The sequence below is a fragment of the Atlantibacter subterraneus genome (genome assembly GCF_007570865.1).
Taxonomy (GTDB): Bacteria; Pseudomonadota; Gammaproteobacteria; order Enterobacterales; family Enterobacteriaceae; genus Atlantibacter; species Atlantibacter subterraneus.
The window spans coordinates 1-461,373 of record NZ_VLPS01000003.1; the positions used below are offsets into that span (position 1 = coordinate 1).

The 461,373-nt window shown below is 56.5% G+C and carries 407 protein-coding genes, 8 tRNA genes and 1 other RNA gene (1 of these 416 only partly in view); 252 read left to right on the forward strand and 164 right to left on the reverse strand.

Annotated features, from left to right (window positions below; translation table 11 throughout):
• Positions 1-81: 81 nt before the first annotated feature.
• Positions 82-753, reverse strand: coding sequence for an HAD family hydrolase (locus tag FND52_RS05820; protein WP_144130024.1), 672 nt, complete (start codon positions 751-753; stop codon positions 82-84).
• A 332-nt stretch (positions 754-1,085) separates the two neighbouring features.
• Here FND52_RS05820 and FND52_RS05825 point away from each other — a divergent pair, with 332 nt between their 5' ends.
• Both FND52_RS05825 and FND52_RS05830 read left to right on the forward strand, forming a co-directional pair.
• The gene (locus FND52_RS05825) at positions 1,086-2,981 is read left to right on the forward strand and encodes a methyl-accepting chemotaxis protein (RefSeq protein WP_144130026.1); all 1,896 of its coding nucleotides are present in this window, start codon (positions 1,086-1,088) and stop codon (positions 2,979-2,981) included.
• Positions 2,982-3,051: 70 nt separating this feature from the next.
• The gene (locus FND52_RS05830; protein ID WP_144130028.1) at positions 3,052-3,732 is read left to right on the forward strand and encodes a type 1 glutamine amidotransferase domain-containing protein; all 681 of its coding nucleotides are present in this window, start codon (positions 3,052-3,054) and stop codon (positions 3,730-3,732) included.
• Between the two features lie 3 nt (positions 3,733-3,735).
• Here FND52_RS05830 and FND52_RS05835 read toward each other — a convergent pair whose 3' ends face one another.
• Entirely contained in the window at positions 3,736-4,359 is a 624-nt protein-coding gene (locus FND52_RS05835; RefSeq protein WP_144130030.1) for a glutathione S-transferase family protein, read from the reverse strand.
• Between the two features lie 220 nt (positions 4,360-4,579).
• On the opposite strand from FND52_RS05835, the gene FND52_RS05840 reads away from it, so the two are divergent.
• From FND52_RS05840 to FND52_RS05855, 4 genes are all read left to right on the forward strand, one after another.
• Positions 4,580-5,602 (forward strand): purine-nucleoside phosphorylase, encoded by a 1,023-nt coding sequence (locus tag FND52_RS05840; protein ID WP_208737488.1) that lies wholly within the window; start codon positions 4,580-4,582, stop codon positions 5,600-5,602.
• A gap of 267 nt (positions 5,603-5,869) precedes the next feature.
• A complete protein-coding gene (locus FND52_RS05845) occupies positions 5,870-6,886 on the forward strand; it encodes a methionine ABC transporter ATP-binding protein (RefSeq protein ID WP_125295565.1) in 1,017 nt (338 codons plus the stop codon).
• Entirely contained in the window at positions 6,879-7,547 is a 669-nt protein-coding gene (locus FND52_RS05850) for a methionine ABC transporter permease (RefSeq protein ID WP_125295564.1), read from the forward strand. The genes FND52_RS05845 and FND52_RS05850 overlap by 8 nt, the downstream gene beginning before the upstream one ends.
• Positions 7,548-7,568: 21 nt before the next feature.
• The gene (locus FND52_RS05855; RefSeq protein WP_144130032.1) at positions 7,569-8,372 is read left to right on the forward strand and encodes a MetQ/NlpA family ABC transporter substrate-binding protein; all 804 of its coding nucleotides are present in this window, start codon (positions 7,569-7,571) and stop codon (positions 8,370-8,372) included.
• A gap of 56 nt (positions 8,373-8,428) precedes the next feature.
• Here the strand turns inward: FND52_RS05855 and FND52_RS05860 are convergent, their stop codons facing one another.
• The 3 genes from FND52_RS05860 to ttdR all read right to left on the reverse strand — a co-directional run bounded on the left by FND52_RS05860 (position 8,429) and on the right by ttdR (position 12,142).
• Complete coding sequence (locus FND52_RS05860; protein ID WP_125295562.1) at positions 8,429-10,372, reverse strand: putative bifunctional diguanylate cyclase/phosphodiesterase; 1,944 nt, start codon at positions 10,370-10,372, stop codon at positions 8,429-8,431.
• A 230-nt stretch (positions 10,373-10,602) separates the two neighbouring features.
• Positions 10,603-11,130 carry a GNAT family N-acetyltransferase gene (locus FND52_RS05865; RefSeq protein WP_144130034.1) on the reverse strand — a complete coding sequence of 176 codons (528 nt, stop codon included), beginning with the start codon at positions 11,128-11,130 and terminating at the stop codon, positions 10,603-10,605.
• An 82-nt stretch (positions 11,131-11,212) separates the two neighbouring features.
• Positions 11,213-12,142 carry an L-tartrate utilization transcriptional activator TtdR gene (gene ttdR, locus FND52_RS05870; protein WP_125295560.1) on the reverse strand — a complete coding sequence of 310 codons (930 nt, stop codon included), beginning with the start codon at positions 12,140-12,142 and terminating at the stop codon, positions 11,213-11,215.
• A gap of 267 nt (positions 12,143-12,409) precedes the next feature.
• Here ttdR and ttdA point away from each other — a divergent pair, with 267 nt between their 5' ends.
• The 4 genes from ttdA (at position 12,410) to asr (ending at position 15,920) form a co-directional block, all read left to right on the forward strand.
• A complete protein-coding gene (gene ttdA / locus FND52_RS05875; RefSeq protein ID WP_125295559.1) occupies positions 12,410-13,318 on the forward strand; it encodes a L(+)-tartrate dehydratase subunit alpha in 909 nt (302 codons plus the stop codon).
• The gene (ttdB, locus tag FND52_RS05880; protein ID WP_125295558.1) at positions 13,315-13,920 is read left to right on the forward strand and encodes a L(+)-tartrate dehydratase subunit beta; all 606 of its coding nucleotides are present in this window, start codon (positions 13,315-13,317) and stop codon (positions 13,918-13,920) included. Before ttdA ends, ttdB begins: the two co-directional genes overlap by 4 nt.
• Positions 13,921-13,976: 56 nt before the next feature.
• Positions 13,977-15,437 carry an anion permease gene (locus FND52_RS05885; RefSeq protein WP_144130036.1) on the forward strand — a complete coding sequence of 487 codons (1,461 nt, stop codon included), beginning with the start codon at positions 13,977-13,979 and terminating at the stop codon, positions 15,435-15,437.
• A gap of 171 nt (positions 15,438-15,608) precedes the next feature.
• On the forward strand, positions 15,609-15,920 hold the full coding sequence (gene asr, locus FND52_RS05890; RefSeq protein WP_125295556.1) for an acid resistance repetitive basic protein Asr: 312 nt from the start codon (positions 15,609-15,611) through the stop codon (positions 15,918-15,920).
• Positions 15,921-16,050: 130 nt separating this feature from the next.
• On the opposite strand, the gene hemB is transcribed toward asr, so the two are convergent.
• Positions 16,051-17,028: a porphobilinogen synthase gene (hemB, locus tag FND52_RS05895; RefSeq protein WP_144130038.1), complete on the reverse strand. Its 978-nt coding sequence runs from the start codon at positions 17,026-17,028 to the stop codon at positions 16,051-16,053.
• A gap of 153 nt (positions 17,029-17,181) precedes the next feature.
• Between hemB and FND52_RS05900 the strand changes: the two genes are divergently transcribed.
• Both FND52_RS05900 and FND52_RS05905 read left to right on the forward strand, forming a co-directional pair.
• Complete coding sequence (locus FND52_RS05900) at positions 17,182-17,526, forward strand: type II toxin-antitoxin system PrlF family antitoxin (RefSeq protein WP_125295554.1); 345 nt, start codon at positions 17,182-17,184, stop codon at positions 17,524-17,526.
• 2 nt (positions 17,527-17,528) lie between these two features.
• On the forward strand, positions 17,529-18,011 hold the full coding sequence (locus FND52_RS05905; protein WP_144130040.1) for a type II toxin-antitoxin system YhaV family toxin: 483 nt from the start codon (positions 17,529-17,531) through the stop codon (positions 18,009-18,011).
• Positions 18,012-18,062: 51 nt separating this feature from the next.
• On the opposite strand, the gene ampH is transcribed toward FND52_RS05905, so the two are convergent.
• Positions 18,063-19,244 carry a D-alanyl-D-alanine-carboxypeptidase/endopeptidase AmpH gene (ampH, locus tag FND52_RS05910; protein WP_125295552.1) on the reverse strand — a complete coding sequence of 394 codons (1,182 nt, stop codon included), beginning with the start codon at positions 19,242-19,244 and terminating at the stop codon, positions 18,063-18,065.
• A gap of 370 nt (positions 19,245-19,614) precedes the next feature.
• Here ampH and sbmA point away from each other — a divergent pair, with 370 nt between their 5' ends.
• Together sbmA and FND52_RS05920 are read left to right on the forward strand one after the other, a co-directional pair.
• A complete protein-coding gene (gene sbmA, locus FND52_RS05915) occupies positions 19,615-20,829 on the forward strand; it encodes a peptide antibiotic transporter SbmA (protein ID WP_125295551.1) in 1,215 nt (404 codons plus the stop codon).
• 18 nt (positions 20,830-20,847) lie between these two features.
• Positions 20,848-21,933 carry a DUF1615 domain-containing protein gene (locus tag FND52_RS05920; protein ID WP_144130042.1) on the forward strand — a complete coding sequence of 362 codons (1,086 nt, stop codon included), beginning with the start codon at positions 20,848-20,850 and terminating at the stop codon, positions 21,931-21,933.
• Positions 21,934-21,935: 2 nt separating this feature from the next.
• Here the strand turns inward: FND52_RS05920 and FND52_RS05925 are convergent, their stop codons facing one another.
• Positions 21,936-22,253: a DUF2755 family protein gene (locus FND52_RS05925; protein ID WP_125295549.1), complete on the reverse strand. Its 318-nt coding sequence runs from the start codon at positions 22,251-22,253 to the stop codon at positions 21,936-21,938.
• A gap of 284 nt (positions 22,254-22,537) precedes the next feature.
• On the opposite strand from FND52_RS05925, the gene FND52_RS05930 reads away from it, so the two are divergent.
• Positions 22,538-22,753, forward strand: a complete 216-nt coding sequence (locus FND52_RS05930; RefSeq protein WP_125295548.1) for a DUF2754 domain-containing protein — start codon at positions 22,538-22,540, stop codon at positions 22,751-22,753.
• Between the two features lie 3 nt (positions 22,754-22,756).
• On the opposite strand, the gene ddlA is transcribed toward FND52_RS05930, so the two are convergent.
• Complete coding sequence (gene ddlA / locus FND52_RS05935; RefSeq protein WP_144130044.1) at positions 22,757-23,857, reverse strand: D-alanine--D-alanine ligase; 1,101 nt, start codon at positions 23,855-23,857, stop codon at positions 22,757-22,759.
• Positions 23,858-23,985: 128 nt separating this feature from the next.
• On the opposite strand from ddlA, the gene FND52_RS05940 reads away from it, so the two are divergent.
• From FND52_RS05940 to adrA, 5 genes are all read left to right on the forward strand, one after another.
• Positions 23,986-24,684, forward strand: coding sequence for an extensin-like domain-containing protein (locus FND52_RS05940; protein ID WP_144130046.1), 699 nt, complete (start codon positions 23,986-23,988; stop codon positions 24,682-24,684).
• Between the two features lie 168 nt (positions 24,685-24,852).
• Complete coding sequence (locus tag FND52_RS05945) at positions 24,853-26,064, forward strand: multidrug efflux MFS transporter (RefSeq protein WP_144130047.1); 1,212 nt, start codon at positions 24,853-24,855, stop codon at positions 26,062-26,064.
• Between the two features lie 215 nt (positions 26,065-26,279).
• Positions 26,280-26,540, forward strand: a complete 261-nt coding sequence (iraP, locus tag FND52_RS05950) for an anti-adapter protein IraP (RefSeq protein WP_144130049.1) — start codon at positions 26,280-26,282, stop codon at positions 26,538-26,540.
• A 391-nt stretch (positions 26,541-26,931) separates the two neighbouring features.
• Positions 26,932-27,252 carry a phosphate starvation-inducible protein PsiF gene (gene psiF / locus FND52_RS05955; protein WP_125295543.1) on the forward strand — a complete coding sequence of 107 codons (321 nt, stop codon included), beginning with the start codon at positions 26,932-26,934 and terminating at the stop codon, positions 27,250-27,252.
• 108 nt (positions 27,253-27,360) lie between these two features.
• Positions 27,361-28,470 carry a diguanylate cyclase AdrA gene (gene adrA / locus FND52_RS05960; protein WP_125295542.1) on the forward strand — a complete coding sequence of 370 codons (1,110 nt, stop codon included), beginning with the start codon at positions 27,361-27,363 and terminating at the stop codon, positions 28,468-28,470.
• 31 nt (positions 28,471-28,501) lie between these two features.
• Here adrA and proC read toward each other — a convergent pair whose 3' ends face one another.
• Positions 28,502-29,311, reverse strand: a complete 810-nt coding sequence (gene proC / locus FND52_RS05965) for a pyrroline-5-carboxylate reductase (RefSeq protein WP_144130051.1) — start codon at positions 29,309-29,311, stop codon at positions 28,502-28,504.
• 174 nt (positions 29,312-29,485) lie between these two features.
• On the opposite strand from proC, the gene FND52_RS05970 reads away from it, so the two are divergent.
• Positions 29,486-29,941 (forward strand): YaiI/YqxD family protein, encoded by a 456-nt coding sequence (locus FND52_RS05970; RefSeq protein ID WP_144130053.1) that lies wholly within the window; start codon positions 29,486-29,488, stop codon positions 29,939-29,941.
• Here the strand turns inward: FND52_RS05970 and FND52_RS05975 are convergent.
• Complete coding sequence (locus FND52_RS05975) at positions 29,938-30,675, reverse strand: DUF2076 domain-containing protein (protein WP_125295539.1); 738 nt, start codon at positions 30,673-30,675, stop codon at positions 29,938-29,940. The two genes, FND52_RS05970 and FND52_RS05975, sit on opposite strands and share 4 nt — an antisense overlap.
• Before the next feature lie 358 nt (positions 30,676-31,033).
• On the opposite strand from FND52_RS05975, the gene aroL reads away from it, so the two are divergent.
• The 4 genes from aroL to ppnP all read left to right on the forward strand — a co-directional run bounded on the left by aroL (position 31,034) and on the right by ppnP (position 33,128).
• The gene (gene aroL / locus FND52_RS05980; protein ID WP_125295538.1) at positions 31,034-31,558 is read left to right on the forward strand and encodes a shikimate kinase AroL; all 525 of its coding nucleotides are present in this window, start codon (positions 31,034-31,036) and stop codon (positions 31,556-31,558) included.
• 46 nt (positions 31,559-31,604) lie between these two features.
• A complete protein-coding gene (yaiA, locus tag FND52_RS05985; RefSeq protein ID WP_125295537.1) occupies positions 31,605-31,796 on the forward strand; it encodes a protein YaiA in 192 nt (63 codons plus the stop codon).
• A 256-nt stretch (positions 31,797-32,052) separates the two neighbouring features.
• The gene (locus tag FND52_RS05990; protein WP_144130055.1) at positions 32,053-32,730 is read left to right on the forward strand and encodes an AroM family protein; all 678 of its coding nucleotides are present in this window, start codon (positions 32,053-32,055) and stop codon (positions 32,728-32,730) included.
• A 113-nt stretch (positions 32,731-32,843) separates the two neighbouring features.
• Positions 32,844-33,128, forward strand: coding sequence for a pyrimidine/purine nucleoside phosphorylase (ppnP, locus tag FND52_RS05995; protein ID WP_125295535.1), 285 nt, complete (start codon positions 32,844-32,846; stop codon positions 33,126-33,128).
• Between the two features lie 32 nt (positions 33,129-33,160).
• Here ppnP and rdgC read toward each other — a convergent pair whose 3' ends face one another.
• Positions 33,161-34,072 carry a recombination-associated protein RdgC gene (rdgC, locus tag FND52_RS06000; protein WP_125295571.1) on the reverse strand — a complete coding sequence of 304 codons (912 nt, stop codon included), beginning with the start codon at positions 34,070-34,072 and terminating at the stop codon, positions 33,161-33,163.
• Positions 34,073-34,197: 125 nt separating this feature from the next.
• Between rdgC and mak the strand changes: the two genes are divergently transcribed.
• Positions 34,198-35,103, forward strand: coding sequence for a fructokinase (gene mak / locus FND52_RS06005; protein WP_125295534.1), 906 nt, complete (start codon positions 34,198-34,200; stop codon positions 35,101-35,103).
• Between the two features lie 331 nt (positions 35,104-35,434).
• On the opposite strand, the gene sbcC is transcribed toward mak, so the two are convergent.
• Positions 35,435-38,578 (reverse strand): exonuclease subunit SbcC, encoded by a 3,144-nt coding sequence (sbcC, locus tag FND52_RS06010; protein WP_144130058.1) that lies wholly within the window; start codon positions 38,576-38,578, stop codon positions 35,435-35,437.
• Positions 38,575-39,789 carry an exonuclease subunit SbcD gene (sbcD, locus tag FND52_RS06015; protein ID WP_144130558.1) on the reverse strand — a complete coding sequence of 405 codons (1,215 nt, stop codon included), beginning with the start codon at positions 39,787-39,789 and terminating at the stop codon, positions 38,575-38,577. Before sbcD ends, sbcC begins: the two co-directional genes overlap by 4 nt.
• A gap of 188 nt (positions 39,790-39,977) precedes the next feature.
• On the opposite strand from sbcD, the gene phoB reads away from it, so the two are divergent.
• The 7 genes from phoB (at position 39,978) to FND52_RS06050 (ending at position 51,304) form a co-directional block, all read left to right on the forward strand.
• Positions 39,978-40,667 (forward strand): phosphate response regulator transcription factor PhoB, encoded by a 690-nt coding sequence (gene phoB, locus FND52_RS06020; RefSeq protein WP_002437058.1) that lies wholly within the window; start codon positions 39,978-39,980, stop codon positions 40,665-40,667.
• Positions 40,668-40,690: 23 nt separating this feature from the next.
• Complete coding sequence (gene phoR / locus FND52_RS06025) at positions 40,691-42,001, forward strand: phosphate regulon sensor histidine kinase PhoR (RefSeq protein ID WP_144130060.1); 1,311 nt, start codon at positions 40,691-40,693, stop codon at positions 41,999-42,001.
• A gap of 402 nt (positions 42,002-42,403) precedes the next feature.
• Positions 42,404-43,723, forward strand: coding sequence for a branched-chain amino acid transporter carrier protein BrnQ (gene brnQ / locus FND52_RS06030; RefSeq protein WP_144130062.1), 1,320 nt, complete (start codon positions 42,404-42,406; stop codon positions 43,721-43,723).
• A gap of 72 nt (positions 43,724-43,795) precedes the next feature.
• A complete protein-coding gene (proY, locus tag FND52_RS06035) occupies positions 43,796-45,169 on the forward strand; it encodes a proline-specific permease ProY (RefSeq protein ID WP_144130064.1) in 1,374 nt (457 codons plus the stop codon).
• A 157-nt stretch (positions 45,170-45,326) separates the two neighbouring features.
• On the forward strand, positions 45,327-47,150 hold the full coding sequence (gene malZ, locus FND52_RS06040; protein WP_144130066.1) for a maltodextrin glucosidase: 1,824 nt from the start codon (positions 45,327-45,329) through the stop codon (positions 47,148-47,150).
• A gap of 84 nt (positions 47,151-47,234) precedes the next feature.
• Complete coding sequence (locus FND52_RS06045; protein WP_144130068.1) at positions 47,235-49,931, forward strand: DUF2339 domain-containing protein; 2,697 nt, start codon at positions 47,235-47,237, stop codon at positions 49,929-49,931.
• Positions 49,928-51,304 carry a DUF3999 domain-containing protein gene (locus tag FND52_RS06050; RefSeq protein ID WP_144130070.1) on the forward strand — a complete coding sequence of 459 codons (1,377 nt, stop codon included), beginning with the start codon at positions 49,928-49,930 and terminating at the stop codon, positions 51,302-51,304. Before FND52_RS06045 ends, FND52_RS06050 begins: the two co-directional genes overlap by 4 nt.
• Before the next feature lie 47 nt (positions 51,305-51,351).
• Here the strand turns inward: FND52_RS06050 and FND52_RS06055 are convergent, their stop codons facing one another.
• Both FND52_RS06055 and acpH read right to left on the reverse strand, forming a co-directional pair.
• A complete protein-coding gene (locus FND52_RS06055) occupies positions 51,352-51,954 on the reverse strand; it encodes a peroxiredoxin C (RefSeq protein WP_125295525.1) in 603 nt (200 codons plus the stop codon).
• Between the two features lie 197 nt (positions 51,955-52,151).
• The gene (gene acpH / locus FND52_RS06060; protein WP_125295524.1) at positions 52,152-52,733 is read right to left on the reverse strand and encodes an ACP phosphodiesterase; all 582 of its coding nucleotides are present in this window, start codon (positions 52,731-52,733) and stop codon (positions 52,152-52,154) included.
• Positions 52,734-52,937: 204 nt separating this feature from the next.
• On the opposite strand from acpH, the gene queA reads away from it, so the two are divergent.
• The 6 genes from queA to FND52_RS06090 all read left to right on the forward strand — a co-directional run bounded on the left by queA (position 52,938) and on the right by FND52_RS06090 (position 59,979).
• Complete coding sequence (gene queA / locus FND52_RS06065; protein WP_144130072.1) at positions 52,938-54,005, forward strand: tRNA preQ1(34) S-adenosylmethionine ribosyltransferase-isomerase QueA; 1,068 nt, start codon at positions 52,938-52,940, stop codon at positions 54,003-54,005.
• 117 nt (positions 54,006-54,122) lie between these two features.
• Positions 54,123-55,250: a tRNA guanosine(34) transglycosylase Tgt gene (gene tgt / locus FND52_RS06070; RefSeq protein WP_144130074.1), complete on the forward strand. Its 1,128-nt coding sequence runs from the start codon at positions 54,123-54,125 to the stop codon at positions 55,248-55,250.
• A gap of 21 nt (positions 55,251-55,271) precedes the next feature.
• Positions 55,272-55,604 (forward strand): preprotein translocase subunit YajC, encoded by a 333-nt coding sequence (gene yajC / locus FND52_RS06075; protein ID WP_000007630.1) that lies wholly within the window; start codon positions 55,272-55,274, stop codon positions 55,602-55,604.
• Positions 55,605-55,631: 27 nt separating this feature from the next.
• Positions 55,632-57,479: a protein translocase subunit SecD gene (gene secD / locus FND52_RS06080; protein ID WP_144130076.1), complete on the forward strand. Its 1,848-nt coding sequence runs from the start codon at positions 55,632-55,634 to the stop codon at positions 57,477-57,479.
• A 10-nt stretch (positions 57,480-57,489) separates the two neighbouring features.
• Positions 57,490-58,461 (forward strand): protein translocase subunit SecF, encoded by a 972-nt coding sequence (secF, locus tag FND52_RS06085; protein ID WP_125294036.1) that lies wholly within the window; start codon positions 57,490-57,492, stop codon positions 58,459-58,461.
• A 120-nt stretch (positions 58,462-58,581) separates the two neighbouring features.
• Complete coding sequence (locus tag FND52_RS06090) at positions 58,582-59,979, forward strand: M24 family metallopeptidase (protein ID WP_144130078.1); 1,398 nt, start codon at positions 58,582-58,584, stop codon at positions 59,977-59,979.
• 35 nt (positions 59,980-60,014) lie between these two features.
• On the opposite strand, the gene FND52_RS06095 is transcribed toward FND52_RS06090, so the two are convergent.
• Together FND52_RS06095 and FND52_RS06100 are read right to left on the reverse strand one after the other, a co-directional pair.
• Positions 60,015-60,899, reverse strand: a complete 885-nt coding sequence (locus FND52_RS06095) for a nucleoside-specific channel-forming protein Tsx (protein WP_125294038.1) — start codon at positions 60,897-60,899, stop codon at positions 60,015-60,017.
• Between the two features lie 278 nt (positions 60,900-61,177).
• Entirely contained in the window at positions 61,178-61,726 is a 549-nt protein-coding gene (locus FND52_RS06100) for a SadB/YajI family lipoprotein (RefSeq protein ID WP_125294039.1), read from the reverse strand.
• Positions 61,727-61,875: 149 nt separating this feature from the next.
• Between FND52_RS06100 and nrdR the strand changes: the two genes are divergently transcribed.
• The 5 genes from nrdR to thiL all read left to right on the forward strand — a co-directional run bounded on the left by nrdR (position 61,876) and on the right by thiL (position 65,468).
• Positions 61,876-62,325 (forward strand): transcriptional regulator NrdR, encoded by a 450-nt coding sequence (nrdR, locus tag FND52_RS06105; protein WP_125294040.1) that lies wholly within the window; start codon positions 61,876-61,878, stop codon positions 62,323-62,325.
• Between the two features lie 5 nt (positions 62,326-62,330).
• Positions 62,331-63,434, forward strand: coding sequence for a bifunctional diaminohydroxyphosphoribosylaminopyrimidine deaminase/5-amino-6-(5-phosphoribosylamino)uracil reductase RibD (gene ribD / locus FND52_RS06110; RefSeq protein ID WP_144130080.1), 1,104 nt, complete (start codon positions 62,331-62,333; stop codon positions 63,432-63,434).
• A gap of 91 nt (positions 63,435-63,525) precedes the next feature.
• Positions 63,526-63,996 (forward strand): 6,7-dimethyl-8-ribityllumazine synthase, encoded by a 471-nt coding sequence (gene ribH / locus FND52_RS06115; protein ID WP_125294042.1) that lies wholly within the window; start codon positions 63,526-63,528, stop codon positions 63,994-63,996.
• Between the two features lie 16 nt (positions 63,997-64,012).
• Positions 64,013-64,432 carry a transcription antitermination factor NusB gene (gene nusB, locus FND52_RS06120; protein WP_125294043.1) on the forward strand — a complete coding sequence of 140 codons (420 nt, stop codon included), beginning with the start codon at positions 64,013-64,015 and terminating at the stop codon, positions 64,430-64,432.
• Between the two features lie 58 nt (positions 64,433-64,490).
• Positions 64,491-65,468: a thiamine-phosphate kinase gene (gene thiL, locus FND52_RS06125; RefSeq protein ID WP_144130082.1), complete on the forward strand. Its 978-nt coding sequence runs from the start codon at positions 64,491-64,493 to the stop codon at positions 65,466-65,468.
• A gap of 43 nt (positions 65,469-65,511) precedes the next feature.
• On the opposite strand, the gene FND52_RS06130 is transcribed toward thiL, so the two are convergent.
• The 4 genes from FND52_RS06130 to xseB all read right to left on the reverse strand — a co-directional run bounded on the left by FND52_RS06130 (position 65,512) and on the right by xseB (position 69,588).
• Positions 65,512-66,486, reverse strand: coding sequence for an aldo/keto reductase (locus FND52_RS06130; protein ID WP_144130084.1), 975 nt, complete (start codon positions 66,484-66,486; stop codon positions 65,512-65,514).
• A 75-nt stretch (positions 66,487-66,561) separates the two neighbouring features.
• Entirely contained in the window at positions 66,562-68,424 is a 1,863-nt protein-coding gene (gene dxs / locus FND52_RS06135) for a 1-deoxy-D-xylulose-5-phosphate synthase (protein WP_144130086.1), read from the reverse strand.
• 21 nt (positions 68,425-68,445) lie between these two features.
• Positions 68,446-69,345, reverse strand: coding sequence for a (2E,6E)-farnesyl diphosphate synthase (gene ispA, locus FND52_RS06140; RefSeq protein ID WP_144130088.1), 900 nt, complete (start codon positions 69,343-69,345; stop codon positions 68,446-68,448).
• The gene (xseB, locus tag FND52_RS06145; RefSeq protein ID WP_125294048.1) at positions 69,346-69,588 is read right to left on the reverse strand and encodes an exodeoxyribonuclease VII small subunit; all 243 of its coding nucleotides are present in this window, start codon (positions 69,586-69,588) and stop codon (positions 69,346-69,348) included.
• Between the two features lie 203 nt (positions 69,589-69,791).
• On the opposite strand from xseB, the gene thiI reads away from it, so the two are divergent.
• Positions 69,792-71,240, forward strand: coding sequence for a tRNA uracil 4-sulfurtransferase ThiI (gene thiI / locus FND52_RS06150; protein ID WP_144130090.1), 1,449 nt, complete (start codon positions 69,792-69,794; stop codon positions 71,238-71,240).
• A gap of 44 nt (positions 71,241-71,284) precedes the next feature.
• Here thiI and FND52_RS06155 read toward each other — a convergent pair whose 3' ends face one another.
• The 9 genes from FND52_RS06155 to FND52_RS06195 form a co-directional block, all read right to left on the reverse strand.
• On the reverse strand, positions 71,285-72,649 hold the full coding sequence (locus FND52_RS06155) for an HlyD family type I secretion periplasmic adaptor subunit (protein WP_144130092.1): 1,365 nt from the start codon (positions 72,647-72,649) through the stop codon (positions 71,285-71,287).
• Entirely contained in the window at positions 72,636-74,819 is a 2,184-nt protein-coding gene (locus FND52_RS06160; protein ID WP_125294051.1) for a type I secretion system permease/ATPase, read from the reverse strand. The genes FND52_RS06155 and FND52_RS06160 overlap by 14 nt, the downstream gene beginning before the upstream one ends.
• A gap of 93 nt (positions 74,820-74,912) precedes the next feature.
• Positions 74,913-76,265: a TolC family outer membrane protein gene (locus FND52_RS06165; RefSeq protein ID WP_125294052.1), complete on the reverse strand. Its 1,353-nt coding sequence runs from the start codon at positions 76,263-76,265 to the stop codon at positions 74,913-74,915.
• A 192-nt stretch (positions 76,266-76,457) separates the two neighbouring features.
• Positions 76,458-80,144, reverse strand: coding sequence for a retention module-containing protein (locus FND52_RS22025; protein ID WP_144130094.1), 3,687 nt, complete (start codon positions 80,142-80,144; stop codon positions 76,458-76,460).
• Between the two features lie 321 nt (positions 80,145-80,465).
• Positions 80,466-80,807, reverse strand: coding sequence for a tryptophan synthase subunit beta (locus tag FND52_RS06175; RefSeq protein ID WP_125294054.1), 342 nt, complete (start codon positions 80,805-80,807; stop codon positions 80,466-80,468).
• Between the two features lie 45 nt (positions 80,808-80,852).
• Entirely contained in the window at positions 80,853-82,796 is a 1,944-nt protein-coding gene (gene lapD, locus FND52_RS06180) for a cyclic di-GMP receptor LapD (RefSeq protein WP_144130096.1), read from the reverse strand.
• 9 nt (positions 82,797-82,805) lie between these two features.
• Positions 82,806-83,507, reverse strand: a complete 702-nt coding sequence (gene lapG, locus FND52_RS06185) for a cysteine protease LapG (protein ID WP_341872485.1) — start codon at positions 83,505-83,507, stop codon at positions 82,806-82,808.
• 7 nt (positions 83,508-83,514) lie between these two features.
• Positions 83,515-85,176: a Mur ligase gene (locus FND52_RS06190; RefSeq protein WP_144130098.1), complete on the reverse strand. Its 1,662-nt coding sequence runs from the start codon at positions 85,174-85,176 to the stop codon at positions 83,515-83,517.
• Between the two features lie 97 nt (positions 85,177-85,273).
• Positions 85,274-85,966 carry an IclR family transcriptional regulator gene (locus FND52_RS06195; protein WP_125294057.1) on the reverse strand — a complete coding sequence of 231 codons (693 nt, stop codon included), beginning with the start codon at positions 85,964-85,966 and terminating at the stop codon, positions 85,274-85,276.
• Positions 85,967-86,136: 170 nt separating this feature from the next.
• Here FND52_RS06195 and FND52_RS06200 point away from each other — a divergent pair, with 170 nt between their 5' ends.
• From FND52_RS06200 to FND52_RS06210, 3 genes are read left to right on the forward strand one after another with little or no spacing between them, the layout of a single operon-like run.
• Complete coding sequence (locus FND52_RS06200) at positions 86,137-88,470, forward strand: molybdopterin-containing oxidoreductase family protein (RefSeq protein ID WP_144130100.1); 2,334 nt, start codon at positions 86,137-86,139, stop codon at positions 88,468-88,470.
• A 2-nt stretch (positions 88,471-88,472) separates the two neighbouring features.
• Positions 88,473-89,021: a 4Fe-4S dicluster domain-containing protein gene (locus FND52_RS06205; protein WP_185760735.1), complete on the forward strand. Its 549-nt coding sequence runs from the start codon at positions 88,473-88,475 to the stop codon at positions 89,019-89,021.
• A gap of 9 nt (positions 89,022-89,030) precedes the next feature.
• Complete coding sequence (locus FND52_RS06210; protein ID WP_144130102.1) at positions 89,031-89,831, forward strand: dimethyl sulfoxide reductase anchor subunit family protein; 801 nt, start codon at positions 89,031-89,033, stop codon at positions 89,829-89,831.
• A gap of 12 nt (positions 89,832-89,843) precedes the next feature.
• Here the strand turns inward: FND52_RS06210 and yajL are convergent, their stop codons facing one another.
• Positions 89,844-90,434: a protein deglycase YajL gene (yajL, locus tag FND52_RS06215; protein WP_144130104.1), complete on the reverse strand. Its 591-nt coding sequence runs from the start codon at positions 90,432-90,434 to the stop codon at positions 89,844-89,846.
• Positions 90,394-91,308, reverse strand: a complete 915-nt coding sequence (gene panE / locus FND52_RS06220; protein WP_125294062.1) for a 2-dehydropantoate 2-reductase — start codon at positions 91,306-91,308, stop codon at positions 90,394-90,396. Before panE ends, yajL begins: the two co-directional genes overlap by 41 nt.
• 113 nt (positions 91,309-91,421) lie before the next feature.
• Between panE and FND52_RS06225 the strand changes: the two genes are divergently transcribed.
• On the forward strand, positions 91,422-91,913 hold the full coding sequence (locus tag FND52_RS06225; protein ID WP_144130106.1) for a YajQ family cyclic di-GMP-binding protein: 492 nt from the start codon (positions 91,422-91,424) through the stop codon (positions 91,911-91,913).
• 26 nt (positions 91,914-91,939) lie between these two features.
• Here FND52_RS06225 and FND52_RS06230 read toward each other — a convergent pair whose 3' ends face one another.
• From FND52_RS06230 to FND52_RS06265, 8 genes are all read right to left on the reverse strand, one after another.
• Positions 91,940-93,307 carry an MFS transporter gene (locus tag FND52_RS06230; RefSeq protein WP_144130108.1) on the reverse strand — a complete coding sequence of 456 codons (1,368 nt, stop codon included), beginning with the start codon at positions 93,305-93,307 and terminating at the stop codon, positions 91,940-91,942.
• Between the two features lie 139 nt (positions 93,308-93,446).
• The gene (cyoE, locus tag FND52_RS06235; protein ID WP_125294065.1) at positions 93,447-94,334 is read right to left on the reverse strand and encodes a heme o synthase; all 888 of its coding nucleotides are present in this window, start codon (positions 94,332-94,334) and stop codon (positions 93,447-93,449) included.
• Positions 94,335-94,345: 11 nt separating this feature from the next.
• Complete coding sequence (locus FND52_RS06240; protein ID WP_125294066.1) at positions 94,346-94,675, reverse strand: cytochrome o ubiquinol oxidase subunit IV; 330 nt, start codon at positions 94,673-94,675, stop codon at positions 94,346-94,348.
• The gene (locus FND52_RS06245; protein ID WP_125294067.1) at positions 94,675-95,295 is read right to left on the reverse strand and encodes a cytochrome o ubiquinol oxidase subunit III; all 621 of its coding nucleotides are present in this window, start codon (positions 95,293-95,295) and stop codon (positions 94,675-94,677) included. The genes FND52_RS06240 and FND52_RS06245 overlap by 1 nt, the downstream gene beginning before the upstream one ends.
• Positions 95,285-97,276 carry a cytochrome o ubiquinol oxidase subunit I gene (cyoB, locus tag FND52_RS06250; RefSeq protein WP_125294068.1) on the reverse strand — a complete coding sequence of 664 codons (1,992 nt, stop codon included), beginning with the start codon at positions 97,274-97,276 and terminating at the stop codon, positions 95,285-95,287. Before cyoB ends, FND52_RS06245 begins: the two co-directional genes overlap by 11 nt.
• Before the next feature lie 19 nt (positions 97,277-97,295).
• Complete coding sequence (gene cyoA / locus FND52_RS06255) at positions 97,296-98,234, reverse strand: cytochrome o ubiquinol oxidase subunit II (protein ID WP_144130110.1); 939 nt, start codon at positions 98,232-98,234, stop codon at positions 97,296-97,298.
• Positions 98,235-98,725: 491 nt separating this feature from the next.
• Positions 98,726-100,201, reverse strand: coding sequence for a muropeptide MFS transporter AmpG (ampG, locus tag FND52_RS06260; protein WP_144130112.1), 1,476 nt, complete (start codon positions 100,199-100,201; stop codon positions 98,726-98,728).
• Positions 100,202-100,242: 41 nt separating this feature from the next.
• Positions 100,243-100,821 (reverse strand): lipoprotein, encoded by a 579-nt coding sequence (locus tag FND52_RS06265; RefSeq protein WP_125294071.1) that lies wholly within the window; start codon positions 100,819-100,821, stop codon positions 100,243-100,245.
• Positions 100,822-101,122: 301 nt separating this feature from the next.
• On the opposite strand from FND52_RS06265, the gene bolA reads away from it, so the two are divergent.
• From bolA to FND52_RS06310, 9 genes are all read left to right on the forward strand, one after another.
• Complete coding sequence (gene bolA, locus FND52_RS06270) at positions 101,123-101,440, forward strand: transcriptional regulator BolA (protein ID WP_125294072.1); 318 nt, start codon at positions 101,123-101,125, stop codon at positions 101,438-101,440.
• A 348-nt stretch (positions 101,441-101,788) separates the two neighbouring features.
• Positions 101,789-103,087 carry a trigger factor gene (gene tig, locus FND52_RS06275; RefSeq protein ID WP_144130114.1) on the forward strand — a complete coding sequence of 433 codons (1,299 nt, stop codon included), beginning with the start codon at positions 101,789-101,791 and terminating at the stop codon, positions 103,085-103,087.
• Between the two features lie 315 nt (positions 103,088-103,402).
• Complete coding sequence (gene clpP / locus FND52_RS06280) at positions 103,403-104,026, forward strand: ATP-dependent Clp endopeptidase proteolytic subunit ClpP (protein WP_125294074.1); 624 nt, start codon at positions 103,403-103,405, stop codon at positions 104,024-104,026.
• 132 nt (positions 104,027-104,158) lie between these two features.
• Positions 104,159-105,433 carry an ATP-dependent protease ATP-binding subunit ClpX gene (gene clpX, locus FND52_RS06285; RefSeq protein WP_144130116.1) on the forward strand — a complete coding sequence of 425 codons (1,275 nt, stop codon included), beginning with the start codon at positions 104,159-104,161 and terminating at the stop codon, positions 105,431-105,433.
• A gap of 182 nt (positions 105,434-105,615) precedes the next feature.
• Positions 105,616-107,970 (forward strand): endopeptidase La, encoded by a 2,355-nt coding sequence (gene lon / locus FND52_RS06290; RefSeq protein ID WP_125294076.1) that lies wholly within the window; start codon positions 105,616-105,618, stop codon positions 107,968-107,970.
• A gap of 210 nt (positions 107,971-108,180) precedes the next feature.
• A complete protein-coding gene (hupB, locus tag FND52_RS06295) occupies positions 108,181-108,453 on the forward strand; it encodes a nucleoid-associated protein HU-beta (protein WP_125294077.1) in 273 nt (90 codons plus the stop codon).
• A 200-nt stretch (positions 108,454-108,653) separates the two neighbouring features.
• Entirely contained in the window at positions 108,654-110,528 is a 1,875-nt protein-coding gene (gene ppiD / locus FND52_RS06300) for a peptidylprolyl isomerase (protein ID WP_144130118.1), read from the forward strand.
• Between the two features lie 146 nt (positions 110,529-110,674).
• Positions 110,675-111,046 carry a ComEA family DNA-binding protein gene (locus tag FND52_RS06305; RefSeq protein WP_125294079.1) on the forward strand — a complete coding sequence of 124 codons (372 nt, stop codon included), beginning with the start codon at positions 110,675-110,677 and terminating at the stop codon, positions 111,044-111,046.
• 150 nt (positions 111,047-111,196) lie between these two features.
• Positions 111,197-111,601 carry a YbgC/FadM family acyl-CoA thioesterase gene (locus FND52_RS06310; RefSeq protein WP_125294080.1) on the forward strand — a complete coding sequence of 135 codons (405 nt, stop codon included), beginning with the start codon at positions 111,197-111,199 and terminating at the stop codon, positions 111,599-111,601.
• 29 nt (positions 111,602-111,630) lie between these two features.
• Here the strand turns inward: FND52_RS06310 and queC are convergent, their stop codons facing one another.
• Together queC and FND52_RS06320 are read right to left on the reverse strand one after the other, a co-directional pair.
• Positions 111,631-112,326 (reverse strand): 7-cyano-7-deazaguanine synthase QueC, encoded by a 696-nt coding sequence (gene queC / locus FND52_RS06315; RefSeq protein ID WP_125294081.1) that lies wholly within the window; start codon positions 112,324-112,326, stop codon positions 111,631-111,633.
• Positions 112,327-112,396: 70 nt separating this feature from the next.
• Positions 112,397-114,097 (reverse strand): SgrR family transcriptional regulator, encoded by a 1,701-nt coding sequence (locus FND52_RS06320; RefSeq protein WP_144130120.1) that lies wholly within the window; start codon positions 114,095-114,097, stop codon positions 112,397-112,399.
• Between the two features lie 98 nt (positions 114,098-114,195).
• Between FND52_RS06320 and cof the strand changes: the two genes are divergently transcribed.
• Positions 114,196-115,014, forward strand: coding sequence for an HMP-PP phosphatase (cof, locus tag FND52_RS06325; protein ID WP_144130122.1), 819 nt, complete (start codon positions 114,196-114,198; stop codon positions 115,012-115,014).
• A 39-nt stretch (positions 115,015-115,053) separates the two neighbouring features.
• Here cof and FND52_RS06330 read toward each other — a convergent pair whose 3' ends face one another.
• Complete coding sequence (locus tag FND52_RS06330; protein WP_144130124.1) at positions 115,054-116,100, reverse strand: PLP-dependent cysteine synthase family protein; 1,047 nt, start codon at positions 116,098-116,100, stop codon at positions 115,054-115,056.
• A gap of 115 nt (positions 116,101-116,215) precedes the next feature.
• On the opposite strand from FND52_RS06330, the gene FND52_RS06335 reads away from it, so the two are divergent.
• From FND52_RS06335 to amtB, 5 genes are all read left to right on the forward strand, one after another.
• The gene (locus FND52_RS06335; RefSeq protein ID WP_125294085.1) at positions 116,216-116,677 is read left to right on the forward strand and encodes an Lrp/AsnC family transcriptional regulator; all 462 of its coding nucleotides are present in this window, start codon (positions 116,216-116,218) and stop codon (positions 116,675-116,677) included.
• Between the two features lie 62 nt (positions 116,678-116,739).
• On the forward strand, positions 116,740-118,509 hold the full coding sequence (locus tag FND52_RS06340) for a SmdA family multidrug ABC transporter permease/ATP-binding protein (RefSeq protein ID WP_125294086.1): 1,770 nt from the start codon (positions 116,740-116,742) through the stop codon (positions 118,507-118,509).
• Positions 118,502-120,280 carry a SmdB family multidrug efflux ABC transporter permease/ATP-binding protein gene (locus tag FND52_RS06345; protein ID WP_144130126.1) on the forward strand — a complete coding sequence of 593 codons (1,779 nt, stop codon included), beginning with the start codon at positions 118,502-118,504 and terminating at the stop codon, positions 120,278-120,280. Before FND52_RS06340 ends, FND52_RS06345 begins: the two co-directional genes overlap by 8 nt.
• A gap of 253 nt (positions 120,281-120,533) precedes the next feature.
• Entirely contained in the window at positions 120,534-120,872 is a 339-nt protein-coding gene (gene glnK / locus FND52_RS06350) for a P-II family nitrogen regulator (RefSeq protein WP_125294088.1), read from the forward strand.
• Positions 120,873-120,900: 28 nt separating this feature from the next.
• Positions 120,901-122,187, forward strand: coding sequence for an ammonium transporter AmtB (gene amtB, locus FND52_RS06355; protein ID WP_144130560.1), 1,287 nt, complete (start codon positions 120,901-120,903; stop codon positions 122,185-122,187).
• 55 nt (positions 122,188-122,242) lie between these two features.
• Here amtB and tesB read toward each other — a convergent pair whose 3' ends face one another.
• Positions 122,243-123,103, reverse strand: coding sequence for an acyl-CoA thioesterase II (gene tesB, locus FND52_RS06360; RefSeq protein WP_125294090.1), 861 nt, complete (start codon positions 123,101-123,103; stop codon positions 122,243-122,245).
• Between the two features lie 298 nt (positions 123,104-123,401).
• Here tesB and FND52_RS06365 point away from each other — a divergent pair, with 298 nt between their 5' ends.
• Positions 123,402-123,974: a YbaY family lipoprotein gene (locus tag FND52_RS06365; RefSeq protein ID WP_125294091.1), complete on the forward strand. Its 573-nt coding sequence runs from the start codon at positions 123,402-123,404 to the stop codon at positions 123,972-123,974.
• A gap of 32 nt (positions 123,975-124,006) precedes the next feature.
• Here FND52_RS06365 and FND52_RS06370 read toward each other — a convergent pair whose 3' ends face one another.
• Positions 124,007-124,327, reverse strand: a complete 321-nt coding sequence (locus FND52_RS06370) for an MGMT family protein (protein ID WP_125294158.1) — start codon at positions 124,325-124,327, stop codon at positions 124,007-124,009.
• A 160-nt stretch (positions 124,328-124,487) separates the two neighbouring features.
• On the opposite strand from FND52_RS06370, the gene ffs reads away from it, so the two are divergent.
• The 4 genes from ffs to FND52_RS06390 all read left to right on the forward strand — a co-directional run bounded on the left by ffs (position 124,488) and on the right by FND52_RS06390 (position 125,794).
• Positions 124,488-124,584: signal recognition particle sRNA small type (gene ffs / locus FND52_RS06375), an RNA gene on the forward strand.
• A gap of 192 nt (positions 124,585-124,776) precedes the next feature.
• Complete coding sequence (locus FND52_RS06380) at positions 124,777-125,028, forward strand: hypothetical protein (RefSeq protein ID WP_125294092.1); 252 nt, start codon at positions 124,777-124,779, stop codon at positions 125,026-125,028.
• Positions 125,025-125,243, forward strand: a complete 219-nt coding sequence (locus tag FND52_RS06385) for a hypothetical protein (RefSeq protein ID WP_125294093.1) — start codon at positions 125,025-125,027, stop codon at positions 125,241-125,243. Before FND52_RS06380 ends, FND52_RS06385 begins: the two co-directional genes overlap by 4 nt.
• 197 nt (positions 125,244-125,440) lie before the next feature.
• A complete protein-coding gene (locus FND52_RS06390; protein ID WP_125294094.1) occupies positions 125,441-125,794 on the forward strand; it encodes a DUF1428 domain-containing protein in 354 nt (117 codons plus the stop codon).
• Positions 125,795-125,801: 7 nt separating this feature from the next.
• On the opposite strand, the gene FND52_RS06395 is transcribed toward FND52_RS06390, so the two are convergent.
• Positions 125,802-127,379, reverse strand: coding sequence for an EAL domain-containing protein (locus tag FND52_RS06395; RefSeq protein WP_144130128.1), 1,578 nt, complete (start codon positions 127,377-127,379; stop codon positions 125,802-125,804).
• Between the two features lie 243 nt (positions 127,380-127,622).
• On the opposite strand from FND52_RS06395, the gene FND52_RS06400 reads away from it, so the two are divergent.
• Together FND52_RS06400 and ykgO are read left to right on the forward strand one after the other, a co-directional pair.
• Positions 127,623-127,883, forward strand: a complete 261-nt coding sequence (locus tag FND52_RS06400; RefSeq protein ID WP_125294095.1) for a type B 50S ribosomal protein L31 — start codon at positions 127,623-127,625, stop codon at positions 127,881-127,883.
• A 2-nt stretch (positions 127,884-127,885) separates the two neighbouring features.
• A complete protein-coding gene (ykgO, locus tag FND52_RS06405) occupies positions 127,886-128,026 on the forward strand; it encodes a type B 50S ribosomal protein L36 (protein WP_125294096.1) in 141 nt (46 codons plus the stop codon).
• Positions 128,027-128,062: 36 nt separating this feature from the next.
• On the opposite strand, the gene FND52_RS06410 is transcribed toward ykgO, so the two are convergent.
• From FND52_RS06410 to acrA, 5 genes are all read right to left on the reverse strand, one after another.
• Positions 128,063-128,533, reverse strand: a complete 471-nt coding sequence (locus FND52_RS06410) for a YlaC family protein (protein WP_125294097.1) — start codon at positions 128,531-128,533, stop codon at positions 128,063-128,065.
• Between the two features lie 438 nt (positions 128,534-128,971).
• Positions 128,972-129,190, reverse strand: a complete 219-nt coding sequence (locus FND52_RS06415; protein WP_059040068.1) for an HHA domain-containing protein — start codon at positions 129,188-129,190, stop codon at positions 128,972-128,974.
• Between the two features lie 28 nt (positions 129,191-129,218).
• Positions 129,219-129,593 carry an Hha toxicity modulator TomB gene (tomB, locus tag FND52_RS06420; RefSeq protein ID WP_125294098.1) on the reverse strand — a complete coding sequence of 125 codons (375 nt, stop codon included), beginning with the start codon at positions 129,591-129,593 and terminating at the stop codon, positions 129,219-129,221.
• A 470-nt stretch (positions 129,594-130,063) separates the two neighbouring features.
• Positions 130,064-133,213 (reverse strand): multidrug efflux RND transporter permease subunit AcrB, encoded by a 3,150-nt coding sequence (gene acrB / locus FND52_RS06425; protein ID WP_125294099.1) that lies wholly within the window; start codon positions 133,211-133,213, stop codon positions 130,064-130,066.
• 22 nt (positions 133,214-133,235) lie between these two features.
• Complete coding sequence (gene acrA, locus FND52_RS06430; RefSeq protein ID WP_125294100.1) at positions 133,236-134,432, reverse strand: multidrug efflux RND transporter periplasmic adaptor subunit AcrA; 1,197 nt, start codon at positions 134,430-134,432, stop codon at positions 133,236-133,238.
• A 143-nt stretch (positions 134,433-134,575) separates the two neighbouring features.
• Here acrA and acrR point away from each other — a divergent pair, with 143 nt between their 5' ends.
• Positions 134,576-135,220: a multidrug efflux transporter transcriptional repressor AcrR gene (acrR, locus tag FND52_RS06435; RefSeq protein ID WP_125294101.1), complete on the forward strand. Its 645-nt coding sequence runs from the start codon at positions 134,576-134,578 to the stop codon at positions 135,218-135,220.
• Positions 135,221-135,352: 132 nt separating this feature from the next.
• Positions 135,353-138,706: a mechanosensitive channel MscK gene (mscK, locus tag FND52_RS06440; protein WP_144130130.1), complete on the forward strand. Its 3,354-nt coding sequence runs from the start codon at positions 135,353-135,355 to the stop codon at positions 138,704-138,706.
• A gap of 68 nt (positions 138,707-138,774) precedes the next feature.
• Here mscK and hmpA read toward each other — a convergent pair whose 3' ends face one another.
• Positions 138,775-139,983, reverse strand: a complete 1,209-nt coding sequence (hmpA, locus tag FND52_RS06445) for an NO-inducible flavohemoprotein (protein ID WP_482762626.1) — start codon at positions 139,981-139,983, stop codon at positions 138,775-138,777.
• Positions 139,984-140,289: 306 nt separating this feature from the next.
• Between hmpA and glyA the strand changes: the two genes are divergently transcribed.
• From glyA to FND52_RS06460, 3 genes are all read left to right on the forward strand, one after another.
• Positions 140,290-141,543 carry a serine hydroxymethyltransferase gene (glyA, locus tag FND52_RS06450; protein ID WP_144130132.1) on the forward strand — a complete coding sequence of 418 codons (1,254 nt, stop codon included), beginning with the start codon at positions 140,290-140,292 and terminating at the stop codon, positions 141,541-141,543.
• A 191-nt stretch (positions 141,544-141,734) separates the two neighbouring features.
• A complete protein-coding gene (locus FND52_RS06455; RefSeq protein ID WP_144130133.1) occupies positions 141,735-142,247 on the forward strand; it encodes a hypothetical protein in 513 nt (170 codons plus the stop codon).
• Positions 142,248-142,517: 270 nt separating this feature from the next.
• Complete coding sequence (locus FND52_RS06460; protein ID WP_144130134.1) at positions 142,518-143,654, forward strand: 3-phenylpropionate MFS transporter; 1,137 nt, start codon at positions 142,518-142,520, stop codon at positions 143,652-143,654.
• Here FND52_RS06460 and csiE read toward each other — a convergent pair.
• Positions 143,651-144,928 (reverse strand): stationary phase inducible protein CsiE, encoded by a 1,278-nt coding sequence (csiE, locus tag FND52_RS06465; RefSeq protein ID WP_144130135.1) that lies wholly within the window; start codon positions 144,926-144,928, stop codon positions 143,651-143,653. The two genes, FND52_RS06460 and csiE, sit on opposite strands and share 4 nt — an antisense overlap.
• Positions 144,929-145,065: 137 nt before the next feature.
• Between csiE and FND52_RS06470 the strand changes: the two genes are divergently transcribed.
• Together FND52_RS06470 and FND52_RS06475 are read left to right on the forward strand one after the other, a co-directional pair.
• Complete coding sequence (locus FND52_RS06470) at positions 145,066-145,701, forward strand: DUF1007 family protein (protein WP_144130561.1); 636 nt, start codon at positions 145,066-145,068, stop codon at positions 145,699-145,701.
• Positions 145,692-146,672, forward strand: a complete 981-nt coding sequence (locus FND52_RS06475) for a nickel/cobalt transporter (RefSeq protein WP_144130136.1) — start codon at positions 145,692-145,694, stop codon at positions 146,670-146,672. Before FND52_RS06470 ends, FND52_RS06475 begins: the two co-directional genes overlap by 10 nt.
• Positions 146,673-146,720: 48 nt before the next feature.
• On the opposite strand, the gene suhB is transcribed toward FND52_RS06475, so the two are convergent.
• Positions 146,721-147,524: an inositol-1-monophosphatase gene (suhB, locus tag FND52_RS06480; RefSeq protein ID WP_125294108.1), complete on the reverse strand. Its 804-nt coding sequence runs from the start codon at positions 147,522-147,524 to the stop codon at positions 146,721-146,723.
• 122 nt (positions 147,525-147,646) lie between these two features.
• Here suhB and trmJ point away from each other — a divergent pair, with 122 nt between their 5' ends.
• The 11 genes from trmJ to sseB all read left to right on the forward strand — a co-directional run bounded on the left by trmJ (position 147,647) and on the right by sseB (position 156,317).
• Positions 147,647-148,390 (forward strand): tRNA (cytosine(32)/uridine(32)-2'-O)-methyltransferase TrmJ, encoded by a 744-nt coding sequence (gene trmJ, locus FND52_RS06485; protein WP_125294109.1) that lies wholly within the window; start codon positions 147,647-147,649, stop codon positions 148,388-148,390.
• Between the two features lie 126 nt (positions 148,391-148,516).
• The gene (gene iscR, locus FND52_RS06490) at positions 148,517-149,005 is read left to right on the forward strand and encodes a Fe-S cluster assembly transcriptional regulator IscR (protein ID WP_002463697.1); all 489 of its coding nucleotides are present in this window, start codon (positions 148,517-148,519) and stop codon (positions 149,003-149,005) included.
• 118 nt (positions 149,006-149,123) lie between these two features.
• Positions 149,124-150,338 carry an IscS subfamily cysteine desulfurase gene (locus tag FND52_RS06495; RefSeq protein WP_125294110.1) on the forward strand — a complete coding sequence of 405 codons (1,215 nt, stop codon included), beginning with the start codon at positions 149,124-149,126 and terminating at the stop codon, positions 150,336-150,338.
• 28 nt (positions 150,339-150,366) lie between these two features.
• Positions 150,367-150,753 carry a Fe-S cluster assembly scaffold IscU gene (iscU, locus tag FND52_RS06500; RefSeq protein WP_002463695.1) on the forward strand — a complete coding sequence of 129 codons (387 nt, stop codon included), beginning with the start codon at positions 150,367-150,369 and terminating at the stop codon, positions 150,751-150,753.
• Positions 150,754-150,777: 24 nt separating this feature from the next.
• Entirely contained in the window at positions 150,778-151,101 is a 324-nt protein-coding gene (gene iscA / locus FND52_RS06505) for an iron-sulfur cluster assembly protein IscA (protein ID WP_125294111.1), read from the forward strand.
• 145 nt (positions 151,102-151,246) lie between these two features.
• Positions 151,247-151,762 carry a co-chaperone HscB gene (gene hscB, locus FND52_RS06510; RefSeq protein ID WP_144130137.1) on the forward strand — a complete coding sequence of 172 codons (516 nt, stop codon included), beginning with the start codon at positions 151,247-151,249 and terminating at the stop codon, positions 151,760-151,762.
• Between the two features lie 15 nt (positions 151,763-151,777).
• On the forward strand, positions 151,778-153,628 hold the full coding sequence (hscA, locus tag FND52_RS06515) for a Fe-S protein assembly chaperone HscA (RefSeq protein WP_125294113.1): 1,851 nt from the start codon (positions 151,778-151,780) through the stop codon (positions 153,626-153,628).
• A gap of 1 nt (position 153,629) precedes the next feature.
• Positions 153,630-153,965 (forward strand): ISC system 2Fe-2S type ferredoxin, encoded by a 336-nt coding sequence (gene fdx, locus FND52_RS06520; protein ID WP_002463685.1) that lies wholly within the window; start codon positions 153,630-153,632, stop codon positions 153,963-153,965.
• A gap of 15 nt (positions 153,966-153,980) precedes the next feature.
• Positions 153,981-154,181 (forward strand): Fe-S cluster assembly protein IscX, encoded by a 201-nt coding sequence (iscX, locus tag FND52_RS06525; protein WP_002463684.1) that lies wholly within the window; start codon positions 153,981-153,983, stop codon positions 154,179-154,181.
• Between the two features lie 62 nt (positions 154,182-154,243).
• Entirely contained in the window at positions 154,244-155,530 is a 1,287-nt protein-coding gene (pepB, locus tag FND52_RS06530) for an aminopeptidase PepB (RefSeq protein ID WP_125294114.1), read from the forward strand.
• Between the two features lie 7 nt (positions 155,531-155,537).
• The gene (gene sseB, locus FND52_RS06535; protein ID WP_144130138.1) at positions 155,538-156,317 is read left to right on the forward strand and encodes an enhanced serine sensitivity protein SseB; all 780 of its coding nucleotides are present in this window, start codon (positions 155,538-155,540) and stop codon (positions 156,315-156,317) included.
• A 29-nt stretch (positions 156,318-156,346) separates the two neighbouring features.
• On the opposite strand, the gene sseA is transcribed toward sseB, so the two are convergent.
• Positions 156,347-157,192 carry a 3-mercaptopyruvate sulfurtransferase gene (gene sseA / locus FND52_RS06540; protein WP_125294116.1) on the reverse strand — a complete coding sequence of 282 codons (846 nt, stop codon included), beginning with the start codon at positions 157,190-157,192 and terminating at the stop codon, positions 156,347-156,349.
• A gap of 220 nt (positions 157,193-157,412) precedes the next feature.
• On the opposite strand from sseA, the gene FND52_RS06545 reads away from it, so the two are divergent.
• The 11 genes from FND52_RS06545 to FND52_RS06595 all read left to right on the forward strand — a co-directional run bounded on the left by FND52_RS06545 (position 157,413) and on the right by FND52_RS06595 (position 174,251).
• Complete coding sequence (locus FND52_RS06545; RefSeq protein WP_144130139.1) at positions 157,413-162,377, forward strand: alpha-2-macroglobulin family protein; 4,965 nt, start codon at positions 157,413-157,415, stop codon at positions 162,375-162,377.
• A gap of 10 nt (positions 162,378-162,387) precedes the next feature.
• Complete coding sequence (gene pbpC / locus FND52_RS06550) at positions 162,388-164,709, forward strand: peptidoglycan glycosyltransferase PbpC (protein WP_144130140.1); 2,322 nt, start codon at positions 162,388-162,390, stop codon at positions 164,707-164,709.
• 162 nt (positions 164,710-164,871) lie between these two features.
• Positions 164,872-165,303 carry a nucleoside-diphosphate kinase gene (gene ndk, locus FND52_RS06555; protein ID WP_125294119.1) on the forward strand — a complete coding sequence of 144 codons (432 nt, stop codon included), beginning with the start codon at positions 164,872-164,874 and terminating at the stop codon, positions 165,301-165,303.
• Positions 165,304-165,465: 162 nt separating this feature from the next.
• The gene (gene rlmN / locus FND52_RS06560) at positions 165,466-166,632 is read left to right on the forward strand and encodes a dual-specificity RNA methyltransferase RlmN (protein WP_125294120.1); all 1,167 of its coding nucleotides are present in this window, start codon (positions 165,466-165,468) and stop codon (positions 166,630-166,632) included.
• A 377-nt stretch (positions 166,633-167,009) separates the two neighbouring features.
• Entirely contained in the window at positions 167,010-168,026 is a 1,017-nt protein-coding gene (gene rodZ / locus FND52_RS06565) for a cytoskeleton protein RodZ (RefSeq protein WP_125294121.1), read from the forward strand.
• 27 nt (positions 168,027-168,053) lie between these two features.
• Positions 168,054-169,169 (forward strand): flavodoxin-dependent (E)-4-hydroxy-3-methylbut-2-enyl-diphosphate synthase, encoded by a 1,116-nt coding sequence (gene ispG / locus FND52_RS06570; RefSeq protein WP_125294122.1) that lies wholly within the window; start codon positions 168,054-168,056, stop codon positions 169,167-169,169.
• 105 nt (positions 169,170-169,274) lie between these two features.
• Positions 169,275-170,549: a histidine--tRNA ligase gene (gene hisS / locus FND52_RS06575; RefSeq protein ID WP_125294123.1), complete on the forward strand. Its 1,275-nt coding sequence runs from the start codon at positions 169,275-169,277 to the stop codon at positions 170,547-170,549.
• A 35-nt stretch (positions 170,550-170,584) separates the two neighbouring features.
• The gene (locus FND52_RS06580; RefSeq protein ID WP_125294124.1) at positions 170,585-171,205 is read left to right on the forward strand and encodes a YfgM family protein; all 621 of its coding nucleotides are present in this window, start codon (positions 170,585-170,587) and stop codon (positions 171,203-171,205) included.
• 10 nt (positions 171,206-171,215) lie between these two features.
• Complete coding sequence (bamB, locus tag FND52_RS06585) at positions 171,216-172,397, forward strand: outer membrane protein assembly factor BamB (RefSeq protein WP_125294125.1); 1,182 nt, start codon at positions 171,216-171,218, stop codon at positions 172,395-172,397.
• A 121-nt stretch (positions 172,398-172,518) separates the two neighbouring features.
• A complete protein-coding gene (gene der / locus FND52_RS06590; protein ID WP_125294126.1) occupies positions 172,519-173,991 on the forward strand; it encodes a ribosome biogenesis GTPase Der in 1,473 nt (490 codons plus the stop codon).
• A 44-nt stretch (positions 173,992-174,035) separates the two neighbouring features.
• Positions 174,036-174,251: a zinc ribbon domain-containing protein gene (locus FND52_RS06595; RefSeq protein WP_144130141.1), complete on the forward strand. Its 216-nt coding sequence runs from the start codon at positions 174,036-174,038 to the stop codon at positions 174,249-174,251.
• Positions 174,252-174,255: 4 nt separating this feature from the next.
• On the opposite strand, the gene xseA is transcribed toward FND52_RS06595, so the two are convergent.
• The gene (xseA, locus tag FND52_RS06600; protein WP_125294128.1) at positions 174,256-175,638 is read right to left on the reverse strand and encodes an exodeoxyribonuclease VII large subunit; all 1,383 of its coding nucleotides are present in this window, start codon (positions 175,636-175,638) and stop codon (positions 174,256-174,258) included.
• A gap of 169 nt (positions 175,639-175,807) precedes the next feature.
• On the opposite strand from xseA, the gene guaB reads away from it, so the two are divergent.
• Both guaB and guaA read left to right on the forward strand, forming a co-directional pair.
• The gene (guaB, locus tag FND52_RS06605; RefSeq protein ID WP_125294129.1) at positions 175,808-177,274 is read left to right on the forward strand and encodes an IMP dehydrogenase; all 1,467 of its coding nucleotides are present in this window, start codon (positions 175,808-175,810) and stop codon (positions 177,272-177,274) included.
• A 68-nt stretch (positions 177,275-177,342) separates the two neighbouring features.
• Complete coding sequence (guaA, locus tag FND52_RS06610) at positions 177,343-178,920, forward strand: glutamine-hydrolyzing GMP synthase (protein WP_144130142.1); 1,578 nt, start codon at positions 177,343-177,345, stop codon at positions 178,918-178,920.
• 296 nt (positions 178,921-179,216) lie between these two features.
• Here guaA and FND52_RS06615 read toward each other — a convergent pair whose 3' ends face one another.
• Entirely contained in the window at positions 179,217-179,408 is a 192-nt protein-coding gene (locus FND52_RS06615; protein WP_125294131.1) for a YfgG family protein, read from the reverse strand.
• Positions 179,409-179,760: 352 nt separating this feature from the next.
• Here FND52_RS06615 and FND52_RS06620 point away from each other — a divergent pair, with 352 nt between their 5' ends.
• The gene (locus FND52_RS06620) at positions 179,761-181,998 is read left to right on the forward strand and encodes a bifunctional diguanylate cyclase/phosphodiesterase (RefSeq protein WP_125294132.1); all 2,238 of its coding nucleotides are present in this window, start codon (positions 179,761-179,763) and stop codon (positions 181,996-181,998) included.
• Here the strand turns inward: FND52_RS06620 and ppx are convergent.
• From ppx to purM, 4 genes are all read right to left on the reverse strand, one after another.
• Positions 181,995-183,542, reverse strand: a complete 1,548-nt coding sequence (gene ppx, locus FND52_RS06625) for an exopolyphosphatase (protein ID WP_144130143.1) — start codon at positions 183,540-183,542, stop codon at positions 181,995-181,997. The genes FND52_RS06620 and ppx overlap by 4 nt on opposite strands.
• Positions 183,543-183,545: 3 nt before the next feature.
• Positions 183,546-185,606, reverse strand: a complete 2,061-nt coding sequence (gene ppk1, locus FND52_RS06630) for a polyphosphate kinase 1 (RefSeq protein WP_144130144.1) — start codon at positions 185,604-185,606, stop codon at positions 183,546-183,548.
• Between the two features lie 223 nt (positions 185,607-185,829).
• Positions 185,830-186,471 (reverse strand): phosphoribosylglycinamide formyltransferase, encoded by a 642-nt coding sequence (purN, locus tag FND52_RS06635; RefSeq protein WP_125294135.1) that lies wholly within the window; start codon positions 186,469-186,471, stop codon positions 185,830-185,832.
• Positions 186,471-187,508 (reverse strand): phosphoribosylformylglycinamidine cyclo-ligase, encoded by a 1,038-nt coding sequence (purM, locus tag FND52_RS06640; protein WP_125294136.1) that lies wholly within the window; start codon positions 187,506-187,508, stop codon positions 186,471-186,473. Before purM ends, purN begins: the two co-directional genes overlap by 1 nt.
• A 223-nt stretch (positions 187,509-187,731) precedes the next feature.
• On the opposite strand from purM, the gene upp reads away from it, so the two are divergent.
• The 3 genes from upp to FND52_RS06655 all read left to right on the forward strand — a co-directional run bounded on the left by upp (position 187,732) and on the right by FND52_RS06655 (position 190,550).
• A complete protein-coding gene (gene upp / locus FND52_RS06645) occupies positions 187,732-188,358 on the forward strand; it encodes a uracil phosphoribosyltransferase (protein ID WP_002463640.1) in 627 nt (208 codons plus the stop codon).
• Positions 188,359-188,464: 106 nt separating this feature from the next.
• Positions 188,465-189,751, forward strand: a complete 1,287-nt coding sequence (gene uraA / locus FND52_RS06650; protein WP_125294137.1) for a uracil permease — start codon at positions 188,465-188,467, stop codon at positions 189,749-189,751.
• A 97-nt stretch (positions 189,752-189,848) separates the two neighbouring features.
• Positions 189,849-190,550 (forward strand): DnaA inactivator Hda, encoded by a 702-nt coding sequence (locus tag FND52_RS06655; protein ID WP_221740218.1) that lies wholly within the window; start codon positions 189,849-189,851, stop codon positions 190,548-190,550.
• Between the two features lie 32 nt (positions 190,551-190,582).
• Here the strand turns inward: FND52_RS06655 and arsC are convergent, their stop codons facing one another.
• On the reverse strand, positions 190,583-190,939 hold the full coding sequence (gene arsC, locus FND52_RS06660) for an arsenate reductase (glutaredoxin) (protein WP_125294139.1): 357 nt from the start codon (positions 190,937-190,939) through the stop codon (positions 190,583-190,585).
• A gap of 11 nt (positions 190,940-190,950) precedes the next feature.
• Positions 190,951-192,414, reverse strand: a complete 1,464-nt coding sequence (bepA, locus tag FND52_RS06665) for a beta-barrel assembly-enhancing protease (protein ID WP_144130145.1) — start codon at positions 192,412-192,414, stop codon at positions 190,951-190,953.
• 217 nt (positions 192,415-192,631) lie between these two features.
• Between bepA and FND52_RS06670 the strand changes: the two genes are divergently transcribed.
• Entirely contained in the window at positions 192,632-193,699 is a 1,068-nt protein-coding gene (locus FND52_RS06670) for an AI-2E family transporter (RefSeq protein ID WP_125294141.1), read from the forward strand.
• Between the two features lie 49 nt (positions 193,700-193,748).
• Here FND52_RS06670 and bcp read toward each other — a convergent pair whose 3' ends face one another.
• Positions 193,749-194,219: a thioredoxin-dependent thiol peroxidase gene (bcp, locus tag FND52_RS06675; protein ID WP_125294142.1), complete on the reverse strand. Its 471-nt coding sequence runs from the start codon at positions 194,217-194,219 to the stop codon at positions 193,749-193,751.
• On the reverse strand, positions 194,219-194,791 hold the full coding sequence (locus tag FND52_RS06680) for a glycine cleavage system transcriptional repressor (protein ID WP_167509338.1): 573 nt from the start codon (positions 194,789-194,791) through the stop codon (positions 194,219-194,221). Before FND52_RS06680 ends, bcp begins: the two co-directional genes overlap by 1 nt.
• 145 nt (positions 194,792-194,936) lie before the next feature.
• Here FND52_RS06680 and dapA point away from each other — a divergent pair, with 145 nt between their 5' ends.
• The 6 genes from dapA to ypfH all read left to right on the forward strand — a co-directional run bounded on the left by dapA (position 194,937) and on the right by ypfH (position 201,515).
• On the forward strand, positions 194,937-195,815 hold the full coding sequence (gene dapA / locus FND52_RS06685; protein ID WP_125294144.1) for a 4-hydroxy-tetrahydrodipicolinate synthase: 879 nt from the start codon (positions 194,937-194,939) through the stop codon (positions 195,813-195,815).
• A 16-nt stretch (positions 195,816-195,831) separates the two neighbouring features.
• Positions 195,832-196,866 carry an outer membrane protein assembly factor BamC gene (gene bamC / locus FND52_RS06690; protein ID WP_144130146.1) on the forward strand — a complete coding sequence of 345 codons (1,035 nt, stop codon included), beginning with the start codon at positions 195,832-195,834 and terminating at the stop codon, positions 196,864-196,866.
• A gap of 115 nt (positions 196,867-196,981) precedes the next feature.
• Positions 196,982-197,695 (forward strand): phosphoribosylaminoimidazolesuccinocarboxamide synthase, encoded by a 714-nt coding sequence (gene purC, locus FND52_RS06695; RefSeq protein WP_125294146.1) that lies wholly within the window; start codon positions 196,982-196,984, stop codon positions 197,693-197,695.
• 132 nt (positions 197,696-197,827) lie between these two features.
• Positions 197,828-198,691 carry a KPN_02809 family neutral zinc metallopeptidase gene (gene ypfJ / locus FND52_RS06700; protein WP_125294147.1) on the forward strand — a complete coding sequence of 288 codons (864 nt, stop codon included), beginning with the start codon at positions 197,828-197,830 and terminating at the stop codon, positions 198,689-198,691.
• 26 nt (positions 198,692-198,717) lie between these two features.
• The gene (locus FND52_RS06705; protein WP_144130147.1) at positions 198,718-200,745 is read left to right on the forward strand and encodes a tRNA(Met) cytidine acetyltransferase TmcA; all 2,028 of its coding nucleotides are present in this window, start codon (positions 198,718-198,720) and stop codon (positions 200,743-200,745) included.
• Positions 200,746-200,816: 71 nt separating this feature from the next.
• Entirely contained in the window at positions 200,817-201,515 is a 699-nt protein-coding gene (ypfH, locus tag FND52_RS06710) for an esterase (RefSeq protein ID WP_125294149.1), read from the forward strand.
• A 40-nt stretch (positions 201,516-201,555) separates the two neighbouring features.
• Here ypfH and FND52_RS06715 read toward each other — a convergent pair whose 3' ends face one another.
• Genes FND52_RS06715 through FND52_RS06725 form a run of 3 tightly spaced genes read right to left on the reverse strand, consistent with a single transcriptional unit; the run spans position 201,556 to position 203,259 of the window.
• Positions 201,556-201,747 carry a YpfN family protein gene (locus FND52_RS06715; RefSeq protein WP_125294150.1) on the reverse strand — a complete coding sequence of 64 codons (192 nt, stop codon included), beginning with the start codon at positions 201,745-201,747 and terminating at the stop codon, positions 201,556-201,558.
• 23 nt (positions 201,748-201,770) lie between these two features.
• The gene (gene dapE, locus FND52_RS06720) at positions 201,771-202,898 is read right to left on the reverse strand and encodes a succinyl-diaminopimelate desuccinylase (protein ID WP_144130148.1); all 1,128 of its coding nucleotides are present in this window, start codon (positions 202,896-202,898) and stop codon (positions 201,771-201,773) included.
• A 4-nt stretch (positions 202,899-202,902) separates the two neighbouring features.
• The gene (locus FND52_RS06725) at positions 202,903-203,259 is read right to left on the reverse strand and encodes an ArsC family reductase (protein ID WP_125294152.1); all 357 of its coding nucleotides are present in this window, start codon (positions 203,257-203,259) and stop codon (positions 202,903-202,905) included.
• A 505-nt stretch (positions 203,260-203,764) separates the two neighbouring features.
• On the opposite strand from FND52_RS06725, the gene ypfM reads away from it, so the two are divergent.
• Positions 203,765-203,824, forward strand: a complete 60-nt coding sequence (gene ypfM / locus FND52_RS06730) for a protein YpfM (protein ID WP_121497584.1) — start codon at positions 203,765-203,767, stop codon at positions 203,822-203,824.
• A gap of 118 nt (positions 203,825-203,942) precedes the next feature.
• Here ypfM and acrD read toward each other — a convergent pair whose 3' ends face one another.
• The 3 genes from acrD to narQ all read right to left on the reverse strand — a co-directional run bounded on the left by acrD (position 203,943) and on the right by narQ (position 209,594).
• Positions 203,943-207,059, reverse strand: coding sequence for a multidrug efflux RND transporter permease AcrD (acrD, locus tag FND52_RS06735; RefSeq protein ID WP_144130150.1), 3,117 nt, complete (start codon positions 207,057-207,059; stop codon positions 203,943-203,945).
• A gap of 151 nt (positions 207,060-207,210) precedes the next feature.
• Positions 207,211-207,855, reverse strand: a complete 645-nt coding sequence (narP, locus tag FND52_RS06740) for a nitrate/nitrite response regulator protein NarP (protein ID WP_125294154.1) — start codon at positions 207,853-207,855, stop codon at positions 207,211-207,213.
• 35 nt (positions 207,856-207,890) lie between these two features.
• Positions 207,891-209,594, reverse strand: a complete 1,704-nt coding sequence (gene narQ / locus FND52_RS06745) for a nitrate/nitrite two-component system sensor histidine kinase NarQ (RefSeq protein ID WP_125294155.1) — start codon at positions 209,592-209,594, stop codon at positions 207,891-207,893.
• A gap of 312 nt (positions 209,595-209,906) precedes the next feature.
• On the opposite strand from narQ, the gene aegA reads away from it, so the two are divergent.
• From aegA to FND52_RS06800, 10 genes are all read left to right on the forward strand, one after another.
• Positions 209,907-211,892 (forward strand): formate-dependent uric acid utilization protein AegA, encoded by a 1,986-nt coding sequence (gene aegA, locus FND52_RS06750; RefSeq protein WP_144130562.1) that lies wholly within the window; start codon positions 209,907-209,909, stop codon positions 211,890-211,892.
• An 893-nt stretch (positions 211,893-212,785) separates the two neighbouring features.
• Positions 212,786-213,271, forward strand: coding sequence for a ferredoxin-type protein NapF (napF, locus tag FND52_RS06760; RefSeq protein WP_125295687.1), 486 nt, complete (start codon positions 212,786-212,788; stop codon positions 213,269-213,271).
• The gene (napD, locus tag FND52_RS06765) at positions 213,264-213,527 is read left to right on the forward strand and encodes a chaperone NapD (RefSeq protein ID WP_002463611.1); all 264 of its coding nucleotides are present in this window, start codon (positions 213,264-213,266) and stop codon (positions 213,525-213,527) included. The genes napF and napD overlap by 8 nt, the downstream gene beginning before the upstream one ends.
• Positions 213,524-216,010, forward strand: a complete 2,487-nt coding sequence (gene napA / locus FND52_RS06770) for a nitrate reductase catalytic subunit NapA (RefSeq protein WP_144130152.1) — start codon at positions 213,524-213,526, stop codon at positions 216,008-216,010. The genes napD and napA overlap by 4 nt, the downstream gene beginning before the upstream one ends.
• A gap of 5 nt (positions 216,011-216,015) precedes the next feature.
• Complete coding sequence (napG, locus tag FND52_RS06775) at positions 216,016-216,711, forward strand: ferredoxin-type protein NapG (protein WP_125295685.1); 696 nt, start codon at positions 216,016-216,018, stop codon at positions 216,709-216,711.
• Positions 216,698-217,561, forward strand: coding sequence for a quinol dehydrogenase ferredoxin subunit NapH (gene napH, locus FND52_RS06780; RefSeq protein WP_144130154.1), 864 nt, complete (start codon positions 216,698-216,700; stop codon positions 217,559-217,561). Before napG ends, napH begins: the two co-directional genes overlap by 14 nt.
• Positions 217,558-218,007, forward strand: coding sequence for a nitrate reductase cytochrome c-type subunit (gene napB, locus FND52_RS06785; protein WP_125295683.1), 450 nt, complete (start codon positions 217,558-217,560; stop codon positions 218,005-218,007). The genes napH and napB overlap by 4 nt, the downstream gene beginning before the upstream one ends.
• 8 nt (positions 218,008-218,015) lie before the next feature.
• Positions 218,016-218,615, forward strand: a complete 600-nt coding sequence (gene napC, locus FND52_RS06790; RefSeq protein ID WP_125295682.1) for a cytochrome c-type protein NapC — start codon at positions 218,016-218,018, stop codon at positions 218,613-218,615.
• A gap of 87 nt (positions 218,616-218,702) precedes the next feature.
• Positions 218,703-219,278 carry a GDP-mannose pyrophosphatase NudK gene (nudK, locus tag FND52_RS06795; protein ID WP_144130156.1) on the forward strand — a complete coding sequence of 192 codons (576 nt, stop codon included), beginning with the start codon at positions 218,703-218,705 and terminating at the stop codon, positions 219,276-219,278.
• Between the two features lie 134 nt (positions 219,279-219,412).
• A complete protein-coding gene (locus tag FND52_RS06800) occupies positions 219,413-220,456 on the forward strand; it encodes a DUF1176 domain-containing protein (RefSeq protein WP_125295680.1) in 1,044 nt (347 codons plus the stop codon).
• A 31-nt stretch (positions 220,457-220,487) separates the two neighbouring features.
• Here the strand turns inward: FND52_RS06800 and tkt are convergent, their stop codons facing one another.
• Both tkt and tal (FND52_RS06810) read right to left on the reverse strand, forming a co-directional pair.
• A complete protein-coding gene (gene tkt / locus FND52_RS06805) occupies positions 220,488-222,482 on the reverse strand; it encodes a transketolase (RefSeq protein ID WP_144130158.1) in 1,995 nt (664 codons plus the stop codon).
• A 55-nt stretch (positions 222,483-222,537) separates the two neighbouring features.
• Positions 222,538-223,488, reverse strand: a complete 951-nt coding sequence (gene tal / locus FND52_RS06810; protein WP_125295678.1) for a transaldolase — start codon at positions 223,486-223,488, stop codon at positions 222,538-222,540.
• A 293-nt stretch (positions 223,489-223,781) separates the two neighbouring features.
• Here tal (FND52_RS06810) and maeB point away from each other — a divergent pair, with 293 nt between their 5' ends.
• Positions 223,782-226,061 carry an NADP-dependent oxaloacetate-decarboxylating malate dehydrogenase gene (maeB, locus tag FND52_RS06815; RefSeq protein ID WP_144130160.1) on the forward strand — a complete coding sequence of 760 codons (2,280 nt, stop codon included), beginning with the start codon at positions 223,782-223,784 and terminating at the stop codon, positions 226,059-226,061.
• Between the two features lie 45 nt (positions 226,062-226,106).
• On the opposite strand, the gene hemF is transcribed toward maeB, so the two are convergent.
• Positions 226,107-227,012 carry an oxygen-dependent coproporphyrinogen oxidase gene (gene hemF, locus FND52_RS06820; RefSeq protein WP_144130162.1) on the reverse strand — a complete coding sequence of 302 codons (906 nt, stop codon included), beginning with the start codon at positions 227,010-227,012 and terminating at the stop codon, positions 226,107-226,109.
• Between the two features lie 3 nt (positions 227,013-227,015).
• Positions 227,016-227,885 (reverse strand): N-acetylmuramoyl-L-alanine amidase AmiA, encoded by an 870-nt coding sequence (amiA, locus tag FND52_RS06825; protein ID WP_125295674.1) that lies wholly within the window; start codon positions 227,883-227,885, stop codon positions 227,016-227,018.
• 216 nt (positions 227,886-228,101) lie between these two features.
• Between amiA and FND52_RS06830 the strand changes: the two genes are divergently transcribed.
• Entirely contained in the window at positions 228,102-228,527 is a 426-nt protein-coding gene (locus FND52_RS06830) for a GNAT family acetyltransferase (protein ID WP_144130164.1), read from the forward strand.
• Positions 228,528-228,554: 27 nt separating this feature from the next.
• Here FND52_RS06830 and FND52_RS06835 read toward each other — a convergent pair whose 3' ends face one another.
• Together FND52_RS06835 and FND52_RS06840 are read right to left on the reverse strand one after the other, a co-directional pair.
• The gene (locus FND52_RS06835; RefSeq protein WP_125295672.1) at positions 228,555-228,974 is read right to left on the reverse strand and encodes a YgiW/YdeI family stress tolerance OB fold protein; all 420 of its coding nucleotides are present in this window, start codon (positions 228,972-228,974) and stop codon (positions 228,555-228,557) included.
• A gap of 169 nt (positions 228,975-229,143) precedes the next feature.
• On the reverse strand, positions 229,144-230,142 hold the full coding sequence (locus tag FND52_RS06840; RefSeq protein ID WP_144130166.1) for an alpha/beta hydrolase family protein: 999 nt from the start codon (positions 230,140-230,142) through the stop codon (positions 229,144-229,146).
• 128 nt (positions 230,143-230,270) lie between these two features.
• Between FND52_RS06840 and FND52_RS06845 the strand changes: the two genes are divergently transcribed.
• From FND52_RS06845 to FND52_RS06855, 3 genes are all read left to right on the forward strand, one after another.
• Positions 230,271-230,708 (forward strand): DUF2919 domain-containing protein, encoded by a 438-nt coding sequence (locus tag FND52_RS06845; RefSeq protein WP_144130564.1) that lies wholly within the window; start codon positions 230,271-230,273, stop codon positions 230,706-230,708.
• Positions 230,709-230,771: 63 nt separating this feature from the next.
• Positions 230,772-231,344 (forward strand): RpoE-regulated lipoprotein, encoded by a 573-nt coding sequence (locus FND52_RS06850; protein ID WP_144130168.1) that lies wholly within the window; start codon positions 230,772-230,774, stop codon positions 231,342-231,344.
• 100 nt (positions 231,345-231,444) lie between these two features.
• Complete coding sequence (locus tag FND52_RS06855) at positions 231,445-232,344, forward strand: Dyp-type peroxidase (protein WP_144130170.1); 900 nt, start codon at positions 231,445-231,447, stop codon at positions 232,342-232,344.
• A gap of 54 nt (positions 232,345-232,398) precedes the next feature.
• On the opposite strand, the gene frc (FND52_RS06860) is transcribed toward FND52_RS06855, so the two are convergent.
• From frc (FND52_RS06860) to FND52_RS06880, 5 genes are all read right to left on the reverse strand, one after another.
• Positions 232,399-233,646: a formyl-CoA transferase gene (gene frc / locus FND52_RS06860; RefSeq protein ID WP_125295668.1), complete on the reverse strand. Its 1,248-nt coding sequence runs from the start codon at positions 233,644-233,646 to the stop codon at positions 232,399-232,401.
• A 116-nt stretch (positions 233,647-233,762) separates the two neighbouring features.
• Entirely contained in the window at positions 233,763-234,149 is a 387-nt protein-coding gene (locus FND52_RS06865) for a PAS domain-containing protein (protein WP_125295667.1), read from the reverse strand.
• 3 nt (positions 234,150-234,152) lie between these two features.
• Positions 234,153-235,430, reverse strand: a complete 1,278-nt coding sequence (gene frc / locus FND52_RS06870; protein WP_144130172.1) for a formyl-CoA transferase — start codon at positions 235,428-235,430, stop codon at positions 234,153-234,155.
• A gap of 14 nt (positions 235,431-235,444) precedes the next feature.
• Positions 235,445-237,193 (reverse strand): oxalyl-CoA decarboxylase, encoded by a 1,749-nt coding sequence (oxc, locus tag FND52_RS06875; protein ID WP_144130174.1) that lies wholly within the window; start codon positions 237,191-237,193, stop codon positions 235,445-235,447.
• A 39-nt stretch (positions 237,194-237,232) separates the two neighbouring features.
• Positions 237,233-238,513 (reverse strand): MFS transporter, encoded by a 1,281-nt coding sequence (locus FND52_RS06880; protein ID WP_125295664.1) that lies wholly within the window; start codon positions 238,511-238,513, stop codon positions 237,233-237,235.
• Positions 238,514-238,776: 263 nt separating this feature from the next.
• On the opposite strand from FND52_RS06880, the gene FND52_RS06885 reads away from it, so the two are divergent.
• The 7 genes from FND52_RS06885 to pdxK all read left to right on the forward strand — a co-directional run bounded on the left by FND52_RS06885 (position 238,777) and on the right by pdxK (position 245,598).
• Entirely contained in the window at positions 238,777-239,676 is a 900-nt protein-coding gene (locus FND52_RS06885; RefSeq protein ID WP_144130175.1) for a LysR family transcriptional regulator, read from the forward strand.
• Between the two features lie 245 nt (positions 239,677-239,921).
• A complete protein-coding gene (locus FND52_RS06890) occupies positions 239,922-240,935 on the forward strand; it encodes a sulfate ABC transporter substrate-binding protein (protein ID WP_144130177.1) in 1,014 nt (337 codons plus the stop codon).
• Entirely contained in the window at positions 240,935-241,768 is an 834-nt protein-coding gene (cysT, locus tag FND52_RS06895) for a sulfate/thiosulfate ABC transporter permease CysT (protein ID WP_125295661.1), read from the forward strand. Before FND52_RS06890 ends, cysT begins: the two co-directional genes overlap by 1 nt.
• Positions 241,768-242,643: a sulfate/thiosulfate ABC transporter permease CysW gene (cysW, locus tag FND52_RS06900; protein WP_125295660.1), complete on the forward strand. Its 876-nt coding sequence runs from the start codon at positions 241,768-241,770 to the stop codon at positions 242,641-242,643. Before cysT ends, cysW begins: the two co-directional genes overlap by 1 nt.
• A complete protein-coding gene (gene cysA / locus FND52_RS06905) occupies positions 242,633-243,718 on the forward strand; it encodes a sulfate/thiosulfate ABC transporter ATP-binding protein CysA (RefSeq protein ID WP_125295659.1) in 1,086 nt (361 codons plus the stop codon). Before cysW ends, cysA begins: the two co-directional genes overlap by 11 nt.
• A 69-nt stretch (positions 243,719-243,787) precedes the next feature.
• Complete coding sequence (cysM, locus tag FND52_RS06910; RefSeq protein ID WP_144130179.1) at positions 243,788-244,699, forward strand: cysteine synthase CysM; 912 nt, start codon at positions 243,788-243,790, stop codon at positions 244,697-244,699.
• Positions 244,700-244,752: 53 nt separating this feature from the next.
• Positions 244,753-245,598, forward strand: a complete 846-nt coding sequence (pdxK, locus tag FND52_RS06915; RefSeq protein WP_144130181.1) for a pyridoxine/pyridoxal/pyridoxamine kinase — start codon at positions 244,753-244,755, stop codon at positions 245,596-245,598.
• A gap of 53 nt (positions 245,599-245,651) precedes the next feature.
• Here pdxK and crr read toward each other — a convergent pair whose 3' ends face one another.
• The 5 genes from crr to cysZ all read right to left on the reverse strand — a co-directional run bounded on the left by crr (position 245,652) and on the right by cysZ (position 250,503).
• Positions 245,652-246,155 carry a PTS glucose transporter subunit IIA gene (gene crr, locus FND52_RS06920; RefSeq protein WP_002463576.1) on the reverse strand — a complete coding sequence of 168 codons (504 nt, stop codon included), beginning with the start codon at positions 246,153-246,155 and terminating at the stop codon, positions 245,652-245,654.
• Positions 246,156-246,198: 43 nt separating this feature from the next.
• Complete coding sequence (gene ptsI / locus FND52_RS06925) at positions 246,199-247,926, reverse strand: phosphoenolpyruvate-protein phosphotransferase PtsI (protein ID WP_125295656.1); 1,728 nt, start codon at positions 247,924-247,926, stop codon at positions 246,199-246,201.
• A 43-nt stretch (positions 247,927-247,969) separates the two neighbouring features.
• The gene (gene ptsH, locus FND52_RS06930; RefSeq protein ID WP_002463574.1) at positions 247,970-248,227 is read right to left on the reverse strand and encodes a phosphocarrier protein Hpr; all 258 of its coding nucleotides are present in this window, start codon (positions 248,225-248,227) and stop codon (positions 247,970-247,972) included.
• 380 nt (positions 248,228-248,607) lie between these two features.
• Positions 248,608-249,579, reverse strand: a complete 972-nt coding sequence (cysK, locus tag FND52_RS06935; protein ID WP_144130183.1) for a cysteine synthase A — start codon at positions 249,577-249,579, stop codon at positions 248,608-248,610.
• Positions 249,580-249,741: 162 nt separating this feature from the next.
• Positions 249,742-250,503 carry a sulfate transporter CysZ gene (gene cysZ, locus FND52_RS06940; RefSeq protein WP_144130185.1) on the reverse strand — a complete coding sequence of 254 codons (762 nt, stop codon included), beginning with the start codon at positions 250,501-250,503 and terminating at the stop codon, positions 249,742-249,744.
• Between the two features lie 228 nt (positions 250,504-250,731).
• Between cysZ and zipA the strand changes: the two genes are divergently transcribed.
• From zipA to FND52_RS06955, 3 genes are all read left to right on the forward strand, one after another.
• Complete coding sequence (zipA, locus tag FND52_RS06945; RefSeq protein WP_125295652.1) at positions 250,732-251,685, forward strand: cell division protein ZipA; 954 nt, start codon at positions 250,732-250,734, stop codon at positions 251,683-251,685.
• Between the two features lie 69 nt (positions 251,686-251,754).
• On the forward strand, positions 251,755-253,773 hold the full coding sequence (ligA, locus tag FND52_RS06950) for an NAD-dependent DNA ligase LigA (protein ID WP_144130187.1): 2,019 nt from the start codon (positions 251,755-251,757) through the stop codon (positions 253,771-253,773).
• Between the two features lies 1 nt (position 253,774).
• On the forward strand, positions 253,775-253,987 hold the full coding sequence (locus tag FND52_RS06955; protein ID WP_125295650.1) for a DUF3820 family protein: 213 nt from the start codon (positions 253,775-253,777) through the stop codon (positions 253,985-253,987).
• A 2-nt stretch (positions 253,988-253,989) separates the two neighbouring features.
• Here the strand turns inward: FND52_RS06955 and FND52_RS06960 are convergent, their stop codons facing one another.
• The gene (locus FND52_RS06960; protein ID WP_144130189.1) at positions 253,990-254,988 is read right to left on the reverse strand and encodes a bile acid:sodium symporter family protein; all 999 of its coding nucleotides are present in this window, start codon (positions 254,986-254,988) and stop codon (positions 253,990-253,992) included.
• 86 nt (positions 254,989-255,074) lie between these two features.
• Between FND52_RS06960 and FND52_RS06965 the strand changes: the two genes are divergently transcribed.
• A complete protein-coding gene (locus tag FND52_RS06965; RefSeq protein WP_125295648.1) occupies positions 255,075-256,016 on the forward strand; it encodes a LysR family transcriptional regulator in 942 nt (313 codons plus the stop codon).
• Here FND52_RS06965 and FND52_RS06970 read toward each other — a convergent pair.
• Complete coding sequence (locus tag FND52_RS06970) at positions 256,007-256,330, reverse strand: FlxA-like family protein (RefSeq protein ID WP_144130191.1); 324 nt, start codon at positions 256,328-256,330, stop codon at positions 256,007-256,009. The two genes, FND52_RS06965 and FND52_RS06970, sit on opposite strands and share 10 nt — an antisense overlap.
• Before the next feature lie 173 nt (positions 256,331-256,503).
• On the opposite strand from FND52_RS06970, the gene xapA reads away from it, so the two are divergent.
• Genes xapA through FND52_RS06985 form a run of 3 tightly spaced genes read left to right on the forward strand, consistent with a single transcriptional unit; the run spans position 256,504 to position 259,584 of the window.
• Positions 256,504-257,337, forward strand: coding sequence for a xanthosine phosphorylase (xapA, locus tag FND52_RS06975; RefSeq protein ID WP_144130193.1), 834 nt, complete (start codon positions 256,504-256,506; stop codon positions 257,335-257,337).
• A 55-nt stretch (positions 257,338-257,392) separates the two neighbouring features.
• Entirely contained in the window at positions 257,393-258,649 is a 1,257-nt protein-coding gene (locus tag FND52_RS06980) for a nucleoside permease (RefSeq protein WP_125295645.1), read from the forward strand.
• 50 nt (positions 258,650-258,699) lie between these two features.
• Positions 258,700-259,584 (forward strand): LysR family transcriptional regulator, encoded by an 885-nt coding sequence (locus FND52_RS06985; RefSeq protein WP_144130195.1) that lies wholly within the window; start codon positions 258,700-258,702, stop codon positions 259,582-259,584.
• 43 nt (positions 259,585-259,627) lie between these two features.
• Here FND52_RS06985 and FND52_RS06990 read toward each other — a convergent pair.
• The 4 genes from FND52_RS06990 to FND52_RS07005 form a co-directional block, all read right to left on the reverse strand.
• A tRNA-Lys gene (locus tag FND52_RS06990) sits at positions 259,628-259,703 on the reverse strand.
• Positions 259,704-259,707: 4 nt separating this feature from the next.
• Positions 259,708-259,783 (reverse strand) — tRNA-Val (locus tag FND52_RS06995).
• A 41-nt stretch (positions 259,784-259,824) separates the two neighbouring features.
• Positions 259,825-259,900 (reverse strand) — tRNA-Val (locus tag FND52_RS07000).
• Positions 259,901-259,948: 48 nt separating this feature from the next.
• Positions 259,949-260,024 (reverse strand) — tRNA-Val (locus FND52_RS07005).
• 259 nt (positions 260,025-260,283) lie between these two features.
• Between FND52_RS07005 and gltX the strand changes: the two genes are divergently transcribed.
• Positions 260,284-261,699 carry a glutamate--tRNA ligase gene (gene gltX, locus FND52_RS07010; RefSeq protein ID WP_144130197.1) on the forward strand — a complete coding sequence of 472 codons (1,416 nt, stop codon included), beginning with the start codon at positions 260,284-260,286 and terminating at the stop codon, positions 261,697-261,699.
• Positions 261,700-261,749: 50 nt separating this feature from the next.
• Here gltX and FND52_RS07015 read toward each other — a convergent pair whose 3' ends face one another.
• Together FND52_RS07015 and FND52_RS07020 are read right to left on the reverse strand one after the other, a co-directional pair.
• Positions 261,750-262,136, reverse strand: coding sequence for a YfeC-like transcriptional regulator (locus tag FND52_RS07015; protein WP_225989884.1), 387 nt, complete (start codon positions 262,134-262,136; stop codon positions 261,750-261,752).
• Between the two features lie 3 nt (positions 262,137-262,139).
• Complete coding sequence (locus FND52_RS07020; RefSeq protein WP_125291465.1) at positions 262,140-262,502, reverse strand: YfeC-like transcriptional regulator; 363 nt, start codon at positions 262,500-262,502, stop codon at positions 262,140-262,142.
• A gap of 218 nt (positions 262,503-262,720) precedes the next feature.
• Here FND52_RS07020 and FND52_RS07025 point away from each other — a divergent pair.
• The 3 genes from FND52_RS07025 to FND52_RS07035 all read left to right on the forward strand — a co-directional run bounded on the left by FND52_RS07025 (position 262,721) and on the right by FND52_RS07035 (position 265,323).
• Positions 262,721-262,796 (forward strand) — tRNA-Ala (locus FND52_RS07025).
• A gap of 38 nt (positions 262,797-262,834) precedes the next feature.
• Positions 262,835-262,910 (forward strand) — tRNA-Ala (locus FND52_RS07030).
• Positions 262,911-263,139: 229 nt separating this feature from the next.
• Positions 263,140-265,323 carry an EAL domain-containing protein gene (locus tag FND52_RS07035; protein WP_144130199.1) on the forward strand — a complete coding sequence of 728 codons (2,184 nt, stop codon included), beginning with the start codon at positions 263,140-263,142 and terminating at the stop codon, positions 265,321-265,323.
• A 50-nt stretch (positions 265,324-265,373) separates the two neighbouring features.
• Here the strand turns inward: FND52_RS07035 and FND52_RS07040 are convergent, their stop codons facing one another.
• Positions 265,374-266,573 carry a NupC/NupG family nucleoside CNT transporter gene (locus FND52_RS07040; protein WP_125291467.1) on the reverse strand — a complete coding sequence of 400 codons (1,200 nt, stop codon included), beginning with the start codon at positions 266,571-266,573 and terminating at the stop codon, positions 265,374-265,376.
• A gap of 351 nt (positions 266,574-266,924) precedes the next feature.
• Here FND52_RS07040 and FND52_RS07045 point away from each other — a divergent pair, with 351 nt between their 5' ends.
• Entirely contained in the window at positions 266,925-268,163 is a 1,239-nt protein-coding gene (locus tag FND52_RS07045) for an Nramp family divalent metal transporter (RefSeq protein ID WP_125291468.1), read from the forward strand.
• Between the two features lie 93 nt (positions 268,164-268,256).
• Entirely contained in the window at positions 268,257-269,804 is a 1,548-nt protein-coding gene (locus FND52_RS07050; protein ID WP_144130201.1) for a helix-turn-helix domain-containing protein, read from the forward strand.
• Here the strand turns inward: FND52_RS07050 and nagA are convergent.
• The 5 genes from nagA to mgrA all read right to left on the reverse strand — a co-directional run bounded on the left by nagA (position 269,797) and on the right by mgrA (position 275,572).
• Positions 269,797-271,008, reverse strand: a complete 1,212-nt coding sequence (gene nagA / locus FND52_RS07055; RefSeq protein ID WP_144130203.1) for an N-acetylglucosamine-6-phosphate deacetylase — start codon at positions 271,006-271,008, stop codon at positions 269,797-269,799. The two genes, FND52_RS07050 and nagA, sit on opposite strands and share 8 nt — an antisense overlap.
• Positions 270,998-272,353, reverse strand: coding sequence for a class-II fumarase/aspartase family protein (locus tag FND52_RS07060; protein WP_144130565.1), 1,356 nt, complete (start codon positions 272,351-272,353; stop codon positions 270,998-271,000). The genes nagA and FND52_RS07060 overlap by 11 nt, the downstream gene beginning before the upstream one ends.
• An 11-nt stretch (positions 272,354-272,364) precedes the next feature.
• Positions 272,365-273,924 carry a PTS transporter subunit EIIC gene (locus FND52_RS07065; protein WP_125291472.1) on the reverse strand — a complete coding sequence of 520 codons (1,560 nt, stop codon included), beginning with the start codon at positions 273,922-273,924 and terminating at the stop codon, positions 272,365-272,367.
• Positions 273,925-274,111: 187 nt separating this feature from the next.
• Positions 274,112-274,438: a DUF2502 domain-containing protein gene (locus FND52_RS07070; RefSeq protein WP_125291473.1), complete on the reverse strand. Its 327-nt coding sequence runs from the start codon at positions 274,436-274,438 to the stop codon at positions 274,112-274,114.
• Positions 274,439-274,582: 144 nt separating this feature from the next.
• Positions 274,583-275,572, reverse strand: coding sequence for an L-glyceraldehyde 3-phosphate reductase (gene mgrA / locus FND52_RS07075; RefSeq protein ID WP_125291474.1), 990 nt, complete (start codon positions 275,570-275,572; stop codon positions 274,583-274,585).
• 184 nt (positions 275,573-275,756) lie between these two features.
• Between mgrA and FND52_RS07080 the strand changes: the two genes are divergently transcribed.
• The gene (locus FND52_RS07080) at positions 275,757-277,418 is read left to right on the forward strand and encodes an alpha-keto acid decarboxylase family protein (protein ID WP_144130205.1); all 1,662 of its coding nucleotides are present in this window, start codon (positions 275,757-275,759) and stop codon (positions 277,416-277,418) included.
• Here the strand turns inward: FND52_RS07080 and FND52_RS07085 are convergent.
• Positions 277,415-278,647, reverse strand: coding sequence for an ion channel protein (locus tag FND52_RS07085; RefSeq protein ID WP_144130207.1), 1,233 nt, complete (start codon positions 278,645-278,647; stop codon positions 277,415-277,417). The genes FND52_RS07080 and FND52_RS07085 overlap by 4 nt on opposite strands.
• 204 nt (positions 278,648-278,851) lie before the next feature.
• On the opposite strand from FND52_RS07085, the gene glk reads away from it, so the two are divergent.
• A complete protein-coding gene (glk, locus tag FND52_RS07090; protein WP_125291477.1) occupies positions 278,852-279,817 on the forward strand; it encodes a glucokinase in 966 nt (321 codons plus the stop codon).
• A 24-nt stretch (positions 279,818-279,841) separates the two neighbouring features.
• Here glk and FND52_RS07095 read toward each other — a convergent pair whose 3' ends face one another.
• The 3 genes from FND52_RS07095 to FND52_RS07105 form a co-directional block, all read right to left on the reverse strand.
• The gene (locus FND52_RS07095) at positions 279,842-280,573 is read right to left on the reverse strand and encodes a LytR/AlgR family response regulator transcription factor (RefSeq protein ID WP_144130209.1); all 732 of its coding nucleotides are present in this window, start codon (positions 280,571-280,573) and stop codon (positions 279,842-279,844) included.
• 9 nt (positions 280,574-280,582) lie between these two features.
• Positions 280,583-282,280, reverse strand: a complete 1,698-nt coding sequence (locus FND52_RS07100) for a sensor histidine kinase (protein ID WP_144130210.1) — start codon at positions 282,278-282,280, stop codon at positions 280,583-280,585.
• Between the two features lie 81 nt (positions 282,281-282,361).
• The gene (locus FND52_RS07105) at positions 282,362-283,603 is read right to left on the reverse strand and encodes a DUF1479 domain-containing protein (RefSeq protein ID WP_144130566.1); all 1,242 of its coding nucleotides are present in this window, start codon (positions 283,601-283,603) and stop codon (positions 282,362-282,364) included.
• A gap of 240 nt (positions 283,604-283,843) precedes the next feature.
• On the opposite strand from FND52_RS07105, the gene alaC reads away from it, so the two are divergent.
• Complete coding sequence (gene alaC / locus FND52_RS07110) at positions 283,844-285,082, forward strand: alanine transaminase (RefSeq protein ID WP_144130212.1); 1,239 nt, start codon at positions 283,844-283,846, stop codon at positions 285,080-285,082.
• Positions 285,083-285,136: 54 nt separating this feature from the next.
• Here the strand turns inward: alaC and ypdK are convergent, their stop codons facing one another.
• From ypdK to FND52_RS07135, 5 genes are all read right to left on the reverse strand, one after another.
• Positions 285,137-285,226: a membrane protein YpdK gene (gene ypdK / locus FND52_RS22080; protein WP_203122160.1), complete on the reverse strand. Its 90-nt coding sequence runs from the start codon at positions 285,224-285,226 to the stop codon at positions 285,137-285,139.
• A 341-nt stretch (positions 285,227-285,567) separates the two neighbouring features.
• Positions 285,568-285,816, reverse strand: coding sequence for a DUF2442 domain-containing protein (locus FND52_RS07120; protein ID WP_144130214.1), 249 nt, complete (start codon positions 285,814-285,816; stop codon positions 285,568-285,570).
• A complete protein-coding gene (locus FND52_RS07125; protein ID WP_144130216.1) occupies positions 285,800-286,042 on the reverse strand; it encodes a DUF4160 domain-containing protein in 243 nt (80 codons plus the stop codon). The genes FND52_RS07120 and FND52_RS07125 overlap by 17 nt, the downstream gene beginning before the upstream one ends.
• A gap of 119 nt (positions 286,043-286,161) precedes the next feature.
• A tRNA-Arg gene (locus FND52_RS07130) sits at positions 286,162-286,236 on the reverse strand.
• A 73-nt stretch (positions 286,237-286,309) separates the two neighbouring features.
• The gene (locus FND52_RS07135; RefSeq protein ID WP_125291481.1) at positions 286,310-287,269 is read right to left on the reverse strand and encodes a formate/nitrite transporter family protein; all 960 of its coding nucleotides are present in this window, start codon (positions 287,267-287,269) and stop codon (positions 286,310-286,312) included.
• Positions 287,270-287,468: 199 nt separating this feature from the next.
• Here FND52_RS07135 and ccmA point away from each other — a divergent pair, with 199 nt between their 5' ends.
• The 10 genes from ccmA to mlaA are packed head-to-tail and all read left to right on the forward strand — an operon-like array spanning position 287,469 to position 295,156.
• Complete coding sequence (gene ccmA / locus FND52_RS07140) at positions 287,469-288,086, forward strand: cytochrome c biogenesis heme-transporting ATPase CcmA (RefSeq protein ID WP_125291482.1); 618 nt, start codon at positions 287,469-287,471, stop codon at positions 288,084-288,086.
• Entirely contained in the window at positions 288,083-288,742 is a 660-nt protein-coding gene (gene ccmB, locus FND52_RS07145) for a heme exporter protein CcmB (RefSeq protein WP_125291483.1), read from the forward strand. The genes ccmA and ccmB overlap by 4 nt, the downstream gene beginning before the upstream one ends.
• A 46-nt stretch (positions 288,743-288,788) precedes the next feature.
• Complete coding sequence (locus tag FND52_RS07150) at positions 288,789-289,529, forward strand: heme ABC transporter permease (protein ID WP_125291484.1); 741 nt, start codon at positions 288,789-288,791, stop codon at positions 289,527-289,529.
• Entirely contained in the window at positions 289,526-289,744 is a 219-nt protein-coding gene (ccmD, locus tag FND52_RS07155; protein WP_125291485.1) for a heme exporter protein CcmD, read from the forward strand. The genes FND52_RS07150 and ccmD overlap by 4 nt, the downstream gene beginning before the upstream one ends.
• A complete protein-coding gene (gene ccmE, locus FND52_RS07160; protein ID WP_125291486.1) occupies positions 289,741-290,220 on the forward strand; it encodes a cytochrome c maturation protein CcmE in 480 nt (159 codons plus the stop codon). The genes ccmD and ccmE overlap by 4 nt, the downstream gene beginning before the upstream one ends.
• Positions 290,217-292,166, forward strand: a complete 1,950-nt coding sequence (locus FND52_RS07165; protein WP_144130218.1) for a heme lyase CcmF/NrfE family subunit — start codon at positions 290,217-290,219, stop codon at positions 292,164-292,166. Before ccmE ends, FND52_RS07165 begins: the two co-directional genes overlap by 4 nt.
• Positions 292,166-292,726 carry a thiol:disulfide interchange protein DsbE gene (gene dsbE, locus FND52_RS07170; RefSeq protein ID WP_144130220.1) on the forward strand — a complete coding sequence of 187 codons (561 nt, stop codon included), beginning with the start codon at positions 292,166-292,168 and terminating at the stop codon, positions 292,724-292,726. The genes FND52_RS07165 and dsbE overlap by 1 nt, the downstream gene beginning before the upstream one ends.
• Entirely contained in the window at positions 292,723-293,181 is a 459-nt protein-coding gene (locus tag FND52_RS07175) for a cytochrome c-type biogenesis protein (protein WP_125291489.1), read from the forward strand. Before dsbE ends, FND52_RS07175 begins: the two co-directional genes overlap by 4 nt.
• Positions 293,178-294,374, forward strand: coding sequence for a c-type cytochrome biogenesis protein CcmI (gene ccmI / locus FND52_RS07180; RefSeq protein WP_144130222.1), 1,197 nt, complete (start codon positions 293,178-293,180; stop codon positions 294,372-294,374). Before FND52_RS07175 ends, ccmI begins: the two co-directional genes overlap by 4 nt.
• Positions 294,375-294,403: 29 nt before the next feature.
• Positions 294,404-295,156, forward strand: a complete 753-nt coding sequence (gene mlaA / locus FND52_RS07185) for a phospholipid-binding lipoprotein MlaA (RefSeq protein ID WP_125291491.1) — start codon at positions 294,404-294,406, stop codon at positions 295,154-295,156.
• A gap of 69 nt (positions 295,157-295,225) precedes the next feature.
• On the opposite strand, the gene fadL is transcribed toward mlaA, so the two are convergent.
• Positions 295,226-296,593, reverse strand: coding sequence for a long-chain fatty acid transporter FadL (gene fadL, locus FND52_RS07190; RefSeq protein ID WP_144130224.1), 1,368 nt, complete (start codon positions 296,591-296,593; stop codon positions 295,226-295,228).
• Between the two features lie 369 nt (positions 296,594-296,962).
• Between fadL and FND52_RS07195 the strand changes: the two genes are divergently transcribed.
• The 4 genes from FND52_RS07195 to sixA all read left to right on the forward strand — a co-directional run bounded on the left by FND52_RS07195 (position 296,963) and on the right by sixA (position 301,572).
• The gene (locus FND52_RS07195; RefSeq protein ID WP_125291493.1) at positions 296,963-297,247 is read left to right on the forward strand and encodes a YfcZ/YiiS family protein; all 285 of its coding nucleotides are present in this window, start codon (positions 296,963-296,965) and stop codon (positions 297,245-297,247) included.
• 166 nt (positions 297,248-297,413) lie between these two features.
• On the forward strand, positions 297,414-298,724 hold the full coding sequence (gene fadI / locus FND52_RS07200) for an acetyl-CoA C-acyltransferase FadI (RefSeq protein WP_144130226.1): 1,311 nt from the start codon (positions 297,414-297,416) through the stop codon (positions 298,722-298,724).
• Positions 298,724-300,886, forward strand: coding sequence for a fatty acid oxidation complex subunit alpha FadJ (gene fadJ / locus FND52_RS07205; RefSeq protein WP_144130228.1), 2,163 nt, complete (start codon positions 298,724-298,726; stop codon positions 300,884-300,886). The genes fadI and fadJ overlap by 1 nt, the downstream gene beginning before the upstream one ends.
• A gap of 191 nt (positions 300,887-301,077) precedes the next feature.
• Positions 301,078-301,572 carry a phosphohistidine phosphatase SixA gene (gene sixA, locus FND52_RS07210; RefSeq protein ID WP_125291496.1) on the forward strand — a complete coding sequence of 165 codons (495 nt, stop codon included), beginning with the start codon at positions 301,078-301,080 and terminating at the stop codon, positions 301,570-301,572.
• A 35-nt stretch (positions 301,573-301,607) separates the two neighbouring features.
• Here sixA and smrB read toward each other — a convergent pair whose 3' ends face one another.
• On the reverse strand, positions 301,608-302,159 hold the full coding sequence (gene smrB, locus FND52_RS07215; RefSeq protein WP_125291497.1) for an endonuclease SmrB: 552 nt from the start codon (positions 302,157-302,159) through the stop codon (positions 301,608-301,610).
• Between the two features lie 163 nt (positions 302,160-302,322).
• Between smrB and prmB the strand changes: the two genes are divergently transcribed.
• From prmB to FND52_RS07260, 9 genes are all read left to right on the forward strand, one after another.
• Positions 302,323-303,255 carry a 50S ribosomal protein L3 N(5)-glutamine methyltransferase gene (gene prmB / locus FND52_RS07220; protein WP_125291498.1) on the forward strand — a complete coding sequence of 311 codons (933 nt, stop codon included), beginning with the start codon at positions 302,323-302,325 and terminating at the stop codon, positions 303,253-303,255.
• A 61-nt stretch (positions 303,256-303,316) separates the two neighbouring features.
• Positions 303,317-304,402, forward strand: coding sequence for a chorismate synthase (aroC, locus tag FND52_RS07225; RefSeq protein WP_144130230.1), 1,086 nt, complete (start codon positions 303,317-303,319; stop codon positions 304,400-304,402).
• A 5-nt stretch (positions 304,403-304,407) separates the two neighbouring features.
• Positions 304,408-305,232: a penicillin-insensitive murein endopeptidase gene (mepA, locus tag FND52_RS07230; RefSeq protein ID WP_144130231.1), complete on the forward strand. Its 825-nt coding sequence runs from the start codon at positions 304,408-304,410 to the stop codon at positions 305,230-305,232.
• A 22-nt stretch (positions 305,233-305,254) separates the two neighbouring features.
• A complete protein-coding gene (locus FND52_RS07235; protein ID WP_125292049.1) occupies positions 305,255-306,040 on the forward strand; it encodes a sulfite exporter TauE/SafE family protein in 786 nt (261 codons plus the stop codon).
• Entirely contained in the window at positions 306,040-306,588 is a 549-nt protein-coding gene (locus tag FND52_RS07240; RefSeq protein ID WP_144130233.1) for an elongation factor P hydroxylase, read from the forward strand. The genes FND52_RS07235 and FND52_RS07240 overlap by 1 nt, the downstream gene beginning before the upstream one ends.
• Before the next feature lie 54 nt (positions 306,589-306,642).
• A complete protein-coding gene (locus FND52_RS07245; protein ID WP_125291502.1) occupies positions 306,643-306,921 on the forward strand; it encodes a YfcL family protein in 279 nt (92 codons plus the stop codon).
• Between the two features lie 350 nt (positions 306,922-307,271).
• Complete coding sequence (cstA, locus tag FND52_RS07250) at positions 307,272-309,377, forward strand: pyruvate/proton symporter CstA (protein ID WP_125292050.1); 2,106 nt, start codon at positions 307,272-307,274, stop codon at positions 309,375-309,377.
• Between the two features lie 80 nt (positions 309,378-309,457).
• Positions 309,458-309,655 carry a YbdD/YjiX family protein gene (locus FND52_RS07255; RefSeq protein ID WP_002463504.1) on the forward strand — a complete coding sequence of 66 codons (198 nt, stop codon included), beginning with the start codon at positions 309,458-309,460 and terminating at the stop codon, positions 309,653-309,655.
• A gap of 9 nt (positions 309,656-309,664) precedes the next feature.
• The gene (locus tag FND52_RS07260; protein ID WP_144130235.1) at positions 309,665-310,681 is read left to right on the forward strand and encodes a CobW family GTP-binding protein; all 1,017 of its coding nucleotides are present in this window, start codon (positions 309,665-309,667) and stop codon (positions 310,679-310,681) included.
• A gap of 38 nt (positions 310,682-310,719) precedes the next feature.
• Here the strand turns inward: FND52_RS07260 and mnmC are convergent, their stop codons facing one another.
• Positions 310,720-312,726, reverse strand: coding sequence for a bifunctional tRNA (5-methylaminomethyl-2-thiouridine)(34)-methyltransferase MnmC2/FAD-dependent 5-carboxymethylaminomethyl-2-thiouridine(34) oxidoreductase MnmC1 (mnmC, locus tag FND52_RS07265; RefSeq protein WP_208737490.1), 2,007 nt, complete (start codon positions 312,724-312,726; stop codon positions 310,720-310,722).
• A gap of 159 nt (positions 312,727-312,885) precedes the next feature.
• Between mnmC and fabB the strand changes: the two genes are divergently transcribed.
• Positions 312,886-314,106, forward strand: coding sequence for a beta-ketoacyl-ACP synthase I (gene fabB / locus FND52_RS07270; protein ID WP_125291505.1), 1,221 nt, complete (start codon positions 312,886-312,888; stop codon positions 314,104-314,106).
• A 56-nt stretch (positions 314,107-314,162) separates the two neighbouring features.
• Here the strand turns inward: fabB and flk are convergent, their stop codons facing one another.
• Positions 314,163-315,167 carry a flagella biosynthesis regulator Flk gene (gene flk / locus FND52_RS07275; RefSeq protein ID WP_125292051.1) on the reverse strand — a complete coding sequence of 335 codons (1,005 nt, stop codon included), beginning with the start codon at positions 315,165-315,167 and terminating at the stop codon, positions 314,163-314,165.
• Between the two features lie 301 nt (positions 315,168-315,468).
• Here flk and pdxB point away from each other — a divergent pair, with 301 nt between their 5' ends.
• The 15 genes from pdxB to hisP all read left to right on the forward strand — a co-directional run bounded on the left by pdxB (position 315,469) and on the right by hisP (position 329,669).
• Positions 315,469-316,605 (forward strand): 4-phosphoerythronate dehydrogenase PdxB, encoded by a 1,137-nt coding sequence (gene pdxB / locus FND52_RS07280; protein WP_125291506.1) that lies wholly within the window; start codon positions 315,469-315,471, stop codon positions 316,603-316,605.
• A 67-nt stretch (positions 316,606-316,672) separates the two neighbouring features.
• On the forward strand, positions 316,673-317,686 hold the full coding sequence (locus FND52_RS07285; protein WP_144130239.1) for an aspartate-semialdehyde dehydrogenase: 1,014 nt from the start codon (positions 316,673-316,675) through the stop codon (positions 317,684-317,686).
• Complete coding sequence (gene truA / locus FND52_RS07290) at positions 317,686-318,498, forward strand: tRNA pseudouridine(38-40) synthase TruA (protein WP_125291508.1); 813 nt, start codon at positions 317,686-317,688, stop codon at positions 318,496-318,498. The genes FND52_RS07285 and truA overlap by 1 nt, the downstream gene beginning before the upstream one ends.
• A 24-nt stretch (positions 318,499-318,522) precedes the next feature.
• On the forward strand, positions 318,523-319,182 hold the full coding sequence (locus FND52_RS07295) for a DedA family protein (protein WP_144130241.1): 660 nt from the start codon (positions 318,523-318,525) through the stop codon (positions 319,180-319,182).
• Positions 319,183-319,353: 171 nt separating this feature from the next.
• Positions 319,354-320,274 carry an acetyl-CoA carboxylase, carboxyltransferase subunit beta gene (gene accD / locus FND52_RS07300; protein WP_185760696.1) on the forward strand — a complete coding sequence of 307 codons (921 nt, stop codon included), beginning with the start codon at positions 319,354-319,356 and terminating at the stop codon, positions 320,272-320,274.
• 70 nt (positions 320,275-320,344) lie between these two features.
• On the forward strand, positions 320,345-321,613 hold the full coding sequence (gene folC / locus FND52_RS07305; protein WP_144130242.1) for a bifunctional tetrahydrofolate synthase/dihydrofolate synthase: 1,269 nt from the start codon (positions 320,345-320,347) through the stop codon (positions 321,611-321,613).
• Positions 321,603-322,310, forward strand: a complete 708-nt coding sequence (dedD, locus tag FND52_RS07310) for a cell division protein DedD (RefSeq protein WP_144130244.1) — start codon at positions 321,603-321,605, stop codon at positions 322,308-322,310. The genes folC and dedD overlap by 11 nt, the downstream gene beginning before the upstream one ends.
• 221 nt (positions 322,311-322,531) lie before the next feature.
• Complete coding sequence (cvpA, locus tag FND52_RS07315; RefSeq protein ID WP_144130246.1) at positions 322,532-323,017, forward strand: colicin V production protein; 486 nt, start codon at positions 322,532-322,534, stop codon at positions 323,015-323,017.
• 38 nt (positions 323,018-323,055) lie between these two features.
• The gene (gene purF / locus FND52_RS07320) at positions 323,056-324,573 is read left to right on the forward strand and encodes an amidophosphoribosyltransferase (protein ID WP_125291513.1); all 1,518 of its coding nucleotides are present in this window, start codon (positions 323,056-323,058) and stop codon (positions 324,571-324,573) included.
• A 136-nt stretch (positions 324,574-324,709) separates the two neighbouring features.
• Positions 324,710-325,279 (forward strand): UbiX family flavin prenyltransferase, encoded by a 570-nt coding sequence (locus FND52_RS07325; protein ID WP_125291514.1) that lies wholly within the window; start codon positions 324,710-324,712, stop codon positions 325,277-325,279.
• 272 nt (positions 325,280-325,551) lie between these two features.
• Positions 325,552-326,334, forward strand: a complete 783-nt coding sequence (argT, locus tag FND52_RS07330) for a lysine/arginine/ornithine ABC transporter substrate-binding protein ArgT (RefSeq protein ID WP_125291515.1) — start codon at positions 325,552-325,554, stop codon at positions 326,332-326,334.
• 274 nt (positions 326,335-326,608) lie between these two features.
• Positions 326,609-327,391 (forward strand): histidine ABC transporter substrate-binding protein HisJ, encoded by a 783-nt coding sequence (gene hisJ / locus FND52_RS07335; RefSeq protein ID WP_144130248.1) that lies wholly within the window; start codon positions 326,609-326,611, stop codon positions 327,389-327,391.
• A gap of 93 nt (positions 327,392-327,484) precedes the next feature.
• Positions 327,485-328,171 carry a histidine ABC transporter permease HisQ gene (locus FND52_RS07340; protein WP_125291517.1) on the forward strand — a complete coding sequence of 229 codons (687 nt, stop codon included), beginning with the start codon at positions 327,485-327,487 and terminating at the stop codon, positions 328,169-328,171.
• The gene (gene hisM / locus FND52_RS07345) at positions 328,168-328,884 is read left to right on the forward strand and encodes a histidine ABC transporter permease HisM (protein ID WP_125291518.1); all 717 of its coding nucleotides are present in this window, start codon (positions 328,168-328,170) and stop codon (positions 328,882-328,884) included. Before FND52_RS07340 ends, hisM begins: the two co-directional genes overlap by 4 nt.
• Positions 328,885-328,895: 11 nt before the next feature.
• Positions 328,896-329,669: a histidine ABC transporter ATP-binding protein HisP gene (gene hisP / locus FND52_RS07350; protein WP_144130250.1), complete on the forward strand. Its 774-nt coding sequence runs from the start codon at positions 328,896-328,898 to the stop codon at positions 329,667-329,669.
• A gap of 51 nt (positions 329,670-329,720) precedes the next feature.
• On the opposite strand, the gene FND52_RS07355 is transcribed toward hisP, so the two are convergent.
• The gene (locus FND52_RS07355) at positions 329,721-330,668 is read right to left on the reverse strand and encodes a sugar-binding transcriptional regulator (protein WP_125291520.1); all 948 of its coding nucleotides are present in this window, start codon (positions 330,666-330,668) and stop codon (positions 329,721-329,723) included.
• A 192-nt stretch (positions 330,669-330,860) separates the two neighbouring features.
• On the opposite strand from FND52_RS07355, the gene dalD reads away from it, so the two are divergent.
• The 3 genes from dalD (at position 330,861) to FND52_RS07370 (ending at position 335,086) form a co-directional block, all read left to right on the forward strand.
• A complete protein-coding gene (gene dalD, locus FND52_RS07360; protein ID WP_144130252.1) occupies positions 330,861-332,255 on the forward strand; it encodes a D-arabinitol 4-dehydrogenase in 1,395 nt (464 codons plus the stop codon).
• 10 nt (positions 332,256-332,265) lie between these two features.
• Positions 332,266-333,732 carry a xylulokinase gene (xylB, locus tag FND52_RS07365; RefSeq protein WP_144130254.1) on the forward strand — a complete coding sequence of 489 codons (1,467 nt, stop codon included), beginning with the start codon at positions 332,266-332,268 and terminating at the stop codon, positions 333,730-333,732.
• 73 nt (positions 333,733-333,805) lie between these two features.
• Complete coding sequence (locus FND52_RS07370; RefSeq protein WP_144130256.1) at positions 333,806-335,086, forward strand: MFS transporter; 1,281 nt, start codon at positions 333,806-333,808, stop codon at positions 335,084-335,086.
• Between the two features lie 31 nt (positions 335,087-335,117).
• Here the strand turns inward: FND52_RS07370 and FND52_RS07375 are convergent, their stop codons facing one another.
• From FND52_RS07375 to yfcG, 3 genes are all read right to left on the reverse strand, one after another.
• On the reverse strand, positions 335,118-336,011 hold the full coding sequence (locus FND52_RS07375; protein WP_125291524.1) for a TIGR01777 family oxidoreductase: 894 nt from the start codon (positions 336,009-336,011) through the stop codon (positions 335,118-335,120).
• 18 nt (positions 336,012-336,029) lie between these two features.
• The gene (gene folX / locus FND52_RS07380; protein ID WP_125291525.1) at positions 336,030-336,392 is read right to left on the reverse strand and encodes a dihydroneopterin triphosphate 2'-epimerase; all 363 of its coding nucleotides are present in this window, start codon (positions 336,390-336,392) and stop codon (positions 336,030-336,032) included.
• 77 nt (positions 336,393-336,469) lie between these two features.
• Positions 336,470-337,099, reverse strand: coding sequence for a GSH-dependent disulfide bond oxidoreductase (yfcG, locus tag FND52_RS07385; protein WP_125291526.1), 630 nt, complete (start codon positions 337,097-337,099; stop codon positions 336,470-336,472).
• Between the two features lie 129 nt (positions 337,100-337,228).
• On the opposite strand from yfcG, the gene yfcF reads away from it, so the two are divergent.
• Genes yfcF through yfcD form a run of 3 tightly spaced genes read left to right on the forward strand, consistent with a single transcriptional unit; the run spans position 337,229 to position 339,092 of the window.
• Positions 337,229-337,873, forward strand: coding sequence for a glutathione transferase (gene yfcF, locus FND52_RS07390; RefSeq protein WP_144130258.1), 645 nt, complete (start codon positions 337,229-337,231; stop codon positions 337,871-337,873).
• A 58-nt stretch (positions 337,874-337,931) separates the two neighbouring features.
• Complete coding sequence (gene yfcE, locus FND52_RS07395; RefSeq protein ID WP_125291528.1) at positions 337,932-338,483, forward strand: phosphodiesterase; 552 nt, start codon at positions 337,932-337,934, stop codon at positions 338,481-338,483.
• 54 nt (positions 338,484-338,537) lie between these two features.
• On the forward strand, positions 338,538-339,092 hold the full coding sequence (gene yfcD / locus FND52_RS07400; RefSeq protein WP_125291529.1) for an NUDIX hydrolase YfcD: 555 nt from the start codon (positions 338,538-338,540) through the stop codon (positions 339,090-339,092).
• Between the two features lie 46 nt (positions 339,093-339,138).
• On the opposite strand, the gene yfcC is transcribed toward yfcD, so the two are convergent.
• The 3 genes from yfcC to ackA all read right to left on the reverse strand — a co-directional run bounded on the left by yfcC (position 339,139) and on the right by ackA (position 344,267).
• The gene (yfcC, locus tag FND52_RS07405) at positions 339,139-340,665 is read right to left on the reverse strand and encodes a putative basic amino acid antiporter YfcC (protein ID WP_144130260.1); all 1,527 of its coding nucleotides are present in this window, start codon (positions 340,663-340,665) and stop codon (positions 339,139-339,141) included.
• Positions 340,666-340,842: 177 nt separating this feature from the next.
• The gene (pta, locus tag FND52_RS07410) at positions 340,843-342,984 is read right to left on the reverse strand and encodes a phosphate acetyltransferase (RefSeq protein ID WP_125291531.1); all 2,142 of its coding nucleotides are present in this window, start codon (positions 342,982-342,984) and stop codon (positions 340,843-340,845) included.
• Positions 342,985-343,064: 80 nt separating this feature from the next.
• Positions 343,065-344,267, reverse strand: coding sequence for an acetate kinase (gene ackA / locus FND52_RS07415; RefSeq protein WP_125291532.1), 1,203 nt, complete (start codon positions 344,265-344,267; stop codon positions 343,065-343,067).
• Between the two features lie 330 nt (positions 344,268-344,597).
• Here ackA and yfbV point away from each other — a divergent pair, with 330 nt between their 5' ends.
• The 4 genes from yfbV (at position 344,598) to FND52_RS07435 (ending at position 348,257) form a co-directional block, all read left to right on the forward strand.
• Complete coding sequence (gene yfbV / locus FND52_RS07420) at positions 344,598-345,053, forward strand: terminus macrodomain insulation protein YfbV (protein WP_144130262.1); 456 nt, start codon at positions 344,598-344,600, stop codon at positions 345,051-345,053.
• A gap of 72 nt (positions 345,054-345,125) precedes the next feature.
• A complete protein-coding gene (locus tag FND52_RS07425) occupies positions 345,126-345,620 on the forward strand; it encodes a YfbU family protein (RefSeq protein WP_125291534.1) in 495 nt (164 codons plus the stop codon).
• A 12-nt stretch (positions 345,621-345,632) separates the two neighbouring features.
• Complete coding sequence (locus FND52_RS07430) at positions 345,633-346,295, forward strand: sugar phosphatase (RefSeq protein ID WP_144130264.1); 663 nt, start codon at positions 345,633-345,635, stop codon at positions 346,293-346,295.
• A 129-nt stretch (positions 346,296-346,424) separates the two neighbouring features.
• Positions 346,425-348,257, forward strand: a complete 1,833-nt coding sequence (locus tag FND52_RS07435; protein ID WP_144130266.1) for an SLC13 family permease — start codon at positions 346,425-346,427, stop codon at positions 348,255-348,257.
• A gap of 2 nt (positions 348,258-348,259) precedes the next feature.
• On the opposite strand, the gene yfbR is transcribed toward FND52_RS07435, so the two are convergent.
• Both yfbR and alaA read right to left on the reverse strand, forming a co-directional pair.
• The gene (yfbR, locus tag FND52_RS07440) at positions 348,260-348,859 is read right to left on the reverse strand and encodes a 5'-deoxynucleotidase (RefSeq protein WP_125291537.1); all 600 of its coding nucleotides are present in this window, start codon (positions 348,857-348,859) and stop codon (positions 348,260-348,262) included.
• 78 nt (positions 348,860-348,937) lie between these two features.
• A complete protein-coding gene (gene alaA, locus FND52_RS07445; protein WP_125291538.1) occupies positions 348,938-350,152 on the reverse strand; it encodes an alanine transaminase AlaA in 1,215 nt (404 codons plus the stop codon).
• 983 nt (positions 350,153-351,135) lie between these two features.
• On the opposite strand from alaA, the gene lrhA reads away from it, so the two are divergent.
• From lrhA to nuoN, 14 genes are all read left to right on the forward strand, one after another.
• Positions 351,136-352,068: a transcriptional regulator LrhA gene (lrhA, locus tag FND52_RS07450; RefSeq protein ID WP_125291539.1), complete on the forward strand. Its 933-nt coding sequence runs from the start codon at positions 351,136-351,138 to the stop codon at positions 352,066-352,068.
• A 613-nt stretch (positions 352,069-352,681) separates the two neighbouring features.
• Complete coding sequence (nuoA, locus tag FND52_RS07455) at positions 352,682-353,128, forward strand: NADH-quinone oxidoreductase subunit NuoA (protein WP_125291540.1); 447 nt, start codon at positions 352,682-352,684, stop codon at positions 353,126-353,128.
• Positions 353,129-353,143: 15 nt separating this feature from the next.
• Positions 353,144-353,818, forward strand: a complete 675-nt coding sequence (gene nuoB, locus FND52_RS07460) for an NADH-quinone oxidoreductase subunit NuoB (protein WP_002463453.1) — start codon at positions 353,144-353,146, stop codon at positions 353,816-353,818.
• 89 nt (positions 353,819-353,907) lie between these two features.
• A complete protein-coding gene (gene nuoC, locus FND52_RS07465) occupies positions 353,908-355,719 on the forward strand; it encodes an NADH-quinone oxidoreductase subunit C/D (protein WP_125291541.1) in 1,812 nt (603 codons plus the stop codon).
• A 2-nt stretch (positions 355,720-355,721) separates the two neighbouring features.
• Positions 355,722-356,222 carry an NADH-quinone oxidoreductase subunit NuoE gene (nuoE, locus tag FND52_RS07470; protein ID WP_002463451.1) on the forward strand — a complete coding sequence of 167 codons (501 nt, stop codon included), beginning with the start codon at positions 355,722-355,724 and terminating at the stop codon, positions 356,220-356,222.
• The gene (gene nuoF / locus FND52_RS07475) at positions 356,219-357,556 is read left to right on the forward strand and encodes an NADH-quinone oxidoreductase subunit NuoF (RefSeq protein ID WP_125291542.1); all 1,338 of its coding nucleotides are present in this window, start codon (positions 356,219-356,221) and stop codon (positions 357,554-357,556) included. Before nuoE ends, nuoF begins: the two co-directional genes overlap by 4 nt.
• A 94-nt stretch (positions 357,557-357,650) precedes the next feature.
• A complete protein-coding gene (gene nuoG, locus FND52_RS07480) occupies positions 357,651-360,377 on the forward strand; it encodes an NADH-quinone oxidoreductase subunit NuoG (protein ID WP_144130268.1) in 2,727 nt (908 codons plus the stop codon).
• Positions 360,374-361,351: an NADH-quinone oxidoreductase subunit NuoH gene (nuoH, locus tag FND52_RS07485; protein ID WP_125291544.1), complete on the forward strand. Its 978-nt coding sequence runs from the start codon at positions 360,374-360,376 to the stop codon at positions 361,349-361,351. Before nuoG ends, nuoH begins: the two co-directional genes overlap by 4 nt.
• 14 nt (positions 361,352-361,365) lie before the next feature.
• Positions 361,366-361,908 (forward strand): NADH-quinone oxidoreductase subunit NuoI, encoded by a 543-nt coding sequence (nuoI, locus tag FND52_RS07490; protein WP_125291545.1) that lies wholly within the window; start codon positions 361,366-361,368, stop codon positions 361,906-361,908.
• A gap of 11 nt (positions 361,909-361,919) precedes the next feature.
• On the forward strand, positions 361,920-362,474 hold the full coding sequence (nuoJ, locus tag FND52_RS07495; RefSeq protein WP_144130270.1) for an NADH-quinone oxidoreductase subunit J: 555 nt from the start codon (positions 361,920-361,922) through the stop codon (positions 362,472-362,474).
• On the forward strand, positions 362,471-362,773 hold the full coding sequence (nuoK, locus tag FND52_RS07500; RefSeq protein ID WP_002463445.1) for an NADH-quinone oxidoreductase subunit NuoK: 303 nt from the start codon (positions 362,471-362,473) through the stop codon (positions 362,771-362,773). The genes nuoJ and nuoK overlap by 4 nt, the downstream gene beginning before the upstream one ends.
• Positions 362,770-364,611, forward strand: a complete 1,842-nt coding sequence (gene nuoL, locus FND52_RS07505; RefSeq protein WP_125291547.1) for an NADH-quinone oxidoreductase subunit L — start codon at positions 362,770-362,772, stop codon at positions 364,609-364,611. The genes nuoK and nuoL overlap by 4 nt, the downstream gene beginning before the upstream one ends.
• 76 nt (positions 364,612-364,687) lie before the next feature.
• Positions 364,688-366,217 (forward strand): NADH-quinone oxidoreductase subunit M, encoded by a 1,530-nt coding sequence (gene nuoM / locus FND52_RS07510; protein ID WP_144130272.1) that lies wholly within the window; start codon positions 364,688-364,690, stop codon positions 366,215-366,217.
• 6 nt (positions 366,218-366,223) lie between these two features.
• Complete coding sequence (gene nuoN / locus FND52_RS07515; protein ID WP_144130274.1) at positions 366,224-367,681, forward strand: NADH-quinone oxidoreductase subunit NuoN; 1,458 nt, start codon at positions 366,224-366,226, stop codon at positions 367,679-367,681.
• Between the two features lie 43 nt (positions 367,682-367,724).
• Here the strand turns inward: nuoN and rnz are convergent, their stop codons facing one another.
• On the reverse strand, positions 367,725-368,639 hold the full coding sequence (gene rnz / locus FND52_RS07520; RefSeq protein ID WP_144130276.1) for a ribonuclease Z: 915 nt from the start codon (positions 368,637-368,639) through the stop codon (positions 367,725-367,727).
• 65 nt (positions 368,640-368,704) lie between these two features.
• Between rnz and FND52_RS07525 the strand changes: the two genes are divergently transcribed.
• From FND52_RS07525 to menE, 8 genes are all read left to right on the forward strand, one after another.
• Complete coding sequence (locus tag FND52_RS07525) at positions 368,705-369,154, forward strand: GNAT family N-acetyltransferase (RefSeq protein ID WP_144130277.1); 450 nt, start codon at positions 368,705-368,707, stop codon at positions 369,152-369,154.
• Positions 369,155-369,220: 66 nt separating this feature from the next.
• Positions 369,221-369,532: a stress response protein ElaB gene (gene elaB, locus FND52_RS07530; protein ID WP_125291553.1), complete on the forward strand. Its 312-nt coding sequence runs from the start codon at positions 369,221-369,223 to the stop codon at positions 369,530-369,532.
• A 115-nt stretch (positions 369,533-369,647) separates the two neighbouring features.
• Entirely contained in the window at positions 369,648-370,934 is a 1,287-nt protein-coding gene (gene menF, locus FND52_RS07535; protein ID WP_144130279.1) for an isochorismate synthase MenF, read from the forward strand.
• Between the two features lie 80 nt (positions 370,935-371,014).
• Positions 371,015-372,685: a 2-succinyl-5-enolpyruvyl-6-hydroxy-3-cyclohexene-1-carboxylic-acid synthase gene (gene menD, locus FND52_RS07540; protein WP_144130281.1), complete on the forward strand. Its 1,671-nt coding sequence runs from the start codon at positions 371,015-371,017 to the stop codon at positions 372,683-372,685.
• Positions 372,682-373,452, forward strand: a complete 771-nt coding sequence (gene menH / locus FND52_RS07545) for a 2-succinyl-6-hydroxy-2,4-cyclohexadiene-1-carboxylate synthase (RefSeq protein ID WP_144130283.1) — start codon at positions 372,682-372,684, stop codon at positions 373,450-373,452. Before menD ends, menH begins: the two co-directional genes overlap by 4 nt.
• Before the next feature lie 9 nt (positions 373,453-373,461).
• On the forward strand, positions 373,462-374,319 hold the full coding sequence (gene menB, locus FND52_RS07550) for a 1,4-dihydroxy-2-naphthoyl-CoA synthase (RefSeq protein ID WP_144130285.1): 858 nt from the start codon (positions 373,462-373,464) through the stop codon (positions 374,317-374,319).
• Entirely contained in the window at positions 374,319-375,284 is a 966-nt protein-coding gene (menC, locus tag FND52_RS07555; RefSeq protein ID WP_144130287.1) for an o-succinylbenzoate synthase, read from the forward strand. The genes menB and menC overlap by 1 nt, the downstream gene beginning before the upstream one ends.
• Positions 375,281-376,645 carry an o-succinylbenzoate--CoA ligase gene (menE, locus tag FND52_RS07560; RefSeq protein WP_144130289.1) on the forward strand — a complete coding sequence of 455 codons (1,365 nt, stop codon included), beginning with the start codon at positions 375,281-375,283 and terminating at the stop codon, positions 376,643-376,645. The genes menC and menE overlap by 4 nt, the downstream gene beginning before the upstream one ends.
• Before the next feature lies 1 nt (position 376,646).
• On the opposite strand, the gene nudI is transcribed toward menE, so the two are convergent.
• Both nudI and katA read right to left on the reverse strand, forming a co-directional pair.
• Positions 376,647-377,072 carry a nucleoside triphosphatase NudI gene (gene nudI, locus FND52_RS07565; protein ID WP_144130292.1) on the reverse strand — a complete coding sequence of 142 codons (426 nt, stop codon included), beginning with the start codon at positions 377,070-377,072 and terminating at the stop codon, positions 376,647-376,649.
• A gap of 80 nt (positions 377,073-377,152) precedes the next feature.
• A complete protein-coding gene (katA, locus tag FND52_RS07570; RefSeq protein WP_144130294.1) occupies positions 377,153-378,601 on the reverse strand; it encodes a catalase KatA in 1,449 nt (482 codons plus the stop codon).
• Between the two features lie 273 nt (positions 378,602-378,874).
• Here katA and FND52_RS07575 point away from each other — a divergent pair, with 273 nt between their 5' ends.
• The gene (locus FND52_RS07575) at positions 378,875-379,417 is read left to right on the forward strand and encodes a YfaZ family outer membrane protein (RefSeq protein ID WP_125291562.1); all 543 of its coding nucleotides are present in this window, start codon (positions 378,875-378,877) and stop codon (positions 379,415-379,417) included.
• Between the two features lie 93 nt (positions 379,418-379,510).
• The gene (locus tag FND52_RS07580) at positions 379,511-380,710 is read left to right on the forward strand and encodes a nicotinamide mononucleotide deamidase-related protein YfaY (protein ID WP_125291563.1); all 1,200 of its coding nucleotides are present in this window, start codon (positions 379,511-379,513) and stop codon (positions 380,708-380,710) included.
• Positions 380,711-380,741: 31 nt separating this feature from the next.
• On the opposite strand, the gene glpC is transcribed toward FND52_RS07580, so the two are convergent.
• From glpC to glpA, 3 genes are read right to left on the reverse strand one after another with little or no spacing between them, the layout of a single operon-like run.
• The gene (glpC, locus tag FND52_RS07585; RefSeq protein WP_144130296.1) at positions 380,742-381,938 is read right to left on the reverse strand and encodes an anaerobic glycerol-3-phosphate dehydrogenase subunit GlpC; all 1,197 of its coding nucleotides are present in this window, start codon (positions 381,936-381,938) and stop codon (positions 380,742-380,744) included.
• The gene (gene glpB / locus FND52_RS07590; RefSeq protein ID WP_144130298.1) at positions 381,935-383,191 is read right to left on the reverse strand and encodes a glycerol-3-phosphate dehydrogenase subunit GlpB; all 1,257 of its coding nucleotides are present in this window, start codon (positions 383,189-383,191) and stop codon (positions 381,935-381,937) included. The genes glpC and glpB overlap by 4 nt, the downstream gene beginning before the upstream one ends.
• Positions 383,181-384,800, reverse strand: a complete 1,620-nt coding sequence (glpA, locus tag FND52_RS07595; RefSeq protein WP_144130300.1) for an anaerobic glycerol-3-phosphate dehydrogenase subunit A — start codon at positions 384,798-384,800, stop codon at positions 383,181-383,183. Before glpA ends, glpB begins: the two co-directional genes overlap by 11 nt.
• 263 nt (positions 384,801-385,063) lie before the next feature.
• Between glpA and glpT the strand changes: the two genes are divergently transcribed.
• On the forward strand, positions 385,064-386,416 hold the full coding sequence (gene glpT / locus FND52_RS07600; protein ID WP_125291571.1) for a glycerol-3-phosphate transporter: 1,353 nt from the start codon (positions 385,064-385,066) through the stop codon (positions 386,414-386,416).
• A 38-nt stretch (positions 386,417-386,454) separates the two neighbouring features.
• Here the strand turns inward: glpT and yfaE are convergent, their stop codons facing one another.
• The 4 genes from yfaE to ubiG all read right to left on the reverse strand — a co-directional run bounded on the left by yfaE (position 386,455) and on the right by ubiG (position 391,264).
• Positions 386,455-386,709, reverse strand: coding sequence for a class I ribonucleotide reductase maintenance protein YfaE (gene yfaE / locus FND52_RS07605; RefSeq protein ID WP_144130302.1), 255 nt, complete (start codon positions 386,707-386,709; stop codon positions 386,455-386,457).
• A gap of 1 nt (position 386,710) precedes the next feature.
• Complete coding sequence (gene nrdB, locus FND52_RS07610) at positions 386,711-387,841, reverse strand: class Ia ribonucleoside-diphosphate reductase subunit beta (protein ID WP_125291573.1); 1,131 nt, start codon at positions 387,839-387,841, stop codon at positions 386,711-386,713.
• 54 nt (positions 387,842-387,895) lie between these two features.
• On the reverse strand, positions 387,896-390,181 hold the full coding sequence (gene nrdA, locus FND52_RS07615; protein WP_125291574.1) for a class 1a ribonucleoside-diphosphate reductase subunit alpha: 2,286 nt from the start codon (positions 390,179-390,181) through the stop codon (positions 387,896-387,898).
• Between the two features lie 348 nt (positions 390,182-390,529).
• Entirely contained in the window at positions 390,530-391,264 is a 735-nt protein-coding gene (gene ubiG / locus FND52_RS07620) for a bifunctional 2-polyprenyl-6-hydroxyphenol methylase/3-demethylubiquinol 3-O-methyltransferase UbiG (RefSeq protein ID WP_125291575.1), read from the reverse strand.
• Between the two features lie 158 nt (positions 391,265-391,422).
• On the opposite strand from ubiG, the gene gyrA reads away from it, so the two are divergent.
• Positions 391,423-394,059 carry a DNA topoisomerase (ATP-hydrolyzing) subunit A gene (gene gyrA / locus FND52_RS07625; RefSeq protein WP_125291576.1) on the forward strand — a complete coding sequence of 879 codons (2,637 nt, stop codon included), beginning with the start codon at positions 391,423-391,425 and terminating at the stop codon, positions 394,057-394,059.
• 48 nt (positions 394,060-394,107) lie between these two features.
• Here gyrA and FND52_RS07630 read toward each other — a convergent pair whose 3' ends face one another.
• The 6 genes from FND52_RS07630 to atoS all read right to left on the reverse strand — a co-directional run bounded on the left by FND52_RS07630 (position 394,108) and on the right by atoS (position 401,349).
• A complete protein-coding gene (locus FND52_RS07630; RefSeq protein WP_144130304.1) occupies positions 394,108-395,292 on the reverse strand; it encodes an acetyl-CoA C-acetyltransferase in 1,185 nt (394 codons plus the stop codon).
• A gap of 24 nt (positions 395,293-395,316) precedes the next feature.
• On the reverse strand, positions 395,317-396,639 hold the full coding sequence (locus tag FND52_RS07635) for a TIGR00366 family protein (RefSeq protein WP_144130306.1): 1,323 nt from the start codon (positions 396,637-396,639) through the stop codon (positions 395,317-395,319).
• Positions 396,636-397,292 (reverse strand): 3-oxoacid CoA-transferase subunit B, encoded by a 657-nt coding sequence (locus tag FND52_RS07640; protein WP_144130308.1) that lies wholly within the window; start codon positions 397,290-397,292, stop codon positions 396,636-396,638. The genes FND52_RS07635 and FND52_RS07640 overlap by 4 nt, the downstream gene beginning before the upstream one ends.
• A gap of 2 nt (positions 397,293-397,294) precedes the next feature.
• The gene (atoD, locus tag FND52_RS07645; RefSeq protein WP_144130310.1) at positions 397,295-397,951 is read right to left on the reverse strand and encodes an acetate CoA-transferase subunit alpha; all 657 of its coding nucleotides are present in this window, start codon (positions 397,949-397,951) and stop codon (positions 397,295-397,297) included.
• Positions 397,952-398,158: 207 nt separating this feature from the next.
• Positions 398,159-399,532 (reverse strand): acetoacetate metabolism transcriptional regulator AtoC, encoded by a 1,374-nt coding sequence (gene atoC / locus FND52_RS07650; RefSeq protein WP_144130312.1) that lies wholly within the window; start codon positions 399,530-399,532, stop codon positions 398,159-398,161.
• Positions 399,529-401,349: a two-component system sensor histidine kinase AtoS gene (gene atoS, locus FND52_RS07655; protein ID WP_144130567.1), complete on the reverse strand. Its 1,821-nt coding sequence runs from the start codon at positions 401,347-401,349 to the stop codon at positions 399,529-399,531. The genes atoC and atoS overlap by 4 nt, the downstream gene beginning before the upstream one ends.
• Before the next feature lie 197 nt (positions 401,350-401,546).
• Between atoS and rcsC the strand changes: the two genes are divergently transcribed.
• Positions 401,547-404,396 carry a two-component system sensor histidine kinase RcsC gene (rcsC, locus tag FND52_RS07660; protein ID WP_125291582.1) on the forward strand — a complete coding sequence of 950 codons (2,850 nt, stop codon included), beginning with the start codon at positions 401,547-401,549 and terminating at the stop codon, positions 404,394-404,396.
• A 33-nt stretch (positions 404,397-404,429) separates the two neighbouring features.
• On the opposite strand, the gene rcsB is transcribed toward rcsC, so the two are convergent.
• The gene (gene rcsB, locus FND52_RS07665) at positions 404,430-405,080 is read right to left on the reverse strand and encodes a response regulator transcription factor RcsB (protein ID WP_125291583.1); all 651 of its coding nucleotides are present in this window, start codon (positions 405,078-405,080) and stop codon (positions 404,430-404,432) included.
• Between the two features lie 16 nt (positions 405,081-405,096).
• Positions 405,097-407,763 (reverse strand): phosphotransferase RcsD, encoded by a 2,667-nt coding sequence (rcsD, locus tag FND52_RS07670; protein ID WP_144130314.1) that lies wholly within the window; start codon positions 407,761-407,763, stop codon positions 405,097-405,099.
• A gap of 809 nt (positions 407,764-408,572) precedes the next feature.
• Between rcsD and FND52_RS07675 the strand changes: the two genes are divergently transcribed.
• The 6 genes from FND52_RS07675 (at position 408,573) to mgtE (ending at position 415,978) form a co-directional block, all read left to right on the forward strand.
• Positions 408,573-409,691 (forward strand): porin OmpC, encoded by a 1,119-nt coding sequence (locus FND52_RS07675; RefSeq protein ID WP_125291585.1) that lies wholly within the window; start codon positions 408,573-408,575, stop codon positions 409,689-409,691.
• A 138-nt stretch (positions 409,692-409,829) separates the two neighbouring features.
• Positions 409,830-410,855: an FAD:protein FMN transferase ApbE gene (apbE, locus tag FND52_RS07680; protein WP_144130568.1), complete on the forward strand. Its 1,026-nt coding sequence runs from the start codon at positions 409,830-409,832 to the stop codon at positions 410,853-410,855.
• Between the two features lie 71 nt (positions 410,856-410,926).
• Positions 410,927-411,991: a bifunctional DNA-binding transcriptional regulator/O6-methylguanine-DNA methyltransferase Ada gene (gene ada / locus FND52_RS07685; protein ID WP_144130316.1), complete on the forward strand. Its 1,065-nt coding sequence runs from the start codon at positions 410,927-410,929 to the stop codon at positions 411,989-411,991.
• Complete coding sequence (alkB, locus tag FND52_RS07690; RefSeq protein ID WP_125291588.1) at positions 411,991-412,641, forward strand: DNA oxidative demethylase AlkB; 651 nt, start codon at positions 411,991-411,993, stop codon at positions 412,639-412,641. Before ada ends, alkB begins: the two co-directional genes overlap by 1 nt.
• 83 nt (positions 412,642-412,724) lie before the next feature.
• Complete coding sequence (locus FND52_RS07695) at positions 412,725-414,371, forward strand: multidrug ABC transporter permease/ATP-binding protein (RefSeq protein WP_125291589.1); 1,647 nt, start codon at positions 412,725-412,727, stop codon at positions 414,369-414,371.
• Positions 414,372-414,544: 173 nt separating this feature from the next.
• A complete protein-coding gene (gene mgtE, locus FND52_RS07700; protein ID WP_144130318.1) occupies positions 414,545-415,978 on the forward strand; it encodes a magnesium transporter in 1,434 nt (477 codons plus the stop codon).
• A gap of 29 nt (positions 415,979-416,007) precedes the next feature.
• Here mgtE and tal (FND52_RS07705) read toward each other — a convergent pair whose 3' ends face one another.
• Both tal (FND52_RS07705) and rpiB read right to left on the reverse strand, forming a co-directional pair.
• Positions 416,008-416,988, reverse strand: a complete 981-nt coding sequence (tal, locus tag FND52_RS07705; protein ID WP_144130320.1) for a transaldolase — start codon at positions 416,986-416,988, stop codon at positions 416,008-416,010.
• A gap of 45 nt (positions 416,989-417,033) precedes the next feature.
• Positions 417,034-417,492 carry a ribose 5-phosphate isomerase B gene (rpiB, locus tag FND52_RS07710; protein ID WP_125291592.1) on the reverse strand — a complete coding sequence of 153 codons (459 nt, stop codon included), beginning with the start codon at positions 417,490-417,492 and terminating at the stop codon, positions 417,034-417,036.
• A 402-nt stretch (positions 417,493-417,894) separates the two neighbouring features.
• On the opposite strand from rpiB, the gene FND52_RS07715 reads away from it, so the two are divergent.
• From FND52_RS07715 to FND52_RS07740, 6 genes are all read left to right on the forward strand, one after another.
• Positions 417,895-419,250, forward strand: coding sequence for an MFS transporter (locus FND52_RS07715; RefSeq protein WP_144130322.1), 1,356 nt, complete (start codon positions 417,895-417,897; stop codon positions 419,248-419,250).
• A gap of 1 nt (position 419,251) precedes the next feature.
• Positions 419,252-421,006 carry a dihydroxyacetone kinase family protein gene (locus FND52_RS07720; RefSeq protein WP_144130324.1) on the forward strand — a complete coding sequence of 585 codons (1,755 nt, stop codon included), beginning with the start codon at positions 419,252-419,254 and terminating at the stop codon, positions 421,004-421,006.
• Positions 420,997-421,788, forward strand: coding sequence for a triose-phosphate isomerase family protein (locus FND52_RS07725; RefSeq protein WP_144130326.1), 792 nt, complete (start codon positions 420,997-420,999; stop codon positions 421,786-421,788). Before FND52_RS07720 ends, FND52_RS07725 begins: the two co-directional genes overlap by 10 nt.
• Complete coding sequence (locus tag FND52_RS07730; RefSeq protein WP_144130328.1) at positions 421,785-422,630, forward strand: sugar phosphate isomerase/epimerase family protein; 846 nt, start codon at positions 421,785-421,787, stop codon at positions 422,628-422,630. The genes FND52_RS07725 and FND52_RS07730 overlap by 4 nt, the downstream gene beginning before the upstream one ends.
• Entirely contained in the window at positions 422,620-423,477 is an 858-nt protein-coding gene (locus tag FND52_RS07735) for a phosphogluconate dehydrogenase C-terminal domain-containing protein (protein WP_125291597.1), read from the forward strand. The genes FND52_RS07730 and FND52_RS07735 overlap by 11 nt, the downstream gene beginning before the upstream one ends.
• A 126-nt stretch (positions 423,478-423,603) precedes the next feature.
• The gene (locus tag FND52_RS07740) at positions 423,604-424,566 is read left to right on the forward strand and encodes a sugar-binding transcriptional regulator (protein ID WP_144130330.1); all 963 of its coding nucleotides are present in this window, start codon (positions 423,604-423,606) and stop codon (positions 424,564-424,566) included.
• A gap of 44 nt (positions 424,567-424,610) precedes the next feature.
• Here FND52_RS07740 and FND52_RS07745 read toward each other — a convergent pair whose 3' ends face one another.
• Positions 424,611-426,809: a TonB-dependent siderophore receptor gene (locus tag FND52_RS07745; RefSeq protein ID WP_144130331.1), complete on the reverse strand. Its 2,199-nt coding sequence runs from the start codon at positions 426,807-426,809 to the stop codon at positions 424,611-424,613.
• 221 nt (positions 426,810-427,030) lie between these two features.
• On the opposite strand from FND52_RS07745, the gene FND52_RS07750 reads away from it, so the two are divergent.
• Positions 427,031-427,906 carry a siderophore-interacting protein gene (locus FND52_RS07750; protein ID WP_144130333.1) on the forward strand — a complete coding sequence of 292 codons (876 nt, stop codon included), beginning with the start codon at positions 427,031-427,033 and terminating at the stop codon, positions 427,904-427,906.
• 2 nt (positions 427,907-427,908) lie between these two features.
• Here FND52_RS07750 and FND52_RS07755 read toward each other — a convergent pair whose 3' ends face one another.
• The 4 genes from FND52_RS07755 to FND52_RS07770 form a co-directional block, all read right to left on the reverse strand.
• On the reverse strand, positions 427,909-428,583 hold the full coding sequence (locus FND52_RS07755; protein ID WP_144130335.1) for an SOS response-associated peptidase: 675 nt from the start codon (positions 428,581-428,583) through the stop codon (positions 427,909-427,911).
• Between the two features lie 89 nt (positions 428,584-428,672).
• Positions 428,673-428,749 (reverse strand) — tRNA-Pro (locus FND52_RS07760).
• A 76-nt stretch (positions 428,750-428,825) separates the two neighbouring features.
• Positions 428,826-430,589, reverse strand: a complete 1,764-nt coding sequence (yejM, locus tag FND52_RS07765; protein ID WP_125291602.1) for an LPS biosynthesis-modulating metalloenzyme YejM — start codon at positions 430,587-430,589, stop codon at positions 428,826-428,828.
• Between the two features lie 19 nt (positions 430,590-430,608).
• The gene (locus FND52_RS07770; RefSeq protein ID WP_125291603.1) at positions 430,609-430,836 is read right to left on the reverse strand and encodes a YejL family protein; all 228 of its coding nucleotides are present in this window, start codon (positions 430,834-430,836) and stop codon (positions 430,609-430,611) included.
• A gap of 134 nt (positions 430,837-430,970) precedes the next feature.
• Between FND52_RS07770 and yejK the strand changes: the two genes are divergently transcribed.
• Positions 430,971-431,975: a nucleoid-associated protein YejK gene (gene yejK / locus FND52_RS07775; RefSeq protein WP_125291604.1), complete on the forward strand. Its 1,005-nt coding sequence runs from the start codon at positions 430,971-430,973 to the stop codon at positions 431,973-431,975.
• Between the two features lie 52 nt (positions 431,976-432,027).
• Here the strand turns inward: yejK and rplY are convergent, their stop codons facing one another.
• Together rplY and radD are read right to left on the reverse strand one after the other, a co-directional pair.
• Positions 432,028-432,312 carry a 50S ribosomal protein L25 gene (gene rplY / locus FND52_RS07780; protein WP_125291605.1) on the reverse strand — a complete coding sequence of 95 codons (285 nt, stop codon included), beginning with the start codon at positions 432,310-432,312 and terminating at the stop codon, positions 432,028-432,030.
• Between the two features lie 124 nt (positions 432,313-432,436).
• Positions 432,437-434,194: a DNA repair helicase RadD gene (gene radD, locus FND52_RS07785; protein WP_144130337.1), complete on the reverse strand. Its 1,758-nt coding sequence runs from the start codon at positions 434,192-434,194 to the stop codon at positions 432,437-432,439.
• A 141-nt stretch (positions 434,195-434,335) separates the two neighbouring features.
• On the opposite strand from radD, the gene rsuA reads away from it, so the two are divergent.
• From rsuA to FND52_RS07800, 3 genes are all read left to right on the forward strand, one after another.
• Positions 434,336-435,043 (forward strand): 16S rRNA pseudouridine(516) synthase RsuA, encoded by a 708-nt coding sequence (gene rsuA / locus FND52_RS07790; RefSeq protein ID WP_125291607.1) that lies wholly within the window; start codon positions 434,336-434,338, stop codon positions 435,041-435,043.
• Positions 435,044-435,058: 15 nt separating this feature from the next.
• Positions 435,059-436,252, forward strand: coding sequence for a Bcr/CflA family multidrug efflux MFS transporter (locus FND52_RS07795; protein WP_144130339.1), 1,194 nt, complete (start codon positions 435,059-435,061; stop codon positions 436,250-436,252).
• A gap of 337 nt (positions 436,253-436,589) precedes the next feature.
• Positions 436,590-436,931 (forward strand): YejG family protein, encoded by a 342-nt coding sequence (locus FND52_RS07800; RefSeq protein WP_125291609.1) that lies wholly within the window; start codon positions 436,590-436,592, stop codon positions 436,929-436,931.
• A 3-nt stretch (positions 436,932-436,934) separates the two neighbouring features.
• Here FND52_RS07800 and yejF read toward each other — a convergent pair whose 3' ends face one another.
• The 10 genes from yejF to yeiP all read right to left on the reverse strand — a co-directional run bounded on the left by yejF (position 436,935) and on the right by yeiP (position 449,443).
• Positions 436,935-438,524, reverse strand: coding sequence for a microcin C ABC transporter ATP-binding protein YejF (yejF, locus tag FND52_RS07805; RefSeq protein WP_144130341.1), 1,590 nt, complete (start codon positions 438,522-438,524; stop codon positions 436,935-436,937).
• 2 nt (positions 438,525-438,526) lie between these two features.
• Positions 438,527-439,552, reverse strand: coding sequence for a microcin C ABC transporter permease (locus FND52_RS07810; protein ID WP_144130343.1), 1,026 nt, complete (start codon positions 439,550-439,552; stop codon positions 438,527-438,529).
• Positions 439,549-440,646 (reverse strand): microcin C ABC transporter permease YejB, encoded by a 1,098-nt coding sequence (locus tag FND52_RS07815; protein WP_125291612.1) that lies wholly within the window; start codon positions 440,644-440,646, stop codon positions 439,549-439,551. The genes FND52_RS07810 and FND52_RS07815 overlap by 4 nt, the downstream gene beginning before the upstream one ends.
• Positions 440,647-440,655: 9 nt before the next feature.
• Positions 440,656-442,461, reverse strand: coding sequence for an extracellular solute-binding protein (locus tag FND52_RS07820; protein WP_144130345.1), 1,806 nt, complete (start codon positions 442,459-442,461; stop codon positions 440,656-440,658).
• 119 nt (positions 442,462-442,580) lie between these two features.
• On the reverse strand, positions 442,581-444,146 hold the full coding sequence (locus FND52_RS07825; RefSeq protein ID WP_144130347.1) for a cyclic di-GMP phosphodiesterase: 1,566 nt from the start codon (positions 444,144-444,146) through the stop codon (positions 442,581-442,583).
• A 166-nt stretch (positions 444,147-444,312) separates the two neighbouring features.
• Positions 444,313-444,882, reverse strand: coding sequence for a bifunctional murein DD-endopeptidase/murein LD-carboxypeptidase (gene mepS, locus FND52_RS07830; RefSeq protein WP_125291615.1), 570 nt, complete (start codon positions 444,880-444,882; stop codon positions 444,313-444,315).
• Positions 444,883-445,297: 415 nt separating this feature from the next.
• Complete coding sequence (locus tag FND52_RS07835) at positions 445,298-446,011, reverse strand: phosphatase PAP2 family protein (protein WP_144130349.1); 714 nt, start codon at positions 446,009-446,011, stop codon at positions 445,298-445,300.
• Between the two features lie 46 nt (positions 446,012-446,057).
• Positions 446,058-447,035 (reverse strand): CobW family GTP-binding protein, encoded by a 978-nt coding sequence (locus tag FND52_RS07840; RefSeq protein ID WP_144130351.1) that lies wholly within the window; start codon positions 447,033-447,035, stop codon positions 446,058-446,060.
• A gap of 120 nt (positions 447,036-447,155) precedes the next feature.
• Positions 447,156-448,622 carry a mannitol dehydrogenase family protein gene (locus tag FND52_RS07845; RefSeq protein WP_144130353.1) on the reverse strand — a complete coding sequence of 489 codons (1,467 nt, stop codon included), beginning with the start codon at positions 448,620-448,622 and terminating at the stop codon, positions 447,156-447,158.
• Positions 448,623-448,870: 248 nt separating this feature from the next.
• Positions 448,871-449,443 carry an elongation factor P-like protein YeiP gene (gene yeiP, locus FND52_RS07850; RefSeq protein ID WP_125291619.1) on the reverse strand — a complete coding sequence of 191 codons (573 nt, stop codon included), beginning with the start codon at positions 449,441-449,443 and terminating at the stop codon, positions 448,871-448,873.
• Positions 449,444-449,598: 155 nt separating this feature from the next.
• Between yeiP and FND52_RS07855 the strand changes: the two genes are divergently transcribed.
• On the forward strand, positions 449,599-449,853 hold the full coding sequence (locus FND52_RS07855) for a YkgJ family cysteine cluster protein (protein WP_125291620.1): 255 nt from the start codon (positions 449,599-449,601) through the stop codon (positions 449,851-449,853).
• Here the strand turns inward: FND52_RS07855 and setB are convergent.
• Positions 449,850-451,031 carry a sugar efflux transporter SetB gene (gene setB / locus FND52_RS07860; protein ID WP_144130355.1) on the reverse strand — a complete coding sequence of 394 codons (1,182 nt, stop codon included), beginning with the start codon at positions 451,029-451,031 and terminating at the stop codon, positions 449,850-449,852. The genes FND52_RS07855 and setB overlap by 4 nt on opposite strands.
• Before the next feature lie 350 nt (positions 451,032-451,381).
• On the opposite strand from setB, the gene fruB reads away from it, so the two are divergent.
• Genes fruB through fruA form a run of 3 tightly spaced genes read left to right on the forward strand, consistent with a single transcriptional unit; the run spans position 451,382 to position 455,164 of the window.
• Positions 451,382-452,515 (forward strand): fused PTS fructose transporter subunit IIA/HPr protein, encoded by a 1,134-nt coding sequence (gene fruB / locus FND52_RS07865; RefSeq protein ID WP_144130357.1) that lies wholly within the window; start codon positions 451,382-451,384, stop codon positions 452,513-452,515.
• Positions 452,512-453,450: a 1-phosphofructokinase gene (gene fruK, locus FND52_RS07870; protein ID WP_125291623.1), complete on the forward strand. Its 939-nt coding sequence runs from the start codon at positions 452,512-452,514 to the stop codon at positions 453,448-453,450. Before fruB ends, fruK begins: the two co-directional genes overlap by 4 nt.
• A 16-nt stretch (positions 453,451-453,466) precedes the next feature.
• The gene (gene fruA / locus FND52_RS07875; protein ID WP_144130359.1) at positions 453,467-455,164 is read left to right on the forward strand and encodes a PTS fructose transporter subunit IIBC; all 1,698 of its coding nucleotides are present in this window, start codon (positions 453,467-453,469) and stop codon (positions 455,162-455,164) included.
• 57 nt (positions 455,165-455,221) lie between these two features.
• Here the strand turns inward: fruA and nfo are convergent, their stop codons facing one another.
• Positions 455,222-456,079: a deoxyribonuclease IV gene (gene nfo / locus FND52_RS07880; RefSeq protein WP_144130360.1), complete on the reverse strand. Its 858-nt coding sequence runs from the start codon at positions 456,077-456,079 to the stop codon at positions 455,222-455,224.
• Between the two features lie 67 nt (positions 456,080-456,146).
• A complete protein-coding gene (locus tag FND52_RS07885) occupies positions 456,147-457,193 on the reverse strand; it encodes a YeiH family protein (RefSeq protein ID WP_144130362.1) in 1,047 nt (348 codons plus the stop codon).
• A 122-nt stretch (positions 457,194-457,315) separates the two neighbouring features.
• Between FND52_RS07885 and yieE the strand changes: the two genes are divergently transcribed.
• The 3 genes from yieE to cirA form a co-directional block, all read left to right on the forward strand.
• On the forward strand, positions 457,316-458,182 hold the full coding sequence (gene yieE / locus FND52_RS07890) for a DNA-binding transcriptional regulator YeiE (RefSeq protein WP_125291627.1): 867 nt from the start codon (positions 457,316-457,318) through the stop codon (positions 458,180-458,182).
• Between the two features lie 155 nt (positions 458,183-458,337).
• Complete coding sequence (gene lysP, locus FND52_RS07895; protein ID WP_125291628.1) at positions 458,338-459,807, forward strand: lysine-specific permease; 1,470 nt, start codon at positions 458,338-458,340, stop codon at positions 459,805-459,807.
• Positions 459,808-460,033: 226 nt separating this feature from the next.
• Positions 460,034-461,373: the 5' portion of a catecholate siderophore receptor CirA gene (gene cirA, locus FND52_RS07900; RefSeq protein ID WP_144130364.1), read on the forward strand. Its footprint extends 625 nt past the window's final position; only the first 1,340 of its 1,965 coding nucleotides appear in the window; it begins with the start codon at positions 460,034-460,036; the stop codon falls past the right edge of the window.

The window sequence follows — 461,373 nt, forward strand, 5'->3', positions numbered from 1 at the left end:
ACAATTCCACCGAACGGAACAATTCCACCGAACGGAACAATTCCCCCGAACGGAACCACACCACCGACCGGAACCCCGTAATTACTCCGGTAACTCCGTCACCCGCACCCGCTGAACCGGCGAGCGGCGCTTCGACCACGCGGGATGAAAATGCCGCCAGTGGGCGTCCTGCGCCGCCGCCAGCAGTTCATAATCCCCACGGGTATCCCCCCAGGCGCGCAGGTGGTATTCGCCCAGGTGCCCGTAAACGCTCTCCAGCCGTCTCACTTTTTGCTCGCAGCGGCAGTTGTGGCCGGTGATGCGCCCCGTCAGCGTGCCGTCGCTCACTTCCAGCTGGGTGCCGATAAGCTTGATCCCCAACCGATCGGCGAAGGGTTGCAGCACCATGGCAGGTGATGCGGAACAAATGGTGACTTCCGCGCCGGAATTCACTTCCGCCGCGACCGCCAGCAGGCCGCTGGGGCGCATCAGACGGGTCCAGTAGATATCGCAGAACGCCTGGGCCTTCTGGCGCAGCCAGCGTTCGTCAACGCCGGTCAGAAAGGTTTGGATCAGCACTTCCTTCAGCTCGTCCCGGGTGAGCTTTTTGCGCATGCAGCGCAGAGTCGGCAGGGCCAGACGCACCATACGCGCAGCGAACACGCGCTTGCCGAAGGCGAAGCGGAGAAAGGGAATAAAGCTGTCGTGGTGCGTCAGGGTACCGTCGAAATCAAAAACCGACAGAACCTTTGCAGCGTGTGGCGTGGTGCTCATTCCAGAAACTCCCATAACAAATTCATCTTTCCATTCTTTAAGGGGGATGATAGCAGAACCCCTGCCCGCTGGCAGCGCTGTTGGCCGCCCGTTGCCGCCTCGCCAGGCACGCGATGGCGTTATTTATTAGCCAATAGCCAGCAATAAAAATGCTATCCCTATGAAAATTAACGCGATAAATAGTTTCCACGCTGTTTTCATTAAAAATGCAATCTTTTCATGGCGTTATCATTTTCCTGGCGTAACTTCACGCTTTCACGCCGGACCTGTCTAAAGAAATGACCTGCCGGGTCGTTAAATGATGTATCTCTCCTTGCATAAGCTTATACATCATGTGGAAAACAACGCACTCTCGCTTCACCCTTATGCTTATCGGCTTTTTTGTGGTTTTACTGGGGGTGACGTTCCTGGTCATTCGCCAGTTTGTGGCACCACAGCTTATCGCGACGGAAAGCGAATTGATCCGCTATAAAGTGGACGATCAGAGCGACGCCATCACTGAACAGATGAACCGCGTCAGAGCGCAGCAGCGCACCATTACGGAAGTGGTCAGCAGCCTGCAAAGCGATCAAATCGACCAGCTGCTGCCGAATCTGGTGAACCAGTATCAGGATCTTAATGTGTTTGGCGGCGGGATTTGGCCGCTGCCGGGCAATCGTGCGCCAGACCGCGACCGCTTCAGCACCTTCTTCGCGCGCGACAGCGGCGGCAACCTACAGGTCAACACCGTCTGGAACCAGCCGGAGTCCGATAAATACTGGGAGCAGCCGTGGTACAAAGACGGCATGAACGCCCCGAAAGGCGAATGCGCCTGGGCTAAAGCCTATCAGGATGCCGCCAGCCCACAGCCGCGCACCAACTGTGCCATGGCAATCTGGCGCGATGGCAAAGTCTGGGGCGTCGCCACCATCGACGTAACGCTTGGCTTCTTCAACAATCTGGCGAAGCAGATGAGTGAAGCCAGCCAGGGACGCGTGCTGATTGTCGAGCAGGACGGCAAAGTGGTCGGCAATGGCTCTCCGGAGCAGGGTAAAGCGGACCTGCAATACCTGCGCGATCTGAAAATCCCGGCGGAAGCCACCGTGATGCAGCTCCTGAAACAGGCGGGTGCGGAACACGTCAGCGGCGTTTATGAGGGTGAAAACGGTGAGCAAACCCTGATGGTACAGTCCATCAGCGGCAGCCCGTGGTATCTGGTGGTGGATATTCCGTCCAGCCTGCTGTCACGCCAGTCCTCCAGCATCATTACCCAGATCTCCCTGGTGCAGATTGGCCTTGGCCTGCTGTTGATCCTGGCGCTGCTGGGCTTTGTGCGCACCATCTTCAGAAATCTGGATGCGCTGAATAAAAACATTCTGTCGCTGTCCAGCGGCGGCGCGGATTTAACCCAGCGTCTGCCACAAAGCAAGAGCCCGGAATTTAACGCGGTGATTACCAGCTTCAACAGCTTTATTGCCTACTTGCAGGATCTGATGGGTCAGGTGGGGCAGAGTGCGCTGGCGATCTCCTCAGCGTCGCGACAGATTGCCGGCGGCAACCTCGATCTCTCTTCGCGCACTGAACAGCAGTCTGCGTCGATTGTGGAAACGGCGGCGTCAATGGAACAGCTGACCAGCACGGTGCGCCAGAACGCCGACAACGCCGTGCAGGCCAACCAGTTGGCCGCTCAGGCCTCCGACGCGGCGCGGGAAGGGGCGACGGTAGCAAGCAAAGTGATCAGCACCATGGATAAGATCAACACCTCGTCCAGCAAAGTGGTGGATATCATCGGCGTGATCGATGGTATTGCCTTCCAGACCAATATTCTGGCGCTCAACGCGGCGGTGGAAGCCGCACGCGCTGGCGAGCAGGGCCGTGGCTTCGCGGTGGTGGCTGGCGAAGTGCGTAATCTGGCAAGCCGAAGCGCGCAGGCGGCTCAGGAGATCAAAAAGCTGATTGAAGAATCGGTCGGCAACATCGAGCAGGGCAGTGACCTGGTGCGCCAGGCCGGTACCACCATGGATGCGTTGATGGAGCGGGTAGACGGCGTGACCGTGCTGATCTCGGAAATCAGCTCCGCCAGCAGCGAGCAGAGCCGCGGCATCGACCAAATCAACCTGGCGATTAACCAGCTCGACAGCACCACCCAGCAGAATGCCGCGCTGGTGGAGCAAGTCTCTGCCGCCGCGCAGTCTATGGAAGAACAATCTAACCAGCTGGAGCTGGTGGTAGCGGGCTTCAAAATCTAACCCCAACGGCTGGGCGCATCGCGTGTCTATACTTGAGTGTGATGGATTAACACCAGGGAGACATACCACGATGACCCAGCCAACCCGTAAACCGGTTCTGTTTGTGCTCACCAGCTACAGCGACGTGGCGCACAACATTTCCGGTTTCTATTTTTCTGAACTCGTTCATCCCTTGCACGTGCTGGAACAGGCGGGCATACCCAGCGTTCTTGCCTCAATCCAGGGCGGTTTACCGCCGGTTTACGGCGTGGATTTGGACGATGACATCAATGCCCGCTACTGGAACGACGATGCATTCCAGCAACGGCTCAGCCACACCCTGAAGCTGTCGGAAGCCAACAGCGACGACTACAGCGCGGTGCTGTTTGTGGGCGGGCACGGCACGATGTGGGATTTCCCGGACTGCCCGGACGTGCAGCGCCTGATCCGCGATCTCTACGAAGCCGATAAGCCGGTTGCTGCGGTTTGTCACGGCCCGGCGGCGCTGGTGAACGCCACGCTCAGCGACGGGCGCTATCTGGTTGATGGCAAGCGGGTCGCGGCTTTTACCGATGCGGAAGAACACGCGGTTAAACTGGCAGAGGTCGTGCCGTTCTTACTGGAGACGACCCTGAAAAAACGTGGCGCGCTGCATCAGGCGGTAGGGGAATGGCAGCCGCTGACACTGGTCGACGGCAACCTGATCACCGGGCAGAACCCGCAGTCCGCTACCGGCGTCGGCGAAGCCCTGCGCGATAAACTTAACGGCTAACCGTTACGGCGTGCCGTTGTCGCCATGACGGCGGAACGCCGGACGTTGCCCAAGCCGCGCAAACCAGGCGTCTACCGCAGGGACGGCAGGGCGATCGATCGGCGTCATTTTCCAGCGGTTGACCGACAGGCCGAGTACGATATCCGCCAGGGTGAAGGTCTGGCCGGTCACCCACATCCCGCTGTGCTGAAGTTTGTTATCCAGAATGGTGATGCAGCGGTTCCAGTCGGCGATGCTGGCGTCGATTTCGCTTTGCAGGTTATAGACCGGGTTTTTGCGCACCAGCGCGTTAAAGGCATAGCGCCAGGCGCTGTTGAGCTCGGTGGCCTGCCAGTCCATCCACTTTTCCACCCGCGCCCGGCCGCGCGGGGTGCTGGACAGCAAATCATCACGGCCCGCTTTACCCACCAGATAGCGGCAAATGGTATTGGATTCCCACAGCACAAAGCCTTCGTCAATCAGCACCGGCACCAGCCCGTTAGGGTTGAGCGCCAGGAAGTCCGGCGTATCGGTTGGCGCAAAGCCGCTGCCGTAATCTTCCTGCTGATATTCCAGGCCGAGTTCTTCACAGGTCCAGAGCACTTTGCGCACGTTTATTGAGGTGCTTTTTCCAAGTATTTTTAGCATCTGCCGCCGCTCTCTTTTCAGGGGATAGAGAAAATATAGCAGTGCGTTGCTAATCCGTACCGTTTGCGGGTTAGCTCTGCATTGGCGTCTGACTGTCCATTTTTGCGCACTCATGGCAAAAAACGCCCCGCTTAACTCGACCCCAGTCACAACTCCCCCTTGTTGAAAAAATAAATACTGCCCGGAGGTTTTTTGTTCAACAACGGAGGGGCATTTTTCTATGGTTAACATCGTTTTTAATGCTTCCAGACTGCTGCTGATGCCGGTTTTACTGGTCAGCAGCGTCGGGATTACCCGGGCACAGGAAAATACGATCCCGGTAAAAGTCTTTATTGGTGCCATGTTTGAGATTGGCGCAAACAGTGGCGATAAAGCTGGCGAATTTCAGCACTGGTATGAACGATACTGGCGCAATGCGCAGCCGATAAAAGTGCGCGGCGCGTCAGGGCCGGTCTGGTGCAATCAGGACGGCGTTTGCGGTGCCGTGTTGGGGATGGGAAAAGTGCGTTCATCCTCTTCCTTACAGGCGATTTTACTCAGCGATCGGTTCGATTTTTCGAAGGCGTATTTCATGCTGACCGGCGTGGCTGGCGCGCCGCCTACCAAAGCGACCATTGGCTCGGTGATTTGGGCCGACTGGCTGGTGGATTATGATTTAGGTCACCGCTGGGCGGCGGAAGAAGGCCGTCCTGGCGCGCCGACGTTTATGCCGCGCAAAGGGTATGAAGATATTCGGGTCATCAAACTCAATCCTCAACTGGTGGATTGGGCGATGGTGCTAACCAAAGACACGCCCTTGCTGGACTCCGCCGCCGCCAAAAGCTACCGCGCGCGCTATCCGCAAGCTATCGCCCGGGGCGGGCCGTTTGTCGGTGTCGGGACGCATTTTACCGGCGATTGTTTCTTTCACGGGCCGGGCTTGTCCGCCCAGGCGCAGTATATGGCGAAGCTCTATAACGTTGATGATTACACCGTGACGGAAATGGAAGGCGTGGCGTTGGCTTATGTGATCCGGCAACTTTACGGCATTGACCGGGTGATGGCGCTGCGCACGGTGGTCAATTTCGATCAGGGTAGTCCGGGCGAAACGACGCTGGAGCATCTCGATCCTGCACCGGGTAAAACCGCGGGTGGCTTTGCGGAAAGCGTGGAAAATGAAGCCCGCGTCGGCGAGCGAGTCGTGGATTACATCGTCACGCACTGGAATGAGTGGAAGAACGGTATCCCGGCGCGTCAATCCTGATTGCTAAACCGCAATGTACGGGCATCGCTTATCGGTAAGCGTGCTCGTATTTCACATTTCTCCCCCATGACGTTCATCACTCAAGGCCTGATTACCCGCCCTTGTAACAACATTGCCCACATATATAACAATTAGCTATAACGCATATTTATTTATTCGTTCTAAGCATTAATTGGGATGGTTATATTTCTCTGAAAAGGGAGACAACCCCTCAAAAATTCTCGTTGCAGGACAAAGCCGAAACGGCTCTGGGGACACCAACACATCATGATTGTTTTGCGGAATATTTCGAAAATCTTCCACCACGGCAAGGATGCGCTGACCGCAGTGGATGACGTCAGCCTTGATATTGAGCGCGGGCAAATTTACGGCATCATCGGCTACAGCGGCGCGGGCAAAAGTACGCTGATTCGCCTGCTCAATGGCCTCGAAAAACCGACCTCCGGCAGCGTGACCATCGCCGGGCAGAATATCTCCGCGGCCAGCGGGGAAACCCTGCGCCGGGCGCGGCTGAAAATCAGCATGGTGTTCCAGCACTTCAATCTGCTGTGGTCGCGCACCGTCAGCGAGAATATTGCGTTCTCAATGCAGATCGCCGGTGTTCCGAAAGCGGAAATCAAAAAGCGCGTCGCGGAGCTGATCGACCTGGTCGGCCTGAACGGGCGTGAAAATGCGTATCCGTCAAAGCTCAGCGGCGGCCAGAAACAGCGCGTGGGTATCGCCCGGGCGCTGGCGAATAACCCGGACGTACTGTTGTGTGATGAAGCGACGTCGGCGCTCGATCCGCAAACCACCGATCAGATCCTCGATCTGCTGGCGGATATCAATCGCCGCTTTGGCCTGACCATCGTGCTGATCACCCATGAAATGCACGTGGTCCGCAAAATCTGCGATCGCGTGGCGGTGATGGAAAATGGCCGCGTGGTGGAAGAGGGCGAAGTGCTCAGCGTCTTTACCCATCCGCAGCAGGAAATTACCCGCCAGTTTGTGCGTCAGATTAGCCAGGAGAGCGACGCGTTCGATGAAACGCTGGTGAACAATCTGGACGGCGCAATTATCAAACTGACATTTGTCGGCCACAGCACCCATCAGCCGGTGGTGGGCGAACTGACCCTGCGCTACGGCCTGCCGTTTAACATTCTGCACGGCAAGATGAGCCAGACCGCCCATGGCGTTTTCGGCCAGCTGTGGCTGCACGTCACGGCGAATAATGAACAACTGGAAAGCATCCTCGCGGATTTGCGCCAGCACGAGATCCACTGCGAGGTCATTAAACATGGATGATTCACTGTTTCCCCACCTGAAATGGCCGCAGCTGCTGGCGGCGACTCAGGAAACCTTATACATGACCGCGCTGTCCGGCGTGGCGACCTTCGCCCTCGGCATCGTGCTCGGGCTGGCGCTGTTCCTGACTGCCAAAGGCGGACTGTTCCAGAATCGTGCGGTTTACAGCGTGATTTCTATCGTGGTGAACGTATTCCGCTCGATCCCGTTCATCATCCTGATTGTGCTGCTGATCCCGTTTACCAAAGCGATGGTCGGCACCATTCTCGGGGCCAACGCGGCGCTGCCCGCGCTGATTGTCGGCGCTGCGCCGTTCTATGCGCGGCTGGTGGAAATCGCCCTGCGTGAAGTGGACAAAGGCGTTATTGAAGCCACCCGCTCTATGGGGGCGCGCATGAGTACCCTGGTTTTCCGTGTTTTGCTGCCTGAATCATCGCCCGCGTTAGTGTCAGGCATCACCGTTACCCTGATTGCCCTGGTGAGCTACAGCGCCATGGCCGGTGTGATTGGTGCTGGCGGGTTAGGAAATCTTGCTTATCTGGAAGGATTCCAGCGTAACCATAATGACGTCACCCTGGTGGCGACGGTGACCATCCTGATCATCGTTTTCATCATTCAGTTTATTGGTGATGCCATTACCTCTTATTTAGATAAACGTTAAAAACAATAGAGAACACACATCATGAAAAAAGTACTGACACTGATAGCAGCGGCCACCCTGAGTTTCTCCGCCTGGGCCGACACCCTGACCGTAGGCGCGTCCAACGTGCCGCACGCGGAAATTCTCGAGCAGGCGAAACCGATTCTGGCGAAGCAGGGCATCGACCTGGAAATCCGTCCGTTCCAGGATTACATCCTGCCGAACACCGCGCTGGCCAGCCGTGACATCGACGCTAACTACTTCCAGCACATCCCGTATCTGAACAGCGTGCTGAAAGACCATGCCGGCGACAAAACCTATGATTTCGTCAGCGCCGGTGCGATCCATATCGAGCCGATCGGTATTTACTCCAAAAAATACAAGTCTCTGAAAGATCTGCCGGAAAATGGCCGCGTGATCATGCGTGACGCGGTGGCAGAAGAGGGCCGTATCCTGTCTATCTTTGAAAAAGAAGGCGTGATCAAGCTGAAGCCGGGCGTGGATAAAGTCGCCGCGCGCATCAGCGACGTGGTGGAAAACCCGAAAAAACTGCAGTTCCTGCCGAACGTAGAAGGGTCTCTGCTGCCGCAGATGTATAACAACGACGAAGGCGACGCGGTAGTGATTAACGCCAACTACGCCATCGACGCGGGCCTGGACCCGGTGAAAGATCCGATCGCGGTTGAGAGCGGCGAAAACAACCCGTATGCCAACATCATCACCGTGCATAAAGGCGACGAGAAGAAGAAAGATATCGTTGCGCTGGTTGACGTGCTGCACTCTAAAGAGATTCAGGACTGGATCCGCACTAAATACAAAGGCGCGGTTATCCCGGTTAACAACTAAGATAGCCCCGTTAAACCACGCCCGTCAGCCTGTGCTGACGGGCGTTTTACTTAGACTTAATGCGCCGGAGAGAGTTGCTGACCGGCGGCCAGGATATGCAGCGCCGCGCCCTGTTCCAGCGGGCGTGAAAAATAATAGCCCTGCATAAAATGCACGCCGCACTGTTTCAGGATCGCCGCCTGTTTTTCGGTCTCGACGCCTTCGGCAATCACGTCAAAATCCAGACTTTCAGAAATATCTTTTACCGCCTGGACAATGGTGCGGCCTTTATTTTCAATATTATTAATAAACGAGCGATCTATTTTAATAAAGTCGATATTCATATTGTGGATGACCGACAGGCTGGAATAGCCGGTGCCGAAATCATCCACCGAGAATTTCACGCCGCGTTTCTGTAACTGGCTGACTTTGTGATAAATCGTGTGCTGCTCAGAGTGAATAATCGATTCGGTCACTTCGAGATGCAGTAAATGCGGGGGAATAGCATAGCGGTCGATAAGATTATTGACGTTATCGACAAATTCTTTATCGTAGAACTGAATAATCGAAATATTTACGCACATCGAAATACCCGATTTCAGCTTCAGCATCTCGGAGAGGATCCGGCAGGCCTCTTCCATAATCCAGTTGCCGATCTGCACAATACGCCCGCTCTGCTCCATGAGCGGAATAAATTCCGCCGGTGAGATATCCCGTCCCTGGAAATGCCAGCGCAGCAGCGCTTCGAAACTCACGATCTCGCCGTTGCCGTCGACGATGGGTTGATATACCGCGCGAAACTCGTTGCGATCCAGCGCGTAGCGCAGCGCCTCGTTGAGGGTGATTTTGCGCCGCAGACTTTCTTCAAGCTCATGATTATAAAAGGCAACCCGCTCCGGATATTTGCCTTTTTGCGAATACATGGCGATATCCGCCAGCTGAATAAGCCGGGTGATGGAGGTGTCGTGTTCCGGACACACCGCGATGCCAATGGTTGCCCCCAGGGTAATGGTTTGGTCATCCAGCAGGATGGGGCGTGACAGGCTGGTGACCATATTTTCTGCCAGTTGCCAGGTGAGATGCCGGTCGGTTTCGGTGGTCAGATAGATAAATTCATCCCCGCCCCAGCGGCAGATTAAATTCCCCTGGCGATAAAAGTCATTCAGCCGGGCGCTGAGAGAAATCAGTACCATATCGCCAATATCATGGCCGAGAGTATCGTTGATATTTTTAAAGCCGTCTAAATCGATAAAGAAGATGGAAAAGCCTTTTTCCCGGTTGTTTTTATAACGATTAGAAATTTCTTCGGCGGCGGATAAAAATGAAACCCGGTTATATAACCCGGTAAGCGCATCGATATGAGATATTTCGTAAACTTCCTGGGTGCGCCGTTTGATGGTTTTTTCCATCCGCTCTAACAGCGTTTGATTCCGGTAGCGTAATAAGATGGCTTCTTTAATATAGCGGGCGGCTTTCATGGAGGAAATAATCATCGTCAGGGTAAAACAGACGCCCAGAAAACCTAAATTTACCCGATATTGTTCCGGCTGGAAGATTAATAGCACCGACATCGGCAACAGAATAATAATGTTATATAGCGAGGATAGCATCAGGTTGCCGGATAATACGCTGGTGGCACCGCCTGCCATAGCAGAAAGGATAACAATGGCAGCGGTAAATTCTTCCGTCGAAAAGGTGTGATAAAAACAGAGGATATAGGCGCTCCAGAGGGTCGCCGTCACCAGGCAACCGGATGAAAAACGCACAATCCATGAAATATCGCCTTTGCGCACGGGATCGGCGTTTACCCATAATTGGGTATCGATGATGCGAATAATGAGGACCACCATCATCAGCCCCCACCAGGTCAATTTGGTGAACAAATTGCCTGAATTAAGAAACGAAAACGCCAGGGTAGAGGAGGTAATAAAGGTGATTAAGATGCCGGGTAACGCGTTGTTGTATAACAGTTTTACCCCTTCCGACAGGTAAAGCTTTGTATGTTCTTGATTTTTAGGCATTATTATTCACACCGCTGTCATACCGTGATGGCTAATACATTAATATGGCTTATGTAAAAGGAGTCGTAAAACTATTATCGGCCAGGATGGCGAAAATGTTAATAATTTTGCGTATGCGCAATCGGAAGAATGGCGGCAGGATAATATATCGTTGAGTAATAAAATTATCCGGCAAATTTTAATCAGAAAGTTAAGCATTGCCGGTTAATTGTACGATAACGGGCTGGCTGTTATTTGATGTTCAGATGCTTGTAGTAATAGGTGGTGGAGCAAGATGCCCCATCCGGCATCAGCGCATAATGGGGGATCTCTCCCACCCGCTGCCAGCCTGCCTGCTGATAGAACGTTTCCGCGCCGCTTCCCGTGGCGGTATCCAGCACCAGCACCGATCTGTTTTCCCTGGCCGCCTGGCTTTCCAGCTCGGCCATAAGCAGTTGGGCAATACCCTGACGCCGTGCGCCTGGACTCACCAACAGCTTCGCGACGTCCGCGCGGTGCGGCTGGTTTTCCGGCTGATCGAGGATAAGCTGCACCGTACCGGTAATCTGCTGTTGCTCATTCAGGGCCACTAGCACAATCCGCTCTCCGCGCGCGGCGCTGTCCGCTACCCGGCTCCAGAACGCCTGCGCTTTAGCCTGGGTCATCGGCAGCATAAAACTCACCGATGCGCCGTCATTGACGCAGTCGAGCAGTAACTGGCTTAAGGCATCCCGCTGCGCCTCAATTTGCGGCGCGCTAAGGGGGGTGATGGTGGTCATTTTATTGAAGCCTGATTGCAGAGGATGATTTACCTTGTCAGGAAGCCGCTGCGCTGACAAGCGGCAGGGTAAGAGGTTTTTCTTATGATGACGCGGCCAGTTCCGCGCCAAATCCGCGCTGGCACCAGGCGGTAAGAAATTCCACGCACACCCGCAGCTTAACGCTCTGGTATAACGGTTCCTGATAAACCGCCCAGATATTGGCGCTCTGGGCGTAATCCGGCAGCACCTGCACCAGCTCGCCGCGCGCCAGGAACGGCTGCACATCCCACTGGGAGCGCAGCATAATACCCCGGCCCTCCAGCGCCCAGCCCAGCACAATTTCACCGCTATTGGAGGAAAGATGGCCGGATATTTTCACCGAGCGTTTTTCCTGTCCGTTTTCTAATTCCCAGATGCCCGGCGTCATATCCCGTTCTTTGGTGACCAGACAATCATGCTCGCTTAATTCCGCTAAATTACGCGGTGCCGGGTATTGTGCTAAATAGCGTGGTGCTGCGCACAGTATTCTTTTATTATTGACCAGCAGCCGGGCAATATAGTTTTCCGGTATCTGGTTGTTAATGCGAATATCCAGATCGATATTATCGCGGCTTAAATCAATTTGCCGATCGAACAGTTCAAAATGGATTTGTAGCTCTGGATAAAGCTGCATTAATTCAGCAATAGCGCTGGCAATATGGGTCCTGCCGAAACCAAAACTACACCCAATGCGAATCATTCCTGCCGGGCGTTGTTTAATTAACGTGACATCATCCACTAATTGTTGCAGTTGATTGAGAATGGTTAACGCCTGTTCGTAACATAAGGTGCCGCTTTCCGTCAGCGCAATGCCTCTGGCGGAGCGTTGAAGCAGGGTAGTGGAGAGGGTGGCCTCAAGGATCTGGATGCGCTTGGTAACGAAGGCGGGCGTCTGGCCCAGGCTTTCCGCCGCCGCGCTGAAGCTGCCGGTGCGGACAATCTCTACCAGGACTTGCAGATCTTTCGCCAGCGGGTAGTTATTTAACGCCATAATCAATCCCCGAAAACATGTTATTTCTATCATGCCGCGTTAAGGTTATTCCGACAACGTATTTTATTTCCTGCTGTAGGTGCGAGCCGTTTTATTAATGTATCCGGGCTGTTAAATAAATGCTGCCAGAAGCAATATGTCACCACCTTCACGATCTGTTAATTGATCATTCACGGCTGTCAGAAATATAAAGCCACATTTTCTGTGGTAGTTTGATTTTAATTATCAGTATCAGCAGTTCGGTTTAATAAAACTGGAGCAGTGTCGATGAACATAAATAATAAGCAGGATGAACTCGGCAAATTAACGCAGATTATCGCCGATTTTACCGCCATGATTTCTACCCGTATGCCCGACGATGTGGTCGATAAATTAAAAGCCCTGCGCGATGCGGAAACCTCGCCGATGGCCAACATTATTTATCACACCATGTTCGACAATATGCAGCGCGCGATTGAGCTTAATCGCCCGGCCTGCCAGGACACCGGGGAAATCATGTTTTTCGTCAAAGTGGGTACTCGCTTTCCGTGGCTTGCCCAGTTGCAGTCGGTACTCAAACAGGCCGTGGAGGACGCCACCGTCAAAGCACCGCTGCGCCATAACGCAGTCGAAATCTTTGATGAAGTGAATACCGGTAAAAACACCGGCAGCGGCGTGCCGTGGGTGACCTGGGATCTGATCCCCGACGGTGACGAAGCGGAGATCGAAGTCTATATGGCGGGCGGCGGCTGTACGCTGCCGGGGCGCTCCAAAGTGCTGATGCCGTCGGAAGGTTATGAAGGCGTGGTGAAGTTTGTTTTCGAGAACATCTCAACCCTGGCGGTAAACGCCTGCCCGCCGGTGTTGGTGGGCGTGGGTATCGCCACCTCGGTAGAAACGGCGGCGGTACTGTCCCGTAAAGCGATCCTGCGGCCAATCGGCACCCGTCATCCCAACCCGAAAGCGGCGGAACTGGAGCTGCGTCTGGAAGAGGGCTTAAACAAACTCGGCATCGGACCGCAGGGCTTAACCGGCAACAGCTCGGTGATGGGCGTGCATATCGAAAGCGCCGCCCGCCATCCTTCCACCATCGGCGTGGCGGTTTCCACCGGCTGTTGGGCGCACCGCCGCGGCACCCTACGGGTCAAAGCCGACCTCTCGTTTGAAAACATCTCTCACACCCGGAGCGCATTATGAAAAAGATCCTGACCACCCCGATCAGCGAAGCCGATCTGGCGGATATCCGCGTGGGCGATGTGATTTATCTGACCGGCACCCTGGTCACCTGCCGCGACGTTTGCCATCGGCGGCTCATTGAGCTGAAGCGCCCAATCCCGTTCGATCTCGCCGGAAAAGCGATTTTTCACGCCGGGCCGATTGTGCGCAAAAACGGCGACGGCTGGGAGATGGTCTCCGTCGGGCCGACTACGAGCATGCGTATGGAGAGCTTTGAGCAGGAATTTATTAAGCAAACCGGCGTGAAGCTGATTGTCGGTAAAGGCGGCATGGGGCCGAATACCGAAGCGGGCTGTAAAAAGTATAAGGCGCTGCATGTGATCTACCCGGCGGGTTGCGCGGTGCTGGCCGCCACCCAGGTGGAGGAGATTGAAGAGGTGCACTGGATGGAGCTGGGCATGCCGGAGTCGCTGTGGGTGTGCCGGGTGAAAGAGTTCGGGCCGCTGATTGTGTCTATCGATACTCACGGCAATAACCTGATCGCCGAAAACAAAAAACAGTTCGCCGAGCGCTGCGAGCCGCTGATCGCGGATATTTGCGAGCACGTGCATTACATCAAATAACCGCACGGCGCGGATCCCCTGAGAGGCGTTTCGCCTCTCTTTCACAGGACGTTATCATGGCTATATTGCGCAATTACTGGCGCTATCTGGCGCCGCTCGCTGTTATTGTCATTCTTGCCCTTATTCCCGCGCCGGCGGGCCTGGAACCGCACAGTTGGCTCTATTTCGCCGTGTTTATGGGCGTGATTGTTGGCCTGATCCTCGAACCGGTGCCGGGGGCGGTGGTGGCGATGCTCGGCATTTCGATTATCGCGATTTTATCGCCCTGGCTGCTGTTCAGCCCGGCGCAGCTGGCGGAACCGGGGTTTAAATTCACCGCCAAAGCGCTTAACTGGGCGGTCTCCGGGTTTTCTAATTCGGTGATCTGGCTGATTTTCGCCGCCTTTATGTTCGGCACCGGCTATGAGAAAACCGGCCTCGGGCGGCGCATCGCCCTGATGCTGGTACAGAAAATGGGCCACAAAACCCTGTTTCTGGGCTACGCGGTGATGTTTTCGGAACTGCTGCTTGCGCCGGTGACGCCTTCGAACTCGGCGCGCGGCGCGGGCATTATTTATCCCATTATCCGCAACCTGCCGCCGCTGTATCACTCGCAGCCCGGCAGCGCCAGCGCGCGCAGCGTCGGGTCGTACATCATGTGGATGGGGATTATGGCGAACTGCGTCACCAGCGCGATCTTCCTGACCGCGATGGCACCTAACCTGCTGCTGATCGGCCTGATGAAAAGCGCCAGCGGTGCGGCGCTGAGCTGGGGGCAGTGGTTTACCGGTATGCTGCCGCTGAGCATTGTGCTGGTGCTGCTGACGCCGTGGCTGGCTTACGTGCTGTATCCACCGACCATCAAATCCGGCGACCAGGTGCCAAAGTGGGCCGCAGAAGAGCTGCGCGCCATGGGGCCGCTGTGCTGTCGCGAAAAACGGATGCTGGGCTTTATGGTCTGTGCGCTGCTGCTATGGATTTTCGCCGGGGATTATATTGACGCCGCGATGGTAGGTTATGGCGTGGTGGCCCTGATGCTGGTCACTAAAATTATCAGCTGGGATGACATCATCACTAACAAAGCGGCGTGGAGCGTATTTTTCTGGCTGGCGTCGCTGATTGCCCTGGCGACCGGGCTGAACAATACCGGCTTTATCGCCTGGTTTGGCCAACTGCTGGCGAAGGGGATGAGTGGGTACTCACCTGGGCTGGTGATGGTGGTGTTGATCGCCGTGTTTTACGGGCTGCGTTACTTCTTCGCCAGCGCTACCGCCTATACCTCGGCGCTGGCACCGATGATGATTGCCGCCGCCGTGGCGATGCCCGCCATCCCACTGCCGGTATTCTGTCTGATGATCGGTGCCGCTATCGGCCTCGGCAGTATTTTGACGCCGTATGCCACCGGGCCAAGCCCGATTTACTACGGTAGCGGGTACTTACCCACGTCAGACTACTGGCGCTACGGGGCGATCTTCGGCGGGCTGTTTTTAGTGCTGCTGATTGCCACCGGGCTGCTGTGGATGCCCATCATTCTGTAAAGCGCATGCTGTTATGTGCGGTAAACCCGGCTCGCAAAAGCGCCGGGTTTGCCGCTTGTACATTTGGTTACGTGCCGATACCAATCACTCACGGAAGGCTATCCCTCACATCACTATAGTGAACTCAACGGCCCACAGGGGCTGAATCACACACTACTTGAGGGTTAAAAAATGAAAAAAGTATTAGCGCTGGTTGTTGCTGCCACTATGGGCCTGTCTGCTGCGGCATTCGCTGCTGATACCACCGCAGCTCCGGCTACCGCCACTGCCGCGCCGGCGAAAGCGCACACCACCCAAACTACCCATAAGAAAAAACACGCGAAAGTAGAGCAGAAAGCCCAGGCGGCGAAAAAGCACCACAAAAAAGCCGCCGCAAAACCAGCCTCTGAACCGGCTGCACAGAAAGCCCAGGCGGCTAAAAAACACCACAAAAAAGCCACCCACAAAGCGGCGGCAAAACCGGCTGCTCAGCCAGCGGCATAATTAAATACCCGGTGAACCGGGTATGATGAAGAACCCTGATTCCCGCCGGAATCGGGGTTTTTATTTTTCTGGCGGCAGATGCGCGGTGGGGATGGCAGTAAAAAGGGAGCCGCAGCTCCCTTGTGAAGAGTTACAGGATCTTTTTCTCAGCCAGGTCGAGGGCGAAGTAGCTGAAGATCAGATCCGCGCCCGCGCGTTTAATCGCGCCCAGGCTTTCGAGGATCACTTTTTCTTCGTCAATCGCGCCCGCCTGGGCGGCGAATTTGATCATCGCGTATTCGCCGCTCACCTGGTATGCACCCAACGGCAGGGTGGTGCGCTCGCGGATATCGCGCAACACGTCCAGATAGGCTCCAGCCGGTTTCACCATCAGCGCGTCCGCGCCTTCCGCTTCGTCAATCAGCGATTCACGGATCGCTTCGCGGCGGTTCAGCGGGTTCATCTGATAGGTTTTACGGTCGCCCTTCAGCGCGGTGCCCGCAGCTTCGCGGAACGGGCCGTAGAACGACGAGGCAAATTTAGTGGAGTAAGAAAAGATGGCGGTATCGGTGAAGCCCGCAGCGTCCAGCGCCTGGCGGATGGCTTTCACCTGTCCGTCCATCGCGGCGGAGGGGGCGATAAAATCTGCGCCCGCAGCAGCGGCGACCACCGCCTGTTTGCCGAGGTTCGCCAGGGTCGCGTCGTTATCCACGCCGTGATCGCACAGTACGCCGCAGTGGCCGTGGGAAGTGTACTCGCAGAAACAAGTGTCGGACATGACGATCATTTCCGGCACCGCGTCTTTGCAGATGCGCGACATCCTCGCCACCAGGCCATTTTCATTCCAGGCATCGCTGCCGGTAGCGTCGGTGTGGTGGGAAATACCAAACGTCATCACCGAGCGGATCCCGGCTCTGGCAAAGCGCTCGATCTCGCGGGCCAGGTATTTTTCCGGAATGCGCATTACGCCCGGCATGGCAGTAATGGCTTTGTAATCATCGATCTCTTCTTCAACAAAGATGGGCAACACCAGATCGTTTAAGGTCAGGGTTGTCTCTTCGAACATAGCGCGCAGCGCGGGCGATTGACGCAGACGGCGCGGGCGAGAAATCAGGGAGAAATCAGACATGGTAGCTATCTTATGTGAGTCAAAGAGGCCGCCATTTTACCCGAAGTGACGAAATTTTGTTTCACGAATCTCGGCGTAATGGGAGCAATGCAATTGCATTGGCAATGCGTTTGCATTACATTAGGTCTGTACACCGTTAAACGGGAGGGATAAATGAATAACGTAGTCATGGCAGGCGTAACGCTGCGAGCTTCCTCGAAATTAACTGCCCGTAGCCAGACAACCATTCCGGCTTCTGTTAGAGATGCTATGAATTTAAAACCTGGCGAAGAGATTGAATATGCCGTCCTGGCTGACGGGCAGGTGCTGATGACGCGAAAGCAAACGGATGCCGAAGACGATCCGGTTATGGAAGGTTTTCTGAGCTTCCTTGCTAACGATATTCAGCACAATCCGTCGCAGATCCACGCGCTGGATACAGCATTCTGGGATGACGTAGAGGCATTAACAGAAGGTGTGGATGTCGATCTCGATGCGCCGCTTGCTGATGAGAAATGATAATGAATGGAATGCGGGCAGTGGGCCCATGGAAAGTGTATCAACACCCCTGTTTTGTTGCCCAGGTTAAGGCGCTTCGGGACGAGGTAACCGCGCTCAAACATCACTATCCAGACGACTACCGAAACAAAGCGGCAACCAGGCTGCTAGCGGCTATCAACAAAGCCCGCAAAGATATCTCTGCTGACCCAACCCAGGCAAAATTTCGCCTGGGTGACACGTTGGGCGCGGGTTACAGGCACTGGTTTCGGGCAAAGTTTCTCGGCCAGTATCGCTTATTTTTTCGCTATAGCCTGAGAGAACGCATCATTATTCTCGCATGGGTCAATGATTCGCAAACGAAGCGCGCATATGGCAATAAGCGAGATGCGTATAAGGTTTTCGGTGAAATGCTGGCTTCAGGGTATCCACCGGATGACTGGGAAGCCTTACTCAAAGAGACGATGAAGCGAGTCAGCCTGAGTCTGTGCGAACCCCAACCCTGAAATATACCAAACCCGGCATAACGCCGGGTTTGTTGTTTTCAGACGCCAGGTTTACTCATCGCTTACCGGAACCTGCGCAGACGCGGTAACGACCACCGGCTTATTGCCGGTCAGTTCGGTGACCAGGTTATTTACCCCATCGCTCATATTCACAAAGCGAGTGAGCGGTGAACGGGTCACCACCACGAAAACGCCAATGTTGCTTTGCGGCACCATCGCCATATAGGTGATGAACCCGCCGCCGCCGCCGGTTTTCTGAATGATCCCCGGACGGCCATTCTTCGGCTGCATATATACCCAGCCCAGGCCCAGCGCGTCGGCGCGGCCCGGTACGTCCATGCCGATCACTTTGGTGAACTGGCTGCGCTGGTAGATCAGCGTCTGCATCCGGTCCGCCTGGCTGGTACGGGTATGGAAATCGGACGCCAGGAACTGCTGCATCCAGCGCATCATATCGTCAGGCGTAGAGTAGATCCCGCCGCTGCCAATGGCCGCCAGAGTGTTGTTGCACGGGCTGGCGCCTTTTTCCGCCACCATTAAGCGACGGCACTGATCGGGGGATGGCGTAAAGGTGGTGTCCTTCATGCCGAGAGGACGGGCGATGTACTCGTCAAACAGCTGCGGATACGGCTTGCCCGCCGCGCGGGACAGGGCGTCCGCCAGCAGATCGAAAGCGATATTGGAGTAAGCGACAACGGTGCCGGGCGCGGCTTTTAAATTCGCGGTAGCAAGCCAGTTCCAGCGCTGCTCACGGGTCGGCCAGACAAATACCGGGCGATGCGCCGCGCCGCCCGGCTGTTCCCGGGGCAGGGCGCTGGTATGGGTCGCCAGGTTCACCAGAGTAATGGGTTTGCCCTGATAGGTCGGTACCCGCGCGCCGGGAGGGGCAAATTTACTTAGCGGATCGTCGAGTTTCACCGTTCCCTGATCGAGCAGTTTCACCAGCATTTCGCTGGTCATCAGCTTGGTGAGCGAGGCCACGCGCACCACGGAATCGAGCTGCGGGCGTACATTATTGCCCGGGCGGGTTTCGCCGAAGCTGCGGAACACCCGCTGGTTGCCGTCAATCACCACCAACGCCATGCCCGTCGCACCGCTGCCATAAAAAATATGCTCAGCGTAACGGTCAGTGATTTCGGAAGCGAAGACCGGATCGGGGGAGGTTTGCGCCTGGCTCGCGGCAGGCAGCAGCACGGCACTCAGTGCGGCGAAAGTAAGCAGACAACGTTTCAACGAAGCAATCCATTCAGTCAGTGGCAGAAAAAGCTATTTATACTACGGTTGCCGCTCCGGCAATGGGCGGATTAACGAAGTGTAGCGAGAAAAAACGTAACCACGGGTTACAGTGGCCCATTTTTTGCCGCGGCTCACAGTGCAAGCTGTTAAAAAGCCGGGAGTACGCTACGTTTTTAACGTCGCCCCCTCAACACCGCGTCAACGGAACAGTTTGTTACTGAATGCAGCCGGAACTAACCAGGCCGCGCTGTGTCTGATTGTCGCTGCCCCTGAGGCAAATTTTGGGTTGTGATTCAACCCTGAACTGGATGTAAAAACGTTACGCGCAGCAATCGCGATAACAACAAGAATGAGCAGGAGTGAAGTGATGTTTAAATCGTTCTTTCCCAGGCCGACCGCCTTTTTTTTGTCGGCGTTTATTTGGGCGATGATCGCCGTGATTTTCTGGCAGGCCGGCGGCGCAGAGTGGGCCGCAAGGCTGGTAGGCGCAAGTAAAGAGGTGCCGATTAGCGCCGCGCGCTTCTGGTCGCTTAGCTATCTCACTTTTTACGTCTATTACGCTCTTTGCGTGGGGCTGTTTGCGCTGTTCTGGTTTATTCGCAGCCCGCATCGCTGGCAGTACTGGTCGATTCTCGGCTCCGCGCTGATTATTTTCGTCACCTGGTTTCTGGTGGAAGTGGGCGTGGCGGTTAACGCCTGGTACGCGCCGTTCTACGATTTGATTCAGACCGCACTCAGCTCGCCGCATAAAGTTTCTATCAATCAGTTTTACCGCGAAGTGGGCGTATTTTTGGGTATCGCGCTGATAGCGGTGGTGGTGAGCGTACTGAACAACTTTTTCATCAGCCACTATGTGTTCCGCTGGCGTACCGCGATGAACGAATACTATATGACGCACTGGCAGCGCCTGCGCCATATCGAAGGTGCCGCCCAGCGTGTACAGGAAGATACCATGCGTTTTGCGTCCACGCTGGAAAGCATGGGCGTCAGCTTTATTAACGCCATCATGACGCTGATCGCCTTTCTGCCGGTGCTGGTGGCGCTCTCCCCGCACGTGAAAGAGTTGCCGATTATCGGTTATGTGCCTTATGGCCTGGTAATCGCCGCGATTATCTGGTCGCTGATGGGCACCGGTTTGCTGGCGGTGGTGGGGATCAAACTGCCAGGGCTGGAATTTAAAAATCAGCGTGTGGAAGCCGCCTACCGTAAGGAGCTGGTTTACGGCGAAGATGACGCCAATCGTGCCACTCCACCGACGGTGCGTGAACTGTTCGGCGCGGTGCGTCGCAACTACTTCCGCCTCTACTTCCACTACATGTATTTCAACATCGCGCGCATTTTGTATTTGCAGGTGGATAACGTATTCGGCTTGTTCCTGCTGTTTCCGTCGATTGTGGCGGGTACTATTACCCTCGGCCTGATGACCCAAATCACCAACGTGTTCGGCCAGGTGCGCGGAGCGTTCCAGTATCTGATTAGCTCCTGGACCACGCTGGTGGAACTGATGTCGATCTATAAGCGTCTGCGCAGTTTCGAGCGCGAGCTGGATACGCCACAGCAGGAGATGGCCGAAGCGAATTAACCCACACACGGAGCGCGAATGCGACTGCAAAACGGAAAACGCGTCAGCCTGCTGGCACTGCTGGTGCTGGCGGGATGCGCCAGCAAACCCACGCCGGAGAAACCCTCCGGCCCCACGGTAGACGTGGCGCAAACGGTGAAGCGTAAAATGCCCGCCAGCGTGAAAGATCGCGACGGCTGGGCGAAGGAAATCGCCACGGCATTCGACAGCCAGAAAATCGCCCCGACGGAAGAGAACGTCTGTTCGGTGCTGGCGGTGGCCGAGCAGGAGGCCAATTACCAGGCCGATCCGGTCGTGCCGGGGTTAAGTAAAATCGCCTGGAAAGAGATTGAGCGGCGCGCCGACCGGGTTCACGTGCCGATGTTTTTGGTACGCACCGCGCTGATGATCACATCGCCCAACGGCAAGAGCTACAGCGAACGACTGGACAAGGTAACCACCGAAAAACAGCTTAGCGCCATTTTCGACGACTTTATCGGCATGGTTCCCATGGGCCAGACGCTGTTCGGCAATTTAAACCCGGTGCATACCGGCGGCCCAATGCAGGTCAGCATTGCGTTTGCCGAGGCCCATACCCGCGGCTACCCGTGGAAAATGGACGGCACGGTGCGCCAGGAAGTATTCAGCCGCCGTGGCGGATTGTGGTTCGGGATTTACCATCTGCTGAACTACCCGGCGAATTACACCCAGCCGCTGTACCGCTACGCCGACTTTAACGCCGGGTGGTACGCCAGCCGCAACGCCGCGTTCCAGTACGCCGTCAGCAAGGCCAGCGGCGTGAAGCTGGCGCTGGACGGCGATCTGATCCGCTACGACAGCGACGAGCCCGGCAATACCGAGCTGGCGGTGCGTAAGCTGAAAACCGGGCTGAGCGACAGCGAGATCCATCGCGCCCTGAAGAAGGGCGACGCGTTAGATTTCGAAGAAACCGCGCTGTACAACAAAGTGTTTGAACTGGCGGAGAAGAAGACCGGTAAGCCGCTGGCGCGTGAAATGCTGCCGGGGATCCAGCTTGAGAGCCCGAAAATCACCCGCAATCTCACCACGGCGTGGTTTGCGAAGCGGGTTGACGATCGTCGGGCTCGCTGTATGAACAAATCGTAAGATTAGTAGCGTCGTTGTTGAAAGCGTAGCCACAGGCTAATCGCCGCCGCGATCAGGCAGCCCACTAAAAAGGGCACCAGTCCAAAGATCGTGCCGACCAGCATTCCTATCTCGATGTGCGGTCGGCCGTTCTCCTTCACATCAAGTTGCATCAAGTGCTCAAACACACCGGGTGCATTCACCAACATGTTCAGAATCTGCGATCCGACCCAGAAGCAGAACAGGACAAAAACCGCGTACGCGATATTGCCGAGCGTGGTCGACGGCTCGCGCTTTTTCCCTGCGATGATGGTGGACTTCGACAAAGTAAACTCTGCCATAATGACCTCCCGGAAACGCATAAAACCCAGGCATTTCGCCTGATGACTCACAGGCGAGTCTGACAGTTGATCGCAAATGTCAATATCGGATTTCTGGTAAATTCGTGTCCAGATTACTCCTGGATGTCAGAAGTATGTCTGTAGTCACATTTTTGTAACTTTTGTGAATGACGATTAACATCATGCTTTTGACGTATTTGTCACGGCGTGTAAAGGCGCGCGCCGTGCCGCAGACAGCCTGAAAGCGATATGCGATGATGCCGTTTTTATTCTCTGGAGCCACCATGAATCTGCCCGCAAAAATTCGCCGCGACTGGCACTACTACGCCGTCGCTATCGGCCTGATTTTTATTATGAACGGCGTTGTCGGCCTGCTGGGTTTTGAAGCCAAAGGCTGGCAAACCTATGCGGTAGGGCTGGTGACCTGGGTGATTAGCTTCTGGCTGGCGGGGTTGGTGATCCGTCGGCGTCCGGAAGAATCGGACGCCGCACAAGAGTAACGATTAGAGCGTAATAGTGCTCTTCAGGGCGCTATCCTGAGCATGGCGCTCCAGCGCCAGCTCAATCAGCCGGGTAATCAGTTGCTGATAGCTGATGCCGCTGGCCTGCCACAGCTTCGGGTACATGCTGATATTGGTAAAACCGGGCAGGGTGTTGATCTCATTGATAATCACCTGATCATCCGGCGTCAGGAATACATCTACCCGCGCCATGCCGCTGCACTCCAGGGTCTGGTACGCCTGTACCGCAATGGCGCGAATTTTGTCGTTTATCTCCGCCGGGATCGCCGCAGGCACTTCCACCCGCGCGGCGTTGCCGTCAATGTATTTGGTGTCGTAAGAGTAGAATGCGCTGTTGACGACGATCTCACCGCAGGTACTGGCCTGCGGACGATCGTTGCCCAGCACGGCGCATTCGATCTCCCGGCCCACGATCCCGGTTTCCACCACCACTTTATGATCGAATTCAAACGCCAGATCGACTGCCGCGCGGTATTCCGCTTCGTTGGTGACTTTGCTGACGCCCACTGACGAGCCCTGGTTTGCTGGCTTCACAAACATCGGTACGCCCAGCTTAGTTACAACATACTCAAAGTCATACTGCGAGCGGTTGGCGCGAGTGAGGGTGACGAACGGCGCAACCGCCAGACCGGCGTCGCGCAACAGGCGCTTGGCAACGTCCTTATCCATGCTGACGGCGGAGCCCAGTACGCCGGAGCCAACGAACGGCAGGTTCGCAACGCGCAGTAATCCCTGCAGGCAGCCATCTTCACCCAGGGTACCGTGAACGATGGGGAAAATCACATCCACCTGCGGCAGGGCTGCATGGCTGTGGGTTTCGATAAGCTGCTGCGCGGTCTGGCCGGGAATCAGCGCCAGCGTTTTCTCTGAACGGTTAAGCGCAATATGGGCGGGATCGTGGGCGTTGATCAGGTATCCGCTGGCGTCATTGACGTGCCATTCGCCCTGTTTATCAATGCCCATCAGCACCACGTCAAACTTCTCTTTATCAATGGCGTCGACGATATTTTTCGCTGACTGAAGTGATACCTCGTGTTCAGATGATTTGCCACCGAACACAATCCCTACCCGCAGTTTTGCCATTTCTCTGTCCATCTCATAAAAATCAAAGCACACAACATAGCACGCTCAATTCGGCTATTCATGCTCAATCGTAAGGGGATACAGGCGTCAGCCGCTATACTGGTAGTTCACAGAAACGGAGGGCGTGGATGGCGACGACGGGCGGAATGATTACCGGATTTTTACTCACTGCGCTGGCAGGGTGGGGGCTGTATGAATATCTGCCGCCGCAGTATAACCCCTTCGCACCGCTCTCCCCCAGCGACCCGCCCACCGTAGTGACCCGCTATAAACTGCGTCAGCTCGCCAATGACCCGGCGGCCTGTATGGCAGTGCTCAGGCAAGCCAGCGAGCAGGGAATGATTCAGTTTCGTGAGCAATCCAGCACCACCGGCAACTGCCCGCTGGATTCTCCGGTGCGCGTCACGCGCTTTGGCGAGGTGCAGCTCAGCAGCAGCTTTTTAGCCAGCTGCCCGCTGGCGCTGAGTTCGGCGATGTTCGTTCAGCAGCGCGCGGTGCCGACGGCGCAGCAGATCATGGGTAGCCCGCTGCGGCGTATCGATCACCTTGGCAGCTTCGCCTGCCGCAATATCTACAACCGCGAGCAGGCGCGGCGCAGCGAACACGCCACGGCGGATGCCCTGGACATCAGCGGTTTTCGCTTCGCCAACGGTCAGCAAATCACGGTGCGAAAAGGCTGGAATGAAAGCGGGCCGCGCGGCGAGGTCATGCGCGAACTGTTCAGCCACAGCTGTGCGTTTTACGGCAATTCACTCGGGCCGAACTACAACGCCGCCCACGCCGATCATTTTCATTTAGGCATGCGCGGATTTGGGATCTGCCGTTAAAGCATATTCCCCGGCGAGCAGGCGGTTATTTCGTGATGCATATCACGGTAAAGCGCTTTTGTGTGATAAATCACTGAATTTCACCACAGCGCATGGATCGCAAGAAGTTGCATGCAGACTCTTGCTACCCTGCCATAAAATCTTCACATCTTATTGAAAACGCGCGTCATGGAATCCTGGAAAGTTAATCTTATCTCTGTCTGGTTCGGCTGCTTTTTTACCGGGTTGGCGATCAGTCAGATTTTACCGTTTTTGCCGCTGTACGTAGCGCAGCTTGGCGTCACGTCTCATGAAGCGCTGTCGATGTGGTCCGGGCTGACCTTTAGCGTTACGTTTCTGGTCTCCGCCATCGTCTCGCCGATGTGGGGCAGCCTGGCGGATCGCAAAGGCCGCAAACTGATGCTACTGCGCGCGTCGCTGGGTATGGCGGTGGCGATCCTGTTACAGGCCTTCGCCACCAATGTCTGGCAACTGTTTTTCCTGCGCGCCCTGATGGGCCTGACCTCAGGCTACATTCCTAATGCCATGGCGCTGGTGGCATCCCAGGTGCCGCGCGAGCGCAGCGGCTGGGCGCTGAGTACGCTGTCAACCGCGCAGATCAGCGGTGTGATAGCCGGGCCGCTGATGGGCGGTTTCCTGGCGGACTGGGTGGGGTTGCACTGGGTATTTTTAATTACAGCAGGCTTATTGATGGTCAGTTTTGTGGTGACGCTGTTCTTTATTAAAGAGGGCGTACGCACGGTCATTACTAAAGATCAGCGTCTGAGCGGCAAAGCGGTGTTCGCGTCATTACCCTATCCTGGCCTGATCGTTAGCCTGTTCGTTACCACCATGGTGATCCAACTGTGTAACGGTTCGGTGGGGCCGATCCTGGCGCTGTTTATCCAGTCGCTCGCGCCGCAAAGCAATAACATCGCGTTTTTGAGCGGCTTGATTGCCGCAGTGCCTGGCGTTTCGGCGTTAATCAGCGCGCCGCGCCTCGGGAAACTGGGCGATCGCATCGGCACTGCGCGTATCCTGATGGCGACGCTAATCGTCGCCGTAGTGCTGTTTTTCGCCATGTCGTTCGTCACCAACCCGGTGCAACTGGGCATCCTGCGATTCCTGCTGGGTTTCGCCGATGGTGCCATGCTGCCAGCGGTGCAAACGCTGCTATTAAAATATTCCAGCGACCAGATCACCGGGCGTATTTTCGGGTACAACCAGTCGTTTATGTATCTGGGCAATGTTGTCGGGCCGTTGATGGGCGCGGGCGTTAGCGCCGCTGCCGGGTTTCGCTGGGTATTTATTGCTACGGCGCTGGTCGTACTGATTAATATTGTTCAGCTTGCGGTTGCACTTAATCGCACCGCCGCCAAAAGACGCGCGGCAGGGCGTTGATGTATCATATATTTTCAGCGTGATTTTATTAATCGTCGTTGGCGAACCGTTTATTCGCCATAGGGAATCATATATATTCAGTGAAACGTTTCGCTGAATATATTATTCGCGGTTTCACACAAATACGATAAAATCGGCAAAATACTACTTTTCCCCCCTATCAAAAATGGGGAGGGGATGTTAACGTCATTTGACTTTTTAAAGGGATAATCTTCATGAAAAACTTAATTGCTGAACTATTAGTGACCCTCGCTGATAAAGAGCAGGAGTCAAAAGCGTTAGTGGCTCAGGTTGAAGCGTTGGAGATTGTTGTGACGGCGCTGCTGCGTCGTATGGAGCCGGGCGAACAGCAGGCGCTTATTGATAGCATCGACGGTGCAATGGACGGTGCGCGTGTAAAGTCTGAGGTCTCTGTAGAGGATTCGGAGCTCCTACAGCAGTACCTGAAAAAGCTCCTGAAACATCCACGAAACTGAAATTTAGAGCCAGGTGTTTGTTATTACTGAGTCTTAAGCGAAATTATTCGCTACGCCGATCTCTTTATTACCTTCATGCAATAAGCCAGCCGGGAAATAAATAAAAAGGCATTTTATTTCCCGGCTCAAATGCTGCGTTTATTTGTTTATTTAAAACAGGCTTAAGGATATTACCGTTTCGGTAATTGACGGCATTTTAGCGCTGTCTGGAAATTTCCGGGTTGGGTAATAAGCGCGCAGTCAGATTTATTTCGACGCGCTGGCTGGGAGATGTGTGTAAAAAAATACACAAAAATTAATGTTATCCCGTTGGCAATCCTGAAATGCGTCAGTGGTTTTTCTGCTGCGCCAGGCCAGGCTTAAAACGCCTTATTTCAATTGGGATGGTGCTATGAAATCAACAATACTTTTTACACTTCTGGCAGGACTGTTAAGCAGCTCTCCAGTCCATGCCGCCGAAAGAACCCTCACGCCGCAACAGCAGCGCATGACCACCTGTAACCAGCAGGCCACGTCGCAGGATCTGAAAGGCGACGCGCGAAAATCCTATATGAGCAATTGCCTGAAGAACAGCCAGTCTGCGCCGGGCGATAAAAGTTTGACGCCTCAGCAGCAGAAAATGAAAAGCTGTAATACCGAGGCGGGAAATAAATCCCTTACCGGCGATGCCCGTAAAACCTTTATGAGCGAGTGCCTGAAAAAGGCCAGCTAATCATCCATTAGGGTGAGTTTGATTTAAGTCTCACCCTAAATTTCATACTCCGCGCCGTTGACCCGTTTCTATACTCTGGGAAATTTGTCCAGTTAATCTCCTATACCAATGAATGATGAACAGACCTTCAGCAAATGGCGTCTCTGGGATATTTCGGCGCGCGAAAAGCCTCTTAACGACGATAAATACCGCAGCGGTTTACGCTTTGCGCGTCGTATCTGGCTACCGCGCACCGTAGGCCATTTTTGCTGCTTCATCATGTTTGCCGGCGTGCTGGTGGACCAGGCGCTGCCGGGATGGTGGTGGCTGGCGCTGGTGATGTATGCCTTTGTCTGGCCGCACCTGGCGCTGCAAATCGCTGAACGCTCGTCGGACCCCATGACGGCGGAGCGGCGAAACTTAATCATCGATACCCTGATGGCGGGCATCGGGATCGCCATTATGGGCGGTAACGCGCTGCCCTGTTTGCTGCTGTCGATGATGATCAATATGAACAATATCGGCGCATTCGGCGTGCGTTTTTTTGCCGCCGGACTGATGTTGCAGATGATGACGGCGCTGATGGCCATGCAGTTTATCGATGCGCCCCTTAACCTCACCACGACGCCGCTACAGTTTTTCCTTAGTTTACCGACGTTGATTATCTATCCTGCGCTGTTTGGCTTCGTTTGCTATCGCACGGCGGTCAATCTGGCGGAGCATAAGCGGCGTCATCAACTGATCAGCACCCGCGACGGGATGACCGGCGTCTATAACCGTCGCCACTGGGAGCAGCTGTTAAGTATTGAATATGAAAACGCGCTGCGCTACCGCCGCGCCTCCACGCTGCTGCTGATCGACATCGACCACTTTAAGCAAATCAACGACACCTACGGGCATGATGTTGGCGATAAAGCGATTATTGCCGTGACTCAATATTTACAGCTCACGCTGCGGGTCAGCGATGTGATTGGCCGGTTCGGCGGGGATGAGTTTGCGGTGATCATGAGCGGCACGTCTCCGGAAAGCGCCGTCGCCGCGATGGATCGCATCCATGAGCGTTTGCAGAACCTGAGAATAGAAAATGCCGCATCGCTAAACGTGCAGATCAGCGTCGGCATCGCGCCGTTCAATACCCATATGAAGGATTATCAGGAGTGGCTGAAAGCCGCCGACATGGCGCTGTATCAGGCCAAGAAGGCCGGGCGTAACCGAACCGAGGTGTATACGGTCAGATGAGCGCTAACGCACGCTCATCTGACGCGGCGCATTAACTTTTGCTCAGCGCCTCGGATTTGGCCATGCATTGCGCCATGGCTTCCATGACCGCCGCGCGCAAGCCTTTCTCTTCCAGCACTTTTACCGCCTCAATGGTGGTACCGCCCGGCGAACACACCATGTCCTTTAGCTCGCCCGGATGCTTACCGGTTTCCAGCACCATTTTGGCGGAGCCCATCACCGCCTGGGCGGCAAACTTATAGGCCTGGGCGCGGGGCATGCCGCCCAGCACGGCGGCATCCGCCATCGCTTCGATAAACATAAACACATAAGCCGGAGCCGAACCGCTGACGCCCACCACCGAGTGGATCATATATTCCGGCACGTTTTCCGCCTGTCCGAAGCTGCGGAACATCGCCAGCACCGCGTCGGTTTCTTCCGGCGACACCAGCGCGTTGGCGGTGATCGAGGTCATACCGGCGTTGACCAACGACGGTGTGTTAGGCATGGCGCGGATAATTTTGCGGTCATGGCCCAGCGCCACGGCGAGCTGATCGAGCGTGATCCCGGCGGCGATGGACACCACCAGCGAATCTTTATTCAGGCTGGAGGCGATGTCGCCCATCACTTTCAGCATGATATTGGGCTTCACCGCGCCGAACACGATATCCGTCGCCTGAGCGACTTCCTGGGCGCTTTGCGCGCCGTTGATGCCGTATTCGCTCTGCAAGGCGGCGACATTATCGGCTGAAGGGGTATAGACCCAGATATTGCTGGCGGGTACGTCGCCGCTGGCGATCAGGCCGCCGAGAATGGCTTTCCCCATATTTCCGCAGCCAATAAAACCGATCTTCTTATCCATTTCATCCCTCCATCATGGTTATTTTGCGTTGTGCGTGGCCCTAGCTTAACGCGCCTTTTACGGTTTTCGCTATGGCGGCGGCTTGATACCGCCGTTAAAAATCACCCTACCTTTTGGCAAAGCGGGTAGAATCCGCGTTTTTACTCTTACGCCGCAGGCGGAGCTGGAGTCAGTATGTCGATATGGATAGATGCCGATGCGTGCCCGAACGTGATCAAAGAAGTGCTGTGGCGCGCGGCGGATCGCTGCCAGGTGATGGTAACGATGGTGGCGAACCAGAATCTGCGCGTGCCGCCTTCGAAGTTTGTCCGCGCCTGGCGGGTAGAAGCGGGCTTTGACGTGGCGGATAACGAAATAGTGCGCCACTGCCAGCCGGGGGATTTAGTGATCACCGCCGATATCCCCCTGGCGGCAGAAGTGATTGCCAAAGGCGCGCATGCGTTAAACCCGCGCGGCGAGCGCTACACCGAAGCCACTATTCGCGAGCGGCTGACCATGCGCGATTTTATGGAAACGCTGCGCGCCAGCGGCGTACAGACCGGCGGGCCGTCTACGCTCAGCCCACGCGATCGGCAACAGTTCGCCGCCGAGCTGGACAAATGGCTGCTGGCCCGCGCCCGTAACGCTTAAGTCCAGCTGTCGTCGTCGCCGCCGAAATCGTTGCCGAAGTCGTCACCGGCGCCAAAATCGGCATCGTCATTGGTGGCGTAGTCGTTGACATTGTCCTGCGGCAGACCGGCGTCCTGATTCAGGAACTGGCTGTCGTCAGCCTGGTTATAATCTTCCACCGCATTGATCGCGCCGCTATCCGTCGGCTGGGTCGGATCGTCAATGATATTCACGATCTCTTCCGGCTGGCTGTGGCTGAACATGCTGGTGAGCATATTGGCCATAATCACGCCGCCGGCTACGCCCACCGCCGTTTGCAGTGCGCCGCCCATAAAGCCCTGGCCTCGCGGTGCGCCGTAGCCCTGTGCGCCTGCCGGTGGGGCATTGTACTGGCCCGGTGCGGCGCGGGCGTATTGCCCGGCACCCGGAATCGGCCTGTCTACCGGGCGTGCAGGTGTGTGGTCGCTGCCGCCAAACAGTCCGGCCAGAAAACCGCCGCTGCTCTGTTTTTGCGCCGCTTCATGCTCGCGCTGCGCCAGTTGGCCCTCCAGCGCCTGCAGGCGCTGGTTAAGCTGTTTGATGGCGGCTTCCTGAATCAGGATTGTCTGCGCCATATAATAGGGCGCTTGCGGCTGTTGCTGGAGATGGCTGACAATACGCGCCTCGGCTTCTGCGTCGCGCGGCGCGCTCTGGCTTTCTGCCTGTTGCAGACGGCTAAAGAGTCCATCGATCAGGCGTTGCTCTTCGGATTGCATGATTCATATCTCCGTCATTATGCATCTGTAATAACTATAATCCTGATTTATCCCCCCGATCGCGTTACGGGATAAATCTGCAAAACAGGCCGGTTTGATAAAACGGGGATCCCGATTGCGCATCAGGGGTTGTAATTGATAGCCAGATTCAAGTAAGGTGAGCGCACCTTTCAGTGGTAGAAATTGTTTACATGCGTCAGCCTGATTCCATCCGGCCTGGCAGCGGAAGTGATTTCTATATTTCATTTTTGTAACTATATTTTTACACCTATCTTGTGTACTAGCTTGCTGGTATGATTACTATTCTTAACGCTAATAACGTCATCTCAACGGCTGAGATGCTGAGGACAGTCCTTTCATGACTCAACCCCTTTTTCTGGTCGGGCCGCGCGGATGCGGCAAAACAACCGTGGGTCAGGGTTTAGCGGCATCGCTGGGGTTTCATTTTGTCGATACCGATCGCTGGCTGTTAGAGCAAAGCGGCGCGACGGTGGCGGAAATTGTCGAACAGGAAGGATGGCCGGGATTTCGCGCCAGAGAAAGCCAGGCGCTACAGGCGGTGACCCAGCCCGCCACGGTGGTAGCCACCGGCGGCGGTATGGTGCTGGCCGAGGCTAACCGGGTGTTTATGCGCAATCACGGCGCGGTGATCTATTTACAGGTTCCGGCTGAAACGCTGGCCGAGCGCCTGATGGCGTCACCGGAAGAAGATCAGCGGCCAACCCTGACCGGCAAACCTATGGTAGAAGAAATCGAGGATGTGCTGGCCCAGCGTGAAGCGCTGTACCAGGCGGCGGCGCACCACGTTATCGACGCCAGCCTGCCGGTTGAGCTGATTATTGCGCGTATTCTGGAAGTGTTGCGTTTAGCTCGCGCGAGCTAGCGGTTGTCTATACTTAATACTTCGAATCCATTGATAAGGAAGTGTTATGGCATCCAGACCCCCGTATCCCCGAGAAGCGCGCATTGTTACGATTGAGAAAGGCACCCCAGGACAGACGGTGACCTGGTATCAGCTGCGTGCGGACCATCCGAAACCTGACGCATTGATTAGCGAACATGAAACGGAAGCCGAAGCGCTGGATGCGAAGCGGCGCTATGAAGATCCCGAAAAAACGTGACGCCATTCACAGGGGAGAGCGGCTGGCTCTCCCTTCCTTACTCCCTTCGCTTCACCAAATTCCGAATTTTCAATCACAATAACAGTTAAATTCCCGTTACTATTAAAACCTTATTCTGATAGCCGCCGCGACGAGGAGAAAATGCGCGGCAAGATTGCCAGATGCTGCCAGGCTTTATGGTTAATTTCTCTCCAATAACCGCATGGCGAAGTAAGCAGTGCAGTAGAAAGCAAGAGATTAGACAGGCGGAATGAACATGAATCCTACGTTAGCGATACTCACGATTGGCGTTGTCCCCGTCGGCGCAATTTTACCGTTACTGGCGGGGCAGGTCCCTGAGGAGCAAATAAAGCATATCAGTCTCATGGGATCGCTAAGTAAGGAAGAGGCGTTACAGGAGTATGGCGTCGAAGCCGGGCATGAGCCGATGCTGACGCTATTAAGCAATAAAGAAGTAGTCGAAGTGTCGCGTCAGAAAACCGAGCAGGCGCTACAAAGCGCCATTGAAGTGCTGGATGGCCAGGGCTATGACGTAATTTTGTTGATGAGCACCTATCGCTTCACCAAACTTCACGCCCGCAATTCGATCTTACTGGAGCCGCAGCGCATCATTCCGCCGCTGGTGGCTTCTATTGTCGATGGGCATCAGGTTGGCGTGATTGTGCCGATCCCGGAGCTGCTCTCTTCCCAGGCCGAGAAGTGGGCGCTGCTGGAAAACCCGCCGCTGTACGCGCTGGCGAGCCCGGTGTTCGGCACCGAACAGGAACTGGTGGACGCCGGACGCATGCTGATTGACCAGGGGGCCGATGTGCTGATGCTGGATTGCCTGGGCTATCACCAGAAGCACCGCGATCTGTTGCAGCAGGAGCTGGATGTGCCGGTGCTGCTGTCCAACGTTCTGGTGGCCCATCTGGCCTCCGAACTGCTGGTATAACCCAAATCTGTGATACGCGCCGGGCTTGCCTGAAATACCCGTCATTGTTAACGCTGCAAGTAACATGAATTCGGGTATATTGGTTTTTCGACCATTTCTAAAAGGGCCAGTCCATGCTTCAAAGTAATGAATATTTCTCCGGTAAAGTGAAATCCATCGGTTTTACCAGTAGCAGCACTGGCCGCGCCAGTGTCGGGGTGATGGCGGAAGGGGAATATACTTTCGGCACCGCCCAGCCTGAAGAGATGACGGTCGTCAGCGGCGCGCTGCACGTGCTGCTGCCAGGGGAAGTTGAGTGGAAAACCTACGGGCCGGGCGACGTCTTTCATGTGCCGGGCCACAGCGAGTTCCACCTGCAAGTGGCGGAACCCACCTCCTATTTGTGCCGCTATCTGTAATACCTTCACCCTCCTTGCGAGGGTGAATGCTGTTAGCGTTGGGCTTCGCCGCCCAACCCTTCCACCAGGCTGCTAATCAGGGCGGCCAGTTCGCCGGTCATCAGAATAAAATCGGCATCAAAGCGCTGGGCCACATCTTCACGGTCGATATCCTCATTCTGATCGCGCAGTTCGTCGGCAAACTTCAGGCGCTTGATCGAACCGTCTTCACACATCATAAACTGGATGCGCTGCTGCCAGTCGAGCGCCAGTTTGGTGACTACTTTGCCCGCCTCGATATGCACGGCGATTTCATCGCTCACCAGTTCCTGCTTTTTACAGCGGATCACGCCGCCGTCTTCCAGCATCGCTTTCAGTTCGGCTTCGTCCATCAGCTGGAATCCCTGCGCGGCGCTGCCGCTGCGCACCCATTCGGTCAGGGTCAGTTCTGGCGGCGTCTCCAGGGTCAGCGGCACCACCGGCAGCGAACCCAGGCTTTTGCGCAGCAGCGCCAGGGTATCTTCGGCCTTTTTGGCGCTGGCGCAGTCGACCATAATCAACCCGTTAACGGTATCGATCCACATCATGGTCTGGTTAAAACGGCTGAAGGCGCGCGGCAGTAAGGAGTGCAATACTTCATCTTTCAGCGAATCTTTTTCGGTCTTTTTCAGCTTGCGCCCCTGGTCCGCTTCCAGTTTGGCGATCTTCGCTTCCAGCGCCTGTTTGATCACCGGCGCAGGCAGGATTTTTTCCTCTTTGCGGGCGCAGATAACAATTTGACCGTTGGCAGTGTGCGTCAGCGCATCACTCTGTGAGCCCATCGGTGGCACCCAACCGGTTTTCGCCATATCCTGGCTGCCACAGGGGGTAAAGGAAAACGCCGCCAGCTGTTTTTCCATCTCTTCGGCTCGCAGCGAGACGTCGCGGCTGACGCGATAAACCATTAAATTTTTGAACCACAGCATGATATTTTCCACGGTCTGGTAGTTAAACGCAGCGGGCATGATAACGAAACCGCCGCTCAGTTTCATGGCCTTTGAGAGAAAGGCCCGCAACCGTCACTCTGAACTGCGTAAATAAGGGGCTTCTTGTGCGTATTGGGATTGATTTAGGTGGTACCAAAACCGAAGTGATCGCGCTGTCTGACGACGGCCAGCAATTGTATCGTCACCGGCTGCCCACGCCGCGCGACGATTACGCGCAAACCATTGAGACCATTGCCGAGCTGGTGCGGCTGGCGGAAGAAGCCACCGGCGAGCGCGGCAGCGTGGGGATGGGTATCCCCGGCTCGATTTCGCCCTATACCGGCGTGGTCAAGAATGCCAACTCGACCTGGCTTAACGGCAAGCCGTTCGATAAAGATCTCAGCGCCCGGCTGGGGCGTGACGTGCGCCTGGCGAATGACGCTAACTGCCTGGCGGTGTCCGAAGCGGTAGATGGCGCGGCTGCCGGGGCGCAAACGGTATTTGCGGTGATCATCGGCACCGGCTGCGGGTCCGGGATTGCGCTGGGCGGCCGCAGCCATATCGGCGGCAACGGCACCGCAGGAGAGTGGGGCCACAATCCGCTGCCGTGGATGGACGCCGACGAGTTGCGCTATCGCGAAGAAGTGCCGTGCTATTGCGGCAAACAGGGGTGTATCGAGACCTTTATTTCCGGCACCGGTTTTGCCACCGATTACCGGCGGCTCAGCGGGCATCCGCATAAAGGCAGCGAGATTATTCGGCTGGTGGAGCAGCAGGATCCGGTGGCGGAGCTGGCGCTCAGCCGATATGAAATGCGGCTCGCCAAGTCGCTGGCGCACGTGGTGAATATTCTCGACCCCGATGTGATTGTGCTGGGCGGCGGGATGAGTAATGTGGATCGGCTGTATCAGACGGTGCCACAGTTGATTAAACCCTGGGTGTTTGGGGGGGAGTGTGAGACGCCGATTGTGAAGGCGAAGCACGGGGATTCGAGTGGGGTGCGGGGGGCAGCGTGGTTGTGGCCTCAGTGATGGGGGGCGGTGCAGTTTATTAATGGACAGTGGAATGTTTCGTTCGCTTAGGGTGTTTTCATCTATGCGACCTCAGTGTACGCGAACGAGTCAGGGACGCTCGCCGCCGCGTCCCCGACACCCCAGGCTCCCGGCCAGCAAAATCGCCGCTGCGCGGTTCCCTCGGCTCCATCTCCTCGCTTCAGGTCGGTCGTGATGCTACATCCTGTAGCTCACGACCTCAGCCCCGCATCCCTGCGGGTCTGACCTGGCTCGTCAATTGCGCCTCGGCGATTTTGATGCCGGATTAAAACCCCCTGGCTATGGCTCCGCTGGTGTTGTTCGTTAAGGGTTAACTTACTGCGTATTCCTTTGCTAATCGGCTGACGCCGAGGCCGTTTATTTTCTTCACTTTGATTTGTACCGGGATGCGCTCTTTCATGGCTTCGACGTGGCTGATGACGCCGATGGTTTTGCCGGTGGCGTTGAGGGCGTCCAGCGCGTCGAGGGCAATGTCCAGGGTTTCGGCGTCGAGGGTGCCGAAGCCTTCATCGAGGAACAGCGAGTCGATGCGGGTTTTGTGGCTTACCAGATCAGACAGCGCGAGCGCCAGCGCCAGGCTGACCAGGAAGCTTTCGCCGCCGGAAAGGGTGCGGGTGTCGCGCACCGCGTCGGCCTGCCAGGTGTCCACCACTTCCAGCTCCAGCTCTTCGCTGAGTTTACGCTTCAGTAAGTAGCGCCCGTGCAGCCGGTTGAGCTGCTGGTTCGCCAGCCAGACCAGGTTGTCGAGGGTTAAGCCCTGGGCATATTTGCGGAATTTGTCGCCTTTTTGCGAGCCGATTAAGTGGTTGAGATGCGCCCAGGTCGTCAGATGGTCGCTGGCGTCGTCGATCTGCTGTTGCAACCCCTGTAGCCGTTCTCGATTCTCTGCGTCCTGTCTGATTTGCTGCTTCAGCTCGCCCTGACGGGTGGCATTTTCGCGCAGCGCCTGGCTGAGTTGCGCTATCGCGGCCTGTAGGGCGTCCGGAACCATCGTTAAATCAATCTCAGCAGGCGGGGCTTGCAGGTGCGCGTTCAGCGCCTGTTCCGCCTGGGCCTGCCGGGTTTGCTGCTCGTGAAGCTGGCGCTCGGTTTGGGTTTTCAGCGCGCTCAGGCGTTCCAGCTCGAGCGGTTCCAGCACTGCGGCGAGAAACGCGGCTTCATCTGCAAAATGGCTTTGTGCAAGCAGTTGCTCAAATTCCTGGGTCAGCTGCGCTTCACGGACCTGTTCCCGTTGGCACTGTTCGCTGAGCGTTGCCCACTGGGCTTCCAGCGTCAGGCACTGGTTATGACACGGCTGCCAGCTCTCCAGCGGTTCGCCATCAACCTGTACGGATTGCGCTTCTTCATCCGGCAATACTGCCAGTACCTCATCGCAGCGGGCGAGCAGGTTTTGTAACGCAAGCTGGCGGGTTTGCTGCTGCTGCCACTGCTGCGCTTCCTGCTCGCGCGCCCGCAGCCACTCGGCTTCCTGGGCGTCATCCGGTAGCGTCAGATCCAGCGCGGCAAATTGTTCGCTGAGCGCCTGGTCGCGCGCGGTCATCTCTGCTTCATATTTTGTGATGGCCTGCTGCCTGACGCGCGCGTCGTCCGCCAGAAGCTGGTGCTGTTGCAGCAGATAAAGCTGTTGTTCGTACTGGGTCTGCGCCTCAAGCCAGGGTTCCAGCGGCTGGCTGGCGTCCAGCGTCGCGTCCAGCGCTTGGCACAGCGCTTCCCATTCCGCGCTCAGCGTCTGCGCTTTCTGGGTAATGCCTGCCGCTTCGGCGTCCAGCTCTATCAGCTGCTTTTGCAGCGAGTTTTGCTGGCCGCGCAGCGTCGCGCCCTGTTCGCCCAGCGCCGATTTTTCCTTTTCAAGCTGCTGGTAGCGCGCCTCGCTGTCGTTTGGCTGGATAGCGTTATACGCCTCAATGGCCGGATGGTGGGTGGAGCCGCACAGCGGGCAGGGCGCATCGGGCTGGAGCCGCGCTCGCTCAGCCATCAGGCCCGCAATGGTTTTTTCCAGCTCCCATACCTGAAAGGCGTGCGCCGTCTCTTCCTGTTTCGCTTTGTACGCCGCGCGCTTCTCAACCAGCTGACGATCCAGATCCGCTAACTGCCGGGCAATCCCCTGACGCTGCTGGTCGAGCTGCCCGGCGCGCTGGCGCTGGGCAGCAATATCGCGATGCAACACCGCCAGTTTCTGGCGCTGTCCGCGCTGGGCGGCGGCGCGCTGTAGCTGGCTGTTGAGTTCTTCCGGCGTCAGCGTCAGCGTGACGGGGGCCAGCTGCGCCTGTTTGTTCTTTACCTGATCCCGCGCGGCGCGCAGTTCGCCGAGCCGGCTGCCGTCGCGGCGGCGCTCCGCAAAAGCGGATTTCCAGCCTGCCAGTTCGCTATGCCACTGGCCCCAGCGCTGGTGGGTTTGCATCAGTGCGTTGAGCTGTTCCAGTTCTGACCGTGAGTCGGCGGCGCGTTGGGCGATAGCGGCGCGGATCTGCTGGCGGCGCTGCTTCTCGTTAAGTAAGCGAGTATTTACTTCATCGCGCTGGGTTTGTGTCCGCAGTAGCGCCTGACGCTGGTCGCGGCGCTGCTGCCACAGCGGGCGCAATTTCTCAGCGGGCAGGGCCAGTTCCAGCCGGGCGATATCGGCCTGCGCCGCGAGCCGGGCCTGTTGTGCCTGCGCCAGATCGGTTTGCGTCTGCTGGCAGTGGCGTTCGAGCTGCGCTTTCTGGCTTAGCCACTGGTGATGCAGCTGGTTGCGCTGTAGCGCAGTCTGTAGCGTTTGCTCCTGAGAAGTGAGCGCCTGCAAACTTTCTGCCAGCTGCTGGCGCTGCTCATCACTGAGCAACATCACGCCCTGCGCCTGAGACTGTAATTTTTCCAGATCGATACGCGCCTGCTTATGCTGCTCAAACACCCGCGCGGAAATGATCCCGTAAATCTCGGTGCCGGTCAGTTCTTCCAGCAGCTCGGCCCGCTCCTGGGCTTTCGCGTTCAGGAAGGCGGCAAACTGCCCCTGAGAAAGCATCATCGAACGGGTAAATCGGTCATAATCCAGTCCGGTTAAGGTGGCGACGGCCTCGAGCTTGTCGTTCACTTTATCCGCCAGGATTTTACCGTCGGCGCTGCGGGCCAGCTCCACGCGGGGAGGCTGGAGTTTGCCGTCCGGCAGGTAGCGGGCGCGATACTGGCACCAGAACGCGCGATATGCCACGCCTTTGACTTCAAACTCCACTTCCGCCAGGCACTCGGCGGTGTCGCGGGTCATTAAATCGTTCTGCGACTGGGAGATGGTATTGAGGCGCGGCGTCTTGTGATACAGCGCCAGGCAAATGGCATCAAGCAGGGTAGTTTTCCCCGCGCCGGTTGGCCCGGTGATAGCGAACAGACCGTTGCTGGAAAACGGCTCCTGGGTAAAGTCGATTTTCCATTCGCCCTTCAGGGAGTTGAGATTCTTGAGGCGCAGGCTCAAAATTTTCATGCGTTTTCCTCCTGCTGCATCGTCTCCAGGGTTTGGGCGAACAGGGTCCTCAGCCGGGCGGCTTCATCGTCTTCCAGCGCTTCGCTTTGCAGGCGGCGTTCAAACACGTCCACGACGCTCAGTTCGCTCAGGGTTTCGGTTTCCAGGCGGGCGATGGCCTGTTCCCGCTGCTCGCGGTTGCGGCGTAGCAGGATCACTTCCACCGGCAGGTTTTCGGTCATGGCAACAATCTGACGCTGCATATCGTGCAGGAAGTCGTCGCTGACGATTTCGATATCCAGCCAGGTTTTCGGCTCGGCAGGCGCATCGCGCCACTGTTCAAGCTGCTGCTCAATCTGCGCCAGATTGCCTTTGATCATCGCCAGCGGCTGGGTAACGGGCACCTCCAGCGGGGTGATAGCGGTCAGCGATCCGGCGGAAAACTCCACCAGATTCACTATCTTTGCGCCGCCGGTTTCATCAAAACTGAGCGGGATCGGCGAGCCGCAATAGCGGATATGTTCGCTTTTCGCTACGCACTGGGCGCGGTGAATATGGCCCAGCGCGATGTAATCCGCCGCCGGGAAATGGCTGGCGGGGAAGGCGTCCAGCGTGCCGATGTAGATATCACGCACCGCGTCGGTTTTGGTGACGCCCAGCGCCGTTAAGTGCCCGGTGGCGATAATCGGCAGCGCCCGTTCGCCGCGCAGCCGACAGGCGGCGTCAAAGCATTCCTGATAGTGGCGGGAAATTGCCTCTAACAGTTGCAGCTGTTTTTCGCTGCCCGACTCCCCGGCGCGGCTTCGGGTTACGTCGCGCGGGCGTAAAAACGGGATCGGACACAGCACCGCGCCCGGTTCGCCATTAAGTCTATTGATAATCAGCGCCTGGCCTTCCGGATGATGCTGCGCACTGGCAATCACCCGGGTATTCAGGCAGGCCAGCAGCTCGCGGGATTCATTGAGCGTGGCGACGGAATCATGATTGCCAGCCAGCACGATCAGCTGGCAGCCGGTGGGCTGGAGATCCACCACAAAGCGGTTATACAGTTCGCGCGCGTAGCTCGGCGGCGAGCCGGTATCGAAAATATCCCCGGCGACGATGATGGCGTCCACCTGCTGTTCCGCCGCCGTCTGGCACAGCCAGTTCAGAAAGGCCTGATGCTCCGCGGCGCGGCTTTTAGTATAAAAATTTTGACCGAGGTGCCAGTCTGAGGTGTGGAGGATGCGCATCATCATTCCCTGTGGCGTAAAAGCGAAAGGGGGATTATAACCCTCCTTATACATCACTGTCCTGACGCCAGATTTATACAGCAAACTGATGGGTAATAAGACCGTCATCTTTTTCATAAATCTGTCATAAAACTGACGCATAATGGCGCCGCATTCAGAAAATTCGACTTAATTTGACAGGGCTAATCATGGCGAGACGTATCCTGGTCGTTGAAGATGAAGCGCCAATCCGTGAGATGGTGTGCTTCGTACTCGAACAAAATGGCTTCCAGCCGGTTGAAGCGGAAGATTATGACACCGCGGTGAATCAGCTTAACGAACCCTGGCCCGATCTTATCCTGCTGGACTGGATGCTGCCGGGCGGCTCCGGGCTTCAGTTTATCAAGCATCTTAAACGCGAAGCGCTGACCCGCGATATCCCGGTAATGATGCTGACCGCGCGCGGCGAAGAAGAAGACCGGGTGCGCGGGCTGGAAACCGGCGCGGACGATTACATCACCAAGCCGTTCTCCCCGAAAGAGCTGGTGGCGCGGATTAAAGCCGTGATGCGCCGTATCTCCCCGATGGCGGTGGAGGAGGTGATTGAGATGCAGGGGCTGAGCCTCGATCCCAGCTCCCACCGCGTGATGACCGGCGAAAACCCCCTCGATATGGGCCCTACCGAATTCAAACTGTTACACTTCTTTATGACCCACCCGGAGCGGGTTTACAGCCGTGAACAGCTGCTTAATCACGTCTGGGGCACCAATGTGTATGTGGAAGACCGAACCGTGGACGTACATATCCGCCGCCTGCGTAAAGCGCTGGAGCTGAGCGGGCACGACCGGATGGTGCAAACGGTTCGCGGCACCGGCTACCGCTTCTCAAGTCGTTTTTAATCACGATAACCGGAGAGTGACGCGTGCTGGAACGGCTGTCATGGAAAAGGCTGGCCCTTGAGCTGGTGCTGTGTTGTATTCCGGCCCTGATTTTAGGGGCCATTTTTGGTTACTGGGCGTGGTTTCTGCTGCTGGCGGTCACCGGCCTGTTGGTGTGGCATTTCTGGAATCTGATGCGCCTTTCCTGGTGGATCTGGGTCGATCGCAGCATGACGCCGCCGCCGGGGCGGGGCAGTTGGGACCCGCTGCTTTACGGCCTGCATCAGATGCAGTTGCGTAACAAAAAGCGCCGCCGCGAGCTGGGTAACCTGATCAAACGCTTTCGCAGCGGCGCGGAATCTTTGCCGGATGCGGTGATCCTCACCACCGAAGAGGGCAATATCTTCTGGTGTAACGGCCTGGCCCAGCAGCTGTTAGGGCTGCGCTGGCCGGACGATAACGGCCAAAATATTCTTAACCTGCTGCGTTACCCGGAATTCACCAACTGGCTGAAGGGGCGACAGTTTACCCGTCCGCTCAATCTGGTGCTGAATAACGGCCGTCATCTGGAATTCCGCGTGATGCCCTACAGCGAAGAACAACTGCTGATGGTGGCGCGCGACGTCACGCAAATGCACCAGCTGGAAGGCGCGCGGCGTAATTTCTTTGCCAACGTCAGTCACGAATTGCGTACACCCCTGACGGTGCTTCAGGGCTACCTGGAGATGATGGACGACAAACCACTGGAAGGCCCGCTGCGTGAGAAAGCCATCCACACCATGCGCGAGCAAACCCACCGCATGGAAGGGCTGGTCAAACAGCTGCTGACGCTCTCAAAAATCGAAGCCGCGCCGGCGCTGGTGCTTAATGAGCAAATTGATGTGCCGATGATGCTGCGGGTAGTAGAGCGCGAAGCGCAAACCTTAAGCCATAAAAAACATACGCTTAAGTTTGATGTCGACAACGATCTGAAAGTGCTGGGTAACGACGAACAGCTGCGCAGCGCCATCTCCAACCTGGTGTATAACGCCGTGAACCACACCCCGGAAGGCACGGCGATTACCGTGACCTGGCAACGTGTTCCGCAGGGAGCAAAGTTTTCGGTACAGGATAACGGGCCGGGAATTTCTGCGGAGCATATTCCGCGTCTTACCGAGCGTTTCTATCGGGTGGATAAAGCCCGTTCCCGCCAGACCGGCGGCAGTGGGCTGGGGCTGGCGATTGTGAAGCACGCCCTCAGCCATCACGATGCGCGCCTTGAGATCGAGAGCCAACCCGGCAAAGGCACCACCTTTACGTTTGTGCTGCCGGAACGGCTAATCGCAAATCCTGCCCCGGTACGGCAAATCAGCTAATCCCGCTGTAAAACTTAGTTTCCATGGGCCAGTAAACTGGCCCTTTTGCCGTTTGGTTTCCTTAACTCCTGTCTTATTTTTGACGGTTGTTTGTTTTTTGTTCGCATTAAAAGCCATAACATTTTTAAGATTCTGGTATGAATATCTAACTCACTTCGTGAATGTGGAATAATCTACTGGTTTTTAGATCCCTTATTGCCTTCAAACGTTATAAGCGTTTAAATTGCGCACCTGATGTTGCCAGACTCACTGTAATTTCGTGGTAAACCAAAAAACTATTCTCCGCCACGGCATCAGGTAAGTGTTTTTCGCTGATTTATAACGAAACGACGCTATTTCGCTCATCGCTGGCAGCAAAAACGTCATTCTTTTCAACACCACATCCACAGGCAGTTAGACTTTATGACCCATCAATTGAAATCGCGTGACATCATCGCATTGGGCTTTATGACCTTTGCGCTGTTTGTTGGCGCTGGCAACATCATCTTTCCCCCTATGGTTGGCCTGCAGGCGGGCGAACACGTCTGGACGGCGGCGATCGGCTTTCTGATCACGGCGGTCGGTCTGCCTGTGCTGACCGTGGTGGCGCTGGCGAAAGTTGGCGGCGGCGTTGACAGCCTGAGCACGCCGATTGGCCGTGGCGCGGGCATTCTGCTGGCGACCGTGTGTTATCTGGCCGTGGGGCCGCTGTTTGCCACGCCGCGTACCGCCACCGTTTCTTTTGAAATGGGGATTGCGCCGCTGACCGGCGACGGCGCGATGCCGCTGTTTATCTACAGCCTGATTTATTTCGCGCTGGTAATCCTGGTGTCGCTGTATCCGGGCAAACTGCTCGATACCGTGGGCAATTTCCTGGCACCGCTGAAAATCGTCGCGCTGACCGTTCTGGCGGTTGCCGCTCTGTTGTGGCCTGCGGGCGATATCAGCGTCGCTACCGACGTCTATCAGAACGCGGCGTTTTCTAACGGCTTCGTTAACGGCTATCTGACCATGGATACCCTGGGCGCGATGGTGTTCGGTATTGTTATCGTTAATGCGGCGCGTTCACGCGGCGTCACCGAAGCGCGTCTGCTGACCCGCTACACCGTGTGGGCTGGCCTGATGGCGGGTATCGGCTTGACCCTGCTGTATCTGGCGCTGTTCCGTCTGGGTTCAGACAGCGCGATTCTGGTGGATCAGTCTGCTAACGGCGCGGCAATTCTTCACGCCTACGTGCAGCACACCTTCGGCGGCGCAGGCAGCTTCCTGCTGGCGGCATTGATTTTCATCGCCTGTATGGTGACCGCAGTGGGCCTGACCTGCGCCTGCGCCGAGTTCTTCGCGCAGTATCTGCCGCTGTCGTACCGCTCGCTGGTGTTTATCCTCGGTGGCTTCTCGATGGTGGTCTCGAATCTGGGCCTCAGCCACCTGATCCAGATTTCCATTCCGGTGCTGACGGCCATTTATCCGCCGTGCATCGTGCTGGTAGTGTTGAGCTTCACCCGCGGTTGGTGGCACAATTCCACCCGCGTTATCGCACCGGCGATGTTAATCAGCCTGCTGTTGGGCCTGATTGATGGCGTCAAAGCTTCGGCGCTGGGCGGCATGTTGCCGGCCTGGACGCAGAAAATGCCGCTGGCCGATCAAGGGCTGGCCTGGCTGATGCCGGCGGTTGCGATGGTGGTGATTGCCGCTATTTGGGATCGCGCAGCGGGGCGTCAGGTGACCTCCACCGCGCACTAAAAAAGCCGGACAGATTTTAACCACGGGGCCCGCTCCGTGGTTTTTTTATTGTGTAACCAGGTACTTAACAACATGGATAACGGGACTAAGCTCAAACGCGGTTTGAGTACGCGACATATTCGCTTTATGGCACTCGGCTCGGCGATTGGCACCGGGCTTTTTTACGGCTCCGCCGACGCCATTAAAATGGCCGGTCCGAGCGTGCTGCTGGCGTATATCATCGGCGGCGTGGCGGCCTACATTATCATGCGCGCGCTGGGTGAAATGTCGGTACATAACCCTGCCGCCAGCTCATTCTCCCGTTATGCCCAGGAAAACTTAGGCCCGCTGGCGGGCTACATCACCGGCTGGACCTACTGCTTTGAAATCCTGATCGTCGCCATCGCCGACGTGACCGCCTTCGGCATTTATATGGGCGTCTGGTTCCCTGCCGTGCCGCACTGGGTGTGGGTGCTGAGCGTGGTGCTGATCATCTGCGCCATCAACCTGATGAGCGTTAAAGTGTTCGGCGAGATGGAGTTCTGGTTCTCGTTCTTCAAGGTCGCCACCATTATCATCATGATTGCCGCCGGTTTCGGCATCATTATCTGGGGCATCGGCAACGGCGGGCAGCCGACCGGCATCAGCAACCTCTGGAGCTACGGCGGCTTCTTCGCCAACGGCTGGATTGGTACTGTAATGGCCTTGCAGATGGTGATGTTCGCCTACGGCGGCATCGAAATCATCGGTATTACCGCAGGCGAAGCCAAAGATCCGGAGAAGTCGATTCCGCGCGCTATTAATTCCGTGCCGCTGCGTATTCTGGTGTTCTACGTGGGTACGCTGTTCGTGATTATGTCCATTTACCCGTGGAACCAGGTCGGCACCAACGGCAGCCCGTTCGTCCTGACCTTCCAGCATATGGGCATCACCTTTGCCGCCGGTATTCTTAACTTTGTGGTGATCACCGCCTCCCTGTCGGCGATTAACAGCGACGTGTTCGGCGTGGGCCGCATGCTGCACGGTATGGCGGACCAGGGCAGTGCGCCGAAAGTGTTCGCTAAAACCTCGCGTAACGGCGTGCCGTGGGTGACCGTGATGGTGATGACCGCCGCGCTGCTGCTGGCGGTGTATCTCAACTACATCATGCCGGAGAACGTGTTCCTGGTGATTGCCTCGCTGGCGACCTTCGCCACCGTGTGGGTGTGGATCATGATTTTGCTGTCGCAAATCTGGTTCCGCCGTCGTTTATCTCCGGAAGAAGTGAAGGCGCTGAAATTTAAAGTGCCGGGCGGCGTCACCACTACGGTGATCGGCTTGATCTTCCTGGTGTTTATTATCGGCCTGATTGGCTACCACCCGGATACCCGTATCTCGCTCTACGTTGGCTTCGCGTGGATTGCCCTGCTGCTGGTGGGCTGGGTGTTCAAGCGCCGCCACGACGCCCGCACGCGCCTGACCGCCTAATCTCTTCCATCCCCGCCGCCTGGCGGGGATGTTGTTTTCGCTCTACGCTCAGTGATCTCCACCTGTTAACTCCTCCCCTAAATAAACGCAAAATGAGGAAGGCGGCATGCCGCTGATATGGCATGGTGGCGTCAAAAATTGACCGAGGGGAAATACGATGTTGCAAGCCTGGCACCTTCCGGTGGCACCTTTTATCAAGCAAAACACGCAGCGTCTGACCATCACGTTGTGGCTTTCCGGGGATGATTTGCCGCAGCGGGTCACGCTGCGCGCGGAACGCGATAACGAAGAGACCTCCATTCCCATGACGCGGGTGCGCAAAGCGCCGCAGGAAGGCGTGACTGCCTGGCGGGCGACTATCGCGCTGGACGAGGGGCAGCCGCGCCGCCGCTATAGCTTTAAACTGCTGTGGCCCAGCCGCCAGCGCTGGTTTACCCCGCAGGGATTTAACGATTATCCCCCCGCGCGCCTTGAGCAGTTTGCGGTGGATGCGCCGGATAACGGGCCTTCATGGGTGGCGGAGCAGATTTTTTATCAAATCTTCCCGGACCGTTTTGCCCGCAGCCTGCCGCGCAAGGCCGGGCAGGATAATGTTTACTATCATCACGCCGCCCATCGCGACATTATTCTGCGCAACTGGGACGAGCCGGTCACCGCTGAGGCGGGCGGCTCGACGTTTTACGGCGGCGATTTGGACGGCATCAGCGAAAAGCTGCCGTGGCTGCAAAAGCTTGGCGTCACGGCGCTGTATCTCAACCCGGTGTTTACCGCGCCCAGCGTCCATAAGTATGACACGCAGGATTACCGCCACGTCGACCCGCAGTTCGGCGGCGACCAGGCGCTGCTGCGCCTGCGCGATAACACCCGGCGCGCCGGGATGCGGCTGGTGCTGGACGGCGTGTTTAACCACAGCGGCGATTCCCATCCGTGGTTCGACCGCCATAACGCCGCCACCGGCGGGGCGTGCCATAACCCGGAATCAACTTACCGCGCCTGGTACAGCTTTTCTGAAGATGGCCGGGCGCTGGACTGGCTGGGCTACCCGAGCCTGCCGAAACTGGATTATCAGTCCTCAACGCTTATCGACGAAATCTATCAGGGCGAAGACAGCGTGGTGCGCCACTGGCTACGCGAGCCGTGGGGCATGGACGGCTGGCGGCTGGACGTGGTGCATATGCTCGGCGAAGCAGGTGGGGCGCAGAATAACTTGCAGCACGTGCGCGGCATTACTCAGGCGGCGAAACAGGTCAATCCTGAAGCCTATATCGTCGGTGAGCATTTCGGCGATGCCCGCCAGTGGCTACAGGCTGACGTGGAAGACGCGGCGATGAACTATCGCGGCTTTACGGTGCCGCTATGGGGATTTTTGGCGAATACCGATATCTCCTATGACCCGCAGCATATCGATGCGGAAACCTGTATTAACTGGATGGAACAGTACCGCGCCGGGCTTTCCCATCAGCAGCAACTGCGCATGTTCAACCAGCTCGACAGCCACGATACCGCGCGGTTTAAAACCCTGCTGGGTAAAGACGTTGCCCGTCTGCCGCTGGGCGTGGTGTGGCTGTTTTGCTGGCCCGGCGTGCCGTGCATCTATTACGGCGATGAGGTGGGGCTGGACGGCAATAACGATCCGTTTTGCCGTAAACCCTATCCCTGGGACGCCGAAAAGCAGGACCGCGATCTGTTCGCGCTGTATCAGCGCCTGGCGCGGCTGCGTAAACAGCGGCGCGCATTACGCTACGGCGGTTGCAATGTGCTATACGCTAAAGGGGATGTGGTGGTGTTTATGCGCCTGTGGCAGCAGCAAAAAGTGCTGATCGCCATTAACCGGGGCGATGAAACGCGCATTGAGCTTCCCTGGTCGCCGTTAATGGCGCAAACCGAGTGGCGGCTGGAGGAAGGCAAGGCGCAGTTGACCGGACAATCATTGCTGATGCCTGCGATTTCCTGCGGGATCTGGCGTAACGACTCGCGGTAAATTCAGAAACGCCAGGCTATCTCCTGAACGCGCTTTTTGAAAAAATAGACGGCAATCGCGTATGCCGATAACAAGGAAACGGGCATGGATGGACTGGTGTTTTGGGCGGGGCTGATACTTTTTTTGCTGTTGGTGGTCGCCCCAATCCTGTCGATAATGGCCTGGCGCAGAAGCCATGCCGCGATGGATGAACTGACGCGGCTGCGCCAGCGCGTGACCGAACTGGAATCGAAGCTGGCTGCTGCGCCGCCGCCGGTACAGGTTGCCGTGGCCGAAGCGCCGGAGCCTCAGCCGCATGCGACGGATGAAGCCGATATTATCGCCCGGGTGCAGCGTTACCGGCAGAAACCGCCGGCCGCGGCGGAAAAAACCTCTCCCTGGGAGCCAGCCCAGACACTGGTTGCTGAAACGCGCGCTGTGCCTGACGCCGTTCCTGCGGCGTCAGCGCCCGTTCAGGATGTCCCTCCTTCACTGTTTAGCGGCATGCTGAGTTCGCTGGTGCGCTGGTTTATGCAGGGTAATCCGCTGGCCAAGCTGGGCATACTGCTGCTGTTCCTCGGCCTCGCCTATCTGTTCCGCTACACCGTTGAGCGCGATATGTTCCCGCTGGAATTGCGCCTGATAGCTGCGGCGGTGGGCTCAATGGGACTGCTGTTCTTCGGCTTTAAATTGCGCCATAAACAACCGCTGTACGGCCTGATATTGCAGGGCGGGGCCACAGGCGCGCTGTATCTCACCGTCTTCGGCGCATTCCGGCTGTGGCAAATGCTACCGATGACGCTGGCGTTTGGCCTGTTGCTGCTGATTTGCGCTGCCAGCGTTGGGTTGGCGGTGCTGCAAAAGGCGCTTAGCCTGGCGATGCTTGCCAGCATCGGCGGTTATCTTGCGCCGATCCTGCTGTCAACCGGTTCCGGCAACCACATCGCGCTGTTCTCATTTTATCTGCTGCTCTCGGCGGGCATTCTGGCAATTAGCTGGTGGCAACACTGGCGGGTGCTGAATCTGCTGGGCATGGCATTTACCTTTGGCGTCGCCGGGCTGTGGGGGCTAAATGGCTATCGGCCCGAGATTTATCTCAGCAGCCAGCTGTTTCTGATCGCCAATATTCTGCTGTTCGGCGTGCTGTGCGTGGGGCTGTCGCTGCGTGCGCAGGAGAGCAAAGAAAAGATTATCGACGGGGTGCTGCTGTTCGCGCCGCCGCTGATTGGTTTTGGCATGCAGTACGCCATTACCCGTCATTTTGAATACGGCCCGGCGCTGTCGGCGCTGGGGTTTGGGCTGGTCTATCTCGGCCTGGGCTGGGTCGTGCTGCGCCGCTATCCGGGGCAGGGGAAAATCCTGGTTCTGGCGGCGCTGGCGCTGGGCGGTGCGTTTACCACCCTGGCGATCCCGCTGGCGCTGTCGGCGCGCTGGACGGCGATGGCCTGGGCGCTGGAAGGTCTGGGGATTGTCTGGCTCGGTCTCCAGCAGCGCCAGCGGCGGATGAGCTACAGCGGCACCGGGTTACTGGTGCTGGCGTTGGGTAGCGCGGTTTACGCGCTGTCGCAGCACCTGACGCCGCTGTCGATGATGGTGATTTTCGCTGTCCTGAGCGCCGCCTGGCTGATGGCGGCGTGGCTGTGGCGCGCCCATCAGTGGATCATTAGCCATGCATTACTGGCGGGCGGGATTGCTTTCTGGATCGTCGCGCTGATCGGTTTGGCCGACGCCATCAACCGTTCGTTGAGTCTCGCGGCTATCGTGCTGGCGCTGCTTTGCGCGTCAGTATGGGCCTGGCGAGCCGCCAGCCAGCGCCTTAGCTGGCGGGAAATGGGCTTTGCCCAGTGGCTGCTGTGGCCGGGGATCCTGTTGGCAATTCTGTTCACCGTGCAGCACGGCGATCGTTTGCTGAGCGCTGGCTGGACGGGGTTTATCTGGATCGCGGCGTTCGCCTGTGCAGGCTTGCTGCTGCATAAAGACGGCGATTCACTGATGCCGCGGCTATCGCAGGCAGCACACATCACGCTGTTCTGGCTTCTGCTGTTGGTTATCGGGCTGGAGATTTACTGGTTTATCGATGGATTGCCATGGGGCTCTGATGAATGGCAGGCGGGTATCGTGATGGCAAGCGCGGGGATCGCGATCCTGCTGGTTCACGGCGCAGTACGCCGCAGCCTGTGGCCGGTGCGCGTCTGGCCGCAGTGGTACGCCAGCGTCGGCATCGCGCCGCTGATTGTGCTGGAACTCGCCATGCTGATTTTCAGCAATCTGCTGGATGGCGCGATGTTCAACTGGCGTTGGGTGCCGTTGGTCAATCCGCTGGAACTTGGTGCGGGATATGGGCTGCTGGCGCTGTACGTTGCCGCCCGTTATCTTGAGGCGCATCGTCCGTCCGGCTGGAATAAAGTGGCGCAGGGCGTGCCGCTGATCATCGCCGGGCTGGCCTTCTGGTGGGCCAACGGCCTGCTGCTGCGCACGCTGGCCGCGTATGGCGACGTCGCCTGGCAAGTTGACGCGCTGTGGTCGTCTCGCCTGATCCAGACCACCTTCGCGCTGTTCTGGATGCTGATCGCACTGGTAGTGATGGTGAAGGCCACCCGCAGCACCAGCCGTAATAGCTGGATGGCGGGCGCGGCGCTGCTCGGCGTGGTAATTATCAAACTGATGCTGGTGGACAGCGCGGGCGGCGGCGGGCTGGCGCGGGCCATCGCGTTTATCGGCGTGGCGGTGCTGGTATTGATTGTCGGCTATTTTTCACCGCTGCCTCCAAAGGCGGCGGTTAACAAGGCGGAACCGGAATGAAGGGATTATTAAACGTTATCGTCATGGCTGCGCTCTGGCTGCCGATGGCGGGATTCGCAAACGACACCGCGCCCGATGCGCCGCAGGATTACGCCTGGGGGATGCATCTGGAGAGCGAAGGCGCTTCACCGTTCTGGCAAATCGCGCTGCCGACCCCGGTGTATGAACAAACCGTCTGGCCCGATCTGCGCGATATTCGGGTGTTTAACAGCAAAGGCGAAGCGGTGCCTTTTGCGTTAACGCCGCAGCGCCAGCCGCAGCGCGCGCCGCAGCCGGTGGCGCTTAAAGTCTTCCCGCTGGATATCAAACACGTCAAACAGGAAGGGCAGAATAGCCTGACGGTGAAAATGCCGGGCGGTACGGAAGTGCATCTGGCCGGGGACGACGTGACGCGCATCAGCCAAAGTTTCCTGCTGACCTTGCCCGATGGGCTGAAAACGCCGCTGCCGGTGGCACAACTGCGGCTTAACTGGCCGAAGCTGCCGCAAAACTGGCAGGCGAAGGTCGATCTATTTTACAGCGACAATTTGAAAGAGTGGTACGGATTGTCCGAAGACTCGCCTTTGATGGAGCTTACCGCCGGGAACGACCAGTTGAAGCTCAACACGCTCTCGTCCAGGGTCACGCTCTCTGAAGAGAACTATCGTTATCTGCTGCTGACGGTATACGACGCGCCGCAACCGCTGACGCTGCAAAGCGTCGAAGCGCTCGCACCCGCGGATGATTTCAGCAATGCTTACGTTTATCTGCCTGCCCATAAAGAAAGCGGCACAGCCAGCGAGGCGGTCTATAGTTGGGCGAACCCGCAGCCGCTGGCGGGGCTGGCGATCGCGCCGGGGAATGAAAGCCCGGTATTGCCGGTGGAAATCGAATACCGCCAGCGCGCGGACGATGCATGGCAACCGCTGACGAAAACCGTGCTGTACCGGATTAACGATGCCCAGTCAGAGCCCACATTGTTGAACGGCGAGCAGGTGCAAGCCATTCGGGTGAAGGGCATTAATGCCAACTGGGGTAATACGCCGCCGGAAGTCCAGGGGCTGCGCGCCAGCCAGGCGCTGGTGTTTATTCCTCAGGGCACGGGGCCGTTTATGCTGGCCTGGGGCAACAAAGCCGCTAAACCGCAGGCGATGGCGCTGGATATGGTGATCCCCGAAAAGCTGCGCGGGCAATACACGCTGGATTCGCTACCGGTGGCCACGGAAGCCGACACCGTCACGCTGGGCGGCGAGGCGCGTTTAACGGCGGTCGATCCGGCGGAGCGCCGCAGCCAGTGGATGACGATGCTGATTTGGGGCGTGCTGGTGATTGGCGTGCTGGCGCTGCTGGGCGTTGCGTACCGGCTGTGGCGGGAAGTGAAAACCAAAGCCTGACGCCATAAAAAAAGGCCCGCAAGCGGGCCTTTTCTCTGAATCTGTCATTACAGCTTAGCGACGTTCTCGCTCAGGTATTTTGCTACGCCGTCCGGAGAGGCGTTCATACCTTCTTTGCCTTTTTCCCACTGAGCCGGGCACACATCGCCGTGCTCTTCGTGGAACTGCAGCGCGTCAACCATACGCAGCATTTCGTCGATGTTACGGCCCAGCGGCAGGTCGTTAACCACCTGGTGGCGAACCACGCCTTCTTTGTCGATCAGGAAAGAGCCGCGCAGCGCAACGCCTGCGTCCGGATGCTCGATGCCGTAAGCCTGCTGGATTTCACGTTTGATATCGGCAACCATCGCGTACTGAACCGGGCCAATACCGCCTTTATCAACCGGGGTGTTACGCCATGCGTTGTGAACGAATTCAGAGTCGAAAGAAACGCCAACCACTTCCACACCGCGTTTCTGGAATTCAGCGTAACGCTTGTCGAATGCGATCAGTTCAGACGGGCATACGAAGGTGAAGTCCATCGGCCAGAAAAACAGCACGGTCGCTTTACCGTTGATGTGTTTTTTAAAGTTGAAGTTTTCAACGATTTCGCCACTTCCCAGAACGGCTGCAGCGGTAAAATCCGGTGCCTGACGAGTTACCAGTACCATGAGGACTCCTTGGTGTTATTTAAGGTGAGTAGAACGCAACGCGGGCCAGTATAGAGACATCGCAGCGGTTCACAAAGATGAATAAACCGATTATTCAGATAGGTTTTGCCTATTGATAATTGAATTTGCTGTGTGCAGTCCACAAGAATAGCCCTTTTTTGCAAAAGGGCAATGTTTACCTTAAGAGGTTGTGAGGGCTACAAGGTTTTCTGCTGCGCCATCGCCATCATGCGCGGATAGAACTGCCAGAACTGCTGTTCCAGCCGATCGTAATGGGCATCCAGATCGCCCCAGCTCTGTTGCAGCGCCGCCAGTTTTGGTCTACGGCTCGCCATACCGTTCAGCACGTTGCCGATAAATGCCATCTCGCTGTAGCGCTCAAGCCAGCGTTCGGACCACAGATACTGGTTCAGGTTGATGAAGCGCGGCGGCGTCAGCGGCAGATGCTGGCCTATTTCACCCTGGGCCTGGGCCACGAAGCGCGGTAGTGCCAGGTCGGGTGAGAGCGTATCCCAGTGGCGCGAGACAAAGTGATCCCACATCACATCCAGCGCAATGGGCGCGACGCGGCGGGTTTCCGGACGAAACCAGGTTTTCGCCTCCAGCACTTCCGGCAGGCTGTCCGTCAACACATCTACCCGGCGATGCATATAAATCCCGGCCACCACGTCGGCGGAATAGTCGCCCGAGGGATCGCCGCGCACGAAGTCGGCCAGCAGATTGCCCAGCAGCGAGCTGTCTGAGAGCCGGGCGAGGTGGAGATGGGCGAGAAAATTCATGTATTGTCCCAATAAAAGCGTTAACAAGGTGAACGGGTTGCAGCTAAAGCGCCCCGGCACTAGACTATAGCGCCTGTTTTTTCGAGCTGGATTAACAGACTATTTTACTTGCTGGTGAGCAATAGCGCCTGTTAGCGCGCAAAACTCGCCGAGCTTTGACAAAAACTCCTGTTAAGCAGGCTCTACGTTTTAGTGTGAATTGCCATGCGCGTTGCCGATTTTTCCTTTGAATTACCTGAATCCCTGATTGCTCATTACCCGCTGCCAGGCCGGAGTTCCTGCCGTTTGCTGTCTCTTGACGGTCCAAGCGGCGCGCTGACGCATGGCACTTTCACCGATCTGCTGGAAAAGCTCAACCCGGGCGACCTGCTGGTATTCAACAATACCCGGGTGATCCCGGCGCGGATGTTTGGCCGTAAAGCCAGCGGCGGCAAGATTGAAGTGCTGGTGGAGCGCATGCTCGATGACAAGCGCGTGCTGGCCCATGTGCGCGCCTCGAAAGCGCCGAAGCCGGGCGCGGAACTGCTGTTGGGCGAAGACGAAAGCGTCAAAGCCACCATGACGGCGCGCCACGACGCGCTGTTCGAAATTGAATTTAATGATGCGCGTGCGGTGCTGGATATTCTCAACGATATCGGCCACATGCCGCTGCCGCCGTACATTGACCGCCCGGATGAAGAGTCCGACCGTGAACTGTACCAGACGGTGTATAGCGCCAGGCCGGGCGCGGTCGCTGCGCCTACCGCCGGGCTGCATTTCGATGAACCGCTGCTGGAAAAGCTGCGCCAGAAGGGCGTGGAGATGGCGTTTGTCACGCTGCACGTCGGCGCAGGGACGTTCCAGCCGGTGCGCGTCGACAGCATCGAAGATCACATCATGCACTCTGAATATGCCGAAGTGCCGCAGGATGTAGTGGATGCGGTGCTGGCCTGTAAAGCGCGCGGCAACCGGGTGATCGCGGTGGGCACCACCTCGGTGCGTTCGCTGGAAAGCGCGGCCCAGGCGGCGAAAAACGATCTGATCGAACCGTTCTTTGATGATACCCAAATCTTTATCTATCCGGGCTACCAGTACAAAGTCATCGACGCGCTGGTGACCAATTTCCACCTGCCGGAATCCACGCTGATCATGCTGGTGTCGGCCTTTGCCGGGTATCGCCACACCATGAATGCCTATCAGCAGGCGGTAAATGCGCAGTATCGCTTTTTTAGTTACGGGGATGCGATGTTTATCACGTACAATCCGTCGGCGATTGCTGAGCAAATTGGCTAAGACCCATAAATCTATTACCAAATAACGCCTTAACCGGGCGTTATTGATTTTCAGCGCGGGGCTGACTCCACGCTGTAAGCATAATCATCAGACTGTCTCTCTGATGCAGGAGAAAACATGAACTTTGAATTACAGACCACCGATGGTCGCGCCCGTCGCGGTCGGCTGGTGTTTGAGCGCGGCGTGGTTGAAACGCCTGCGTTTATGCCCGTCGGCACCTACGGCACCGTTAAAGGCATGACGCCGGAAGAAGTTGAAGCCACCGGCGCGCAGATTATCTTAGGCAACACTTTCCACCTGTGGCTGCGTCCTGGCCAGGAAATCATGAAGCTGCACGGCGATCTGCATGATTTTATGCAGTGGAAAGGGCCGATCCTTACCGATTCCGGCGGTTTCCAGGTCTTCAGCCTTGGTGATATTCGCAAAATCACCGAGCAGGGCGTGCACTTCCGCAACCCGATTAACGGCGACCCGATTTTCCTCGACCCGGAAAAATCCATGGAAATTCAGTACGATCTCGGTTCCGATATCGTGATGATTTTTGATGAATGTACGCCGTACCCTGCCGACTGGGATTACGCCAAACGCTCGATGGAAATGTCGCTGCGCTGGGCGAAACGTAGCCGCGATCGCTTTGATTCACTTGGTAATAAAAACGCGCTGTTCGGGATTATCCAGGGCAGCGTTTACGAAGATTTACGTGATATCTCCGTCAAAGGGCTAGTAGAGATTGGCTTTGATGGCTACGCTGTCGGCGGTTTGGCTGTGGGCGAGCCGAAAGAGGATATGCATCGCATCCTTGAGCACGTTTGCCCGCAGATCCCGGCAGATAAACCACGATACCTGATGGGCGTAGGTAAACCGGAAGATCTGGTGGAAGGGGTGCGTCGCGGCATCGATATGTTCGACTGCGTTATGCCTACGCGTAACGCCCGTAACGGTCACCTTTTCGTCACCAATGGCGTGGTGAAGATCCGCAATGCGAAGCACAAAAGCGACACATCGCCGCTGGATGAAGAGTGCGATTGCTACACCTGTCGCAATTATTCACGTGCTTACTTGCATCATCTCGATCGTTGCAACGAAATACTGGGTGCCCGTCTCAATACCATTCATAATCTTCGCTACTATCAGCGCTTAATGGCTGGTTTACGCAAGGCTATCGAAGAGGGTAAATTAGAGCACTTCGTTGCGGATTTTTACCAACGCCAGGATAGACCGGTTCCACCTTTGAATGTTGATTAATTAAATAATGAGGGAATTTTAATGAGCTTTTTCATTTCTGATGCGGTAGCGGCAACTGGTGCTCCGGCGCAGGGCAGCCCGATGTCACTGATTCTGATGCTGGTGGTGTTTGGTCTGATTTTCTATTTCATGATCCTGCGTCCGCAGCAAAAGCGCACCAAAGAGCATAAAAAGCTGATGGACTCCATCGCCAAGGGTGATGAAGTGCTGACTAACGGCGGTCTGGTTGGTCGTGTGACTAAAGTAGCGGAAAGCGGCTACATCGCTATCGCGCTGAACGACACCACTGAAGTAGTCATCAAGCGTGACTTCGTCGCAGCCGTCCTGCCGAAAGGCACCATGAAGGCGCTGTAATCTTTCGTTTTCCCAAAGGGAACTGCCGTGTTAAACCGTTATCCTTTGTGGAAGTACATCATGCTGGTCGTCGTCATTATCGTCGGCCTGCTTTATGCCCTTCCCAACCTGTATGGTGAGGATCCGGCTGTTCAAATCACTGGCGCGCGCGGCGTCGCCGCCAGTGAGCAAACGCTGAATCAGGTCCAGAACACCTTAAATCAACAAAAAATTGCCGTGAAGTCTGTAGCACTGGAGCAGGGCAGTATTCTTGCGCGCTTCGATTCCACGGACACCCAGCTCCGCGCGCGTGAAGCGCTGATGGATGTGCTGGGTGATAACTATGTAGTCGCACTTAACCTCGCGCCGGCAACCCCGCGCTGGTTAACGTCTATTAATGCTGAGCCGATGAAGCTGGGTCTCGACCTGCGCGGCGGCGTTCACTTCCTGATGGAAGTGGATATGGATACTGCGCTGGGCAAGCTCCAGGAGCAGAACATGGACAGCCTGCGTAGCGATCTGCGTGAAAAAGGCATCGCGTACACCAACGTGCGTAAAGCCGATAACTACGGTTTGAACATCGTCTTTCGCGACAGCAATGCCCGCAATGAAGCGATTTCTTATCTCTCGCCGCGCCATCGCGATCTGGTGATCTCCAGCCAGGGCGATAACGCGCTGCGTGCGGTAATGACCGACGAACGTCTGAAAGAAGCGCGTGAATACGCGGTACAGCAGAACATCAACATCCTGCGTAACCGTGTTAACCAACTGGGCGTGGCGGAACCGCTGGTTCAACGTCAGGGCGCTGACCGTATCGTGGTCGAGCTGCCGGGTATCCAGGACACGGCGCGCGCGAAAGAGATTCTGGGCGCTACCGCGACGCTGGAATTCCGTCTGGTCAACACCAATGTCGATCCATCCGCTGCGGCGGCTGGCCGTGTACCGGGCGATTCCGAAGTGAAGCAAACCCGTGAAGGGCAGCCGGTTGTGCTGTTCAAACGCGTGATCTTAACCGGCGACCATATCACCGACTCCACGTCCAGCACCGATGAGTACAACCAGCCGCAGGTGAATATTTCACTGGATAGCGCGGGCGGTAACATCATGTCGAATTTCACCAAGGACAACATCGGTAAGCCGATGGCGACCCTGTTTGTGGAATATAAAGACAGCGGTAAAAAAGACGCCAACGGTCGTGCGATTCTGGCTAAGCAGGAAGAAGTGATCAACGTGGCGAATATTCAGTCGCGTCTGGGCAACAGCTTCCGCATTACCGGCATCAACAACCCGAACGAAGCGCGCCAGCTTTCCCTGCTGCTGCGTGCCGGTGCGTTGATTGCGCCGATTCAGATTGTTGAAGAGCGCACCATCGGCCCAACGCTGGGTATGCAGAACATCACCCAGGGTCTGGAAGCCTGTCTGGCGGGCCTCGCGGTCTCTATCCTGTTTATGATCGTCTTCTATAAGAAGTTTGGTCTGATTGCCACCACGGCGCTGATTGCTAACCTGGTGCTGATTGTCGGGATTATGTCGCTGTTGCCGGGAGCAACGCTCACCATGCCGGGTATTGCGGGGATCGTGTTAACCCTTGCGGTCGCGGTGGACGCCAACGTACTGATCAACGAACGTATCAAAGAAGAGTTGAGCAACGGGCGTTCAGTGCAGCAGGCGATCGACGAAGGCTATAAAGGCGCGTTCAGTTCCATCTTCGATGCGAACGTGACCACGCTGATTAAAGTGCTGATCCTGTACGCAGTGGGTACCGGGGCGATTAAAGGCTTTGCAATTACCACCGGCATTGGCGTGGCGACTTCGATGTTTACCGCAATTGTCGGTACTCGTGCCATCGTGAACCTGCTGTACGGCGGCAAACGCATCAAGAAGCTGTCTATTTGAGGAGTGCGTTGTGGCACAGGATTATACTGTTGAACAATTGAACCACGGCCGTAGAGTCTATGACTTTATGCGCTGGGATTACTGGGCCTTCGGCATCTCAGGTCTGCTGCTTGTCGCCTCGATTATTATCATTGGCGTAAAGGGCTTTAACTGGGGTCTCGATTTCACCGGCGGTACGGTCATTGAAATTTCGCTGGAAAAACCGGCGGATATGGATCTGATGCGTGAATCGCTGGTGAAAGCGGGCTTTGAAGATCCGCTGCTGCAAAACTTCGGCAGCAGCCGCGACATCATGGTGCGTATGCCGCCTGCGGAAGGCGCAACCGGCGGCCAGGTTCTGGGTAGCAAAGTGGTGAGCGTGATTAACGACGCCACCAGCCAGAATGCCGTGGTGAAGCGTATTGAGTTCGTCGGCCCGAGCGTGGGCGCGGAACTGGCGCAAACCGGCGCAATGGCGCTGCTGGTAGCGTTGATTTCCATCCTTGTTTACGTCGGGTTCCGCTTCGAGTGGCGTCTGGCGGCGGGTGTGGTTATCGCGCTGGCGCACGACGTGGTGATCACCATGGGCGTACTGTCGCTGTTCCATATTGAAGTGGACCTGACGATTGTCGCGTCGCTGATGTCGGTTATCGGTTACTCGCTGAACGACAGCATCGTGGTATCTGACCGTATTCGTGAAAACTTCCGCAAGATCCGCCGCGGGACGCCTTACGAAATCTTTAACGTGTCATTGACCCAGACGCTGCACCGTACCTTGATCACCTCCGGTACCACGTTAGTGGTGATCCTGATGCTGTACCTGTTTGGCGGCACCATGCTGCAGGGCTTCTCCCTGACCATGCTGATCGGTGTTTCCATCGGTACTGCGTCGTCCATCTACGTGGCGTCCGCACTAGCGTTGAAACTGGGCATGAAGCGCGAGCATCTTATCCAGCAGAAAGTGGAGAAAGAGGGCGCCGATCAGCCTTCGATTCTGCCTTGATGCGTATAGCGTGAATAAAATCCCGGCCAGCAAGCCGGGATTTTTTTTGCCTGTTGGCGGCGCAATGTTTACTGTGGATTGGCCAGGATCATCAGACCCGATCACAAGGAGCGATTTGCCATGACCGAACCACGCCGCATCGTTGTCAAAAACATTCCCCAGCCGGACTGCTGGCTGGATGTGCCGTCCGTTCCCCTGACGGACGCCACGCTGAAAAAACGTAAAGCCCGGGTGCTGGCGCGCATGGCGCAGCTGTCGCTGGAGACGCTGATCGTCTATGCCGATAAAGAGCACGGGGCCAACTTCGAATACCTCACCGGGTTTATCCCGCGCTTTGAGGAGGCGCTGCTGGTGCTCCATCAGAATGGCGAAGCGGTGCTGGTGCTGGGTAATGAAAACCTCAAGCTGGCGGCCCACGCCCGGCTGGAAAACCGCGTGGTGCACGCGCCATGGTTCTCGTTGCCCAACCAGCCGATGACCAATGCCGCCTCGCTGCCGGATACGCTGCGTTTAGCAGGCCTGGCGGATAAAAAACGCATCGGCGTGGCGGGCTGGAAGCTGTTTACCAGCGAGTACGATGACAATACTCAGCTATTCGATTTGCCGTCATTTATTGTTGATTCGCTGCGTGCAGCGGTGACGCCCGATTGCGTGCTGACCAACGCCACCGGCGTGTTTATCTCCCCGGCCAACGGGGCGCGCGTCATTAACACCGCCAATGAGCTGGCGCACTACGAGTACGGCGCAAACCTCGCCTCAACGGCCATCCTTCAGGCGCTCAACGCCATCGAACCGGGTAAAACCGAAAAGCAGATCGGCGCGCTGCTGGCGGCGGAAGGGCAGGCCAATAACGTGATTATGATTGCCGCTACCGGCGAGCGCTTCGCCAGCGCCAACCTGTATCCGAGCGATAAAGTGATCCAGCGCGGGGATAAATTCTCCTTAACCACCAGCTACAAAGGCGGGTTAAGCAGCCGCGCCGCGTACGTGGTCGCGAATGAAACCGAGCTCAATCCGGCAGTGGCGGATTATCTCGATGTGGTGGCGATCCCTTATTACCGCGCCGTGGTGGGCTGGCTTGAGCGGATGCGCGTCGGGGTTACCGGCGGGGAAATATACCAGCTAATCGAAACTCTGCTGCCGAAAAGCGAGTATCACTGGCACCTCAATCCCGGTCATTTAGTGGCGGATGAAGAGTGGATGTGTTCGCCGATCGTGCCTGATTCAGCGATTCCCTTAGCCAGCGGTATGCTGCTGCAAATCGACATTATCCCGTCGCGGGCAGGGTACGCCGGAGCCAGCATTGAAGATACCGTGGCGCTTGCCGATGCGGCGCTGCGCGCGGAGCTGGCAAGGGATTACCCGGCGATGTGGACGCGCATTATCGCAAGGCGCGATTACATACAGCGCTATCTGGGGATTCGGCTTTCTGAGGACGTTTTACCGTTATCCAACACCGTGGGGTATTTGCGCCCGTGGCTGCTGGATCAAACGCTGGCGCTAGGCTGCGCCGAGTGAAAAAACGCCGGTCATGGTATGACCGGCGTAACAACTTAGAAGTTATAACCTACTACCAGGTAGCCACCCCAACCGGTGGATTTCACGTTGAATGGACCGTTGCCGAAGTTCAGCTCCGCGTCATCCGCCCACTGGCCGCCGTTGTGCCAGTAACGCGCTACGACCGCATAGTGGAAGTGATCGTAGTTCAGCGACAGGATATGGCTGGAAGCGATGGAATTACCGGTACGGGCTTTGTTGCCGTTCAGATCGCGGAAATCTTTGTCGCCCAGATCGGAACCCCAGTCAAAGTTGGTGAAGCCGATATAGTTCAGGTTGCCGCCCCACAGCGGGGTGATTGGCACGAAGTATTTCACTTTGAAACGGTAGCCGTCCCACTCGTTTTCGTTCGCCGCGCCGTAGTTCTGCCACTGGTATTTGGCATACACGTTCATGGACAGGCTCATCGGCAGGCCGGTATCGATATCGGTGCCTAAACCCATGTACCAGGTACTCTGGCGGCCAGAAGCGTTGCGGCCCATGTCGTAGATATAGTTGTTAGCGAAATACCACTCTTTAAACGGACCAAATGCCAGGCTGGTGTCGGTCAGTTTGTCGATAGAGAAGCGCGGCTCGATTTCCATAAACAATGGAGAGCCGTGGTTCCAGATACCACGCGCATTGCTGTCGCCGCCGAAGAAGCGCGGCGCATCCACGTAGCCGTAGAAATCAAACCAGTCTTTCTTTGCGAAAGCTTCGTATTCCAGATAGGTGTCGTTACGCAGCTGCGGTCCGAAACGGGTGTGGTAACTGCCCACCACGTTGACGCTCTGGTGCCACCAGTCAGACAGATATTCAGGTTTATTGGTTTCTTCCGCGCTGGAAGAGAAAGAAGCGGAAAGCGCCAGTGCCGCACCGGCAGCTAATACAATTTTTTTCATGGTTATTGCCACTTTTAGATGAAATCCCCTGCGGGAGATAAGGTATGTCGTGCTCTCCCAACGGCCTGAAGGGGAGATGTTATTCTGGTCACTATTATAGAAATCATTGCTCACAAAAATATGTGTTGTTTCACATTCCTGTCTTATGCGTAAACGATTGCGTTCACGTTTATACACATTCGGCAATAGGATTCTATCCGAACATCGGCGTGATGAATAATAAAAAGCGGTTTTAAATGTGAAAAAAGTAACAAGGCCGGCGTGATCCGGCCTGAGGGTTATTGCATGGTGGGAGCTTGCAATGGCTGGATGTCGTGAATACGAACAAAGCCCAGTTGGTCAGGCGTAATGCCGTTTAGCTTAATGGGAATAGAGACATCGCTCGGTGCCAGGATGCTGGCGGGCGCACTGAACTGCTGATTCTGGACGTTCACTTCCTGATAGTTTTCCGTGGTGCCCTGTAACTGGCCCCACTCGATGGTGCCGGTAAACGCCGGGAACGGGGTGGTGGATTCACCCTGAATACGCAGCGTGGCGAGGGTTCCGCTGGCATCCGCCGCCACATTAGCCAGCGACATTTTCATCATCCCCAACTGGCTGTTTAGCCGCGCCGGGGTATTGGCACCGGGTAATAAATAAACGCCGCTTTGCGAGCGGGCATTGAGCGCGTTTTGCTGGGTGATCTTAATGGTCTCTTGTTGCAGCTTGCCCATCTCTTTATTGAGCGTGCTGACGCTATTGTGCATCTGGCGGACTTCACTTTGCGGTGCGCAGGCGGCGAGTAATAACGGCGTAACGAGGAACAAAGATTTGTAAGCGGTTCTCATAGTGACGATCCTGTGTGTTTTTAATGCATTAATGCTAGCGCGCACGCATAAAAATTCCTTCATCCCTTGTCTCAAAAGCGCTTCATCTTTGTTGTGCTGCCAGTTCAGGTTACACTAACCCTCAGTTAAATTATCTGTCAGGACGCGCTATGCATTGCCCATTCTGTTTCGCTGTGGATACCAAAGTCATTGACTCTCGTCTGGTGGGAGAAGGCTCGTCGGTGCGCCGTCGCCGTCAGTGCCTGGTGTGCCATGAACGCTTCACGACCTTTGAAGTGGCGGAACTGGTGATGCCCCGCGTGATCAAAAGCAATGACGTCCGCGAGCCGTTTAATGAAGACAAACTGAGAAGCGGCTTTCAGAAAGCGCTGGAGAAGCGCCCGGTTAGCGCCGACGACGTTGAAATGGCGGTCAACCACATCAAATCGCAGCTGCGCGCTACCGGGGAGCGTGAAATCCCCAGCAAAATGATCGGCAACCTGGTCATGGAGCAGCTGAAAAAGCTCGATAAAGTCGCGTACATTCGCTTCGCCTCTGTGTATCGCAGTTTCGAAGACATCCGTGAATTCGGCGAAGAGATCGCCCGCTTGCAGGATTAAGCCCAATGCAGGATGAGATTTTCATGGCGCGAGCGCTGAAACTGGCGCAGCGCGGTCGTTTTACCACATCCCCTAATCCCAAAGTCGGCTGCGTGATTGTGCGCGACGGCGAAATCGTGGGCGAAGGCTTTCACTATCGCGCCGGGGAACCCCACGCCGAAGTGCATGCGCTGCGCATGGCGGGCGAAAAAGCCCGTGGCGCGACTGCCTATGTAACGCTTGAGCCGTGCAGCCATCATGGGCGCACGCCGCCGTGCTGCGAGGCGTTAATCGCCGCGGGCGTGAGCCGCGTGGTCGCCGCAATGCAGGATCCGAATCCGCAGGTTGCCGGGCGCGGGCTGTATCGCCTGAAGCAGGAAGGTATCGAAGTCAGCCACGGCCTGATGATGAATGAAGCCGAAGCCCTGAATAAAGGCTTCCTGAAGCGGATGCGCACCGGCTTCCCGTTTGTGCAGCTTAAGCTCGGCGCGTCGTTGGACGGTCGTACCGCCATGGCGAGCGGCGAAAGCCAGTGGATCACCTCTGCCGAATCACGTCACGACGTGCAGCGCTTCCGGGCGCAAAGTAGCGCTATCCTGACCAGTAGCGCCACGGTGCTGGCGGATAATCCGTCGCTGACCGTGCGCTGGAATGAATTAGACGCCGACACCCAGGCGCGGTATCCCGAAGACCAGCTGCGGATGCCGACCCGCATCGTAATCGACTCGCAGAACCGGGTAACGCCTGAGCATAAAATTATCCACCAGCCGGGAGAGACCTGGCTGGCGCGCACCCGTCCTGACGAGGCGCAATGGCCGGAAGGCGTGACCCAACTGCCGGTGCCGGAGCACAACGGGCATCTCGATCTGGTGGTGCTGATGATGCAGTTAGGCAAACGTCAGGTGAATTCCATTTGGGTGGAAGCGGGGGCCGAACTCTCCGGCGCGCTGTTACAGGCGGGCGTGGTGGATGAAATTGTGCTGTATATCGCGCCGAAGCTGTTGGGCAGCGACGCGCGCGGTTTATTTGCCCTGCCTGGCCTTGAAAAGCTGGCGGATGCGCCCGCATTAACCTTTAGCGAGATACGTCCGGTTGGCCCGGATTTGTGTCTCCGGCTTACGCTGCAATAACGCCGAGTTTTAAAACGTAAGCAGCCCATAAAAAAACATGATAGAATCCGCCCCCCTGCGGGGCCACATAATGAACCCGTTAAGGAAGAGTATGAACGTTATCGAAGCTACTGTTGCTACCCCGGACGCTCGCGTCGCCATCACCATCGCGCGTTTTAACAACTTTATCAACGACAGCCTGCTGGACGGCGCAATCGACGCGCTGAAGCGTATCGGCCAGGTTAAAGATGAAAACATCACCGTGGTTTGGGTTCCTGGCGCTTATGAACTGCCGCTGGCGGCGGGCGCACTGGCGAAAACCGGCAAATATGATGCGGTGATCGCGCTGGGTACGGTGATCCGTGGCGGTACTGCGCACTTCGAATACGTTGCTGGCGGTGCCAGCAACGGCCTGGCGCACGTTGCCCAGGAGAGCGAAATCCCGGTAGCATTCGGCGTACTCACCACTGAAAGTATTGAACAAGCCATCGAACGCGCTGGCACAAAAGCCGGTAACAAAGGCGCTGAAGCAGCCCTTACCGCGCTTGAAATGATTAATGTATTGAAAGCCATCAAGGCCTGATTTTAAGGGGAATTCCGTGAAACCTGCTGCTCGTCGCCGCGCCCGTGAATGTGCCGTCCAGGCACTTTACTCCTGGCAGTTGTCCCAGAACGACATCGCTGATGTTGAATACCAGTTCCTGGCGGAACAGGACGTCAAAGACGTGGACGTGCTGTACTTTCGTGAACTGCTGTCCGGAGTGGCGACCAACAGCGCGTATCTCGATGGCCTGATGCAACCTTACCTGTCCCGCCTGCTCGACGAGCTGGGCCAGGTGGAAAAAGCGGTACTGCGCATTGCGCTGTATGAGCTTTCTAAGCGTCAGGATGTGCCTTATAAAGTTGCCATCAACGAAGCGATTGAGCTGGCGAAAACCTTCGGTGCTGAAGACAGTCACAAGTTCGTCAACGGCGTGCTGGACAAAGCCGCTCCGCAAATCCGCCCCAATCGCAAGTAAGCCAATCCCCTGGCCGGATGCTTATCCGGCCATTCTCTTTTTCTGCGAGGCATAACGCATGGCATGCGGCGAGTTTTCCCTTATTGCCCGTTATTTTGATCGCGTGAGAAGCTCTCGACGTGATGTGGAAACCGGTATCGGTGACGATTGCGCACTGCTGACGGTTCCGGAAAAACAAACGCTGGCAATAAGTACCGACACGCTGGTTAGCGGCATCCATTTTCTGCCGGATATCGATCCGCGCGATTTGGGCTACAAAGCGCTGGCGGTCAACCTCAGTGATTTAGCCGCAATGGGCGCTGACCCCGCGTGGTTGACGCTGGCATTAACCCTGCCGGACGTCGACGAAGCGTGGCTGGAAGCCTTTAGCGACAGCCTGTTTGAACTGTTAAATTATTACGATATGCAGCTGATTGGCGGCGACACCACCCGTGGGCCGCTCTCCATGACGCTGGGTATTCACGGCTTTGTGCCGAACGGTCGCGCCCTGAAGCGCTCCGGGGCTAAACCGGGCGACTGGATCTACGTCACCGGTACGCCGGGCGATAGCGCGGCGGGCCTGGCGATTTTGCAGCAGCGCTTAACGGTGAAAAACACCACTCAGGCGAATTATCTGCTACAGCGCCATTTACGCCCCACGCCGCGTATTTTGCAGGGCCAGGCGCTGCGCGATATCGCCAGCAGCGCTATTGATCTCTCCGATGGGTTGATCTCTGACCTGGCGCATATTCTCAAGGCCAGCGACTGCGGCGCGAAAGTGGCGCTGGACGCGCTGCCGTTCTCAGATGCCTTGCGTGAAAGCGTCAGCCCTGAACAGGCCGAGCTGTTCGCCCTGACCGGCGGTGAAGATTACGAACTGTGCTTTACCGTTTCGGAACTCAATCGCGGCGTGATTGACGTGGCGCTGGGCAGGTTGGGCGTTCCCTTTACCTGCATCGGGCAGATCACGGCGGATGTGGAAGGGTTGCACTTCACCCGCGACGGCGAGCCGGTTGAAATCACCGGCAAAGGTCACGACCACTTTATTAGCGGTTAATCGGTTGATTCCCTCTCCTTAAATGCAAGGAGAGGGAACGGCGTTATTTAAATCCCACCACCGGATGTGGCTGATAAGGCGTTTCCAGCTCGGCGATTTCCACATCGCTGAGCGTTAAATCCACTGCGCCCAGTAAATCGTCCAGCTGCTCTTCGCGGGATGCGCCAATAATCGGCGCGGCAATCGCCGGTTTACTCAGCACCCAGGCCAGCGCCACCTGCGCCCGCGACACGCCTTTATCTTCGGCGATGGCGGCCACGCGCTCGGCAATTTTGGCGTCATTCTCTTCGGTTTGCTGGTACAGCGTTTTACCGAACTCATCGGACACCAGCCGCGCGGTGGTTTCGCCCCACGGGCGCGTTAAGCGTCCGCGCGCCAGCGGGCTCCACGGGATCACCGCCACGCCTTCCTGCAGGCACAGCGGCAGCATTCCTTGCTCTTCTTCGCGGTTAATCAGGTTGTAGTGATCCTGCATGGTGACGAAGCGCGCCCAGCCGTGTTGATCCTGCAACGCCAGCGCCTGGGCAAACTGCTCGCTGTGCATCGAGGATGCGCCGATATAGCGCGCTTTACCGGATTTCACTACCTCGTTAAGCGCATCAAGGGTCTCTTCAATGGGGGTGTTGTAATCCCAGCGGTGGATTTGCAGCAGGTCGACATAATCCATGCCCAGACGTTGCAGGCTGTCGTCAATCGAACGCAGGATTTGCGCCCGGGAGAGGCCCTCCGGCAGATCGCCCACCTGATGGAATACTTTGGTGGCGACCACCACCTCATCCCGGCGGGCGAAGTCTTTCAGCGCGCGGCCAAGGATCTCTTCGCTGCTGCCGTCGGAATAGCTGTTGGCGGTGTCGAAAAAGTTAATGCCTTTCTCAACGGCGTGCTTGATGATCAGACGGCTGCTCTCTTCCGGTAGCGTCCAGGCGTGCTTGCCCCGGTCCGGTTCGCCAAACGTCATACAGCCCAGGCAAAGACGGGATACCCTGAGATCGGTTTTTCCTAAATTATTGTATTGCATGCTTCCTCTCCTGCTTGCGGGTAACAAAGGTCATCCTTTAAGCATAGCAGGAGAGGAAAGGGGAGGGTGCAGCGCTTATCCCAGCCAGGCGCGGATTTTCGCTTCCATGCCGGCGGCGTTGAGGCCGATTTCGCCACGGGCTTCATCCTGGGTGCCCTGAGGGATAAAGAAGTCCGGCAGACCGATATTAAGTACCGGCACCACTTTACGATGCGCCATCAGCACTTCATTCACGCCGCTGCCTGCGCCGCCCATAATGGCGTTCTCTTCGATGGTCACCAGCGAGTCGTGGCTGGCGGCCAGTTCCAGAATCAGCGCCTCATCCAGCGGTTTCACAAAGCGCATATCCACCAGCGTAGCGTTCAGCGATTCCGCTACCGCAGCGGCGTCTGGCATCAGGGTGCCGAAGTTCAGGATCGCGATTTTCTCGCCCTGGCGTTTCACCACGCCTTTGCCAATCGGCAGCATCTCCAGCGGGGTTAATGCTACGCCCACCGCGTTGCCGCGCGGATAACGCACCGCCGTCGGGCCATCGCTGTAGTGATAGCCGGTATACAGCATCTGGCGGCATTCGTTTTCGTCGCTCGGCGTCATGATCACCATCTCCGGGACGCAGCGCAGGAACGACAGATCGAACGCGCCCTGGTGGGTTTGCCCGTCTGCGCCAACAATGCCCGCGCGGTCAATGGCGAACATCACCGGCAGTTTCTGGATCGCCACGTCGTGGATCACCTGGTCATAGGCGCGTTGCAGGAAGGTCGAGTAAATCGCCACGATTGGCTTATAGCCGCCAATCGCCAGCCCCGCCGCCAGGGTGACCGCGTGCTGCTCGGCGATCGCCACGTCAAAATAGCGGTCCGGGAATTTACGCGAAAATTCCACCATGCCGGAGCCTTCGCGCATCGCCGGGGTGATCGCCATCAGCTTGCTGTCTTTGGCGGCGGTTTCGCACAGCCAGTCGCCAAAGATTTTCGAATAGCTCGGCAAACCGCCGCTGCTTTTCGGCAGGCAACCGCTTTGCGGATCAAATTTCGGCACCGCGTGGAAGGTGATCGGATCTTTTTCCGCCGGTTCGTAACCCCGGCCTTTCTTGGTCATGATGTGCAGGAACTGCGGGCCTTTCAGGTCGCGCATGTTTTTCAGGGTATGCACCAGGCCCAGCACATCGTGGCCGTCCACCGGCCCGATATAGTTAAAGCCCAGCTCTTCAAACAGCGTCCCCGGCACCACCATGCCTTTGATATGTTCTTCAGTGCGCTTGATCAGCTCTTTGATCGGCGGCACGCCAGACAGCACTTTTTTGCCGCCTTCGCGCAGCGTTGAATAGAGCTTCCCGGAGAGCAACTGCGCCAGATGGTTATTCAGCGCGCCGACGTTTTCCGAGATCGACATTTCGTTGTCGTTAAGGATCACCAGCATGTCAGGTTTGATATCGCCCGCGTGGTTCATGGCTTCGAAAGACATCCCGGCGGTGATCGCGCCGTCGCCAATCACGCACACGGTGCGGCGGCCTTTATTCTCTTTGGCGGCAGCCACGGCGATGCCGATCCCGGCGCTGATCGAGGTGGACGAGTGGCCGACGCTCAGCACGTCATATTCGCTCTCGCCACGCCACGGGAACGGGTGCAGCCCGCCTTTCTGGCGAATGGTGCCTATTTTGTCGCGCCGTCCGGTAAGGATCTTATGCGGATAAGCCTGATGGCCCACGTCCCAGATCAGTCTGTCGAATGGCGTGTTATAGACGTAATGCAGCGCGACCGTTAACTCAACGGCTCCCAGCCCCGAGGCAAAATGCCCGCTGGAGCGGCTCACGCTATCTAGCAAATAACGACGCAGTTCGTCGCACAGCTTCGGCAGATTCTCTTTCGGCAACAGGCGCAACTCTTGGGTCGAGTCCACCAGCGCCAGTGTTGGGTACTTTGAGATATCAAAACTCATCAGAGGCTCGTGGTAATTATGTTATTTGTCACGTTGGATGATGTAAGTCGCTAACGCTTCCAGTGTGCGGGTATCCATCTGTTTTGACGACAGTTCCCGAAGTGCGGCAAGGGCATCGTCGCACAGCGCCTGCGCTTTTTCACGGGCTTGCTCAAGGCCCAGCAGCGCAGGATAGGTGCTTTTCCCCAGGTGCTGATCGGCGCCCTGGCGTTTACCCAGCGTGGCAGTATCCCCCACCACATCCAGAATGTCATCCTGAACCTGGAACGCCAGGCCGATACTTTCTGCGTAACGGTCGAGGATCGGCAGCACATCGCGGCCCGGTTCACCGGCACACAGCGCACCCATACGCACGGCGGCACGAATTAACGCGCCGGTTTTGTGACGGTGAATGCGCTCCAGCGCGTCCAGCGACACCTGTTTACCTTCGGCTTCCAGATCCAGCGCCTGGCCGCCGCACATCCCCGCCACGCCGCTGGCCAGCGCCAGTTCCGAGACCAGGCTGAGGCGGTCGGCTAAAGCCACGCCGGGCATGGGGGCATCACTCAGTATAGAGAACGCCAGCGTTTGCAGGGCGTCTCCGGCTAAAATTGCGCTCGCTTCGCCATATTTAATGTGGCAGGTCGGCTGGCCGCGACGTAAATCGTCGTCATCCATCGCCGGGAGATCGTCATGCATCAGCGAATAGGCGTGGATACATTCGATGGCCGCGGCGGGCGCATCCAGCGCCTGCGGAGCGACGCCAAACATCTCGCCGGTGGCGTACACCAGAAACGGACGTAACCGCTTGCCGCCTAATAGTGTGCCGTAGTGCATGGTCTCAACCAGCGGAGTGTTCTGAAACGGCAGCGCGCTAATAAACCGGCGCAGCGCGTCGGTGGCCCGTTCCGCCTGGGCCTTCATGGTGGTGTGAAAATCCATTTATTCCGCATCCGGTTTGAAAGGAGAGAGCGGGGCGTCTTCATTTTCGGACAGCAGGATCTGCACACGCTGTTCCGCCTGTTGCAGTTTGACCTGCCCCTGGCGCGCCAGCTGCACGCCCCGTTCGAATTCGTTAAGCGCCTCTTCCAGCGGCAATGCGCCACTTTCCAGACGGCTGACAATCTGCTCAAGCTCCTGCAACGCCGTCTCAAAGCTGGCGGGGAGTTCGTTTTTCTTCGGCATAGTGAATGTCTGACTCTATCGTTATGGAATCATTTCCATGGTAGCGGACTCAAAATGATTAGCAAATAACGCTGAATGGGTTGGTTATGTGCGCAGTCTCACAGCGATGGTGATATACTCTCGCGCTCACGATGCAAGCGCGATTGTTGCCTTGCGGTACTTCTCTCAATGCCCTCGGGGCTTGCCAACGAACCATTGCCGCCATGAAGTTTATCATTAAATTGTTCCCGGAAATCACAATTAAAAGCCAATCTGTGCGTTTGCGCTTTATTAAAATCCTGACCGGAAACATCCGTAACGTACTCAAACATTACGACGAAAACCTCGCCGTTGTCCGCCACTGGGACCATATCGTGGTCCGCGCCAAAGATGAAAACCAGCGTATTGAGATCCGCGACGCGCTCACCCGCATCCCCGGTATTCACCACATTCTGGAAGTCGAAGATACGCCGTTCACCAGCCTGCACGATATTTTCGAGCAAACCCTGGCGGCATGGCGTGACCAACTGGAAGGCAAAACGTTTTGCGTGCGCGTAAAACGTCGCGGCAAGCACGAGTTTAGCTCAATTGAAGTTGAACGCTACGTCGGCGGCGGGCTGAATCAGCATATCGAATCCGCGAAAGTGAAACTGACGCACCCGGACATCACCGTCAATCTGGAGATCGAAGACGATCGCCTGCTGCTGGTGAAAGGCCGTTACGAAGGCCAGGGCGGTTTCCCGATCGGCACCCAGGAAGACGTGCTGTCGCTGATTTCCGGCGGATTCGATTCCGGCGTTTCCAGCTATATGCTGATGCGTCGCGGCTGCCGCGTACACTACTGCTTCTTTAACCTCGGCGGCGCGGCGCATGAAATCGGCGTTCGCCAGGTGGCGCACTATCTGTGGAACCGCTTCGGCAGCTCGCACCGCGTGCGTTTTGTGGCGATTAACTTCGAACCGGTGGTGGGCGAAATCCTCGAAAAAGTTGATGACGGCCAGATGGGCGTAGTGCTGAAGCGCATGATGATCCGCGCGGCCTCCCGCGTCGCAGAGCGTTATGGCGTGCAGGCGCTGGTGACCGGCGAAGCGCTGGGCCAGGTCTCCAGCCAGACCCTGACCAACCTGCGATTAATCGACAACGTCTCCGACACCCTGGTGCTGCGTCCGCTGATCGCTCATGACAAAGAGCACATCATCGATCTGGCGCGTAAAATCGGCACCGAAGACTTTGCCCGCACCATGCCGGAATACTGCGGCGTGATCTCGAAAAGCCCGACCGTGAAAGCGGTGAAGGCGAAGATCGAAGCGGAAGAAGCTAACTTTGACTTTGCGATCCTCGATCAGGTGGTGGAAGCGGCGACCAACGTGGATATCCGCGACATCGCCACCCAAACCCAGCAGGACGTGGTGGAAGTGGAAACCGTCACCGGGTTTGGCCCGAATGACGTGATCCTGGATATCCGTTCGGTTGATGAGCAGGACGACAAACCGCTGAAAGTCGAAGGTATCGACGTGGTATCGCTGCCGTTCTACAAACTGAGCACCAAATTCGGCGACCTGGACCAGAACAAAACCTGGCTGCTGTGGTGTGAACGCGGCGTGATGAGCCGCCTGCAGGCGCTGTATCTGCGCGAGCAGGGCTTTAACAACGTGAAAGTGTATCGCCCGTAATCCCGCCTCAATGAAAAATGCCGGTCATCACGACCGGCATTTTTTTATCTCTCGCGGAACGCCTCGGCGCGGGCGCGCAGAATCGGCTTCATCAGGTATTCGAGAATGGTTTTCTTACCGGTGATGATATCCACCGACGCCACCATGCCCGGAATAATCAGCAGCGGTTTTTCATTGCTACCCAGGTGATTTTTATCGGTGCGCAGGCGGATCACGTAGAAGCTGTTGCCCTCTTTATCGGTCACCGTATCCGGGCTGATCTGCTCCAGCTTGCCTTTCAGCCCGCCGTAGATGGTGTAGTCATAGGCAGAAAACTTCACTACCGCTTCCTGGCCCGGATGCAAAAACGCGATGTCTTTCGGACGGATTTTCGCTTCCACCAGCAGGCTGTCATCCAGCGGAACGATCTCCACCAGGTCGTTGCCCGGCTGGATCACGCCGCCGATGGTGTTCACCAGCATCTGCTGGACGATGCCGCGCACCGGCGACGTCACCAGGGTACGGTTGACCCGGTCTTCAATCGCCTTGCCGGAGGCTTCCAGCTTGCTGAGATCGGTACGCGCTTCGTTGAGCTGCGCCAGCGCTTCACTGCGGTAGCGGCCACGGGTTTCTGCCACCTTGCTTTCAATCTCGTTGATCGCTGCCTGGGCGCGCGGAATGGCTAGCGCCACCGAATCCAGCTGTCCGCGGGTTTCCACTTCGGAGCGCCGCAAACGCAACACTTCAACTTTGGATATCGCCCCTTTCGCCACCAGCGGTTCGGACATGTTGATCTCCTGCTGAAGCAGGCCAAGGCTGTTGCGGTACTGCACTTTCTTGGCTTCGAAATCTAGCAGCTCCTGTTTCTTCTGAATCAGTTGCTCATCCAGCCCGGCGATTTCGCTCTGGATGCGCTTTTTCATACTGGCGAACAGTTCCAGCTCGCCCTGCGCGATATCCGGCGCGCGTTTCTGGATTTCGTCGGAAATCGTCAGGCTCTCGGCGTCGTTAAGCTGGGCGGTCAGCCGCTGAATACGGGCCTCCAGCGCCATGCGGTCGGCTTCGGTTTCGCCAGCGTTGGATTTAAAGCGCGTATCGTCGAGACGCAGCAGCGGCGCGCCCGCCTGTACCACTTCACCTTCGCGGGCATACACTTCCGCCACGATGCCGCCTTCCAGGTTCTGGATTTTTTGCAGGCGCGAGGAGGGGATGGCTTTGCCTTCGCCGCGCGTCACTTCATCAATCTCCGCCAGCGACGCCCAGGTAATGGCGGCGATAAAAAACGCCAGGATTGCCCACAGCGTCAGGCGCACCACGCGCGGCGTGTCGTCCAGCAGCGCTTTGTTCACTTCACTGGTGGTAAACTGATTGCTGTTTTTGTCGCCCAGCAGCCAGCGATTCAGGTGGCGTAACCCATCAGCGATTCGCATGGATCTGCCCCTTTTTCAACGCACTCATCACGGTCTCTTTCGGGCCATCGGCAATGATTTTGCCGTTATCGAGAATAATTAACCGGTCCACCAGCGCCAGCATTGAGGCGCGGTGGGTCACCAGCAGCACGGTTTTATCACTGATAATGGGCGCAAGCGCCTTCTTGATCAGGTCTTCGCTGGTGTTATCCATCGAGCTGGTGGGCTCGTCCATCAGCAACACCGGCGGATCGAGCAACAGCGAGCGGGCAAGTGTGATCGCCTGGCGCTGACCGCCGGAGAGATTCATCCCGCGCTCGCCCACCTGCATGTTGTAGCCGGAAGGATGGCGGCGGGCGAACTCATGGACCCCGGTGGCTTCGGCGACCCGCAGCATGGTTTCGTCGTCCACGTAGCTGGCACCGCACAGCAGGTTGTCGCGCAGCGTCCCGTTAAACAGGTGGATGTCCTGCGGGGCATAGCCGATATTATGGCGTAAATCGTGCACATCGATCTGGCGCGCGTCGATACCGTCGATCAGCACGCTGCCTTCATCCGGCTGGTAAAAGCCCACCAGCAGCTTCGCCAGCGAACTTTTGCCGGAGCCGCTGCGGCCAATAATGCCGATTTTTTCGCCCGGCGTGACGGTCAGGGAAATATTATTCAGCGACGCCTGCTGGCTACCGGGGTAGCGGAACGTCACGTTGCGAAACTCAATCGCGCCGGTCAGGGTTTCGCGCTTGAGGGGCACTTCGTCCTGCTGCACTTCCTGCTCCAGCTCCATCATGCCGTCGATGGTGTGTTTGGTCATTTTGGCGCGCTGATAGCGGGTAATCAGGCTGCACAGCTGGCCGATCGGCAGCATCGCGCGGCGATTGAGCAGGTAGCAGGCGATCAGCCCGCCCATGCTCAGATGGCCGTTGATAATCAGATACACGCCGCCGACGATCATAATCACGCCGCAGGCCTGTTGCAGCCAGTGGGTGAAGTTCACCGCCACATAGGACAAGGACTTTACCCGCAGCTCCAGCTTGCTGAGGCTGCCGATGATCTGTTCCCACTGGTACTGGCGTTCGCTCTGGGCGTTATTCAGCTTGATGGCATCCAGCCCGCTCAGGGTTTCTACCAGCATTGCCTGGCGTTCGCTGGATAACTTAAAGGTTTTCTGGATGGTGGCGATCAGCGGGCGTTGGATCAGCCAGTTCACCAGCATCGCGACCGGGTAAGCCAGCAGCGGGATAAACACCAGCGGCCCGCCGATAATCCCTACCACCGCCAGGATCAGCAAGGTGAACGGGAAATCGATCAGCGCGGTCAGCGTCAGTGATGAGAGAAAATCGCGCAGCGACTGGTAGTCCTGGAAATTCTGCGCAAAGCTGCCGACGCGCGGCGGGCGCAGTTTCATCTTCATGCCCAGCAGCCGCTCAAACAGCGCTGCCGAGACGATCAGATCGGTTTTCTTACCGGCAATATCCAGGCAGATGCTGCGCAAGATTTTCAGGATCAGATCGAACACGTAGGCGATGGTGATGCCAATCGCCAGCACCCACAGCGTGGCGGTGGCCTGATTGGGTACCACGCGATCGTAGACGTTCATCACGAACAGCGGCGAGCACAGGGCGATCAGGTTGATCAGGAAGCTCGCCACCACCGCATCGAGATACAGGAATTTCGACAGCTTCAGGGTATCCTGGAACCAGGCTTTGGTGCGCGGGATCAGCGCCGTCGGCTGGCTGTCGTATTCATGTTTCGGCTGAATAAAAACGGCTTTGCCGGCGTAGAGTTTTTCCAGCTCGGCAATCTCCAGCGTAATCGCGCCGCCTTCGGTTTCGCCAGGCATCAGCCGGGCCTTATCGCCTTCCAGCGCCGTCAGCACCGCCGCCTGGCCGTTTTGCAACACCAGGATCGCGGGGAGCGACAGCGCCGTGATTTTGGTCACCGGGCGTTGGATCACCCGGGCTTTTAATCCGGCACGCTGCGCGGCGCGCGGCACGGTGCTCAGCGTCAGGCAACTGGACTGCAACGGCAGACCGGCGGTCAGCACATTGCGGCTGGTGATAATGCCGTGCAATTTGCAGACAACCATCAGGCAATCCAGCAGCGGATCGTCATGATTGAGTCTTGGGTCGTGGCGGTTCGTCTCGTCTGACGAGAGATCCTGAATATCAGTAATATCGTTGATCAGTGCCATAATCTGCCGTACCTGATGACAGGCAAAGTAAGAAGCGCTATTTCATCCGCAACAGATGAAATAACGCCTGGTTCAATGGGTTACCGGTTCGTCTTAATGAAGATCGGGTAAGTCCGCCTGAGTGGTTTGTTGTCCGTCCAGCGGCTGTGCGGCAGTCGGCGGTTGAATCGACATGGATTTCAACAGTTCGCCCATCCGCGCATTAATGCGGTAGGTCGAAAACATTTCAACAAACTGCAATTCTACATATCGGCGCTGGGCGCTGAAAACTTCATTTTCGCTGTCCAGCATATCCAGCAGCGAACGATCCCCCAGGCTGAACTGCTCCTGATAGGCGGTACGCACCGTCATACTGCGATCGGCGTACTCTTTGGCGATCGGCACCTGCTGTTCTGCATTACGCAGGGCGTTCCACGACAGGCGCAGCTCTTCATTCAGCCGGCGCAGAGCATTGCGCTTCACGTCCTGGGCTTCTTTGGTGCGGTAAGCGTAAGAGGAGAGGGTGGCTTTATCGCTGCCGCCATTGAACAGGTTGTAGCGCATGCGCATCATTGCCTGCCACTCCTGGTTGTGACCGCGCGTTCCGTCAATGTTGTTATCCATGGTGCGGCCCACTTCCACATTCACTTCCGGGTAAAAGCGGGATTTGGCGGCTTCGTACTGCGCCCGGGTGGCTTCGATATCGGAATCCGCCAGTTTCAACAGCGGGCTGTTGTCCAGCGCGATCTTACGGGCTTCTTCCAGTGACGCGGGCACCGCGAATTTCGCCGGTAGGGTCAGATTTTCCGCTTCCATCCCGGTGACGCTCTGGTAATTGGCGCGCGCGTCTTCCAGGTTGGTTTGTTCGGTCAGCAGATTGTTGCGCGCCTGGGCCAGACGCGCTTCTGCCTGCTCGTGATCCGCCAGACGGCCTACGCCCTGCTCGGTACGCAGCGTGATTTGATCAAAAATGCGTTCATGGTTGGTCAGGTTTTCCTGGGCCAGCGCCACCATTTTTTCGCGCATCAGCACATCGAGATAGCTCTGCACCACCTGCAATGCCGTGGTTTCGCTGGTATCCATCACGTTATAGGCGCGGGAGTTCACGGTGGCCTTCTGGCGCGCCACTTCGCTGGTGGTGGCGAAACCGTTAAAAATATTCTGGCGCAGGTTAATGCTTGATTCGCTGCGATTCAGGTCACGCTTGTGATCGCCTAACGCGCGGGTCGTCGCGTTATCGGTTTGCTCCCAGCCGGTGCCTGCCTCAAGATTCAACGTCGGTAAATAGCCGCCTTTTGCCGCCTGCAAATCATGTTCAGCAGAGTAACGGCTGTTGGCGGAGGCGCTAATTTCGGGATGGGAAGCCAGTGTTTGTTTGATCGCATTTTCAAGAGTGGTGGCGTGAGCCAGGCTTAATGTCATCAGAGGCAGCGTGAGCCCTAACATTAAGTTCTTGCGGTAATTCATGATTCTTCCTTTGTAGTACTTATTCCCTGTTGTTGGATAAGCAATAACAGAGCGTTTTTATCCAAAAAGCCCTCGCCGCAGTTAACGTTTTGATCGTTAACTGAAGAAGAGAGGACGCTTTAAATAACGTTATATTCGATCATCAGGAAAACATCCCTCGCAGAGCGCCGCGAGGGATGTCCATATTTACATTTACGACACGGGGTCCGGTTTGGCGATCAGGCTATCCATCAGCGACTCATCGCCGCCATGGTAGCTGTCCGCCGCAGGATCGACCGGCGCGACTTCAGCAACCGGAGTGGCATGGCCCTGGGCCGCGTCATCCACAGTCTGGGTGCCGTTGCCTTGCTCGACCACCTTAATCAGCGAACTCAGATCCTGGCTGTTATCGGTATCGGCCAGAACTTCGCTTAGCACGACAGGTTCCGCGCCGCTGCTGGTGTCAGGGACCGCCGCAGGGCTGGCTTGCGCAGGAGCGGTATCCGCCGTATCCACATGCGTCTCTTCCATATCGCCCAGCAGATTGCTGAGTGAGGCGTCAGGCTGCGGCGTCAACGCGGTGGTTGGCGTACTGCCCTGACCGCTGTCGATGTGGTTGAGGCTGATATCATCTTCAACCACCAGCAGCGTTGGCGCGGCATGGTCTTCGGCTGGCGTCGCGGCATCATGCTGCGCGTCGTGTTCCGTCGCGCTGTCATGAGTATCGGTATCTGCACCATCATGGTCCACCAACATCATCCGGCTGGACATCATCTCAGGCTCAGGCACGTTGGTCTGCTCGCCGGTTTCGCCATCAAAGGTGAAGTGGGTGTCGTGGTGTTCGCTGGCGGTAGAATCTACCTCCATCTTGATCTCGCCCAGATGATCGACGCCTTTTTCCAGCTCAACTGTGATAGTCCCTTTAAAGGTTGGGCTGTGCAGGTCGATGGTATAGGTGCCATCTTTATAGCTCACCATACTGCCATCGGAGACCACGACTTTCGCGCCTTCCGGGATACCGGAGAGCTTGATTTGCGTCAGCTGTTCGGCGTTATGGTCGCTGGACAGGTTAAGGTCAACATTCAGCGAAACCTGCTGAACTTTGGTTTCTACAACGGTGGTAGTGGTGCCGGGATTGGTCGTAGAGCCACCGTCGCCGAAGATCACGCCTTCTATCTGGTTAGAGTTGCCGTACAGCCCTTTGCCGTGGCTATCGGTGACCTTTAACCCATCGTAGGTGTTGTCCTGGCTATTGGCATTGTTATTTGAAGACGAAGTGACTTTATAGTCAGTGCTGTCGCCTTTAACGAAGATATAATCTTTACCGACCTGACCAGCGTCACCCCGGTTACCGGTGATACCGTTTAATGGCCTGAAATCCTCTTTGCCGCCGGTCCAGTCGCTCTGCTTGTAGAAGCCACCCGTTTTGTCGCCAACCACGAAGATATCCGAGTATTTACTCGAATTGGAGTTCGCGTTGCCGGACTGATCGTAATACTTGATCTGGTTAGCGGGATCGGCGCATGTCGGCGGAGTATCACCTACGATGCCGTTATACGGGCTGTCGGGCGTTAACCACACGCGCACGTTGGAACCGATAGCAACGATCTTACCATCCTGAATATCGAAGCCATCCGGATTGCCGCTACCGCCGTTAACCTGAATAATTTTGCTGCCGGTAGTGACTTCGGTCTGGGATACCGTGACTGAGACGTCGAGTTTGATATTGGCATCGGCGTCGGCGTCGGAATCAGCGTCGGCATCAGCGTCCGAATCGGCATCAGCATCAGCATCAGCATCAGCATCGGCGTCCGCGTCCGCATCGGCGTCTGCGTCCGCATCTGCATCGGCGTCTGCATCCGCATCGGCGTCGGCATCAGCGTCGGCGTCCGCATCGGCGTCAGCGTCTGCATCCGCATCGGCATCTGCGTCCGCATCGGCGTCAGCGTCGGCATCTGCGTCGGCATCGGCGTCAGCGTCGGCATCTGCGTCCGCATCGGCGTCCGCGTCAGCGTCTGCATCTGCGTCCGCATCGGCATCAGCGTCGGCGTCGGCGTCCGCATCAGCGTCAGCGTCAGCATCGGCGTCGGCGTCAGCATCGGCATCTGCGTCAGCGTCTGCATCAGCATCAGCATCTGCATCAGCGTCTGCATCAGCGTCTGCATCAGCGTCCGCATCGGCGTCAGCGTCTGCATCGGCGTCCGCATCCGCATCAGCGTCCGCATCGGCGTCGGCGTCGGCGTCCGCATCGGCATCAGCGTCTGCGTCCGCATCGGCATCCGCGTCTGCATCAGCGTCTGCATCGGCGTCGGCGTCTGCGTCCGAATCGGCATCGGCGTCTGCATCTGCATCTGCATCGGCGTCTGCATCGGCATCGGCATCGGCGTCCGCGTCCGCGTCCGCGTCGGCATCAGCGTCGGCGTCCGCATCGGCATCAGCATCAGCGTCTGCGTCGGCATCCGCGTCTGCGTCCGCATCGGCGTCCGAATCGGCATCAGCGTCGGCATCCGCATCCGCATCAGCGTCGGCATCCGCATCGGCGTCCGCATCAGCGTCGGCGTCCGCATCGGCATCTGCATCCGCGTCGGCATCAGCGTCGGCATCAGCGTCTGCGTCTGCGTCCGCATCAGCGTCTGCATCCGAATCGGCATCTGCATCAGCGTCGGCATCTGCATCTGCATCAGCGTCTGCATCGGAATCGGCGTCGGCATCAGCGTCGGCGTCCGCATCGGCGTCTGCATCAGCGTCTGCGTCCGCATCGGCATCCGCATCAGCGTCTGCATCCGCGTCGGCGTCTGCATCCGAATCGGCATCAGCATCCGCATCGGCATCCGCATCTGCGTCGGCGTCGGCGTCTGCATCAGCGTCCGCATCGGCATCGGCATCGGCGTCCGCGTCGGCATCAGCGTCCGCATCGGCGTCCGCATCTGCGTCGGCATCGGCATCCGAATCGGCATCCGCATCAGCGTCCGCGTCGGCATCGGCATCCGCATCCGCATCAGCGTCGGCATCCGCGTCCGCATCGGCATCGGCATCCGCATCAGCGTCCGCATCAGCGTCTGCATCGGCGTCTGCATCACCATCATCTGGGCCAGTCGGGTCCGTCGGATCGGTTGGGTCCGTTGGGTCCGTTGGGTCCGTCGGGTCCGTCGGGTCCGTCGGGTCTGTTGGGTCCGTCGGGTCCGTCGGGTCCGTCGGATCGGTTGGGTCCGTTGGGTCCGTCGGATCGGTCGGGTCCGTTGGGTCCGTCGGGTCTGTTGGGTCCGTAGGGTCTGTCGGATCCGTTGGGTCCGTCGGATCGGTCGGGTCCGTCGGATCTGTTGGGTCCGTAGGATCGGTAGGGTCCGTTGGCTCTGTCGGTTCCGTCGGATCGGTACCCGCATTGTTATCCGGGTTTGCAGCAGGTTGTTCAGCCGCACCAGCATCCAATAACGTGAATTCTTCTACTGGCGCGTCGTCGGGAAAGTCGAGGCCGATAGTAGGATATCCCGCGTTGGGGTCGATAATTTCCCCAGTCAGATCGAGCACAACATGGGTATGCGCGCCGCCTGCGCCAGGCGTGCCGCCGCCGCTTGCGCCTGCTTGCGGGCCTGCTGCGGTTGGGTCGAGAGTCTGGGTCGGGTCCATACCGTCGGCAATCGCTTGCTGTAGCGCGGCGACGTCGGATTGTTCACTGGCCGCAGGAAGGGTGATGCCATTCGCATCCCATACGGTATCGCGGCCAAGATCGAGAGTCTTACCATCAGCGAGAGAAAGGGTTACCGCGCCTGCTGCGCCGGTAAGAACTTGCTCGCCTTCAAATATTCTGTCGCCTTCAATTAACAGGCGTTGGCTTCCATCGGGGGAAACAACGAAAACTTGTCCTATGACTGCCTTAACCAGGCCAACTACTCCACTCATATGAACTTCCTTCGCTATTTTTTATTTTTGTTAGAGGGTCCCTTTATGCTGTGCACGTGATTAATCTGAAGGGACATCAGTAAGCATTGCTTATGAAAATGACCATAATGATAAAATATGATTTACGATGTTTTAACCGGGATATTAAACCGCTTTTTGGGCGATATATTCAAGGATTAAATCATTTAGCAAAGGGAACGTGAGCAGTCAGGCCCCACTGAATAAGGGCCTGGCATGAATATGTTTTAGCCACCCACCATAATTAGTAGCTGCGTGATAAATAATAAAAATAAATTAACAATATTCCTACAATTACCTAAGTTAAATTAACTGTTCATCATCATCGTTAATTAATCCTTCCAGACCGCTTAATTGACGGCGCGCCTGGGCGCGGTTCATTAATTTAGTCTGAGCGGCATGCGGAAGGTCAGTAATACTGATCACGCCTTTACTCATTAAGACTTCAATTAAGTCTTCCAGCACACGAACCATTTCCAGGTCGCTGCGCTGCAACTGAAGTAGCGTGGCGGTACGCGCATCCTGCTTTTTAAGCCATTCGACAATTTCCGGCGTGGTGTGCTGCTGCTCTTCCGTCATTCCAACGAAAGGCGCTACCGCCACCCGAACGATCCGTCCTGTGGCATCCCGTTCGATATAGTGCATATTCGCTCCTGTCGGGTAACCTGCGCTGCCCGTTATCGTAAGTGGTTAACGGCGCAGCGTGCTTGCGTCGCCAAAGAAACGCCCCATCGCGCCATAAAGGCCGATTTTTTCCAGTTCTGCCAGCTCGCCCATGGTTTCAACGCGCTCGGCGATCAGCGGTAAATTGATCTGCCGCGTGGCCCAATATATAGCCTGGATGAATAGTTTCTTGTCTTCTTCTTTGTTCAGATTGCGGATGTAGCTGCCGTCCACTTTAATCCACGCCAGCCCCCACTGCGGCAGGTTGCCGATAAGATGGAAGCGGCCACCGAAATGCTGGATCCCCAGATTACAGCCCGCCTCTTTCAGCCTGGACATAATCGCGCTGACGCGCTCCGGGTCGGGCAGTTCATTTTCATCCAGTTCCAGCGTCAGCCGCGAAGCCAGCTGCGGGGCGCTTTTTAACGGGCTGAGCAGCGCATCAAGGCTGGCGTCGTCGGCGACGCTTTCGCCACTGATACTCAGGGCAACGCTATCCTGCGATTTCGCCATTTCACGCAGCGTCTGCTTCAGCATCACCTGGTCCATGCGCTTGCCCAGGCCGAGACGGTGGATCCACGGCATAAAGCGTCCCGCTGGAATAATTTCCCCGTTTTCCGCTTTGATGCGTGCCAAAATTTTATGATGTAACACCACCTGTTGAGAGTTGCACTGGTAAACCGGCTGCGAGTACAGCTCGAAAGACTCTGACTGCAACACCGACGCCAGCCGGTTATACCAGGTATGGTGATCGTCACCGTTGATGACCGCCAGCGCCCGGGACTGGCTGGCGAAATAGCTCATCTCAGTCTCTGCCATCGCCAGCAGGTTATCGGCGCGGACCAGTACCGTCTGCGATGTGTCGCCATAGTAGAAATCCGTCTGCGCAAAGTGGGCCACCGGGGTGACATCGCTCAGGCCGGTCTCATGCAGGGTTTTAAACTGCGACGCCAGGGTGCCCATCAGCGTTTCCATCTCCTGAGGGAGGATGGTTGGGGCGACGAGGGCAAACTCCCCGCCACGCACCCGGGCCAGCAGCCCGTCACCGTGGAAAAATCGCTGCTGGACGTTAAGTAAAATTTTCGCCACGGCTTTAAGCAGCTCATCGGTTTTGGCCCCGCCCATGCGCTGGTTGAGGCCCATCAGATCCTGCAAGCGGATCAGAATCAGGTGGCCTGAGGCGTTTTCTTCATCGCTAAGGCGCGATTGCAGATGGATATCAAAGGCGCGGCGGTTACTCAGGCCGGTCAGGCTGTCGTGATAGGCCTCCTGGCGCAGCGCTTCGGTGCGCTGGGCCTGCTCGTTGAACAGCGCTTTCAGTTGAGTCACCATCATATTGATGGTTTCAATCACCCGGCGAAACTCCGGCGTTTTCGGCAGGGCGGGGAGATTAAGAAACTCGCGGCGGCTGATGGCGGTGGCCTGTTCGACGATATAGTTCAGCGGGCGCAGCTGGCGGCGCAGCAACAGCATCGCGCCCAGCAGGCCAAGCACGCTACAGCTAATCAGCCAGATCAGGCTGCCGATGGTGTTGTCCCACAGCCGGCTCAGCGCGAACATCGGATGGCTGACCACTTCCACACGCGCTACCTGCTCCCAGCCGCGCGACACGATGGCATCGCCCTGGCCCGGGTTGATACGCACCAAATCGGCGAACCAGCCCGGTACATCGGCGCTTTGCGGCGCGTCGCTGCGTTCCTGAATGATCTGGCCGGTTTTAATATCAATAACCCGAATGCGGGAAAAATAACCGCTATCGAAAATCGAACTCACCATCAGTTCCACCATGGTGGGGTCGTCGATATTGGCGGTTAACGAGACGCCCAGCGCGGTGGCGGCATCCTGAGCATGAGCGCTTAACTGGTTTCGGTATTGTTCACGCGAGCTTTCCAGCGAGACGAAAAAATTCCCGCAAAAAATCACCAACGTGAACAGACAAATGCCAATCAGTAGCTGTTTATAGAGGGACATGGCTACTTCCTATTCATTAATCACAAATCCTTCTGCACGCATTCGAGTCAGAAGATCTTGCCAACGGGAAAGACGCTTGCTGTCACCCACGCGTTTATTGCTGCCAGCCTGCGGCAGCCACATTCCTTCACCGTTGAAGGAATAAACCGGCAGCAGATCGGGGCGCTGGGTAGCGGGTAATATTGCGTCTTTTAAATTATCAAGCACCAACGGAATGGCATTCGGGGTCGGATACCAGGTCAGTACCATATGCGCCTGATTTAATTGCAACGCTTTAACGTAGGTGATCCGCAACTGGCTCGCCGGGACCCCCATTTCGCGCAGAGTGATATATTTGGCGATGGCGTAATCTTCGCAATCGCCGGCTCCTTTACGCAAAAATTCGATGGGCGTCGCCCAGTAATCCTGCTGACGCCACACCACAATATCGTCCTTAAATTCCAGACGTTGATTAAAAAATTGATTCACCTGGCGAAGTTTTTCCCGCACGTCGCCTTGCGGCGGCTTTTTCAACAGCGCTGCCCATTCGTCGATGCGCCGCTGCGCCTGCGGCGTGGCGACGCCGTACAGCCGTTGGGTGCTGTTATCAATGGCGACGAAATCCCAGTCTGCTTCCAGCCCCGGCGACAGCATCAGCAGCAGGGCCAGCCAGCAGGGCAGGCCGCTTCGCCGCCAGCGGGCTCCGGGAAGCGCTGAGAAAATAGCGGTCATCAGGTGATTAACCGTTACGTGGCGTCATAAGGCTATGCCGGTATTTGTAATACGCAACATAGCCGGACAGATAGTGCTCTACATCGTCGATGCGCACCCGGTAGCTGTGATGGCGAATAAAAAAGCTGCCGACGATGCGCGCCGGATTCTTAAAGAACATCGCCAGTTCCGGCCAGAAAAAGCCGTTTGCCAGGTATCGGGCGCGGGTTTCCAGCGCCAGATTGAATTTGTCGAGATCGAAACCCTCCAGCAGGTGGCGATGCTCAGATTCAGCAAGCCGGGCAATCATATGCGACGCTGCCATCATCAGCTCCAGCAGCGTCGGGTAAGTGGTTACCCGGTTAAGCACAAAATCAAGATGGTCGCGCACGTTATCCAGCCCAAACTGGTAATAGCGCTCCAGCGGGCGGTAGCGCGTCAGTTCATTAATGCAGTAGCTCAGCCAGTGGTCATGCGCCTGCCAGTGCTTCTGTTCAATAAAATGATCCACCGCTTTTTCGACGATGTTGAGCCACTGCGGATCCTGCGTCAGCTCGTAGAGCCGCATCAGGGCGAACGCGGCTTCACCGTCGTAATAGATAATCCGCTGTTCGGCTTTAAGGGATAAATCCGCTGCGTGCAAAACATGCACAAAACCGCCGGTTTCCGGGCGCTGCATAAAGGCGATGCCCTGTGCCAGCCGGATCATTTGCTCAACATAACGCCGGTCGCCGGTCAGCTCGGTGTATTTCGCCATCGCCAGGATCGTCACCGCGTTGCCGCCGAGTTTGATCTCTTCGCCAGTATCTACCAGGAAATCGGCCTCGCCGCCGTCCGGCAAGGGATAGGTTTTTATCAGTTCGCCCGAGAGATCCTGTAGCGCCCGCTGAATGGCCGCAAAAGGCGCGGCATCGCGGGTAATTTCCCAGCCTTCCAGCAGCGCGTAGGTCGAGCTGGCGTGGCGCAGGGTGTTGTAAGTTGGAATGGCGCGGTCAAAACAGGGAAACCAGCCGTAATGGTAGCGGCCCGATTTTTTCACCTGGCGTGCCAGATAATCGGTGGCGCTGTGGATCATTGGCTCCAGCGACTGTTGCCAGCGTAATAACTGGCGGTAACCGGAATGACGGCCCTGAGGAGTCAGCGAATAGCATTTATCCCCCTCGCAGAATACGCCCCGGGTGGTAAAGCGCCACAGCACGTGCTCATCGCTTTGCGGCCATTCAAGTTTTATTCCGTAACGATAGCGGGAGTAGTGTGCCAGATTGACGGCGTTAGGCGTGGCCACGCCTTCGGTTCCCTGATACAGCAACGCGTTGGCATTAATTTCCTGTTCCAGGATGGCGTGGGTAAAGTCGCTGTCAAAACTCAGGCCGAAGCGGAAATAGTTGCGCTTGGTTTTGCTTAATTTTTCTTTTAATTCGCTCCAGCGCAGCGCTTCGGGTTTATTTACTGCATCAATGCGCAGCCAGATAAACTGTTTGTCATTTTTTTGGCGTAAACGCTGGAGCGCCGCTGCGCCATCCAGCCAGGCGTCAGTAAACGTTGCGCCGCGCGCAATATGAATGTCTGCGCGTTCCTTCCCCGTGGAGGCGCTGAAAAACAGGATATAAGCGGGAAACGGCGCAGGCAGGGCGCTGACGCACGGTTCAATAGCCGAACGTGCCTGATCCAGTAAATCACTTAATGACACGGTTACTCCTTGTCGCGCCGAAAGTCAGGGGGAATATCTGTTTTCATTCATTATTGATGGAAGTTATAACACAACGCGGTTTCTTCAAATATGTCCGCTATAAACGAATCTGACTCAATGCGCTTTTTAATTCCTGGGCAACCCGGTAAATCTCGTCGTCATTTTCAAAAAAGCCCATGGTGACGCCGATGGCGACCAGCGTCCCGTGGCTGTCGCGGATCGGGCAGGCGATGGACTGCGCGCCGGGAATGCCGTGGGTAGGTTTATAGCGTACCGCGTAGCCTTGCTGGCGTACCCGTTCAATCTGCACACGCTCTTCCACGCTGGGAGAAGGGTAAACGCCGTAGCTCATAAAAATCAGCCCCGCGGCGCTGGCATCCAGCGGCACCGGGGTGTTGTCGAGAAAGTCGATATCCACGTTTTTAAAACTGCGGTGATAGTGGCGCAGCACCAGGCCTTCTGACGTTGGGATGGCGACGCCGGTAGAGTAATTCATTCGATCGCGGAAATCGCACAGCACCGGGTTCACCAGGGTGATGACATCCTGATTACCGGGCACCGCATCGGCCAGTTTAATTAATGTTTCGCCCAGGCAGTACTGGCCATTTTCATCCTGGCGCAGCATGCCGGTACGCGACAGCGAAACCAGGTATTTATGTAAGCGACTCTTCGATAAACCGCAGCCGCTGGCGATGGCGCTGGCGCGAGCGCATCCATGATGACTGGCGATGTAATTAAGAATGGCGACGGCGATATCAACGGAATTCACACCCTGTACATTATCTGTCATATAACGGCCTCTTAATTTTCGCATGGCAGTTTACCACCTTTCATTTGCGTTCAGGCGATTACGATGAAACAGAATGCGTAGCTACTCTAAAATGAGTATTCGTTGATAATCCTCAAGTACACTAATGGTGTACCGTGATTCACTAATGGTGAACCACTGGAGGATTCATCATGGAAGCATTGAGTCAATATCGTTTAAAACGAAGAACCCTTTTAAAAGGGCTAGGTGTGGTTGGGCTTGCCTCGCTCAGCCCCTGTTTCTTTACCTCAGGCACCGCGCAGGCAGAACCGCTGCGCCGCGTCCCCCTGAAACTGTCTGATTACAAAACCTATCGATCAACCTGCGCGATGGAGTGTTTGCACTGCAACCTGACGGCCTATGTCTGGCAGGATCGTCTGGTGAAGATCGAGGCAAGCAAAGACTTCAACGTGAAATGCTGTCTGCGCGGTATCAGCCGTACCAAATGGGTCTATCACCCCCAACGCCTGACTCAGCCGCTGCTGCGTACCGGTGAAAAAGGCGAAGGCAAATTCAAGCCGATTAGCTGGGATGAAGCCCTGGATCGCATCGAAAAAGAGATCCGCACCGTCATTGCCGAACAGGGCAACGAGGGGCTGCTGATCACCACCCATGCCGGGAATATGGACTCCATCAAGAACGACATGGGCAAGGCGTTTTTCGACTATCTCGGCGGCTCCACTAAGCAGATTGGCTCGCTGTGCTGCGCCGCGGTTACCGCGTCAATGACGCCAATGCTGGGACTGCGCTACGCCGACACCCGCGACACCATTCCCGATAGTCGCTTTATCCTGTGCTGGGGCAACAACCCGGCGGTCACCATGCACGCCTACTGGAAAAACTACGCGCAGGCGCAGAAAAACGGCGCGCGGATCGTGGTGATCGACCCGCGCTTCAACGAAACCGCCGCCAAAGCGGACGAGTGGATCCCGATTGTGCCCGGCACCGATATCGCCCTGGCGCTGGGGATGATCAAAATCATCGTCGAGGAGCAGCGCTACGACGCGCCGTTCCTCCGCGCCCATACCGGCGCGGTGTATCTGGTGGACAAAGATCAGAAGCTGATGCGCCAGTCTGCAGAGGATGTCGACAGTTATCTGGTGTTCGATACCCTCAGCAAAACCCCGGTGCGCCATGACGCCGAAGGCATTGTTCCGGCGCTGTTCAACGAGGAACTGCCGCCGGACAGCCCGTTCACCACGGTGATGAGCGAAATTTACCAGCAGGCGAAGCCCTGGACGCTGGACAAGGTGAGCGCGGAAACCGACATCCCCGGGCACACCATCATTCGGCTGACCCGCGACTACGCCAGCACCACGCCGTCGATGATTGTCCAGAACATGTCCGGCGCTCAGCGTACCGAGTTTGGTACCTACGTTGCCGCCAGCCAGTTCTACCTGGCGCTGATTACCGGCAACATCGGCAAGCGCGGGGCAGGGGTATGCGATGCTGGCGGCGCGCGCCAGATGGCGAAGTTCTCGCCGATTATTCCTCCTGCACCGAACGCCAAAAAAATCCCGCCGATCCCGGTATCGAAGATCGGTGAATGGATCGTTCAGGGCAAACCAAACCCCATCAAGTTCTGGTGGAACATGACCATGGGGGCCATGACGCAGTTGCCCAACACCAATATGGTGCGCGAAGCGTTCAAGAAAGTGCCGTTCGTGGTGGTGGCCGATAACCTGATGACCTCATCGGCGCTGTATGCCGATCTGGTGCTGCCGGTGACCACGATTTTCGAGGACGTCAGCCTGATGGCCGGGGTGCGCAGCCATTACGTGCAGCTAATGGAAAAAGCCGTCGAGCCTCCCGGAGAAGCCAAACCGGATTACTGGATTTTCGCTCGTCTGGCGGAGCGTTTTGGCTTTGGCGAAGTATTCAACCAGCCGATTGAGCACTACATCGACGCCTGTCTGAAAGGCTCCGGCATCACCCGCGAAATGCTGGCGAAAGGCCCGGTGCGCCCGGTAGAAGGGGACTGGATACCGTTCAAGGACGGCGTGTTCCGCACCACTACCAAAAAAGCCAATCTGTTTATCGAAGAGTGGCAGCAGAAGAAATTCTCCCCGGTGGTGACCTGGATGCAGGTCAGCGAATCGGTGAAGGGCTCGCCGGAGCTGGCGCAGAAATATCCACTGTTTGCAGTACAGCGCAAACTGGCGCGTAGCGTGCACTCCAGCCACGGCATGAACCCCTGGATACTGGAAGTCCAGCGCGACAAGCCGAACGTGATGATCCACCCGGAGGACGCGCGTCGCCGGGGCATTCAGCACGGCGAATGGGTAACGGTGTTTAACCATCGCGGCGAGCACCGCGCCATTGCCGACGTGACCACCCATATCAAAAAAGGCGTGGTATCGCTGGAGAACGGCTGGTGGGAACAGCAGGGCGGCAGCAGCAGCCATGTGACGAACGATCAGGTGGATTTGCTCAGTAACGGGCATTGCTGTAACAGCACGCTGGTCGATGTGAAAAGGGAGGCTTAATCATGGCGAAGCAATACGGATTTCTCATCGACATTAAAAACTGCTACGGCTGCAAGACCTGTAGCATGGCGTGTAAGTCGGAACACGATAACCCGCCCGGCGTGCTGTGGCGGCGGGTGCGCGAGTTCACCAGCGATAATCCCAATACCCAGGGATTTATCACCATGTCCTGCAACCACTGCGACGATCCGCAGTGCATGAAAGTGTGCCCGGCGGGCACCTACACCAAGCGCCCGGACGGCATCGTGGTGCAGGATCATGACCGCTGCATCGGCTGCCGCATGTGCATCATGGCCTGCCCGTACAACGCGCCGGTGTTCGATCCGGCAGAGGGCAAAACCAGCAAATGCAACATGTGCGCTGAGTATATCGATCAGGGGATGAAGCCGCGCTGCGTCGAATCCTGCCCTGGTGGCGTACTGCGCTTTGGCGAGATCGAACAGCTGCGTGCCGAGCATCAGACCGACTGGGCGCTGGTGGAAAAGCGCTATTACATGCCGGACCACAACATCAGCCACCCCAACGTGGTGATTATTCCGGCGGACGAGTAAGGAGGAGTTATGGAACATTTCGAACTGCCGCTGGTATTTTTCACGGTGCTGACCCAGTGGGGCATTGGCGCGCTGCTGGCCGTGGTGATTGGGCAACAGCGCGCCACGCCGGTATTCGCGCCGCAGGTGTTAAAGCGGGTAGCGCTGTTTGTCTGGCTGGTCACGGTCATCGGCTCGCTGGCGTCCATCGCGCACCTCGGCGCGCCGATGGGTGCGCCGCGCGCGCTGTATGGCCTTGGGCACTCCTGGCTGAGCCGCGAAGTGGTGGCGTTTTTCCTGCTCAACGTGCTGACGACGCTGTGGCTGGTAATGGTGTGGATAAACAGCAACGCCAGAGCCGCTACGCTGGTGGGGATGATTGCCGTGCTGGCCGGCATCGCGGCGATCCTGGTGAGCTCGCAGGTTTATTACCAGATGGTGCTGCATCCGCTGTGGCATAGCCCGGCGACCCAGCTGGCGTTTATCGGCTGCGCGCTGCTGCTGGGGTTTGTCTCGATTGCAGTATTCGCTAATCTGTGGGGCAGCGAAGTGGCGCGTCGGCTGCGGATGGGAGTAATCGTCGGTGTGGCGGTGGTGGCCTGCGCGCTGGTCTGGCGCTACCGCATCGCCGGGGCGGATGCGGCCAGCCTGCTGCTGTGGTGGCAACTGCTGGCGAGCCTGGCTATCGGCGTGGCGGTGTTTGCGATGCTGCGCCACGGTAAGCTGACCGCGTGGGCTGGCGTACTGGCCATTGCTCTGGTCTTTACCGGTGAGATTGCCGGCAGGATGCTGTTTTACAGCAACGTGATGAGCGGTGCGCCCTGGTTTTAGGGCGCACGGCATTCAGTCGCGGTAGTTATAGATACCCGACGCCAGCACTAACTGAGCCGCCACTTCGGCGGCTTTTTCTTTGCCCACCAGCAGGTCGATGATCTTCAGCGCGAAATCTATCGAGGTGCCTGGTCCCTGGCTGGTCAGCAGTTTGACGCGGTCATCGTAATAAGCGCGTTTCTCCATCCATTTCTCTTCCGGGATGGTGTGCCTGAGGCCCGGGAAGCCTGTCATATTGCCGAGCGGGAACAGATCGTGCGGGATCAGCACCGTACCCGGCGAGGCGCACATCGCCGCCACCAGCCGTCCGGATAAATGGAACTGGCGCACCGTTTCCACCAGCAGCGGGCTGTCGCGAAAGCACTCTGCGCCTTTCAGGCCGCCAGGCAGCACAATCACGTCATAATCACCGTCGGCCACTTCCACCAGCGGCGCGTCCGCCAGCAGCTTCACGCCGCGCGAGCAGACAATCGTCAGATCGCCATCGCTGGCGACGCTGGCGGTGGTCACGGCAATCCCGCCGCGCACCAGCAAATCGATGGTGGTGACCGCTTCGGTCTCTTCAGTGCCAGGGGCGAGGCAGATCAGTGCCGATGCGCTCATATTCACTCTCCTTTCGCTTAACGCGTTCATAAAGACGGTTGTTAACCGGAAGCACCAACCCGTGGGCGCGGGCGCGGCGCAGCAGGTAACCCGTGATGTAATCAATTTCAGTATGGCGCTGCATTCGGATGTCTTGCAGCATTGAGGAAATATTTTCGGCGGTGCTGTCGATCACCTGATCGGCGAAGTAACGCAGGCTTTCCGGCGAGGTGTGATAACCCTCGCGTACCATGACCTGCGCCACTTCCTGGCAGATTTCGTCAATCTGATCCGGATGATGACGCAGTTCGCCGTTCGGGCAGTCGAGCAGGGCGGTGAGCGGGTTGATCACGCAGTTTACCGCCAGCTTTTTCCAGCATGAGGCATTAATATCGTCATGCCATGCCACATCCGGCAAAGCCTGGTGCAGCTGTTCCGCCAGGTCGCTGTAATCCTTGCCCTGTGGATTGGCCGGGCCGATATGGGTAATGCCGTTGGCGACATGGGTGATCACGCTGCCGTCGCGCCGGGCGGCGTGGGTGGTGGCACCCATCAACAGGGGTTGCTCGACCCGGCTTAACTCTTCACGCGTTCCCATGCCGTTGTGGATTAACAGAATCGGACTTGAGGCGGGAAGTATTTTCGCCAGCGGCGTTACCGCGTCCGAGACTTGCCACGCTTTGAGCGTCACTAACAGCAAATCGCTCTGCGCCAGAAAGTCGGGGTCGTTGGCAATGATCGACTCGTTATAGATGGTTCCGTCAGTATCCTGGAGGTCTATACTGCAAAAGGGTTGGGGAATGCGCAGCCATCCCTGAAGCTCATGACCCTGTCGTAACAGCGCGATCAGCCAGAGTTGCCCCAATGCACCACATCCCAGTACGGTAATTTTCATGATTTCTCCTCACCTGCCGTCGCGCCAGGTGTTTTGTCCTGGGGTTGATACGTGTTGTTTTATGTAACGTTGCGGGTATTATGCAACGCACACAGAGAGAGGGAGAACAAAACATGCCATCTTTTGACATCGTATCTGAAGTCGACCTTCAGGAAGTTCGCAACGCAGTGGACAATGCGACCCGCGAAGTTGAGTCACGTTTCGATTTTCGCGGCGTGACGGCGGAATTCGAACTGAACGATAAAAACCAGACCATTAAAGTGCTGAGCGAGTCCGATTTCCAGGTCAATCAGCTGATCGATATTCTGCGCGCCAAGCTGCTCAAGCGCGGCATTGAAGGCAGTTCTATCGAGGTGCCGGAAGAGTTCGTGCACAGCGGTAAAAACTGGAGCGTGGATGCCAAACTAAAGCAGGGCATCGAATCCTCCATCGCCAAGAAAATCGTTAAGCTGATTAAAGACAGCAAGCTGAAAGTGCAGGCGCAAATCCAGGGTGAAGAGATCCGCATCACCGGGAAATCGCGCGACGACCTGCAGGCCGTGATGGCGCTGGTGCGCGGCGGTGATTTAGGCCAGCCGTTCCAGTTCAAAAACTTCCGTGATTGATAAAAGGCCGGGCAACCGGCCTTTTTTTACACCAGCCCTTTAACCACCTGTTCGATCTCAAACCGATTGGTGACTTTGCTGTCGATTTTGACGTAAGCGCTGTGCTCCTGCGGTACCACCACCGCTTCGCTAACCCCCGCTTTGGCTAACAGCCGCGTTTTCAGCGCTTCATCGGCCTGCACATCTTCCGGTAGCTCAACGCGAATGCTGCTGACGTAGGGCGGTTCGTCCATGGTAAAACCTACCATCAGCCACAGCGCGGCCAGCAGTGCGCCAGCTAAAAATACCGTTTGGGTATCGAAATACTGCGCCAGCCAGCCGCCGAGCGAGCCGCCAATCGCCACGCCTAAAAACTGGCTGGTGGAGTAAACGCCCATCGCCGTGCCTTTATAACCCGCCGGGGATTCTTTACTGATCAGCGACGGCAGCAGCGCCTCCATTAAGTTAAACGCCACAAAGAACAGCTGGATGCCGAGGATTTGCTGCCACAGTAGCGGACCCGCCCCCCACAGCACCACTTCGGCAATGGCGATCACCATAATGCAGAACACAAACACCCGCTTCATGCGGCGCTTCACTTCGGCGTAAATAATAAACGGCACCACCGACACAAAGGCGATCAGCATGGTGACCAGATAAATTTTCCAGTGCTCCGCCGCCGGATAGCCTGCCGCTTCCAGCTGGTGGGGGAGGGCGACGAAGGTCGACATCAGCAGAATATGCAGGCACATAATGCCGATATTCAGCTTGAGCAATTTTTTGTTGGCCAGCACTTTGCTGAAGCAGCCTTTCACCATGCCCGATTCGCGGTTGAGCACGTGATTTTCGCTGTTGGGAACCACCCACAGCGTCAGTAAAATACCCAGCGTTGCCAGAATGGCGATCATCCAGAACAGTGCATGCAGGCCCAGTGCATGGGTGACGATCGGCCCGATTACCATGGCGATAGCAAAGGTGACGCCGAAACTGACGCCGATAAACGCCATGGCTTTGGTGCGGTTTTGCTCGCGGGTTAAATCAGACAGCAGGGCCATCACCGCAGCGGCAATCGCGCCGGAACCCTGTAGCGCGCGGCCTAAAATCACGCCCCAGATCGAGTCGGTCATCGCCGCAATCACGCTGCCCAGCACAAAAATCGCCAGCCCGCCGATGATTAACGGCTTACGACCAATGCGGTCGGAAAGCAGGCCGAAAGGAATTTGAAACACCGCCTGCGCCAGACCATAGATGCCAATCGCCAGGCCGATTAAGGCTTCGCTGGCACCCTGAAGCGCCATGCCGTACGTGGTGAGAACCGGTAACACCATAAACATGCCCAACATTCGGAGCGAAAAAACGGTTCCCAGGCCCCACGTTGCGCGTCGCTCAAGCGGGGTCATTTTATTGTCGTTCATTACCACCTCAGATGAAAAACCGGCACTAATTATATAGGTGAGAGGGGGAGGATAAATTACCGGTTGGTGAGCGAATATTACAGGGATTAAGCGAGGAAGGCGTTATTAAAAAAGGGTGCCGTAGCACCCTTTTTGGAAATTACCAGACGTAAGTCAAAAGATTATGCGAGTCGGGCACCATAAAGTCGATGGACATCATAAAGCTCAACGAGGTAATCGCGACGATGGAGAACACGAACAGCTTACGCGCCCACACTCTGTCATCTTCCACTTTGTAGCCCTTGAGCGCCATGCCCAGCCACCAGACGCTCACCGCCGCAGCCACCACCAGATATTTATATCCGGCATAACCGCCCAGCGAGAGCATCAGCGTCGCCACGGCGAAGGCGATGATGTACAGCGTAATATGGTTTTTCGCGACCGAAATCCCTTTTACAACCGGCAGAACCGGGATGTTCGCCGCCTGGTAATCTTTGAAACGGAAGATGGCAATCGCATACGAGTGCGGCATCTGCCAGAGACTAAAGATAGCCAGCAGGATAGCCGCGCCGGTATCAAACTCGTTAGTGACCGCGCAGTAGCCAATCACCGGCGGCGCAGCGCCGGAGAGGCTACCAATCAGCGTGCCGTAAACGGAGTTGCGCTTCATGTACAGGCTGTAAACGCCGACATAAACCACAAAGCCCATTACGGCCAGCCACATGGCGAGCGGATTCGCGCCAAACCACAGCAGCATGAAGCCAGCAATACCCAACAAGGTGGCGTAAACCAGCGTTACGTTCGGCGAAATCAGGCCCTTAACCAGCACCCGGTTTTTCGTCCTTTCCATCTTGCGGTCGATATCACGGTCAATGACGTTGTTGTAAACACAACCCGAAGCCACTACCAGCGATACGCCTGACAGCGTGTAAATGAACAGGGGATAATCAATACTGCCCTTCGAGGCCAGCAAAAATCCCCCAATGACAGAAATTAAATTGCCGAAAATAATTCCTGGTTTCGTGACTTGCAGGTATTGCTTAATCATACGTGCCGCTCTTAGTGAACCATCATGTTCTCGTTAAGGCTCCACATGATCCAGATAGAACCTACCACTACGATTGCGATAATCAGCAACGTAAAGACAAAGGCCACCAGGTTCCAGCGCTCCTCGGAGGAGGCGTTCATGTGCAGGAAGCACACCAGGTGAACCAGAATCTGTACCACGGCTGTTGCCACAACCACACCGAGAAGCGTGCCCTGTGAGGCGGTGCCGCTCATCACCATCCAGAACGGGATCACGGTCAGAATAACTGACAGGATGAACCCGATAAGGTAGGTTTTGACGCCGCCGTGATGAGCGCCAGCGTGATCGGTAGAATGACTCATTACATCGCCCCCATCAGATAGACTACAGAGAATACGCAAATCCAGACCACGTCCAGGAAGTGCCAGAACATACTCAGGCACATCAGGCGGGCGCGGTTGTTATGGGTCAGGCCGCGACGGGAAACATGAATCATCATGATCGCCATCCAGATCAGACCGGAGGTCACGTGCAGACCGTGGGTACCGACCAGCGCGAAGAAGCCGGACAGGAAGCCGCTACGATCCGGCCCCCAGCCTTCTGCGATCAGGTGATGGAATTCATAGATTTCCATCCCAACGAAGCCTGCGCCAAACAGGAAGGTCAGGGCCAGCCAGGACATGACCTGGCCCTGGTTGTTTTTGTTCATGGCGATCATCGCCATGCCATACGTGATGGAGGAGAACAACAGCAGGAAAGTTTCAACCAGCACAAACGGCAGTTCGAAAATATCCTTGCCGGTTGGTCCCCCGGCAGTGCCGTTCACCAGAACGGCATAAGTCGCAAACAGACATGCAAAGAGAATGCAGTCGCTCATCAGGTAGATCCAGAAGCCAAATACCTTATTGGCTCCTGCATCGTGGTGGTGCCCATGTTCATGGTTGCCATGGGCCAGCGCGTCATTAATGGTCTCAGTTGACATTTTTCAGCCCTGCTTTGGTAATTTCGTCGAAATGCTGATTTTCCAGTTTTTCGATGGTAGCAACGGGTACGTAGTAATCCACGTCTTCATCAAAGCTCTTCGCAATCCAGGTGATCACGATACCGGCGAAGCCGATAATCGCCAGCCACCAGATATGCCAGATCATGGCAAAACCGAAGATGGTGCTGAACAAGCCGATGTAGATACCCGCAGCGCTGTTTTTCGGCATATGAATTTCTTCATAGTGCGCAGGCTGTTTGTAAGCTTCACCTTTTTCTTTCATTTCCCAGAATGCGTCGCGCTCGTGAACTTCCGGCAGTACCGCGAAGTTATAGAACGGCGGCGGAGAAGCGATTGCCCACTCCAGGGTACGCGCGCCCCACGGGTCACCGGTCAGATCGCGGTTTTTGTTGCGGTCGCGGACGCTGACGAAAATCTGCATCACGATGCACAGGATACCGCAGGCAATCAGCAGTGCGCCGATTTCAGCTACCACCATCAGCGGCATAAACATCGGGTCGATGTCCTGGCTGACGCGACGGGTCATACCCATGAAGCCCATTGCATACAGCGGCATAAAGGTCACGAAGAAGCCGATGATCCAGAACCAGAAAGCGCGTTTGCCCCAGGTTTCGTTCATGGTGTAACCGAAGGCTTTCGGCCACCAGTAGGTCATACCGGCAAAACAACCGAACACCACGCCGCCAATGATGACGTTATGGAAGTGCGCAATCAGGAACAGGCTGTTGTGCAGAACGAAGTCCGCGCCCGGTACCGCCAGCAGTACCCCGGTCATCCCACCAATGGAGAAGGTGATGATAAAGCCGATGGTCCACAGCATCGCGGAGTGGAACTGAATACGGCCCTGGTACATGGTGAACAGCCAGTTGAAGATCTTCACCCCGGTCGGGATGGCGATAATCATCGTGGTGATACCAAAAAAGGCGTTAACGTTCGCGCCGCTGCCCATGGTGAAGAAGTGGTGCAGCCAAACGATGAACGACAGAACCGTAATCGCGATAGTCGCCCATACCAGCGAGGTGTAACCGAACAGACGTTTTCTGGAGAAGGTCGAGGTGACTTCAGAGAACACGCCAAACACCGGCAGCACCAGGATGTACACTTCCGGATGGCCCCAGGCCCAGATCAGGTTCACGTACATCATCATGTTGCCGCCCATATCATTGGTAAAGAAATGGGTGCCCAGATAGCGGTCCAGGGTTAGCAACGCGATAGTGACGGTTAAAATTGGGAACGAGACGATAATCAGTACGTTAGTACACAGTGACGCCCAGGTGAAGACCGGCATTTTGAACATGGTCATGCCCGGGGTACGCATCTTCAGGATGGTCACGAAGAAGTTGATACCGGTCAGCGTCGTACCGATACCGGATAGCTGGAGACTCCAGATCCAGTAGTCGACCCCCACGCCGGGACTGTATTCAATGCCTGATAGCGGCGGATACGCCACCCAGCCGGTCTGGGCAAATTCGCCGACCCCCAGGGAAACGTTCACCAGAATCACCCCAACCACCGTGAACCAGAAGCTCAGGTTGTTCAGGAACGGGTAGGCCACGTCGCGTGCGCCGATCTGCAAGGGAACAACAATGTTCATCAGACCGATAACGAACGGCATCGCCACGAAGAAGATCATGATAACGCCGTGGGCGGTAAAGATCTGATCGTAGTGGTGCGGCGGCAGGAAGCCCGTTTCGCCCGCAGAAACCAGCAACTGCTGGGTACGCATCATAATGGCGTCCGCGAAACCACGGACCAGCATGACAATCGCCACCAGGATATACATGATACCCAGGCGTTTATGGTCTACTGACGTAAGCCACTCATTCCATAAATATGACCACTTACCGAAGTAAGTGATAGCTGCCAGTAACGCCGCGCCTCCGACGATAATTGCAGCCACCGTAACCATGATAATCGGCTCATGGTACGGAATTGCATCCAGTGTAAGTTTTCCGAACATCGTATTATTCCTCGGCCCCTTAGTGAGAGGTTTCCGCGTGATTCATGTCCATGCCTTCGTGAGCGTTGTGCTCCCCTTCCGACTGAGTCACGTCCATGCTTTTCCCGTGTCCCATGAATTTGTTAATCACATCGACAAACAGATTCGGTTTAACACTGGAGAAGTATTCGACTTTGTTAAATTCGCTTGGGGCTGCCAGCTTCTCGTAAGTCGCCATATCGTTGACTACGGTCGGCGATTGCTTAGCTTTAGCCACCCACTGGTTGAAGGTTTCGTTGTCCGGCGTCGCAATAGCTTTGAACTTCATGCCGGAGAAACCTGCACCACTGTAGTTAGCGGAAAGGCCGTCATAGGTGCCAGCTTCGTTGGCGATGAGATGCAGTTTGGTCTGCATGCCCGCCATCGCGTAAATCTGGCTGCCCAGGCGCGGAATAAAGAAGGAGTTCATCACCGAGTTAGAGGTGATTTTGAATTCCACCGGGGTGTTGGCCGGGAAAGCGATTTCGTTCACCGTCGCGATGCCCTGCTCCGGATAGATGAAGAACCATTTCCAGTCCATCGCGATCACTTCAATGGTCACCGGCTTCGCGTCGTGATCCAGCGGTTTGCTGGGCTCAAGTGCGTGCGTGGTTTTCCAGGTCAGTACGGCGAGGAAGATAATGATAAGGATAGGAATGGTCCAGACAACAGCTTCCACCTTGTTAGAGTGTGACCAGTTGGGGCTGTATTTAGCATCCTTGTTGGTCGCCCGATATTTCCAGGCAAAGCCGATCGCCATCACGATAGCAGGGATAACGACGATCAACATCAGCCCGAGGGCGGTCAGTATCAACGAACGTTGCTCGAGTCCAATCTGTCCTTTTGGGTTGAGAAGCGCAGAATCACAGCCACTGAGTAATACAGTACCCGCGATTAATGACAACAATCCCAAACTTTTATTGTATTTCCTGAGTCTCATTTAACGACCTCAATTCAGGGGGGATTCTGGTGGCGGTTAAAGTGTGCCGGCATTTTACGGGAAGGTTACAACACTGTAAACATTAATGGCATTCTGTCAGCGAGGTGTTACCGGGTTCTGCCATGCCTATCACAGATGTTGCAACTTATTTCAAATATACAGCAAAAATGCGGGCTGGCGGCCGTTATAACAAATCAGGATTGTTAAATTTTTTATGCCGGATAATTGGTATAACCAATTCGAATGATATACAAAAACTTAACAAAAATATATCAAATATAGGACAATTAATTCACGGAAAATTAATCTGGCACTGGCTGAATCGATAAAGGGAAATTATTGCGCTTTTTTCGGTTTATAAATTCCAGAAGTTTAAGGGCACAAAAAAACAATTTTTTGCCGCTAATTTGCCGCTGGCTAACGTTATTTTCATTACCCTCCGTGATTACCACGGAAAATAACGAAAAATAACGTTCATTATTTAAGCGAAATTAGCGCTGCGCTGTTTTTTTCAGTGCCAGGAAATCCAACACCGCACCGGCCAGAATCCCACCCAGCGCCAGGGCAATCCCCAGTTCAAACAGTGCCGTCTCGACCGGCAGCCGGGTGAGCTGTAAGGCATTGGCAATCAGCACGCCCAGCCATACCAGCAGGATAACGCCGCTGACCATCAGCACTTTTAGTGCCACCCGGTACGCGCCTGCATACACCGTGCGCGGCATAAAGGTTTCGGTTTGTTGGGTAAATTCCAGCGTACTGCGGCATACCAGTAGCAGCAGTATGCCCGGCACCGCGGCGATCACTGAGAACAGGTAAAACGTCGGCCAGCCGTGGGCTTCCACAAACCAGCCCGCCACCGGCCCGACGTAAACGCGTCCAACCGCCGACAGGGCAGAGAGCAGCGCGAACTGGGTTGCTGAGAACGATTTATTACACAGCGTCATCAGCAGGGCGACGAACGCCGCCGTCCCCATCCCGCCGCACAGGTTTTCGAAAAACACCGCGCTGGCCATGGTCACCATATGCTTGTCGGTAATCGACAACAGCCAGTAACCGGCATTTGAGGCCCCCTGCAAAATGCCGAAGATCAGCAGCGCACGGAACAGCGTCAGACGCTGCATCAGCACTCCGCCGTACAGCGCGCCGATAATCGTGGCGAGCAGGCCAAGCGATTTATTCACCACGCCGACTTCCCCGGCATCAAAGCCGACGCCGCGTATCAAAAACGTGGTGGTCAGGCTCATGGCGAAGGCGTCACCCAACTTATACAGCACGATCAGCAGCAAAATCAGCCAGGCGTTGTTGCGGCCAAAAAAGTCATGCAGCGGTTCCACTACCGCTTGCTGGAGCGTTTTGGGCACCGGGATCGCGTCGCTGGGTTCAGGGGCCAGCAGCGTCGCTATGATACATGGGATCAGGAGCGCGGCCATCAGCCAGTAGGTGGCCTGCCAGCCGAGCCAGCGATCCGCCAGCCATAAAGCCAGCCCGCCGGAAACCAGCATCGCCAGGCGATAGCCCAGCACGCTGATCGCCGCGCCCGCGCCGCGCTCTTCCGCCGACAGCACGTCCGTTTTCCAGGCGTCGAAAACGATATCCTGGGATGCGGAGCAGAACGCGATGATGACCGCCAGCGCCGCCATCCAGCGCAGCTGCGTGGAAGGCTCAAGAAAACCCATCGCCGCAATTGCGATCAGCAGCAGAATTTGAGTAATAACCAGCCAGCCGCGACGGCGGCCCAGCAGCGGCGGGGTATAGCGGTCCATCGCCGGCGACCACAGAAACTTAAACACATAGGCCTGGCCGACCAGCGAGAAGAAACCAATGGTTTTGAGATCGATATTTTCGACCGTCATCCACGCCTGAAGCGTACCGGACGTCAGGGCGAGGGGCAGGCCGGAAGCAAAACCCAGCATCAGCAAAACGGCTGACTTAGGCTGTTGGAAAATACGCAGATAGTGATTGGGCATCGGGAAAATACAAGGCCCGGCAAGCCGGGCCTCTAAGTCAATTAGCGGGCGTTCTGCTTGATGAACTCATGAACGCTGGTGTCCTGCGCCATATCGGCGATGGTATCGGTCAGGACGGAGTTAACGGCGTTGGCGATATTTTTATTGGTCGCCTGGAATGCGCCTTCAACGTTGTAGCTCGCGCGATAGTTTTTGGTCATCTTGTTGCCGTTGTTAGCAACCGCGACGATAGAAATATCGGCTTTGGTGGCGATGTTGTAACGCACATTGCCCTGTGACACGTCGGCGTACAGCTGGTTAACAATGATCTGCAACTGCACTGCGCCGCTTGGTCCAATCATGTAACCGCGCGCGGTCATCTGCTTCTCCAGCACTTCCTGCAGCAGGAAGCGCAGGTCGCGGGAGGCGGTCAGGGTAACGATTTGGTTGTCGCGGGTCACTTTTGACAGCGCCTGATCCGGACGCTGGTCAGCACCGTTAATGCTGATGGTCACGCCCATCAGGCTCGGGTCCTGCTGCGGCAGGGCAATATTTGGGGAAACGTCAATGGTGGTCGGCGGTGTAGCGCATCCAGCTAACATAAACAGCGCCATCAGCGGGAAAAATAATTTTTTTAACATTTCAGGGTCTCAACGTACATGTAAGCATAATGAAGAAAATTCTCGCCATCATAGCATCGCCATCAGCGAGGGGAAGTGGCAACGCATGTAAATTCATCGCGTTGTGCTTTTTATGACCTTTCACCCGGTTTTCCTTGCGTTACAACCTTCGTATGGCCCTTGTGGCAGGTTAAATCACCCGTTACGATGAGAAAATGGGATAAAAGCTAAATATTTGTTGATAATCTGTTATGAAGCCAGTAAAGGCGACTAACATTTAAAGTGATGGATAGCATCGCAGCGTTGTCGGAGGAGTGAAATCATGATGATACGTGAGCAAATAGAAACAAAACTCAGGGCAGCGTTTGATCCCGTATTCCTCGAAGTTGTGGATGAAAGCTATCGCCATAATGTTCCGGCCGGCTCGGAAAGTCATTTCAAAGTCGTTCTGGTTAGCGATCGTTTTGTAGGGGAACGTTTTCTGAATCGCCACCGCCTGATTTACGGCACGTTGACGGAGGAGTTGTCGACTACGGTACATGCTTTAGCCCTGCATACTTACAGCGCTAAAGAGTGGGAAAGTCTGCAAGACACTATTTTTGCGTCACCGCCATGTCGAGGTGCAGGAACCATAGCCTGAACATTGAATTTGCAACAGCAGGACTTTTTCCAGTATGTTGCGCCAGACAGAGTTTCTAAGAAACGGCCTGCGGGCCGTTTTGTTTTGTCTGAAAACCAGGCGAAACGGCAGATTTCAGGCGAAGCTCCGCCGGGAATTGTGAAAAAAGCCACAGAGTCGCGTGGTTGCTTTTCTCGACTCACCATAGTGATGCCGCTATAATGCTGCGTCTTATTTTTCGGAATGTCTTCGGGATGATTCTGACGACAGGGAATGTGATTCTGATTCAGAAAGCATCCTGGTTCTGCGAAGCGAATAATCAACGGCTTCCAGAGTTGACCGAGCACTGTGATTTTTTGAGGTAACAAGATGCAAGTTTCAGTTGAAACCACTCAGGGCCTTGGGCGCCGTGTAACGATTACTATCGCTGCTGACAGCATCGAAAACGCTGTGAAAAGCGAGCTGGTCAACGTGGCGAAGAAAGTGCGCATTGACGGCTTTCGTAAGGGCAAAGTACCGATGAACGTCGTTGCTCAGCGTTATGGCGCTTCCGTGCGTCAGGATGTGCTGGGCGATCTGATGAGCCGTCATTTCGTTGACGCTATCATTAAAGAAAAAATCAATCCGGCTGGCGCTCCGAACTATGTTCCGGGCGAATACAAGCTGGGCGAAGACTTCACTTACGCGGTTGAATTCGAAGTTTACCCGGAAGTCGAACTGAAAGATCTGGAATCCATCGAAGTCGTTAAGCCGGTTGTTGAAGTGACCGACGAAGACGTTGACGGCATGCTGGACACCCTGCGCAAGCAGCAGGCGACCTGGACCGAAACCACTGAAGCTGCTGGCGACGAAGATCGCGTCACCATCGACTTCACCGGTTCTGTTGACGGCGAAGAGTTCGAAGGCGGCAAAGCGTCTGACTTCGTACTGGCGATGGGCCAGGGCCGTATGATCCCGGGCTTCGAAGAAGGCGTTAAAGGCCACAAAGCCGGTGACGAATTCACCATCGACGTGACCTTCCCGGAAGAGTACCACGCTGAAAACCTGAAAGGGAAAGCGGCGAAGTTCGCGATCGTTCTGAAGAAAGTTGAGCAGCGCGAACTGCCGGAACTGACCGAAGACTTCATCAAACGCTTTGGCGTTGAAGACGGTTCCGTTGCTGGTCTGCGTACCGAAGTGCGTAAAAACATGGATCGCGAGCTGAAAGGCGCGGTGCGTAACCGCATCAAGTCTCAGGCTATCGAAGGTCTGGTGAAAGCGAACGACATCGACGTTCCTGCTGCGCTGATCGACGGCGAAATCGACGTGCTGCGCCGTCAGGCTGCACAGCGTTTCGGCGGCAACGAGAAACAAGCGCTGGAACTGCCGCGTGAACTGTTCGAAGAGCAGGCGAAACGCCGCGTTGTCGTTGGCCTGCTGCTGGGCGAAGTGATCCGCACCAACGAGCTGAAAGCCGACGAAGACCGCGTTAAAGCGCTGATCGAAGAAATGGCTTCTGCATACGAAGATCCGAGCGAAGTTATCGAGTTCTACAGCAAAAACAAAGAGCTGATGGACAACATGCGCAACGTCGCCCTGGAAGAGCAGGCGGTTGAAGCGGTTCTGGCGAAAGCCAAAGTGACCGAACAAGCGACCACCTTCAACGAGCTGATGAACCAGCAGGCGTAAGCCACGCCAACGTTGTATCAGGCCCGTCCTACAGCGACGGGCTTTTTTTCGCCTGCAGTTAAGGCAAGGACGGATAAACCGCAGTTTCAATATTCGCGTAACATGAAAAGGTTGTTATGCTTGAAACTGAGGGCGATAAACCCCATAAACAAAGATATATCCGCATCAACAAACAGAAAATTTGATCTATTGTGGATAGGGACTCTGGCTGATAATCCGTCCTGAAGGGTGACAAGACCCGGTAGCGTGGTCATTCGTCACGGTCTCAAGTAAAATCAGTGCGACAGGTTACTTAATTTTTTCCAGGAGACGGAAATGTCATACAGCGGCGAACGAGAAGTCATGGCACCCCATATGGCCCTGGTGCCTATGGTTGTGGAGCAAACCTCACGTGGTGAGCGTTCTTACGATATTTTTTCCCGCCTGCTCAAGGAACGCGTTATCTTTTTGACCGGTCAGGTTGAAGATCACATGGCTAACCTGATTGTGGCGCAGATGCTGTTCCTGGAAGCAGAGAACCCGGAAAAAGATATTTACCTGTACATCAACTCGCCGGGCGGCGTGATTACTGCGGGCATGTCGATTTACGACACCATGCAGTTTATCAAACCGGATGTCAGCACCATTTGTATGGGCCAGGCGGCCTCAATGGGCGCGTTCCTGTTAACCGCCGGGGCGAAAGGCAAGCGTTTCTGCCTGCCGAACTCACGCGTGATGATCCACCAGCCGCTGGGCGGCTATCAGGGTCAGGCGACGGATATCGAAATCCATGCGCGTGAAATTTTGAAAGTAAAAGCGCGTATGAATGAACTTATGGCGCAGCACACGGGTCAATCGCTGGAGCAGATCGAAAGAGATACCGAGCGCGACCGTTTCCTCTCAGCAGATCAGGCTGTAGAGTATGGATTGGTTGACTCCATTTTAACTCACCGTCAGTGATACCTGCGGCAATGGGCCGCTATACTATAGGGTGTCAGTAGGCGGCTCATTGTGCGCAAACTTCGGTTTGCGCCTGAGAATGGCATTGCGTCGTCGTGTGCGGCACAAAGAACAGAAAAGAGGTTTTGACTCATGACAGATAAGCGCAAAGACGGCTCAGGCAAACTGCTGTACTGCTCTTTTTGCGGCAAGAGCCAGCACGAAGTGCGTAAACTGATTGCTGGCCCGTCAGTGTATATCTGCGACGAGTGTGTCGATTTATGCAACGACATTATTCGCGAAGAGATTAAAGAAGTGGCGCCGCACCGCGAACGTAGCGCGCTGCCGACGCCACATGAAATCCGCAACCATCTGGACGATTACGTTATCGGTCAGGAACAGGCCAAAAAAGTCCTGGCGGTGGCGGTCTACAACCACTACAAACGTCTGCGTAACGGCGATAGCTCAAACGGCATAGAGCTGGGTAAAAGTAACATTCTGCTGATCGGCCCGACCGGTAGCGGTAAAACCCTGCTGGCCGAAACGCTGGCCCGCCTGCTGGATGTTCCGTTTACCATGGCGGACGCCACCACCCTGACCGAAGCCGGTTATGTGGGTGAAGACGTTGAAAATATCATTCAGAAACTGCTGCAGAAATGTGATTACGACGTGCAGAAAGCCCAGCGCGGTATTGTGTACATCGATGAAATCGACAAGATTTCCCGCAAGTCTGATAACCCGTCCATCACTCGCGATGTGTCCGGTGAAGGCGTGCAGCAGGCGTTGCTGAAACTGATTGAAGGTACCGTGGCTGCCGTTCCGCCGCAGGGTGGACGCAAGCATCCGCAGCAGGAATTCTTGCAGGTTGATACCTCAAAAATTCTGTTTATCTGCGGCGGCGCATTTGCCGGTCTGGATAAAGTGATCGCTAATCGCGTAGAAACCGGCTCCGGTATTGGTTTTGGCGCGACGGTGAAAGGCAAATCTCAGAAAGCCACCGAAGGCGAACTGCTGACTCAGGTTGAACCGGAAGATTTAATCAAGTTCGGTTTGATCCCAGAGTTCATTGGCCGTCTGCCGGTGGTGGCAACGCTGAGCGAACTGAGTGAAGAAGGGCTGATCCAGATCCTCAAAGAGCCGAAAAACGCCCTGACCAAGCAGTACCAGGCGCTGTTTAATCTGGAAGGCGTTGAGCTGGAATTCCGTGACGAAGCGCTGGAAGCCATCGCGAAGAAAGCCATGTCTCGCAAAACCGGCGCGCGTGGTCTGCGTTCCATCGTGGAAGGCGCGCTGCTCGACACCATGTACGATCTGCCGTCCATGGAAGACGTGGAGAAAGTGGTGATTGACGAGTCCGTGATCGGCGGCCAGTCAGAACCGCTGTTAATTTACGGTAAGCCAGAAGCACAGCAGGCATCAGGCGAATAATTCGCCTGTCCTGACAATCAGTTATAAAATATTAGGGGGATTTGGTCCCCCTTTTATTTTTCCTGCATTCCTGACATTGAATGTCCGGGAAACATCCCCATATACTGTTCTACTTGTTGGTGATGCCGTGAATTTCACGTGCGCCCCATCGCCTGGCGGAAACTAAACTAAGAGAGAGCTCTATGAATCCTGAGCGTTCTGAACGCATTGAAATCCCTGTGTTGCCGTTGCGCGACGTGGTGGTTTATCCGCACATGGTTATCCCTTTGTTCGTGGGACGGGAGAAATCTATCCGCTGCCTGGAAGCCGCAATGGATCATGACAAAAAAGTCATGCTGGTTGCACAGAAAGAAGCGTCGACGGATGAGCCGGGTGTGAATGATTTGTTTACCGTGGGAACCGTAGCGTCAATTTTACAGATGCTGAAACTGCCGGACGGCACGGTAAAAGTACTGGTTGAAGGTTTACAGCGCGCGCGCATTACCGCGCTCTCTGACGATGGCGAACACTTTTCTGCACGGGCCGAGTATCTGGAATCCCCGGCGATTGATGAACGCGAGCAAGAAGTGCTGGTCCGCACCGCTATCAGCCAGTTTGAAGGCTACATCAAACTCAATAAAAAAATCCCGCCAGAAGTGCTGACGTCGCTGAACAGCATTGACGATCCTGCACGCCTGGCAGACACCATCGGCGCGCATATGCCGTTGAAACTGGCCGATAAACAGTCGGTGCTGGAGATGTCAGACGTTAACGAACGTCTCGAATATCTGATGGCGATGATGGAGTCAGAAATCGATCTGCTGCAGGTTGAGAAACGCATTCGCAACCGCGTGAAGAAGCAGATGGAGAAGAGCCAGCGCGAGTACTATCTGAATGAGCAAATGAAAGCCATCCAGAAAGAACTGGGCGAAATGGACGATGCGCCGGATGAAAACGAAGCCTTAAAACGCAAAATCGACGCGGCCAAAATGCCGAAAGAGGCTAAAGAAAAAGCCGATGCCGAGTTGATGAAGCTGAAAATGATGTCGCCGATGTCTGCGGAAGCGACCGTCGTGCGCAGCTATATCGACTGGATGGTACAGGTTCCGTGGAACGCGCGCAGTAAAGTGAAAAAAGATCTGCGCCAGGCCCAGGAAATCCTCGATACCGATCACTACGGCTTAGGCCGTGTGAAAGACCGCATCCTTGAATATCTTGCGGTGCAGAGTCGCGTCAATAAAATTAAAGGCCCAATCCTGTGCCTGGTCGGGCCGCCGGGGGTAGGTAAAACCTCGCTGGGCCAGTCCATTGCGCGTGCCACCGGACGTAAATACGTGCGTATGGCGCTGGGCGGGGTGCGTGATGAAGCGGAAATCCGCGGTCACCGCCGGACTTACATCGGTTCCATGCCGGGCAAACTGATCCAGAAAATGGCGAAAGTAGGGGTCAGAAACCCGCTGTTCCTGCTGGATGAGATCGACAAAATGTCGTCGGATATGCGTGGCGATCCGGCGTCGGCGCTGCTTGAGGTGTTGGATCCGGAACAGAACGTGGCGTTTAACGACCACTATCTGGAAGTGGATTACGATCTCAGCGACGTGATGTTTGTGGCGACGTCTAACTCCATGAACATCCCGGCTCCGCTGCTGGATCGTATGGAGGTGATTCGCCTGTCGGGTTATACCGAAGATGAAAAACTGAACATTGCCAAACGTCACCTGCTGCCGAAGCAGATTGAACGTAACGCCCTGAAAAAAGGCGAAATCACGGTGGACGACAGCGCGATCATCGGCATCATCCGTTATTACACCCGTGAAGCCGGGGTACGTGGCCTGGAACGTGAAATTTCGAAGCTGTGCCGTAAAGCGGTTAAACAGCTGCTGCTGGAGAAAGAGCTCAAGCACATCGAAATTAACGGCGATAATCTGAAAGATTACCTCGGCGTTCAGCGCTTCGACTACGGTCGTGCGGACAACGAAAACCGCGTTGGCCAGGTGACCGGTCTGGCCTGGACCGAAGTGGGTGGCGATCTGCTGACCATCGAAACCGCCTGCGTACCGGGTAAAGGCAAGCTGACTTATACCGGCTCGCTGGGTGAAGTGATGCAGGAATCTATTCAGGCAGCGCTGACCGTGGTGCGTGCGCGCGCGGAAAAATTGGGTATTAATTCTGATTTTTACGAAAAACGCGACATCCACGTTCACGTACCGGAAGGGGCGACCCCGAAAGACGGCCCGAGCGCAGGTATCGCCATGTGTACCGCGCTGGTCTCCTGCTTGACGGGCAACCCGGTGCGCGCCGATGTCGCCATGACGGGCGAGATCACCCTGCGTGGGCAGGTTCTGCCGATCGGCGGTTTGAAGGAAAAACTGCTGGCGGCACACCGCGGCGGCATTAAAACCGTGTTAATTCCTTACGAGAATAAACGCGACCTGGAAGAGATTCCGGACAACGTTATCGCCGATCTGGACATCCATCCGGTGAAGCGTATCGAAGAGGTGTTAACCCTGGCGCTGCAGAATGAACCCTCGGGAATGCAGGTTGTCACGGCAAAATAGTGACCTAACGCATACTGCATAGATAAAATCAGAGCTGGTAAGCCATTTGGTGCTTGCCAGCTTTTTTTTGTATCGCTAATTTAGATGGCTGACTGATTATGTCATCAACTAATGCTGTTGTAAGGGCATGACAGGCCTGATATAACTGCTGCGCGGTCGCTCCATGAAGGATTCGGGGGCGATATAAATAATAATGAGAGGAAGAGAAGCGTGAATAAATCTCAACTGATAGACAAAATTGCCGCCGATGCTGATATTTCTAAAGCCGCGGCTGGACGTGCGTTAGATGCTCTGATTGGCTCTGTTACCGAATCTCTGAAATCCGGAGATGACGTGGCGTTAGTTGGCTTTGGTACTTTCTCTGTCCGCGAGCGCGCTGCCCGTACTGGCCGCAACCCGCAAACTGGCAAAGAGATCACCATTGCAGCAGCAAAAGTACCGGGTTTCCGTGCAGGCAAGGCACTGAAAGACGCGGTAAACTGATTTTTCCCTCTACGGTTTCGATGGTAAAGGGCAAAGGGCGCATCGCGAGATGTGCCTTTTTTATTATCTGGGTGACTTTTTAGTCCTGTGGGCTGACAACCGCCCCGGTTTCTTGTCACAATACGCCTTTGCGCGAAGCGGCACCCTCGGGTGAGCGCCAGCAGGATTTACTGTCATCTACAGCGGAGCGTTGTTACACCATGATGGACAACTTACGTACGGCTGCGAACAGCGTCGTACTCAAGATTATTTTCGGTATCATTATCGTGTCGTTCATTCTGACCGGCGTGAGTGGTTACCTGATTGGCGGTAACAATAATTACGCCGCGAAAGTGAACGGCCAGGAAATCGGCCGCGCCCAGTTTGAAAATGCGGTCGCCAGCGAACGCAATCGTCAACAGCAGCAGTTGGGCGATCAGTTTTCTGAACTGGCTGCCAATGAAAACTACATGAAAGCCATGCGTCAGCAGGTGCTGTCGCGCATGATTGATGAAGCGCTGCTCGATCAGTACGCCAAAAAACTCGGCCTCGGCATCAGCGACGAACAAATCAAACAGGCGATCTTTAAAGAGCCTGCCTTCCAGAGCAACGGCAAATTTGATAACGCCCGTTATACCGCCGTCATCAACAATATTGGCATGACGCCGGATCAGTATGCTCAGTCATTGCGTAACCAGTTGATGACTCAGCAGCTGATCAATGCCATCGTCGGCACCGATTTTATGCTGGCGAACGAAACCGATGAGCTGGCGGCGCTGGTCGCGCAGCAGCGCGTCGTGCGCGAAGCCACGATTGATGTCGCCGCGCTGGCTGCGAAGCAAACCGTGACTGATGCTGAGGTCAACGGCTTCTACGAGCAGAATAAAAACCGCTTTATCGCGCCGGAACAGTTCCGCGTCAGCTACATCAAACTGGATGCCGCTGCCATGAACGAAAGCGTCAGCGATGAAGAGATCCAGGCCTGGTACGATGAGCATCAGGATCAGTACGGCCAGCCGCAGCGTAACCGCTACAGCATCATCCAGACCAAAACGGAAGATGAAGCCAAAGCGGTGCTGGATGCTCTGAAAGCCGGTTCTGATTTCGCTACCCTCGCGAAAGAAAAATCTGCTGACATTATTTCTGCCCGTAACGGCGGCGATATGGGGTGGCTGGAAGACGCTACCACGCCGGATGAGCTGAAAACCGCTGGCCTGAAAGAAAAAGGACAACTTTCCGGCGTGATCAAATCCTCGGTTGGTTTCCTGGTGGCGCGTCTTGACGACGTTCAACCGGCCAAGGTGAAGCCGCTGTCTGAAGTGCGTGACGCCATCGCCGAGAAAGTGAAGCAGGAGAAAGGCGTTACCGCGTTCTTCGCCCTGCAGCAGAAAGTGAGCGATGCCGCGAGCAACGATAACGAATCGCTGGCGGGCGCTGAGCAGGTTGCCGGCGTGAAAGCGGTGGAGACCGGCTGGTTCAGTCGCGACTCCCTGCCGGAAGAGCTGAACTTCAAACCGGTTGCCGACGCGATCTTTAACGGCGGTCTGGTTGGCGAAAACGGCACCCCGGGCAGCAACTCCGACATCATTACCGTGGAAGGCGATCGCGCGTTTGTGCTGCGAGTCACCGAGCACAAAGCGGAAGCGGTGAAACCGCTGGCGGACGTGCGTGACCAGGTGGTTGCGGATATCAAAAAGCAGAAAGCGGAACAGCAGGCGAAACTGGATGCCGATAAGCTGATCGGCGAGCTGAAAGCGGGTAAAGGCGATGACGCGCTGAAAGCGGCAGGCCTGAGCTTTGGCGCTGAAAAAACGCTGAGCCGTACCGGTCAGGACCCGATTTCCCAGGCTGCGTTTGCGCTGCCGCTGCCCGCGAAAGACAAGCCGTCTTACGGCGTGGCTAACGATATGCAGGGCAACGTCGTGCTGGTGGCGCTGGACGAAGTGCGTAGCGGTACGCTGCCGGAAGAGCAGAAGAAAGCGATGACCCAGGGCATCACCCAGAACAATGCCCAAATCGCCTTCGACGCGCTGATGACTAACCTGCGTAAAGAAGCAAAAATTAAAATGGGCGACATCATCGAGCAGCAGCAATAATCGAGACGTCTCGCACATAATTGCAATTTTTTGCAAACCTCAAAGGCCGCTTTCGCGGCCTTTTCCATTTCTGATATTCGCTGTTTGTGGTGTTTCTCCCGGCCCGATAAGGTGGCGTTGCTGTCAACAAACAAGGAGAAAACAGCATGAAACAAGGTGTTAAAGCATTCTGTCTGGCAATGGTTATTGCGTGCGGCCTCACCAGCTATCCCGCGCTGGCGGTACAGTCAACGGCGAAGGCTGACGCGGCTGCGACGAAAACGGAAAACGCCGCGGCGGCCCAGGCCAAAGACAAAGCCGTGAAGGCGGATGAAGCTGAAGAGCGTACCGTGAGCATTAACAACGCCAGCGCGGAAGAATTGGCCTCAGCGCTCAACGGCGTCGGGATGAAGAAAGCGCAGGCGATTATTAACTACCGTGACGAGAACGGCCCCTTTAAGAGCGTGGAGGACCTTAAACAGGTGCCCGGCATGGGGAACTCGCTGGTGGAACGTAATCTGGCGCGCATAAAACTGTAACTGCCAGCACCGGGACCTTGCAGAGTTGTAAATCTTTGCCATGATAAGGAGGTCATACCAGTGGTGTGACCTCTTACTCTCATAAAATGAACCGCAGCGTTTACGCTTCCGAAGCGAAACCCACGCGGCGATAACAAGGGCCCTTGCGCTATGCAGACACACATTAAAGTTCGCGGTTATCACCTGGATGTTTACCAGCACGTCAATAATGCCCGTTATCTCGAATTTCTCGAGGAAGCGCGCTGGGATGGGTTGGAACAGGAGGAAGGCTTTCAGTGGATGACGGCTAACCGTATCGCTTTTGTGGTGGTGAATATCAACATCAACTATCGGCGACCGGCAGTGCTGGGCGATTTATTGAAGGTCACCAGCCAGGTGCAGCAGTTAAATGGCAAAAGCGGCATCCTGAGCCAGGTGATTACGCTTGAACCGGAAGGGCAGGTGGTGGCGGACGCGCAAATCACCTTTGTCTGCATCGATCTGAGCACCCAGAAGGCATTGCCGCTGGAAGGGGAGTTGCGCGAGCGTCTGGAAGCGATGGTCGGCAAGGCATAATAAAACAGGGCGGGTACCCGCCCTGTTCATCAATTAAGCCCGGTTTTACGCTTCATCTGGGCCATCACGCCCACTTTATCCGCAAGGTATTGGTTCAGGCCGTTGGCGCGCAGGTTGCAGGCCGCGCACTCGCCGCATCCGTCGCCTTTGATGCCGTTATAGCAGGTCAGGGTTTCGTTGCGTACCAGATCCAGTTTGCCCCAACGATCCGCCAGCGCCCAGGTTTCGGCTTTATTCAGCCACATCAATGGCGTTTCAAAACGAATATTGCTGGCCATGCCTAAATTCACCGCCTGGTGAAGCGCCTTCACGAATTCGTCGCGGCAATCCGGATAGCCCGAAAAATCTGTTTCGCATACGCCGGTAATGATCGCCTCCGCCTGCACCTGATAGGCATAGATCGCCGTCAGGGTCAGAAACAGAATATTGCGGCCAGGCACAAAGGTACTGGGAATGCCGCTGGCGTCGGGATCGTAATCTGGCACCGGGATGCTGTCGCGAGTCAGGCTGCTTACCGCCAGTTCGTTGAGCAATCCGACGTCGAGGGTTTTATGCGCGCGGGCACCCAGTTTGACTGCCAGTTGCTGGGCAATTTCGATTTCAGCACGATGGCGTTGTCCATAATCGAATGTGACGCAATGCACCTCGTCATATTGATGCAGCGCCTGAATCAGGCAGGTGGTGGAGTCTTGTCCACCGCTAAAAACCACAACGGCACGTTTCATCGTCAACCTTTCGTTCTTTTGTGTAGATGGCGCATAGGGTAGCGCCGTTGGCTTAGCGCCACCAGCTTCTTCACTGTGTACCCGGCGGTGGGAGCCAGGCGCGGGTAAAATCGAACCAGCCGCGGGCATTCATGCAAATACCGTTGACGCCCGGCGGCGCGCTAACCTGATAGCGATAATTAAACAGCGGCGTGATCGCGGCATCCTGCATTAGCGTGGTATAAACCTCGCGCATTCCTTCCCGGCGCTGGGTTTCATCCGGCTGACGCTGTACCGCGTCGAGCGTTCCCTGTAAATGCGCGAACTGGCGAGCGGTAAGCACGTGCGGCCAGAGATTGTCGCAGCGTAGCCACTGCTCAAGCGTAAAGGCCGGGGACTCGCCGATTAGCCGATCGCCCATGACTAAATCCGCTTCGCCCAGTCGCTGGCAGCCGTGCCAGGTTTTTGCCGGATGAAAATGCACCGTCAGCTCGCAGCCTTTGTCCGCCAGATAGCGCTTAAGTTGTTCGGCCATGGCATGCAGTTCCACCGGCAGGTGATACACCAGGGTTAGCGAGGCGGGCAGCGCTGTTTCATCAGGCTCCCATTCGGGAAGCCGCCAGCCGGGCAGCATCTCGCTGCTGGGGGTGATCAGCCCTTCATCCAGCGGCAGCGTATCCAGCATGCCGCTGCGATGGATCAGGTCAATCAGGTAGCGGGATTGCGCCAGTGATAGTTTCCCCTCCCGGCGCAGCGCCAGATAGCAAAATCCGAGGCTAATACTGTTGCTGACCGGCCTCAAATGGACCAGTTCATCCTGCTGGCCAATGGCGATCTGCACCGGGTGACGACAGCTGTTGCCCATCTCGCGATCGAAAAGCTGCGGCGTGATCCAGAACTCCACCGCCTTCAGCAGCGGATGGCTGAGATGCCAGAACTCGTGGCTTTCCAGGCGCACTAAATCCGCTTCAAAGCGCGCCAGCCGGAACGGCCCGCAGCCGATATCCGGTTCATCCGGATGAGCCAGACAGCTGCAATACAGCGCTAAGCGGTGCGCCAGCCAGTAATCGGGGCGATGCAATCGAATGCGCAGGCACTGGGCATGAACCACTTCCAGGTGCGCCACGCTGGCGAACAGCCGGGCGATTTCCCGATCCGCCAGCAGCGACTGAAGCGCGCGCTGCAACTGCTGAGTTTCCACCGGCTTGCCGTTATGCCAGTGCAGCGTGGAGCGCAGATAAAAATCCCAGCACAGCCCGTCTTGCGATATGCGCCAGTGATGCGCCAAATCACCGACCGGTAATTCGCCGTCATCATCGAACCGCGTCAGGCCGGAATAGATTTGTCCGGCCAGATGTTGCTCGGCGCGGCCCGGTAAAAAGCCTGGCGTTAGCGGCTCCAGAGGGCGGTAATAGGGAATACGCAGCGTAGGGGTATCGTTTTGCCACTGGCCGCCGAGAAACGGCTGTAAAAGATGTCGTAGCTGATCGGGTGCCAGCTGCGCCAGCTCCAGCGCGTTTTTATGCTGGCCGCGATTAAGCACCTGCTCCATCATCCCGGCGCGCACCTGCTCGGGCGTCACCTGGAAGGTTAAATCGCCGCGCTTTCCACGCCCGGCCTGGGCTTGCCAGCGCAGCCAGCCTGCCGATTCCAGCTGGCGCAACAGGGTGCGGATATGCCGTTCGCTGCAAAAACAGCGTTCGGCCAGTTCCGCCACGGTCACCCGCTGGGGTTCGCCTGCGGAAGGTTGCCAGAGACGCTGAAACTGATTAAGCCGATTAACGAGTCGCATAATAAATCCGGAACAAATTTTGGAAAGTATTCACTATTTGTTCCGCATATGCCAGGCGATACTTCAGGCTGAGTGAGATTATGTGAGAGCGGACAACCATGGCGCGACTGGCTGCATTTGATATGGACGGCACCCTGCTGATGCCGGACCATTTGCTGGGTGCACAAACCCTGAAAACCCTGAATCGCCTGCGCGAACGCGACATTACGTTAGCCTTTGCCACCGGGCGTCATGCCCTGGAAATGCGCCATCTGCTCACCGATCTCTCCCTCGATGCGTTTTTGATTACCGGCAACGGCACCCGCATCCATACTTATCAGGGCGAGTTACTGCATCACGCCGACCTGGCTCCGGAAGTGGCGGAAATCGTGACCCACAGCCATTGGGATACCGAATCATCGATGCACGTGTTTAACGATGATGGCTGGTTCACCCAAAATGATTTACCGGAACTCCTTAGTGCCCACTTGTTTACCGGCTTTCGCTACCAGGTTTGCGATGTAAAACGCATTCCGGCACATCAGGTCACCAAGATTTGCTTCTGCGGCGAGCATGACGATCTCTGCCGCCTGCGCATTCAGCTTAACGAAGCCCTCGGCGATAAAGCGCATCTCTGTTTCTCAGCGCATCACTGCCTTGAGGTTCTGCCGGTAGGGTGCAATAAAGGTGCCGCGCTGGCGGTATTGAGCCAGCACCTCGGCTACGGCCTGGAGGATTGTATGGCGTTTGGCGATGCGATGAACGATCGCGAAATGCTCGAAGCCGTCGGTTACGGCTTCATCATGGGTAACGCCATGGCGCAGTTAAAAGCCGCGCTGCCGCATTTGCCGGTGATCGGCCATTGCAGCAGCCAGGCGGTTTCACACTATTTGACTCATTGGCTGGACTTTCCAAACCTGACTTATTCCCCCGAATGACGAGGCCATTCCAGCAAGCCGGGTATCCCCCGGCTTTTTTTATGCCGTCAGTCGGGCGATCTGCGCCAGCCAGGGCGTTAAGTCGCCAATGTTCTGCTCGACCCATTGCGGATTGTAGTACGTCTCCAGATAGCGCTCGCCGCTGTCGCACAGCAGGGTAACAATCGCCCCTTTGCGCCCTTCATCACGCATTTTTGCCGCCAGCTGTAGCGCGCCCCAGACGTTAGTGCCGGTGGATGCGCCGACTTTACGGCCCAGAACGGTCTCCAGCCAGTGGCTGGTCGCCACGCTTGCCGCATCGGGCACGCGCAGCATGTCGTCAATCACCGCCGGGATAAACGACGGCTCGACGCGCGGGCGGCCAATGCCTTCAATTTTACTGCCAACAGGGCTTTTCAGGGCGGCGTCGCGGCTCTGCCAGTAATCGAAGAACACCGAGTTTTGCGGGTCGACCACCATCAGCTGAGTGGGATGGCCCTGATAGCGCAGATAGCGGCCAATGGTTGCTGAAGTCCCGCCGGTCCCGGCGCTCATCACAACATAGTCGGGCACCGGGTAAGGCTCGCTCGCCATCTGGCGGAAGATACTGTCGGCGATGTTGTTATTGCCACGCCAGTCGGTGGCACGCTCCGCATAGGTGAACTGATCCATATAGTGGCCGTTCAGCTCTTTCGCCAGCATTTCTGAGGCGTCATAAATCTCACAGGCGCTCTCGACGAAATGGCAGCGGCCGCCGTAAAAGGCGATTTGTTCTACCTTGCGCTTCGCGGTGCAGGCGGGCATCACGGCAATAAACGGCAACCCCAGTAGCCGGGCAAAGTAGGCTTCCGAGACGGCGGTCGAACCGGATGACGCCTCGATAATCGGCGTGCCTTCTTTGATCCAACCGTTACATAACCCGTACAGGAACAGTGAGCGCGCCAGGCGGTGCTTCAGGCTGCCGGTCGGGTGGGTGCTTTCATCTTTCAGATACAGATGAATGCCCGGAAACGCGGGCAGGGAAAGGCGGATCAAATGGGTGTCGGCGGAACGCTGAAAGTCGGCGTTGATTTCGCTGATGGCGTGATTTACCCAGGTGCTGGTCATGAGGCGTATCCATTTATCAATTTGTGCCTAGCGTAAAACAAACTCCGGGAAAAAGAGTTGCTATTTCGCCCATGATTTGGCGCAATGGGAGAAATTCTTTCTATGTATCTCGCAAATGATAGATAAAATTGACCGCAAACTGCTTTCTCTGTTGCAGAATGATTGCACGCTCTCTTTGCAGGCGCTGGCGGATGCCGTTAATCTGACAACCACACCCTGCTGGAAACGCCTTAAGCGCCTCGAAGATGAGGGCATTATTCAGGGGCGGGTGGCGCTGCTCGACCCGGAAAAGCTTAATCTGGGCCTCACGGCGTTCGTGCTGATTAAGACTCAGCACCACAGCAGTGAATGGTACAGCCAGTTTGTCGCCGTGGTTTCCCGGATGCCTGAAGTGCTCGGGTTCTGGCGGATGGCAGGCGAATACGATTATCTGATGCGCGTTCAGGTCGCGGATATGAAGCGTTTTGATGATTTTTATAAGCGTCTGGTGAACCAGGTTCCCGGCTTATCGGATGTCACCTCCAGTTTTGCCATGGAACAGATAAAATATACCACTGCCTTGCCGTTAGACGGTTAACGCCACCATCACGTCAATCACCTGCAATCGACCGAACAGCAAGCCAATCAGGAATTTATTACGTGCGATTATTTGCTCAATTACGCTGGTATTTCACCCGGGAGTGGCGACGCTATCTCGGCGCGGTGTGCCTGCTGATTATCATCGCGATCCTGCAACTGATCCCACCGCGTGTGGTGGGCATCATCGTGGATGGCGTCACTCGCAACCACTTCACCGCCGGCCAGATATTCCAGTGGCTGGGGCTGATGGTGGCCGTCGCGGTGATTGTCTATCTGCTGCGCTATGTCTGGCGCGTGCTGCTGTTCGGCGCGTCCTACCAGCTGGCGGTCGAGCTGCGCGAGGATTTTTATCGACAATTGAGCCGTCAACACCCTGAGTTTTACCTGCGTCACCGCACCGGGGACTTAATGGCGCGCGCCACTAACGATGTCGACCGGGTGGTGTTCGCCGCCGGGGAGGGGGTGCTAACGCTGGTAGATTCGCTGGTGATGGGCTGTGTGGTGCTGGTGGTTATGAGCACCCAAATCAGTTGGCAGCTGACACTACTGGCACTGCTGCCGATGCCGATTATGGCGCTGGTGATTAAACGCTACGGCGACCAGCTGCATAGCCGTTTTAAAGCGGCGCAGGCGGCGTTTTCATCGCTCAACGACCGCACCCAGGAGAGCTTAACCAGCATCCGCATGATCAAAGCCTTCGGGCTGGAAGATCGCCAGTCGGGGCTGTTTGCCGAAGACGCCCGCGACACAGGGCAAAAAAACCTGCGCGTCGCCAGAGTGGATGCGCGTTTCGATCCCACCATTTATATCGCCATCGGCATGGCGAATCTGCTGGCGATTGGCGGCGGAAGCTGGATGGTGATCAACGGCTCGCTCACTCTCGGGCAGCTCACCAGCTTTATGATGTACCTTGGCCTGATGATTTGGCCGATGCTGGCGCTGGCCTGGATGTTCAACATTGTCGAACGCGGCAGCGCGGCGTACAGCCGTATTCGGGCTATGCTGGCGGAAGCGCCGGTGGTGAGCGACGGCGATCGTGACGTCCCGGCAGGCCGCGGCGTGTTGGACGTGGCGATCCGTGAATTTACTTATCCGCAGGCGTCGAAACCGACGCTGAACAACATCAACCTGACGCTCAGACCCGGCCAGATGCTGGGGATTTGCGGCCCGACCGGCGCGGGGAAAAGCACCGTACTGTCGCTGATCCAGCGCCATTTCGATGTCGACCAGGGTGAAATCCGCTTCCATGATATTCCCCTTACCGCGTTGCAGCTCGATTCCTGGCGCAGCCGGCTGGCGGTGGTCAATCAAACGCCGTTTTTATTCTCAGACAGCGTGGCGAGCAATATCGCGCTTGGTCATCCCGGCGCTACCCAGCAGGAGATTGAGCACGTGGCGAAACTGGCCTGCGTGCATGACGATATTCTGCGTCTGCCTCAGGGCTATGACACTGAAGTGGGCGAGCGGGGCGTGATGCTGTCCGGCGGGCAAAAACAGCGGATTTCCATTGCCAGAGCGCTGCTGCTGAACGCCGAGATTCTGATTCTGGATGACGCGCTCTCGGCGGTGGACGGGCGCACCGAGCATCAAATTCTCCATAATCTGCATCACTGGGGAGAGGGCCGGACGGTGATTATCAGCGCGCATCGCCTGTCAGCGTTAACCGAGGCGGATGAAATTGTGGTGCTGCAACAGGGCCATATCGCCCAGCGCGGCGAGCACGATGCGCTGGCGGCTCAGCCCGGCTGGTATCGCGATATGTATCGCTATCAGCAAATAGAAGCGGCGCTGGACGACGAGCCGGAACGCGAGGAGGCCGTAAATGGATAAGCCTGCGCAACTGTGGCCGACCTTAAAACGCCTGCTGGCCTACGGCAGCCCATGGCGTAAACCGCTTTCGATGGCCGTGGTAATGCTGTGGATTGCCGCCGCGGCGGAAGTGAGCGGCCCGGCGTTAATCAGCTATTTCATCGATAACATGGTAGCGAAAAACAGTCTGCCGCTGGGTCTGGTGGCCGGGCTTGCTGCCGCCTATATTCTGCTGCAACTGCTGGCGGCGGGGCTGCACTACTGGCAATCGCTGCTGTTTAACCAGGCTGCCGTTGGGGTGGTGCAACAGCTGCGCGCCGACGTGATGGACGCCGCGCTGCGCCAGCCGCTTAGCGAATTCGATACCCAACCGGTCGGCCAGCTGATTTCCCGGGTCACTAACGATACCGAAGTGATCCGCGATTTGTACGTTACCGTGGTGGCGACAGTGCTGCGCAGTGCCGCGCTGATCGGCGCGATGCTGGTGGCGATGTTCAGCCTCGACTGGCGTATGGCGCTGGTGGCGATGGCGATCTTCCCGGCGGTGCTGATTGTTATGGTGATTTATCAGCGCTTCAGTACGCCGATTGTCCGTCGGGTACGCACCTACCTCGCAGATATCAACGACGGCTTTAACGAAGTGATCATGGGCATGAGCGTGATCCAGCAGTTCCGCCAGCAGGCGCGCTTTGGCGAGCGCATGGGCGAAGCCAGCCGTTCGCACTATACGGCGCGTATGCAAACCCTGCGTCTGGACGGATTTTTGCTGCGCCCGCTGCTGAGCCTGTTTTCAGCGCTGGTGCTGTGCGGGCTGCTGATGCTGTTCGGCTTTAGCTCGGTAGGCACGATTGAGGTCGGGGTGCTGTACGCGTTTATCAGCTATCTGGGCCGCTTAAACGAGCCGTTAATCGAACTCACCACTCAGCAATCGATGCTGCAACAGGCCGTGGTGGCGGGGGAGCGCGTATTTGAACTGATGGACCGACCGCGCCAGACCTACGGTAGCGATGTGCGTCCGCTGCAAAGCGGGGCGATTGCGATTGACGATGTCTCGTTTGCCTATCGTGGCGACCGGCTGGTGCTCCAGGACATTTCACTGGATATCGCCCCGCGCAGCTTTGTGGCGTTGGTAGGCCATACCGGCAGCGGTAAAAGCACCCTGGCGAACCTGTTGATGGGTTACTACCCGCTGACGCGCGGCGAGATCCGCCTCGACGGGCGTCCGCTCTCTACGCTCAGCCATAGCGTACTGCGCAAGGGCGTCGCGATGGTTCAGCAGGATCCGGTGGTGCTGGCCGATTCATTTTTCGCTAACGTTACTCTGGGGCGAGATATCAGCGAAGCGCAGGTATGGCAGGCACTGGAAACGGTACAGCTGGCTGAACTGGCGCGTGCTTTGCCCGACGGGATTTATACCCAGCTTGGCGAACAGGGCAATAACCTGTCGGTAGGGCAGAAACAGCTGCTGGCGCTGGCGCGGGTATTGGTCGAAACGCCGCAGATCCTGATCCTCGATGAGGCGACCGCGAATATCGACTCCGGCACCGAGCAGGCTATCCAGCAGGCGCTGGCGGCGATCCGCCAGCACACCACGCTGGTGGTGATCGCTCACCGGCTCTCCACCATTGTCGATGCTGACACTATTCTGGTCCTGCATCGCGGCCAGGCGGTGGAGCGCGGCACCCATCAGCAACTGCTGGCACAGCAGGGGCGCTACTGGCAAATGTACCAGCTGCAACTGGCGGGCGAAGAGCTGGCTGCCGCCGGGCAGGAAGAAACGTTAAGCGCCTGACGCACCAAAATAACGCACCCGGGTTTTCGCTTACGGCCCTGGTGCAAATCCGTAACGCACTCTGCACTGGCATGGTGCGTTTTTTTTGATTACAGAACATTCTGAATCCCGGTCACACTTTTATTTTCTGCCCTTGCTGTGACAAACCCCCGTCAAATGCCGTTCTCCGGTGCTTTTTCAAATCTGGCACGTCCCTTGCTTTAGTAAATATGTGCTCACTCAGGCTGCTACCCAATTCGACAGGAGGGGATTTATGAAACTGGTTACCGTGGTAATCAAACCATTCAAACTTGAAGACGTGCGCGAGGCGCTCTCTTCCATTGGTATTCAGGGGCTTACTGTCACTGAGGTAAAAGGCTTTGGGCGTCAGAAAGGGCATGCCGAGCTGTACCGCGGCGCGGAATACAGCGTCAATTTTCTGCCGAAAGTGAAAATCGACGTTGCCATTGCGGATGACCAACTCGAAGAGGTGATCGAGGTGATCAGCAAAGCGGCGTGGACCGGAAAAATCGGCGACGGAAAAATCTTTGTTGCCGAACTGCAACGCGTCATTCGTATTCGTACCGGCGAAGCCGACGAAGCGGCACTGTAATCTGGCGAACCTGACAGGGTTGAAAATGATGAAAAAACTCACAATGAAATCGGCTCTTGCAGCGTGCGCGCTGATGCCTGGCCTGGCGATGGCCGCACCGGCGGTTGCCGATAAAGCCGATAACGCCTTTATGATGATTTGCACCGCCCTGGTGCTTTTTATGACCATTCCCGGCCTGGCGCTGTTTTACGGCGGGCTGATTCGCTCTAAAAACGTGCTGTCGATGCTTACCCAGGTCTCCGTTTCTTTCGCCCTGGTTTGCGTACTGTGGGTGGTTTACGGCTACTCACTGGCGTTCGGCACCGGCGGTTCTTTCTTCGGCAATTTCGACTGGATCATGCTGAAAGGCATCGCGATCACCGACGTGATGGGCTCGTTCTATCAGTACATCCACGTGGCGTTCCAGGGCTCCTTCGCCTGTATCACCGTGGGGCTGATCGTTGGGGCAATTGCTGAACGCATTCGCTTCTCTGCCGTGGTAATTTTCGTGGTGGTGTGGCTGACCCTCTCTTACATTCCGATTGCTCACATGGTGTGGGGCGGTGGTTTGCTGGGTACCCATGGCGCGCTGGACTTCGCGGGTGGCACGGTGGTGCATATCAACGCCGCAGTCGCTGGCCTGGTGGGCGCTTATCTGGTGGGCAAACGTGTAGGCTTCGGCAAAGAAGCGTTCAAACCGCATAACCTGCCGATGGTGTTTACCGGTACGGCGATCCTTTACTTCGGCTGGTTCGGCTTTAATGCCGGTTCCGCCAGTGCCGCCAACGAAATCGCGGGCCTGGCGTTTGTGAATACCGTGGTGGCTACCGCCGCAGCGATTCTGGCCTGGGTATTTGGTGAGTGGGCGGTGCGCGGTAAGCCTTCTCTGCTGGGCGCGTGTTCCGGTGCGATTGCCGGTCTGGTCGGCGTGACGCCAGCCTGTGGTTTTATCGGCGTCGGCGGTGCGTTAATCGTCGGTATCGCGGCGGGTCTGGCCGGTCTGTGGGGCGTGACCATGCTGAAGCGCTGGCTGCGGGTGGATGACCCTTGTGACGTGTTCGGCGTGCATGGCGTGTGCGGCATCGTAGGCTGCATCCTGACCGGTATCTTTGCCTCAACTTCTCTGGGCGGCGTGGGCTATGCGGAAGGCGTGACCATGGGCCACCAGGTACTGGTACAGCTGGAAAGCATCGCGGTGACGGTGGTGTGGTCAGGCGTTGTGGCTTTCGTCGCCTATAAGCTGGCCGATCTGACCGTGGGTCTGCGCGTACCGGAAGATCAGGAGCGCGAAGGCCTCGACGTCAACAGCCACGGCGAGAACGCCTACAACTCGTAATCTCCAGGCAATAAAAAGGGCAGGTCTCCGCGAGGAGCCTGCCCTTTTTGCATGGTTAACTGCGCTTACGCATCACGCCTTCCTGCACCGTTGAGGCCACCAGCACGCCGTCCTGAGTGTAAAATTCGCCGCGTACAAAGCCGCGCGCGCTGGACGCCGAAGTGCTCTCCACGCTGTAAAGCAGCCAGTCGTTGAGATCGAACGGGCGATGGAACCACATGGAATGGTCGATAGTCGCCACCTGCATGCCCGGCTCCAGGAAGCCGACGCCGTGCGGCTGGAGCGCCACGGGCAGGAAGTTAAAGTCGGAGGCGTAGCCCAGCAGGTACTGATGCACCCGTAAATCTGCGGGCAGGGTGCCGTTAGCCCGGAACCACACCAGACGCGACGGCTCCGCCACATGGCCTTTCAGCGGGTTGTGGAACTCAACCGGGCGGATCTCCAACGGCTTGTCGCAGAGGAATTTTTCCCGCACCGGCGGCGGCAGGAAGTTTTCAAACTCCCGGGCGATATCGGTTTCCGATTTTAAGCTCTCCGGCCCCGGTGCGGCGGGCATGGTTTTCTGATGCTCAAACCCGGACTCCGGCGCCTGGAACGAGGCGGTCATATAAAAAATCGGTTTGCCGTTCTGAATAGCGGCAACGCGGCGGGCGCTGAAGCTATTGCCGTCGCGCAGCACTTCCACGTCGTAAATAATCGGTTTCTGGCTGTCGCCCGGGCGCAGGAAATAGCTGTGAAAAGAGTGAACCAGTCGCTCTGAAGGCACCGTTTCTTTTGCCGCATACAGAGCCTGACCCACGACCTGGCCGCCGAACACCTGACGTAGCCCGAGATCTTCGCTCTGCCCGCGAAACAGTCCTTCTTCAATTTTTTCCAGATTTAACAGTGCCAGTAAATTGCTAAGCGCCTGACTCATAAAGGATCCTCAACGGAGAAGAGAAATTCAGTGGTGCTTTATGGGCGTTGTGCCGCATCAGGCCAGAAATGCCGATAACGCGCGGAATACGCAACCATAAACGCTGAGTATAACGCAGTTTCTCAACTGGTCAGAGGGGTTCAATTATCTGAATACTGGCCCGTTTTCAGGCGATTCCCGGCAGAGTGTGCCAGGCTTAGCACGATAGATGAGTTTTAACCACTCACTCTGGTGGAGCGTCAGGCCCGACCACCGGGTCTTTCATTTCACTGGTGCATAGAAGATAAGGAGAACTTTAATGAAACTCGTGCACATGTTAAGTGGTTTAGCGGTTGCGGTTGCTCTTGCAGGTTGCGCACAGCAAAAGAGCGCAGATATTGCCGTTCCGGCGCCAAGCCCTAATACTTCCGCGGTCAACGCTCAACCTGTAATTCAGCAGCCTAATGTCTCCGGTACGGTGTGGATCCGCCAGAAAGTGGCGCTGCCGCCGCATTCGGTGCTAACCGTCACGCTGGCGGATGCGTCAATAGCCGATGCGCCGTCTAAAGTGATCGCTCAGAAAGCGGTGCGCACTGAAGGTAAACAGCCGCCGTTCAGCTTTGTACTGCCGTTTGACCCGGCTCAAATCCAGCCAAACGCGCGTATTCTGCTGAGCGCCGCGATTACCGTGGATGACAAGCTGATGTTTGTTACCGATACGGTGAAACCGGCAGTGAATCAGGGCGGGACGAAAATCGACCTGACGCTGGTACCGGTTGAAGGAACTGCGATCCCGCTGTCTGAACATGGCGGCGCGGCAACCACAGTGCCTTCTACTTCGCCGACTCAGGTAACGCCATCGTCCGCTGTTCCAGCTCCGACGACCTACTAAGCCTGCGATAACGCCTCTTCGGAGGCGTTTTTTTATGGCCGATCGTAATCCCAGCGGTAGCGCGCCATATCGATATGCCCATCGCCGGAAACCATAACGCCTTCGCTGAGTAGGGCCTGCCGCTGGCGCTGTAAATCCGGGCCGGTCAGAGATATCGCGCCGTGGCGGTTTACCACACGGTGCCACGGAATGCGGCTGCCTTCCGGTAAACGTTTCAGAACACCGCCTACCTGACGCGCAGCGCGCGGCGAGCCAGCCAGCATCGCCACATCTCCATAGGTCGTGACGTGCCCTTCCGGGATGGAAGCAACGATAAGAAAAACGCGCTGAGGGAAAGTGTCGTGGTTGTCCATATTGGCTCCGCTGCTCTTTGGACTAAGCATAATCAACCCGCCGCCCCCGGAAAAGCCTTGATTGCGCAAGAAACCGGCATCCGGTCGCGGCTTGCTTGCATTTAGCCAGGACAACAATGATAATGCCCTGCGCGTTGAAAAACGCTCTCAATGGGGGCTCTGTTGGTTCTCCCGCAACACTACTTTGTTTACCTGGTCAGATCCGGAAGGAAGCAGCCAAAGCAGATGACGTGTGTGCCGGGATGTAGCTGGCAGGGCCCCCACCCATTTGTGCTGCCGACCCGTTCTTCTTTTTCTGACACGACTCACTCCGCGTCACGTTTTTTGATCTCGTTACCCAGATGTCACAAATACGTCATTTTTTTGTCACATTAATTCTGCATTATTCTGCTACTCAATAATAATGATTCCTCTGCTGCTTGATCATTAATTCTATTAAGGGATTTTCTATGAGCACCGCGGTTCTGAATGTCAAAATTAATAGCGAATTAAAAGAGCGTATTCGTCACTATGCCGAAGATAATAGTGAAACCTTATCTTCCGTAACCGAAAAGCTGCTGCTTAACGCGCTGAACGCCCAGGATAATATTGAAGTCGATGAACAGGATATCGACAGTCAGCATACTCAGGAAGAGAATACTCCAGCGTTAACAGACAAAGAAATCAAAGCGTTACGTAAACTGCTGAAGAAAAGAAAATGATTAAAGAACCTATCTGTAATGCAGAAAATTATTCCCAGGCCTGTGAGTTACTGCGTTCAGGACGGGTAAAACATGTGCGTCTGGGATGGCAAATCGGTGGGGATGAATTCTTTAAAATCGCCTCCGACTGGTGTGACGCAGGGGCGAAAATTAAAAAACATGACGATTGTTTTGTTATTTCGCTAAAAGGGTTCCCGATCCCGCGTCAGGCTTAATCTCTAACGAATAGCTATAATAATAAACCTGCTGGCGAGCAAGAGTTTGCCGTGTAGGCGCGTCTCTCCACCTCCCGTATCATGGACGGTACGTTACGACGAGCTGCCTGCTCGTCTTTTTGTTTTCCTCCGCTACAAGCATCCAACCGCTACACTTATCTACGCACGATCAACGCTGCTCATGTGGAGGTAGGCGTATGAACTATGTCGATGGTTTTGTAGTTGCTGTTCCCAGGGACAAAAAAGCCGCTTATCAGGCGATGGCCGCCAAAGCGGCACCGCTGTTCAAAGAGTTTGGCGCGTTACGCATTGTTGAATGCTGGGCTGATGATGTTCCGGACGGAAAGCTCACCGATTTTCGGATGGCGGTAAAAGCCACCGATGACGAAGAGGTGGTGTTTAGCTGGATTGAATATCCATCCAGAGAAGCCCGCGATGCCGCTAATAAGAAAATGATGGAAGACCCGCGAATGAAGGCATTCGGGGATGAAATGCCTTTTGATGGCAAGCGGATGATTTACGGCGGATTTGCACCAATACTGGATGAGTAGTGCTACGCTACCGGGTAGTGCGGGCGACCGTGCTGCCCGGGTAATTTTCGCACCATAATTGCAGTTCATTTCCCCGTAAGGCCTTACTGTATAACCATCCCTGACCGTACTGGACGCCATGCTCACATAACCATTGGGCCTGACGCGCGCTTTCAATCCCCTCAGCAACAAGCTCAAGCTGGAGATGTTTAGCCATATCAATGATATGGGGCGCAACGGTGTTGTATTCCAGGCTATCTACAAACGACTTATCAATCTTTAGCACATCCACAGCCAGGTTTTGCAGATAACTGAGGCTTGAGTAGCCGGTACCAAAATCATCAATATATATCGGGTGCCCGGCGCGGTGAAACTGCTCCACGATCGGAGCCGTGCGCTGTGGATCGGCAAAGCCACGCTCGGTGATCTCAAGAGCAATCTGCCGGGAGCTGACCTGATAGTGCTGGCAACGCGCCGTTAGTAGCGCCAGCAACGCGTTGTCAGCAATATCGTCTGCGGCCAGATTAATCGACACATGATAGTCAGGATGCTGATGCAACCAGTTACCCATCTCGCTAAATACCTTCTCAATTACCAGACGTGTGATTTCACGAATAAGTCCGCTTTGCTCTGCAAGTGGAATAAAAATATCTGGCGTGAGCAGGCTGCCATCCGCTTGCGGCCAGCGAATCAGTGCTTCTGCGCCGACAAATTTATTGTCGCTAAGACGCATAATGGGTTGGTAACACACCGTGAATTCGCGGGAATGGATGGCGTCCTGCAACCGTGCGCGCGGCGACTGCAGGCGCTTAAGGAGCCGCAGCATCAGCGCCGCCGCCAGCAGACTGATCAGAACGCCCACCGGCAACCAGAGCATTAGCTGCTGGTTACTGGCAGCCTTCATGGGATGACTGGATGCCCACACCACAACGGCAAAATTTGTCTGGGTATTACGGAACATTGAATACACGATTCCAGCATCTTCATACCGCGTGAGATTATGGTCATGCATATGCTGCCAGACGGCTAAAGAGAGTGGGGCGCTGGATATGATTACCCGGTTCCGCGTTAAACCAATAATGGCAGAATCAATCGACCAGGTTGCCAGCGGCAGGACATCAATAAAAGAACGCGGATCGAGAACCACCATATGATCGTGGTGGCTCATTGCGATCATGTAATGGTTAATACCCAGATCGTTGCTGGGCGTAAACCAGAATCGGTATCCCTCATTATTTACCCGCTCGGGTTCTGGAAACGGCGAGATATGACTTTCCTGCTCCAGTGAAGAACAGAGCGCCTGCGAACCTTTTATAAAGATCACTTCCTGTACAAAGCGGTAGGTAAACGCCACGCGCCTCATAGCCTGCAAATGGCTCGGTTCACAGGTCTGGCTGTCGATACGGTTGATCTCATTTAATGCGGCTTTGGACTCGTCGATCACCACGCTGGCAAGCTGGTTAATGTTTTGGGTATATGACGCCAGTTCACGATAAAAACGCTGTTCGGCCTGATACCGGGCCAGCCAGATACTCAGCAAAATGGGTAACAGCACCGCTACAACCAGTGTACCTGTTACCAGGCTGACCATGCGTCTTGATGTCAACGTGCATTCCTTTAATGAGCAGGTAAGAACCGTTATCACTTGTCCGGCGAGATTAACGGGGAGCCGCTTTTTTTTCGATAGTCATTATGAATGATGATGCTATTTCGGAAACTGGCCATGCGCAAAATAGTGTTTCGCTGATTCAGTGAATACGCCTTAACGCGCACAAATGATAATCGCTTGCAACGACTGACGTAACGCCGTAAGATTGTATTATGTTATAACGTAACAATTAAGGTGAGTATGAAAGCGAACATCCATCCCCATTACCGTACGGTAGTTTTTCACGACACCAGCGCGGATGAGTACTTTATGGTGGGTTCAACCATTAAAACCGATCGCGAGATTGAGCGCGATGGGGTGGTCTATCCGTATGTGACGCTTGATGTGTCGTCAGCCTCCCACCCTTATTACACCGGGAAACAAAAGAGCTTTACCACAGAAGGCAGCGCAGCGCGCTTCCAGCAACGTTTTGGCCGGTTTTTCAAAAATAATAAGGAGTAACCATGCAGGTGTTGAATTCGTTAAAAAGCGCGAAACAGCGTCATCCTGACTGCCAGATCGTTAAGCGTAAGGGCCGTCTGTATGTAATTTGCAAATCGAATCCGCGTTTTAAAGCCGTACAGGGCGGGAAGAAGAAGCGCTGAAATGAAAAGAGCCTGCGGATTGCAGGCTCTGTACATTCAGGAAGCTTTTGCACTCTTATCGAGTGAAAACACGTCATAAAATGACAGGTTGCCTTTACGGCTAACCATCGCATGCAGCTGCGATTTTTTATCCGCATCTACACGCGGCGAGCGAAGAATAGCATCGATTAACGACGCCGGTACGTAGCGGGTGTTGTACCATTCGCCGTTGTAGCAGACGCGTAAATCCAGCACATCGATATCTTCATATTTGTAGCGCGGATACACATCAAAAAAGAAAAACCCGTTCATCAGGACAAATAACACCACCAGTAACCACACGGAATCTGCCAGGGTTTCTGACTGCAGCATAACGAGCAGCGTCGCGAACCAGCCGATGTACATAGCGATAAACAATCCGGGATGATTACGGATAAAGCTGATGCTAAAGCGCGGGCGATTATCGCGTTTTTCTTCGCGATTTAATTTATCGATGGTTTCAGTAAGCAGGTGCTGTATTTCCGTCATTCTGAGCCTACAAAATAGTAACGGGAGGAAGACGACTGTATTGTACTCAGGCGCTATAGTGGAAAACAGTAACAGACAACGCCAAAAAAAGTATAACAGTTTACCTTTTGTTGACACTATTTTAATGGCTAAGGCTCATTGACCTTCAGAGGGGCAGCGCCGCGTGCCGCCAGGATCGTTTTGCGCGCTCGTCAGTGAGCCGGGGTAATCCCAGTCAATCAGATCAACATGATCCCCCAGCATTTGTCCTGGTACGGGTAGATGTCCACTCATGCCAAATTCCCTTCAGGAACACGAGTGAACACAAACGGCAGCGTGGCACGATGGGAATCATTCCCTATGCCCGGCTGGAAGACAGGGTATTCAGGACAATAATCACGCGTTATAAATACACGTTTTAAGGCTTGCGACGTTAATAGTCAGAAATTTACTGGAATATTAACGGATAAATTTCCACACAGAAGACGGTATTTTATCGTAAAGCTTATTCATCGTCAGTTCGGCGAGACGGTGGTCGGCTGCTGAATAAAATACCGCCAGTTCGTTATCTGATAATTCGTATTTATTTTTCTCAATTACCCGTTCAAGCGTATCAATCGTCTGACAGCGTCGTAGACGCATTAAATAATCAATTTTTGTTAAAGGCTTTTCTGACATAGTTTCACCGTAAGTGATTGTAATAATTTTAAAAAGAAAGGCTCACTGGGTTGGCCTTACTAACGTTGACAAAACATTTGAACAGGCGATTGCCCGATTTGCGCCATTTCTGTAAGTCCTGGGCGCTTATCCCGTAGTTGCTAAACAACATGAAGGTATCATCGAGGTATTCATCGATCTGTTCAATCAACGCATTGTCTTCGTCATACTTAATTTTGTAATTAAGCGCAAAACTCGCAATATGCTCAATCAATTCATTTAGCTGCAGGTTGATGGCCGAGGTTGGATCGTTGACCCAGCCGTGATTGCTATCACCAAGCGTAGCCAGGCAGTCATGATACAGATTTTCGCACAAGAATTTTAGCTGCGCTATATCATGCCGTTTTGGTGAGTATTCGTCCATAACGCATCCCCCTTTTTAACAAAAAAATTTTATGAACTTAACATAACAGGGGTAACACTCTGAGATTAATGGGGGTCAGACACACCGATTTCAATGTAATTTAACTATAAATCACACTCGCGCCTTTTACCTTCTTCTATTACGAAAAATTACAATTAATGCAGATTGTTACAGGAGCAGCATAAAGGTAATACTTTCAGGTGAGATTAAAAGCAGCTTCTCTGATTATAGCGCATAAAAAGAAACATCAATATAGCCTGCTGGCACAGCTAAAATTTATCTTAATTCCAGGAGTATTCCTTAGTAAGTCGCTAATACCCAGGACTTATCTTAATAAATGCACCCAATAAGCCTCTTTATTTACTATTGCTGTTTGTTCTCAATAGTGATACCGCTGCTTAATTGCACGTTTTTATCGTGCATAAACCCAGATTAGATAAATAAAAAAGGCCGCTTGCGCGGCCTTTTTATCAGGAGTGTTTCACGGTGTGGCTATGTTCAATATCTTCGTTTTTACGGTTAAAACGTCGACGAACCACCACGAAGAATACCGGTACGAAGAAGATGGCCAGCACGGTCGCTGTAATCATCCCGCCCATTACGCCGGTACCCACCGCGTTCTGCGCGCCGGAACCCGCGCCGGAGCTGATAACCAGCGGCATTACCCCGAGGATAAACGCCAGTGAGGTCATCAGGATTGGACGCAGACGCATACGCACCGCTTCCAGCGTCGCTTCAATCAGGCCCTTGCCTTCTTTATCCATCAGATCTTTGGCGAATTCCACAATCAATATTGCGTTCTTCGCCGACAAGCCAATGGTTGTCAGCAGGCCCACCTGGAAGTACACGTCGTTATTCAGGCCGCGGAACGTCGCTGCCAGCAGCGCACCGATAACCCCCAGCGGTACGACCAGCATTACCGAGAACGGAATAGACCAGCTTTCATACAGCGCCGCCAGACACAGGAATACCACGATTAACGAGATGGCATACAGCGCAGGCGCCTGGTTGCCGGACAGGCGTTCCTGATAGGACATCCCCGTCCAGTCATAGCCAATACCGGTCGGCAGTTTGCTGGCCAGCTCTTCCATCATGTTCATCGCTTCACCGGTACTCTTACCCGGAACCGCTTCACCAAGGATTTCCATGGACGGCAGACCGTTATAGCGTTCCAGACGCGGCGAACCATACTCCCAGTGGGCGCTGGAGAAGGCCGAGAACGGCACCATCTGCCCGGAAGTATTACGCACGTACCAGTTATTGATATCTTCCGGCAGCATGCGGTATTCCGCTTCTGACATCACGTACACTTTCTTCACGCGGCCACGGTCGATAAAGTCGTTCACATAGCTACCGCCCCAGGCAGAGCCCAGCGTGGTGTTAATGTCGGAGATTGAGACGCCCAGCGCCTGTGCTTTCTCCTGATCGATATCGATTTTGTACTGCGGCGTATCTTCCAGGCCGTTAGGACGTACGCCCGCCAGCAGGTCAGGATGCTTCGCCACTTCGCCCAGCAGTTGGTTACGCGCCTGGGTTAGCTTTTCGTGGCCCAGGTTAGCCTGGTCGATCAGCTGGAAGTCAAAGCCGGTCGCCGTACCCAGTTCAACAATCGCCGGAAGGTTAAACGCGAACACCATCGCATCTTTAATCTGCGAGAAACGACCCATGGCGCGACCGGTGATCGCTTCCACTTTGTTTTCAGCGCCCGGACGTTCATCCCAGTTTTTCAGGGAAACGAACGCCAGACCGGTGTTCTGACCGCGACCGGAGAAGCCGAAGCCGTTAACGGTAAACACCGAGTTAACGTTGGCTTTTTCCTTGGTCAGGTAGTAGTCGGTTACCTCATCCAGCACTTTCTGAGTACGTTCCTGGGTAGCGCCCGCAGGCAGTTGCGCCATGGTCAGGAACACGCCCTGGTCTTCGTCCGGCAGGAACGAGCTGGGCAGTTTGATGAACAGGAACGCCATGCCGCCAACAATCAGCAGATACAGCAGCAGATAGCGGCCGGTGCTGCGCAGGATGTTGCCTACGCTGTCGGTGTAGTGATGGGTGCTCTTATCGAACATCCGGTTAAACCAACCGAAGAAGCCTTTTTTGCCTTCGCCGTGGTCGCCTTTGGCGATCGGTTTCAGCATGGTGGCGCACAGGGCAGGGGTCAGGATCAATGCCACCAGCACGGACAGCACCATCGCGGATACGATCGTAATGGAGAACTGACGATAAATCGCCCCGGTTGAGCCGCCGAAGAACGCCATCGGGATAAATACCGCCGACAGCACCATGGCGATACCCACCAGCGCGCCCTGAATCTGGCCCATGGATTTACGCGTCGCTTCTTTTGGCGGCAAGCCTTCTTCCGCCATCACACGCTCAACGTTTTCTACCACCACGATGGCGTCATCCACCAGCAGGCCTATCGCCAGCACCATACCGAACATCGTCAGGGTGTTTATCGAGTACCCGAACACGGCAAGGATAGCGAAGGTGCCCAGCAGTACCACCGGAACCGCAATGGTTGGGATCAGCGTGGCCCGGAAGTTCTGCAGGAACAGATACATTACCAGGAACACCAACACGATAGCTTCCACCAGCGTTTTCACTACCTCGTTAATGGAGATCTTAACGAACGGGGTAGTGTCGTACGGGTAAACCACTTCCAGACCGTGTGGGAAGAACGGCTTCATCTTCTCGATGGATTCACGCACCGCCGCAGCGGTATCCAGCGCGTTAGCGCCGGTTGCCAGTTTAATCCCCAGACCGGATGCCGGCTGGCCGTTATAACGGGCAATAACGTCGTAGCTTTCGCCGCCCAGCTCCACCTTAGCGACATCGCTGAGGCGAACCTGAGAACCATCCTGATTCACTTTCAGCAGGATCTTGCTGAACTCTTCCGCCGACGTCAGACGAGTCTGCGCGATAATGGAGGCGTTCAACTGCTGGCCTTTGACCGGCGGGGTACCGCCGAGCTGGCCTGCCGCAACCTGGGCGTTCTGCGCTTTGATTGCATTGATCACGTCAACCGGCGTGAGCTGGTAGTTGGTCAGTTTATTGGGGTCCATCCAGATACGCATCGCATACTGCGCACCGAACAGCTGCACGTCACCGACACCCGTGGTACGGCTGATCGGATCTTTCACCGTCGCGCCCACGTAGTCGGCAATATCTTCCTGGGTCATTGAGCCGTCGGTCGAGATCATCCCGACAACCATCAGGAAGCTGCTTGACGATTTCTCAACGCTCACGCCTTGCTGTTGCACTTCCTGCGGCAGCAATGGCATAGCCAGCTGCAGTTTGTTCTGCACCTGAACCTGGGCGATATCGGCATCTGTACCGGAATCGAAGGTAATGGTGATTTGCACCGAACCCGACGAGTCGCTGGTAGAGGACATATACAGCAGGTTATCGATACCGTTCATGTTCTGTTCGATAACCTGCGTCACCGTATCCTGTACGGTTTTCGCATCGGCGCCCGGGTACATGGCGGAGATCTGGATAGCCGGCGGCGCGATCGTGGGATACTGCGCCACAGGCAGTTTCATGATCGCAAGGCCCCCCGCCAGCATAATAATGATGGCGATTACCCACGCGAAGATTGGGCGATCGATAAAAAACTTAGCCATGTCTTAACGGCTCCTGTTTAAGTTAAGACTTCGGTTGTTCTGGCGCGGCATTGGCTGCGGCGGATTGTTTATCCGCATCCGCCGTAACTTCTTGTGCTTTAACCTGGACGCCAGGACGAACTTTTTGCAAACCGGTAATAATCACGCGATCGCCTGTTTTAAGACCGTCAGTCACCAGCCACTTATCCCCAATAGCCTGGGTTGCGGTGATTTGACGTACTTCAACTTTATCGCCTTCGCCGACCACCATCGCAGACGCGTCGCCGCGCGGCGTGCGGGTTACGCCCTGTTGCGGCACCAGAATCGCGTTAGGATTCACGCCTTCTTCCAGACGCGCACGTACGAACATGCCCGGCAGTAACGTGTGGTTCGGGTTAGGGAACAGCGCGCGTAAGGTAATCGAGCCGGTGGTTTGATCGACGGTCACGTCAGAGAATTCCAGCGTGCCCTCCTGATCGAACTTAATCCCGTCCGAGGTCACCAGCTGTACTTTCGCTTTACCGTTTTCCTGTTTCAGCGCGCCGCTGGCCAGCTCCTGCTTCAAACGCAGGAAGTCATTGCTGGACTGGGTCACATCCACATAGATAGGGTCGAGCTGCTGTACCGTTGCCAGCGCGGTAGCCTGGCCGTTCTGCACCAGCGCGCCTTCGGTGACGCTGGATTTACCAATGCGTCCGCTGATAGGGGAGGTCACTTTGGTGTAGGCGAGGTTAATACGTGCGGTTTCAACCGCGGCTTTAGCGGCTACCACGGCGGCATTCGCCTCCTGGGCATTCGCCTGAGCGTTATCGTAATCCTGTTTACTGATGTAGTTAGTACCAATCAGTTTCTGGTAACGACGCAGCGTAACCTGCGCGATATTGGCGCTGGCCTGGGCGCGCGCCAGATCGCCTTTGGCGCTCTCGTAAGAGGCCTGGTAGGTTGCTGGATCAATCTGATAAAGGGAGACACCCGCTTCGATATCACTGCCTTCCACGAAATTACGCTTCAGAATAATACCGTTCACCTGAGGACGAACTTCCGCCACGCGATACGCACTGGTGCGGCCCGGAAGCTCGGTTGTGATCGGTAGAGGTTCGCTTTTCAGCGTGACCACGCCGACTTCCGGCGTGTGCTGCGCCTGCTGTTGCTGCTGTTTGTCGTCACATCCTGTAAGCGCTAAGCTGCCTGAGAGCATCAGAACGACCGCCAGAGGCGTTAACCCTCTGTTTTTGTTCATAGGTAAACCTCGAGTGTCCGATTTCAAAATTGATTGATGGATCAAACGTCCACAAACCCATTGCTGCGTTTAAATTATGGTCGTGATATGGTACATACATTCATAAATGTATGTAAATCTGACCCTTGTAAATTCACAAACATATGGCACGAAAAACCAAACAACAGGCACTGGAAACGCGAAACCACATCCTTGATGTGGCGATTCACTTGTTTTCCCGGCAGGGTGTTTCGGCCACGTCACTGGCAGATATTGCCCAGGCTGCTGGGGTTACGCGCGGCGCCATCTATTGGCACTTCAGAAACAAGTCCGATTTGTTTAGTGAAATCTGGGAGTTGTCAGAGTCCAGTATTGGGGATCTTGAAACTGAGTATCAGGCAAAATATCCCGGCGATCCACTGTCAGTTTTAAGAGAGATCCTGGTTTATATTCTTGAAGCTACCGTTTCAGAGGAGCGCCGCCGGTTGATGATGGAAATTATCTTCCATAAATGTGAGTTTGTTGGCGAAATGGCTCGGGTTCAACAGCTGCATCGCGAGTATTGTCTGGCCAGCCATGAGCGTATCGAACAGGCGTTAAGCCGCTGTATGGCTGCCAGTATGCTCCCGGCGACCCTGAACCTCCGCCGCGCGACACTTCTGATGCGCAGTTATATCACCGGCTTAATGGAAAATTGGTTATTCGCCCCACAAACCTTCGATTTGAAATCCGAAGCGCGCGCCTTCGTTGAAATCCTGCTTGAAATGTATCAGTTCTGCCCGACGCTCCAAAAAAACGCGGTGACTTAACCACACTCGTTATAGTCAGATTTCTCTCTATCCCCACGGCCTTGCTATTCTGCGACCCTGTCCCGTGGTATTCTGCGCCTCACCAACTTTCTCCGATATATTCTCGGCCCGTTAATCACTCATTCAAAGACTATGCAGCACGATCTTCACTTTCGCAAAATTACCTGCGTCCTGGCGCTGGTGTGGCTTCTTCTGGCTGGATTACTGCTTTCCACAGGCGTAGCGAATGCCGCATCTAACGGCGAATTGCCCGCGCGTGCTGATATTCAAAGCCAGCTTGATGCGCTGAGTAAACAAAAAAACCTTTCCGCGCAGGATAAACTGATCCAACAGGATCTGACCCAAACGCTGGAAACCCTCGACAAAATCGAAAGGGTCAAGCAGGAGACGACGCAGTTGCGTCAACGTGTGGCACAGGCGCCGGAGAAAATGCGCCAGGCCACTGAGGCGCTCAACGCGTTAAGCACGCCGGAAAGCGATGACAGCCTGCGACAAACCTTTAAGGCCATGTCGTTGCGGCAGCTTGAAGCGCGCACCAGCAGTATGGTGGATGAACTACAGAGCGCGCAAAACGATCTTTCCACCTTTAATAGCCAACTGGTTTCGCTGCAGACTCAACCGGAGCGGGTGCAAAACGCCATGTACACCGCTTCGCAGGAGTTGCAGCAGATCAGAAACCGCCTGAACGGCACCACCCCGGGCGAGACGGCGCTGCGTCCATCCCAACAGACGCTGATGATGGTGCAGCAGGTATTGCTGAACGCGCAAATCGATCAGCAGCGTAAGAGCCTTGAAGGGAACACGGTCTTACAGGACAGCCTGCAAAAGCAGCGCGATTACACCACCGCCCATATCAACCTGCTGGAGCATCAGCTGCAGTTATTGCAGGAAGCGGCGAATACCAAACGGTTGTCGCTTACGGAAAAAACCGCTCAGGAAGCGGTAACGCCAGATGACTCCTCCAGCCTGCAAAATAATCCGCTGATTAAACAGGAGCTGGACGTCAACCATCAGCTGAGCCAGCGACTCATTTCCGCCACGGAAAATGGTAACGCGCTGGTGCAGCAGAACATCAAGGTCAAAAACTGGCTTGATCGCGCCCTGCAGTCAGAGCGCAACCTGAAAGAACAGATTTCGGTGCTAAAAGGCAGCTTACTGCTGTCGCGTATCCTGTATCAGCAGCAGCAAACGCTGCCGTCTGCCGATGAGCTTGAGGATATGACTAACCGCATCGCCGACCTGCGTCTGGAGCAATTCGACCTGAACCAGCAGCGCGACGCGCTATTTCAGAACGAGGCCTTTGTGGCGAAGCTGGAAGAGGGGCATCAGGGCGAAGTGAATGCTGAGGTTCACGAAACACTGCTGCAAATGGTGGATATGCGCCGCGAACTGCTCGATCAATTGAATAAGCAGCTCGGCAACCAACTGATGATGGCGATTAACCTGCAAATCAACCAGCAGCAGTTGATGAGCGTCAGTAAAAATCTAGAGCAGATGCTGACCCAGCAAATCTTCTGGGTAAACAGTAACCGTCCGATGGACTGGGACTGGATTAAAGCCTTCCCGGGCGCTATCCACGATCAGATTAAAGCCATGAAAATCACGGTGAACTGGAAGAAAGCCTGGCCGTCAGTGGCCGTGGCGTTTCTTGCTGGTTTACCGCTGTTGCTGATTGCCGGGCTGATCCGCTGGCGCTTCGGTTGGCTGAAACAGTATCTGGCAAAACTGGCCTCTGAAGTGGGGCAGTTGCGTAACGACAGTCAGTTGCATACGCCGAAAGCGATCCTGATTAACTTTATCCGCGCCTTACCGGTGTGCCTGATCATCCTGGCATGTGGTCTGATCCTGCTGTTTATGCAGATCAACATCAGTGATTTGCTGTGGGAGTTCAGTAAAAAACTCGCCATGTTCTGGCTGGTGTTCGGCGTGTGCTGGCGGGTGCTGGAAAAAGACGGCATGGCTGTCAGCCATTTCAACATGCCTGCGCAGCTTACCAGCCACTGGCGTCGCCAGATTGTGCGCGTAAGCCTGGCGCTGTTGCCGCTGCTGTTCTGGTCGGTGATGGCGGAGCTGTCCCCGCTGAATCTGATGGATGACGTGCTGGGCCAGGCGATTATTTTCATCAACCTGCTGGTGATTGCCGCGCTGATTTGGCCAATGTGCCGGGAGAGCTGGCACGACAAAGAGTCGCACACCATGCGTCTGGTCACCATCACCGTGCTGGCGATTGTGCCGATTATGCTGCTGGTGCTGACGGTTACCGGGTACTTCTACACCACGCTGCGCCTGGCCGGACGCTGGATTGATACCGTTTACCTGGTGATTATCTGGAACCTGCTGTATCAGACCGTGTTGCGCGGGTTAAGCGTCGCGGCGCGCCGCATCGCCTATCGCCGCGCTATTGCCCGTCGCCAGAATCTGGTTAAAGAGGGCGCAGAGGGTGCCGAACCGGTAGAAGAGCCGCCGCTGGGCCTCGATCAGGTTAACCAGCAGACATTGCGTCTGACGATGTTGACCCTGTTCGCCCTGTTCGGCGTGGTGTTCTGGGCGATTTGGTCGGATTTGATCACCGTATTCGCCTATCTCGACAGCGTGGTGTTATGGAATTACAACGGCACCGAAGCGGGTGCGGCGGTAATTAAACACGTTACGATGGGCAGCCTGCTGTTCGCGCTGGCGGCGTTTGCCGTCGCATGGGCGCTGATCCGCAACCTGCCGGGCCTGCTGGAAGTGCTGGTGCTGTCGCGTCTGAATATGCGGCAGGGCACGTCATACGCCATTACAACCATCCTCAACTACGTGATTATCGGCGTCGGGGCGATGGTGGTCTTTGGTGCGCTCGGGGTGTCGTGGGACAAGCTTCAGTGGCTGGCTGCGGCGCTGTCGGTGGGTCTGGGCTTCGGCTTGCAGGAAATTTTCGGTAACTTTGTTTCCGGTATCATTATCCTGTTCGAACGTCCGGTGCGTATCGGCGATACCGTCACTATCGGCACCTTCTCGGGAACCGTCAGCAAAATCCGTATCCGCGCGACCACCATCACCGACTTTGACCGCAAAGAGGTGATTATCCCGAACAAGGCGTTTGTGACCGAGCGGCTGATTAACTGGTCGTTGACCGATACCATCACCCGCGTGGTGATCCGCCTGGGCGTGGCTTACGGATCGGATCTGGATAAGGTGAAAGCGATCCTGCTTAAGGCGGCGATGGAACATCCGAAAGTGATGCACGATCCGGAACCGTCGGTGTTCTTTACCACCTTCGGGCCGAGCACGCTGGATCATGAGTTGCGTTTGTACGTTCGTGAACTGCGCGATCGCAGCTACACCGTGGATGAACTGAACCGCACCATCGATCGTCTGTGCCGTGAAAACGACATCAACATCGCGTTCAACCAGCTTGAAGTGCATCTGCATAACAAGAACGGTGAGCAGTTCACCGAGGTGAAGCGCGATCTGAATAACGGCCAGGCACCGACTGCGGCATAAAAAAGGCGAGGGCGCAGAACGCCCTCACCTGAGAAGATCTTACAGGGGGATAATCATCCCCTTTTTTATTACAGGACCTTATGCGGGCCGAAACATTCGTAATGAATGTTCGCCGGGTCGATACCCAGGCTCACCAGCTGTTTGGCGGCAAACTGCATAAAGGCCACCGGGCCGCACAGGAAGAACGTCATACCGGGAACCTTCAGCGCGCCTTCCTGCTTCAACAGATCCATTAACCCTTCGCTGTGGAAGCGACCATTATCACGATCGCGCTGTGACGGCACGCGATACCAGATATGGTAATCAAAATGCTTCAGCAACTTGCCATGCAGGGCAATTTCATCAGCAAAGGCATGGACATCGCCGTTTTCCGCGGCATGTAACCAGTTGACCTGCGCTTCATGATGATTGGCGGCCAGGTTATCCAGCATTGCCAGCATCGGCGTCTGGCCTACGCCTGCGGAAATCAGCGTCACAGGCGTTGTTGGCGGCACATCCATAAAGAAATCGCCCGCCGGAGCCACCAGGTTAATCACATCACCCACTTTAGCGTGAGCGTGCAGCCAGTTTGACACCACGCCTTCGCCTTCGCGCTTCACCGCAATGCGGTAGCTTTTGCCGTTTGGTTTGCGGGTCAGGGAGTACTGGCGAATCTCCTGGTACTCGAAGTTTTCTGGTTTGATCCACACGCCTAAATACTGGCCTGGTTTATAATCCGCCACCGGGCCGCCGTCTACGGGTGTAAATTCAAAACTGGTGATCAATGCGCTTTGCTGTTTGACTTCCGTGATGCGGAACGGACGTGTCCCTTCCCAGCCGCCGGTTTTGCCTGCGTTTTCCTGATAGATTTCCGCCTCGCGGTTTATAAACACCTGCGCCAGCACGCCATAGGCTTTACCCCAGGCATCCAGTACCTCCTGACCCGGGCTGAACATCTCATCCAGCGTCGCTAACAGATGGGTACCGACGATGTTGTATTGTTCCGGCTTGATATGAAAGCTGGTGTGCTTCTGGGCGATTTTCTCCACCGCCGGCAGCAGCGCCGCCAGGTTCTCAATATTGGTGGCATAGGCGCAAATGGCGTTGAACAGCGCTTCACGCTGATCGCCGTTGCGCTGATTGCTCATATTAAAAATGTCTTTCAGTTCCGGATTATGGGCAAACATCCGGTCATAAAAGTGGGCGGTGAGTTTCGGGCCAGTTGCTGCCAGTAGCGGAATAGTGGACTTCACAGTCGCGATAGTTTGAGCATCTAACATCAGGGTGTTCCTTTGCAGGTGTCTATAATATGTATTTTGAATGCATCTTATAAATTAATCCCTGTGCTGTAAAGGGTCTCTGTTGAGATTTTGTTATTGAGTGTTAATGAAAAACCTGCATCACGATCCTGAAAAGAATTCCGTCAGGTACGCCGTTTGTAAATAGCGATGAAGCCTTGTACTGCCTGAAGCCAATCGTTTGCGTAAAAACCTTTGTCAAGACCTATCTTCACACTGTTAATCGGTTTACACTGTTGCCCGTTGCCCAAAAAGGGCCCCTAATTGCCGTAAAAAGTTTACCGTTAGCTGAGTCAGGAGATGCGGATGTTAAAGCGTGAAATGAACATTGCCGATTATGATGCCGAACTGTGGCAGGCTATGGAGCAGGAGAAGGTTCGTCAGGAAGAACATATTGAACTTATCGCCTCCGAAAACTACACCAGCCCGCGTGTTATGCAGGCTCAGGGTTCTCAGCTGACCAACAAATACGCTGAAGGTTATCCGGGCAAACGCTACTACGGCGGTTGCGAATATGTGGATATCGTTGAGCAACTGGCGATTGACCGCGCAAAAGAACTGTTTGGCGCGGACTATGCCAACGTGCAGCCGCATTCCGGCTCCCAGGCTAACTTTGCGGTCTATACCGCGCTGCTGCAACCGGGCGATACCGTTCTGGGTATGAACCTGGCGCAAGGCGGCCACCTGACTCACGGTTCTCCGGTTAACTTCTCTGGCAAGCTGTACAACATCATCCCTTACGGCATTGATGAGTCCGGTAAAATTGACTACGAAGACATGGCGAAGCAGGCCAAAGAGCACAAACCGAAGATGATCATCGGCGGCTTCTCTGCTTACTCTGGCGTGGTTGACTGGGCAAAAATGCGTGAAATCGCAGACAGCATCGGCGCTTATCTTTTCGTTGATATGGCGCACGTCGCCGGCCTGATTGCCGCAGACGTTTATCCGAACCCGGTTCCACACGCGCACGTTGTGACCACGACTACTCACAAAACCCTGGCAGGCCCGCGCGGTGGTCTGATCCTCGCCAAAGGCGGCGACGAAGAGCTGTACAAAAAACTGAACTCTGCCGTATTCCCAAGCGCGCAGGGCGGCCCGCTGATGCACGTTATCGCGGCGAAAGCCGTAGCGCTTAAAGAAGCGATGGAGCCTGAGTTCAAAGTTTACCAGCAGCAGGTTGCCAAAAACGCCAAAGCGATGGTGGAAGTGTTCCTGAACCGTGGCTACAAAGTGGTATCTGGCGGCACGGAAAACCACCTGTTCCTGCTGGACTTGGTTGATAAAAACCTGACCGGTAAAGAAGCTGACGCTGCCCTGGGCCGCGCCAACATCACCGTAAACAAAAACAGCGTACCGAACGATCCGAAGAGCCCGTTTGTGACCTCCGGTATCCGTATCGGCTCCCCGGCTATCACCCGTCGCGGCTTTAAAGAAGCGGAAGCGAAAGAGCTGGCTGGCTGGATGTGCGACGTGCTGTCAAACATCAACGACGAAGCGACCATCGAACGCGTGAAGCTGAAAGTGCTGGATATCTGCGCCCGCTTCCCGGTTTATGCATAAGCGTTAAGCGTTAATTTTTAGCGGTGAAAACCCTCGACCTGGTCGGGGGTTTTTTATGGGTTGGGTTTTGAAGATGTCTCGCACTTCTGAATCGTTATTTTTTGAATATGTATTTTTACACTGATGTGGAGCCTTCCTGCGTTTAAGGTTTCGGTAGAGTTTATCTCCTGTATTAAGGACGAGAGACTCACATGTCGGAATTTACACACGATATTTTGCATGATGAATTGCAGGGATTTGACGTTTTCAGATATACCGATATCCGTTTCACATTTGCGAAAAATCCGCTGCGACAAATTACATTCAGGCTGGTTTTTTGTAAGGAGACAGGTAACAACGCATGGTTAAAAACGCGCTATGGCGCTGAACTGGCATCGTTGACCGTAAACGTTGTGAGCTTTCATAACATTGATGCACTTAATAATGACCAGTGCGAAACCCTGTTTGTTAAGCCGCCTGATGCGCCAGATCTCAATGCCTCTGAAGTTCTATATTTATACAGAACGCTAATTGACATCATTTTGCAAATCGCTGAGATTGCACAGATTCAGGTATTAACTTTTCAGGCTTATAGCGAAGAACTTCGCCGCATTTACGACAGGTTAGTGAAAAGATATGTGCTGACCAGAAACCTGCATATCATGACCGAAGGAGCTTATTATGTTATTCGAACAGGGCGCAGAAAAGATGAACGATCAAATTGATTATGAGGCAATTAAGGCGCAAAAGATTGAAATGTGGCAGCGCTTTATGAAAGCTAAAAGGAAAGCAGAGCAGGAAGGGCGAGTAGTCAGGACGCCTCTCTAAAGCTTGCAAGCTCACTGCTAATGGCTCCTCCGGGAGCTTTTTCTTTATACCCAGTTGCAATGCTGGGGCAGGCGCTATCAGGCGAAACGTTCATGTTAACGCAATGTAACGTCTTGCACCCGGCGCAATAACCCGCCAGACTATCGCCTCCAAAACGGGAGGGATTCATGGTTTTGCACTCTACGCGCTGGCTGGCGCTCAGTTACTTCACCTACTTCTTTAGCTACGGCATTTTCTTACCTTTCTGGAGCGTCTGGCTCAAAGGCATCGGCTTAGCGCCGGAAACCATCGGCCTGCTGCTTGGCGCAGGATTGATCGCCCGCTTCCTTGGCAGCCTGCTATTGGCACCGCGCGTGACCGACCCCTCCCGGCTGGTGTTTGCGCTGCGCGTATTAGCCTTACTCACGCTCATTTTCGCCGTCGCGTTCTGGCTGGGCACCACTACCGCGTGGCTGCTGATTGTGATGGTTGGCTTCAACCTGTTTTTCTCGCCGCTGGTGCCATTAACCGATGCGCTGGCCGGAACCTGGCAAAAGCAAATCACCCTTGATTACGGTAAGGTGCGCGTCTGGGGATCGCTGGCGTTTGTGATTGGATCGGCGCTCACCGGAAAACTGATCAGCATTTTCGATTATCAGGCGATCCTGGTGATGCTGAGCATTGGCGTGGCGTCGATGCTGCTCGGCATGATGCTGCGACCTTCCGTGATGCCGCAAGGGCAGGCGCGCCAGAACGAAAGCGCCGGCTGGCCCGCGTGGCGCAAACTGGTGCTCGAAAGCTGGCGCTTCTTGGCTTGCGTCTCGCTGTTGCAGGGCGCGCATGCCGCCTATTACGGCTTTAGCGCCATCTACTGGCAGGAAGCCGGTTATTCCGCTTCGGTGGTGGGCTACTTATGGTCGCTGGGCGTGGTTGCCGAAATCGTGGTATTCACCCTCAGCAACAAGCTGTTCCGCCGCTGGAGCGCCCGCGATTTGCTGCTGCTTTCGGCGCTGAGCGGGATTGTGCGCTGGTCGCTGATGGCCTGGACCACCGATTTGCCGTGGCTGATCCTGGCGCAAATTCTGCACTGCGGCAGCTTCACGGTCTGCCACCTCGCCGCCATGCGCTATATTTCGGCACGCCAGGGCAGCGAAGTGATTCGCTTACAGGCAGTTTATTCCGCCGTCGCCATGGGGGGCAGTATCGCCATTATGACCATGTTTGCGGGCTTCCTGTTCCAGCACCTGCAAGGCGGGATGTTCTGGGTGATGGCGCTGCTGGCGGTGCCGGCAATCGCGCTGCGCCCCGCCGTGGTGGCGCGTTAATTTTCCAGAATTTCACGAATACGCTGCTGCTGGTTTTCCCCCAGCGGCAGCGTGGCGTGGATCAGCGGTGCGGAGAACAGCGGCAGCGAGGTATGGTAAGGAGTGATAATCAACGCCACCTCCTTCGATGCGCCTTGTTTCTGAAACGTATGGACCGACAGGTATTTGATATTCAGCGGCAGCAGCGTTAATTCCCGTAGCTGATGCTCAATCTGCTCCTCCAGCTGCCGGTCATTGCCGGTCAGCAGCAATACCTGCTTCTCCTGAATATCGCTCTCCTGCATCAGCCATGCGCCAAAAATAATGGCGATCAGGCCAATCTCTTCATCGGAAAACTGGATGCCATAGTGCGTTTCAAGCCGGGCGCAGGCCTCGCGGGTAGTGCGCATTAAGCGCGGATACAGCCGGGTGATCTCCTCCGGGAGCGCATTATCAATGCCAATACCGAACAGGCAGCGGTCCAGCGCCTGGGCGAGATGCACATACAGCTGCGCCGCCAGGCCAGCTTCATCGCTGAACGCCATACCGGAAAGGGTGCGAAACGCGTTAATCAGCTCCGCCACCGCCAGCCGCAGCTGAATATCCTGCGGCTGATTGTCTTTCAGCGGGTCCGGCACGCGCAGCATCATAAACATCAGCGCCAGAAATAACTGTTCATCCTGATGTGGCGGCACCGGCACCCTGCGCTGCCAGTGGCGCATAATTTCCTGCGCCGCCAGATATTCCGCCCGCTGGGCGGTCCAGAGATTTTGTACCTGATTAAAGCCCGGCGACTGACCGGCGTGCTGCTCCATCAGGCAATATTGCAGGAACAGCCGCAGGAACTGAGTGTCGCGCGATTCGAACTGCCGGTTAAGCCGACGTCCGCAAAGGTTGACCAGCGCGTGTAAATTCGTATCGTCATAGCACGCGACGGGAATGCCGCGCTGCCGGAGTTCGGTTTTCAGCGTTGGGGTAAAATGCTGCTGCACAAAATGGGGGCACAGGCGCATAGCGCGACGCAGCCAGTGGAGCAGGCAAAGCCGGCGATCGAGTGGCGCACCTTCAATCCGGTAGCTGCCGTCGGGGTGGGTCATAATTGAAAGCCGGTGGTAGCGCTGGATCTCAGAACTGGTTTCAACGATATCCTGACGGGCGATGCCACCATCAACGCCGTTAATTTGCCCGATTAATTCCGGCGTCACGGTGCCGGGTAAATAGAGCATCAACAGCATCTGGCAGCGGCGCTGCGGACTGGAAAGCACGGATGGCGGCGAACAAATCTGTGTCATCATCCAAAAGTTCCAGTTAGGTTAATCAAAGCTAAGCGTAGTTAAAGTATGAGTCACCGTTAGAACGCCACTGGACTTTCATTTGGTAATCCTGTCTGGCTCACAGATTTTTTTGTATGGAAAAGATAATGCGCCCAACGATGTTAAGGATATTGCCCGCTTTGCCGCTGCTGACGCTCGTTTGCGCGGCACCGAGCTTTGCGCATCCCCACAGTTTCATTACCCTTAAAACGCAAATTATCGAAAAGGACGGTCAATTTACCGGTCTGCATATGCGCTGGGTGATGGATGAGATCACATCAGCCGACCTGTTGTATGACGCCGGAGACGCTAAACCCGGAACAGAGATCTGGAAAAAGCTGGCGGCGGAAGTCATGGCCAACGTTATCGGGCAGCACTACTTCACCGAAGTGTGGCACGACGGCAAAAAGGTAACCTTTTTACCGGTGCCTCCGGAATACGGCATGGCGCGGGAGGGGCATCAGGCGGTACTGACGTTTATCCTGCCGCTGGCAAAGCCGCAGCCGCTGGCCGGGCAGCGCTACAGCATCTCAACCTTTGATCCGACCTATTATGTCGATATGAGCTACGAAGCGACCCATGACGTCACGCTGCCCGCCGCACTCGCCGGTCAATGTAAACTGACGATGACCACCCCGACGCCCACGGCAGATATTCAGGCCTTCGCGCTGTCGCTCGATAAAGAAGACGCGCCGCCGGAAGATATGGAGTTGGGGAAACAATTTGCCCAGAAGGTTGAGTTGCAATGTCAGTAGTGTTTTCAACGCCGAAACCCGCGCGACGCTGGGTACAACTATGGCCGCTGGGCCTGTTTTTGCTGCTGGCGATCGTAGCCGGGCTGCTGCTCTGGCAGCACTGGCCGCGCCTGATGATGCAGAGCATAATCTGGCAGCGCAGCGTCAATCTGGAACTGAGTGCGCTGCTGAAACGCGTGGCGGAAAATCCCCGCCAGGCGGGCGGGGCGCTGCTGCTGTTCAGCTTTGTGTATGGCGTACTTCATGCCCTGGGGCCGGGCCACGGTAAAGTGGTGATTACCACCTGGCTGGCGACCCATCCGTCAAAACTCAAGTCCAGCTTAGGGCTGACGTTTGCCTCATCGCTGCTGCAAGGGCTGGTGGCGATTGGCCTGGTGGTCGTGGTGCTGTCGCTGCTGGCCTTGCCCGCCCGGCAGTTGCATATGAGTAGTTTCTGGCTGGAGAAGGGCAGTTTCCTGCTGGTGGGCGTGCTGGGCGTAATGCTGTGCTGGCGGGCGATTCACCGACTGCGTGGATTACTGCGCCGCCCCAAATTCAGCGCCTTCACTTTGCATCACGTTCACAGTGAACATTGCGGCTGTGGGCATCAGCATCTCCCCACGCAGCAGCAACTGGAGCAGGGTGACGACTGGCGCGCGCGCCTGATGATTATTCTTTCCATGGGGATGCGCCCCTGTTCCGGCGCGATTATGGTACTGCTGTTCAGCAAAGTGATTGGCGTGTTCGGCTGGGGAATCGCTGCGGCGCTGGCGATGGCGGCGGGAACCTCATTAACCATTTCCTCGCTGGCGCTGCTGGTGCACAGCTTCCGAACCCTGGCGATCCGCCTGAGCGGCAATAAAACGCCCGCGCTGTGGCGGCAGGTGGGCTGGACAACGCTGGCGTTAGCGGGCGGGGCGATCCTGATTCTGGCGGCGGTGATTATGTGGCTCAGCGCCCAGCCGCCGGGCGGCGGGCTCCGTCCCTTCTAAACAAAAATGCCCTGTCGGGACAGGGCATTTTGCATTCTAAAAAACCGATTAACGCTTCAGGGCGTCGCTCAGTTCTTCACGCATGTTGGCGAGCATCGCTTTCACCACGCGCGGGTTACCCGCGACCAGGTTGCCGGTCATGATGTAGTTATGACCGCCGGTGAAATCACAGACCAGACCGCCCGCTTCACGCACCAGCAGTTCGCCACCGGCGAAATCCCACGGCTTCAGGTTGATTTCAAAGAAACCGTCAACGCGGCCCGCAGCCACATAGGCCAGGTCCAGCGCAGCGGAACCGGTGCGGCGGAAGTCGGCGCACTGGGTGAACAGTTTGCTCACGATATTGATGAACGTGGCGGAGTGCTGTTTGGCTTTGAACGGGAAGCCGGTCGCCAGAATGGTGCCATCCAGATCGCGTGCATTGCTGCCGCGCAGACGATACCCGTTGAGCTGTGCGCCCTGGCCGCGAACGGCGGTGAACAGTTCATTGCGCATCGGATCGTAAACCACAGCCACTTCAGTACGGCCTTTCACGCGTACGGCGATGGAAACGGAAAAATGGGGGAGGCGTTTAACGAAGTTGGTGGTGCCATCCAGCGGATCGATAACCCATTGTACATCCTGGTCGGTGCCTTCGTGTTCGCCGCTTTCTTCGGTAATAATGGTGTGTTGCGGGTAAGACTGGCGGATGGTGTCGATGATAATGCGCTCTGCGCCTTTATCCACGTTGGTCACAAAATCGTTGCTGCCTTTCTGGCTGGTTTCTACGGCGTCCGGCGTTTCGTAGTTTTTGGCGATAAAGTTTCCGGCCTTGCGCGCAGCACGCACGGCGATGTTGAGCATCGGATGCATCAGGTATCTCTCACTGGATGTTAAAGAACGGGGAAATCGGCGCGCAGTATAGCAGGGAGTTCGGATTATGTCTCAGGTTTATGATAGGATAGCGACATATTATTAAATTGTGTCGGTTCGCTATGCTGCAAAACATTCGTATCGTGCTGGTGGAGACCTCTCACACCGGCAACATGGGCTCTGTCGCCCGCGCCATGAAAACCATGGGCCTTACCAATCTCTGGCTGGTTAACCCGCTGGTAAAACCCGATTCCCAGGCCATCGCTCTGGCGGCCGGTGCCAGCGATGTGATCGGCAACGCCACTATTGTTGATACGCTCGATGAAGCGTTATCCGGCTGTAGCCTGGTAGTTGGCACCAGCGCCCGTTCCCGCACGCTGCCGTGGCCTATGCTCGATCCGCGCGAATGCGGTCTGAAAAGCGTTTCTGAAGCCGCTCACGCGCCGGTCGCGCTGGTGTTTGGCCGCGAGCGCGTCGGTTTAACTAACGACGAGCTGCAAAAGTGCCATTATCACGTGGCGATTGCCGCCAATCCGGAATACAGCTCGCTGAACCTGGCGATGGCGGTGCAGGTGATTGCTTATGAAGTGCGGATGGCCTGGCTGGCTGCCGAACAGCAGCAAACCGCAGCGGTGGAAAGTGAAGAAGCGCCGTACCCGCTGGTGGATGATTTAGAGCGTTTTTACGGTCATCTGGAGCAGGTATTGCTCAACACCGGCTTTATCCGCGCCAACCATCCCGGCCAGGTGATGAACAAATTACGCCGCCTGTTTACCCGCGCACGCCCGGAAAGTCAGGAACTTAACATCCTGCGCGGCATGCTGGCGTCCATTGACAGCACCCATAAAAAAGACCCGAATACTTGAGTAAATTACCAGGGTAAATAGTTGACCAATTTACTCAGGAATGTCAGACTTGCGCCTGCTATGCAACACCCCACTTTACAAATAAACACCCCCGCTTCGAGGGGCGACGTTGAGGTTAAGTAAGACATGAGACTGACATCAAAAGGGCGTTATGCCGTGACCGCAATGCTGGACGTTGCACTTAACTCCGAAGCGGGTCCGGTACCGTTGGCTGATATCTCAGAACGACAGGGTATTTCACTCTCCTATCTGGAGCAACTCTTCTCCCGTCTGCGCAAAAACGGACTGGTGTCGAGCGTGCGTGGTCCAGGCGGCGGTTACCTGTTAGGTAAAGATCCCAGCGCCATCGCGGTAGGTGAAGTGATCAGTGCTGTTGACGAGTCGGTTGACGCGACCCGTTGTCAGGGCAAAGGCGGCTGTCAGGGCGGCGACAAGTGCTTAACACACGCACTGTGGCGCGACCTGAGCGATCGTCTGACTGATTTTCTGAACAACATTACTTTGGGTGAACTGGTTAACAACCAGGAAGTACTCGACGTGTCAGGCCGGCAACATACCGAAGCGCATCGCCCGGCCCGCGCACAGGATGCCATTAACGTAAAACTGCGCGCATAACTAAAAAAAGTTTTATCGGAATCAGGCCAGGGGGGATTCATTTCCCCCTGCCGCCTTCGGCATACATCCCGCCGGTTGCCTGATTCAGAGCATTTGAGATGTACGGAGCTTAAGAGCAATGAAATTACCGATTTACCTCGACTACTCTGCGACTACGCCGGTAGACCCGCGCGTCGCCGAGAAAATGCTGCAACATATGACTATGGATGGGATCTTCGGTAACCCGGCGTCCCGTTCACACCGTTTCGGCTGGCAGGCGGAAGAGGCGGTAGACGTCGCCCGCAATCACATTGCAGACCTGCTGGGCGCGGATCCGCGTGAAATTGTTTTCACCTCCGGCGCGACCGAATCCGATAACCTGGCGATTAAAGGTGCGGCCAACTTCTATCAGAAAAAAGGCAAGCACATCATCACCTGCAAAACCGAACACAAAGCGGTGCTGGATACCTGCCGTCAGCTTGAGCGTGAAGGCTTCGAAGTGACCTATCTGTCTCCGCAGAGCAACGGCATTATCGACCTGAAAGCGCTTGAAGCCGCGATGCGTGACGACACCATCCTGGTTTCCATCATGCACGTGAACAACGAAATCGGCGTGGTGCAGGATATCGACACCATCGGCGAACTGTGCCGTGCGCGTGGGATTATTTTCCACGTTGACGCCACCCAGAGCGTGGGCAAACTGCCTATTGACCTGAGCAAGCTGAAAGTCGATCTGATGTCCTTCTCCGGCCATAAAATCTACGGTCCGAAAGGCATCGGCGGCCTGTACGTGCGTCGTAAACCGCGTATCCGTATCGAAGCGCAGATGCACGGCGGCGGTCACGAGCGCGGCATGCGTTCCGGTACGCTGCCGGTTCACCAGATCGTCGGTATGGGCGAAGCCTACCGTATCGCCAAAGAAGAGATGGCGAGCGAGATGGAACGCCTGCGCGGCCTGCGTCTGCGTCTGTGGAACGGCATCAAAGATATCGAAGAAGTGTATCTGAATGGCGATCTGGAGCAGGGCGTTCCGACCATTCTGAACGTGAGCTTTAACTATGTTGAAGGCGAGTCGCTGATTATGGCGCTCAAGGATCTGGCGGTATCGTCCGGTTCAGCCTGTACCTCTGCAAGCCTTGAACCGTCTTATGTGCTGCGCGCGCTGGGGATGAACGACGAACTGGCGCACAGCTCGATCCGTTTCTCTCTGGGACGTTTCACCACGGTCGAAGAGATCGACTACACCATCGAGCTGGTTCGCAAATCGATTGGCCGTCTGCGCGACCTTTCTCCGCTGTGGGAAATGTTTAAGCAGGGCGTGGATCTGAACAGCATCGAGTGGGCGCACCACTAATTCGACAAGATTTCTGGAGAACATCAACATGGCATACAGCGAAAAAGTTATCGATCATTACGAAAATCCGCGCAACGTCGGCTCCTTCGACAACAGTGACGACTCAGTAGGCAGCGGCATGGTTGGCGCACCGGCCTGTGGTGACGTCATGAAGTTGCAGATTAAAGTCAACAATGACGGTATCATCGAAGACGCGCGTTTCAAAACCTACGGCTGCGGTTCCGCCATCGCTTCCAGCTCCCTGATCACCGAGTGGGTGAAAGGCAAGAGCCTGGACGAAGCACAGGCGATCAAGAACACCGATATCGCCGAGGAGCTGGAACTGCCGCCGGTTAAAATTCACTGCTCAATCCTGGCAGAAGACGCTATCAAAGCGGCCATTGCGGATTACAAAAGCAAACGTGAAGCTAAATAATCATTGATGAATTGAGGTTGTTGTATGTCGATTACCCTTAGCGAAAGCGCTGCTGCGCGCGTGAATACTTTTCTGGCCAACCGGGGTAAAGGCTTTGGCCTGCGTCTCGGCGTCCGGACCTCCGGCTGCTCCGGTATGGCGTATGTGCTGGAATTCGTGGACGCGCCCCAGGCAGAAGACACCGTGTTCGAAGACAAAGGCGTTAAAGTGGTGATCGACGGCAAGAGCCTGCAATTCTTAGATGGTACGCAGTTAGATTTCGTCAAAGAAGGCCTTAACGAAGGGTTTAAATTCACCAACCCGAACGTCAAAGACGAGTGTGGCTGCGGCGAAAGCTTCAACGTGTAGTTCCCGCAATGACCTTCCGCGTCCGGCTGGGCGCGGAAGGGTAGAAAACCATGCCATACCTGCTTTCTCAATAACGCGCGCCGGGGCAGTAAATTGAACCGGGTTGTCGCGTTATTGCGCATGCGGGTATTACCCTGAGAACGTTATGGATTACTTCACCCTCTTTGGTTTGCCGGTTGGCTACGCGATTGACATGGCTTCTCTGTCAGCGCGCTACCAGGATCTGCAACGCCAGTTCCATCCCGATAAATTCGCCAGCCACCCTCAGGCCGATCAACTGGCCGCGCTCCAGCAATCCGCGACCATCAATCAGGCCTGGCAAACGCTGCGCCATCCGCTTAACCGCGCGGAATACATGCTTTCGCTGCACGGTTTCGATCTGGCCAACGAACAGCATACGGTGCGCGATACCGCGTTTTTGATGGAACAGCTGGAGCTGCGTGAAGAGCTCGACGAAATTGAACGCGCCGGTGATGAAAACCGCCTGGCGGGTTTTACCACGCGTATTCAGGCGCTGTACCGTGCGCGCCATCAGCAAATGGTGGCGGAGCTGGACAGCCAGGCGTGGGAAAAGGCGGCGGATACCGTTCGTAAACTCCGTTTTCTTGATAAATTGCAGCACCAGACAGAACAACTCGAAGAAAAGCTGCTTGGTTTTTAATTCTGGAAGCTAAACATGGCCTTATTACAAATTAGCGAGCCTGGGCTGAGCGCCGCGCCGCACCAGCGCAGACTGGCGGCAGGCATCGACCTGGGCACCACCAATTCCCTGGTCGCCACCGTGCGCAGCGGGCAGGCGGAAACCCTGCCGGACCACGAAGGGCGACACCTGCTGCCGTCCGTGGTGAACTATCAGGCGTCGGGCCAGACGATCGGCTTTGACGCGCGCGCCATGGCGGCCGCCGATCCGGTGAACACCATCAGCTCGGTAAAACGCCTGATGGGCCGCTCTCTTGCCGATATCCAGGCGCGTTACCCCCATCTTCCGTACAATTTGCAGCCCAGCGCCAACGGCCTGCCGCAAATTGATACCCCGGCGGGTCTGCTGAACCCGATCCGCGTCTCCGCCGATATCCTGAAAGCGCTGGCCGCACGCGCCAGTGAAGCGCTGGCGGGCGATCTGGACGGCGTGGTGATCACCGTTCCGGCTTACTTTGACGACGCCCAGCGTCAGGGCACCAAAGACGCCGCGCGTCTGGCGGGCCTGCACGTGCTGCGTCTGCTGAATGAACCGACCGCAGCGGCGATTGCTTACGGCCTCGATTCCGGCCAGGAAGGCGTCATCGCTGTGTACGATCTCGGCGGCGGCACCTTTGATATTTCCGTGCTGCGCCTGAGCCGCGGCGTGTTTGAAGTGCTCTCCACCGGCGGCGATTCCGCGCTGGGCGGCGACGACTTCGACCATCTGTTAGCCGACTGGTTGCGCGAGCAGGCGGGCTTCAGCGATCGCAGCGACAACCGTTTGCAACGTGAGCTGCTGGATGCCGCTATCGCTGCCAAAATCGCCCTGAGCGATGCCGACAGCGTGGCCGTCAACGTCGGCGGCTGGCAGGGCAACGTGACCCGTGCGCAGTTCGATGCGCTGATCGCGCCGCTGGTCAAGCGCACTCTGCTGGCCTGCCGCCGCGCCCTGAAAGACGCGGGCGTTGAGGCGAGCGAAGTGTTAGACGTAGTGATGGTTGGCGGATCGACTCGCGTTCCGCTGGTGCGCGAGCGCGTGGGCGAATTCTTTGGCCGCACGCCGCTGACGTCCATCGACCCGGACAAAGTGGTCGCGATTGGCGCAGCGGTGCAGGCCGATATCCTGGTGGGCAACAAGCCTGACAGCGAAATGCTGCTGCTGGACGTGATCCCGCTGTCGCTGGGCCTGGAAACCATGGGCGGCCTGGTGGAGAAAGTGATCCCGCGCAACACCACCATTCCGGTGGCCCGCGCCCAGGAGTTCACCACCTTTAAAGACGGGCAAACCGCCATGTCGATCCACGTGATGCAGGGCGAGCGCGAACTGGTGCAGGATTGCCGTTCGCTGGCGCGCTTTGCGCTGCGCGGTATCCCGGCGATGCCGGCGGGCGGCGCGCATATCCGCGTCACCTTCCAGGTGGATGCCGACGGTCTGCTGAGCGTCTCCGCGATGGAAAAATCCACCGGCGTGGAAGCCTCGATTCAGGTCAAACCGTCCTACGGACTGACCGACGATGAAATCGCCACCATGATTAAAGATTCAATGAGTTTCGCCGAGCAGGACGTCAAAGCGCGTATGCTGGCGGAACAAAAAGTGGAAGCCGCCCGGGTGCTGGAAAGCCTCGCGGGCGCGCTGGCGACCGATGCCGCGCTGCTCAGCGCCGCAGAGCGTCAGGTTATCGATGAAGCCGCTGCCGTTCTGGCGCACGCGGCGCAAGGCGATGACGTTGACGCCATTGAAAACGCGATTAAAAACGTAGATAAACAGACCCAGGAGTTTGCCGCTCGCCGTATGGACGCCTCCGTGCGCCAGGCGCTGAAAGGCCACTCCGTCGACGAGGTTTAATATGCCTAAAATTGTTTTTCTGCCTCATCAGGATCTTTGTCCGGATGGCGCAGTTCTGGAAGCGAAGAGCGGTGAAACTATTCTTGACGTTGCGCTGCGCAACGGCATTGAAATCGAACACGCCTGCGAAAAATCCTGTGCCTGCACTACCTGTCATTGCATCGTGCGTGAAGGTTTTGATTCACTGCCGGAAAGCACCGAAGACGAAGACGACATGCTGGATAAAGCATGGGGTCTGGAGCCAGAAAGCCGCCTGAGCTGTCAGGCGCGTGTCACCGATGAAGATTTAGTGGTCGAAATGCCGCGTTACACCATTAACCATGCGCGCGAGCACTAACAGGGGGTATAAAGTATGGGCCTGAAATGGACCGACAGCCGTGAAATCGGCGAGGCGCTGTATGACAGCCGCCCGGATCTCGATCCGAAAACCGTCCGCTTCACCGATATGCATCAGTGGATCTGCGAGCTGGAAGAGTTTGATGACGATCCGGCCGCCTCTAACGAGAAGATCCTTGAGGCAATCTTATTAGTGTGGCTTGACGAAGCTGAATAAAAAACGGGCTGCCTTCGGGCGGCCCTTTTATGTCTAAGAGCGATAACAAAAGGGACAACAGAATGACTGACGCCATGAAAATCACGCTCTCCACCCAGCCTGCCGACGCCCGCTGGGGAGAAAAAGCGACATATAGCATCAATAACGACGGCATTACCCTGCATCTGAATAACCAGGACGACCTGGGGATTATCCAGCGCGCCGCCCGTAAAATCGACGGGCTGGGCATTAAGCACGTGGCGCTGTCCGGCGAAGGCTGGGATGCGGATCGCAGCTGGGCCTTCTGGCAGGGTTATAAAGGGCCGAAAGGCAGCCGGAAAGTCGAGTGGGCAACCCTCGATGAAGCCCAGCAGAAAGAGCTGGACAGCCGCCTGAAAATTATCGACTGGGTGCGCGATACCATTAACGCCCCGGCGGAAGAGCTGGGACCGGAACAGCTGGCCCAGCGCGCGGTGGATCTGCTGAGCGGCATCGCTGGCGATAACATGAAATATCGCATCACCAAAGGTGAAGATCTGCGCGAGCAAAACTACATGGGGATCCACACTGTGGGGCGCGGATCGGATCGCGCGCCGGTGCTGCTGGCGCTGGACTACAACCCAACCGGCAACCCGGATGCTCCGGTATACGCCTGCCTGGTGGGTAAGGGCATCACTTTCGATACCGGCGGTTACAGCCTCAAGCAAAGCACCTTCATGGACTCGATGAAATCCGATATGGGCGGCGCGGCGCTGGTGACCGGCGCGCTGGCGTTCGCCATCACCCGTGGCCTGGAGAAACGCGTCAAACTGTACCTGTGCTGCGCCGATAACATGGTCAGCGGCAACGCGTTCAAACTGGGCGACATCATCCGTTACCGCAACGGCAAAACCGTGGAAGTGATGAACACCGACGCCGAAGGCCGTCTGGTGCTGGCGGACGGGCTGATCGACGCCTGCGCCCAGAAACCGGAACTGCTGATCGACGCCGCCACCCTGACCGGGGCCGCGAAAACCGCGCTCGGCAACGATTATCATGCGCTGTTCAGCTTTGACGATGCCCTGGCAAACCGCCTGCTGGCGAGCGCCAGCGCGGAAAACGAGCCGTTCTGGCGTCTGCCGCTGGCGGAATTCCACCGCAACCAGCTGCCGTCGAACTTCGCGGAACTCAACAACACCGCCAGCGCTGCGTATCCGGCGGGTGCCAGCACCGCAGCGGGTTTCCTGTCGCACTTTGTTGAAAACTATCAGCAGGGCTGGCTGCATATCGACTGTTCCGCCACCTACCGTAAAGGCGCGGTAGAGCAGTGGGCGGCGGGCGCGACCGGTCTTGGCGTGCGTACCTTAGCTAACCTGCTGACGGCGAAATAAGAGCGTTATGTCTGAAACTAAAAACGAGTTAGAAACTCTGCTGGAGAAGGCCGCCACCGAACCGGCGCACCGCCCGGCGTTTTTCCACACCTTGCTGGAGTCTACCGTATGGGTGCCGGGCACTTCCGCCAGCGGCGATGCGGTGGACGCAGACAGCGCGCTGGATTTACAGCACTGGGAAAAAGACGACGGCACTTCGGTGATCCCGTTTTTCTCTTCGCTGGAAGCGTTGCAGCAGGCGATGGGGGAGGAAGAGCAGGCATTCGTCGTCATGCCGGTGCGCACCCTGTTCGAGATGACGCTGGGTGAGACGCTGTTCCTGAACGCCAAATTACCTACCGGCAAAGAGTTCACCCCGCGTGAAATCAGCCATCTGGTAGGCGACGAAGGCAACCCGCTTAGCACTCAGGAAGTGATTGAAGGCGGCCAGACGCTGCTGCTTTCAGAAGTGGCCGAACCGCCCGCGCAGATGGTCGACTCCCTGACCACGCTGTTCAAAACCCTGAAAACGGTCAAGCGCGCCTGGCTGTGCTCCATCAAAGAGCGCGCGGATGCAGAGCCTAATCTGCTGATCGGTATTGAAGCCATCGGGGATATCGACGCCATTATCCAGGCGGCGGGCAGCGTGGCTACCGACACGCTGCCGGGGGACGAGCCGATTGATATTTGCCTGGTCACGGAAGGGGAGAAGGGCGTCAGCCATTTTATTATGGCCCACGTCACGCCCTTCTATGAACGCCGCTGGGGAAGTTTCCTGCGCGATTTTAAAACCAATCGCATTATCTAAACTCAGGGCCGCGTTTGCGGCCCTTGTTGTTATTGTGCGGGTTCGACAGGTAAATCCTGACGCGCGCCCCATTCACTCCACGCCCCGTCATACAGCGCCACGCCATTAACATCCAGGGTGGCGAGCGCCAGCACCAGTACCGCCGCCGTTACGCCAGACCCGCAGCTGGCGATGATGGGCCGCTCAAAATCCACGCCGCGCTGGAAGAAGATATCGTGCAGCGTAGCCGGGTCTTTTAGCTCGCCGTTGTGCACCACTTCGCCCCAGGGCACGTTTAATGCGCCGGGAATGTGCCCACGCTTCAGGCCAGGGCGCGGTTCATCTGCTTCGCCATGAAAACGTGCTGCCGGACGGGCATCAATAATCTGCGCGCTGCCTTCATGGCTCGCCAGCAGCACGTCGGTCAGGCGTTTCACCGCTTCAGGATTGAGTTTGGCCTCAAATTCGCCTTCCTCATGGGCAACGTCGCCCGATTCCACCGGACGCCCTTCCTGCTGCCAGCGATCCAGCCCGCCCGCCAGTATCGACACGTTTTCCACACCGAAACTGCGCAGCATCCACCACGCGCGCGGCGCGGAGAATAAATCGCCCTCGTCGTACACCACCAGATGTTTATCGCTACTGACGCCCAGCTCACGCATCGCCACCGCGAACGCTTCCGGGCGCGGCATCATATGCGGCAAGGGGCTGGTGCGATCGGACAGCGCTTCGATATCAAAAAACAGCGCGCCGGGCAGATGATCCGCGCGGTATTCGCCCGCCACGTCGCGCTGTTCCTGGCCGGGAGGAGCCATGCGCGCATCAAGGATTTGAATTTCTGGATCGGAAAGGTGCTCAGCGAGCCAGTCGCCCGCAACAAAAAAAGAGGTGGACATGGAGCCTCCGTGTCAGTGCTGAGAGGGCAAATTGTCGGTGTTTTTAGTGTGCGTCACAAGCGGCCACCTCTCAAGTCGCGATACGAGTCCCGTAATACCACTATAATTCTGAAAATCTGCCGTTTGCTACGCGCTCTACATTCTTGCTTTGTATTCGCGCCGCGAACGCATAATACTTGCTTCCTCACAACAGGAAGGCCGAAAGGCCAGGGATTTGAGAATGATACGAGCACGCCACGCCGCGCTTGCGGCAGCCTTATTAGCCATTCTGGCAATGGCAGGTTGCGATGATAAACCGGGTGAAAAGGCAAATGAGCCTAAGCCTGCGCCCGCTCAACAATCGCAGGCCGCAACCCCCGTCGCCGCTAAACCCGACAGCGCAAAACTGGCCCAGCTTGCCGGGCAAAGCGCCGGGAAACCGTTAACGCTGATTGACGCCTCGGAAGTCCAACTGGACGGCGCGGCGACGCTGGTGCTGACGTTTTCGATTCCTCTCGATCCCAACCAGGATTTCTCCCGCACCGTGCATCTGGTGGATAAAAAGAACGGAAAAGTGGATGGTGCCTGGGAGCTGGCCCCTAATCTGAAAGAGCTGCGGATGCGCCATCTGGAGCCGAGCCGCACCCTGCTGGTGAGCGTGGACAGCGAGCTGAAAGCGCTGAATGAAGCCACCTTTGGCATCAACTGGGAAAAGACCCTTGAAACCCGTGATATCGAACCGAGCGTCGGTTTCGCCAGCCGTGGTTCGCTGCTGCCCACCAAAGTGGTGCAGGGCCTGCCGGTGATGGCGCTGAATATCGATAACGTGGACGTGAATTTCTTCCGCATTAAGCCGGAATCTCTGGCCTCGTTCGTCAGCCAGTGGGAGTACCGTAACTCGCTCACCAACTGGGAATCGGACAAGCTGCTGCAACTGGCGGATCTGGTCTATACCGGCCGTTTCGACCTGAACCCGGCACGCAATACCCGTGAAAAACTGCTGCTGCCGCTGGGAGACATCAAACCGCTCCAGCAGCCTGGCGTCTATCTCGCCGTGATGAATCAGGCAGGACGTTACAACTACAGCAATGCCGCTACGCTGTTTACCTTAAGTGATGTTGGCCTGTCGCTGCATCGCTTTCATAACCGGCTCGACATCTTCACCCAGAGCCTGGAAAACGGCGCGCCGCAGGGCAGCGTTGACATCCAGCTACTGAGCGAGAAAGGCCAGACCCTGGCGCAGGCGAAAACTGACGGCGACGGCCACGCGACGCTGGAGACGCCAAAAGACGCCGCGCTGGTGCTGGCGCGTAACGGCGAACAGACCACGCTATTGGATCTCAAACTCCCGGCGCTGGATCTCTCTGAGTTTGATATCGTCGGTGAAGCGGGGTATGCGCGGCAGTTCTTTATGTTCGGCCCGCGCGATCTGTATCGCCCGGGTGAAACGGTGATCTTCAACGGTCTGCTGCGCGACGGTGACGGCAAACCGGTTGATGACCAGCCGATCAAGCTGGAAGTGGTAAAACCCGACGGCCAGGTGGCGCGCACCCAGGTGGTGAAATCGCACAACGGGCTGTACCAGTTTAGCTGGCCGCTGGCCCAGACTGCCGCCACGGGCAACTGGTCAGTGCGCGCCAATATCGGCGACAACCAGCCGCGCAGCTGGCGCTTCCAGGTCGAAGACTTTATGCCGGAGCGTATGGCGCTAACCTTAACGCCGCAGAAAACGCCGATTTCCCCGAAAGATCCGCTTAACATCCCGGTGGAAGGCCACTACCTCTACGGCGCGCCAGCATCTGGCAATGCGTTACAGGGCCAGATTTTCCTGCGCCCGCTGCGTGAAGCGGTCGCCGCGCTACCGGGTTTTGAATTCGGCGATATCGCCGAGGAAAACCTCAGCCGTAGCCTCGATGAGGTGCAGTTGACTCTGGATGAACAGGGCCAGAATGAGGTGACGCTCGACAGCCAGTGGCAGGACGCGCGCTCCCCGCTGAAGGTGATTTTGCAGGCCAGCCTGCTGGAGTCCGGCGGACGCCCAATTACCCGTCGCGCCGAACAGCCGGTATGGCCCGCCGCGAACCTGCCGGGCATTCGTCCGCAGTTTGCCGCTAAAGCCGTGTATGACTATCGCAGCGACACCACGGTTAATCAGCCGATGGTGGATGAAGGCAGCCAGGCCGGGTTTGATATTGTCTATACCGATGCCCAGGGCCAGAAGCTGGCGGTGAACGATTTACAGATACGGTTAATCCGCGAGCGCCGCGACTATTTCTGGAACTGGTCGGAAGGCGACGGCTGGCAGTCCCAGTTCGATCAAAAAGATCTGGTGGAAGGCGAACAGTCGCTGAATCTGGCTGCGGGTGAAACCGGCAAAGTGAGTTTCCCGGTGGACTGGGGTTCCTATCGCCTGGAGGTGAAAGCGCCGAATGACACCGTCAGCAGCATCCGCTTCTGGGCGGGCTACAGCTGGCAGGACAACAGCGACGGCAGCGGCTCGCCGCGCCCGGATCGCGTGACGCTGAAGCTGGATAAACCGTCCTATAAGCCTGGCGACACCATCAAACTGCATATTGCCGCGCCTGCCGCCGGGAAAGGCTACGCGATGATTGAATCCAGCGACGGCCCGCTGTGGTGGCAGGCTATCGACGTGCCGGAAGGCGGCATGGACCTCGACATTCCGGTGGATAAAAAATGGCAGCGCCACGATCTCTACGTCAGCACGCTGGTGATCCGTCCTGGCGACAAGTCCAAATCTGCGACCCCGAAACGCGCCGTCGGTATTCTGCATCTGCCGCTGGGTGATGAAAACCGCCGTTTGACTGTCACGCTGGATGCCCCGGCAAAAATGCGCCCGGACCGCAATCTGGACGTGAAGCTGAAGGTGAAACCTGACGCGCAGGGCAACATCCCGACGCAGGTTAACGTGCTGGTTTCCGCCGTGGACAGCGGGGTGCTGAATATCACTGATTACGCAACCCCAGACCCGTGGGAGGCATTTTTCGGCAAAAAAGCCTACGGCGCGGATATCTACGATATCTACGGCCAGGTGATTGAAGGGCAGGGACGGCTGGCGGCGCTGCGTTTTGGCGGCGACGGCGATGAACTGAATCGCGGCGGCAAACCGCCGGTTAACCACGTTACCATCGTGGCGCAACAGGCGCAGCCGGTGGTGCTTAACGATAAAGGCGAAGGCACGGTACAGCTGCCGATTGGCGATTTCAACGGCGAACTGCGTGTCATGGCGCAAGCCTGGACGGCGGACAGCTTCGGCAGCAGCGAGGCAAAAACCATCGTCGCCGCGCCGCTGATCGCCGACATCAGCATGCCGCGCTTCCTGGCGGGCGGCGATGAATCGCGGCTGGCGCTGGACGTCAGTAATCTGACCGATACGCCGCAAAATCTCACCGTTTCCCTCTCCGCCAGCGGGCTGGTTTCGCTGTTGGACAGCCCCGAGCTGAAAGTCAGCCTCAACGCCGGAGCGCGTAAAACGCTGTTTATTCCGGTGCGCGCCCTTGAGGGCTTTGGCGATGGCGAAATCAATGCTCAAATCAGCGGCCTGAACGTGCCGGGGGAAACCTTCGCGCCGTCGCAAAAACAGTGGAAAATCGGCGTGCGTCCGGCGTTCCCGTCGCAGACCGTCAACAGCGGGGTGATGCTTAACCCAGGCGAAAGCTGGCAGGTTCCGGCGTCGCATATCGACGGCTTCTCGCCGGCTACGCTGGAAGGACGCCTGTTGTTAAGTGGCCGTCCGCCGCTCAACCTGGCGCGCTATATCAGCGAGCTGAAAGCCTATCCATACGGTTGCCTGGAGCAAACCACCAGCGGCCTGTTCCCGTCGCTGTACACCAGCGCAGCGCAGCTTAAAGCATTGGGCATCAAGGGCGAAAGCGACGAGCAGCGCCGTACGGCGATTGATGTGGGTATTGCCCGCCTGCTGGAAATGCAGCGCGAGGACGGCGGGTTCAGCCTGTGGGATAAAACCGGCCCGGAAGAGTACTGGGGCACGGCGTATGTCACCGATTTCCTGGTGCGGGCGACCGAACAGGGTTATAGCGTGCCAGCGGATGCGCTGGAGCGCGCCAACAACCGCCTGCTGCGTTATTTGCAGGACCCCAGCCTGATGGCGCTGCGCTATAGCGATAACAGCGCCGCCAGCAAGTTCGCGGTGCAGGCCTATGCAGGGCTGGTGCTGGCGCGGCAGCAAAAAGCGCCGCTCGGGGCATTGCGCGAACTGTGGAACAAACATAACGCCGCCAGTTCCGGCCTGCCGCTGGTACAGCTTGGCGTGGCGCTGAAGCTGATGGGCGACGCGTCCCGTTCCCAGCAAGCGATTAATGCGGGCCTGGCGACGCCGCGTAACGATCGCGCCCAGTGGATTGGCGACTACGGCAGCGAGTTACGCGACAGCGCGCTGGTGCTCAACCTGCTGGAAGAGAACAAACTAATGGCGCAGCAGCAGGCGGGATTACTGCAAACCCTGTCAGACCAGGCTTACGGTCAGCACTGGCTATCGACGCAGGAGAGCAATGCGCTGTTCCTGGCCGGTCGCGGCTGGCAAAACCAGCCTGCCGCCTGGCAGGTGCAAAGCTCGCTGTCCGGCGAACCGTTGCAGGGTGATAAAGCGCAGGCGTTTAATCTGAATGCCGACAAACTGGCGGCGCTGCATCTGACCAACACCAGCGATAGCCCGGTGTGGGTGCGGCTCGACAGCGTGGGCTATCCGCAAAGCGCGCCGCAGCAATCCGGCAATGTGCTGAAAATTGAACGCCACTTCCTGGCCAGCGACGGCACCACGAAATCGCTCAATAATCTGCGCAGCGGCGAACTGGTTCTGGTGTGGCTGGATGTCTATGCCAGCAAAACCGTGCCGGACGCGCTGGTGGTGGATCTGCTGCCTGCAGGACTGGAGCTGGAAAACCAGAATCTGGCTAACGCCAGCGCCAGCCTGGGTGAAACCGGCGGCGCGGTCAGTGACCTGGTGAGCCGGATGCAGCAGCAGGATATTCAGCATGTAGAGTTCCGCGATGACCGCTTCGTGGCGGCGCTGCCGGTGAACGAAGGCGAACACGCCACGCTGGTCTATCTGGCGCGCGCGGTGACGCCGGGCAAATACACGGTGCCGGTGCCGCAGGTGGAATCGATGTACGTTCCCACCTGGCGAGCGACCGGCAGCAGTGCAGGGACGTTAACCATCGCACCGTGAGCAAGCTTTTGTGATCGTCTCAAAACTAAAAAAATGCGCCTGCGTGATTGCAGGCGCATTACTGTTATTCGCGCTGGCGCTGTGGGCGGCGGACCGCATTTGGCCGCTGCCGCTCAAAGAGGTTAACCCCGCCCGGGTAGTGGTAACCGAAGAGGGCACGCCGCTTTGGCGCTTTGCCGATGATGAAGGCATCTGGCGCTATCCCGTCACTATCGAAGAGGTTTCCCCCCGCTATCTGGATGCGCTGATCCACTATGAGGATCGGTGGTTCTGGAAGCATCCAGGCATCAATCCGTTTTCTATTGCGCGCGCCGCCTGGCAGGGCATCAGCGCCGGGCGCGTGGTGTCCGGCGGCAGTACGCTAACCATGCAGGTCGCCCGGCTGATTGAGCCCCATCCCCGCACTTTTCTGGGTAAAACGCGTCAGGTGTGGCGCGCCATGCAGCTGGAATGGCACCTGTCGAAACGCGACATTCTCACGCTTTATCTCAACCGCGCGCCGTTTGGCGGCACGTTACAGGGCGTCGGCGCGGCAAGCTGGGCTTACTTCGGTAAATCACCCGCGTCGCTGACTCCTGCCGAAGCGGCGTTGCTGGCGGTGCTCCCGCAAGCGCCGAGCCGCCTGCGTCCGGACCGCTGGCCCGAACGCGCCCAGGCGTCGCGTGATAAAGTGCTGCGCCGTCTGGCGCAGTATCACGTCTGGCCACAAAACGCGGTAAAAGAAGCGCTGGAAGAGCCGGTCTGGCTTGCGCCGCGCCAGATGCCGCAGCTTGCGCCGCTGCTGGCCCGCTATCTGGCCGCGCGTAGCCGCGAGACCAAAATCGTTACCACCCTGGACGCGGGTCTTCAGCGCCAGCTGGAAGAACTGGCGCTGAACTGGAAACCTCGCCTGCCGCCGCGCGGCTCGCTGGCCATCCTGGTGGTGGACGCCAGCACCATGAAGGTACGCGGCTGGGTGGGTTCGGCGGATATTGCCGATGTGAACCGCTTCGGGCATGTGGATATGGTGCTTGCCAGCCGCTCGCCGGGATCGGTGCTCAAGCCTTTTGTTTACGGGCTGGCGCTGGACGAGGCGCTGATCCATCCCGCCTCGCTGTTGCAGGACGTGCCGCGCCGCTTTGGGGATTATCGCCCCGGCAACTTTGACAGCGGCTTTAACGGCCCGGTCAGCATGAGCGACGCGCTGGTGCGTTCGCTGAATCTCCCGGCGGTGCAGGTGCTGGAAGCCTACGGGCCGAAGCGTTTTGCAGCCAAATTGCGCAACGTGGGCCTGACCTTAACCTTGCCCGGCGGCGCAGAGCCGAACCTGTCGATTATCCTCGGCGGTGCCGGAGCGCGCTTATACGACATTGTCGCCGCCTACAGCGCCTTTATGCGCCAGGGCAGAGCGGCGCAGCTGCGATTAACGCCGCAGGATGCGCTGGAAGATCGCCCGCTGATGTCGCCAGGCGCGGCGTGGATTATCCGCCGTATTCTGGCAGGTGAGGCCCAGCCGCTGCCCGACAGCGCGCTGCCGCAGGTAGTGCCGTTTGGCTGGAAAACCGGCACCAGCTATGGCTATCGCGATGCCTGGGCGGTGGGCATGAGCCCGCGCTATATCATCGGCGTCTGGACTGGCCGCCCGGACGGCACGCCGGTGCCGGGGCAGTCGGGCTTTGCCAGCGCGGTGCCGCTGCTGAATCAGGTGAATAATCTGGTACAGGCCAGTTCCGCATTGCAGCAAGCCCGTTTACCTGTCGATCCACGCCCGGCGTCGGTGGCCGCCGGAACCGTCTGCTGGCCTGGCGGGCAGCAGCTTCCGGCGGGAGATAGCAACTGCCGTCGCCGTCTGGCGACCTGGCTGTTGGACGACAGCCAGCCTCCGACGCTGCTGGCGCAGGGGCAGGAGCGCATGACCGGAACCCAATATCCGCTGTGGGTGAACACTAAAGGGCAGCGCGTCGCCGCCGATTGTCCTGACGCCCATGCCGAAACCCTGATTATGTGGCCGCTGCCGCTGGAACCCTGGCTGCCCGCCGCGGAACGGCGCGCCGCGCGTCTGCCAGCCGCATCGCCGACATGCCCGCCGTTAACCAGCGACGCCGCGACGCCGCTGTTGCTCACCGGGGTGCGCGACGGCGGCATCATCAAGCGTGTGCCGGGGCAAAACCGCTTGCCGCTGCGCTTAACCAGCCAGGGTGGCGAAGGGCCGCGCTGGTGGTTTTTAAATGGCGAAGTGCAATCGGGGCACGGGGACGTGCTGACGCTGGAGATCGATAAAGCCGATGACTATCAGGTGCTGGTGATGGATGAGTCCGGGCAAACCGCCGTGGCCCGTTTTACTGTCCAGTAGTGTACAACCCGCTGATGCAATGGCATTGTGTTGCGAGCTGTCGCACTATTTTAAAAAAATGTTACTTATTCCCATAGGCAATACGCGGGATGCTCATTATAATCGCCGCCAATTCGAAAGCCGGGTTTCCGGCGTAAACAGAACAACATACAGAGGTTATCAATGGCTATTGAACGTACTTTTTCCATCATCAAGCCGAACGCGGTGGCAAAAAACGTTATTGGCAACATTTTTGCTCGTTTTGAAACAGCAGGCCTGAAAATTGTTGGCACCAAAATGCTGCACCTGTCTTCCGAGAAAGCAGGCGGTTTCTATGCTGAGCATCAGGGCAAACCGTTCTTTGATGGCCTGGTGGCCTTCATGACTTCCGGCCCGATCGTGGTGACCGTGCTGGAAGGTGAAGACGCGGTACGTCGTCACCGTGAAATCCTGGGTGCGACCAACCCGGCGAACGCGCTGGCTGGTACCCTGCGCGCAGATTACGCAGACAGCCTGACCGAAAACGGCACCCACGGTTCCGACTCTGTGGAATCCGCAGAGCGCGAAATCGCCTACTTCTTCGGTGAAGGCGAAGTGTGCCCGCGCACCCGCTAATTACGCCGCGAAAGTTTATTTTTGTGATGCCGCTTACAGTCGTGGCATCACGACGCTGAAGTTTGTACAATACTGCGCCCCGGGACGAGCCAACGTTCCGGGGCGCTTCTTTTTTCAACCCACCATGGGCCATAACGTGTAACAACGAGGCCGGAAACCATTATGTCTGAGCAAATTGTCACTTCCGAAACGCCGGTAACCGTCGTTTCCGCTAAATCAGAAAAAACCAACCTGTTGGATCTCAACCGTCAGCAACTGCGCGAATTCTTTGCCAATCTCGGTGAAAAACCGTTCCGCGCCGATCAGGTGATGAAGTGGATGTATCACTATTGCTGCGATGATTTTGATGAGATGACGGATATCAACAAAGTCCTGCGCAACAAGCTGAAAGAGATCGCCGAAATCCGTGCGCCGGAAGTCGCCGAAGAGCAGCGTTCCGCAGACGGCACCATCAAATGGGCGATTAAAATCGCCGATCAGCTGGTGGAAACCGTGTATATCCCGGAAGAAGACCGCGCCACGCTGTGCGTCTCCTCTCAGGTCGGCTGCGCGCTGGAATGCAAATTCTGCTCAACCGCTCAGCAGGGCTTTAACCGCAACCTGCGCGTGTCGGAAATTATCGGCCAGGTGTGGCGTGCGGCAAAAATTATCGGCGCGCAGAAGAAAACCGGCGTGCGCCCCATCACTAACGTGGTGATGATGGGGATGGGCGAGCCGCTGCTCAACCTGACCAACGTGGTGCCCGCCATGGAAATCATGCTGGATGATTTCGGTTTTGGGCTGTCGAAGCGCCGCGTTACGCTCTCCACCTCCGGCGTGGTTCCGGCGCTGGATAAGCTCGGCGATATGATCGATGTGGCGTTGGCTATCTCCCTGCATGCCCCCACCGATGAAATTCGCGACCAGATCATGCCGATCAACAAGAAGTACAACATCGAGACTTTCCTGGCGGCGGTACGCCGTTATCTGGAAAAATCTAACGCCAATCAGGGACGCGTAACGGTGGAGTACGTTTTGTTGGATCATATCAACGATGGCACTGAACACGCGCATCAGTTGGCGGAATGCCTGAAAGATACGCCGTGTAAGATCAACCTGATCCCGTGGAACCCCTTCCCGGGCGCACCGTATGGACGCAGCTCCAACAGCCGTATCGATCGTTTCTCCAAAGTATTAATGGAATACGGGTTTACCACCATCGTGCGTAAGACCCGCGGCGACGATATCGACGCGGCCTGCGGACAGCTGGCAGGCGAGGTGATCGACCGTACTAAACGTACGATGCGTAAGCGTATGCAAGGTGAACCTATTGAGGTGAAAGCAGTCTGACTGGCATCGATGCCGGGTTTGCGATCGGCAAATTGGGCACAGGCTACAAAAGGCGTGTTTTTACCAGAACGTGAAGAAACGTATTCTCTCAATAATTACGGTGCGTTTCTTCTCGCTTTAAGGCAGTATGTAGCGTCTCAACAACAGTTTAGACGCGCATCAATTCTGGATTGCGTCGCCAGCCACGGACAGTTGGTCAAAAGGTGTCTATGTTTAACTGACCAAACGGCATTTTTGAGTCGGCATCGTGAATACCCTGTCGGCCAGCCTGGGCGAATGCTGAACGTTGCAGCCTTAAAAGATTGATTTCGCGGTGCGGGTAGGGTGACCTGCCAGCGCCTGGTTCCTTACTTAAACAGTTCCAGCAGTTGTAGCGAATGAATACTGAAGCCACTCACGATCACAATGCACCACAAACCACCGGCGAACGTCTGCGTTCGGCGCGTGAACAACTCGGTCTTAGCCAGCAAGTCGTGGCAGAACGTTTATGCCTGAAAGTCTCGACTGTCCGCGATATCGAAGAAGATAAAGCGCCCGCTGAACTGGCGGCGACTTTCTTGCGTGGCTACATCCGCTCTTATGCCCGTCTGGTGCATATTCCCGAAGAAGAACTGCTGCCGATGCTGGCGCAGCAGGCACCGGTGAAAACCGCGAAAGTTGCGCCAATGCAGGGTTACGCCCTGGGCAAACGCCGTAAAAAACGCGATGGCTGGCTGATGAGCGTCACCTGGCTGGTGCTGTTCGTGGTGGTCGGCCTGACGGGTGCCTGGTGGTGGCAAAACCACAAGGCCCAGCAGGAAGAGATTACCACCATGGCCGATCAGTCCACGGCGGAGCTGAATGCCAATCCTTCAGCGGGCCAGGCCGTGCCGCTGTCGACTGAGCCGACAGCGAACGATGACGCCGCTGCACAAGCCAATAACGACAGCCAACCGGCGACCGCCCCTGCGGAAGTGAATACCGATAACGGCGTGGCGACCGCTACCGCGCCGGACGCGTCGCAGAACGCGGTCGTTTCGCCGAGCCAGGCGAATGTCGATACCGCGACCGCCGCGCCGGTTACGCCGCCGACGACGACCGATAGCGCCAGCGCGCTGCCGGTTGGCCAGGCGGCGACGGCTACTGCTGCCGATCCGAACGCGCTGGTGATGAATTTCACCGCCGATTGCTGGTTAGAAGTCACCGACGCTACCGGTAAAAAACTGTTCAGCGGCCTGCAGCGTAAAGATGCCAGCCTGAACTTAGCGGGCCAGGCTCCGTACAAATTAAAAATCGGCGCGCCTGCCGCGGTACAGATCCAGTATCAGGGCAAGCCGGTCGATTTAAGCCGTTTTATCAGAACCAACCAGGTTGCGCGTTTGACCCTCAATGCCGAACAATCAGTAGCGCAGTAAGCAGACGGGCAACGGGGGAGATTTTTCATGCATAATGAAGCGCCCATTAAGCGTAGAAAATCCAAACGGATCTACGTGGGCAATGTGCCGGTAGGCGACGGCGCGCCAATCGCCGTCCAGTCAATGACCAACACTCGCACCACCGATGTGGAAGCGACGGTCAATCAAATTAAAGCGCTTGAGCGCGTCGGGGCCGATATCGTTCGCGTGTCGGTACCCACCATGGACGCCGCTGAAGCCTTCAAACTCATCAAGCAGCAAGTCAACGTGCCCCTGGTGGCGGATATCCACTTTGATTATCGTATCGCGCTGAAAGTGGCGGAATACGGTGTGGATTGCCTGCGCATCAATCCAGGCAACATCGGCAGCGAAGAGCGCATTCGCAGCGTAGTTGACTGTGCGCGTGACAAAAACATCCCGATTCGCATCGGCGTTAACGCCGGATCGCTGGAAAAAGATCTCCAGGAAAAATACGGCGAACCCACGCCGCAGGCGCTGCTGGAATCCGCAATGCGCCACGTTGAGCACCTTAATCGCCTGAACTTCGACCAGTTCAAAGTGAGCGTGAAGGCCTCCGACGTCTTCCTGGCGGTGGAATCCTATCGTCTGCTGGCGAAAGAGATTGAGCAGCCGCTGCATCTGGGCATCACCGAAGCGGGCGGCGCGCGCGCGGGCGCAGTGAAATCTGCCATTGGCCTGGGGCTGCTGCTGTCAGAAGGTATCGGCGATACCCTGCGTATTTCGCTGGCTGCCGATCCGGTGGAAGAGATCAAGGTCGGTTTTGATATTCTGAAATCGTTGCGCATCCGTTCGCGCGGGATCAACTTTATCGCCTGCCCAACATGCTCGCGTCAGGAATTTGACGTGATCGGCACGGTGAATGCGCTGGAGCAGCGTCTGGAAGATATTCTGACGCCGATGGATGTATCGATTATCGGCTGCGTGGTGAACGGACCGGGCGAAGCGCTGGTCTCCACGCTGGGCGTCACCGGCGGCAACAAGAAAAGCGGCTTTTATGAAGACGGCGCGCGCAAAGATCGTCTCGATAATGACGATATGATCGCCCAGCTTGAAGCGAAGATCCGCGCCAAAGCCAGCATGCTGGACCAAAGCCGTCGCATTGATGTGCATCAGGAAAAATAGGGCAAGCCCGGCTTTCCCGTGTATGATTGAACCCGCTCGCCGCCTCGATTTATCGGGTGCGGCCTGATTCCGGGTTCATTTTTTGTATTTAATAAGAGAATAAACGTGGCAAAGAACATTCAAGCCATCCGTGGCATGAACGATTACCTGCCGGGCGAAACCGCCATTTGGCAGCGTATTGAAGGCGCACTGAAACAAGTGCTTGCCAGCTATGGCTACAGCGAAATCCGCTTGCCGATTGTAGAGCAGACCCCGTTATTCAAACGCGCTATCGGTGAAGTCACCGACGTGGTTGAAAAAGAGATGTATACCTTCGAAGACCGCAACGGCGATAGCCTGACGCTGCGTCCGGAAGGCACCGCTGGCTGCGTACGCGCCGGTATCGAACATGGTCTGCTGTACAATCAAGAACAACGCCTGTGGTATGTCGGGCCGATGTTCCGCCACGAACGTCCGCAGAAAGGGCGCTACCGCCAGTTTCATCAGCTGGGTGCGGAAGTGTTTGGCCTGCAGGGGCCGGATATCGACGCCGAGCTGATTATGCTGTCCGCGCGCTGGTGGCGTGCGCTTGGCATCGCGGAGCACGTTTCCCTGGAACTCAACTCCATCGGTTCGCTGGAAGCGCGCGCCAGGTACCGTGAAGCCCTGACCGCTTTCCTTGAACAGCATAAAGACCAACTGGATGAAGACTGCCAGCGCCGCATGTATACCAACCCGCTGCGCGTGCTGGATTCCAAGAACCCGGACGTGCAGGCGCTGCTCAACGACGCCCCTGCGCTGGGCGATTATCTGGATGACGAGTCCCGCGAACACTTCGCCGGGCTGTGCGCGTATCTGGACGCGGCGGGCATTGCGTATACCGTTAACCAGCGTCTGGTGCGCGGTCTGGATTACTATAACCGCACGGTATTCGAGTGGGTGACCACCAGCCTGGGCTCTCAGGGCACCGTGTGCGCCGGTGGCCGTTATGACGGCCTGGTTGAGCAGTTAGGCGGTCGCGCTACCCCAGCCGTGGGCTTTGCGATGGGTCTGGAACGTCTTGTTTTACTGGTTCAGGCAGTTAATCCGGAATTTAAAGCGCAAAGCGTTGTCGATATTTACCTGGTTGCCTCGGGTGCGAATACGCAAACGGCAGCGATGCTGTTGGCGGAAAGCGTACGTGATGCGCTGCCAGCCTGTAAGCTAATGACCAACTACGGCGGCGGTAATTTTAAGAAGCAGTTTGCGCGGGCAGATAAGTGGGGCGCGCGCATCGCACTGGTTCTGGGTGAAAACGAAGTCGCCGCGCGTCAGGTGGTGGTGAAGGATTTGCGTTCTGGTGAACAGCAAACGGTCGAACAAAGCGACCTGGCTGCTCACTTACAGGCGCTACTGGGTTAACTTCCCCGGTAATTTATCGTAAGGAGAAGGGCTGCGTGGAAATTTATGAGAATGAAAACGACCAGGTCGACGCGGTAAAGCGTTTCTTTGCTGAAAATGGCAAAGCGCTGGCCATCGGCGTGGTGTTAGGCATTGGCGCGCTGGTAGGCTGGCGTTACTGGACCGGGCATCAGGACGAATCCGTGCGGGCGGCATCGCTGGAATATCAAACAGCGATATCAGACATTCGTGCGGACAAGCCGCAAACCTTGACCGCTGTGGAAACGTTCGCGGCGAAAAATCAGAATACCTATGGCGCGCTGGCGTCACTGGAACTCGCGCAGCAGTTTGTTGATAAAAACGATCTTGCTAAAGCGGAAGCGAATCTGCAGCAGGGTCTGAAAAACACCAGCGACGAGAATTTGCAGGCGCTGATTAACGTGCGCCTGGCGCGTGTGCAGATCCAGCAAAAGCAGGTTGACGCTGCGCTAAAAACGCTCGACACCGTTAAAGGCGAAGGCTGGGTGGCTATCGTCGCCGATCTGCGCGGCGAAGCGCTGTTGAGTAAAGGTGACAAGCAGGGCGCGCGCGACGCATGGAGCAAAGGGGTAGAAAGCAATACTTCTCCGGCGCTGCGTGAAATGATGCAGATGAAAATCAATAACTTGTCCGTCTGAGAGGGACCCGATGCAATTGCGTAAATTACTTCTGCCAGGGCTGCTTTCCGTTACGCTGCTGAGCGGCTGCTCGCTGTTCAGTGGTGAAGAAGATGTGGTGAAAATGTCTCCGCTGCCGACGGTTGAGAACCAGTTCAATCCTGAAACGGCCTGGAGCACCTCCGTTGGCAACGGGATTGGCGATTTCTACTCTAATCTGCATCCTGCTTTCCAGGATGACACCGTCTATGCTGCCGATCGTCGTGGCATCGTGAAAGCGGTGAGCCTGAGTGATGGCAAAGAACAGTGGTCGGTTGATCTTTCTGAAAAAACCAGCTTCCTGTCGGCAAATCGTTCGGCGCTGCTTTCCGGCGGCCTGACGGCGGCGGGCGGTCACGTTTACGTGGGTAGCGAAAAAGCGCAGGTTTATGCGCTGAATAGCGCGGATGGATCTATCGTATGGCAAAGCAAAGTGGCGGGTGAAGCGCTGTCACGTCCGGTTGTCAGCGACGGTTTAGTATTGGTTCATACCAGCAACGGTATGCTGCAGGCGCTGAACGAAAGCGACGGCGCGGTGAAATGGACCGTGAGCCTGGATATGCCTTCGCTGTCGTTGCGCGGTGAATCCGCACCTGCGGTTGCTTTCGGCGCGGCGATTGTCGGCGGCGATAATGGCCGCGTGAGCGCGGTGCTGATGCAGCAGGGCCAGATGATTTGGCAACAGCGTATCTCCCAGGCGACCGGTGCCACGGAAATCGATCGTCTGAGCGATGTGGATACAACCCCAGTTGTGGTGAACGGCGTGGTTTACGCGCTGGCTTACAACGGCAACCTGAGCGCGCTGGATCTGCGTTCCGGCCAGATTATGTGGAAACGTGAGCTGGGCTCGGTGAACGATTTCGTGATCGACAATGGTCGCATTTATCTGGTGGATCAAACCGATCGCGTGCTGGCACTGAACACGGAAGGTGGCGTAACGCTGTGGACGCAACCTGCGCTGCAGTATCGCAACCTGACTTCGCCGGTCTTGTATAATGGTAATCTGGTGGTTGGTGATAGCGAAGGCTATCTGCACTGGATGGATACCAGCGACGGACGTTTCGTGGCGCAGCAAAAAGTCGACGGCTCCGGGTTCCAGACCGAACCGGTAGTCGCAAACGGCAAGCTGCTGATCCAGGCGAAAGACGGTACTCTGTACGCCATTACGCGTTAACGGCGCGCAGCGTTTTACCGCTTAAACGGCTCCTGAAACCCTCAGGGGCCGTTTACTGTTTTCTGAACCCGCTGAGATTTCAGCGGTTTTTATACTGATTTATCGTAATGAGGCTTTAACAATGGTACCTGTGGTCGCGCTTGTCGGGCGCCCTAATGTCGGAAAATCCACCTTATTTAATCGGTTAACCCGCACCCGTGATGCGCTGGTGGCGGATTTCCCGGGGCTGACTCGCGATCGTAAGTATGGTCGTGCTGAGGTGGAAGGCCGCGAGTTTATCTGTATCGATACCGGCGGTATCGATGGCACCGAAGACGGTGTAGAAACCCGTATGGCGGAACAGTCGTTGCTGGCAATTGAAGAAGCGGACGTGGTGCTGTTTATGGTGGATGCCCGCGCCGGCCTGATGCCAGCGGACACCGCCATCGCCAAACACCTGCGCTCGCGTGAAAAACCTACCTTCCTGGTGGCCAACAAAACCGACGGTATCGACCCGGATCAGGCCGTTCTGGATTTCTACTCGCTGGGCCTGGGCGAAATTCACCCGATCGCTGCTTCACACGGTCGCGGCGTGACCAGCCTGCTGGAACACGTGCTGATGCCGTGGATGGACGAACTCAATCCGCCGGAAGAGGTGGATGAAGACGCCGAATACTGGGCGCAGTTCGAAGAGCAGGAAGAGGGCGAAGAAGAGGAAGAAGAAGCCTTTAACCCACAGGATCTGCCGATTAAGCTGGCAATTGTCGGGCGTCCGAACGTGGGTAAATCCACGCTGACTAACCGCATCCTCGGCGAAGAGCGTGTGGTGGTGTATGACATGCCGGGCACCACCCGCGACAGTATTTACATCCCGATGGAACGCGACGAGCGCGAATACGTGCTGATCGACACCGCGGGCGTGCGCAAGCGCGGCAAAATCACCGATGCGGTGGAAAAATTCTCGGTAATCAAAACGCTACAGGCGATTGAAGACGCCAACGTAGTGCTGCTGGTGATCGACGCGCGCGAAGGTATTTCCGATCAGGATCTGTCGCTGCTGGGCTTTATCCTTAACAGCGGCCGCTCGCTGGTTATCGTGGTCAACAAATGGGATGGCCTGAGCCAGGAAGTGAAAGACCAGGTGAAAGAAACCCTGGATTTCCGTCTGGGCTTTATCGACTTCGCACGGGTGCACTTCATCTCCGCGCTGCACGGCAGCGGCGTCGGCAACCTGTTTGAATCAGTGCGCGAAGCCTATGACAGCTCCACGCGCCGCGTCAGCACCGCAATGCTGACGCGCATCATGAATATGGCGGCAGAAGACCATCAGCCGCCGCTGGTGCGCGGTCGCCGCGTGAAGCTGAAATACGCTCACGCGGGCGGTTATAACCCACCGATTGTGGTGATCCACGGTAATCAGGTGAAAGATCTGCCGGATTCCTACAAACGCTATCTGATGAACTACTTCCGCAAATCGCTGGACGTGATGGGTACGCCGATCCGCATCCAGTTCAAGGAAGGGGATAACCCGTTTGCCAACAAGCGCAACACCCTGACGCCGAACCAGATGCGTAAGCGTAAGCGCCTGATTAAGCACATTAAGAAAGGTAAGTAACCAAGCGGGGCCGAAAGGCCTCGTTTTGTCATTGAGGAGTGATGATGGAAATTCAATGCCCCCACTGCCAGCAGCCAGTTGAAGCAACGGCTACCGTTGCGCACTGTGAGTACTGCCAGCAGGATATCAATCTGGAAGCCCGCTGCCCGGACTGCCATCAGCCGTTACAGGTGCTGAAAGCCTGCGGCGCGGTGGATTATTTTTGCCAGCACGGTCACGGGCTGATTTCGAAAAAACGCGTCGAATTCGTGCCGGTTTAACGGCTTAGTCTTTGGCGGGGGTTTTGCGCTTACGCGGCGCTTTCACTGGCTGAATGCCGGTCACCTGGCTTTCGATCAGACCATCTTCTACCCGCGTAGTCAGCACGTCGCCCGCCTTCACCTGTTTGGTTTTTTTCAGCACTTTGCCGTCGGTGGCGGTGGTGACGCTGTAGCCGCGCGCCAGCGTAGCCAGCGGGCTGACGGCTTCAAGTTGCGCAATCGCCGTGCCGAAGCGCTGTTTGGTGCCGCCTAACCGTGCGGTAATCACCTGCGACAGCCGGTATTCGAGCTGCTGAATGCGGGTTTGCGCACGATGGATCCGCCCCTGCGGCTGCTGCTGGAACAAGCGTTGCGTCACGCGCTGCTGCTGTTGCGTTCCCTGACGCAGCCGGTTTTCAACGGCATTGTTCAGCCGCTGGCGCAGGCGTTCCAGCGTGGTTTGCTGACGCGCCAGCCGCAGTTGCGGATGCTGCTGTTGCAGACGATGGTGCAGCCGGGTAAACCGCTGCTGAAGATTAGCGAAGAAATAGTCCATCGCCATTTCCAGGCGCTGCTGCTGGCCCTGAATTTGCCGCAGCAGTTCCTGCTGATTACGACTCACCACTTCCGCCGCTGCCGACGGCGTCGGGGCGCGTAAGTCAGCAATAAAATCGGCAATGGTCACATCGGTTTCATGGCCTACCGCGCTGACGATGGGGATACGGCTGGCGAAAATCGCCCGCGCCACCCGCTCATCGTTAAAGCTCCACAAATCCTCCAGCGAACCGCCGCCGCGCCCGACGATCAGCACATCACACTCCGCGCGCTGATTGGCCAGCTCAATGGCGCGCACGATCTGCGCCGGGGCGTCGTCGCCCTGAACCGCTGTAGGGTAAATCACCACCGGCAGTGACGGATCGCGCCGTTGCAGCACATGCAAAATATCGTGCAGCGCCGCGCCGGTTTTCGAGGTGATGACGCCAATCTGGTGCGCCGGAGAGGGCAGCGGCTGTTTATGCTGAGCGTCAAACAGCCCTTCCTGCGACAATTTTTGCTTGAGCTGCTCAAACTGCTGTTGCAACAGGCCCACACCCGCAGGCTGCATGCTTTCAACGATGATTTGATAATCGCCGCGCGGCTCGTACAGCGTGATGTTAGCCCGCACCAGCACCTGTTGACCATGTTGCGGACGGAAGGTGACGCGGCGGTTGCTGTTGCGGAACATCGCGCAACGCACCTGCGCGCCGTCATCTTTCAGCGTGAAGTACCAGTGGCCGGACGCAGGTTGGGTGAAGTTAGAAATTTCACCGCTGATCCACACCTGGCCCATTTGCTGTTCCAGCAGCATCCGGACGGTCTGGTTTAATCGGCTGACGGTATAAATTGCGGGGGATTGGCTTAGCGACATGTGAGCTAGATCAAATTCTAAATCAGCAGGTTATTCAATCGATAGTAACGCGGCCAGAGACGATAGCAAGTTTTTTTATCAAAAAATGGTAGATGCAAACGGTTACGCTCTGTATAATGCCGCGGCAATATTTTATCTGTTCTCATTCACCCAGGTTGAGATATTGCCCATGCTACGTATCGCTAAAGAAGCACTGACGTTTGACGACGTTCTCCTCGTTCCCGCTCACTCTACCGTTCTGCCGAATACTGCTGATCTGAGCACGCAGTTAACCAAAACCATCCGCCTGAATATTCCTATGCTCTCTGCAGCAATGGATACCGTGACTGAGGCTCGCCTGGCCATCGCGCTGGCGCAGGAAGGCGGTCTTGGCTTCATCCACAAAAACATGTCGATTGAACGCCAGGCCGAAGAAGTTAAGCGCGTTAAAAAACACGAAAGCGGCGTCGTTACCGATCCGCAAACCGTGCTGCCGACCACTACACTGCGTGAAGTAAAAGAATTAACCGAACGTAATGGCTTCGCCGGTTATCCGGTGGTCACCGCGGACAACGAGCTGGTAGGCATCGTTACCGGTCGTGACGTGCGTTTCGTTACCGATCTGAGCCAGCCGGTCAGCGTTTACATGACGCCGAAAGAGCGTCTGGTCACCGTGCGCGAAGGCGAATCACGCGACGTCGTGCTGGCGAAGATGCACGAAAAACGCGTTGAAAAAGCGCTGGTCGTTGATGGTAGCTTCCATCTGCGCGGCATGATTACCGTAAAAGATTTCCAGAAAGCAGAACGTAAACCGAACTCCTGTAAAGACGAGCAGGGCCGTCTGCGCGTCGGCGCGGCAGTAGGCGCGGGTGCGGGCAATGAAGAGCGCATCGACGCACTGGTTGCTGCGGGCGTTGACGTACTGCTGATCGACTCCTCGCACGGTCATTCCGAAGGCGTGCTGCAGCGCATCCGCGAAACCCGTGCCAAATACCCGGATCTGCAAATCATCGGCGGTAACGTGGCGACGGCGGCAGGCGCACGTGCGCTGGCGGAAGCTGGCGTGAGCGCGGTGAAAGTCGGTATCGGCCCTGGCTCTATCTGTACTACCCGTATCGTCACTGGCGTGGGCGTTCCGCAAATCACCGCCGTGGCTGACGCGGTAGAAGCGCTGGAAGGCACCGGTATTCCGGTTATCGCCGATGGCGGTATCCGTTTCTCTGGCGACATCGCTAAAGCGATTGCCGCTGGCGCAAGCGCGGTGATGGTGGGTTCCATGCTGGCGGGCACCGAAGAATCTCCGGGCGAGATCGAACTCTACCAGGGTCGTTCTTACAAATCCTACCGTGGGATGGGCTCCCTGGGCGCGATGTCCAAAGGCTCTTCCGACCGTTACTTCCAGAGCGACAACGCCGCCGACAAACTGGTGCCGGAAGGTATCGAAGGCCGCGTGGCGTACAAAGGCCGCCTGAAAGAGATCATCCACCAGCAAATGGGCGGCCTGCGTTCCTGTATGGGCCTGACCGGCTGTGGTACTATCGATGCGCTGCGTACCAAAGCAGAGTTTGTACGCATCAGCGGTGCGGGTATCCAGGAAAGTCACGTTCACGATGTGACCATCACCAAAGAGTCCCCGAACTACCGTATGGGCTCCTGATTTTCTTCGCCCGACCTCGCGTCGGGCGATTTATTTAATCTGTTTCACTTGCCTCGGACTAAGCGTCAATGACAGACAATATTCATCAACATCGCATTCTCATCCTCGATTTCGGTTCTCAATATACTCAGCTGGTGGCGCGTCGCGTGCGTGAGCTGGGCGTGTATTGCGAGCTGTGGGCATGGGATGTTACTGAAGCACAAATTCGCGAATTTAATCCTAACGGCATTATTCTTTCCGGCGGCCCGGAAAGCACCACCGAGAACAACAGCCCGCGCGCGCCGCAGTACGTGTTCGAGGCGGGCGTTCCGGTTCTGGGTGTTTGCTATGGTATGCAGACCATGGCGATGCAGCTTGGCGGCCATGTTCAGGGTTCCGATGAGCGTGAATTCGGTTATGCGCAGGTTGAAGTTAAAACCGACAGCGCCCTGGTTCGCGGCATTGAAGATGCCCTGAGCGCAGACGGCAAACCGCTGCTGGACGTGTGGATGAGCCACGGCGATAAAGTCACCGCTATCCCTGCCGATTTCGTGACCGTTGCCAGCACCGAAACCTGCCCGTTCGCCATTATGGCTAACGAAGAAAAACGCTTTTACGGCGTGCAGTTCCATCCGGAAGTAACCCACACCCGCCAGGGCCTGCGCATGCTGGAGCGTTTTGTGCGCGACATCTGCCAGTGTGAAGCGCTGTGGACCCCGGCGAAAATCATCGACGACGCGGTAGAACGCATTCGCCAGCAGGTGGGCAACGATAAAGTGATCCTCGGCCTGTCCGGCGGCGTGGACTCTTCCGTTACCGCCATGCTGCTGCACCGCGCCATCGGCGATCGCCTGACCTGCGTGTTCGTCGACAACGGCCTGCTGCGCCTGAATGAAGCCGAGCAGGTAATGGATATGTTTGGCGATCACTTCGGCCTGAATATTGTTCACGTTCCGGCGGAAGCACGTTTCCTGGAAGCGTTGGCAGGGGAAAACGACCCGGAAGCCAAACGTAAGATCATTGGCCGTGTGTTCGTAGAAGTGTTCGACGAAGAAGCGTTGAGACTGGAAGACGTGAAATGGCTGGCGCAGGGCACCATCTATCCTGACGTGATCGAATCCGCCGCCTCCGCGACCGGTAAAGCGCACGTGATCAAATCGCACCACAACGTGGGCGGTCTGCCGAAAGAGATGAAGATGGGCCTCGTTGAGCCGCTGAAAGAGCTGTTCAAAGATGAAGTGCGCAAAATCGGTCTTGAACTGGGCCTGCCGTTCGACATGCTGTACCGTCACCCGTTCCCGGGGCCGGGCCTTGGCGTTCGCGTACTCGGCGAAGTGAAGAAAGAGTACTGCGACCTGCTGCGCCGCGCCGATGCGATTTTTATCGAAGAGCTGCGTAAAGCAGATCTTTACGACAAAGTCAGCCAGGCGTTTACCGTGTTCCTGCCGGTGCGCTCCGTAGGCGTAATGGGCGATGGCCGTAAATACGACTGGGTTGTTTCTCTGCGTGCGGTGGAAACCATCGACTTTATGACCGCGCACTGGGCGCATCTGCCTTACGATTTCCTGGGTCGCGTATCTAACCGTATTATTAACGAAGTGAATGGTATTTCCCGCGTGGTGTATGACATCAGCGGTAAGCCGCCAGCGACCATTGAGTGGGAATAATCAGATAAGCTCATTTGCCTGGTTACAATAAGTTCTATTGAAATTAACCCTCTATTACCAGAGGGTTTTTTTATGGGTATTTATGCCCCCTGACCGCAATCCACATTTTTTGTAGTATTACCCTACGGGTGCGTGCTTCTCTCTGTCAGCCGCTATAATACTGACTCAAGCACTGTCACGCTTCGCGATAATTACGGCATCAACAAAAGGGGGTTTTATTTTTCGTCTAATGAAAAATCACATATAGCCAAAATCAGGCTCGGTAGAAAACAGCCATAAAATAATAAGAGAGTGACTTAGCGCTGCTGCGGGGTATCGATGCTCAGGCTGATTTGCTGAGACTCAATTTTATCCTGATGGTGGTACCAGGCGCCGATAGCGGAGTAAACGAAGCGGCCAAAGAGGAACAAGAAGCTAATTAGCAAAATAATGCGAGTCATTCGATTGTTGAATCGGTGTCGTTTTCGCATACTGGTGGCCTGACTCACGCCATTTTCCTTTAGGTTTACCCGTCAACCGCGGGCGACAGGCTTATTAAGTCATAGCCGGGAGAAGAGGTCAATTAATCATCATGTAAAATTTATGTCAGGATGATTAACTATGGTTATCTATGTAATCATGGTATTTATCATGTGTATTGTAAGTGATTAATTACAAAAAAATACTTACCCACTGGACGGGCTTTTCCTTGTCATTTGACCCACATCAATTGTCGGTTTGTTAACCTAACTAAAATTTGCGTCTCTTCTGCTTGCGCTAAACGCAGCTTGCAGTGTCAACGGTTGGTTGGATGCCTGCCTTCTTTTCCCTCTGGATAATGGGAGTGTTTTTCGGGCATCTATGCATCTGGTAACCTTGTATCATCGAAATAAAGACAAATGGTGGTGTTTGCCACTGTTTCTCCCCTTGCTTTTACTCCCCATTACCCGACTAGCGAATACCCATGCGCAGATAGGTGAGGGCACGGTGGTTCTCTATTTTTTGCCGCTGGCTCTGATGATTAACCTGATGCTTTTTTTTGGCTGGGCGGCGTTGCCCGGATTGATCCTGGCGATTTTGATTAACTATCGTCATAACGTCGGCGCGCTGGATCTGTCTGTCACCACCATCCACTTTTTACTCTCGACGATCGTCAGCTGGGGCGGATACCGAATTTTTGAGACGCGCCGTTTCGCCATCTCCTATGGTCCTGGTAATGTGAATATTCAGCGCCTGTTCTGGCTGGTGTTCTGCAATGCCTCAATATTTATGATGTTCTATCAGTTCGCCAGTTTTTTCGGCCTTTATGATACGACGGCCAATCTGGTAGGCGAAAATCCCTTCAATATTCGCGCTCTCGTGAATTATCAGGGCGTATTAGTAGGGTGTCTGACAGGCGCACCGCTATGCTATCTGGCTATCCGGACTATTCGCCATCCGCGCTATCTACGCGCCTGGTATTCGCAAATGAAGCGTCAGTGCGATGCGCGGGTTAAACGAACGGAAGTGATCGTTTGGTTTAGCGTGACGTTGGGGTTGGTTTTATTACTGCTGTCTGCGCCCGAAAAAGAAAACAATTCAATATTCGCCACCAGCTATACGCTTTCCCTGTTGTTGCCGGTCATGCTGTGGGGGGCAATTCGCTTCGGATATCTGTTTATTACCCTGGTCTGGAGCCTGGTATTGCTGCTGCTATGCCGGTATTACGAACGTTACTTACCCACCTCTCCAGGGTATGAGCTGCAAATTGTCATCAGCTCATCCTGCTATTTTGTCTACTCGCTAACGATTATGATGATGGGCAAGGTCGCCACCTGGCAGCGCAATCTTCATAATCGTGGCCGGCGTCTGGCCTTTATCGACCCACTCGTCCATATGCCTAACCTGCGGGCGTTGAATCACGATTTGGCTAACTATCCCTGGTCGATGCTGTGTTTTCTGCGGGTTCCGGAACTGGAATTATTAGGACGTCATTATGGCGTCAGCTTACGTATTCACTACAAACAACAGCTCGCTGCCTGGCTCAGAGAAGTATTACATGAAGATGAGCTCACCTATCAGCTATCGGGGCATGACCTGGTTATTCGGTTGAGCACGCATAATCATGAAGAGCGTATCGCTATCCTCCATGAAAAGGTTAATGCGTTTCGCCTGATATGGGATGGTTTACCAATCCAGCCGCAAGTGGGCATGAGTTACTGTTTCCTGCGTTCGCCGGTGAACCATTTACATATCCTGCTGGGTGAAATGAGCTCGATTGCCGATTTATCACTCTCCACCCATCATCCGGAAAGTCTGCAGCGACGGGGCGGAAGCCAGCTACAGCGGACGGTAAAAATCAAAGTTGAGATGATGAACCGGCTTCAGATGGCGCTGGACAACGATCGCTTTGCGCTAATGATCCAGCGCGTAGACGGCGTACGGGGCGATTGCTATTACGAAGTGCTGCTGCGCATGTTGGATGAAAACGGCAACTTCTTTAAGCCTGGCGAATTCTTACCGGTAGCACATGAATTCGGCTTATCGTCGCGTATAGACCTGTGGGTACTGGAAAAAACGCTACGTTTTATTGATCAGCATCGTGCCGCGCTACCCGGTTTTCGCTTTGCCATTAACTTAACGCCATCATCGGTTTGCCGGGTGCCGTTTGCCGGCGAGGTTAAAACGATGCTGGCGAAATATCAGGTAGAGCCGTGGCAGCTAATTTTTGAAGTGACCGAAAGCCAGTCTCTGTCAAACATTGATCAGGTCAACCTGACGCTGAGCGCGTTACGCAATCTCGGCTGTCGTATCGCAATTGATGATTTTGGCACCGGTTATGCCAGCTATGCCCGGTTTAAAAACGTTACCGCTGATATTTTAAAGATCGACGGCAGCTTTGTGCGGAACCTGCTTTCCAGCAGCATGGATTACCAGATTGTCGCGTCGATTTGTAATCTGGCGCGCATGAAAAACATGCAGGTAGTGGCGGAATATGTTGAGAGTGAAGAAATTCGCGATGCCCTGCTGACGCTCGGTATTGATTATCAGCAGGGATATTTGATTGGTAAACCGCAGCCTATCGACAGCCTGGTTAACGCGCAAACAGCCGTGAATTAGCCGTTGGCCGCCGCGTCGGAGATCTGCTCCTCTTCAATCAGCAGTTTCCATCCGGTTACGGATTCCCAGTACTGCTGCTCGCGTTCCAGGTCCAGCAGCACCAGCGCGTTCTGGTTAAACCAGCCGCCAGGAAAGCGCAGCGTCCAGTGGTTGTCGTCGGTTTCCAGCACCAGGGTTGGCGGGGTGGTCGTCGACTGGCGCTGGTTATTCAGCAAGACGCCTAAGCGGAACAGTTGAATCAGCGGCAGATACTGCTTTTTCTTGAACAAGGCGAAGCGCGGCAGCTCGTCCAGTTTGATCGCTTTACGGTGATAGCGGACCAGGGTCGCCATCAGCATCTGCTGTTCCTGATTAAAGCCCGGCAAATCGCTATGCTGCAGAATATAGGCGGAGTGGCGATGTAGCCCGCTATGGTTGATGCTCAGTCCCACTTCATGCAGCAACGCCGCCCATTTCAGTAATGCCGAAAGCTGCGGGTCGGCAAGTTTAGGCTGCTGCGCCTGCCACTGATCGTACATTAGCGTGATGGTATCCAGCACCCGATGCGCCTGATCGCGATCGATATGATATTGGTTTGCCAGGCTCTGCGCAGTGCGGCTGCGAATATCCTGATGGCGGAAACGGCCTTCCATCTCATACAGTACGCCTTCGCGTAACGCCCCATCAGAGAGGCGCAGCTCGCGGATCCCCAACGCGTCAAACACGCCGCACAAAATCGCCAGCCCCGGCACAAAAACCGCCTTCCGCTCTTCCGACAGGCCCGGCAGGCTCAGGGCGTCAAAAGAGCGATGTTTTAACACCTCGGCGCACAGTAACTCCAGACGGTCCGGTGTAATCAAGCCATCTTTTTCGCCCATCTCCAGCAGCACTTCATGGGCTGCTTTGATCGTGCCGGAGGCGCCTAGCGCTACATTCCAGCCCTGAATGCGGAACTGCCAGGCGAGATTTTCCAGTTTCTGCACCGCCGTCATCCGCGCACGGCGGAAATTTTCCGGGCTGATAGCACCGCCGGGAAAGAACATCTGCGCGAAGCTCACGCAGCCCATACGGCGGCTCTCTACCAGCCTGGGTTCGAAATCTTCGCCGATCACCAGCTCCGTCGAGCCGCCGCCGATGTCGATCACCAGCTTGCGGCCTTTTTCCGGCTGAGTATGCTCCACGCCCATAAAAATCAGCCGCGCTTCTTCATTGCCGGAAATGATCTCGATGGGGTAGGGGATAACCTCTTTGGCACGCTTAAGGAAATCTGGCGCGTTCTGCGCCTGGCGCAGCGTATGGGTCCCGACGATACAGACGTTTTCCGCAGAGAAACCCTGCAAACGCTCCGCGAACAGCGACAGACAGTTCAGGCCGCGTTCCATGGCCTCTTCGCTAAGGATATTGTTTTCATCCAGACCATCCGCCAGGTGGACGCGCTGTTTAAGCCGTCCGATGATTTGCATTGCGCCATCCACTACGCGGGCAATCACCATATGGAAGCTGTTGGAGCCAAGGTCGACCGCAGCGAACTCCTGCGGTCGGGGAGCGTTTTGAGTTATCGGCATAGATTATTCTGGCTGTTCGAGTGATTTGATGTATTCGTAAATCGCTAACTGGCCGCGCAGTTTACGGCGGTTGCCGCGCGGAACATAGCGGTTACTGAGTTCTTTGTCGATATAGCGTGCTTTTACCGTATCGTTGAACAGCAAATCAAGGATATCGAGAATACGCTGTTTCAGCCGAGGGTCGAGCAGCGGCGTCGCCACCTCGATACGGTAATCGATATTACGGGTCATCCAGTCAGCGGAAGAGAGGAAGACTTTTTTATCGCCGCCGTTTTCAAACACGTAAACCCGGTCATGCTCCAGGAAACGATCGACGATGCTGATGACTTTAACGTTATCGCTGATGCCTTCCAACTGGGGGATCAGCGAGCACATGCCGCGGATCAGCAGGTTTACCGGCACGCCGGAGCTGGACGCCGCATACAGGCGATCCACCAGGCCCTTATCGACCAGGTTGTTCAGCTTCAGGGTGATACCGGAAGGCAGGCCGCTCTGGGCGTTGGCAATCTCTTTGTCGATCATTTCATACAGCAGGCGACGCGAGTTTTGCGGTGACACCAGCAGATAATCGAACGTGACCGGACGATACGGGTTTTCGATAAAGTTAAACACCCGGCGCACTTCGTTAGTGATGCGCGCATCGGCGGTAAGCAACGAGTAATCGGTGTAAAGCCGGGCAGTTTTCTCGTTAAAGTTGCCGGTGCCGATATGGGCGTAACGCACCACGTCCTCGCCCTCTTTACGGGAGATCAGGAACAGTTTGGCGTGAATTTTCAGCCCCGGCGCAGAGAAGATAACGTGTACGCCCGCTTCAGTCAGGCGTTTCGCCCAGTGGATATTGGCTTCTTCGTCGAAACGCGCCTGTAGCTCCACCACCACGGTAACTTTTTTACCGTTATGCGCTGCGTGGATCATCGCGTCGATAATGCGTGAATCTTTGGCCACGCGATAAATATTGATTTTTATCGCCAGCACGCTCGGGTCGAACGATGCCTGGCGCAGCAGTTCCAGCACGTGCTCAAAGGTGTGATACGGGTAATAAAGCAGCACGTCGCGCTCGCGAATGGCGTCGAAGCCGTTGCGGAATTTATCAAACCAGATATGGCGCAGGCGCGGCAGCGGTTTATTCACCAGATTGGCTTTGCCGACGTTCGGGAAGCTGATGAAGTCTTTGAAGTTGTGATAGCGGCCACCGGGCACAATAGAGTCATAGCGCGAAATCGATAACTTCTGGCGCAGCATCTCCACCATGGCGTCGGGCATATCGCGCTGGTACACAAAGCGCACCGGCTCTGCCGTCAGACGCTGTTTCAGGCTGGAAGACATCAGTTCCAGCAGGCTGGACTCCATCTCATGCACCAGATCGTATTCGGCGTCGCGGGTCATCTTCATTGAATAGGCGTTGAGCGCATCGTAATCGAAGAAGCCTTTAAAAATATCGTCCAGGCAGAAGCGCAGAATGTTATCCAGCAGGATCATCGGCTTGCGGCGGCGTGGCGTTTCCGGCGGCAGGTTAACGAAGCGCGGCACTTTATCCGACGGGATTTCCAGCAGCGCATAGCGTATTTCTTCGCCGCGAATGATTTCCACCGCCAGATAGGTGTAATCGTCTTTTAAAAACTGCACCAGGTCGGTATCGCGATACAGCAATATCGGCGTGATGTGCTGGCGCAAATAGTGTTTGAAATAGTGGCGCAGCCAGCCCTGCTGGTTTTGCGAAAGCTGACGTTCGTTGATCAGGAATATCTGGTTACGCGCCATCTCCAGCAGCAGATCGTTATACAGCCCATCAAATTCCTGATCGGCTTTAAGAACCCGCGACTGGATTTTGCCTAACAAATGACGCGAATGGGAGGTGATGCCCTGTTCTTCGCTAATCAAAATGCGGCGCTTCAGTTCGGCGAAGCGAACCTTATAAAACTCATCAAGATTATTGGAATAGATCCCCAGAAAACGCATCCGCTCGATCAGCGGGTTGCTTTTATCCGCAGCTTCCTGCAGTACACGCTCGTTGAATGACAGCCAACTGAGCTCTTTCTCGATGTAAAGTTTTTCCTGACCCATGACTACTGACACTCCGGTTATCTCACTCGGGACGTGGAAAATCCGTCTCGATACTATTATGGCGAGCTAAGACCCGCGATGTCCAACGATGCCACAAAAGTATGACAGCTACATGAGCGCGGCGGCGCTAAGTGGCTTTTTTACTTCATTTATTCGCTATAAACCCAAAAACAAAACAGGCCCGGTATTCACCAGGCCTGAATGTGGTCAACGCGTTCAGTCTTTACTCTTCGGACGCATAACCCTGAGCAGGCAGCGGTTTGCCGTCCAGCCAGGCCGCGTTGCCGTGCATGGTCAGGCGGCCTTCCATAAACCAACTGACCACCAGCGGATAAATAGCGTGTTCCTGAGCCTGCACCCGGGCCGTTACGTCATCTTCATCATCGCCTTCGAACACCGGCACGGTTGCCTGTAAAATCACCGGTCCGCCGTCCAGCTCATCGGTGACAAAATGCACCGACGTGCCGTGCTCTTCGTCGCCGTTTTCCAGCACCTGACGATGCGTATGCAGGCCGGGGTATTTTGGCAGCAGGGAAGGGTGGATGTTGATCAGCCGTCCGCGATAGTGCGCCACGAACGCCGGGCTCAGAATGCGCATATAGCCTGCCAGCACCACCAGATCCGGGGCATAGGCATCAATTTCCAGCATTAACTCACGGTCGAATGCTTCGCGGCTGGCGAACTGGTCCGCCGTCAGCGCATGGGCGGGAATGCCCGCCTCCCTGGCGCGTTCAAGGCCGAACGCGTCGGCCTTGTTGCTGAATACCGCGCTAATGGTGCCGTTGATTTTCTTCTGTTGGCAGGCGTCGATAATAGCCTGCAGGTTGCTTCCGTTGCCGGAAATCAGCACCACAATGTGTTTCATTACTCAATAACCACGCGTTGTTCGGAATCAGAAGCCTTGATGATACCGATTTTCCACGCCTTTTCGCCACGCGCATTGAGTAAAGAAATCGCTTTTTCGGACTCGCTCGCAGGCAGGGCGATGACCATTCCGACACCGCAGTTAAATGTGCGATACATCTCGTGTTTACTGACGTTACCCGCGTTCTGCATCCAGTCGAATACCGCTGGCCACTGCCAGGAGGATTCGTCGATTACGGCCTGGGTGTTGTCCGGCAGAACGCGTGGGATGTTTTCCCAGAAGCCGCCGCCGGTCAGGTGGGCAATCGCATGGACGTCAACCTGCTCGATCAGCTCAAGAATGGATTTCACGTAAATGCGGGTCGGCGCCAGCAGGTGATCCGCCAGCGGTTTGTCTTCCAGTTGGGTGGTCAGCGGATCGCAACCGCTCACTTCAACAATTTTGCGCACCAGCGAATAGCCGTTGGAGTGCGGGCCGCTGGAGGCGAGGGCAATCAGCACGTCGCCGTCGGCGACTTTAGAACCGTCGATAATCTCTGACTTCTCGACCACGCCCACGCAGAAACCGGCTACGTCGTAATCTTCGCCGTGGTACATGCCCGGCATTTCCGCCGTTTCGCCGCCGACCAGCGCGCAGCCGGACTGCAAACAGCCTTCGGCGATACCGCTAATGACGCTGGCTGCGGTGTCCACATCCAGTTTGCCGGTGGCGTAGTAGTCGAGGAAGAACAGCGGCTCTGCGCCCTGTACCACCAGATCGTTAACGCACATGGCGACCAAATCGATGCCGATAGTGTCGTGACGTTTTAAATCCATCGCCAGACGCAGCTTGGTGCCGACGCCGTCGGTGCCCGATACCAGAACCGGCTCGCGATATTTCTGCGGCAGCGCGCACAATGCGCCGAATCCGCCCAGTCCACCCATCACTTCCGGGCGGCGAGTTTTTTTCACGACGCCTTTAATACGGTCGACCAGAGCATTGCCTGCATCAATATCAACACCGGCATCTTTATAGCTGAGAGAGGTTTTATCGGTCACTGCACAATCCCCACGCGGTTGCGGTAGTAAGAAAACGCGGCAATTCTAGCAGCGCAGGCAAACGTTTGCGAGCCTCTTATTTAGCGCGTTTAAAATCTTATGGGTTAGACTGATTCCAGTTCAGTTGATCCCGATCATGACCATTAGATATGGCGCAGCGGCGAAAAAGCGGTATAATCCGGCGATTTTTTTTGTGGCTGCCACCTTTCTGGGGAGAAAGAGTATGAAGATCGTGGAAGTGAAACACCCACTCGTCAAACACAAGCTCGGGCTGATGCGTGAAAATGATATTAGCACCAAGCGCTTTCGTGAACTGGCCTCGGAAGTGGGCAGCCTGCTGACCTATGAAGCGACGTCCGACCTCGAAACTGAAAAAGTGACCATTGAAGGCTGGAACGGCCCGGTCCAGGTCGAGCAAATCAAAGGCAAAAAAATTACCGTGGTGCCGATCCTGCGTGCCGGTCTGGGCATGATGGAAGGCGTGCTGGAGCACGTACCGAGCGCGCGTATCAGCGTGGTAGGCATTTACCGTAACGAAGAGACGCTGGAGCCGGTGCCTTACTTCCAGAAGCTGGTTTCCAACATCGACGAGCGTATGGCGCTGGTGGTTGACCCGATGCTGGCGACCGGCGGCTCAATGATTGCCACCATCGACCTGCTGAAAAACGCCGGCTGCCACAGCATTAAAGTGCTGGTGCTGGTCGCCGCGCCGGAAGGTATCGCCGCGCTGGAGAAAGCGCACCCGGACGTGGAGCTGTATACCGCTTCCATCGATCAGGGATTGAACGAGCACGGATACATTATTCCGGGCCTCGGCGATGCCGGCGACAAGATTTTTGGTACTAAATAAATGAATTAACGAAAAAAGCCGACTTTGATAGTCGGCTTTTTTTTGGATTGTTCATGACTAAACCTTATTACATAAAACGCGAAAACAACACTCAGAGGAAAACACTATGACGCGCCGTGCTATCGGGGTAAGCGAAAGACCACCGCTGCTTCAAACCATCCCGCTTAGTTTGCAGCACTTGTTCGCCATGTTTGGCGCAACCGTGCTGGTGCCAATCCTGTTTCATATCAACCCGGCCACCGTTCTGCTGTTCAACGGCATCGGGACCCTGCTGTATCTGTTTATCTGTAAGGGCAAAATCCCGGCCTATCTCGGCTCGAGCTTTGCGTTTATCTCTCCAGTGTTATTACTGCTGCCGCTGGGTTATGAGCTGGCGCTGGGCGGTTTTATCGTCTGCGGCGCGCTGTTCTGCCTGGTGGCGTTGATCGTCAAAAAAGCCGGCACCGGCTGGCTGGACGTGATGTTCCCACCGGCGGCGATGGGCGCGATTGTTGCGGTTATCGGTCTGGAACTGGCGGGCGTGGCGGCGAATATGGCTGGCCTGTTACCCGCAGAAGGGCAGATGCCGGATTCCACTACCATTATCATTTCGCTGGTGACGCTGGGCGTGACGGTATTTGGTTCGGTGCTGTTCCGCGGTTTTCTGGCGATTATCCCGATCCTGATTGGCGTGCTGGCGGGCTACGCGCTCTCCTTTGCGATGGGCGTGGTGGACGTAACGCCGATTAAAGACGCGCACTGGTTCGCGCTGCCGACCTTTTACACCCCGCGCTTTGAGTGGTTCGCTATTTTCACCATTCTGCCTGCGGCGCTGGTGGTGATTGCCGAACACGTCGGCCACCTGGTGGTGACCGCCAATATCGTGAAAAAAGACCTGATCCGCGATCCGGGCCTGCACCGCTCAATGTTCGCCAACGGTCTCTCCACCATGATTTCTGGTTTCTTCGGCTCCACGCCGAATACCACCTACGGTGAAAACATCGGCGTGATGGCGATTACCCGCGTATACAGTACCTGGGTTATCGGCGGGGCGGCGATTATCGCGATCCTGCTCTCCTGCGTCGGTAAACTGGCGGCGGCGATCCAGATTATCCCGGTTCCGGTGATGGGCGGCGTGTCGCTGCTGCTGTACGGGGTGATCGGCGCGTCGGGTATTCGCGTACTCATCGATTCCAAAGTGGATTACAGCAAAGCGCAAAACCTGATCCTGACCTCGGTGATCCTGATCATCGGCGTCAGCGGTGCGAAAGTGCATGTCGGCGCGGCAGAGCTTAAAGGCATGGCGCTGGCGACCATTGTCGGCGTGCTGCTGAGCCTGATTTTCAAACTGATCAGCGTACTGCGCCCGGAAGAAGTGGTGCTGGACGCGGAAGATCAGGAAAAAGCTTCCTGATCGTAGCAAACCGGGCGGATCTGCCGCCCGGTTCATTACGCTGCCTTTTCTGTGATAAACTCAACGCGATTTTATTCAGGCACTGGTTGAGGTCTCTCTGAACACACCGGCACAGCTCTCTTTGCCACTCTATTTACCCGATGATGAAACTTTCGCAAGTTTCTGGCCGGGTGATAACCCTTCTTTATTAGCCGCGCTGCAAAACGTGTTGCGTCAGGAGCACAGCGGTTATATCTACTTCTGGTCTCGCGAAGGAGCAGGGCGCAGCCATCTGCTGCATGCGGCCTGTGCTGAACTCTCGGCGCGCGGCGATGCGGTGGGCTATGTTCCGCTCGATAAACGCACCTGGTTTGTCCCGGAAGTGCTGGATGGCATGGAACAACTGTCGCTGGTATGCATCGATAATATTGAATGCATCGCGGGGGATGAGCTGTGGGAAATGGCGATCTTTAATCTCTATAACCGCATTCTCGAATCCGGTAAAACCCGTTTGCTGATCACCGGCGACCGGCCGCCGCGCCAGCTTAATCTCCAGCTTGCCGATTTAGCTTCCCGCCTCGACTGGGGGCAAATCTATAAGCTTCAGCCGCTGTCGGATGATGACAAATTACAGGCGCTACAGCTGCGGGCGCGCCAGCGCGGGTTTGAACTGCCGGAAGACGTGGGGCGTTTTTTACTCAAGCGGCTGGACCGGGAGATGCGCACGCTGTTTATGACGCTCGATCAGCTGGATCGCGCCTCGATTACCGCTCAGCGCAAGCTCACGATCCCATTTGTGAAGGAAATTCTTGGACTGTAACCGCAGGCAGATTCACCTGCGGTAAAGGCGTGTTACAGGATCTCCAGCACTGACTCCGGCGGGCGGCCAATACGGGCGTTGCCCTCGGTCACCACAATCGGACGCTCAATCAGTTTCGGGTTTTCTACCATCGCGGCGATAAGCTGCTCTTCCGTCAGCGCCGGATCGCCGAGCTTCAACTCGCTATAAATCTCTTCTTTCTGGCGCATCAAGTGGCGCGCGCTGCTGTAACCCAGCTGTTTGAGCAATTGTTTGAGGGTGGCCGCGTCCGGCGGCGTCTCCAGATACAGCACCACTTCCGGCTCGACGCCGTTTTCTTTCAGTAAATTCAGCGTTTCGCGGCTCTTTGAGCAGCGCGGATTATGGTAAATCGTGACCGTACCAGACATTGTTTCTCCTGTTACATTTTCTCGTAAGGGCGGAATCGCATTTGCAGCTGGCGCAGCTGGTCAATACGCGCATCGTAGCGCGCCTGTTGCAGGCTACCGACTTTCACCTGGGAGCTGGCGCTGCTTAACAGCGAAATGGACTGATCGAGTCTGCCCAGCAGCGCCATCACTTCCGCGCGCGCCGCCAGTTCCTGATCGCGGTTGCCGAGCGCGGCCTGCGCCTGCGCCAGCAGATCCCAACCGTTGGAATCATCCGGATGGGAGAAGGTATAGCGGTTAAGGATTTTCACCGATTCGCCGGGCTGTTTCGCTTCAAGGTACGCGTTCGCCAGGTTGAGTTGCAGCACCGGATTGTTTTTCAGATCCGGCGCGCTTTTCAGGCGATTAACCGCGTCGCTGGCCCTGTTCAGCCCCAGGTCGATATCGGTAGAGAGATCGAGATACCAGGGATTGCCGGGCTGGGCGGCAATCAGCGGCTGCAATAGGGTACGCGCTTCGGCGAAGTTTTTCCCCACCATCGCCTGTAGCGCTTTGCCATAGGCGGCGGCATGTTGTTCGCGAACGTTGCCTTTTGCCCAGGCGTCAAGGATATCGCTGGTAAGCTGGTTGCGCCCGGAGTTGTACATCCCCAGCGTGCGCGCTTTCGCCATGTAGAAATTTTCCGACGACTGTGCCACCACCGGGCGCATCTGATTGGCGCGGTTGCGGGCATCGGAAAGACGGCTTTCCGGCAGCGGGTGCGTCAGCAAAATTTCCGGCGGACGCGACGAATAGCGCGCCTGGTCGAGCAGTTTTTCCAGGAAGGTTGGCATCGCCTGCGGGTCGAAACCGGAACGTTGTAGCACCTGAATGCCGATACGATCGGCTTCCTGCTCGTTTTGCTGGGTAAAACTAATCATCCCCTGCTGGGTGCCGGCCAGCGTACCGGTCAGCGCTGCCATACCGGCCTGCGGGCTGGCCATAGCGAGCAGAATCGACCCCAGCGCGCCCACCCAGGTGAGCGGGGCATTGCGCTTTTGATCTTCCATCGCGCGCGCCAGATGGCGCTGGGTGACGTGAGAAATTTCGTGTGCCATTACCGATGCCAGCTGGCTTTCATTATCGGCGTAGCGGAATAGCGCGGTGTGCAGCACCACATTGCCGCCGAAGAAGGCGAAGGCGTTGATTTCATCGTTATTGATCAAAAAGAAATGAAACGGCGTGCGCACCGAATCCGCATGAGCAACCAGCCGCATCCCCAGACCGTTAATGTACTGTACCAGCAGAGGGTCGTTGATTAGCGGCGCGCTGCCGCGCAGCTGGCGAACATAGTAGTCGCCCATCTGCATTTCCTGACCAATAGAGAGCGTGCTGCCCGCCGACGTGCCCATATCGGGAAGTTCGCTGGCGCTGTGCGCAAAGGCGGGAAGCGTCTGGCCTGCCATCATGGCGGTAATGAGCGTTGCAATCAGTGTCTTTTTCAACTGCCTGAACATAACCACGTCCTGTCTGTCTGGGATCTCTTTTTGACCTGCGCGACGCCGCTTTGTTCACTGGTGAGGAAAACGCTGCAAGGCCGCCTGAGCGAGGAAAAGATATCTTAGTGAGCCAGGATGCGATTGTCTTGAGGCGGCCAGAAAAAATGGGCTCTTTTTTTGTTTCGTTTAGATACAATCCGAATAGCGCTTTAGCTGGTACCTCAGGGAAAGAAAAATGCTCGATATGTTAATGCAGTGGTATCGCCGCCGGTTTTCCGACCCGGAAGCGATAGCGCTGCTGGTCATTCTGGTTGCAGGTTTCTGCATCCTGTTCTTTTTTCACAGCCTGTTAGCCCCGCTACTGGTGGCCATTGTGCTGGCGTTTTTGCTGGAGTGGCCCACGGTGCGCCTTGAACGCATCGGCTGTTCGCGCACCCTGGCGGCAACGCTGGTTCTGGTGCTGTTTATCGGTATCGTGCTGGTGATGGCGTTTGTGGTGATCCCGGTGGCCTGGCAGCAGGGCATCTACCTGATCCGCGATATGCCGGGGATGCTCAATAAGCTGTCGGATTTTGCCGCCACGCTGCCCAAACGCTACCCGGCTCTGATGGACGCGGGGATTATCGACGCCATGGCGGAGAACATGCGCGCCCGCATGACCGTGGTGGGGGATTCGGTCGTGAAATTCTCACTGGCCTCGCTGGTGGGATTATTAACCCTCGCCATTTATCTGATCCTGGTGCCGCTGATGGTGTTTTTCCTGGTGAAAGACAAAGAGCAGATGCTGAACGCGGTGCGCCGGATATTACCGCGCAATCGCGGGCTGGCGGGCCAGGTATGGACTGAAATGAACCAGCAGATCACCAACTATATTCGCGGCAAAGTGCTGGAAATGGTGGTGGTCGGCGTAGCCACCTGGATTGGCTTTCGCATATTTGGGCTCAATTATTCGCTGCTGCTGGCGGTGCTGGTGGGGCTGTCGGTACTCATTCCCTACATCGGCGCGTTTGTGGTGACCATCCCGGTCGTCTGCGTGGCGCTGTTCCAGTTTGGGTTGGGAACCGAGTTCTGGAGCTGCTTCGCGGTGTATCTGATTATCCAGGCGTTGGACGGCAACCTGCTGGTGCCGGTGCTGTTCTCAGAAGCGGTCAACCTGCATCCGCTGGTGATTATTCTCTCAGTGGTGATTTTTGGCGGGCTATGGGGCTTCTGGGGCGTATTCTTCGCCATCCCGCTGGCGACGCTGATTAAGGCCGTGGTTCACGCCTGGCCGGACGGGTTATCGGTGGAAGAGAATCCGTGATGCGCACAAAAAAGCCGACCTCGCGTCGGCTTTTTACATCCAGGATGCATTAACGGTTTTCGTTTATCCAGGCTAAGACCACGTCGTGGTGGTTGCTGGTTTTGAAATCGTCAAACACGTGTTCAACCACGCCGTTGCCGTCGAGCAGGAAACTGATGCGGTGGATGCCGTCATAGGTTTTCCCCATAAACGATTTTTCGCCCCAGACGCCAAACTGCTCGCAGACCTGATGATCTTCATCGGAAAGCAGGGTGAAGTTAAGTAACTCTTTTTCCGCGAAGCGCGACAGCTTCTCGGGCTTATCGGTGCTGATCCCTAACACTTCAACACCGGCTTTTTTCAAATCGTCCATGTTGTCACGCAGCCCGCAGGCCTGCACGGTACAACCAGGCGTCATGGCCTTCGGGTAAAAGTAAACCAGAACACGCTGTCCCTGGAAGTCGGTCAAATTTACTTGTTCACCGTCCTGATCGGGCAAGCTAAATTTTGGTGCGTTCTCTCCGGCTTTCAGTGGGTTCATTACGACACTCCGTCCTGTTCATCTTGCTGTTGATAGTTAACGACGTTAATACTGCCTTGCGCATTCAGTTCTGTACAGAGAGCTTTGAACGCTTGCTCGATTATTGTCGCATTATCCAGCGCGGGGCTGTGGGCGGTCATTTGAATATACAGCTGGGCGTTATTGCCGTTATCGGCAGGTTGGGTGCGCGACACCAGTTCGGCGATATTAAGGTTGTGCGCGTCAAGCAGCGCGGTGAATCGTTCAATAAGATGCGGGGAGTCTTCCACTTCCACCTGCACCCACACCGTGGCGGGCATCGCCGGGCGCGGGCGAGCGGTAGTGCGTTTCATCACAATCAGTAAATCAAGCTCCGCGCCTTTGAGCGGTAGCGTGGATTCAATCAGCGTGATCGCGTTCCAGCTCCCGGAAAGCAGCATAATAAACGTGAACTCGTCGCCCAGCATCGCCAGCCGGCTGTCTTCGATATTACAGCCGCAGCTGCTGACGTGGCGGGTAATCGTGTTCACGATACCGGAGCGGTCTGCGCCCAGCGCGGTGATAACCAGATAGTGTTGTGATGAGAGTGCCAAACGGATTCTTCCTGTGCCTCTGTGAATAATTATAAGGAAACCATAAAAAAAACCGCCATACAACAACCTGAACGCCCTTGTGCGCTTGCTTTTATAATGGCAGCAAACGTACCATTGAGTTTCTTGTTTGCACAGAGGATGGCCCATGTTCACGGGAAGTATTGTCGCGCTGATTACACCGATGGATCTCAAAGGTAATGTCTGTCGGTCGAGCCTGAAAAAACTGATTGATTACCATGTCGCCAGCGGAACCTCGGCGATTGTTTCTGTAGGGACGACCGGCGAGTCCGCAACCCTGAGCCATGATGAGCATGGCGACGTGGTGATGATGACGCTGGAGCTGGCCGATGGCCGCATCCCGGTGATCGCCGGTACCGGTGCAAACGCGACCTCAGAGGCGATTAGCCTGACGCAGCGTTTCAACGACAGCGGCATTGTCGGCTGCCTGACCGTGACGCCATACTACAACCGTCCTACCCAGGAAGGTCTGTTCCAGCATTTCAAAGCCATCGCTGAAAACACCGATTTGCCGCAGATCCTGTATAATGTGCCGTCCCGTACTGGCTGTGACATGCTGCCGGAAACGGTAGGCAGACTCTCGAAAGTTAAAAATATTGTCGGTATTAAAGAAGCGACAGGGAACTTAACGCGGGTTCACCAGATCAAAGAGCTGGTTTCAGACGACTTTATTCTGGTGAGCGGCGATGACGCCAGCGCGCTGGACTTTATGCAGCTGGGCGGCCACGGGGTGATTTCCGTTACCGCGAACGTTGCCGCGCGCGACATGGCTGATATGTGCAAACTTGCCGCAGCCGGCCAGTACCGTGAAGCTCGCGTGATTAACCAGCGTTTGATGCCGCTGCATCATAAACTATTTGTTGAACCCAACCCGATCCCGGCTAAATGGGCATGTAAGGCGTTGGGACTTGTGGCGACCGATACGCTACGCTTGCCGATGACCCCGATCACCGACCACGGTCGTGACGAGGTTGCGGGCGCGCTTAAGCATGCTGGTCTGCTGTAAAGTTTAGGGAGATTTGATGGCTTACTCAGTACAGAAGTCGCGTGTGGCGAAAGTAGCAACCGTATCACTGGTGATGCTGCTCGCCGCCTGTAGTTCCGATTCGCGCTATAAGCGCCAGGTGAGCGGGGATGAGTCTTATCTGGATGCCGCGCCGCTGGCGGAACTTCATGCCCCGGCGGGGTTAATTCTGCCGGTTGAAAACGGCGACTATAACATTCCTGTGACCAACGGTAGCGGTCGGGTCGGTAAAGAACTGGATATTCGTCCGCCAGCACAGCCGCTGGCGCTGGTGACCGGCGCACGCACGCAGTTCACCGGCGATACCGCCACGCTGCTGCTGGAAAGTGGCCGCAGCGGTTCGCTCTGGCCGCAGGTAGTAAGCGCCGTCCAGTCTCATAACTATCCGATTACCAAACGCGACGATGCCGCCCAGACCCTCAGCACCGACTGGGTGCAGTGGAACCGCGCGGATGAAGATCAGCAGTATCGCGGTCGTTACCAGATCACCGTTCAGCCGCAGGGTTATCAGCAGGCGCTGGTGGTGAAACTGGTTAACCTGGAGCAGGACGGTAAACCTGTCGCTGATTCGGCGTCGCTTCAGCGCTATAGCGCGGAAATGCTCAACAGCATCGCCTCGTCGCTGGACAAAACCCAAACCGCTAACCAGAACGCGGCGGACAACCGTAACGCCAGCCAGATTGACGTGCAGAGTGCCGCCGACGACACCGGTTTACCGATGCTGGTAGTGCGTGCGCCGTTTAACGTGGTGTGGACCCGCCTGCCGGCAACCCTTGAAAAAGTGGGCATGAAGGTAACGGATTCGACCCGTTCAACCGGTAGCGTCGCCTTAACCTACAAGCCATTGTCTGATGGTGACTGGCAGGCGCTGGGCGCGCGCGACCCGGGTCTGAGCAGCGGCGATTATAAACTTCAGGTCGGCGACCTGGATAACCGCAGCAGCCTGCAGTTTATCGATCCGAAAGGACACACGCTGACTCAGTCGCAAAACGATGCGCTGGTGGCCGTATTCCAGGCCGCGTTCAGCAAGTAATAGCAGGGCCGGAGCATTCCGGCCTTTTTTTATTATGGCCACGCAATCGTGTGCGTCGCCAAAAGTAGCCAATTTTTAGCGTAAAACATGAATCATCACACCTGGAGTAATAAAGATGCAAAAGCAAGCTGAGTTGTATCGCGGCAAAGCGAAAACCGTTTACAGCACGGAAAACCCCGATCTGTTGGTGCTCGAATTCCGTAACGATACGTCAGCAGGGGACGGCGCGCGCATCGAACAGTTTGACCGTAAAGGCATGGTGAACAACAAGTTCAACCATTTCATTATGACCAAACTGGAAGAAGCGGGCATCCCGACCCAGATGGAAGCCTTGCTCTCCGATACCGAATGCCTGGTGAAGAAGCTGGAGATGGTGCCGGTAGAGTGCGTGGTGCGTAACCGTGCGGCAGGCTCGCTGGTGAAGCGCCTGGGTATTGAAGAGGGCATCGAACTGAATCCGCCGCTGTTTGATATGTTCCTGAAAAACGACGCCATGCACGATCCGATGGTTAACGAGTCCTACTGCGAAACCTTTGGCTGGGTGAATAAAGAAAATCTGGCGCGCATGAAAGAGCTGACCTACAAAGCCAACGACGTGCTGAAAAAGTTGTTTGATGACGCCGGTCTGATCCTGGTGGATTTCAAACTGGAATTCGGCCTGTTTAAGGGCGAAGTGGTGCTGGGCGATGAGTTCTCTCCGGACGGCAGCCGCCTGTGGGATAAGAACACCATGGACAAAATGGACAAAGACCGTTTCCGCCAGAGTCTGGGCGGACTGATTGAAGCGTATGAAGAAGTCGCACGTCGTCTGGGCGTAAAATTAGACTGAGTACGCAATCGTTTACCGCTTCCGGGGCACGTATTAACGTGCCCCTGCCGATCTGGCTCCCTTTTCCTATGGAAATCCGTCCGTTAACCGCCTACGATCAGTCGATATTATTATAAAAGTTCGAGGTGGTTCATGCGTTGGCAAGGGCGTCGCGGCAGCGACAATATCGAAGACAGACGTAGTGACTCCCGCGGCCCTATGATGGGCGGCGGCGGTTTCCGTTTACCCGGTGGTAAAGGCGGCGTCGTATTGCTGGTGATCGTGGTGATCGCCAGCTTCTATGGCGTGGATCTCACCTCGCTGTTAACCGGCGGGCAGCCCGTTTCTCAACAAACCAGCCGTTCTATCAGCCCCAATGAGGATGAAGCGGCGAAGTTCACGTCGGTCATTCTGGCAACCACCGAGGATACCTGGGGCCAGATCTTTGAGCGCCAGGGCCGCACCTATCAGCAACCCAAGCTGGTGATGTATCGCGGCGCGACCCGTACCGGCTGCGGCACCGGGCAATCGGTAATGGGGCCGTTTTACTGTCCGGCAGACAGCACCGTGTATATCGATCTCTCTTTCTATGATGACATGAACAGCAAACTGGGCGCGGAAGGCGACTTCGCTCAGGGCTATGTGATTGCCCACGAAGTCGGGCATCACGTGCAGAAGCTGATGGGCATTGAGCCGAAAGTGCGTGAGATGCAGCGCAACGCGTCAGAAGCGGAAGTGAATCGTCTCTCCGTGCGAATGGAGCTGCAGGCCGACTGCTTCGCCGGCGTCTGGGGCCACAGCATGCAGCAACAGGGCGTGCTGGAAGCGGGGGATTTGCAGGAAGCGCTGAATGCGGCGGAAGCCATTGGCGACGATCGCCTGCAGCAGCAAAGCCAGGGGCGCGTTATTCCGGACAGCTTCACCCACGGCACGTCTGAACAGCGTTACACCTGGTTCAAGCGCGGCTTCGACAACGGCGATCCGGCGCAGTGCAACACTTTCGGCAATAAGCTTTAACCGGCACATTTAGCAAGGAAGCCGATATGGAGCCTGTCATTGCTCTCACCGCCGCAATGGCGCGAGCGGGTATTCGTCGTTTGCTGGTGCTGGCGGGTGAGAGTGAGTGGAGTAACGCTACGGTTATGCAACTTGCCGGGGCGTTGCCTGCCCGCTGGCTGTGGGTGGGCGAAAATCCCCGGTTTGATCTGCATTCTCCTGCCTCCAGCGTTCGTACACTATTAGGCCGTGAATTCGACCATACCGTCTTTGATGCCAGGCAGGGGTTGGATGTCGAAGCCCTTGCCGTTGTCGCCGGTACGCTGAAAGCCGGAAGCTGGCTGGTGCTGTTGACGCCACCGTGGGAACAGTGGCCGCAGCAGCCGGATGCCGATTCCCGCCGCTGGGCAGATAGCCCTTCCACCATTGCCACTCCGCACTTTATCTCCCGCCTGCAACGTGTGTTCACGCAAGACGGCGAGGTGGTGTGCTGGCATCAGCATCAGCCCGTTGACTTTACGCCTTCATTGCCGCGCCCTGACTGGCACCCGGCAAACGGCGCGCCGCTGCGCCAGCAGGCAGAGATCCTCCACGCCTTGCAAAGTATCCAGCGCGGGGTTGCCGTGGTGACCGCGCCGCGCGGACGCGGGAAATCGGCGCTGGCTGGAATGCTGATCGCTGCCTGCACCGGCAACTGCATCGTCACCGCGCCGTCCCGCGCCGCCACGGATGTACTGGCGGAGTACGCCGCCGATAAATTTCACTTCTTAGCGCCTGATGCACTGCATGAGATGATCCACACCGCACAGGCTCCGCAAGCCGACTGGCTGGTCATTGATGAAGCCGCTGCCATTCCTGGTCCACTGTTAAGCGCGCTGATTGCCGCCTGGCCGCGCGTTTTGCTGGTGACCACTATTCAGGGCTACGAAGGCACCGGGCGCGGTTTTATGCTGAAGTTTTGCGCGGGAGTGCCGGGTATCCGGCAGTTCGCGCTGTCGCATCCGATCCGCTGGGCGGATAACGATCCTCTTGAACGGGTGCTGGATACGCTACTGCTGTTTAAGGATGAGGATTTTGCCCGCGCGCCGCAGGGAGACGTCCTGTTTAGTGCTCTGGGGCAGGCGCAGTGGAACACCGATCCCGTACGAATGGCCTCGGTATACCAGCTATTATGCGGTGCGCACTACCGCACATCGCCCCTTGATTTACGCCGCATGATGGATGCGCCGGGCCAGCAGATTATCGCCGGAACGGCAGATGATAAAACGGCGGCGGCGGCGCTGTGGCTGCTGGAGGAGGGCGGGCTTAGCCCGGCGCTGAGCCAGGCGGTGTGGGCGGGCTATCGCCGACCGCGCGGCAACCTGGTGGCGCAATCTCTGGCGGCACACGGCGGCGACCCCTTTGCGGCTACGTTAAAAGGGTTACGGGTCAGCCGGATCGCCGTGCATCCCGCCCGGCAGCGCGAGGGGTTGGGCCAGGCGTTAATCCGCTGGGCGCGTCACCATCATGCGCGGGACGTTGATTATCTCTCGGTGAGCTTTGGCTATACCGAAACTCTGTGGCGCTTCTGGCAGCGCTGCGGCTTTACCCTGGCGCGCATCGGCAGCCATCGGGAAGCCAGCAGCGGGTGTTACAACGCCATCGCGCTGCTGCCGCTCACGCCAGCAGGCGCAGCGCTGGTTAGTCATGAGCGGGCGCGCCTGGAGCGGGATGCGTCATTCCTGCAACCCTGGATCGCGGAAAAATTGCCTGTACAGGGCGTGATGGCGACTACGCTTAATGATGATGACTGGCGTGAGCTTGCCGGATTCGCGTTTGCTCATCGCCCGCTGGAAACCTGTCTGGGGAGCCTTAACCGACTGGTTATCGCCAGCCCGCAGTCACTTCCCGCGCTGCGAGGACGCCTCGACGTGCGCCAGTCGGTTTCATCGCTGTGCCAGACGCTGCGTCTGAGCGGGCGTAAGGCGTTGCTGGCGCGCTGCCGCCAGGAAGCGTCGCAGGCGTTATATCAGCTAGACCCTGCCCAACACGACGCGTTAAAAAATCAGGTTTTGCAATTGCATTTTTTCCACTGACTTGTTCAGTGAAATGGCATGGTCATCGTTTTTCCGGAGCGTAGACTGTATTCACTAACCAGGAGATAGCCATGAATCATGACCACGTTGTTGTTCAAAGCCCAGCCGCACCCGCCAAACAGTTGCTGCTGTTATTTCATGGCGTGGGCGATAATCCGGTCTCCATGGGCGAAATTGGCCGTCACTTCGCGCCGCTGTTTCCCGAGGCGCTGGTGGTCAGCATCGGCGGGCCTGACCCGAGCGGGCCCGCGCCGGGTCGTCAGTGGTTTTCCGTGGCGGGCGTAACCGAAGATAACCGTCAGCAGCGCATTGATGACATCATGCCGCTGTTTATCGAAACCGTGCGCTACTGGCAGCAGCAGAGCGGGGTCGATGCGAGCGCAACGGCGCTGATCGGCTTCTCGCAGGGGGCGATGATGGCGCTGGAGAGCATCAAGGCGCAACCGGGCCTGGTATCACGGGTTATCGCCTTTAATGGCCGTTTTGCCCGGCTTCCTGAGCACGTCACCACCGCGACCACGGTGCATTTAATCCATGGCGATGAGGACCGGGTCATCGAACTCTCCCATGCGGTGCGGGCCGAAGAGGCGCTGACCCAGGCGGGCGGCGACGTGACGCTGGACGTTATCGAGGATTTAGGCCACGCCATCGATGGTCGCAGCATGCAGGTGGCGCTGGACCATCTGCGCTATACCGTGCCGAAGCGCTACTTCGACGAGGCGCTTAGCGGCGGTAAGCCAAATGACGACGACATTATTGAGATGATATAAAAAAACCCTCGCAAGAGGGTTTTTCATTAGCTGAGGCCGGTTACGGCTTTTTCTTCGGCCAGTCGTCTTCATCATCCCATTTATCGTTAAAGTCACGATGCGGGGGCAATTCCGGACGGTTGTTCAAAAACTTCTTATGATCGATGCGCTTAAGGTCTTTGATGACGTTCAGCAACACGCCAACCAGGAAAACCAGTACCAGTACCCACCAGTATTTCGCGAGCAAATCCATGTAGTTCCTCCCGGAACGACTCGTCAGGCGACGAGTTGCTCCATAATGCGTTGATACATGCGGGCCAGCAGTTGCAGGTCGGCGGCGTTCACGCACTCATTGATTTTATGAATGGTGGCGTTAACCGGCCCAAGCTCCACAACCTGCGCGCCCATCCGTGCGATAAATCGCCCGTCCGAGGTGCCGCCTGTGGTCAACAGTTGGGGTTTAATTTCATTATAGTGCGCAACCGCATTCACCACCGCATCCACCAGTTTGCCGCGCGACGTCAGGAACGGCTGGCCGGACAGCCACCAGTCCACGCTGTAGCGCAGTTGATGGCGATCGAGGATCTCGATGACCCGCTGTTTAATCAATTCGTCGGTCAGCTCGGTGCTGAAGCGGAAATTAAACTGTACGAACAGATCGCCGGGGATCACGTTGTTGCTGCCAGTGCCGGCTTTGATATTGGCAACCTGCATGCTGGTCGGCGGGAAGAAGGCGTTACCGCGATCCCATTCAATGCCGACCAGCTCCGCCAGCATCGGCGCAGCGCGGTGTACCGGGTTATCCGCCAGGTGCGGGTAGGCCACATGGCCCTGCACGCCGTGAATGGTCAGGTTGCAGGTTAACGAACCGCGACGACCGTTTTTCACCACATCGCCCACGACTTCGGTGCTGGACGGTTCGCCCACCAGGCAATAGTCCAGCCGCTCATTACGCGCCATTAATTCTTCCACCACCTTAACGGTGCCGTTTTTGGCGCTGGCCTCTTCATCGGAAGTAATCAAAAACGCGAGGCGTCCTTTATGGTGTGGATGCTGGGCGACAAATCGCTCCGCTGCGACAACCATCGCGGCAAGGGAACCTTTCATATCCGCCGCGCCGCGGCCAAACAGCATGCCGTCGCGAATGGTGGGTTCAAACGGCGGATTGATCCAGCGGTCGGCATCGCCTGCGGGCACCACGTCGGTGTGCCCGGCAAAGGCCAGCGTTTCACCCTGACCGCGCCATGCCCAGAAGTTTTGGGTATCGCCAAAATCCATCGACTCGACGGTAAAACCAATGGCGCGCAAGCGTTCGACAAGCAACGCCTGGCAGCCCGCGTCATCGGGGCTCAGAGAAGGGCGACGAATAAGCTGCTGTGTCAGCTCAATAACCGGGCAGGACATAACACTACACCTCGTTGAAATACTGCTGATACTGGGTTTCATTGAAACCCAGCAGCATAGGCTTACCGGGCGCGCAGAGCAATGGGCGTTTGATAATTGCAGGCATTTCAATCATCAATGCAATTGCGCTCGGTGCGTCGGTTATGGCGTGACGTTGGGCTTCGTCCAGCTTGCGCCAGGTGGTGCCGCGGGTATTTAGCAGCGCCTGCCAACCCAGTTCATCGGCAAATTTATGCATCATTTCTGCATTAATCCCATCAACGCGATAGTCGTGGAATTGATAATCGATTTGGTGGCTTTCCAACCAGCGGCGCGCTTTTTTGATGGTGTCGCAGTTTTTGATGCCATGCAGAATGACCATATTGAGTCCTTTTGTAGTAATGGGGTTTATTAAATCAAATTTTTAGAATAATTAAATGGAATGGCTGCGTGTCCTGCAATATAAATATTCAACGTTAATTATGCAGATAACATACAGCTTATCACTGCTAATGAATAACGCCTGAGTAATAACCATTGTATATGTATCAGGTGATAGATATTAACAGAAGCAATGATAATCGTCGCAATGATTGCAGATTAATCAATTCAGTGAAAAGTGTGATGGAAAAGAAAATTGTCTGTTATCATCTGCGCCGCTAACACGCCGGTATTACACAGTTTTGTAACGTATTTTGTGGGTAAGTTCTTATTTTAAAGCAAATTTCAAAATATTGCGGTCTGTCACGACTTATGTATCAGAAACGCGGCATAGTACTTTCCAACGGCACTGAATACAAAAAAATGAAGTGTGAAGCAGTTGGCTAAAATATCTTCACGAGGAAGATATATTTTCATATAATGAAAATATAATAAGAGAGGTAGTTATGATTGATCGTGAACTAGGGAACTGGAAAGATTTTATTGATGGGATGCTGCGTAAGTAACCATCCAGTATGAAATCAAGAACACGACGTTCTTAGAATAATAAATCGTGGGTAAACCCACTAAAAAAGCGACCTGAAGAGGCCGCTTTTTTTTGAACCAAATTTGAACCAAAAAGGGTTAGTTTTCCTCGCGTTCCTTCAGCGGGAACCGCCTTCTTACCAGCACAAAAAACAGCGGTACAAAGAAAATCGCCAGTACGGTGGCGGAGATCATGCCGCCCATCACCCCGGTGCCGACGGCGTGCTGGCTGCTGGAGCCCGCGCCGCTGCTGGTCGCCATTGGCAGTACGCCGAAGATAAACGCCAGCGACGTCATCAGGATCGGGCGCAGACGCTGGTGGCAGGCTTCCAGCGTGGCGGCCATCAGATCTTTGCCGCGCGCATTCATATCGTTAGCAAATTCGACAATCAGTATCGCGTTCTTGGCCGATAGCCCTATGACCGTCAGTAATCCCACCTGGAAATAGACATCATTTTCCAGCCCGCGCAGCCAGGTTGCCAGCAGCGCGCCGATGACGCCCAGCGGCACCACCAGCATTACCGAGAACGGCACTGACCAGCTCTCATACAGCGCCGCCAGGCACAGGAAGACCACCAGCAGGGAAATGGCGTACAGCGCCGGAGCCTGCGCGCCGGAAAGCCGTTCCTGATACGACATCGCCGTCCACTCAACGCCAAATCCAACCGGCAGCTCTTTCACCAACTGCTCCATGATATCCATTGCGGTCCCGGTACTGACGCCCGGCGCGGCTTCGCCGACGATCTCCACCGCCGAATAGCCGTTGTAACGTTCAAGGCGCGGCGAACCGGTTTCCCAGCGCGAGGTGGCAAAGGCGGAGAAGGGCACCATCCCGCCGTCTTTATTGCGCACGTACCACTGATTGATGTCTTCCGGCAGCATGCGATATTTGGCGGCAGCCTGGACGTAGACCTTTTTCACGCGCCCGCGATCCATAAAGTCATTCACATAGCTGGAGCCCCAGGCGGTTTGCAGGGTGTTATTAATATCGTCAATGGAGACGCCCAGCGCCTGAGCTTTACGCTGATCGATGTCAATCTGCAACTGCGGGCTGTCGTCCAGGCCGTTATGGCGCACCCGGGTCAACTGATGATTATCACCTGCCAGCGCCAGTAGCTGGTCGCGCGCCTTCATCAGCGCGTCGTGACCGGCTCCGGAGTGATCCTGAAGTTCCATATCAAAGCCCGCTGAACTGCCCATGCCGCTAATCGCAGGTGGGCTGCTGGCGAACACCCGCGCTTCTTTGATGCCCTGAAACGCTTTGGTGGCGCGTTCGATAATGGCGAACGAGCTGCCGGTTTTCACGTCGCGGTCGTCCCAGTCTTTCAGGCGCACAAACATCCGCGCTACGTTTTGTCCGTTGCCGCCCGGCCCGGAGCCCACGGTGGCGAATACCGACATCACATTGTCTTTCTCTTTGGTGAAGAAATAGTGCTCCACCTGCTGAACCACTTTCAGCGTCTGTTGCTGAGTTGCGCCGCTGGGCAACTGCACCGAAGTGATAAACATCCCCCGGTCTTCCAGCGGGAGAAACGAGGTGGGCAGACGTAAAAAGATGATCACCATGCCGCCGAGCAGCAGCGCGTAAATCAGCATCCAGCGCACGCTGCGGTGCAAAATCTTGCCCACGCCGCGCTCATAGCGCGCCGCGTTGCGGCTGAACATCCGGTTGAACCAGCCGAAAAATCCGCGCTGGCCGTGATGTTCACCTTTTTGCAGCGGCTTCAGCATAGTGGCGCACAGGGCAGGGGTGAGGATCATCGCCACCAGCACCGACAGCACCATGGCGGAAACGATAGTGATAGAGAACTGCCGGTAAATCGCGCCGGTGGTGCCGCCGAAAAAGGCCATCGGGATAAACACCGCGGAAAGCACCATGGCGATACCCACCAGCGCGCCCTGGATCTGGCCCATCGATTTGCGCGTGGCTTCTCTTGGCGATAAGCCTTCCTCGCTCATAATGCGCTCAACGTTTTCTACCACCACGATGGCGTCATCCACCAGCAGGCCAATTGCCAGCACCATGGCGAACATCGTCAGGGTGTTGATGCTGTAGCCGAAGGCGTACAGCACCGCGAAGGTGCCCATCAGCACCACCGGAACGGCGATGGTCGGGATTAGCGTGGCGCGGAAATTTTGCAGGAATAGATACATCACCAGGAACACCAGCGCGATGGCTTCCAGCAGCGTTTTCACCACATCGACAATCGAGGCCTTAACAAACGAGGTGGTTTCATAAGCGACTTTGTATTCCAGCCCATGGGGGAAGTACTGGGCCAGTTCATCGAGTTTTTTTAGCGCCAGTTCCGCCGTCGCCATTTCGTTAGCGCCGGACGCCAGTTTGATCCCCAACCCGGATGCCGCCTTGCCGTTAAAGCGGCTCAGATAGTCGTACTTTTCTGCGCCCATCTCGACCACGGCGACATCGCCAAGTTTCACTTCCGAACCATCCTGATTGACCCGCAGAGTAATATCGCGGAACTGTTCCGGGGTTTCTAACAGCGACTGGGCGTTGATGGTGGCGTTCAGCGCCTGGTTATCCACTGACGGCGTACCGCCTAACTGGCCCACGGCAATCTGGCTGTTCTGGGATTCAATCGCGTCCACCACGTCCTGGGTGGTGAGCTGATAGCTAATCAGCTTGCCAGGCTCCAGCCAGATGCGCATCGAGTAGGGCGATCCGTAGGCGTCAATATCGCCTACGCCGTCCACGCGGCTTAACGGATCCTGAATATTACTGGCGACGTAATCGGCGATATCCTGTTTATCCATGCTGCCGTCGGTAGAGACAAACGCGATGGTCAGAATATTGGTGTCGCCGGTTTTACGCACCGTCACCCCCTGGTTCTGTACCGCCTGGGGCAATTTACGCATCGCCGACTGCAACTGGTTTTGTACCTGCTGCACGGCTTCGTCCGGGTCGGTCCCGGCGGCGAAACTTAACGTGATAGACGCCTGGCCGGTCCCGCTGCTTTGCGACGACATATACATCAGGTTATCGAGGCCGGTCATGTTCTGCTCGATGACCTGAGTAACGGTATTTTCCAGGGTTTGCGCCGACGCGCCGGGATAGTTGGCGGTGATCCGCACGTTCGGCGGCGCCAGGTCGGGATATTGCTCAACAGGTAACGAAAAAATGGCTAACGTGCCAGTGAGACACAAAATGATGGCCAGCACCCAGGCAAAAATGGGGCGATCGATAAAGAAATTCGCCATGTGTGTCAAAACCTCTTAATGCTTCGCAGCGTTATTATTAGGGCCCGCTTAACTGTATCCGCTTACCCCAGGTCAAACGTGGAGAAATTGAGGAGATAGTGTAAATTAGTATTCAGTTTTTGCAGGCTGAAGACCCAGCCTGCGAGGATGATTATAGCCCGCGCGTTTCCAGAAACAGCACCGTCGCCGCCACCCGGGAACGCACGTTCAGCTTACGTAACAGGTTGCGAATATGCACTTTTACGGTCTCTTCAGAAATATGCAGCACCATAGCGATTTGCTTATTTGACTGGCCGCGCGCCACTTCCTGCAACACATCCAGCTCCCGTTCAGTCAGTGTGGTAAAGGGATCGTCGCTTTTTACGCTATCTTTACGATTATTTAAGTATTCGCGCACCTGCTCGCTAAACGCGTCGCCGTGCAGCGCGCCGTGGCGGATTGCCGCCAGCAGCTCTTCCGGATCGCTGTCCTTCAGCAAATAGCCGTCTGCGCCCGCGTCAATCAGGGCATACACATCGTTGCGCGCATCAGACACCGTCAGCACGATGATTCGCGCGCTGACGCCATCGCGACGCAGAGCATGCAGCGTATCGAGACCGCTCAGCCCTTTCATATTGAGATCCAGCAGGATGACGTCGGGTGAAAGACGATTGGCGAGACTAATCGCTTCCGTCCCGCTACTGGCTTCACCCACCACGTTGAAGCTGTCGTCGATCTCCAGCAGCTGGCGAATACCGCGGCGCATCAGCGGATGATCGTCGACAATCAATACCTGGTGCTGTTGTTTTTCCGTCATCCTGGTCTCCCTGTAATACGGTGTGGTTATTGTAATTAGACGTTTGCCACGTCGGACATTGCCTGGGGTGTGGTAAAGCTGATGCCAATCATGGTCCCGCCATTGACCGGACGCGAAATGGTTAGCACCCCACCTAATCTTTCGGCACGTTCATGCATAATATTTAGCCCATAATGACCGGCGGGTTCATCAAGGCTGGCGATCCCGGTGCCGTTATCGCGGATATACACCGCGTGGCTGCCGTCCGGCGACGTCAAACAGCTCACGGAAATCTCGCTGGCGTTGGCGTGTTTAATGGCGTTCAGCACCGCCTCGCGAATAATTTGCAGTAAATGCACCTGCTGTTGCGCATCCAGCGCCAGCGGCGACATTTTGCAGTCCAGATGGATCGCGGCGGCGGTTTGCCCACGCAGCGGCTCGATCATCTCCAGCAACGCAGACGGTAAATCCGCCTGTTGCAGCGTTAAGCGGAACGTGGTCAGCAGCTCGCGCAGTTGCCGGTAGGCGTCGTTCAGCGCCCGGTCGAAATCGCTGATAATCTGCTGCGCTTTGCTATTCTCCAGCGGCACCGCGCGCTTCAGCAGCGTCAGCTGGATACGTAAAAACGACAGCACCTGGGCCAGTGAATCGTGGAGTTCACGGGCAATAGTAGCGCGTTCTTCCATCAATAATAACTGCTGATAATGCTTTTGCGCCTGGTTAAAGTACAGCCCGCGCCCCAGCATATTAGCGACGCTTTCCATCAACTGCGGCGACGGGTTTTTCCCCTGCGATTGCCAGCGCAACTGGCCAAAAATGGTCTCCTGCATCGCCAGCGGCAGGGTATGCCACGGGGCCATCAGCTCGGTTTCCCCTTCGCTGAGCCGCCAGTGGCTGCCCACTTCCATCTCAATCGCGCCGATAGCTTCGTGTTGGCGAACAATTTGTAAAATTCGCCGGAAACAGTGCTGATCGATGGTGCTGACGTTCAGCGCCTGGGAGCAGTTGTACAACACGCCCAGCATGCGGTTGGCTTCCTGCAAGCTGAGGGTTTTCTCCCGCACATTTTCTTCCAGCGTACGGTACAGCTTTTGCAACTCGCCGGACATACGGGTGAACGAGCGGGCCAGCAGGCCCAGTTCGTTATCCAGCTCGGTATTGAGCGGCGGGTAATCAAACTGCTGTTGCTCAATGCTGCGGCTGGCGCGCACCAGACTATTCAGCGGCTCCACCACCTGCTGGCGAATGCGCCGCAGGGTAAAGAACACCAGGGTGAATATCGCCATAAAGCCGAACAGCGAGGTCAGCACCACCAGGATAACTTTGCGCTCGGCATAGTGCTGTAGGGCCAGCACAAACAGATCGATTTGATGCACATAGCCGGAAATATTGTTTTGGTACCAGGCGAGATCGCGCGCCAGCAGGCGGTTGTTCATCTCCTGCCAGTTCTCGTGCAGCGCCGCGTAGCGCTCCCGGACTTCGCCTGGCACATACCAGCGGTTCAGCAACATCAGCACCGGCGAATTCAGCGCGGTGTCATACTGCTGGCGATGGATCTCAAGCTGAGGATCGTTGGCCTGCAACTCATAACCGAGACGGTAACTTTGCATGCGCAGCGAACCGGCGATGTTCACCGCTTCGGCATCGCGCAGGCTGCTGGCAAGCGTCAGCAGGGCGACGCCCGTCGAAAGCAGCGACAGCAGCATGATATAAAAAAAGGCGCGGGCAAGGCTTGTAGATACCGGGCGTTGAACAATCACCGAACTGTTCCCTGAACTGCAAAGGTGGTCCGCAACCTACCAGAATCTAACAGGACGTGAAACCGCCTTTCAGGAAACTTTCGCGCCAGGTATCAGCATTTTTCGATCTATAACCTGCCGCTAAAACGCTGCTGACATCCTGATAACAAAAATTTCAGCAAAACAGGGTTTCAGTTTCAGCAAAATAAATTGATCTGGTTCAGCTTACCGGTCAATTTGGGTTCTTTTCGTGCAAACGCCCGTTGCGCCGCCGCCACAGACTGGTTAAGAAATACCCCCTATAACAATATGAGTAATGGCGGGGTAAGTATGATGAACCGGTTTGTCTTTGCAGATGCGTCGCGCTGCATCGGATGCCATGCATGCGAAGTGGCATGCGTGATGGCCCATAATAACGAGCAGCACGTGCTGACGGCGTCAGCTTTTCGTCCGCGTATTACCGTGTTGAAACAGGGCAACATCCGTAATGCGGTGACTTGCCACCATTGTGAATCCGCACCGTGCCTGCGCAGCTGTCCGAACGGTGCGCTGACCAAAAACCAGCAGAGCATTCAGCTTGACGAACGCAAATGTATCGGCTGCAAATCCTGCATGCTGGCCTGCCCGTTCGGCGTGATGCAGATGGTGGAAAGCGCCTGCGGCCCGCACGATACCGTTACGATGCATGCCCATAAATGCGATCTGTGCCATCAACGCGATGCCGGACCGGCGTGCGTAGAACAGTGCCCGTCGAACGCGCTGCGCGTGGTGGGCGGTGATTCGCTCCAGAGCCTGGCGCGCCGCCGCCGCGCTGACAGCGCCTGCCGCGAAGCGCAGTCGCCCCACGGCGGGCTGGCGTTACGCAATGTGCCAGATCCAGGCGATAAAGTGCGTCAGATGGCAGCGACATCCCCGCGCGGTGAGCCGGACAAACTCCCCCTTGAGCAGCGTAAAACCGGCTTCGATGAGATCTATCTGCCGTTCAGCGCTCAGCAGGCGGGGGCGCAGGCCGGGCGCTGCCTGAGCTGCGGCGAGCACAGTATTTGCGAATGGACCTGCCCGCTGCATAACCATATTCCGCAGTGGATTGAACTGGTAAAGCAGGGCCGGGAAAGCGAGGCGGTGGAGCTGTCTCATCAAACTAACTGTCTGCCGGAAATCACCGGGCGGGTTTGCCCGCAGGACCGCTTGTGCGAAGGGGCCTGTACGGTACGCGATGAGCACGGCGCGGTGACCATCGGTAATATTGAGCGCTACATTTCAGACCGCGCCTTTGCCCGCGGCTGGCGGCCCGATCTCTCTTACGTCCAGCCGACGGCAGGGCGCGTGGCGATTATCGGCGCGGGACCGGCAGGGCTGGCCTGCGCCGATTTGCTGGCGCGCAGCGGCGTACAGACCACGGTTTACGATCTGAATCCGGAAATCGGCGGGTTGCTGACCTTCGGTATTCCGTCGTTCAAGCTGGATAAATCTCTGATGCAGCGGCGGCGGGAAATCTTCACGGCGATGGGCATTACCTTCCATTTGAACTGCGAAATCGGCAAAGACATTCCGCTCGCTACGCTGGTGGATGAATACGACGCGGTATTTATCGGCGTCGGCACCTATCGCTCGATGAAAGCCGACTTACCCAACGAAGACGCGCCGGGCGTGTACGATGCACTGCCGTTCCTGATCGCCAATACCAAACAGGTGATGGGCCTGGCGGAACTGGCGACTCAGCCGTATGTCGATATGGCGGGCAAGGAGGTGGTGGTGCTGGGCGGCGGCGATACCGCGATGGACTGCGTGCGCACTTCGCTGCGCCACGGGGCGGCGAAAGTGACCTGTGCCTACCGTCGTGATGAGAAGAATATGCCCGGCTCGCGCAAAGAGGTGAAAAACGCGCGGGAGGAGGGGGCGCAGTTTGAATTTAACGTACAGCCGGTGGACGTGGTGCTGGATGAGTCCGGCAACGCCTGCGGAGTGCGCTTCTTACGTACCGCGCTGGGCGAGCCCGACAGCCAGGGCCGCCGCCGCCCACAGCCGATCCCGGGCAGCGAATTTGTGATGCGTGCCGATGCGGTGGTGATGGCGTTTGGTTTTCATCCCCATGCGATGCCGTGGCTGGAGGCGCAGGGCGTGAAGCTCGACGACTGGGGCCGGATTCAGGCGAATGTGGAGAGCGAGTATCGTTATCAGACGACTAATCCGAAGATTTTCGCCGGCGGTGATGCGGTACGCGGGGCGGATCTGGTGGTCACGGCAATGGCGGAAGGGCGCCATGCGGCGAGGGGGATTTTGACGTATCTGGCGTTACCGGAACAGTTGGCCCACTGAGGGGCGGGCGGGGTTTTTCGTATAGTGGAATTGTTCCGTTCGCCTGGGCTTTTGAGTCAGTCTCGGGCACCGGAGTACGCGAACGGGTTGGGGGCGCTCGCCGCCGCGCCCCCAACACCCCCGGCTCCCCCGCGCGAAATCGCCGCTTCGCGGTACCCTCGGCTTATCGCGTCCGGCTTCGGGGCGGGCGAGATACGGCATCCTGCCTTTCTCGCCCTCAAGCCGCATCCCTGCGGCTTGCCCCGGCCTCCCGCGAACGCCTCGGCGATTTCGATGGGGAGTTAAAACCCCCCGCTGTAATCCCGAAGACTGGCAGCGACAATGTTGTTGCTGAAAAACAAACCGGCTTACAGTTGGGGGTGTTGGTCCGGCATCAAAATCGCCGAGGCGCAATCGACGAGCCAGGTCAGCCCCGCAGGGAAGCGGGGCTGAGGTCGTGAGCTACAGGATGTAGCATCACGACCGACCTGAAGCGAGGAGATAGAGCCGAGGGCAGCGGCGTAGCCGCCGATTTTGCTGGCCGGGAGCCTGGGGTGTCGGGGACGCGGCGGCGAGCGTCCCTGACACGTTCGCCGTCACTGAAGCTGCATAGTTGAACTTAGTTTGAGCGAACGGAACAATTCCACAGGACCACCATCACTTCCACCGAACGGAACAATTCCACCGGACCACCATCACTTCCACCGAACGAAACATTCCACCTGACTCGCCCCGAACCTAAAAAAGCCGCTCTCAACACCAAACCCTCCTCATCCTTGATCCAACCACAGGATTTACCCCCTTAGGGTGATGCCCCATCTACCCCTTGTCACATATTGTTACCACACTCCAATAACCGCATCGTTAATGCGGACTCCCTCTTTATAAGTACGACTGGATTGCAAGGATTGCCCATGGCAGAAGTGTCGAGACGAAGTTTATTAACGGGCTGGCGCAACAGCGCACCCGAATTTCGTCCGCCCTGGAGTGGCGGCGAGGATAGTTTCGTCGAGCACTGCACCCGCTGCCAGCAATGCGTGACCGCCTGCCAGACCCGCGTCCTGACTATCGGCGCGGGCGGTTTCCCGAAAATGGATTTCGACCAGGCGGAATGCACGTTTTGCTACGCCTGCGCCTCTCATTGCCCGGAGAAGCTGTTTTTACCGCAAAGCGCCACGCCCTGGGATTACCAGTTATCCATTAGCGAACGCTGCCTGGCGCACCGCCAGGTGGAGTGCCGCTGTTGTCAGGACGCCTGTGAAATCCAGGCGATACGTTTTCGCCCCACGCTGAACGGCATCGCCCGTCCTGAACCTGATGTGTCTTCGTGTACCACTTGCGGGGCGTGTATTCCGGCCTGTCCGGTTTCAGCTATCACCCTAAGGAGTCGTCATGAGTAGTGAATGGCACGTATCCAGTTTATTCGTCCAGACGCGCCCTGACGCCACCGAAAGCGTGACGCAGTTGCTCAACGCCATGGCGAATACCGAGGTCGCAGCCAGTGAAGAAGCCACCGGGAAACTGGTGGTCGTGATGGAAGCCGCCAGCAGCGCGGCATTGATCGAAAGAATTGAGTCGGCACGTAATCTCGCAGGCGTGCTGGCGGTGTCGCTGGTTTACCACCAGCAGGATGAGCAAGGTGAGGAAACACCATGAAACTCAGTCGTCGTAGCTTTATGAAAGCTAACGCCGTCGCCGCGGCCGCTGCGGCAGCGGGCATCACTGTACCGTCCGTGGCCCGGGCGGTCGTCGGACAACAAGATGCCATTAAATGGGATAAAGCCCCGTGCCGTTTTTGCGGTACCGGCTGCGGCGTATTAGTCGGCACCCAGAATGGCAAAATGGTAGCCTGCCAGGGCGACCCGGACGCACCGGTCAACCGTGGGCTGAACTGCATTAAAGGCTATTTCCTGCCGAAAATCATGTACGGCAAAGACCGGCTGACCCAGCCGCTGCTGCGCATGAAAGATGGCCAGTACAGCAAAGAGGGCGAGTTTACCCCGGTTAGTTGGGAGCAAGCCTTTGATGTGATGGAGCAGAAGTTTAAAACCGCCATCAAGGAAAAGGGCCCGGATTCCGTGGGTATGTTCGGCTCCGGCCAGTGGACCGTGTGGGAAGGCTATGCGGCCGCGAAACTGTTCAAAGCCGGTCTGCGCACCAACAATATCGACCCGAACGCGCGTCACTGTATGGCGTCGGCGGTAGTCGGCTTTATGCGTACCTTCGGCATGGACGAGCCGATGGGCTGCTATGACGATATCGAGCAAACCGATGCGTTCGTGCTGTGGGGCTCCAACATGGCGGAGATGCACCCGATCCTGTGGTCGCGCATCACTAACCGTCGCCTGTCCGATCCGAACGTGACCGTGGCGGTTCTGTCGACCTTCCAGCACCGCAGCTTCGAGCTGGCGGATAACGGCATGGTCTTTACCCCGCAGAGCGACCTGGCGATCCTTAACTACATCGCCAACTACATCATTCAAAACAACGCGGTTAACGAGTCGTTCTTTAAACAGCACGTCAACCTGCGCCGTGGCGCAACGGATATCGGTTACGGCCTGCGTCCGACCCATCCGCTGGAAAAAGCCGCGAAAAACCCGGGTTCCGATGCCTCTGAGCCGATGACCTTTGACGAGTACAAAGCGTTCGTTGCGGAATACACCCTCGAAAAAACCGCCGAGATGACCAGCGTACCGAAAGATCAGCTGGAAGCGCTGGCGCAGCTGTATGCCGATCCGAAGAAGAAGGTGATTTCTTACTGGACCATGGGCTTTAACCAGCACACCCGCGGTGTGTGGGCCAACAACCTGGTGTACAACATCCACCTGCTGACCGGGAAAATCTCCCAGCCGGGCTGTGGACCGTTCTCTCTGACCGGCCAGCCGTCCGCCTGCGGTACCGCGCGTGAAGTGGGCACCTTTGCTCACCGTCTGCCGGCTGACATGGTGGTGACCAACGAGAAACACCGCGATATCACCGAAAAAATGTGGCAGCTCCCTACCGGCACCATTCCGGCGAAAATCGGTCTCCACGCGGTGGCACAGGACCGCGCCCTGAAAGACGGCAAGCTGAACGTCTACTGGGTGATGTGTAACAACAACATGCAGGCCGGGCCGAACATTAATCAAGAGCGTATGCCAGGCTGGCGCGATCCGCGCAACTTCGTGATCGTCTCCGATCCGTACCCGACCGTGAGCGCCCTGGCAGCAGATCTGATCCTGCCGACCGCCATGTGGGTTGAGAAAGAAGGGGCCTTCGGCAACGCCGAGCGCCGCACCCAGTTCTGGCGTCAGCAGGTACAGGCACCGGGCGAAGCCAAATCTGACCTGTGGCAGTTAGTGACCTTCGCGAAACGCTTCAAAGTGGAAGAAGTGTGGCCGGAAGAGCTGCTGGCCCAGAAGCCGGAATACCGTGGCAAAACCCTGTTCGACGTGCTGTTCGCTAACGATAACGTCAAGAAATTCCCGGTAAGCGAACTGGCTGAAGACCAGCTGAACGATGAGTCCCGCGAGCTGGGCTTCTATCTGCAAAAAGGTCTGTTCGAAGAGTACGCCGCTTTCGGGCGCGGCCACGGCCACGACCTGGCACCGTTCGACGATTACCACAAGGCGCGCGGTCTGCGCTGGCCGGTGGTTGACGGTAAAGAAACCCAGTGGCGCTACAGCGAAGGCCACGATCCGTATGTGAAAGCGGGCGAGGGCTACAAATTTTACGGCAAGCCGGATGGCAAAGCGGTGATCTTCGCGCTGCCGTTCGAGCCCGCGGCGGAAGCGCCGGATAAAGAATACGATCTGTGGCTGTCTACTGGCCGCGTGCTGGAGCACTGGCACACCGGCAGTATGACCCGCCGCGTGCCGGAACTGCACCGCGCGTTCCCGGAAGCCGTGCTGTTTATCCATCCGCTGGACGCGCAGTCTCGCGGCCTGCGTCGCGGTGACAAGGTGAAAGTGCTTTCCCGTCGCGGCGAGCTGATTTCCATTGTGGAAACCCGTGGACGTAACCGTCCGCCGCAGGGGTTGGTGTACATGCCGTTCTTCGACGCCGCACAGCTGGTTAACGTATTGACCCTCGACGCCACTGACCCGCTCTCCAAAGAGACGGACTTCAAGAAGTGCGCCGTGAAGGTTGAGAAGGTGTAACCACCGTGGCCAGGGAAAACGCACCACGACCGGCTCGCCGCCGCTTCCTGCGCGATATGGCGCGGGCGGCGGGTGGATTGACCGCCGTCGCCGTGGTGCTGGGGCTTGGACAGCAGCGTAGCCACGCCACTGGGGTGCGGTTACGCCCGCCGGGCGCGCTGGGCGAGCCGGGGTTCTCCCGCGCCTGCGTGCGCTGTGGGCAATGCGTTCAGGCCTGCCCTTACGACACGCTCAAGCTGGCGACGCTGGCGTCCGGCCCTGAGGCGGGTACGCCGTACTTCGTGGCGCGGGATATTCCGTGCGAAATGTGTGAAGACATTCCGTGTGCCAAAGCCTGCCCAAGCGGCGCGTTAGATAAAGAGATCGCCTCGATTGACGATGCGCGCATGGGGATCGCCGTCCTGCTCGATCAGGAAAACTGCCTTAACTTCCAGGGCCTGCGTTGCGATGTCTGTTACCGGGTTTGCCCGTCGATAGACACCGCCATCACCCTGGAGCTGGAACGCAATACCCGTACCGGCAAACACGCGCGTTTCCTGCCGACGGTGCACAGCGATGCCTGCACCGGCTGCGGAAAATGCGAAAAAGCCTGCGTGCTGGAACAGGCCGCCATCAAAGTGCTGCCGCTGGATTTGGCGCGCGGCGAGCTGGGGCATCACTACCGTTTCGGTTGGCTGGAGGGAAACCATGGCAAATCGTAAACAGGACGCCGGGCGCGATGCGCTGGCAGTAAAAGGGGTGTTTGGCGCTTACGGCTGGCTGATGGCGCGTCGCGTGACGCAACTGCTGGTACTGGCGCTTTTCCTGAGCGGTCCGTGGTTCGGGGTGTGGATCTTACGCGGCAATTACAGCAGTAGCCTGCTGCTGGATACGGTGCCGTTAAGCGATCCGCTGATGATTGCCCAAAGCCTGTTGAGCGGTCATCTGCCCGGCGTGCTGGCGTTGCTCGGCGGCGTGCTGATTCTGGCGCTGTATACCCTGGCGGGAAAACGGCTGTTTTGCAGCTGGATCTGCCCGGTGAATCCGCTGACCGATCTGGCCGCCTGGCTGCGCCGCCACTTCGACATCACGCCGTCCGCCACGCTGCCGCGCTGGCTGCGTTATGTGGTGCTGGCGATGGTGCTGTTAGCCAGCGCGCTCACCGGTTCGCTGCTGTGGGAGTGGGTAAATCCGGTTTCGCTGATGGGGCGCGGATTGATCTTCGGGTTTGGCGCGGGGATTTGGCTGCTGCTGGCGCTGTTTCTGTTCGATCTGCTGGTGGTGGAGCACGGCTGGTGCGGCCACGTGTGCCCGGTTGGCGCAATGTATGCGCTGGCGGGGCAGAAGGGTGTGTTTACGGTGAGTGCGGCGGGTCGTGAACGTTGTACGCGTTGTATGGATTGTTTTCACGTTTGCCCGGAGCCGCAGGTTTTACGGTCGCCGGTGCTGAATAAGGAAAGCCCGGTAGAGATTTCGGATCGCGATTGCATGACCTGCGGTCGTTGCGTCGATGTCTGTGCTGAAAAGGTTTTAAAAATGACAACAAGATGGAGTTCGGGAGCAAAATCATGAAAAGCCAAGTCCTGAAAAATGGATTCTTTCCCTGGATGACCGCATTGATGCTGTTAATAAGCGGTGCGGCGTGGGCGGCAGATTCGGTCGACTTTACACAGTCGCCGGAAGTGTCGGGCACGCAGGAGGGCTCCATACGTATGCCTAAACAGCAAGAGAAAATGGCGCTGAATTACGTAAACCAGCCGCCGATGATCCCCCATAGCGTGGACGGGTATCAGATCACCACTAATACCAACCGCTGCCTGCAGTGCCACGGTGTCGAGCATTATCGTACCACCGGCGCACCGCGTATCAGCCCGACCCACTTTATGGACAGCGACGGCAAAGTGCTTTCTGGTGTAGCACCGCGTCGTTATTTCTGCCTGCAGTGCCATGTGCCGCAAACCGACGCGCCGGCCATCATTGAAAACACCTTCACGCCTTCGAAAGGCTTTGGTCAGTGAGGGATGATATGGAAAAGCAACGTAAACCTGGCCTGATCCGCCGGATCTGGCAGTGGTGGCGACGTCCGAGCCGTATGGCGCTCGGTACGCTGCTGCTTATCGGCTTCGCGGCGGGGATTATCTTCTGGGGCGGCTTTAACACCGGTATGGAAAAAGCCAATACCGAAGAGTTCTGCATTAGCTGCCATGAAATGCGCAATAACGTCTACCAGGAGTATATGGAGACGGTGCACTACAACAACCGCAGCGGCGTACGCGCCACCTGTCCGGATTGCCACGTGCCGCACGAGTGGGGCCCGAAAATGATCCGTAAGATTAAGGCCAGTAAAGAGCTGTACGGCAAGATCTTCGGCGTTATCGATACCCCCGCCAAGTTTGAAGAGCACCGTTTAGAGATGGCGCAAAACGAGTGGCGGCGAATGCAGGGCAACAACTCGCAAGAGTGCCGCAACTGCCACAACTTCGACTATATGGATTTCACCGCCCAGAAAACGGTGGCCGCTAAAATGCACGATCAGGCCATCAAGGAAGGGAAAACCTGTATCGACTGTCATAAAGGCATCGCCCATAAACTCCCGGATATGAGCGAAGTGAAGCACGGCTTCTGATGCTGCTGAGCCGCCCGCAACGGGCGGCTTTTTTTCTGTGATTTTCGACGTACACTAGACGCCTGTCTTTTCGACCAGGTGGTAAATGTGTCGCTTAAAATCAACGTTATTAAAGATAAAGTCCTTTCTGATAATTACTTCATTCTGCGCAATGTGACCTATGACATCGCCAAAGGCGAGCAGGCGCCGGTTCGCCATATCCGCGAAGTCTATGATCGGGGCAACGGCGCGACCATTCTGCTGTATAACCGTGATAAAAAAACCGTGGTGCTCACTCGCCAGTTCCGCATTGCCACTTACGTGAACGGCAATCAGGAGGGATTATTGATTGAAGCCTGCGCGGGCCTGCTGGATGACGATGAGCCGGAGGTGTGCGCCCGTAAAGAGGCCATCGAAGAGACCGGCTTTCAGGTTGACGAGGTGGAAAAAGTCTTTGAGCTGTATATGTCGCCGGGCGGCGTCACGGAGTTAATCTCATTTTATCTTGCCGAATATGACGATTCACAGCGCGCCAGCGCGGGCGGCGGTATTGATGATGAAGATATTGAGGTGCTGGAAATTCCATTCGATCGTGCAATGGAAATGATGAAAACCGGTGAAATTCGCGATGGGAAAACGGTAATTTTGTTACAGCTCCTGGCGATGCGTAACATTATGTCTTGATATACAGGCGGTTATGTTACACAAAATTCGAATAAAGCTATCCGAAAAATCTGATTGAGTGATGGCTCCCTGAGAACGAAGATAGGCGCAGAGAGTATTCTCTGTTTTCCTTTATCGTCAGGGTACCGGTCCTCATGTTGCTACGCGTCTTACTGCTGGTCATAACGAGCCTGTTTTGGGCTACGCACGCTTTTGCCGCTCCGGTGCAAAAGCAATTCGATGACTGGCAGGTTACCTGCAACAATCAAAATTTCTGCAAAGCCCGCAATACCGGCAACCATGACGGTCTGGTGATGACCCTGAGCCGCAGCGCGGGTGCGCATACCGATGTGGAAATGCGTATCGAGAAGGGCAATTTTTCCCAGCCTGCCAGCGATGCGCAGCCGATTGCCCCCCGCATGCTGCTTGACGATAAGCCGTTTTTCCCTACCGGCGCAAAATGGCAAATTACGCCGCGTCGGTTAATTAATAACGAACCGCTCACCATCACGGCTTTTCTGGCCCAGATCCAGAACGCTAAACAGATCACCCTCGCGGGCGGTGCCGGCAAAATCTCTCTGGCTGGACTTAAAGACGCGGTCACCTTTATCGACACCCAACAAAAGCGTGTGGGCAATGAAACGGCATGGGTCGCTAAAGGCGATGAACCGCCGCTTAATGTGCCGCCTGCGCCTGCTCTGAAAGCTGTGGCGGTGAAGAACCCTACGCCAACACCATTAAGTAAAGAAGAGCTTAACGAGCTGCTCGACTACGGCGGCTGGCAAATGAACAACACCCAATGCTCGCTGGACCCGATGCGCCGTGAAGTTCGGGTTTATGCGCTTACCGACGACAAAGCGCTGATGATTATCAGCTGTGAAATGGGCGCGTATAACGTGGTGGATTTAGCCTGGCTGGTGGAGCGCAAAAAGCCGTTAAGTTCACGAGCGGTCCGTCTGCGCCTGCCGTTTACTCCCGCCAACCAAACCAACGATATCGAACTGATGAACGCCACATTTGACGAGCGTACCCGTGAGCTGGTGACGCTGGCGAAAGGACGCGGTAAAGGAGACTGTGGCGTATCTACGCGCTGGCGCTACGACGGTCAGCGTTTCCGGCTGGTGAAATATGCTGAAGAGCCGAGCTGCGACGACTGGAACACGCCAGACGCCTGGCCGACGCTGTGGGTCACGAAGTAAAAAAGCCTGCCCGTTTGGGCAGGCTTTGGGTTTATTTACCCAGTACCTGTTTCGCTTTCTTAACCACATTCTCCGCAGTAAAGCCGAAGAACGGGAACAGCTTCTCGGCAGGGGCCGATTCGCCGTAGCTGGTCATCCCGACGATCGCGCCGTCGATGCCCACGTACTTATACCAGTAGTCGGCAATCCCCGCTTCGACCGCCACGCGGGCGCGCACGTCGCGCGGCAATACCGATTCCTTATAGGCTTCATCCTGGGCTTCAAACACATCGGTGGACGGCAGCGACACCACGCGTACTTTGTGCCCTTCGTCAGTCAGCGTTTTGGCCGCCTGCACCGTGATTTCCATCTCTGAACCGGTGGCGATCAGGATCACATCCGGCTGGCCTTCACAGTCTTGCAGCACATAACCGCCTTTGGCGATGGCGTCGATCTGCTCCGCAGAGCGATCCATTTGGGCGAGATTCTGGCGCGACAGGATCAGCGCCGTCGGGCCGTTATGGCGCTCAATCGCCGCTTTCCATGCCACGGCGGCTTCTACCTGGTCGCATGGACGCCAGGTGCTGAAGTTCGGCGTTAAACGCAGGCTGGCCAGCTGCTCCACGGCCTGGTGCGTCGGGCCATCTTCCCCAAGGCCGATAGAGTCATGGGTATAGACCATGATCTGGCGCGCTTTCATCAGCGCCGCCATACGCGCCGCGTTACGGGCATACTCGACAAACATCAGGAAGGTGGCGGTATAAGGCACAAATCCGCCGTGATGGGCGATGCCGTTGGCGATGGCGGTCATGCCGAATTCGCGCACGCCGTAGTGGATATAGTTGCCAGCCTCATCCTCTTTCAGCGATTTAGAGCCGGACCAGATAGTGAGGTTACTCGGCGCAAGGTCAGCGGAGCCGCCCAGCAGCTCCGGCAGGATCGGGCCGTAGGTGTTCAGCGCGTTTTGCGATGCCTTACGGGTGGCGATTTTCACCGGTTCCGCCTGGAGCTTTTTAATGTACTGCGCCGTGGTTTCCTGCCAGTTTTCCGGCATCCCGCCGCTCATCCGGCGCTCAAATTCCGCTGCCAGTTCCGGGTGGGCTTGTTTATAGGCGGCGAACTTCTCATTCCAGGCCTGCTCGGCTTTACCACCGGCTTCACGGGCATCCCACTGTTGGTAGATCTCTTTCGGGATCTCGAATGCCGGATGGTTCCAGCCCAGCTGTTTACGGGCCAGCGCCACTTCCTGTTCCCCCAGCGCTGCGCCGTGGGACTCTTCCTTACCGGCTTTGTTCGGCGAACCGAAACCGATAATGGTGCGGCACATAATCAGCGACGGTTTATCGGTCACCGCTTTGGCCTCTTCAATGGCCTTTTTCACCGCGTCCGGGTTATGGCCGTCGATATCCGGGATCACATGCCAGTGGTAGGCTTCGAAGCGTTTGGCGGTATCGTCGGTAAACCAGCCTTCGGTCTCGCCATCGATCGAAATGCCGTTATGGTCGTAAAAGCCAATCAGCTTGCCGAGCCCCAGCGTGCCCGCCAGCGAACACACTTCATGAGAGATGCCTTCCATCAGACAGCCATCGCCCATAAACACCCAGGTATAGTGGTCGACAATCTCGTGGTCCGGCTGGTTAAACTGCGCCGCCAGCGTGCGCTCGGCAATCGCCAGACCTACCGCATTCGCCAGCCCCTGGCCGAGCGGCCCGGTGGTGGTTTCCACGCCTGGGGTATAGCCGATTTCCGGGTGGCCCGGCGTTTTCGAGTGCAGCTGGCGGAAGTTTTTTAACTCCTCAATCGGCAGATCGTAGCCGGAGAGGTGCAGCAGGCTGTACAGCAGCATTGACGCGTGACCGTTAGACAAAATAAACCGGTCGCGATCGTACCAGGTGGGGTTGCTGGGGTTGTGCTTCAGGAAATCGTTCCACAACACTTCCGCGATATCCGCCATCCCCATCGGGGCACCGGGATGCCCCGAGTTGGCCTTTTGTACGGCGTCCATACTGAGTGCGCGGATGGCGTTAGCGAGCGCTTGTCGAGACATAGAGTTCTCCATGGCTGATAAAGGGGTTAACCCGTTATTTTTCAAAGTAAAAGCATTACGATTTTGCGGCGAGCAGATCCTCAAGTTTGCGCTGGTCAACGGCAAATGACCGGATGCCTTCCGCTAGTTTTTCTACTGCCATTGCGTCCTGGTTATGCTCCCAGCGGAATTCCGCTTCGGTCATCGGGGCAGGGCGTTTAAAGGTTTGCGGAGTGGGGATCAGTTTGCGCTGGACGGTTTCTTCGCTGGCCTGGAGCTGTTTCAGCAAATCAGGCGAGATGGTCAGCCGATCGCAGCCCGCCAGTGCCAGGATCTGCTCGGTGCGGCGGAAGCTCGCGCCCATCACGATGGTGTCGTAGCGGTGTTGTTTGTAATAGTCATAGATATTGCGCACCGATTTCACGCCCGGATCTTCATCCACTACGTAAGGGTCCATCGGTTTGCGGGCCTGATACCAGTCGTAAATACGTCCAACAAACGGCGACACCAGGTAAACGCCCGCTTCGGCGCAGGCGCGTGCCTGGGCGAAGGAAAACAGCAGCGTCAGGTTGCAGTTAATGCCTTCTTTTTCCAGCGCTTCCGCCGCGCGGATGCCTTCCCAGGTAGAGGCAAGTTTGATCAGAATGCGTGATTTATCGACGCCCTGTTCGGCGTACAGCGCCACCAGACGGCGGGCTTTTTCGATGCTTTTTTGCTTATCAAATGAAAGGCGCGCATCCACTTCGGTTGACACCCGCCCTGGCACGCTTTTCAGAATTTCCGCGCCAATGTTAACGGCCAGTTTGTCGCAGGCTTCAGCAATCTGCTGTTCCTGGGTATCGCCACGGGATTTGCCGTAGCGTAGGGCGTCCTCGACCAGCGGCTTATAGGCCTCAAGGGCGGCGGCTTTCAGTAACAGCGAGGGGTTGGTGGTGGCATCTTCAGGTTGATAATGGCGAATCGACTCAATATCGCCGCTGTCGGCCACGATGGTGGTGAACTGTTTGATACCTTCTAGCTGGTTCATGAAATTTACTCCTTTGTATACAAATGCTTATCAGAGAGCTTCCCGGCGCTCCCTTAAACAAGAAACCAAGTGCATAACAAAAAAGCATAGCAGACAGGCATGGCATTGCCTGGCGCAGCAGGTAACATAGTCTCTATAAATTGCTAACAATCTTTGCCATACATTGATGATAGTTTGGCAACGTTCAAAGTTTGTTAGCCATCGAAGGGCCATACTATGGCCCACTCAAAAAAGGGCGCGGTACGCATTGCCCTCCAGTCACTTCCCAGAACGAAAGGTAAAGGACCAGAAAAATGGATGAACAGTTGAAACAAAGTGCCCTCGATTTTCACGAGTTTCCGGTACCAGGGAAAATTCAGGTTTCTCCAACCAAACCACTTGCTACCCAGCGCGATCTGGCGCTGGCCTATTCGCCAGGCGTCGCCGCGCCCTGCCTGGAGATCGAAAAAGATCCGCTGGCGGCCTTTAAATATACGGCGCGCGGCAATCTGGTGGCGGTGATCTCCAACGGCACTGCGGTGCTGGGCCTTGGCAACATTGGCGCGCTGGCCGGTAAACCGGTGATGGAAGGTAAAGGCGTGCTGTTCAAGAAATTTGCCGGTATCGACGTCTTCGATATCGAAGTGGATGAGCTGGATCCGGATAAATTTATTAACGTGGTCGCCGCGCTGGAGCCGACCTTTGGCGGCATCAACCTCGAAGATATCAAAGCGCCGGAGTGTTTCTATATTGAGCAGCAGCTGCGTGAGCGCATGAATATTCCGGTATTCCACGACGACCAGCACGGCACGGCGATTATCAGCACCGCTGCTATTCTCAACGGCCTGCGCGTGGTGGAAAAAAATCTTTCAGACGTGCGCATGGTGGTATCAGGCGCAGGCGCGGCGGCGATTGCCTGTATGAACCTGCTGGTGGCGCTGGGCATGCAGAAACACAACATCGTGGTGTGCGACTCGAAAGGCGTTATCTATAAAGATCGCGAGCCGAACATGGCGGAAACCAAAGCGGCTTATGCGGTGGAAGATGACGGTAAACGCACCCTGGACGATGTGGTCGACGGCGCGGATATCTTCCTCGGCTGTTCCGGCCCGAAAGTGCTGACGCCAGAGATGGTCAAAAAGATGGCGCGCGCGCCGCTGATCCTGGCGCTGGCGAACCCGGAACCGGAAATACTGCCGCCGCTGGCGAAAGAAGTGCGTCCGGATGCGATTATCTGTACGGGCCGCTCCGACTATCCAAACCAGGTGAACAACGTGCTGTGCTTCCCGTTCATCTTCCGTGGCGCGCTGGACGTGGGCGCAACCGCCATTAACGAAGAGATGAAACTGGCTGCGGTCCACGCCATCGCCGAGCTGGCCCATGCGGAGCAGAGCGAAGTGGTGGCCTCGGCCTACGGCGATCAGGATCTGAGCTTTGGGCCGGAATACATCATCCCGAAACCGTTCGACCCGCGCTTGATCGTCAAGATTGCCCCAGCGGTAGCCAAAGCGGCAATGGACTCCGGTGTGGCGACCCGTCCAATCCAGGATTTCGATGCTTATATCGATAAACTCACCGAGTTTGTCTACAAAACTAACCTGTTTATGAAGCCGATCTTCTCCCAGGCGCGTAAAGATCCCAAACGCGTGGTGCTGACCGAAGGGGAAGATAACCGCGTACTGCACGCGACTCAGGAGCTGATTACCCTCGGCCTGGCGAAGCCGATCCTGGTAGGCCGCCCGAGCGTAATTGAGATGCGCATCCAGAAACTCGGTTTGCAAATCAAAGCGGGCGTCGATTTCGAGATCGTCAACAACGAATCCGATCCGCGCTTTAAAGAGTACTGGAACGAGTACTACAACATCATGAAGCGCCGCGGCATTACCCAGGAGCAGGCGCAAAAAGCGGTGATTGGCAACACCACCGTGATCGGCGCGATCATGGTGCACCGCGGCGAAGCGGACGCGATGATTTGCGGCACCATCGGCGATTACCACGAGCATTTCAGCGTGGTGCAGGAGATCTTCGGCTATCGCGAAGGCGTGAAAGCGGCGGGGGCGATGAACGCGCTGTTGCTGCCGAGCGGCAACACCTTTATCACCGATACCTACGTCAACGACGACCCGACGCCGGAACAGCTGGCGGAAATCGCCATTATGGCGGCGGAAACCGTGCGTCGTTTTGGTATTGAGCCGAAAGTGGCGCTGCTGTCGCACTCTAACTTTGGTTCCTCCAACTCCCCGGCGGCAACCAAAATGCGCCAAACTCTGGAGCTGGTACGCGAGCGCGCGCCAGATCTGATGATTGACGGTGAAATGCACGGCGATGCGGCGTTGATTGAAAGCATCCGCAACGAACGTATGCCGGACAGCCCGTTGAAAGGCTCTGCTAACATTCTGGTGATGCCGAACGTCGAAGCGGCGCGTATCAGCTACAACCTGCTGCGCGTATCCAGTTCAGAAGGCGTGACCGTCGGGCCGGTGCTGATGGGCGTGGCGAAGCCGGTACACGTGTTGACGCAAATCGCGTCGGTGCGTCGAATCGTCAATATGGTGGCGCTGGCGGTGGTTGAAGCGCAGACCAATCCGCTGTAATCCCGCGTTGCAATGAAAATCAGACGCCGCGGCGTCTGATTTTTTTTACGGCTTCAGCCACTCTTTGACCTGAATAAACGCGCTAAGCGCCGCCTCAGGGCTGCCCGCCTCGGGCTGGAAATTGTATTCCCAGCGCACCAGCGGCGGCATCGACATCAATATCGACTCGGTGCGTCCACCGGTTTGCAGACCAAACAGCGTGCCGCGATCCCACACCAGATTGAACTCCACATAGCGGCCCCGGCGATAAAGCTGGAAATCGCGCTCGCGCTCGCCCCACGGCAGCGCTTTACGGCGCTCGACGATGGGCAGATACGCATCCAGATAGCCCTGGCCCACCGCCTGAATAAAGGCGAAGCAGCGGTCAAAATCCGGGGTGTTGAGATCGTCGAAGAACAGACCGCCGATGCCGCGCGGCTCGTTGCGGTGTTTCAGGAAGAAGTAGTCATCGCACCACTTTTTGTAGCGCGGGTAAACGTCTTCACCGAACGGCGCACACAGATCCCGGGCGGTACGGTGCCAGTGCACCGCGTCCTGTTCAAAGCCGTAATAGGGCGTTAAATCGAAACCGCCGCCAAACCACCACACCGGCTCGGCATCGGGCCTGGTGGCGATAAAAAACCGCACGTTGGCATGGCTGGTAGGCACATACGGGTTGCGTGGATGCACCACCAGCGACACGCCCATGGCTTCGAAGCTGCGCCCGGCCAGTTCCGGACGGTGCGCGGTGGCGGAAGCGGGCAGGGCATCGCCGTAAACGTGAGAAAAGTTAACCCCTGCCTGCTCGAACACGCCACCGTCACGCAACACCCGGCTGCACCCGCCGCCGCCCGCGTCGCGCTGCCAGTTATCTTCAATGAAGTCAGCGCCGTCGATGGCGCTGAGCTGCTGGCAAATCCGATCCTGCAAACCCAGCAAAAACTGCTTAACCGCTGAAATATCCGGCGTCATGGCTTAGCCTCGTTTGGAGTGGGCTTTGTGGTTATCAAACCAGTTAAAGTAGCTGATCACCCCGCTGGCGATGGCGTTGGCGATTTTCTGGCGAAACGCCTGGGTGCCCAGCAGCCGCTCCTCTTCAGGATTGGTGATAAACGAGGTTTCCACCAGCACCGACGGCACCGACGGAGATTTCAGCACCACAAACGCCGCCTGCTCGGTGGAGCGGCTGTGCAGCCGGTGTACCGGCTTAATCTGGCGCAAAATGTGCGACCCCAGCGTCAGGCTATTTTTGATGGTGTCGGTTTGCACCAGATCGAACAATACCTGTTGTAAATACTGGTCTTTTTGCTTCACCTTGCTGCCCGCCACGTCATCCGCGGCGTTCTCGCGCTCGGAGAGGTATTTCGCCATGGCGCTACTGGCTCCGCGGTTCGACAGGGCAAACACCGATGCTCCCGCCGCAGACGGATTGGTAAAGCCGTCGGCGTGGATCGACATAAACAGGTCCGCGCCGTGTTTATGGGCGATTTCCACGCGATCGTACAGCGGAATAAAGGTATCGCCGCTGCGGGTCAGCCGGGCGTCAATGCCTTTGCTCCTGAGAATGTTGCGCACGTTTTTGGCAATCGCCAACACCACGTGCTTTTCTTTTGAGCCGTTAGCACCAATCGCGCCGGTGTCGATCCCGCCGTGGCCCGGATCGAGCACCACGACGCGGCGCGCGCCGGATTTTTTCTTCTGCGCCGGGCTATGTCCGTTGGAGGTTTTCAGCGCTTTGCTCTCTTCCCGGGCAAAGGCTGTGTTCACACCTGAAATGGTCAGGGCGGCGAGGCCAGTCAACAGCATCTGGCGTCGGGTGAGTTTGGTAAATTTTATCGTGCTCATGCGGCCTGAATGTCGGTTAGAACAAAAGAGTAGAGTTATAGCTTACCGTGGTTATCCGCACGACCTTCTATGATAAGAAAAGTTTTACGGCTCGTTTCAGACAACGACGGGGGCGTTATTATGCCATCAACCGGGAAGTTTTGACCTGGGATATTGGCTAATGATGCCGTTAACGCCATAATCACGTTTTTTATTCCATAAATAATGGGGAATACCATGGAGATACGCGTTTTTCGCCAGGACGATTTCGAGGAAGTGATCACCCTGTGGGAACGTTGCGACTTGCTTCGCCCCTGGAACGACCCGGAAATGGATATCGAGCGCAAAATCAATCACGACGTGTCGCTGTTCCTGGTGGCGGAAGTGACCGGGGAGATCGTCGGCACGGTGATGGGCGGTTATGATGGGCATCGCGGCTCCGCGTATTATCTCGGCGTGCATCCTGAATTCCGCGGGCGCGGTATCGCCAATGCGCTGCTCAGCCGTCTGGAAAAGAAACTGATCGCGCGCGGATGCCCGAAGCTTCAACTGCTCATCCGTGAAGAAAATGATGTGGTGCTCGGCATGTATGAACGTCTCGGCTACGAGCACCAGGATGTATTAAGCCTGGGTAAACGGCTTATCGAAGACGAAGAGTATTAAAAACCCGCCGCGTGGCGGGTTGGTTGTTTAACCCTTAGTTACTTTTTTCACGTCGATTTCTACCGAGTTCCAGTCTTTGTCCACTTCACCTTCGAGACGCACTTTGTCGTTCGGGGTGATGGAGACGCCGCCCCAGTTATCGTCGTCGATATCGACATTCACGGTGCCGGTGCTGTCGCGGAATTCATACAGCTCTTTACCGACCTTACGAATAATGTTGCCTTCCAGCACCACCCATGCGTCATCGCGCAGGCCTTTGGCCTGTTCAACGGTGGTGGTTGCGGCGTCCGGGCCGACGAAACCGCCTTTCTGGGTGTTTTGCGTGGTCTGGGTGTTTTGGGTTTTGGTGGCGTCTGGCCCGCTAAATCCACCGGACTGCTGGGCGAACGCGGTAACGCTGAACAACAAACCTGCCGCGATTGAGGCGGCAACAAAGGCTTTTTTCATATCAATCTCCATTTGTGATGAGGCAGAGAATTTTGTCTTAAACACAATGCCAGTGACATAATTCTCGCTCAGATGACTCATCTGTCCAGGACATATACATGTTTTTACCTTACAGAGAGAGGCGCGGGCGTGATATGGCTCCCCGAGGGTTTTCGGGGAGCTGGGGTGCTTATTTAGCCAGAGATTGACTGATTGCCCTTAATTCTGCTTCGCTAAACCGGATATTGCAGCTGTCGCCCGTGTCCTGATTAATTTTCTGGGCAATCAGCTCAGTAACAGGAGCGATAATAGAAAAGTGATCCCCGTTAGTAATTTCAATAACCGTTAACGGAAGGTGTTCAGCCTTCGCAAATGCATCAACATTTTTAAAAGCGTCCCAAAAATTAGCTTCGCCTTCAAAATACCAGGTGGGGTTTTTTATGGATGGCAAAAATGCGGCAGGCGAACGCAGGCGAAATTCCTGTTCATTTTGAGCGAAAGGTAATGGAACCGACATATCGCCTAAATCGACGCGTGCTTTTAAGTCAGGCACTGCTCCCAAAGAAAAATAGGCGCGGAATTTACTTCCATATTCGCTGGCCAGTAATACGCGGGTTCCGCCCGTGCTGTGCCCGGCTAAATAAATACGCCCCGGATCGACCCAGGGTTGTTTCGCTAACCAGTCATAAGCCGATTCAATATCGTCAAGTTCACCATAAAACATTTCGTACTTACCGGGGTTACGATCTTCACCACGGAAACTGGGGATCATCAAAACCTGGCCAGCCTGACGAAACGCGCTCCCGCTTTGATCGTTATCTCGTGGTTGTGGTTCCCAAAAATAATCACTGTCACTGATCCCACCGTAACCGCCATGGATCCAAATTACCGCCGGATGACGTTTGCCGTCTTTAGGATCGGGCGTAACATACGCGGCCATATTCCCCAGGGCGGTGGGATAGCTAATTAGCGAGAATATATCTTCAGGTGGCGTGAGCGGCTCATTTTCTTCAGGTAAGCTCGGTTGAACAATTTGTGTTTTAAAACTGGCGTGGGCATCGCGTAATGACTGCTCGTTCACGGTAATCACCGAGCCATTCTCAGCGATGGGAATCGTTCCCGACCAGGCGTTACAGATATTGAGAAGTCCAACAAGCAAACTGTATCGGCATAGCGAAATAACATTCATCACTTTTCCTTAGTCAATTCCATCCATTTCAGGGCATGGTACTTCAGATTCAACTTCAGGTGTTTTGCTGACCTCTAGACGTTTTCTGATACGCTATTGACCTGTTGGTTATTTGCGAAGCGATAATGATGTTTCTACCGGGTGATTATGACCAGCGCGGGCAATTAAAACTGCCGATATTGTTCTGGTGCGTTCTGCTATTACAGGCCAGAACCTGGGTATTGTTTGTGGCGGCGGGCGCATCCCGCGAACAGGGCGAGGCGCTGCTGCGGCTGTTTTATCCGGATAGCGAAATGTTCTGGCTGGGTCTGTTACCGGGTATTCCGGCGGTGCTGGCGTTTCTGCTGAGCGGCAGGCGAGGGCGCTGGCCGACGCTCTGGACGGCGTGGCGCTGGGTGTTGATTGCGGCGCAGATCGGGTTGCTGGTGTGGCAAGTTGCACTGGCGGTGAGCGAAGCGGCGTTAAGCGGCATCACCCTGGCGCTGATGGTACTGGATGTGGTGGCATTGGTCTGGCTGCTGACCAATCCGCGCGTAAAAGCCTGTTTTTCACCTTCTGATGAGTAAACCGGGCACTTTTCGGCCCGGCGGCACTCCAAGGTGGGTTGTTTTTTAAAAAAGGAATCGCGAATGAAATTGCGTCTGCTGGTGTGTGCGGCACCGCTTCTGCTGGCCGGATGTTCCACCCTTTCCGGAATGAACTGGGGAGCGATGAACCCCGTCAACTGGTTTAGCTCTTCTGTTGAGGTCTCTGAAAATGGCGTTGGGGACATTACCGCCAGCACGGCGATGGACGAGAAAGCTATCGCCGATGGCTTGGGCGGCGACTACCGCTTACGCAGCGGCATGAAAACCGCTAACGGCAATATTGAGCGCTATTACGAAGCCCTGAAAGGCGACACGCTGGCAATGGTGATCACCGGTGAAAATGGCACCGTGAGCCGCATTGAGGTATTGGATCCGGACGTGGAGACTACCAGCGGGGTGAAAGTTGGTACGGCGTTCAGCTCTCTGTACAGCAAAGCCTACGGCGCGTGCCAGAAGGGCAGCGGTGATGACACCAGCGCCGTTGAGTGTAACGCACCGGATAGCCAGCACATTACCTATCTGTTTACCGGCGAGTGGCGTGGGCCGGAAGGATTAATGCCGCCTGACGATGCCTTAAAAAGCTGGAAAATTAGCAAAATCGTCTGGCGTCGCTAAGCGCGGCGATCTTGCGCATGGGCAAGGCGCGGCGCAAAAAATCAGGTAAAATGCCGGGCATCTCTGGTCACGTTCCGTGGCCTCGTTTTCAGGAGGAGAGATGTCTCAGGTTCAAAGTGGCATTCTGCCCGAACATTGCCGCGCCGCGATTTGGATAGAAGCGAAAGTATCCGAAAATCTGGATGCGGTGCGCGCAGGCTGTAAAGCGTTTAACAGCAAACTGGCCGAGCTACAGGCGGCCTTCCCCGATGCCCATTTAGGTGCGGTGATTGCTTTCGGGCACGACGTCTGGCGCGATATCAGCGGCGGCGTGGGCGGCGAGGCGTTGAAAAACTTCGCGCCGCTGGGCAAAGGCCTGGCCCCCGCCACTCAGCACGATTTGCTGATCCATATCCTGTCTCTGCGTCACGACGTAAATTTCACTGTGGCACAGGCGGCCATCGCCGCCTTTGGCGACGCGATTAACGTGGTGGAAGAAACCCATGGTTTCCGCTGGGTGGAAGACCGCGATCTCAGCGGCTTTGTCGACGGCACCGAAAACCCGGCCGGGGATGACGTGCGCCGCAGCGTGGCGGTGATTAACGACGGCGTGGATGCGGGCGGCAGCTATGTGTTTGTCCAGCGCTGGGAGCACAATCTCAAACAGCTGAACCGGATGAGCGTGCCGGATCAGGAGATGATGATTGGCCGCACCAAGCAGGATAACGAAGAGATCGACGGCGATGAACGCCCGGTGACTTCGCACCTGACCCGTGTCGATCTCAAAGAAAACGGCAAAGGGCTGAAAATTGTCCGCCAGAGCCTGCCTTACGGCACCGCCAGTGGTACCCACGGCCTTTACTTCTGCGCCTACTGCGCCACGCTGCATAATATCGAACAGCAACTGCTGAGTATGTTCGGCGACCTGGACGGCAAACGCGACGCCATGCTGCGCTTCACCAAACCGGTCACCGGCGGCTACTACTTCGCGCCATCGCTGGAACGCATCAACAGTTTGTAATCCCTGCACAGCGCGGTTTTCTGCCGCGCTGTTTATCTGCAAAGCAGGTTTTTTCTATATCACGCCTTTATTGCGTAATAGCGCGATCGCGCGATCGTTAAACCCCAGTTCGTGAAGAATGTGATGCGTGTGTTCTCCTTGTAACGGGGACGCGGTAATGTCTACGGTATTGGCTGACATTTTAACGGGCATTCCCACTGTCGTATATTTACCCCGCACCGGATGGTCGACATCAACAATAGAGCCGCTGGCGCGCAGGCTTTCATCGTTAATGATTTCCTTCATGGAGAGGACAGGGCTACACGGGATGTCATATTGGTTAAGCAGTTCCATAGCTTCATATTTTGTTTTCGTCATCGTCCATTGCTCAATACGCTTAAAAATCATATTCAGTTTGGGCAAGCGAGCGGCGGGGACATTAAAATCGTCGTTATCTATCCAACTGTTCTCGCCAATGACTTTGCAAATTGACGGCCAGGCGGCGGCCTGAATAAGAAAATAAATATACGCGTTGGGATCGGTTTCCCACCCTTTGCACTTCAGCATTCCGCCGGGTTGGCCGCCACCCGAGGCATTGCCGGCGCGCGGCACAGTGTCGTTAAATTCGCCACCGATAAACTGCGGATATTCTTCAAGCACGCCAGTTCGTTCCAGCCTTTGCTGATCGCGTAATTTCACCCGGCAGAGATTAAGGACCGAATCCTGCATGGATACCGAGACTTTTTGCCCGCGCCCCGTGGCGTGGCGCTGGAAAAGCGCGGATACGATCCCGAGGGCAAGATGCAAACCGGAACCTGAATCCCCGATTTGCGCGCCAGTCACCATGGGCGCGCCATATTCAAAACCGGTAGTGGATGCCGCGCCGCCAGCGCACTGGGCGACGTTTTCATAGGCTTTACAAGCCTGATAGCGGCCCGGACCAAATCCTTTCACCGAGGCAAGGATCATTCGCGGGTTAAGGGCATGAATATGTTCCCAGGTCACGCCCATGCGATCCAGCGCGCCGGGCGCGAAATTCTCCACCAGCACGTCACAATGACCAATAAGACGATTCAATATATCCAGCCCTTCCGGGGTCTTGGTATTGAGCGTCATTGCCCGCTTATTATGATTTAACATCGTGAAATAGAGACTGTCCGCGTTGGCAATATCGCATAATTGCTTACGCGTCCCGTCGCCGTCGCCGACGCGCTCAATTTTAATCACATCCGCGCCCAGCCATGCTAATAATTGGGTGCAGCTTGGGCCAGATTGAACATGGGTAAAATCGATAATTTTTATTCCCTCTAATGCCTTGCTCATAAAATTCTCCACGTTTATTTGTTTTACATCTTCATATCGCTCGTCCAGAACAGCGAATTCGCGCTCAAAAAATGTGGGGCAGCACGCCCCACCAATAAAACGTTACTTCTCTGGGATTAGCCCTTTTTATGCTCATTAAAATTTGCTGTGTCATCACGAATGATGGCGACAATTAACGAGTCTTCTTTTTTTATTCCAGGCAGCAATGCTACTGTGAAGGCAATAGATATCAGGCTACCGTCTTGTTTTACGGCAGGCACGCGAAGCAGCGATGCGTGATATTTTGTCATGCGGTTGTGCATTGTATTACCATAACCTGTCCAGTGCCGCTGACGATATTTTTCCGGGATGATAATATCCAGTGACGCGCCCAGCGCTTGCGCCTGTGTGAAACCAAACAGGCGTTCGGCGGCGGCATTCCATAAAGTAATATTCCCTGAAACATCAGATATCACCACCGCATCACCTAACGTCATCAGGAAATGTTGCAGCGTTATTTCCATATTTTATACCGCTTTCGATGTATGAATATCCGTGATTTGCTGTTGCGTGTACCCTAATTCCGCCAACACCTCATCGGTATGTTCGCCTAATAAAGGAGACGCCGTAACCACAGGTTTTAGCGTTGAGAATTTAATTGGACATCCTACGGTCCAGTAGCTACCGCGGACTTTATGTGGAACCTCTACAATAGAGCCGCTCTTCAGTAATGATTCATCATGCAATAATTCTTTCATCGACATCACAGGAGCGCAGGGAATTTCAAACTTGCCAAAATAATCCACCGCTTCATATTTATCTTTACCCGTCGTTAAGATGTAATTCTCAATGGCACCAAAGATATCCATAATATGCGGCTGGCGCGCCCTGGGCGTGGTATATGCTGGATCTTCCCGCCATTCCGGACGTTCGATAGCGTCGCAGATTGGCGTCCAGACCAAATCCTGAAGTGTAAAATAGATATAGGCGTTGGGATCGGTTTCCCAACCACGGCACTTCAGGATCCAGCCTGGCTGGCCGCCGCCACCGGCATTACCACCGCGCGGCACGACATCGCCGAATGCTTCATTAGGATACTGCGGATATTCCTCCAGATAGCCGACTCTGTCCAGGCGTAGCTGATCGCGCATTTTTACCCGGCAAAGATTCAAAACCGCGTCCTGCATAGAACAGGCGACTTTTTGCCCCTTCCCGGTTTTCTGGCGGCCTATCCAGGCAGTAAGAATACCAATTGCCAGATGCATGCCGGTATTACTATCACCGAGCGCAGCGGATGAGATGGTGGGAACGGAATTCTCGCCTTTCCACCATCCGGTGGTTGACGCTGCGCCACCGGCGCATTGGGCGACATTTTCATACGCCCTAAGATGTTCATAATGATGCCCTTCACTAAATCCCTTTACCGACGCCAGTATCATTCGCGGATTTAATTTCTGGATAGTCTCCCAGGTGAAACCCATACGGTCGAGCGCGCCGGGACCAAAATTCTCCACCATAACGTCACATTCTTTGATCAAGCGCGTTAATATCTCTTTGCCTTCTGGTTTTTTAGTATCCAGAGTTAATGAGCGTTTATTGCTATTGAGCATGGTGAAATATAGCGCGTCGGCATCGGGAATATCGCGCAACTGAACACGGGTAATATCACCTGAACCCGGTCTTTCAATTTTAATCACATCAGCGCCAAACCAGGCCAACATTTGCGTACAGGCCGGACCCGCCTGAACGTGAGTGAAGTCGATAATTTTCATTCCTGCGAGGGGTAATAATTGTTCATTATTCATTTTTCAATTCCTTATTATTTTCTGGTTGTTTTCGCTGGGTTGAGACTGGTGATGCGACCGCTTTCGGTACCCGCCGTTTCATCAATATGCGCATTAATCAGTGTGGGAATACCGAGCGCGATGGCCTCATTCATGGCCTGGTGTAATTGATCGACGGTAGTGACATGTACGCCTCTGCCGCCAAATGCCTCCATCAGCATTTCGTAACAGGCGTTTTTAACAAATACCGTGGGTGCGGGATCTTTGCCGCCGGAAGCGTTGATATCGGTGCCTTTATAAATACCGTTGTTATTAAATACGACAACGCAAACAGGTAACTGGTAACGGCAAAGGGTTTCAACTTCCATTCCACTGAAACCGAACGCGGAATCGCCCTCAATCGCGATGACCTGATGACCGGTTACAACAGACGCCGCAACGGCGAAACCCATACCGATACCCATTACGCCCCATGTACCGACATCCAGACGCTTCCGTGGCAGGTACATATCGACAATACTGCGCGCGAAATCCAGCGTATTGGCCCCTTCACTCACGACGATGGCCTCAGGATTGTCTTTGACGACCTGCTTCACGGCGCTCAGCGCGCTCTGGAAACTCATCGGCGACGGGCGTTCAGCCAGTTTTTCCGCCATTTTTTTGGCATTTTTTTCTTTGCGTTCAGCGATCGCTGCCGTCCATTCTGTGGGCGGTTTCTGCCAGTGATTATCGATACCTGCCAGCAAACTTTGCATGCAAGAAACGATGTCGCCAATCAGCGGCGCGTCTATCGCCACATTGCTGTCGATTTCCGTCGGCGCAATATCAAGCTGAATGAATTTTTTAGGCCCTTTTTCCTGCGCCCAGGTTTTACCTTTCCCGTGAGACAGCAACCAGTTGAGGCGGACACCGATCAATACCACTACGTCGGATTCCTGTAATACATAGGAGCGCGCAGCGGCGGCTGATAGTTCATGCGTGTCTGGCAGCAAGCCTTTGGCCATCGACATGGGCAAATAAGGGATGCCGGTTTTTTCAATAAACGCGTTGATTTCGCACTCGGCGCGGGCGTAAGCGGCACCTTTTCCTAATATCACCAACGGTTTTTTGGCGCTTTTGAGTAATGCCAGGGCGTGGGAAACCCTGTCAGGTGCGGGAAATTGGCGCGGTGCCGGATCGACGACGTTAATCAACGATTGGCGGCCCACCTCCAGCGGAAGCGTCTGCGAAAATAGCCGGGCGGGCAAATCCAGATATACGCCGCCGGGCCGCCCCGAAACCGCCGCCCGGATCGCACGCGCGATGCCTACGCCGATATCCTTAGCCTGCAAGATGCGATAAGCCGCTTTACAGAGCGGTTTTGCAATCGCCAGTTGATCCATTTCTTCATAATCGCCCTGCTGAAGATCGACGATTTCACGTTCGCTGGAGCCGCTTATCAGGATCATGGGGAAACAGTTGGTCGTGGCATTTGCCAGGGCAGTCAGGCCATTCAGAAAGCCGGGCGCGGACACGGTCATGCAAACTCCTGGCTTGCCGGTTAAAAATCCTGCCGCCGCCGCTGCATTTCCGGCATTTTGTTCGTGACGAAAAGTAATTACCCGCATTCCTTCGGCTTGCGCTGTGCGCAGAAAATCGGTAATTGGGATCCCAGGCAATCCAAAGAGAGTATCAATATCATTAAGTTTGAGCGCATCAAGGAGTAAGTGAAAACCATCCGTTAATTCAGGATCTGCTAATGGCTCATTAGTTTCGCAGCGGATAGCGGGTTCGTGAATAGACATAAAAAACCTCTCTTAAGCAGAATATTAATGTTGGAGTAATTAATGTTTATCCTCACTCCAGATGGGAGGATGTTTCCACAAAGGAATAAGAATCAGGCCGGACAGCAAGGCCATTAAAGCGGAAATAACAATGATGAAAGGATTACCGTAAGTAGAAATCAAATAAGCGGAAAGTACCCCGCCATAAATCCCTCCAAGGCCTTTAGCGCAGGCGTATAACATTCCATAGTTCGATCCTGAAGCCACTTCGCCATAGTAATAACCTACGATTGAGGCAAATAGCGAGTATAATGCGCCCCAGAAAAAGATAGAAATGACGCAACTGCTGGTAAATCCAAAAGAGCTGCCTGCTTCGGCAAAATACAGGGCGATAAGGGAGAAGGCGCCGCATAATATATAAAAAACTGACATGGTTTTATCGATGCCGATTTTGTCAGCAATCCATCCGGCGATAACTCTGCTCAGGCCGCTGGTAATGGCAATGCCTACCGTCATCATCGTGCCGGCCGTTACGCTAAAATGGAACGCCGAAGCAAATTTCATGCTCTTTGATATAAACGTTAAGCCCGCGCCCGATACTAAAACAAACGATAAAATTAATACCCAAAACTGCCATGTCCCCATGGCTTCCCCCATACTGTATTGCTTATCACAGGGGCGCTTGACCATTTTCCTGGCGCGAGTGCTTGGTACATGCCAGCCTTTAGGCGGGTCTTTCATTAATAACCCGGTAACGATAATAACGATTGAAATAATGGCGGCCATAATGAAGATAGCGTTAAAAAATGTCTGGTCAGGGGCATTTTCCGGGATCGCCTGCATCGGGAAGATAAAAGGCAGTGCTCCCCAGGAAAACGCGGCGGACATGAGTCCTGTAGTAATATTTCGATTATCCGGGAACCATTTATTACAGGTGGTAATCGCTGCGTTATACACGAACCCGCAAAAGAAGCAGCCAATACACCAGACAATCAGCACTAAACCGTAAGAAAATGTTGCTCCGTAGGCGCAAAACAGCAGTCCAATCCCGGCAAAAACACCCGCCACCACGGAGACAATTTTCGGACCAAATTTGTCACGCAGAATGCCGCCGGGTAAGGTGCCAAATGCCTGGCAGATAACAAACATCGTAAACATTAAGGAAACTTTTGTAGATTCCCATCCATAGATTTTTCCAAGATGGGGGGCAATAACAGACCACGCATATTCATAAGGGCTAATAACACACATCGCCAGAAATGCGATAACAAATAACCACCATCGGCTAAAGCCTAATATTTGTTTGTCAGTCTGGTAGTTGGTGGCTGCAATTTCGCTCATGACAATCACTCCCATGTTAATTTGTGAATTGAACTTCTAATGCGCCTGTTTTTTTGGTGTTTTACGGGAAGCGCTCACCTTTTAAATGAATAAAAGCTGTGCAGGTGTCCGCCAGGCAAAATTTTGCGTAATAGTTAACGTTGAATAATTACAGGTATCAGCGGAACAGTTAATTTTTGCCCTTTGTCTTTCTGACTGTTATTAATACTCACTGGCGAAAGAAGGTGAAATGTTTTTTTTAACTTTATGGATGATTTAAAATCATGAATTTATCAAATATATCTTTAAGGCAGTTACGGATCTTTTTAGCAGTTGCGGAGTATCATGGCTTTAGCCGTGCTGGCAGCATGATTGGATTAACACAATCCGCCATGAGTCACAGCATCGGAGAACTTGAAAATGAGCTGGGTATTCGATTATTTGATCGGACGACACGCGAGGTGGTGTTAACGCAACAAGGAGCAGAACTTTCGTTAGAGCTGCGTCGTTTACTCAGTGAATTAGAAACCACGCTTTATAATGTGCAGAATAAAAAGGAAAAGCGTAGCGGACTGGTTCATGTTGCGACCAGTCCGACCATTTCCGCAGGGATTATGCCAAATTGCATTGCACAATTGCGTCGTATTTATCCGCAAATTAATCTTGTGATTCACGATCAGATACAGCAGCAAACCCTGGCAATGGTTGTGAATGGCGAAGTGGATTTTGGTGTTATCGTCGAACCGTTAACGCCACTTGAGTTATTTACCGAGACCTTTTGGGAAGAGCCTTTCTGTCTGGTGGTGCCTAAAAGCCATCCCGTTTCACAGCGTGACGCGGTTAACTGGAGCGATCTTCAGAATGAAGATCTGGTTTTACTCGATAATGGTTCAGGAAGCCGCCCCTTAATTAACAATGCATTAATTCGTAACAATGTGACACCGCATGTCATTCAGGAGCTCGGACATGTAACGACAATATTTCAAATTTTGTCTTCAGGAATTGGCGTGTCAATTATTCCAGAGCTGGCGCTAGCCTCGCTGGAAAATTCCGATCTGGTCGCTATTCCATTATGGCCAACTGAGACCCGGCGTTTACAATTAGCACGCCGCCGCCAACGTTCGCTTTCTCCCTCTGCCGCACTGGTATGGGGATTTATCAGCCAACTTAAAAAGTTATCCTGACGTGATAGGGTTAGCCAATCGACAAGGGCGAGCGTGCATTTTCTCCTGATGGAGAAGCGCTTAGCCCTTCGATGCGCGGGAGGGGGCTAATTAAGGCCATGATGAGGCTGAGATCGGGCTACACAGTGCGCTTATTCTCTTTTCGACTTCCAAATCACCAAACGGTATATAAAAGCGTTACTGCTTTATCACTCGTTATAAATAAACTGAGGCCAGGATCGTCATCACATTTATAAGGGTGCGTAATGGCCGTTAAATCAGCGAAAAAAATTTGCAGTGCGCTTGCAGTCCTGGTGTTAGCTGGCCCTGCGCAGGCAACTGAATTACTGAACAGTTCTTACGATGTTTCTCGCGAGCTGTTTGCCGCGCTTAACACGCCGTTTGAGGCGCAGTGGGCGCAGGAAAACAACGGCGATAAGCTGACCATCAAACAATCCCACGCCGGTTCGTCAAAACAGGCGCTGGCGATTTTGCAGGGCTTAAAAGCAGACGTTGTAACTTATAACCAGGTGACCGATGTGCAAATCCTGCATGACAAAGGCAACCTGATCCCGGCGGACTGGCAGAGCCGTTTGCCGAACAACAGCTCGCCGTTCTACTCCACCATGGCGTTCCTGGTGCGTAAGGGCAACCCTAAAAACATCCACGACTGGAATGACCTGGTGCGTTCCGACGTGAAGCTGATTTTCCCGAATCCGAAAACCTCCGGCAACGCGCGTTACACCTATCTCGCGGCCTGGGGCGCGGCTGATAAAGCCGACGGTGGCGATAAAGCCAAAACCACCCAGTTTATGACCCAGTTCCTGAAAAACGTTGAAGTATTCGATACCGGCGGACGTGGCGCGACCACTACCTTCGTTGAGCGCGGCCTGGGCGACGTGCTGATTAGCTTTGAGTCGGAAGTAAACAACATCCGCAATCAGTACGCCAAAGAAGGCTTCGAAGTGGTGGTGCCGAAAGTCAACGTGCTGGCCGAATTCCCGGTGGCCTGGGTGGATAAAAACGTCAAATCCAACGGTACTGAGAAAGCGGCGAAGGATTACCTGAACTATCTCTACAGCCCGAAAGCGCAGACCATCATTACCGACTATTACTACCGCGTGAATAACCCGGAAGTCATGGCGAAGCTGAAAGATAAATTCCCGCAGACCGAACTGTTCCGCGTGGAGGACCAGTTTGGCAGCTGGCCTGACGTGATGAAAACCCATTTCAACAGCGGCGGCGAGCTGGACAAGCTGTTAGCGGCGGGGCGTAAGTAATGTTTGCAGTCTCTACCCGCCGGGTGCTGCCGGGCTTCACGTTAAGCCTCGGCACCAGCCTGCTGTTTGTTTGCCTGATTTTGTTGTTGCCGTTAAGCGCGTTAGTGATGCAGTTGTCCCAGATGAGCTGGGCGCAATACTGGGAGGTGGTGACCAACCCGCAGGTGGTCGCCGCCTATAAAGTTACCCTGCTGTCGGCGGGCGTCGCCTCGATCTTCAATGGCGTGTTTGGCCTGCTGATGGCGTGGATTTTGACCCGCTACCGTTTTCCCGGGCGCACTATTCTGGATGCGCTGATGGATTTGCCGTTTGCGCTGCCCACCGCCGTGGCGGGTTTGACCCTGGCGTCGCTGTTTTCAGTTAATGGTTTTTACGGCGAATGGCTGGCGATGCTGGATATCAAAGTCACCTACACCTGGCTGGGTATCGCGGTAGCGATGGCGTTTACCAGTATCCCGTTTGTGGTGCGTACCGTGCAGCCGGTGCTGGAAGAGTTGGGCCCGGAATATGAAGAAGCGGCGGAAACCCTCGGTGCCAGCCGCTGGCAGAGCTTTACCCGCGTGGTATTGCCGGAGCTCTCTCCGGCGCTGATGGCGGGCGTGGCGCTGTCGTTTACCCGCAGCCTGGGCGAGTTCGGCGCGGTGATTTTTATCGCCGGCAATATCGCCTGGAAAACGGAAGTCACGTCGCTGATGATTTTCGTGCGTTTGCAGGAGTTTGATTACCCGGCCGCCAGCGCCATCGCCTCGGTGATCCTGGCCGCCTCGTTGCTGCTGCTGTTTGCTATCAACACATTGCAAAGTCGCTTTGGCCGACGCGTGGTAGGTCACTAATGGCGCAGGTTACAGAATTGAAAAGCTACGGTAAGCCCGGCATCAACTGGGGTAAATGGTTCCTGATTGGCACCGGCGTGCTGATCAGCGCGCTGATCCTAGTGGTGCCGATGGTGTATATCTTCGTCCAGGCGTTCAGCAAAGGGCTGATGCCGGTGCTGCAAAACCTGGCTGATCCGGACATGCTGCACGCCATCTGGCTGACGGTATTGATCGCGCTGATCACCGTACCGGTTAACCTGGTGTTCGGCACGCTGCTGGCATGGCTGGTGACGCGCTTTAACTTCCCGGGCCGCCAGCTGCTGTTGACCCTGCTGGATATCCCGTTTGCGGTTTCCCCGGTGGTGGCCGGTCTGGTGTATCTGCTGTTTTACGGCTCGAACGGCCCGCTCGGCGGCTGGCTGGGCGATAACGATCTCCAGGTGATGTTCGCCTGGCCGGGCATGGTGCTGGTGACCATTTTCGTCACCTGTCCGTTTGTGGTACGCGAGCTGGTGCCGGTGATGCTCAGCCAGGGCAGCAACGAAGACGAGGCCGCTATTTTGCTGGGCGCGTCCGGCTGGCAGATGTTCCGCCGCGTCACGCTGCCGAATATCCGCTGGGCGCTGCTGTACGGCGTGGTGCTGACCAACGCCCGCGCCATCGGCGAGTTCGGCGCGGTGTCGGTGGTTTCCGGCTCCATTCGCGGTGAGACCCTGTCGCTGCCGCTGCAAATCGAATTACTTGAGCAGGATTACAACACGGTCGGCTCCTATACCGCCGCCGCGCTGCTGACCTTAATGGCAATTTTGACCCTGTTTTTAAAGAGTGCGTTGCAATGGCGTTTGCATCATCAGGAAAAACGCCAGCAACAGGAGAGCAATCATGAGCATTGAGATTTCCAGAATTAAAAAATCGTTTGGCCGCACTCAGGTGCTTAATGATATTTCTCTGGATATCCCCTCCGGCCAGATGGTGGCGCTGCTGGGGCCGAGCGGCTCCGGCAAAACCACGCTGCTGCGGATTATCGCGGGCCTGGAGCATCAGTCCAGCGGGCATATTCGCTTTCACGGCACCGACGTCAGCCGGTTGCACGCCCGCGACCGTAAAGTGGGTTTTGTGTTCCAGCACTACGCGCTGTTCCGCCATATGACGGTGTTCGACAACATCGCTTTTGGCCTGAGCGTGCTGCCAAAGCGTGAGCGCCCCAACGCCAGCGCCATCAAGCAGAAGGTGACCCAACTGCTGGAGATGGTGCAGCTCGCCCATCTGGCAGACCGCTTTCCGGCCCAGCTTTCCGGCGGTCAGAAACAGCGTGTCGCTCTGGCGCGCGCCCTGGCCGTTGAGCCGCAAATTCTGCTGCTTGATGAACCCTTTGGCGCGCTCGACGCCCAGGTGCGTAAAGAGCTGCGCCGCTGGCTGCGTCAGCTGCATGAAGAATTGAAATTCACCAGCGTCTTCGTCACCCACGATCAGGAAGAAGCCATGGAAGTGGCGGACCGCGTAGTGGTGATGAGCCAGGGCCATATCGAACAGGCCGATGCGCCGGAGCGCGTCTGGCGCGAGCCGGAAACCCGCTTTGTGCTGGAGTTCCTCGGCGAAGTGAACCGCCTGCACGGCACCATTCGCGGTAGCCAGTTCCACGTTGGCGCGCACCGCTGGCCGCTGGGCTACGCGCCTGCGCACCAGGGGCCGGTGGATCTGTTCCTGCGCCCGTGGGAAGTGGACGTTAGCCGCCGCACCAGCCTGGAATCGCCGCTGCCGGTACAGGTGCTGGAAGTGAGCCCGCGCGGCCACTATATGCAATTAGTGGTACAGCCGCTCGGCTGGTATGACGAAACCTTAACCGTTGTTTTACGGGAAGATTATGTCCCGCATCGCGGCGAGCGCCTGTTTGTTGGCCTGCAGCATGCCCGTTTGTATAACGGCAATGAGAAAATTGAGAGTATTGCCCTGGCCGAATCCGCCTGATAGTTTGTTGCGATCGACGATGTGAAAGCGGCTTCGCAGCCGCTTTTTTTATGCTCTGGAAAGACTGACGTGAATACATTAGAACAAACCATTGGCAATACGCCGCTGGTCAAACTGCAGCGTATGGTGCCGGATAACGGCTGTGAAATTTGGCTAAAGCTGGAAGGCAATAACCCGGCGGGTTCGGTAAAAGATCGCGCGGCGCTGTCGATGATCGTCGAAGCGGAAAAGCGCGGCGACATTAAACCCGGCGACACGTTAATCGAAGCCACCAGCGGCAACACCGGCATCGCGCTGGCGATGATTGCGGCGCTGAAAGGCTACCGTATGAAGCTGCTGATGCCGGACAACATGAGTATCGAGCGCCGCGCAGCAATGCGCGCCTACGGTGCCGATCTGGTGCTGGTGACCAAAGAGCAGGGCATGGAAGGGGCGCGCGATCTGGCCCAGGCCATGGCGGACCGTGGCGAAGGCTATATCCTCGACCAGTTTAACAACCCTGATAACCCCCTGGCGCATTACCGCACCACCGGCCCGGAAATCTGGCGGCAGACCGATTCACGCATCACTCATTTCGTCTCCAGCATGGGCACTACCGGCACCATTACCGGCGTCAGCCGTTTTCTGCGCGAGCAGGCAAAACCGGTGACCATCGTTGGCCTACAGCCGGAAGAGGGCAGCAGCATTCCAGGCATCCGGCGTTGGCCGGAAGAATATATGCCGGGGATTTATAATGCTGACCTTGTGGATGCTGTGCTGGATATTCATCAACGAGAAGCAGAAAATACCATGCGCGAGTTAGCCAGCCGTGAAGGCATCTTCTGCGGCGTGAGTTCCGGCGGAGCCGTGGCTGGCGCTTTGCGAGTGGCGCGTGAAAATCCAGGCGCAATTGTTGTAGCGATTATCTGCGATCGCGGCGACCGTTATCTCTCGACCGGCGTATTTGGTGAAGAGAGCTACGCGCAGGGAGCGGGCATTTAAGCCGCTCTCCGTTCGCGGATAGCATGCCCTGATGACCAGGGAAGGATAAAAGGATGACCGCAATCTTATTTGGCGACGGGCAGCGGGCGCTGCGCACGGACATTATTTCCGTTCAGTCGCAGGTGGTATACGGCAGCGTGGGCAACAGTATCGCGATCCCCACGCTGCACCAGGCAGGCTTTCGGGCCATGGCCGTGCCGACGGTGCTGCTCAGCAACACGCCCCATTACCCCAGCCTGTACGGCGGGGCCATTCCCGACGACTGGTTTAAAGGCTATCTCACCGGGCTGCTGGAGCGTGACGCGGTGCGGCATGTGAAGGGGATTATCACCGGCTACCTCGGCAGCGTGGGGCAGGCGGAGATTCTGGCGGACTGGCTTGAGCAGGTGCGCGAACGTTATCCGCATCTGTGGGTGATTATCGATCCGGTGATGGGCGATACCGACAGCGGTATCTACGTGAAGCAGGAGCTACCGCAGGCCTATCGCGAACGGTTATTGCCGCTGGCGACCGGCATCACGCCGAACGCCTTTGAGCTGGAACGCCTGACGGGTCGCGCCAGCCCTGGTTTAGCGCAGGCGGTAGACGCCGCCAGAACGCTGCTCAACGGGCGTACCCAATGGGTGGCGGTGACCAGTGCCCCAGGGGACGATCTGCCAGCAGACCGCATGCAGGTGGCGCTGGTGACCGCGCAAAATGTCGAGGTGTTCGTTCATCCACGGGTCGATGCGGAGCTGAAAGGGACGGGGGATCTGTTCTGCTCGGCGCTGGCGGGCAAACTGCTGCAGGGCATGAGCCTTCCCGAAGCGGTGAAAGGGGCGAGCGACCGGGTTGTCGACGTGATGCGCCACACGCTGGCGTTAGGGTTTGATGAACTGGCGTTGCCGGAACATCCCTGAGGAAGCAGGATAAAAAAATGGCGCCTTTCGGCGCCATTTTTACTCAAGCAGTATTACTTCTTAATGCGGATAACCGGGGTTTCACCCACGGTCACGCTACCCGTCAGCTTAATCAGCTCTTTGATCTCGTCCATATTGGAGATCACAACCGGCGTCAGCGTAGATTTGGCTTTCTCTTCCAGCAGCGGCAGATCGAATTCGATAACCGGATCGCCAACTTTCACGCGTTGACCTTCTTCAGCGATACGCTTGAAGCCTTCGCCTTTCAGCTCAACGGTATCAATACCGAAGTGAACGAAAAGCTCAATGCCGCTATCGGATTCGATAGAGAAGGCGTGGTTGGTTTCGAAGATTTTACCGATGGTGCCGTCAACCGGTGCAACCATTTTGTTACCGGTTGGTTTGATAGCGATGCCATCACCAACGATTTTTTCCGCGAACACTACATCCGGCACATCTTCAATATTAACGATTTCGCCAGACAGTGGAGCAACGATCTCAATGGTTCCGGTGTCGCTATTGCCTTTGTCACCGAACAGTTTACTAAATAACCCCATTAGCCTTCTCTCCTAAGCAGTAATTTGGGCCGCATCTCGTGGATTAGCAGATTGTTTTTTCTTCAATGAACTTGTTAACCAGCGTCATTAACTCGTCCGTTGTCGGTTGAGCAAGAGCCTGCTCTGCTAACACCTTCGCATCTTCGTAATTCGTATTACGAATTATCTTCTTGATACGCGGGATAGAAATGGCACTCATACTGAATTCATCCAGACCCATCCCCAACAACAGAAGTGTAGCACGTTCGTCGCCTGCAAGCTCACCACACATTCCGGTCCATTTACCTTCTGCATGAGATGCATCAATCACTTGCTTAATTAGAGTCAGTACAGACGGCGACATCGGCTGGTAAAGATGTGAAATCATATCATTACCGCGATCAACTGCCAGGGTGTACTGTGTTAAATCGTTCGTTCCGATACTAAAGAAATCGACTTCTTTGGCTAAATGACGCGCAATTGTCGCTGCTGCCGGTGTTTCCACCATCACGCCAACTTCAATAGATTCGTCAAAGGCTTTGCCTTCATCGCGCAGTTCCTGCTTGAAGGTCTCGATAGCTTTTTTCAGCACGCGGACTTCTTCAACGGAGATGATCATCGGGAACATGATGCGCAGTTTTCCGAAAGCGGAGGCACGTAGAATCGCACGCAGCTGATCGCGCAGAATCTCTTTACGGTCCATGGCGATACGCACCGCACGCCAGCCCAGGAACGGGTTCTCTTCTTTCGGGAAGTTCATGTACGGCAGTTCTTTATCGCCGCCGATGTCCATGGTACGCACGATAACCGCCTGAGAACCGCAGGCTTCCGCCACGGCTTTATAAGCAGCGAACTGCTCTTCTTCGGTCGGCAGCGCGTCGCGATCCATAAACAGGAATTCGGTACGGTACAGGCCCACGCCTTCCGCGCCGTTGCGCTCAGCGCCAGCGACGTCGCGCACGGTGCCGATGTTGGCGCACACTTCAACCTGATGGCCGTCAAGGGTGATAGCCGGCAGGTCTTTCAGTTTTGCCAGTTCTGCTTTTTCTTCAGCAACCTGGGTCTGAATATTGCGCAGGGTTTCGATCTCTTCATCGCTTGGGTTGACGTAAACTTTGTTGTTTACCGCGTCGAGGATCAGATAGTCGCCGTTTTTCACCTGGGTAGTGACGCTACCGGTACCCACGATAGCAGGCAGTTCCAGAGAACGCGCCATGATAGAGGTGTGGGAAGTGCGTCCGCCGATATCGGTGATGAAACCCAGCACCTTTTTCAGGTTCAGCTGTGCGGTTTCTGACGGCGTCAGATCGGCGGCAACCAGGATCACTTCATCCTGAATGGCGCTTAAATCGATAATGGCGAGACCAAGAATATTACGCAGCAGGCGCTTACCGATGTCGCGTACGTCAGCCGCACGCTCTTTCAGGTATTCGTCATCGAGTTCTTCCAGCGCAGTCGCCTGGCCTTCGATAACGTCATAAGCTGCCGCGTCGGCAGTGATGAGCTTGTCCTTAATCAGGGCTATGATTTCCTGCTCTAGCTCCTCATCTTCCAGCAACATAATGTGGCCTTCGAAGATGGCTTCCTTTTCCTCACCGAAAGTTTCGCCGGCTTTGACTTTGATCGCTTCTAACTGCGTAGAGGCCTTGGCGCGCCCACTCAGGAAACGCTCAACTTCCTGATCAACCTTATCGGCAGAAATCTTTTTCCGGTCGATGACAATCTCATCTTCTTTCAGCAGCAGTGCTTTGCCGAAAGCGATACCCGGGGATGCTAAAATGCCTGAAATCATAACCCTACCTTACTTGTGACTGATATTAATAAGAACCCGGAACTTACTCGAGTTCAGCCATCAGTTTTACCAGATGCTCAACTGCTTTCTGCTCGTCTTCGCCTTCGGCAGAGATACTGACCACAGTACCCTGAGTCAGACCCAGAGTTTGCAGTTTGAACAGGCTTTTTGCGCTGGCGCTTTTGCCGTTGGAGGTCACAGTGATATCAGACGTGAAGCCTTTCGCTTCTTTAACAAACTGAGCAGCAGGGCGGGTATGCAGGCCGTTCGGAGCGGTAATGGTAACTTCTTGCTGGAACATTATATTTCCCCAACTTATAGGTTTAGTGTTGTGGAACTAAAGTCTAGCCTGGCGGCCACACTTTAGCCTTAAAGTTGCACCGGCGTTCAAGGCAACGCGGCACAGAATGCCAGAACTGCGAAATCGCACGGCGCCATTACGCAACCCGCGTTTCGCTCGTCATCAATCATTATGCAGCTAATAACAAAGCTTAACCAAATCATTAAATCGATTCAGCCAATACTAATCCAATAATGATTAATTTCACGCATCGAAATAAATTGATGCTTAAATACCAGAGCTAGCGAGATGAGGCAATGCCAGGAGCGGTGAAAGTTTGAAGCAGGGCACAAAAAAGCACCCCAAAAGGTGCTTTTTTATTCAAAATTAACAATCTGGCATCATTGTTGCAATTCTTTCTCAGTGAAGAGATCGGCAAACAATGCGGTGCTCAGATAACGTTCACCTGAAGAGGGAAGGATAACCACAATATTCTTGGTGGTAAAGGCTTCGTCTTCCTGAAGTTTGAGCGCGGCAGCAACCGCAGCGCCGGAAGAGATGCCCGCCAGGATGCCTTCTTCTTCCATCAGGCGACGCGCGGTAGAGATAGCTTCGTCGTTAGTGATCGCCACTACTTTGTCGATCAGTTTCAGATCCAGGTTGCCCGGGATAAAGCCTGCGCCGATACCCTGGATTTTGTGCGGGCCGGGTTTAAGCTCTTCACCCGCCAGCGCCTGAGCGATAACCGGAGAATCGGTCGGCTCGACCGCAACGGTGATCAATTCGGATTTGCCTTTGGTGTTCTTGATATAACGGCTCACGCCGGTCAGCGTACCGCCGGTACCCACGCCGGAGATAAACACGTCTACCTGGCCGTCGGTGTCTTCCCAGATTTCCGGGCCGGTGGTTTTTTCGTGAATTTCCGGGTTAGCCGGGTTGCTGAACTGCTGCAGCAGCAGATATTTCGCCGGATCGCTGGCGACGATTTCTTCCGCTTTCTGGATTGCGCCCTTCATGCCTTTTGCGCCTTCGGTCAGCACCAGGTTTGCGCCCAGCGCTTTCAGCAATTTGCGGCGCTCAATGCTCATGGTTTCCGGCATGGTCAGGGTCAGTTTGTAACCACGTGCTGCGGCCACATAGGCCAGCGCGATACCGGTGTTGCCGCTGGTCGGTTCAACCAGTTCCACTCCCGGTTTCAGTACGCCGCGTTTTTCGGCATCCCAAATCATATTGGCACCGATACGGCATTTGACGCTGAAGCTCGGGTTGCGTGATTCTACCTTCGCAAGAATGCGTCCGTTACCGATACGGTTCAGTCGAACCAGCGGCGTATGACCGATAGTCAGCGAGTTATCTTCAAAAATCTTACTCATGGCCTGTCCTTAACTGTATGAAATTTGGGAAACAGAGTTAGCATACGCACTTCCCCACCAGGGGGAAGTAAGTAATTCGCATATCTATATGCTGATGAGAAATAATGATGATCACTATGGAATAAGAGATGGCATAAGCCGCTTCGTTTCCGTTCTCCGCCTTTACTGCCACAAGGCATGTTGGCGGCGATAGCAGTCCACCCACATTGCGGTAGCGCCGCACACCGCTACCGGCATAATCACCAGATTTAAAAACGGAATCAGCGTAAACAGGCTCACCAGTGCGCCGAATTGCATATTAGTAAATTTGCGTTCGCGCAGGGCGATACGCATCGTTTTAAACGGGACTTTGTGGTTATCGAAAGGATAGTCGCAATACTGGATTGCCAGCATCCAGGCGCTGAATAAAAACCACAGCACCGGCGCAACGGTCTGGCCGATGCCAGGGATAAAGTAAAGCAACAGCAGAACCACGGCGCGCGGAAGATACCAGGCCAGCTTTTGCCATTCGCGTTTCATGATACGCGGTACGTCTTTGAGGATGCCAAAAACCCCGGTGTCCGGTGGAGTAGCGCCGGTTAAACGCGCTTCCAGCTGTTCTGCCAACAGGCCATTAAACGGCGCGGCAATCCAGTTCGCCAGTGTTGAGAAGAAATAGCCGAAGATCAGCAGCACGGAAATCACCACTAATGGCCAAATCACATAGCTCAACCATTGCAGCCAGCCCGGCACGTGAGACATCAGTGCCGGGATCCAGACGTCAAATTGAGAAAACAGCCACCAAAATGCCCCGCCCATCAGGACGATATTGATCAATAATGGCAGGATAACGAACCGGCGAATGCCCGGCAGCGTGACCAGTTTCCAGCCCTGAGAAAAATAATACAGACCGCTACGCGGCGTGCCGCCGGATTGTGAAACCATATTGAGGCTTACTCCTTAAATGTCAGCCAGGGTCAACGCAGGCTATCTTAACCGAGCCCGGGAATATCGCCAGTTCGGAAATGGTCGAAAAAACAGCAAAAAACACGTTTTATTTCATCTTTATGCGGAGAAAAACGTGAGTGGACTTGCACTCAAGCAGATGGGCAAATACTCTTAGTGAGTAAATGTTTGCCGCAGTGGCAAGGTGTTAGAACAACAGAGAATATAATGATGCAGGATTTGCGTCTGATATTAATCATTGTTGGCGCAATCGCCATAATAGCCTTACTGGTGCACGGCCTGTGGACCAGCCGTAAGGAACGCTCCTCTGTGTTCCGCGACCGTCCGATTAAGCGGATGAAGTCGAGGCGTGATGACGATTCTGATGATGATGGCGACGACATGGAAGACGAAGGGGTCGGTGAAGTACGTGTTCGCCGCGTTGCACCCGATCATGACAGCGTCTCCCGGGAACCTGAGCCGCCTCGCCAGCCGGAAGCGCCGCAGCATAACTACCAGCCTCCTTATGCGTCCTCGCAGCCGCGCCAGCCTGTGGCTCGTCCTCAGGAACCCGAGCAACGCGCGCCGGTGCAGCAACAGCCTGTACAACAGGCACCCGTCGCTCCGCAGCCTGCGCCGACGCAACCTGTTGTAAGAGCGCCGGAACCGCAGCAGCCGCAACCCGTTGCGCCTGCGCCGCAGCCTGAACCTGTCGCGCAGCCTGAACCTGCGCCCGCACCGGCACCTGAAAAACCGCGCCTGAAAGAGACCGTCATTGTCATGAACGTGTCGGCTCATGCCGGTAGCCAGTTGAATGGCGACGTGCTGCTCAACAGCATTCAGCAGGCCGGATTTACCTTCGGCGAAATGAATATTTTCCATCGTCACCTCAGCCCGGACGGCAGCGGGCCGGTACTGTTCAGCCTGGCGAATATGGTGAAGCCGGGGTCGTTCGATCCGGAAAACATGCATACGTTCGCGACGCCTGGCGTCACCATCTTTATGCAGGTGCCTTCTTATGGCGATGAGATCCAGAACTTCAAGCTGATGCTGCAATCTGCACAGCACATTGCCGATGAAGTTGGCGGCGTGGTACTGGACGATCAGCGTCGCATGATGACGCCGCAAAAACTGCGTGAATACCAGGATCGCATCCGCGAAGTCAAAGACGCTAACGCATAACCTGCGTGCGGTGAACAACATTCTCTAAGCCCCCGCATCGTCGGGGGTTTTTTTCATTGGTGGTGTGATATGGACTCAATAGAACAAAAACTGACTGAACTTAGAACCACGCTTCGCCATCATGAATATTTGTACCATGTGATGGATGCGCCTGAAGTTCCGGACGCCGAATACGACCGGTTAATGAATGAATTGCGTGCGCTGGAAGCAGACAATCCGACGCTGATCACCCCGGATTCCCCGACCCAGCGCGTGGGTGCCGCGCCGCTGACGGCGTTTACCCAAATCCGCCACGAAGTGCCGATGCTGTCGCTGGATAACGTATTCGATGAAAGCAGCTTTCTGGCCTTCAACAAACGCGTGCAGGATCGGTTAAAAAGCAGCGATGCGCTGACTTACTGCTGTGAACTCAAGCTCGACGGACTGGCGGTGAGCCTGCTGTATGAAAACGGTTTGCTGGTCCGCGCCGCCACCCGTGGCGACGGCACCACCGGGGAAGATATTACCTCCAATATTCGTACCGTGCGGGCGATCCCGCTGAAACTGCGCGGCGATGATATTCCTGTGCGTCTGGAAGTGCGCGGCGAGGTGTTCCTGCCCCAGGCCGGATTTGAAAAGATTAACGAAGAAGCCCGGCGCACCGGCGGAAAAGTGTTTGCTAATCCGCGCAATGCGGCGGCGGGGTCGCTGCGCCAGCTCGATCCGCGCATTACGGCGAAGCGCCCGCTAACCTTCAACTGCTACGGCATCGGTATTCTGGAAGGCGGCGAACTGCCGGCCAGCCATTACCAGCGCCTGCAGCAGTTCGCCAAATGGGGCCTGCCGATTAGCCATCGCACCCGCATTTGCCAGACTCCGGAAGAAGTGCTGGCGTTTTATCATCAGGTTGAGGCCGATCGCCCGCAGCTGGGGTTTGATATCGACGGCGTGGTGATAAAAGTCGATTCGCTGACGCTTCAGGAGCAGCTCGGCTTTGTGGCACGTGCGCCGCGCTGGGCGGTGGCCTTCAAATTCCCCGCTCAGGAGCAGATGACTTTTGTGCGCGATGTGGAATTCCAGGTCGGCCGCACCGGTGCCATCACGCCGGTGGCACGTCTGGAGCCGGTGCAGGTGGCGGGCGTACTGGTGAGTAACGCCACGCTGCATAACGCTGACGAGATTGAGCGTCTGGGGCTGCGCATCGGCGATAAAGTGGTGATCCGCCGCGCCGGAGACGTGATCCCCCAGGTAGTCAACGTGGTGCTCTCCGAGCGCCCGGACGAGACCCGGGAAGTCACCTTCCCGACACACTGCCCGGTTTGCGGTTCCGACGTTGAGCGCGTCGAGGGCGAGGCCGTGGCGCGTTGCACCGGCGGTTTGATTTGCGGCGCACAGCGAAAAGAATCCCTGAAGCACTTTGTCTCGCGCCGGGCGATGGACGTCGATGGCATGGGCGACAAGATTATCGATCAGCTGGTGGAGAAAGAGTACGTTCATACGCCTGCGGACCTGTTCCGGTTAACCGCCGGGAAGCTGACCGGTCTGGATCGCATGGGGCCGAAGTCGGCGCAGAACGTGGTCGACGCCCTCGAAAAAGCTAAAAACACCACTTTTGCGCGCTTCCTGTACGCGCTGGGTATCCGTGAAGTCGGGGAGGCCACGGCTGCGGGGCTGGCCTCTTATTTCGGCAATCTGGATGCGCTGACGAAGGCGAGTATCGAAGAACTGCAAAAAGTCCCGGATGTCGGGATTGTGGTCGCGACGCACGTATTCAATTTCTTTGAAGAAGAGAGCAACCGCGAAGTGATCCGCCAGCTGGTGGAGGATATCGGCATTCGCTGGCCTGAACCGCTGGTGATTAAGGCGGAAGAGATCGACAGCCCGTTCGCCGGGAAAACCGTTGTGCTGACCGGCTCGCTGAGCCAGCTGTCGCGCGATGACGCCAAAGCGCGGCTGACCGCGCTCGGCGCAAAAGTGGCAGGCAGCGTGTCGAAAAAAACCGATCTGGTGATTGCCGGTGAAGCGGCGGGCTCCAAACTGGCGAAGGCGCAGGAACTGGGGATCGCCGTGATCGACGAAGACGAAATGATGCGTCTTTTGGGTGAATAACATGGAAAAAGAGCAGCTCATCGCCATCGCCAACACTGAGATGCCGTTTGGTAAATACAAAGGCCGCAGGCTGATTGATTTACCGGAAGAGTATCTGCTGTGGTTCGCCCGCAAGGATGAATTCCCAGCCGGGCGGTTGGGCGAGCTGATGTCGATTACTTTGCTGATTAAAACCGAGGGGCTGACGCATCTGGTGCAGCCCCTGAAGAAGTAGCTTCAGACTTTTGCGGTGCGGGCATTTTCCTGCGCCTGCAATTGTTCTGTCTGGTGCTTATAGCGCCGCGCCAGCACCGCGCAGATCATCAGCTGGATCTGATGGAAAATCATCAGCGGCAGCACCATCATGCCAATCACCGAAGTCGGAAACAGGATGTTGGCCATCGGTATCCCGTTCGCCAGGCTTTTCTTGGAGCCGCAGAAAACAATGGTGATCTCATCGGCTTTGCTGAAGCCGCATTTGCGCGCCACCAGCACGTTCACACTAATCACAATCGCCAACAGCACCAGGCTGACCGCCACAATAAACAGTAACGAACCCAGGCCGACCTGATGCCAGATGCCGTTGACCACGGCTTCACTAAAGGCGGTATATACCACCAGCAGAATAGACGTCTGGTCAGTGTTCGATATCAGTTTTTTGTGCCGCGCCACCCAGCCGCCAATCCACGGACGCGACAAATGGCCCAGCACGAACGGCAGCAGCAGTTGCAGCATAATTTTGCCGACCTGCTCCAGGCTACCTTCCGCACCGTGCATATTCATTACCAGACCGACCAGCAGCGGTGACAGGAAAATCCCCAGCAGGCTTGATGCCGAGGCGGAACAGACCGCCGCCGCAACGTTGCCGCCCGCCAGTGAGGTAAAGGCGATGGCTGACTGCACGGTTGCGGGCAAAATACACAGATAGAGGAAGCCGGTATACAGCTCCTGGCTGACGTTGACCGGTGCCCACCAGGCGAAAAGTACGCCGAGTACCGGAAAGAGAATGAACGTGCTGCACATCACCCAAAGGTGCAGCCGCCAGTGGCTACCGCCCGCGATAATCGCTTCACGCGATAGCTTCGCGCCGTGCATAAAGAAGAGCAAGGCAATGGCCGCCGTGGTTAGCCCTTCGAAAAACGGAACGAATCCGCCGCGCGCCGGTAAGAATGAAGCCAGTAATACCACCGTAATCAGCGTGATGGTAAACGGATCGAGGATACGCAAAAGTTTCATAATCTCTCCTGAGTCGAGCGCTTATTTTGCGTTTTTCATTTTGAGAAATAAAATTGATTTATTGCATCCATTCATGAAGGAAATATATGAATGTTTCACTGCGCCAGTTGCGCACCTTTGTTACCGTCGCCCAGGCCAAAAGTTTCAGCCGTGCCGGTGACATCATCGGCTTAAGTCAATCTGCCGTAAGTCACAGTGTAAAAGAACTTGAGCGCCAGTGTGGGGTGCGGCTGCTGGACCGCACCACCCGGGAGGTGGTGATGACCGAGGCCGGGCACCAGCTGGCGGCGCGGCTGGAGCGTCTGCTGGATGAGTTAAACAGCACTTTGCGTGATGCCGGACGGGTAGGGCAGCAGTTATCGGGCACGGTGCGTGTGGCGGCCAGCCAGACTATTTCCGCGCATTTAATTCCGCAGTGCATCGCACAGTGTAACCGCGACTATCCTGAAATCGATTTTGTGCTGCACGACAGGCCGCAGCAGTGGGTTCTGGAGAGTATTCGCCAGGGCGAAGTGGATTTTGGCATTGTGATCGATCCCGGCCCGGTCAGCGATTTGCAGTGCGAAGCGGTATTGTCGGAACCGTTTTTATTGTTATGCCGGGGAGATCACCCCTTTAACCAACAGCAGCATGTCCCATGGCAGGCCCTGCACGGTCAACCGCTGGTGTTGCAGGACTATGCCTCGGGGAGCCGTCCACTTATCGATGCGGCGCTCCACCGGCAAAATATCGCCGCCAATATTGTCCAGGAGATAGGGCACCCGGCCACGCTGTTTCCCATGGTGGAGGCGGGGATAGGGATTAGCGTATTGCCCGCGCTGGCCTTGCCTCTGCCGCAGGGTTGCCATCTGGTGGTCAAGCCGCTGACGCCGGTTGTCGAACGTCGATTAATGCTGGTGCAGCGTAAAAAAAGGTCGCTTTCCGGGGCGGCGCAGGCGATTTGGGAAGTGGTACGCGCGCAGGCCCATTACCTGACTCAGGCGCGTATCCACGATCCGCTGTTTAATGCGCCGGACGATCAGACGTAAACATCAATCTGACGACCGCTGGATGGGGCATTCGCGTTGGCGGCATCTTGCTTCTTCTGGGCTTCTTCCACCTGCTGGCGCTGCAATTGCGCCAGCTGCGCCTGCAGCATTTTAATCTGCGTCTGAATCAGCTCTTGCTGCTTTTGCTTTTGTTCTGTGCTTCCGCTGCCGCTGGCGATGTCTTTCAACTGCTGGGTCAGTTTGGTGATTTGCTGGGTAATGCGGGTAATCTGCGCCGCAAGGCTGTTGCCCTGCGAGGCGCTGCTTCCGCCACCGCTGGTGGGTACTGAAGTGGTTGTTGATATGGTTGTCATCCGATCCTCCTTTTCATGCCTGTACGACGTTATCGGCCTGCAGTTTAAAAACTTGAATGGTCCACCGGGAGGATCGATACAGAAACGCTATTGATGGGGCGGGCAAAGTGTATTGGTTTATAGCGCGGCTCTGTCGTTATAACTCAGGGACTCTCTACTCTGAAGGAAGCGTTATGACCGCGACTCTGTTTTCTCACCCTGATGCCTGCGCTGAAATTATTCGCGCCTGTAAACCCAACTTTACTCCCCGCGTGGCGTTCATTCTTGGTTCCGGACTGGGGGCTTTAGCTGACCAAATCGTCGATGCGGTTGCAATTCCATACCAGAAACTGCCTGGTTTCCCTGTCAGCGGCGTACAGGGGCATGCCGGAGAACTGGTATTAGGCCAGCTGGCGGGCGTAAACGTTGCCTGTATGAAGGGGCGCGGCCATTTCTATGAAGGACGCGGAATGACCATCATGACCGATGCGATCCGCACGTTCAAACTTCTGGGATGTGAACTGCTGTTTTGCACTAACGCGGCGGGGTCACTGCGCCCGGAAGTAGGTGCAGGCCAACTGGTAGCCCTAACCGATCACATCAATATGATGCCAGGCACCCCGATGGTGGGGCCGAATGACGATCGCTTCGGCGAACGTTTTTTCTCGCTGGCGAACGCCTATGACGTCGACTATCGCGCGCTGTTGCAGGAAGTGGCTGCGCAGCAGGGCTTCCCGCTCCATGAAGGGATATTTGTCTCCTATCCCGGCCCGAACTTCGAGACCGCAGCAGAAATTCGCATGATGCAGCTTATTGGCGGCGACGTGGTGGGGATGTCTGTAGTACCGGAGGCAATCGCTGCTCGTCATTGTGGCCTGAAAGTGGTGGCAGTTTCGGCGATTACCAATATGGCTGAGGGGTTAAGTGACGTCACGCTATCCCATACACAAACTCTGGCGGCGGCGGAACTCTCCCGACAAAACTTTATAGCGCTGATTTGCGGCTTCCTCGGCAAGTTATCCCGCTAAACCGATCATACAGGCTCCCTGTACGAGAGCCTGCTTTGCGATAAGGACAATGATTATGGGCATTGCAAGCCGTTTAAAGATCATGTCGTTTATGCAGTATTTTATCTGGGGGAGCTGGCTGGTGACCCTGGGCTCATACATGATAAATACCCTCCATTTCAGCGGTGCAAATGTGGGGATGGTATACAGCTCAAAAGGTTTAGCGGCAATCATCATGCCCGCGCTGGTAGGCATCGTAGCCGATAAATGGTTACGTGCCGAGCGAGCTTATTGCCTGTGCCATTTGATTTGCGCGGGCGCGTTAGGTTACGCCGCCCATGTTGATCAACCTGGCGTCATGTTTTGGGCGATGTTAGTCAATGCTATGGCATTTATGCCAACCATTGCGCTATCAAATAGTATTTCCTATTACTGTCTTGAAAAAGCGGGGATGGACACGGTTAGCTGCTTTCCGCCGATTCGGGTATTCGGTACGGTAGGATTTATTGTCGCGATGTGGGCTATCAGCCTTATGGGCTTTGAGCTCAGCAATGTGCAGCTGTACATTGCCTCAGGCTCGTCATTTATTCTGGCGGTGTATGCGTTAACCCTACCGCCGGTGCCCTGTGCAAAAAATAAAGCTCAACAGAGCCTGGCAGGAAAACTGGGTCTGAATGCGCTGGTGCTTTTTAAGCAGCCGCTAATGATGGTGTTCTTTTTGTTTGCCATGTTGCTGGGCGCGGTACTGCAAATAACCAATACTTTCGGCAGCCCCTTTTTGCATGACTTCATTCGCGATCCACAATTCGCTGACAGTTTTATTGTGAAATATCCTTCGCTGTTGCTATCGGTGTCGCAAATGTCCGAAGTGGGATTTATTTTAACTATCCCGTACTTTCTTAAGCGCTATGGCATCAAGGTTGTCATGCTAATGAGCATGATTGCCTGGATGCTGCGTTTTGGTCTGTTTGCTGTTGGCGATCCCTCCGCCAGCGGCGTTATTTTTTTGCTGCTGTCGATGATTGTGTACGGATGTGCATTCGACTTTTTTAATATTTCCGGTTCGGTGTTTGTGGAGCAAGAAGTCGATCCCGCAATTCGCTCCAGTGCACAAGGGTTGTTTATGACCATGGTGAATGGCATCGGCGCATGGGTGGGGTCAATCTTAAGCGGAATGGCCGTGGATTATTTCTCCGTAGACGGCGTAAAGCACTGGCCGACAATCTGGCTGGTATTTGCCGCTTATGCACTTGCGCTGGCTGTGCTGTTTTTATTCAGTTTTCATTATCGGCATCAGCCGGATAAAACCTTGCATACGTCACTGTCTCATTAACGGCCTGGTGCTAAATAACGAGCAGAAGAGAGTGCAGGAGCGCGCAGTAAATGGAACAGTCACCCAGAACCGATTTAAAACTGCTGCGCTATTTCCTGGCGGTGGCCGAAGAGCTACATTTTGGGCGAGCGGCTGTGCGGCTGAACATGTCGCAGCCCCCGTTAAGCCTGCATATTAAAGAGTTGGAAAATCAGCTCGGTACGCCACTGTTTGTGCGTCATTCTCGCAGCGTAGCACTGACTCACGCCGGTAAAATTTTGATGGAAGAATCGCGCCGCCTGCTGGCGATGGCGAACGCGTCGCTGGCACGGGTAGAGCAAATTGGCCGGGGAGAGGGGGGGCGAATTGAGTTAGGCGTGGTTGGAACCGCAATGTGGGGCCGCATGCGCCCGCTGATGCATGCCTTTTTACGCGACAATCCTGATGTTGACGTTCAGTTCCGTGAGAAATCGCCGGGAATGCAGCAGGCTTTACTTGAACGCCACGAGCTGGATGCCGGGATCTGGCGCATGGCGCTGGACTTGCCCACGGGTATGGTTGGGATACGCCTGCATCAGGCTGCGTTTCTGGTGGCGATGCCGCAGGATAGCCCGCTGGCAAGCTGGTCCGCTATCCCGCTTGAAGCGCTGCGTAATGAGTATTTTGTCACCTTGCCGTCGGTGCACTCAGATTGGTCTTTTTTACAGCGGGTATGCCAGGCGGCGGGGTTTTCGCCGATGATCATTCGAGAAGCGGTTGAGCCACAAACGGTACTGGCGATGATCAGTATGGGATTAGGGGTGACGTTGATGGCGGACAGCTATGCGCAGATGCAGTGGCCTGGCGTGGTATTTCGACCGCTCGAAGAACCCATACCGGCGGATTTATATATTGTCTATCAACCGACACATACCACACCGACGGCGATGAGGCTGATAAAAGCGTTAACCCAGTGAATCGCAGATAGCAAAAAAGCGCCTTTAGGGCGCTTTTTTACATTGGTGGGTCGTGCAGGATTCGAACCTGCGACCAATTGATTAAAAGTCAACTGCTCTACCAACTGAGCTAACGACCCGAAATGGTGGGTGATGACGGGCTCGAACCGCCGACCCCCTCCGTGTAAAGGAGATGCTCTACCAACTGAGCTAATCACCCATTTCGGTACTGCCGGGTATTTCACAAAACGTTATTCGATATGGTGGGTGATGACGGGCTCGAACCGCCGACCCCCTCCGTGTAAAGGAGATGCTCTACCAACTGAGCTAATCACCCACATCGAAATCGCTTGTCTTACTGCTTAACGGGAAACCATCTTAAAGATGGTGGGTGATGACGGGCTCGAACCGCCGACCCCCTCCGTGTAAAGGAGATGCTCTACCAACTGAGCTAATCACCCCCGCTGTGTGGAGTCGCATTATAGGGAGAGTTGAAAATGAGTCAACGCATTTTCTTAAGTTTTTAATCGCTCGTCTTAAATTTAGCCAATGCGATCGATTATTCCCCGTTGGCGCTTGATTTGTCATCAGTTTATCCCTTTAACACCGAACAACAGGGTTCAACATTGAGGAATCGGGCGACGGTGGTAGAATATTGCCCACTTAGCATTCCCAGGCATTTGCCGTTTTCCGGCACCTTTACAAACGTAAGGCCAATTAATGAAAATCAAAACCCGCTTCGCACCGAGCCCAACCGGCTATCTGCACGTTGGTGGCGCTCGTACTGCTCTTTATTCCTGGCTTTTTGCTCGCAACCTTGGCGGTGAATTTGTCCTGCGCATTGAAGATACCGATCTGGAGCGTTCAACGCCGGAAGCCATCGAAGCCATTATGGACGGGATGAACTGGCTGAGCCTGCAGTGGGACGAGGGCCCGTACTATCAGACTAAGCGCTTCGATCGCTATAACGCGGTGATTGATGAGATGCTCGAAGCGGGCACGGCGTATAAATGCTACTGCTCCAAAGAGCGCCTTGAGGCGCTGCGTGAAGAGCAGATGGCGAAGGGTGAAAAGCCGCGCTACGACGGGCGTTGCCGCCACGGTCATGAACATCATGCCGCCGATGAGCCGTGCGTGGTGCGTTTTGCCAACCCGCAGGATGGCTCAGTAATTTTTGACGATCAGATCCGTGGCCCGATCGAATTCAGCAACCAGGAGCTGGACGATCTGATCATCCGCCGTACCGACGGATCTCCGACCTACAACTTCTGCGTTGTAGTGGATGACTGGGATATGGAAATCACCCACGTGATCCGTGGCGAAGACCATATCAACAACACGCCGCGCCAGATCAACATCCTGAAAGCGCTGAACGCGCCGGTGCCGCTGTATGCCCACGTGTCGATGATCAACGGCGACGACGGTAAAAAACTCTCCAAACGCCACGGCGCGGTGAGCGTGATGCAATACCGCGATGACGGCTATCTGCCGGAAGCGCTGCTGAACTATCTGGTGCGTCTGGGCTGGTCTCACGGCGATCAGGAAATTTTCAGCCGCGAAGAGATGATCAAATTGTTCGATCTGCATGCGGTGAGCAAATCCGCCAGCGCTTTCAATACTGAAAAGTTGCAGTGGCTGAACCATCATTACATCAACACCCTGGCGCCGGAGTACGTGGCGACTCACTTGCAGTGGCATATCGAGCAGGAAAATATCGATACCCGCAACGGCCCTGAGCTGGCGGCACTGGTAAAATTGCTGGGCGAGCGCTGCAAAACGCTGAAAGAGATGGCCGCTACCTGCCGTTATTTCTATGAAGACTTCGCGGAATTTGACGCCGACGCAGCGAAGAAACACCTGCGCCCGGTGGCGCGTCAGCCGCTGGAAGTGGTGCGCGATAAATTAGCCGCTATCACCAGCTGGACGGCGGAAAACGTACACGAAGCCATTCAGGCGACGGCAGATGAGCTGGAAGTCGGCATGGGTAAAGTGGGTATGCCGCTGCGCGTGGCGGTCACCGGGGCAGGGCAATCGCCGGGCCTGGACGTTACCGTGCATGCTATTGGTAAGAGCCGTTCGGTAGAACGCATCAATAAAGCGCTGGCGTTTATCGCCGAGCGTGAAAGCCAGCAGTAAGCCTGCCGTTAACAAATAAAGCCGGTTAATACCGGCTTTATTTTTGGCTGTTATTCATCTTTAATGCCCAGCCGTTTTAACAGCCCACTGATACCTTCACGCAATATTAATGCTGAAAGCTGCTGGCGCTCATGGGGCGTCATGGCCTGGGCGACCTGGCGTAACTGGTTTTCCAGCTGTGCGGCGTCATCACCGTAAGCGATTATGGGTTCCGCTACATGGTAGCCTTCCGCTCTGGACTGCATTTTCCGCGTGCCAGAGACATATTCACGTACCCGATCGTCGACGATAATCAGATGCGCTTTTCCGCCCTTCACGCCTTTCAGAGGAACGGTTTGCCATTGCTGATCGGTTACCCAGCGATTAATGGTCTGCGCTTTATAACCTGTTAATTCGGCAAGTTCTGCCGGGGTCATCCTTGGTTTGAAATTCATCATAGGCTAGTCATCATGACGAATGCTGAGGCGTTGTAACATTCCGGAAATCCCTTCTCTCAGGAGCAGAGAGGTCATTTGTTTTTGTTCGGACGGCGTCATTTCTTTCAGTGAATTAATCAGCAAATTTTCGAGCGGCGTTTCAGCCTGCGGGGCAATATAAGATGCGTGAGGTTCAGTGGCGCGCTGCGCGCTACGTATAAAATGCCGAACTTGTTCATTAACGTGGATCAATCTTGCTTTGCCGCCCTGTACACCGGGCTTAGGTGAGGTTTCCCACCCCTCTTTACGCACCCATTTATTAATGGTTTGCCTGCTGTAACCCGTTAGCAATGCCAATTCTTCTGGCGTCATTCGTTCCTTGAGCATGAGTACTCCAGTGATTTATAAGGTTATTAGCTGTTCATCTTATAGCACTATTTTACTGGAAACTGTGACGTGAATAACTAGCGAGTTCAGGAAAGTGCGAGACAGATGCCATGTTGCTGGCTTTTTCAGCGGTTGAATCTAATCGGTGAATTTCGCGTTGACAGTCCAGGGTGGAATTCATATTATTCGGGCCGTCAACACGACAACGATTTTGCGTAGGGGCTATAGCTCAGCTGGGAGAGCGCTTGCATGGCATGCAAGAGGTCAGCGGTTCGATCCCGCTTAGCTCCACCAAACTTCATCCCGCAAGTTTGGTGCAAACAAAAAATCGTGGGGCTATAGCTCAGCTGGGAGAGCGCTTGCATGGCATGCAAGAGGTCAGCGGTTCGATCCCGCTTAGCTCCACCACCTTTCAAACCCTCGCTTCGGCGGGGGTTTTTCGTTTTTACGCCTGGCTTTTTCTTTCTTAACCCCATCCACGATTTAATTTTATTTATGTCATTTTGTAGTAATTCGTTAATCCCTTGTTTATCCAGGGGAGATTACTCTTGTCACGACTTGCGCCGGGTAAAGGTTAACCATATTATTAGCGCTGCTTATTTCACGTGCCAAATTAACAAGTAAATTATATATATCCATGTTAAACAGAATTAATATAAAGCGGTTTTTTGTAGCATTGGTGTTATGTTTTTTACTGGTACCGATAGCACGTTATATTTCTCCCAAGGCCGTCATTGATGGACAAGCGCTTTATCTTGCCTATTTGCCGTTGAGCGTTATGGTAGCGATGCTGCTGCTATTTGGCCGCCATGCCATTGCCCCGCTGATTATTGTTCTGGCCATCTCTTACTCCCATCGCTACCACATAAACATATTGCAACTAAGCGCATTTCTTTTTTGCTTACTTGGCCCTTTTCTTCTGGGCGGAGCCATTTGCCAGGCTTTTCTGGGCCGCCGCTGGCGCTATAACCTGACGGGTAAAGGCGTCGGTCATCGTATTCTCTGGATGGGGTTTGCCGCGCCACTGATCAGTAAAATGTTGCGCTATGTTCTGGGGCGCTATATGACCTTTCCAGCCGCCGTGGAGCCATTTTTTGGCCATAGCTCGACCATGTTCAACATCGTTGATGCGCAGAACACCGTGGCGGCGGCGTTAGTTTTCAGCGGCATGTTTTATTACCCGCTGAGAATGCTATTAAGCCTGGCCTTTGCGCGCGCGTTTTTCCGGCGCTGCATTGTTCCGGCCTTTTCACGCAGGCGGCGGATTTTTACCTTCTGCTGGCTGGTCGTGGTAGTCGCCTTACTGGTTATTTGCTGTGGGCCTTATGAAACAGACTGGATATCGGGTTATCTGGTGCCGATTGTGTTTGTATTATTCACGATCGGCGTATTCAAAATTGGCCCCCGTTTAATCAGCATATTGTGGTCGATATCCGCATGGATGCTGCTGAGCTGGAATGAAAGTTTTCTGTACGGCAACTCTGCCTATTCACTGGCTTTTGTGTTGTCAGTTTTTATTGCGTTTACCGTGTCGGTATTGTTTATGACGGTAATATTTCAGCGTAACGAAAGAATGAAGCGTCAATATTTCACGCTGTCGCAAACCGATCCCTTAACGCGCATGCCAAATTTGCGCGCCCTTGAAAAGGTCATTGAGCGGGAACGCTCCGGTGCGCTTTGCTGCCTGCGGCTCAACAATATGGACTTCCTGAGCCGTCATTACGGCCTGATGATGCGCGTCCACGTAAAGCAATTAATCTCCAACATCCTGAAGCCCTGGCTACAACAGGGCGAAATGGTGTTTCAGTTGCCTGGCAGTGATTTGCTGATTTTCCTGAAAGGGCCGGAACCTGAAGCGCGTTTACGTCATATGGTCGATCTGTTGGGCAGCAAGCGTATTCCATGGAACAGCGTTCAGATGGATATCGATTACGGTGCCACCTGGTCGATAATTAATTACCACGAAGATGAATTGTACCGGGTGATCAGCCAACTGAGTTATCTGGCGGAGCAGGTCACGGTGGATGAACCGGTATTGCCGCTTAATCAAAACAGTAAAGTAACAATTTCTGGTGAGACCACCGAGCGAATCACCTTGCTCAGACAGGTGAAGCAGGTGCTGGAAGAGGAAACAATTGAACTCTACGCCCAGCCGATTGTGGATGCGCAGGGAAGGGGATACCACGAAATCCTGGCGCGGATGCGTTGTGATGATATTTTCCTTACTCCCGACAAGTTCATCCCGGTGGTGGCGCACTTTAACCTGAGCGTGCGTTTTGATATGCAGGTGATGAAAGCCTTACTGAAGTATCTTCGGTTGCATCCGGTCAACGGCCAGTGTCCGCGCTTTTCCGTCAATTTGATGCCGCTGACCCTGATGCAAAAAGGCGCAGCCAGGCAGATCATTACGCTGTTTGAAGAGTATGACGTGCCGGTAAGCTGGGTGATTATCGAAGTGACGGAAGAGCAGGCCTTCTCCGATTCCGAAACCACCACCCAGAATATTACCCTGCTGCGTGAAAGCGGGTTCCGTATCGCGATTGATGACTTCGGCACCGGGTATGCCAACTTCGAGCGCCTGAAGCGCCTGCAGGCGGATATCATCAAAATTGACGGCTGCTTTATTCAGGACATCCTTACCGATTCGCTGGATAACATGATTGTGAAATCGATCTGCGAACTGGCGAAAGCCAAATCCTTTTCGGTGGTGGCAGAGTATGTGGAAACCGAAGCGCAGCGCGAGTTGCTGCTGGAGTTAGGCGTCAATTATCTGCAAGGCTATCTGACCGGCAGGCCGGTGCCGCTTAACACCTTATCGTAACCATAAAAAAACCCGCTTCGAGAAGCGGGTTTTTTTATTTATTATAAGCCTTACGGCAGCATCAGCGCCGCGATGGACGCAGACAGCACGCTCACCAGCGTAGAGCCGTATACCAGCTTCAGACCAAAGCGCGATACCACGTTGCCTTGCTCTTCGTTCAGGCCCTTAATCGCACCGGCGATGATACCGATAGACGAGAAGTTAGCGAACGACACCAGGAAGATAGACAGAATGCCTTCCGCACGTGCAGACAGCGGGGTCGCGGACTGGGCGATTTTTTGCAGATCCAGCATCGCCACAAATTCGTTGGAAACCAGTTTGGTCGCCATGATGCTGCCTACCTGCAATGCTTCGCTGGCCGGTACGCCCATCACCCAGGCAATCGGGTAGAACACGTAACCCAGAATACCCTGGAAAGAGATACCCAGCACCGCAGCGAACAGCGCGTTCAGACCGGCGATCAGCGCGATAAAGCCGATCAGCATGGCCGCAACGATTACCGCCACTTTAAAACCAGCGAGGATGTATTCACCCAGCATCTCGAAGAAGCTCTGACCTTCATGCAGACTGGACATCTGCAGGTTTTCATCTTCTTGCTCAACGCGGTACGGGTTAATCAGCGACAGCACGATAAAGGTGCTGAACATGTTGAGCACCAGCGCCGCCACCACGTACTGGGGTTGTAGCATGGTCATGTACGCGCCGACGATGGACATGGAGACGGTAGACATCGCCGTGGCCGCCATGGTGTACATGCGGTTGCGGGACATTTTGCCGAGAATATCTTTATAGGCGATAAAGTTTTCCGACTGGCCCAGAATCAACGAGCTTACGGCGTTGAAGGATTCCAGTTTACCCATACCGTTCACTTTGGAAAGCACGGTACCGATAGCGCGGATGACAATCGGCAGCACGCGAATATGCTGCAGAATACCGATCAGCGCGGAAATGAACACGATAGGGCAGAGAACCTGTAAGAAGAAGAAGGCCAGACCCTGATCGTTCATGCCGCCAAAGACGAAGTTTGTCCCTTCGCGTGCAAAGCCGAGCAGTTTATCGAACATGCCTGCGAAGGCTTTCACGAATCCGAGGCCAACCTCAGAGTTCAGGAAGAACCAGGCAAGAATCACTTCTATCACTAATAATTGAATAACAAAGCGGATACGAATTTCTTTGCGGTTACGGCTGACCAGCAAAGCAAGCAGCGCAACAACGGCGAGCGCCAGAACAAAGTGCAGAACGCGGGACATGTGTGCTCCGAATATGAGGCAGGTTTAATTTCCTTGCACATTCTATGCAACGAGATGTAATAAAACGAGATCTAACGCTCACTATAGTAAGGTCTTGTGACGAACCGCAAAAATAGTGATCCACCAGACATTTCTGATATGTTACGTAAAGAACTGAAAGGTTACGTACTCCGTCTATACTTTTAACACTTTGTGACGCCCTCCGTAAAAAACGCGGCGTTGCGCACTCTGCTTTTCCAACATCGTTTTTAGCTATCAAAGTAATCGTACGCTCCCCTTGTGAATGAACTTGATAATCATTCTCATTTTGTTAGCATAAAACATAGCAAAGGCTATATTTTGAGGCAAAAAATGACCAGCAGTCGCGTTGATAACAATAATGGCCGTACGGCGCGTAAACTCAGGCTGGCGTTGATGGGGCCCGCGTTTATCGCGGCGATTGGCTATATCGATCCCGGTAACTTCGCCACCAATATCCAGGCGGGTGCCAGCTTTGGCTACCAGCTGCTGTGGGTGGTGGTGTGGGCTAACCTGATGGCGATGCTGATCCAGGTGCTGTCCGCCAAACTGGGCATCGCCACCGGTAAAAACCTCGCCGAACAGATCCGCGACCACTATCCGCGCCCGCTGGTGTGGTTTTACTGGATCCAGGCGGAAATTATCGCCATGGCCACCGACCTTGCCGAATTTATTGGCGCGGCGATTGGCTTTAAGCTGATCCTCGGCGTTTCCCTGTTACAGGGGGCAATACTCACCGGCGTGGCGACGTTTCTGATCCTGATGTTGCAAAGCCGCGGCCAGAAGCCGCTGGAAAGGGTGATTGGCGGCCTGCTGCTGTTTGTCGCGGTGGCTTATATCGTCGAGCTGATTTTTTCCCAGCCGGAGTTTGCCGAACTGGGCAAAGGGATGATTATTCCCAGCCTGCCGACTTCGGAAGCGGTATTCCTCGCCGCAGGGGTGCTGGGGGCAACCATTATGCCGCACGTCATCTACCTGCATTCGTCGCTCACCCAGAATTTGCATGATGGCTCGCGTGCCGAGCGCTATTCCGCTACCAAATGGGATGTGGCGATCGCCATGACCATCGCCGGTTTTGTTAATCTGGCGATGATGGCGACGGCAGCGGCAGCGTTTCATTTCTCTGGCCATACCGGGGTTGCCGATCTCGACCAGGCGTATTTAACCCTCGAACCCTTATTAAGCCACGCGGCGGCGACGATTTTCGGCCTCAGCCTGGTAGCGGCGGGCCTGTCATCCACCGTGGTGGGGACGCTTGCCGGACAGGTGGTGATGCAGGGCTTCGTGCGTTTTCATATTCCGCTGTGGGTGCGCCGCAGCATCACCATGGCACCGTCGTTTATCGTGATCCTGATGGGCCTCGATCCGACGCGTATTCTGGTAATGAGCCAGGTGCTGCTGAGCTTTGGTATCGCGCTGGCGCTAGTGCCGCTACTGCGTTTTACCAGCGACGCCAAACTGATGGGCTCGCTGGTTAACACGCCACGGGTACGGATTATCGGCTGGGGGATTGTGGTGCTGGTGGTAGCGCTCAACCTGTGGCTGCTGATCGGCACGCTGTTTGGTCTGTAAACCCGACCGTGACAGGCCATCTGTCACGGTTTTTCCGCTTCTCATCCGCTAAACTGGCCTATTCCCCTTCACGCCAATGGCTCAGCATTTTTCATGAATGGATTTGATCTGGTTTTCGTTAAATACGTGCAGGAACACAGTCCGGTTGCCATAAGCGATGTGACCCAGCGATTCGGCAAAACGCTCTCGACGTTAAAGCGCACCATGAAGGAGATTAACGCGCTGTTGCCTGAACCATTTCATCTGCACATCGATAATCAGCTGATAACCACCGCCATGGGCTACGGCGAATATATCGAGCTGCTGGAGAAAATAAAGTTCAACCGCTATATCACCAGCCCGCAAGAGCGTACCCGCGATTTATTTGTCGCGCTGTGTCTGAACGACGTAGTGAATAAAAGCGAGTATTACTCGCGCTTTTTCGTCAGCGCCAGCACCTTAAAAAATGACGCCCCGGTATTAAACCAGTTCTTACAGGAAAAGCAGTTAACCCTGCAAAGCATCCACCGCAAAGGTTCGGCGCTGTCCGGCGATGAAATCGCGCTGCGTATTGCGGTGTGCCTGACCATTCTAAAAACCGTGGAAATTGGCGAAGACCATCGGTTAATTACTCATAAAGCCAACGATCCGGTAAACCGCTCGGTAGCGGCGCGTTTTCTCAGCCAGTGTGCTGAAGAGATTGCCGCCGCCGCGCGGCTCTATACCCAGCGTATTGAACCGACACTGCGTCTTGGTTACAACGGCAAAAAATATTTCCTGGTTTATCTGAGCCTGGCGATGCATCGCCTGAAGCGCGGCCACGAAATTAGCGATATCTCGGCGCTGGATTTTATTGCCACGGTGCCGTTTGGGGTGTTTGAGTCGCCGAATGAAAACCGCTTTCTCGATCTGCTGGTATCGTCACTCAGCGCCACCTGGCGGGCCTTCACCCTTTACGACCGGCCGCTGGTTGAGGCGGTGGGGCGGTTTATCGAGCGTATCGAACCCGCGCTGGTGACGACGGTTAACAACCGTCAGGCGTATTTTGCCGAGGTGTACCAGTTTATTTGCTCGGCGATCATTCAGAATAAATTTCACCTGTGGTTTGAAGATAAAAAATTGCAGGGCGTGCGCGCCAGCTATCCGCAGCTGTGGGAAAGCGTGAAGCAGGCGCTGGCATCAATGGAACAGCATTACGCGATCCAGTTTTCCGGCGTCCATCTGGCGACGCTGCTGCTGATCGTCAAAAAATATGAGCTGCAAAACCGGCTGGTCAGCGAGCCGCGCAAGCGGATTATTATCGTGACCAACTCCTCAGAAAGTAAAATTGGCTATTTTAAAGAAGTGCTTCACGCCTGGTTTCATATTGATATCGTCGCCTGCGTGAATATTAATGAACTGCACCAGCTGAAAACTATTCCCTTTGATTTACTGATCACCTTTACCAATAAAATATCCAGCTACCTGAAGTATTATCAGCTGGATTATATCAAGGTGAATTTCCATCTTACTCAGGACGATATTACCCTGCTGCGCCAGCAGGGGCTGTCGCGGGCGAAGAAAAAAATCCCGGCTGCGCAGTTTGCTCAACAGGCGGCCGGGATGAATGAACAACAGTTGCGCGCGTTTATGGCGCAAAACTACCCAGGAATTTTTATTTAGTGCCGTCGAGCGGCTGCTTAACGCCGCGACACCACACGGCGTTAAGATTTAACGCCTCGTCCAGCACCAGAAAATCGGCGTCTTTACCCGCTTCAAGGCTGCCTTTGCGGTCGGCGACGCCCGCCAGCTGCGCCGGATTCAGGCAGGCAATCTGCGCAGCGGAGACCAGGCCGTTTTCCAGCCGATCCACCACCGCTTTAATCGAATCGAGAAAACTCATTTCCAGCTGGCGCACGCCGTGCCAGTCATCCGGGGCAATGCTGCGCGTCGCCCCGTCTTTGCCGCTGATCTGCAATTTCCCGGCGGCAATCCTGAAAGTTTCCTGGCGCAAATAGTGGTGAAATTCATACCCCTCCGGGAAATCCACATAGCCGAGGCAATCGCTCATCATCACCAGCCGCCGGTCGCCCTTGATGCGATACAGGATATCGAACACCTCCGGGCGCAGGGTGATGCCGGTCTGCTTCGCTACTTCGGCATACAGGTCGCGATAGTACATCACCGCGCCGACCACGCCGGGCTCCCGGTGGTGCAGACCGCGCATGGCGCTAAACGCATGGGTCACGTGCGTGAGTCCCGCTTCAATGGCGGCGGTCATCTGGTCGAAGGTGGCGTCGGTGTGGCCCGCCGAGGCGGTGATGCCCTGGCTGTGCAAATAGCGGATCAGCGCCAGCGCGCCGTCCAGCTCCGGTGCCAGCGTCATCAGGCGGATATGCCCGTTCGCCAGCCGGTTAAAATGCTGGAACCCGGCAACGGACGGCGGTTGCAGGCTATCTTTGCGCTGCATCCCCAGGTACTTTTCGTTGATGTACGGGCCTTCCATATGGATGCCCACCGCCTCGGCACCGTCGCCCGGCGGTGCGGTTTCAATATACTGCGCCGCCGCCTGCAGGGAACGCTCAAGAAAATCCTGCGGCATGGTGGCGCTGGTGGCCAGATACGCCGTGACGCCCGCCTGAATCAAATCCCGGCTCATGGCCTGGACCGATTCGCGGGTGCCTTTCCAGGCAAATGAACCGCGCCCCCAGCCGTGCACGTGAATGTCCACAAAGCCGGGCATTAAATAGCTGTCGCCGTAATCCGTCGCCTCGCCGCGATAGTCGTCAGACAGCGCGGCGATTTTACCGTTTTCCACCACCAGCACGCCGCTTCGCAGACCCGCGGGCGTTACGATGCGCGTCGAGCGAAACGCGTTAGTCGTCATCGATTTCGCTCCTGACCCGCTGCGCCATCTCCTGAGCGATCTGCGCGCACAGCCCGGTGTAGCAGGCCGGATCGAGCAGCGTTTCAATTTCTTCATCATTGAAACTGGCGCGGATCACTGGCTGTTCGCGCAGCACCTGCCCGTATTCGATGCCTTCATGGGTGCTGCGCATCGCCATTTCATACACCAGCTCATGGGCCGGATCTTTGCCCAGCCGCTCCACCAGCGCCATCATGATTTTCTCGCTGTTGATCAGCCCGTGGGTAATGCCGACGTTGTGCTTCATGCGTTCAGGGTTAATCACCAGCGTGCGGCTTAACTCTTCCGCGCGCATCACGATTTCCGCCATCAGCTCCATGCTCTCCTGCAAATTAGCGTCGAAGATGAAATAGGCGGAGCTGTCGGCCTCGAACGGGCGCGGGCAGACGTACAGTGACGAGGTCAGCACCGAGTAGAGTTTTTGCGCGTTAGCGATAATTCCTTTCGCCAGTTTCGGATTAACCTTTTGCGGCATGGTGCTGCTGCCGACGGTGCCTTTTTTAAACGCTTCCGAAACTTCGCCGTACTCTTCGCCAGAGGTCAGATACACCTCTTCGGCCATTTTTTGCAGCGTCGTCGCCAGCAAGCACAAATTGCTGATGAACTCGGTGCGGTACACCTGGGCGCTGCGCGACGGCACCCGCATTGAGTGCATCCCCAGATGCCGCGCCACATTTTCCTGCACCTGGCGTCCGGTTTCGCCGGTGGCGTGAAACGCCCCCACCGCGCCGCCCATCATCACGGTAAACACGCGGCTTTCTGCCTGCTTCATGCGCTCGCGGCTGTTCAGCAGCTCATCGATCCACACCGCAACTTTATAGCCCCAGGTGATTGGCAGAGCGTGCTTGCCGTGGGTGCGTCCGGCCATCAGCGTGTTTTTATGCTGCTCCGCCATGTGCGCCAGGTTGCGCAGAATGTCGTCCACAAAACCGTTAATAATTTGCTGGCACTGCCACGCCAGATGCAGCTGCGCGGTCTGCTGGATGTTTTGAGTGGTCACGCCGTAGTGCACGTATTTGCCGCTTTCCGGGGAACAGGCTTTGACCAGCACTTTGATGGTCGGCACAAAGCCGTGGCCGATTTCCCGCAGCAGGCGCTCCATCTCCTGCAAATCGATGCGCGACAGATGACAGTTTTCGGCAATGTTTTGCGCCGCCGCCTCCGGGATCATGCCCGCTTGTGCCTGAGCCAGCGCCAGCGCGGCTTCTACGTCCAGCCAGGACTGGACGCGCGCCTCCTGGCTAAACAGCGCTTTCATGCCGCGATCGTCAATGGTTTTGCTTTTTGAATCGTACAGGGCTCGCATCATGCTTCCTCTTATTTATGACCGGCTAAGGCGTCGTCTACGGCGTTACGGACAAACTCGACGTGGGGGCCAAACACCACGTGAATATGGTTGCTGGAGGGGATAAAGGTTCCCATCGACCCGGCGTCTTTGAGAATGCCCATATCGAGTTTTTTCTGATCGTTTAAATCAATGCGCAGGCGCGACACACAGTTTTCCACGCGTTTGATGTTGGTTTTACCGCCCAGCCCTTCAATCACCAGTTCGGCGACTTTGTCGTACTCTTTGTTATTCAGCAGCGTGCTGTCGGCAATGTCCGATTCGCGTCCCGGCGTTTTAATATCGAATTTGCCGATGGCGTAGCGGAACACGAAATAGAACACCACGAAGTTAGCGATGCCTAACAGGATCAGGTTCAGCCAGCGGGTGTGTTCATACATCAGGCCGAAAATACCGAAGTCGAAAATCGTGCCGCGAATATAGCCCACGGAAATATCCAGCAGCTGGAGCGGTATCGCCATCAGGCCGCACAGCAGGGCGTAAACAATAAACAGCTTCGGCGCGATAAACAGGAACGAGAATTCCAGCGGCTCGGTAATATTCCCCAGCACAGCGGTCAGCACTACCGTCAGGATCATCCCTTTGGCGAACTTTTTGTTTTTAAAGTAGGCCATGTGATACATCGCCAGGCCAATCGCCGGGACGCGGAACAGGGTGGTCAGCATTTGGGTAGAGGCCAGATAGCTGGTCAGCGTCGGCATATATTGATCCCACGCCGGATGGTTCGGCCCCAGCTCGAACAGGATTTTATTAATGGCGGGTAAAATGCCGACGTAGGTTTGCCCGTCAATCAAATAAGTGCCGCCTGCTTCGGTGAAACGCACTGTTGAGCTGAGTACGTGATGCAGGCCGAAGGGAATCAATAACCGGTTAAGGGTCATATAAATCCCGGCCCCAATATTAGGTGCCATTAAAATGGTGGAAATACTTTTCATCCCGGCGGTAAACAGATCCCAGATAAACGGAATAAGTAGCCCGATGGGGATCGCAAAGGCAATGGCTAATATCGCCACCGATTTCTTGCCGCTAAAGAACGCAAACGCCAGCGGCAATTGCAGCCGGTAATAGCGATCGGTGACTTTGGCGGCAAGCAGCCCGGCGATTATCCCGCCGACGGCCTCAATCTTTAGGGTTTGCACCCCGAGCACCATGCCCTGGCCGACCAGCGCCAAATCGCCTTTCGCCAGCTGTCCGGTTAATTTCAGATGCACGTGCATGGAAATTAACAGCGTTAAATAGGCGATGACCGAGGCAAATACCGCGATGCCTTTCTCTTTTTTCGACATCCCGTATGCCACGCCCATGGCGAACAGCAGCGGGATATTCTGGAAGACCACGCTGCTGATTAATCCCAGCGAAGAGAGCACGGCTTTGAAACCGGCATTCCCCAGGAAGGGCAGTTTTTCAATCATGTAATTTTGGCCCAGCGCGCTGCTGATGCCCATTACCATCCCCACCGGCGCTAATACGGCGATAGGTAACAGTAACGAGCGGCCGAACGTCTGTATTTCGTTTTTAAAATTCGCGTTCATGACAATATCCCCGATAAGACATCGTATTATCAAACACGGTTGGAGGAGGGGTTCTCAAGGTCAAATAATGTCTGAAGCAGAGCGCAATAATTGCCCGTAAGAAATTGTAGGGGCGATCACATTGTGAAGTTGACGAACATGAATTGACGATCAAAAAAGGAGCCCGAAAGCTCCTTTTGTAAATTGATTAGTGGCGATGGCGATGTTTACCGCGCCCGCGATGGTCATCCCGATCGCGCCAGCCTTCACGGTAGCCGCGCTCGTAGGCGTTGCGGTCTTTATACCAGCCGCGATGGTAGCCATTATCGTGTTTACGCCAGTAGCCGCCGCGACGTTCATAATGGCTGTGCCAGTAATCCCGATCGCGCCAGCGACCGCCGTCCCAGTAGTTACCGTAATTATCACGATCGCCAATTTGTAATTTTATTGAGGGTAACAGGGTGATTTCGCCTGCAGTTGCCATCATTGGCGCACCCGCCAACAGAATGGCTGCAAGCAACAGTGACCTGAACATAGTCTTCTCCTTCACGATCGGGGCCGTGGCCGGCCTGTTACAGCAATATTACGGGGTGGTAAAGCCCCGCATCTTCGCCACAACTCCGAATTCATTTCGGATAGCACAAAATGCTAAAAATACCCGTTACCCGTTGATTTGCCGTCAGGAGAGGATGGCGTCAATCGCCGCGCACTCTTCAGCGCTAAAGTGCCGGTTTGCCAGCATCCCTACCGCATCCTCAATCTGGCTGGTCTTACTGGCCCCGATTAACACTGAGGTAACTTTATCGTCACGTAATACCCAGGCCAGCGCCATTTGCGACAGCTTCTGACCGCGCTGCTGCGCCAGTTCATTTAGCTTACGCACCTTCGCCAGCTTCTCATCGGTGAGCTGATCCGGATTGAGGAAGCGGCTGCCGCTGGCGGCGCGCGAATCTGACGGAATGCCGTTCAGATAGCGGTCGGTTAACTGCCCGCCCGCCAGCGGTGAAAACGCGATGCTGCCGACGCCTTTTTCCTGCAATACGTCCAGCAGTTCTGCTTCTACCCAGCGCTCAAACATGGAGTATTTCGGCTGGTGGATTAAGCATGGCGTGCCGAGATCGTTGAGGATATCAATCGCCTCACGCGCCAGTGCGGCAGGGTAGTTCGACAGCCCCACGTACAGCGCTTTCCCCTGGCGCACCAGATGATCCAGTGCGCGCATGGTTTCCTGAAGCGGCGTTTCCGGGTCCGGGCGGTGATGATAAAAAATATCCACGTATTCCAGCCCCATGCGCTTCAGGCTCTGGTCGAGGCTGGATATCAGATACTTGCGCGAACCCCAGTCGCCATAAGGCCCGTCCCACATGGTGTAGCCCGCCTTGCTGGAGATGATCAACTCATCGCGATAAGGCAGGAAGTCCTCTTTAAAAATCCGCCCGAAATTATGCTCGGCGGAACCCGGCGGCGGCCCGTAGTTATTGGCGAGATCGAAATGGGTGATGCCAAGGTCAAACGCCCGGCGCAGCAGTTGGCGGCTGTTATCCACCAGCGTGGCGTCGCCAAAGTTATGCCAAAGCCCCAGAGAAACGGCGGGAAGTTTCAGCCCGCTTCGTCCGCAGCGGCGAAATTCCATCGTTTGATAGCGTGCGGGATCTGCCTGATAAACCATGCGTGTAGCCTCATCAGTAAGGAAATTTTTAGCGTGTATACGTTTACACAAAATTAGCGCCTTTGCACCCTACACCGCATCGCGCTGTAAATCTCGCGTGCCACGCACTTTTCGATCGGATACCTGGACAGGGATCGCAGTTCCTTAATACTTCAATCAGGCTCCTGATAAAAAGGAATGTTCCATGGCTCAGCGTTATTGTGTGGCGGATTATCTACTGGACCAGCTGTCGCAAAGTGGAATCACCCATCTTTTCGGCGTACCGGGCGACTATAACCTACAGTTTCTCGATAATGTCATCGCCCACCCGGAAGTGGCCTGGGTGGGATGCGCCAATGAACTTAACGCGGCCTATGCCGCCGATGGCTACGCCCGCTGCAATGGCGCGGGTGCCTTATTAACGACCTTTGGCGTGGGCGAACTCAGCGCTCTTAACGGCGTGGCGGGCAGCTATGCCGAACATGTGCCGGTGCTGCACATCGTCGGCGCGCCCGCGTCAGGCGCGCAGCAGCGCGGCGAGCTGATGCATCACACGGTGGGCGACGGCGATTTTCGCCATTTTGTGCGTATCGCCAGCGAGCTCTGCGCCGCCCATGCGGTACTGACAGCGGATAACGCTTGCAAAGAAATTGACCGGGTGATCCGCGAAATGCATTCCGCTTCACGTCCCGGTTACCTGATGCTGCCAGCGGACGTGGCAAAAATGCCTGCCATCCGTCCTGAAAACGCTCTCACAAAGACCACACACAGCGCCGATCCCGCCTTGCTGGAGGCGTTTCGTCAGGCGGTTCAGCAACGGCTCTCTGGCGTTAAGCGCATCGCGCTGCTGGCGGATTATCTGGCGCAACGCTTTGGCCTGAAGCACGCCCTGCAACAGTGGGTACATGAGATCCCGCTGGCACACAGCTCCTTGCTGATGGGCAAAGGGATTTTTAACGAAGGCGGCGCAGGTTTTACCGGCACTTACAGCGGTGCCGCCACCGCCCAGGCACAGCGCGAGGCAATTGAAGGAAGCGATCTGGTTATCTGCGTCGGCGTGAAATTTACCGATACCACCACCGCCGGATTCAGCCAGCATCTCACCCCCGAGCAAACCATTGAGGTGATGCCCGACGGCGTGCGCATTGGCGATCGCAGTTTCAGCGGCCTGCCGATGGCGGAAGCGGTAAATATTCTGTACCGGGAAGTGCGCCAGATTCAGCATCAACTGACGTTGCCGGAGATCAAACCGGCTCCGCTGCCGGAGGGCGATGCCGGGCTGGATCAGCATGCGTTCTGGCTGGCGATTCAGGCCTGGCTGCGCCCCGGTGATATTGTGGTAGTCGATCAGGGCACCGCCGCGTTTGGCGCGGCAACGCTGACGCTGCCGGATGACGTGACATTTATCGTCCAGCCGCTGTGGGGGTCGATCGGCTACGCGCTGGCGGCGGCGTTCGGCGCGCAAACCGCCTGCCCGACGCGGCGGCTGGTGCTGATCACCGGCGACGGCGCGGCGCAGTTAACCATTCAGGAATTGGGCTCGATGCTGCGGGACGATTTGCGCCCGGTGGTCATCGTGCTGAATAACGATGGCTACACGGTGGAGCGGGCGATCCATGGCGCGGAGCAGCGCTACAACGATATCGCTCCGTGGGACTGGACGGCGCTGCCCCACGCGCTGGATATTCATCGCAAAGCCGAATGCTGGCAGGTCAGCGAAACCGTGCAGCTTCAGGAAGTGCTGGCGCGACTGGTGCATCCGGCGCGGCTGTCGCTGGTAGAAGTGATGCTGCCGAAACAGGATCTCCCGGAACTGCTGACCGCCGTCACCCAATCGCTTGGCGCGCGCAACGGCGGGCAGGCTTAGTCTTTCGGCCCGGCCACCATTAACGGCTTCCCGGCCAGCAGCAGCCAGGCCGGGAGCATGACGATGCACAGCAGCGGCAGCAACTGGGTATCCGGCACGATCACCGCCGCCATAAACAGGCTCAGCCAGCCGTCGCGCGTCACCACCAGTACCATGCCCAATACCGCGCAGGAGACCGTCACCGCCGCCGGGACGGCGTCAACGTGTTCATGGAGCATCAACCCCAGCGCCACGCCGACAAACACCGCCGGGAAAATGCGCCCGCCGCGAAAACCGCAGGCGGCGGCGATCACCAGAGCCGCGAGTTTGATAATCGCAAACAGGAAATAGTCATACACCGTCCAGGTCTGGCCGAACGCCAGCTGCTGCATCTCGTCGACGCCTTTAAACAGGGTTTGCGGCCCCCCCAGCGCGCCCAGCAGCCCGAGAACAAAACCGCCCACGCCCAGGATCAGCACCGGGTTTTTCAGTCGGTGCATCAGCGCGTGCAGGCGCGGTAAACACCACACCGCTACCATGCCCAGCGCAATGGCGATGGCCGCCACCACCGCGCCGCTGAAAATATCCGTCAGGTGCAGCTGCGAATAGTGGGCGATGGGCAGCGAAAAATTCGGATGAACAAACAATCCGGTAGTTACGCCGCCTGCCGCCGCCGCCATCAACGGGGCGAACAGCTTGTCCCACAGCGGCACATCGTTGGTGCTGTTGAGGGTTTGGGAGAAGATCAGCGCCGCCGCCACGGGCGTACCGAACAGCGCGCCGATGGTGCCTGCCGCCGCCAGAATCGTCCAGTCAAGCGAGTTAACGCGTGGGAACAGCTTGCCGCCCAGCACCACCGCCAGCGCGACGTTGATTGCCATAATCGGGTGCTCCGGGCCGAGGCTGACCCCGCCTGCCAGGCCGAGGATCATCGCCAGCGCCAGGCCGGGCAGGGCGCGGCTTTCCACCGGGGTACTGATTAGCGGCTCGCTGGCCGGATCAGGCCCGCCGTGGCCGGGAACATAGCGGATCACCAGACCCACCGCGATACCGGTCAGCGTCAAAATGGTGATAATCCAGCCGGGAGCGAACAGGGAAACGCCGAACGTCGCGGGCAGGGTCTGCCACAGAAAGGTCTGTAAAATCCCCGCGACCCGCATCATAAACAGTAAAATTAAACTGCTGGCAATGCCGATCAGTAATGCCGGCAGCGCGAGCATCAACATGGTTCTGGCGCGGGGATGAAGCATCGGATAATCCTTATGAATGAAAAGGCTGGCGCTTTAATGACCATCAGATTACTGTGCTGATTGCAAAGGTGCTGAAACGGTAAACGTAATCTGTGACACGCCTCAATAATCCCAGGTCATCAGCACAAAGGACATTGTGGTGATGATGCCTTGAATTTAGAGTGTGCCGAAGACCTATTTTGACTTTAGCGGAGCTGTTGAATAATGACCAAATTTGCATTGGTGGGAGATGTAGGCGGCACCAACGCACGCTTAGCGCTCTGTAACCTTGAAACTGGCGCCATTGAGCGCGCAAAAACCTATTCCGGGCTGGATTACCCGACGCTTGAGGCGGTGGTACGGGTCTATCTGGCCGAGCATGACGCAACGGTTACCGAAGGCTGCATCGCCATCGCTTGCCCAATCACCGGCGACTGGGTGGCGATGACCAACCACACCTGGGCGTTTTCCACCGAAGAGATGCGCAAAAATCTCGGCTTCGATCATCTGGAAATCATCAACGATTTCACCGCCGTTTCCATGGCGATCCCGATGCTGAACAAAGATCACCTGATCCAGTTCGGCGGCGGCGAGCCGGTAGAAGGCAAACCTATCGCGGTTTATGGCGCGGGCACTGGCCTTGGCGTGTCGCATCTGGTGCATGTCGATAAGCGCTGGATCAGCCTGCCGGGCGAAGGCGGCCATGTGGACTTCGCACCCAACAGCGAAGAAGAGGGCATTATTCTCGAAGAATTACGCGCGGAAATCGGCCACGTTTCAGCCGAACGCGTACTGTCGGGGCCGGGGCTGGTTAATCTCTATCGCGCGATTGTCAAATCCGATGGCCGCTTGCCGGAAAATCTCCAGCCGAAGGACGTTACCGAGCGGGCGCTGGACGATGCCTGCATCGACTGCCGTCGCGCGCTGTCGCTGTTTTGCGTCATTATGGGGCGCTTCGGCGGCAACCTGGCGCTGAATCTGGCAACCTTCGGCGGCGTCTATATCGCCGGTGGGATTGTGCCGCGCTTCCTGGATTTCTTCCGCGCGTCGGGCTTCCGCGGCGGTTTTGAAGACAAGGGCCGGTTCAAGGCCTATGTGCAGGATATTCCGGTGTATCTGATCGTTCACGATCAGCCTGGGCTACTGGGCGCTGGTGCGCATTTACGCCAGATCCTCGGACAGGTTCTCTGACAAAAGCGCCGCAAGGCGCTTTTTTTACAGCCGCATTAACTGGCGAAACTCTTTTACCCGGCTACGGCTGACCGGTACCTGGAAATCCAGATCCCGCAACCGCAGAATGTAGGTATTGTTAAACCACGGCTCTATCTCGCGGATTTTATTGAGATTTACGCAGTACGAGCGGTGGCAGCGGAAGAAATGCCCCTCCGGCAACCGGCTGAAAAACTCGGTGATATTCATCGGCATCACGTAGGCCTCGCGTTTGGTGTACACGAAGGTCATTTTTTCGTGGGCTTCGGCATAGTAGATGTCGTTGATGTCGGTGACGATGATCCGCTCGTCTTTGATCAAGTTGATGGTGGCGTTTTCCCGGCTGGTCGGCGCGGCGCTGTGCGGGCTGGCCTGCTGCTGACCGGCGGCCTCCAGCTTTTGCAGCATGCTGATGATACGCGACTCCTGCCAGGGTTTGAGGATGTAGTCAAACGCCTCCAGTTCAAACGCCTCCACGGCATGCTCTTTCCACGCGGTAATAAACACGATAAACGGTTTATTGGCGAACTTACTGATATTTTGCGCCAGCAGCACGCCGTCCAGCGACGGAATATTGATATCGAGAAAAATGGCGTCAACGGTGTGGTGCTGGAGATACTTCAGCACGTCCAGCCCGTCGTCGAAGGTGCCGACAATCTCGATTTTGCTATGATTATTAATCAGCCAGCTCAGCTCCTGTTGGGCCAGAATCTCATCTTCAACGATGATTGCTTTCATCGCTCCTCCTCAGGAAAATTGCGTGGCGGCAACATGGCGCGCCAGCGGCTGGTTGGGCACGTAGAAGGCGATTTCGGTGCCGGGGTTAAGCTGGCGGATTTGCAGCCCTTCGCCGTACAGCAGTTTCACCCGGTGATGCACGTTCAGCAGGCCGATTTTATTGCCCGGCATCTCGTCCGCCTCCACCCGCGCCACCACGTCAGGGTCGATACCGTGGCCGGTATCGCGCACCGCGATGCGCACCCGGCTGCCGGATTCGGTGACGCTAATGGTCACCACGCCTTTGCCCTTACAGGGCTGGATGCCGTGGACGATGGCGTTTTCCACCAGCGGCTGGATCAGCAGGCTCGGCACCACGCAGTTCACCTCTTCGTCGATGTCATAAATCACCGTAAGCTTATCGCCGAAGCGCGCCTGCTCGATGGCGATGTAATCTTTAATCTGGTACAGCTCTTTTTTGATATCAATCAGCTCGTCATCTTTTAATTCAATGTTATAGCGCAGGTAGCGCGAGAGATTGAAAATCAGCTGGCGCGCGGTGTCCGGATTAAGCCGGATAGACGACGAAATCGCGTTCAGGGCATTAAACAGAAAATGCGGGTTGATTTTGCTTTGCAGCGCGCGCAGCTCCGCTTTATCCGCCATCTCGCGCAACTGCTCGGCGCGCGACACTTCCAGCTGCGTAGAGATGATCTGCGACAGGCCCACCGCCATCTCCTGGAGCGATGAGGTGATCTGGTGCGCATGGCAGTAATAAATCTTCAGGGTGCCGGTGACGATGCCTTTCTCCCACAGCGGGATCACCAGCATCGAGTGAATTTCCGGGGTGCGGTGGGCCTCATCATTGTTCTTGATGATGATCTTCCCGTCGTTAATCGCCTGGCGGGTGGTCGGGCTGATGCCGTCATCGTTTTGCTGGTAGTTATGTTCACCCACGCCCACGTAGGCCAGCACATTGTCAGTATTGGTGATGGCTACCGCGTCGGCATGGATATCGCGGCGGATAATCTGGCACACCTGGCGCAGCGCATCGCTGTTAACGTGGCGGAACAGCGGCAGGGTTTTATTGGCGATATCCAGCGCCAGTTTGGCCTGGCGCGCGGCGCTGGCCTCTTTTTCCCCCTCCACGCTTTGTACCAGCAGCACGATAAAGCCAATCGACACGGTGCCCAGAATCATCGGGATGCCGATTTTCGACACGATATCCAGCCCCAGTTCAGTGGAGGGTGCCCATGAGACGACCAGGATCATGGTCAGGGTTTCGCACACCATGCCGCCGACGATCCCGACGCGCCAGCGCTGGGCTTTCGGCACCTTCATGTGGATCCAGCCAGAAAGAAAGCCGGCGATGATGCTGGTGATCAAACAGGGGATTGAGGTAATACCGCCGATATCGATCAGGTAACGGTGAACGCCCGCAATCGCGCCGGTAATGATGCCCACCCACGGGCCGAACAGGATGCCGCCCGCCATCACCGCGATGATACGCACGTTGACCAGCGATCCCTCAACCGGGACGCCGGACCAGGTGCTGAATAGCGCAAACATTGAAAAGATAGCGGTGACCGCCAGCAGTTCACGCGGCGTATGGGCGCTTTTATGCAGCAGTTCACGGAACAGCCGGATGCGGATCAGGAAGAACAGGCAGATCAGCATCAGCGCGGCGCGGTCAAAAACCGCCAGGAGCATGTTAAAAATTTCGTGCACGGGGGGAACTCAGATGGCAAGCAGAGGGACTATGATAGAAAACCTGGCGCCTGATGAACAGACGCCAGTGTGAATCGACGGTTAACCGTGAAGCTGCTCCTTACCCGCTGGGGTGAGATCCGCTTCGGTAGCGCGGCCAGCGAAATCGACTTCAAAATCGTCGGCGGCAAAGTCCGGCGGCGATTTACCCTCCACGAATGCCGGCCACTGGCGCTTAAGATAGGCGGCGTTTTTCTCGCACCATGGTGCGGCGGCGATGTACATCACGTTGCTGTCGAACTCGCCGTTATGCTCATTTTCCACCGCATGGATCACATCGCAGTGCCAGAAAACCGTGTCGCCCGGCTCCATATCGGGAATTGAGGATATCCCGGTTAATAAAAGGGGATGCCAGGTTTGGTTAATGGAAAGCGCCCGGCCTGGTTTCGCTTCGCACAGCGAATCGTCCGGCACGTCGTCCTGTAAGGCGCGCAGTAAAATATACGCCATGGCGTTGGCCACCGGCAGCAGGGTCAAGGTCCCGGCGTGCTTACGCTGCTCGGAGAGCGCGGTCCAGCCCTGGAAAGTGCGGAACATCGAGCATACCGCAGGGGAGGGGATTTCACGCGCTTCGGTACGGCCTTCGGCATCAAACGGACTGTAGCGCTGCCACTCGCCGCTGAATACGTGACGGTAAACGTGACGGAAATTCTCATCCAGCCAGCGTTCTACCGAACCGCCGTCCACGTGTGGAGACAGGCCTAACGAGCCGGAGCGCGGCGGACGGCGGCGGGTACGATCCGCATAGCTCACCACCCGGTTCGGGTCGAAATGCTGCTTGCCGTGGCTTTCGGTCTGCCAGAGATTATTGAGAAACACCTGCGCTGCTTTCATACGCGCATCCTGTCGGGCTTCCACCTGCGGCTTCGACCAGTAGATGCCGTAAATCTGCGGCTTACTGTCGGCAAGGGTGCCGAAATAGTTGTCTTCCGCCGCGTTCTTCAGCTTCTCAACAAAGTTGTTGCGTTCAAGATAGTTGCCCACTTCTTCGTTCCAGGCACGGGCGGTTTGTTCGGCGAAAACGCCTTTAATCACGCAACAGCCGCGCTGGCGGATGAGGGCTTTTTGCTGTTCGGAAATGCGGCCAGCAATGATGTCATCGGCATGGATCTGCGGCACCGGGTTTTCACCGCGCGCTTGCTCAGCGCGGATCGCGTCGATCTGGCGTGAAATATCGGCTTCCAGTGCCTGGAATACCTGCTGATAGTGCGGCAGCTCGCGACGAAGCTGCTGTTTTATCTGGCGAATAGCGATAGGAAGATCGTCAATGTGTAGGGGCATGATGATGACTCCGGCTGAGAAGAATTGATGGTTATTGTTTTGTTGCGACAGAGTTAATATAGAGCTAATCAACCGAATAAAATAGGGATTGGTTTCAAATGAAAGTTCCGGTTTTTTCCTCCTCAATTATTTTTTTAAAAGCCTCTCGACAGAACAAAATTTTTCAGGCTATTTTCTTTACAGGCCACATCAGTGGCAGCGTCGCTCGGACGGTCCGGGCGCTTACGTAACTTCGAGGAATCTATGGCTGACTTCAGTCCCAAACGCCGTTTTTCGCGTATCGATCGTCTTCCCCCGTATGTTTTTAACATCACCGCTGAACTGAAAATGGCTGCGCGTCGGCGCGGCGAAGATATTATTGATTTCAGTATGGGTAACCCCGACGGCGCGACCCCGCCGCATATCGTCGAGAAACTCTGCACCGTGGCCCAGCGCCCCGATACGCACGGTTACTCCACATCGCGCGGCATCCCGCGTTTGCGCCGGGCGATTTCCCGCTGGTATCAGGATCGCTATCAGGTGGATATCGATCCGGAAAGCGAAGCTATTGTGACGATCGGTTCCAAAGAGGGACTGGCGCATTTGATGCTGGCGACGCTGGATCACGGCGATACGGTGCTGGTGCCGAACCCGAGTTACCCGATTCATATTTACGGTGCGGTGATTGCCGGCGCGCAGGTGCGCTCGGTGCCGCTGGTGGAAGGGGTGGACTTCTTTAACGAACTGGAACGCGCCATTCGTGAAAGCTATCCGAAGCCGAAAATGATGATTCTGGGCTTCCCGTCGAACCCGACGTCACAGTGCGTGGAGCTGGAGTTCTTCGAAAAAGTGGTGGCGCTGGCGAAACGCTATGATGTGTTGGTCGTACACGACCTGGCTTATGCGGATATCGTCTACGACGGCTGGAAAGCACCGTCTATTATGCAGGTGCCGGGTGCGCGCGATGTGGCGGTAGAATTTTTCACTCTGTCAAAAAGCTACAATATGGCGGGCTGGCGCATCGGCTTTATGGTGGGCAACCAGGAACTGGTCAGCGCCCTGGCGCGTATTAAAAGCTATCACGATTACGGGACGTTTACTCCGTTGCAGGTGGCAGCCATCGCGGCGCTGGAGGGCGATCAGCAATGCGTGCGCGATATTGCCGAACAGTACAAACGTCGCCGCGATGTGCTGGTGAAAGGGCTGCACGAAGCGGGCTGGATGGTGGAAATGCCGAAAGCCTCGATGTACGTATGGGCCAAAATCCCCGAGCCTTACGCGGCCATGGGCTCGCTGGAATTCGCCAAGAAATTGCTGCAGGACGCCAAAGTGTGCGTATCACCGGGCATTGGCTTTGGTGATTATGGCGACACCCACGTGCGTTTCGCGCTAATTGAAAACCGCGACCGTATCCGCCAGGCGGTGAGGGGCATCAAAGCGATGTTCCGCGCCGACGGGCTGCTGCCGATATCGAATAAAACCACGCTGGAAAATCAGCCATAAAAACGACAACAGGAGCCAAATGGCTCCTGTTTTTTGTCCGGCTCAGGCTTCAGACTAAATCATCAGCGCAAAAGTACCGGCCCAGAGTACGACCATTACTGAAACGCCCATAAATAAATATTTCACGTCACTCACTCCGCGCATCGCATGACACGCCAAAATTAACGTCAGGTCTCATTATAGAAAGGTAAAACCGCACGCATTTCACTTTGGGACAAATCCCTGGTGTGCCTGCCGCTTCGCCTGGATTGGGGGATGTGGGTCACATCCGGGCGCTAATCTACGCTTAATTTTCAGGGTTAACAAGCGGGCAAGGGCGGAAAAACGCCTTTTTTTCGAGCAGGGATTTATGCGGTGTAACCTTATGTTAAATCAGTGGATTTGTGGGTAACTTAAGCGAAACTGAAACGGGAAAGTAGCGGTGCTGAAGCGGAGCGCGGTAAATGGCGTCACTGGCAGAAAATGACGCCCTTTTTGCGATAAATTTATGCGGCATTATGGGGTTTAAAAGTCACATCGCCCCGTCCCGCCAGCAGTCCTTCCACAGAGATATCTTCATCAAGCTCATCCCAGTGAATACCCCGGCGGCTTAATTCAAACTTACTTCGTGCTTCCGGGCTGGCTCGCAGCAGTTTGGGAAACCACGCCAGAGGCACGCCCAGCGTACGGGCATCGCTGAGTTCTACCCACATATGGAACTCGTCGAATTTTACGTTTTTAGCCGAAATAGTCATTCCAGGCCTCCATCAGCATAGTGCGGTTCTCTTCAACGATACCGAGCAGTTCTTTCAGATCTCGCGCATCAAAACCGTCGTTACGCGCTAAATGCACGTCAGGCGCTAACCAAAATTTAGCTTCCCCCTCAACACCACGCACATGAATATGAGCAGGTTCACGAGGATCGCCTTCATTAGAGTAAAAAAAGAAACGATACCCTTTGAACCTTAGTATGACAGGCATAGATAAGTTCTCAATGTGACGGTCGTTTATGCTGCCACTATAGGACTATCGATTTCTCAACTCAACGCTGAGGGTATTTTGTTCGAACGAAGGTGTAGAGAGAAGAGGGGGAATGCAGATGGTGTCCCCTGCAGGAATCGAACCTGCAACTAGCCCTTAGGAGGGGCTCGTTATATCCATTTAACTAAGGGGACAAGGCGGCGCTAGTATACCCGTTTTTGGTGCTGCGTTAAGGGCTTAGCCGCCTGATTGTTCATTCCATCGCCATTATTGTTGTGAAGCCTGCTGTTTTTTCTGTTGTTGCTCCTGTTCCTTTTGCCGCGCTTTGGCTTCGGCTTTTTTCTTGTTGCTCATGTCATTACGGATTTGCGCATGGCTCATCAGCGCAAAGATAAAGGTGCCGCCGCAGATGTTCCCGGCCAGGGTCGGCAGGGCGAAAGGCCAGACAAACTCGGTCCAGTGGATGTCGCCGTTGAACACCAGATACAGGATCTCCACGGTGCCCACCACGATATGGGTGGTGTCGCACAGGGCGATAAGCCAGGTCATGATGATGATCACCACGATTTTGGCTGGCCCCGCCGAGGGGAACATCCATACCATGGTGGCGATAAGCCAGCCGGAGACAATCGCATTGGCGAACATCTCGCCCGGCGTGTTTTCCATCACTTTCAGGCCGATATTGACGAACGCCTCGCGCGTCGCCTCATCAAAAATCGGCATAAATTCGAAGGCCAGCGCCGCCAGCCCGGTGCCAATCAGGTTACCTAACAGCACCACGCTCCACAGCCGCAGCAGCAGCAAAAAGTTGCTGCCGGTGGGGTTTTGCATCACCGGTAAAACGGCGGTGACGGTGTTTTCCGTGAACAACTGCTGGCGCGCCATGATGACGATAATAAACCCGAGGGTGTAGCCGAAATTTTCCAGTAAAAAACCGCCCGGCACGCCTTCAAGATGCACGTGAAAAATCCCTTTGCCCAGTAGCGACGCCCCCATGGAAAGCCCGGCGGCGATGGCCGACCACAGCAGCGCCATGGCGTCACGCTCCATCTCCTTTTCCCCGTCCTGGCGGATATGTTCGTGGATGGCCATGGCCCGGGAGGGCAGGCGTTCTTCATCCACTTCGATATCTTTTCCGCTCTTCTTTTCTTCGCTCTCTACTTCCAGCTCTTCACCGGATTCGCCAATTTTTTCATCCTCAATTTTGTCTTCTTTGAGTTTGTCCATGATGCCTTTGCCTTGCAGTGAATGTCCTTTAAGCGTAGCGGTTTTGGGAAAACCAACGGCTATTTCCCGACAATTCGGAGTCTTTTTGATCTGGCAGGTATCATTACTCCTTTTGGGGTAGCATTTATGCCGCCTGGCATTTAAGGCCTGCAATCACTCTGTGTTATGATTCCTTGCCATTTCAGAAGGAGCTGTCTGGATGCTCGACGTCCTCAATCTCTCATGTATTCGTGATGAACGCGTTTTGTTTCGCGGGCTGTCATTTTCCCTGAATCCGGGTGAAATATTCCAAATCGCTGGCGTCAACGGCGCGGGGAAAACTTCGCTGTTACGCATACTTAGTGGCCTCGCAACGCCAGAAGAGGGTGAGGTGAAATGGCAGGGCGAATTAATCAAACGGGCGCGCGACAGCTTCCATCAACAGCTGCTGTGGTTAGGGCATCAGCCGGGTATCAAGGCGGTGCTGACCGCGGATGAAAACCTGCGCTTTTTCCATGCGGATTCGGCAATGAAAGCCCGCTGGGATGCCCTCGCGGCCATCGGCCTGCTGGGCTATGAGGACGTTGCGGTCGGCCAGCTTTCCGCCGGGCAACAGCGCCGTGTCGCGCTGGCGCGACTGTGGCTGAGCGCCGCAAAACTGTGGATTCTGGATGAGCCTTTTACCGCGCTGGATCCGGCGGGTATCGAAAAGCTGACCTGCCGTCTCGAAGCCCATGCCGCACAGGGCGGCAGCGTGTTGCTGACCACCCATCAGCCGCTGCGTCCGGTAAGCTGCGCCTTTCGCAAGCTGACGCTGCCGCAAGGGGTGGTGTCATGATGTGGCAAGTATTCACCCGAGAAATACATCTGGCCCTGCGCAAAGGCGCGGAGATCGTCAACCCGCTGTGGTTTTTCCTGATCGTTATCACGCTATTCCCGCTGGGTATTGGCCCTGAGCCGCAGCTGCTGGCGCGTATTGCCCCCGGCGTGGTGTGGGTAGCGGCGCTGCTGGCCGCGCTGTTGGGCATGGAACGTCTGTTCCGCGACGACTGGCAGGACGGCTCCCTCGAACAATTAATGCTGCTGCCGCTGCCTTTGCCCGCCGTGGTGTTAGCGAAAGTGACCGCTCACTGGGTGGTTACCGGCCTGCCGCTGATCGTGCTGTCTCCGCTGGCGGCGATGCTGTTAGGGCTCGACGTGCATACCTGGTGGGTAATGGCCCTGACGTTGATGTTGGGTACGCCGACCCTGAGTTTTCTCGGCGCGGTGGGCGTTGGCCTGACCGTGGGATTACGTCGCGGCGGCGTGCTGCTGAGCCTGCTGGTGCTGCCGCTCACTATTCCGCTGTTAATTTTCGCTACGGCGGCGATGGACGCCGCCTCAATGGCGTTACCGGTTGAAGGATACATGGCGATTCTGGGCGCGTTCCTGGCGGCGAGCGCCACGCTGTGCCCGTTTGCCACCGCAGCGGCGCTGCGGATCAGTATTCAATAATTGCCCGCAAAAGTGGGCGCTAACTTAGCTTTGTGAGCCAATAACTATGTGGAAATTCTTGCATCAGCTTGCGAAACCAGAGCGACTTTACCACCTCTGCGGGCGTCTGGTTCCTCTGTTTGCCGTCATCAGCATCGTGATGCTGTTAGTCGGTGTGATTTGGGGATTTGTCTGGGCACCGGCGGATTATCAGCAGGGGCAAAGTTATCGCATCATGTACATCCACGTCCCGGCGGCCATCTGGTCGATGGGGATTTACGCCTGGATGGCGATTGCTGCGTTTATTGGTCTGGTGTGGCAAATCAAAATGTCCGATCTGGCGGTGGCGGCCATGGCTCCGGTGGGGGCGGTGTACACCTTTATCGCGCTGGTGACCGGTTCCGCCTGGGGCAAGCCAATGTGGGGCACCTGGTGGATTTGGGACGCTCGCCTAACCTCGGAGCTGGTGCTGCTGTTCCTGTACGTTGGGGTGATCGCGCTGTATAACGCCTTCGACGACCGCCGCCTCGCCGGGCGCGCCGCAGGGATCCTGGTGCTGGTGGGCGTGGTTAACCTGCCGATTATTCACTTCTCGGTGGAGTGGTGGAACACCCTGCATCAGGGCTCGACCAACATGCAAAAATCCATCGATCCGTCGATGCGTATTCCGCTGCGCTGGTCCATCTTCGGGTTCCTCGGACTGTTCGTGACCCTGACCTTAATGCGCCTGCGCACCCTGATCCTGATGCAGGATCGCCGTCGTCCCTGGGTTGAAGAGATTGCTAATAAAGGAAGGAGCCTGTCATGAACGTCGCCTTTGGTAGCCTGAGTGAATTTTTCGCCATGGGCGGTTATGCCTTCTATGTCTGGCTGGCCGTGGCTTTTACCTTTATTCCGCTGGCGTTGCTGGTGGCCCATACCCTGTGGCAGCGCAAAGCGCTGCTGGCGGACGTTCGCCGTCAGCAGGGACGGGAGCGCCGGATTAAAAATGCCCAACATCCCACACAGGAGGTGACCGGATGAATCCGCGTCGTAAAAATCGACTCTGGCTGGCTGTGATGGTGTTAATGGGGATTGGCATCACGATTACGCTCACGCTGTATGCGCTGCGCGCCAATATCGACTTGTTCTATACGCCGGGCGAAATCATCAACGGCAAAAACGAAACCCAGATCAAGCCGGAGCCGGGCCAGCGTTTGCGCGTCGGCGGCATGGTGATGCCGGGCAGCGTCAAGCGCGATAACCAGACCCTGAAAGTGAGCTTTAAGATCTATGACGCCCGCGGGGTGGTGGATGTCAGCTACGAGGGCATTCTGCCGGATCTGTTCCGCGAGGGGCAGGGCGTGGTAGCGCAGGGGGTACTGGAACCGGGCAATCTGATTGTCGCCAAAGAAGTGCTGGCGAAACACGACGAAAACTACACCCCGCCGGAAGTCAAAGCGGCAATGGAAGAAAACCATCACCGTCCGGCAGAAGCCTATAAGGATAACCGCTCATGATGCCGGAATTGGGTAATTTCCTGCTGTGCCTGGGGTTGGGGATTTCATTACTGCTTAGCGTTTATCCGCAATGGGGCGCGGTGCGTCAGGACGCGCGGCTGATGGCGCTGGGGCGTCCGCTCTCATGGGCGCTGTTTTTAAGCGTTTTCGCAGCATTTTTAATTCTGGTTTACGCCTTTGTGGTGAACGACTTCACCATTATGTATGTCGCCAGCAACTCCAACGCCGAGTTGCCGGTGTGGTATCGCGTTGCCGCGACCTGGGGCGCGCACGAAGGCTCGCTGCTGCTGTGGGTGCTGCTGATGAGCGCCTGGACCTTCGCGGTGGCGGTGCTGAGCCGCGGGATGCCGCTGGATTCCGTGGCGCGGGTGCTTTCCGTGATGGGCATGGTTAACTTCGGCTTCCTGCTGTTTATCCTGCTAACCTCCGACCCGTTTACCCGCACCCTGCCGGAATACCCGATTGACGGGCGCGATCTTAATCCGCTGTTGCAGGACGTCGGGCTGATTTTCCACCCGCCGCTGCTGTATATGGGCTATGTGGGCTTCTCGGTTGCCTTTGCGTTTGCTATCGCGTCGCTGATGGCGGGGCGTCTGGATACCGCCTGGGCGCGCTGGTCGCGTCCGTGGACCCAGGCCGCGTGGATTTTCCTGACTCTCGGCATCGTGCTGGGTTCCGCCTGGGCCTATTACGAGCTGGGCTGGGGTGGCTGGTGGTTCTGGGACCCGGTAGAAAACGCCTCTCTGATGCCGTGGCTGGCGGGCACCGCGCTGATGCACTCCCTGGCGGTAACCGAAAAACGCGGCAGCTTTAAGGCATGGACGGTACTGCTGGCGATCGCCGCATTCTCTCTTTGCCTGCTGGGCACCTTCCTGGTGCGCTCCGGGGTGCTGGTCTCGGTGCATTCGTTCGCATCGGACCCGGCGCGCGGCATGTTTATCCTCGCCCTGCTGGTGATTGCCATCGGCGGCTCGCTGCTGCTGTATGCGGTAAAAGGCAACAAAGTGCGCGCCAGGGTGAAAAACGATCTCTGGTCGCGAGAAACCTTCCTGCTCGGCAACAACATTCTGCTGATGGCCGCCATGCTGGTGGTGCTGCTCGGTACGCTGCTGCCGCTGGTGCATAAACAGCTGGGTCTTGGCAGCATCTCTATCGGCGAGCCGTTCTTCAATATGATGTTCACCGCCATGATGGTGCCGTTCGCTCTGCTGCTGGGCATCGGGCCGCTGGTGCGCTGGCGTCGCGATGAGCCGGGCAAAGTGCTCAAGCGCCTGGGCATTGCGCTGGTGATTACCCTTGCGGGCGCGCTGCTGCTGCCGTGGCTGATGCAGGACCGCATTGAAGCCATGACGGTAGTCGGGCTGATGATGGCGATTTGGGTGTTTGTGCTGGCGCTGATGGAACTGCACGAGCGTGCGACTCACCGTCATTCGTTCCTGAAAGGGTTGACCCGACTCTCCCGCAGCCAGTGGGGTATGGTGCTGGGCCACGTTGGTCTGGCGGTAACGGTAGTGGGCATCGCTTTTAGCCAGAGCTACAGCGTGGAGCGCGACGTGCGCATGAAGGCGGGCGATCGCGTCGATATCCACCAGTACCAGTTTATTTTCAAAGAAGTGCGTGAGGTCAGCGGGCCGAACTGGCGCGGCGGCGTGGGCGTGATTGACGTCCTGCGCAACGGCAAGCCGGAAGCCACTCTCCATGCCGAGAAGCGCTTCTATAACAGCAATATGATGATGATGACCGAAGCGGCCATCGACGGCGGCGTTACCCGCGACCTGTACGCGGCGCTGGGCGAAGAGCTGGACGACGGCAGCTGGGCGGTGCGGCTTTATTACAAACCCTTTGTTCGCTGGATTTGGTACGGCGGGGCATTAATGGCGCTGGGCGGCTTGCTGAGTATGCTCGATCCTCGCTATCGCCTGCGTAAAGCATTGCAGGAGGCATAATGAAACGTAATGTGTTGTTTATTCCATTAATCCTTTTTTTACTGCTGGCCGCCGCGCTGCTGTGGCAACTGGTGCGCAACGCCAACGGTGATGATCCCACCACTCTGGAATCGGCGCTTATCGGTAAGCCGGTGCCGGTGTTTAAGCTCGAATCGCTGGATGAGCCGGGCAAAACCTATGACCAGGCGGCGCTGACCAACGGTAAACCGGTATTGCTGAACGTCTGGGCGACCTGGTGCCCCACCTGCCGCGCCGAACATCAGTACCTGAACCGCCTGTCCGCACAGGGCGTGCGGGTCGTGGGCATGAACTATAAAGACGATCGCCAGAAGGCTATCACCTGGCTGAATGAACTGGGCAATCCCTACGCCATGAGCCTGTTTGACGGCAACGGCATGCTGGGCCTCGACCTGGGCGTGTACGGCGCGCCGGAAACTTTCCTGATCGACGGCAAGGGCATTATCCGCTACCGCCACGCCGGGGATCTCAACGAGCAAGTCTGGCAGAGCGAAATCAAGCCGCTGTGGGACAAATACAGTAATCAGGGGGCGGGAGCATGACCCGTATTCTGACGCTGCTCGCCGCGCTGCTGCTGTCGTTTTCGGTGTTTGCCGCCATCGACACTTATCAGTTTAAAGATGAAGCCCAGGAGCAGCAGTTCCGCGAGCTGACGGCGCAGCTGCGCTGCCCGAAATGCCAGAACAACAGCATTGCCGATTCCAACGCCATGATCGCCTCGGATATGCGCCAGAAGGTGTACGAGCTCCAGCAGCAGGGCCAGACCCAGCAGCAGATCATCGACTATATGGTGGCGCGCTACGGTAACTTCGTGACCTACGAACCGCCGATCACGCCGGGCACGATTGTGCTGTGGCTGCTGCCGGCGCTGTTTATCCTCGGCGGGATTATCGTGGTGGTGCGCCGTGCCAGGAGAGGGCAGCAGGCTGCCGCCCAACCGCTAAACGATCTGGAACAGCAACGCCTGAAGCAGTTGCTAAGCGAGAAGAAAAAATGACGTTAACGCTGCTGATTAGCGCCATAGTGGCGTTGCTGATTATCACCGCTGGCCTGTTATTTGTTCCCTGGTCCGGCAATCGCAGCGTCTCGCGCGATGTGCTGAACCGGGCGTTTTACCAGTCCCGGCTGCGCGAGCTGGAGCGCGAAAACAGTGCCGAGCGCGAGGAGATGGTGGCTGAACTTCAGCACAATCTGCTCGATGATATTCCTCAGCACAGCGAAAGCGCACAGAAACCGCTGAGCCGCTGGGTGCTGGCCCCCGGCGTGGCGGCGCTGGTGATTGTCAGCGTCGGCGTGTTCTGGAAAACCGTCGATCTGAAAAAAGTGCTCGAATGGCAGGAAGTCACTCGCCAGACGCCGGAATTGTTGAATCGCGTAATGGACCCGAACGCGCCCGCGCTGACCATGGAAGAGATGGCGCGCCTGGGCCTGGGGCTGCGCACCCGGTTGCAGGATGAGCCGAATAATATTGAAGGCTGGATGATGCTGGGCCGTATCGGCATGGCGCTGAATAACGCCACCACGGCTACCGATGCGTTTGAACACGCATGGAAGCTGGCCCCGGACAACATTGACGCCAAACTCGACTATGCTGAAGTATTGATTCGTTCATCCGATCAGAATGACAACCAGCTGGGCGATAAATTACTGCGTGAAGCGGTGGCGGCGTCGCATACCAATATTCGCGCCCTGAGCCTGCTGGCGTTCAGTTCCTTTGAGCAACAGCGCTTTGGCGATGCGGTAGCGGCGTGGCAGATGATGCTGCGCGTCTTGCCGCAAAACGATAAGCGCCGGGCGGTGATTGAGCGTAGTATCGCTCAGGCGGAAGCCCAGACCAGCGTAGACAATGCGCCGCTGGCTGTTAAAATCACGCTTTCGCCGGAAGCTCAGCAGAGCATGGCTGCCAACGGCACCGTCTTTGTTACCGTAGTAGGTGAATCCTCGCCGGTTCCCGTGGCGGTGAAAAAGTTGCCGGTTGGTCAGTTTCCGATGACACTCAATATAGATGACTCAAATACCATGATGCCGGGAGGTTCACTCTCTTCACTGCATCAGGGGTGGATTAAAGTGCATATCTCACAGGATGGCACGCCTGCTGTGCAGTCAGGGGACTGGGTTGGTCAAAGCGCGCTAATTAAATTTGACCCTGCCCATCCGACGGAGGTGACGATTTCATCCCGTCAGCCCTGACAGCAGATATCAATAACAGGGAGACAGAGATGAATTTTCGCCTGACCGGCATTGCGCTGGCGACAACCTTACTGATGGGGTGCGCCAGCTCTGGGGAACAACAGGGTCGTTCGGATCCGTTTGAAGGCTTCAACCGGTCCATGTACAACTTCAACTTTAACGTACTGGATCCTTATGTTGTTCGTCCGGTCGCCGTGGTCTGGCGGGATTATGTGCCGCAACCGGCGCGTAATGGGATCAGCAATTTCACCAGCAACCTTGAAGAACCCGCCATTATGGTTAACTACTTTCTTCAGGGCGACCCCTACCAGGGGATGGTGCACTTCACGCGCTTTTTCCTGAATACTCTGCTGGGGATGGGCGGCTTTATTGACGTCGCGGGTTTATCGAACCCGAAACTGCAGCGCGTGGAGCCGCATCGTTTCGGCAGCACGCTGGGCCACTATGGCGTTGGATATGGTCCATACCTGCAACTGCCGTTCTATGGCAGCTTTACGCTGCGTCAGGAAGGCGGCGATGCGGTGGATACCCTTTATCCGGCGCTTTCCTGGCTGACCTGGCCGATGTCCATCGGCAAGTGGGCGATTGAAGGCGTTGAAACCCGCGCGCAGCTGCTCGATTCCGATGGCCTGCTGCGCCAGTCTTCCGACCCGTATATCCTGGTGCGCGAAGCCTACTTCCAGCGTAACGATTTTATTGCCAACGGCGGCCAGCTGAAGCCGGAAGAAAACCCGAACGCCCAGGCGATTCAGGATGATTTGAAAGAGATCGACTCAGAATAACGCCGCTGAAAAGCGGCAATAAAAAAGGTGAGCCATCGTGGCTCACCTTTTTGCGTTTTAAAGGGAGAATTAGAACGCGTAGTTGAAGTTTGCGCCGTACAGCCAGGCTTTACCTTCGGATTTAAAGGTATACGGGCCTTCGGTAAATTCAACGTGCTGACCGTGCATATAGGATACGCCGACGTCCACGGACGCGTCTTTGTTAAACGCGTAAGTTGCGCCAGTGCTCAGCCACAGACGGTCCTGATCCGGGATTGAGATGGAACGGCGATCGGCAGGAACCGGGCTGTCATCGAAGGCGATACCGGCACGCAGCGTCCAGTTGTCATCCATAAAGTAGGTGGTCCCTAACGCGATGCGGTAAGAATCACGGAAGCTTTCATCTTTATAGAACAGAGTCTGGCCATCTTTATTGGTGGCTTTCAGCTCCTGGAACTGGCTCCAGCTGGTGTAGGCCAGGCTGTAGTGAATCGCCCACTGCGGTGCCACTTTGTTATAACCAGACAGTTCCCACATTTCTGGCAGGTTCAGCGTCAGGTCGCCGCCGATGGTGCGGCCGCCAGTGCCGTAAGGCAGGCCCTGGCTGGAAAGTGCGGCATTGATGGCCGGGTTGTTGCTCAAATCACTTTTGTAATCGCCTTCGAAATCGATTTTAACTTCTGAGCGATAGGTCAATGAGTAACGGTTATTTTCGTCAACTTCATACATGATACCGGCGTTCCAGCCATAGCCCCACTCGTCGCCTTTCAGGCGCGCAATTTGGGTATCGCTGTCCAGCGAGTTCGCATAGCCTGCCAGTGCGCGAAGCTGTGCGCCCTGCGGCGTATTGCTGGTGAAAGCCGGGTTACGGCTGAGCTGAGCGGCGGTCAACTGGCCGAGGTCACCCGCGTAACGCTCCAGTTTGGCTTTTGCATAAACAGCGTTAAAGCCCAGACCAAAGCTGAAGTTATTGTTCAGGCGATAAGCGCCGCTCAGGTTGAGGTTGAGGGTTTCCAGGTCGGTTTTACCGCCCATAGAGCCCGCTGCATACGTATCGTTAAATTCGGTTGCCAGACCATAGTTGGAGGTCACGGATGCGCCCCAACCAAATTGTTCGTTAATCGGCGCAACGAAATGCAGGTTTGGCACCCACGCGGTTGGCGCGATGTTGTCGGAATCCAGGCTGCGGCCTGAAGGCGAACGGCCGGACACATTCACATCCGGGTCAACAAAAATGGCACCACCGGAGAACGTCGGGCGATCGAACATCATGATCGCGGCCGGGTTACGGCTGGCGGAACCGGCGTTATCGGCGATAGCGCCTTCCCCTGAATAGGCACGGCCAAGGCCAGAGGAAGAAAACTCGTTTAATTGAAAACCTGCGGACCAGGCTTGAGAAGAGACGATTGCCACTGCGACTGCGAGAAGAGACTTGGTAAACAGGGTTTTCTGGCTCATGACCATAACCTCATCCATTTATTTTTATTTAAATAATGTTACTTACCGTAACAGGAGCGCGAAGTGTAGGGTCTGAGTTACGGCTTACAAATCAGACCAGTGGCGAGAGTATAGGTCCGACCAGAGCGAATGTTGCAAGTATGTTTAATGAAAATTTCCAAATTGATCATCGAAACGAGATCGCCGTGGCAAATTTGGGGCCGGTGTCTCTCGGCGAACAGGGTGATTTTTGTTTCAGATCATTTTTATCGCTGATTTCTAAATCTGTCAGGATTTGTCGAAAATCTCGGGTGGAGCACGTTCCAATCGGGGCGTAAAATAGCGTTATTGCTAACTGCACCCCAGGTGCGATGTACAGAGGAAATCACAATGAGTAAATGCAGTGCTGATGAAACCCCGGTTTGCTGCTGTATTGATGTTGGGACCATTATGGACAACACCGACTGCACCGCGTCCTACAGCCGCGTTTTCCCGGACCGCGCCCAGGCCGAAGAAACCCTGGCTGCCCTGAGCGCCAAAGCCCGCGAAGTAGAATCCGAGCCGTGCCAGATCAACGCTAACTTCACTGAAGAAAGCGATGGCGTGCGGCTGGATATCGATTTCGTTTTTGCCTGCCAGGCCGAAACCATGATTTTCCAGCTGGGTCTGCGTTAATCCATGCGACGCCTTCCCGTTCCGGGGAGGCGTCATCTGCGCGTAAATTCGTGTAACTCTTCGCACTTTTTCATTTCCCCGGTTGGCTAATTGTAAAAATTTGGTTAAGACTATCGTCAGGTCCGACCACTTTTTCGTTGTGAGTCCATTTTTACAGGGGAGTGTTATGAGTCAGGCGTTACCGCGTCTTGCCCGTCCGGGCGATCGTATTGCCATCATCAGCGGGTTACGAACCCCATTCGCGCGCCAGGCGACCGCTTTTCACGGCATTCCGGCGGTCGATCTCGGCAAAATGGTGGTCAGTGAACTGCTGGCACGCAGCGAAATCCCACCCGAGGTGATTGAGCAACTGGTGTTTGGCCAGGTGGTGCAAATGCCGGAAGCGCCAAACATCGCGCGCGAAATCGTGCTCGGCACCGGCATGAATGTGCACACCGACGCTTACAGCGTTAGCCGCGCCTGCGCCACCAGCTTCCAGGCGGTCGCCAACGTAGCAGAAAGCCTGATGGCCGGGACAATCCGCGCCGGTATCGCGGGCGGGGCGGATTCCTCATCTGTACTGCCGATTGGCGTCAGCAAAAAGCTGGCTCGCGTACTGGTGGATGTCAACAAAGCCCGTACCACCGGGCAGCGCCTGAAGCTTTTCTCGCGTCTGCGCCTGCGCGATTTAATGCCCGTGCCGCCTGCCGTGGCGGAATACTCCACCGGTTTACGCATGGGCGATACCGCCGAGCAGATGGCGAAAACCCACGCTATCACCCGTGAACAGCAGGATGCGCTGGCGCACCGCTCCCACGTGCGGGCCGCACAGGCCTGGCAGGAGGGCAAATTCGCGGATGAAGTGATGACCGCCTTCGTCCCGCCCTATCGCGAGCCGTTCAGCGAAGACAACAATATTCGTAAAAACAGTTCTCAGGCTGATTATGCCAAACTGCGTCCGGCCTTTGACCGCAAACACGGCACCGTAACGGCGGCAAACAGCACGCCGCTTACCGACGGTGCCGCCGCGCTGATCATGATGACCGAGTCGCGTGCCAAAGAGCTGGGTCTGACGCCGCTCGGCTATCTGCGCAGCTACGCTTTTACCGCTATCGACGTCTGGCAGGACATGCTGCTGGGGCCAGCCTGGGCCACCCCGCTGGCGCTGGATCGCGCCGGGATTACCCTCGCGGATTTGACCCTGTTTGATATGCATGAAGCCTTCGCCGCCCAGACGCTGGCCAACCTGAAAATGCTCTCCAGCGAGCGGTTTGCCCGCGACGTGCTGGGCCGCGCCCACGCCACCGGCGAAGTGGATGACGCCATCTTTAACGTGTTGGGCGGCTCAATCGCCTACGGTCATCCGTTTGCCGCAACCGGCGCGCGGATGATCGTCCAGACCCTGAATGAACTGCGTCGTCGCGGCGGCGGATTCGGTCTGGTAACGGCCTGCGCGGCAGGCGGGTTAGGGGCGGCAATGGTACTGGAGGCAGAATAATGGAAGGGCAATCCGCATTTCACATGCACGTTCGTCTGGATAACATCGCCATCGTGACCATCGATGTACCCAACGAAAAAATGAACACCCTGAAGGCCGAGTTTGGCGGCGAAGTGCGCGCCATCCTTAAACAAATTCATGAAAACAAGCAGTTGCAGGGCGTGGTGTTTATCTCCGGTAAACCGGACAATTTCATCGCGGGCGCGGATATTAATATGATCGCCAGCTGCCAGACCGCGCAGCAGGCCGAAGCGCTGGCAAAACAGGGCCAGCAGATCATGGCCGATATTCATGCGCTTTCTATTCCGGTGGTGGCGGCGATCCACGGACCCTGCCTCGGCGGCGGTCTGGAACTGGCGCTGGCCTGCCATCGCCGGGTCTGTACTGATGACGGCAAAACGGTGCTTGGGCTGCCGGAAGTGCAGCTCGGGCTGTTGCCCGGCTCCGGCGGCACCCAACGCCTGCCGCGCCTGATTGGCGTCAGCACCGCGCTGGAAATGATGCTGGCGGGTAAACAGCTGCGCCCGCGTCAGGCGCTGAAAGTGGGGTTAGTGGATGACGTGGTGCCGCAGTCGATTCTGCTGGACGCGGCGGTGGAACTGGCGAAACAGGGCCGTCCCGCCTCACGCCGTCTGCCGGTGCGTGAACGTGTGCTGGCCGGGCCGTTGGGCCGCTGGATTCTGTTTCGCATGGTCACGAAGCAAACCCTGCAAAAAACCCACGGCAACTACCCGGCGGCGACGCGAATTATTGACGTGGTGCGCATCGGGCTGGAGCAGGGCAGCGCCAGCGGGTACGAAGCGGAAGCGCAAGCCTTTGGCGAACTCGCCATGACGCCGCAGTCCGCCGCGCTGCGTAATATTTTCTTTGCCAGCACCGAGCTGAAAAAGGATCAGGGCAGCGAGGTGCCGCCGAAACCGCTGCGCGCCGTGGGCATTCTCGGCGGCGGGCTGATGGGCGGCGGGATTGCCTGGGTCACTGCCACCAAAGGTAAACTGCCGGTACGTCTGAAAGACATCAACGATAAAGGCATTAACCACGCCCTGAAATACAGCTGGGATTTGCTGGATAAAAAAGTGCGCCGCCGCCATTTAAAAGCGGTCGAGCGCGACAGCCAGATGGCGCTGATTAGCGGCTCTACCGATTATCGCGGCTTCCATCAGCGGGATATCGTGGTGGAAGCGGTGTTTGAGGATTTGGATCTCAAGCGCCAGATGGTGGCTGAAGTCGAACAATACGCCGCGCCGGACACGATTTTTGCCTCCAACACCTCCTCGTTGCCGATTGGCGATATCGCGCAAAACGCCGCGCGCCCGGAACAGGTGGTCGGCCTGCACTATTTCAGCCCGGTCGACAAAATGCCGCTGGTCGAAGTTATCCCCCATGCGGGAACCAGTGCGCAAACCATTTCTACTACCGTGGCGCTGGCGAAAAAACAGGGTAAAACGCCGATCGTGGTGGCGGACTGCGCGGGCTTTTACGTTAACCGCATTCTCGCCCCGTATATCAATGAAGCCATGCGCTGCCTGCTTGAAGGTGAACCGATTGAGCACATTGACGACGCCCTGGTGAAGTTTGGCTTCCCGGTGGGGCCGATCCAACTTTTGGATGAGGTTGGAATAGACGTAGGCACTAAAATTATCCCTGTGCTGGAGCGGGCCTACGGAGCGCGTTTCAGCGCGCCGAATGATGCCGTTGCAGCAATATTGAAGGACGATCGCAAAGGCAGAAAAAATGGCCGTGGTTTCTATCTTTATCCGGCAAAAGGGCGTAAAAGCAAGAAGCAGGTCGACCCTGCGGTTTATACGCTTATTGGCGTCAAGCCCGAGCAAAAAATGGCGGCGGACGCGCTGGCGGAACGTTGCGTGATGATGATGCTGAACGAGGCGGCGCGGGCGCTGGATGAAGGCGTGGTGCGTTCGGTCAGAGACGGCGATATCGGCGCGGTATTCGGCATCGGTTTCCCGCCTTTCCTTGGCGGGCCGTTCCGCTATATGGACAGCCTCGGTGCGGCAGAGGTGGTTGCCCGGCTGCAACGTCTGGAAAGCCGTTACGGCGAGCGTTTTGCCCCCTGCGAGCGGCTGCTGGCAATGGCGCAAACTCAGCAAAAATTCTGGCAAAGTCAGGCGGACGTTGAGCCTGCAACGGTGACCGCTGATTAACCGGTTTTTACCGGCGCGTCGGGGGTTGGTTAAATTGTAAACGGCGATTGACTATACTTACGCCATTAAGGTAAAACACAGCGTTTCATTCGACGTCGGGATAAGGCACAATGCCCGACCGCGATGATCTCCCCACAGGCTTTGGGCCTGTTGGGGAACGTGGCGATTCTGGTTAACAAAAGCGGTGCACTATGCAAGTTTTCATTATGCGTCACGGTGACGCAGCTCTTGATGCCGCCAGTGATGCGGTTCGTCCCTTAACCCTCTGCGGGTGTGACGAATCCCGTCAAATGGCGACCTGGTTAAAAGGTCAAAAGGTGGACATCGAGCGTGTTCTTGTCAGCCCCTATCTGCGTGCCGGGCAGACGCTGGATGTCGTCCGGGAAGTGTTCACACTGCCGGAAAACGTCGATGTCCTGCCGGAGTTGACGCCCTGCGGCGATGTACGAATGGTCGGTGCCGACCTTCAGACGCTGGCGGACGAAGGCGTTAAATCGGTGCTGGTGATCTCTCACCTGCCGTTAGTTGGCTACCTGGTATCAGAACTTTGCCCGGAAGAAACGCCGCCAATGTTCTCAACCTCTGCCATCGCCAGCGTAACGCTGGATCCGCAAACCGATAAGGGCGTGTTTAACTGGCAGATGAGCCCCTGCAACCTGAAAATGGCGAAAGCCAGTAATGGGTAAACGTCAAAAAGCCGCGTAAAGCGGCTTTTTTGTTTCTAAGGCAGTTCCGGCGGCCTGAACTCTTCCACCTCAATCAGCACCAGCAAAGCGGCATCGCCGCCATACTCTTTCGACGCCTGATGAAAAGCCACGACGTGCGGATGCTGAGCCAGCCACAGCGGGGTTTGCTGCTTCAGAATATGTTTGCCGTGGCCGTGCATCACGCAGGCGCAAAAAACGTGTTCGCGGCGACAGGCGGCAATCAGCGCGCCTAACTCCTGCTTGGCCTGAAGCTGGGTCAGACCGTGTAAATCGAGAAACAGCTCAGGCGAGTAGTCGCCGCGGCGTAATTTCTTCAGCTCAAAATGGCTGGTGCCTTCGCGCACATAGCGCACCGGGCCTTCCGCCGCCAGCAGCGGCTGGAACTCATCGGAAAAATAGTGGCTGGCGTCCACCTGCTCCTGGATCAGGCGCTTAACCGGCACTTCATTCGCTTTTTTACGCTGCGGGCGGTGGACGATGGTGTCCTGCTTAATTTTACGGGTGCCGCGCATCAGTTCCCGGAACAGCGTCTGGTCCTCCTCGTTAAGCGAATTTTTCTTTTTCATTCTCTTCTCCGTCATTCTTATCGCAGGCAGTGTACCTGACTCCTTCCCCAGCGCTAAATAAAACGCGTTTTCACGCTGGCGGAGAAGGGTGAATGCTGATTTATCGCCACTATCGTGGCAAACTAGCCGCCGTGTTTAACGCGTCACGCGCGCTGGAGGAATAGTGGATAAAATTTTCGTCGATGAAGCAGTCAATGAACTGCATACCATTCAGGATATGCTGCGCTGGTCAGTCAGCCGTTTTAGCGCGGCGGGCATCTGGTATGGTCATGGCACCGATAACCCGTGGGATGAGGCGGTACAACTGGTGCTTCCATCGCTTTATCTGCCGCTGGACATTCCTGAAGATATGCGCACCGCGCGCTTAACCTCCAGCGAACGCCACCGCATTGTCGAGCGCGTGATCCGCCGGGTCAACGAGCGTATTCCGGTGGCTTACCTGACCAATAAAGCCTGGTTCTGCGGCCATGAATTTTACGTTGACGAGCGCGTGCTGGTGCCGCGTTCCCCGATTGGCGAACTGATCAACAACCGTTTCGCCGGGCTGTTCGACGGCCAGCCTGAACATATTCTGGATATGTGTACCGGCAGCGGCTGTATCGCCATCGCCTGCGCTTATGCCTTCCCGGAAGCCGAAGTCGATGCGGTGGATATCTCCGCCGATGCGCTGGCGGTGACCGAGCACAACATCGAAGAACACGGCCTGATCCACCACGTTACGCCAATCCGCTCCGACCTGTTCCGCGATCTGCCGAAAGTGCAGTACGACATTATCGTCACCAACCCGCCGTATGTGGACGAAGAAGATATGTCCGATCTGCCGAACGAGTACCGTCACGAGCCGGAGCTGGGGCTGGCGGCGGGCAGCGACGGCCTGAAACTGGCGCGCCGCATTCTGGCCTGCTCCCCGGACTACCTGTCCGACCAGGGGATTCTGATTTGTGAAGTGGGTAACAGCATGGTACATCTGATGGAGCAATATCCGGATGTGCCGTTCACCTGGCTGGAATTTGATAACGGCGGTGACGGCGTCTTCATGCTGACCAAAGCGCAGCTGATCGCGGCGCGCGAGCACTTCAGCATTTATAAAGATTAATCCAACGGGCTGCGGCCCGTTTCACATCGCTCAAAAACACAACAACGACAACGGAGCCGTGATGGCAGGAAACAGTATTGGACAATTCTTCCGTGTGACCACCTTCGGGGAGTCGCACGGCGTGGCGCTGGGTTGCATTGTCGATGGCGTACCGCCCGGCATCCCGCTGACCGAAGCCGATCTTCAGCACGATCTCGACCGCCGCCGTCCCGGCACCTCGCGCTACACCACCCAGCGCCGCGAGCCGGACCAGGTAAAAATTCTCTCCGGCGTGTTTGAGGGCGTCACCACCGGCACCAGTATTGGCCTGCTGATTGAAAACACCGATCAGCGCTCCCAGGATTACAGCGCCATCAAAGACGTGTTCCGTCCGGGGCACGCGGATTACACCTACGAACAAAAATACGGCCTGCGCGACTATCGCGGCGGCGGGCGTTCATCCGCCCGTGAAACCGCCATGCGCGTCGCGGCAGGCGCTATCGCTAAAAAATATCTGGCGCAGAAATTCGGCGTGGTGATTCGCGGCTGCCTGACCCAGATGGGTGACATTCCGCTGGAAATCAAAGACTGGGATCAGGTAGAGCAAAACCCGTTCTTCTGTCCGGACCCGGATAAAATCGAGGCGCTGGATGAGCTGATGCGCGCTCTGAAAAAAGAGGGCGATTCCATCGGCGCGAAAGTCACCGTGGTGGCCGACAGCGTGCCCGCCGGGCTTGGCGAGCCGGTATTTGACCGCCTGGACGCCGATATCGCCCACGCGCTGATGAGCATTAACGCCGTGAAGGGCGTGGAAATCGGCGACGGTTTCGGTGTGGTGCAACTGCGCGGCAGCCAGAACCGCGACGAAATCACCACCGCCGGTTTTCAGAGCAACCATGCGGGCGGCGTGCTGGGCGGCATCAGCAGCGGCCAGCAAATCGTGGCGCATATGGCGCTGAAACCCACCTCCAGCATTATGGTGCCGGGGCGCACGTTAAACCGTTTCGGCGAAGAAGTGGAAATGGTCACCCGTGGGCGTCACGATCCCTGCGTGGGGATCCGCGCCGTGCCGATCGCCGAAGCGATGCTGGCGATTGTCTTAATGGATCACCTGCTGCGTCAGCGCGCGCAAAACGCCGACGTCAGCACTACGCTCCCCCGTTGGTAAACAGTATGAAACGCTCCCTTATCGCCCTGGCGGCACTGCTGGTAAGTTCCGCCACGCTGGCCGCCACGCCGTGGCAAAAAGTGCCAAACCCGATCCCCGGTACGCCGCAGTCTATCGGCGCGTTTTCCAACGGCTGTATCGTGGGCGCGCAGGCGCTGCCGCTGGCCTCCGATCACTATCAAGTGATGCGTACCGATCAGCGCCGCTATTTCGGCCACCCGGAGCTGGTGAATTTCATCCAGCGCTTTAGTTCCCAGGTGAACGACTTAGGGATGGGAACGGTGCTGGTGGGGGATATGGGCATGGCCGCAGGCGGGCGTTTCGCCACCGGCCACGCCAGCCATCAAACCGGGCTGGACGTGGATATCTTCCTGCAACTGCCGAAAACCCGCTGGACGTCAACGCAGCTGCTGCGCCCGCAGGCGCTGGATCTGGTTGCGCCCAACGGCAAAACGGTGGTCGCGAGCCGCTGGAGCCCGCAGATCTATAACATGATCAAACTGGCGGCGCTGGATGACGAAGTGACGCGTATTTTCGTCAACCCGGCGATTAAACAGCAGCTGTGTCTGGACGCCGGCACCAACCGCGACTGGCTGAATAAAGTGCGCCCGTGGTTTGCCCATCGCGCCCATATGCACGTGCGCCTGCGCTGCCCGGCGGACAGCCTTGAGTGTATCGAGCAAGCCCCGCCACCGCCGGGAGACGGCTGTGGCGAAGAGTTGCAAAGCTGGTTCAAACCGGCGAAACCGGGTAGTCAATCACCTGAGAAGAAAACGCCTCCGCCACCACCGCCTTCCTGTCAGGCTCTGCTGGATGAACACGTACTTTAAGGATTAATTCGTGGATCTGTTTATGCTTTCTCCGCTGGTGATGGTGGGTCTGTTCTTCATCGCCATGCTCGCGGGGTTTATCGATGCGCTGGCGGGTGGGGGCGGATTGCTCACTATCCCGGCACTGCTGGCGACGGGGATGTCGCCCGCCCAGGCGTTAGCCACCAATAAACTTCAGGCCTGCGGCGGCTCGCTTTCCGCCTCGATCTACTTTATTCGCCGTAAAGTGGTGAGCCTGAAAGATCAAAAGCTCAATATCCTGATGACCTTTATCGGATCGACCAGCGGCGCGCTGCTGGTGCAGTTCGTGAAGTCGGACATTTTGCGCCAGATCCTGCCGATCCTGGTGATCGGCATTGGCCTTTACTTTCTGTTAATGCCTAAGTTGGGTGAAGAAGATCGCCAACGCCGTCTGTACGGCCTGCCGTTTGCCCTGGTGGCAGGCGGCTGCGTCGGTTTTTATGACGGCTTCTTCGGCCCTGGCGCAGGTTCGTTTTACGCGCTGGCGTTTGTCACGCTGTGTGGGTTTAATCTGGCGAAATCCACCGCTCATGCCAAAGTGCTCAACGCCACGTCGAACGTTGGCGGGCTGTTGCTGTTTATTATTGGCGGAAAAGTGGTGTGGGCCACCGGGTTTCTGATGATGGCCGGCCAGTTTATTGGGGCGCGGTTAGGTTCACGTCTGGTGCTCAGCAAAGGCCAGCAGCTTATCCGTCCGATGATTGTGATTGTTTCCGCTGTGATGAGCGCCAAACTGCTGTTCGACAGCCACGGCGCGGCGCTCCTTCAGTGGCTTGGGATACATTAATGAGCACTGCACACCACTATCAGCAGCTGGTCGATATTTTCGAGGGCTGCTTTTTTAACGAATTTAATACCCGTCTGATTAAAGGCGACGACGAACCGATCTATCTTCCGGCTGACGCGGATGCCCCGTATCACCGGATTGTGTTCGCCCACGGCTTTTACGCCAGCGCGCTGCACGAGATTTCCCACTGGTGCATCGCCGGCAAAGCGCGCCGCGAGCAGGTGGACTTTGGCTACTGGTATTGCCCGGACGGGCGCGATGCCCAGACCCAGTGCCAGTTTGAAGATGTGGAGATCAAACCTCAGGCACTGGACTGGCTGTTTTGCGAAGCGGCGGGTTTCCCGTTTAACGTCAGCTGCGACAACCTGGAAGGGGACTTCGAGCCGGATCGCATCAAGTTTCAGCGCCGGGTTCACGCTCAGGTGATGACGTGGCTGGAACAGGGCATCCCGGCGCGCCCGGCCCGGTTTATCGCCGCGCTTCAGGACTATTACCAAACGCCGCCGCTGACGGCGGACCGGTTTCCGTGGCCAGAAGACCTGTCCTGAGCCATGCTTTTTGTAGTTGAACCACATGATATGACGGGTAATTGAGGAAAGACGATGATCGCAGCATTCGAAGCACGCATTCTGGCGTTGATTGATGACATGGTTGAACACGCCAGTGATGACGAGCTGTTCGCCAGCGGCTACCTGCGCGGGCACCTGACGCTTGCCGTGGCGGAACTGGAAGGGGGCGACGATCACTCTGCCGACGCCCTGCACCAGAAAGTGACGGAAAGCCTGCAAAAAGCCATTGGCGCAGGCGAACTGACCCCGCGCGACCAGGCGCTGGTGTCCGGTATGTGGCAAACCCTGTTCGATAAAGCCCAGGCCAACTAGTCCGCTCCCCTTATGCCATCCTTTCCCGGGATGGCATGCTGCTTTTCCCCTTTTTCCTGCCTTTTTATCTGCTTAGCGCAGCGCTGCCCAGTAGCGTGACATCACCGAGACCCTGCCGGAAAGGTTGCAACAGGTTTGCCTTGTTAAGGTGATCTTGTTAACAAACTGAAACAAAGAGTTAGGAGAGGGCTGGTTTTCCCCGGTTGTGAGGTTGTTAAATCCTGCGGTTTGTTCTAGAAACAAATTGTAATGTATTGGTCACTCCTCATACCTCTTAGAGAACCTGAAGAGTTTGCGTTTCGCCTCGTGCAGGCAACCTGAACTGTGACGGACAAAAAATGGAAAACATGATGAATAACTCAGGGAAATACCTCCTCTGGGCAGTGCTCTCTTTAGTGGGCGCATTTGCTTTGGGATACATCGCTCTGAACCGGGGAGAGCAGATTAACGCGCTGTGGATTGTGGTTGCCGCAGTCTGTGTTTATCTGATCGCTTACCGCTTCTACGGGCTGTTTATCGCTAAACGGGTGCTGGTTGTGGACTCAACGCGTATGACGCCTGCGGTGCGCCATAACGATGGTCTGGACTATGTGCCTACCGATAAAAAAGTGCTGTTCGGCCACCACTTTGCGGCCATCGCCGGGGCAGGCCCGCTGGTCGGCCCGGTGCTGGCTGCGCAAATGGGTTATCTGCCGGGCATGCTGTGGATCCTCGCGGGCGTGGTTATCGCGGGTGCCGTGCAGGACTTTATGGTGTTGTTTGTCTCTACCCGCCGCGATGGTCGTTCCCTTGGCGAGCTGGTGAAAGAGGAGATGGGCAATACCGCCGGGGTGATCGCGCTGGTCGCCTGTTTCATGATCATGGTGATTATCCTCGCGGTACTGGCGATGATCGTGGTGAAAGCGCTGACCCACAGCCCGTGGGGCACCTACACCGTGGCCTTTACCATTCCGCTGGCGCTGTTTATGGGCGTCTACATTCGCTATCTGCGCCCGGGACGCATCGGCGAAGTGTCGGTCATTGGCCTGGTGCTGCTGATTTTCGCGATTATTTCCGGCGGTTGGGTGGCTGAAAGCCCGACCTGGGCTCCGTACTTTGACTTTACCGGCGTACAGCTGACCTGGATGCTGGTGGGCTACGGCTTTGTGGCGGCGGTACTGCCGGTATGGCTGCTGCTCGCGCCGCGTGACTATCTGTCGACCTTCCTGAAAATCGGCACCATCGTCGGGCTGGCTATCGGCATCCTGATTATGCGTCCGACCCTGACCATGCCGTCGATCACCAAGTTTATCGACGGGACCGGTCCGGTCTGGTCTGGCGACATGTTCCCGTTCCTGTTTATCACCATCGCCTGTGGCGCGGTGTCGGGTTTCCACGCGTTGATCTCCTCCGGCACCACGCCGAAGATGCTGGCTAACGAAAATCAGGCCTGCCTGATTGGCTACGGCGGCATGCTGATGGAGTCTTTCGTGGCGATCATGGCGCTGGTGGCGGCGTGCGTCATCGACCCGGGCGTGTACTTCGCCATGAACAGCCCGATGGCGGTGCTGGCTCCGGCGGGTACCACCGATGTGGTGGCCTCTGCGGCGCAAGTGGTCAGCGGCTGGGGCTTCCAGATCACCCCGGAAACCCTGACGCAAATCGCTAACGAAGTAGGCGAGCAGTCGATCATCTCCCGTGCGGGCGGCGCACCGACCCTGGCGGTCGGGATGGCGTACATTCTGCATGGCGCGCTGGGTGGCCTGATGGATGTCTCCTTCTGGTATCACTTCGCGATCCTGTTTGAAGCGCTGTTCATCCTGACAGCGGTGGATGCCGGTACCCGTGCCGCGCGCTTTATGTTGCAGGATTTGCTGGGCGTGATCTCTCCGGGCCTGAAGCGTACCGACTCGCTGCCGGCTAACATCCTGGCGACGGCGCTGTGCGTACTGGCGTGGGGTTACTTCCTGCACCAGGGCGTGGTTGACCCGCTGGGCGGCATCAACACCCTGTGGCCGCTGTTTGGTATCGCCAACCAGATGCTGGCAGGTATGGCGCTGATGCTCTGCGCGGTGGTACTGTTCAAGATGAAACGCCAACGCTACGCATGGGTTGCGCTGGTTCCCACTGCATGGCTGCTGATTTGCACCATGACGGCGGGCTGGCAGAAAGCGTTTAGCCCGGATGCCAAAGTAGGCTTCCTGGCTATCGCCAACAAATTCCAGGCGATGATCGACAGCGGCAATATCCCGGCGCAGTACACTCAGGCGCAGTTGGCTCGGCTGGTGTTTAACAACCGTCTGGATGCGGGCCTGACGATCTTCTTTATGGTGGTAGTGGTAGTGATTGCGCTGTTCTCCATTAAGACCGCGCTGGCGGCACTGAAAGTCGATAAGCCCACCGCGAAAGAGGTGCCTTACGAGCCGATGCCGGAAAACTATCAGGATATCGTTACCCAGGCGAAAAGCGCCCACTAACGGTTGAATGACAGTTAAGTAATCCACTCCCCGGCTTAGCGGCTGGGGAGTTTTTGGCTTTAAATAGAGAAGGAGACGGTATGTTTGATACCTTAGCCAAAGCCGGTAAATATCTGGGCCAGGCGGCGAAATTAATGGTGGGCGTACCGGATTACGATAACTATGTTCAGCACATCCGGCTTAATCATCCCGATCAAACGCCGATGACCTATGAAGAGTTTTTCCGCGAACGCCAGGATGCACGCTACGGCGGGAAAGGCGGAGCCCGCTGCTGTTAAGGAAACGAGATGAACCAGGCTGTTGCAGTCACGCTGTTAACCGGCTTTCTGGGGGCAGGTAAAACCACCCTGATTAACCATTTTCTCACCCACCACGCCGACGCGTCGGTGGCGATTCTGGAAAACGAATTCGGCGCGGTGAATATTGACGGCGCGCTGCTGCGCGGCGGCGATAACGTCAACGTGGTCGAATTGTCCAACGGCTGCGTCTGTTGCAGCGTGCGCGGCGAATTCACCGCTGCGCTCACTGAACTGCTGGCCCAGCGCCAGCGCGGCGAGCTCACTTTCGATCGCCTGATCGTTGAAACCACCGGCCTTGCCGACCCGGCACCGATTATCCAGACCTTTTTCGTTGAAGAGGCGCTGCGTGAGGCGCTGCGGCTGGACGCGGTGATTACCCTGGCGGACTGCCACCATATTTCTCGCCAGCTGGATGAACATCCGGTTGCCGCTTCGCAGCTCGGGTTCGCCGATCGTATTTTGCTGACCAAAGCGGATACCTGTGACGAACAGCAGCACAGCGAGGCGCTGGCGCGCATTCACCAGATCAACAGCAAAGCCGAGATCTACCAGATCGAAAACGGCGTCTGCCCGGCGGATCTGTGGCTGGATCTCAACGCCTTCGAGCTGAGCGACGCGAACAGCCTGACCAAAGGTTTCCACGCGATCCGCCCAGCCGACCAGTCCGCACCGCGCTTCACTCCGTTTAAAGAAATTAAACGCTCCTGGGATGACGCTATTCAGGCGCACGTGTTTGAAGCGGGCTGGATGGATTTGCACAAGGCTGGGGCGTTTATGGAGCAGTGCGTGGAGCGCTACGGCAACGATATGCTGCGCTATAAAGGCGTACTGGCGATTGCCGGAAACCCCCAGCGCCTGATTGTTCAGGGCGTGCATAAAGTGGTGGGTTTTGATTACGGCTCGCCCTGGCATGAGGGTGAAACGCCCCAGTCGCGGCTGGTGATTATCGGGCGCTACCTGCCTGTTGATGAGCTGCGCACGGCGTTTGCTCAGGCTACCGCGTAATAACCGGCGGATGCGTTAATCCGTATCCGCCGCTGCTTTTATTTTACCGCTTTTCCCTTCAGCAACTTTCGCACCCACAGCCGGTTTGGATTGAGCGCCGCCAGCGTCGGGCCGTCCATTGGGATCGGTTCATCGCACATCTGGGCGGCGAGGATCTCTGCCGCCAGCGGCGCGCTGCACAGCCCGCGCGAGCCCAGCGCGCCGAGCATAAACAGATTGGGATGCACCGGCGCGGCAGGGACGTTTTCCCGCCCGGCGCTGTGCCGGAATAAATCCTGATACTGGTCAAGCAGGGCAGGGTAGTCAGCAACGTTTCCCACCATCGGCATATGATCCCGGGTGGCGCAGCGCACCCCGACCCGCGCCTCGCCCGCGCTCACATCCACCTCGCGCGGCCAGGCCTGGTCCGGGAAACAGTCGATCAGCCGCTGGCGGTTATGCTGCTGGTCGTCCTCGCTGTACTGTACGGTTTCCATTCCGCGATGATAGCTGGCGCCAATGCAGTGATGCTGGTTTTGCGGGTTCATCGGCGTCAGATAGCCGTCATAGCACAGCACCTGACGCAGCGCCGACAGCTGCGGCGTCGTAGGAATATGGCTCACCTGACCCGCCACTGCGTATACCGGCTGCATCGCGGTTTGCGCAAACTGATTCAGCTTGCTGCCGTTGGCTAACACCAGCGCGTCATGGGCGGCCTGCTGCCCGTCGGCAAAGGCCAGTTGCCAGCGTCCGGCATGATGGAATTGCTTTACTGAATGCCGGTAATGCACCGTTAATCCCTGCTGTTCGGCCAGCGCGATCGCGCCTGCCGTGAGCTGCGCCGGGCACAGCCAGCCGCCGAGCGGGTATTCAATCCCCCCGCAGTCAGTCTCAACGCCGCTGCGGGCCAATACCGCTTGCGCATCCACGCCACGCGCCACGTTTTCCGGCAGATCCAGCGCCAGCATTTCATGGATTTTCGCGGCGCTTTTTTCATCCCAGCCCAGTTGGGTGACGCCGCACCAGTCATGATCGAACGCAACCGGCAGCGCGTCATACAGGCGACGGGCAAAGGTAAACGCAGCCGGAAAAAAGCGCGTCAGCGCCGGGTTGCTGTGGCTGATTAACGGGTATAGCGCCCCCTGCCGGTTGCCGGACGCGCCCTGCGCCGGCGCATCGTCCTCGCAATACAGCGTCACGCGCTTGCCACGCCGCAATAGGGCTAACGCCAGCAGAGCGCTGGCGACGCCGCCGCCGACTATCGCTACGTCATCCCCTTGCGCCGCCTGTCGTTGATACCAGGGCGTCAGCGAACGCGCGGGCAGGGCGCTTTCCAGCACGCCGGTGAGCATTTCGCGCTTACGGCCAAAGCCTTTTCTTTTCTGCATGGTAAACCTGGCCTCCTGCAAGCCACGGCGAACAAAGCCCGCAGAGGTAAAGGTTGCCAGCGTTGCGCCGGGCCGCGCCAGCCGGGCCATGGCGTTAAACAGCTGCGACGTCCACATGTCCGGGTTTTTGGCCGGGGCGAAACCATCAAGAAACCACGCATCCACCTGGCCCTGTAACGCGTCATCTAACTCGGGGATCAGTTCATTGACGTCGCCCAGCCACAAATCCAGCGTCACGCGTCCGTTATCGAACAACAGGCGCTGGCAGCCCGCCAGCAGCGGCGGCCACTGGCGATGCAGCTTTTCCGCCCAGGGCGCGAGTTCAGGCCACGCGGCGTGGGCGCGCGCTAAATCCTCCGCCTGAAGCGGGAATTTTTCGAAGCTAACGAAGTGCAGCCGGTTTAGCGTTGCCTCGGGATGGGCAGCGCAAAACGCGTCAAACGCCTGCCAGAGCGTAAGAAAATTGAGCCCGGTGCCAAAGCCGGTTTCCGCCACGGTAAACAGCGTGCGAGCGTGCTGCGCAAAGCGCGCCGGCAGCTGATTTCCCGCCAAAAAGACGTAGCGCGTCTCTTCCAGACCGTTGTCATTGGAAAAGTAAACATCGTCAAAATCTCGGGAAACAGGTGTACCCTCATTATTGAAGTCAAGGGTGGCAGGTTTGATGGTGGAATGTTTCACGTAAGTTACTCGTCTGACAGGCAGTGGCACGATCTTAGCGATGTGGGGCGGGCGGCGCAAATTTACCGGCAAATCGTCTGATCGGACTTGTTCGGCGTACAACTGTACGCTATTGTGCCACTCGACTCTTATTATTAGTGCGACTGACAGAGGTATTAGATGAAACGTGCAGTGATTACTGGCCTGGGTATCGTATCCAGCATCGGTAATAACCAGCAGGAAGTCCTGGCATCCCTTCGTGAAGGGCGCTCAGGTATTACTTTCTCTCAAGAGCTGAAAGATTCCGGTATGCGTAGCCACGTTTGGGGCAACGTAAAACTGGACACCACCGGTCTGATCGACCGCAAAGTGGTGCGCTTTATGAGCGATGCGTCGATTTATGCATACCTCTCGATGGAGCAGGCCATTCAGGATGCCGGTCTTTCTGACGAAGCCTACCAGAACAACCCGCGCGTTGGTCTGATCGCCGGTTCCGGCGGCGGCTCCCCGCGCTACCAGGTGTTCGGCGCTGACGCGATGCGCAGCCCGCGCGGCCTGAAAGCGGTCGGCCCATATGTGGTGACCAAATCCATGGCATCCGGCGTGTCCGCCTGCCTGGCGACCCCGTTCAAAATTCACGGCGTGAACTACTCCATCAGCTCCGCTTGCGCCACTTCCGCACACTGTATCGGTAACGCGGTTGAGCAGATCCAACTGGGCAAACAGGACATCGTGTTTGCTGGCGGCGGCGAAGAGCTGTGCTGGGAAATGGCCTGTGAGTTCGACGCCATGGGCGCGCTGTCGACCAAATACAACGAAACGCCGGACAAAGCGTCCCGCACCTATGACACGGACCGTGACGGTTTCGTGATCGCAGGCGGCGGCGGTATGGTCGTGGTGGAAGAGCTGGAACACGCCCTGGCGCGTGGCGCGCACATCTATGCGGAAATCGTCGGTTACGGCGCAACGTCCGATGGCGCAGACATGGTGGCACCTTCTGGCGAAGGCGCAGTGCGCTGCATGCAGATGGCGATGCACGGCGTTGATACCCCAATCGATTACCTGAACACCCACGGGACTTCCACGCCGGTTGGCGATGTGAAAGAACTGGGCGCGATCCGCGAAGTGTTCGGCGATAAATCTCCGGCGCTGTCCGCTACCAAAGCCATGACCGGTCACTCTCTGGGTGCGGCAGGCGTCCAGGAAGCCATTTACTCCCTGCTGATGCTGGAGCACGGCTTTATCGCCCCGAGCATCAACATCGAGAATCTGGACCCGCAGGCGGAAGGGTTGAATGTCATCACTGAAACCACCGAGCGTGAACTCACTACCGTGATGTCCAACAGCTTCGGCTTCGGCGGCACCAACGCCACGCTGGTGATGCGTAAGTACAACGCGTAATCGCAGCGACATAAAAAAAGGGCCTCTAAGGCCCTTTTTGCGTTTCTGAACGCCGGTTACAGCACCATCATTATCACCACAATCGCCACCACCAGCGCGAACAGCACCAGGCCCGGACGGGCGGAAAGCTGGCGCAGCGGTTCCATTAACGCAGGGATCAGCGGGCTGTAAATCGGCTGGATGTCACGGGTCTCCAGCGGCGACGCGTTACCGGCAACGCGCAGGGCGAACACCTGATTCAGCACATCCTGAATTTGCGCCGTGGTCAGCACCGTCTGCGGCGTGGCCTGCCAGCGCTGCTGGGTGTAATCGACAATCTCCTGCCATTCGTGTGACGCCATCGGCTGGCGCAAGGCGGTTTGCAGGGAGATCAGCGTCGGGGCCGCCTGCTGAACCAGCGTCTGTCGCGCCTGTAGCCAGGTATTCAACGGGGCGAAATGCTTAGCCGGGATCAACTCGCCGGTTTTGACGCCTGCCAGCTCCAGCATCGATTGCCAGATCAGCTTCGGCGATTCGCCAGTGGCGGCGGCCAGTTTGATGACCTGCTGATTCAGCGTGTTGTGCTCGGCGGGCAGCAGCGGGCGCTCGGTCGCCGGGCGCTGCTGCGGCTGCGGGATCGCCATCTGGCCGTTTTGCAACAGCACCAGCACACTCTTTAACTGCTCGGGCGACAGCTGGCTCAGCGCGGTCTGACCAAACTGCTGGCGAATATAATCGCTCGCCGCCTGGCGGTTGTTGCCCACGTTCAGCAGCTCGGTCAGTTGCGACAGCAGCTGCCTGCCGGAATGGGTGCTTTCCGCGCTGGTCAGGCGTTGATTCAAATTTTGCTCGGCGGCGGGAAAATGGCGCGACTGCAACGGCATCTCTTGTTTCAGCCCCAAATCGTGGCGCAGGCTGGCCCAGACCTCGCTGCTCTGCTGCTGCGTCAGCGCGATGATGCGGGTAATCAGCCGCTCAAGCTGGGTACGCTGTTGGGATGAGAGCGGGAGTTCACCGGCTGTGGTCTGCGGGGAGGGAGGTTCTCCCGGAGGGCGGGCGGGTGCGCCCTGGACTGGTTGCATCATAGTAAATCCTGACTTCGCCTTCGGTCTCGTGTATGACTAAGGGCGAGATTATGGCACACTTACCGCCAGCCCCATTAGGGCTATTTTATTTGCCATTTTGTATCTGGGCAGTGCTCACAAAGGTTTACCTTTGAACGCCCACAGGGCGGCCCGAAGGGTGAGCGAAGCGAATAACCTCCTCACGTACTACGTGTACGCTGCGGGCTTTGCGCGCTGTCCAAATCCAAAATGGCTGCAACAATAATACCTACAGGGGCTGGCGTGCGCCCATCTCCCGCACATTAACAGGTACTGTAACGTGAAAATTCTCGTTGATGAAAATATGCCTTATGCCCGCGAACTGTTTGCCCGTTTGGGTGAGGTAAAAGCGGTGCCGGGGCGGCCGATTCCGGTGGCCGAACTGGATGATGCCGATGCGTTGATGGTGCGTTCGGTGACCAAAGTTAACGGCCAGTTGCTGGACGGAAAAGGTGTCCGCTTCGTCGGCACCGCGACGGCAGGCACCGATCACGTAGATCAGGATTATTTACATCAGGCGGGGATCGCGTTTTCCGCAGCACCCGGCTGTAATGCTATTGCCGTCGTGGAATACGTGTTTTCCGCGCTGCTGATGCTGGCGGAGCGCGACGGATTCGAACTGACCGACCGCACCGTGGGTATTGTCGGCGTCGGCAACGTCGGCGGGCGCTTGCAAAAGCGTCTGGAAGCGCTGGGCGTGCGCACGCTGCTGTGCGATCCGCCGCGCGCCGATAACGGCGAGCCGGGCGATTTCCAGCCGCTGGATAAGCTGGTCGAAGAGGCCGACATCCTGACCTTCCACACCCCGTTGTACAAAGACGGTCCGTACAAAACCTGGCATCTGGCGGATGAAGCGCTAATCTCGCGCCTCAAGCCGGGCGCGATTTTGATCAACGCCTGCCGTGGCGCGGTGGTGGATAACGCCGCTCTGCTGAAATGCCTCGACGCGGGCCAGAAGCTCAGCACCGTACTTGACGTCTGGGAACCGGAGCCGGATCTCAACGTGGCGCTGCTGGATAAAGTCGATATCGGCACCGCGCATATCGCCGGTTACACCCTTGAAGGCAAAGCGCGTGGCACCACTCAGGTGTTTGAAGCCTATAGCGCGTTTATCGGCAAGCCGCAGCAAATCGCCCTCGACTCGCTGCTGCCCGCGCCAGAATTTGGCCGCATCACCCTGCATGGCCCGTTAGATCAGCCAACGCTGAAAAGACTGGTGCATCTGGTGTATGATGTGCGCCGCGATGACGCGCCGCTGCGTAAAGTGGCTGGCGTGGCGGGTGAATTCGATAAGCTGCGTAAGCATTATCTTGAGCGCCGCGAATGGTCGTCCCTGTTTATTCAGTGCGATGACGCCGCGGCGGCGAAGCTGCTCTCTGCGCTCGGGTTTAACGCCGTACACCATTCGGCGCGTTAATCATCTTCTTTTACGTTCCCTGCCTTTTGGGGCAGGGACGCTGTTCTATTTTCTGGAGTAAACCACCATGTCTGAAGGCTGGAACATTGCCGTACTGGGCGCGACGGGCGCCGTGGGCGAAGCCCTGCTTGAACAACTTGCGGAACGTCAATTCCCGGTGGGTGAACTGTTTGCCCTGGCGCGCAGCGAAAGCGCGGGCGAAACCCTGCGTTTTGCGGGTAAAAGCGTGATGGTGCAGGACGCCGCCGAATTTGACTGGACCCAGGCGCAGCTCGCGTTCTTTGTGGCCGGTCAGGACGCCACCGCGCAGTACGCGGACGATGCTGCTAACGCGGGCTGCCTGGTGATTGATGCCAGCGGTCTGTACGCGCTGGAGCCGGATGTGCCGCTGGTCGTGCCGGAAGTGAATCCGTTCGTGCTGGCGGATTACCGCAACCGTAATCTGGTCGCGATTCCCGATAGCCTGACCAGCCAGCTGCTGGTGGCGTTAAAGCCGCTGATCGATGAAGGCGGCCTGGCGCGCATTCAGGTCACCAGCCTGCTGTCCGCGTCGGCGAAAGGCAAAGTGGCGGTTGACGCCCTGGCGGGCCAGAGCGCCAAACTGCTCAACGGTATCCCGGTTGATGAAGACGATTTCTTTGGCCGTCAGCTGGCGTTTAACGTTCTGCCGCTTCTGCCGGATAGCCAGGGCAGCGTGCGCGAAGAGCGCCGCATCGTCGATGAAGTCCGTAAAATCCTCCAGGATGAGATGCTGATGATCTCCGCCACCTGCGTTCAGTCGCCGGTATTTTACGGCCATGCGCAGATGGTCAATTTTGAAGCCATGCGCCCGCTGTCGTTTGAAGAAGCGCGCGATGCCTTTGGCCGTGGCGAAGAAGTGGTGTTATCCCCCGCTAATGAATTCCCTACCCAGGTGGGCGACGCCTCCGGCAACGCTCAGCTTTCTGTCGGCTGCGTGCGTAACGATTACGGCATGCCCGAGCAGATCCAGTTCTGGTCTGTCGCGGATAACGTACGCTTCGGCGGCGCGCTGATGGCGGTGAAAGTGGCGGAGAAATTAGTGCAGGAGTATTTGTACTGATGTCTGAGCTTCAGGATGTGCCGGTGCGCAAAATCGCGCTCGGCATTGAGTACGACGGCAGTAAATATTACGGCTGGCAGCGCCAGAATGAAGTGCGCAGCGTGCAGGAAAAACTCGAAAAGGCGCTGAGCCAGGTGGCGAATGCGCCGGTTAACGTGTTTTGCGCCGGGCGCACCGATGCGGGCGTTCACGCCACCGGCCAGGTGGTGCACTTTGAAACCCAGGCCGTCCGCAAAGACGCCGCCTGGACGCTGGGTGTAAATGCGAATTTACCTGGTGACATCGCGGTGCGCTGGGTCAAAGATGTGCCGGACGATTTTCATGCCCGATTTAGCGCAACGGCTCGCCGTTACCGCTATGTCATCTACAATCATCGTCTGCGTCCTGCAGTATTGCAGCAGGGCGTCACCCATTATCACCAGCCGCTGGATGCTGAACGCATGCATCGCGCGGCCCAGTGCTTGATCGGTGAAAATGATTTTACCTCGTTTCGCGCCGTGCAATGTCAGTCGCGCACCCCGTGGCGCAATCTGATGCACATTAACGTCGCGCGATTCGGGGCGTATGTGGTGGTCGATATCAAAGCGAATGCTTTTGTACATCATATGGTCAGGAATATTGTTGGCAGCCTGATGGAAGTAGGGTGCGGCAACCAGCCGGAGAGCTGGATTGAGGAGTTGCTGGCGGTGAAGGATCGTACGCTTGCGGCAGCGACGGCGAAAGCGGAAGGGCTCTATCTGGTCAGCGTGGATTATCCTGACCGTTTCGAGCTGCCGAAGACGCCAATGGGCCCACTTTTTTTAGCTGACTAAAGGCTGTTGAGGACGTAACGCAGTATGGACATTATTCGCTTTGTGATCGATTTCATCCTGCACATTGATGTGCATCTGGCGGAGTTGGTCGCCGATTACGGGATTTGGGTTTACGCCATCCTGTTTTTGATTCTGTTTTGTGAAACCGGGCTGGTGGTCACGCCCTTCCTGCCGGGCGATTCGCTGCTGTTTGTCGCCGGGGCGATCTCCGCACTGCCGACCAACGATCTCAATGTTCACCTGATGGTGGCGTTAATGATCGTAGCGGCGATTATCGGCGATGCAGTGAATTACACCATTGGCAGATTGTTCGGCGAAAAGCTGTTCAGTAACCCGAACTCGAAAATTTTCCGCCGCAGCTATCTGGATAAAACCCATGCGTTTTACCAGCGTCACGGCGGGAAAACCATTATTCTCGCGCGTTTTGTGCCGATCGTGCGCACCTTTGCGCCGTTCGTCGCCGGGATGGGGCATATGTCCTATCGCCATTTCGCGGCCTATAACGTGATCGGCGCGCTGTTGTGGGTGCTGCTGTTTACCTACGCGGGTTACCTGTTCGGCGATTTGCCGATCGTGCAGGAAAACCTGAAGCTGCTGATTGTGGCGATCATCGTCCTGTCGGTATTGCCGGGCGTAGTGGAAATTATCCGCCACAAGCGAGCCGCGGCGCGCAGCGGCAGATAACTATCACGTTCATGAAACAAGAGCAGGATCGCGCGGTTAGACCACTTTTTTATCCCAACTCGCGGTTTGTTATGTTTTAATGAGCACCATTTATGGTCTGTCGGCGGTCAGAATTTATCCGCTGCCGACAGAAAAACTGGCATCGACCAGGTTCAGGCAGAAAGGTCATCAATGAGCTGGATTGAACGAATTCTCAATAAGAGCAATATCACCCCCACCCGTAAGGCGAGCATCCCTGAAGGGGTGTGGACCAAGTGCGACAGCTGCGGTCAGGTTCTCTACCGCGCCGAGCTGGAGCGTAACCTGGGGGTTTGCCCGAAGTGCGATCATCATATGCGTATGGCGGCACGTGACCGTCTGCACAGCCTGTTAGACGAAGGCTCCATGGTTGAACTGGGCAGCGAGCTTGAGCCGAAAGACGTGCTGAAGTTTAAAGACTCCAAAAAGTATAAAGATCGTCTGGCGAGTGCCCAGAAAGAAACCGGCGAAAAAGACGCGCTGGTGGTGATGAAAGGCACCCTGCATGATATGCCGGTGGTTGCGGCGGCGTTTGAGTTCTCCTTTATGGGCGGCTCGATGGGCTCGGTCGTGGGCGCGCGTTTTGTCCGTGCCGTTGAGCAGGCGCTGGAAGACAACTGCCCGCTGATCTGCTTCTCCGCGTCCGGCGGCGCGCGTATGCAGGAAGCGCTGATGTCGCTGATGCAGATGGCGAAAACCAGCGCCGCGCTGGCAAAAATGCAGGAGCGCGGCTTGCCGTATATCTCTGTGCTGACCGACCCGACCATGGGCGGCGTTTCCGCCAGCTTCGCGATGCTGGGCGATCTGAACATTGCCGAGCCGAAAGCGCTGATTGGCTTTGCCGGCCCGCGCGTTATCGAACAGACCGTGCGCGAAAAACTGCCTGCGGGCTTCCAGCGCAGCGAGTTCTTAATCGAAAAAGGGGCGATCGATATGATTATCCGTCGCCCTGAGCTGCGCCTGAAGCTGGCCAGCCTGCTGGCGAAAATGATGAATCTCCCGGCTCCAGGACCGGATGCGCCGCAGGAATCGATTGTGGTTCCGCCAGCGCCGGACCAGGAACAAGAGGCCTGATCGTCACGAAGGGCAGGGCCATAACGGCACTGCCCTTTTTGTTTATCCATCGCTAACACGTACGGGCATCATGGAAAAAGACTGCATTCCCCACGCCACGTCGCCCCTGGCTACGTGGCTTTCTTATCTGGAAAACCTGCACAGTAAAACCATCGACATGGGGCTGGAGCGCGTATCGCGCGTGGCGGCGACTCTTCAGGTTCAAAAGCCCGCGCCGTTTGTGTTTACGGTTGCCGGCACCAACGGAAAAGGCACCACCTGCCGCACCCTCGAAGCCATTCTGATGGCGTCCGGGTTGCGGGTTGGCGTTTACAGTTCGCCGCATCTGGTGCGCTATACCGAGCGGGTGCGCATTCAGGGCGCAGAGCTTTCGGAATCCGACCACACCGCGTCGTTCAGCGCGATTGAAAGTGCGCGCGGCGACACGTCCTTGACCTATTTCGAGTACGGCACGCTATCGGCGCTGTGGCTGTTTACGCAGTCGGCGCTGGACGTGGTGATTCTGGAAGTCGGCCTTGGCGGGCGTCTGGATGCCACCAACCTGGTGGACTGCGATGTGGCGGTTATCACCAGTATTGCTCTTGATCATACCGACTGGCTGGGGCCGGATCGCGAAAGCATTGGCCGCGAAAAAGCGGGCGTGTTCCGCGCGGGCAAACCGGCTATCGTCGGCGAGCCGGATATGCCCGCGTCCATCGCGGCGGTGGCTCAGGAAAAAGGCGCGCTGCTGGCGCGGCGCGGCGTCGACTGGGACTACCAGGCGAACGAGACCGGCTGGCATTTCCGCGATGCCCGGGGTGAACTGCGCGATCTGCCGCTGCCTCACGTGCCGCAGCCGAACGCCGCAACGGCGCTGGCGGCCATCCGCGCCAGCCAGCTGGCGGTGAGCGACGCCGCTATCCGCCAGGGTATTGCGCAGGCGCTGCTGCCGGGGCGCTTCCAGTGCGTCAGCGAATCACCGCGCGTGATCCTGGATGTGGCGCATAACCCGCATGCGGCGGCGTATCTGGCGAGCCAGATGCAGCGTTTGCCCGCGGGCGGGAAAGTGCTTGCGGTAATCGGCATGCTGCACGATAAAGATATTGCGGGCACGCTGGCCTGTCTGGAGCCGGTGGTAGATAGCTGGTATTGTGCCCCACTGGAGGGCCCGCGCGGTGCCACGGCTGAGCAACTGACGGCGCACCTGAAGCAGGGCGAGCGCTATCAAAGCGTTGTGCAAGCCTGGGATGCCGCCATGGCGCAGGCTCAACCGCAAGATACCGTACTGGTATGCGGTTCGTTTCATACCGTAGCGCATGTGATGGAAGCGATGGACGCGAGGAGGCGAGGTGGCGAGTAAATTTCAAAACCGATTAGTGGGCACGATTGTGCTGGTAGCGCTGGGCGTGATTTTGCTGCCAGGGCTGCTGGACGGCCAGAAAAAGCATTATCAGGATGAGTTTGCGGCGATCCCGCTGGTGCCGAAGCCAGGGGATACCGACGAGCCGGATATGCTGCCTGCCGCCACGCAGGCGCTGCCCGCGCAGCCGCCAGAAGGGGCGGCGGAAGAGATGAGGGCGGCGAACGCGGCGGCGTCTGCGATAGATACCGGGCGTGTGGCGAATAATGCCAATAATCTCGATCCGTTACCGGAACCGGAGCCTGTGCCACCGAGCAAACCGAAAGCGCAGGACACGCCGAAAAAACCGCAGACCAAACCGCAAAAAGATAAAACTGACGAGCAGTTGGCGATGCTGAGCGAAGAAGAGCCGCCGAAAAAAGCGGAGCCGACAAAAGCCGACGCGCCGCCGACCGGCAAAGCTTATGTGGTGCAGTTAGGCGCGCTTAAAAATGCCGACAAAGTGAATGAAATTGTTGGTAAACTGCGCGGCGCGGGTTACCGGGTTTATACGTCGCCGTCAACGCCGGTACAGGGTAAAATCACCCGCATTCTGGTTGGGCCGGATGCCTCGCGCGATAAATTAAAAGGATCGCTGGGCGAGCTTAACCAGCTTTCCGGGTTAAACGGGGTAGTGATGAATTATTCCGTAAACTGATGATCGGGGTGCGCAGCCTTATCTGTTGATTGTTAACGGATATAAAGCAGCGGCACCTCCGAAACGCAGCGGAAACCGGGAAAAAAAGTACGGCGTTGAAGATTTTTTCAACGCCTTTTTTTATTGAGCCAGGGGAAGGAAATCCCTACGCAAACGTTTTCTTTTTCTGTTAGAATGCGCCCCGAACTGGACGTCAGGGCGATTTATCACAGGACACATTCATGGTCTGGATAGATTACGCCATCATCGCGGTTATCGGCTTTTCCTGTCTGGTAAGCGTTATCCGCGGGTTTGTGCGTGAAGCGTTATCGCTGGTTACCTGGGGCTGTGCCTTCTTTGTCGCCAGCCACTACTACACTTACCTGGCAGTTTGGTTCACTGGCTTTGAAGACGAACTGGTACGTAATGGGATAGCGATCGCAGTGCTGTTTGTTGCGACGCTGATTGTCGGCGCGATCGTCAATTATGTGATTGGCGCGCTGGTGGAGAAAACCGGCCTGTCGGGTACAGACAGGGTGTTGGGGATCTGTTTTGGCGCACTACGTGGCGCACTTATCGTCTCCGCCATTCTGTTCTTTCTTGATACCTTTACCGGCTTCTCCAAAAGCGACGACTGGCAAAAATCGCAGCTCATCCCGCAATTCAGTTTCATCATCAGATGGTTTTTTGACTATCTGCAAAGCTCGTCAAGTTTCTTACCCCGGTAATTGTGCCGGGGGCAGTCTCTTAATGAGGAAAAGACAACATGTGCGGTATTGTCGGTATCGCCGGTGTTATGCCGGTAAACCAGTCGATTTATGACGCGTTAACGGTGCTTCAGCACCGTGGGCAGGATGCCGCAGGCATCATCACCATTGATGCAAACAACGGCTTTCGCCTGCGCAAAGCCAACGGCCTGGTGAGTGATGTATTCGAAGCCCGCCATATGCAGCGTCTGCAAGGCAATATGGGTATCGGCCATGTGCGTTATCCGACAGCAGGCAGCTCCAGCGCCTCCGAAGCACAACCCTTTTACGTAAACTCCCCGTACGGGATCACCCTGGCGCACAACGGCAACCTGACCAACGCGCACGAACTGCGCCGGATGCTGTTTGAAGAGAAGCGCCGCCATATCAACACCACCTCGGATTCCGAAGTTCTGCTGAACGTGTTCGCCAGCGAACTGGATAACTTCCGCCACTACCCGCTGGAAGCCGACAACATTTTCGCCGCCATTGCCGCCACCAACCGCCTGATCCGCGGCGCATACGCCTGCGTGGCGATGATTATCGGCCACGGCATGGTGGCCTTCCGCGATCCGAACGGTATTCGTCCGCTGGTGCTGGGCAAGCGCGATATCGGCGATGGTCGCACCGAGTATATGGTGGCCTCCGAGAGCGTGGCGCTGGATACTCTGGGCTTTGAATTCTTACGCGACGTCGCGCCCGGTGAAGCTATCTACATCACCGAAAAAGGCCAGCTGTTTACCCGTCAGTGCGCCGATAACCCGGCCAGCAACCCATGCCTGTTCGAGTACGTCTACTTTGCGCGTCCTGACTCGTTTATCGACAAGATTTCCGTGTACAGCGCCCGCGTCGGCATGGGCAAAAAGCTCGGCGAGAAAATTGCCCGCGAGTGGGAAGATCTCGATATCGACGTGGTCATCCCGATCCCGGAAACCTCCTGCGATATCGCGCTGGAGATCGCCCATATTCTGAATAAGCCGTACCGTCAGGGGTTTGTGAAAAACCGCTACGTGGGCCGTACCTTTATCATGCCGGGCCAGCATCTGCGCCGTAAATCGGTGCGGCGCAAGCTCAACGCCAACCGCGCCGAGTTCCGCGACAAGAACGTGCTGCTGGTGGATGACTCCATCGTGCGCGGCACCACCTCTGAGCAGATTATTGAGATGGCCCGTGAAGCAGGGGCGAAGAAGGTTTACCTGGCCTCTGCCGCACCGGAAATTCGCTTCCCGAACGTGTATGGCATCGATATGCCCAGCGCCAATGAGCTGATTGCCCACGGACGTGAAGTGGACGAAATCCGCCAGATCATCGGCGCAGATGGGCTGATTTTCCAGGATCTCGACGATCTGATTGAAGCAGTCCGCGCGGAAAACCCGGATATCCAGCAGTTCGAATGCTCGGTCTTCAACGGGGTGTACGTCACTAAAGACGTTGACCAGCAGTACCTGGAATATCTCGAATCCCTGCGTAATGACGATGCCAAAGCGGTGCAGCGCCAGAACGAAGTGGAAAATTTAGAGATGCATAACGAAGGGTAACCCGTCGATCCCTTCCGGGCCTCCGGAAGGGATTATCATTGCGTCCGTCCGCCATCTCTTCCGCGCCAGCCAACTTGCATATCCCTCTGCGTTACGGCAAAGTTTGCCCACGTATTTTCCGTTCAGGCAAAAAGTAATGAAACGACTCATCGTGGGCATTTCCGGGGCAAGCGGCGCGATTTATGGGGTTAGGCTGTTGCAGGTACTGCAATCGGTGCCTGACGTTGAAACCCATCTGATTATGAGCCATGCCGCACGCCAGACGCTGGCGCTGGAAACCTCTCTGTCGCTGCGCGATGTGCAGGCGCTGGCCGATGTGGTGCATGACGCGCGGGATATTGCCGCCAGCATTTCATCCGGGTCGTTTCGCACCTCAGGCATGGTGATCCTGCCATGCTCCATCAAAACCCTCTCCGGTATCGTACACAGCTACACCGATGGGCTGCTGACCCGCGCTGCCGATGTGGTGCTGAAAGAGCGGCGTACTTTGGTGTTGTGCGTCCGGGAAACGCCGCTGCACGTCGGGCATCTGCGCCTGATGACCCAGGCCGCCGAGCTGGGCGCGGTGATTATGCCGCCGATGCCCGCGTTTTATCATCAGCCCGCCACTCTCAATGACGTGATTAACCAGACGGTGAACCGGGTACTGGACCAGCTGGATATTGATCTGCCGGAAGATCTTTTCCATCGCTGGCAGGGAGCCTGACGCATTGTTTCGGTGCGTTGAAACCTGAGCGCCTCATTTTGGGGCATTTTTGTAACCGCGATCAAATCCTGAAAATATAATCCCCGTTCACGCATTTCCGCTAAAGACATTCCCCTTCGTAATGCTATCTTTCACTACATCTACTTTATTGTAACTTTTACTTAACATCTGCCGGGGTTCGCCCGTTCCGCGAAAACTGGCACAGGAAGTGCAATGCAAAGTAGCAACACAACAATATACACAACATAAAAAAGACCACTTGAGGGTAACGTATGAAGAAGAAGGCTATTGCTCTGTCATTGCTGCTGGGGCTTTCCGCGGCCACCAGCGCGTTCGCCGCGCTGCCGCAGACGGTTCGTATTGGTACGGATGCCACCTACGCCCCTTTCTCGTCTAAAGACGCCAAAGGCGAATTCGTGGGTTTTGATATCGATCTCGGTAATGAGATGTGCAAGCGCATGTCGGTGAAATGTACCTGGGTAGGCAGCGATTTCGATTCGCTGATCCCGTCGCTGAAGGCCAAGAAAATCGACGCGATTATCTCTTCGCTGTCGATCACCGAAAAGCGCCAGCAGGAAATTGCCTTCTCGGAAAAACTGTACGCGGCAGATTCCCGCCTGATCGCCTCTAAAGGCTCACCGATCCAGCCGACCATCGAGTCACTGAAAGGTAAGCACGTCGGCGTTCTTCAGGGTTCTACCCAGGAAGGCTTTGCCAACGACAACTGGCGCAACAAAGGTGTCGATGTGGTGGCGTATCAAAACCAGGATCTGATCTATTCCGACCTGGCGGCAGGCCGTCTCGATGCCGCATTCCAGGATGAAGTCGCCGCCAGCGAAGGCTTCCTGAAACAGCCGGCAGGTAAAGAGTTCGCCTTTGCGGGCCCGTCGGTGAAAGATAAAAAATACTTTGGCGACGGTACCGGCATTGGTCTGCGCCAGAGCGACACTGAACTGAAAGCGGCCTTTGATAAAGCCTTTGATGAGCTGCGTAAAGACGGCACTTACGACAAAATGGCGAAGAAATATTTCGACTTTAACGTCTACGGTGACTAACAGAAAACGCGCCCAGCCAGCCTGGGCGCGGCTTTTCTGAACGGCCATTCCATAGCGCCTCACTTTTTTGGTGCAATTTACCGACGATGTAGCGTTATGGTGCATGGAGCGCACTGTTTTAGCGCGTCGAGTGAATAATTAAGCATCGTAAGCGAAAAAATTCCGCGCGGGCGGCCATATTCTTTTGCCTAAATGCGCATAACAGTGGCACGATACGTGCTGTCTCGATGTTTAGAGCACTACAACACAAAAAGACAACTCACCGAGGATTGCTATGAAAAAGTTGGTGTTATCCCTTTCTCTGGTACTGGCGTTTTCCAGTGTTTCCACCGCGTTCGCCGCGATTCCGCAAAATCTCCGTATTGGCACCGATCCCACGTATGCGCCCTTCGAATCGAAGAATGCGCAGGGTGAATTGGTGGGTTTTGATATCGATTTGGCGAAAGAGCTGTGCAAACGCATCCAGACCAAATGTACTTTCGTTGAAAATCCGCTGGACGCGCTAATCCCGTCTTTGAAAGCGAAAAAAATCGACGCCATCATGTCATCGCTTTCCATTACGGAAAAACGCCAGCAGGAAATCGCGTTTACCGACAAACTCTACGCAGCCGACTCCCGTCTGGTGGTCGCGAAAGATTCCGATATTGAACCGAGTCTTGAGAAGCTGAAAGGCAAACGCGTCGGTGTATTGCAGGGCACCACTCAGGAAACCTACGGCAATGAACACTGGGCTCCGAAAGGCGTGGAAATCGTCTCCTACCAGGGCCAGGACAATATCTACTCTGACCTGACCGCAGGCCGTATCCAGGCAGCATTCCAGGATGAAGTCGCGGCAAGCGAAGGTTTCCTGAAACAGCCTATAGGTAAAGACTACAAGTTTGGCGGCCCGTCCATCAAAGACGAGAAGCTGTTCGGCGTCGGTACCGGCATGGGTATCCGTAAAGAAGACAACGAACTGCGCGAAGCGCTGAACAAAGCCTTTGCTGAAATGCGCGCTGACGGCACTTACGAAAAACTGGCTAAGAAATACTTCGACTTTGACGTATACGGCGGTTAATCGCCTACATAGAGTTGCCGCGCCCCGGCTAGCCGGGGCGTTATAAGGGTTAACCCGTCAGGCGCTCCAGACATTGATCACAGGATAAGCACCATGCTGTATGGGTTTTCACAAGTTATCTTACAAGGGGCTATCGTCACGCTTGAACTGGCGCTAAGCTCCGTTATCCTGGCGGTTCTCATCGGCCTGGTGGGGGCGGCGGGGAAGTTATCGCGTAACCGCCCGCTGGCGCTGTTGTTTGAGGCCTATACCACGCTGATCCGCGGCGTTCCCGATCTCGTTTTGATGTTGCTTATCTTCTACGGGCTGCAAATTGCCCTGAATACCGTGACCGACGCGCTGGGTCTGGCGCAGTTTGATATCGACCCGATGGTTGCGGGTATCATCACGCTGGGCTTTATCTACGGAGCCTACTTCACCGAAACCTTTCGCGGCGCGTTTATGGCGGTGCCGAAAGGGCATATCGAAGCCGCTACCGCCTTTGGATTCACCAACGCCCAGACTTTCCGCCGCGTGCTGTTCCCTGCGATGATGCGCTTTGCGCTGCCGGGGATCGGCAATAACTGGCAGGTGATCCTTAAAGCCACCGCGCTGGTCTCGCTGCTGGGGCTGGAAGACGTGGTCAAAGCTACCCAGCTTGCCGGGAAAAGTACCTGGGAGCCGTTCTACTTCGCCGTGGTCTGCGGTGTGATTTATTTAGTGTTCACCACCGTTTCCAACGGCGTTCTGCTGCTGCTGGAGCGTCGTTATACCGTGGGCGTCAAGAGGGCTGACCTGTGATCGAAATTATTCAGGAATACTGGAAATCCCTGCTGTGGACCGACGGTTATCGTTTTACCGGGGTGGCGATCACCCTGTGGTTGCTGATTTCTTCGGTGGTAATGGGCGGCATTCTGGCGATCTTTCTTGCCATTGGCCGGGTCTCCAGCAACAAGTTTATCCAGTTCCCCATCTGGCTGTTTACCTATGTATTCCGCGGTACGCCGCTGTACGTGCAGCTGCTGGTGTTTTACTCCGGGATGTACACCCTGGAAGTGGTGAAGGGCACCGAACTGCTGAACGCGTTTTTCCGCAGCGGCCTGAACTGTACCGTGCTGGCGTTGACGCTCAATACCTGCGCCTACACCACCGAGATTTTCGCCGGGGCGATCCGCTCGGTTCCCCACGGAGAAATCGAAGCGGCGCGCGCCTATGGATTTTCGCGTTTTAAGATGTACCGCTGCATTATTTTGCCATCGGCGCTGCGTATCGCGCTGCCGGCCTACAGCAACGAAGTGATTTTGATGCTGCACTCCACGGCGCTGGCGTTTACCGCCACCGTGCCGGATCTGCTGAAAATCGCCCGCGATATCAACTCGGCGACCTACCAGCCGTTTACCGCCTTCGGCATCGCGGCGGTGCTGTACCTGATTATTTCCTATGTTCTGATTAGCCTGTTCCGCCGCGCGGAGCGTCGCTGGTTAGGGCATGTTAAACCTGCTTCTACGCACTGAGTGGCCCACCAATGTCTGACAATAAATTAAACGTTACCGACCTGCACAAACGCTACGGCGAGCATGAAGTGCTTAAAGGGGTCTCGCTTAAGGCCAATGCCGGGGATGTGATCAGCATCATCGGTTCCTCAGGCTCGGGTAAAAGTACCTTTTTACGCTGCATCAACTTCCTCGAAAAACCGAGTGAAGGCACCATCGTGGTGAATAACCAGAATATCGGCCTGGTGCGCGATAAAGACGGCCAACTGAAGGTGGCGGATAAAAACCAGCTGCGCCTGCTGCGTACCCGTCTGACCATGGTGTTCCAGCACTTCAACCTGTGGAGCCACATGACGGTGCTGGAAAACGTCATGGAAGCGCCGGTGCAGGTGCTGGGGCTGAGCAAGCAGGAAGCCCGCGAACGTGCGGTCAAATATCTTGAGAAAGTGGGCATCGACGCCCGCGCCCAGGGGAAATATCCGGTGCATCTTTCCGGCGGCCAGCAGCAGCGCGTTTCCATCGCCCGTGCGCTGGCCATGGAGCCGGAAGTGCTGCTGTTCGATGAGCCGACCTCCGCGCTGGATCCAGAACTGGTGGGCGAAGTATTGCGCATCATGCAGAAGCTGGCGGAAGAGGGCAAAACCATGGTGGTGGTGACCCACGAAATGGAATTTGCCCGCCACGTCTCCAGCCATGTCATTTTCCTGCATCAGGGGAAAATCGAAGAAGAGGGCGCGCCGGACGAGCTGTTTAACAACCCGAAAAGCCAGCGCCTGCAACAGTTCCTGAAAGGCTCGCTGAAGTAAATCCTGCCTGTTAACGGGAAAGCATCGATCAGCCGCTTTCCCGCTTGCGCTTTATTCAGCCAGCAATTTTAATGCGCTGGCTTCATCGGTCACTAACCCGGAAACCCAGCCGCCGCGCAGCGCCGCCCGGATTGCCGGGTATTTTTTCTCACCCCCTGCAAAGCCAATAATCGGCCGCGTGGTATGGCTCTCCAGCGGCACGCTGGTCAGCAGTTGGTCCAGTTCGCCGATGATGCGCTCGCCGTTATGATCGAAAAAATGGCCCAGCATTTCACCCGCCACGCCGCGTTTTTCCAGACTGTGTACCTGCTCGTCGGTGATAAAGCCTTCCGCATTCAGCGGGCAGCCAATTGAGACATCGCCGATGCCTAAAAAGGCGACGTGCGCATTCAGCGCGCGGGCGGCGACCCGCTGGTAGACCTGATGCTGGCACCACATCGCTTTGTCGTCCGGGCTGTCCGCGTACAGCGGCGCGGGGACGAAAAAGTATTTACCCTGCATTTTTTCCGCCATCCGCAGCGGCACATCATAACGGGTACCCGAATCATCGCGGGCGATGGCCCCGATCATCGACACGCAGTGATGCTGCGGGCGTTCGGTCCAGGGCAGGGCATCGATAATCGATCGTAAGGTCTTCCCTGAACCCACACCAAAAACTTGCGGCTGCTCTTCGGCGATGTACTGCGACATCACTTCTGCGCCTTCCACCGCCAGCATTTGTTGGATCGCTTCGTTGTCCAGCGACGCAGAGGGCACCACGCGGCACAGCGACAGGCCATGTTTTTCCTGGAGCGCCGCCGCCAGCTTAAGGCAGTGGGTAACCGGATGCGCGATTTTCACGCTCACCATGCCCTGTTCGCGCGCCGAGGAAATTAAGCGCTGCGCCACTTGCCGGGATAACCCGAGCGTTTTGGCGATTTCCTGTTGGGTTAGCCCCGCGACGTAATACATCCATGCAGCCCGCGCAGCCTGTTCCTGTTTTTTCTCTTCTTTGCTCATGACGTAACCCCTGATTCAACTGCCTGTAGTGTATCGCGCCAGGAGAAATATCAAAAATGGGCATTTGCCAAGGTAGAGGGCAAAAGATTAATTTTGTGACGCGACTCCCGGAAAGGATCGGGGACTGGCGACTAACATACCTGAAACGGGCAAATGCTCATTTAATTGGCAAATACTCAGTGTGGGGTGTGTATGAATAATCAAAGCGTGTGGATGCATATTGGTGCCGGTTCATTTCATCGGGCTCATCAGGCGTGGTACTTACACAAACTGCGCGAGCAGGGCGACGACAGCTGGAGTATTGCGCTGGGAAATATTCGCGATGACGCCAACGCCTTGCTTACGCAACTGGATAAGCAGCAGGGCGCTTATGTGCTGGAAACCGTTTCACCGGAGGGCGAGCGGCATTACGAGCAACTTTCCTCTATCAAAAAAATCCTGCCGTGGGACGCACAAATTAGCGCGCTGATTGAACAGGGCGCGCAGCCGAACACCCGCGTTATCGCCTTTACCGTCACCGAAAGCGGCTATTACCTGACGCCGGAACATGAACTGGATCTGACTCAGGCGGACGTGAAGGCGGATTTAGCGGGCGGTATTCGTACCCTTTATGGCGCGCTCACCCGCATCCTGAAACGCCGCGTTGAGCTGGGCGGCACGCCAGTCACCTTGCTGAACTGCGATAACTTGCGTCATAACGGCGAGCGCTTTCGCCACGGTTTTCTCTCGTTCCTGAAAGCGAAGCAGGAAACGGCGCTGTATGACTGGGTGAGCGCCAATACCACCTCGCCGAACACCATGGTTGACCGCATCACGCCGCGCCCGACGCCGGACGTGGCGGAACGCGTTAAGGCGGCAACGGGGATTCAGGACGCCGTGCCGGTGATGGGCGAGTCGTTTATTCAGTGGGTGATTGAGGATGATTTCATCGCCGGACGCCCGGCGCTGGAGAAGGTCGGCGTGGAGCTGGTGGATTCGGTGCTGCCCTGGGAAGAGGCCAAGATCCGTATTCTTAACGCCACCCACAGCTGCATCGCCTGGGCGGGAACGCTGATTGGGCTTTCTTATATCGACGACAGCACCCGCCATCCGGTGATCCGCCAGCTGGCCTGGGAATACGTGTCACAGGACGTGATCCCGTCTCTGACCCCGAGTCCGCTCGATTTAGGCGACTATCGCGATGTAGTGCTGGCGCGCTTTAGCAATCCGCATATCAAAGATACCAACCAGCGCGTCGCCGCCGACGGGCTGTCAAAAATCCCCGGCATGGTGACGCCGACCTTAATCCAGTGCTACGCGCGCGGCAGCGAGCCGCAGGCCAGCGCGGTGCTTCCGGCGCTGTTTTACCTGTTCCTCCAGCGCTGGGCGCAGGGGGATCTGCCGTATGAATATCAGGATGGCGTCATGCAGCCCGACACTATCCGGGCGCTGTTTGCCGGTTCCGATCCGCTGAAAGCCTTTACCTCGGATGAGGCGCTATTCGCGGAGCTGGCGGGTAACGACGCGTTTCATGCGCTGATGGTGCGTACCGTTGCCCGGATACAAGCCTGGGTGAACGAAACCACCGCACAACCGCTGACTGTGTAACGGGGGCGCTATGTATCTGGGAATCGATATCGGCACATCAGAACTGAAAGCGCTGGTGATTAATGAACAGGGCGAGATCGTTGCTGCGCAACATGCCGCGCTAACCGTGCAGCGCCCGCATCCCCTCTGGGCGGAACAAGATCCGCAGGCGTGGTGGCAGGCTACCTGTCAGGTTGTGGCGGCGCTGCGCCAGCAGGCACCGGAAGCCTGGGCGGCGATCCGCGCCATTGGCCTGTCCGGCCAGATGCACGGCGCGGTGCTGCTGGATAAACAGGGCGAGGTGCTGCGCCCGTGCATTCTGTGGAACGACACGCGAAGCCACCGGGAGTGCGACGACCTGCGCGAGCGCCATCCAGAAATCATGACCCTCAGCGCCAATATGATCATGCCGGGTTTTACTGCGCCGAAGCTGGCCTGGGTGGCGCGCCATGAACCGGAAATTTTTCAACAAATCGATAAGGTGCTGCTGCCGAAAGATTATCTGCGCTGGCGCTTAACCGGCGAGTTTGTGAGCGACCCCTCCGACGCAGCGGGCACGCTGTGGCTTGACGTGGCAAAACGCGACTGGTCTGACGCCTTGCTGGCGGCCACGGATTTACGCCGCGATCAGATGCCGCGCCTGGTGGAAGGCAGCGAAGTAAGCGCCACGCTGGATGCGGCGCTGGCAACCGAATGGGGCTTAAGCGCGAACGTGGTGATTGCCGGCGGCGGCGGTGATAACGCCACCTCGGCGGTGGGCGTTGGCGCGGTAAATCCCGGCGATGCGCTGATCTCGCTCGGCACCTCCGGGGTGATCTTTGTGGTCAATGACGCGCTGCAGGCCGATCCGTCATCCGGCGTACATGCATTCTGCCATGCGCTGCCTGGACGCTGGCATCAAATGAGCGTGATGCTCAGCGCCGCCAGTTGCCTGCGCTGGGTATGTAATCTGCTTGGGGTAACGGAAAGCCAGCTCATGGAAGAGATGGCGCTGTTAACCGACGAGGAGAAACAGCGCGCGCCGCTGTTTTTACCGTACCTGAGCGGCGAGCGGACGCCGCACAACGATCCCGAGGCCAGCGGCAGCTTCTTCAATCTGCGTCATGAGACTCGCCGCGCGCTGCTGGGCTATGCGGTGATTGAAGGCGTGGCGTTCGGCCTGGCGGACGGCATGGACGTGCTGGGCGACGCCCGGCAAACCATCACCCGTTGCAGCCTGACCGGCGGCGGCGCGCGCAGCACGCTGTGGGCGCAGTTGATCGCCGATGTGCTCGACGTCAGCGTGGTCACCCATCCGGCCAGCTCATCGGGGGCGTTAGGCGCAGCGCGGTTAGCCTGGCTGGCCTGCGGTGCTGATGAGCAAACGGTTTGCCGTAAACCGCCGGTTCAGCAAACCTTCGAACCCGCCAGCGCGCGCCAGGGCTGGCTGGAAAAACGCCTCGCGCTGTTCCGTCTGCTGTATCAGCAGCAGCGCCAGGCTCGCGCGCTCTTACCCTGATTGATGAATGATAAATGCCAGGCGCGGACACCGACGCCTGGCCCCCCTGTACCCTGTGAAGAGGAAGATTGTGATGCAATCGCAACAATACTGGTTTGGTTTACCCAAACATCTGCTGTGGGGTTTTATCGCTATCGCCATTTTTATGAGCGGCGATGGTTTCGAGATGGCGTTCCTGTCAAAACACATTACCGACATGGGATTCAGCCCGGCGCAGTCGGCGATGGTATTTGCCGTTTACGGTTTTGCCGCCGCGCTGGCGGCCTGGGCCTCCGGCGTCGTGGCGGAACTGATCACCCCGCAAAAAGCCATGGCAATCGGCTTTGTGCTGTGGTGCGTGATGCACGCGCTGTTTATGGCGCTGGGGCTCGGGATGCGCAATTATCCGCTGATGCTGCTGTTTTACGGTATTCGCGGCCTGGCTTATCCGCTGTTTATCTACTCGTTCATGATGATGCTGGTGCAGGTGTTACCGCGTGAGAAACTGGCGGCGGCAACCGGCTGGTTCTGGGCAATGTACTCTGTGGGCATCGGCGTAGTCGGCAGCTATCTGCCGAGCTTTACCATCCCGATGATGGGCGAAACCGGCACGCTGTGGATGGCGATTGGCTGGGTAGCCGTGGGCGGCGTGACGGCGATGATCAGCCTGCGCAACGTGCCGGTGGATCGCTCGCGGGTGAATCTGCCGATGAAAGAGAAAATGACCGAGCTTTCCCGGGCGGTGACGATCCTGTTTACCAACCGGGACGTGTTCTACGCGTGCCTTATCCGCATTATCAACACGCTGTCGCTGTTCGGTTTTGCGATTGTTATGCCGCTGCTGTTTGTCGATCGTCTCGGTTTTACCATTTCGGAATGGCTGCAAATCTGGGCGGTGTTCTTCTTCGTCACCATCTTCACCAATATCTTTTGGGGAATTATGGGCGAGTATATCGGCTGGATCCGCCAGGTACGCTGGTTCGGCTGTCTGGGCATGGCGATTGCCAGCCTGTCGTTTTACTATCTGCCGATGTGGGCGGGCCATAATTTTGCCATAGCGCTGATCCCGGCGGTGCTGCTGGGGATTTTCGTCGCCGCCTTTGTGCCGATGACGGCAGTGTTTCCTACGCTTGAGCCGCATCATAAAGGCGCAGCGGTTTCAATTTATAACCTGTCGGCTGGCATGAGTAACTTTGTCGCCCCCGCCATTGCGTCGCTGATCCTGCCGTTTTTCGATATTGTCGGGGTGGTGTGGGCGTACACCGGTTTGTATCTCTTTGCTGGCGTGTTGACCTTTATCATCAAGGTGCCGCAGCCCAAACGGGCCGCGAAAGCGGTGGAGGCCTCAGACGGCTATTCACAACAGCGTATTTAACATTAAGGGCCGCAATCGCGGCCCTGGTTATTTAGCGCACCACGTCATGCAGCGCTTCTTCTAAATCGAACCAGCGGAAGCCAAACCCCGATTCTTCAAGGCGCTTCGGCAACGCCCGCTGCCCGCCGAGCACCAGTACGGCGGATTCCCCCATCATCAGCTTGATGGCGGTGGCCGGCGCGCGAACGATTGCCGGACGGCTTAAAACATGGCCCAGGGTATGCGCGAACTGCTCGTTGCGCACAGGATAGGGCGACACCATATTGAACGGCCCGCGCAGATCGTTATTCAGCAGCCAGAGAATGCCGTTGACCATATCGTCGACGTGGATCCAGGCCAGGTACTGACGCCCGTTGCCCATCGGCCCGCCCAAACCGGTGCGGAACAGCGGCACGATTTTCCCCAGCATCCCGCCTTCCGGGGCGAACACCGCGCCGGTGCGTAGCAGGCAGACGCGGGTTTTATCGCTTTGCGCCTGGCAGGCGATCTGCTCCCATTTGGCGCACAGCTTATGGGTAAATTCGTTATGCGGCGGCTCGTCTTCCGTTACCACCACTTCGCCGAGATCGCCGTAATAGCCGGTCGCCGACCCGGAAATCAGCACCGACGGCGGGTTATCGCTGGCTTTAATCAGCGTGACCAGCCGTTGGGTGATTTGCCAGCGGCTCTGGCACAGCCGCTGTTTTTGCGCCGCCGTCCAGCGCTTATCGGCGATGGGCTCGCCCGCCAGGTTAATCACGGCGTCGAATTCATCCAGATCCTGGGCGTCGGACAGGCCTTTCCAGACGTTGATGCGCGGATCGAGCCGGGAGCGCGCCTTTTCCGGATCGCGCGTCACGACCGTCACGTTATTCCCCAGCGCCAACAGCCGTGGCACCAGATGGCGGCCAATCAGGCCGGTGCCGCCGGTAACCAGAATATTCATGCAACCTCCCGGTTGCGCTTAGCCCCGCCAGCTCATGGTCATCGACACCGAGTCGGCATAGCGTAGCGCGTGAAGTTTATCGATCTCCACTTCAGCATAGGTGACCCAATGATGTTCCCGCACGATATTGAGCACATCCTGAGTTAATTTTTCGAGCAAAGAGAATCGGTTATTCTCGACGTGCTGAATGATGGCTTTGGTTATGGTGCGATAATTTAACGCGTCCTGAATGTCTTCGCTGGTCCTCGCCTTATCGGCGGGGTAGTGGATCGCCACATTGATGACGATATCCTGCCGGTTGGCGATCTCTTCTTCCTTGATGCCGATAAAGGCGCGCAGGCGTAAGTTTTTGATGCGGATGATGGCGTCCGGCTGTGACATGAAACTCTCTCCATAATGATTCTGCCTCGCTATCATACCTTGCCGCCGCCGTCTCGCCCACGCGCGCTGCGCCAGAGTTAGACCACCTCCGCCTTTTTCCATGCCGCCAGCGTCGCGGGGCGGTTGCGGATGCGCTCGAACCAGTTACTCACCGCCGGATAGTTCTCCAGCGGGATGCGCTGGCGCTCGTGCGACGCCACCCACGGATAGGTCGCGATATCGGCAATGCTGTAGTGGCTGCCGCCCAGCCAGGGGGATTTTTCCAGCCGCTTGTTCAGTACGCCATACAGACGCTGGGTTTCTACCTGGTAGCGCTCAATCGCGTAGGGCACCGGCTGCGGCGCAAAGTGGTTGAAGTGATGATTCTGGCCGAGCATCGGGCCAAATCCGGCTACCTGCCAGAACAGCCACTGTAGCGTGGCTTCCCGTTCGCGCAGCTCCCCGCTCAGGAATTTGCCGGTTTTTTCGGCGAGATACAGCAAAATCGCGCCGGACTCGAACAGGCTGAGCGGCGCGCCGCCGTCCACCGGATCGTGGTCGACAATGGCCGGGATTTTATTGTTCGGCGAGATCGCCAGAAACTCCGGACGAAACTGCTCGCCCTTGCCGATATCCACCCGATGCAGCTGATATTCCAGGCCCGCTTCCTCCAGAAAAAGGGTAATTTTGTGGCCGTTTGGCGTTGGGGCATAAAACAGATCGATCATAACCGCTCCCGAAATGACGTCATGAATGGCTCAACTAAAAAGTATAGTGAGAGCAGGCATTTTCATCAGATGACACAGGGTGATTTCCAGGATAGTTTTTTGTTAAACGTCCTGAAGATGCGAGGAATTATGAGCCAGCCCGTGATAACACTTTGGTCCGATGCTAATTATTTCAGCCCGTACGTGATGTCTGTGTATGTCGCCCTGAAGGAAAAAGGGCTCAACTTCTCCCTGAAAACCATCGATCTGGATAGCGGACAGCACCAGCAGGCCGACTGGCAGGGGTTTAATCTGACCCGCCGGGTGCCGCTGCTGGAGATTGACGGCTTCCTGCTCAGCGAATCTTCCGCCATCGATGAATATCTCGAAGAGCGCTTTGCGCCGCCGGTGTGGGAGCGTATTTATCCGCACGATCTGGAAAAACGCGCCCAGGCGCGCCAGGTGCAGGCGTGGCTGCGCAGCGACCTGATGCCGATCCGTGAAGAGCGCGCCACCGATGTGGTGTTCGCCGGGGCGAAACGTCCGCCGTTAAGCCCGGCGGGCCAGGCGGCGGCGCAGAAGCTGTTTGCTATCGCGGGTTCCCTGCTGCGCGACGGCCAGCAAAATCTGTTCGGCGAATGGTGCATCGCCGATGCCGATCTGGCGCTGATGCTCAACCGGCTGGTGCTGAATGGCGACGCGGTACCGGAAGCGCTGGCGGACTACGCCACATTCCAGTGGCAGCGGGCATCGGTACAGCGTTATGTGGCACTCTCTGCTAAGCGCGCAGGCTGATAAGCGTGGCGGGATCGGCTATGATGCTGATACGGAAATTTTGCTTATGAGGTGAATGATGAAACTGATGTTCGCATCAGATATTCATGGTTCTCTACCCGCCACGGAACGGGTGCTGGCGCTGTTTGAACAGAGTGGCGCAAGCTGGTTGATTTTACTGGGCGACCTGCTGAATCACGGCCCGCGCAACGCGCTGCCCGACGGTTACGCACCAGCGCAGGTCGCGGAGAAACTCAACGCGTATGCGTCGCGAATTATCGCGGTGCGCGGCAACTGCGACAGCGAAGTGGACCAGATGCTGCTCCATTTCCCAATTACCGCGCCCTGGCAGCAGGTGCTGCTGGCTCAGCAACGGCTTTTTTTAACCCACGGGCACCTCTGGCAGCCGGAAAATCTGCCACCCTTAAGTGAACGTGATGTGTTTGTGTATGGTCATACTCATATCCCGGTGGCGCAACAGGGCGAAAGCTGCCTGCTGTTCAATCCGGGGTCGGTGAGCATACCCAAAGGGGGCTTTGCCCCAAGCTATGGCATGCTGGATGATGGCGTTCTGAGCGTTCAGACGCTGGATGATTGCCGGGTTATTGCGCAGATGGCAATTACCCCGTAATTTACCCACTTACTCAATATGCGCCGCGAGAGCGCTTCTCGAAAAGGTTTTCTAATGGTTGAGCAGAATCATTTGGCGGGGACGGAATGGGTCGATATTGTCAGTGAAGACAATGAAGTTATCGCCCAGTGCAGTCGTGAGCAGATGCGTGCTGAACGCCTGAGACATCGTGCCACTTATATCGTGGTGCATGACGGGATGGGCAAAATTCTGGTGCAGCGCCGTACGGAAAACAAAGATTTTCTGCCCGGTATGCTGGATGCTACCGCGGGCGGCGTGGTGCAGTCAGAAGAAGCGATGCTGGATTCCGCACGTCGCGAGGCCGAAGAGGAGTTAGGCATTGCGGGCGTGCCGTTTGCCGAGCACGGTATGTTCTATTTTGAAGATGAGCATTGCCGGGTGTGGGGCGGTTTGTTTAGCTGCGTTTCCCACGGACCGTTCGCGCTTCAGGAAGAAGAAGTCAGCGAAGTCAGCTGGATGGAGCCGGAAGAGATCACCGCGCGCTGCGATGAGTTCACACCGGATTCCCTGAAAGCGCTGGCGCTGTGGATGACCCGTAACGCCAAAAATGAATCGGCCAAAAAAGAGAAGCAGGAAGAGACCGAATAGCCCCCCGCATGACGCCCTCGCCTGGCCTGGCGAGGGCAATCCCGAGTTAATGGTAGCCCATCACCTGCGCGCCAATCACCACCACGCTGGACATGATAAACAGCAGCCCCAGCAGCGTTGCGCCCACCTTAATCCAGTTGCGGAAATCCACCCGGCAAACGCCGAGCGTCGCCATCAGCGAGGCTGACGTGGGGTAGATGATATGGCTGAATCCATCGCCAAACTGGAACGCCAGCACCGTGACCTGACGGTTTACGCCCACCAAATCGCCCAGCGGTGCCAGCAGCGGCATGGTTAACGCCGCCTGGCCTGAGCCCGAGGTGACAAAGAAATTAAACACCGCCTGGAACAGCAGCATAAACCAGGCGGCCACGGCGTTATCCAGCCCGCTGATGCCGTGAGCAATGCTGCTGAGCAGGGTATTCAGCACGCTGGCCTCACCCGCCTCGCCGCTACCGACCAGCAGCAGAATGCCTTTAGCGAAGCCGACCAGCAGGGCGGGGGCGATCATCATCTTCGCACCGTCGGTGAACGAGGAGGCCATAATATTGATCGTCATACCATTGAGGCGGAATGCCACGCCGATCAGGCCAATCACCAGCCCCATAGTGAAAAACTGGCTGGCGATCTCCGGGATAAACCACGCGTTGACAATAACGCCCCATACCACCCAGATCATTACGCCGGTCAGCACCAGCAGCACCAGCCAGTCACCCAGGGTGAAAGGACGCTTAATTACGTCGTCCTGCTGCTCGCGGAAAAACCGGTCGGATTCATAAACCCGCGACAGATGCGGATTTTTCTTTACCCGCGCGGCATAACCCAGCGTGAACAGCAGCCCAATCAGCGTGGAGACGACCCACACCACAATGCGCAGCCCTGAACCGGAAAGCACCGATAACCCGGCAATGCCCTGGGCCACCACCACGCAGAACGGGTTCATCCACGAACTGGCGAAGCCAATTTGGGTAGCGATGTAGGTCACCAGCACCGTGGTGATGCTGTCATACCCCAGCCGGACCATCAGCGGCGCAATGATAATTGCGAACGCCACCGCCTCTTCGCCCATGCCGAATACCGCGCCGCCCAGCGAAAACAGGATAAACAGCACCGGAATAAACAGCGCCTCATTGCCCCGGGTGTGGCGGATCAGCGCCAGGATGCCGTTATCGATGGTGCCGGTACGCATCACAATGCCAAACGCGCCGCCAATCACCAGCATAAACATGATGATCCCGACGGCAGTACCAAATTTGGAGCCGGAGGTTAAGCCTTCAAAAGGAAAATTCATCAGGCCAGGCCGCTCATCACCAGTGCTGAAAAACTGCACCCGATGATACTGCGGTTCACCGGCGTCATCGGTGAGGATGCGAAACGAGTGCGGATCGACAACTTTGCGGGTTTTGGTCTGGCCATCGACCTGGTACTGCACGTCCTGGCTATCGAACATGCCCACCGGGACAACCCAGGTGGCAAAGCTGGTCAGGATGGCAACGATAAAAATGATCACCAGCGTATCGGGCATCGCCCATTTTTTAGCTGGTTTAGAAGATGACTCGGTGACTGCAGACATAACACACTATCCCTGTTGCATGGCAAAGCGATAATTATGCAAACAGACGAATAGCTATTCATTGACGGCGAGCAGGGAAATTAACAAATCCGATTTTGCTAACGGCTGATTCTTAAGATAAAAAAATCCGGAAACAGTAACTGTTTCCGGATTTAAGCGGCTCAGGCCAGCGGCAGATTACTGCTGCTGAGCAGACTGGATCGCGGTCAGCGCGATAGTGTAAACGATGTCGTCTACCAGTGCGCCACGCGACAGGTCGTTAACCGGTTTGCGCATACCCTGCAGCATCGGCCCGATGGAGATCAGGTCGGCAGAACGCTGTACCGCTTTGTAAGTGGTGTTACCGGTGTTCAAATCCGGGAAGATGAACACGGTAGCACGACCGGCAACCGGGGAGTTCGGCGCTTTGGATTTCGCAACGTCAGCCATTACTGCGGCGTCATACTGCAGCGGACCGTCGATCACCAGATCCGGACGTTTTTCCTGGGCGATACGGGTCGCTTCGCGAACTTTCTCTACATCGCTACCTGCACCGGAGGTGCCGGTGGAGTAGGAGAGCATCGCAACGCGCGGGTCGATACCGAATGCGGCAGCGGAATCTGCGGACTGGATAGCGATCTCAGCCAGCTGTTCTGCGGTCGGATCCGGGTTGATGGCGCAGTCGCCGTAGACGTAAACCTGTTCCGGCAGCAGCATAAAGAACACGGAAGAAACCAGTGAGCTGCCCGGTGCGGTTTTGATCAGCTGCAACGGCGGACGGATGGTGTTAGCAGTGGTGTGAACCGCGCCGGATACCAGGCCGTCAACTTCGTCCTGCTCAAGCATCAGCGTGCCCAGCACTACGTTGTCTTCCAGTTGCTCGCGAGCCACTGCTTCGGTCATGCCCTTGCTCTTACGCAGCTCAACCAGACGAGCGACATAGCTTTCGCGAACCACTTCCGGATCGACGATTTCAATGCCCGCGCCCAGTTCAACGCCCTGCGCCGCCGCAACGCGGGTGATTTCATCCGGGTTGCCTAACAGTACGCAGGTCGCGATGCCGCGCTCGGCGCAGATGGCTGCCGCTTTCACGGTACGCGGCTCGTCGCCTTCTGGCAGCACCACGCGTTTACCGGCTTTACGCGCCAGTTCGGTCAGCTGATAGCGGAACGCTGGCGGAGACAGGCGGCGGCTGCGCTCGGAGCTGGCAGTCAGGGATTCGATCCAGTCAGCGTTAATGTGGCTGGCCACGTATTCCTGCACTTTCTCGATACGCTCGTGGTCATCAACCGGCACTTCGAGGTTGAAGCTCTGGAGGCTCAGAGAGGTCTGCCAGGTGTTGGTGTTCACCATGAACAGCGGCAGGCCGGTAGCGAAAGCACGCTCGCACAGTTTGCTGATGCGGGCGTCCATTTCGTAACCGCCGGTCAGCAGAATGGCACCGATTTCCACGCCGTTCATGGCGGCCAGACAGGCGGCAACCAGCACGTCTGGACGGTCAGCGGAGGTCACCAGCAGAGAGCCTGCGCGGAAGTGCTCCAGCATATGCGGAATGCTGCGCGCGCAGAAGGTCACGGATTTCACGCGGCGGGTTTTGATATCGCCTTCGTTGATCACGGTCGCTTTCAGGTGGCGAGCCATATCGATTGCGCGGGTGGCGATCAGATCGAAGCTCCACGGCACCGCGCCCAGCACCGGCAGCGGGCTTACCGCTTGCAGCTGTTGCGCATCGATGTTGATCACTTTGGCTTTGTTGGAATCGTCAAAGATTTCAGACAGGTCAGGGCGAGTGCGGCCTTGCTCATCAACCGGGGCGTTCAGCTTGTTGATGATAACGCCGGTGATGTTGGTGTTTTTCACGCCGCCAAAGCTGCTGCGGGTCAGTTCGATACGCTCTTTCAGCTGTTCCGGGGTATCGGTACCCTGAGACATCACGAACACGATTTCCGCGTTCAGGGTCTTGGCGATTTCGAAGTTCAGCGACTGCGCGAACTGGTGTTTACGGGTCGGCACCAGGCCTTCAACCAGCACCACTTCCGCGTCTTTGGTGTTCTCGTGGTAGCGCGCGATGATCTCTTCCATCAGCACATCTTTCTGATTGCTGGAGAGCAGAGACTCAACGTGGCTCATCTTCAGCGGCTCAGCGGCCGGAAGATTTGAATTAGTGCGCACGATAGTGGTGGTCTGGTCCGGCGCATCGCCGCCAGCGCGCGGCTGCGCGATTGGTTTGAAGACGCTCAGACGAACGCCTTTACGTTCCATAGCGCGGATCACGCCGAGGCTGACGCTGGTCAGGCCGACGCTGGTTCCGGTTGGAATAAGCATAATTGTACGGGACACGGTTTATCCTCTTATACACGGCGGCCAGAAATTCTCTGGCACAAAAAACAACACCGCCAGCAGAGGCTGGCGGCGGGGGATTAAGCGGTCAGGCGGCTCGCATCCTGAGCGATCACCAGTTCTTCGTTGGTCGGGATGACCATCGCAGCGCGGGTGCCTTCTTTATTGATGAAACCGGATTTGCCGAAACGGGCAGCCAGGTTGCGTTCGTGATCGACCTCGAAGCCCAGCACGCCCAGTTTGCCCAGGGACAGTTCACGAACCATCGCGGCGTTTTCACCGATACCGCCGGTGAATACTACGCCGTCCAGACGACCGTCCATCAGCGCAGTGTAAGAGCCGATGTATTTCGCCAGGCGGTGGCAGTAAACGTCCATCGCACGCTTAGCGTCTTCTTTGGATGTGTAGTTGTCTTCAACATAACGGCAGTCGCTGGTGACTTCGGTCAGGCCCAGCAGGCCAGACTCTTTGGTCAGCATTTTGTTGATTTGATCAACGCTCATGCCCAGGTTGTCGTGCAGGAAGAAAATGATCGCCGGGTCGATGTCGCCGGTACGGGTGCCCATTACCAGGCCTTCCAGCGGGGTCAGACCCATAGAGGTGTCCACGCACTCGCCGTTGCGGATCGCAGAAACGGAACCGCCGTTGCCCAGGTGGCAAGTGATAATGTTCACTTCTTCCACCGGCTTGTTCAGCATTTTGGCGGCTTCCTGAGTCACATAGTAGTGGCTGGTGCCGTGGAAACCGTAACGGCGAACGCCGTGCTCTTTGTACAGATTGTACGGCAGGGCATACAGGTAAGACTCTTCCGGCATGGTCTGATGGAACGCGGTGTCGAACACGGCAACGTTCTTATCTTTCAGATGCGGGAAGGATTTCAGCGCTTCTGCGATACCGATCAGGTGAGCCGGGTTGTGCAGCGGTGCGAAGGACGCGGAATCTTTGATACCCTGGATGACGGATTCGTCGATAACCACAGAGCTGGTGTACTTTTCGCCGCCGTGTACGATACGATGACCAATTGCGGTCAGCTGTGCGGACAGCTCTGGTTTTTGTGCCAGAATAGTATTAACGATAAAGTTCAGTGCTTCGCTGTGAGCGGCGCCTGCACCCAAAGCCGCTTCTTGTTTACCGCCATCCATTTTCCATTTGATACGGGCTTCAGGAAGATGGAAACATTCGGCTAAACCAGAGAGGTACTCTTCACCATTTGCCGCGTCGATGATCGCGAATTTCAGTGAGGAGCTACCGCAGTTCAGAACCAGTACTAACTTACTCGACATGGAAGTACCTATATTGATACGTGGCTAAAAAAACGTCAGTGAGTCTATCAGCGTAGCGCATGATGACGCTGACATTTATGATTAACGTCATGGCAGGGATAAAATTCGCCATCACGAAGGAAATTCTTAGCATTATCGCCTGGTTGACGGCTGGAAGCCAAAGCGAGGCGATTTAATGTTGACAGGGTGTACCCTAAGGTCTACGCCATCAAAAGCTGGCACAGGATACCTGATAGCGCGGGTTTTTGAAAAAGATTTTGAATGGTGATATGAACTGTTGTTATCTTGCACGAAATTTTGATTCTTTATATGTGAAGTTGAGGTAAAGCCATGTCCACTCCCGAGAATTCCCCCGTTAGCTTCTTTAGCTTATTCCGCCGGGGACAGCATTACGCCAAGACGTGGCCTATGGAAAAACGCCTCGCCCCGATGTTTGTGGAAAATCGCGTCATTCGCGCCACCCGCTTCGCCATTCGCTTTATGCCGCCGATTGCGGTGTTTACTTTAACCTGGCAAATCGCGCTCGGCGGCCAGCTCGGCCCGGCGGTCGCCACGGCGCTGTTCGCCATCAGCCTGCCGATGCAGGGCCTGTGGTGGCTGGGTAAACGTTCGGTCACGCCGCTGCCGCCCTCTATCCTGCACTGGTTCTATGAAGTGCGATCTAAACTGGAAGAGGCAGGCCAGAGCCTGGCGCCGGTGCAGGGCAAGCCCGATTACCAGGCGTTAGCTGATACGTTAAAGCGCGCGTTTCGCCAGTTAGACAAAACTTTCCTGGATGATTTGTAATTTGCCCCCTGTTGCGCATATAAAGAGGGCATCTGAGTTGCTTAACGCGCCTATGCGTAACAGGAGTCAAAAATGGAAATGACCAACGCTCAACGTCTGATCCTCTCGAATCAGTACAAAATGATGACCATGCTCGACCCGGATAACGCCGAGCGCTATCGTCGCCTGCAAACCATCATCGAACGCGGCTACGGCCTGCAAATGCGCGAGCTGGATCGGGAATTCGGCGAGCTGAAAGAAGATACCTGCCGCACCATTATCGACGTGATGGAGATGTACCACGCGTTGAGCGTCTCCTGGACCAACCTGAAAGATAACCCCGGCATTGATGAGCGCCGCGTCACTTTCTTAGGCTTCGATGCCGCCACGGAAGCACGCTACCTCGGCTATGTGCGCTTTATGGTCAATATCGAAGGCCGCTACACCCATTTCGATGCCGGTACTCACGGCTTTAACGCCCAGACTCCAATGTGGGAAAAATACCAGCGGATGCTGAAAGTATGGCATTCCTGCCCGCGCCAGTATCACCTGAGCCCGAACGAAATCACCCAAATCGTTAACGCCTGACGGGAGCGCGCTGTGATTAGAGGATTTTTGTTCGATCTTGACGGTACGCTGGTGGATTCGCTGCCGGTAGTGGAACGCGCCTGGTGCGGTTGGGCCGACCGTTTTGGCATTGCCCATGACGAGGTGCTGAATTTTATCCACGGTAAGCAGGCAATCACCTCGCTGCGTCATTTTATGGCAGGCCGCAGCGAAGAGGAAATCCAGGCGGAATTCCTGCGTCTGGAACAGATTGAAGCCACCGATACCGACGGCGTGACCGCGCTGCCTGGCGCGGTGGCGCTGTTAAATGATCTTAATGAACAGGGCATTCCCTGGGCGATCGTTACCTCCGGTTCGATACCCGTGGCCTCGGCGCGGCGCGCCACCGCCGGTTTGCCGGAGCCGAAAGTGTTTGTTACGGCGGAACGCGTAGCGCGCGGCAAGCCCGAGCCGGATGCCTATCTGCTCGGCGCTCAGCTGCTGGGGCTTAAGCCTGAGGAGTGCGTGGTGGTGGAAGATGCGCCCGCAGGCATTCTTTCCGGGCTGGCGGCAGGCAGCGAGGTTATTGCCGTTAATGCGCCTGACACCACGCCGCGCCTTAACGAGGTGGATCTGCGGCTGGATACGCTGACCGATCTGAGGGTAGAAAAACAACCCGATGGTGCGATCCGCTACGCAAAACGCTCGCTTTCATGATGTAACCCCACCACGCTTTACTCAAAAAGCGTTAGGATGTTCCCACTTCCAGATTGACGAAGCATTTCAAATGCTTCGTCAATTTTTGCATCACTTACCCGAGGCCTGCGTCAACGACAAGGAAAGCGAGTGAACAGCGAACTGATATGGGTTCTGACTTTATTGGCTGTGGCGGTACTGTTGTTTGCCACCGGCAAAATCCGCATGGATGCGGTGGCGTTAATGGTCATTGTGGCCTTTGTGTTAAGCGGTACTCTTACCCTGAGCGAAGCCTTTTCCGGCTTTAGCGATCCCAACGTGATCCTCATCGCCGCCCTGTTTGTGATAGGCGACGGGCTGGTGCGCACCGGTGTAGCCACCCAGATGGGGTCGTGGCTGGTGGAGATGTCGGGCAGTAGCGAAACGCGCATGCTGGTATTGCTGATGTTGACCGTGGCGGGCCTCGGCGCGTTTATGAGCTCAACAGGTGTGGTGGCGATTTTTATACCGGTGGTACTCAGCGTGTCGATGCGCATGAAAACCTCGCCGTCGCGCCTGATGATGCCGCTCAGTTTCGCCGGTTTGATCAGCGGCATGATGACGCTGGTCGCCACGCCCCCTAACCTGGTGATTAACAGCGAACTGCTGCGCGAAGGGCTGGCGGGGTTTCACTTTTTCAGCGTCACGCCGTTGGGGCTGGTGATTTTGCTGCTGGGCATCGTCTATATGTTGGTAATGCGCGGCGCGTTAACCGGCAGCAGCAAGGATGAGGGCGCGGACACCTGGCGGCGGCGTACCTTTCGCGAACTGATCAAAGAGTACCGCCTGGCGGGCAGGGCGCGGCGTCTGGCGATCCGTCCTGGGTCGCCAATGATTGGTCAGCGTCTTGACGATTTAAAACTGCGCGAACGCTATGGCGCGAACGTAATCGGTCTGGAGCGCTGGCGGCGTTTTCGCCGGGTGATCGTCAACGTCCACGGCGTGACCGAATTCCGCGCCCGGGACGTATTGCTGATCGATATGTCCGCGTCAGACGTCGATCTGCGTCAGTTTTGCAGCGAGCAGCTGCTGGAGCCGATGATTTTGCGTGGGGAATACTTCTCCGATCAGGCGCTGGACGTGGGTATGGCGGAGGTGTCCCTGATCCCGGATTCGGAAATCGTCGGGAAAACGGTGCGGGAAATTGGTTTTCGTACCCGCTACGGCTTAAACGTGGTGGGCCTGCGCCGTAACGGCGAGGCGCTGGATGAGGGGATCGTCAACGAGCCGCTGGAGCTGGGTGATATTTTGCTGGTCGTGGGCGACTGGAAGCTTATCGCCCAGCTTAGCCAGAAAAAACGCGACTTCCTGGTGCTGAACCTGCCGGTGGAGGAGGGCGACGCGTCGCCCGCCCACAGCCAGGCTCCCCATGCAATTTTCTGCCTGGCGCTGATGGTGGCGCTGATGCTGACCGATGAAATTCCCAATCCCATCGCTGCAATTATCGCCTGTCTGTTAATGGGGAAATTCCGCTGTATCGATGCCGAAAGCGCCTGGAAAGCCATTCACTGGCCGAGCATTATTTTGATCGTCGGGATGATGCCGTTCGCGCTAGCCCTGCAAAAAACCGGCGGCGTTGAGCTTATCGTTGAGGGGTTAATGCGCCTCGGCGGCGGCTACGGGCCGTATTTGATGCTGATCTGCCTGTTTGTGATGTGCGCCACTATCGGGCTGTTTATCTCCAATACCGCGACGGCGGTGCTGATGGCACCCATTGCCCTGGCGGCGGCCAAATCCATGGGCGTCTCGCCGTATCCGTTTGCCATGATGGTGGCGATGGCGGCATCGGCAGCGTTTATGACGCCGGTATCATCCCCGGTAAACACTCTGGTGCTTGGCCCGGGGAATTACCGGTTCAGTGACTTCGTGAAGATTGGCGTGCCGTTTACGCTGATTGTAATGGTGGTATGCGTGATCCTGATTCCGCTGCTGTTCCCCTTTTAAGGTTACAGCGGTGAATCCTGGCTGATTTCATCCAGCGAGAGGTGGAAACTCGGGACAAACATCCGGACAAAATAATCCATTTCTTCGCTGCGCCGCGCCTCAAGGGTTTTTTCGAGGCGCGATTTCGCCAGTAAAAACTCGTTATTGCCCGCAGACAGCTCTTCAAGGCATTTCAGATAGGCACACAGCGCGTCGGCCTGCTTTACGATGGCGCGCTCTTCGTCACTGCTGTAGTGCTCGTCGATTAACGGCATAAAGATATCGCGCAGTTCCTCTGGCACCATATCCACCAGTTTTTGCTGGGCGATCTTTTCAATCGCTTTGTACTCATGGGCAATTTGGTTATTGAAGTATTTCACCGGCGTTGGCAGGTCGCCGGTTAACACTTCGCTGGCATCGTGGTACATCGCCAGTAGCGCAATGCGCTCGGCATTCAGCGTCCCGCCGAATTTGCGGTTTTTAATCGCCGCCAGGGCGTGGGCAACCATTGCCACCTGCAAACTGTGCTCGGAGACGTTTTCGGTGCGCACGTTGCGCATCAGGGGCCAGCGGTTAATCAGCTTCAGACGGGAAAGATAGGCGAAGAAGTGGCTTTGATTCATTTCAGGCGGTCTCTGGCTACGACAGAGTGCCATTGTGCGAGGTGTTGGGGGAAGATGCAAACCTTCCCCCACAGGACGTTACTGATGGTAGTGCGACAGGAAGCGGCCAAAACGACTTATTGCCATCTCCAGATCGTCGAGACGCGGCAGCGTCACGATGCGCACATGGTCCGGCCACGGCCAGTTAAAAGCGGTCCCCTGCACCAGCAGCACTTTTTCCTGTAACAGGAAATCCAGCACCATTTTCTGGTCGTCATGGATATTAAAGCGCTTGCTGTCGATTTTCGGGAACATATACAGCGCGCCCTGCGGCTTGACGCAGCTGACGCCCGGAATATCGTTAATCAGCTCCCACGCCCGGTTGCGCTGCTCGTAAAGACGGCCCCCAGGCGTAATAAACTCGCTGATGCTCTGGTAGCCGCCCAGCGCGGTCTGAATCGCATGCTGCGCCGGAACGTTAGCGCAAAGACGCATCGAGGCCAGCATTTCCAGCCCTTCAATATAGCCTTTGGCGTGTTTTTTCGGCCCGTTGAGCACCATCCAACCCTGACGGAAACCCGCCACGCGGTAGGTTTTGGACAGACCGTTAAAGGTCACGGTCAGCAGATCCGGAGCCAGTGCGGCGATGGAGTGGTGCTGTGCCTCGTCATACAGGATTTTGTCGTAGATTTCGTCAGCGAAAATAATCAGGTTGTGCTGGCGCGCGATCTCGACGATCTCCAGCAGCAGCTCTTTTGAATACACCGCGCCCGTCGGGTTATTTGGGTTGATCACCACAATGCCACGGGTACGCGGCGTGATTTTGGCGCGGATGTCATCCAGGTCCGGGAACCAGCCGGCGGATTCGTCGCACAGGTAGTGCACCGCTTTACCGCTGGACAGCGACACCGCGGCGGTCCACAGCGGATAATCCGGCGCAGGCACCAGCATCTCGTCGCCGCTGTTCAGCAACGCCTGCATCGCCTGCACAATCAGTTCCGACACGCCGTTGCCAATATAGATGTCTTCTACCGTAACGTCGCGCATATCGCGCGCCTGGTAATGCTGCATGATCGCTTTACGTGCTGAGTACAGCCCTTTGGAATCACAATAGCCTTGCGCCGTCGGGAGGTTGCGGATCACATCCACCAGGATTTCATCCGGAGCATCGAAGCCAAACGGGGCTGGGTTGCCGATGTTTAATTTAAGGACTTTGTTGCCTTCTTCTTCAAGACGTTTCGCTTCTTTGAGAACCGGGCCACGGATGTCATAACAGACATTGTCGAGCTTGCTGGATTTTTCGATGGGGGACATACATCAAACCTTTTTGTGAGCCTTGCTTCCTGCCGTGGAAGCGGATGCGCACAATGTACTCTTCTGCAGAAGGGTTTTGAAGGCGTGGGCAAAGATGCATAATAAAACCACTCCCGAGTATTTGAGTGATTTGTGATTATTTTGCGAGATTAAAATCTGTATTAAAAAATAAATGTAGCTTTTAATAGTGATTTACAGCGTTTCGCTGGAAGGTTTATGCTTTTTATGTGAAATATCTGCTACGTAAAGTGAGGCCTGAACAAATTACTTCTCACAAATACTCAGAAAAAATGAATGTTTAATTTTATGCGTTGGCGCGCTGTGTCGCCTTTACTATGACGTTATCACCGCAAGCCTGGCCTCTGTGTTAAACAAAATCTTATTTGTAATTATTAAGGAAATTTAATTATTAGTCGAAAGCCAGGCGAGTTAAACAGATTATCTGAACAATCTTAATTATGCTTATAAACATTAACATGATGAGATTAATCGCATCGAGACTTAAAAAAAACGGCAATTTAGGATATTATCGTTTGGTTCCACCTGAGTCTTAACGGTGTTTCATCGTTTTTTCCGTGTTATCAACTCAGCTTATTGAATTTAACTTATTGTTTTAATTGCCTTATTTTATTTAAAAATAAAAGCTAAATTCTGACAATGATTTGTCTGGTAAACCCGCATTAGGCGTTTTCACGTTACGCTTAACTGAAACGAATAAAAAATTATTACCTCCCGCGAAATTTAGCTAATGGTAATTGTTTTTTAGGGTTTGTATGTTATATCTGTAGATATTATCCAGCGCACTAAAGTCAGTTATATGTATGACTTAAAGGACTAATTGAGAATGATTGCGCTGGAAATCTTCTCCAGCAGATTTTTACCGAAAGGATGCATGCTTCAAATGGAATTGCTGGCGCTTCGATAACACATAGCAACAGATCCGGGGGCAGCTCCCTATGAGCCACCTGATAGTGAATAACAATATGATAAACGCAAATCGTCCGATCCTTAATCTCGACCTCGATCTGCTGAGAACGTTTGTTGCCGTTGCCGATTTGAACACCTTTGCGGCGGCAGCGGCAGCAGTTTGCAGGACTCAATCAGCCGTAAGCCAGCAAATGCAGCGGCTGGAGCAGCTCGTGGGTAAAGAGCTTTTCGCTCGCCATGGCCGTAATAAATTGCTGACCGAGCATGGCATCCAACTGCTGGGTTATGCCCGTAAAATCCTTCGTTTTAACGATGAAGCATGTACGTCGCTAATGTTTAGCAGCCTTCAGGGCTCCCTGACTATTGGCGCGTCCGATGAGTCGGCGGATACCATCCTGCCTTTTATCTTAAATCGTATTAGTTCGGTTTATCCGAAGATTTCGCTTGATGTGAGAGTAAAACGCAATCCTTACATGATCGAAATGCTGATGCAGCATGAAGTCGATCTGGTGGTGACAACCACTCAGCCGGATAACGCCGAATGCATGGTGCTGAGAACGTCGCCCACCTTATGGTATTGCGCGGCAGACTTTGTTCTGCCAAAAGGTGAGCCCGTGCCGCTGGTGGTGTTAGACGAACCCAGCCCCTATCGCGATGTGATCATTTCACATCTCAATAGTGAGAACATTCCCTGGCGCATCTCCTATATGGCTTCCACACTCGCTGCGGTACGCGCAGCGGTGAAAGCCGGACTGGGCGTAACGGCCCGTCCGGTCGAAATGATGAGCCCGGAGCTACGCGTGCTGGGTATCAGTGAAGGGTTGCCGATGCTGCCGGAAACTGAATACCTGCTGTGCCGTAATCCGCAGAGCGGCAACGAACTGACCCAGGTAATTTTCCAGGCCATGCAGACCCACTATAATCCGTGGGGGTACGACATTGCCACGACCGAAGGAAAAGGCGTCTTAATCGAAGATCGGCTTGAATAGCCTCCTCCCAAAGGATAATTGTTATAAACAAGCCCCTGATGCTTATAATGGCATTGGGGGCTTATTTTTTGCACATAACCTGGACGGTAAAGCGGCAAAAAGTTCTTTATTTTATCCGACTCCCATCGGGCAGAAGCCGAGCCAGAAGCGAAACAGCCTTTCAAAATGATTGGAACGGCACTTAATGTTAAAAATTCAGCGTTTTTGTTGTTTTTTTTTCCTGTCAATTAACAGAAGCGTGTCTCAGATCAAGAAAATACCCTTACCAGGGGGGATGAATAGTTGAGAATTCCTGCCAAAATAAAGGGGCGTTTTTACACGGCTCACACAACGGACACGATTCAACAACATGAAAACTAAGATCTGCTGGCATCAGAAAGCAGGTTAAAGGCATTAAATGTTAATGATGTGCTGCTGATGTAAATTAATGTGAGGATACTTTTGTTAAAGTTGACAAAAGGTTATAGAAAGGAGTAAAAATGCCCATCAATTCGCTGCTTGAGCCCTGTTTTGGTAGTGGTTGTACGGTTTTTTTATTCCTCCCCATGAATCAATGTGACGTTCATCTGCCAGTAAGAGCAGAGATTAACATCGTCACCATTAGAGTTAAGCAATGAGTATGTCTACATCCACTGAAGTCATCGCTCATCATTGGGCATTCGCTATCTTTCTTATTATCGCCATCGGTCTGTGTTGCCTGATGTTGGCGGGCGCTTTCTTTCTGGGTGGTCGCGCGCGCGGTCGTCAGAAAAACACGCCTTTCGAATCAGGGATCGACTCCGTCGGCACCGCTCGTCTGCGTCTTTCCGCTAAGTTTTATCTGGTGGCGATGTTCTTCGTCATCTTCGACGTGGAAGCCCTGTATCTCTTTGCATGGTCGACGTCTATCCGTGAAAGCGGATGGGTTGGCTTTGTTGAGGCCGCAATTTTCATTTTAGTGTTACTGGCTGGTCTGGTTTATCTGGCACGTATCGGTGCGCTGGACTGGACGCCCGCTCGCTCGCGTCGTAGTCAAATTAACCCTGAACCTGGCAGTCACACTAATCGTCATCCGCAGTAACAGCGAGGCATTAAGATGGATTATACGCTCACCCGCATCGATCCTGACGGTGAGAATGACCGTTACCCCCTGCAGAAACAGGAGATCGTGACCGATCCCCTGGAGCAGCACGTTCATCGTAGTGTGTACATGGGCAAACTCGAGAATGCCGTACACGACATGGTGAACTGGGGTCGTAAAAACTCAATCTGGCCTTATAACTTTGGCCTTTCCTGCTGCTACGTGGAAATGGTGACGTCGTTTACCGCAGTCCATGACGTAGCGCGTTTCGGTGCAGAAGTATTGCGTGCGTCCCCGCGTCAGGCTGACCTGATGGTGGTGGCTGGCACCTGCTTCACCAAAATGGCGCCGGTTATCCAACGTCTGTATGACCAGATGCTTGAGCCGAAATGGGTTATCTCCATGGGCGCTTGCGCAAACTCTGGCGGCATGTACGACATCTACTCCGTGGTTCAGGGCGTGGATAAGTTCATTCCGGTGGACGTGTACATTCCTGGCTGCCCGCCGCGTCCGGAGGCTTACATGCAGGCGCTGATGCTGCTGCAGGAGTCCATCGGCAAAGAGCGTCGCCCTCTGTCCTGGGTGGTTGGCGATCAGGGCGTATACCGCGCCAATATGCAGTCAGAGCGCGACCGTAAACGTGGCGAACGCATTGCTGTAACCAACTTGCGTACACCAGACGAGATTTAATTTGCGCCTGTTGGACGTGGAACAGCCTTCGCATATCAATAAACAATAGCGCGAAGCCACTTCCGGCAGTCACCAAAGAACCATTTGCAATGGTGAAAAATATGACCGATTTAACCGCGCAAGACGCCGTACTGCCAGCATGGCAAACCCGCGATCATCTCGATGATCCGGTTATCGGTGAACTGCGTAACCGTTTTGGGCCGGATGCCTTTACTGTTCAGGCGACCCGCACCGGCGTACCGGTGGTGTGGGTAAAGCGTGAACAATTACTGGAAGTAGTGGATTTCCTCAAGCGGCTCCCTAAGCCCTACGTCATGCTGTTCGATCTGCATGGCATGGATGAGCGTCTCCGCACCCACCGCGACGGTTTACCGGCCGCGGATTTTTCCGTTTTCTACCACCTGATTTCTATCGATCGCAACCGCGATATCATGCTGAAGGTGGCATTTTTAGAAAACGATCTGAACGTGCCGACGCTCACCAACCTGTTCCCCAACGCCAACTGGTATGAGCGTGAGACCTGGGAGATGTTCGGTATTACCTTTACCGGGCACCCGCACCTGACGCGCATCATGATGCCGAACACCTGGGAAGGCCACCCGCTGCGTAAGGACTATCCTGCACGAGCTACTGAATTCGACCCGTTCGAACTCACCAAGCAGAAGCAGGATCTGGAAATGGAGGCGTTGACCTTCAAACCGGAAGAGTGGGGCATGAAGCGCGGAACTGAACATGAAGATTTCATGTTCCTGAACCTCGGGCCGAACCACCCGTCAGCGCACGGTGCGTTCCGCATCATCCTGCAGCTGGACGGCGAAGAGATTGTCGACTGCGTACCGGACGTCGGTTACCACCATCGTGGTGCTGAGAAGATGGGCGAGCGCCAGTCCTGGCACAGCTACATCCCGTACACCGACCGCATTGAATACCTCGGCGGTTGCGTTAATGAAATGCCATACGTGCTGGCGGTAGAAAAACTCGCGGGGATCACCGTGCCGGATCGCGTTAACGTGATTCGCGTGATGCTTTCCGAACTATTCCGCATCAACAGCCATCTGCTTTATATTTCGACGTTTATTCAGGACGTTGGCGCAATGACGCCGGTGTTCTTTGCCTTTACTGACCGCCAGAAAATTTATGATTTAGTCGAAGCCATTACCGGCTTCCGTATGCATCCGGCCTGGTTCCGCATCGGCGGCGTCGCCCACGATCTGCCGAAAGGCTGGGAACGTCTGCTGCGCGAATTCCTCGACTGGATGCCGAAGCGTCTCGATTCCTACGAGAAAGCGGCGCTGCGCAACACCATCCTGAAAGGCCGTTCCCAGGGCGTTGCCGCTTACGGCGCGAAAGAAGCGCTGGAGTGGGGTACCACGGGCGCGGCGCTGCGTGCGACCGGCATTAACTTCGACGTGCGTAAAGCGCGTCCGTATTCCGGTTATGAAAACTTCGACTTTGAAGTACCGGTGGGCGGTGGCGTCAGCGACTGTTACACCCGCGTGATGCTCAAAGTTGAAGAGCTGCGCCAGAGCTTGCGTATTCTTGAGCAGTGCTACAAGAACATGCCGGAAGGCCCGTTCAAGGCGGATCACCCGCTGACCACGCCGCCGCCGAAAGAGCGCACGCTGCAACATATCGAAACCCTGATTACTCACTTCCTGCAGGTTTCCTGGGGCCCGGTAATGCCGGCCAACGAATCCTTCCAGATGATTGAGGCAACCAAGGGTATTAACAGTTACTACCTGACCAGCGACGGCAGCACCATGAGCTACCGCACGCGCATTCGTACCCCGAGCTTCCCGCACCTGCAGCAGATCCCGTCTGCCATTCGCGGCAGCCTGGTGTCCGACCTGATTGTCTATCTGGGTAGTATCGATTTTGTTATGTCTGATGTGGATCGCTAATTATGCACGAGAATCAACAACCACAGACCGAGGCTTTTGAGCTGAGTGCGGCAGAGCGTGAGGCAATTGAGCACGAAAAGCACCACTACGAAGACCCGCGTGCGGCGTCCATTGAAGCGCTGAAAATCGTACAGAAACAGCGTGGCTGGGTGCCGGACGGTGCAATCTACGCCATTGCCGAGGTGCTGGGCATCCCGGCGAGCGACGTCGAAGGCGTAGCCACGTTTTATAGCCAGATTTTCCGCCAGCCGGTTGGCCGCCACGTGATCCGCTATTGCGACAGCGTGGTATGCCATATCACCGGTTACCAGGGCATTCAGTCGGCCATTGAAAAGCATTTGCAGATCAAGCCGGGCCAGACGACCTTTGATGGCCGTTTCACCCTGCTGCCGACCTGCTGCCTGGGCAACTGCGACAAAGGGCCGAGCATGATGATCGATGAAGACACGCATGCTTACCTGACGCCGGAGAAAATCCCTGACCTGCTGGAGCAGTACAAATGAAAACCGTCATTCGCACTCCAGAAACCCATCCGCTGACCTGGCGTCTGCGCGATGATGAACAGCCAGTGTGGCTTGACGAATACCGCAGCAAAAACGGTTACGAGGGCGCGCGCAAGGCCCTGACCGGTTTGTCGCCGGACGAAATCGTCAACCAGGTGAAAGATTCGGGCCTGAAAGGCCGCGGCGGCGCAGGCTTCTCCACCGGTTTGAAGTGGAGCCTGATGCCGAAAGACGAATCCATGAACATCCGTTACCTGCTGTGTAACGCCGATGAAATGGAGCCGGGCACCTATAAAGACCGTCTGCTGATGGAACAGCTGCCGCACCTGCTGGTGGAAGGCATGCTGATCTCCGCATTCGCGCTGAAAGCCTACCGTGGCTACATCTTCCTGCGCGGCGAATACATCGAAGCGGCGGATCGCCTGCGTCGCGCTATCGCGGAAGCCACCGAAGCGGGTCTGCTGGGTAAAAACATTCTCGGTTCCGGTTTTGATTTTGAGCTGTTCGTGCACACCGGCGCGGGCCGTTATATCTGCGGGGAAGAAACCGCGCTGATTAACTCGCTGGAAGGCCGCCGCGCGAACCCGCGCTCTAAGCCGCCGTTCCCGGCAAGCTCCGGCGTATGGGGTAAACCGACCTGTGTAAACAACGTCGAAACCCTGTGCAACGTGCCGGCGATCCTCGCCAACGGCGTGGAGTGGTACCAGAATATCTCGAAGAGCAAAGATGCTGGCACCAAGCTGATGGGCTTCTCAGGCCGCGTGAAAAACCCGGGCCTGTGGGAACTGCCGTTCGGCACCACCGCGCGCGAAATCCTTGAAGACTACGCGGGCGGCATGCGCGATGGCCTGAAGTTTAAAGCCTGGCAGCCAGGCGGCGCGGGGACTGACTTCCTGACCGAAGCGCATCTCGACCTGCCGATGGAATTCGAAAGCATTGGTAAAGCGGGTAGCCGTCTCGGCACCGCGCTGGCGATGGCCGTGGATCACGAAATCGGCATGGTCTCGCTGGTACGCAACCTTGAAGAGTTCTTCGCACGTGAATCCTGCGGATGGTGTACGCCTTGCCGCGACGGTTTGCCGTGGAGCGTGAAGATTCTGCGCGCGCTGGAGCGTGGGGAAGGACAACCGGGGGATATCGAAACCCTCGAGCAGTTGTGCCGCTTCCTCGGCCCAGGCAAAACCTTCTGCGCCCATGCGCCAGGTGCAGTCGAGCCGCTTCAGAGTGCGATTAAATATTTCCGCGACGAATTCGAAGCCGGGATCAAACAGCCGTTCAGCAATACCCATTTGATTAATGGTATTCAGCCGAACCTTTTAAAAGCACGCTGGTGATCCTGCCGTCTTTAGAGCAAAAGACGCGACGGTCGTATAAAGAATTTTGATTAACGCTCGGCTTTAAGCTGAGATAACTGGAAGCATGCTGACTATGGCTACGATTCATGTAGACGGCAAAGAATACGAGGTCAATGGAGCGGACAACCTGTTAGAAGCTTGTCTCTCTATGGGTCTTGATATTCCTTATTTTTGCTGGCATCCAGCGCTGGGGAGCGTTGGAGCTTGCCGCCAGTGTGCGGTGAAGCAATATCAGAACGCGGAAGATACCCGCGGTCGCCTGGTGATGTCCTGTATGACACCGGCAACCGATGGCACTTTTATTTCTATCGATGACGAAGAAGCGAAGCAGTTCCGCGAAAGCGTTGTGGAATGGTTAATGACTAACCACCCGCACGACTGTCCGGTCTGTGAAGAGGGCGGTAACTGCCATCTTCAGGATATGACGGTGATGACCGGTCATAGCTTCCGCCGCTATCGTTTTACCAAACGTACCCACCGCAATCAGGATCTCGGTCCGTTTATCTCCCACGAGATGAACCGCTGTATCGCCTGCTACCGCTGCGTGCGTTACTACAAAGACTACGCTGACGGCGAAGATCTGGGCGTGTATGGCGCGCACGACAACGTCTACTTTGGTCGCCCGGAAGACGGCACGCTGGAAAGCGAGTTCTCCGGTAACCTGGTAGAAATCTGTCCGACCGGCGTATTCACCGATAAAACCCACTCCGAACGCTATAACCGTAAATGGGATATGCAGTTCGCGCCGAGCATCTGCCAGCAGTGCTCGCTGGGTTGCAACACCAGCCCGGGCGAACGCTATGGCGAACTGCGCCGCATCGAAAACCGCTACAACGGCACCGTGAACCACTACTTCCTGTGCGACCGTGGCCGTTTCGGCTATGGCTACGTCAACCTGAAAGACCGTCCGCGTCAGCCGGTTCAACGCCGTGGCGATGACTGGATCACCCTCAACGCCGAGCAGGCGATGCAAGGGGCGGCGGATATTCTGCGCCAGTCGAAGAAAGTGATCGGTATCGGTTCCCCGCGCGCCAGCGTGGAGAGCAACTTCGCCCTGCGCGAACTGGTGGGAGCGGAAAACTTCTATACCGGCATTGCGGCGGGCGAACAACAGCGCCTGCAGCTGATGCTGGACGTACTGCGTAACAGCGGCGTCCATACCCCGGCGCTGCGTGAAATTGAATCTTACGACGCGGTATTGATCCTCGGCGAAGACCTGACCCAGACCGGCGCACGCGCTGCCCTGGCGGTGCGTCAGGCGGTGAAAGGTAAAGCGCGCGAAATGGCGGCGGCCCAGAAAGTGGCCGACTGGCAGATTGCGGCGATCCTCAACATCGGCCAGCGCGCTAAACACCCGCTGTTCGTGACTAACGTCGATAACACCCGTCTGGACGATATCGCCGCGTGGACCTATCGCGCGCCGGTTGAAGACCAGGCGCGTTTAGGTTTCGCCATCGCCCACGGTCTGGATAACAGCGCCCCGGCGGTTGACGGCATCGATCGCGATTTGCAAAACAAGATCGACGTGATCGTCCAGGCGCTGGCCGGTGCGAAAAAACCGTTGATCATCTCCGGCACCAACGCCGGCAGCGCTGACGTGATCCACGCAGCGGCTAACGTGGCGAAAGCCCTGAAAGGCCGTGGCGCGGATGTCGGCATCACCATGATCGCCCGTGCGGTAAACAGCGTCGGCCTCGGCATGATCGGCGGCGGTTCGCTTGATGACGCGCTGACCGAGCTGGAAACCGGCGCCGCCGATGCGGTTGTGGTGCTGGAAAACGATCTGCACCGCCACGCTTCTGCCGCGCGCGTTGACGCAGCGCTCAGCAAAGCGCCGCTGGTGATGGTTATCGACCACCAGCGCACCGCGATCATGGACAAAGCCCATCTGGTGCTGTCCACCGCGAGCTTCGCCGAAAGCGACGGCACGGTTATCAACAACGAAGGCCGCGCACAGCGCTTCTTCCAGGTGTATGAGCCGTCTTACTACGACAGCAGCATCACCATGCTGGAAAGCTGGCGCTGGCTGCACTCCCTGCACAGCACCGTGAAGAGCCGTGAAGTGGACTGGACGCAGCTTGACCATGTCATCGACGCGGTGGTGGAACAGCTGCCGCAGCTCGCGGGCATTAAAAACGCCGCGCCGGATGCCTCTTTCCGCATTCGCGGGCAGAAACTGGCTCGCGAACCGCACCGCTACAGTGGCCGTACCGCGATGCGCGCCAACATCAGCGTGCACGAACCGCGCCAGCCGCAGGACAAAGACACCATGTTCGCCTTCTCCATGGAAGGGAACAACCATCCGGACGCGCCGCGTTCTCAGGTGCCGTTCGCCTGGGCTCCGGGCTGGAACTCCCCGCAGGCCTGGAACAAATTCCAGGACGAAGTGGGGGGTAAACTGCGCCACGGCGATCCGGGCGTGCGTCTGATCGAAGCATCGGAAACCGGTCTGGATTACTTCAGCGACGTACCGGCAGGCTTCACTGCGCAGGACGGTGAATGGCGTATCGCGCCGTACTATCACCTGTTCGGTAGCGATGAAATGTCCCAGCGTTCGCCGGTTTTCCAGAGCCGTATGCCGCAGCCGTATATCAAGCTCAACCCGGCGGATGCCGCGAAGCTTGGCGTTAATGCGGGCGCGAAGGTCTCCTTCAATTACGACGGGCAGACCGTGACCTTACCGCTGGTGATTTCCGAAGGGCTGACGGCAGGGCAGGTCGGCTTACCTATGGGCATGCCGGGTATCGCGCCAGTGCTGGCCGGTGCGCGTCTTGATGATCTGCAGGAGGCTCAACAATGAGTTGGTTAACACCGGATGTTATTGAGATTCTGCTGACCATCCTCAAAGCGGTTGTCATTCTGCTGGTAGTGGTAACTTGCGGGGCGTTCATGAGCTTCGGCGAACGCCGCCTTCTGGGCCTGTTCCAGAACCGCTACGGACCGAACCGCGTTGGCTGGGGCGGTTCGCTCCAGCTGGTTGCGGACATGATCAAGATGTTCTTTAAAGAAGACTGGGTCCCGCGCTTTACCGACCGCGTCATCTTTACCCTGGCACCGATGATCGCTTTTACCTCGCTGCTGCTGGCCTTTGCAATTGTGCCGGTCAGCCCGAGCTGGGTGGTGGCCGATCTCAACATTGGTATCCTCTTCTTCCTGATGATGGCAGGCCTCGCGGTGTACGCGGTGCTGTTCGCCGGCTGGTCGAGCAATAACAAATACTCCCTGCTGGGGGCGATGCGCGCATCTGCGCAGACCCTGAGCTACGAAGTGTTTTTAGGCCTCTCCCTGATGGGCGTGGTGGCGCAGGCCGGTTCATTTAACATGACCGACATCGTCAACAACCAGGCGGACATCTGGAACGTCATCCCGCAGTTCTTTGGTTTTGTGACCTTTGCGATTGCCGGCGTGGCGGTGTGTCACCGTCACCCGTTTGACCAACCGGAAGCCGAGCAGGAACTGGCAGATGGTTACCACATCGAATATTCCGGTATGAAATTCGGTCTGTTCTTTGTGGGCGAGTACATCGGTATTGTTACCGTGTCGGCGCTGATGGTAACGCTGTTCTTCGGTGGCTGGCATGGCCCATGGTTGCCTCCTTTCATCTGGTTCGCGCTGAAAACCGCGTTCTTCATGATGATGTTTATTTTGATTCGCGCCTCATTACCGCGTCCGCGTTATGACCAGGTAATGTCCTTCGGCTGGAAAGTGTGCCTGCCGTTGACGCTGATCAACTTGTTGGCAACGGCGGCTGTCATTTTGTGGCAGGCGCAATAAGGGGTGAAAAAACCATGACATTGAAAGACATAGTGGTGGGTTTCGGCACCCAGGTGCGTAGTATCTGGATGATTGGCTTGCATGCCTTTGCCAAACGCGAAACCCGCATGTATCCGGAAGAGCCGGTTTATCTGCCGCCGCGCTACCGTGGCCGCATCGTGCTGACGCGCGACCCGGACGGTTCCGAGCGCTGCGTTGCCTGTAACCTGTGTGCGGTAGCTTGTCCGGTAGGCTGTATCTCGCTGCAAAAAGCAGAAACCGTGGATGGCCGCTGGTATCCGGAATTTTTCCGCATCAACTTCTCACGCTGCATTTTCTGCGGCATGTGTGAAGAAGCCTGCCCGACCACCGCAATCCAGCTGACGCCGGATTTCGAAATGGGCGAGTTCAAACGTCAGGATCTGGTGTACGAGAAAGAGGATCTGCTGATTTCCGGTCCGGGCAAATACCCGGAGTACAACTTCTACCGGATGGCAGGTATGGCAATCGACGGAAAAGACAAAGGCGAAGCAGAGAACGAAGCCAAGCCTATCGACGTCAAGAGCCTGTTACCGTAAGGAGAGTGGCAATGGAATTCGCGTTTTACATATGTGCCCTTGTGGCAATACTCGCCACCTTACGGGTTATCACGCACACCAATCCGGTACACGCGCTGCTGTATCTGATCATTTCGCTGCTGGCGATTTCGGGCGTGTTCTTTTCACTGGGCGCTTACTTCGCCGGTGCGCTGGAAATCATCGTCTACGCGGGCGCCATTATGGTGCTGTTCGTGTTCGTGGTGATGATGCTCAACCTCGGCGGCTCCGAGATCGAACAGGAGCGCCAGTGGCTGAAGCCGCAGGTGTGGATCGGTCCGGGCCTGCTGTCCGCCGTACTGCTGGCGGTGCTGGTTTACGCCATCATGAGCGTCAACGATCAGGGTATCGACGGTACGCCGGTATTTGCCAAAGAAGTGGGGATTACGCTGTTTGGTCCTTACGTTCTGGCGGTGGAACTGGCCTCTATGCTGCTGCTGGCGGGCCTGGTTGTTGCCTTCCACGTTGGGCGCGAAGATCGTCCCGGCGAAGTGCTGAGCAACCGTCCTGAAGACCGGGCGAAAAGAAAATTGGAGGAGCACGCATGATCCCCTTACAACACGGGCTGATCCTCGCGGCCATATTGTTTGTGCTTGGGCTGACGGGCCTGGTGATCCGTCGCAATCTGCTGTTTATGCTGATTGGACTGGAAATCATGATTAATGCTGCCGCGCTGGCGTTTGTCGTCGCGGGAAGCTACTGGGGGCAGACGGACGGGCAGGTGATGTACATCCTGGCTATCAGCCTGGCTGCCGCAGAAGCCAGTATTGGCCTGGCGCTGTTGCTACAGCTCCATCGTCGTCGCCAGAATCTGAATATCGATTCAGTAAGTGAGATGCGTGGATGAACCTCCTTTGGTTAACCATTTTTCTGCCATTGATTGGCTATGTACTGCTGGCGTTCTCGCGCGGACGCTGGTCTGAGAATTTATCTGCGACCATCGGCATGGGCTCTGTGGGCCTGGCCGCGCTGGTCACGGCGTATGCGGGCATCGATTTCCTGAACAGCGGCCGTGAGCCGTTCGTTCAGCCGCTCTGGACCTGGATGGCGGTCGGTGATTTCAACATCGGCTTCAATCTGGTGCTGGACGGGCTGTCGCTCACCATGCTGTCGGTGGTGACTGGCGTCGGTTTCCTGATCCACATGTTCGCTTCCTGGTACATGCGCGGTGAAGAGGGCTATTCGCGCTTCTTCGCCTACACCAACCTGTTTATCGCCAGCATGGTCATTCTGGTGCTGGCCGATAACCTGCTGCTGATGTACCTCGGCTGGGAAGGCGTGGGCCTGTGTTCTTACCTGCTGATCGGCTTCTACTACACCGATCCGAAAAACGGCGCGGCGGCGATGAAAGCCTTCGTGGTAACCCGTGTCGGTGACGTATTCCTCGCGTTCGCGCTGTTCATCCTCTACAACGAGCTGGGCACCCTGAACTTCCGCGAGATGGTGGAGCTGGCTCCACAGCACTTCGCTGATGGCAACACCATGATCCAGTGGGCGACGTTGATGCTGCTGGGCGGCGCGGTGGGTAAATCGGCGCAGCTGCCGTTGCAGACCTGGCTTGCGGACGCGATGGCTGGCCCGACGCCGGTCTCCGCGCTGATCCACGCCGCAACCATGGTGACCGCGGGCGTTTATCTTATCGCCCGTACCCATGGCCTGTTCCTGCTGACCCCGGAAGTATTGCATCTGGTGGGTATCGTGGGTGCGGTAACGCTGGTGCTGGCTGGTTTCGCGGCGCTGGTGCAGACCGACATCAAACGCGTACTTGCATACTCCACCATGAGCCAGATTGGCTACATGTTCCTGGCGCTGGGCGTACAGGCGTGGGATGCGGCGATTTTCCACCTGATGACCCACGCGTTCTTTAAAGCGCTGCTGTTCCTGTCGTCCGGTTCGGTGATCCTGGCCTGCCACCACGAACAGAACATCTTCAAAATGGGTGGTCTGCGTAAGTCGATTCCGCTGGTCTACGTCTGCTTCCTGGTAGGCGGCGCGGCGCTGGCGGCACTGCCAATGATTACCGCAGGCTTCTTCAGTAAGGACGAAATTCTGGCGGGTGCCATGGCTAACGGTCATATCAATCTGATGATCGCCGGTCTGGCGGGGGCGTTTATGACCTCGCTGTACACCTTCCGTATGATTTTCATCGTGTTCCACGGCAAAGAGCAAATTCACGCTCACGCAGGGAAGGGGATTACCCATCACCTGCCGCTGATCGTACTGCTGGTTTTGTCGACCTTCATCGGCGCGCTGATTGTGCCGCCGCTGCAGGGCGTACTGCCGGATACCACCGAGCTTGAGCATGGCCGCATGCTGACCCTGGAAATTGCTTCCGGCGTGGTCGCTATCGCGGGCATCGTGATTGCCGCGTGGCTGTGGCTGGGCAAACGCACACTGGTGACGTCTATCGCCAACAGCGCGCCGGGCCGTCTGCTGGGCACCTGGTGGTATAACGCCTGGGGCTTTGACTGGCTGTACGATATGATCTTCGTAAAACCGTTCCTCGGTATCGCCTGGCTGATTAAGCGCGATCCGCTGAACGCTCTGATGAACACCCCGGCAGTACTGTCGCGCTTCGCAGGTAAAGGCCTGCTGTTTAGCGAGAACGGCTACCTGCGCTGGTACGTGGCGTCAATGAGCATCGGTGCGGTCGTGGTTCTCGGCCTGCTGATGGTGTTGCGTTGATCGATTAGTGAATTTTAAAAGAATTCGTTGAAAATCAGGCCCTTTCGGAGGGCCTTAAAAAGGAATGTAAATCGCCATGTTACTACCCTGGCTAATACTTATTCCCTTTATCGGTGGGTTTCTGTGCTGGCAGACCGAACGCTTCGGCGTGAAGGTGCCGCGCTGGATCGCGCTGATCACTATGGGATTGACGCTGGCGCTCTCTTTGCAACTGTGGTTGCAGGGGGGTTACGGATTAACGCAAGCAGCGGGCCTGCCGCAGTGGCAGTCTGAGTTTGTGATGCAGTGGATCCCCCGCTTCGGGATCACCATTCACCTGGCAATTGATGGCCTGTCGCTGCTGATGGTGGTGTTGACCGGTCTGCTGGGCGTGCTGGCTGTGCTCTGTTCCTGGAACGAGATCGAGAAATATCAGGGCTTCTTTCACCTTAACCTGATGTGGATCCTGGGCGGCGTCATCGGTGTGTTCCTTGCCATCGATATGTTCCTGTTCTTCTTCTTCTGGGAAATGATGCTGGTGCCGATGTACTTCCTGATCGCGCTGTGGGGGCACAAAGCCTCTGACGGGAAAACGCGTATCACGGCGGCCACCAAATTCTTTATCTACACCCAGGCAAGCGGCCTGGTGATGCTGATTGCCATTCTGGCGCTGGTGTTTGTGCACTACAACGCGACCGACGTCTGGACCTTCAACTACGAGCAACTGTTGAATACACCGATGTCTCGCAACGTTGAATGGCTGCTGATGCTTGGCTTCTTCATCGCCTTCGCGGTGAAAATGCCGGTGGTGCCGCTGCACGGCTGGTTACCGGATGCGCACTCCCAGGCACCGACGGCGGGTTCTGTCGACCTGGCGGGGATTTTGCTGAAAACCGCGGCCTACGGTCTGCTGCGCTTCTCGCTGCCGCTGTTCCCGAACGCGTCCGCGGAGTTCGCGCCTATCGCCATGTGGCTGGGCGTGATCGGCATTTTCTACGGCGCGTGGATGGCCTTTACCCAGTACGACATCAAACGCCTGATCGCCTACACCTCCGTTTCCCATATGGGCTTCGTGCTGATCGCCATCTATACTGGCAGCCAGCTCGCTTACCAGGGCGCGGTGATCCAGATGATCGCCCACGGCCTGTCGGCGGCGGGTCTGTTTATTCTCTGCGGTCAGCTGTATGAGCGCCTGCACACCCGCGATATGCGGATGATGGGCGGCCTGTGGAGCAAAATTAAGTGGCTGCCTGCGCTGTCGATGTTCTTCGCGGTTGCCACCCTGGGTATGCCAGGCACCGGTAACTTCGTGGGTGAATTCATGATCCTGTTCGGCAGCTTCCAGGTTGTGCCAGCGATCACCGTGATTTCTGCCTTCGGTCTGGTGTTTGCGTCGGTTTACTCACTGGCGATGCTGCATCGCGCTTACTTCGGTAAAGCGAAAAGCCAGTTGAGCAATCAGGATCTGCCAGGGATGTCACTGCGCGAGCTGTTTATTATTCTGTTGCTGGTAGCGCTGTTGGTGCTGCTTGGCTTCTATCCGCAGCCGATTCTGGATACCTCGCACTCTGCTATGGGCAATATCCAGCAGTGGTTTGTTAATTCTGCTTCTACTACAAGGCCGTAATTCGCCATGACAATAACTCCACAACAACTGATCGCGCTGCTACCGCTGCTCGTCGTGGGCTTTACGGTAGTGGTGGTGATGCTCTCCATTGCGTGGCGACGCAACCACTTTGTGAATGCCACAATCTCGGTGGTTGGTCTGAACGCCGCGCTAATCTCCCTCTGGTTCGTTGGCCAGGCGGGGGCGATGGACGTCACGCCGCTGATGCGCGTTGATGGCTACGCGATGTTCTATACCGGCCTGGTGCTGCTGGCGAGCCTCGCTACCTGTACCTTCGCCTACCCGTGGTTAGAGGGCTATTACGACAACAAAGAAGAGTTCTATCTTCTGGTGTTGATCGCGGCGCTGGGCGGCATTCTGCTGGCTAACGCCAACCACCTGGCCTCGCTGTTCCTGGGTATCGAGCTGATCTCCCTGCCGCTGTTTGGCCTGATTGGCTACGCGTATCGCCAGAAACGTTCGCTGGAAGCGAGCATCAAGTACACCATTCTGTCGGCGGCGGCCTCGTCGTTCCTGCTGTTTGGTATGGCGCTGGTGTACGCGGAGTCCGGCAGCCTGTCGTTTGTTAGCCTCGGTAAAAGCCTGGCGGACAACATGCTGCACGAACCGCTGCTGCTGGCGGGCCTGGGTATGATGATCGTCGGTCTGGGCTTCAAACTTTCTCTGGTGCCGTTCCACCTGTGGACGCCGGATGTGTATCAGGGCGCGCCTGCGCCGGTCTCCACCTTCCTGGCGACCGCCAGCAAAATCGCCATTTTCAGCGTGGTGATGCGTCTGTTCCTGTACGCGCCGGTGGGCGACAGCGAAGCGATTCGCGTGGTGCTGGGCATTATCGCGTTCGTATCGATTATCTTCGGTAACCTGATGGCGCTCAGCCAGACCAACATTAAACGTCTGCTGGGTTACTCCTCCATCTCTCATCTGGGCTATCTGCTGGTGGCGCTGATTGCGCTGCAAAGCGGACAGATGTCGATGGAAACCGTAGGCGTGTATCTGGCCGGTTACCTGTTCAGCAGCCTCGGCGCGTTCGGCGTGGTGAGCCTGATGTCCAGCCCGTACCGTGGCCCGGACGCCGACTCGCTGTACTCCTACCGTGGCCTGTTCTGGCACCGTCCGATCCTGTCGGCGGTCATGACGGTGATGATGCTGTCGCTGGCGGGTATCCCGATGACGCTGGGCTTTATCGGTAAGTTCTACGTGCTGGCAGTCGGCGTACAGGATAGCCTGTGGTGGCTGGTTGCCGCCGTGGTGGTAGGTTCGGCGATTGGTCTCTACTACTACCTGCGCGTAGCGGTAAGCCTGTATCTGAACGCGCCGCAGCAGCTGAACCGCGATGCGCCGTCTAACTGGCAGTACAGCGCAGGCGGTATCGTGGTACTGATCTCCGCGCTGCTGGTGCTGGTGCTCGGCGTATGGCCGCAGCCGCTGATTAGCCTGGTGCAGTTAGCCGAACCGTTGATGTAACAGCCAACGTTGTGAACAAAACCGCCACTTGCTGGCGGTTTTTTTATATCTGCACCTTCATAAAATCTTCAGCGGCGAGGGTATCAGGGAAAATTTCCCGGCACTCGCGCAGCAGCGCTTCACAACCCACTTCATCATAGCGCGAGCTGAAATGGGTAATCACTAACCGCCCGACGCCAGCGGCTTTAGCGACCTCGGCGGCCTGTACCGTGGTGGAGTGGCCCCGGCTGTTGGCTTTCTCCGCCATTGCGGCTTCCAGGGTCGTTTCATGTACCATCACATCCACACCCTGCGCCAGCGCGACGGCAGCGGGCGTCGGCCCGGTATCGCCGAAAATCGCCAGGGTTTTGCCTTTTTGCGCCGGGCCAGAATATTCCCTGTCGTGGATAACGCGGCCATCGTCCAGCGTGACGGTTTCTCCACGCTTGAGCTGCTGAAAATGCGGGCCAGGCATCACGCCCTCTGCCTTCAGGCGTGCGGCATCGAGCGCGCCGGGCTTATCGTGCTGTTCAATGCGGTAGCCGTAGCATTCCACCGGATGGGTGAGGGGATACGCCGTGACGCGAAATTCGCTATCGCAAAACACCTCGCCGGCGCTAATTTCCACAATCTCCAGCGGAAAGCCGGTCCAGGAGCCGCTGAGCCGCAACGCCATCCCGATAAACTGGCGTATGCCCTGCGGGCCATACACCGTCAGCGGGTTTTCATTGCCCGCCATTGAGCGGCTGCACAACAGCCCCGGCAGGCCAAAAATATGGTCGCCGTGTAAATGGGTGATAAAAATTTTGCTCAGCTTGCCGGGATTAAACGCCGTATGCAGCATCTGATGCTGGGTGCCTTCGCCGCAGTCGAACAGCCAGTAATGCGGCTGGTTATTCATCGGGTTAAACACCATCGACGTTACGTTGCGGGTTTTGCAGGGCACGCCAGCGGAGGTGCCTAAAAATGTCAATTCCATCCCGCGTTATCCTCCTGAATGCTTTAGTATGAGAACGACCATTATGCACCATAAAGGAGCGCTCCATGATTCACTGGCACGATCTTCACCACTCAGAATTGGATGTCCCGACGCTGTACGCGGTACTGCAGCTGCGTTGCGCCGTGTTTGTGGTTGAGCAAACCTGCGCTTATCAGGATATCGACGGTGACGATCTGGTTGGAGAGAACCGCCATATTCTCGGCTGGCATCACGGCAGGCTGGTGGCTTATGCGAGGATTCTGAAAAGCGATAACGATTTTGAGCCGGTCGTGATTGGCCGGGTAATTGTCGACGCCAGCCTGCGCGGTGAAAAACTTGGCCAGCAGCTGATGAGCCAAACCCTCGCTTCGTGCCTGCAGCACTGGCCTGGCAAGGCGTTGTACCTTGGCGCACAGGCGCACTTGCAGGCGTTCTATCAGCGCTTTGGCTTTGCGCCCGTTACCGGGGTCTACGAGGAAGACGGCATTCCCCATATTGGAATGGCCAGAGAATAAGCGGCAAAAAGCGCTTCCCTTGTCTATATTTAGCTGACGTGTGTTAAATCCTGATGGAGAAAAGCGATGACTCAGAATAACGAACAGTTCAATACCCGGATTGATGATGATTTGTCACTGCTTAGCGATACGTTAGAGGAAGTGCTGCGCTCGTCGGGCGATCCGGCGGATCAGAAATACATTGAATTAAAAGCCCGTGCTGAACAGGCCTTAAACGATGTGAAAGCCCGCGTGTCCAACGCGTCCGACAACTACTATTTCCGCGCTAAAAAAGCGGTGTACCGCGCGGATGACTATGTTCATGAGCAGCCGTGGAAAGGTATCGGTATCGGCGCTGCCGCCGGTCTGGTGCTGGGTATCCTGCTGGCTCGCCGCTAAACGCGGATTCCTCACCCCTGGTACCAGGGGTGAGGCGATATCCCCCAACTAGTGTAATTTTGTTTACCCACCAGACCACGTATAATGCGGGGTTTTTCAGGGAAACGAGGTACACGTGCATTCCATTTCCACCGCGTTGCAGCAAATCGCGCAACAATTGCGCGCAGAATTTCCTGTCTCCCCCGGTGTGCGGCGCTTCGCTGTACCGGTCTCCCTGAATCAAACTGACCCGCTTGCCTGGCTTGCCAGCCAGCCGGTTTATCCACAGTTTTACTGGCAGCAGCGCAACGGCGATGAAGAGGTCGCGGCGCTGGGCGCAAGCCGCCATTTTTCTACTTTTGATGCCGCCCAGGCGTTCCTTGCAAGCCAGTCCGACGCTGCGCTGCGTATCTGGGGATTAAATGCCTTCGATACCGAGCGCAGCGCCCTGTTTCTGCCGCGCCTGGAATGGCGACGACACGGCGGCAGCGTGACCCTGGCGCTGACGGTATGTAGCGACCACTCGCTGGCCGACGATGCCCGCGCCGCGCTGGCGTTTATTGATGCGCTTACCCCCGGCGAACCGCTGCCTACCACGCCGCTTGACTGCGTCGGCGAACGCCATTTCCCCGATCGTGCGGGCTGGACCCAGCTGATTAACCAGGCGACCGACGCCATCGCGGCGGGGCAGTTTGAGAAAGTCGTCGCCGCCCGCGCCAGCGATCTGCAATTTTCATCCCCGGTAAGTGCGGCAGCATTTATGGCGGCCAGCCGCCGCGTCAATCTTCACTGCTACCACTACTTTATGGCGTTCGCGCCGGATGATGCCTTTTTAGGCTCCAGCCCGGAGCGCTTGTGGCGGCGCATCGACAGCGCTCTGCGTACCGAAGCGCTGGCGGGCACCGTGGCGAATCATCCCGATGAAGCGAAGGCCCAGGCGCTGGGCGACTGGCTGATGAAAGACGATAAAAACCAGCGGGAAAATATGCTGGTGGTTGAAGACATCTGCCAGCGCCTGCAAAACGCCGTCAGTTCGCTGGACGTCCTGCCGCCGCAGATTGTCAGGCTGCGCAAAGTGCAGCATCTGCGCCGCTGCATCTGGACCGAACTGCATCAGCCCGACGACAGCCTTTGCCTGCACCAGCTCCAGCCCACGGCGGCGGTGGCGGGCCTGCCGCGTGAACCGGCGCGCCGGTTTATCGCGACCCATGAATCCTTTGTCCGCGAGTGGTACGCCGGGTCCGCTGGCTATCTCTCGTTAAAGCAGACTGAATTTTGCGTCGCTCTGCGCTGCGCCCGTGTTACCCGGCAGACGGTGCGGCTTTATGCGGGCGCGGGTATCGTCGCAGGCTCGCAGCCTGATGAAGAGTGGCAGGAGATCACCAATAAAGCGGCGGGTTTACGCACTTTACTGGTGAGCTAACGCCGGAATCCCGACTCATATCAAAACAGTGAATATCGCGCGCTTTATAATGGAGCGGCAAAATTGATACCGGACAACTTATGTCGACTAGTACTTTCAACCGCCGCTGGGCGACGGTGATCCTCGAAGCCTTAACCCGCCACGGCGTTCGCCATATTTGCATTGCGCCTGGCTCGCGTTCGACGCCGTTGACGCTGGCGGCGGCGGATAATCGCAACCTGACTCACCATACCCATTTTGACGAACGTGGATTAGGGCATCTGGCCCTCGGGCTTGCCAAAGCCAGCGGCGAGCCGGTCGCCGTGATCGTCACGTCCGGCACGGCGGTAGCCAATCTGTATCCGGCGGTGATTGAGGCCGGGTTGACCGGTGAAAAGCTGATCCTGCTCACCGCCGACCGCCCGCCGGAGCTGATTGACTGCGGTGCCAACCAGGCGATCCGCCAGCAGGGTATTTTTTCTTCGCATCCCACCGCGGCGCTGGATTTACCCAAGCCCAGCCCGGAGACGCCCGCCAAATGGCTGGTATCGTCGATTGATTTGCTGTTAGGGCAGCAGCGCGGCGGCGCGTTGCATATCAACTGCCCGTTTGCTGAACCGCTGTACGGCGAGCTGGACGATACCGGCCTCGCCTGGCAGGAGTCGCTGGGCGACTGGTGGCAGGACGATAAACCCTGGCTGCTGGCGGCAGAAGATCACCATGCGGCGCTACAGCACGACTGGGGCGCATGGCGGCGTAAAAAAGGCGTCATCATTGCCGGACGGATGTCCCCGCAGGAGGGCAAACAGCTGGCGGCCTGGGCGCACACCCTCGGCTGGCCGCTGATTAGCGATGTGCTGTCGCAAACCGGGCAGCCGCTGCCCTGCGCCGATTTATGGCTGGCGAATCCCCGCGCTCAGGCGTTACTGGCGCAAGCGCAGATCGTTATCCAGTTCGGCAGTAGCCTGACCGGTAAACGCTTACTGCAATGGCAGGCCAGCTGCCAGCCGCAGGAGTTCTGGCTGGTGGACTCCCTGATTGGGCGGCTCGATCCGGCCCATCACCGCGGGCGTCGGTTAACGGCGCGCATCAGCGAATGGCTGGAGCGCCATCCCGCCGAACCCCGTGCGCCCTGGGCTGAGGAGTTAACCGCGCTGTCGCAAACCGCCTGGCAACTGACGGACGCCGCCACCCGGTCATTTGGCGAAGCGCAACTGGCCCATCGGCTCCCGGCGCTGTTGCCGGAACACGGTCAGCTTTTCGTCGGCAACAGCCTGGTGGTGCGTCTGGTGGACGCGCTGGCGCAGATGCCCCAGAGCTATCCGGTGCTGAGCAACCGCGGGGCCAGCGGCATCGACGGGCTGATTTCTACCACCGCCGGGGTCCAGCGCGGCACCGCGCGCCCGACGCTGGCCATCGTTGGCGATCTCTCGGCGCTGTACGATTTAAACGCCCTGGCGCTGTTGCGCCACGTTTCCGCGCCGCTGGTGCTGATTGTGGTGAACAACAACGGCGGGCAAATTTTCTCGCTGCTGCCCACGCCGGTCAGCGAGCGCGAGCGCTTCTACTGTATGCCGCAAAACGTGTCGTTTAAGCACGGCGCGGCGATGTTTGATCTTGAGTACCGCAACCCAACTACCTGGGAAGAATTGCAAACCGCTGTGAGTGAAGGCTGGCAGCGGCCTCACACTACCGTGGTGGAAATCAACGTGCCCTCGACTGACGGGACGCACACCCTGCAAAACCTGCTGGCGGCGGTCAGCCAGGCATGATCCTGAATGCGACCGCGCGTCCCGGTAAATCCGCCTCGCTGCCCTGGCTCGTCTGGCTGCACGGTTTTCTCGGTAGCCAGCAGGAGTGGCAGCAGGTCGCCGCGGCGTTCAGCGATTACCCGCAGCTGTTTATCGATTTGCCGGGCCACGGCGGCAGCGCCGGGGTGCGCGTCGCCAGTTTCGGGGATACCAACGCGCTGCTCGACGCCACCCTGGCGCATCACGCCGTCGCGCAATACTGGCTGATCGGCTACTCGCTGGGTGGGCGTATCGCCATGCACTACGCCTGCGGCAAACCGCGCTCTGGCTTGCAGGGGCTGATTGTCGAAGGCAGCCATCCAGGGCTGACCGACCCGCAGGAGCGCGAGGCGCGCATCGCTTCGGACAGCCATTGGGCCAGAGAATTTCGTGAAGCACCCCTCGAACAGGTGCTGAATGCCTGGTATCAGCAGCCGGTTTTTGCCAACCTCAGCGCTGCGGCGCGTGCCGAACTGGTCGCGCTGCGGCGGCGCAACCATCCGCAGGCGCTGGCCGATATGCTGGAGGCCACCTCCCTGGGCCGCCAGGCGGATTTACGCGGGCCGCTCTGCCGGTTGCCGCACCCCTTTATCTATTTTTGCGGCGAGCAGGACAGCAAGTTTCGTGGCATCGCCACAACGCTTAACGTGCCCTGCCGCCTGATTACGGCTGCGGGCCATAACGCCCATCGCGAAGCGCCGCTGGCCTTCGCGCAAAGCCTGTCGCCACTTTTGCCTCAACCAGACTAAGGAATCACCATGCTCCATCTCGATGAACAGATGCTGAACGCCCCGATTGAATGGCAGGACTGCTCTGAAGGCTACACCGATATTCGCTATCACAAGTCGCCGGAAGGGATTGCCAAAATCACCATCAACCGCCCGCAGGTGCGTAACGCTTTCCGTCCGATTACCGTGAAGGAGATGATCCAGGCGCTGGCGGATGCCCGCTATGACGACAGCGTTGGCGTGATTATCCTGACCGGCGAAGGCGATAAAGCGTTCTGCTCCGGCGGCGACCAGAAAGTACGCGGCGACTACGGCGGATACCAGGACGACTCCGGCGTTCACCACCTCAACGTGCTGGACTTCCAGCGCCAGATCCGCACCTGTCCGAAACCGGTGGTGGCGATGGTGGCGGGGTACTCCATCGGCGGCGGCCACGTGCTGCATATGATGTGCGATCTGACCATCGCGGCGGAAAACGCCATCTTCGGCCAGACCGGCCCGAAAGTCGGCTCGTTCGACGGCGGCTGGGGCGCATCCTATATGGCGCGCATCGTCGGCCAGAAGAAAGCGCGCGAAATCTGGTTCCTGTGCCGCCAGTACAACGCTCAGGAAGCGCTGGATATGGGCCTGGTTAACACCGTAGTGCCGATTGCCGATCTGGAAAAAGAGACCGTGCGCTGGTGCCGCGAAATGCTGCAAAACAGCCCGATGGCGCTGCGCTGCCTGAAAGCCGCGCTCAACGCCGACTGCGACGGCCAGGCGGGCTTGCAGGAGCTGGCGGGTAACGCCACCATGCTGTTCTACATGACCGAAGAAGGGCAGGAAGGACGTAACGCGTTTAACGAAAAACGTCACCCGGACTTCAGCAAATTCAAACGGAACCCGTAATGCGACAGGCACAACTCTGGCGGTATCAGATACCGATGGACGCAGGCGTTGTGCTTCGCGACCGTCGGCTGAAAACCCGCGACGGTTTACTGGTGCGCCTGGAAGAGAACGGGGCGCAGGGATGGGGCGAAATCGCCCCGTTACCCGGCTTCAGCGCTGAATCGCTGGAAGAGGCGACGGACGCCGCGCTGGCGTGGCTTAACGGCTGGCGGCAGGGCACAGACGCCGCGCTGCCAGATCTGCCCTCGGTAGCATTTGGCCTGAGCTGCGCGCAGGCGGAGCTCAGCGGCGCGCTGTCGAATGCCGCCGACTACCGCGCCGCGCCGCTGTGTACCGGCGATCCCGATGAGCTGTTCGCGCTGCTCAGCGCCATGCCGGGCGAGAAAGTCGCCAAAATCAAGGTCGGCCTGTATGAAGCGGTGCGCGACGGTATGGTGGTGAATCTGCTGCTGGAAGCGATCCCGGATTTGTCGTTGCGCCTTGACGCCAACCGGGGATGGACGCCGCTGAAAGCTGAACAGTTCGCCAGATACGTCAATCCCGATTATCGTCCGCGCATTGCGTTTCTCGAAGAGCCGTGCAAAACCCGCGAGCAGTCACGGGCGTTTGCCGCGCAGACCGGTATCGCCATCGCCTGGGATGAAAGCCTGCGCGAAGCGGATTTTGTGATGCAGGCGGAGCCAGGGCTGAGCGCGGTAGTGATCAAGCCTACGCTTACCGGTAGCCTGGCGCGCGTTCGCGAGCAGGTCGCGGCGGCCCATGCCCAGGGATTAACGGCGGTAATCAGCTCGTCGATTGAATCCAGCCTCGGGTTGACCCAGCTGGCGCGCATCGCCGCCTGGCTGACGCCCAATACTATCCCCGGCCTCGATACCCTGTCGCTGATGCAGGCGCAGCTGGTGCGCGCCTGGCCGGACAGCGCGCTGCCGATCTGGTCCACCGATGCGCTGGAGCCGCTGTTGTGATCTTTACCCAGTGGCCCTGGCAGCACTGGGCGCAGCAGCGCGGCGGCGCGACTGCGCTGACGCTCAACGATCGGGCCCTTAGCTGGCGGCAGCTTTGCCAGCAGGTGGACGCGCTGGCGGCGGGGCTGGCGCAGCAGGGGGTTAGCGAAGGCGCTGGCGTAGCGCTGCGCGGGCGTAACAGCCCGCAGATGGTGCTGGCCTGGCTGGCGCTGATGCAGTGCGGCGCGCGGGTTCTGCCGCTCAATCCGCAGCTGCCGTCGGCGTTGCTTGATGAACTGCTGCCCGCGCTCAATATCGATTACGCGCTGGAACTGGGCTGCGACGCGCTATTGAACCGCTTTCCCGCGCTGGCGCTGACGCCGGGTGAGCCCGCAAAAACAGGCGACTGGCAGCCCAACCGGATCGTCTCAATGACGCTGACCTCCGGCTCTACCGGGTTGCCGAAAGCGGCGGCGCACAGCGCCCGGGCGCATCTGGCGTCGGCGCAGGGCGTGCTGGCGGCGATCCCGTTCCATCCGCAGGATAGCTGGCTGCTGTCGCTGCCGCTGTTTCATGTCTCCGGGCAGGGGATTTTGTGGCGCTGGCTGCTGGCGGGCGCGCAGCTGGCGGTGCGTGAATGCGTTGCGCTGCCTGAAGCGCTGCGCGGCTGCACGCACGCCTCGCTGGTGCCGACGCAGCTGTGGCGTTTACTGAATGACAACCACCCGCTGACCCTCAAAGCGGTGCTGCTCGGCGGCGCGGCGATCCCCGTCGAGTTAACCGATGCAGCTACCGAACGTGGCATCGCCTGCTGGTGCGGCTACGGGATGACCGAAGCGGCGTCTACCGTGTGCGCTAAACGGGCAGACGGTAAACCGGACGTCGGCACGGCGCTGCCGGAACGCACAGTGAAAATCGTCGACGGCGAAGTGTGGCTGCGCTCCGCCAGCCTCGCCAGTGGCTACTGGCGTAATGGAACCCTCGTCCCACTGCTGAATCCCGATGGCTGGTTCGCCACCCGGGATCGCGGTGAAATTCACGACGGGCGGTTAACGGTGCTGGGCCGGATCGATAACCTGTTTTTCAGTGCGGGCGAGGGTATTCAGCCAGAGGAAGTGGAGCGGGTCATTGTTACCCATCCGCAAATCAGCCAGGCGTTTGTGGTGCCGCTGGCGGACAGCGAATTTGGCCATCGTCCGGTGGCGATTGTGGAGGGCGAGGCCGATTTGGATCTCACCAGCCTTGCCGCGTGGGTTAGCGACAAGCTGGCGCGTTTTCAGCAGCCGGTGCGCTGGCTGGCGCTACCGCCGCAATTTAAAAACGGCGGGATTAAAATCTCGCGCCGGGCATTGCAGCAGTGGGTTAACGGCGACCGCGGCTAAATCACAGCAACCCTTTCTTACTCAGCGTGGCGCGCGTCGCCACGTTTAAATCGTAATTCGGAAAGTCTTCCGGCTTCACCCAGGCATGGTCCTGAAACTCCTCGTTCAGCACGATATCCCGGTTAGCCGCCACACAGTCAAAAATCAAATAAATCATGTAGATCTCTTCCTGGCTGCCGTCGGCGTAGGTTTTCATCCGCATGTCGTCGCTGAAGGTCCAGGGCGTCACGCGGGAAATCACTAACTGCTCGCCCAGCTCTTCGGCGATTTCACGGCGCAGCGCCTGCTCCATGGTTTCGCCTGGCTCCATGCCGCCGCCCGAGAGCGCCCACTGGCCGGGGAACACGCCACGGTTATCGGCCATTTTACACAGTAAATATTCGCCCTGGTTTTCGATCAGCGGGCAGACAATAGTCCGTTGACGCATAGTCATATCCTTATTAGTCAGAAGGGGATGAGTGTAACGCGGCGGGGAAAAAAGCGGGAGTCTGAACTCCCGCCTGACGGTTATTTTGCGGCTTTGATGGCGGCCAGCGCGGCAGCGACGCCTGCGCCGTAATCCGGGTGAACTTCGCTAAACAGGCCGATCTGGCGCTGCTGGATAAACTCCGGCACGTCTTTCATATCGCCTGCGATACGCTGGAACATGCGCTGATGCTCTTCGTCGCTCAGCAGTTCAAACAGTTTGCGCGGCTGGCTGAAGTAGTCGGTATCTTCGCGTTGATTCCAGTGGTCCGCTGCGCCTTCAAGGGTCAACGGCGGCTCGCTGAAATCGGGCTGCTCCTGGAACACGCCAAAGCTGTTCGGCTCATAGGTCGGGCCGTTGCCGCTGTTACCGTCCACGCGCATCGCGCCGTCGCGGTGATAGTTATGGAACGGGCAGCGCGGCTTGTTGACCGGGATCTGGTGATGGTTGACGCCTAAACGGTAGCGGTGGGCATCGCCATAAGAGAACAGACGGCCCTGCAACATGCGGTCCGGCGAGAAACCAATGCCGGGCACCACGTTAGCCGGGGACATCGCCACCTGCTCGACTTCAGCAAAGTAGTTATCCGGGTTGCGGTTCAGCTCCAGCTCGCCCACTTCAATCAGCGGATAATCGCCGTGCGGCCAGACTTTGGTCAGGTCGAACGGGTTATACGGCGTTTGCGAGGCTTCCGCTTCCGGCATCACCTGCACATACAGCTTCCAGCGCGGGAAATCACCTTTCTCGATATGTTCGAACAGGTCACGCTGGGAGCTTTCCCGATCTTCCGCGACCAGACGTTTGGCATCGTCATCCATCAGGTTAGCGATGCCCTGCTGGGATTTCAGGTGGAATTTCACCCAGAAGCGCTCGTTGTTGTAGTTGATAAAGCTGAAGGTATGGCTGCCGAAACCGTGCATGGTGCGATAGGAGAACGGCAGGCCGCGATCGCTGAAATCGATGGTTAACTGATGCAGCGATTCCGGTTGCAGCGAGAAGAAATCCCATTTGTAGGTGTTGTTGCGCAGGTTAGTGCGCGGATCGCGTTTTACCACGTGGTTGAGATCCGGGAACTTCAGCGGATCGCGCAGATAGAACACCGGCGTGTTGTTGCCGACCAGATCCCAGTTGCCCTCTTCGGTGTAAAACTTGATGGAGAACCCACGGATATCGCGTTCGGCGTCTGCCGCGCCGCGTTCACCGGCGACCGTGGAGAAACGAATAAACAGGTCAGTTTTTTTACCAATTTGGGAAAAGAGTTTAGCGCGGGTGAAAGCGGTAATGTCATGGGTGACGGTGAAAGTGCCGTAAGCGCCGGAACCTTTCGCGTGCATACGGCGTTCGGGGATCACTTCACGGTCGAAATGGGCTAATTTCTCAAGGAACCAGACATCCTGCAGCAGCATCGGACCACGCGGGCCAGCGGTTGCTACGTTATTGTTATGGGCAACCGGTGCGCCTGCGGCGGTGGTTAGTCCTTTTTTCGTCATCTTATATCTCCTGTATGAATATAACCTTTAGTTCCATGTGGACACTCGATATCAACATGGCGCTAATTTTTAAAACGTGCCTTGATCAACAACAATGTGTCTTCCCCTATTGCAAATATTGGTCCGGGTGTTTCTCTTAAAATGACGTTTATTTTCAATTAATTACACATAACCTATTAATGAAATAGATGGATACATTGATAAGCCGGGGGATAACGGTACAATGCGCCGTTTTACGCAATTTGCGTGGAGTTTTCCGTGGGACGAAATGGAATGAAAAAATTATTGTTAGCCGGCGCAGCCGGATTGATGTTGGTTTCTCTCTCTGCCAGTGCGATTAGCATCAGCGGTCAGGCAGGTGAAAAATACACCAACCTTGCCGTGGGCATGGGTACCGACACCAGCGGACTGGCGCTGAGCGGCAACTGGGCGCATAACGACGATCATGGCGATATCGCTGGACTGGGCCTGGGTCTGAATCTGCCGCTGGGGCCGTTTATGGCGACCGTAGGGGGTAAAGGTATTTATCTGAACCCGAACGCGGGTGATGAAGGGTACGCAGCCGCGGTGGGCGGCGGTCTGAGCTGGAAACTCAGCGACAGCTTCAGCGTGTTTGGCGACTACTACTATTCGCCGGATTCGCTCTCCAGCGGCGTGAACGATTATCAGGAAGCCAGCGCGGGTGCGCGTTTCACGGTGATGCGTCCCATCAGCGTGGAAGCAGGCTACCGTTACATCAACATGACGGGTAAAGATAACGAAGCTGACAGCAAAGTGGCTGACGGCCCGTATGTTGGCGTTAGCGCGCACTTCTAAGCAATCCTGACGCGGCCTTGCGCCGCGTTATCTCCTGCAATTTCTCCGCACGCTTGCGCTATAGTAAGGCGTTCCCATCTCGCGGAGAAAATAATGTTAAAAGTAGAAATGCTGTCAACGGGCGACGAAGTGCTGCACGGTCAAATCGTTGATACCAATGCCGCCTGGCTCGCCGATTATTTTTTTAACCAGGGTGTTCCGCTCTCCCGCCGCAATACCGTCGGCGACAAACTCGAAGATTTAGTGGCCGTGCTGCGCGAACGCAGCCAGCATGCCGATATTCTCATCGTCAACGGCGGCCTCGGCCCAACCAGCGACGACCTGAGCGCCGAAGCCGCCGCCCTGGCGTTGGGCGAAGAGCTGGTACTGCATGAAGAATGGCTGGAACATATGGCGCGCTTCTTTTCCGAGCGTGGCCGCGTGATGGCTCCCAGCAACCGCAAACAGGCGCTGATCCCCGCCAGCAGCGAAATGATCGACAATCCGGTGGGCACCGCCTGCGGATTCGCCATCACCCTCAACCGCTGCCGCATCTTTTTCACGCCGGGCGTTCCCTCTGAATTCAAACAGATGGTGCAACAGGAGATCCTGCCGCGCCTGCAACAGCAGTTTTCACTGCCGTCCGCGCCGGTGTGCCTGCGCTTAACCACCTTTGGCCGTTCGGAAAGCGATCTCGCCCAGAGCCTTGACGGCCTTAGCCTGCCGCCGGATGTGGTCATCGGTTACCGCTCTTCAATGCCGATTATTGAACTCAAACTCACCGGCCCCGGCGAACAGCGCGCGGCGATGGAGGCCCTGTGGCCGGAAATCCGCAAGGTGGCGGGGGAGAGCGTGATTTTTGAAGGCACCGAAGGTTTACCGGCGCAAATTGCCCGCAACCTTAACGAGCGGCAACTGAGCCTGACCCTGAGCGAGCAGTTCACCGGCGGCCTGTTGGCGCTCCAGCTTTCCCGCGAGTCTGCGCCGCTGCTGGCCAGCGAAGTGGTGCCTGCCCAACAGGAAACGCTGACCCAAACCGCCCACTGGACGGCGGAGCGGCGGATTAACCATTTCGCCGGGCTGGCGCTGGCGGTCTCGGGGCTGGAAGAAGATCACCTTAACTTTGCGCTATCCACCCCGGAAGGCACCCACGCCCTGCGGGTGAAGTTCAACACCACCCGTCACAGCGTGCAGGTGCGCCAGGAAGTATGCGCCATGATGGCGTTAAACATTCTGCGCCGCTGGCTGAACGGCAAAGATATCGCCAGCGATCACGGCTGGATTAACGTCGTGGAATCGCTATTTATTGAATAACGGCGTCGCCGGGAGCCTCTCCCGGCGCGCCTTAACCCAGCGCCTGCGCCAGCAGGGTAATCGGATGTTCACAGCGTTTGCTGGTGGACATCTCGATTTGCCATTTGCAGGTTTCGCAGTCGGTGATCACCAGGTCCACGCCGCTCTGTTCAATCTGCTTAAACAGCGGCTCGCCGATGGCTTGCGACGTCGGGTAGTTCTCCGATTTAAAACCGTAGGTACCGGCAATCCCGCAGCAGCGTGAATCCAGTACCAGTACTTCCACACCGGGGATGCGTTTCAGCAATTCCAGGGTGTAAATCGCCCAGCCCATTTTTTCCATATGGCAGGGCGTGTGATAGGCCACGCGCAGCTGCGTCGGCTTAAGATCCAGCGTCGCGCCATTTTCCAGCCGCCGCCACAGGAAGCGGGTCGCCAGTTCGATGCTGTCGCGCAGCGGAGTGGTATCCACGTCCAGCACGTGCGGGTACTCGTCGCGCAGCGTAAAAGTGCAGGTCGACGAGGTGGCGATCACCGGCAGACGGCGTTCAACAATCGCTTCCTCCAGCGAACGGGCGTTTACCCGCGCCTGTTTGCGCGCTTTGTCGACAAAACCGTTGGCGATCAGCGGCACGCCGCAGCACTTCTCTTTGCTCAACAATTCCACGCCGATATTCATGGCGTTGAACACTTTCACCAGGTCTTTGCCGAGGGTGGAGTTGTTGTAATTGACGTAACAGCCGTGGAAAAATGCCACTTTATCGGCAAACTGCGCCTGGGCCGCCGCCTGTTTGCGATACCACTGGCGGAAGGTGCCGAAGGCGTATTTCGGCAGGCTGCGGCGGTGATCGATTTTTAACGCTTTATCCAGCAGCTGGCGCACCGGTTTCATGCCGGTAGCGGCGTTGACCAGCGGCGCAAACGGCGTGGAGAGCGAGCCCATTATGTCGGTATGGCTGAGCAGCGCATCGCGCAGCGACGGGTTATGCGGCGCATATTCCGCCCTGGCGCGTTGAATGATATCGCCGATTTTCACGTCCGACGGGCAGGCCACTTCGCAGCGTTTACAGTTAGTGCAGTATTTCAGCGCCTCGTCGTACAGCGTCGGATCTTTAAGACGCAGCCGCGCGCCGTCCGGCCCGGCCTGTTTCGGCCCCGGATAATGCGGATTGGCGCGGCTCACCGGGCAGGCGGTGGTACACACGGTGCATTTAATGCAGCTTTCGAAACCGGTCTCCCTCAGGCTCATAATCTGCTCCCTGTATCAATGATCTGTTGGGCGGCGTGCAGGGCGGTGATCGCGCAGACGCCCCCGCCACAGCCCTGGGTAATGGGATCGAACCCGCCGAGCACGGTGCCGATGGCGTATACGTTCTCCAGGATTTCACCGTTGCGAGACGGCTGGAGGTGGGCATTGGTTTTCACGCCGATGGACTGCCACGGCTGGGAGTGGAAAAAGTCCGGGTGGCTCCAGTCGCCGTTATTGGCGTAGTCCAGCAGATCCAAATCGAAAATCGCTTCGCGCACCCGCTGGCGTTCGGCCACCAGCCCATTGCTGAAGAAACTGCCGCTGGCGAGCACCACGTGGCGCGCCTGGAGCGCGATATCGCCGTGATTGCGGGTCCACACCTGGTGCAACCCCGCCTCGTTGCGCGTGACGCCGGTTACCGCGTCGCCTTCCATAATAATGCCGCCGGTCTGGCGGAAATAGCGCGCCAGCGCGTTGTACATCCGCATCCCCGGCACCGACGGCGGCAGGGTGGGGATAAAATTCAGCGCGCAGGGCAGGGCGTGCTGTAGTTGCGCCGGAAGGTCCGGCTGTTCCAGACCCACCACGGCGGGCAGCAGCAGCGCATCGTAGCCCGGTGCGAGGGCGGTCAGCTCTTTGAGCAGTTCCGGCGTGTAGCGCGCATCGTCCAGCATCCGGGCGATATTCACCGAGCGGAATTCGCTGGGGTTCTGGCGCAACACGTCCAGTACCGGCAGCGCCAGCTCGCCGGTATCGGCCTCGATACCCTGTTGTTTGAGCTGGTCGGCCACCATCAGCGGTTCAAAATCGAGGAAACCCGCGATACCCACCACGCAAATGCGTTTGCCGGTCAGCGGAGCGCAGGGCGCATCCTGCTGGCTCAGCCACGCCGAGCGCCATTTTCCGAGCGGCGTCAGGCGCGAATGGGCATAGCGCCAGTGGCCCTGCAATGTCAGCCCGGCGCGGGCCAGCAGCGCTTCGGCATGGTCGGCGTAATCCAGCACCGCCGCTGTGCCCAAATGGGCATACGGGTGCTGCGGCGACTGGGTAATTAACTCGCACATCCCGCTTTCGATATCGCCGATCGGCGTGCCGTCGGCGAGATGGCTCAGCAGATCCAGCGAGCCGGATGAGAAGTGCAGGGCGCTCTGGCCCCGGCTGACCATCGCGCAGCGCAGGCCCGCTTCCCCGAGCTTAATGCCGCACAGCAGGCCCGCGAGGCCGCCGCCGATAATCACGCTATCAAATTTCATGGCGCTGCTCCTTTTCCAGACCACATAATCCCTGGTAAACCCAGCGGGTAAATTCCGCCTCGCGTAAGGCATCCCCATAGGCGACGGGGGCAATGCCTTTCCAGCGCTCGTTAAGGAACTGCGACAGCTCGCGGCAGGACTGCATCCCGCTCATCACCCCGAAGCGCTGTAATAGTCCGGCGGCGCGGCAGGCGCACAGCTCGCCCTGACAGGTGCCCATGCCGACGCGGGTGCGGCGGCGTAAATCCACCAGTTTGCTAACGGCGAGCGATTCCACGGCGTAGCGCACTTCGCTGGCGGTGACCGCCTCGCATTCGCACACCAGGCTTTGATTAAGCCGTGCGTCGTTCAGCCATTCGGCTGCGCGTTCACCGTGGCGATACACGGCGGAGCCGCGCAACATGGTCGGCAGGGAGATCACTTTACGCAGCGTGGCTTCAGGCTCTTCACGCGAGCCGGGCAGCGGCGTATCGGCGGTGGTGCAGGGCGTGGTGTTACCCAGTTTGCGGCATACCGCGTCGGTGGCCCATTCCGCCATCAGCCGGTAAGTCATCAGTTTGCCGCCGGTAATGGTGATGAAACCTTCAAGGCCGTCGCGCCCGGCGTGGTCCAGCAGCACAATACCGCGGCTGACGTTGCGTCCGCTGGGATCGTCATCGGTAGCCACCAGCGGCCGTACCCCGGAGTAGGCGCGCAGAATGCGGGTTTGCGCCATGCGCGGAGCCAGCTTCGCCCCTTCGCGCAGCAGAATGTCCACTTCGCTGGCGGTGACGCGGGTATTGTCGATTTGGTCGTAGTCGACGCGGCTGGAGGTGGTGCCAATCAGCGAAATGGTATCGCCGGGCACCAGAATGTCGGCGTCGGCGGGCTTGCGGCAGCGGTTAATGACGTGCTGATTAATGCGATGCCCGAGTATCAGTAACGCCCCTTTAGCGGGCAGCATACGGATGCGTAAATCGGCGTACTCGGCGATGTGCGCTCCCCAGATCCCGGCGGCGTTCACCACCACGTCTGCGTAGATTTCGCGCGTTTCACCGTGCTGGTGGTCGAAAACGCGCACGCCGCGAACGCGATCGCTTTCGCGGATCAGGCCGGTGACTTCGTGCCAGGTATACAGCAGCGCGCCGTGTTCGCGCGCATCCAGCATATTGGCGGTGGTCAGACGGAACGGGTCGACGGTGCCGTCGGGTACCCGCACGCAGCCCACCAGCGCCGGGTTAACGCTGGGCTCAATTTTCAGCGCCTCCTGCGGGGTGAGTAATTCAGTGTCGATATCCGCTTGCTGGCAGGCGTTGATAAACTGGTTCTGCCATTCAAAGGAGTCTTCGGGCAGGGTAATGAACAGCCCGCCGGTGAGTTCAACGCAGTGGCGGGCCACTTTTTTCAGGATGCGGTTTTCCGCAATGCACTCTCTTGCTGATTCCGGATCGTTAACCGCGTAGCGCGCGCCGCTGTGCAGTAATCCGTGGTTGCGCCCGGTCGCACCGGTGGCGAAGTCCTGGCGCTCCAGTAAGATGGCCCTGAGGCCGCGTCGCGCGCAGTCTCTGGCGATACCCGCGCCGGTCGCGCCGCCGCCGATAATCACCACATCCGCTTGTTCTGGTCCCATCGCCTTGTCCTCTCAACACTCTGCTGTTTTAACTATTTAGCCACATTATTGATGTGGTTTGTTTGATAACGAGCAAATTCGAACGAAAAACGAAAGTTATGTGACTATGGATGCACCTTTTTGCGCGATTGTAATAAAAATGAAACAATATGTGCGATGTTTCACATCATTTGCAGTGAATTTTGATTACCATCACGCTCGGAAAAGAAAATTTCCGCTGTTTTTTGTTTTCGTTGAGTACTTATCTGGGCCTGGAGAGAGCAATGCTAAGTATCTTTAAGCCTGCGGCGCATTCGGCAAGACTGCCTGCAGAAAAGATCGATCCCGTTTACCGCCGGTTACGCTGGCAGATTTTCATGGGGATATTTTTTGGGTACGCGGCCTATTATCTGGTGCGAAAAAACTTCGCGCTGGCGATGCCGTATTTGATTGAACAGGGATTTTCACGCGGGGATCTGGGTTTTGCGCTGTCGGGCATTTCCATTGCTTACGGCTTCTCGAAGTTCATTATGGGTTCGGTGTCTGACCGCTCCAACCCACGGGTGTTTTTACCCGCTGGCCTGATCCTGGCGGCGGCGGTGATGTTGTTTATGGGTTTCGTGCCCTGGGCGACATCGAGCATTGCGATTATGTTCGTGCTGCTGTTCCTGTGTGGCTGGTTCCAGGGGATGGGGTGGCCGCCGTGCGGACGCACCATGGTGCACTGGTGGTCGCAGAAGGAGCGCGGCGGGATTGTATCGGTGTGGAACTGCGCCCATAACGTGGGCGGCGGTATTCCTCCGCTGTTGTTCCTGCTGGGCATGGCTTGGTTTAACGACTGGAAAGCGGCGCTGTATATGCCGGCTTTCGGGGCCATCATCGTGGCGCTGTTCGCGTTTGCGCTGATGCGTGATACCCCGCAGTCGTGCGGCCTGCCGCCGATTGAAGAGTACAAAAACGACTATCCGGATGACTACAGCGACAAGCACGAAGAAGAGCTGACTGCGAAGCAGATCTTTATGCAGTACGTGCTGCCTAACAAACTGCTGTGGTATATCGCGATTGCCAACGTGTTTGTCTATCTGCTGCGTTACGGCATTCTCGACTGGTCACCGACCTATCTGCGTGAAGTAAAGCATTTCGCGCTGGATAAATCCTCCTGGGCCTACTTCCTGTATGAGTATGCGGGGATCCCGGGTACGCTGCTGTGCGGCTGGATGTCGGATAAAGTGTTCCGTGGCAACCGTGGCGCGACCGGCGTGTTCTTTATGACGCTGGTGACCATTGCGACCATCGTTTACTGGCTCAACCCGCCGGGTAACCCGCACGTGGATATGGCCTGTATGATCGTGATTGGCTTCCTGATTTACGGCCCGGTAATGCTGATTGGGCTGCATGCGCTGGAGCTGGCACCGAAAAAAGCGGCGGGGACGGCGGCGGGCTTCACCGGCCTGTTCGGCTATCTCGGCGGCTCGGTTGCTGCGAGCGCCATCGTCGGGTACACCGTGGACTTCTTCGGCTGGGACGGCGGCTTTATGGTGATGATCGGCGGCAGCATTTTAGCGGTGCTGCTGTTGATTGTGGTAATGCTTGGTGAGCGTAAGCATCACCAGGAAGTGCTCGCGAAACGCGGGTAATAAAAAAGGCTGAGCTTACGGGCTCAGCCTTTTCCATTCTACAGTTCGATTTCAATATCGCCCTGCGCCCGGCAACAGCAGGGAAGAATGTCCCCCGGTTCGATAAACGCCAGCGGCTCAATCAGCCAGGTGACTTCACCGGCATGCAGGCGGGTACGGCAAGAACCGCAATACCCTTCACGACACTGATACTCCACCGCAATCTTATGCGACTCCAGCGCCGCCAGCAGGGAAGGGTGTTCATCCTGGCACAGTAGCTGTGCGCCCGAGAGCCGAAGCGTAATACGGCCCATCTTAAAGCTGGAAGTTGCTCAGATCGTCGGTATCGACTTCCGAGTCGATCTGGCCGACCAGGTAAGAACTCACTTCCACTTCCTGCGGGGCAACCTGCACGTTATCGGACACCAGCCAGGTGTTGATCCACGGAATCGGGTTAGAACGGGTTTTGAACGGCAGATCGAGACCCACCGCCTGCATGCGGATATTGGTGATGTACTCCACGTACTGGCACAGGATGTCTTTGTTCAGGCCGATCATCGAGCCGTCGCGGAACAGGTAATCCGCCCACTCTTTTTCCTGCTGCGCCGCCAGCACGAACAGATCGTAGGATTCCTGTTTGCACTCTTCGGCGATTTCTGCCATCTCCGGGTCATCCGCGCCGGAGCGCATCAGGTTCAGCATGTGCTGGGTACCGGTCAGATGCAGGGCTTCATCGCGGGCGATCAGGCGAATGATTTTGGCGTTGCCTTCCATCAGTTCGCGCTCGGCGAAGGCGAAGGAGCAGGCGAAGCTGACGTAAAAGCGAATCGCTTCCAGCGCGTTGACGCTCATCAGGCACAGGTACAGCTGCTTTTTCAGGTTACGCAGATTAACGGTCACGGTTTTGCCGTTAACGGTATGAGTGCCTTCACCCAGCAGATGCCAGTAGCTGGTCATCTCGATCAGGTCGTCGTAGTAGCCGGAGATATCTTTAGCGCGCTTTAAGATCTCGTCGTTGGTGACGATATCGTCAAACACAATCGCCGGATCGTTAACGATGTTGCGGATGATATGGGTATACGAGCGCGAGTGGATGGTCTCAGAGAACGCCCAGGTTTCGACCCAGGTTTCCAGCTCGGGAATAGAAATCAGCGGCAGCAGCGCCACGTTCGGGCTGCGGCCCTGAATGGAGTCCAGCAGCGTCTGGTATTTCAGGTTGCTGATGAAGATATGTTTTTCGTGATCCGGCAACGCCTGGTAATCGATACGGTCGCGGGAAACGTCCACTTCTTCAGGACGCCAGAAGAAGGAAAGTTGCTTTTCGATCAGCTTTTCGAAGATGTCATATTTTTGCTGATCGTAGCGGGCCACGTTAACCGACTGGCCAAAAAACATCGGCTCCAGCAGCTGGTCGTTTTTGGTCTGTGAAAAGGTGGTGTATGCCATGAATAAGAGTCCTGTCTTACGGAATAAAGGCGGGGAAATCCCCGCCCTGATTTTTTAGATTTTGCACGCGCCGCTTTCGCAGCCGTCATCCTGAATCGACGGGGCCAGATCGTCCTGCGCATCCTCCGCGCCGTCGCGGGTGTTTTGATAGTACAGGGTCTTCACGCCGAATTTATAGGCGGTGAGCAAGTCTTTCAGCAGTTGCTGCATCGGCACTTTGCCTGACGGGAAACGCGTCGGGTCATAGTTGGTGTTGGCCGAAATCGCCTGGTCGATAAACTTCTGCATGATGCCGACCAGTTGCAGGTAACCGTCGTTGCCCGGCATCTCCCACAGCAGTTCGTAGTTGTCTTTCAGCAGCTCGTAGTCCGGCACCACCTGACGCAGAATGCCGTCTTTGGAGGCTTTAATGCTCACGTGGCCGCGCGGCGGCTCAATGCCGTTGGTGGCGTTGGAGATCTGCGACGAGGTTTCAGACGGCATCAGCGCAGAAAGCGTGGAGTTGCGCAGGCCGTGGGTTTTGATCGACTCGCGCAACGCTTCCCAGTCCAGATGCAGCTTCTCGTTGGTAATGCCGTCGAGATCCTTTTTATAGGTATCAATCGGCAGAATGCCCTGGCTGTAGGTAGTTTCGTTGAACCACGGGCAGGCGCCTTGCTCTTTCGCCAGCTCGTTTGAGGCTTTCAGCAGATAGTACTGAATGGCTTCAAAGGTTTTGTGCGTCAGGTTATTGGCGCTGCCGTCGGAGTAACGCACGCCATGTTTCGCCAGGTAGTAAGCGAAGTTAATCACGCCGATGCCGAGAGTACGACGGCCCATCGCGCCGCGTTTCGCCGCCAGAATCGGGTAGTCCTGATAATCCAGCAGGGCATCCAGCGCGCGCACCGCCAGGGTCGCCAGCTCTTCGAGATCGTCCAGAGAGTCGATCGCGCCGAGGTTGAACGCCGACAGGGTACACAGGGCGATTTCGCCGTTTTCGTCGTTAACGTCTTCCAGCGGTTTGGTCGGCAGGGCGATTTCCAGGCACAGATTGGACTGGCGCACCGGCGCGACAACCGGGTCGAACGGGCTGTGAGTGTTGCAGTGATCAACGTTCTGGATGTAGATACGGCCAGTCGAGGCGCGCTCCTGCATCATCAGCGAGAACAGTTCGACCGCTTTAATGCGCTGTTTGCGGATGCTGTCGTCTTTTTCGTATTTGGTGTACAGACGCTCGAATTCGTCCTGATTGGCGAAGAACGCGTCATACAGGCCCGGGACGTCGGACGGGCTGAACAGGGTAATGTCTTCGCCCTTCAGCAGACGGGTGTACATCAGCTTGTTGATCTGCACGCCGTAGTCCATATGGCGCACGCGGTTGCCTTCCACGCCACGGTTGTTTTTCAGCACCAGCAGGCTTTCCACTTCCAGATGCCACATCGGGTAGAACAGCGTCGCCGCCCCGCCGCGTACGCCGCCCTGAGAGCAGGATTTCACCGCGGTCTGGAAATGCTTGTAGAACGGGATGCAGCCGGTGTGAAACGCTTCGCCGCCGCGGATCGGGCTACCCAGCGCGCGGATGCGGCCGGCGTTGATGCCGATACCGGCGCGTTGGGAAACGTATTTCACAATGGCGCTGGAGGTGGCGTTGATAGAATCCAGGCTGTCGCCGCACTCGATCAGCACGCAGGAGCTGAACTGGCGGGTTGGGGTGCGCACGCCGGACATAATCGGCGTCGGCAGCGAGATTTTGAACAGCGAGACCGCGTCATAGAAGCGCTTCACGTAGTCCAGACGGGTTTCACGCGGGTAGTTAGAGAACAGGCAGGCCGCCACCAGCATATACAGGAACTGGGCGCTCTCGTAGATTTCGCCGGTGACGCGGTTCTGCACCAGGTATTTGCCTTCCAACTGCTTCACGGCGGCGTAGGAGAAGTTCATATCACGCCAGTGATCGATAAAACCGTCCATCTGCTGGAACTCTTCTTCCGTGTAGTCTTCCAGCAGATGACTGTCGTATTTGCCGAGCTCAATCATCTTCACAATGTGATCGTAAAGTTTCGGCGGCTCGAACTGGCCGTAGGCTTTTTTACGCAGGTGGAAAATCGCCAGGCGGGCAGCCATGTACTGGTAGTCCGGCGCGTCGCGGGAGATCAGATCCGCCGCGGCTTTGATGATGGTCTCATGGATATCGGAAGTCTTGATGCCGTCATAAAACTGGATATGGGAACGTAACTCGACTTGCGAGACCGATACGTCCTTTAACCCTTCCGCAGCCCAGTCGAGGACGCGATGGATTTTATCCAGATTGATGCGCTCCTGGCGGCCGTCGCGTTTTGTAACCAGCAGACTCTGATTCATGTTTACCTGTCCGTGAATGTCCGTGAAAAAAGAAATATCCCCCCGTTTATCCACAATTCGGCTTATGTGGCTAAGCCTGTGGATAAATACTATATATGGGGGCTATGAGATAAGTGAGACGCTATATGGTGAGTATTCTAGTTGGGATTCTTTTCAGAACAAGGGTTGATTTTGATGTTAATTTGCGGTTACCAAACCTGGTTTTTGGCTAAGTGCAGGTGCCATAAGGGCTAAGGGCACTGTCAATAACTTAGAAAAAAATTTCAAAATTTGATCGAGTGCCGATTTCCTGGCCGTTACGGTAAATTGCGCAACGCAATGCTGCGCAATCATGAGATCAAAAAGTGATTACTGATTCTGATTTTTTGCCTGGGTGTGCAACATATAGTTAACATCTACCCCTGGTCCAAGGCTGAAACGGTTGGTCAGCGGGTTAAAATGCAGCCCGGTCATATGGCGCTCCTGAAGCGGCGTATGATCCACCCAGTTCAGCAGTTCGGCGGGCTTGATAAATTTCTTAATATCGTGGGTACCCTTCGGCACCATGCGCAGAATGTACTCAGCGCCGACCACCGCCATCAGCCAGGATTTGCCGTTGCGGTTAAGCGTGGAGAAGAACACATGGCCGCCAGGCTTCACCAGTTGGGCGCAGGCGTTGACCACCGAAGCCGGGTCCGGCACGTGCTCCAGCATCTCCATGCAGGTTACCACGTCATACTTCTGCGGGTGCTGCGCCGCATGTTCTTCCACGGTTTCCTGCACGTAATCTACCGCCACGCCGCTTTCCAGCGCATGCAGACGCGCCACCTGCAACGGCTCTGCGCCCATATCCAGCCCGGTCACGTTTGCGCCCTGGCGCGCCATGCTCTCGCTCAGGATGCCGCCGCCGCAGCCGACGTCCAGTACGGTTTTGCCAAACAGGCCGCCTGCGCGCTCGGTGATATAGCCCAGGCGCAGCGGGTTAATACGGTGCAGGGGCTTGAACTCGCCTTCGGTGTCCCACCATTGCGAGGCCACGGCTTCAAATTTGGCGATTTCGCCCCGATCGACGTTATGCCCGACCGGCGGTTTTTCGGCATTCATCAGCGCTGTTACTCCTTTAGTTTCAATTCTCCGGAGTATAACAGGCGAGGGCGGCTAATAAACCCTTATCCCCGGTCATTCGACTTACCGGAATCAGGCGCACTGTGTTATAATTTCCGACCTTTGATTCCGGGACACAGTAGAGGGATAACGGTCAGATGAGCGACCTTGCCAGAGAAATTACACCGGTCAACATTGAGGAAGAGCTGAAGAGCTCCTATCTGGATTACGCGATGTCGGTTATTGTCGGCCGCGCGCTTCCGGACGTCCGAGATGGCCTGAAACCGGTACACCGTCGCGTACTTTACGCCATGAACGTTTTGGGCAATGACTGGAATAAAGCCTACAAAAAATCCGCGCGTGTCGTGGGTGACGTCATCGGTAAATACCACCCCCATGGTGACTCCGCGGTTTATGACACTATCGTTCGTATGGCGCAGCCGTTTTCCCTGCGTTATATGCTGGTCGACGGCCAGGGTAACTTCGGTTCCATCGACGGCGACTCAGCGGCGGCGATGCGTTATACCGAAATCCGCCTGGCGAAAATCGCCCATGAGCTGATGGCCGATCTCGAAAAAGAGACGGTCGATTTCGTCGATAACTATGACGGCACGGAAAAAATCCCTGACGTCATGCCGACCAAAATTCCGAATTTATTGGTTAACGGCTCCTCCGGTATCGCGGTGGGCATGGCGACCAACATTCCGCCGCACAACCTCACCGAGGTGATCAACGGCTGCCTGGCCTATATCGACGATGAAGACATCAGCGTCGAAGGCCTGATGGAGCATATTCCAGGCCCTGATTTCCCGACTGCCGCCATTATCAATGGCCGTCGCGGTATTGAAGAGGCGTACCGCACCGGTCGCGGCAAGATCTACATTCGCGCCCGCGCGGAAGTGGAAGTAGACGCCAAATCTGGCCGTGAAACCATCATCGTTCATGAAATTCCCTATCAGGTGAACAAAGCGCGCCTGATCGAGAAGATCGCCGAGCTGGTGAAGGACAAACGCGTTGAAGGCATCAGCGCGCTGCGCGACGAGTCTGATAAAGACGGGATGCGCATCGTGATTGAAATCAAACGCGACGCGGTGGGCGAGGTGGTGCTGAACAACCTCTACTCCCAGACTCAGCTTCAGGTCTCTTTCGGCATCAATATGGTGGCACTGCACCACGGCCAGCCGAAGATCATGACCCTGAAAGAGATCCTGTCGGCGTTTGTCCGTCACCGCCGTGAAGTGGTGACCCGCCGTACCATTTTCGAACTACGTAAAGCCCGCGACCGCGCGCACATCTTAGAAGCGCTGGCGATTGCCCTGGCAAACATCGACCCGATTATCGAGCTGATTCGCCGCGCGCCGACCCCGGCGGAAGCGAAAGCGGGCCTGATCGCCCAGCCGTGGGATTTGGGCAACGTGAAAGCGATGCTGGAAGGCGCAGGCGACGATGCGGCGCGTCCGGAATGGCTGGAGCCGGAATACGGTATTCGCGACGGCAAATACTGGCTGACCGAGCAGCAGGCCCAGGCGATCCTCGACCTGCGTCTGCAAAAACTCACCGGCCTTGAGCATGAAAAACTGCTCGACGAGTACAAAGAGCTGCTGACCCAGATCGCCGAGCTGCTGCATATTCTCGGCAGCGCCGACCGTCTGATGGAAGTGATCCGCGAAGAGCTGGAGCTGGTGCGCGATCAGTTCGGCGATAAACGCCGTACCGAAATCACCGCCAACAGCGCCGATATCAATATCGAAGATCTGATCAGTCAGGAAGACGTGGTCGTCACCCTGTCGCATCAGGGCTACGTGAAGTATCAGCCGCTGTCTGATTACGAAGCGCAGCGCCGCGGCGGTAAAGGCAAATCTGCCGCACGCATTAAAGAAGAAGACTTTATTGACCGCCTGCTGGTGGCCAACACCCATGACACTATCCTGTGCTTCTCCAGCCGGGGCCGTCTGTACTGGATGAAGGTTTACCAGTTGCCGGAAGCGAGCCGTGGCGCGCGTGGCCGTCCGATCGTCAACCTGCTGCCGCTGGAAGCCAACGAACGTATCACCGCTATTCTGCCGGTGCGCGAGTATGCTGAAGGCGTCAACGTGTTTATGGCGACCGCCAGCGGCACCGTGAAGAAAACTGCGCTCAAAGAGTTCAGCCGTCCGCGTACTGCGGGCATCATCGCCGTTAACCTTAACGAAGGCGATGAGCTGATTGGCGTGGATCTGACCTCCGGCAGCGATGAAGTGATGCTGTTCTCCGCGCAGGGCAAAGTGGTGCGCTTTAAAGACGACGCGGTGCGTCCGATGGGCCGTACCGCCACCGGCGTACGTGGTATCCGTCTGATGGACGGCGACAGCGTGGTGTCGCTGATCGTTCCACGCGGCGAAGGCGCTATCCTGACCGTGACGCAAAACGGCTACGGTAAACGCACGGCGGCGGACGAGTATCCGACCAAGTCGCGCGCCACCAAAGGCGTTATCTCCATCAAGGTCACCGATCGTAACGGGCCGGTGGTCGGCGCGGTTCAGGTTGATGACTGCGACCAGATCATGATGATCACCGATGCCGGTACTTTAGTACGTACCCGCGTATCGGAAATCAGCGTGGTGGGCCGTAACACCCAGGGCGTGATCCTGATCCGTACCGCGGAAGATGAAAACGTGGTCGGCCTGCAACGCGTTGCCGAGCCGGTGGATGACGAAGAGCTGGACAGCATCGACGGCAGCGTCGCGGAAGGTGATGATGAAATCGCGCCGGAAGCGGACAACGACGACGATGCGGCTGACGACGCTGAAGAGTAATCGTTAGCAGTTAAAAACAACAAGGGCCGGATAATCCGGCCCTTTTTATTAGTTCATCCTTTCAACAATCATCGCAATGCCTTGCCCGCCTCCGATACACAGCGTCGCCAGTCCGAGGGTTTTATCGCGTGCCGCCAGCGCATGGAGCAGGGTAACCAGAATGCGCGCCCCGCTGGCTCCGATAGGGTGGCCGAGGGCAATCGCGCCGCCGTTAACGTTAACTTTCTCCATATCAAAATCCAGCAACTGGCCAACCGCAAGAAACTGCGCGGCGAACGCTTCGTTGGCTTCGATTAAGTCGATATCCGCCAGAGATAACCCGGTTTGCTGCAACACGTTTTGCGTTGCAGGCACTGGGCCCAGGCCCATCATCGACGGCGCAACGCCGCCGCTGGCATAGCCGCGAACACGGGCGAGCGGCGTTAAGCCCGCCGCCCGCGCGGCATCTTCCGCCATCACCACCAGCGCCGCCGCACCGTCGTTAATGCCGGAGGCGTTTCCGGCGGTTACGGTGCCGCTTTTATCAAAAGCCGGGCGCAGCGCCGCCAGGCCATCCAGAGACGTACCCGCTTTGGGAAATTCATCAACGGCAAACTGGATTTCCGCTTTACGGCTTTTTACCGTCACCGGCACGATTTCCCGGGCGAATGCCCCCGACTCAATGGCGGCCAGCGCTTTTTGCTGTGAATTGAGCGCGGCCTGGTCCTGCATGGTGCGTGTGATGCCGTGGGCTTTAGCGACGTTTTCCGCCGTAATGCCCATATGGTAGCCTTCGTTGGCGCACATCAGGCCATCACGCAGGATCACATCCGAAAGCTCGCCATCGCCCAGCCGGTAACCCCAGCGCGCTTTGGCGTTCAGCAAATATGGCGCCTGGCTCATGTTCTCCATACCGCCTGCCACCAGCGCGTTGGCCTGGCCTGCCTGAATCGCCTGCGCGGCCAGCGCCACGCTTTTCAGCCCTGAACCGCAGACTTTATTGACGGTAAAACCGCAGACCGATTCCGTCAGGCCCGCCTTCAGCAGCGCCTGACGCGCCGGGTTTTGCCCCAGCCCGGCCTGCAATACGTTACCCATAATGGCTTCGTCGATCGGCTGCCCGTCCAGACCGGCGCGGTGCAGCGCTTCCCGGATGACGATCGCTCCTAAATCCACGGCGCTAACGCCTGCCAGTGCGCCATTGAAGCTGCCCATCGCCGTACGGACGGCGCTAACGATAACGGCATTTTTCATGTTCGATTCCTTTTTAAAGCGACGTTAAAACAGCGTCAGACCGATGACGAAGATGACCCCAGAGAACAGCAGGGCGGTGATGCAGTAGCCCATGATGTCGCGCACACCGAGACCCGCAATCGCCAGCGCCGGTAAGGCCCAGAACGGCTGCGCCATGTTCATCCACTGTTCGCCGTAGGCGATAGCCATCACGGATTTACCCAGGTCGGCCCCTAACGCCTGGGCGGCAGGCATCACGAACGGCCCCTGGATCACCCAGTGGCCGCCGCCTGACGGCACGGCAAAATTAATCAGCGCAGAGCTAAAGAAGGTCATCAGCGGGAAGGTGTCTTTGTTGGCGACGTTAATGAAAAACTCGGTAATCAGGCCGCCGAGGCCGGAGTGCTCCATCATCAACTGGATACCGGCATAGAACGGGAACTGCACCAGAATGCCTGCAGTGCTTCGGGCCGCCGCGACGACGGCGCGCATATAGGCCATCGGGGTTTTGTGCAGCAGTAAACCGACAATCATAAACATCATGTTGACGGTATTAATGGTAATGTTGAAACCTTTCTCGGCGAAGTAATAGCCGAGATAAACAATCCCCAGCGCGCCGATGATCAGCGCCAGAATCCGGCTCTCTTCCAGGCGTTCCGACGGTGGCGCGTCTTTCGGCAGCACTTTCTGGAAATCCGGCTCTTCCATCAGCAGCTTCGGATCGACAGACACCACGTCGCCCGCTTTCGGCATCATCAGGCGAGTGACGAAAGGCATCACGGCAATCAGGCCAAAGGTGATAAAGATATTGAAACCGGTGAACAGCGTCTGACCGACCGGCACCAGCCCGGCGACATGCTCGACCGGGTTGCCCGGCGTGGCGGCCAGCAGCGGCATTGACCCTGAAAAGCCACCGCCCCAGGTCAGAAAACCGATATAGGCGCAGGCGATTAACAGCGGATAGTCTGAGCCGGGCACGCGGCGTGCCACTTCCCGGGCGAACATCGCGCCGACCACCAGGCCAAAGCCCCAGTTAATCACGCAGGCGACGGAGCCGAAGAAGGTCACCAGCATCACGCCCTGTACCGGCGTGCGGGCCGCCGATGCGGCGGTACGCAGGATTTTTTTTACCGGACCGGAGCTAGCCAGCGCGTGGCCGGTCACGATAATCAGCGCCATCTGCATGCCGAAAGCCAGCAGGTTCCAGAAGCCGTCGCCCCACATCTTCACCATATCAAGCGGCGTATGCGGCGTTAGCCACAGGGCGATGCCAAAGGTGAGCAACGTCAGCAGCATGGCGAAAATCAGCGGGTCCGGCAGATAGCGGCTGACCAGACGGGTCATAAAGCGGGAAATGCGGCCAATCATGAGGCACCCCGCTCAGCCATGGTTTTCAGGCCGCTGGAGATCGCGAATTCCGCTTCAGTACGGGCGCGCACGGTGTCAACGTCAACGCCAGGTGCGGTTTCGACCAGCCACATTTTACCGTCGATAAACTCAAATACCGCCAGCTCGGTGACCAGCATATTCACCGCATGCTGAGCGGTGAGCGGCATGGTGCAGCGGCGCAGGATCTTGGCTGACCCGTCTTTGGCACAGTGTTCCATGGCGATAATCACTTTGCGTGCGCCGGTCACCAGGTCCATCGCGCCGCCCATGCCGGGCACCATTTTGCCAGGCACCACCCAGTTCGCCAGATTGGCCTCCTGATCCACCTGCAATCCGCCCAGCACGCAGGCGTCCACATGGCCGCCGCGGATCAGGGCAAAGGACATGGCGCTGTCGAATATCGCCGCGCCCGGCAGAATACCGCACGGCTGCCCGCCAGCATTCACCAGGTCCGGGTGCTGCTCGGTCACCGGGCCGAGGCCGAGAAAGCCGTTCTCCGATTGCAGCGTGATATGCACATCCGCAGGGAGATAGTTAGCGACCAGAGTGGGCAAACCAATCCCCAGGTTGACGATATCGCCGTCGTTGAGTTCCTGCGCCACGCGGCGCGCAATACGTTGTTTAGCATCCATGATTAAGCTTCCAGGCTGATGATATGGTCGATAACCGCACCTGGTGTGACGACGTGGTCAGGGGCGATAGCGCCGACCGGAACGATTTCGTCGGCTTCCACCAGGGTGATATCCGCCGCGAGGGCGATAAGCGGGTTGAAGTTGCGCGCGCTGAGTTGATAGGTGAGATTGCCGAGGGCATCGGCCTGATGAGCGCGGATCAGCGCCAGGTCGGCACGCAGCGGCAGCTCGACGAGATATTTTTGGCCGTCGAGAGTAAGCGTTTGTTTACCTTCCTCCACCACGGTGCCGACGCCGGTGGGCGTCAACACGCCGCCAAGGCCCGCGCCGCCGCAGCGGATCTGCTCAATCAGCGTGCCCTGTGGCACCAGCACCACTTCCATTTCGCCCGCGATCATCCGCCGCCCGGTTTCCGGGTTGGTGCCGATATGGGAGGCGATGACTTTCTTAACCCGGCCATTAACAATCAACGGGCCGATGCCGACGTCAACAAAGGCGGTGTCGTTAGCGATCAGCGTTAAATCGCGCACGCCTGAGGCCAGCAGCGCGTCCACCAGACGGGGTGGGGTGCCTACCCCCATAAAACCGCCAACCATAATCGTCATGCCGTCGCGGAACAGGCGACTGGCCTGCTGTAGCGTAAGTTGTTTTTCTTTCATGTGACTTCCCTATGATGACTCCGTAATGGGTACGTAGCGGTAATAGCAAGGGAAGTGCCAGAGCGGGAGGGAAACTAAAATTAATTACAACTTACTGTTTGATAAGCGTTTTAATGGTACGTGGTCAGAAGGGCGATGGGCTGGAACCAGGCAAAGATTTGCATAGTGTGCAAATCTTTGCCTGGCAATAAATGGTCGCGGACGGGGTCAGTCGATGCCGTATTCCTGGAGTTTGTACATCAGCGCGCGACGGCTGATGCCCAGTTCCAGAGCAGTATGGGTGCGGTTTCCGTCATGTCTGGCTAATGCGCCCAGCAGCAGCTGTTTTTCATAGGCTTTAACGGCTTCTTTCAGGCTGCCCGGCATGGCGGCGGGCGGTGGTGCGCCTTCCGGGGCGGTCGATCCGCGCTGGAATTCCAGCGGAAGATCCTCCGCGAAGATCACCACGCCGGTACTCATGATCACCGCGCGCTCCATCACGTTAGCCAGCTCCCGAACGTTGCCGGGCCACGGCCAGCGATTGAGCAGCGCCAGCGCCTGCGGGTCGATCTCTATAATGTCGCGCTGATTTTCCACGGCAAATTTTTGGGCAAAATGGTTGGCGAGCAGCGGGACATCGTCATGCCGCTGGCGCAGCGGAGGGATTTCCAGGTGAATCACGTTGAGCCGGTAAAACAGATCCTCGCGAAACAGCCCCTGCGCCACACTCTCCGCCAGGTTCCGGTTGGTGGCGGCCAGGATGCGGATATCCACTTTGATGGTCTGATTGCCGCCAACCCGCTCAAATTCCCGTTCCTGCAATACGCGCAGCAGTTTTACCTGTAAATTGAGCGGCATTTCGCCGATTTCATCCAGCAGCAGCGTACCGTGATGGGCGCGCTCAAACAGCCCCTGACGCTGCCCCTGCGCGCCGGTAAACGCGCCTTTCTCATGGCCGAACAGCTCGCTTTCCAGCAGCGAATCGGGCAGGGCGGCGCAGTTGATTTTGATAAACGGCCCGCTGGCACGGCGGCTGTGATAGTGAATAGCCCGAGCGATCAGCTCCTTGCCGGTGCCGCTTTCGCCGGAGATCAACACGTTGGCGTTACTCAGGGCGATTTTCGCGGTATCCCGGCAGATTTCCATCATGCACGGCGTATTGGTCAGGATATGCCCCCACTGCCAGCTTTCGCTCAGCGCCTGGTGCAGCTCGCGGATCTCTTCTTTCATTGACTGGAGCTGGAGCGCGCGGTTAATCACCATATTCAGCTCTTCGAGATCGAAGGGTTTGATCACGTAGTCAAATGCCCCCTTGCGCAGCGCCTCTACCGCCGTTTCCACCGCGGCATAAGCCGTCATCAGCACCACCGGAATTTTCGGGTTGATGGCGTGCATCTGCTGGAGCGCCTCCAGCCCGTTGACTTCCGGCATGCGGATATCCATCAGCACCACGTCCGGCTGGCTGTCGCGAAAGAGCTGTAGCGCCTCCACGCCGTTGCGCGCGCACAGGGTGTGATGGCCGGAAAGGGTAAAGGCGGTATTGAGCATCAGACGCACGTTTTCTTCGTCGTCGACAAGCAGAATGCGGTACATGGGTTTCATAACGGCTGCGTTCCCTGAAAGTGAAGCGGCAAAATTAAGGTAAATGTCGCGCCGTGGCCGGGCTGGCTCACCAACTGGATGTCACCGTGATGGGCGTTAATGATCCGCTGGCTGAGCGCCAGCCCCAGCCCGGTCCCGGAGGCTTTGGTGGTGAAAAAGGGATCGAAGATTTTTTTCTGATGTTCGGGGGCGATGCCGCAACCATCATCCTGAATGGCAATCGCCTGATGGGCGTCGTCCCAGCGCAGGGTGCGAATAGTGATGTTGCCCCGGGTGCTGATGGCCTGAACGGCGTTAATCAGGATATTCAGCAGCACCTGCTTAAGCAGTTCGCCATCGGCGTCAATGGGGGGTAGCGAACTGTCGTAGTGGCTGGCGAAGTGAATGCGCGCTTCCAGACCGGAAGTTTGAATTAGCACCAGACATTCATCGAGCAACTGATTGAGGTGGACCGGCTGCCACAGCCCGCGGCGCGGGCGGGCAAAATCCAGCAGCTGCTGGATCACCCGGTTAATAGAGTCGATCTCTTTTAAAATCACCGCAAGATACTGTTGATGCGCTGGCTGCAGGTCATGCTGTTTCAGGATCTGCGCGTAGCCTTTAATCGCCGTCAGCGGATTACGCACCTCATGGGCGACACCGGCCATCAGTTCGCCCAGGGTGGCGAGGCGCTCGGTCTGGGCCAGCCGCCGCTGGCTCTCTTTACGGGCGGTTAAGTCAGAAAATATCACCAGCGCGCCGATTAATTCCCCCCGGGCATTATGGATTTGGCTGGTGGTCACGCTGATTTCGATGGTGCGCTCGCGCGCCGGGAAGCTGATTTCCAGCGCCACATGGCCGGTGCCCTGTTGCAGGGTTTCCAGCACCGGGCTATCGAAGCCGGTATCAATAAAAATGCTGGAGTAGGGTTTGCCGAGCAGCTCCTGGAGTGAATAGCCGGTAATGTGCTCGGCCGCCGGATTCATGGTGGTGACCCGGCCCTGCTTATCCACCGCGATCACCCCGTCGGCGGCGTTTTCAATAATCAGATCGTTAAGGGTTTGGGTTTCACGCAGCGTCTGGGCCAGCATATTGACGCTGTGGCTGATTTTACCCATCTCCCCTGGCAGTTCCGGCAGGCGGGTATGGTGATCCTGGGCGAGGTTATCGAGGCCATGGGTAATGACGTCAATACTGGCGCTGAAGCGCCGCGAAGCCAGCACGATCAACAGCAGGCTCAGCAGCAGGCCGACCGACAGCACCATCACGATATTCCAGTCCAGACGCTCCGCCTGTAGGCTGATATCTTCCGACAGCTCGTTAGCCCAGATATAGCCCTGTACCTCGCCGTGGCGAACGATGGGGATCATGGCGTTCAGAATGTGGCCGCGCACCTGTTTGCCCGAATAGACGCGCGGTTCACGGCTCGCCATCACCGCCCGGCCCGGATGCTCCGGCGCGATGGTCACGCCAACGTTGCTTTTATACTGCGCCTGCGGGGCATAGGTAATAATGGCATCCAGCTTGCGATGGTAATATCCCGCGCCAATGCCGGGAAACGCCTGGGCGATATGCTCGGTTGTGTCGCTGAGCTGGTGATTTAATGCGGTTATTTGCTGGCTGCGGGGCAACGTCATCGGCTGATTAAAGGTGTCGCCCAGCGCCGCGTCGAGCAGGCGCGTTACCGCCATCAGCTTCTTTTCTTTTTCGGCAATCAGCGCCGCCCGCCCTTCGTTATCCACCACATACCCCATGGTCAGCACAGGGATAGAAACCATACAAATGGCCATCACGATAAGCTGGTTGCGGAGTTTACGGGGGAAAAGCGGCTTGAGAATCTTCCGTAAGTGTGAAAAGCGCACGGCTAAAAATCCCTGTCCCTGAGAAGCGATAAACGATTATCGCTGGAATTCCTCGCCGTTTCCCGGCTGGCGTTCAAAATACGGACAAACACTGAAGATTGCGGCTCTGGCGTTTTACGGCTACCTTAACGGCATTATTTCTTTTACTACCCGCCACAGCGACCGGAACCACTTTGAAATACTTCGTCTCCTTTCGCACCACGCTGAAAGTTTCTCGCTATCTGTTTCGCGCCCTGGCGTTATTGCTATGGCTCCTGATCATGCTGTTTTCCGTGTTTTATATTGTCAGCGCCCTGCATGACAAAGAGTCGGAGATCCGCCAGGAGTTTAACCTGAGTTTCGATCAGGCCCAGCGCTATATTCAGCGCACCTCAGATGTGATGAAGGAGCTGAAGTATATTGCCGAAAACCGGCTCAACACCCCGGACGGCGCGCTGTTAAGCGCGGGTAAGCGCGATGCCAGCGCGGAAATCCCGGCCTTTATGCCGCTGTGGTCGGACTCCGATTGCAACGCGATGAGCAACGCATGGCGTGGTTCGCTGCAATCCATGTCCTGGTTTTTACGCTACTGGCGGGATAACTTTTCGGCGGCCTATGATTTAAACCGCGTGTTTCTGATCGGCACCGAGGACATGTGCCTGGCCAACTTCGGCCTGCGCGACCGCCCGGTGGAGCGCGACAGCATCCTGAAGTCGTTCCACGATCGGATAGTTAAATACCGCAATCAGCCGCAGGAAGAGCGCACCAACGGGCTGTACTGGATAGGCCAGGGGCCGCGCCCCGGCGTGGGGAATTTTTATGCCATCACGCCGGTCTATCTTGCCAACCGCTTACAGGCGCTGTTAGGCACCGAACAGACCATTCGCGTGGAGAACTTTTTCACTCCCGGCAGCCTGCCGATGGGCGTGACTATTCTGGATGAAAACAGCCATCCGTTGATTTCGCTGACCGGTCCGGAAACCCGCATTGTCCCCGATCCGCGCTGGGTGCAGGATCGCTCGTGGTTTGGCTATACCGCTGGTTTTAAGGAGCTGATCCTTAAAAAGAACCTGCCGCCGTCCTCCCTGAGCATCGTCTATTCGGTGCCGGTGGATATGGTGCTGGAGCGCATCCGGATGCTGATTTTGAACGCCGTGCTGCTCAACGTGCTGGTGGGAATTGTGCTGTTTACCCTGGCGCGGATGTATGAGCGGCGGATTTTTATTCCGGCGGAAGTGGATGCCCAGCGCCTGGAAGAGCACGAGCAGTTTAACCGCAAAATCGTCGCCTCCGCGCCGGTGGGGATCTGCATTCTGCGCACCCAGGACGGCTCGAATATCCTCAGTAACGAGCTGGCGCATAACTATCTTAATATGCTGACCCATGAAGACAGGCAGCGGCTGACGCAGATTATCTGCGGCCAGCAGGTTAACTTTGTCGACGTGTTGACCAGCAATAATACCAATCTGCAAATTAGCTTTGTCCATTCCCGCTATCGCAACGAAAACGTGGCGATCTGCGTGCTGGTGGACGTGTCGGCACGCGTCAAAATGGAAGAGTCGTTGCAGGATATGGCCCAGGCGGCGGAACAGGCCAGCCAGTCGAAATCAATGTTCCTCGCCACCGTCAGCCATGAGTTGCGTACGCCGCTGTACGGCATTATCGGCAACCTCGATTTGCTCCAGACCAAAGCGCTGCCGAAAGGGGTAGACCGTCTGGTTACTGCGATGAACAACTCTTCCAGCCTGCTGCTGAAGATCATCAGCGATATTCTCGACTTCTCGAAAATCGAATCCGAGCAGCTGAAAATTGAGCCGCGTGAATTCTCGCCGCGCGAGCTGATGAGCCATGTGACTGCCAACTATTTACCGCTGGTGGTGCGCAAGCAGCTTGGCCTGTACTGCTTTATCGAGCCGGACGTGCCGCTGGCGCTACAGGGCGATCCGATCCGCATTCAGCAGGTGATTTCCAACCTGCTGAGCAATGCCATTAAATTTACCGACGTCGGCTGCATTGTGCTCCATGTCGATCAGGCCGATGGTTATCTGCGCTTCCGGGTACGGGATACCGGGGTCGGTATTCCGGCGAAAGAGGTGGTGAAGCTGTTCGATCCATTCTTCCAGGTGGGGACTGGGGTGCAGCGTAACTTCCAGGGTACCGGGCTGGGCCTCGCGATTTGTGAAAAGCTCACCACCATGATGGATGGCGATATCGCCATTGATACCGAACCGGGCCTCGGTAGCCAGTTCACGGTGCGTATCCCGCTGTATCAAGCGCAGGCCGCACCGGGTGACGGGGTAGAGGGGCTGAGCGATAAGCGCTGCTTACTGGCGGTGCGTAATGCCTCTCTGCAAAGCTATCTGGAATCGTTGCTGGAGCATAGCGGCATCCGCGCCCAGCGTTACGAAGGGCAGCGCGCCGATGCCGATGACGTGCTGATTACCGACGATGTGTTCGACGGCGAGTGGGAAGGGCGGGCAACCATTGTCTTCAGCCGTCGCCATATTGGCGTACCTTTTGAACAGCGCGCTGGCGTATGGCTGCAAAGCGTGGCGGCACCGCACGATCTGATTGCCCTGCTGGGCCGCATTTACAGTATTGATGTCGGCGCGACGGGGATAAACGGCGCGCTGCCGGCCCCAACCGGTGCCAGCGAGCAAAACGATGACATGATGATTCTGGTGGTGGACGATCATCCGATCAACCGCCGCCTGCTGGCCGATCAGCTGGGATCGCTGGGCTACCAGTGTAAAACTGCCAACGACGGCGTCGATGCGCTTAGCGTGCTGGCGAAAAATCATATCGATATCGTACTCAGTGACGTTAACATGCCGAATATGGACGGCTATCGTCTGACGCAGCGTATCCGCCAGCTTGGCTTGACCCTGCCAGTGGTGGGCGTGACGGCGAATGCGTTAGCGGAAGAGAAGCAGCGCTGTATTGAATCCGGGATGGACAGCTGCCTGTCGAAACCGGTGACGCTGGACGTGCTGAAGCAGACGTTAGCGCTGTATGCGGAAAGGGTGCGCAAAGCGCGCAGATAAAAAAATGCCCTCCATCGGAGGGCATTGTCATATTTACTCTTTATCGGATGGCGCGAGCGTCACCGATGAAAGGTAATTGAGCAGGGCGATATCGTTATCCACGCCCAGTTTCATCATTGCCGACTTCTTCTGGCTACTGATGGTTTTAATACTGCGGTTAAGCTTTTTAGCAATCTCGGTCACCAGGAAGCCTTCAGCAAACAGACGCAGCACTTCGCTCTCTTTCGGTGACAGACGTTTGTCGCCGTAGCCGCTGGCACTGATTTTCTCCAGCAGACGCGACACGCTTTCCGGGGTGAATTTCTTGCCTTTTTGCAGCGCGGCCAGCGCTTTCGGCAGGTCCGTCGGCGCGCCTTGCTTCAGCACAATCCCTTCAATATCCAGCTCCAACACCGCGCTTAAAATTGCCGGGTTGTTATTCATCGTCAACACGATGATAGACAGATTAGGGAAATGGCGTTTGATGTACTTAATCAGCGTAATGCCGTCGCCGTATTTATCGCCCGGCATCGAAAGATCGGTGATCAATACGTGTGCGTCGAGCTTCGGCAAATTGTTAATCAGTGCTGTGGAATCTTCAAACTCGCCGACAACATTCACCCATTCGATCTGTTCCAGAGACTTACGAATACCGAACAGTACAATCGGATGATCATCGGCAATAATTACGTTCATATTGTTCATGTAATAGGCTACCTTGCTACAGCAAGCGATTGACGTAGGCGTCAATGTCACTGATATCTTTTTCAATACCTGGAGCATCCATCTCGCGAATATTATGCTCCAGCGTTTCACATAACTGCTTGCCGGGGACAAGATTGAGCATGGCGAACACCCCTTTCAGGCGGTGCGCCGTCTGAGCCAGCGCAGCAAAATCGCTTGTCGCTGCCTCAGTATACAATCTCTTCACATCGTCCGGTACTGTGTCGACAAACAGAGAATAATAGCCGCTGGCGTGAAGTTGCGCGTTTTCATCGCCGCCCAGAGGAGATTCCGGACTGGCTTCCTGCGCCAGTTGCTCTTCTATTAGTTGTAGCACTGCTTCCTGCAAAGCTGCGCTGATATTAAAATTAACACGCAGTTTACCCGGCGCTAACTGTTGTACGCGGTCCTCATCATCGCTTAAAAGCAGGCCGGTTGCTGTAAGATTTGACGGATTATCTGTTAAGAAAATATCAAACTCTTGACTTATCAGCCGTTCGTCGGGAGTAATGCAGCTCGCTCCCCAGCTTTCCAGCAGACGGACCACTACCGCGCGCACTTCATTTGATGTCACATCCACCATCGCGACGACATCATCCAGTAAACGCTCCTCGTCTTCTTCTTCCTTCGATTCCACCGCCATATTGAGATGCAGCGAGTAACGCGTGCCAAGCTCGTTGCGCGATTTAATATTCAGATAACCGCCCAGCTGTTTCGCCAGTTGGTTACACAGATAAAAGGTTAGCCCATTGGCTTTACCGAAGCGATCGGCAGACGTGTCGTTGAGGAACGGGAAATGCAGATTGTCGATTTCCTGTGCGGTCAGCCCCTGTCCGGTATTCAGAATGCGCAGAGTCAGGCGTTCGCTCGCCGACTCTTCCTGGCTGACTTCCAGCGTGATCTTGCCGATATCGGTGGTCGTCACCGCGTACTGCAACAGCATCAACAGGATTTTTTTCAGCGCGGCTCGGTCGCCGTAGCGGCTCTCATTGGCGGCCAGCTGATTTTTGACCAGCAGTTGCAGCCCCTTGCGCTTGGCGGCAGGCAGGACCTGCGGCACGACTTCATCAATGACTTCCTGGATGGAAAACTCGCTCGGCATGGTCTTCCAGCTTTCGGTTTCCAGCAGGTTAAGCAGCTGGATTTCATCCACCAGCCGCACAATTTCATCAGCCTGATTGAGCAGCGAGCGGTTGTCGGCGCTGGTGGCCATACCGGCCTGCTCCGCCAGCTTCAACACCGGCGTTTTCAGGGCTTCGCCAATATGCTGCATAAAGGCCGCGCGGCCCTGCTGGTTTTTTTCATACAGGCGCTGCGCCTGTTTCAACTTCTTATTCACCAGAATTTCCCGGTCCTGCTCGCGGATCACGAAGATCTGAGTACGCGGAACCACCTGGCTACGGAACTGGCGAATTTCATACAGCTCATTATTGATGGTCGCCTGAATCACCCCCTGGTGCTGATCGGCCATCGCGGTAATGTTTTGCAGGTTTAAATGCGGCAGCAGATGATCGGCGATGCCGTTGCTGATCAGCGTGCGGTTGGAATCGAGATCGTGTACCAGCAGGCCAAGCGGCAGCAGCGAGACAATCTCTTCATTCAGCGCGCGCAGCTTTTTCATCTCTCCCTGCCAGGAGTTAGGCGCGCTGTTTTCTACCTGGCGCGTCGGCTGGTTGCGGAACGTGGTATAGCCAAACAGCGCCAGCGCCAGCAGGCCAATATTCAGCAGCAGCGGTAATAAGATATTTTGCAGCGTTTCCATCAGCAGCGTACCGAACGGCACTTCCCAAACCAGCTTCAGATGGGTGGAGTTGAGCGGCGAGGTGATCTCGATACGCGAGCTGTTGAAGTTAATGGTGACGCTGTCCGGATCTTCCCGGTCATTGCCGGTCTGGACGCTTTGGGTGTTGTCCTGGTCGAGACGGAAGCTGTCCAGCGCCATGCCCGGCGGGATCAGATCGTTAATCGGTAAATCAAACGCTACTACCGTCGCCAGATGGCCTGGCTGGTTAAAGGTGGTGCGCAGGGTAAAGTAGTGGCCGTTTTGCCAGGCGAGGCGGCGCAGGGCGGAGAAACTTTCACGCTCGTCCAGCGCGTTGGCCTGTTGCAGCATCTCCGCGCGGCGTGAATCAACGACATTGCTGATCGACCCTTCTTTAAAGCCGGTTGAGAGATCTTTCAGTGGCAGCGTCGATACCAGGATCATGCTGTTATCCTGGCCGTTGAGATAGTACATCGACCAGGGGACGTTTTCGGCACCCCATAAGGTATCCAGATAACTGGAAATCCGCTGGGACATCTCCAGCGTTGAGCTGTCATGAGAGCCGAAAATTAGCGCTTCGGTTTTCCGGCGCGGTTTCTCAAGGTAGTAAACGTCCTGACGCAGGCGAGTCTCCTGCAACCCTTCGTTTGCAGGCGAGGTAGAAGGGGCGATATTGTCATAAATCTGCCAGGTGGCGTAGCGGTAGGTATCAATACGCTTGTGCAGCGCATGGGTGATATCCACGATCTGGTAGCTTTTATCTTTAAGCCAGGTATTGACGGCACTCTGAGTAATCACCCCCATAGTGACCAGCAGGACCACGATAAGCAGAAGAAAAAAGCGCGTGATGCTGCCCGGCATCAAAGAAAACTTGTTGGGAATCATTGTGTCTGACTGACTCATTATCGTGTGTTGTCCGCTGGCTAAAGGCGCAATAAAAAAACATAGAGCGTCGATTCCATGACGCGTTCGCAGTACCAGACTGCTGGCGTGCAGAGATACCGACACCGCAGTATAAAGCGAACAGCGTGATTTTCCAGACCAGACAAGCGAAAGCAGGTGCGATGAGCGGACCAGCAGTGAACAAACTCTGCGGCCAATTAAAAAAATAACCTACTGGAATTAATACTGAAAAAAAGAAGTGAAGCGAAGCGGTAATAGCACAAATAATCAAAGCGAAGCGGCAAATTTAATTATGTTGCTTTATTCTTGTGCCGAATGGCAAGGTGCGGGTGAAAAGCCGCGTAGCACAAATTTATTCAACTAACGTAAAGAAGCGTAAAAAAAACCGGATGCAAGCATCCGGTTGAAATAGGGGTAAAACTGACATTCGGGATCGAATGACGGTAATAAATAAAGTTAATGATGATAGCGATATCTATTTTAGTGATGAAGAGAGAAAAGGTTTTATCATTCAGTGCGGTAAAAATTCTTTTTATTTAAGTTATTGTTATTATTGGTTTATTGGTATTTTTTGATTTTCAGTGCGATTATTTTTAGCTATTCGTGCTAAAAAAAGTTCCCTGATTTTTACATATTGTTACACCTATAATGCAAAATGAAACACCTTAAAAGTTTTAGTATCATATTCGCATTGGATTAATCTGTATTTGTTTTGGACAATGGGGTCGCCGACTGATTAGAGGATTAATCAGTAAGCAGTGGTAATAAGAAAAGGCATATATAAAGGCATATAACAGAGGGTTAATAACATGAAAGTTAAAGTCCTGTCCTTATTGGTACCGGCGCTGTTGATCGCGGGTACTGCAAATGCGGCTGAAGTTTATAACAAAGACGGCAACAAATTAGACCTGTACGGTAAAGTAGACGGTCTGCACTATTTCTCTGATGACGATGGTTCTGACGGCGATCAGACTTACATTCGTCTCGGCTTCAAAGGCGAAACCCAGGTTAACGACCAGATCACCGGTTACGGCCAGTGGGAATACCAGGTTCAGGGCAACACCACTGAAAGCGAAAACGACGCCTGGACTCGTCTGGCGTTCGCGGGCCTGAAAGTGGGCGATGCCGGTTCTTTCGACTACGGTCGTAACTACGGCGTAGTTTATGACGTTACTTCCTGGACTGACGTGCTGCCGGAATTTGGTGGCGACACTTACGGTTCTGATAACTTCCTGCAATCCCGTGCTAACGGCGTTGCTACCTACCGTAACACCGACTTCTTCGGTCTGGTTGACGGCCTGAACTTTGCTCTGCAATACCAGGGTAAAAACGGCAGCGTTAGCGGTGAAGACTTCGGCGGTCGTGGCGTGCTGAAACAGAACGGCGACGCGTACGGCGCATCTGTGACCTACGATCTGGGCGCTGGCTTCGGTATCGGTGGTGCGATGTCCTCTTCCAAACGTACTGCTGACCAGAACAACCTGGCTGGCATCTACGGTAACGGCGACCACGCAGAAACCTACTCTGGCGGCCTGAAATATGACGCCAACAACCTGTACCTGGCTGCACAGTACACCCAGACTTACAACGCGACCCGTTTCGGCGGTGACTCCAGCGCGGCTGCCTACGGTTTTGCTGACAAAGCGCAGAACTTCGAAGTGGTTGCTCAGTACCAGTTCGACTTCGGCCTGCGTCCGTCCGTGGCTTACCTGCAGTCTAAAGGTAAAGACATTTCCAACGGCGTGAACAACTACGGCGACCAGGATCTGCTGAAATATGTTGATGTAGGCGCGACTTACTACTTCAACAAAAACATGTCCACCTACGTTGACTACAAAATCAACCTGCTGGACGAAAACCAGTTCACCCGTGACGCGCGTATCGCTACCGATGATATCGTTGCGCTGGGCCTGGTTTACCAGTTCTGATTTCGCACTATTTGTATCAAGGGAGCCTGCGGGCTCCCTTTTTTTATCCCGCTTCCCGACAATGTTCGATTTTTGTTGTACCCTGCGGGCCTCAACAGAGGGGTAGCAATGAGACGTTTATCAGGATTTTGCATCGGAATGGTGGCCGCCGTTCTGCTGCTTTCAGGATGCGATAATTCGCAGCAATCGGCTGAACCTGCCCAGCGGGCCGTGGTGCTGGAAGGCAAAACCATGGGAACGTTCTGGCGGGTGAGCCTCGCGGGCGTTGAACCGTCGCGCGAAGCGGCGCTGCGCGAAAAGATTCAGGCCCAGCTGGATGGCGACGATCGGCTGCTTTCTACCTGGAAAAACGATTCGGCGCTGATGCAGTTCAACCATTCCGCCAGCACCGATCCCTGGCCGGTGAGCGAGGCCATGAGCGATATCGTGACGCTGGCGCTGCGTATCGGCCATAAAACCCAGGGCGCGATGGACATCACCGTGGGTCCGCTGGTGAATTTATGGGGTTTTGGCCCGGACAAACAGCCGGTGAAAACGCCGTCTGACGCCGATATTGAGCAGGCGAAGAACCGCGTCGGGCTTGAGCATCTGAAGGTGATCCAGTCGGCAGGCGCGCAGTATCTGCAAAAAGAGATCCCCGATCTGTTTGTCGATCTCTCCACCGTAGGCGAAGGCTACGCTGCCGATCATCTGGCGCGCCTGATGGAGCAGGAGGGCATCAGCCGCTATTTAGTCTCCGTAGGCGGCGCGCTGGTCAGCCGGGGCACCAATCCTGAAGGCCGCTCATGGCGGGTGGCTATCCAGCAGCCGACGGACCGGGAAAACGCCGTTGCCGCGGTGGTGGATATTAACGGCCATGGCATCAGCACCGCCGGGAGCTATCGCAACTACTATGAGCTGGACGGCAAGCGCCTGTCGCACGTGATCGACCCGGTTACCGGGCATCCAATCCAGCATACGCTGGTCTCTGCCACGGTGATCGCCCCCACGGCGCTGGAAGCCGACGGCTGGGACACCGGGCTGATGGTGCTGGGGCCAGAAAAAGCCAAAGCGCTGGCGCTGGAGCAAAAGCTGGCGGTGTATCTGATCGTCAAAGAGCCGAAGGGCTTTTCTACCTGGATGTCGCCGCAGTTTGAAACCTTCCTGCTGTCGCAGAAAAATTAAAAAGCAAGAAACTGAGTTTTTTGGCGCAGCCCCGCTGGCAAAGTGGGGCTACCTTTAAAGAGGAGCGAGCCATGAAACAGTCTATCTATCACACCGAAGACGCACGCTGGCAGGCGGTGGAAACCCGCGATGCGAATGCCGATGAGCAGTTTGTGTTCGGGGTTATCACCACCGGCATTTTCTGCCGCCCGTCGTGCCGGGCGCGCCATCCTCTGCGCCAGAATGTCCGCTTTTATCAGAGCGCCGACGCTGCCCAGGCGGCGGGCTTTCGGCCCTGCAAGCGCTGCCAGCCGGATAAAGCGCCGCTGCATCAGCAGCGCGTCGAGCGTATCCGCAAAGCCTGCGCAGTGCTGGACGCCAGCGAACACACCCTCACGCTCGACGCTCTGGCACAGGAAATGGCCATCAGCCCGTATCATTTCCATCGCCTGTTCAAATCGGTCACCGGGATGACGCCCAAAGCCTGGCAAACCGCCCGGCGCAATCAGCGGCTGCGCGACGCCTTAACCCACGGTGAAGCAGTCACGCCTGCGCTGTATCAGGCGGGATTCGGCTCGGGCAGCAGCTTTTATCGCGACGCCGACGCCGCACTGGGCATGACGGCCAAACAGTACCGCAGCGGCGGTAAACAGCTCAGCCTGCGCTATGCCATGGTGGATTGCCACGTTGGCCGCTGCCTGGTGGCGCAAAGCCCACGCGGGATCTGCGCGTTGCTGTTAGGGGATGACGACGCAGAACTTGAAGCCCAGCTGGCCGGACTGTTTCCGCTGGCTGAACGCCGTCTGGCACAGGACGATTTTAGCGATATCCTTGAAAAGGTGGTGGCCTGCATACGCGCGCCGGATACCCGCCTCGATCTGCCGTTAGATTTTCAGGGAACCCTGTTCCAGCAGCAGGTCTGGGAAGCGCTGCGGGCTATTCCGTCCGGGGAGACTATCAGTTACCAGGCGCTGGCGGCGAAAGTGGGTAAACCCAACGCGGTGCGCGCCGTGGCCAGCGCCTGCGGGGCCAACCGGCTGGCGATTATCGTGCCCTGCCACCGGGTGATCCGCCGGGACGGGCAGCTTTCCGGCTACCGCTGGGGCGTGGCGCGCAAAGCCGCGCTGCTGCAACATGAAGCCAAAAAGGAGACCTGATGCTCGATCTGTTTGCTGACGATGAACCCTGGCAGGAGCCGCTGGCACCCGGCGCGGTGATATTGCGCCGCTTCGCCCGCCTGCACAGCCCGCAGCTGATGGCCGCGATCCACGACGTCGCCGCCCGCTCGCCGTTTCGCCATATGGTGACGCCCGGCGGCTACACCATGTCGGTGGCGATGACCAACTGCGGCGCGCTGGGCTGGACTACCGACCGGCGCGGCTATCTGTATGCGCCTGTTGATCCGCAAACCGGTAACCCGTGGCCCGCCATGCCGGAAAGCTTTCAACGCCTGTGCGATGCGGCGTCTCACGCGGCGGGCTACCCGGACTTTGCGCCCGACGCCTGCCTGATCAACCGCTATCAGCCGGGGGCTAAACTGTCGCTGCATCAGGATAAAGACGAACCCAACCTGGCCGCGCCGATAGTGTCTGTTTCGCTGGGCTTGCCGGCGGTATTTCAGTTCGGTGGCCTGACCCGCAGCGCGCCGCTACAGCGGATCATGCTGGAGCACGGCGACGTGGTGGTGTGGGGCGGCCCGTCGCGCCTGTTTTACCACGGCATTCAGCCGTTGAAGGATGGCGAACATCCCCTGACCGGCGGCTATCGCTACAACTTAACCTTCCGCGCCGCCGGGCATTACGAATAAAAATAAGAATTATTCTTGCCGTCATCCGCCAGCCGTTTACACTGCATGCCTGATTGATTTTCTGCTGTGGATTGCTGCTATTTATGGAACTCCTGCTGGTCGTCTGGCGTCAGTATCGCTGGCCTTTTTTGTCGGTAATGGCGTTAAGCCTTGCCAGTGCCGCGCTGGGCATTGGCCTGATTGCCTTTATTAACCAACGCTTAATCGAAAACGTCGATATCTCCCTGGCGGTATTGCCTGAGTTTCTTGGTCTGCTGCTGCTGTTGATGGCGGTGACGCTGGCATCGCAGCTGGCGCTGACCACCCTCGGCCACCATTTTGTCTATCGCCTGCGCGGCGAATTTATCAAACGTATTCTTGATACCCCGGTGGAGCGGGTCGAGCAGCTCGGCAGCGCGTCATTATTAGCCGGGCTGACCAGCGATATCCGCAACATCACCATTGCCTTTGTGCGTTTGCCGGAACTGGTGCAGGGTATCATTCTGGCGATTGGCTGCGCCTGGTATCTGGCGGTGCTGTCGCCGAAAATGCTGGTCGTCACCACCGTTTGGGTGGCTATCACCATCTGGGGCGGCTTTGTGCTGGTGGCGCGGGTTTACCGCCATCTGGCGATCCTGCGTGAAACCGAAGATAAACTGTACAACAACTACCAGACCGTACTGGAAGGGCGCAAAGAGCTGGCCCTTAACCGCGAGCGGGCGGAGCACATCTTCGATAAGGTCTACCAGCCGGATGCTAAAGAGTATCGTCACCACATCGTGCGTGCCGATACCTTCCACCTGAGCGCGGTGAACTGGTCGAACATTATGATGCTGGGCGCGATTGGCCTGGTATTCTGGATGGCGAACAGCCTCGGCTGGGCGGATACCAACGTGGCGGCGACCTTTTCCCTGACGCTGCTGTTCTTGCGTACCCCGCTGCTGTCGGCGGTGGGCGCACTGCCCACGTTACTTACCGCCCAGGTGGCGTTTAATAAGCTCAACAAATTCCATCTCGCGCCGTACCAGCCGGAATTCGCCCATCCGCAGCCGCGCGCGCCGTGGCAGACCCTGGAACTGCGCAATGTGGCATTCCGCTACGGCGACAATTCCTTTGCCGTGGGGCCGATTAACCTGACGATCCATCGTGGTGAACTGCTGTTCCTGATCGGCGGCAACGGCAGCGGCAAATCCACCCTGGCGATGCTGCTCACCGGGCTGTATCAGCCGGTGTCCGGCGAGATTTTACTGGATGGCCAGGTCATCAGCGCCAACAACATGGACGAATACCGCAAGCACTTCTCGGCGGTGTTTACCGATGTCTGGCTGTTCGACCAGCTGCTCGGCCCGCAGGGCCAGGCGGCCAGGCCTGAACTGGTCGAGCAGTGGCTGCAACGTCTGCAAATGTCCTCCAAACTGGAGCTGGATAACGGCAAGATCCTCAACCTGAAGCTCTCCAAAGGCCAGAAAAAGCGCGTGGCGCTGCTGCTGGCGCTGGCGGAAGAGCGCGACATTATCCTGCTGGACGAGTGGGCCGCCGACCAGGACCCGCACTTCCGCCGCGATTTTTATCAGGTGCTGCTGCCGCTGATGCAGCAAATGGGCAAAACCATTTTCGCCATCAGCCATGACGATCACTACTTTATCCACGCCGACCGGTTGCTGGAAATGCGCAACGGGCAGTTGAGCGAGCTGACCGGCGACGAGCGCGACAGCGCCAGCCGCGACGCGGTCGCCCGAACCGGCAGCTAAGCCGCGCTCCGCGTTAAAAAAACCAGCATGGGTATCCGATGCTGGTTTTTTTTTATCCGCTTGCCTGCCTCGTTGAGTAAAATTTACAAAGCGCCCGCTATGCTTAACAGAACATAAACAGACGAAGGGCGGGATAGCCCTGTTGATTTTTCTTTTCATGGAATGCGCGACTTATGGTTACCGTAACCCCCTATAACGTAAAACAGCGCGCCGAAGACCGGCTGCAGATCCTCAAACTGCTGGCGACGGACAAAGCGGTCACCCAGGGCATTCTCGGCAAACTCGCGCCGGGGCATCATGATGCCGAGCAGGTGCTCGAAGCCATTGATGATATAGCCCTGCGCGTGCAGCGCCTGCCCGCACCGGATCTCGCCGATACCCTGGAATCGCTGCCCTCGGAAGAGCGCCACGCCATCTGGCGGCTGGTGGGCGATGAAAAGCGCGGCCACGTGCTGCTTGAGGCCTCGGATAACGTCTGGGACGATCTCATTGACGAGATGAGCGACCAGGCCCTGATCGCCGCCATCAGCAATCTGGATATCGACGAACAGATTTATATCGCCCAACACCTGCCGCGTAATCTGACGGGCCGCCTGCTGGCCTCGCTCCCGGCGCGCGAACGCGCCCGGGCGCGCCAGATGCTGATGTACGAGAAAAACAGCGTCGGCGCGATCATGGAATTCGAGGTGATCACCGTGCGCCCCGAGATCACCCTGGCAACGGTGCAGCGCTACCTGCGCCGTCTGGGCAAAATGCCGCACAACACCGACAAGCTGTTTGTGGTCAATCGCGATAACACCCTGCTTGGCGAGCTGGAGCTGACCACTATTTTGCTCAACCCGCAGCAGGCAGTGGTGTGCGACGTCATGGACGCCAACCCGGTGATCCTGACGCCGGAATTTCACGACGAAGAGGCGGCGCGCATCTTCGAACGCGACAACCTGGTCAGCGCCGCCGTGGTGAACGAGCGGGGCAGGCTGATTGGCCGTCTGACCATTGATGAGATTGTCGACGTGGTGTACGAAGAGACCGATAACGATCTGCGGCGCATGGGCGGCTTAAGCACCGAAGAGGACGTGTTCGCGCCAGTGGCGAAGGCGGTAAAAAACCGCTGGGCGTGGCTGGCGATTAACCTGTGCACCGCGTTTATCGCCTCGCGAGTGATCGACGGGTTCGAACACACCATCGCGCAGCTGGTGGCGCTGGCGTCGCTGATGCCGATTGTGGCGGGCATCGGCGGCAACACCGGCAATCAGACCATTACCATGATTGTGCGCGCCCTGGCGCTGGGGCAAATCCAGCCGGGCAATATTCACTTCCTGATGCTGCGTGAAATCGGCGTGGCGCTGATAAACGGCCTGGTGTGGGGCGGCATTATGGGCGGCGTGACCTGGTGGCTGTATGACGACCGGGCGCTGGGTGGGGTGATGACCCTGGCGATGATGCTCAACCTGCTGGTGGCGGCGATCATGGGCGTACTGATCCCGACGATCATGACCCGCCTGGGGCGCGATCCGGCGATTGGCTCCAGCGTGATGATCACCGCGATCACCGACACCGGCGGGTTCTTTATTTTCCTCGGGCTGGCGACGCTGTTTTTGTTGTAAAAAAAGGGCCGCAGCGGCGGCCCTGGGTCTTATTCTGCTAACGATGGAACCGCCTGCTGCGCCAGTTTCGCGGCCAGCATAGCTTCCAGTTTGTCCTGATCTTCCGCGAACAGGCGAATGCCTTCCGCCAGTTTATCCACCGCCATGGCGTCCTGATGGTGCTGCCAGTAGAACTCGGACTCGCTTATCGGCGAAGGGCGGCTTTCTGCTGGCACATCGGCGCTCAGCTTCACGTCCACACTGCCTTCCCGCGATTCCAGCTCGCTTAACAGGGCCGGGGAGATGGTCAGGCGATCGCATCCGGCTAACGCCAGCACCTGCTCGGTTTTACGGAAGCTGGCGCCCATGATCACCGTCGGGTAACGGTGCGCTTTGTAGTAATGGTAGATATCCCGCACCGACACCACGCCCGGATCGCTTTCCGCCTGATAATTTTCCTGCGGCTGATGCTGCTGATACCAGTCGTAAATGCGCCCGACGAACGGCGAAATCAAATACACCCCCGCTTCGGCGCAGGCGCGGGCCTGGGCGAAAGAGAACAGCAGCGTCAGGTTGCAGTTGATCCCTTCATTTTCCAGCTCTTCGGCGGCGCGAATGCCCTGCCAGGTGGCGGCGAGCTTAATCAGAATTCGTGATTTATCGACGCCCTGCTGTTGATACAGGCGGATCAGCTTGCGCGCTTTGGCGACGCACAGCCCGCGATCGAAAGAGAGGCGCGCATCCACTTCGGTAGAGACGCGGCCCGGCACGTGCTTAAGCAGCTCCAGACCGATATTCACCGCCAGTTTGTCGCTGGCGTTGATGATCTGGGTTTCACGGTTGCCGCCCTGGGCGACGGCGTATTGAATCGCGTCGTCGATAAGCGACTGATAGTGAGGAATAGCCGCCGCCTTGAGGATCAGCGACGGGTTGGTGGTAGCGTCCTGCGGTTTAAAACGGCGAACGGCCTCGATGTCGCCGCTGTCCGCCACCACGGTAGTGACGCGTTTGAGTTCATCTAACTGACTCATGATCTTGATCCTTTCAGAACACAGAGGTTAAGCGGCAGCCGGAGATTACGCAGACTTGCCCAGATTCTCGTAATAGGTGATTTTGTCGACTTTCGGCGCAGAGCGTCCGCCTTCGAATTCCGACGCCAGCCACACGTCAACGATGTTCTTTGCCAGCTCCGGGCCGATCACGCGTGCGCCAAGGGTCATCACCTGCGCATCGTTGCTCTTACGCGCGCGTTCAGCGGAATAGGTGTCATGGCACTGGGCGGCGCGCACGCCGGGGACTTTATTGGCAACGATCGCCATCCCGATGCCGGTGCCGCACAGCAGAATACCGCGCGGATAGGTGCCGTCGCCGATGGCGCTGGCCAGGTTAAAGGCGATATCCGGGTAGATTAACTCGTTGTCGCCGACGTCATGGCTGAAGTCGACAACTTCAATGCCTTTCGACTGCAAATGGGACTTCACCAGATTCTTCAGCTCCGTCGCTGCATCATCAGCACCAATCGCAATAGTTAACATAGTGGTTTCCTCACATCGGGGTACAGGGGAAGTTTTACTGTTCATCTGAACGCTTTCTATTCATGTGAACAAATTATGGCTGACTAAAAAGTAGCTTTTAATAAACATAAGTTCAACACATTTTCATATGAACAGTGAAAATTACCCTTTACTACCTCTTTTTAGGGTGATGAAGCCTGCGTTACGCTGAAAAAAGACATTTTGAGGGCGATCACAATTTCATTGGATGCTCATATGCACAAATCTTATGAGCTGTTAATGTTCATTTGTCATGTAGCGAAAATGTGAATAGGAAACGACATTAGATATGGAACGGGGCTTATCCATAATCGCGGTTTATAGACAACACCATTATTCCTCTGATCCCACCGGTAACCCGATTTACCCGGAAGGAGAGACACTGTGACCAGCACTCATCAAAACGTCGCGACTGATGTAGAAAAATCAGCCATTCGTAAGATCTCGATTCGTCTTGTGCCATTTGTTGCTCTGATGTTCTTTATTAACTTCCTCGACAGGACGGCCATCTCCTTTGCGGGCCCCAACGGCATGATGGATGACCTGGGTATCCAGGTCGCGCAGTTCGGCCTGGCTTCAGGGATCTTCTTTATTGGTTATATCCTGCTGGAAGTGCCCAGCAACCTGGCGCTGCACCGCTACGGCGCGCGTCGCTGGCTGGCGCGTATCATGGTTTCCTGGGGTATCGTTTCGCTGTTATTCACCTGGGTGAGTAATGTCGAAGGGCTGTATATCCTGCGCCTGCTGCTCGGCGTGGCGGAAGCGGGCTTCTTCCCCGGCGCGATCTTCTTCTTAAGCGCCTGGGTTCCGGCGCGTCACCGCAGCAAAATTCTGGCGCTGTTCTATCTGGCGCAGCCGCTGACCGTGGTATTCGGCGCGCCGCTGGCGGCCTGGTTTATCAATCAACACGGCTTGTTCGGGCTGGAAGGCTGGCGCGTGATGTTCCTTGGCGTGTCGGTGCCGGCTATCGTGGTAGGTATCATTGCCTGGTTCTATCTGATCGATAAGCCGAACGATGCCAAATGGCTGACGTCGCAGGAGAAAGAGTGGCTTAACAGCGAGCTGGCGCGCGAAGACGCCCAGAAATCCAGCGCCGCTAACCACAGCCTGCGTTCGGCGATGTCTAACGCCCGCGTTTGGGTGCTGTGCCTGATCTACTTCGGCTTCGTGTACGGCCTGTATGCGCTGGCATTCTTCCTGCCGACCATCATCGGCGGCTTCCAGAGCCAGTTCAACGTCACCTTTGGCGTGATGCAGAAAGGGCTGATCACCGGCGCACCGTACCTGGTTGCGGCCATCGTGATGTACTTCTGGTCGCGTGATGTCTCCCGCCGCGGCTGCAAAACCTGGCATATCGCCATTCCAGCCCTGGTCGGCGCGATCACCGTGCCCACTGCGCTCTATATGGAAACGCCGTTTGCCACCATGGTGGTGATCTCATTAACCGCCAGCGCCATCTTCGCGGCTCTGCCGAACTTCTGGACCTTACCGACCCAGTTCCTGTCGGGGGCCTCTGCGGCAGCGGCGGTGGCGTTAATCAATACCCTTGGCAACGTGGCCGGGTTCTCGGCGGGCTACATTACCGGCGCGCTGCATGATGCCACGCACAGTTATCTGGTGCCGATGATGGTGGTAGGCGGATTTATGCTGCTGTCGGCCATTATGATGCTGGTGTTAAGCCGCATTCCCCACACCAAACCCGCCGCTGATGTGAAGATGAAACGAGCAGGAGAGCACTAATATGACATGGCTATTTAATAATCCCTCCGAATTTGCCAAAGAGATGGTGGCTGGTTTTGTCAGCGCCAACGCTGAAATCGTGCGGCAGGTGCCGGGCGGGGTTATTCGTAATACCCAAAGTCAGCCAGGGACGGTGGCGATTGTCATCGGCGGCGGCTCGGGCCACTACCCGGCATTCGCCGGGCTGGTGGGGCAGGGGCTGGCGCACGGCGCGGCGATGGGCAATCTGTTCGCTTCGCCCTCGGCCCAGCAGATTTGTTCGGTGGCGAAAGCCGCCAATAACGGCGCGGGCGTACTGTTAGCGTTCGGCAACTACGCGGGCGACGTGCTGCACTTTGGCCTGGCCCGTGAACGGCTGATTGCCGAAGGTATTCCGTGCGAGCTGATTGCCGTAACCGATGACATCACCAGCGCAGCGCCAAACGAAATCGAAAAACGCCGCGGCGTGGCGGGGGATTTAGTGGTGTTTAAAGCCGCCGCCGCCGCCGCCGAACAGGGCGCGTCGTTGCAGGAGGTGCTTGCTGTCGCCAAACGCGCTAACGATCGCACCCGCACCATCGGCGTGGCGTTTTCCGGCTGTACCCTGCCGGGGGCAGAACATCCGCTGTTTACCGTGCCGGAAGGGCAGATGGGCTTCGGGATGGGCATCCACGGCGAGCCGGGCATTCGCGAAATGGCGGTGCCGGGAGCCAGCGAGCTGGCGGAAATGCTGGTGGAGCAGTTGCTCAACGATTTACCGCCCGGCGTTAGCGTCAAGGGCGCGCGCGTCGGGGCGATCCTCAACGGCCTCGGCTCGGTGAAATATGAAGAGCTGTTCGTGGTGTGGCACGGTGTTCAGCAGCGCCTGATCGAGCAGGGCATCGTCCTGGCCGATGTCCAGGTGGGCGAATTCGTTACCAGCTTTGATATGGCAGGGCTGTCGCTGACCCTCGCCTGGTTTACCGACGAGCTGGAAGCGCTGTGGCTGGCTCCCGCCTATAGCCCGGCTTTTAAGCGCGGCTCGGTGCTGACTGCGCAGTCGTTAGAGACCAGCGACAGCGGCGAATGCCAGCAGGACACGGTGCCGGACGCCTCTGACGCCTCGCGTGACGCCGCCGTGCGCGTGGTCGCGATGGTGGATGCGCTGGCCGAGGTAGTGATCCAGAACGTTGAAGAGTTAGGCCGTATCGACGCCATCGCCGGGGACGGCGACCACGGTATCGGGATGGAGCGCGGCGTACGCGCGGCGCGGGACAGCGCCCATCGCTGCCTGGCGCTGGGCGCAGGCGCAGGTACGGTATTGCAGCAGGCCGCCGACGCCTGGGCCGACCAGGCTGGCGGTACCTCCGGGGCAATCTGGGGCGTGATTTTAAACACCATCGGTACCGGCATTGGCAATCAACAGCGCCCGGATGCTCAGGTTGTCGCTCAGGCGGTCAACGACGCCGCCCACGGCGTGATGCATTTCGGCAAAGCCAAACCCGGCGATAAAACCCTGGTGGATGTGCTGCTGCCGTTTAGCGAAGCGCTGCTTGAGGACGTGAACAAAGGCTTACCGCTGGCCCAGGCCTGGAATAACGCCGCCCGCCACGCCGGGCAGTGCGCCGAACAGACCGCGCAGCTGCTGCCGAAAATGGGCCGCGCGCGTCCGCTGGCGGAACGCAGCCTGGGCACACCCGACGCTGGTGCGGTTTCGCTGGCGATGATCGTCACGGCGGTGGGCAACTGCTTTACCACCGTCCTGGACAACGCAAAAGAGGGGGCGGTATGTCAGTAAAACTGACGCTCGGCGTGAGCCTGAAAATGTATTTCGGGTATCAGCAAACCCTCGACTGGAGCCGCCAGGTCGCGGAAATCGTGCGCCAGCATCCGCTGCTGAGCGCCTGCCCGCAGGCCACGCTGTTTACCTTCCCGTCGGCACCGGTGCTTGAAGGTACGCTGCGCGCTTTTGACGGCACCGCCATGCAGGTGGGAGCGCAAAATATCGCGCCTGCCGAACCCGGCGCGTGGACCGGCGAAACCAGCGCGGCAATGGTCAGCGAGATGGGTGGGAAGTTTGTTGAAATCGGTCATGCCGAACGTCGCCGTCATTTTCATGAGGACGAGGCGGTAATTTGCCGCAAGGTCCAGTTAGCGCTGGAGAATGGCTTAACGCCGGTGATCTGCATCGGCGAGCCGGAAAAAATGGCCATCGACAGCGCCACCGCTTACGCGATTCAGGAAGCGGACCATATTATTCATTTTCTGCAACAACACGCCCTCACCGGGGAGTTGATTTTTGCCTGGGAGCCGCAGTGGGCCATCGGCGCGCCGCAGCCGGCTTCCCCCGACTATATCCAGACCGTGTGCGCAGGGCTGCGGGCGCATCTCTCGGCGCTGCCGGGCGACCACCGCGTCATCTACGGCGGCAGCGCCGGGCCGGGGCTGCTGACCCAGCTGTGGCCGCACGTCGACGGGCTGTTTCTGGGCCGTTTTGCCCATCAGCCCGCCGCGATGCAGGCGATCCTTGATGAAGCCCACACCCTGTTAGCCCACGCCGAAAATAAGGAGCGCGCATGAAACTCGGACTCAGTACCTACGCTTATTTCTGGCAGCTGTCAGAGAAAGCGCCTAAACCGATGAGCCTGTTTGCGGCCATCGACGACAGCGCGCGGCTTGGCGCGACGGTGTTCCAGATTTGCGATTACCCGCAAATCACCGACTGGTCATCCAGCGAACTGGCGCGCCTGGCTCAACATGCTGCTCGGATGGGCATCACGCTCGAACTGGGCACCAAAGGCGTAATGCCTGCACATTTGCAACGCTACCTGGCGATTGCCGGCGAGCTGGATTGCGCCCTGTTGCGCACCATGATCAACAGCCCTGACCATCGCCCGACGCTCAGCGAAGCCCAGCGCAGCGTGGAAAGCGTGCTGCCAGCGTTTGAAAACCAGGGCGTGGCAATTTGCCTAGAAACCTACGAACAGGTGCCTACCGACGACAACATTACGCTGGTGAAAGCGATTAACTCAGGGCTGGTGGGCATTTGCCTCGACCCGGCAAACTGCGTCGCCAGCCTGGAGTCGCCGATGGACGTGGTGGCGAAAACCGCCCCGTACGTCCTGAACTGGCACGTCAAAGATTTTGCTTTCTCGCGCCGCGACGGCTGGGTGGGCTTTACCCTTGCGGGCGCGAAACTCGGCGAAGGGCTGCTGCGCTACGACGAGATTTACCAGCAAATCGAGCCGCAAACCCGCGGCATTAACCAGATTATTGAGCACTGGTTGCCCTGGCAGGGCGACGGTGAAAGTTCCTGCCGCGTCGAAGCGGACTGGACTGCACACAACATGAAGTATCTGCTTGATAAACAAACCTCTAATCATTCCTCAACGATATCCAGGGAGTCACATCATGTCTGCTGAATTGAAAACTATTACCGTAATCGGTGCGGGCGGCAAAATGGGAATGCGTATTTCGGCGAATTTCCAGAACAGCGACTATCAGGTGTTTTACTGCGAAAACTCGCCTGCCGCGCAGCAGCAGGTTACTGACAAGGGCCGTGAGCTTTCCGACGCGCAGTCCGTGGTGCCGGTGAGCGACGTGGTGATCCTGGCGGTGCCGGATATCGTGCTGGGTAAAGTGTCTGAAGCCGTGGTGCCGCAGATGAAACCCGGCGCGGTACTGCTGACCCTCGATCCGGCAGCGGCCTACGCCAATCTGATCGCCCAGCGCGACGGCATTGAGTATGCGGTGGCGCATCCGTGCCATCCGTCGGTGTTCCTCCAGCGTTACACCAAAGAAGAACATGCTGATGCCTTCGGCGGCGTGGCGGCGATACAGCACGTGGCGGCCTCTTATGAGACCGGCAGCGACGCGCAAAAAGCCGAACTGAGTAAGGTCATCAGCTGCATGTATGGACCGGTAGAGCAGGTGCACTGGGTGACGGTAAAACAGCTGGCGTACCTGGAGCCGACGCTGGTGGAAACCGTGGCCTGCATGGTCGGCGCGTTTATGAAAGAAGCGCTGGATGAAACCGTCAAGCACAGCGGCGTGCCGGAAGAAGCGGCGAAAGCGATGCTGTACGGCCATATCCAGATTGCCCTGGCCGTGGCGTTCCGCGCCACCAACCCGTTCTCCGATGCCTGCATGATCGCCATGGAGTATGGCCGCGAGAAAATTGTTAAGCCGGACTGGAAAGTGATTTTCGAAGAGCAGGAACTGGATAAAGTGATTGCCCGGATGCTGAAAATCGATAGCATCAAGCGTTAATCAACAGGCTCTGCCGCGATTTGTGCGGCAGAGCATCGTTTTCGGCATAATGTTTAAAATTTGGTACAATTTGCGGCTATCGTAATAGAATTAATCACTTCCCCCTCAATGGAGAACGCGCCTCGCATGGACAAATCCAGCCAGAGCCAGGATTTTGAACTACTCACCGAGATCGCTATTGCGTACTACTGCGATGAGGTGACTCAGGAAGAGATCGCGAATCGTTTTGGTTTTTCCCGCATCAAAGTTGGACGCCTGCTTAAGCGCGCCAAAGAAGAGGGCATTGTTGAAATCAATGTTCGCTACCACCCGGTGTTCAGCACTCAGCTTGAAAAGCAAATGCAGGAGCGTTTCCCGATAAGCCGCGCGTTGATCGCCCTCGACCATAACGATGAAGATGAACAGCGTCGCCAGGTGGCTGCTCTGGTATCCGGCTACCTCGCCAATAACCTGCGCGACAATATGGTGGTGACCGTCGGCCAGGGACGCAATGTGGCAGCGGTGGCAGAATACACCAGCCCGATTCAGGCCAAAGATTGCCGCTTTATCTGCGGGATCGGCGGTACGCACCGCACCGGCGACGTGATTAACGCCGACCACATCAGCCGCCTGTTGGCGAAAAAATACGGCGGCAGCAGCGAATCGCTATATGCGCCCGCCTATGTGGAAAACCCGGAGCTGAAAGCCGCGCTGATGCGCAACGGCACCATCAAAGAGACCCTCGATCGCGCCCGCAAAGCGGACATCGCGCTGGTGGGCATCGGCGATATGAACGAGAACAGCTATATGGTCAAGCTGGGCTGGTTCACCCCGCAGGAGATTAACAACGCCAGCCTGCACCAGGGCGTGACCGGGGATATCGCGGGATATGACTTTTTTAACGCCCAGGGCAAACACGTTAATACCGTGATGGATGACCGGGTTATCGGGCTGAGTGTGGAAGAACTGCGCCAGATCCCCTGCGTGATTGCTATTGCCTCAGAGAACACCAAGGCGATGTCGATTATGGGCGCGTTGCGCACCGGGGCGATTGATATTATCGCCACCAGCGCGCGTAATATCCGCACGATTTTAAGTATGACCCAGTAAGCGTTGCGGATAATAACCGGGAGCCTTTCGGCTCCCTTATTTTTTTAGAACAGTACCGAGTAATTCACCCCAAACGTCCGTCCGCGACCCTTATAGGTATACAGATCGGCAGCACCGTATGTCGGGCTGTACAGCCCCGGCGCGCGCTGCCCCCAGGTGGTGGTGTAATCCTCATCCAGCAGGTTCTCAACGCTGAAGCTCACTTTACCCACCGGCAGGTTATAGCTGCTCAGCACGTCAATGGTGTTATAACCGTCGATTTTCTTGCCGGCGCTGTCGGTCAGGTCAAAGGTTTGCTGGGTCTGCACCCGCAGGCTCCAGTCGCCCGGTGCCCAGCCCACATACGCGGTGGCTTTAGACGGGCTGGCGGCGTCAACGGTGAGTTTTTCCCACTTGCCGTCCTGTTTGGTTTCCGACTTGATCACGTTAAAGGTTGCGCCGGTGCTCCAGTCGCTGTCGGCAAAGAAGTAATCCACCGCGCCTTCAAGCCCGTAAATACGGCGTTTATCATCGTCGAGATTAATGGTCATGTCGGTTTTGTTGATGGAAATCGTTTTGTCGGACAGGGAATAGTAGGCCGCCAACTGGGTACGCAGATTATCCCCGGTATAACGCCAGCCGAGCTCATAAGCGTTCACTTTGATGCCGTCCAGCGTTGAGTCGTTAACGTTAACGCTGTTCAGCAACTGGTAATGACCGTTATTCAGACGGTAAGTGCCGGAACCGTAATACTTGGCCAGATCCGGGATTTCAAAGCCCTGGGAGAAGTTAAACCAGGTTTGCTGGCGTTCAGTCAGGTGCGCCAGCAGACCGGCGTTAAACAGGAAGTTGTTATAGTCGGTTTTGCCGCCGGGCACCGCGTCTGCGGAGGTCGCCGCGCCGGTGGCAATCGCCTGCTGCTGGGCGTAACCGACAAAATCATCCACTTTGTTTTCAGTATGCTGGTAGCGCACGCCGCCGCTCAGGGTAAAGATGTCGTTAATGTCATAGCTGGTTTGCAGGAACGGCGCGAGGTTGGTGATGCTGTAGCTCGGATAGCGTCCCACGTTGTAGCTGTTATCCAGCGTCATCCCGCCGGACTGCTGGGCTTTCGCCAGGTCGAAGAACTGCTGGTTGGCGTCGAAAGTTTCATGTTCAGCATCCACGCCGTAGGTCAGATTCAGGCTATCGAACAGCGTGCTGTTAAGCGTCAGTTTGCCGCCGTAAAAATCGGTTTTCTGCTGGGAAGCGCCAATGCTGGTGACACCGGTACGGCCCAGGGTCGGGAACGGATAAAAGGTCAGCGATTCATCACGATAATAAATCTGCGCCACTAAATCCTGGCCCCAGAAATCGGTGTTGGAATATTGCAGATTGATTAAGTGACGTTCGGTGGCCGGGATACGATCGGAATCGAGATTGCTGGCGTTATACGCCTTGCCCTGGCCGGTAACGGCGGAGAAGTTACGGCCCAGATACAGACCGTGATCGCCATCCGCCTGGCTTTTGTAGTACTGGGTGGTGAGCTGGAGCTGCTGGGTGTCATTAATATTAATCGTCCCGGTGCCCATCACGTCCAGACGATCGGAATACTGTAAGCCGGTCTGGGTATTATCGATGATGACTTCATCGCCGTTGCCGTCATACCAGCCGCCAAAACGCTGATACGAGACCGACATGCGGCCCGATGCGTTATCGTTGCCGCCGCTTACCGCTGCCGCAACGTTTTCATCATGATCGTTATGGCTGTTAAAGCCGCTTTTACCGCCCAGCTGGAGTTCGACTTCCTGCTCCGGCTGGCCTTTTTTGGTGACGATATTAATCAACCCGCCGGTACTGCCGCCGCCGTACAGCGACGTCGCGCCGGAAATGACCTCGATGCGATCGATATTAAACGGATCGATGGCGTCCAGCTGGCGGCTGTCGGTACGCGATGAGTTGAGGCGCACGCCGTCCACCATCACCATCATCGAACGTCCGCGCATATTCATGCCGTAGTTGGTGCGGCCCTGGCTGCTGACGTCCATCCCAGGGATAAGCTGAGCGAGGATCTCTTTGATCTCTTTGCCGCCCTGCATCTGCTGTTCGATTTCCTGTTTTTCGATCACCCAGGTAGTTTGCGCCATATCGGTGGCGCTGCGGTGCGCGCGGTTGGCGGAGACCACCAGGGTATCGTCTTTGGTATCAGCAGCGAAAGCAGGCGTGGAGAGCATGGCAAGCAGCACGGGGTTCAGCACCCAGCGGGTACGGCGGTTGGCTATCATCAGTTGTTATTCCATTAAGTTACGTGCTTTGCCCCGATAAAGACGCAGCACAAGCGGTTGCAGATGCTTTTATTTGAATTGGTAATTATTCTCATAATGATATTTATTACATTTACAAAGACAAGCGTTTTTGCAATATTTGCTTGCAAATCTTCATTAATATTTCCTTATTTATTGAGGGGTTATCAGCCCGCTCATCCGTTCTGCAAGGATCCATTGCTATGGCCGCCAGCTATCGACTCTTTGACCTCACGCTGAAATCTCGTTATCTGATCACCCCATCTCTGCTGCGCTGCGTGTTTACCGGCGACGAAGTGGCGCAGATGAAGCATGAAGCGCCGGACCAGCGCATCAAATTGTTGTTCAGCGAAAACGGCGCGTTTCCCCAGGGGTTAGGGGAGGGGGATAACTGGTATCAGGATTACCTGGCTCTGCCGAAAGAGATCCGGCCTGTGATGCGTACCTACACGCTACGGGCGTTGCGCCGCGACGCGCGGGAGATGGACGTCGAGTTTGTTTTGCACGGGGAAAACGGTCCGGCATCGCGCTGGGCGACTCACGCATGCCCTGGCGAGCGGTTGCTGGTGGTGGCACCGGACGCGGCGTTTGACGGCGACAGCGGCGGCTACGAGTGGGTACCGCCTGACAATATGAATCAGGCGCTACTGATCGCCGACGAAACCGCGCTGCCTGCTGCCCTGGGCATTCTTGAACAGCTGGCGAAATCTGCGCAACCGCCTGCGGTGCAGGCGTTTATCGAAGTGCCGCATAAAGAAGATATTCATGATGTAAGCGCGTTTGGTTTTGCCCGCGTACACTGGATTGCGCGCGAATCCGATCGCTATGGCGAAGCGCTGCTGGACGAGGTGAAAGCGAAGGTAGATATTCCTGCCTGGGCGCAGTGCCAGGCGCAATCGCTGGCGTCCAGCAGTCTACTGGAGGACGAAATCTGGGAGCGTGCAGAAGGTCAAAAACCGTTTTACGCCTGGGTTGCCGGGGAGTCGTCCACGGTAAAAAATCTGCGCCGCTATCTCACCGGCGAACGTAATCTCGACCGGGCCTGCGTCAACTTTATGGCGTACTGGAGTCATAAATAGCGTTATTCCTCCAGCGGCGCGATCAACTCCGCTCCCTGATTTCTGATATTCCCGACGCTGCGGGTCACCGGATGCCAGCTAAAATCGCCAGCCGGAACCGCGCCGTCTTTGGCAATCTCTTCGGCTTCTTTGCCACCGATATCCTGGCTCATCCACGCCAGCGCCGCTTCGGGCTTTAGCACCAGCGGGCGTCGGTCGTGGATATCGATCAGCCCCTTATCCGCGGCGGCGGTAACGATCAGAAAGCCTTCGTTTTCATCGCCGCGCTCAAACGGGGTACTGCCAATGGCGGCGAAAAACAGCGGTTTCCCGTCCTGGCGATAAATAAAATACGGTTGCTTTTTATCGCCATCTTTTTTCCATTCAAACCAGCCATCGGCGAAAACAATCGCCCGGCCATGCTGCCACAGCGGCTTGAACATGCGGCTGGAAGCGGCGGTTTCGACGCGTGCGTTAATCAGCGGCGCTTTATCCCACCACCCCGGCGCGTAACCCCAGTGGACGGGGTCGAGATGCAGTTGCTCCTCGCGCTCGTTTAGCAGCAGCACTTTGGTGCCGGGCGCGATGTTATAGCGGCCAATGGGTTCAGGATCGTAAGGGATATCGCGTGCTAACTCTTCAGCCAGCTGGCTGAGGTAAGCTTCACGCGTTTGCGCCTGGGCGAAGCGTCCGCACATAGTGACCTCCCGTGTTTAAGGGAAGTATAGGTGCCAAATCGCAGGCATAAAAAAACCAACCGCAGTGGGTTGGTTTTCTTAGGGAATTTTGGTCGGCACGAGAGGATTTGAACCTCCGACCCCCGACACCCCATGACGGTGCGCTACCAGGCTGCGCTACGTGCCGATTTGTGGTCGCTAATACTACCTGTTTCCACGCTGATTGCAAGGGCAGGCTTGCCGAGTGATTTATAATTAATCAATCAGTTAGCGATAAACCGTTTTTCGTCGGTCAGCACCTGCAATAGCAAGCCCAATTGCGGTTTGGTTTCCTTCACTTTTTCACCGGCTGGATTATAAATCTGATATTTACCGCTATTTTCCAGCACCACTGTCTGGTCCTGCGTAGTAATCGCCAGCGTCAGGGCATCCGCGCTGACCACCCAGTTATTCTTACGCGTCGGTGCAAACAGGTCTTCGCCCTGGGAATACTCATTGGCGCTGGTACGCACATGCAGCAGACGTTGCATCAGGGTCGTCATCACATCCTGATGGTCGGTCAGCTTGCCGACGCGCTGGGCAGGCGTGCCCGGCCAGTGAACCACCAGCGGCACCTGCAGATGCGAGCGCGACCAGTCAAAGCGATCGCGTTCTTCACCCAGCGGCACGCCGTGGCCTGCCGTGACGATCACGACGGTATTTTCCAGCTTGCCCTTGCTTTGCAGCGACGCCAGGATCCGCTGAATTTGCGTATCCACGTCGCCAGCCGCGCGGCTATAGCGACGTGCGAAATCTTTTTGCTGAGTATCAGCGGGCAGGTTAGTGCCGTTCAGCGCCACCCAGGAGAACCAGCGGTTATCCTCGGAGGCATATTGATTTAGCCAGTTGATCCAGCGCGAGGCAGTCTGTTCATCAGACTGGTTCTGCGCCGCAGGCAGCGAGAAATCAGACAGCAGCGCCTGGCGGTACAGCGAGCTGTTAAAGCCGTCCGAGGCGAACAGGCCCAACTGGTAGCCCTGCTGGTTCAGCGCCGTGATTAGCGCTGCCGGAATACGCGCCGACAGCACCCCATCCATATACGCCGGCGAGATGCCATAGAACAGGCCAAAGATACCGTTGTCGGTGGCGTTGCCGGAACTCATATGCTGGGTAAAGTTAACGTTCTGCGCGGCGAACTGCGCCAGGGCAGGCATCTGCTGCTCAAAGCGTGAATAGTTCAGGCCATCGACGGTGATCAGCAGGACGTTGTGACCCGCGCCTAAATCGCGGTAACGCAGCTCGCTAAGCGGATACTGCACCGACACCGCTTCCGGATTGCCTTGCTCCACCAGACGGCGCTGATATTCCGCCGCATCCAGCAGGCCATGCTTCTCAAGAAAGCGTCGCGCGGTCATCGGGTACGAGAGCGGCAGGTTAGCACGCTGCATGGTTATCGGACGGTAGAAATTGGCGTCTGCCCAGATATAGGCCACGTGGGTGACGATAAACGACACGAAGAAGAAAATCGCTACCGGGCGCGCGTAGTGCCGACGACGCGAGAGACTGCGCAATTTCTGCCAGCTCCAGGTCGCGAACAGCATTTCAATCAGTAAAATTACCGGCACGCTGATAAACATCAGCTGCCAGTCGCGGGCCATCTCGCTCTGGTCAGGGTTGATGACCAGCTCCCACACCACCGGATTGAGGTGCAGGTGAAAACGGGTAAATACTTCGCTGTCGATCAGCAGCAGCGTCAGGCCGCTGGTGGCCAGGATCGCGGATAAAAAACGCATCAGCCGCTGCGACATGACGATGAAGGTCAGCGGAAACAGGATCAGCAGGTAGCTGGCGAACACCAGAAAACTAAAGTGCCCGACCAGGCTGACATAGGAGTAAACACGTCCCACCAGGGTGGTAGGCCAGTCGGCGACAAACAGATAGCGGCTACCGACGACCATGGCCATCAGAATATTAAACAGGGCGAACCAGTGCCCCCAGCTGATCATCTGGGAGACTTTTTCACGGTAGCGCTGACGGTTAGTCACCATAACGTATTAACTGTGTTCCTTAATGCGCGTCGTCTTCACGAACCGAAGACTTTAACGCTTCGGCAAACGAGTGAGCAAGCGCCTGGCGCTGGGACGGGCTGATGCTGGTATTGATAAGATTGGTCACCATGTTACCGAGTACCATCAACGACAGGTCGGTCGGTGCCTTATGCTTTTCCAGCACGTTCACCATTTCTGTAAGCAGCGCTTCTACGCGTTCATCACTATAGCGGGAGAGTTGTGGCATAAATCTACGTCAGTTAAGTTCGAGAAAGTCCGATATATTACCGTAGCAACGGTAATATTTCCCCATTTTTATCAGAGTTGCAGTGGACGTCGGTCAGTGGTTGAATACCGCCCGGCCTAAAAGGAGAGTTTATCATGAGTCTGGATATCGACCAGATTGCAATACACCAGTTAATTAAGCGCGATGAGCAGAACCTGGAGCTGGTGCTTCGGGATTCGCTGCTGGAGCCGAATGCCGCCGTGGAAGAGATGATGGCGGAGCTGCATCGCGTGTACAGTGCAAAAAACAAAGCCTACGGTTTGTTTACCGAAGAGAGCGAGCTGGCGCAGTCGCTGCGCCTGTGCCGTCAGGGCGAAGAAGATTTCCTGGGCTTTAGCCGCGCCGCCACCGGGCGTCTGCGCGATGAACTGGCGAAATACCCGTTTGCCGACGGCGGCATTGTGCTGTTTTGCCACTACCGCTACCTGGCGGTGGAATATCTGCTGGTGGCGGTGCTGAATAACCTCAGCAGCATGCGGGTTAATGAAAATCTGGATATCAGCTCAACCCATTATCTGGATATCAATCACGCCGACATCGTGGCGCGCATCGATCTGACCGAGTGGGAAACCAACCCGGAATCGACCCGTTATCTGACTTTTCTGAAAGGGCGGGTAGGGCGCAAGGTCGCCGATTTCTTTATGGATTTCCTTGGGGCCAGCGAAGGCCTTAATGCCAAAGCGCAAAACCGCGGCCTGTTGCAGGCGGTGGACGACTTTACGGCACAGGCGCAACTGGATAAAGCCGAGCGCCAGGACGTGCGTCAGCAGGTTTACAGTTACTGTAACGAGCAGCTACAGGCAGGGGAGGAGATTGAACTGGCCTCGCTGTCGAAAGAGCTGTCCGGCGTTAGCGAAGTAAGTTTTGAGGCATTTACCGCTGAGCAGGGTTATGAGCTGGAAGAGAGTTTCCCGGCGGATCGCAGTACGCTGCGCCAGTTAACCAAATATGCCGGCAGCGGCGGCGGGCTGACGATTAATTTCGACGCCATGCTGCTGGGCGAGCGTATTTTCTGGGACCCGGCTACCGATACTCTGACCATCAAGGGCACCCCACCGAATCTGCGCGACCAGCTTCAACGCCGCACTTCAGGTAAATAAACCCCAAAAAAAACGCCGCATTACGCGGCGTTTCTTCAGACCTGGTTGGCGATTACGCGCGAACGAAGTCGATGTGTTGCAGTTTCGGCTTGAAAGCGTGACGCTGTACGGCCTGAACTTTAACTTTTACTTCTTTACCGTCAACAGCGATAGTCAGCACTTCGCTGTAGAACTCAGGCTTAGCCTGCATGTTCATAACCTGGTCGTGATCCAGTTCGACGGAGATAGCAGCTTCATTACCGCCATAAATGATGGCCGGGAATTTGTTAGCTGTGCGCAGGCGGCGGCTCGCACCCTTACCCTGCTCTTTACGTACTTCTGCGTTGATAGTAAACATTAACTTTTCTCTTCTTTAAATCCTGTCGCAGGCGACCCAGCGACAGGCAGATTATCTGCTTTGCGGATGCAAAAGCGGGCGGGATTATAGCCATAACCGCCCCCGGCTTCAATGAAAACCGCCGTTAACCGCGTAATTCGTTGGCGCGGCGGTAGCGTCCCTGATAGTCGAACACCTTCTCCCGCACCTGCCAGAAGCGATCTTTCATCCGCGCTACCACAAAGTCCGGATGGCGCAGCAGCGCGTGCTGCGCCGCGATATCCGCCGCCGTGATCCAGCGCAGCGGTACGCCGGGGGTGCGGGTATGGGGGCGTAAAAACAGATGCTCAAAGGCGGTGCGCTGTGCGGGGGTATGCAGGCGGAAGCGCTCACTCACGTCCGCGCCGTCTTCATCGTAGTAGGTGACTTTGAGCCACTCGCCCTTTGCGTCGCTGCCGCTTTCCATCTGCATGCCGCTACAGCGCAACACCAGCGCGTCTTTCAGCTTCAGCGCCGCTTTCAGCATATCGTCAGGGTCGACCAGCACGGTATCGCATTGATGGCAGCGGCGAGCGGCAATATCATTTTCCGCATTGCACTGCGGGCAGTTTTTAAAGCGAAAGCGATAATCGCACTGCTCGCGATTGCCGTCATCATCCTCCAGCACGCCCTGGCAGCGGCGGCCAAAATGCTCGATCAGCGTGCCGTCAGCGGTGGTTTTCCCCCAGAAGGTGTTGGCGAAGCCGCAGGCCGGGCAGAACACCTGCACCGGCACGTTATCCGAGCCTTTTTTTGCCGCGCCGACTTCCGGGGTAAACAGATCGTGCGGGTTGCCAGCGTAATCGAGGATTAAGCAGTCGGTTTTGCCCTCGTACAGCCGCAGCCCGCGCCCAACAATCTGTTGATACAAACTCACCGACTCGGTTGGGCGCAGAATAGCAATCACGTCCACATGCGGCGCATCAAAACCGGTGGTCAGCACTGACACATTCACCAGATAGCGGAAGCGGCGCGCTTTAAAATCATTAATCAGCACATCGCGTTCCGGCCCGGGCGTTTCGCCGGTGATCAGCGCCGCCTCGCCGGCAGGCAGCAGGCAGGTGATTTCCCTGGCATGTTCAACCGTGGCGGCAAAAATCATCACCCCCATACGGGCGGCGGCGAAATCGACAATCTGGCTGATGATATGCGGAGTGATGCGGCGCTGTTTTTTCAGTTCGAGGTTAAGGTCCGCCTCGCTGAAAATGCCGTTCGACTGCGGCTGAAGGCGGCTGAAGTCATACTGGACCACTGGCATATCCAGCCGCTCCGGTGGGGTAAGATAGCCGTGTTTAATCATGTAGCGCAGCGGCAGCTCATAGATGCAGTCGCGAAACAGCGCATTCTGGTCGCCGCGCACCATGCCGTGATAGTGGTACTGGTAAATCCAGCCTTTGCCGAGCCGGAAAGGCGTGGCGGTGAGCCCCAGCAGGCACAGGCGCGGATTGCTCTGGCGCAGATGGCGCAAAATCTGCTGATACTGGCTGTCGTCATCGTCGCTGATGCGGTGGCACTCATCGACAATCAGCAGCGAGAATGCCCCCTGAAATTCATCGAGATTACGCGCCACCGACTGTACGCTGCCGAACACCACTTTGGCCTGGCTCTGCTTGCGCTTCAGCCCGGCGGAGTAAATATCCGCCTCCAGCCCGAGGGCGCAATATTTAGCATGGTTCTGCTCCACCAGCTCTTTGACGTGGGCCAAGACCAGCACGCGTCCGCGCGCCACCCGCGCCAGCTCGGCGATAACAATACTTTTCCCCGCGCCGGTCGGCAGAACGATCGCAGCGGGTTCAGCGGATTTGCGAAAATGGGCGAGGGTGGCGTCAACCGCCTCGCGCTGATAGGGACGTAGCGTTAGCATTGAGTGCTTTTCAAATTCATTAGCGTGCGAAACATCATTTTAATCTTGAGCGAGTCCGTTAGCCCGCTATACTGACCGGTCTTGATGATTTCTTTCATTACCAGCCCATGCTGGACCGCGTTTAACAGGCAAAAAACTTCAATGCGACTTGATAAATTTATCGCCCAGCAGCTCGGCATCAGCCGCGCTATTGCCGGGCGTGAAATTCGTGCCAGCCGGGTAACCGTTGATGGCGAACCCGTAAAAGATACCGCGTTCAAACTGAAACCCGAACATGATGTGGCCTATGAGGGCAACTCCCTCGTGCAGCAAACCGGCCCGCGCTATTTTATGCTCAACAAGCCCCAGGGTTACGTTTGCTCTACCGACGATCCGGATCATCCCACTATCCTTTATTTCCTGGATGAGCCGCTGGCACACAAACTGCACGCCGCCGGGCGTCTGGATATCGATACCACCGGTCTGGTGCTGCTGACCGATGACGGCCAGTGGTCCCATCGTATCACGTCGCCGCGCCATCATTGCGAGAAAACCTATCGGGTGACGCTGGAATCGCCGGTAGCCGACGATACCGTTGACCAGTTCGCTAAGGGCGTCCAGCTGCATAACGAAAAAGATCTCACCAAACCCGCAGTCCTGGAAGTGATAACCCCGACGGACGTGCGGCTGACCATCAGCGAAGGCCGCTATCACCAGGTGAAGCGCATGTTCGCCGCAGTGGGCAACCACGTGGTGGAGCTGCACCGCGAGCGGATTGGCGCAATTGCGTTGGATGACGATCTCGCGCCGGGCGAATACCGCCCGCTCACTGACGAAGAAATTGCCAGTGTCGGCTTGCCGTCACGCTAAATGCAGGAGAGTGGAGTGACCACCCGACAAAATTCCTCGATGGGGATCGTCATTATTCTTGGCCTGTTAGCCATGCTGATGCCGCTGTCTATCGATATGTACCTGCCGGCGCTGCCGGTGATTTCTCAGCAGTTCGGCGTGCCCGCCGGCAGCGCCCAGATGACGCTCAGTACCTATATTCTGGGCTTTGCGGTAGGGCAGCTGTTTTACGGCCCGATGGCGGACAGCCTGGGCCGTAAGCCGGTGATCCTCGGCGGTACGCTGGTGTTTGCCGTGGCGGCGATTGCCTGTGCGCTCTCCCAGACCATCGATCAGCTGATTGCCATGCGTTTTCTGCACGGCCTGGCGGCTGCGGCGGCAAGCGTGGTGATTAACGCCCTGATGCGCGATATCTATCCCAAAGAGGAGTTCTCGCGCATGATGTCGTTCGTCATGCTGGTCACCACCATTGCGCCGCTGGTAGCGCCAATGGTGGGCGGGGCGGTGCTGGTGTGGTTCAGCTGGCACACTATCTTCTGGATCCTGGCGGTAGCGGCGCTGATCGCCTCGGCGATGATTTTCTTTCTGATTTCGGAAACGCTTCCAGCAGAGCGGCGGCAGAAGTTCCACTTTCGCACCACCGTGGGCAACTTCGCCTCGCTGTTTCGCCATAAGCGCGTGCTCAGCTATATGCTCGCCAGCGGCTTCAGCTTCGCCGGAATGTTCTCGTTCCTGAGCGCCGGGCCGTTCGTCTACATCGAGATCAACCACGTTTCGCCGCAGGATTTCGGTTATTACTTCGCCCTGAATATCGTGTTCCTGTTTGTGATGACGATATTTAACAGCCGCTTTGTGCGCCGCATCGGAGCGCTGCGCATGTTCCGTACCGGGCTGTTTATTCAGTTCGCGATGGCGGTGTGGATGGTGGTCAGCGCGCAGTTTAACTTTGGATTCTGGGCGCTGGTGCTGGGCGTGGCGGCATTTGTTGGCTGTATTTCCATGGTGGCGTCTAACGCCATGGCGGTGATTCTGGATGAGTTCCCGCATATGGCGGGTACCGCGTCGTCGCTGGCAGGGACGTTCCGCTTCGGCATTGGCGCAATTACCGGCGCGCTGCTGTCAATGTTTACCTTTAATTCCGCCTGGCCGATGATCGGCTCAATCGCGTTTTGCGCGACTTGCTCTATTCTCTTCTACTTCTACGCCAGCCGTCCAAAAAGACACCCTTAGCTGCCCCTCAGGGGGTAGGAAAACTACCCCTTTCTTAATCCATATCAACGAATAAATTCCCCCGCCCCGTACAATTTGTTTCGCGAATGTAAATGTAAAGCTCTTAAAAAGTCATTTTTTTGTAGTCAAAAAAGGTTGAGTTAGATCGCGTTACAGGTTACATATAGCGCCGAAATGAGAAGTACCGCACAAAAATAAACGGTTGCCGATGAATGAGTAACCGAAATTATTGCAACAGTGTAACCGTTTTCTACGTTGATCATGTTACGTTTAATCAACATTGTGTTAACCTGTATGTAAAGTGATTGTGATTTTTTGCTCTTGCTGGGGAAGTATTATGAATACGTTACAACTTTCCATCGTCCACCGCTTGCCCAATAGCTATCGTTGGCTGACGGGTTTCGCAGGTTCAAAAGTTGAACCGATTCCGCAGTGCGCGCAAAGCGAAGACGATTGCCTGGTGGGCCTGAAACTGCTCAGCCCGGTAGATAACGCATGGCAGGTGATGAATAAGCTAAGCCAGGCGTTAACAGATATCGAAGTGGATTGCGCGGTGCTGGAGTGCGAAGGCGAGCCTTGCCTGTTCGTCGACCGGCAGGATGAGTTCGCGGCGACCTGCCGTCTGAAAAACTTTGGCGTTGCCATTGCCGAGACCTTTTCCGGCCAGAATCCCTTCTGAGGATCAACGCAGCGTAAGCAGCTGGCGGGTATATTCCGCCGCCGGCGAGGTAAACACCTGCCCGCACGGCCCCTGTTCGACCACTTCTCCCTGCTTCAACACCACCACCTGATGACACAGCGACCGCACCACTTCCAGATCGTGGCTGATAAACAGCCAGGCCAGGCGGTGCTTCGCCTGCAGTGATTTCAGCAGCGCCAGAATTTGCGCCTGCACCGTTCTGTCGAGGGATGAGGTAGGTTCATCCAGCACCATCAGGTCGGGTTTCAGGATCAGGGCGCGGGCGATGGCGATGCGCTGACGCTGGCCGCCGGAAAACTCCGCCGGATAGCGATGACGCGTTTCCGGGTCGAGCCCCACTTCCTGCATCACCTCCATCACCTGGGCTTCGCGCTGGTGGGCGGTCAATTCAGGATGATGGACCCGCAAGCCCTCTTCAATAATTTGCAGCACATCCAGACGGGGATTGAGCGAAGAGTTCGGATCCTGAAACACCACCTGGATGCGATGGCGCACCGGCAACATCTGCTTGCGGTTCCACTGATGCAGCGGCTGTCCGTCAAACCAGATTTCGCCCTGAGAAGCGATCAGCCGCAGCAGCGCCAGGCCGGTGGTGCTTTTACCCGATCCGGATTCGCCCACCAGACCCAGGCTTTCACCGGCCCGCAGTTCGAAATTCAGATTACGCAGCGCGTAGTGGTGCCCCACGGTGCGGCGGAAAATTCCGCGCCGCAGTGGAAACGCGACTTGTAAATCCGCTACCCGCAGCAGCACCGGGCTGTCGGCGGGGAGGGCGACCGGATCGCCTTCCGGCTCAGACGCCAGCAGCTTTTGGGTGTAAGGATGGCGCGGATGGCTGAACAGCGGGCGCGTCGCGTTTTGCTCCACGCACTGGCCGTTTTGCATCACCGCCACGTTATCCGCCAGCTTTTTGACGATATTCAGGTTGTGGGTGATGAACAGCAGGCCCATATTCAGCTCGCGTTTCAGCTCATCAAGCAGGTGCAGAATTTGCGCCTGCACGGTGACGTCCAGCGCTGTGGTGGGTTCGTCGGCAATCAGCAGCTGCGGACGGGTCAACAGCGCCATGGCGATCATCACCCGCTGGCGCTCGCCGCCGGAAAGCTGGTGTGGATAATCATTTAACCGGCTGGCAGGCTGGCGAATGCCCACCCGTTCCAGACAGGTGAGGATTTCTGCCCGCGCTGGTTCACGGCGCATCCCGCGATGCAGCGACAGCACTTCATACAGCTGCTTTTCGATAGTGTGCAGCGGGTTCAGCGACACCATCGGTTCCTGAAAAATCATGGCGATTTTATTACCGCGCACCTTACGCAACTGCGCTTCGTTGGCGTGCAGCAGCGTTTGCCCCTGGAACAGAATATCGCCCTGCGGATACACCGCAGGCGGCGTCGGCAGCAGACGCAGAATCGACAGCGCGGTCACGCTTTTGCCGGAACCGGATTCGCCCACCAGCGCCAGGGTTTCGCCCGCGTTGATGCTCAGCGACAGATTGTCCACCACCTGGCGTTCAACGTTGTTCTGGCGAAAGGCGATGGACAGCCCGTCAATGGAGAGCAGGGGAGACGACATAGTTACGCTACCTTACTGGGGTCGAAGGCGTCGCGCACCGCTTCGCCAATAAAAATAAGCAGTGACAGCAAAATTGCCAGCGAGAAAAACGCGGTAATGCCAAGCCACGGAGCCTGTAAGTTATTCTTGCCCTGTAACAGCAGTTCACCGAGCGACGGCGATCCCAGCGGCAGGCCGAAGCCAAGAAAATCCAGCGAGGTCAGCGTGGTGATCGAGCCGCAGAGAATAAACGGCAAAAAGGTCAGAGTCGCTACCATGGCATTGGGCAGCATATGCCGCCACATGATGGCCCGATCGCTGACGCCCAGCGCCTGGGCCGCACGGATGTAGTCAAAGTTGCGGGTGCGCAGAAACTCAGCCCGCACCACGCCCACCAGGCTCATCCAGCCGAAAATCACGGTGATCGCCAGCAGCCACCAGAAGTTGGGCTGCACCACGCTGGACAGCAAAATAATTAAGAACAGCGTCGGCATCCCCGACCAGACTTCGATAAACCGTTGCCCCCACAGATCGACTTTACCGCCGTAGTAACCCTGGATCGCGCCTGCCGTCACGCCTATTACGCTGGAGCACAGCGTCAACATCAGGCCGAATAAAATCGAGATGCGCGTACCGTAGAGAATACGCGCCAGCACATCGCCACCGTTGGCGTCGGTGCCCAGCCAGTTTTGCGCCGAGGGCGGAGAAGGGAAGGGGAGGTCGGTAGCGTAGTTAATCGAGTTCGCGCCGAAGCGGATCGGTGCCCACAGTATCCAGCCGTGCTGCTCGATGCGCTGCGCCAGCCACGGATCCTGGTAGTTTGCCCGGGTAGCCAGCGGGCCGCCAAAATCGCTTTCGCTGTAGTTAACCAGCGCCGGGAAAAACCAGCGATCCTGATAATGCACCACTAACGGGCGATCGTTGGCGATCAGTTCAGAGGCCAGGCTTAATACAAAAATCACCGCGAAAATCCACAGCGACCAGAATCCCCGGCGGTTGCGGCGAAATCGCGCCCAGCGCGCCTGGTTTACGGGGCTTAAGCGACTCATCCGCGTCCCTCAAAATCAATGCGCGGATCGACCAGCGTATAGGTGATATCGCTAAGGATATTCAGCAGCAGGCCGATCAGCGTAAAAATATACAGCGTGCCGAACATCACCGGGTAATCCCGCGACACGGTGGCTTCATAACCCAACAGCCCCAGTCCGTTGAGCGAAAACATCACTTCAATCAGCAGCGAGCCGGTAAAAAACATGCTGATAAACGCCGCCGGAAAACCGGCGATCACCAGCAGCATGGCGTTGCGGAATACGTGACCGCGCAGGATCTGCTTTTCACCCAACCCTTTGGCCCGGGCCGTGACCACATACTGCTTGCGGATCTCATCGAGAAACGAGTTTTTGGTCAACATGGTTAACGCCGCAAAGCCGCCAATCACCGTCGCCAGTACCGGCAGCGTGATATGCCACAGATAATCGGTGATCTGCTTATACCAGGGCAGGCTGTCGAAGTTAGCCGAGACCAGACCGCGCAGCGGGAACAGATCGAACCAGGTGCCACCCGCGAACAGCACAATCAGCAGGATGGCGAACAGAAATGCGGGAATGGCGTAGCCGACGATGATTAGCGCGCTGCTCCAGACGTCAAACGCGCTGCCGTTACGCACCGCCTTGCGGATGCCCAAGGGTATCGACACCAGATAAATAATTAACGTGCTCCAGAGCCCAAGGGTGATGGACACCGGCAGGCTGTCGCGGATCAACTCAAGTACCGAGGCGCTGCGAAACAGGCTATTACCGAAATCGAAGCGCACATAATCCTTCAGCATGGTGAAGTAGCGCTCATGCAGCGGTTTATCAAAACCGTAGCGTTTGGTGATCTCGTCGATAATCTCAGGATCTAACCCACGCGCGCCGCGATACTGGCTATCGCCGGGATTACGCACGCCCGCCTGGGCATGGCTCAGGCCGCTCCCTTCGCCGCTGACGCCCGGTATTCCGCCGCCGTGGCCAAACTGAATAGCGGAAATCGCCTGATCCACCGGCCCGCCTGGCGCAATCTGGACGATAAAAAAGTTAATCGTAATGATCGCCCACAGGGTCGGGATAATCAGCAGTAAACGACGAATCAGATATGCGCCCATCGTCGCTCCTTAACGCCGCGCGGCGGGCAGTTTTTCCGCCCGGTTAACGTCATACCACCAGGTATCGAAACCCAGTGAATAAACGGGCGCTATCGCTGGATGGGAAAACTTATCCCAGTAAGCGTAACGGTCAGAGGACATATACCACATGGGCAGCATATAGAAATTCCAGGTGAGGACACGGTCCAGCGCGCGGCCCAGCGGCAATAGCTTCTCTTTATCGCCCTGGTGGGCCATGATCTGCGCGATCAGCTTATCCACCACCGGGCTTTTCACGCCGGGCGCGTTGTAGGTGGAATCAATGTATTCCGATGCCCAGGAGATTTGCAGATCGGAGCTCGGCCACGGCATGGCGCGCCACAGCGACGGCATCATGTCGTAGTCCCGGGTGCGCAGACGGTTGGTGATCTGTGAGTTATCCACCTGGCGAATATTCAACGTGATGCCCAGGCGTTCCAGATTATGCTGGAACGGCAGCACCCACTGGTTATTGCCGCCAGAGGAGAGCAGCAGTTCAAAGCTGAACGGCTGGCCGGTTTTCACGTTCACCAGCTTTTGGTTTTTCAGCTCCCAGCCCGCCTGCTTCAGCAGGTCGATGGCTTTCAGCAGATTGTCGCGGTCGAAGCCATCGGCTCTGGAAACCGGCGGTTGATAGATTGAAGTGAACACCTCTGGCGGTAGGTCGGCTTTCATCGGGGCTAACAGCACCAGCTCATCGGCTTTGGGATAATCGCGCGCGGCGTATTCGGTATTCTGGAAATAGCTGTTGGCGCGGCTGTAAGCGTTATAGAACAGCGCCTTGTTCATCCATTCAAAATCAAACGCCAGGGTGATGGCCTCGCGCACCCGGCGGTCGGCAAACTGGGGCCGTTGGATATTGAACGCCAGCCAGCGGGTATCGGTGGCCGCCTCGCTTTTCTTCTCATCTTTAACGATGTACTTATTGTCGAAATTTTTGCCGATGTAGCGGGTAGCCCAGTTTTTGGCGCTGACTTCGCTGCGGAAATCAAACGCGCCGGCCTTAAACGCCTCGAACGCCACATTATCGTCGAGGTAGTAATCGTAGCGGATCGTGTCGAAGTTCCAGCGCCCGCGGTTTACCGGCAGATTTGCGCCCCAGTAATCTTTCACTCGCGAATACGTCACGTACTGGCCCATTTTCCAGGCGGTGATTTTATACGGGCCGCTTGCCAGCGGTGGGGTAGAAAGCGGATCGCTCAGCTTATGGTCTTTCCAGTACTTTTTCGGCATTACCGGCAGGGAGAACAGCCCTAACAGGTTCTCTTTGCCCGGCGTGGCGAGTTCGATACGTACCGTCAGCGGCGCGATAGCTTTGACCGTCGCGCCTTTGTAATAAATCCGGAACTGGGGCACGCCTTCGGTCATAAATTTTGAGAACGTGAAGGCGACATCGTCGGCGGTAATCGGGCTGCCGTCGTGAAAGCGGGCGCGGGGGTTCATTTCGACTTCCGCCCAGGCGTAGTTATCCGGATAGCGTACCCGCTCGGCAATCAGTGGATAGTAGCTGGCCGGTTCGTCGTCGGAGGTGGTAAACAGCGCGTCGTAAAGATTTTCGGTGCGCACCGCCGCATTGCCGCGCAGGGCATAGCGGTTAAAGTTATCGAAGGTGCCAATACTGGAAAGCGTGATATTGCCGCCCTTGGGCGCGGCGGGGTCAACGTAGTCAAAGTGGGTGAAATCCACGGCGTATTTCGGTTCGCCCAGCACCGCCAGCGAATAGCTCTCTTTGATCTCTTGTGTGTATCCCACGCTGCTTATCAGGCTAAGCAGTAAAATCAGTGCGCGCGCAAGCATACGATGGCGTGATCCTGTAGTTATCCCGGCGCTGCCGCCGGGCTAAGCTGTTGTCTGTGAATAATAAGTGAGGGGGGCGAGATTGTGAAATAAATGTCCCGACAATCTCGCGGAATCGGTTATTTACCTGAACGCTGGCGCTGCCAGTCGATAAGCTGGGCCACGCGTACCGGGCGGGAAAAGAAAAATCCTTGCAGGTAATTCACCCCGCGATCGCGCAGCCATTTGGTCTGTTCCCAGGTTTCCACCCCTTCGGCGACGGTCGTCATGTTTAACCGGCGGGCGAGGGTGATCACCGCATCCAGCACCGGCGAGGTGACCGTTTCGGTGCCGATGGCGTTAACGAAACCGCGATCGATTTTCAGATAATCCATGGTAAAGCGCTCCAGGTAGATCAGCGCGCTGTGGCCGGTGCCGAAATCATCCACGGCGATCTCAAATCCCTGCTGGTGCAGCCATGCAAACAGCGATACCGCTTCTTTTTCCTTGATCATATCCCGTTCGGTAATTTCAAAAACCACCTGGAAATGGCCGTCGGGCAGTGAGGCGGCGAACTGGCGAATATCCTCTTTAAACTCCGGCGAATGTAAATGTCCCGGCGCGATGTTAACGCCGAGTTTCGCGCCCTGGGGCAGGATATCCATCAGTAGCGGTGCCTCTTTAGCGATCAGCTTAAACAGATGGCGGGTCAGTGGGACAATGAGCTGCTGGGCTTCGGCAAAATTGATAAACGCGTCGGGTGGGATAGCGCCCGCCGTGGGGTGTTCCCAGCGCATCAGCACTTCAGCACCGGTCATAGTGAGATTTTTAGATTCCACCACCGGTTGCCAGACAATATAAAACTGGTTGCGGCGAATACCTTGCAGGATCTCCTTACCGGAGCGCTGACGGACATACAGCAAATATCCGCACAGGCATCCGCCGAGCGCGCCAGACAAAATCCCCGACAGGGCCGACAGCGCTATATCCTCCCGTGACCAGGTTCTGCCATAAATAAAGAGCTTGATGGGATAATCAGGCAGAGTGGCGATACGCAAGGGCGACGATACCAGGCTGGTGACGGAGTGAACGCCGGGCGATGCCGTGCTGATGGCTTTATCGCCGATCACCAGCGCCACGCTTGCCGCATCGCGATGGCGCGACGTGAACAGCAGATAGGGCGCTAAATTGACATTCAGCGTTGTGAATATCCCGCGCTGCGCGTTAGCAGGGTTCTGATACCAGATAGCAATTGTCGGTTTGCCGGGCATCATCGGCGTACCGGGCATGATTTCTAAATCGACCTTTTGATGGGTATCGATGGCCGGGGCCAGTTTGGCCATGGGTTCCGACATACTGCCGGTGGCCGATGAGCAGTAGGCCGTGCCGTTATTAACCAGCAGGAAGGCGCGAACGTTGATATTGAACGCCGCGCGGGACGTAAGATCGGCGGAAACGTGGTTACATCCCGCCTGGGTGAGCGGCTGTAGCGTATCGGCAACCGCTTCGAGATCGTTAAAGTAATCGCGCACGTAGCGTTGTATGCCCTGCGCCAGTATGTCATAGCCCTGTTCGCGCTTGTGGTGCAGCCACAAGGCGTAAAGCGCGGAAGTTGTCATCGCCAGGACGACGCCGACCATGATGCTCGTCATGATCATTTTCCGTGGCGTCGTCAGATAGCGCTCAAAGATATTGGCTGCTCTCATCCCGGGAGGCTCTCTGTGATCGTCGTAAGTGGGGGGTGTTTCCTGAAAATATAACCTGGTAAGTGAAATATGCGATCGCGGTGTTTGCGGCAAACAAAAACGCTGCCGAGGCAGCGTTTTGTTGAATGATATCTGTTGGGACAGCCAAGGGAAGCTGGCAACAAGATTAACTGCGGGTCAGGACGCGTCGCGCTTCATTGTAGCGCTTGTTCCAGTAGGGCTCATCCATGCTGGAAATCACAACGCCGCTGCTGGTAGACGCATGAACGAACTGGTTATTGCCGATATAGATACCGACGTGGCGGCCAGTTGAGCCTGCGCGGAACAGCACCAGATCGCCAGTGCGTAAGCCGTTGCGGGAAATATGTTTACCCATTTCCTGCTGTTCATAAGTTGAACGCGGCAGTTCTAAACCAAATTGTTCACGGAAGGTACGCTGCACAAAACCGGAGCAATCAATGCCGCTACGGGTGCTGCCGCCGAGGCGATAGCGCACGCCTTTCCAGCTTGCGTACTGGTCCATTAAGCGCGATTTGATATCGACTGTACGGACCATCTGTTCAAATTCATCCTGAGAGGCTTGCAGTAAAAAACTATCGTTACTGCCAACTGCATGCGTCTCAGAATGCACGTTCTTTGCGGTGTTGGTGGAGCTACAAGCTGAAAGCAGTACCGCAACTGCAATCGCAGGGATTACCCGCAAGAAATATCTCACAATCGGTTGAGATGTGACCATGTTGTTTATTTTCCCTTGAAGTCCTTAACGACAAATATCGTTATAAAAAATGCCAAACGTGACGAGACTAATTAGCGAGGCGGGATGAGACAATTCCGGATGTGCAAAAATGTGGATTAACGCACACTAAGATTACTCATGAGCCACTATTTAACCGTTTGCCAACAAAGCGAAATCGAGAGTACCCGATCGAAACACGCATGGCGAGAGCTTTTATCCGATTTTTTATAAGAAATTGTGATGTTAAAAAACAAAAATTATATTTAAACAATTACGCAACATTTGTGCGTTAAAAATAAGCAACCATTTCATTTTCATGACAAATTTGGTGTTTAGTATTTAAGCTAAATTTCGTTGTGCAATAAAAAAACGCCAGACGCTGAAGCAGCAAATGGCGGTTTATTTTGTGAACAATTTACTGAATATTCGGACTCTGTTTATTCTTACCGGGTAAATAATAGTTCAGCTGCGTGATTATTTTGTCGCTTAGCGGCGTTAATAGCACCCATGGAAGCCCTACTAAAATTACGGATAACGAACCTACGAATATATCGGTAAACCAGTGCGCGCCTATCATCATTCGCGGCAGGGAAAAAACCACAAAAATAACCAGGGAAATAGCAAAGGCCCGCACGCCGAAATAGCGCAGCATAAATCCGCAAAAGATCATCAGCATCATCCCATGATCGCCCGGGAAACTGTCCTTCGAGGCGTCTTTGGTGGGAATGTTGAGCAACTCGCTCACCCGATGGATATCGGTAAAAAATAGCGTCGGGCTGTGACGCTGCACCGGCAGCCGTTGGCCAATCTGGTTCAGCACAACCGCCGTCAGCAACATCACCACACCCATTATGACGATCTGGCGACGGCCATACGGCGTCTGCTTCAGCCAGTACGACAGCATCAGCAGCCCCATCGCCACCAGCGAAAACCCGTCAAAGGCGCGGTTATTAGTAATCGCCACCAGCCACAAAAACGCGCGATTCTCTACCAGCAGGTTATTGAAATAATGGAATATCCCGGAATCAATGGGGAACCAGAATCCGTGGTTCGCCGGCAGCATCCACGAAAAAAACAGCGCAAGGCCGGCAATATTCATTAGCACAATAAGAGGAAGACGCGTTTTCATGATCTTTATCACAGTCTGAGATTACACCCAGGCAACGTTAGTCGGACTAACTTAAACGAATCTTCAACAAACTGGATTGCAGGGCATTCCAGTCGGCCAGATCGTTGTGAATAAGCTCGATGCGGCTGTCCGGCGGCGCGACGTTTTGGGTTTCGATATGTAAATCCAGGCTCTGACGGTTTATTCGCACCAGCCCCTCCGGAATACGCATCACGCCCTTGACCCGGTCTACCGGTGCCAGCCGCGCCCATTCCAGCAGGCCGATGGTGTCAAACACCGTTTCGCTGTCAAAAATCCAGCCGCAAGCGTGATAGCCCTGGCCCTGATTAAGGTTACGCCGCCAGCGCTGGTGGCTGGCTAAATTCAACGCCGCTAAACCGCGCGATGACGGATGAGCATGGCTGTGTTCCGGGCTGGAGGGCAGTTCGCGGGTGTTATGGCGCGGCGCATCAAGCAGCACGTTGTCAATCTGCCCCTGGGTAGCGACCACGATCTGGCGGTTATCGCCGTGGCTTGCCTGCCACTGTTCCAGCGCCTTCAGCGCGGCGTCGTCGGCGCGGTCCTGCTTATTGGCGATAATAATGTCGGCGGAGGCCAGCTGATCGCGGAAGTTATCATTATTGATGTATTGCGGTTCCAACAGCTGACGGGCATCCAGCAGGCATAGCGTGGCACGCAGGTCAATCCACGGCTCGTAAACCGGCGCGGTCAGGATATCGAGGATCTGTTTAGGGTGCCCCAGCCCGGTGGGTTCAATCAACAGCCGGTCGGGTTTACCCTGGCGCAGCAGGGTATTGAGGCCGACCTGCATCGGCAACCCGTTCACGCAGCACATGCAGCCTCCGGGGATCTCTTTCAGCAACGCGCCGCTATCGGCCAGCAGCGCGCCGTCAATGCCCACTTCGCCAAATTCATTCACCAGCACCGCCCATTTCTCGGCGGGATCTTTATTGGCTAACAGATGAAGAATAGTGGTGGTTTTACCACTGCCGAGAAAGCCGGTAATGAGGTTGGTTTTGGTCACGGATGACTCCTGGCGAATTTCTGTCGCAAAAAAGCGATAACAAAGTGTAGCCGGTCATCCTGGCGAAAAAAGACGGCAAAGAGAAGAGGGGGAGCAGATTTGCTCCCCGATGAAAGGCAATTAACGACGCGCCAGACGCGCTACGGCGTCGCGCGCGCCGGTGCGGCACAGGTTGTGCCAGGCCGCTTTCAGGGTATGGATAAACACCGGGTTGACGGGAAGATCCTGACCGAAAATCTCTTTCAGGCTCAACAGCGCCTCCATGCGTTCGTCCTCGCTGCTTTTCTCGACCTGGGCACGGATTTTATCCACCAGCGGATCGCGGATATCAATCGGCTCGCCGCTGTCATCCACGCCGCTGACGTAGCGCATCCAGCCCGCCACGCCCAGCGCCAGTAATGACCAGTCGCCGCCGTTGGCCAGATGCCAGCGAATGCCGTCGAGCATACGCTGCGGCAGTTTCTGGCTACCATCCATCGCGATTTGCCAGGTCTGATGCTTCAGCGCCGGGTTGCTGAAGCGCTCGATCAGGCTGTCGGCATAGGCGGTTAAATCCACGCCGGTAATACGCAGCGTCGGGGCCTGCTCATTGAGCATCAGCCTGCGGGCGGCGGTTTTGAAATTTTCGTCCCGCATGCAGTCCGAGATATGCTTATAGCCCGCCAGATAGCCCAGCCAGGCCAGGAACGAATGGCTGCCGTTGAGCATTCTCAGCTTCATCTGTTCCCAGGGCAGCACGTCATCGACCAGCTGAACGCCAACGGCATCCCATTCCGGACGGCCAGCGACGAAATTATCTTCCACCACCCACTGGATAAACGGCTCGGCGCTGATGGCGCACGGATCCTCAACGCCCAGAATATCGCTGATCTCCTGCAGGGATTCCGGCGTGGCGGCGGGGACAATGCGGTCCACCATGGTAGCCGGGAAGGAAACGTGTTCTGCAATCCACTCCGCCAGTTCCGGCGAGCGCTTTTGCGCCATGCCGATCACCGCCTGGCGCACCACGTGGCCGTTTTCAGGAATGTTATCGCATGACAGCACGGTAAAAGGGCTCACCCCGCGCGCCTGGCGTCGCGCCAGTGCTTCCACCAACAGACCCGGCGCGGAATGCGGGGCGTGTGGGTTTTCCAGATCGTGGATAATGCGTTCGTTGGTTGCATCAAGCTGCCCGCTGGCCGGGTCAATGCAGTAGCCCTTTTCGGTAATGGTCAGGGAAACAATCGCCACCTGCGGCTCGCAAAACTTCTCAATAATGGCTTCAAGGCCGTCCAGCCTGGCATTCAGGCATTCGTTAACCGCGCCAACCACAATGGCGGTATTTCCCTGCGCGCCTTTTTCCAGCACGGTAAACAGATGATCCTGCTCACGCAGCGCGCTCATCAGCTTATCGCCGCTGAACAGGCTGATTTCGCAAATCCCCCAGTCGCCGCCGTTTTTGCGCAGCACCCGGTCCGTCAGTAACGCCTGGTGGGCGCGGTGAAACGCGCCGAAGCCGAGATGCACAATGCGGCTTTTTAGCGCGCTGCGGTCGTAATCCGGCGTCTGTACGTCGGGCGGAAGCGTTGCGGTGGCGAGGTTTTTCATTGTTTGCTTTACCTGATTAACCATTAATTAACATCATCAGTGTAAAGTTATACGACAGCAATGTGAATTGGTGTGCCGGGATAATCTGTAGATTGTGAAGGGGATCATGCAATGATGCCAGGTGGCGGTAAAATAAGGCGGGATGCGCTCGCTAATTGGTATAACAACTTTTGGCGAAAAATGCAGGCTAAATCGATTTAATAACGGGGTAATAACAAACAGGGGCATCGCTGCCCCTGAATGATTAATTAATCGGCACGGCCCATATAGCGGCGTTCCGGAATGTGAACGCGGATTTTATCGCCGTTGCTCAGGTATTCCGGCACCTGAATCACCAGGCCGGTGGACAGTTTGGCTGGCTTGGTGCGGGCGCTGGCGGAGGCACCTTTAATTCCCGGAGAGGTTTCCACGATTTCCAGATCCACCGTCTGCGGCAGTTCCAGCGCCAGCAGCTGTTCGTCCCAGGTCAGCACCTGCATATCCGGCATACCGCCTTCAGGAATGAACAGCAGCTCGTCTTCAATCTGCTCTTTGTTGAAGATAAACGGCGTGTAGTCTTCCGCATCCATAAACACATATTCGTTGCCGTCAACGTAAGAGAAATTCACAAAGCGGCGGGTCAGGCTGACGGTATCCACGATATCATCGCCCTTGAAGCGTTCTTCCACTTTCAGGCCGGTGCGCACATCGGAGAAGCGCATTTTGTACAGCGTGGCGGCGCCACGGGCGCTCGGCGCCTGGATATCAATGTCTTTCACCAACAGCAACTTGCCGTTGTAATTGAGAACCATACCTTTCTTTATTTCGTTTGCTCTTGGCATTGGGAAAATCCTGTTAATAGGGTCTTATAAAAGATCGCGTCAAACTACTCGTGGCTTGCGGTTGTGGCAAGCGGATTTGTATTTGCTGTAAAAGTCATAGTGCCCGGGGCGGTGGCCTGTTAAAGTCGCCGCTCGATACTTACCCGGAGCCCAGAATGGAATGCCGCCCAGATTGCGGCGCATGCTGTACCGCGCCCTCTATCTCCACCCCCATTCCGGGTATGCCGCAGGGCAAACCGGCTAATACCCCTTGCGTGCAGCTTGATGAACATCAGCGCTGCAAAATCTTCCTGTCGCCGCTGCGCCCGGCGGTTTGCGCGGGGCTAAAGCCGTCGCGGGAGATGTGCGGCGACGCGCGCCCTCAGGCGATGCAGTACCTTATCTGGCTGGAGGCGCAGACCGCGCCCTAAACGTCCTTAATCCGCAGCAGGCACCACAGCGTCAGCACGATCATCGCCAGCCCGACGTAAAACACGCTGTGATAATTCCAGATTTCCGCAATGATCCCGGCCATCGACCCGGCAATAATCCAGCCGACGCGGGTGGTATTAGTATAAAGCGTGGTGGCGGACCCCGCCTGACCGGGCATTAAATCCTGGAAATAGAGCATCCCGATACCCGCCAGAATCCCAATATAGATGGCGTTCAGCAGCTGCATCCCCAGTAGCACAATAGGGTGGTGGAAGGTCAGCATGCCGATATAGAACAGCAGCCCGGCGACGGTGGCGATGCGCATCAGGAAGCGCTTGCCGCAGCGTTTGGCGTAGTAACCGGCAATCAGCATGGTCGGGATTTCCAGCCCGGCCGCCGTGCCCATCATGATGCCCGCCAGCTTTTCCGGGTAGTGCAGCTCGTTAATGATGTAGAGCGGCATATTGATGATATACAGGCTGTTGGTGCCCCACATCAGGGTACAGGCGGCGAACAGCAGCAGGGCGTCCCGGCGGTTACTGCGCGGCGCTTCGAGTTTGGCACTTACCGGCACCGGCGTTTTACGCATCGACGGCAGTAACAACCAGACTATCGCCCCGCACAGCACATAGGCGAACGCCGCGCTGATGTACATCACGTCAAAACCGAACCCCATGGCCAGCGCGTAAGCGATCGGCGGGCCAATCACCCACGCCAGCGACACCTGGGCGCGCAGAATCGAACTGAACATCACCGCTTCGCGCCCTGTCTTATCGGCATGTTCCCGGGCGAGGGCAAACATCTGCGGGTTGGCCGTTGAGCCAAAGCTGCTCAGGAACACCCCAATAAACAGCAGCACAAAATAATTTCGGTTCCAGGCGAACAGTAGGCTGGCGAGCGCGCCCAGCAGGCAGCAGGCAAAGATCAGCGTTTTGCGGTCGCCTTTTTTATCTGAATGCCCCGCCAGGAACTGGCTCACCATAATGCCGATGATGGCGCTGCCGCTAAAGAAGAACCCGACCATCGCCGGACGGGCGTGAACTTCGGTGGTGAGAAACAGGCTCAGCGTCGGCGTTTGCAATGCGCCAGCAATTCCGGTCAAAAAGGCCACAATTAAGAAAGACGCGGACGTGATATCAAACGTGCGTGGGGGGAGTGCGGTGGTGTTGTTAGACATGTTGGAGGTTCAGGTTTGAAGAAGGTGCGCAGTTTACGCTCAGCGGCAGCAAATAAACAGGGTGTCAGGTCAATTCCCTGCGTTTTTGAACCGCGGTTTCAGTGCTGAACAGGTGCTGAAGGTTGGCTGAAGCAGCCAAATTAATTTCAGCTAAGTTCAGTTTTTATGCGCTGAAGTGTGCGGAAACTCAAAAATCTGACATCCCGTTAACAACAAAACTTGCCAGTTTTGCCTGTTGCCTCCACACTCGCGAAACGTTTCAGCGTCGTCTTATTGGCTTGCCACATTGAGAGGGCGCATTTTTTCTCATGATGGCTGAAACGATTCAATTTCAGCGAGCGAGGAGAGTTATGTTCCAGTTATCTGTGCAAGATATACACCCTGGCGCCAGTGCCGGGAGCAAAGACGAGGCGATCCGGCAGGTTGCGGCAGCGCTGGCTCAGGCCGGCAACGTGGCTGACGGCTACGTCAACGGCATGTTGGCCCGCGAACTGCAAACGTCCACTTATTTAGGCAATGGTATTGCCATTCCTCACGGCACCACCGACACCCGCGATCAGGTGCTGAAAACCGGCGTAAAAGTGTTTCAGTTCCCGCAGGGCATTGCGTGGGGCGAAGGGCAGACCGCGTATGTCGCCATCGGCATCGCCGCCAGCTCCGATGAACACCTTGGTTTACTGCGCCAGCTTACCCACGTGTTAAGCGATGACGACGTAGCTGAACAGCTGAAAAATGCCGCCAGCGCTGAAGAACTGCGCGCGCTGCTGATGGGTGAAAAACAGCAGGCCTCTCTGAAACTCGACAACGACACCGTGCAACTGGACGTTGCCGCGGCAGATTTAACCACGCTGCAGGCGCTGAACGCGGGCCGCCTGAAAGCGGTCGGCGCGGTAGACAGCCGCTTCGTCAGCAATGTCATCAACGATACCCCGCTCAACCTCGGTCACGGCATCTGGCTGAACGACAGCGCGGAAGGCAACCTGGCGAGCGCGATCGCCGTCAGCCGTAGCGCGACGCCGTTTGAGCTTGACGGACAGCAGGTGGCGATGCTGTTAACTGTGGCTATGGCGGACAGCCAGCCGGTTAATGTGCTGAAGCGTGTAAGCGATTTGATTATTAACCAGAAAGCTGACCGTCTGGTGAACGCCGATGGCGTAACCCTGCTGGCGCTGCTGACCAGCGACGACGCGCCGCTGGACGACGTGCTGAGCGCGGAGTTCGTGGTGCGTAACGAACATGGTTTGCATGCCCGTCCGGGCACCGTACTGGTGAACACCGTCAAGCAATTCAATAGCGATATTACCGTCACCAACCTCGACGGCAGCGGTAAACCGGCTAACGCTCGCAGCCTGATGAAAGTGGTGGCGCTGGGCGTCAAGCAGGGCCACCGCCTGCGCTTCACCGCGCAGGGCGAAGATGCTGAACAGGCGCTGAAAGCGATTGGCGACGCCATCGCCGCCGGTCTTGGGGAGGGCGCAGCATGAGCAGACGCGTTGCCACCATTACCCTCAACCCGGCCTATGACCTGGTCGGCTACTGCGCAGACATCGAGCGCGGTGAAGTGAACCTGGTACGTACCACCGGGCTGCATGCGGCGGGCAAAGGGATTAACGTCGCCAAAGTGCTCAAAGATTTGGGTATCGACGTCACCGTGGGCGGGTTCCTCGGTAAAGACAACCAGGACGGCTTTCAGCAGTTGTTCAGCGAACTGGGCATCGCCAACCGTTTCCAGGTGGTTCAGGGCCGTACCCGTATCAACGTTAAGCTCACCGAAAAAGACGGCGAAGTCACCGACTTCAATTTCTCGGGCTTTGAAGTGACCCCAGCCGACTGGGAGCGTTTCGTAAATGATTCCCTGAGCTGGCTGGGCCAGTTCGATATGGTGTGCGTCAGCGGCAGTTTGCCGTCCGGCGTCAGCCCGGAAGCGTTCACCGACTGGATGACCAAACTGCGCAGCCAGTGCCCGTGCATTATTTTCGACAGCAGCCGCGAAGCGCTGGTAGCCGGGCTGAAAGCATCGCCGTGGCTGGTCAAACCCAACCGCCGCGAGCTGGAAATCTGGGCCGGTAAAAAGCTGCCGGAACTGAAAGACGTGATCGAAGCCGCTCACGCGCTGCGCGAGCAGGGCATTGCCCACGTGGTGATTTCTCTGGGTGCGGAAGGGGCGCTGTGGGTTAACGCCTCCGGTGAATGGATTGCCAGACCGCCGTCTTGCGAAGTCGTCAGCACGGTAGGTGCCGGGGATTCGATGGTTGGCGGCCTGATTTACGGGCTGCTGATGCGCGAATCCAGCGAACACACATTACGTCTGGCGACCGCCGTGGCGGCGCTGGCCGTAAGCCAGAGCAACGTCGGTATCACCGACAGACCCCAGTTGGCCGCAATGATGGCGCGCGTCGACCTCCAACCCTTTAACTGACAGCAGGAGAGACATAATGAAAACGCTGCTGATAATTGATCCGAGCCTCGGGCAGGCCCGTGCATACATGGCGAAAACACTGCTTGGCACGGCGGCTCACAAAGCGCACCTGGATATTATCGATAACCCGAACGACGCGGAACTGGCTATTGTGGTCGGCACCGCAATCCCTGCTGACACCGCGCTGAACGGTAAAAAGGTGTATCTGGGCGATATCGATCGCGCCGTGCTGCATCCGGAACTGTTCCTGAGTGAAGCCAAAGGCAAAGCCGCGCCGTACAGCGCACCGGCGGCTGCTGTGCCAGCCCAGGCCAGCCTGGCGAAAGGCCCGAAACGCATCGTTGCCGTTACCGCTTGCCCGACTGGCGTGGCGCACACCTTTATGGCGGCTGAAGCCATTGAAACCGAAGCCAAAAAACGCGGCTGGTGGGTGAAAGTTGAAACCCGCGGCTCCGTTGGCGCGGGCAATGCTATCACCCCGGAAGAGATCGCTCAGGCAGATCTGGTGATTGTCGCGGCGGATATCGAAGTGGATCTGGCGAAATTCGCTGGTCTGCCGATGTACCGTACCTCTACCGGTCTGGCGCTGAAGAAAACCGCTCAGGAGCTGGATAAAGCGGTGGCGGAAGCCAAACCGTATGAAGCTCAGCAGTCTGCTTCGGCCTCCTCTCAGGAAGGCAAAAAACAGAGCGCGGGCGCGTATCGTCACCTGCTGACCGGCGTGTCTTATATGCTGCCGATGGTGGTGGCGGGCGGCTTGTGTATCGCGCTCTCCTTCGCGTTCGGCATTGAGGCTTTCAAAACGCCGGATACTCTGGCAGCGGCGCTGATGCAGATTGGCGGCGGTTCAGCCTTTGCGCTGATGGTGCCGGTACTGGCGGGTTACATCGCCTTTTCCATCGCGGATCGTCCGGGCCTGACGCCGGGCCTGATTGGCGGCATGCTGGCGGTGAGCACCGGTTCCGGGTTTATCGGCGGTATTCTGGCTGGTTTCCTGGCGGGTTATGTAGCAAAAGCCATCAGCACCAGGCTGAAGCTGCCCCCTAGCATGGAAGCGCTGAAGCCGATCCTGATTATTCCGCTGCTCTCCAGCCTGGTGGTTGGCCTGGCGATGATCTACCTGATCGGCAAACCGGTGGCAGGCATCCTGGCGGGCCTGACCCACTGGCTGCAAACCATGGGTACGGCTAACGCGGTGCTGCTGGGCGCCATCCTCGGCGGTATGATGTGTACCGATATGGGCGGGCCGGTGAACAAAGCGGCCTATGCGTTCGGCGTTGGTCTGCTGAGTACCCAAACCTATGCGCCAATGGCGGCGATTATGGCGGCCGGTATGGTGCCACCGCTGGCGATGGGGCTGGCGACGATTGTTGCCCGTCGTAAATTCGACAAGGGCCAGCAGGAAGGCGGTAAAGCGGCGCTGGTTCTGGGCCTGTGCTTTATCTCTGAGGGGGCGATTCCGTTCGCGGCCCGCGACCCGATGCGCGTCCTGCCTTGCTGTATCATCGGCGGCGCGGTAACGGGTGCCATCTCTATGGCGATTGGCGCGAAACTGATGGCACCGCACGGCGGCCTGTTCGTACTGATGATCCCTGGCGCGATTACTCCGGTTGTGGGTTATCTGCTGGCGATTGTTGCCGGTACGCTGCTGGCGGGCCTGGCGTATGCCTTCCTGAAGCGTCCGGAAGCGGAGCTGAACACCAAAACCGCGTAATTCACGCATAAACAAAAGGGCAGGTGAGAACCTGCCCTTTTTGCGTTTGATAGTGGCTCAGACGGCCACGGTTTCGTGCTGCTGCGTCCGCAGCCAGGCGATCTCTTCCGCCCAGATATCCGGGTTAATGGTTTCCAGAATCAGCGGAATACCGTCGAAGCGCGCATCGCGCATCAGCCAGCTAAACGGCGTATGGCCGATGTTGCCCTCGCCGAGGCTGTTATGGCGGTCAACCCGGCTGGCAAAGGCGCTTTTAGCGTCGTTGAGGTGCATACCGCGCAGGTACTGAAACCCGACGATGCGCTCGAATTCAGCAAAAGTATTTTCGCAATCTTCTTCGGTCCGCAAATCGTAGCCGGCGGCGAAAGCGTGGCAGGTATCAATGCATACCCCAACCCGCGATTTATCCTCTACGCCGTCAATAATCGCCGCCAGATGCTCAAAGCGAAAACCCAGGTTGCTGCCCTGTCCGGCGGTATTCTCAATCACTGCCGTCACGCCTTCGGTTTTCGCCAGTGCGATATTGATGGATTCGGCGATGCGCGCCAGGCAAGCCTCTTCGCTAATTTGCTTGAGATGGCTGCCGGGATGGAAGTTCAGCAGGGATAAACCCAGCTGCTGACAGCGCGCCATCTCGTCGATAAACGCGTCGCGGGATTTTTCCAGCGCCTCATCCACCGGATGGCCGAGGTTTATCAGGTAGCTGTCGTGCGGCAGGATCTGGCCCGGCTTAAAGTTATGCTGCTCGCAGGCGGCCTTGAAATTATCGATGGTTTCGCCGCTGAGCGGTGCCGCGCGCCACTGGCGCTGATTCTTGGTAAACAGGGCGAAGGCGTTCGCGCCAATCTCTACCGCGCGGGTCACGGCCTGCTCCACGCCGCCGGATGCGCTGACATGTGCGCCAATGTATTTCATCTCTTTCTCCTGACTTACCTGCAAAGCACGCTTTTTATCATAGCCGCTGCGGTGTGGAAAGCGCCGGTTACAGCAGATGATGTACCGCCAGATTAATCGCGCCGCCACCGATAATCAGCCAGCCGAACAGCATCAGCGCCATCACCAGCGGTTTAGCTCCGGCCTTTTTCAGGGCGCTGACGTGGGTGGTCAGCCCCAGCGCCGCCATCGCCATCGCCAGCAGCACCGTATCGAGGGTAATCAACGCCTGCACCAGTGCGTCCGGCAGCAGGTGGAACGAGTTGAAAATCGCCACCAGAATAAACAGCACCGCAAACCACGGAACGGTGATTTTGCCGGTCTGGGCGCTGCCCGCTGGAGCCAGCTGTTTGACGCGCGCCGCCAGGAAAATCAAAAATGGAGCCAGCATCATCACGCGCAGCATCTTGGCGATCACCGCGCTGTTTTCCGCGTCCGGGCTGATGGCGTGCCCGGCTGCCACCACCTGGGCCACTTCGTGCATCGTCGAGCCGATAAAAATCCCGTAGTTTTCCGGGCTGAACCAGTGGGCCAGCAGCGGATACATCAGCGGATAGATAAAAATCGCCAGGGTGCCGAAGATCACCACCGTCGCCACCGCCACCGTGACTTTACTGGGCTCGGCTTTGATCACCGGCTCGGTCGCCAGGATGGCCGCCGCGCCGCATATGCTGCTGCCTGCGCCGATCAGCCAACTGGTCTGGCGATCCAGCCCAAAGATTTTCTGCCCCAGAAAGCAGGCCAGCAAAAAGGTGCTGCTCAGGGTCAGAATATCTATCGCGATGCCGCTGACGCCCACTTCAGCAATTTGCGAAAACGTCAGGCGGAAGCCATAAAGAATAATGCCCAAACGCAGTAAATGCTGTTTGGCGAACAAGACGCCGCCGTCGCACTGCTGCCAGATCTTCGGATACAGGGTGTTGCCGACCACCATACCCGCAAGGATTGCCAGCGTCAGGGCGCTAAAGCCTGCGCCAGCAACGGCGGGAATCGAGCCTGCCCACAAGGCGAAGCCGGTGAGGCCCGCGCACAGCATCAGGCCGGGAATAAAATGCCATAGCGTGTGGCGATGAGTCTGTAGGGTAATTTCTGCCATATCCTTCTCCTTTGTCCGGGAAAAGCTTACGGCGCGGTAGCTTAAAAATAAAATTGATTATATATTTATAATCAATCTTTATAAGTGGTAAGCAGGCGCACTGCTGCCGAAAAGGAAACATTATGCATATCACGTTGCGTCAGTTAGAAGTCTTTGCTGAAGTGCTGAAAAGCGGTTCAACGACTCAGGCCTCGCAGATGCTGGCGCTGTCGCAATCCGCCGTCAGCGCGGCGCTAACCGATCTGGAAGGCCAGCTCGGCGTGCAGTTTTTCGACCGCGTCGGCAAGCGGCTGGTGGTTAATGAGCATGGCCGACTGCTTTATCCGCGGGTGGTGGCGCTGCTGGAACAGGCCGGGGAGATCGAACAGCTGTTCCGCAACGACAACGGCGCGATCCGGGTTTACGCCAGCAGCACCATCGGCAACTACATCCTGCCGGAAATTATTGCCCGCTATCGCCGCGACTTTCCCGATTTACCGCTGGATCTGAGCGTGGGGAATACCCAGGACGTGGTGAACGCGATTATTGATTTTCGTGCCGACGTTGGGTTTATCGAAGGACCGTGCCATATGGCGGAAATCGTCACCGAGCCGTGGCTGGATGACGAGCTGGTGGTGTTCGCCGCGCCGGATAATGCGCTGGTCAACGGCCCGGTGACCCTGGAAAGCCTGGCGGCCGCACCCTGGATCCTGCGCGAGCGCGGCTCCGGCACCCGGGAAATTGTCGACTATTTATTGCTGTCCCATCTGCCGCGTTTCCATCTTGAGATGGAGCTGGGTAACTCCGAAGCCATTAAACACGCGGTGCGCCACGGTCTGGGCATCAGCTGCCTGTCGCGCCGGGTGATTGCCGAACAGCTGGCGGCGGGGACGCTGGTGGAGCTGGAACTGCCGCTCTCACGCCCGGTGCGCACGCTGTACCGCATCCATCACCGGCAAAAGCACCTGTCCCGGGCGTTGCAGCGCTTTATTGGCTATTGCGGGCAGTAGCGTCGAAAAGCCGTCTTGCCGTTCCCTGACTGGCGGCTTTACTTATAATCCTCCGCCGATCATGAAGGTCTCTTATAACCGCGATTTTCTGCCGTGATATCAGGAAACGCTCTGCTACAATCGCGCCTCATTTTATGGATGGGCATTATTTTTATATGGTTAGCGAAACGAAAACCACACAAGCGCCTGGCTTACGCCGTGAATTAAAGGCGAGACATCTGACCATGATCGCCATTGGCGGCTCAATCGGCACCGGGCTTTTTGTCGCCTCTGGCGCGACCATTTCCCAGGCTGGCCCCGGCGGCGCGCTGCTTTCTTATATTCTGATCGGCCTGATGGTCTACTTCCTGATGACCAGCCTCGGCGAACTGGCGGCGTATATGCCTGTGTCCGGTTCCTTTGCCACCTATGGTCAGAAGTACGTGGAAGAAGGCTTTGGCTTCGCGCTGGGCTGGAACTACTGGTACAACTGGGCGGTGACCATCGCCGTTGACCTGGTGGCCGCGCAGCTGGTGATGACGTACTGGTTCCCGGATACCCCGGGCTGGATCTGGAGTGCGCTGTTCCTCGCCATCATGTTCCTGATTAACTACATTTCAGTGCGCGGTTTCGGTGAAACCGAATACTGGTTCTCGCTGATTAAAGTGACTACGGTGATTGTATTTATCATCGTCGGCATCCTGATGATCCTGGGCATCTTCCAGGGGTCGCAACCGGCGGGCTGGAGTAACTGGACCGTAGGCGAAGCGCCATTCGCTGGCGGATTTGCCGCGATGATCGGCGTGGCGATGATCGTCGGATTCTCCTTCCAGGGCACCGAGCTTATCGGCATTGCGGCAGGCGAATCTGAGAACCCGGAGAAGAACATTCCGCGCGCGGTGCGTCAGGTGTTCTGGCGAATCCTGCTGTTTTATGTGTTCGCTATTCTGATCATCAGCCTGATTATCCCGTACACCGATCCGAGCCTGCTGCGTAACGATGTCAAAGACATCAGCGTCAGCCCGTTCACCCTGGTGTTTGAACACGCGGGCCTGCTTTCTGCGGCGGCGATCATGAACGCGGTGATCCTGACGGCGGTGCTGTCGGCGGGTAACTCCGGCATGTACGCCTCAACCCGTATGCTGTACACCCTGGCCTGCGACGGCAAAGCGCCGCGTATTTTCGCGAAACTGTCCCGTGGCGGCGTGCCGCGTAACGCGCTGTATGCCACTACCGTGATTGCCGGTCTGTGCTTCCTGACCTCAATGTTCGGCAACCAGACCGTGTACCTGTGGCTGCTGAATACCTCCGGGATGACCGGCTTTATCGCCTGGCTGGGTATCGCTATTAGCCACTACCGTTTCCGTCGCGGCTACGTGATGCAGGGCCACGATATTAACGATCTGCCGTATCGCTCCGGGTTCTTCCCGCTGGGGCCGATCTTCGCCTTCGTGCTGTGCCTGATTATTACCCTCGGCCAGAACTATGAAGCCTTCCTGTCGGATACCATCGACTGGGGCGGCGTGGCGGCGACCTATATCGGCATCCCGCTGTTCCTGATTATCTGGTTCGGCTACAAGCTGGCGAAGGGTTCGCACTTCGTGAAGTACAGCGAGATGGAATTCCCGGATCGCGTTAAAAAATAACCCCTTAAAGGCGCGGCTCCCGCGCCTTTTTCTTTTCCTCCGCTATATCTTGCTTACCCTTTCTCCATAATTTTTCCATTTTACAACAAATTTTAACAATTTAATTGATAAGCATTATCGTTTGCTTTATGGTTAGCCGCGTAAAAAGTCACCCGCCTCGATGCGGGGGCGCAGCGGTGTGAGCGATGAGATGAATTTGTAGTATTTCACCTCATGGAGATAAGGAATGTTTAGGTTGAATCCTTTGGTCAGGGGGGGACTGTGCGCGTCCGCGTTGACCCTGGCCTTGCCCGTTATGGCGGCTGACAATCCGCAAGACACGATGGTTGTGACCGCATCGTCTACCGAACAAAACCTCAAAGATGCGCCCGCCAGCATTAGCGTGATCACCCAGCAAGATTTGCAGCGTAAACCGGTTCAGAACCTCAAAGAGGTGCTGAAAGAAGTGCCGGGCGTGCAGCTGACCAATGAAGGCGATAACCGCCAGGGCGTCAGCATTCGCGGCCTGAGCAGCAGCTATACGCTGATTCTGGTAGACGGCAAGCGGGTGAACTCGCGTAATGCGGTGTTCCGTCATAACGATTTCGACCTGAACTGGATCCCGGTAGACGCCATCGAGCGCATCGAAGTGGTACGCGGCCCGATGTCCTCGCTGTACGGTTCCGATGCGCTGGGCGGCGTGGTCAACATCATTACCCGTAAAGTTGGCAAAAGCTGGCACGGCTCCATCACCGCAGACACCACCATCCAGGAACACCGCGATCGCGGTGACACCTACAACGGCCAGTTCTTCACCAGCGGCCCGCTGATTGATGACGTGCTGGGCGTGGAGGTGTACGGCAGCCTGGCGAAGCGTGAAAAAGACGATCAGCAGCCGACCAGCACCGGCGAAACGCCGCGCATCGAAGGCTTTAGCAGCCGCGACGCTAATGTGGAGTTCAACTGGACGCCGAACGAGAATCACGATATCGACTTCGCTTATGGCCGCGACCGCCAGGATCGTGACTCCGATTCCCTCGCCAAAGATCGCCTTGAGCGTGAAACCTGGGCTATCGGCCACAACGGACGCTGGGATTTGGGCAACAGCGAGCTGCGCTTCTACGGCGAAAAACTTGATAACAAAGATCCTGCCAGCACCGGCACTATTACCTCCGAAAGCAACACCCTGGACGGTAAATACGTGCTGCCGATTGGCGCGATCAACCAGCTGGTGACCTTCGGCGGCGAATACCGCCATGACAAACTGAAAGATCCGGTCAACCTGACGGGGGGCAACAGCAGCGAAACCTCTGCCAATCAGTACGCGCTGTTCCTGGAAGACGAATGGCGGATTATCGACCCGCTGGCGCTGACCGCCGGTCTGCGTATGGACGATCACGAAACCTACGGCGACCACTGGAGCCCGCGTGCGTATCTGGTATACAACGCCACCGACACCCTGACGGTGAAAGGCGGCTGGTCCACCGCGTTTAAAGCGCCTTCGCTGCTGCAACTGAGCCCGGACTGGACCACCGGTTCTTGCCGTGGCGCGTGCGAAATCGTCGGTAGCCCGGACCTGAAGCCGGA

Excerpts from the sequence above, each read along its gene's own strand:
- FND52_RS05820 (WP_144130024.1), bottom strand. The coding sequence starts at position 753 with ATGAGCACCACGCCACACGCTGCAAAGGTTCTGTCGGTTTTTGATTTC.
- FND52_RS05825 (WP_144130026.1), top strand. The coding sequence starts at position 1,086 with ATGTGGAAAACAACGCACTCTCGCTTCACCCTTATGCTTATCGGCTTT.
- FND52_RS05830 (WP_144130028.1), top strand. The coding sequence starts at position 3,052 with ATGACCCAGCCAACCCGTAAACCGGTTCTGTTTGTGCTCACCAGCTAC.
- FND52_RS05835 (WP_144130030.1), bottom strand. The coding sequence starts at position 4,359 with ATGCTAAAAATACTTGGAAAAAGCACCTCAATAAACGTGCGCAAAGTG.
- FND52_RS05840 (WP_208737488.1), top strand. The coding sequence starts at position 4,580 with ATGGTTAACATCGTTTTTAATGCTTCCAGACTGCTGCTGATGCCGGTT.
- FND52_RS05845 (WP_125295565.1), top strand. The coding sequence starts at position 5,870 with ATGATTGTTTTGCGGAATATTTCGAAAATCTTCCACCACGGCAAGGAT.
- FND52_RS05850 (WP_125295564.1), top strand. The coding sequence starts at position 6,879 with ATGGATGATTCACTGTTTCCCCACCTGAAATGGCCGCAGCTGCTGGCG.
- FND52_RS05855 (WP_144130032.1), top strand. The coding sequence starts at position 7,569 with ATGAAAAAAGTACTGACACTGATAGCAGCGGCCACCCTGAGTTTCTCC.
- FND52_RS05860 (WP_125295562.1), bottom strand. The coding sequence starts at position 10,372 with ATGCCTAAAAATCAAGAACATACAAAGCTTTACCTGTCGGAAGGGGTA.
- FND52_RS05865 (WP_144130034.1), bottom strand. The coding sequence starts at position 11,130 with ATGACCACCATCACCCCCCTTAGCGCGCCGCAAATTGAGGCGCAGCGG.
- ttdR (WP_125295560.1), bottom strand. The coding sequence starts at position 12,142 with ATGGCGTTAAATAACTACCCGCTGGCGAAAGATCTGCAAGTCCTGGTA.
- ttdA (WP_125295559.1), top strand. The coding sequence starts at position 12,410 with ATGAACATAAATAATAAGCAGGATGAACTCGGCAAATTAACGCAGATT.
- ttdB (WP_125295558.1), top strand. The coding sequence starts at position 13,315 with ATGAAAAAGATCCTGACCACCCCGATCAGCGAAGCCGATCTGGCGGAT.
- FND52_RS05885 (WP_144130036.1), top strand. The coding sequence starts at position 13,977 with ATGGCTATATTGCGCAATTACTGGCGCTATCTGGCGCCGCTCGCTGTT.
- asr (WP_125295556.1), top strand. The coding sequence starts at position 15,609 with ATGAAAAAAGTATTAGCGCTGGTTGTTGCTGCCACTATGGGCCTGTCT.
- hemB (WP_144130038.1), bottom strand. The coding sequence starts at position 17,028 with ATGTCTGATTTCTCCCTGATTTCTCGCCCGCGCCGTCTGCGTCAATCG.
- FND52_RS05900 (WP_125295554.1), top strand. The coding sequence starts at position 17,182 with ATGAATAACGTAGTCATGGCAGGCGTAACGCTGCGAGCTTCCTCGAAA.
- FND52_RS05905 (WP_144130040.1), top strand. The coding sequence starts at position 17,529 with ATGAATGGAATGCGGGCAGTGGGCCCATGGAAAGTGTATCAACACCCC.
- sbmA (WP_125295551.1), top strand. The coding sequence starts at position 19,615 with ATGTTTAAATCGTTCTTTCCCAGGCCGACCGCCTTTTTTTTGTCGGCG.
- FND52_RS05920 (WP_144130042.1), top strand. The coding sequence starts at position 20,848 with ATGCGACTGCAAAACGGAAAACGCGTCAGCCTGCTGGCACTGCTGGTG.
- FND52_RS05925 (WP_125295549.1), bottom strand. The coding sequence starts at position 22,253 with ATGGCAGAGTTTACTTTGTCGAAGTCCACCATCATCGCAGGGAAAAAG.
- FND52_RS05930 (WP_125295548.1), top strand. The coding sequence starts at position 22,538 with ATGAATCTGCCCGCAAAAATTCGCCGCGACTGGCACTACTACGCCGTC.
- ddlA (WP_144130044.1), bottom strand. The coding sequence starts at position 23,857 with ATGGCAAAACTGCGGGTAGGGATTGTGTTCGGTGGCAAATCATCTGAA.
- FND52_RS05940 (WP_144130046.1), top strand. The coding sequence starts at position 23,986 with ATGGCGACGACGGGCGGAATGATTACCGGATTTTTACTCACTGCGCTG.
- FND52_RS05945 (WP_144130047.1), top strand. The coding sequence starts at position 24,853 with ATGGAATCCTGGAAAGTTAATCTTATCTCTGTCTGGTTCGGCTGCTTT.
- iraP (WP_144130049.1), top strand. The coding sequence starts at position 26,280 with ATGAAAAACTTAATTGCTGAACTATTAGTGACCCTCGCTGATAAAGAG.
- psiF (WP_125295543.1), top strand. The coding sequence starts at position 26,932 with ATGAAATCAACAATACTTTTTACACTTCTGGCAGGACTGTTAAGCAGC.
- adrA (WP_125295542.1), top strand. The coding sequence starts at position 27,361 with ATGAATGATGAACAGACCTTCAGCAAATGGCGTCTCTGGGATATTTCG.
- proC (WP_144130051.1), bottom strand. The coding sequence starts at position 29,311 with ATGGATAAGAAGATCGGTTTTATTGGCTGCGGAAATATGGGGAAAGCC.
- FND52_RS05970 (WP_144130053.1), top strand. The coding sequence starts at position 29,486 with ATGTCGATATGGATAGATGCCGATGCGTGCCCGAACGTGATCAAAGAA.
- FND52_RS05975 (WP_125295539.1), bottom strand. The coding sequence starts at position 30,675 with ATGCAATCCGAAGAGCAACGCCTGATCGATGGACTCTTTAGCCGTCTG.
- aroL (WP_125295538.1), top strand. The coding sequence starts at position 31,034 with ATGACTCAACCCCTTTTTCTGGTCGGGCCGCGCGGATGCGGCAAAACA.
- yaiA (WP_125295537.1), top strand. The coding sequence starts at position 31,605 with ATGGCATCCAGACCCCCGTATCCCCGAGAAGCGCGCATTGTTACGATT.
- FND52_RS05990 (WP_144130055.1), top strand. The coding sequence starts at position 32,053 with ATGAATCCTACGTTAGCGATACTCACGATTGGCGTTGTCCCCGTCGGC.
- ppnP (WP_125295535.1), top strand. The coding sequence starts at position 32,844 with ATGCTTCAAAGTAATGAATATTTCTCCGGTAAAGTGAAATCCATCGGT.
- rdgC (WP_125295571.1), bottom strand. The coding sequence starts at position 34,072 with ATGCTGTGGTTCAAAAATTTAATGGTTTATCGCGTCAGCCGCGACGTC.
- sbcC (WP_144130058.1), bottom strand. The coding sequence starts at position 38,578 with ATGAAAATTTTGAGCCTGCGCCTCAAGAATCTCAACTCCCTGAAGGGC.
- sbcD (WP_144130558.1), bottom strand. The coding sequence starts at position 39,789 with ATGCGCATCCTCCACACCTCAGACTGGCACCTCGGTCAAAATTTTTAT.
- phoB (WP_002437058.1), top strand. The coding sequence starts at position 39,978 with ATGGCGAGACGTATCCTGGTCGTTGAAGATGAAGCGCCAATCCGTGAG.
- brnQ (WP_144130062.1), top strand. The coding sequence starts at position 42,404 with ATGACCCATCAATTGAAATCGCGTGACATCATCGCATTGGGCTTTATG.
- proY (WP_144130064.1), top strand. The coding sequence starts at position 43,796 with ATGGATAACGGGACTAAGCTCAAACGCGGTTTGAGTACGCGACATATT.
- malZ (WP_144130066.1), top strand. The coding sequence starts at position 45,327 with ATGTTGCAAGCCTGGCACCTTCCGGTGGCACCTTTTATCAAGCAAAAC.
- FND52_RS06045 (WP_144130068.1), top strand. The coding sequence starts at position 47,235 with ATGGATGGACTGGTGTTTTGGGCGGGGCTGATACTTTTTTTGCTGTTG.
- FND52_RS06050 (WP_144130070.1), top strand. The coding sequence starts at position 49,928 with ATGAAGGGATTATTAAACGTTATCGTCATGGCTGCGCTCTGGCTGCCG.
- FND52_RS06055 (WP_125295525.1), bottom strand. The coding sequence starts at position 51,954 with ATGGTACTGGTAACTCGTCAGGCACCGGATTTTACCGCTGCAGCCGTT.
- acpH (WP_125295524.1), bottom strand. The coding sequence starts at position 52,733 with ATGAATTTTCTCGCCCATCTCCACCTCGCCCGGCTCTCAGACAGCTCG.
- queA (WP_144130072.1), top strand. The coding sequence starts at position 52,938 with ATGCGCGTTGCCGATTTTTCCTTTGAATTACCTGAATCCCTGATTGCT.
- tgt (WP_144130074.1), top strand. The coding sequence starts at position 54,123 with ATGAACTTTGAATTACAGACCACCGATGGTCGCGCCCGTCGCGGTCGG.
- yajC (WP_000007630.1), top strand. The coding sequence starts at position 55,272 with ATGAGCTTTTTCATTTCTGATGCGGTAGCGGCAACTGGTGCTCCGGCG.
- FND52_RS06090 (WP_144130078.1), top strand. The coding sequence starts at position 58,582 with ATGACCGAACCACGCCGCATCGTTGTCAAAAACATTCCCCAGCCGGAC.
- FND52_RS06095 (WP_125294038.1), bottom strand. The coding sequence starts at position 60,899 with ATGAAAAAAATTGTATTAGCTGCCGGTGCGGCACTGGCGCTTTCCGCT.
- FND52_RS06100 (WP_125294039.1), bottom strand. The coding sequence starts at position 61,726 with ATGAGAACCGCTTACAAATCTTTGTTCCTCGTTACGCCGTTATTACTC.
- nrdR (WP_125294040.1), top strand. The coding sequence starts at position 61,876 with ATGCATTGCCCATTCTGTTTCGCTGTGGATACCAAAGTCATTGACTCT.
- ribD (WP_144130080.1), top strand. The coding sequence starts at position 62,331 with ATGCAGGATGAGATTTTCATGGCGCGAGCGCTGAAACTGGCGCAGCGC.
- ribH (WP_125294042.1), top strand. The coding sequence starts at position 63,526 with ATGAACGTTATCGAAGCTACTGTTGCTACCCCGGACGCTCGCGTCGCC.
- thiL (WP_144130082.1), top strand. The coding sequence starts at position 64,491 with ATGGCATGCGGCGAGTTTTCCCTTATTGCCCGTTATTTTGATCGCGTG.
- FND52_RS06130 (WP_144130084.1), bottom strand. The coding sequence starts at position 66,486 with ATGCAATACAATAATTTAGGAAAAACCGATCTCAGGGTATCCCGTCTT.
- dxs (WP_144130086.1), bottom strand. The coding sequence starts at position 68,424 with ATGAGTTTTGATATCTCAAAGTACCCAACACTGGCGCTGGTGGACTCG.
- ispA (WP_144130088.1), bottom strand. The coding sequence starts at position 69,345 with ATGGATTTTCACACCACCATGAAGGCCCAGGCGGAACGGGCCACCGAC.
- xseB (WP_125294048.1), bottom strand. The coding sequence starts at position 69,588 with ATGCCGAAGAAAAACGAACTCCCCGCCAGCTTTGAGACGGCGTTGCAG.
- thiI (WP_144130090.1), top strand. The coding sequence starts at position 69,792 with ATGAAGTTTATCATTAAATTGTTCCCGGAAATCACAATTAAAAGCCAA.
- FND52_RS06155 (WP_144130092.1), bottom strand. The coding sequence starts at position 72,649 with ATGCGAATCGCTGATGGGTTACGCCACCTGAATCGCTGGCTGCTGGGC.
- FND52_RS06160 (WP_125294051.1), bottom strand. The coding sequence starts at position 74,819 with ATGGCACTGATCAACGATATTACTGATATTCAGGATCTCTCGTCAGAC.
- FND52_RS06165 (WP_125294052.1), bottom strand. The coding sequence starts at position 76,265 with ATGAATTACCGCAAGAACTTAATGTTAGGGCTCACGCTGCCTCTGATG.
- FND52_RS22025 (WP_144130094.1), bottom strand. The coding sequence starts at position 80,144 with ATGAGTGGAGTAGTTGGCCTGGTTAAGGCAGTCATAGGACAAGTTTTC.
- FND52_RS06175 (WP_125294054.1), bottom strand. The coding sequence starts at position 80,807 with ATGCACTATATCGAACGGGATGCCACAGGACGGATCGTTCGGGTGGCG.
- lapD (WP_144130096.1), bottom strand. The coding sequence starts at position 82,796 with ATGTCCCTCTATAAACAGCTACTGATTGGCATTTGTCTGTTCACGTTG.
- lapG (WP_341872485.1), bottom strand. The coding sequence starts at position 83,507 with ATGACCGCTATTTTCTCAGCGCTTCCCGGAGCCCGCTGGCGGCGAAGC.
- FND52_RS06195 (WP_125294057.1), bottom strand. The coding sequence starts at position 85,966 with ATGACAGATAATGTACAGGGTGTGAATTCCGTTGATATCGCCGTCGCC.
- FND52_RS06200 (WP_144130100.1), top strand. The coding sequence starts at position 86,137 with ATGGAAGCATTGAGTCAATATCGTTTAAAACGAAGAACCCTTTTAAAA.
- FND52_RS06205 (WP_185760735.1), top strand. The coding sequence starts at position 88,473 with ATGGCGAAGCAATACGGATTTCTCATCGACATTAAAAACTGCTACGGC.
- FND52_RS06210 (WP_144130102.1), top strand. The coding sequence starts at position 89,031 with ATGGAACATTTCGAACTGCCGCTGGTATTTTTCACGGTGCTGACCCAG.
- yajL (WP_144130104.1), bottom strand. The coding sequence starts at position 90,434 with ATGAGCGCATCGGCACTGATCTGCCTCGCCCCTGGCACTGAAGAGACC.
- panE (WP_125294062.1), bottom strand. The coding sequence starts at position 91,308 with ATGAAAATTACCGTACTGGGATGTGGTGCATTGGGGCAACTCTGGCTG.
- FND52_RS06225 (WP_144130106.1), top strand. The coding sequence starts at position 91,422 with ATGCCATCTTTTGACATCGTATCTGAAGTCGACCTTCAGGAAGTTCGC.
- FND52_RS06230 (WP_144130108.1), bottom strand. The coding sequence starts at position 93,307 with ATGAACGACAATAAAATGACCCCGCTTGAGCGACGCGCAACGTGGGGC.
- cyoE (WP_125294065.1), bottom strand. The coding sequence starts at position 94,334 with ATGATTAAGCAATACCTGCAAGTCACGAAACCAGGAATTATTTTCGGC.
- FND52_RS06240 (WP_125294066.1), bottom strand. The coding sequence starts at position 94,675 with ATGAGTCATTCTACCGATCACGCTGGCGCTCATCACGGCGGCGTCAAA.
- FND52_RS06245 (WP_125294067.1), bottom strand. The coding sequence starts at position 95,295 with ATGTCAACTGAGACCATTAATGACGCGCTGGCCCATGGCAACCATGAA.
- cyoB (WP_125294068.1), bottom strand. The coding sequence starts at position 97,276 with ATGTTCGGAAAACTTACACTGGATGCAATTCCGTACCATGAGCCGATT.
- cyoA (WP_144130110.1), bottom strand. The coding sequence starts at position 98,234 with ATGAGACTCAGGAAATACAATAAAAGTTTGGGATTGTTGTCATTAATC.
- ampG (WP_144130112.1), bottom strand. The coding sequence starts at position 100,201 with ATGCCCAATCACTATCTGCGTATTTTCCAACAGCCTAAGTCAGCCGTT.
- FND52_RS06265 (WP_125294071.1), bottom strand. The coding sequence starts at position 100,821 with ATGTTAAAAAAATTATTTTTCCCGCTGATGGCGCTGTTTATGTTAGCT.
- bolA (WP_125294072.1), top strand. The coding sequence starts at position 101,123 with ATGATGATACGTGAGCAAATAGAAACAAAACTCAGGGCAGCGTTTGAT.
- tig (WP_144130114.1), top strand. The coding sequence starts at position 101,789 with ATGCAAGTTTCAGTTGAAACCACTCAGGGCCTTGGGCGCCGTGTAACG.
- clpP (WP_125294074.1), top strand. The coding sequence starts at position 103,403 with ATGTCATACAGCGGCGAACGAGAAGTCATGGCACCCCATATGGCCCTG.
- clpX (WP_144130116.1), top strand. The coding sequence starts at position 104,159 with ATGACAGATAAGCGCAAAGACGGCTCAGGCAAACTGCTGTACTGCTCT.
- lon (WP_125294076.1), top strand. The coding sequence starts at position 105,616 with ATGAATCCTGAGCGTTCTGAACGCATTGAAATCCCTGTGTTGCCGTTG.
- ppiD (WP_144130118.1), top strand. The coding sequence starts at position 108,654 with ATGATGGACAACTTACGTACGGCTGCGAACAGCGTCGTACTCAAGATT.
- FND52_RS06305 (WP_125294079.1), top strand. The coding sequence starts at position 110,675 with ATGAAACAAGGTGTTAAAGCATTCTGTCTGGCAATGGTTATTGCGTGC.
- FND52_RS06310 (WP_125294080.1), top strand. The coding sequence starts at position 111,197 with ATGCAGACACACATTAAAGTTCGCGGTTATCACCTGGATGTTTACCAG.
- queC (WP_125294081.1), bottom strand. The coding sequence starts at position 112,326 with ATGAAACGTGCCGTTGTGGTTTTTAGCGGTGGACAAGACTCCACCACC.
- FND52_RS06320 (WP_144130120.1), bottom strand. The coding sequence starts at position 114,097 with ATGCGACTCGTTAATCGGCTTAATCAGTTTCAGCGTCTCTGGCAACCT.
- cof (WP_144130122.1), top strand. The coding sequence starts at position 114,196 with ATGGCGCGACTGGCTGCATTTGATATGGACGGCACCCTGCTGATGCCG.
- FND52_RS06330 (WP_144130124.1), bottom strand. The coding sequence starts at position 116,100 with ATGACCAGCACCTGGGTAAATCACGCCATCAGCGAAATCAACGCCGAC.
- FND52_RS06335 (WP_125294085.1), top strand. The coding sequence starts at position 116,216 with ATGATAGATAAAATTGACCGCAAACTGCTTTCTCTGTTGCAGAATGAT.
- FND52_RS06345 (WP_144130126.1), top strand. The coding sequence starts at position 118,502 with ATGGATAAGCCTGCGCAACTGTGGCCGACCTTAAAACGCCTGCTGGCC.
- glnK (WP_125294088.1), top strand. The coding sequence starts at position 120,534 with ATGAAACTGGTTACCGTGGTAATCAAACCATTCAAACTTGAAGACGTG.
- amtB (WP_144130560.1), top strand. The coding sequence starts at position 120,901 with ATGAAAAAACTCACAATGAAATCGGCTCTTGCAGCGTGCGCGCTGATG.
- tesB (WP_125294090.1), bottom strand. The coding sequence starts at position 123,103 with ATGAGTCAGGCGCTTAGCAATTTACTGGCACTGTTAAATCTGGAAAAA.
- FND52_RS06365 (WP_125294091.1), top strand. The coding sequence starts at position 123,402 with ATGAAACTCGTGCACATGTTAAGTGGTTTAGCGGTTGCGGTTGCTCTT.
- FND52_RS06370 (WP_125294158.1), bottom strand. The coding sequence starts at position 124,327 with ATGGACAACCACGACACTTTCCCTCAGCGCGTTTTTCTTATCGTTGCT.
- FND52_RS06380 (WP_125294092.1), top strand. The coding sequence starts at position 124,777 with ATGAGCACCGCGGTTCTGAATGTCAAAATTAATAGCGAATTAAAAGAG.
- FND52_RS06385 (WP_125294093.1), top strand. The coding sequence starts at position 125,025 with ATGATTAAAGAACCTATCTGTAATGCAGAAAATTATTCCCAGGCCTGT.
- FND52_RS06390 (WP_125294094.1), top strand. The coding sequence starts at position 125,441 with ATGAACTATGTCGATGGTTTTGTAGTTGCTGTTCCCAGGGACAAAAAA.
- FND52_RS06400 (WP_125294095.1), top strand. The coding sequence starts at position 127,623 with ATGAAAGCGAACATCCATCCCCATTACCGTACGGTAGTTTTTCACGAC.
- ykgO (WP_125294096.1), top strand. The coding sequence starts at position 127,886 with ATGCAGGTGTTGAATTCGTTAAAAAGCGCGAAACAGCGTCATCCTGAC.
- FND52_RS06410 (WP_125294097.1), bottom strand. The coding sequence starts at position 128,533 with ATGACGGAAATACAGCACCTGCTTACTGAAACCATCGATAAATTAAAT.
- FND52_RS06415 (WP_059040068.1), bottom strand. The coding sequence starts at position 129,190 with ATGTCAGAAAAGCCTTTAACAAAAATTGATTATTTAATGCGTCTACGA.
- tomB (WP_125294098.1), bottom strand. The coding sequence starts at position 129,593 with ATGGACGAATACTCACCAAAACGGCATGATATAGCGCAGCTAAAATTC.
- acrB (WP_125294099.1), bottom strand. The coding sequence starts at position 133,213 with ATGGCTAAGTTTTTTATCGATCGCCCAATCTTCGCGTGGGTAATCGCC.
- acrA (WP_125294100.1), bottom strand. The coding sequence starts at position 134,432 with ATGAACAAAAACAGAGGGTTAACGCCTCTGGCGGTCGTTCTGATGCTC.
- acrR (WP_125294101.1), top strand. The coding sequence starts at position 134,576 with ATGGCACGAAAAACCAAACAACAGGCACTGGAAACGCGAAACCACATC.
- mscK (WP_144130130.1), top strand. The coding sequence starts at position 135,353 with ATGCAGCACGATCTTCACTTTCGCAAAATTACCTGCGTCCTGGCGCTG.
- glyA (WP_144130132.1), top strand. The coding sequence starts at position 140,290 with ATGTTAAAGCGTGAAATGAACATTGCCGATTATGATGCCGAACTGTGG.
- FND52_RS06455 (WP_144130133.1), top strand. The coding sequence starts at position 141,735 with ATGTCGGAATTTACACACGATATTTTGCATGATGAATTGCAGGGATTT.
- FND52_RS06460 (WP_144130134.1), top strand. The coding sequence starts at position 142,518 with ATGGTTTTGCACTCTACGCGCTGGCTGGCGCTCAGTTACTTCACCTAC.
- csiE (WP_144130135.1), bottom strand. The coding sequence starts at position 144,928 with ATGATGACACAGATTTGTTCGCCGCCATCCGTGCTTTCCAGTCCGCAG.
- FND52_RS06470 (WP_144130561.1), top strand. The coding sequence starts at position 145,066 with ATGTTAAGGATATTGCCCGCTTTGCCGCTGCTGACGCTCGTTTGCGCG.
- FND52_RS06475 (WP_144130136.1), top strand. The coding sequence starts at position 145,692 with ATGTCAGTAGTGTTTTCAACGCCGAAACCCGCGCGACGCTGGGTACAA.
- suhB (WP_125294108.1), bottom strand. The coding sequence starts at position 147,524 with ATGCATCCGATGCTCAACATCGCCGTGCGTGCTGCGCGCAAGGCCGGA.
- trmJ (WP_125294109.1), top strand. The coding sequence starts at position 147,647 with ATGCTGCAAAACATTCGTATCGTGCTGGTGGAGACCTCTCACACCGGC.
- iscR (WP_002463697.1), top strand. The coding sequence starts at position 148,517 with ATGAGACTGACATCAAAAGGGCGTTATGCCGTGACCGCAATGCTGGAC.
- FND52_RS06495 (WP_125294110.1), top strand. The coding sequence starts at position 149,124 with ATGAAATTACCGATTTACCTCGACTACTCTGCGACTACGCCGGTAGAC.
- iscU (WP_002463695.1), top strand. The coding sequence starts at position 150,367 with ATGGCATACAGCGAAAAAGTTATCGATCATTACGAAAATCCGCGCAAC.
- iscA (WP_125294111.1), top strand. The coding sequence starts at position 150,778 with ATGTCGATTACCCTTAGCGAAAGCGCTGCTGCGCGCGTGAATACTTTT.
- hscB (WP_144130137.1), top strand. The coding sequence starts at position 151,247 with ATGGATTACTTCACCCTCTTTGGTTTGCCGGTTGGCTACGCGATTGAC.
- hscA (WP_125294113.1), top strand. The coding sequence starts at position 151,778 with ATGGCCTTATTACAAATTAGCGAGCCTGGGCTGAGCGCCGCGCCGCAC.
- fdx (WP_002463685.1), top strand. The coding sequence starts at position 153,630 with ATGCCTAAAATTGTTTTTCTGCCTCATCAGGATCTTTGTCCGGATGGC.
- iscX (WP_002463684.1), top strand. The coding sequence starts at position 153,981 with ATGGGCCTGAAATGGACCGACAGCCGTGAAATCGGCGAGGCGCTGTAT.
- pepB (WP_125294114.1), top strand. The coding sequence starts at position 154,244 with ATGACTGACGCCATGAAAATCACGCTCTCCACCCAGCCTGCCGACGCC.
- sseB (WP_144130138.1), top strand. The coding sequence starts at position 155,538 with ATGTCTGAAACTAAAAACGAGTTAGAAACTCTGCTGGAGAAGGCCGCC.
- sseA (WP_125294116.1), bottom strand. The coding sequence starts at position 157,192 with ATGTCCACCTCTTTTTTTGTTGCGGGCGACTGGCTCGCTGAGCACCTT.
- FND52_RS06545 (WP_144130139.1), top strand. The coding sequence starts at position 157,413 with ATGATACGAGCACGCCACGCCGCGCTTGCGGCAGCCTTATTAGCCATT.
- ndk (WP_125294119.1), top strand. The coding sequence starts at position 164,872 with ATGGCTATTGAACGTACTTTTTCCATCATCAAGCCGAACGCGGTGGCA.
- rlmN (WP_125294120.1), top strand. The coding sequence starts at position 165,466 with ATGTCTGAGCAAATTGTCACTTCCGAAACGCCGGTAACCGTCGTTTCC.
- rodZ (WP_125294121.1), top strand. The coding sequence starts at position 167,010 with ATGAATACTGAAGCCACTCACGATCACAATGCACCACAAACCACCGGC.
- ispG (WP_125294122.1), top strand. The coding sequence starts at position 168,054 with ATGCATAATGAAGCGCCCATTAAGCGTAGAAAATCCAAACGGATCTAC.
- bamB (WP_125294125.1), top strand. The coding sequence starts at position 171,216 with ATGCAATTGCGTAAATTACTTCTGCCAGGGCTGCTTTCCGTTACGCTG.
- der (WP_125294126.1), top strand. The coding sequence starts at position 172,519 with ATGGTACCTGTGGTCGCGCTTGTCGGGCGCCCTAATGTCGGAAAATCC.
- FND52_RS06595 (WP_144130141.1), top strand. The coding sequence starts at position 174,036 with ATGGAAATTCAATGCCCCCACTGCCAGCAGCCAGTTGAAGCAACGGCT.
- xseA (WP_125294128.1), bottom strand. The coding sequence starts at position 175,638 with ATGTCGCTAAGCCAATCCCCCGCAATTTATACCGTCAGCCGATTAAAC.
- guaB (WP_125294129.1), top strand. The coding sequence starts at position 175,808 with ATGCTACGTATCGCTAAAGAAGCACTGACGTTTGACGACGTTCTCCTC.
- guaA (WP_144130142.1), top strand. The coding sequence starts at position 177,343 with ATGACAGACAATATTCATCAACATCGCATTCTCATCCTCGATTTCGGT.
- FND52_RS06620 (WP_125294132.1), top strand. The coding sequence starts at position 179,761 with ATGCATCTGGTAACCTTGTATCATCGAAATAAAGACAAATGGTGGTGT.
- ppx (WP_144130143.1), bottom strand. The coding sequence starts at position 183,542 with ATGCCGATAACTCAAAACGCTCCCCGACCGCAGGAGTTCGCTGCGGTC.
- ppk1 (WP_144130144.1), bottom strand. The coding sequence starts at position 185,606 with ATGGGTCAGGAAAAACTTTACATCGAGAAAGAGCTCAGTTGGCTGTCA.
- purN (WP_125294135.1), bottom strand. The coding sequence starts at position 186,471 with ATGAAACACATTGTGGTGCTGATTTCCGGCAACGGAAGCAACCTGCAG.
- upp (WP_002463640.1), top strand. The coding sequence starts at position 187,732 with ATGAAGATCGTGGAAGTGAAACACCCACTCGTCAAACACAAGCTCGGG.
- uraA (WP_125294137.1), top strand. The coding sequence starts at position 188,465 with ATGACGCGCCGTGCTATCGGGGTAAGCGAAAGACCACCGCTGCTTCAA.
- arsC (WP_125294139.1), bottom strand. The coding sequence starts at position 190,939 with ATGTCTGGTACGGTCACGATTTACCATAATCCGCGCTGCTCAAAGAGC.
- bepA (WP_144130145.1), bottom strand. The coding sequence starts at position 192,414 with ATGTTCAGGCAGTTGAAAAAGACACTGATTGCAACGCTCATTACCGCC.
- FND52_RS06670 (WP_125294141.1), top strand. The coding sequence starts at position 192,632 with ATGCTCGATATGTTAATGCAGTGGTATCGCCGCCGGTTTTCCGACCCG.
- bcp (WP_125294142.1), bottom strand. The coding sequence starts at position 194,219 with ATGAACCCACTGAAAGCCGGAGAGAACGCACCAAAATTTAGCTTGCCC.
- dapA (WP_125294144.1), top strand. The coding sequence starts at position 194,937 with ATGTTCACGGGAAGTATTGTCGCGCTGATTACACCGATGGATCTCAAA.
- bamC (WP_144130146.1), top strand. The coding sequence starts at position 195,832 with ATGGCTTACTCAGTACAGAAGTCGCGTGTGGCGAAAGTAGCAACCGTA.
- purC (WP_125294146.1), top strand. The coding sequence starts at position 196,982 with ATGCAAAAGCAAGCTGAGTTGTATCGCGGCAAAGCGAAAACCGTTTAC.
- ypfJ (WP_125294147.1), top strand. The coding sequence starts at position 197,828 with ATGCGTTGGCAAGGGCGTCGCGGCAGCGACAATATCGAAGACAGACGT.
- FND52_RS06705 (WP_144130147.1), top strand. The coding sequence starts at position 198,718 with ATGGAGCCTGTCATTGCTCTCACCGCCGCAATGGCGCGAGCGGGTATT.
- ypfH (WP_125294149.1), top strand. The coding sequence starts at position 200,817 with ATGAATCATGACCACGTTGTTGTTCAAAGCCCAGCCGCACCCGCCAAA.
- FND52_RS06715 (WP_125294150.1), bottom strand. The coding sequence starts at position 201,747 with ATGGATTTGCTCGCGAAATACTGGTGGGTACTGGTACTGGTTTTCCTG.
- dapE (WP_144130148.1), bottom strand. The coding sequence starts at position 202,898 with ATGTCCTGCCCGGTTATTGAGCTGACACAGCAGCTTATTCGTCGCCCT.
- FND52_RS06725 (WP_125294152.1), bottom strand. The coding sequence starts at position 203,259 with ATGGTCATTCTGCATGGCATCAAAAACTGCGACACCATCAAAAAAGCG.
- acrD (WP_144130150.1), bottom strand. The coding sequence starts at position 207,059 with ATGGCGAATTTCTTTATCGATCGCCCCATTTTTGCCTGGGTGCTGGCC.
- narP (WP_125294154.1), bottom strand. The coding sequence starts at position 207,855 with ATGACGGAAAAACAACAGCACCAGGTATTGATTGTCGACGATCATCCG.
- aegA (WP_144130562.1), top strand. The coding sequence starts at position 209,907 with ATGAACCGGTTTGTCTTTGCAGATGCGTCGCGCTGCATCGGATGCCAT.
- napF (WP_125295687.1), top strand. The coding sequence starts at position 212,786 with ATGGCAGAAGTGTCGAGACGAAGTTTATTAACGGGCTGGCGCAACAGC.
- napD (WP_002463611.1), top strand. The coding sequence starts at position 213,264 with ATGAGTAGTGAATGGCACGTATCCAGTTTATTCGTCCAGACGCGCCCT.
- napA (WP_144130152.1), top strand. The coding sequence starts at position 213,524 with ATGAAACTCAGTCGTCGTAGCTTTATGAAAGCTAACGCCGTCGCCGCG.
- napH (WP_144130154.1), top strand. The coding sequence starts at position 216,698 with ATGGCAAATCGTAAACAGGACGCCGGGCGCGATGCGCTGGCAGTAAAA.
- napB (WP_125295683.1), top strand. The coding sequence starts at position 217,558 with ATGAAAAGCCAAGTCCTGAAAAATGGATTCTTTCCCTGGATGACCGCA.
- napC (WP_125295682.1), top strand. The coding sequence starts at position 218,016 with ATGGAAAAGCAACGTAAACCTGGCCTGATCCGCCGGATCTGGCAGTGG.
- FND52_RS06800 (WP_125295680.1), top strand. The coding sequence starts at position 219,413 with ATGTTGCTACGCGTCTTACTGCTGGTCATAACGAGCCTGTTTTGGGCT.
- tkt (WP_144130158.1), bottom strand. The coding sequence starts at position 222,482 with ATGTCTCGACAAGCGCTCGCTAACGCCATCCGCGCACTCAGTATGGAC.
- tal (WP_125295678.1), bottom strand. The coding sequence starts at position 223,488 with ATGAACCAGCTAGAAGGTATCAAACAGTTCACCACCATCGTGGCCGAC.
- maeB (WP_144130160.1), top strand. The coding sequence starts at position 223,782 with ATGGATGAACAGTTGAAACAAAGTGCCCTCGATTTTCACGAGTTTCCG.
- hemF (WP_144130162.1), bottom strand. The coding sequence starts at position 227,012 with ATGACGCCGGATATTTCAGCGGTTAAGCAGTTTTTGCTGGGTTTGCAG.
- amiA (WP_125295674.1), bottom strand. The coding sequence starts at position 227,885 with ATGAGCACGATAAAATTTACCAAACTCACCCGACGCCAGATGCTGTTG.
- FND52_RS06830 (WP_144130164.1), top strand. The coding sequence starts at position 228,102 with ATGGAGATACGCGTTTTTCGCCAGGACGATTTCGAGGAAGTGATCACC.
- FND52_RS06835 (WP_125295672.1), bottom strand. The coding sequence starts at position 228,974 with ATGAAAAAAGCCTTTGTTGCCGCCTCAATCGCGGCAGGTTTGTTGTTC.
- FND52_RS06840 (WP_144130166.1), bottom strand. The coding sequence starts at position 230,142 with ATGAATGTTATTTCGCTATGCCGATACAGTTTGCTTGTTGGACTTCTC.
- FND52_RS06845 (WP_144130564.1), top strand. The coding sequence starts at position 230,271 with ATGTTTCTACCGGGTGATTATGACCAGCGCGGGCAATTAAAACTGCCG.
- FND52_RS06850 (WP_144130168.1), top strand. The coding sequence starts at position 230,772 with ATGAAATTGCGTCTGCTGGTGTGTGCGGCACCGCTTCTGCTGGCCGGA.
- FND52_RS06855 (WP_144130170.1), top strand. The coding sequence starts at position 231,445 with ATGTCTCAGGTTCAAAGTGGCATTCTGCCCGAACATTGCCGCGCCGCG.
- frc (WP_125295668.1), bottom strand. The coding sequence starts at position 233,646 with ATGAGCAAGGCATTAGAGGGAATAAAAATTATCGATTTTACCCATGTT.
- FND52_RS06865 (WP_125295667.1), bottom strand. The coding sequence starts at position 234,149 with ATGGAAATAACGCTGCAACATTTCCTGATGACGTTAGGTGATGCGGTG.
- frc (WP_144130172.1), bottom strand. The coding sequence starts at position 235,430 with ATGAATAATGAACAATTATTACCCCTCGCAGGAATGAAAATTATCGAC.
- oxc (WP_144130174.1), bottom strand. The coding sequence starts at position 237,193 with ATGTCTATTCACGAACCCGCTATCCGCTGCGAAACTAATGAGCCATTA.
- FND52_RS06880 (WP_125295664.1), bottom strand. The coding sequence starts at position 238,513 with ATGAGCGAAATTGCAGCCACCAACTACCAGACTGACAAACAAATATTA.
- FND52_RS06885 (WP_144130175.1), top strand. The coding sequence starts at position 238,777 with ATGAATTTATCAAATATATCTTTAAGGCAGTTACGGATCTTTTTAGCA.
- FND52_RS06890 (WP_144130177.1), top strand. The coding sequence starts at position 239,922 with ATGGCCGTTAAATCAGCGAAAAAAATTTGCAGTGCGCTTGCAGTCCTG.
- cysT (WP_125295661.1), top strand. The coding sequence starts at position 240,935 with ATGTTTGCAGTCTCTACCCGCCGGGTGCTGCCGGGCTTCACGTTAAGC.
- cysW (WP_125295660.1), top strand. The coding sequence starts at position 241,768 with ATGGCGCAGGTTACAGAATTGAAAAGCTACGGTAAGCCCGGCATCAAC.
- cysA (WP_125295659.1), top strand. The coding sequence starts at position 242,633 with ATGAGCATTGAGATTTCCAGAATTAAAAAATCGTTTGGCCGCACTCAG.
- pdxK (WP_144130181.1), top strand. The coding sequence starts at position 244,753 with ATGACCGCAATCTTATTTGGCGACGGGCAGCGGGCGCTGCGCACGGAC.
- crr (WP_002463576.1), bottom strand. The coding sequence starts at position 246,155 with ATGGGGTTATTTAGTAAACTGTTCGGTGACAAAGGCAATAGCGACACC.
- ptsI (WP_125295656.1), bottom strand. The coding sequence starts at position 247,926 with ATGATTTCAGGCATTTTAGCATCCCCGGGTATCGCTTTCGGCAAAGCA.
- ptsH (WP_002463574.1), bottom strand. The coding sequence starts at position 248,227 with ATGTTCCAGCAAGAAGTTACCATTACCGCTCCGAACGGCCTGCATACC.
- cysK (WP_144130183.1), bottom strand. The coding sequence starts at position 249,579 with ATGAGTAAGATTTTTGAAGATAACTCGCTGACTATCGGTCATACGCCG.
- cysZ (WP_144130185.1), bottom strand. The coding sequence starts at position 250,503 with ATGGTTTCACAATCCGGCGGCACGCCGCGTAGCGGTCTGTATTATTTT.
- zipA (WP_125295652.1), top strand. The coding sequence starts at position 250,732 with ATGATGCAGGATTTGCGTCTGATATTAATCATTGTTGGCGCAATCGCC.
- ligA (WP_144130187.1), top strand. The coding sequence starts at position 251,755 with ATGGACTCAATAGAACAAAAACTGACTGAACTTAGAACCACGCTTCGC.
- FND52_RS06955 (WP_125295650.1), top strand. The coding sequence starts at position 253,775 with ATGGAAAAAGAGCAGCTCATCGCCATCGCCAACACTGAGATGCCGTTT.
- FND52_RS06960 (WP_144130189.1), bottom strand. The coding sequence starts at position 254,988 with ATGAAACTTTTGCGTATCCTCGATCCGTTTACCATCACGCTGATTACG.
- FND52_RS06965 (WP_125295648.1), top strand. The coding sequence starts at position 255,075 with ATGAATGTTTCACTGCGCCAGTTGCGCACCTTTGTTACCGTCGCCCAG.
- FND52_RS06970 (WP_144130191.1), bottom strand. The coding sequence starts at position 256,330 with ATGACAACCATATCAACAACCACTTCAGTACCCACCAGCGGTGGCGGA.
- xapA (WP_144130193.1), top strand. The coding sequence starts at position 256,504 with ATGACCGCGACTCTGTTTTCTCACCCTGATGCCTGCGCTGAAATTATT.
- FND52_RS06980 (WP_125295645.1), top strand. The coding sequence starts at position 257,393 with ATGGGCATTGCAAGCCGTTTAAAGATCATGTCGTTTATGCAGTATTTT.
- FND52_RS06985 (WP_144130195.1), top strand. The coding sequence starts at position 258,700 with ATGGAACAGTCACCCAGAACCGATTTAAAACTGCTGCGCTATTTCCTG.
- gltX (WP_144130197.1), top strand. The coding sequence starts at position 260,284 with ATGAAAATCAAAACCCGCTTCGCACCGAGCCCAACCGGCTATCTGCAC.
- FND52_RS07015 (WP_225989884.1), bottom strand. The coding sequence starts at position 262,136 with ATGATGAATTTCAAACCAAGGATGACCCCGGCAGAACTTGCCGAATTA.
- FND52_RS07020 (WP_125291465.1), bottom strand. The coding sequence starts at position 262,502 with ATGCTCAAGGAACGAATGACGCCAGAAGAATTGGCATTGCTAACGGGT.
- FND52_RS07035 (WP_144130199.1), top strand. The coding sequence starts at position 263,140 with ATGTTAAACAGAATTAATATAAAGCGGTTTTTTGTAGCATTGGTGTTA.
- FND52_RS07040 (WP_125291467.1), bottom strand. The coding sequence starts at position 266,573 with ATGTCCCGCGTTCTGCACTTTGTTCTGGCGCTCGCCGTTGTTGCGCTG.
- FND52_RS07045 (WP_125291468.1), top strand. The coding sequence starts at position 266,925 with ATGACCAGCAGTCGCGTTGATAACAATAATGGCCGTACGGCGCGTAAA.
- FND52_RS07050 (WP_144130201.1), top strand. The coding sequence starts at position 268,257 with ATGAATGGATTTGATCTGGTTTTCGTTAAATACGTGCAGGAACACAGT.
- nagA (WP_144130203.1), bottom strand. The coding sequence starts at position 271,008 with ATGACGACTAACGCGTTTCGCTCGACGCGCATCGTAACGCCCGCGGGT.
- FND52_RS07060 (WP_144130565.1), bottom strand. The coding sequence starts at position 272,353 with ATGCGAGCCCTGTACGATTCAAAAAGCAAAACCATTGACGATCGCGGC.
- FND52_RS07065 (WP_125291472.1), bottom strand. The coding sequence starts at position 273,924 with ATGAACGCGAATTTTAAAAACGAAATACAGACGTTCGGCCGCTCGTTA.
- FND52_RS07070 (WP_125291473.1), bottom strand. The coding sequence starts at position 274,438 with ATGTTCAGGTCACTGTTGCTTGCAGCCATTCTGTTGGCGGGTGCGCCA.
- mgrA (WP_125291474.1), bottom strand. The coding sequence starts at position 275,572 with ATGGTTTATCAGGCAGATCCCGCACGCTATCAAACGATGGAATTTCGC.
- FND52_RS07080 (WP_144130205.1), top strand. The coding sequence starts at position 275,757 with ATGGCTCAGCGTTATTGTGTGGCGGATTATCTACTGGACCAGCTGTCG.
- FND52_RS07085 (WP_144130207.1), bottom strand. The coding sequence starts at position 278,647 with ATGCTTCATCCCCGCGCCAGAACCATGTTGATGCTCGCGCTGCCGGCA.
- glk (WP_125291477.1), top strand. The coding sequence starts at position 278,852 with ATGACCAAATTTGCATTGGTGGGAGATGTAGGCGGCACCAACGCACGC.
- FND52_RS07095 (WP_144130209.1), bottom strand. The coding sequence starts at position 280,573 with ATGAAAGCAATCATCGTTGAAGATGAGATTCTGGCCCAACAGGAGCTG.
- alaC (WP_144130212.1), top strand. The coding sequence starts at position 283,844 with ATGGCTGACTTCAGTCCCAAACGCCGTTTTTCGCGTATCGATCGTCTT.
- ypdK (WP_203122160.1), bottom strand. The coding sequence starts at position 285,226 with ATGCGCGGAGTGAGTGACGTGAAATATTTATTTATGGGCGTTTCAGTA.
- FND52_RS07120 (WP_144130214.1), bottom strand. The coding sequence starts at position 285,816 with ATGACTATTTCGGCTAAAAACGTAAAATTCGACGAGTTCCATATGTGG.
- FND52_RS07125 (WP_144130216.1), bottom strand. The coding sequence starts at position 286,042 with ATGCCTGTCATACTAAGGTTCAAAGGGTATCGTTTCTTTTTTTACTCT.
- FND52_RS07135 (WP_125291481.1), bottom strand. The coding sequence starts at position 287,269 with ATGGACAAACTCAAAGAAGACAAAATTGAGGATGAAAAAATTGGCGAA.
- ccmA (WP_125291482.1), top strand. The coding sequence starts at position 287,469 with ATGCTCGACGTCCTCAATCTCTCATGTATTCGTGATGAACGCGTTTTG.
- ccmB (WP_125291483.1), top strand. The coding sequence starts at position 288,083 with ATGATGTGGCAAGTATTCACCCGAGAAATACATCTGGCCCTGCGCAAA.
- FND52_RS07150 (WP_125291484.1), top strand. The coding sequence starts at position 288,789 with ATGTGGAAATTCTTGCATCAGCTTGCGAAACCAGAGCGACTTTACCAC.
- ccmD (WP_125291485.1), top strand. The coding sequence starts at position 289,526 with ATGAACGTCGCCTTTGGTAGCCTGAGTGAATTTTTCGCCATGGGCGGT.
- ccmE (WP_125291486.1), top strand. The coding sequence starts at position 289,741 with ATGAATCCGCGTCGTAAAAATCGACTCTGGCTGGCTGTGATGGTGTTA.
- FND52_RS07165 (WP_144130218.1), top strand. The coding sequence starts at position 290,217 with ATGATGCCGGAATTGGGTAATTTCCTGCTGTGCCTGGGGTTGGGGATT.
- dsbE (WP_144130220.1), top strand. The coding sequence starts at position 292,166 with ATGAAACGTAATGTGTTGTTTATTCCATTAATCCTTTTTTTACTGCTG.
- FND52_RS07175 (WP_125291489.1), top strand. The coding sequence starts at position 292,723 with ATGACCCGTATTCTGACGCTGCTCGCCGCGCTGCTGCTGTCGTTTTCG.
- ccmI (WP_144130222.1), top strand. The coding sequence starts at position 293,178 with ATGACGTTAACGCTGCTGATTAGCGCCATAGTGGCGTTGCTGATTATC.
- mlaA (WP_125291491.1), top strand. The coding sequence starts at position 294,404 with ATGAATTTTCGCCTGACCGGCATTGCGCTGGCGACAACCTTACTGATG.
- fadL (WP_144130224.1), bottom strand. The coding sequence starts at position 296,593 with ATGAGCCAGAAAACCCTGTTTACCAAGTCTCTTCTCGCAGTCGCAGTG.
- FND52_RS07195 (WP_125291493.1), top strand. The coding sequence starts at position 296,963 with ATGAGTAAATGCAGTGCTGATGAAACCCCGGTTTGCTGCTGTATTGAT.
- fadI (WP_144130226.1), top strand. The coding sequence starts at position 297,414 with ATGAGTCAGGCGTTACCGCGTCTTGCCCGTCCGGGCGATCGTATTGCC.
- fadJ (WP_144130228.1), top strand. The coding sequence starts at position 298,724 with ATGGAAGGGCAATCCGCATTTCACATGCACGTTCGTCTGGATAACATC.
- sixA (WP_125291496.1), top strand. The coding sequence starts at position 301,078 with ATGCAAGTTTTCATTATGCGTCACGGTGACGCAGCTCTTGATGCCGCC.
- smrB (WP_125291497.1), bottom strand. The coding sequence starts at position 302,159 with ATGAAAAAGAAAAATTCGCTTAACGAGGAGGACCAGACGCTGTTCCGG.
- aroC (WP_144130230.1), top strand. The coding sequence starts at position 303,317 with ATGGCAGGAAACAGTATTGGACAATTCTTCCGTGTGACCACCTTCGGG.
- mepA (WP_144130231.1), top strand. The coding sequence starts at position 304,408 with ATGAAACGCTCCCTTATCGCCCTGGCGGCACTGCTGGTAAGTTCCGCC.
- FND52_RS07235 (WP_125292049.1), top strand. The coding sequence starts at position 305,255 with ATGCTTTCTCCGCTGGTGATGGTGGGTCTGTTCTTCATCGCCATGCTC.
- FND52_RS07240 (WP_144130233.1), top strand. The coding sequence starts at position 306,040 with ATGAGCACTGCACACCACTATCAGCAGCTGGTCGATATTTTCGAGGGC.
- FND52_RS07245 (WP_125291502.1), top strand. The coding sequence starts at position 306,643 with ATGATCGCAGCATTCGAAGCACGCATTCTGGCGTTGATTGATGACATG.
- cstA (WP_125292050.1), top strand. The coding sequence starts at position 307,272 with ATGAATAACTCAGGGAAATACCTCCTCTGGGCAGTGCTCTCTTTAGTG.
- FND52_RS07255 (WP_002463504.1), top strand. The coding sequence starts at position 309,458 with ATGTTTGATACCTTAGCCAAAGCCGGTAAATATCTGGGCCAGGCGGCG.
- FND52_RS07260 (WP_144130235.1), top strand. The coding sequence starts at position 309,665 with ATGAACCAGGCTGTTGCAGTCACGCTGTTAACCGGCTTTCTGGGGGCA.
- fabB (WP_125291505.1), top strand. The coding sequence starts at position 312,886 with ATGAAACGTGCAGTGATTACTGGCCTGGGTATCGTATCCAGCATCGGT.
- flk (WP_125292051.1), bottom strand. The coding sequence starts at position 315,167 with ATGCAACCAGTCCAGGGCGCACCCGCCCGCCCTCCGGGAGAACCTCCC.
- FND52_RS07285 (WP_144130239.1), top strand. The coding sequence starts at position 316,673 with ATGTCTGAAGGCTGGAACATTGCCGTACTGGGCGCGACGGGCGCCGTG.
- truA (WP_125291508.1), top strand. The coding sequence starts at position 317,686 with ATGTCTGAGCTTCAGGATGTGCCGGTGCGCAAAATCGCGCTCGGCATT.
- FND52_RS07295 (WP_144130241.1), top strand. The coding sequence starts at position 318,523 with ATGGACATTATTCGCTTTGTGATCGATTTCATCCTGCACATTGATGTG.
- accD (WP_185760696.1), top strand. The coding sequence starts at position 319,354 with ATGAGCTGGATTGAACGAATTCTCAATAAGAGCAATATCACCCCCACC.
- folC (WP_144130242.1), top strand. The coding sequence starts at position 320,345 with ATGGAAAAAGACTGCATTCCCCACGCCACGTCGCCCCTGGCTACGTGG.
- cvpA (WP_144130246.1), top strand. The coding sequence starts at position 322,532 with ATGGTCTGGATAGATTACGCCATCATCGCGGTTATCGGCTTTTCCTGT.
- purF (WP_125291513.1), top strand. The coding sequence starts at position 323,056 with ATGTGCGGTATTGTCGGTATCGCCGGTGTTATGCCGGTAAACCAGTCG.
- FND52_RS07325 (WP_125291514.1), top strand. The coding sequence starts at position 324,710 with ATGAAACGACTCATCGTGGGCATTTCCGGGGCAAGCGGCGCGATTTAT.
- argT (WP_125291515.1), top strand. The coding sequence starts at position 325,552 with ATGAAGAAGAAGGCTATTGCTCTGTCATTGCTGCTGGGGCTTTCCGCG.
- hisJ (WP_144130248.1), top strand. The coding sequence starts at position 326,609 with ATGAAAAAGTTGGTGTTATCCCTTTCTCTGGTACTGGCGTTTTCCAGT.
- FND52_RS07340 (WP_125291517.1), top strand. The coding sequence starts at position 327,485 with ATGCTGTATGGGTTTTCACAAGTTATCTTACAAGGGGCTATCGTCACG.
- hisP (WP_144130250.1), top strand. The coding sequence starts at position 328,896 with ATGTCTGACAATAAATTAAACGTTACCGACCTGCACAAACGCTACGGC.
- FND52_RS07355 (WP_125291520.1), bottom strand. The coding sequence starts at position 330,668 with ATGAGCAAAGAAGAGAAAAAACAGGAACAGGCTGCGCGGGCTGCATGG.
- dalD (WP_144130252.1), top strand. The coding sequence starts at position 330,861 with ATGAATAATCAAAGCGTGTGGATGCATATTGGTGCCGGTTCATTTCAT.
- xylB (WP_144130254.1), top strand. The coding sequence starts at position 332,266 with ATGTATCTGGGAATCGATATCGGCACATCAGAACTGAAAGCGCTGGTG.
- FND52_RS07370 (WP_144130256.1), top strand. The coding sequence starts at position 333,806 with ATGCAATCGCAACAATACTGGTTTGGTTTACCCAAACATCTGCTGTGG.
- FND52_RS07375 (WP_125291524.1), bottom strand. The coding sequence starts at position 336,011 with ATGAATATTCTGGTTACCGGCGGCACCGGCCTGATTGGCCGCCATCTG.
- folX (WP_125291525.1), bottom strand. The coding sequence starts at position 336,392 with ATGTCACAGCCGGACGCCATCATCCGCATCAAAAACTTACGCCTGCGC.
- yfcG (WP_125291526.1), bottom strand. The coding sequence starts at position 337,099 with ATGATCGATCTGTTTTATGCCCCAACGCCAAACGGCCACAAAATTACC.
- yfcF (WP_144130258.1), top strand. The coding sequence starts at position 337,229 with ATGAGCCAGCCCGTGATAACACTTTGGTCCGATGCTAATTATTTCAGC.
- yfcE (WP_125291528.1), top strand. The coding sequence starts at position 337,932 with ATGAAACTGATGTTCGCATCAGATATTCATGGTTCTCTACCCGCCACG.
- yfcD (WP_125291529.1), top strand. The coding sequence starts at position 338,538 with ATGGTTGAGCAGAATCATTTGGCGGGGACGGAATGGGTCGATATTGTC.
- yfcC (WP_144130260.1), bottom strand. The coding sequence starts at position 340,665 with ATGTCTGCAGTCACCGAGTCATCTTCTAAACCAGCTAAAAAATGGGCG.
- ackA (WP_125291532.1), bottom strand. The coding sequence starts at position 344,267 with ATGTCGAGTAAGTTAGTACTGGTTCTGAACTGCGGTAGCTCCTCACTG.
- yfbV (WP_144130262.1), top strand. The coding sequence starts at position 344,598 with ATGTCCACTCCCGAGAATTCCCCCGTTAGCTTCTTTAGCTTATTCCGC.
- FND52_RS07425 (WP_125291534.1), top strand. The coding sequence starts at position 345,126 with ATGGAAATGACCAACGCTCAACGTCTGATCCTCTCGAATCAGTACAAA.
- yfbR (WP_125291537.1), bottom strand. The coding sequence starts at position 348,859 with ATGAATCAAAGCCACTTCTTCGCCTATCTTTCCCGTCTGAAGCTGATT.
- alaA (WP_125291538.1), bottom strand. The coding sequence starts at position 350,152 with ATGTCCCCCATCGAAAAATCCAGCAAGCTCGACAATGTCTGTTATGAC.
- lrhA (WP_125291539.1), top strand. The coding sequence starts at position 351,136 with ATGATAAACGCAAATCGTCCGATCCTTAATCTCGACCTCGATCTGCTG.
- nuoA (WP_125291540.1), top strand. The coding sequence starts at position 352,682 with ATGAGTATGTCTACATCCACTGAAGTCATCGCTCATCATTGGGCATTC.
- nuoB (WP_002463453.1), top strand. The coding sequence starts at position 353,144 with ATGGATTATACGCTCACCCGCATCGATCCTGACGGTGAGAATGACCGT.
- nuoC (WP_125291541.1), top strand. The coding sequence starts at position 353,908 with ATGGTGAAAAATATGACCGATTTAACCGCGCAAGACGCCGTACTGCCA.
- nuoE (WP_002463451.1), top strand. The coding sequence starts at position 355,722 with ATGCACGAGAATCAACAACCACAGACCGAGGCTTTTGAGCTGAGTGCG.
- nuoF (WP_125291542.1), top strand. The coding sequence starts at position 356,219 with ATGAAAACCGTCATTCGCACTCCAGAAACCCATCCGCTGACCTGGCGT.
- nuoG (WP_144130268.1), top strand. The coding sequence starts at position 357,651 with ATGGCTACGATTCATGTAGACGGCAAAGAATACGAGGTCAATGGAGCG.
- nuoH (WP_125291544.1), top strand. The coding sequence starts at position 360,374 with ATGAGTTGGTTAACACCGGATGTTATTGAGATTCTGCTGACCATCCTC.
- nuoI (WP_125291545.1), top strand. The coding sequence starts at position 361,366 with ATGACATTGAAAGACATAGTGGTGGGTTTCGGCACCCAGGTGCGTAGT.
- nuoJ (WP_144130270.1), top strand. The coding sequence starts at position 361,920 with ATGGAATTCGCGTTTTACATATGTGCCCTTGTGGCAATACTCGCCACC.
- nuoK (WP_002463445.1), top strand. The coding sequence starts at position 362,471 with ATGATCCCCTTACAACACGGGCTGATCCTCGCGGCCATATTGTTTGTG.
- nuoL (WP_125291547.1), top strand. The coding sequence starts at position 362,770 with ATGAACCTCCTTTGGTTAACCATTTTTCTGCCATTGATTGGCTATGTA.
- nuoM (WP_144130272.1), top strand. The coding sequence starts at position 364,688 with ATGTTACTACCCTGGCTAATACTTATTCCCTTTATCGGTGGGTTTCTG.
- nuoN (WP_144130274.1), top strand. The coding sequence starts at position 366,224 with ATGACAATAACTCCACAACAACTGATCGCGCTGCTACCGCTGCTCGTC.
- rnz (WP_144130276.1), bottom strand. The coding sequence starts at position 368,639 with ATGGAATTGACATTTTTAGGCACCTCCGCTGGCGTGCCCTGCAAAACC.
- FND52_RS07525 (WP_144130277.1), top strand. The coding sequence starts at position 368,705 with ATGATTCACTGGCACGATCTTCACCACTCAGAATTGGATGTCCCGACG.
- elaB (WP_125291553.1), top strand. The coding sequence starts at position 369,221 with ATGACTCAGAATAACGAACAGTTCAATACCCGGATTGATGATGATTTG.
- menD (WP_144130281.1), top strand. The coding sequence starts at position 371,015 with ATGTCGACTAGTACTTTCAACCGCCGCTGGGCGACGGTGATCCTCGAA.
- menH (WP_144130283.1), top strand. The coding sequence starts at position 372,682 with ATGATCCTGAATGCGACCGCGCGTCCCGGTAAATCCGCCTCGCTGCCC.
- menB (WP_144130285.1), top strand. The coding sequence starts at position 373,462 with ATGCTCCATCTCGATGAACAGATGCTGAACGCCCCGATTGAATGGCAG.
- menC (WP_144130287.1), top strand. The coding sequence starts at position 374,319 with ATGCGACAGGCACAACTCTGGCGGTATCAGATACCGATGGACGCAGGC.
- nudI (WP_144130292.1), bottom strand. The coding sequence starts at position 377,072 with ATGCGTCAACGGACTATTGTCTGCCCGCTGATCGAAAACCAGGGCGAA.
- katA (WP_144130294.1), bottom strand. The coding sequence starts at position 378,601 with ATGACGAAAAAAGGACTAACCACCGCCGCAGGCGCACCGGTTGCCCAT.
- FND52_RS07575 (WP_125291562.1), top strand. The coding sequence starts at position 378,875 with ATGAAAAAATTATTGTTAGCCGGCGCAGCCGGATTGATGTTGGTTTCT.
- FND52_RS07580 (WP_125291563.1), top strand. The coding sequence starts at position 379,511 with ATGTTAAAAGTAGAAATGCTGTCAACGGGCGACGAAGTGCTGCACGGT.
- glpC (WP_144130296.1), bottom strand. The coding sequence starts at position 381,938 with ATGAGCCTGAGGGAGACCGGTTTCGAAAGCTGCATTAAATGCACCGTG.
- glpB (WP_144130298.1), bottom strand. The coding sequence starts at position 383,191 with ATGAAATTTGATAGCGTGATTATCGGCGGCGGCCTCGCGGGCCTGCTG.
- glpA (WP_144130300.1), bottom strand. The coding sequence starts at position 384,800 with ATGGGACCAGAACAAGCGGATGTGGTGATTATCGGCGGCGGCGCGACC.
- glpT (WP_125291571.1), top strand. The coding sequence starts at position 385,064 with ATGCTAAGTATCTTTAAGCCTGCGGCGCATTCGGCAAGACTGCCTGCA.
- yfaE (WP_144130302.1), bottom strand. The coding sequence starts at position 386,709 with ATGGGCCGTATTACGCTTCGGCTCTCGGGCGCACAGCTACTGTGCCAG.
- nrdB (WP_125291573.1), bottom strand. The coding sequence starts at position 387,841 with ATGGCATACACCACCTTTTCACAGACCAAAAACGACCAGCTGCTGGAG.
- nrdA (WP_125291574.1), bottom strand. The coding sequence starts at position 390,181 with ATGAATCAGAGTCTGCTGGTTACAAAACGCGACGGCCGCCAGGAGCGC.
- ubiG (WP_125291575.1), bottom strand. The coding sequence starts at position 391,264 with ATGAATGCCGAAAAACCGCCGGTCGGGCATAACGTCGATCGGGGCGAA.
- gyrA (WP_125291576.1), top strand. The coding sequence starts at position 391,423 with ATGAGCGACCTTGCCAGAGAAATTACACCGGTCAACATTGAGGAAGAG.
- FND52_RS07630 (WP_144130304.1), bottom strand. The coding sequence starts at position 395,292 with ATGAAAAATGCCGTTATCGTTAGCGCCGTCCGTACGGCGATGGGCAGC.
- FND52_RS07635 (WP_144130306.1), bottom strand. The coding sequence starts at position 396,639 with ATGATTGGCCGCATTTCCCGCTTTATGACCCGTCTGGTCAGCCGCTAT.
- FND52_RS07640 (WP_144130308.1), bottom strand. The coding sequence starts at position 397,292 with ATGGATGCTAAACAACGTATTGCGCGCCGCGTGGCGCAGGAACTCAAC.
- atoD (WP_144130310.1), bottom strand. The coding sequence starts at position 397,951 with ATGAAAGAAAAACAACTTACGCTACAGCAGGCCAGTCGCCTGTTCCGC.
- atoC (WP_144130312.1), bottom strand. The coding sequence starts at position 399,532 with ATGAAACCCATGTACCGCATTCTGCTTGTCGACGACGAAGAAAACGTG.
- rcsB (WP_125291583.1), bottom strand. The coding sequence starts at position 405,080 with ATGAACAATATGAACGTAATTATTGCCGATGATCATCCGATTGTACTG.
- rcsD (WP_144130314.1), bottom strand. The coding sequence starts at position 407,763 with ATGAGTCAGTCAGACACAATGATTCCCAACAAGTTTTCTTTGATGCCG.
- FND52_RS07675 (WP_125291585.1), top strand. The coding sequence starts at position 408,573 with ATGAAAGTTAAAGTCCTGTCCTTATTGGTACCGGCGCTGTTGATCGCG.
- apbE (WP_144130568.1), top strand. The coding sequence starts at position 409,830 with ATGGTGGCCGCCGTTCTGCTGCTTTCAGGATGCGATAATTCGCAGCAA.
- ada (WP_144130316.1), top strand. The coding sequence starts at position 410,927 with ATGAAACAGTCTATCTATCACACCGAAGACGCACGCTGGCAGGCGGTG.
- alkB (WP_125291588.1), top strand. The coding sequence starts at position 411,991 with ATGCTCGATCTGTTTGCTGACGATGAACCCTGGCAGGAGCCGCTGGCA.
- FND52_RS07695 (WP_125291589.1), top strand. The coding sequence starts at position 412,725 with ATGGAACTCCTGCTGGTCGTCTGGCGTCAGTATCGCTGGCCTTTTTTG.
- mgtE (WP_144130318.1), top strand. The coding sequence starts at position 414,545 with ATGGTTACCGTAACCCCCTATAACGTAAAACAGCGCGCCGAAGACCGG.
- tal (WP_144130320.1), bottom strand. The coding sequence starts at position 416,988 with ATGAGTCAGTTAGATGAACTCAAACGCGTCACTACCGTGGTGGCGGAC.
- rpiB (WP_125291592.1), bottom strand. The coding sequence starts at position 417,492 with ATGTTAACTATTGCGATTGGTGCTGATGATGCAGCGACGGAGCTGAAG.
- FND52_RS07720 (WP_144130324.1), top strand. The coding sequence starts at position 419,252 with ATGACATGGCTATTTAATAATCCCTCCGAATTTGCCAAAGAGATGGTG.
- FND52_RS07725 (WP_144130326.1), top strand. The coding sequence starts at position 420,997 with ATGTCAGTAAAACTGACGCTCGGCGTGAGCCTGAAAATGTATTTCGGG.
- FND52_RS07730 (WP_144130328.1), top strand. The coding sequence starts at position 421,785 with ATGAAACTCGGACTCAGTACCTACGCTTATTTCTGGCAGCTGTCAGAG.
- FND52_RS07735 (WP_125291597.1), top strand. The coding sequence starts at position 422,620 with ATGTCTGCTGAATTGAAAACTATTACCGTAATCGGTGCGGGCGGCAAA.
- FND52_RS07740 (WP_144130330.1), top strand. The coding sequence starts at position 423,604 with ATGGACAAATCCAGCCAGAGCCAGGATTTTGAACTACTCACCGAGATC.
- FND52_RS07745 (WP_144130331.1), bottom strand. The coding sequence starts at position 426,809 with ATGATAGCCAACCGCCGTACCCGCTGGGTGCTGAACCCCGTGCTGCTT.
- FND52_RS07750 (WP_144130333.1), top strand. The coding sequence starts at position 427,031 with ATGGCCGCCAGCTATCGACTCTTTGACCTCACGCTGAAATCTCGTTAT.
- FND52_RS07755 (WP_144130335.1), bottom strand. The coding sequence starts at position 428,583 with ATGTGCGGACGCTTCGCCCAGGCGCAAACGCGTGAAGCTTACCTCAGC.
- yejM (WP_125291602.1), bottom strand. The coding sequence starts at position 430,589 with ATGGTGACTAACCGTCAGCGCTACCGTGAAAAAGTCTCCCAGATGATC.
- FND52_RS07770 (WP_125291603.1), bottom strand. The coding sequence starts at position 430,836 with ATGCCACAACTCTCCCGCTATAGTGATGAACGCGTAGAAGCGCTGCTT.
- yejK (WP_125291604.1), top strand. The coding sequence starts at position 430,971 with ATGAGTCTGGATATCGACCAGATTGCAATACACCAGTTAATTAAGCGC.
- rplY (WP_125291605.1), bottom strand. The coding sequence starts at position 432,312 with ATGTTTACTATCAACGCAGAAGTACGTAAAGAGCAGGGTAAGGGTGCG.
- radD (WP_144130337.1), bottom strand. The coding sequence starts at position 434,194 with ATGCTAACGCTACGTCCCTATCAGCGCGAGGCGGTTGACGCCACCCTC.
- rsuA (WP_125291607.1), top strand. The coding sequence starts at position 434,336 with ATGCGACTTGATAAATTTATCGCCCAGCAGCTCGGCATCAGCCGCGCT.
- FND52_RS07800 (WP_125291609.1), top strand. The coding sequence starts at position 436,590 with ATGAATACGTTACAACTTTCCATCGTCCACCGCTTGCCCAATAGCTAT.
- yejF (WP_144130341.1), bottom strand. The coding sequence starts at position 438,524 with ATGTCGTCTCCCCTGCTCTCCATTGACGGGCTGTCCATCGCCTTTCGC.
- FND52_RS07810 (WP_144130343.1), bottom strand. The coding sequence starts at position 439,552 with ATGAGTCGCTTAAGCCCCGTAAACCAGGCGCGCTGGGCGCGATTTCGC.
- FND52_RS07815 (WP_125291612.1), bottom strand. The coding sequence starts at position 440,646 with ATGGGCGCATATCTGATTCGTCGTTTACTGCTGATTATCCCGACCCTG.
- FND52_RS07820 (WP_144130345.1), bottom strand. The coding sequence starts at position 442,461 with ATGCTTGCGCGCGCACTGATTTTACTGCTTAGCCTGATAAGCAGCGTG.
- FND52_RS07825 (WP_144130347.1), bottom strand. The coding sequence starts at position 444,146 with ATGAGAGCAGCCAATATCTTTGAGCGCTATCTGACGACGCCACGGAAA.
- mepS (WP_125291615.1), bottom strand. The coding sequence starts at position 444,882 with ATGGTCACATCTCAACCGATTGTGAGATATTTCTTGCGGGTAATCCCT.
- FND52_RS07835 (WP_144130349.1), bottom strand. The coding sequence starts at position 446,011 with ATGAAAACGCGTCTTCCTCTTATTGTGCTAATGAATATTGCCGGCCTT.
- FND52_RS07845 (WP_144130353.1), bottom strand. The coding sequence starts at position 448,622 with ATGAAAAACCTCGCCACCGCAACGCTTCCGCCCGACGTACAGACGCCG.
- yeiP (WP_125291619.1), bottom strand. The coding sequence starts at position 449,443 with ATGCCAAGAGCAAACGAAATAAAGAAAGGTATGGTTCTCAATTACAAC.
- FND52_RS07855 (WP_125291620.1), top strand. The coding sequence starts at position 449,599 with ATGGAATGCCGCCCAGATTGCGGCGCATGCTGTACCGCGCCCTCTATC.
- setB (WP_144130355.1), bottom strand. The coding sequence starts at position 451,031 with ATGTCTAACAACACCACCGCACTCCCCCCACGCACGTTTGATATCACG.
- fruB (WP_144130357.1), top strand. The coding sequence starts at position 451,382 with ATGTTCCAGTTATCTGTGCAAGATATACACCCTGGCGCCAGTGCCGGG.
- fruK (WP_125291623.1), top strand. The coding sequence starts at position 452,512 with ATGAGCAGACGCGTTGCCACCATTACCCTCAACCCGGCCTATGACCTG.
- fruA (WP_144130359.1), top strand. The coding sequence starts at position 453,467 with ATGAAAACGCTGCTGATAATTGATCCGAGCCTCGGGCAGGCCCGTGCA.
- nfo (WP_144130360.1), bottom strand. The coding sequence starts at position 456,079 with ATGAAATACATTGGCGCACATGTCAGCGCATCCGGCGGCGTGGAGCAG.
- FND52_RS07885 (WP_144130362.1), bottom strand. The coding sequence starts at position 457,193 with ATGGCAGAAATTACCCTACAGACTCATCGCCACACGCTATGGCATTTT.
- yieE (WP_125291627.1), top strand. The coding sequence starts at position 457,316 with ATGCATATCACGTTGCGTCAGTTAGAAGTCTTTGCTGAAGTGCTGAAA.
- lysP (WP_125291628.1), top strand. The coding sequence starts at position 458,338 with ATGGTTAGCGAAACGAAAACCACACAAGCGCCTGGCTTACGCCGTGAA.